Below are 427500 nucleotides of genomic sequence, written 5' to 3' on the forward strand. Positions count from 1 at the left end.
CCCCCCCCCCCCCCCCCCCCCCCCCCCCCCCCCCCCCCCCCCCCCCCCCCCCCCCCCCCCCCCCCCCCCCCCCCCCCCCCCCCCCCCCCGCGCCCCCTGACACTGGACGACCTGCTCGGCCTGGAAAGCTTCGGGCGCGTCGCGGTCGACCCGACCGGCGAGCGGGTCCTGGTCGAGATCCGCCGCGCCCAGGCCGACCAACCCCGCTTCGATTTCCACGCCGAGGGGTCGATGCGCTATGCGCACATCTTCACCATCGACGAGGACGGTGGAGTCCTCCAGCCGCTTTTCCCGATGGATGCGGATGCGGGCTACACCCTGGGCGCCGTCTCGCCGAACGGTCGCAGGGCGGCCGTGTTCCGCCTCAAGGGCGCGACCTGGCGCCTCGGCGTGGCGGACCTGCGTTCCGGCGCCGTGTTCTGGACCGGGATCGTCCCCGAAACCGAAGACTGGGGCCGGGCCCTTGAGTGGCGCGACGACGAGCGCCTGGTGGTCGTCGGCGCCGCCGCGAACGACCTGCCGTGGCGGCTGGCCAAGTCCCACAACGCCCAGGCTGGAACCGCCGCCGCGTGGGATGCGGCGGCCCGGGGCGAGGCCGCCGTGGCGATCCACCATAACGCGGCGGACACCGCCGCCTCGTCCCGGACACTGTGGGCGCTCGACGCCGTCACGGGCGAGGCTCGACGCCTGGCGGACGGCGAATTCCTCGACCTTGAGCTTTCCCATGACGGGGATTGGGCCGCGCTGCTGACCAACGGCGCGATGACGCCGCCCCGCGCCGATGCGCCCGTCGCCGGGCCGCAGCGGCGGCGCTATCTGACCCTGGTGGACCTCGACCGTGGGACCGCCGTCCGCCCCCCGGCGGCGGACGACATCTCGCCAGGGCTGCTGAACTGGTCCCCGGTCGCGCCGGAACTGCTGGTCCATGGGGCGGCCGATGGGGACGTCCTGCGCGTCGGCGTCGACGGGCGCGCCACGGTCGTCGACCTCGGCGGCCACCGCGCCGTGACGGACCGCAACTTTTTCCGGCTGGACGTGCCCCGCGCGGGCTGGCTGGGGCGCCGGCCGCTCGTATGGGCGTCGGACGGCCAAGCGGAGCCGGTATGGCGGCTCGCCGCCGCTGGACGCGAAGCCGCCGTGTCCCTGGCGATCCGGGGCCGGATGGTCGCCGCCTCCGCATCCCGCGTGTTTCTCGCGGACGGCGAAACCCTGACGGCGCTGGGGGAAGACCTGTCGACCGAAGCCCTCGGACGCCACGCCGCCCTGCCGAGACCCGACGGCCCCCTGGGCGTGCGCGCCTTCACCGATCCCATGAAGGCGGCCTCGGCGGCCGCCGTCCAGGCGGACGGCCGGCTGTGCCGCATCGCCGCCGCCGACCTGCGCCGCGTCTGCATCGACGAACCGGCCGCGCCCGGCGCGGTCCGCTGGGGGCACGGCGACGTCTATCGCACGACGCGCCGCCCCCACGGCCCGGCCGTGCTTGAACGCGAACACGCCGGCCGAACCGACGCCCTGCACGTCCTGAACCCCCATCTGGCGGAGGTGGACCACGCCGAGCCCGTTCGCGTGGACGCGGGCGTCGGCGGGGGCGGCTGGCTCTATCTTCCGACACGGCCACGCGGGGGCGGCCCTGCGCCCATGGTGGTCATTCCCTACCAGGGGGACGCCCATCCCGCCCCGCCCGACGAAATGGCCCCGGGGGTCGTGAACCTCACGCGCAACGGCCAGCTGCTGACGGCGGAAGGCTATGCGGTGCTGTTCCCCGACCTTCCGGCGACGCCGGAGCCTGCGGACCGCCTGGCGGACCGCATCCTGGCCGTAGTGGACGCAGCGGCCCGCGACGCTCCGGTCGATCCGTCGCGCATCGGCTTGTGGGGCTGGAGCTTCGGCGCCTGGACCTCCCTCATGGCCGCGGCCCAATCGGATCGCTTCGCCGCCGTGGCGGCCCTGAACGGCGCCTATGACTTTCCCAGCGTCATCGGGACCACCCAGTTGTCCGGCCGCGCGGACGGCGGGCTGCCGTCCATGGTGCTCAGCAACGCGGGCTGGCTGGAGGCGGGCCAGGCCGCCATGGGCGTTCCCTACTGGAACGATCGGGACCGGTATCGGCGCAACAGCCCGTTTGACGCCGCCGACCGCATCGCGGCGCCCGTCCTGTTCCTGGTCGGCGATCTGGACATGGGCGTGCCGCAATCCGAGCAGATGTTCGGGGCGCTCTATCGCCTCGGGCGGGACCCGGCGCTGATCTATTTCCTGGGCGAGGAGCACAGCATCCGGGGCCCCGGGAATCTGCGCGTCATGTATGACCATGTCCTCGACTGGTTCGACCGCCACCTCAATCCGGGCGCCGAGACGCCAGGCGGGCGCGCCAGTGGCGCGCCCAGGCCTCGGTGAGCGCCAGGCTGAGGATAGCCCCGTGACCGCCCTTCCAAAGAAGTCGGTCCGGCGTCAGCCGCTCCGACCAGGCCGCCTGGTCGATGCACCCGGCTTCCGCCAAGGCCCCGCCGAGGATGTAGTCTCGCAGGAAGGCCAGGTTGGCGGCCACGGCGCGGCCGTAGAAGGCGCTCAACTCCCCCTTGGAGCGCCGCGCGATCAGTCCGGCCGGAAGACGGTCATGGAAGGCCGCGCGCACGGCGGCCCGGTCCCGACCGCCCCAGGTCAGGTCGACGCTGGACATGGCCAGGCCCAACTCCATGATCGGCTGACTGAGCAGGGGATTGACGCAGGCGCCCGCTCGGCTGCGCACGGCCGGGGCCTGGAACGCCTGGCAGTAGGCCAAGGCGCTGATCTGTAGCGCCTTGGCGGGCGGGACGCCGCCAAGGTCATCCAACCAGGGATGGCTCCAGCCTCGCCGCTCGGCCCGATGCCGGCGCCAGGCGCGCAGCAGGACGTGGGGCCAGGCCGAGGTGCGGGTCCAGCTGGCGACCCGGTGGATCGCGCCGGGTCGCGCCCGGCGCCCCCGCTCAAGCATCTCGTCGAGGGCGATCAAGGGCGTGGCCATCTGGAAGAACACGGCGTCACCCCCCTGCCCCGTCAGGCTCCCGTCCGCGTTCGCCCACGTGATGCGCTGGGCGATGTCGTCATTGTAGGCGGGGTCCAGGTCGTTCAGGGAGGGCCGGAAGGCGCAGGCCGCGCGGTCGAACACCGCCTCGTCGAGATCCAGGCCTGACCGACGCACCTCGGTCAGGCCGGCGCCGAATCCGGCGACGACAGCCCGGGCGTGGCCGCGTTCGTCGCCTTCGGGGTCGTCCACATAGTGATTGACCCAGGCCGCGACCCGCGTCCGCTGCGCATCCGAGAGGGAGGCGGCGACGACGGCGGAGTCCAGGCCGCCACTGACCTCGGCGATCCATCGGTCCTCGCCCGCCAGCGCCTGGACGACGGTCATGACCGTGTCGCGGATCGCTTCGGCCCCGGGCGTGGCGCCCCGGCTGCGATAGATCGCCGCCGGGCGCCATATCTGCCAGCTGAAGGCGCCTTGGGGAGACAGCCTCAGCAACTCCCCCGGGGCCACGGGCAATAGCGGCGGCAGGGCCAGCTCATGGCGGAATTCGCCGGACTGGCGGGCCATGGCGGCGATGCTCGCCCAGTCCAGGGAAAGGTCATCCGGCATCAGCGGGTCCAGGGCGGCGTCCGCGACGCTGGTGATCACCGTCACGCCGCGCTTGCGCCAGGCGACCGCCTCCACGGCGCCGGACGGATCGCGCAGGACCGCTGCGCCCTCGGAGCCACGCCGGACCAGCAGGTAGCGGCCCCAGACAGCGCTGACCACGGCCTTGGCTGCGTCCGGGCCCATGGGACGCGACGCCAGGGACCGGCGTTCATCGCGCCCGAGGCGTCGTCCGCCCTGGTCGAACACCTCGCCCACCAATACGCCGTGGCCATCGAACGCCGGCGACAGCTCAAGCCGTGCGTCGGGCGGCGCGAAGACCCGGATGAAGGGCTCGGCGAGCCGTTGCGTCCATCGCGCCCGGGTCAGGCGACGGCGGACCGGTCCGACTAGCGCATCCAGCGCGCGGGGATCGTCGCCCAGCAGCATGAGGACCGCGCCCGCACTCACATCACACCGCCAGGATGGGGCGATACATGGCCAGGATGTCCGGCGGGTCGGTCAGGCACACTTCGCCCGCTTGGAGCCAGCAATGGGCGAGAAACGGCCATGTGCGCACGCCGAAGACAAGCGCCGCGTCCAGTCCGGCTGCGTTCAGGAAGCGCAGCAGCAGTTCGGCTTGGAACAGGCACTCGCCCGCGAACGGCGCCAGGGGCAGGAGTTGGCGGAACACCCGGACCCGCCGCGCGATGGCGTCGAGGTCCTCCCGCGACCCCCGCCGGGCGCTGAGGCCCGCGGCCAGTCCGCCCACCGTCGGCCGCCGAGGCGCGACCCGCAGCCAGGCGGCGATGAACGCCGCGGTCTCCCCGAAAGTCGGCGCCACGCCTGCGGCCGCCGCGACCCCGATCCTGGGCTGGGGCGGTGTTGTCATTTGCATGTCGGGAGAGACACCGGCGCGCAGCGGCGTCGTGAGGCCCAGGCTCTGAAGCTCGTCAAGGACCATCCGGGGCGCGGCGGCGAGCCGTCCGTTGATCCGAAGGCCCGGCACCCCGGGCACGCAGGCGTAGCTGTCGTCGCGCACGTCCAGGACCACAAGGTCGTCCCGGACCATGACCGCATGGACGTCGGGCGCAAGGACAGCGTCGACGCACGGCGGCGCGGGCCGCCCAGATAGCGGCGGCCCGCTCATGCTCACATCATCCAGCGGCGGCTGGCGTTCAGTTCGGCCATTGGGCCGTGATCCACGGCGCGGGTCAGGACGCGGGCGCGTCCGATCCGCACCAGGCGCAAGGGGGTGCGATAGGGCATGGTCGTCTCCTTGGATTCAGGCGATGCGGTCCGGGCGATCGGGCCGCCCGTTGTCGGGGCGGCCCTTCGCCGTCACCCGCCGCTCGGGATGTCGTAGCGGCGGGTCGCGTTCAGCTCCTCGAACTCGCCCTGGGTGACCGCACGGGTCAGCTTGCGCGCGGCGCCGAAGCGGATCACGCGAGCCGGGGTCTGCGTCTTCATGGTCGTCTCCCTTGTTGAACATCGGCCCTTGGGGCCGACAGCCGACACGGAGCGCCCGTCAGCCCGTCGATTCAAACTGTATTGTCCGTGTATTCGGCGGGCGCCTGGCCGAACCGCCGAAGTCGGACGGCGAGCGACGGCGCGGCGGCCGTCCACCGGGCGTAGTAGGCGCCCAGCCCGCCGGCGGAGTCGTCCGACGTGGGCGCGCCGAGGCGCCGAATGGGCGCCAGACGCCCGGCGATCCGACCATAGCTCTCGGCCAGGGGTTCGCTGACGCAACGGTCCATCAGGGCGGCGATCCAGGCGGCGACCTCGGCGTCGGTGCTGACGCTTGGTTCGGAGACGCCTTCCAGCCGCATTGCCAACTCCACATGGGCCTGCTCCAGTTGGAGCAGGCCGACGATGTCCTCGGTCGGCGTGGACCGCACGAAATAGCCCTGGCCCCGCCGATCCTCGATCAGCCCTTCGCCGCACAGACGGGACAGGGCCTCACGGATCGGACTGGTGCTCAGGCGGAGATCTTGCGCGATGTCCGCGATGGAAAGGTGGTGTCCGGGGGCCAGACCTTCGCCCAGGGCGAGGCGAAGCGCGGCGAGGGCCTGCCCGAACGGATCGCGCGTCCTCATCTCGGCGCGTCCGACTGATCGGCCAGGGCCCGGCGTGCAAAGGCGCGCGCGAATCGGGAACACCCGAACGCGCCCGACCGTAACCTTGACATCATTACAAATCGCCACACGTCGATATACTTCTACCCGCAAGAAGTTTGCGCGACTCCGCAAGCTTACGACCGCAAGTTCACTGGCCGCTTTCATTTGGCGCGTCCGTGGGGCATTTTTCAACTAGGAGGCGTGCGGGTCCTGTGATTCCGACGCCGCCGGAAGCGATGGGGAGAGCCGATCCATGGAGCGCGCCGTCCGCCCGCCCCAGGCGGCGATGCTGTCGACCGTGCTGCGGTCGATCCGCAATGATCGCCGCATGAGGACCGCCGAGGTGGCGCGGGCCATGGGCATGGCCTTGCGGTCCTACGAGCATTTCGAGGCCGGCGGCGGACGGCTGAATCTGGAGCGGATTCACCGCTTCGCCGAGGTCACGGATTCCGACCCCTATGCGATCCTGGCGGCGCTCGACATCGGCTCGCCCGCCTTCGCGCTGCGGTGCGCCGACAACAAGTTCATGACCATCCTGATGGTGGCGCTCCAGGAATTCGACGAAGACGTTGGGGACGGGGTGGCGGAGTTGGACGCACGGCCCATCATCAACACCTTCACCAAGGCCCTGAAGGACCTGGGTGCCCAGGCCGTCCGGCGTGACGGCGCAGCCGACGTCTGGCTGGATGAGCGCCGCCGCCGGCTCACGCCTCCGTTCGACGGCGGCCCCGGGCCCGACAAGGATACACCGTAGGATTTCGGGCGAAGGGTTGCGGGCTGGCGCCGCGTTGGCGGACCGGGTCTCCTGGCCCCCATGCGCCCGTCATCCGCCACCACCGGAACCGCGCGCGGCGACCCGCTCCCGGCCTTGTCCGAGCGTCAGCGCGCCTGCCTCGCCCTGACCGCTGAGGGGATGACTTCGTCCCGGATCGGCGAAGCCCTGGGCCTCTCACCGCGCACGGTGGACGAACATCTCGCCGCGGCCTGCGACGCCCTCGGCGTGCGCACGCGCGTCCAGGCCGTGGCCATACTCGCCGGGGCCGAACGCCGGACGCCTGAGCCGCGCAGTTTCCTACCGTAGATCGACGGGCGCGAGGCCGCGGGTCGCGCACGAGCGCCCCGAAGGTCTTTGCTGAGGCTTTCCATGGAGAGCCGCCGTGCTTGACCTCGCTCTTGTCCTGGCCCTCGCCGAAAGCTGCGCGCCGCGCGCGGCCCCGGCGACCCTCGCCGCCGTCGCCTACGCCGAGAGCCGCTTCAACCCCTTGGCCATCGGCGTCAATCGCGGCCCACGGCCGACCAGGCAGGCGCGCGACCGCGCGGACGCCGCCCGGATCGCCGCCGACCTGTTGTCGCGCGGGGCCAACCTCGACCTCGGCCTGGCCCAGATCAACAGCGACAACCTCGACTGGCTGGGCCTCAGCATCGCGGACGCCTTCGACCCCTGCCGCAGCCTGGCGGCGGCCGCCACGGTGCTGGAAGCAGGCTACCGGCCCGCCGGATCGAGCGCCGCCGACCGCCAGGCGGCCCTGCGCATCGCCCTGTCCCGCTACAACACCGGCCACCCGGAGCGGGGATTCCGCAATGGCTATGTGGCGCGGGTCGAGGACGCCGCGGTCCGATTGTCGCTGGCGCCCGCGCCACCGCACCCCCTGACGGCGGCCGTCGAACCGCCCGACGGCGGCCCGGCGCGACTGACCGCCGAGCCGGCGCCCGCGCCGTGGGACGTGTTCGCGCGCGCCCGTGCGAGCCGCGTTCTCACCTTCTCATCCGACCCCATCGGGAGCTCCATGCCATGACCTTGACCGCCTCGTCCCGGCGCCGCTGGGCCGCCGCCGCGATCGCCGCCGCCACGACCCTCGTGGCCGCCGGACCCGCCTTCGCCTCCGCCAATGTGGAAGGCCTGCTCCAGAACGTGGTCGGCATGCTGACCGGCAATACGGCGCGGCTCCTGGCGGTGTTGGCGGTGGTGGTGGTCGGCATCCTGTGGATGTTCGGCCTGTTCGACCTGCGCCGCGCCGCCATTGTGGTCCTGGGCATCATCGTGGTGTTCGGCGCGGCTGAGATCGTCAACCTCATCACCGGGGGCGGCTGATGTCCGCCCTCGCCCTCACCGCCGCGCTCCTCGGCGCCGCCCTGGTCCTCATGGCGCTCCGCCGGCTCATCGCGCCGGAGCGTTTCGCCCAGGCGCTCGCGGGCCTGACGATCGGCGCCGGGTTCGTCCAGGCGGCGGGAGGCGGGCATGGCTGACGAGCGCCTGATCGAGGACCCGCTGTTCCTCGCCTGCACCCGGCCGGCCATGGTGATGGGCGTGCCGATGGAGGCCGTGGGCGTCAACGTCATCCTGTCGGGGATCGTCTTCCTCGTCGGCGGCAGCCTGCTCTATCTGCTCGTCGCCCCGGCGCTGCATCTGGTGTTCCGCGCCATCTGCAAGGCGGACCACAACGCCTTCCGGCTGCTGTTCGTCTATGTCGACACCAAGGGCCGGGCGCGCAACGGCGCGACCTGGGGCGGCTCCTCGCCGACCCCTCTGCCGCTGGTGCGCCGCCTCACGGCCGGAGGCCTGCGTCATGGCTGACGGCGCGGTTCCCCTGCGGCGCCTGAAGCGCGAGCCGGAGGTTCGCGGCGCGCTGCCCTACGCCCGTCACGTCACCGATGAGATCGTGGCGCTCGACAGCGGCGCCCTGATGCTGAGCCTGAAGCTGGACGGCGTCAGCTTCGAGACGGCCGACGCGCGCGACCTGAACGACTGGCACGTCAAGCTGAACCAGGCCTGGCGCAACCTCGCCGACGACCGTCTGGCGATCTGGCACCATGTCGTGCGCCGCCCCATCCAACTCGCGCCGGCTGAGGGCCACGCCTCGGCCTTCGCCCGCGAGCTGTCGGCCGACTATGACGCCCGGCTCGCGGCGCGGCGCCTGTTCGTCAATGAGCTCTATGTCTCCCTGGTGCTGCATCCGGGCCGCGAGGCCGGCGAGCGCGCCGGCGCCCTGATGCGGCGGCTGCGCGCCGCCCGGCGCGGCGGCGCCGAGGTCGATGCGGCCCTGCTGCGCCGGCTGGAGGACGCCGCGCGCGACCTCGTCCAGTTCCTCGGCCGCTACGGCCCGCGCCGCCTCACCCTCTATGAACACGGCGGGCTGTGGTTCTCCGAGCCGCTGGAGATGATCCGGCTGATCCTGACCGGCCGGGCCGAGCGGGTTCCGCTGACCTGCGGCCACCTGGGCGACGCCGCCTATGCGTCGCGGGTCATCTTCGGCCGCGAGGCCCTGGAGCTGCGCGACGTCGCCGACACCCGCTTCGCCGGCGTCCTGGCGATCAAGGAATATCCGTCCGTCACCCGGCCGGGCCTGTGGGACGGCCTGCTCGACGCCCGCTTCCCCTTCGTCGTCGCCCAGTCCTTCGCCTTCCTGTCCAAGCCCGCCGCCCGCGCGGTGATGGAGCGCAAGCAGAACCAGATGGTCTCCGCGCGCGACCGCGCGGCCTCGCAGATCGACGGGCTGAACGCGGCGCTGGACGATCTGGTCTCGAACCGCTTCGTGCTGGGCGAACACCACGCCTCGGTGCTGGTCTATGGCGACGATCCGGCAGCCCTAGCCGATCACCTCGCCAAGGCGCGGGGCGTCCTGGCCGATTCCGGCCTCGTGGTCGCGCGCGAGGATCTGGGGCTGGAGGCCGCCTTCTGGGCTCAGTTTCCCGGCAATTTCACCAGGCGCACCCGACCCGCCGCCGTCACCTCGCGCAATTTCGCCGCCCTGGCCCCTTTCCACGCCCATCCGGTCGGGCGGCGGAGCGGCAATCACTGGGGCGAGGCCCTGGCGGTGCTGCGGACCACGGCCGCCTCGCCCTTCTATCTGAACCTGCACATCGGCGACCTCGGCCACACCTTCATCTGCGGCCCGTCCGGGTCGGGCAAGACCGTGGTGCAGAACTTCATCCTGGCCCAGTTGGAACGGTTCGGCGTCCAGCAGTTGTTCATCGACAAGGATCGCGGCGCCGAAATCTTCGTGCGCGCCTCGGGCGGGGACTATCTGGCGCTGAAAGCCGGCGAGCCGACCGGCTTCGCCCCGTTCAAGGCGCTCAAGCCGTCGCCGTCCAACCGGGCCTTCCTCGCGCGACTGGTCCGCGCCCTGGTGGACCGGCCCGGCGAAACCCTCACCGTGGCTCAGGTCCGCGCCATCGACGAGGGCGTGCGCGCCCTGGAGGCGCTGCCGACCCCTCAGCGTTCGCTGTCCGCGCTCCGGAGCCTGCTCGGCCAGGGCGACGCGGGCGGGATCGGCGCCCGGCTGGAACGCTGGGCCCAGGGCGGGCCGCTCGGCTGGGTGCTGGACAATCCGGAAGACCAGGTCGCGCTGGACGCCCGGCTGGTCGGCTTCGACATCACCACCATTCTGGACGACGCCGAGGTGCGCGCCCCGGTCATGCTCTATCTGCTGCACCGGATCGGCGAGCGGGTGGACGGCCGCCGTCTGGTGCTGGACATCGACGAGTTCTGGAAGGCCCTGGGCGACCCGGCCTTCACCGATCTGGCCCGCGATGGGCTCAAGACCTGGCGCAAGCAGAACGCGGTGATGGTGTTCGGCACCCAGTCGCCGTCCGACGCCCTGGCTTCGCCGATCGCCCCGGCCATCCTCGAACAGTGCGCCACCAAGATCTTCCTGCCGAACGCCCACGGCCAGGCCCGCGACTATGTCGACGGCTTCGGCCTGACCCAGACCGAATTCCGCCTGATCCGCGATGAGCTGACCCCGGAATCGCATCGCTTCCTCATCAAGCAGGGTCACGCCAGCGTGGTGGTGGAGCTGGACCTGTCCGGCCTGGACGACGCCCTGGCGGTCCTGTCCGGCCGGGCCGAGACCGTCGCCCTTCTCGACCGCCTGAGGGCCGAGCATGGCGACGCCTACGCGCACTGGCGCGACGCCTTCCACCAGCAAAGGAGACTCCCATGATCCGCCGTTTCGTCGGCGCGGCCACAGCGGCCGCCGCCCTCCTGCTCGCCACCGGCGCCGCACAGGCGCAACAGATCGTCCACGATCCCACGTCCTACGCCCAGCTGGTGCGCGAGGCCCAGACCGCGCTCCAGCAACTGGAGCAACTGCGCGAGCAGGTCCGTCAGGGCGAGCAGCTGTTCGACAGCCTGAACGACATCTCCGACGTCAACGCCCTGGCGCGCGAGCTCGGCCTGCCCGAGGTGCGTAATCCGCTCCCCGACCTCCGGTCGCTGCGGGCGGCGGGCGACGGCGATCTGTCGGCGCTTGGCGCCCTGGCCGCCCGAGCCGACGCCATCCGCGCCGAGACCCGCGTCTATACACCCCCGGCCGGCGACGTCCCCGAGGTGGACCGCTATTACCGCGAGGCGTTGGAACGCTCCGGCGCCCGCACCGCCCGCGACCTGGCCGTGGGCGAGGCCGTCGGCGCCGCCGCCGACCAGCGGCTGGCCGGGCTCGAAGCCTTGCGCCAGGCGCTCGACACGGCGCCCAGCGCCCGCGCGGTGATGGACCTGGACGCGCGCCTCGCCGCCGAACAGGCGCTGATCCAGAACGAACAGGTGCGGCTGCAAGGCCTGGCCCTGACCCAGGCGGCCGAAGCGCGGTTGGAGGAACAGCGCGCCCGTGAGCGCGCCGTCGCCGCCCGGGACGCCCGCCTGTCCACCTACCGGGAGGCGATCCAGTGAGAGCCGTTCTTCCGGCTCTCGCGGTCTTGGCCGTCGCCGCCTGTTCCGACGACGGCGGCTCGGTCGACTCTTTCGCCGCCGATCGCAAGGCGGCGGAGGCGGCCGTGGCGGAGTGCGACGCCGGGCGCCGGACGCGCAGCTGCGACGCCGCGCGCGAGGGCCTGGCCGAGGCCAGACGCCGCGACCGCGAAGACCTCTACCGCCAGGCCCATTGAGGAAATCGGCGCCATGAGCTTCCGCGTCTTCGAGCCCAGCTACGTCTTCATCGACGACCGCCTGAACGTCTTTCTGGGCGATCGGCTGTCATCGGTGATCGCCGTGGTCGAAGGCCCGCTGCGCGTGGCGCTGGTCCTCTATGTGCTGCTCTACGGCTACGCGATTCTCCGGGGCGCGATCTCCGAGCCGGTGATGGACTTCGCGGTCCGCTCGGTGAAGCTGGCCTTCCTCTACGCCCTGGCGACCACGGCGGCCTATTCCAGCTTCGTCACCCAGCCCCTGTTCGTCGACCTGCCCAACGCCCTGACCCAGGCGGTCAGCGGCTCGGGGGGGCCCAATGTCGGCGCGGCCTTCGACCAGTTCCTCGCCTATGCGGGCTATCTCAGCGAGACCATCGCACGGGAAGGCTCGGCCTTCGACCTGGCGCCCTATCTCGTCGCCGCCGCCGTGCTGGTCATCGGGGCGCTGGCCTGCGCCATCGGCTTCGGCATCGTCATGGTGGCCAAGCTGGCCCTGGCGCTGCTGGTCACGCTCGGGCCGATCTTCATCGCCGCCGCCCTGTTCGACGCCACGCGCCGCTATTTCTTCGGCTGGCTCAGCCAGGCGGTGAACTACCTCGTCCTGTTCGCCCTCATCATCACCATCTTCCAGCTGATCCTGGCCCTGGTGCGCGACCAGTGGGGCGCGATCGAAGGTCAGGATCCGATGGTGGGCGGGCTGATCTTCATCGCCCTGTGCCTGCTCGGCGCGATCTTCTTCCTCCAGACCCCGGCCATCGCCGCGGGCGTGGCGGGCGGCGCCAGCGCCGGCCTTGCCGACTTCGCCAACGCCGCCGCCCTCGGCCCCAGCCGCTCCGGACGCGCCGCCGGTCCCGTCGAAGCGGGCCGGGCGCCGCCGCGCGGCGGCGGCTCCATCCGACCTCAAGGACGCTGACCCATGCGCTCGCCTCTTCTCCTCGCCGCCCTCCTGCCGCTCGTCGGCGGCTGCGCCAGCCTGACGGCGGACCGTCCGCCGGTCTGCGACGGTCAGGCCCGCCGCCCCGCCAACCCCTATGGCTCGGTGCTGCTTCCGCCCCCGCCTGTAGCCCTTGAACCGCCGGTCGGCCCCGCGGCCGATCCCGCGGAACCGCCCGAGTCCCTCCCGGGCGGCGCGACGGGAGGCTGCCTATGAGCGGCGTCCCGTCCAACGAGCTGAAGCGGTATTTCACCGAGGCGAAGCGTTGGGATCAGGATCGGCTGGCCTCGGCCGTGCGCTCCAAGCGGCTCGCCTAGACCGTGGCCGCCACGGCCGGGGGGCTCGCCATCGCGGCGGTCCTGGCCGTCGTCGGCCTTACCCCGCTGAAGACGGTCGAGCCTTTCGTGATCCGCGTCGATCAGGCGACCGGCGCCGTCGACCTGGCGCGCGGCCTTTCCGAGGAGACCGGCCCGGTCCGCTACGAGGAGGCGGTCAGCAAATACTTCCTCGCCCAGTATGTCCGCGCCCGCGAGGGCTATCTGGACGCGGCGGCCGAGGAGAATTTCCGCCTGGTCTCGATCCTCTCGGCTCCGACCGAACAGCGGCGCTGGGCCGACCTGTTCCGGGGGACCAACGCGGCCAGTCCGCAGAACCTCTACGGCCGGGCGGCCGAGGCCTCGATCTCGATCCGGGCCGTCGGCTTCATCAATCCGGAGGTGGCCAACGTGCGCTACCGACGCACCGTGCGCCGCGCCCAGCAGGTCGAGGAAAGCGACTGGATCGCCACCATCGCCTTTTCCTACACGCGCGCGCCGATGACCGAGGCCGACCGGCTCCGCAATCCCCTGGGCTTCCAGGTGCTCTCCTACCGCTCAGACCCGGAGGTGATCCGATGAGACCGCTCGCCGTCCTGCTCGGCGCCTCCGTCCTCGCCCTGGCCGCGCCGGCCGTGGCCCAAGACGGCCGCATCCGCGACCTGACCTATGCGCCGGACGCCGTCTATCGCATCGACGGCGCCTTTCGCACCGCGACGCAGATCATCTTCTCGCCGGACGAGACCATCCGCCACGCCGCCATCGGCGACAGCGTCGCCTGGGAGGTGGCGGCCGAGGGCTCGGTGCTGTTCCTGAAGCCGCGCGAGCGTCATGCCCCGACCAATCTCTTGGTCGTCACCGAACGCGCCGGCGCGATCCGCCACTACGCCTTCGAGCTCGGCGCGCGGGACGCGGCCTCGGCCGTCTATCAGGTCCGCTTCCGCTATCCGGCCGACGAGCGGGCCGCCGCCGAGGCGGTCCTGGCCCGGGCCACGGAAGCGGCCGAGACCCGTCTGGTCGGTCTGGAGCTGGCGCAAGGCGCCGTGGAGGGCCGCCGCAACCTCGCCTATTCGGTCCAGGGCGACGCCTCCCTCCAGCCCAGCGAGGTCAGCGACAACGGCCGCTTCACCGTCCTGCGCTTTCCCGGCGGCCAGGCCATCCCGGCCCTGTTCGAGGTGGACGGCGAGACCGAGCGGCTCGTGCCCTATGATGTGCGCGGCGAGTTCGTGGTCATCCACGGCGTGGTGCGCGGGCTCAGGCTGCGGCGCGGCCAGACGGTCCTGTGCATCTACAATGAGGCGTTCGACGATCGCGCCGGGGCCACGGGCACCGGCACGGCCTCGCCCCAGGTCGAGCGCGTCCCGGCGGGAGGCGCGCTATGAGCGACCCCCACGAACCGATCGAGCCCCGCCGCGCCGCAGATGCGGCGGACGCCCGGACGCCGGACCCGAAGCCGATCGCGGCTGACCGCTCGATTTCGCCGATCGCCGGCCGCCTGGGCGGCCCGCGCAGCCGCTGGGTCACCCTGGCCGCCCTGACGGCGGGCTGCGGCGCCTTCCTGTTCGCCACCTGGGACCGGGGCGACCGCCCGGATCGCGCGGCGTCGGACGAACCGGCGCGGCAGTTCGTGCCGTTCGAGCCCGCCCGGCGCCCGGCCGAACCGCCGCTGCTCTCCGACCCTGACCCGGCTGCGCCCGCGCTGACGGACGAGCCGGTCGTCCCGGCCATAGACGGCGCCGCGTCCCCGGCGCCTCGCGGCCCGTCGCCCGAGGATCAGCGCCGCGCCCTGGCCGAAAGCGCCCAGCGCGCCCCGGTGCTCGCCTACAGCCGCTCCGGCGGCGGCGCGCGCCCGGCCCCCGGCGACGGGCCGACGGTCGGGCCATCGGCTCCCGGCGAGCCGAACGCTCTGGATCGGTTGCGCCAGGTCAGCCCGATCGGCCGGGCCGAGGCGGGCCGCCTGCCGGATCGGCGCTTCCTCATCACCGCCGGCTCAAGCATTCCCTGCATCCTCCAGACGGCGATGGACAGCGCCACGCCGGGCTTCGTCAGCTGCATCGTTCCGCGCGACGTCTATTCCGACGACGGCTCGGTGATCCTGATGGAGCGCGGCGCCCGCGTCCTGGGGGAATACCGTTCCGGCCTCCAGCGCGGCCGCGGACGGCTGTTCGTGCTGTGGACCCGCGCCGTGACTCCCGAGGGCGTGGCGATCACCCTGGCCTCGCCAGCCGCCGACGCGCTCGGTCGGTCCGGTTTCGACGGCCGGATCGACAGTCATTTCTGGGAGCGGTTCGGCGGCGCCCTCGTCCTCAGCATCGTCGATGGCGCCACCTACGCCGCCGTGGACGCCGGCGCCGAGCGGTCCGCCGTCCGCGCCCCGTCCGACACCGCCTCCGTGGCCTTGCAGGACTCCGTCGGCATCCCGCCGACCCTGAGGAAGGATCAGGGATCGGAGGTCTCCATCTTCGTGGCCCAGGATCTCGACTTCGCCTCCGTCTATCGGCTGAGGCCGCGCTGATGGGCGACACCGCCGTCCTCGACCACTATCTGACGCCGCTGCGGCCGCTGCTGGCGCCCGACGATGTGACCGAGCTGGTGGTCAACCGGCCCTGCGAGGTGGGCGTCGAACGGTCCGGCCGGTGGGTCTGGCGCGACGTGCCGGAACTGTCCGAACCCTGGCTGCGGACCCTGGCCGTGGCGGCGGCGGCCTACACCCGCCAGGATGTGGGCGCGGATCGGCCCATCTGCTCCACGGTCCTGCCCGGCGAGGAACGCTGCCAGATCGTCCTGCCCCCTGTGGCCCCGGAAGACACGGTGTCCCTGACCATCCGCAAGCCCTCGAGGCGGCGGCTGACCCTGGAGGATTTCCAGGCCGGCGGCCTGTTCGATCAGACGGCCGTGGCCCGCGAGGGCGAGACGGACGCCATCGACGCGGAGTTGATCCGGCTGCGCGATGAGGGCGACTGGCCCGCCTTCTTCCGCCTGGCCGTCGAAGCGCGCCGCAACATCCTGGTCTCCGGCGCCACGGGCTCGGGCAAGACCACCTTCGCCAAGGGTCTGGTCGAACTGATCCCGGCCGACGAACGGCTCCTGACCATCGAGGACACCCGCGAACTGGTCGCGCCCCATCGCAACATCGTCCACATGGTCTATTCGAAGGACGGTCAGGGCCTCGCCCCAGTCGGGCCAAAGGCCTTGCTGGAAAGCGCGCTGAGGATGCGGCCGGACCGCATCCTGCTTCAGGAACTCCGCGACGGGACGGCCTTCTTCTATCTTCGCAACGTCAACTCCGGCCATCCGGGTTCGATCACCACGGTCCACGCTGATTCCGCGGCGCTCGCCTTCGAGCAACTGACCCTGCTGGTGCGGGAATCCGAAGGCGGCCGCGATCTTCCCCGCGACGACATCCGCGCCCTGCTGCATCTGCTGATCGACGTGGTGGTGCAGATGAAAAAGGTCGACGGGCGCTTCCGCATGACCGAGGTTTGGCATGAGCCGCTTCGCAAGCGCCGCGCCGGGGCCTGAGGCCGCCAAGCTGGCCTTCGGCCTGTTCGCCGCCGTCCTGTTCGTGACGGTCGGCGGCGGGACCATCGCCCTGGTCGGCCTCGGCCAGTTCTCCGGCGACGTCGATCCGCTCCGGGCGCCGGCCTGGTTCTGGTATTATCGCGGCGACCCGGAAGTCCGCCGCTGGCTGGCCATCGGCGGCGCCTCGACCGGCCTGCTGGTCCTGCTGACCGGGGCCGCCGCAGCCCTCTCCCGGCGCCGGCCGCTGCACGGGGCGGCCCGCTGGGCCACCGGGGCCGAACAGCGCGCCGCGGGCCTGCGCGCGCCGACGGGCATCCTCCTCGGCCATGCTGCGGGCGGCGGCTTCCTGGTCTCGGACGGGCCCGAGCATGTGATGCTCTACGCCCCGACCCGCACCGGCAAGGGCGTCGGGGTGGTGATCCCCAATCTCCTGGCCTGGCCGCATTCGGTCGTGGCGCTGGACATCAAGCGCGAGAATTTCGCCGCCACGGCGGGCTTCCGCGCCGAGGGCGGCCAGCGCGTCCTGCTGTTCGATCCCCTGGCGCTCGACGGCCGCACGGTCCGTTTCAACCCGCTCGGCCATGTGGATCGGACGGACTCCCTTGTCGTGCTGGACGAATTGCAGCGCATGGCGGCGATGCTGTTCCCGGGCCACGACCATGCCGATCCCTTCTGGGCGGAGGCGGCCCGGACCGGCTTCATCGGCGTGGGCGCCTATGTGGCGGCCAGCCCGTCCCTGCCCTTCACCATGGGCGAGGTGTTCCGCCAGCTGACCGAGGATGATCCGCGCCGGCGCTTCCCCAAGGCGATCGAAGCGCGCCGCCAGGCCGGCGATCCGCTGCCGGCGCCGTGCGTCTCCGCCCTCAACGATTTCTGCGCCTCCAGCGAAAACACCTTCGCCTCCATTCGCCAGTCGATCACCACCCGCATGGGGCTATGGCTGAACCCGGCTGTGGATGCGGCCACCAGCGCCAGCGACTTCGACCTGCGGGATCTTCGACAAGGGACCATGTCGCTCTATCTCGGGGCCACCCCCGACAACCTGTTGCGCGTGGCCCCGCTCTACAGCCTGCTGTTCCAGCAGCTGGTGGACCTGAACAGCCGCAGCCTGCCGGGTCCGGACAACCGGCCGGTCCTCGTCCTGCTGGACGAGTTCGCCCGGCTGGGCCCGGCCCCGGTGCTGGCCCACGCCTTTTCCTGGGTCGCCGGCTATGGGCTTCGGCTGTTGCCGGTGATCCAGAGCCCGTCGCAGCTGCGCGGTCTCTATGGCCCGGACCTGGCCGAGGACATCCTCGCCAACTGCGGGGTGGAGGTGGTGTTCGCCCCCAAGGAACTGAAGGTGGCCCAGGAGTTGAGCGAACGGCTGGGCGCCTACACCTACGGCGCCCAGAGCCGCAGCCGGCCGCGCGCCCTCGGCCCGGGGCGGCGCACCCTGACCACCTCGGAGCAGCGTCGGCCGCTGATGCTGCCGCAGGAGCTCATCCAGCTGCCGCCGTCCACGCTGATGGTGTTCAAGGCCGGAACGCCGCCGGTGCGCGGGCGCAAGATCGTCTATTACCGCGAGGCGGTGTTCCGCCGCCGCCTGCGCCCGCCGCCGGAGATCGCCCAGGCCCCGCCGCCCCCGCCGCGGCCGGCCCCCGCGCCGGTTTTCCCGATGTCATCGCCGCCGCAGGAGGACGCCGACATGGAGTTCGACGCGATCGTTCGCGCCTTCGCCGAAGAGGGCCTGCCGCCCCCCGCCCACGGCGCCTCGGAGGGCGAGGTCCGCGACTGGCTCGACCGCGTCATGGCCGGGCCGCCATCGCCAGCCCAGGAGCGTGAACCATGACCGATCCGACCCCGTCGCGCGGCCGCGCCAAGGACGGCCCGGCCCCCAACAAGATCGGACCGGATCGCACCCGCCCGGGCGAAGCGCGGGCTCGCTCGGTCGCCAAGGGCGACGTGCCCCAGGCCCTGCTGGATCGCTATCTGATCGAACGCGATCTCAGGGGCCGGCCCGAACGGTTCTACCGTGACCATCGCACCGCCGATCCGGCCTTCCGCGATGCGGGCCGGCGGCTGAGCGCCGACCGGGCCTATCCGGACACGGTGGCCGATATGTTGAAGGTCGCCCAGCATCGCGGCTGGTCCCGCCTGAAGGTCGAGGGCGAGGAGGCCTTCCGGCGCGAGGTCTGGGTCCAGGCCCGGGCGATGGGATTGGAGGTGCAGGGCTATCGCCCGCGCGACCGGGACCGCGGGGCGGCGGGCTTGCCGCACGGCCGGGCTCAGATGGAACAGCGGCTACGCATGGCCTCGACCGTGGTGCGGACCCTGATCGCCGATCCGGAGGGGCAACAGCGCCTGATCGCTCATGCCGTCGCGCGCGCCGGACTCGGACAATCCCATCTGCGAGAAGATACGGCGCGGGCCGCTGATCGGGGCCGCGATCGGTGACGCCCGCTTTGAATAGACCGTTCACAAGAACCCTTATATGGGCGCTTAAAGCCCATATGCGCCTCTAACACCCATATAAGGGCGTTTGTTGGAACGGTTGCCTGGGCAAGGGCCGGCACCTTAATCCCCGAAAGTTTGCAAAAATTGGCGCTTAAATCCCGATTGTTTGCTATTGGGGCGGCGGAGGAGCCTTCTAATGCCCAAAAATCCGCTCGACGCCCTGCCCGAAGTCTTCGTTTCAACCCGCGAAACGTCGATGATCGTCTCGCGCGGCCTGGCGCAGGGCCGTCTGCGGCAGATCGGTTCCCGTCTTTATACCAAGAACCTCGTCGATACGCCGGAACAGATCGTCCGGCGCCATCTCTGGCCGCTGGTGGCGAGCTATGCGCCAGGTGCCCTGATCGCGGATCGGACCGCGATCGAGAACGCCCCGGCGGCCGATGGCTCGATCTTCGTCGTTTCAGATCGCAAGCGCGACATCGCACTGCCCGGCGTCACCATCCGCCCCCGGAAGGGGCCGCCGCCGCAGCCGGAGGATCGTCCCTTCGTCGCCCAATTGCACTTGTCGTCCACGGCGCGGGCCTATCTCGACAACATGGCGCCGTCCCGTCGTCGCAACGGCGGGATCAGCCGCACGCTCAGCCGCGAGGAGATCGAAACTCGCCTCGACGACATGATCCGTCTGGGCGGCGAGCAAGCGGTTAATCGGCTCCGCGACGAAGCACGTCGGATCGCGCCCCAGATCGACCGCGCAACGGAATTCGAGGCCCTGGACAAGTTGATCAGTTCACTTCTCGGCACACGCGACGAACCCCTTGTGTCCGACCAGGGGCAGGCGCGTCACGCCGGCCTGCCATTCGATCCGAACCGGCTCGCTCTGTTTGAGCTCCTGCATCGGGAGCTTCGCGCGACGGCGCCCGTTACGCGGATGGCCCGGGCGCGGGATACGGAGGACCGCTCCACTCTGGCCTTCTACGAGGCCTATTTCTCCAACTTCATCGAGGGCACGGAATTCGAGGTCGGCGAGGCCGCCGCCATCGTCTTCGGCAATGTCATTCCGCGAGACCGTCCCTCGGACGCCCACGACATCCTGGGAACCTGGCGGCTGGTGTCCGATCCGTTGGAGATGGCCCGCACGCCGCGCGACGCCGCGTCACTGTTCGAGCTTCTGAAACACCGACATGCAGCGCTCATGGACGCGCGCCCGGAGAAGAACCCTGGTGCCTTCAAGCGGGAAGCCAATCGGGCGGGCCAGACGGTCTTCGTGGATCCAGCCCATGTGGAAGGGACCCTGACGCGCGGCCTGGAACTTTATCACAGCCTGGAAACCCCCTTCGCTCGCGCCGTTTATATGATGTTCCTGGTGTCCGAGGTGCATCCGTTCACCGATGGCAACGGGCGGATCGCGCGTATTATGATGAACGCAGAATTGGTGTCCGCGGGTGAGGAACGCATCATCATCCCCACCATCTTCCGCAGCAACTATCTGAGCGGTCTCAAGGCGCTTTCCAACGTCAACAACCCGACCACCCTGGTGCGCTCTCTCGATTTCGCCCAGCGGTGGGTGGCGGCCATGCCCTGGACCGACATCGCCGCAACCCACGCCGTTCTTGAGCGCTGCCACGCCTTCATGGACCCGGCTGAGGCCGACGACCTTGGAATCCGCCTGAAGCTGCCAGACGCCGTTTGAGGCGGCGCCAGTGCGCACGACCATCATCCATCCGGCGCACTACCTGGCGAGCCATTCAGCGAAAAATCTCGGAGTCTGGTTGAATGTCTGATTTTCAGACATTACATTGGTCTGGTGTCGGATTTTGGATACTCCCCAATGACCCAGATTGACGAAGAGACTCAGGTCAAGGTTTTTCCGCTGCAGGAGGTGTCGAACGCCTTGCTCGCCGAACTCACCTTGCTGGTGGAAGGAGAAGCCCAGATTCAGGGCATTCCCCTCCCCACCCAGCCGGCCGCGCTCAGGACCATGCACATCCGCCTGGATTCCTTGACGGTCGTGACCATCACCTGTGCGCTGGACGAGATTCTGGGCTTCGAGCCCAAGGACATCGTCAAGGCTGGCGGATATGATTCGATCGACGCCGCCATGAAACACATGATGCCGCGTATCGAGGCCGCATGGGCCAAGCGCCATCCGGTGAAGGCATGACCGACCTTGACGACGAGACGGCGCGCAAGAGCCTTGGCGAACGCCTGCGCGAAGCTCGGGAATACCTGGGCCTCAAACAGGATGAGGTCGCCGCCTATCTCAAGCTGCCACGAACAGCCCTGACCGGGATTGAGACGGGGCAGCGCAAGGTGGAGGCGATCGAACTCACCCGGCTGGCCAGGCTTTACCGCCAGTCGGTCGGCTATCTGACGGGCGAGGAGGAGCAGGCGCGTGACCTTCCCCCCGATGTCGCGCACCTCGCCCGTCAGGCCGCCGACTTGTCGCAGGACGACCGGCAAGAACTGGCCCGCTTTGCGGACTATCTGCGCACACGCGCCAAACTCGACAAGGTCTGACTCTTGGCGCGCACCTATGCAGAGGCCGTCAGAAATGGGACCGCAGCAGCGAGCAAGCTGCTGCGGCGGCTCGATTGGCAAGCCAGGCTCGAAGCTGAGCCCGGCGCCGTGGACATCTTCGCCATCATCGCCGACCTTGACCTACCTTTGATGCTGCGCCCGTTGAAGGGACTCCTGGGCGCTTTCCTGAAGGTTCCCACGCCAGGAATTCTAGTCACCACCCAGCGGCCGTTGAGCATCCAGCGTTTCACCGCCGCCCACGAGTTGGGTCATTGCCTTCTGGATCATGAACCCAGCTTGGATGACGAAGATCAGATTCTGCGGCGGGCGCCTCGCGCGCAGGACGCCCACACAGGCTTCCAGGAGACAGAGGCCGACGCCTTCGCCGTCGCCCTGATGATGCCGAAGTGGCTGATCCTCGCCCATTGCGCCCGCCAGGGCTGGCGGGTCTCGCATCTTGAGCAGGCCGACAATGTCTACCAACTCTCCGTTCGAATCGGCGCGAGTTATGAGGCCACCGTGTGGACCCTCGAACGCTACGGCCTCCTCAATGCAGGGTGCCGGGCGGCGCTCCTGCGCACGCAGCCTCGAGCGCTGAAAGTCAGTCTGCTCGAGGACTTCACCCCCTCAAGCTACCACGGCGATGTCTGGCTCCTGACCGAAAAGGACCGGGGCGGCCGCATCGACGGAAGCCGCAACGACCTGTTCGTCATCAAACTGCCGGAGCTGGGCGCCGCCGGCTATCTTTGGGACTTCGATACGCTCGTGGAGAGCGGCTTCAGCATCGTGCGGGACAGTCGTCTCAGCGTGGACGGAGAGGGAATCGGCGGGCCGAATACCCGTCGCGTCTTGGCCGCGCCCGATGAGGATGCGCATGGACTGCTGCACCTCGAACAACGCCGTCCTTGGACGTCGGCTGCGCCTCTATCGACCCTGACGGTTCCCTTCGACCTCACTGGGCCGGAGGAGAGCGGCTTGTCCCGCGCCGAGCGCCGTCAACGTCTGGCGGCCGCATGAGCCGTTCCATCGTTTTCACGACGGACCTGAGGTCCCGGCTGGGTTCCGCCAGAGACCAGGGTCCCCGACCGACCTGCTTGGCGTTCGCCGCGAGCGACCTGCACGCGGCCATCCGACCCGGCTGGGATCCGTTGTCGTGTGAGACGGCTTTTTTCCATGCGCAACGTCGCGCCGGCCGCCCGCCGTCGGTCGGCGCGACCCTCCCTTCCATGCTCGAAGCGCTCACGTTCGACGGCCAGCCTGTGGAAGGGGCATGGCCTTATCTCGCCGAGACCCCCAACGGGTCAGGCGCGTGGACGCCGCCGTCCTTTTCCGGGGAAACCTTCAAGCGTCCGGGCTCCGCCGTCACGCCAGGCTGGCCTCACCTCACGGACCAGCTCAATGCAGGGCGCCCGGTCCTGCTCATGATGACGCTGTCGCCTAGCTTCTTCCGGCCTGTCCAAGGCATGGTGGAGGCCGCCAATGACGAAGCGCCCGATCCGACACTCAGACACGCGGTTCTGGCGGTGGCCCACGGAGCCGTCGACGGCAAGGCCGCCGTCTTGGTGCGTAACAGTTGGGGCGAGTCCTGGGGCATGGCTGGGCACGCTTGGCTTACCGCTGATTTTGTCATGGCGCGCCTGTTTGGCATGGCCCTTTTGAATGAGGATGAGAATGTATTTTCCCATTCCATCGCAGCCTGATTGCGCCACCACTTGGCGCGAGGCGCTTCGCGCGGTCATCGCCCAAGGGATGGAAGCGCACAACGTCATCCTCGACGTCGCCGATCCAACCGCCGGAGCGACTCTGGCGGATCCGGTGGTTCGCAAGGTCGATGAATTCCTGCGCTCCAAGAGCGTCAAACCTGTCGAGACGGTCGCCAACACCCTGTTCCCGGCGGCTCTCTCCCGGCGTTACCCCGGTCCGGACGTCTACGACGCCTTCATGACGAAGGTCCTTCGCGCCGCAGGCAAGAGCGGACCCTGGTCTGGCTACTACTTCGAGCGGATGATCCATATGCGGGGGCCGGACGGCGTTGCCATCAATCAGCTTGCCGACATCATCGACCGGATTTCGGATCCGAAGGTCATCGCCCGAAATAAATTCGAGATACAGACCTTCGATCCGACCCGGGACGTGACCCGGTCCCCCTATGGGGGGCAATGCCTAAGCCACGGCAGCTTCAAACTGCGCAAGGCCGGAACCGTGGACAAGCTCGATCTCACGGTTCTCTACCGCAACCATTTCTACGTCGAGAAGCTGCTCGGCAATCTGATCGGACTCGGCCGATTGATGGCTTTCGTCGCCGAGCAATCCGGCGTCCAGGTGGGAGCTCTGACGGTGGTTTCGACCCATGCCTGCGCGGACCAGCCCAGGGACGCCCAGAAGCACCAAACTTCTGTCTCGGAGATCAAGGCGCTCTTGGCCGCTTGCGACGCCCTAGTGGCGGACTGAAGAGCGATCCTGGGCGTCGATTAGCGGCAAGCCCGTCAAAGACGGCGCGTAGAGGGCGAACATCCCCGCCATGAACTCGGCCTGACCGCCGTAGCTGGGGTGGCGAACGGGATCCGCGCTGACCCCCAGATCAGCGAGGGCGAGGCTCGCATCCCGGCCGATCGCGACGATGCGTTGCGGCTGGACCATTTCGATCAACGCCTCCAACAGCGGCCAGGTCTCGTCACGTTCGGCTCGCGTATGGCATCGGTTCGACATCGGATCGTCGGCCTGGTGGGGATGGAAGGGAAACACATTCCACAGGACGACGGGTTGGCCCACCTGTTCCAGCACACGCCACACCACGGCGGCCGTCCGCTCCGCCATGATGGGCCCTTCGGTCGCTCGAACCAGATCGATGTCCCCCAGCAATGTCGAGGCCGACGCCAGGTGAACTTCATCGGTGAGGGGCACCCCCGTGCGACGCCCCCCCCGGTAGCCGAGGTCGCGCCCCACCCACATGGTGGACACTTCCGTGGCGATCGCCCGATCAAGGAACAGCCGGAGGTTCTCCCGCCGCAACGCTGCGGCGTCCCCACGATCATGCACGGCGCAATGGTCCCGCCAGGGGTTGAAGACGTTGGGCAGGGAAGCAGCCTCTAGGGCGCAAACGAACTCGGACGGGGTCATGACGTGAGCGGCTCTATACGCAGTTGCCGATTCTCAAAATCGATCGTGACCAGGCCGCGGCGATGTTCCTGCAGGAAGCGGAACGCCTCATACCCTTGGAGGATCGCCTCTTCCCAAAGCCACAAGGGGTAGTCCTGGGGTTCATAGCCCTGAACAAACTGATGAACCTGCTTCAACAGGTCGAGCGGCAACTCGCCGGCCTTCATGTCGCGGAAATAGTCCAGCGGGCGCGCCATGCTGAACACCCAGGTGGAGATGCCCTCCTCGATCAGAATGGCGCGAGCGCCATCCTCGGTTTCATCGAGCTTGGCGTCGCTTTTCCGCTTAAGGCGAAGGAGCGATCGAACCACCGGAGACCAGCCGAGCACGGCCACGAACGCATAGTGGAAGACATCGTGGAACCGGTAGTCATCGGCCTCGTGGGCGTTGTCCGTCAGGCGATCGCCGATGAAAAGCTCGTTGCACCGCTGGAAGACGAAGGGTCGGTCGCCCACGCTTTTCTCGAAGACCTCAATCGCCATCTGGCGCGGCAACTGCTCGTCGGAATCCTTGTCGGCGTCGGGGGCGGCCGGATAGATTTTTTCCTCCGGCCAGCGCCCCAGGATCTTGTGCTGGTTTTTGACCGCCGCGCCTTCCAGGGTCAGTCCGGCTTCCCTGGAGGCCTTCAGCAGCAGCTTGAACACGTTTGTCAGCCGCCGCGCCAAGGCCTCGCCGCCGGGAACGAGGGCGGCGTTCTGATGATCGGCGACCATCGCGCCGACTTCAGCCGCAAGGGCGAGCAGCGTTTCCTCGAACTGGGGAAGCGGCGCGGCGGTTCGCACGATCGTATGCGGCTGGAGCGCCTCGAACGTCAGGGTCGCGTCATCCTGATTCAGCCATTGTTCGTCCTTGCGGTAAAGGTGGGCGGCGATGGCGCTAAGGCTTAGGCCGCCCCGTCGGGCGATGGCGGCGAGATACCATAGGACATCGCCGAGCTCTTCGGCCACGGCGTCCGAATAGGCCGCGGACGACGCCCGGTCCCTCTGCTTCTTCTTCAGGGCGCTCAGCAGACTTCCGGTTTCGCCAAAGAGGCCGAGCAGCGGGAACGCTAATGACTGTCCTTCGACGCCCCGATCTGTCTTGGCGGCCTGGTCCGCATAGGCTGTAACTGTGAGTGGTGTGAAGCTGCCGTCCATGCCTGCTGTCACGATCCCCCGATTGCGCCTTCGTCCTTCGGTCACGCGATTCGCCCAGTTGAGCGAATCCTGTTCGGGGTCGAAATAGGATACCGGTACAATCCACACACATCCCATCAGCGGGCCGATCATCGCTTCCGCCCCTCGTCGCCGTGCTGCTCCTCGGCCATGCGCGCCAGCCGCTCAGCGCGGGTTTCGACCTTCGGCAGAGTCCGAACATGCTCCGCAAGGGCCGCCCCCAGGACACGATCCTCGGCGCGATCGGACCGCGATAGAGCGACAGCCTCGGCCACGAGCGCGCGCCGTATGCGCGCCTGCCGGTCGTGGATGGCGCGCTCCCAAGGCGCCTGTTCAGCGCGGCCGTCGATCGCATCGTGCACGGCCCCGACCAGAACTTTCGGCGCGGGGCCTTTTCGCTCGACGAACCGCTCCCGCAGTTTCCGCACCGGCGTCCGCTCCGCTTTGCGGATGACGCCGCGCGCCCGCCGCGGGCTGGCCTCGGCCTCCACGCCGCGATCGCGCAGGGCCTGGGCGAAGGTCTGACGCCAAAGCGCCAGGTCCGCCTTCCGCGGATTGAGTCGGCTGCCGTCGGCGCCGAGGACGCGCACCGTCAGATGGACGTGGGGCTGCCGCCCCTCGTCATGCAACGCGAACACATAGGGGAACCGCTCGGCTCGGCGGCGGTTTCGATAGGTTGAGCACTCATGTCTGCCTCCTTTGGGCAAGGGTTGCAGGCACGCGGAAGGCGCGCCTGAAACCCTGCCCGTCGGCGAGACCGGGGTAGCAAGGGCCAGGGCGGGCGGCCGGAGGGGGATCGCCCGGGCTGCACAAGCCTGACCGCATGGAGAGCAAGGCGATGTCGTCGCGGGCGCGGAAGGCCGGGGAGACCGGCCGCCCGGCGGCCGCCAGGCCGCGCACCCTGGCGCGCGCGAGGGCGGAGCCCTTAGCCCTTGGGATCGCCGGGCGGGCGTCGGGGCGGTGGCGCGGAACGCCCGGAGGGACCGCCCGCCCTGCCCGTGGTCACCAGCGCGCCGTGCGAAGCCGGCGCCACAGGGCGACCTCGTCGGGGCCCGCCGCCTCCAGGTCCACATACTCTCTCCAGGACCGGATGCGACCGCCGCGCAGCTGATAGACCGCCAGGTTGTCCAGGATCACCGGCGGACGTCCATGGGGAACGAACACCTGGCGCTGCTCGGCCAGGACGATGTCCTCGTCCGCCACATGGCGGACGAGGCCCATCCCGATCTCCCCATAGGTCTCGAACATCCGCCGCCAAAAGGCCAGCACGGCGCGCCGTCCCTCCACGGCGTCCAGACCGCTCACCTCATAGACGACCGCCTCGTCCAGGAACGGCTCCAGACGTTCGACCCGGCGCACGGAGAAGGTGCGGAGGAAGTCGGGAACAGGGGACTGGGACATGCGTCGATCCCACCTCGGACGACAGTCGGTTAGAAGCCGCGGGCCGTTCGGCGCGCGGGTCGGGAGCCGCACCCGGCGGATGGCGCGAAACCAGGGACGGGGCCGTTTCGGAATCCCGCGGATTCCGAAGACTTGGAGGGAAATGGGATTCGCCGCCGAAGGCGATTCAGCGGGCGGGGACCGGAAGATCACGGCGCCAGGTTTGCGGATTGGCTGTGCGCGGCCTTTCGATTTCGATTCTCCCTTTTCGAGGAGTTTCGAGTATGGCCCAGCCCCAAGCGCCCCTGCGGCGGACGATCAGAAAAGCCCAACTTCGGCAGATGGTGCCCCTGGCCGACAGCACGATCTGGGAAATGGAACAACGCGGGCAATTCCCGCGCCGATTCCTGCTGACGCCGCGTTGCGTGGGCTGGGACCTGGCCGAGGTCGAAGCGTGGCTCGCGCTGCGGCGCGCGCGGCCCGTGGCCCGCGCCAAGCCGCCGGACGTGCGCAAGCGCCGGTCCCGTCCCGTGAAGGACGAGACCGGCGGCGCGCGCGCCGCCTCCCCTTAGGCGGCCGCCGGACGGGCGTCCGGCGCGGCGGTCCCGATCCTGGGGTCGAAGGTCGGCGCGGACGCCACGGGCATGACCAGCGTGGGCTTGTAGGGTCGGCCCCGCTCCCACGCTTCCACGGCGTTGGACCATTCCTGGATCATGTGGCGGCGCTGCGCCTCGAACTCGGCCTTGTTGTAAACGCTGCGCGACGACCGCTCCTCGTGGGCCAGGCACTTCTCGACCCAATCGGAGTCGAAGCCCATCTCATGCAGGAGCGTCGAGGCGGTCCGCCGCAGGTCGTGGACCGTGAAGGGCGCGAGCGGCAGGCCCCTGTCCTGTGCGCGCTTCACGACCGCCGTGGTGATGCGGTTGAAGGTGGCGCGCGACATGGGCGCGTCGGCCTCGTAGCGCGAGGGCAGCACGTAGGGCGAGTTACCGGCGCAGGTTTTCAGGGCGATCAGCATGTCGAGCATCTGCCGCGACAGATAGACGTTGTGCGGCCGGGACCGCTTCATCCGTTCCTTGGGGATGGTCCAGACGGCGTTCTCGAAGTCCACCTCCGTCCAGACGGCTTCGCGCAGCTCGTTCTTCCGCACCATGCTCAGGAGCAGGAAGCGCAGGCCGAGGCGGATGGTGGGCAGGGTCGGCACATGCTCCAGCTGACCCAGCATGATGCGCACCTCGGTCGGCGACAGCGCGCGATCGCGCGGGACGAAGGAGGCGATGGAGGACGGCGCCACGTCGTCAGCCGGGTTCACCACCTTCTCCCCGTGAAGGATGGCGTAGCGGTAGATCTGCTTGACGATGTCGCGGACGTGGATCGCCGTCGCTGGGGCGCCGCGTTCGACGATGGCGGCGCACTCTGCCCGCAGGTCATCGGCGGTGATCTCGGCCAACAGCCGGTTCGACCAACGGGGCATGATCTCCCGGTCGAAGATGGCGCGGCGCATATCGCGCGTGCTGTCGGCCATGGCCGCCTGGTCCATCCACTTTCGGCCCACCTGGCCGAAGGACTTGGCCTCCTTCAGTCGGCGCTTGGCCCGCTGTTTTTCGACGGCCGGGGACACGCCGGCTTCGATGTCGCGCTTGGCGTCGATCAGCTTTTCGCGCGCCTGGGCGAGCGACAATCCGCCTCGTCCGTAACGGCCGAAGATCACCGTCTCGCGCCGCCCATTGAAGCGGTAGTCGTAGCGAAAAGAGACGGCGCCGGCCGGCGTGACGAGGACGTAGAGACCGTCCCTGTCGGTCTTTTTGTATGCCTTTGATTCTGGGCGCAAATTACGCAGCGATGCGTCAGTAAGCATGTCGTTCTCCTCAAGAAACACCGTCAGGCGGTTTTGAGGACTTTCGACGTGATTTTCCCTAGTGACTTCAGTTCACTAGGCCATAGAAAACACCGTCATGGCCCTCACGAGTCCTGACGGTATGGATCGAGACGCACGGGATCAACGGGGGCCATGTCCGTCTGGCGCACCGTCACACCGAAACACGGAGGGTCGAAAGGCGCCGAAAGGTATCGGCACCTTTTTTATTTTGTTTCAGTAGTTTGTGCCGAGTTTCGGAAATGCTGTCGAAAGGCTCTGGAAGGCCTGAATCATTCCCATTCGATGGTGCCGGGGGGTTTTGAGGTCACGTCATAGACCACGCGGTTCACGCCGCGCACCTCGTTGACGATGCGCGTGGCCGTGCGCCCCAGCACGTCCCACGGAAACTCGAAGAAGTCCGCCGTCATGCCGTCCGTGGACGTGACCGCGCGCAGGGCCAGCACCTTCTCATAGGTGCGCGCATCGCCCATGACGCCCACGGTGCGCACCGGCAGCAGCACGGCAAAGGCCTGCCATATGCGGTCATAGAGGCCCGCCTTGCGGATCTCCTCCAGATAGATGGCGTCGGCTTCCTGCAAGGTCGCGACGGCCTCGGGCGTGATCTCGCCGGGGATGCGGATGGCGAGGCCGGGACCGGGGAACGGGTGGCGGCCCACGAAGGCGTCGCTGAGGCCCAGCTCGCGGCCCAGCGCGCGCACCTCGTCCTTGAACAGCTCGCGCAGCGGCTCGACCAGCTCCAGCTTCATGAAGTCGGGCAGGCCGCCGACATTGTGATGGCTCTTGATGACCGCGCTCGGGCCGCCCGAGGCCGAGACGCTCTCGATCACGTCGGGATAGAGCGTGCCCTGGGCCAGGAAGCGCGCGCCCTCGATGCGCGCGGCTTCGCGGTCGAACACCTCGATGAAGACCCGCCCGATGGTCTTGCGCTTGGTCTCGGGGTCCGAGATGCCCGCCAGTGCGCCCAGAAACTCCGCCGAGGCGTCAACGTGGATCAGCGGGATGTTGTAGTGCTCGCGAAACAGGCTCGTGACCTGGGCCGCCTCGTCCTTGCGCAGCAGGCCGGTGTCCACGAACACGCAGGTGAGCTGGTCGCCGATCGCCTCGTGGATCAGCACCGCTGCCACCGAGGAATCGACCCCGCCGGAGAGCCCGCAGATCACCTTGGCATCGCCGACCTGGGCGCGGATCCTGGCGATCTGCTCGTCGCGATAGGCCTTCATGGTCCAGTCGCCGGTCAGGCCCGCGATCTTGTGGGTGAAGTTGCGCAGCATCTGCGAGCCGCGCGGGGTGTGCATCACCTCGGGGTGGAACTGCACGCCATAGATGCGCCGCGTCTCGTCGGCGATGGCGGCAAAGGGCGCGCCGGGTGAGGTGGCAATCACCTCGAAGCCTTCGGGAATGGCCACCACGCGGTCGCCGTGGCTCATCCACACCGGCTCGCTGTGCCCTTCCCCGCCGATGCCATCGAACAGGGGCGAGGCGCGCTCCAGCGTGATCTCGGCGCGGCCGAACTCGCGATGATGGCCGCTCTCGACGCGCCCGCCCAGCTCGGCACAGATCAGCTGCTCGCCATAGCAGATGCCCAGAATGGGCACGCCTGCGCGAAACAGGTCGGGGTGGGCGCGCGGGCTCTCGCTCTCGGTGGTCGAGGCCGGGCCGCCCGACAGGATAATGGCCTCGGGCGCCATGGCATCCAGCGCCGCCTCGGCCTTGTCGAAGGGGTGAATCTCGCAATAGACCCCCGCCTCGCGCAGGCGCCGGGCGATGAGCTGGGTCACCTGGCTGCCGAAATCGACGATCAGGACTTTCTGGTGCTCGGGCTGGTGTCCAGCCCCGGGCGCGGGCGTGCTCATGCGGGTCTCTCGAAAAGGGCGATGAAAAATCCGTCGGTGTCGGTGCGATGCGGCGACAGGCGCAGCCTATGGCCGCCGCCCGCCAGCTTCGCAAGCTGCACGCGGCCCGCCTCACTCAGCAGGTCGGTGTGCGACGCAGCCTCGATGGCGACGGGGGCGAAGTCGGGATGGGCTGCGGCAAAGGCGTCGGCGCTGGCCTCGTTCTCGCGCGACAGGATCGAACAGGTCACATAGGCCAGCCGCCCGCCCGGCTTCACCAGCCGCGCCGCGCGCGAGAGGATGTCGGTCTGCAGGCGGTGCAGACGCTCCACCTCACCTTCCGTGAGCCTCCATGCCTCCTCGGGACGCCGCCGCCAGGTGCCCGAGCCCGAGCATGGCGCATCCACCAGCACCAGATCGGCGCGGCCTTCCAGATCGTCCAGGCCCTGCCCGTCCTCACCCAGCAGGCGCAGCTCGGCCTTGACGCCTGCGCGCTCAAGGCGCGGGCGGATGTTGCCCAGGCGGCGCGGCACCACATCGCAGGCGACCAGCACGCCCTGCCCGCTCATCTGCTGGGCCAGACCGAGGGTCTTGCCTCCCCCGCCCGCGCAATAGTCCACCACCACCGCCCCGCCGAGCGACAGAGCGCCGCCCGCCAGCCAGCAGGCGATCTGGCTGCCCTCGTCCTGAATCTCGAACGCCCCGTCACGAAACCCGGCCAAGGCCTGCACATTGGGCGGCGGCTCGGCAGACAGGCGCAGACCCGTGGCCGAGAGCGTCGTGCGCCGCGGGGCCAGCCCCGCCGCTTCCAGCTCCGCCATGACGGCATCCGTGCTGCTGCGGGCCGTGTTGACCCTCAGGTCGATGGGCGCGCGCGGCTGCATCAGGGCGACGGCCTCGTGGTGCCACTCATCGCCGAAGGTCGCCTTGAGATCATCGGCCACGAAGCCGGGCAGACCGGCCTCGACCCATCCGGGCAAGGCCCCGGCAGGAGCGCTCAGACGCGCGATCTCGGCGGGCGTCAGCGGCTCAGGCCCATAGCCCTCGCCCGAAAACAGCGCCGCGATCTCGTCCAGCTCAAGCCCGTCGATCAGGGACAGCGAGCCCAGCACCAGAGCCCGCCCGCTGGCCTCGCCCATGGCCCACTCCAGCCGTGCGCGCGCGCGGATGCAGCGATAGACGCGGTCGGCGATGGCGCGCCGGTCCTTGGAGCCCGCATAGCGATTGGCCCGCCCCCAGGCCTTGAGCACGGCCTCGACGGGCTCGCGCGACGCTTTCAGCGTATCGAGAATCCGTGCTGACGCTGCCAGCCTTGCTGCCGGTGTCACGCCATCCTCATGGGGCGATCAGGCCTCATCAGGCGATCAGGCCTCATGCCCCGATCAGGCCGAACAGCGCCAGCAGCAGCATGACAATGCCCGCACTGGCCACGAACCACGCCAGCGAGCGCACCAGCGGGGTGCCCAGCGCATAGAGGATCACATGGGCCACGCGCCCGCCCAGATAGAGCTGGCACGCCAGCAGCGTCAGGGCGCTGGTGCGCTCGCTCAGCACCACCGCCACCACCAGCACGGCGAAATAGGGAAAGGTCTCCAGAAAGTTCCGGTGCGCCCGCTCAAGGCGCGCGGCCACGCCCGTGACGGGCCGGTCCCGGTCGCGCGGACCGGCGGCCCACTTCATGCCCTGCTGCATGCGCGCCGCATAGGCCGACCACATCAGGATGACGAGGCCGAGGACCACCGCCCCGCCCAGCCAGTAAAGCTCTGTCGCAATGATTTCCATCAACCCCTCTCCCCTAGCCCTGCCGATAGTTGGGTGCTTCGCGCGTGATCATCACGTCATGCACATGGCTCTCGCGCAGGCCCGCACCCGTGATCCGCACGAAGCGCGCGCGACGCCTGAATTCTGACAGATCGGCGGCACCCACATAGCCCATGGCCGCGCGCAAGCCTCCCACCAGCTGGTGAATGACCGGCGCCACCGGCCCCTTGTAGGGCGTCTGGCCCTCGATGCCCTCTGGCACCAGCTTCTGGGAGTCCGAGACTTCCTTCTGGAAGTAGCGGTCGGCCGATCCGCGCGCCATGGCACCCACCGAGCCCATGCCGCGATAGCTCTTGTAGGAACGGCCCTGATAGAGGAACACCTCGCCGGGGCTCTCGTCGGTGCCCGCGAACATCGATCCCATCATGGCCACCGAGGCACCCGCCGCCAGCGCCTTGGCCAGATCGCCTGAGTACTTGATTCCGCCATCGGCGATGACCGGCACATTGTCTGCATCGGCCGCGCGCACGGCATCGAGAATGGCGGTCAGCTGGGGCACGCCCACGCCGGCCACGATGCGCGTGGTGCATATGCTGCCCGGCCCGATGCCGACCTTGACCGCATCGGCCCCCGCATCGATCAGCGCGCGCGCGCCGTCATGGGTGGCGACATTGCCGGCGATGATCTGGACCTTGTTGTTCTCGCGCTTGAGGCGGCGCACCGCCTCGGAAACGCTGCTTGAGTGCCCGTGGGCGGTGTCGATCACCACCACGTCCACGCCCGCGTCCGCCAGAGCCAGGGAGCGCTCGAAGCCCGCATCCCCCACCGTCGAGGCAGCGCCGACGCGCAGGCGGCCCTGATCGTCCTTGGCCGCATGGGGATGCGTCTGGGCCTTTTCGATGTCCTTCATGGTGATGAGGCCGACGGCGCGATAGGCGTCATCGACCACGATCACCCGCTCGATCTTGCGCTCGCGCAGCAGGGCGCGCGCCTCGTCCTGACCGGCGCCCTCGCGCACCGTGGCGAGGTTCTCGGTGGTCATCAGCTCGCGGGCCGGGCGCTGGGCATCGCTCTCGAAGCGCATGTCGCGGTTGGTGAGCATGCCCACCAGCCGCCCGCTGGCCGGATCGACCACCGGAAAGCCCGTCACCTTGCGCCGCTCGACGATGGCGCGCACCTCGGCGAGGGTGGTGTCGGGGTTCACGGTGATCGGATTGACCACCATGCCGCTCTCATAGCGCTTGACGATGCGGACCTGCTCGGCCTGCTCCTCGATGGAGAGATTGCGGTGGATCACGCCGAGCCCCCCCGCCTGGGCCATGGCAATGGCCAGACGGCCCTCGGTCACGGTGTCCATGGCCGACGAGACCAGCGGAATGTTCAGCGAGATGTCCCGGGTCAGGCGCGTCGAGACATCCGCATCGGCGGGCATGATCTCGGACGGGCCGGGTTCGAGCAAAACATCATCGAAGGTGAGCCCTTCGCGTATCTCCATCAGGAGCCTCCGTTTTGCGAGGCGCGTATAGCCTGATCGCCCGCCCGGCGAAAGGGGTGGCGGCACACGCTGGCGCATAAAACGCACACTGCAGGCCATAAAGCACGAGAGCGTTGCAACTGCGCGCGTTCGCGCCCATTTTCGCTGCCATGGTCAGGATGCTGATGCACTCGTTCAGGGCGCTGGCGCTCAAGATCGCCAGCTATGGCGTCATGCACCTGATCGTCGCCATTCTGGTGGCCCTGGCCATCACGCGCGACTGGCGCATCGCCCTGGCCATCGGCCTGATCGAGCCGGTCGTCCAGACCATCGCCTACGCCATCCACGACCGGGCCTGGCACCGCATAGAGCGCAGGCGCATGCGCTCCAGCGTCGAGGAGACCGCCGAGGCCGTCACGGCCCGCCTCGACCTGATGGATGCGCGCGAGCAGCAGCGCGCGCACGGCCACGGGCCGCTCTATCACCATGGCCATAGCCATGCCCTGCCCACCTCGCTGAAGCAGATCGCTCTCAAGACCCTCAGCTATGGCGTGATGCATTTTGCCGTGGCGGTGGGCGTAGCCTTCGTGCTGACCGGGGGCAATCTGGCGCTGGCGCTGGCGATCGGCCTGATCGAGCCGCTGGTCCAGACCGTGTTCTTCACCGTTCACGACCGCATCTGGGCGCGCATCGAGGCCCGGCGTGCGCGCAGGCTGGCTGCGGCCTGAAGCTCGCGTCGCAGCGACCTGAGCCGCGACCACGGCCTCTTGCACGAACTGTTATTTCGATTATTCAGGAAATATGGAATCATCCGAAGCGCTCTCGGTTCTTGCGGCTCTGGGCCAGCCCACGCGCCTCGACATCTGCCGTCTGCTGCTGAGCCGCGCGCCCGAGGCCGTGGCCGCCGGCGACATCGCCACGCAGCTTGGCGTGGCGCCCAATACGCTCTCGGCCCACCTGGCTGTCGTCACCCAGGCCGGTCTGGCCACCAGCACGCGCCAGGGCCGCTCCATCCTCTACCGGGCCGAGCCCCAGCGCCTTCAAGCGCTGATCGGCTATCTGCTGTTGGACTGCTGCTCGGGCCGGCCCGACCTGTGCGGACCGCTGGTTCGCGACATCGAACCCCTCATCGCCCCTTCACCGGACTCAAGGCCATGACCGTCACCGTCTATCACAACCCCGCCTGCGGCACCTCGCGCAACACCCTGGCCCTGCTGGAGCAGCACGGCATTGCACCGCGCGTGATCGAGTACCTCAAGACACCGCCGTCGCGCGACGAGATACGCGCCTTCGTCGCCCTGTCGGGCCAGCCGCTGCGCAGCTTCCTGCGCGAGAAGGGCACGCCGTTCCACGATCTCGGCCTCGGCGACGAGACCCTGACCGATGAGGCCCTTCTGGATGCCATCGCCGCGCACCCGATCCTGCTCAACCGCCCGGTCGTCGTGACCGACACGGCGGCGGCGCTGTGCCGTCCTTCCGAGAAGGTTCTCGATCTGCTGCCCGGCGTTGCCCTGCAACCCTTCACCAAGGAAGACGGCGAGGTCGTCATCGATCAGGACGGAAAGCGGGTCGCAAAATGAGCCTCGATGCCACCGCCGCTGCCCCGCGCCGCCGCCTGTCCTTCCTCGATCGCTGGCTGACGCTGTGGATATTTGCAGCCATGGCGCTGGGCGCGGCCCTGGGCACCTTGCTTCCGGCCCTGCCCGCCTCGCTGGATGCCATGAGCGTCGGCACCACCAACATTCCCATCGCCCTTGGCCTGATCGCCATGATGTATCCGCCCCTGGCGCGGGTGAAGTACGAGGCATTGCCGCGCGTGTTCTCGGACACCCGCGTGCTCACGCTCTCGCTGGTCCAGAACTGGGTGATCGGGCCGGTGCTGATGTTCGCGCTCGCCGTGATCTTCCTGCGCGATCAGCCCGAGTACATGACCGGTGTGATCCTGATCGGCCTGGCGCGCTGCATTGCCATGGTGCTGATCTGGAACCAGCTTGCGCGCGGAGACAACCAGTATGTCGCCGGGCTGGTGGCCTTCAACTCGGTGTTCCAGATCCTGTTCTTCAGCGTCTATGCCTGGCTGTTCCTCAGTGTGCTGCCGCCCCTGTTCGGCCTTGAAGGCAGTGTGATCGACGTCGGTTTCCTGACCATTGCCGGGGCGGTGCTGACCTATCTGGGCCTGCCCTTTCTGGCGGGCTTCCTGACCCGCTACATTCTGGTGCGCCGAAAGGGCGAGGCCTGGTACGAACAGAGCTTCCTGCCGCGTATCGGGCCGGTGACGCTGATCGCCCTGCTGTTCACCATCTTTGCCATGTTCGCCCTGAAGGGTGCGGATGTTCTGGCCCTGCCGCTGGATGCCCTGCGCATCGCCATTCCGCTGACGCTCTATTTCCTCATCATGTTCGTCGTCAGCTTCGTGATGGGACGTCTGATCGCGGCGGACTATCCGCGCACCACGGCGCTGGCGTTCACGGCAGCGTCGAATAATTTCGAGCTGGCCATCGCCGTGGCCATCGCCACCTTCGGCCTCGCCTCTCCGGTCGCCTTCGCCACGGTGATCGGTCCGCTGGTCGAGGTTCCGGTGCTGATCCTGCTGGTGTCGGTGGCGCTGTGGCTGGGGCGCAGGTTGTTTCCCGACACCGTGCCGCGAGACTAGTCCGGCCTGCGCCGTCCCAGGGCCACCAGATAGACCTCGGACGAGTCCTTGCGGCTTGAGCGGGGCTTGAACGGCTTGACCTGATCGAAGCCTGCCTTGAGCTGTTCAAGCACCCCGTGGGCGTCGCCGCCCTGAAAGTTCTTGGTCACGAAGGCGCCGCCGGGCCGCAGGGTCCGCAGGGCGAATTCGGCCGCGATCTCGATCAGGCTGATGATCTTGAGGTGATCGGTCGCCCTGTGCCCGATGGTGTTGTGCGCCATGTCCGACAGCACCACGTCCGGCGCGCCGCCCAGGGCGTCGAGAAGCTGCCGGTCCACGCCCGGCTCGGTAAAATCCGCCTCGATCAGCGTGGCCCCCTCGATGGGCTCGACGGGCAGCAGGTCCACCCCGACCACCGAGGCGGCTCCACGCTTCAGCGCCACCTGCACCCAGCCGCCGGGCGCCGCGCCCAGATCGATCACCCGCACGCCGGGGCGCAACAGGTGAAAGCGGTCGTCGATCTCCATCAGCTTGAAGGCCGCGCGCGAGCGCCAGCCCTCCTTGCGTGCGCGCTCGGAATAGGGATCGGCGAGCTGGCGCTTGATCCACTGCTGCGATGACAGCGACTTGCGGTCGGCGGTCTTGATCTTCTGGCCCATGCCCCGGCCCGCCGCCGTTCCGCGCGTCGGCGGACGCACCATGCGGCGTCGCTCGGGCGGGGTCTCGTCGTCGTCCTTGGTCATACACGCTCCTGATCGGGCATTTTCCATAGCGACTGGCGGGCCAAAGGGCTATGACCGCGCCCGAACATTCGCGCATCGAGCGAACCTTCCGACTGGAGATAATGATGGCTGACACCCTGACCCTCACCCTCGACACCGGCTCTGGCACTGGCGATGTCGTGATCCGCCTGCGGCCCGATCTGGCGCCCGGCCACGTCGCGCGCATCAGCGAACTGGCCAGCGAGGGCTTTTATGACGGCGTGGTGTTCCACCGCGTGATCCCCGGCTTCATGGCCCAGGGCGGTGATCCGTCGGGCACGGGCATGGGCGGCTCGAAGAAGCCGAATCTCAAGGCCGAGTTCTCGGACGCGGCCCATGTGCGCGGCGTGTGCTCGATGGCGCGCACGTCCGATCCCAACTCGGCCAACAGCCAGTTCTTCATCTGCTTCGATGACGCCACCTTCCTCGATGGCCAGTACACCGTCTGGGGCGAAGTGAGCGAAGGCATGGAGCACGTTGACGCCCTGCCCAAGGGCGAGCCCCCGCGCGAGCCGGGCCGTATCGTCAAGGCCACGGTCGGCTGAGGCGGACGCGCACACGCATCAGGGAATCAGGGGGCGGAGGCGCGATCCTCCGCCCTTTTTCGTTCAGGCACATTCCGCATGGGCAGGGCCGAGGCCCTCAGTCGCCCGCCCACCACAGGAACTGCTGGCCCTCGAAGGTGCGGCTGCCCACGGTGAGCGTCCCGCTCAGGACCGCCGAGCGATCCCCGCCCAGGGTGCGGCGCGACTGGGCCAGCGCGCCTGCGTCGATGGTGCCCTCAAAGCGGACCGGACCCAGCTCGGGGTGCTGGCCGGCAAAGCGCACCTGCTCGCCGTTGATCAGATAGGCACCGGGCAGCACCCGCTCGCTGATGCTGGGCACCTCGGCACCCATTTCGTTGGCCATGCGCGGGCTCGACATGTCGTGGAACTCGAACATCAGGGGTGCGAAGGTCTCACTGCGCTCGCCGCCCTCAAAGGCAACGAACTCGCCCGCCCTGCCTACGAACAGGTGATGAAGCTGCCAGCGTCCCACGCTCACGGCGCTCAGCGGCATATAGAAGCCCGACACATCGGACATCAGCGTGTGGCTGTAGCCCTCCAGCGGGCCGGGCGCGTCACGCGCGGCAGGCGCATCGGGCTCGGCCTCGGGCGGGGTCGGGCGGTCACAGGACGCCAGCGTCAGGCCAAGGCCCAGCACGGCGGCGGCGGCAAGGGTGCGCAGTCTCATGCTAGAGGCTCCGTGCTCAGGGCTGCTGACCGGCCAGATGGGCATCCATGGCGCGCAGGGCGTTCCAGATGGTCTGGACCGAGGCCTCGTACCACTGCGGGTCGATGTTGGCGGCCACGTCGGTCGGCTGGTGATAGTCGGCATGGTCGTCCACGCTGAAGAAGATGAAGGGCACGCCCGCCGCGTGGAAGGCGGCCTGGTCGGACAGCATCACCCAGTTGTCGCGGCCCTGATCCTCGGGCCGGTCGCGCCCGAAGCGCAGCGTGATACCCGGCCCCGTCTCGATGGCCTCCAGCACCGGGCGCAGGCTCGGGTTCTGGTGGGTGCCCACGGCCCACAGTATGCCGTTGTCGCCGCGCGAGACCATGTCGAGATTGAGGTTCAGCGCCATGGCACTGACGCTGACCGGCGGGCTGGCGACGAAGGCGCGCGCACCCACCAGACCGCTCTCCTCGGCATCGAGCGCCACGAACAGCACCCGGTGGTGTAGCGGATGGGCGCGGATCAGGCGCGCCAGCTCCAGCATGGCGGCCACGCCCGATGCGTTGTCGTCGGCGCCGTTGAAGATCTGGCCGTCATGCACGCCAACATGGTCGTAGTGGGCGGTGATGACGATGACGCGGTCGTTGTCAGAGCGGCCGGGCAGCCATCCGGCCACGTTCACGCCCTCGCGCTCGCCGCGCCTGCGGTTGGCGGGGGCGGTGAAACCGGACTCGTAGCCGTCGCCGAACGACTGGATGCCGATCTGCTGATAGCGCGAGATGATGTATTCGCGTGCCAGCGCCGCGCCCTCGGTGCCGACCTCTCGCCCCTGCATCCGGTCATCGGCCAGTATGGTGACATCGGCCATCAGCGCCGCACCATCGACACGTGCAGGCTCGCCGAGGCCGATGGGCAGGGCCCCGGGCAGGCCGGCACAGCTGCTCAGCACCAGCGCCCCCAGCGCGCCGGCGATCGCCCTGCGGCTCAGGCCGCGCCAATGCGAAATGGTGCGTGCCGGGCTATGGTTGCGGCGGCTGGACATGGACACTTCCCCCAAGCAGATGGCTCCCGGCCTTTATTAGGGTGCCCCGGTGCGATCGTCATGCCGAAAGGGCGCCAAAGGCGCACAAATCTCTGGAACGGCGGCGCTTGGGCAGGTGTTATGAGCACTCGGGACGCGCGGCTATGGCAGTCGTATCGGCACACGCCATCGTCCATCCCGCCCACACCGGCCCCGCCATTGAGGGCCATGATCGACCGGACGGACAACGCTCCGTCCCAAGGCAAAAAGGAGAGACCATGTCGCAGGCGAGAAAACGCGATCAGGAGCTGCTGACCAAGGACGAGCTGGAGCTGACCGAGGCGGCGCGCCAGCCCGCCCTGTCGGAGATGGAGCACGACAAGCTGGTCGATCTGGCCAAGCGCCTGCGCGAACGCCGCAACCGCTCGCGCGATCTGGTCCGCTCCCAGCGCCGCAACCGCAAGGGACGCGGCGAAGGCACCCCGCCTGCGGGCGAGTCGCGCGGCGAGCGCAAGAAGGACCTGCTGGCTGCGGCCATGAAGCGCGTCAACAAGGAGCTGGACCGGCGCCGCAGCATGGCTCGCCAGGATCAGGCCGGGCTGGCGCGCAAGGCCCTGCGCCGCAAGCAGCAGGCCGAGCGGCCCCCCATTCCCACCTATCGCAATGCGCGCAAGGGCATGAGGCCCAGCCCCAATTCAAAGATCGCGCCCTCGGGCGCGCTCTCCGCCGAGGGCCAGCGCCCGGTGCTGGAGCGTTCGCGCAAGGTGCGCTAAGCACCCGGATACTTAGTTGCGCTGAGCACACGCTCACAGCGTGGACAAAGCAACGGGCAGGAGGTCGACCCTCCTGCCCGTCTTCACATCAGCGACCAAACAGATTGACCAGGATCTGGGGAGCCTGGTTGGCGATGCCCAGCGCCTGAACCCCAAGCTGCTGCTTGGTTTGCAGCGCCTGGATGCGGGCACTTTCCTTCGCCAGGTCCGCATCCACCAGATTGCCCACACCGGCCTCCAGCGTGTCCATCAGCTTCGAGACGAAGCTGGCGTGCGTCGCCAGGGCCTTGCTCTTGGTGCCCAGTCGCGCCAGCGCCGCAGAGACGTTGGCGATCGAAGCATCCACCAGCGTCAGCGACGCCGATGCGGTGGTCTGGGTGGAGATGACCTGCCCCGTGCCGAGCGTGACGATGGCGCCCGAGAGCGACATCACCTCGGCCCCGACCGTCAGGTTGGATGTTCCCGAGGCGTTGGCCAGCGCCGAGAAGCCCGGCGAGCCCGCAGCCAGAAGGTTGATCCCGTTGAACTCGGCATTCGAGACGACACTGGCGATCTGATCGCGCAGGGCCATGAAATCCTCGTTCAACGCGGCCCGGTCGGCCGTTTTCAGAGACAGATCGCTTGCAGCGAGAGCCTTCTCCTTCATCTGCAGCAAGAGGTCAGAGACCGTCTCGCCGGCGGCAATGGCCACATCAACCGCCGAAATGCCGCGATCCAGAGATTGCCGCACGGCACCAAGGGCACGGACGTCGGCACGCTGGCCCTGGGCGATAGCCCAGATGGCCCCGTTGTCCTTCGCAGATGCCACCTTCTTGCCGGTGTTGATGCGGTTCTGGGTCGATGCCAGTTCAGCATTGGTCGCGTTGAGGTTCTGGAGCGCGATCATCGCGCCCACGTTGGTGTTCACCGAGTTGTTCATCGGTCATCCTTCCATTCTGGTCGGGGGTTCTGGCGGCCGTTTTGGTCGCCGAGCGTTCTGGCTCACAGGTGCGCGAAGCAAGTTCCGGGCCGAACGGCCACGCTGCGCGCAGAGCGCCAGACAGATGATTTCACTCGATATTCAGGACAGGCACCGTGCAGCACCCGGCACGATCGGCCAGCGCGCGCCCATCGCCCGGAGGAAGGAATTGCCGGGTGATCAGGCCGCTTCGGCGCCGCCGGACAGGCCCTGCATCATCATGCGGTTGATCTCGACCAGCGGCTCGATCTCCTCCTCGCGGCGCATGACCGCAGAGGTATGGCGGCTGACCCACAGGCTCAGCGAGATGATCTGGGCGCGCACGCTCACGGGCAGGGCATTGTCGGGATCGGCACAGTCTGTGGCCAGGGCCGACCACAGGCGCCGGTTCCAGTCGAGGGCGTCCATGCGCCGGGCAGGCTCGGCGTTAGGGTCGGCGGCGGCATCCATGAGCGCGCGGGTCACCTGTCCGAACAGGCGGTACTCCGCATCGCGGGGATTTTCAGCGCGCTGGGTGGCTGTCTTGTAGGCCTGTAGCGACATTCGCCAGTCTCGACTCTTCGTATTCAACCAGTTTGCGCGCCATCATCAGCGCCTTGTAGTACTCGCGGGCCAGGACGTGCTTGGAGGTGGCCACGCAGTCGGCCTGAACCTCGGGGTTGCGCACCGCCCCCATGAACTCGGTCATGCGCCGCACGAACTCGTCGTAGAAGCGGTCGGCATTGGCCTCGTCCAGATACATCATCATCACGGGGAAATAGATGCGCCGGGCCGGGCTGTTCACGTCCTCGGCCTGCATGATGTCCTTCTCGCGCAGCACCGAAGCCTTGTTCTGGAGGATCAGGACGCCGCGCTTGTCACCGTTCTGGACGACCGCACCGTTCAGCACGAACCGTTCACCCGGCTTGAGCGACAGTTTCAGCGGCATCTTCCCCCCTTTGCGCACGGGTGTGCGGCAATCGAAAACAGGCTTAAGGCGACAGCCCGAACGCACGTTAAAGAATCGTGGTTAACCATCTCTTGTGACACCGCCTGCCAAGAGCCATCCCATGAGCACGGCTCCAGATTCAGCCCAGAGCACCCAGAACACCCCGGGCACCGATACCGGCCAGCCGGCACCTTTCGATGCGCGCAATGCCCTGCGTGACGTGCGCGGCGACGCGGCGTCCGCACGGGTGCTGGGTCAGGTCTCTCGCGCCGTGGCGGGCTCGCGTGCCACGGGCAAGGCCGCGCGCAAGGCGGCAGAGGCGCTGCGCAGCGCGCTCGTTGCCATGCGCCAGGGCGATTTCACCAATGCCTCGAGGCGCGCGCTGGACGCCCTCGGCCATGATGAGCGCAACGGCAATGCCTGGCACGTGCTGGCCATCGCCCAGGAGAAGTGCGGGCGCCTGTCCGATGCGCTGAACGCCTATGAGGCCGCACTCAAGCTGCTGCCCGACGAGACGGAGATCGCGCACAATCTGGGTCGGCTGGCCCACAGGCTTGGCTATCTGGAGATCGCCGGCAAGCTTCTCCAGCGCTATCTGGCAGCCAATCCGGGCCACGTGGAGGCGACCAACAACCTGGCCTGCGTGCTGCGCGACGAGAACCGCTACGACGAGGCCATCGAGCTTCTGCGCGCCCTCATCACCATCGATGCCGCCCAGCCGGTGCTGTGGAACACGCTTGGCACCGTGCTGACCGACCGGGGCGACATGGACGCCTCCCTGCCCTTCTTCGACGAGGCCCTGCGCCTCGATGCCGACTTTGCCAAGGCGCTCTACAACCGCGGCGTGGCGCGCATGAGCCTGGGCGATGCCGACAGCGGTGCGCAGGACATGCGCAGCGCGCTGGCCCTGACATCCGATCCGATGGAGCAGGCCACCATCCGCATGGCCCTGGCCCTGACGCTGATGGGCCGCGGCGATCTTGAGGAAGGCTTTGCCCTCTATGAGGCGCGGCTCGACCCGCAGCTTCCCGATGCGCCGACCTTCCTGTGCGAGGGCGAACGCTGGCAAGCCGATACTCCGCTCGAGGGCCGTCACCTGCTGGTGATGGGCGAGCAGGGCCTTGGCGATGAGGTGCTGTTCGCCAACATCCTGCCCGACACCCTGCGCGCTCTGGGCGAGGGCGGTCAGATGACCATCGCGCTGGAGCCGCGCCTGATGCCCCTGTTCGCACGCAGCTTTCCGTCCGCCCGGATCATCCCTCACCGCACGGTGCGCCACGAGGGGCGCATCTACAGCCACCCGATCCTGGCCGAAGATGCGCCCCGGCCCGACCTGTGGGTGCCCATGGCCAGCCTGTTCCAGCGTTTCCGCCGCCAGCCCGACCAGTTTCCGCGCGACGATGGCTATCTGACACCCGATCCGGCGCGCATCGCGCACTGGCGTGAGCAGCTTGCGGCGCTCGGCCCCGGCCCCAAGGTCGGCCTTGGCTGGCGCAGTCAGGTGACGGGCGGCTCGCGCGCGCGCCAGTATGCGGCCATCGAGGCCTGGTATCCGGTGCTGGCGACGCCGGGCGTGCACTTCGTCAACATCCAGTACGGCGACTGCACCGAAGAGCTTGAGCGCGCCCGCGCCGCCGGTCACCCGCTGTGGACCCCGCCGGGCATCAACCTCAAGGACGACCTTGAGGACGTGGCCGCCCTGTGCGTGGCGCTCGATGCGGTCATGGGGCCGTCCACGGCCACCCTGACGCTGGGCGGGGCCAGCGGAGCCAACGCCTGGTTCGTCATCACGCCCGGAAGCTGGACCCCGTTCGGCACCGACCGCATTCCGGCCTATCCCAAGGCGCGCACCTTCGTACTGCCGGCCTTCAACGCCTGGGACCAGGTGATGGGCGACATCGTCTCGGCCATCGAGTCCCTGCCCCGATAGCGCTGTTCCCTGCGGAACGGGCCGCGCCTGCGCCGCGTTCAGTCCCCACAGGACCAGACCTTATCGGGAGAGACCCATGACCGAGGCCCAGGACACCGGCAATCGCCGCCACGAAGACCTCGACCCCAACTGCCCGCCTGCGCGCACAGCCACCGAGTCCTCGCGCAACACCAAGCCAGACCAGCTGCCCGAGGAGCACCGCAAGGATGCGGAGGATCGTCAGGAGGCCCTGATCGACGAGGCGCTGGACGAATCCTTCCCGGCCTCCGATCCGCCGACCCCCAAGAACATCACCTGATCGCGCTCATTGGGGCTGCGGGCCTGTGTGAACACTGTTCATGCGCGCCGGGCTCGGCTAGGCATGACTGAAACCCCTCTCGCCTGCCCAGCTGCAAGAGCCCCATGACCAAGCCTTCTGACGCAAGCCTCACCACCCCTTCGCGCGCGCGCTTTTCCGGCACCGACCGCTATGTCGCCTCGCGCGATCTTGAGGTCGCCGTCAACGCCGCCATCGCGCTGGAACGGCCCCTGCTGATCAAGGGTGAGCCGGGCACGGGCAAGACCGTGCTGGCCTATGAGATCGCGCGCGCGCTCGATGCGCCGCTGATCACCTGGCACATCAAGTCGACCACCAAGGCCCATCAGGGGCTCTATGAATACGATGCCGTCAGCCGCCTGCGCGACAGCCAGCTGGGCGAGGCGCGCGTGCACGAGGTTCGCAACTATCTGAAGCCCGGCAAGCTTTGGGAAGCCTTCACCAGCGAGGCCCGCCCGGTCCTGCTGATCGACGAGATCGACAAGGCCGACATCGAGTTTCCCAACGACCTGCTTCAGGAACTCGACCGCATGGAGTTCTTCGTTCAGGAGACCGGCGAGACCATCCGCGCCACGACGCGCCCCATCGTCATCATCACCTCGAACAACGAGAAGGAACTGCCCGACGCCTTCCTGCGCCGCTGCTTCTTCCACTACATCCGCTTTCCCGACGAGGACACGCTCCGGGCCATCATCGAGGTCCATCATCCGGGCCTGAAGCCGCGCCTGATCAGCGAGGCGCTGCGCACCTTCCTCGCCATCCGCGAGACGCCGGGCCTGAAGAAGAAGCCCTCGACGTCCGAACTGCTCGACTGGCTCAAGCTGCTGATGGTCGATGACGTCGATCCCGAGACCCTGCGCGAGAATGCGACGGGCAAGCTGATCCCGCCGCTGCACGGTGCCCTGCTCAAGAACGAACAGGACGTGCACCTGTTCGAGCGCCTCGCCTTCCTGTCGCGCAAGGAAGGCGTGCGTTAGTCCCGGCGGCATCGCCTCCCATGGCCGGATACTGGTGTGATGTCGGCCACAAGCGGGCCGGAAGCGGATACGGGCTAACGGCGATTTCACTGGCCAGCGCCGCGTGAGCGTCACAATATGTCTCGAGGGACAATCCCTGCCGGAGCCCGATGATGTCGCCGATCTCCCGACCCTCCATGACCGTGCGCCCCGCGCGTGCAGGACTCTCTGCCATTGTCACTGTTCTGGGGGCGATCACGCTGTGCAGTGCCCTTTCGGGCTGTGACTCCGAGCGCTCGGTGCGCATCGCGACCAGCGGCACCGGCGAGGAGGCATCCGGCGGCCCCCTGCGGGTGGTCGAGACGCTGGAATGCCCCCAGACAGAAGGCGTGCTCACCCGCACCCAGACCAGTGCCGATGGCCTGTCCTGCACCTATTCCGGCCCGCGCGGCGCCAGTGTCACGCTGCGGCTGGTGCGTTTCTCCGGCGAGGCGATCGGCGCACTCGATCAGCTCGAGGGCGACGTGCGCGCCCTGACGCCGGCTGCCTATGCGCGCCTGAACGCAGGCTCGGGCACCTCGGCCTCGATCAGCGCCACCGCCGAGGGCGCCAGCGCCGAAGACGCCGCCACGCCCGCCGCCGAGCGCTCCTCGGTCCGCCTGCCGGGGCTGTCGGTGCGCACCGAGGGCGACAATGCGGTGGTGCGCCTGCCGGGAGTGTCCATCGACACCATGGGCAACGAGGCGCGCGTGCGCATCGGCGGGCTGAGCATCAATGCCAACGACGACACGGGCAGCGTCAATGTCAGCAGCGATCAGGAAGCAGTCACGGTGCTGGCGCGCGACGATGCCACCGAGATCCGCACCCGCAACCTGCAAGGCGGTGTGCGCAGCACCTACATCGTCATTGACGAGCGCGCCATCTCGCCCGAGTGGCGGCTGGTCGGCTTCGAGGCCCGCGGCCCCCTCTCCGGCCCCCTGATCGTGGCCATCGTCCAGACCCATGACAGGCGCGAGGACGAGACCTTCTCGTCGGCCAAGGCCCTGGTGACGCGCAACGTCGGCCCATAGCGCCGGCCGGGCAGCCCAGACGGCCTCATCCACGCATGTTTTGCGACGCGCCATTGATCCTGCGCGCCATCATCCACGCATGTTTTGGCGTCGCGCCATTGATCTTGCGCGCCGCTTGGGCCAGTTCCATGGGCCGCCCCAATGCCGGAGAGCCCGCCTTGTCCACCCCTGCCCGCCCCAAGTCCAAGCCCGCCGCGCCCGTCCGCGCCTGGCAGAGGATGCTGTCCGGGCGGCGTCTCGACCTGCTCGATCCCTCGCCCATGGACATCGAGATCGAGGACATCGCCCACGGCCTGGCCCGCGTGGCGCGCTGGAACGGCCAGACGACCGGCGATCATCCCTTCTCGGTCGCCCAGCACAGCCTGATCGTCGAGCGGATCGTGTGCCACATTCGCCCCGAGCTGGAAACGAAGTGGAAGCTGGCCGCCCTGATCCACGATGCCTCCGAATATGTGATCGGCGACATGATCTCGCCGTTCAAGTCGGCCCTTGGCTTCAGCTACAAGGACTTCGAGGCCCGCCTGGAAGGTGCCATCCATGTGCGCTTCGGCCTGCCCCCCAAGAACCCCGTCGAGATCAAGAAGCTGATCAAGAAGGCCGATCGCGCCTGCGCCTTCTTCGAGGCCACCCAGCTGGCCGGTTTTGGGCGCGAGGAGTCGCTGAAATTGTTCGGCGCACCGCCCGCAGGCCTCGACATCCACCTTGAGCCCGAACCCACCTCGGTCGCCCAGCGCGCCTATCTGGCCCGTTTCCACGAGCTGATGGGGATCTACGCGCGCGAACAGGCCCGGGTGCCGGTCAGTCAGGCGCTGCGGGCACGGCGCGTCGCGGCCTCTCCTGCCGGGCGGCGCTGAGCATGGCCGGCGGCGCGCAGGGCGTTCTGATCGGCCTGTCTGCCGTGGTCATCACCCTGTCCCGGGGCGAGGCGTGCGTGCTCACCACCGGAGGCAGCGACAGCGGCATCGGCCTGCCGTTCGGCCCGTTCGATCCGGGCGGACACCGCACCTTCGAGCTGGCCCTGCGAAACTTCGTGACCGAGCAGACCGGCTTTTCGCTCGGCTATGTCGAACAGCTCTACACCTTTGGTGATGCCGGTCGCGAGGCCCCGCGCGCGGCCCTGCGCGGTGAGGATGCGGGGCCGGGGGGCGAGCCCGTTCGCGTGGTTTCGGTCGGCTATCTCGCCCTGACGCGCCTGGCCGAAGGCGTGGGCGGCGAGGGCGTGAACTGGTCGCGCGTGCTCGACTTCTTCCCGTGGGAGGATTTTCGCAACGGCCGCCCGGCGGTGATCGACAGCGTGATCGCGCCCGGCCTGTCGGCATGGATCGATGCGGCGCCCGATGCACCCACCCTACAGGCCCGCCGCGCGCGTGCCGACAGCCTGTTCGCCCTGCACGGCGCGGTGCGCTGGCGCGAGGAGCAGGTGCTGGAGCGCTATCAGCTTCTCTATGAGGCGGGGCTGGTGTTCGAAAGCCGCCGTGACAACGCCCTTGGCACCGGTGCCGAGCCGCCGCAGCTGGGCCGGGCCATGATCTCCGATCACCGCCGCATCCTCGCCACGGCCCTGGGGCGCCTGCGCGGCAAGCTGAAGTATCGTCCCATCCTGTTCGAGCTGACGCCCGAGCTTTTCACCCTCTCCCAGCTCCAGTCCGCCGCCGAGGCCATTGTCGGCATGGCCTTGCACAAGCAGAACTTTCGCCGCGGCGTGGAGCGGACGGGGCTGGTGACGGCGACGGGACGCATGGCCACGGCCACGGGCGGCCGGCCGGCCGAGCTGTTCACCTATCGGGGCCAGGATCCCATGGCGGCGCAGGCCCTGGGCCTGCCCCTGCCGGGCCTGCGTCAGGACGGCGCGTGAGGGGGCGAAAAAGCCGCGCCCATGCTCTTGCGCGGCCAGGGTCTTCGCACTAGGTTCCGCCTCCTTCGAGACCACGCCCTCAAGGCATGCGGAGAGGTGGCTGAGTGGTCGAAAGTACCGCACTCGAAATGCGGCGTACGTGGAAGCGTACCGTGGGTTCGAATCCCACCCTCTCCGCCACTTTCAAGTTGCGAACCTGCCATGAGGTCCCAGTGCGGGGCTTTTTTCTTTTTATCTCAAAGGAGTTTGGCGGCTGGGTCCGCCCTGCGGAGACTGCTGCCACGGCCGATATTGGTCTCTGAACGGCCCGTGTCTCTCTTCGAGCGCCCTGCCGGAAAATCAGGGCGGCATCGAAATTCATCGGGTTTTCAGTCAATTGAGCAAGCACTCATGCTGGCGCGTTGTCGCGGATATGAGCGCCAGGCTGACGCGCGGAGACACTCGGGGGCGGCGAAGCTCTGCGGCTCGATGCGCGGATGTGCGCGTTCAGACGGGCAGACCGTTGGCTGCGCATCGGAAGTCTCTGATGACAAAAGGACTTCTCCCCTCTAGCCTGGCGCAATGTCAAACGGGCCTTGGACGGATGAAGAGAACGACCTGATCGTCGCGGATTACTTCGCGATGCTGGCCGATGACATCGCCGGGCGCCGTTACAGCAAAACGGAGCATCGCCGGACGCTCCTGCCGCTGCTCAACGATCGTTCGGAAGGATCGGTCGAGTTCAAGCACCAGAACATCAGTGCGGTGCTGAAGGGGCTCGGCGAGGACTGGATCCCCGGCTACAAACCAGCGTTTAATTTCCAGATGACGCTGGTCGATGCGGTGGCGCGCTGGCTCGCGTTCCATCCCGACTGGCTCGGCCGGATGCCGGGCCTGCGTCCGGTCACCGGTCTACAGGAGGCCGCGCAGCTCTGGATCGGCCCACCGCCCACGCTGTCCAACCAGCCACCGCCGCAAGAGCTCGAGCAGATGCTGCACATCGCCCGCAAATTCGATGTTGCGGGCCGAGACGAGCGCAACCGCGCTCTCGGTCGCGCAGGCGAAGAACGTGTGCTGGCGCATGAGCGGGCTTCGCTTCAGGCCGTGGGGCGGGAGGATCTGGCGCGGAAGGTACGCTGGGTGTCGGAAGAGGATGGTGACGGCGCAGGTTATGATATCGAGAGCTTTGCACCGGATGGGCTGTCTCGCCTGATCGAGGTGAAGACGACGAACGGATGGGAGCGCACGCCGTTCCTGATCACCCGCAATGAACTGGCCGTGGCCGAGGAACGCCGGTCGGAATGGCGCCTGTTCCGGCTCTGGAACTTCTCGCGCGAGCCGAAGGCGTTCGAACTCCACCCGCCGCTCGATGCCCATGTCGCTCTGACCGCGACGACGTTTCAGGCGAGCTTTCACTGACGATCAGCCGAATACCTTCTTTGCCTGCTCCGGCCACGGTGCGGCAGTTGCTTCCACGAGGGATATGAGGCTGACCGCCGGAGACTCCCGGCCGCAGGTCAGGCGTTTGAGGACCGTGGGCGACAGATAGGCCAATCGCAACTGGCGACTGACATGCCGCTCTGCCAGACCGACAGTCTTGGCGAGATCATGGACGGTGGCGAACTCTCCGGCTTCCATGCGGCGGCGCCAGTTCCACGCCCGGCCGATCGCGCGCAGGACGTGAGGATCGGGAGTACGGTCCTCGCTCGGGCGATAGTCCACCGGCGGCAGGAGCTTCGGCCGCCCGTTCTTCTTTCGCACCTTCAGCGGGATCAGCACCCTGATCGTGTCATTGGCTTGTGTCATTACTCAGCAGCCTCCATGCGAGCGGGTGCGATCATCTCGCGGATGACTCCACCGATTCCCTCGGCCCGGACATCGACCGCGAGCCCGTCAGCGGTCACGGTGACGCGCCGGACGAGCAACTGGATGATCCGCGCCTGTTCCGCAGGAAAGAGCTGGTTCCAGAGCGCGTCGAAATCGTTCAACGCAGCAATGACCTCAGCTTCTCGAACCTGCAGGCCGCCCTGCCGCAAGGCGTCGAGAACCTTCGTCACCACCTCGGGCGTCTGCACGATACGACGGACTTCCGTCACCACTGCGTCTTCGATCATGCCTGCCGGAAGGCGCGACGGCACATCGGATTCGCTATCCTCGCGGTTCCGGATCACATCCATCGAGACATAGTAGCGGTAGAGCTTGGTTCCCTTGCGCGTGGCAGTCGGCGTCATGGCTGCGCCAGTTTCGCTGAAGATCAGGCCCTTGAGCAGTGCGGGCATCTGCATCCGGCTGTTGTTTGCGCGCTTGCGCGGGCTCTCCTGCAAAATGGCGTGGACGCGGTTCCAGAGCTCGGCATCGATGATGGCTTCATGCTCGCCGGGATATGCTTTCCCCTTGTGGGCGGCTTCACCTCGATACACGCGGTTATTCAGCAAACGGTAGAGATAGCCCTTGTCGACCAGCGTCCCCTGCTTGTTTCGGAACCCCTGCGCACGCAGTTCACGGGCCAGCGTCGTCGCCGAGCCGAGTTCGACGAAGCGTTCGAAGATGCGGCGCACCGCGGCAGCCTCGGCCGCGTTGACCACCAGCTTGCGATCCTGAACATCGTAGCCGAACGGCACGTAGCCGCCCATCCAGATCCCGCGCTTCCGGGACGCGGCCACCTTGTCGCGGATCCGCTCGCCGATCACCTCGCGCTCGAACTGGGCGAAGCTGAGCAGGATGTTCAGCGTGAGCCGCCCCATGGACGTGGTGGTGTTGAATGACTGGGTGACGCTCATGAACGTCACTTCGTTCCGGTCGAACACCTCGACCAACTTCGAGAAATCCATCAGCGAGCGCGAGAGCCGGTCGATCTTGTAAACGACCACGACGTCGACAAGCCCGTCCTCGATGTCGGCGAGCAGCCGTTTCAGCGCCGGGCGGTCGAGGGTGCCACCGGAGAAGCCGCCGTCGTCATATCGCTCTCGGATCGTGGCCCAGCCCTCCGACCTCTGGCTGGCGACATAGGCCTCGCAGGATTCGCGCTGGGCATCGAGGCTGTTGAATTCCATGTCGAGCCCTTCCTCGCTCGACTTCCGGGTGTAGATGGCGCAACGGAGGCGGCGTTTCGGGTTGACCATGCCCTCCATCAGGCACCCTCCCGCTCACGCAGGCCGAAGAAGCGGTAACCATTCCAGCGGGTACCGGTGATCTCCCGAGCCACGGCAGAAAGAGAGCGGAACCTTCGGCCCTGCCATTCGAACCCGTCGTTCATGACCGTCACGGTGTGCTCGGTCCCGTTCCATTCACGAACGAGGCGGGTTCCCACGACCGGATTGCGCGGATCGACGATCTGGTTCTTGCCGCGTCCGATGCCTTCGATCTCGTCCGCCAACAGATCGAGCATTCGCCTGGTGTCACGGTCGGGGCCGCCGTAGGCCAGCTCCTGGATCCGATGTCCGATGCGCAGTTCGAGAAAGGCACGGCTGTTGTTCGGAGCCGCGCCGCCAAACAGAGTCTGCCAATCTGCCTTCAGCTCCTTGACCGATTTGGCCTTCAGCGCGGTCAGCCGGGCGAGCACCGTTCGGTCGACCTCGGCATTCTTGCCGGGGACTTGCGCCATCATCCTCTTGTCATGCTTCATGAATCCCTCCGATGCGGATGCGTTTTCCGCGACGAGCACCGCTCTTTCGGGGGCGGAAGTCCACAAAACAGTCTCCGGGGTCGGCAGATAAAGAACTTGCCTTCCCTGTCTCAAGCCGAACTACGCCAGCGGCCAGAATCCGGCCGATCTCGGCGAGTCGGTCCCCAGGCGACATGCGCTCCGGACTCAGGGGATTGGCGCCCGCGAGCGGGCTGTCGAAATGGCTGGACATGGTGATGGTTCGCGATCTGGATGCTACCAAAACCGTATCGCGAAATCATAAAAACACAAGTATTTCAATATATTGTGGACATTCAGCCCTGCTTCGCACGCCCGCGAAAATCTGCGCGACATGGATCGCGCGAGAATCATCCCAACGAGCGGAGCAATCAGCGAGCCCGACGAATCAGTCTGCGCGCCCGCCCATGAACCTGTCGTAGGTATCGGGCGCTGCTTCCTCATCGAGATCGGCCATTTCCCATCTCGATGGTGCATGGTCGGGATAGAGCAGCAGGGAGATCGCCATCTCGTTGCTCGGAGAAAACACCGTCATCTCCCGGACCGGTTCGGTGCCGAGCCATACGCCTGGCGCGTGCAGGACACCGTGCCGCCCGGTATCCGCATCGACTTCCCGCGCCGCCAGCGACCCGGCCGGCAATGCGATCACGGTCTGGCGGGCAGCGTAGTAGATCCGAGACCGGATGAGCGGGCCGCTGGACCACGCCCAGTCGATGAAGCCGTCCTTGCTGACGACGATCATCGCCCGCTTGTCGGTGATGGTGAGCCATTTGAGGATCGCGGCGGTGAGCGATACCGCGTAACGATCGGCAAGCTCGGTCATGGTGTCGATGTCGACGTCCCGCCCCCTGATTTGCGCTCGGAAATCGTCGAGCGGCATCAGAAGGTAGGACGCGAAGGTGTTGGCCTCCGCCTCGATGGTACCGCGCTCGGCGCTCCAGTCGGCCATGTTGCGGCTCGAGCACTGAAGTCCGCGGGGATGAGCGTGGCGGTGCAGCAGATAGTGGCCGAGCTCATGGGCCAGCGTGAAATTCCGCCGGCCGGGCGACCTGATCGCGTCATTGTAGACGATCCCCCATTCGCCCGAGCCGTTCGGATGTGGCAGCAACATGCCCTCGACGCCCTTCGACAGCGCGGTTCCCTCCACCATGGTGATCGGTGCGTCCGGGAAAACCTGCTGCGAAAAGTCCTTGGCGACCGTTGCCACGTCGATCGGGAAGCGCGGCAGGCCATGGGCCTGATGGACGGCGGAGATCAATTGCGTGAGGCGGATCGCCCAGCCTTGCGGGGTCGTCGGGAAGCTCAATCCTTCTTCCCCCAGAGATCGATCATCTGACTGATCTTTTCCTGATCCTCGGTGGTCAGCTTGCTGAACCTGCGAAAGAAGGCTTCCTTCAGCACTTCGTCACCCGGTTCGGCGCTGTCATCGAGGAGATAGTCGGTGGTGACGGACAGGGCCTGCGCGATGCGGGTCAGCTTTTCCGCCGATGGTTTTCGTGTGTCGCGGTTTTCGAGCTCCCATATGTAGCTCTTGCTGGAGTCCGTCAGGTCGGCGAGCTTGTCGAGGGAGTAGCCCTTTTCCTGCCGATGGCGCTTGATCTTGGCGCCGAGGGACGTGGTCATCTGATCTTCCTTGCATGCCTTCATGGATGGAATGGCGTGTTCGGTATGCCGAACAAAAACGGTTCGCGCAAGTAGACAGCCGGTGATGTTCGATATATATCGAACGATAGCGTATCGCTGCGCGCCGATTCTCTCCTCCTCTGGCCAGGAAAGGGCCTCCCATGACGTCGATCGCCTCCTTCTTCCGCAAGACCCCGGTAACTCGCCTGCAGGACTACTTCACCGCATGCGCATTCACCTCGCTGCCGCCCGTCGATTGGACGAAGCCCGAGGCGGAGGTCGTCGAGCCTTTGATCAAGGCGGTGGATGCCATGAACGAGGATGAGCGCCAGCGCGTCATCCTCGATGCGGGCCGCGTCGCGGCATTGGCCAATGAGCCCGGTCAGACCGCGCTCCAGAATGTAGTGGTCGACCGGGCGACGTTCGACACGCTCGAGGGAGCGAACAACCGTTCGCTCTGGGTGTTCCTGAATGAGAATGACCGGTTCCGTCTCGCCGAGGAGGTTCGCTACAACGATGAACGCCGCCGCGGGCGCTCGTGGAATGGCTTCGAGGTCGAGAAGGGCCGCTCGGTCCGGAAGGATCCCATCTCGGTGGCGGCTTTCACCACGGCGATCCGGGAACGGTTCGAGACTCCGAATGTCCATGTGGACATCTTCGACCGGCACCGTGTCATCCTCGATGACCAGGAGTGCGAACTCGTTCAGGTGGCGATCTATCGCGAGGGGCGCCCCGAGGACATGCTGGGCTTCGATGCCAACAGCAAGCTGGCCCGGCGCATCGTGCGGCCGGTCTTCGAAGCGGCGCTGACCTACGAAGCGGCCACGGGCGTGATCGAGGTCGTCGCCAACACGCGCGAGGATCGGGTGGACCTGACCCGGTTCATGGCGCGGGATCTGCTCGGTATCGAGTTCGCCGAGAAGCACATCCCTCTTCGCGAGTACGACCTGGGCGTCCTGCTGAAGCCGTTCGATTTCCCGACCGACGCGGCAGACGGGATCAAGGGCGTCACGGTGAAGGAGTTGCGCTTCATGGATCTCGGCGATCCCAAGGAGCGTGTCACGCTGGAATCGATGTCGGGCGCCGAACGCACGATCTGGGAGATGGCCAACCACCGGATCGGGCTGGATCTCGGTGGCGGGTCCGGGAGCTTGCACGCACCGGGGCTCCTCGGCGAGGCTCCGGAGTGGCTGATCACCCGTGCACGTTTCACCATCAAGTTTCGGCCCGGACCCGACGGTGGTCGCGGCAAATCCCTGACGCTCACCGTCACCATGCCGCATGGTTGCAACCTCAAGGACATGACGCCGCAGGAGCGCCTGATCGGCGAGAAGTACCTGCGGCGATGGGGTATCCTGAAGGATGACAGCGATGTCGGCGACCTCGTTGAATAAGGCCGCCATCAACCTGCTGTTCAAAGTGCTGGAAGCTCGCGGCACACAGATCGCGGGCGCCACGCTCACCGAGTACTTTCCGCGAGCGGCAGAAGCACTGCTCGCTTCCGGTCTGCTGGCGGCGCACGGACAGGTTCTCGTCGTCGCGGCGACGGATGCCCACGAAGACGAACCAATCCCCGCAGTCTGGTCGCCCGAGCGCAAGGCGTTCGGATATCTCAACAGCGTGGGGCGCTGGATCGAAATCGAGGAAAACGCGATCTCTGCCTATCAGGTCGATCACGCTCGCATGTTCGCTGCAATGCTCATGCCGTTCGAGCGGCAAGGATCCGCGAAGATGACCCCGCTGATCCCCGACCATCTCTGGGACATCGGTTCGATCAGGATGGCCGGGGCCAGGACGCCGGTGCCCGTCTGGTTCGGCCGCCGCCTTGGCGATCCTCACGTCTGGTCTCAGGTCGGCGTCCTTGTGGGTCGTCGGCCGTCAACCGAGAGGCGCATCATTCTCACCTCGACCCGCGGTGACCGTCTGCCTGCGGCACCGGACCGACGGCATGCCCTGGTGGCGGTCGAGGACGTGTTGGAGACCCCGGATCGGTTGGCGATATCTCCGAGGGTTCTTGCCGCGCGGGTTTATCCAGAACAGGCGCAACGGCGATACCCGATCGACCATTCCGACGACTTCGGTACCGTCTGGCTCAGAGACGAGACGTTCGAATTTCGCGGCGACAAGCATCGCAAGCTCCTCGAGCAGCTGTTCGACGCCTATTGGGCGGGGAAACCAGTGCTGCGTGTCACCGTGACACTCGCGGAGGCCGGGTTCTCGGACAAGACGAACAGCCTGTCGAAAGCGTTCAGCGGGCGAGACGACTGGCAGAAGTTCATCCGACAATCGGAAGGGAACTGCTGGATCGAGGTCTGATCCAAGCCATTGGATTTCATGAATAAGGCCGTCCGGAAGGGCGGCCTTTTCGCATTTCCGGGGCACCTACCGTTTCCCCTACCGCTGCCCTTCCGAAGCCCTACCAGCCCCTCTGCGATCTTCACCCCCGCAGGTTTTCGAACAAACCCGAAGGAGGTTCAGATGGCGCTCAGGCACCTGTCGCAGATCGAGCTGGCAGCTCGCTGGAACATTTCCCACCGCACGCTGGAGCGTTGGCGGTGGACAGGCGAAGGCCCGAAATTCATCAAACTCGGTGGCCGGGTCATCTACCGCCTCGAGGACGTCGAAGCCTTTGAGGCCGAACAGGTCCGCGGGTCGGAAGCCGAGCCCCAGCGCCCGATGTCGGCGTGAGGGAGGCGGACACGATGACCCCCAACCACCTCACGCTCGACGACCTGCGCACCATGCAGATCCGCGAAATCGCGGCGTTGTCGTCCGAACAGCTCGCGTCGTTGCATGACGAAGCCGCCGGGCAGCTGCGCGCAGCGAAAACCCTCTGCGACTGGCTCGATGGGGCCATCGCTCTGAAATACGGCGACCGGGCGACGGAAGCTCGCCGGGCCGAGGGCAAGGATACCGGCACGATCCGCTTCGAGGACGGCGCAGTGATCGTCATCGCCGACCTGCCCAAGCGCGTCGATTGGGACCAGACGAAGCTCGCGGCGCTCGTCGAGCGCATCAAGGCTGATGGCGGGGATCCCGCCGAATACGTCGACATCTCCTTCGATGTTGCCGAGCGCAAGTATTCCGCCTGGCCCGCGCATATCCGCACGGCCTTCGAGGGCGCGCGCACGATCCGGACCGGTAAGCCGCGTTTCCGCTTCTCCCTGAACGACGAGGTGACGAAATGACCGTCCCGAACAAGTTGGGCCAGCTGCGCGAGCGCCATTACGGCCTCGACAAGCTGCCCGAGACCGTCCGGATCCCCGCCCTTGGCAACCGCCGCGATGAAACCGTCAAGCCGTTCGAGACCGCGACGGTCGACGATCTGGCCTTCGCTCTCCTCGGCCTGAACGAGCGGGCATCCGCGCTCTATCGCGAGATCGATGCGCTGCGCACCGTTCACGACGAGGCGCGCAAGGCCGGCGCGCTCGGCTCGGACATCGCGATCGACGCGCTGATCGCCGAGACGGGAGGCAAGTGATGGCCCTTCCCATCATCGGCGCCGACGAGCGCCTCGCGCAGCGCAAGGGGATCAAGGGTGTCATCTTCGGCCGGTCGGGCATCGGCAAGACGTCGCTGCTCTGGACGCTGAATGCCTCGACCACGCTCTTCATCGATCTCGAGGCCGGCGATCTGGCGGTCGAGGGGCTGGAGATCGACACGCTGAGGCCCCGCACCTGGAAGGAATGCCGCGATTTCGCGGTGTTCATCGGCGGCCCGAACCCGGCGTTGCGCGAGGACCAGCCCTACAGCCAGGCGCATTTCGACGAGGTCTGCGGCCGCTACGGCGATCCAGCGGTGATCGGGAAATACGAGACCGTCTTCATCGACTCGATCACCGTGGCGGGGCGGCTCTGCTTCCAATGGTGCCGCGGGCAGCCCGAGGCCACGTCGGAAAAGACCGGCAAGCCCGACATCCGCGGCGCCTACGGGCTGCACGGCCGCGAGATGATCGCCTGGCTGACCCATCTGCAGCACACGCGCGGCAAGCATGTCTGGTTCGTCGGGATCCTCGACGAGAAGCTCGACGACTTCAACCGCAAGGTCTTCCAGCCGCAGATCGACGGATCGAAGACCGGGCTCGAGCTGCCGGGGATCGTCGACCAGGTCATCACCATGGCCGACATCCCGGACCCGGAAGGTCAGCCGCAGCGCGCCTTCGTCTGCCAGACGCTGAACCTCTGGCTCTATCCGGCCAAGGATCGCTCGGGCCGCCTCGATCTCGTCGAACCCCCGCATCTCGGCCGCCTCATGGAGAAGATCCAGCGCCCCGCGCGCCCGGCGTCCGAGCGCCTGTCCTGGCCGCCGGTGATCCCGGCCGATCCCGCGGCCGAGGCGGCATCCCCCACTCAATCCACCCTCCAGAACTGAAAGGAGCCGCGCCATGTCCGGACCCTGGAACGACTTCAACTCCGCGCAATCGAACACCAACGTCATTCCGAAGGGCACACTCGCCAAGGTGCGCCTGACGCTGCGTCCCGGCGGCTTCGACGACCCCTCGCAGGGCTGGACCGGCGGCTGGGCGCGTCGTGCCACCACCGGCGCCGTCTATCTCGACGCCGAATACACCGTTCTCGAAGGACCCTATGCCCGGCGCAAGATCTGGTCGCTGATCGGCCTCTACAGCCCGAAGGGTCCGGACTGGGCCAACATGGGTCGCGGACTGATCCGCGGTATCCTCAACTCGGCGCGCGGCGTGTCCGACAAGGACAACTCGCCCGAAGCGCAGGCCCGCCGCCGCATCAACGGCTTCGGCGATCTCGACGGGATCGAGTTTGTCGCCCGCATCGACATCGGTCAGGACACCAACGGCGAGGACAAGAACGAGATCCGCGCCGCGGTCACGCCCGATCACCGCGACTATGCCGCATTGATGGGCGCGGTCGCGCCGCAGTTCGCCGCCGCCCCGGCGCAGGGCCACGCTCCGCAGCAGTCCACTGCGGCGTCCCAGTCTGGCCAGCCCGCTTCCGCCCCCGGCATCGCCAGCCGGCCGAGCTGGGCACAGTAAGGGGGGGACGGTCATGCGCCTGCGCCCCCGCCAGAAGACCTTCGTCGAGCGCAGCGTGGCTGCGCTCGCCTCCCGCGGCAACACGCTGGGCGTGGCGCCCACCGGCGCGGGCAAGACCATCATGCTCTCGGCGGTCACCGGCGAGATGATCGGCGGCGGCGCCAGGGCCTGCGTGCTGGCGCATCGCGACGAGTTGACGGCGCAGAACCGCGCCAAGTTCCGGCGCGTCGTGCCGGGCGTTGCCACCTCGGTCATCGACGCCACGGAGAAGTCCTGGGGCGGCCAGGTCGCCTTCGCCATGGTGCCGACGCTGGCGCGGGCCTCGAACCTCGCGGACATGCCGCGCCTCGATCTGCTGGTCATCGACGAGGCGCATCATGCCGTCGCCGACAGTTACCGTCGCATCATCGACCGCGTGCGCGAAGCCAATCCCGACGCCCGCATCTTCGGGGTCACGGCGACGCCGAACCGGGGCGACAGGAAGGGCCTGCGCGAGGTCTTCGACAATGTCGCCGACCAGGTCCGGCTGGGCGAACTGATTTCCTCGGGCCATCTCGTGCCGCCGCGCACCTTCGTCATCGATGTGGGCGTGCAGGACGAGTTGCGTTCCGTGCGCAAGACCATGTCGGATTTCGACATGGCCGAGGTGGCGGGCATCATGGACCGCGCCCCTGTCACCGATGAAGTGATCCGGCACTGGAAGGAGAAGGCGGGCGACCGGCAGACCGTGGTGTTCTGCTCCACCGTCGCGCATGCCGAACACGTCACCGAAGCATTCAAGGCGGCAGGCGTTTCCGCCGCGCTGATCCATGGCGATCTGGCGGCCGAGACCCGCAAGGCGCTCCTCGCTGGCTACGCGGCGGGCGACATCCGCGTCGTCGTCAACGTGGCCGTGCTGACCGAGGGCTGGGATCACCCGCCCACTTCCTGCGTCGTGCTGCTGCGCCCCAGCTCCTACAAGTCCACCATGATCCAGATGGTCGGGCGCGGCCTGCGCACCGTCGATCCCGAGGAACACCCCGGTATCGTCAAGACGGACTGCATCGTCCTCGACTTCGGCACCTCGAGCCTGATCCACGGCACGCTGGAACAGGATGTCGATCTCGACGGCAAGACCGAGACCGGCGAGGCGCCGACGAAGATCTGCCCTGCCTGCGAGGCGGAGATTCCGCTCGCCGTCACCGAGTGCCCGATCTGCGGCGAGGCGCTCCCGCGCGAAGAACCCGACGCGGGCGAAGGCGGGGCCGCCGCGCCGCTCTCCGGCTTCATGATGACCGAGATCGACCTCCTGAAGCGGTCGAGCTTCGCATGGGTCGATCTCTTCGGCACGGACGATGCGCTGATGGCCACCGGCTTCACGGCCTGGGGCGGCATCTTCTGGCTGGACGGGGTCTGGTACGCGATCGGCGGGGCGAAGGGTGAACGCCCGCGACTGCTGGGCGTAGGCGAGCGCACCGTCTGCCTCGCGCAGGCGGACGACTGGCTCAACACCCACGAGAGCGACGAGAGCGCCTTCAAGACCCGCTCCTGGCTACGCCAGCCGCCGACCGAAAAGCAGCTGCAATACCTGCCGCCCGAGTGCCGACACGACTTCGGCCTGACGCGCTATCGCGCCTCGGCGCTGATGACCTTCGGCTTCAACAAGCGCGCCGTCCGTCAGCTGATCGACGCGGCGGCCGCTCCCGAACGGAGGGCGGCATGATCCATGACCCCTTTCACTTCCATCACGGCCGAGGACCGGCGGCGACTCTGGCATCCGCGTGGAACGCTCTGTGCTGTCTGCCGGCAACCCACCCGTGGTTTTGGCTGGTCCGATCCGTTCCGGTCGAAACGGCCCCGGCCCTCGGTCTGGTTCTGCTCCATGTCCTGCCAGGGTTTCTGGACGCGCTTGGCGCGGGGGCGTGTCGCCATGGTTGACCTGACCGAGGAGGAACGCGCCGCCATCACCGCCACGATGAAACGTGTGGCGCTGCTGATGGACGAGATCGGCTGGGCGATCCCGCTCGCCGATCTGACCGAGGCACAGGTGCGCGCGCTGATCGAGGAGGCCGTCGAGGGCTTCCGCGAGGCCATGTCCGACATCGCCCGGGCACAGACACCGGAGGTGCCGTTCTGATGCTGGATTTCAACCACCGCCCCGGCTTCGCCGACCGGGTCAACGCCGCCGTCGATCAGGCGCTGACCGCCGATCAGGCGATACAGCCGCCGCGCGACTATCTCGGCGGCTCGCGCCTCGGCCATGCCTGCGAGCGCGCCCTGCAGTTCGAGTTCACCGCGACGCCGATGGACGATGGCCAGGAGTTTACCGGCCAGGCGCTGCGCATCTTCGCCATCGGCCATGCGCTCGAGGATCTCGCCGTCACCTGGCTGCGGAGGGCGGGCTTCGATCTCTACACCCGCAAGGGCAACCGGTCCGATGGCGGCCAGTTCGGCTTCTCCGCCGCGGGCGGGCGCATCCGTGGCCATGTCGATGGCATCATCGCCACCGGACCCGAGGGCTTCGGTCTCGCCGTTCCCGCGCTCTGGGAATGCAAGACCATGAACGCGAAGAACTGGCGCGCCTGCGTCAAGGACGGCGTGACGAAGTCGAAGCCGGTCTACGCCGCCCAAATCGCGCTCTACCAGGCCTACATGGAAGGGACGGTCCCCGGCCTCTCGGCCGCGCCCGCAGTGTTCACCGCGATCAACAAGGACACCGCCGAGCTTCATCACGAACTGGTCCCGTTCGATGCCGATCTCGCGCAGCGCATGTCCGACCGCGGCGTGCGGATCCTGCAGGCGACCGACGCGGGCGAGTTGCTGCCGCGCATCGCCGCCAATCGCGACTTCTTCGAATGCCGCTTCTGCCCGTGGGCCGAGCGCTGCTGGAGGCTGGAGCGGTGAGCGACGACGGCATCCTGCACTTCAACCCGTGGATGGACTTCAACGACAGACCACCGGCCGAGAATCCGTTCGGCTGCGATCCCGAGCCCGAGCAGATCGCGATCTTCCTCGACACCGTATTCAGCTGGTGCGAGGGGCTGATCCCGCTCCGCGGCTTCGTCGACAAGGGTCAGGGCCGGGACGGCAAGCCGCACAACATCTGGATCCCGGCCGACGACACCGCACCCGAGAAGCTCGCGACCTTCGCCGCATGGGCGAACCGCGAGGGGACGGCGGTCTATGTCATCCCCGGCACCGTCGCCGAACAGGGCCAGGCCCGCGCAGCCGACGTGCTGCAGATGCAGGCCATCGTCGTCGATCTCGATGCCGGCGACATTCCGGCCAAGCTCGACCATGTCACCCGCCACCTCGGCGCGCCGACGCTGATCATTGAGAGCGGCGGGCGCACGCCCGAGGGTGCGGCGAAGCTCCATGTCTGGTGGAAACTGACCGAGCCTGCCGAGGGCGAGGACCTGGCCACCCTCTGCCGCCTTCGCGGCGAGATCGCCGTGAAGGTCGGCGGCGACACGCATTTCCGCTCGGCCCATCAGCCGATCCGGGTGCCGGGCACGGTCTATCACAAGGGCGGCCACCAGCGTCTCGTGCAGATCCGCGAACACCGCGCGGTCGAGGTCGATCTTGCGGATTTCGCCGAGCGGGTCGCCGAGATGCCGCCGCTGCCCGGCGTCGGCCTCGCAAGCGATCTGTCCGCCCCGGCGACCAAGCCCGGCATCGACGCGGTGCTTACCACGCCGGTGCGCGAAGGCGCGGTCGACGACTGGTCGCGGTTCCAGGGGGCGAGCGCCGCCATCGGCCATTACATCCGCCTGGTGCACGAGGGTCGCCTCGATCCCTTCGCGGGCTGGGAGGCGATCTGCGGCTACAACGCCGCGATGCTGCGCCCCTCCTGGCCGCTCGATCGGCTGCAGGCCGAGGCCGAACGGCTCTGGGCGCTGCATGTGAAGCGCAACGGCCCGCCGCTTCTGCGCGCGGCACGGACCGACGTCCCGGCCAGTCCGTTGCCGACCTTCAGCCTCGGCGCTCTCCTCGACGACACAAGTCCGATGCCCGAGGACATCATCGGGCCGCGCTTGCTGACGCCGGGCGGGCTACTGGTGCTGGGCGGCGCGCCCAAGGTCGGCAAGAGCGACTTCCTGATCTCTTGGCTCGTACACATGGCGGCGGGCGTGCCGTTCCTCGGCTTCACGCCGCCCCGTCCGCTGCGCGTGTTCTATCTCCAGGCCGAGATCCAGTATCACTATCTGCGCGAGCGCATGCAGCAGATCGCGCTGCCCGCCGCCGTGATCGCCGCCGCGCGCGACACCTTCATCGCCACGCCGAAGCTGAAGCTCCTTCTCGACGCTGAAGGCGTCGCCCGTGTCGCCGAAGCGATCCGGGCCGCATTTCCGGATGCGCCGCCCGACATCATCGTCATCGATCCGATCCGCAACCTCTTCGACGGCGGCCCCGACGGCGGCGGCGAGAACGACAACGCCGCCATGATGTTCTTCCTGAAGGACCGGGTGGAGTCCCTGCGCGAGGCGATCAATCCGGAAGCGGGCGTCATCCTCGCCCACCACACGCGCAAGGCCACCAGGCAACAGGTCAAGGACGATCCCTTTCTGGCCCTTTCCGGTGCCAGCGCGCTGCGCGGTTTCTACACCACCGGCCTGTTGATGCACCTTCCCGACGAGGACAGCACCATCCGCAGGCTCGAAATCGAGCTGCGCAACGGACCTGCGCTGCCGGGAAAGCTGATCGACAAGGTGAAGGGCGAATGGGTCGAGCTGAACCCGATGAACGAGCGCCTGGTGCGCAAGGAGGCGGGAGCGAAGCTCGATGCTGAGCGGCTCCGCAAGGGAGACGTGATCCTCACGATCCTGCACGAGGAAGCGGCGGCCGGGCGGTTCTACACCACCACGCAGTTCGGTGAGGCCTTCGAGAACAAGGCGGGTCTGGGCAGCAAGTACACGATCCGCGACCGGATCGGCGTGCTGACGACGAAGGGGCAGATCAAGTTCCTGCGTGATGGCCGCCCCTTCGGCATGGCCGTAGTGCGCTCCCGCTTCGGCTATCTCGTCGTCGAAGCCATGCGCTTCGGGACGGAAACCCAGATCGATCCCGATACCGGTGAGGTTCTTGGCGAAGGCCAGCCGGTGCTGCCGAGCCACTATAAATGCGCCAGCACGGGAGCCTGCCTGCAGGTCGAGAACCCCGCCATCTGGGTCTACCCGGAGGGGCTCGATGACTGACTTCGTCCTCTCCGAAATCTTCCTCGTCCTCAGGACGAAGTTGTCGGTCCTCGTCCTCACTTTGTCCTCAGCCAACAAAGTCAATGGTTTGCGGAGGACGAGGACGAACAACCACGTCCTCCTTGTTCGTCCTCCGAAACGGCGAAAATTCCTTTTTTCACAGACGCTTGCGTCGCTCGGAGGACTGATAGGGAAGCCCCCATACTACGTATGGGGCGGCCACCCGTCAGGGTTGGCCTCGCCCCCATACGTCGCGGGGCCTCGCGCGCCTCCGCCCATGGCTTCTGACACCCGATCCGACGACGGCGGCCCCGTACCGCCAAGCACCAGACCGCCGTCGTCTTCCACCACCACAAGCCACCGGCAAAGGAGGCCCATCATGGCTCAGCCGACTCTGATCCCGAATTCCGACGGCGCAAGGTTTGAATCGCTGCCGCTCGCCACGCCCCGCAACCGCTGCATCCTTGCGCTCGACCTCGGCACCTCGACCGGCTGGGCGCTGCGTGGCCGCGACGGTCTGATCACCAGCGGCACCGTCTCGCTGCGCCCCGGCCGCTTCGATGGCGGCGGCATGCGCTACCTGCGCTTCACCAACTGGCTGACCGAGATCGATCGGCTGTCCGGGCCCATCGCGGCGATCTGGTTCGAGGAGGTCCGCCGCCATGCAGGCACCGACGCGAGCCACATCTACGGCGGGCTCATGGCGACGCTGACCGCATGGGCCGAACTGCGGGGCGTGCCCTACGAGGGCGTCCCGGTCGGTACGATCAAGCGCCACGCGACGGCCAGGGGCAATGCCGACAAGGCCACGATGATCGCCGCCGTCCGCGCCCGCGGTTTCAGCCCCGTCGACGACAACGAGGCGGACGCCATCGCGATCCTGCTCTGGGCGATCGAGACGAACGGAGGGGTCGCATGAGGTGGCATCCCAAAGGCTACGGCGGCGAACGCCGGGATCCCGAGCAGGTCAAGCGCGAGGGCTGGCAGGAACAGGGTGTCCTTGCGGTCTCCGCCGATGATGACCGGCTGACATGGCCCGAGCGTGAACTGGTCCGGCAGCTGGGCGAGAAGCTCTACGGCCCGCGCCCCACGGAAAGGGAGGCACGCCATGGCTGACCGCATCTGGGCCGCCGACGACGTCGCCGACCATTTCGAGGAGGCGTTCCGCACCCTGCGCAAGCTGCCGCCGGTGAAGGTGCAGGGCTATTTCAACACCTGGCCGGAGATCGTCCGGACGAGTCGCGAGATCGCCTTCATGGAACCCGAGCCGATGCGCATCCGACCGTCGGCCGCGGCGATCACGCGGCTCGAGCAGACCTTCGACTGGGTGCTCTGGATCGAGGAAGCCGAACGGAAGCTGGTCTGGTCCCGCGCCGCCCGCGTGCCGTGGAAGCAGATCAGCGGCGAGCTCGGCTGCGACCGCACCACCGCATGGCGGCGCTGGCAGCTCGCGCTCACAAAGATCGCGGCGCGGCTGAATGCGCAGTGACTCCAATGTGTTGCAACACTTTTCCCTTCGACATCTGCAACATGATCGTGCTATCCGAAGGACAAGATGGGGAGAGTGCGCCGAAGGGCCCGCTCTCCCCTTTGCATTGATGCGCCTCGCGCCAAAGCCGGCACGTCAGGCGAATTCGCGGGTCCTTCCTCGCGAAAACCGTATGCTGGCGGGCGAAGCGCGGCGCATCGCCAGCGACAGGGCCGGATTTTTGGGAAGCCACCCGGAAGCCGGATCCAGCCGAACCCCGCGCAGATCCCAATGAACGCTGACTTTCCGTCCTGATAGCCCGGACGTTGCTGGACCCCGCGTGGAGTCCAGCGCGGCATCCAGTGTCCGGAAGCCAGCCGGTAATCCACCCACACGACGGAAACCACCTGGCCATGACGCTGAGCTTCGCTCCCGAGCGGATCGAGATGTGGCCGTTGGCCAGGCTCCATCCCTACGCGAAGAACGCGAAGGTGCATGGGGCGGACCAGGTCGTCAGGATCGCCGCCAGCATGGCCGAGTTTGGCTGGACCGTGCCCTGCCTCGTGGCGGAGGACGGCGAACTGATCGCCGGCCACGGGCGCGTGCTGGCCGCGACGCAGCTCGGGCTGACGGAGGCGCCGGTGATCGTGCTCGGTCACCTGACCGAGGCGCAGCGCCGGGCCTACCGCATCGCGGACAACAAGCTGACCGAACTCGGCACCTGGGACGAGGCGCTGCTCTCTGCCGAACTGAACGAGTTGCTGGCCGAAGATTTCGACCTGTCGCTGGTCGGCTTCGACGACACGGAGCTCGATCAGCTCCTCAGCGGCATAGATGAGGACGGCACCGGCCCACAGGAAGGCGAAGACGATGTTCCCGAGACGCCCGAAGACCCAATCAGCCGGCCGGGCGATCTCTGGGTGCTGGGTAATCATCGGCTGCTCTGCGGTGACAGCACAGTGGCAACGGACGTCGAGCGGCTGCTCGGGAGAGTGAAGCCACTCCTGATGGTCACCGATCCGCCTTATGGCGTGGAATACGATCCAGCATGGCGTAACAAGGCCGGAGCCGCGACGACCCGGCGTACCGGCAAGGTGCTGAATGACGACCGTGCCGACTGGCGCGAGGCTTGGGCGCTGTTCCCTGGCGATGTCGCCTATGTCTGGCATGGGGCCCTGCATGCGGCAACCGTGGCCGAAAGCCTGAAGGCTTCCGACTTCACCGTCCGGTCGCAGATCATCTGGGCGAAGGACCGGCTGGTGCTGAGCCGCGGCGACTACCACTGGCAGCACGAGCCCTGCTGGTATGCGGTCAGGAAGACCGGCAAGGGCCACTGGGCCGGGGATCGCAAGCAGACGACGCTGTGGCAGATAGCCAACAAGGATCAGGATGCCGACACGGTGCACGGCACGCAAAAGCCCGTCGAATGCATGCGCCGGCCGATCCTCAACAACTCGAGCCCCGGTCAGGCCATCTACGAGCCGTTCATGGGCTCAGGCACCACATTGATCGCGGCGGAAACGACGGGGCGTGTCTGCCTCGGGATCGAGCTCAACCCCGCCTACGTCGATGTTGCTGTGTCCCGGTGGCAGCAGTTCACCGGACAGATGGCAGTGCTCGACGGTACGGGCCAGACCTTCGCCGAGCTGGCAGAAAAGCCGCGCTGAGGCAATGCATGACCTGGCTCTACCTTCCTCCGGATGCGCTTCCGGAACCGCAGACGCATGCCTGTTCGGCCTGTCCCTCTGCTCCGGCGCGGGCGGTCTCGACCTCGGCCTCACCATCGCCATCCCCGGATATCGTGCTGTGGGCCATGTCGAACGGGAAACCTACGCCGCAGCCACTCTCGTGGCGCGGATGGAAGACACGTCCCTGGATCAGGCTGTTGTCTGGGACGACGTTGGAACCTTCGACGGCCGCCCGTGGCGCGGCGCGGTGGACATCGTCACTGCGGGCTATCCGTGCCAGCCGTTCTCCGTCGCGGGCAAGCGCCGGGGCGTTGACGATCCGCGCCACCTCTGGCCACATGTCGCCCGGATCATCGGCGAGGTCGAGCCGCCCTTCGTCTTCCTCGAGAACGTCGCCCATCATCTCCGCCTCGGCTTCCCCGAAGTCGCCAGCGGACTGGTCGGCATGGGCTACCGCCTTGCGGCAGGCCTCTTCACGGCGGCGGAAGTCGGCGCGCCCCATAAGCGTGAGCGGCTTTTCATCCTCGCCATCCGCGAGGGAGACGAACTGGCCAACCCCGCGCGCCTGCTCTGGAACCCGGTCGAGTGGCGGCAACCGGACCGAATTGCTGCAGCTCTGGCCGACGCCCCGCGCCAGCGCCAACGAGAACCGGCAGACGAAGCCCTCGCAGGAAGCGGGTCAGCACGGGATGAACCTTGCGACGACGGCGGCGATATGGCCGACGCCGCAGACCGACAGTTTTCGCAGCCGGGGCGGCGACCGAAAGGACGAGAAGGGCCTGGACCGCATGGCGCGGGATTGGCCGACGCCGATGGCGAACGATGGGTGCAAGCCGAGTGCCGGCAACCGCCGGACGGCCGACCTGACCCATGCGGCGGGGATATGGATGACGCCGACGGCGCGCGACCACAAGGATGGGGCGACGACGTTGGCGAACACGCCGGTGAACGGCCTGCTTGGCCGCCAGGTCCTGGTGACGCCGATGGCTGGGAGCGGTTCCTGCGAGACGCGCCGGACCTTGAACCCGCTGTTCGTCGAGGCGCTGATGGGCTGGCCCACCGGGTGGACCGGCTTCGCCTCTGTGGCAACGGAGTGGTCCCGCTGGTTGCAGCGCATGCGCTCAGAACTCTCGCAGCTGAATTGCTGGCCGATGGGTAAAGGTGCGCCGGCATGAGGCAGTCGCGCCTCATGTCGCTGGTCGAAGCCAGCGCCAACGTGGCCGTCGGCTATGGCGTCGCGGTTGTGACCCAGCTGATGGTTTTCCCGTGGTTCGGTCTGCCCGCGCGTCTCGACGACGCGCTGGCGATCGGGGCGATCTTCACCGTCGTCTCGATTCTGCGCAGCTTCCTGCTGCGGAGGTTTTTCGAGGCGATCCGAGTCGGCGGTCAGTTCCGGGACTGATCCTCGAAGATGCTGAGCATCTCCTCCACCCAGTCCTCGTCCTCGCTCCGCATCAGCACGGCCACGAGAAGCTGGACCAGCCGCGGGACCGGTGCATCCGGCGGATTGTCGGGCAGATAGAAGGACAATTCGCCCTCGGCAGAGACGACGAGGGCAGACGAGCCCGGCGGCAGGACCGTGCCGTGATCGGTGGAAACATCGGTCATGGCATCACCAGTAGTATTTGTGCGGCTTGTGGTTGCCGAGATCCCAGATCAGCGTATCGGGATCGGCACCGTGCAGCAGCCGAGTGATCGTCCGGGCGCTGCGGCGGCGGCGCGGACGGCTGTGGAACAGGATGTTCCAGTGCGACGGCGTTCCGTTCGGGAACGCGCCGGTGCTACGACTCCTGGTTCGGGATTTCTTTCGCTTGTAGTTCATCATTCGTCCTCCGGGATTTGCAGACATACGAATGCCTGCGGTCCGGAGGGCCGCGAATGAGGAACCAGCGATGAGGATCGAAGTCGGGGTGATTTTCGCGGGAACGCGCGTATCATGGTTGTGCCGGAACGTAAACCGCCGCCCCGAAAGGCGGCGGCTTCACCACTTGCATTGTCCCATTCAGAATTCGTGATCAGCGCGCATCAGTTCGAGCGTTATCTCACGAATCTTGTCGGGCTTGGCCTTTGAACTTGGGGCGATACCCTCGAGTTCCTTGGCTTCGATGATCAGGATCGCAAGGTAGCTATCGCTTTCAGGCCATGAACGGCCCCATCGTGCTCGATAGGCGTCGCGCGCCTTCTTCAGCGTAGTCGGCCCGATGATCTGGATGGGGAGTTTCGCCGGACGCTGGAAATGATCAGAAGTCATGGTGCCCCTTCAGTCGGCGATGTGATAGACGCGACCGCGATCCGCCACCTTCTCGGAGGTGACGGTCAGTCCCAGCTTCTTCTTCAGCGCCCCGGCCATCGCGCCGCGCACCGTGTGCGACTGCCAGCCGGTCGCGGTCATGATCTCCTCGATGGTCGCGCCTTCCGGCGCGCGCAGCATGGCGATCAGGCTTGCCTGCTTGGTGCCCTCGCGCCGCGTGCGCGCCTTGGGCGCGGGATCGCTCTCACGCGGGGTATCCTCCGGGGCGTCCGCGCGCGGCGTTTCGTTGGCGTCCGTGAGCGCGGTGTCGGGCCCCTCCGGCTCGATGCCGATGGCGGCGAGACCAGCGTCGGTAATGTGCAGGAGGATGGCGCAACCGTTCTCGTCGTTGCGCCAGATGCGGTTGAGCGCGGCGTCGGCCTTCGTGCGCCTGTCGGTCACCGTTTCCGCGACCAGTCCGCGAGAGAGAAGCACGCCCACCACCTTGACGGCGGCGCCTCCGCGCAGGGAACCGGGCAGCGGCAGGACGTTGCCGTCGTCGCGCTGAGCAGCAGCGCTGAGGATCACGGCTTGAGTGTCGGAAAGCTGGGTCATCGGGGTCGTCTCCATGGTCGGGGCCGCGCCCATCGCGGCCCTTCTACGACCCCAAGCCCGCCTCGCGGCGGGCAGGCTTCGGAGAGGCTGGCGCTACTCGGCGTGTTCGCCTTCGCGGAACGCCATGTCGGTGATCTCCCGCAGTCTGGCGCTGTAGTGGTTCAGGGTGCCGACATGGCCCCAGTGGATCTCGTCGGGGTGGACCTCGAAGTGGTCCGCGCTGAGAGCAGCGAGGCGTTCCAGCATCGCGTCGATCTCGAACTTGGCGGCGAGGAAGGCGTCGAGGGCCTTCGTGTTGTCCTGTGTGCGGCGGGTCATCGTGGTGGCTCCGTGGTCGAGTTGCATCGCGTCGTTGGAGTGACGTTCGCTCCGGTCGCGCTGCTTATCAACTCAATAAGCACCTGAAACTGAATGATAATCGGAGCGACCGATGCTAGGCATGAGCGAGCGCCAGTACGCCGCGCATGTCGGTCTGTCGCGCGGCGCGATCCAGAAGGCGAAGACGGCCGATCGGTTGGTCCTCTATCCCGACGGTAGCATCAACGCGGCGGCGAGCGATGCGCGGCGTGCCGAAACGACCGACCCGTCCAAGACCCGCAAACCGCCCACGGCCCGGCTAAAGCCCGTTCCCGAGGCGGCGTTGACAGCCGTCGGCGACACGCTGCGCGAACAGGGGCTGACCGCCCCGGCCATCGGCAGCGGCACGACCTTCCTACAGGCGAAGACAGCGAACGAGGTGCTGAAGGCACAGGAGCGGCGCATTCGGCTCCAGAAGCTGAAGGGGGAACTGATCGACCGGGCCCGGGCGCTGGCACTGGTGTTCCGGCTGGCGCGGGAGGAACGGGATTCATGGGTGAACTGGCCTGCGCGCGCGGCGGCGCTGATGGCGGCCGATCTCGGCGTGGAGCCTGCCGCGATGCAGAAGGCTCTGGAGAAACATGTACGCGCCCACCTCGACGAACTCGCCGAGGTCCGGCCCGACTTCCGATGATGGTGAGCATGGTGACGATGGCCTGACCGGGTTCGACGGCGCGGCGGAGATCCTGCGTGCCTGGGGCAACGGGCTGCGGCCCGACCCGGACCTGACCGTGTCAGAATGGGCGGACCGACACCGGATGCTGTCGGGTCGCGCCTCGGCCGAACCAGGGCGGTATCGCACGGTGCGCACGCCCTACATGCGCGAGATCATGGACCGGCTGTCGCCGGGCGATCCCGCTAGCCGTGTCGTGTTCCAGAAGGCCGCGCAGGTCGGCGCGACCGAGGCAGGGAACAACTGGATCGGCTTCGTCATCCACCAGGCGCCGGGCCCGATGCTGGCCGTCCAGCCGACGGTGGAACTGGCCAAGCGCAACTCGCGCCAGCGGATCGATCCGCTGATCGACGAAAGTCCGGAGCTGCGCGAGCGGGTGAAGCCCGCGCGGTCCCGTGACGCGGGCAACACGATGCTGTCGAAGGAGTTCGCGGGCGGGATCCTGATCATGACCGGGGCCAACTCGGCCGTCGGCCTGCGGTCCACCCCGGCGCGCTACATCTTCCTCGACGAGGTCGACGCCTATCCGGCCTCGGCCGACGAGGAAGGCGATCCAGTCACGCTGGCCGAAGCCCGGTCGCTGACCTTCGCCCACCGGCGCAAGGTGCTGCTGGTCTCGACTCCCACGATCCGGGGGCTGTCACGCATCGAGCGCGAGTTCGAAGCGTCGGATCAGCGACGCTACTTCGTGCCATGCCCGCATTGCGGCGCGATGCAATGGCTCAAGTTCGAGCGGCTGCGCTGGCAGAAGGGGCGGCCGGAGACGGCGGAGTATCAGTGCGAGGGCTGTGACCGGTCCATCGCTGAGCATCACAAGACGGCCATGCTTGAGCGCGGCGAGTGGCGCGCGACGGCAGTGGCGAGCGATCCGACGACGGTCGGCTACCACCTTTCGGCCCTCTATTCGCCGGTAGGTTGGCTGAGCTGGCCGCGGATCGCCCTCGGCTGGGAGGCGGCCCAAGGGTCAGACGAGGCGATCAAGGCGTTCCGCAACACGATCCTTGGCGAGACTTGGGTCGAGACCGGCGAAGCGCCCGACTGGCAGCGGCTCTATGACCGCCGCGAGGCATGGCGGCCCGGAACGGTGCCTGCGGGCGGGTTGTTCCTGACCGCCGGGGCCGACGTCCAGAAGGACCGGATCGAGATAGATGTCTGGGCCTGGGGTCGCGGGTTGGAGAGCTGGCTCGTCGATCACGTCGTGATTGAGGGCGGACCGGACCGGCACGACGCATGGTCGGAGCTGACGGCGCTTCTTGATCGAAGCTGGCCGCACGAGCGCGGCGCGCATCTGCGGATCGCGCGGCTCGCCATCGACACGGGCTACGAGGCCCCGGCGGTCTATTCCTGGTCGCGGGCGCAAGGCTTCGCGCAGGTCTCGCCGGTGAAGGGCGTCGAGGGGTTCAGCCGTTCGAGCCCGGTCTCGGGTCCGACCTTCGTCGACGCGACCGAGGCTGGCCGCCGCCTGCGACGCGGCGCCCGGCTCTGGACGGTAGCGGTCTCCACCTTCAAGGCCGAGACCTACCGCTTCCTGCGGCTTGATCGACCGACGGCAGAGGAACGCGCCGAGGGAGCGGGTTTCCCGCCCGGCACGATCCACCTGCCGACATGGGTGGAGAGCGAGTGGCTGAAGCAGGTCGTGGCCGAGCAGTTGGTGACGGTCCGCACCAAGCGCGGCTTCGCCAAGCTCGAATGGCAGAAACTGCGCGAGCGGAACGAGGCGCTGGATTGCCGGGTCTACGCCCGTGCCGCCGCCTGGATCGCCGGCGCGGATCGCTGGCCGGACGAGAAATGGCGCGACCTCGAGGATCAGCTCGGGGCCGCCCCCACTGACAACGATCCCGCCGGGCAGATCAACCGGCCGGGACAGGCCCCGCAGGGCAAACGCCGCTCCGACTGGCTCGGGCGGCGGGAGGGATGGTTCTGATGACCGACTGGACGGAAACTGAGCTTTCGGCGCTGCGCCGGGCCTATGCCAGCGGCACGACCCGCGTCAGCTATGACGGCAAGTCGGTGGACTATGGTTCGGCCGAGGATCTGCTTGCCCGTATCCGAACCATCGAGCGCGCCATCGCGGGTGTCGGCCGGCCGCTGCCGGTGGCCGGTCTCGCGGGCTTCTCGCGCGGGGATCGCTGATGGCCGTGAACTGGTTCGACCGCGCCATCGCGTCGGTCGCCCCGCGGGCCGCTGCACGTCGGGTGCTGGCACGGCAGGCCTTCGAGACGCTCGCGCGGGGCTATGACGGGGCTGCGCGCGGGCGTCGCACCGATGGCTGGCGCGCGCCTGGATCCTCGGCCGATACCGAGATCGGCATGGCCGGGGCGCTCCTGCGCGACCGGATGCGCGATCTCGTGCGCAACAACCCACATGCGGCCAAGGCCGTGGCGGTGCTTGTGAACAACATCGTCGGCGCGGGGATCATGCCGCGCGCCGCAAGCGGCGACGAGGCGCTGGACCGCAAGGTCGATGCCCTGTTCGAACGCTGGACGACGGAGTGCGATGCGGACGGCCAGCTCGATTTCTACGGGCTGCAGACCCTGATCTGCCGGGAGATGATCGAAGCGGGTGAGGTACTGGTGCGCCGTCGCCTGCGGCGATCCTCGGACGGTCTGCCGGTGCCGTTGCAGCTTCAGGTTCTGGAGGCCGATTTCCTCGATGCCACGAAATCCGGCACCATCGGAGCTGGTCGTCTCGTCCAGGGGATCGAGTTCGACCCGGTCGGCAAACGCCGGGCCTACTGGCTGTACAGCGAACACCCCGGCGATGCCTGGGGCATGCTTCAGGGCGGGCTCGGGTCTCGCCCGGTCCCGGCGACCGAGATCGCCCATGTCTACGAGAAGCAGCGCACGCAGGCGCGCGGCGTTCCATGGGGTGCGCCGGTGATCCGGGCGCTGCGTGATCTCGACGATTACGAGGTCGCCGAAATCGTCCGCAAGAAGACCGAGGCCTGCGTCACCGCCATCGTCTTCGGGGATGACGAGGCGCAGCAGGGCATCGCGCCCGCCGTGGTCGATGCCGATGGCAACAGGGTCGAGCAGTTCGAGCCGGGACTGATCGCATATGCCCGCGGCGGCAAGGACATCCGCTTCAATCAGCCCGCAGCCACCGGCGGCTATGGCGAATACAAGCGCGCCAGCCTGCACACGATCTCGGCCGGGTTCCGGGTGCCTTACGAGTTGCTGACCGGGGATCTGAGCCAGGTCAACTATTCCTCGATCCGGGCGGGGCTGGTCGAGTTCCGCCGGATGATCGACGCGGTGCAGTGGCAGCTCTTCATCCCGATGCTCTGCGCCCCCGTCTGGCGCTGGTTCACCGAGGCCGCATGGGCGGCAGGCCAGATCCCGGTGCCGGATGTGCCGGTCGAATGGTCGCCGCCGAAGTTCGAGGCGGTCGATCCGCAGAAGGATGCGATGGCGAACCTTCTGGCGATCCGTTCGGGCACCATGACTCTGGCCGAGGTGATTGCACAGCAGGGCCGCAATCCCGACGCCGTGCTGGCCGAGATCGCCGCGACCAACGCCAAGCTCGACGCGCTCGGGCTGGTGCTCGACAGCGATCCCCGCCGCGTCACCAAGACCGGCAGCGCGCAGGCAGCCGATCCTGCGCAGGCCGACCAACAGGACTGACCCCATGGACACGATGATCGAACTGCCGGCCATGCGCCGGACGGCGGAGCTTGCGCCGAACAGCGTCGATACCGACGCCCGCACCGTCGAGGTGATCTGGTCGGCGGGCGCCCGCGTCCGCCGCGCCAGCTTCTTCGGCGAGTCCTATGACGAGGAGCTGAGCCTCGACCCCGCCCATGTACGGCTCGAACGGCTGAACGCGGGCGCGCCCTTCCTGAAGGTGCACGAGATCGACACGCTCGACGCCGTCATCGGTTCGGTCGTGCCGGGAACGGCGCGCATCGAGAACGGCCGCGGCATCGCGCAGGTGCGGATCAGCGAGCGGGCCGATGTCGAGCCGATCTGGCGCGACATCCAGGCCGGGCACATCCGCGCGGTCTCGATCGGCTACCAGGTCCATCGCTTCGACATCTCGAAACCCGATGGCGGGCGCGAGCTCTGGCGGGCGGTCGACTGGACGCCCTTCGAGATCTCGGCCGTGCCGGTCGGCGCCGATCCCGCTGCTGGCTTCCGCGCCAAGGGCGAACAACACGATTGCGTCCTCCATCGCCGGGACGCCCCCACAGAGCAAGGAGCATCCCCGATGACCGACAAGACCCCGGCCGCTCCGGCCGACCAGACCAACGAGACGGCAGCGACCGAGGAGACCACCATGACCGACGACAAGACCGGTGCGGCCGAGGCGCAGGCCCATGCCATCGACACGCGCAGCCAGCCCGGGCCCTCGAACCAAAAGACCGCATCAGCGAAACCGGAAGCGCCCGACACCGAGGCTGTCGCCACCCGCGCCCGCGAGGCCGAACGCGACCGCGTCTCGACCATCTACGATCTGGCGGGCCGTTTGAACCTCGAGCGCAGCTTCGCCGAGGATCTGGTGAAGCGCGGTGTCGGCGTCGACGAAGCTCGCCGCCTGATCCTCGATCAGGTCGCCGCGAAGTCGGACGAAACCCGGACCTTCGGCCAGGTGTCGGTTCCGCTCGGCGGCCGCGATGAGCGCATCACCCGCCGCGACGCGGTGGCGAGTGCGCTGCTGCACCGCTACAGCCCGACGCTGTTCCCGCTCGAGGATGCCGCGCGCCAGTATCGCGGCATGACGCTTCTGGAACTCGCCCGTGAAAGTCTCGGCAATGCGGGCGTGAGCACGCGCGGTCTGTCGCGCGACGAGGTGGCGACGCGGGCGCTACATTCGACATCGGACTTCCCCGAGATCCTCGCCGCCGTCACCAACAAGACGCTGCGTCAGGCCTACGAGGCCTATCCTCGCACCTTCATGCTGTTCTGCCGTCAGGTGCTCGCCACCGACTTCAAGGCGATGCATCGGGTCCAGCTCGGCGAGGCGCCGCAGCTGCTGGAAGTTGGCGAGAGCGGCGAGTTCAAGCGCGGCACGCTCGGCGAGTCGAAGGAGAGCTACAAGGTCAAGACCTATGGCCGGGTGGTTGCGATCACCCGCCAAGTGCTGATCAACGACGATCTCGACGCCTTCACCCGGATCCCGGCGATGTACGGCAACTCCATCGCGCAGCTGGAATCCGACGTGGTCTGGGGGATCGTCACCTCGAACCCGGCGATGGCCGACGGCACGGCGCTGTTCCACGCCAACCACAGGAACCTCGCGGGCACCGGGGCGGCGCTGGACGTTACCAGCGTCGGTGCGGCCCGTGCCGCGATGGCGAAACAGACCGGGCTCGACAAGAAGACGGTGCTCAACATCCGCCCCGCCTTCCTGATCGTGCCCGCCGCGCTGGAGCTGAAGGCCGAGCAACTGGTCGCCCAGAACCTCGTGCCCGCCCAGAGCGGGAACGTCGTGCCGCAGTCGATCCGCACGCTGGCGCCGATCAGCGAGCCCCGGCTCGACGCCGCCAGCGAAACCGCCTGGTATCTGGCGGCGAGCCCGAACCAGATCGACACCATCGAATACGCCTATCTCGAGGGTCAGCAGGGCGCCTATATCGAGACCCGCAACGGCTTCGACGTGGACGGCGTCGAGATCAAGTGCCGCCTCGACTTCGGCGCCAAGGCCATCGACTGGCGCGGCCTCTACAAGAACCCGGGCGCGTAACGCGCGCGCCATCCCGAACCCTGACATCCGGGCGGTCCTGACGGGCCGCCCTTCGCATTTCTGAAAGGACCCTCGCGATGAAAAACTACGTCCAGCCCGGCAACACCATCACCCTGACCGCCCCCTACGCGGTGACCTCCGGTGACGGCCTGCTCGTCGGCTCCATCTTCGGCGTGGCCGCGGGCGACGCCGCCAGTGGCGAACCCGTCGAGACCGCGCTCGTCGGCGTCTTCGACCTGACGAAGGTCGGCAGCCAGGCCTGGACCGTCGGCGCAAAGGTCTATTGGGATGATACCAACAAGCGCACCACGACCGTTTCGACCGACAACACGCTCATCGGTGTGGCCGTCGAGGCCGTGGCGAACGGCGCGGGCGACACTATCGGTCGGGTGCGCCTGAACGCGAGCTTCTGATGAGTGCTTTCGCCGCCGCTGTCGACGCGCTCTTCGCCGATCCGAACATCGGGCGGGACGCTGTCTACATCGCCGATGGCGGTGCGCCCGTTCCGGTGCGCCTCGTCGTCCGGCGGGCCGATGCGATCACGGACTTCGGTGATGCGCGGCTCTGGTCGGAAACGACGCGGATCGACCTGCGCGTAGCCGAGGTTCCGAACCCACGTTCCGGCGATCGCGTCGAGATCGGCGGCGACGCCTTCCTCATTCAGGGTGAACCCGTCCGCGACCGCGAACGGCTCGTCTGGACCGTGGATCTGAGGCCCGCATGAAATTCGGCGTCAGCATCGTCGGCGATATCGTCCGCCTGATGGAAGCCGAGGCAAAGGCCGGCGAGAAGGCCGTCACTACGGCGATGCGCGATGCCGGGACCGGCCTCAAGACCGCCTGGCGTGCGCAGATCACCGGCTCGGGTCTCGGGGCGCGGCTTGCCCGCACCATCCGGTCCGAACAGTTCCCGAAAGGCAGGACCAGCCTCAACGCGGCGGCACTGGTCTGGTCGAAGGCCCCGGTGATCGTCGGCGCGCACGATACCGGCCCGCTGATCCGCTCGATGAACGGCTTCTGGCTGGCGATCCCGACCCCTGCGGCGGGCAAGTCCCTGCGCGGCGGCCGGATCACTCCCGGTGAATGGGAACGTCGCACCGGCCTGCGACTGCGCTTCGTCTATCGCCGGACGGGTCCGAGCCTGCTGGTCGCCGAGGGGCGGTTGAACAGCAAGGGTCGTGCTGTGGCGTCCCGCTCGAAGACCGGCCGGGGACTGACCACCGTGCCGATCTTCCTCCTCGTCCCGCAGGTCAGGTTACCGAAGCGGCTGGACCTCGCGCGGGATGCCGAGCGGGTGCGCGATGCGGTGCCGGGGCTGATCGTGGCGAACTGGGTAGAAGTGCAGTTACGATAAAGTGTGGAAGATTGCCGCTTGGGATATTGGCTCGTGCGTGCTCCAGCCCGACCGTTGTTCAATGAACCAGAAACTCGGACGCATTTCTAAGAAGTTGCCCCAGAATCGTCGCCCGCGAGTCCCCGTTGTTTGGGCGAGCCTTAAGATAGTGTCCGGCTTGCTGGATGAGATTAACGTTCCGCTTGAGCCCAGTCGGAAAAAGGGCACCGGCGTCGAATGCCACGTTCAGCCTGTCTAGAGAAGACTTACTACGGTGCGCAAGATTATTTCTCGCTGCTATTGCGGCGTTTACGACCGCCCGTTGTTGGGCGTTCATATTTGTGAACCGCTGTGCGTGTGCCGCCACGAGCCATTGCTGAGCCCGGTCTTCGATTGCTCCAAAGTCGGGAAAGGACGTGTTCCGGCCTTCCGGATCGAGAATTTCTTTGAGTTCAGCCTTCGTCAGATGATCTCTATGCTTGAAATCCCCAAACTTATTAAATGCGGCTTCTGCTTTGGGTGATGCGTGCAAGCAAGCACGAAGGCTATTCTCAAGGTGCTCCATAACTTTCGAGCAGTCTCTGTTGGCATATGCGAAAATTAGATCGTTTACATATCCCTCAAACATAACGCCGATGGTCAGTATGTAGTTTTCCGTCGCGATCTTTCTGTCGTCTGCTCCCGCGAGAGTGTTCCACGATTTTTGGTAATACGCGAATTGCTCGTCAAGCTGCGCAGCAAAATCGTTCCAAACACCATCCGGACTGATCTTTCGCATGTGATTCCGCCTCCCGCAGCTCCCATACTTGGCAAGGTAATCGGAACTAACTCACTGCGCCACATAGAGAAGACGGTTCGAGATGCCCACCACCCGCGAAACCATCCTCGCCGCACTGCATGCGCGGCTGTCGGCGCTGCCCGCCACCGCCCTGCGCGGCGAGGTCCTGCCCGAGCGTGTGCCAGTAGCCGGGTTGCTGATCCTGCGCGACGGCGAACCCGGTGAGCCCGAGGTGACGCTCTCGCCCTTGCGCTACCACTACCAGCACCGTGCAGAGATCGAAGCCGTGGTGCAGGGCGCCAACCGGGACACGGCCTTCGACACGCTCTGCGCCAGCATCGGCGCGGCGCTCGCAGCCGACCGCACGCTCGGCGGTCTCTGCGACTGGGTCGAGGCGGAAGCCCCGCAGCCGGTCGATCTGCCGGTGGATGGCGCGGCCAGCCTGAAGGCGGCCGTCATTCCGGTGGTGCTGCACTATTCCACGGCCGACCCGCTCGGCTGAACCCCTTCGACAAGGAGACCGACATGGCACGCGCCCAAGGGGCGCGGGCGCGGATGGCGCTCGCGTTCGAGACGACCTATGGAACGCCGCCCGGCAGCGGCTACACGAGGATGCCCTTTGCCAGCGCCACGCTCGGGGCGGAACAGCCGCTCCTGAACTCGGAGCTTCTGGGCTACGGCCGGGATCCTCTCGCGCCCATCAAGGACGCGGTGACCGCCGATGGCGATGTGGTGGTGCCGATCGATGCTGAGGCCCTCGGCTTCTGGCTGAAGGCGGCCTTCGGCGCTCCGACCACCACCGGAAGCTCTCCCGGCCCATATACCCATACGTTCCAGTCCGGCAGCTGGACACTGCCCAGCATGGCGATCGAGACGGCCATGCCCGAGGTGCCGCGCTACGCCATATATTCCGGCGTGGTGCTGGACCAGCTCAGCTGGCAGATGCAGCGGTCGGGCCTGCTCACCGCCACCGCGCGGCTGGTGGCGCAGGGCGAGACGGTCGCCACGAGCAGCAGCGCGGGAACACCGGCGGAGCTCGACCTTATCCGTTTCGGGCATTTCAACGGCTCGATCAAGCGTAACGGCACCGCCCTGGGCAACGTGATCTCGACCGAGATCACCTATGCCAATAACCTCGACCGGATCGAGACCATCCGCGCCGACGGCATGATCGACGGCGCCGATCCCTCGATCGCCGCGCTCACCGGCCGCACCGAGGTCCGCTTCGCCGACAGTACGCTCGTCAGCCAGGCGATCAGCGGCGCCCCTTGCGAACTGGAATTCGCCTACGGCCTGACCTCGGGCCAGAGCTTCACCTTCACCGTCCACGCCGTCTATCTGCCCCGCCCGCGCATCGAGATTTCCGGACCGCAGGGCGTGCAGGCCAGCTTCGACTGGCAGGCCGCCCGCGACGCCGCGCTGGGACGGATGTGCACCGCCGTTCTCGTCAACGACATCGAAAGCTACTGACCATGATCCGTCTCGACCTTTCCAGCGGGCCGAAATGGCTCGATCTGGGCCCCGGCCTGCGCCTGCACGTCCTGCCCGTCACAACCGCGATCATGGTCGCCGCGCGCAACGACCCAGTTGTCGAGGCGCTGCCCGAAGGGGCGAGCAAGGAGGAGCAGGCGCTGGTCATGGCGAAGGCGGTCGCCCGCCGCGTGGTCACCGGCTGGGAGGGTGTCGGCGATGCCGACGGCAATCCCGTTCCCGTCACCCCGGAAGGGATCGACGCCCTGCTGGACATCTGGCCGGTATTCGAGGCGTTCCAGACCCGCTGCCTCGCGCCGCATCTGATGCTGGACGCGGAAAAAAACGCCTCCGCGCCCTCGCCGAATGGCACTTCGGCGGGGGCGACCGCTACTGCGAAGCCTGCCAAGGCCCGTGCCCGGACTGCCCGGGCCGCGCGAACCGGCCGCTGACGCCGGAGGGCTGGCAGGTCTGGGATCTGGCGCAGCGCCTGACCGGGCAGCTTCGCATCGCAACCGGCATGGGCGGCGCCACGGTGCTCGGCTGGGACATGGGGGCGGCACTCACTATCGCGCGGGCGCTCGGGGTCGATCCGCTGATCGCTGCCGAATGCCTGCCCGACATCGAGGCCGTGATTGTCCGCAAGCTCAACGAACAGATGGCGTCCGGTGCCCGGTCGGCGCCGGGGCCGGAGCGATGAGCCCGGCCCACAAGCCTCGTCCCGCGCGTCAGGAACAATGAGCCATGGCCCAGAAACGCGTCTCCGTCCGCCTCGTCGCCGAGGGCGGAAGGCAGGTGAAAGCCGAGTTCCAGGGCGTAGGCGACGCGGGCGAGAACAATTTCAAGCGGATCGAGCGGCAGGCCGACGTCACCGGCGCGGTGGTGCGCCGGGTCATGGGCGTCCTCGGCGCGGCGATCAGCACGCGCCAGCTCGTCGCCTATGCCGACCAGTGGACCGACCTGCGCTCGCGTGTCGATCTCGCCACCGGCTCGCATGAAGCGGGCGCGGCCGTCATGGACCGGCTCGCCACCATGGCGCGCCGGACCTATTCAAGCCTCGGGCAAACCACGGAGTCCTGGCTCGCCAATGCCACGGCCTTGCGCGAACTGGGGCTGACGACGGCGGAATCGCTGGATTTCACCGAGGCGCTGAACAACGCCATGGTCGTCTCGGGCGCGCGGGCGGAGCGCGCGGCCTCGGTCCAGACCGCGCTATCGCGCGCCATGGCGCTGGGAACCCTGTCCGGTCAGAACCTCAACAGCGTGATCCAGAACGGCGGGCGCGTGGCGGAACTGCTGGCCGAGGAACTCGGCACCACGGTCTCAGGCCTGCGCAACCTCGGTCAGCAGGGCGCGATCACCGGCGATGTCATCCGCACGGCGCTGATCGGCAATCTCGAACTGCTGCGCGAGGAAGCCGACAGCATGCCGGCGACCATCGGCGATGCCTTCACGCTGATCGGCAATGCCGCCCTGCAGCTGGTTGGGACCTGGGATCAGACGGCGGGCGCTTCCTCGACGGTGGCCGAGGGGCTGATCCTGCTGGCCGACAATCTGGAGAGGCTCGCAGCCATCGGCATCGCCTTCGCGGCCTTCATGGCCGGGCGCTGGGTCGCGGCGTTCGTTGCCGCCCGTGTCGCGACCTTCAGCCTGTCGGGTGCGCTCACGCTCCTGCGCGGCGCCATCATCCGCACCGGGATCGGCGCGCTGATCGTCGGTGCGGGCGAGCTGATCTACTGGTTCGGGCAACTCGTGAAGGGCGCGGGCGGCTTCGGTTCGGCGCTCGAGCTGATGGGCAACGTGGCGCGTGCCGTCTGGGACGGGTTCAAGGCCACGCTCGGCTCTTTCGTGGACGACTTCCGCGCCCTGCGCGCCGATATCGAGGCGATCTGGCTGCGGCTGATGGCCTTCCTGTCGAACAAATGGGCAGATTTCCTTGGCACCATCGGACCGACCTTCAACGCGGTCGCCGAGACGATCGGTGCCGACGCGCGGATCGACTGGTTCGGGGCGCAGTCTTATGCCTCGATGCTCGATCACGCCGCCAGCAATGCCGGCGCGATGGCCGACCGCTACCGCCAGCGCGCGGCCGAGACCAGGGCCGGAGCCTTCGATGGTGTGGGCGCGGCTATGCAGGCGCTGCGCGATGCACTGAGCGGCGGGGACGCGGAGAACCCGCTGGACGAGGCTGCCGCATCGGCGGGCCGGGTGACGGCGGCTCTGAACGATGCCACGACCGCTGCCGGTCGTGCCGGAGCCGCCGGGCGCAGTGCCGGCGAGCAGACGAAGGCTGGGGCCGAGGCTGCCGCGACCGGATGGGCGGCGGTGAGCCAGACTCTGGCTGACTATGCCACGAAGGCGCGCGAGATCGGCGGCGACATCGGCAACGCACTGGTGGGAGCGTTCCGCAGCGCCGAGAACGCGATCGGCGAGTTCGTGAAGACCGGCAAGCTGAAGTTCGGCGACCTGGTCACCTCGCTGATCGCCGATCTGGCAAAGCTCGCAGCCCGGCGTTTCATCCTCGGCCCGCTGGCAGGCGTGCTTTCCGGTGTTTTGGGCAATCTCGGCGGCGGGATCTTCGCCAACATCCTGCACGCCGGCGGCATGGTCGGATCTGCGGGACCGGGCCGCATCGTGCCCGCGCTCGCCTTCGCCAATGCCCCGCGCATGCATTCCGGGGGCTGGGCGGGGCTCAGGCCCGATGAAGTGCCTGCGATCCTGCAACGTGGTGAGCGGGTGCTCTCGCGGCGAGAGGCAGCAGGTTACGGCACCACCGCCGCGCAGACCGTCAATGTCACGATCAATGCCCGCGATGCCGAGAGCTTCCGGCAGTCCCGCACGCAGATCGCGGCCGATATCGCCCGCGCGGTCTCGCTCGGCCGAAGGGGCATGTGAGGCATCGTCATGGCTTTCCACGAGGTCCGGTTCCCGGACGACATCAGCCGTGGTGCGCGCGGCGGACCGGAGCGGCGCACCCAGATCGTGGAACTGGCATCGGGCGACGAGGAACGCAACGCCAGCTGGGCGAACTCGCGCCGCCGCTATGACGTGGCCTATGGCATCCGTCGTGCCGACGATCTCGCGGCAGTGGTCGCCTTCTTCGAGGCGCGAAACGGCCGCCTTCACGGCTTCCGCTTCAAGGACTGGGCCGACTTCAAGTCCTGCCTGCCGTCGCAGGCACCGAGCGCAACCGACCAGCAGATCGGCACCGGCGACGGCACGACGACGCAGTTCCAGCTCGCGAAGCGCTACGCCTCCGGCGCGCAGTCCTGGACACGCAGCATCGCCAAGCCGGTCACCGGTAGCGTGCGTGTCGCGCTCGCGGGCGTCGAACAGATGTCGGGCTGGTCGGTCGATACCACGACCGGCCTCGTCACCTTCGGCTCCGCACCCGGTGCAGGCGTCGCCATCACGGCGGGCTTCGCGTTCGACGTGCCCGTCCGCTTCGACACCGATGCACTCGACGTCACCCTCGATCTCGAACGCCTCGGCTCGATCACTTCCATCCCGCTGCTGGAGATCCGCAGATGAACGACGAGACCGGGTTCCTCGCCGCGGTGCTGAAGGAGCTCGCAACGTCGACGGCGGTGATCCTGGCCGCCTGGGGCGCGCTCGGCGGGGCGACCAACGCACTGACCACGAGGATGCGCCTGCGCGACGCGTTGCGGCACATCCTGCTCGGCGGGTTGATCGCGGCAGGGATGGGCAGCCTTTCCATGGCGCTCGTCACCAGCTGGCTCGGCTTGCCGCCCGAGGCGATCCCGGCCGGGGGCGCTGCGGGGTCCGCGGCCTATCTCGTCGGCGTCTTCGGCCCCGCCTTCATCGAACTCGTCCTCGCCCGGCTGCGCGAGGCAAAGAAAGGCGACGGCGATGAATGAGCTGCTCCGCCTTGCGCGCTTCATTCGCTGCGACCCCATCGCTCCGCGTCAGACTTTCGCTCACCGCCTGCGCATTGGCCTCGCCGTCGCAGCTCTCATCCTGACTCTCTCGCTTCTGGGGTGATCCCATGCACATGACCGACCGGGGCCTGCTGACCCTCGTGCGGCACGAAGGTATCGTGCCCGGACCCTATCTCGATGTGAAACAGGTCTGGACCTTCGGCATCGGCCACACGGCCTCGGCCGGGTCGCCCGATCCGGCCAGGATGCCCCGTGGCATGCCCGCCGATCTCAATGCCGGTATCCGTGAGTCCTTCAAGGTATTCCGGACTGATCTGGCCGCCTACGAGGCGGCGGTGCGACGGGCCGTGACCGTGCCGCTCAAGCCCCACGAATTCGATGCGCTGGTCAGCTTCCACTACAACACCGGCGGCATCGCGAGAGCCGCGCTGACGAGGCACCTGAACGTGGACAACCGCATGGCGGCGGCCGACGCCTTCATGGGCTGGCTCAAGCCCGCCGCGATCCGCCCCCGGCGCGAGGCCGAGCGTGACCTCTTCCGCCATGGCCGTTACCCCACCGGGACCATCCCGGTCTGGGCGGTCGACCGCAATGGCCGGGTCGATTTCTCGCGACCCATCCGGCGGCTGACCGAGGACGAGGCACTGGCGCTGCTGCGCCCGGAGACGGCGCCAGTTTCGATGGCTGCTGACCCCATGCCGGTCCCGGCCGCGCCCGCTGCGCCCACGCTGCTGTCTCGCCTCACTGCATTCCTCACCACCCTGATCGGAGGACGTCCATGAACTGGAACCTTGCTCGCGGCCTCGTCTACCTAGCCTGTCTTGCCGCATCCGGCCTCGCCATGGCCGGGCTGGCGGATTTCGACCTCGCCACCGGCACCCTCGATATCCGGCCCTTCAATCTCTACGCCCTGACCGGCGCGACTGGTGGCGTGGTGTCTTCGCTTCTGGCATCCGTGGCGCTCCTGCGCGGCTGGGGGCGGAAGTGAAGTCCCTCTCACCCGCATTTCAGGCCCATCTCGACGAAGGCACGACGACGCTCGCCTGGTGCTGGCGGATCGTGCGCGCGGACGGCACAACCTTCGGCTTCACCGACCATGACCGGACGCTCGCCTTCGACGGCACTGACTTCGAGCCCGAGAGCGGGTTGACGGCATCGGAGGTCCGCTCCGGATCAGATCTCTCCGTCGACGCGCAGGACGCCGAGGGCGTGCTGACCTCCGACCGGATCACCGAGACCGACATCCTCGACGGTCGCTGGGACCATGCCGAGGTCGAGGTCTGGCGGGTGAACTGGAACGATCCGGCGCAGCGTGTGCTGATGCGCCGCGGGGCGATCGGCCAGATCCGGCGGGGACGGCTTGCCTTCGTGGCGGAGGTCCGTTCGCTCGCGCATGTCCTTGGACAGACGGTCGGGCGGACGTTTCAGGCCACTTGCGACGCGGCGCTCGGTGACGGACGTTGCGGTGTCGATCTGAACGCATCGGCCTTCAGGGGAACGGGCGTCGTCATCGACCTCCTGCGTGACCGGACGTTCACGGCTTCCGGCCTCGGCGGCTTTGCCGCGGGCTGGTTCACCTTCGGCACGGTCGAATGGACCAGCGGCGCCAATGCCGGGCGGCGGGCAGAGATCATCGCGCATGACCTGACCGATGGCATCGCCGTGCTGACGCTGCTCGAAGCGCCGGTGCGGTCCATCGCCGGGGGTGATGGTTTCGTCGTCCGCGCGGGCTGCGACAAGCGCATGGAGACCTGTGGCGTGAAGTTCGCCAATGTCGCCAACTTCCGGGGCTTTCCGCATATCCCCGGTCAGGATGCCATTCTCCGTTACGCGACGAAGGACGGCGGGCACGACGGGAGCGTGCTGTGACGAGCCTACCGAAAGAACGCGCTCCGCGCGGGGCCGAGCCGAACAGGGTGATCGCGGCGGCGCGATCCTGGCTCGGCACGCCCTACCACGATCAGGCAAGTCTGCGCGGTGTGGGCTGCGACTGCCTCGGCCTCGCCCGCGGGCTCTGGCGCGAGCTCGTCGGCCCCGAGCCGTTCCCCATCCCACCCTATAGCCGCGATTGGGGCGAGACCGGCCCGCGCGAGGTTCTGGCCGAAGGCGCGCGGCGCATGATGATCGAAGTGGAACCCGCGGCGACCGAACCCGGCGCGCTGGTCCTCTTCCGGATGAAGCCCCGCGCCATCGCCAAGCATGTCGGGATCCTCACCGGGCCCGGCACCTTTCTCCACGCCTACGAGCGGCTCGGCGTGATCGAGGAGCCGCTCACCTCTGTCTGGCGGCGGCGCATCGCCTTCGCCTTCCTGTTCCCGCAACGCTGAGCATCCACCATGGCCACCCTCGTTCTCGGCGTCGCAGGCGCCGCCATCGGCGGCAGCATCGGCGGCGCGATCCTCGGTGTCAGCGCCGCCACCATCGGCGGTTTCATCGGCTCCAGCATCGGTTCGGTCGTCGACAGCTGGATCATCTCGTCACTCGCGCCCACCCAGCGTATCGAGGGCGCGCGTCTCGACACGCTGCGCATCACCTCCTCGACGGAGGGCGCCGTCATCCCGCGCCTCTATGGCCGGATGCGGATCGGCGGGAACATCGTCTGGGCGACCGATTTCCGCGAGGAGACCAGGACCACCACGCAGGGCGGCGGCAAGGGTGGCGGTGGCGGCAAGGTCAGGACGACGGAATATCTCTACTATGCGAGCTTCGCGGTCGCGCTCTGCGAAGGGCCGATCACCGGCATCGGCCGTATCTGGGCCGACGGCAAGCCGATGGACCTGACTGGCGTCACCTGGCGCTGGTATCCCGGCGACGAGGCGCAGACCGCCGATCCCTTCATCGCGGCGAAGATGGGCGCGGTGAACACGCCCGCCTATCGCGGCGCCGCCTATGTCGTCTTCGAGGAACTGCCGCTCTCCAGCTACGGCAACCGTCTGCCGCAGCTTTCCTTCGAGCTGTTCCGGCCACTCGCCGATCCCGACACCGCCGAAGGACTGACCCGCGCCGTCACCATGATCCCGGCATCGGGTGAGTTCACCTACGCGACGCAGGCCATCCGCAAATCCGCAGGCGGCGTGACACAGCCCGAGAACCTGAACGCGCTACCGGATGCCACCGACATCGTGGTGGCGCTCGACCGGCTGCAGGCGATGGTCCCGGCGGTCGAGAGCGTGAGCCTCGTCGTCGCCTGGTTCGGCGACGATCTGCGTGCGGGGTCCTGCAAGGTGCGGCCGGGTGTCGAGGTGTCCGCCAAGTCGACCACGCCTCTGTCCTGGTCGGTCAATGGCGTCAGCCGCGCCAATGCCTTCCTCGTCAGTCGCGACGATCAGGATCGGCCGGTCTATGGCGGCACACCGTCCGACTTCGCCGTCGTGCAGGCGATCCAGGAGATGAAGGCGCGCGGGCTGCGCGTCACCTTCTATCCCTTCATCCTGATGGATGTGCCGCCCGGCAACACGCTGCCGAACCCGTATTCCGACAACGCCACCGAGACCGGCCAGCCCGCATTCCCCTGGCGGGGTCGGATCACCTGTTCGCCCGCTGCGGGCTATGCGGGATCGGTCGACGAGACCGCGACGGCAGCCGCGCAGGTTTCGGCGCTTTTCGGCACAGCCACGCCAGCTAACTTCAGCGTCTCGGGCCAGTCGGTTATCTGGACCGGCCCATCGGGCGACTGGGGCCTGCGGCGGATGGTGCTGCACTATGCCTATCTCTGCGCGGCTGCAGGCGGGGTCGACGCCTTCCTGATCGGCACCGAGATGCCGGGGCTGACAACGATCCGCTCGGGCGCATCCACCTATCCGGCCGTGCAGGCCTATCGGGATCTGGCAGCCGATGTCCGGGCCATCCTCGGGGCTGGCACGAAGATCGGCTACGCCGCGGACTGGTCGGAGTATTTCGGGCACCAGCCGGGCGACGACAGCGGCGACGTGTTCTTCCACCTCGATCCACTCTGGGCCGATCCGGAGATCGATTTCATCGGCATCGACAACTATATGCCGCTGTCGGACTGGCGGGACGGGTTCGAGCATGCCGACGCTGCCGCAGGCTGGCCTGCGATCTATGACCGGGCCTATCTGCAGGCGAACATCGCGGGCGGCGAAGGCTTCGACTGGTTCTACGCCAGCGCCGCCGATCGGTCGGCGCAGGTCCGCACGCCGATCACCGATGGCGCCCACGCCAAGCCGTGGGTCTTCCGCTACAAGGACCTTCGCGCCTGGTGGTCGAACCCGCATTACAACCGCCCGGGCGGGGTGGAGAGCGCGACGTCGACGCCATGGGCGCCGCAGTCGAAGCCGATCCGGTTCACCGAACTCGGCTGCCCGGCCATCGACCGGGGCACCAACCAGCCGAACGTCTTCTTCGATCCGAAGTCCTCCGAAAGCTTCACGCCGTATTTCTCGCGGGGCTGGCGCGACGATGCGATCCAGCGCGCCTATCTCGAGGCGAGCTATCTCTGGTGGGGCGAGGCCGCCAACAACCCGGTCTCCGCCATCTATGGCGGCCGGATGGTCCATGTCCCGGAATGCGCTGCCTGGACCTGGGACGCACGCCCCTATCCGTTCTTCCCGGAACTGACCGACGTCTGGACCGATGGTCCGAACTGGCGGCTCGGGCACTGGCTGACCGGCCGCCTCGGGGCGGTCTCGCTGGCGGCCCTCGTGCGGCACCTCTGCCTGCACGCGGGGATGCCCGAGGACCGGATCGATGTCACCGGGCTCTGGGGCGCGGTCGAGGGATACGCGATCGGCGCGCTGGAAAGTCCGCGCGCCTCGATCACCACACTGTCGCGGCATTTCGGCTTCGACGCGGTGGAGACCGAGGGTGTGATCCGCTTCATGATGCGCGGCCGGGCGTCCATCATCACCATCGCGCCCGAGGATCTGGTTTCCACCCGCGAGGGTGACGTGCTGGAACTGACGCGGGGCCAGGAGACCGAACTGCCGCAGGCCCTGAAGTGGCAGCTGGCCCGCGCCGACGAGGACTACGACGCCGCGCTCGTCGAGGCGCGGCGCATCACCGTCGACACGGCGCGGATCACATCGGAGAGTTTCCCGATGGCGGTTCCGCCGGAAGAGGCGGAACGCCGCTGCCGCCGCGCGCTGCTCGAAGCCTGGACCGGCCGCGAGAGCGCGGCCTTCCGCCTTCCGCCCTCGCGGCTGGCGCTCGATCCCGCCGACGTGGTCCGGCTCGCACATGACGGGCGGGAGATCGAGTTCCGTCTCGTCTCGGTTGCGGATGCCGAAGCGCGCGGAGTGGAGGCAATCCGCCAGGACCGCGCGACCTACGATCTGCCGCCCGGCGATCCGCGTGCGGCTTCACTGACGCGCCCGGTCGTGTTCGGAGCCCCTGACGCGACATTGATGGACCTGCCGCAACTGACCGAGGATCAGCCGGCGCATCGTCCCTTCGTCGCAGCCCATGCCGTTCCATGGCCCGGGGAGATGGCGGTGTTCCGCAGCGGCTCGTCCGATGGCTTCGAGCTGCTGACCACCTTCGGCGGTCGGGCGCGGATCGGCGTCCTGGTTTCGGATTTCTGGTCGGGGCCGACCTCACGCTTCGATCTCGGCAACGTGCTGGTGATCGATCTGCTTTCGGGCACGCTGGAGAGCGTCACGGATCTGGCGCTGTTCGGCGGCGGCAATGCACTCGCCGTCGAGAGCGCACCAGGCATCTGGGAAATCGTGCAGGCGGGGGCGGCCGAACTGATCGCACCGGGGCGCTATCGTCTGACCCGGCTCCTGCGCGGCCAGCGCGGTACGGAAGGCGCCATGGGCAATCCGGTCCCAGCCGGGGCGCGGGTCGTGGTGCTGGACGAGAGCATTGCCTCGCTGCCGATCGCCGAGGCCGATCTCGGGCTTCCCTGGAACTGGCGCATCGGCCCGGCAAGCCGTCCGGCCAGCGACGAGACCTATCTTGCCACCACCTTCACGCCCGAGGGCGTGGGGCTCCGGCCGTTCTCGGTCGCTCATGTCGAGCAGCCATGGCGAAAGCCACGCACACCGGGTGATCTGACGATCCGCTGGACCCGCCGTTCGCGATCCCTCTCGGCCGACAATTGGGGCACCGGCGAGGTACCGCTCGCCGAGGAGGTCGAAGCCTACGAGGTCGAGATCCTCGATGGCCCGGCCGTCAAGCGAACCTTGGCCGCCGCCAGCACCAGCGTGGTCTACACCACCGCCCAGCAGTCCGCCGACTGGGGCGCACCGCTCGGGTCTGGCGACACGCTGACCGTCCGCATCTTCCAGCTCTCCGCCCTGATCGGGCGGGGCATGCCCAAGACCGTCACACTGACATTCTGAGAACGCCCATGTCCGATGCCACCACCCATCTGCTCCTGCCCTACATCCTGGCGGCGCAGGCACAGAAGCATGTCACCCACAACGAGGCGCTGCGGCTGCTCGACGGACTCGTCCAGCTCTCCGTCCTCGATCGGGATCTGACGGCGCCGCCCGGCAGCCCCGCCGACGGTGACCGCTACATCGTGGCGTCAGGCGCAACCGGGGCCTGGACAGGGTGGGATTTGAACGTCGCGCTCTGGACCGACGGCACCTGGCTTCGCCTTCCGCCGCGGACCGGCTGGCGGGCATGGGTGGAGGACGAGGGGTTGCTGCTGGTCTATGAAGGCTCCGTCTGGATCGTCACGACGCCCGTCGAGCTACAGAACATGGTGCTGCTCGGTCTCGGAACGACCGCCGATGCGGCCAATCCGTTCTCGGCGAAGCTCAATGCCGCGCTCTGGACCGGCAGGACCGTCGCCGAAGGAGGCACCGGCGATCTCTTCTATACCATGAACAAGGAAGCCGCCGGTCGCGACCTCGGGCTCACCTTCCAGACCGCCTATGTCACCAAGGCGCTGATGGGCCTCTTCGGTTCGGACAGGTTCCGGCTGGCGGTCTCCGCCGACGGCAGCGCCTTCTTCGACGGGCTGATCGTCGACAACGCCACCGGCATCGTCGACCAGCCCCGGCTGCCGCGCTTCAAGGGCTATACCAACTACGACAACTATGTTGCCGTCGACACCTGGACAAAGATCGCCATCAACAACACCGACTACAACGACCAGAGCGCCTTCGACGCAGGCAACAACCGTTTCGTCGCTCCGGTCGCCGGCACCTACCTCCTCGGCGCCACGCTGCTCTACAAGGTCAATTCCAGCACCACGGCGCGCATGCGCGGGCGACTCGTGCTGAACGGCTCGGCCGAAATCCGTGGGTCATTCGGCGAGATATCCGGGGCGCACGCTTCCGAGGCGACGGCGCTCTGGCTGCAGACCATGGTGTCGCTCGCACAAGGCGACACGGTCGAGCTGCAGGGCACCTTTCGTGTGGCCGACGGGTATTTCGCCGCCAATCACACGTCCTTCTGGGGCTGCAAGGTCGGGTGAGCGGCGGAAGCCATGCGGGATCAGGCTCGTTCATACCGACAGTGATATATTCCCCTGCTAAATCTTACGAATGACCTTCGTCTCGATTAGAGCATGTAGATGTGCACGGAGACCCGTCGGAACGTGCCCACCACGGATCATGACGCCAGCTTCCATGTTCTTTTCGAGCGCGTGTCCCGTCAGATTTGCGCTGGTCAGAAATGCTGTATGCCCGTCGGCAACTGCCACTTTCGCGTGCACCCTTCCTTCCGTGAATGGTGCCGGTCGGTCGGTCCAAACATACAAGTTCGCCGAAGGCACACAGCGTCGCATCGTGGCGATAGCATCAACAGACAGGCTGCCACCATGACTCGTGGACGTCTCCAGAAGAATGCGGATGTCGATGCCGCGAGCGGCAGCAGCGTTCAATGCGTCGACGACCGAGGAGACGTCATACGCAACGAAGCTGACTAGGAAGAGGTCATTTTGGGAGTGGCCGATAAGGTCCAAGAGCACCTGCGCTGTGCGACGGGTGGCGACGAAGGGGGTCGTCGGACCAGTCCAAACGAGTTCGACACTGCTTTCCTGCTGTACCCGTTGCCGGGCGAATGCCGCACCGACCAAGATACCAGCTACTATGTCTCCCGAGATCCCCGTCTGCTTCCATGTGGCGATAAGGCGATCGAGCGCGGCACGAGCAATCGGTGTGGTAACAATCTGATTCAGGCTTCCATCTCTCTCGGCTGCCCCTGAGCCGCGAATCCGATCAGCGAGTGCTTCGATCCTCGACGGAGGCAACAGGACTACGAGGTCCATGGCTGCGATCAGCATTGCCTCCATCAGATCGTCTCGAAAAATGCTGCATCGGGGTTTTCGAGAGTGGGGACCACCAGCGAACGATCGAGGTGGCGATTCCCGCGCTCACAGGAAGTTTCCGAGACGAATGAACATGCGTGACACGCAGCGCCGTGAAGCGACTGATCCTTACTGGGATCGTGTTCCGCGCAGAGGGGATCGGAAGCACAGACGTGCGCGCGATCCAGCGCCTGACGAAGAAGTCGGCCGAGATTTTCAGGCTTCCCGAGTTCTACGAGTCCTCCAAGGGTCCCATCGGAATCAGCTGCGGCCGTGTAAATGAGAAATCCGGCTTGATCTCTGCCGTCCTCGACATCTGCATATATTCGCTCGCGAATGCTCGCGGCGTTATAGCCACACTCCAAGGCCAGTTCCCGGATCAGCATATGCGCGAGGGTGTGCAGCATGACGTAGCGAACCCCCGGATAACCTTGGTTCGGGTCGAGGTTCCGTTTGTGGCGCCATCCGCGGTGCCCCTGCCGTAGCCGTGCGTCGAGGGCTTTTACGGGCTCCTTGCCCGCCCAGGCCTTCAAGGAATCTGCATCGAAGCGGATGAAAATGCCTTCCCCGTGAACTTGGGTGGCCGGCACCCAATTCGGCGCGGCACGTGCGAGTGGAGCCCGTGGAGCTGCGTCGTCCCCTGTGCCCTCATCCGGGGATTCGACCCTCGTAAATCCCAGAAGGGCATTCACCTCGCGCAGGCGTTCCAGCAATAGCACTCGTGTGATCGACGAACCAAAATCCGACGGGACGTCGACCTTTTTGCTCATGAAATGCGGATAGTCGGTGGGCGGGTTCTCGGCCGTAAGCACATCCCATTCAGGCCCTTTAAGGTCATTCTGTTCGATCGCTTGTCCGCCATTGCGATGGGTTTCTATTGCGGACCAGATCTGCTCATCGGTGAACTGCTCGATGCCGGGCAGCTGCGCAGTCTTCTTGAGGGTCTTGACGACGAAGGCTACTTCGGCAGCGGAACCAACGTCTTCGAAGAACGTCCAGCCATCGGCGACTAGCTGGGCCAGAGGACTTCCTATTTGCGGAATTGCGAGAACAGAGAGCGTGACCGGAAACCAGCCGTTGGTTGCGCCGAGGAGGATTGCGCGGGGTTCCTCGGTGCAGTCGTCTTCGAACCGATCCACATGCGGATGTCGCCCACGGCAGCCGGGAAGATTGTCTCGACCCGCCTGACCGAAGGCCTGTGCCATGTTCTTCGATGCGCCGCAGCCGTCGCACTTGACCCACAGATTCTCGGTTTGAAGCGATGCTCCGCTCTCGAAGAATCTCAGCGTCGCTCGGCATGTGCTTGGTCCGCCGTGAACGAACCAGTGCCAAGCGAAGTCATCCAGATGGCCGGCCCGACATGCCATGAGGAAGCGCGCCGGAACAGCATCGGCATCTCTGGCTCTTTGATCGTTGTTCGACCCTCTACACCCCTCATGAACGAAGCGCGTCAATTCCGGGCGGTATCTGTTCTCTTTCAGCTTGAACAAGCCGGCGTCATAGGGTGACAGCAAGCCACATTTGACGCAGCGCAGCCATCTCGGGAAGGGTTTGACAGGTACCCCGATCAGCGCTGCGGCAGAAAACGGATCAACGATGTCCCTTTCGCCGATAGGCGGCATGCGCAATGATTCAACCTGGGGACCGAGCACGCTACGAACGTTGGCAAGCAATCGTGCCTCTTGTATCGGCTGACACCTGTCTTTCTCCCAGCGATCGATCCCCATGGTGACGACCGACATGTTCGGAAGATCGATCAAGGCTCCGGGACCGTAGGTCCAAAGCAACTGGCTCGGTCGAATTTCTCCTACGGGTGTCTTGCTCATTGTTGATCCTCCTCGGGCTGCATCACCCGCGGCCGCCACGTCGGATCACTTGTCGATCGGTCGTCCTCCATCACGAGCCTTACACCGGGCTCGACTTCGCGCATCGACATCGGGACGGTCCAGTCGGTCCAAGGCTTGATGCCCGGCGCCGAGAGCAGCGGATAGGCGGTGGGGCCTGCGCCATGCTTCTGGTAGACGAGCGTGCGGCCTCCGACGCCCGCTTCACTGGCCCATTCGTCGGCTCGACTCTTCATCTCGGCTTCGGTCAAAGCCTTCTTCCCCGAGTCTTCCGTTACCTCCCAGGTACGAGCTGCGATGGCGCCTATCGTTTCCAGCATCTCTTTGCGACTCGGACTATTCATGGCGCCAGCCCCGTCATTCGCCGCGAAGGAATCAAAGGTGTGGCGCATGATCGAAAGCATCGCCCCGGTGAGTCCTCGATCCAGCGCTCGTGGTGAGAATGGGGTGACGGATTGAGCTTCGACATGCTGGTAGAACGTCGCGTGGTAATGCTCGAAGGTCTCGTAGTGCGACAGGTCGCGCGGCCGGGCCCAAGTCAGAACGGTCGCCACTAGTCCCGGAGGCGTCCGGCCTACGCGGCTGGTCGCCTGGATGTACTCGGCCGTTCCCTTGGGCTGACCGTTGACGACCATAACCCCGAGACGATTCACGTCGACACCGACGGACAACATGTTGGTCGCGAGGACGGCATCGATCGGTCGGGCCTCTCCTGGTTTCCGGTTGGTCACCCATTTTCCCTGTACCGGATCGAAAGCCCCTTCGAACGGGACCTCGAGCTGATCGAGGTAGCGGGGAATGTCCTGACTGGAGACGCGCGACGTCAATTCGCTGACCTCGTCGACGCGTCGCTGGGAGAGCCCCGGCCTGTCCACCAAGCTCATATTGACGCGGAAGGAACGTGTCTGGACATCGTCTTCTGCCAGCCGCTTCATGCCACCGAGTTCTCGCAGCGAGTTGAAGTAGCCGACGAGCGTCATGTAGGGGTCGGCCACCGGGCCGAACCGATCGAACAGTGCCTGCGCGGCCGTCAGGAAAGCCGTATAAGTCCTGATCAGGACCGCAGGGCGCGAACTTCCCGGTGCGCAGACGCCCATGTAGCGCCGCCCGGGTTTCTCGCTGATCGGTCTCTGAACCGAGAAGAAGTTGTCCTCGACATCCAGCCCCGAGGGCGGGAACACCGATATTCGCCGCATGAAGACGTTGCGCACTTGATCATCGGCTCGCCGGACGGTCGCGGTCGAGGCAACCACCTTGGGACGAACTTTCATATCGCCCAGAACCCAGCTGCTCAGTTCATCGACGGCCGTCTCGTAAAGACCGACCATCGTACCCAACGGGCCGCTGATGAGATGGAATTCGTCCTGAATGATCAGGTCCGGCGGTCTGATGGCGCGAACTGGCCTCACGCTGGCGGCCGGATATGCGCCCCTCGCTCGGTGCCCAGTGCCGCAGTCATGGCTCGGCCAGAGCAGGCCATGGCGTCCGCATTCCTGATCGATACGGCCGAACAGAGTCCGTACCTGAGGGCGCCAGGCCATCATCGCGAACTTGTCGACGGTTGCGATCATCATCGTCGGTGGACGGTGATAGATTTCCTCGTCGACGACCTTCACGGGAAGCCCCGGATGGGGCTGTCCGCTGGATTTCGCCTTCGAGAAATCGCAGCTACCCAGCCTGTCACCGCAGTGGATCAGTGTCCTGCCGGCGATCCTGTCGACCTCGATGTCACGACCACCGGAGATCTCCGATCCGCACCAAGGGCAGCTGGTCAGCTGTGCGGGCGAAGCGATGCCCGCTTTGTTGCGGTCATTGTTGCGGATGGCCTCCACAGCCTGGTGAGACGCATCGGTGGTCCCAGGTGTCACGCGATTTCCGACCCAAAGGCCGAGCGTGAACGGCTCCGTGCCCCACGTCTTGTCGTCCGCACGGCGGATGACTTCCATCGCGCAAAGCAGCGTCGTTGCCCTCTGGAACTGCTGCAGTGTCAGCAGTCGCAGCGTGTAGCGCATGATGACGGCGAGACCGCGGGAAGCGTCGAGGCCGCCCAGATCATTCTTGAGGCGGCGCATGGCCATGGCGAACGCCGCCACACCGAGATAGGCCTCGGTCTTGCCGCCGCCGGTCGGGAACCAGAGCAGGTCGGCGAACGCCTCGACCGGCTGCGTCCTGTCCGGATGAGCCGGATCGGCGAGCGACGGGATCGATAGCAGCAAGAATGCAAGCTGGAACGGCCGCCACGACCTGTTCTTCGGCACGTCCAACGTGGCCACATCCACGGTCTCGTTTCGCCTGCGCTTCAGAGCGTAGATGCTTCGGACACGCTGCATCGCCATGGACCGATTGGCGAAGCGAAACGCCTCCAGCGCTTTCGGATCCGCAAAGAGTGTGGCCATGCCGTCCCGAAGGCGGCGCAGGATCTCCTCGCAGCGTTCTATGACATCCTTTCCCGGATCATCGAAACCGGTGATCTCGGACCCCAGCCGCGCTTTCTGCTCGTCGATCCAAACGGCGTAGTCGTCGACGAGGCACGAGAGGGCATCGCGCAACGCGTCCGGCACCATCTCGGCCAGACGTGTCATATCCAGCCAGCCCTCGTCGACCATGCGCCGCATGGCTGGGCGGTCCCTGGGGTCGAGGCCGGGCGTTTCGGTGACGGCGACTTCGTAGCGCGGGATGATCTCGGTTCTGACGCGGTGGGCCTTCGTCGGATCCTCGGGCGTCGTATCGGCGTGCACGGATACGCCATGCCCGACGGCAAATTCCAGCCGATTGCGATAGATGAGTGCGAGCCGATCGCGCTCCGCGTCATCGACCACGACGTCGTTGGACGGTCGACGCCGAAACACAGCCCTGTCGCTCTGTCCCTCGGAGGCCTCCACGCTGATCTCCGGTTGGAACAGCCAGGCGCGGTCCTTGTTGTCGTTGGGCTCCAGCTGGCCGTTCACCAGGAACAGGGTGACGAGCCGCTCCCCCTTGTTGTTCGTCCGAACCGTACCCTGCAAGCGGACATCCGGCTGATCCGGATCAGGTGTTGATGGTTTGATCTGACCGTCGACGAGCGGCAATCGGACCACGCCACCGCAAGGGATTCGTTGCCAGACTCTGACTTTCACCTCTTCTTCACGACCGGTTTCGCGGTTCTTACGGGTCTTTACGATGTCATGCTCATCGTTGGGGACACGTTCGTAACGCCCCCATCGTGCATCGACGGCCAATGTCTCGACATCGGGCGCCACGCAGAAGGTGAGGCCCATGCTCGAAGGCACCAGCGACTGATTATTCGTCGTGTCGATCTCATCGAGCGCGTCATCTTCCGGCTCCACGCGGCCCGATACGCTCGCGAACTCCGCGCCGGGCTCGTGCAGCGGCGCCGTTCGCTCATCCTCGAGGTCGCCGCTCTCGTCGGCGGCCGAAGCCGGCTCCACCTGGGGCGCATGGTCGTCGTCCGGCCGACGCGGCGCCAACTTGCCGACGAGGTACCGGTCACGAACGCTCATGTCCTTGATCAGTTCGTGCGGCCCGCCGGCCGGGCCGAGCAGATCGTCACGCACGGCCAGCTCAAGAAGCTCGCGGACATAGACGATATCGTCGATCAGCGGCACCGCCCCCGGATCAGCGATGCCGAGGAGCGGCAGGACACGCAAGAAATCGTCCCATGGCAGCCGCGCGGCAGGTCCGGTCGGCACGGTTAGCCCAAGGTCGACGAGCGGGATCGACGGAGTCACAGGGTGCCAGTGGTCGAAATGGATCGTGGAGCCGCCAAGATCCGAGCGGATACGGAGGATACGGCCGATGCCGGAGACACCGCCATCATCGTTTAGAACGACGACCCAGTGGCCTTCTTCGATCGCGCTTTGACTCGCCGTTCTGCCTTTGACGCGCACGGAATAGCGAGGCGAGTTGGATACTCGCTTGACGATCCAGACGCTGACTAATGGCTCGGTAATCGTGGTCAAATTGGCCATGGTCAATCGCCCCCCTCGATGTTTGTTGGAAGGATGTCTTCAAGGTCGAAAGTCAGTTCGGGCGCAGAAGTCGCGCGTGGTCTCCGCCCACGCGCTTTGCCGGAGGCAGACGTCCCGTCGTGAAGGCCCTGATCGACCTCTTCTTGGTACCGCTGTCTATTCAGCTCGGCCAAGCGATGCAGAACGTCGACGCGAGCCTCCTCCGAAATCGTGAACCGGACCCGATCATTCTCGGGTAGATATGGCACCTCATGGAAGCCATGACCCAGTTTTAGGTCGCCCCAGCCATAAGAATTGGCGACGGCATCATCTATCTGGCGATGTAAGTCGCGAAGCGCCACGATATTCGGATCAATTTCCGAAGCGTTATGGAGCTTATTGTATAGACGCGTTATGCCAACCCCATCCTGCGACATCGTCAAGTTTCTTGCTTTCGCCAGGCGATCTCCAAGCTCAAAAAGCTGATTTCTAACAATACTTGGGAAAACAAATGTCTCGAATGCTGACGTAGTAATATACTTAAGCCTAGTTTCAAGCGTAGAAGATTGCTTTCTGGCCCAGCACTCGTGGAGAGATGAGTTCAGAATGCAAAACATGTCACGTGAATCGCTAGCGATCACCTTGAGCATGTGCGAAAGAACGATCGAATTAGAAACAAGGGAAAATACACAGTATTTTGTAGTTTCTGGTATTGCGATCACCTGATCAAGCGGCGCCTTGGCCGGATCCCATTCTTCGGGGTGACGCTCAAAGGCATGGCCTCGGCCAAGTTTGTGATAAAGACCAGGGCGCTTCTCGCCATACTGCCACCAGCGCTGTGGTAGCGGATTCCTCAGTGCATATTGACCATTTGATTTTCGTCTTTGTCTTTCTGGCTTGACCCGCTCTTCCACTATTCTCCATGGCCCTTCGTACGCCCGCGCCCTCTCTTCCGGCCAGTCCCAAAAGTTGATTGCCCAACGAGTTGGCTGTTGGTCTGCCTCTGAGTTGAGGTCTTGGCCGTTCATATATGGGAACAACACATCGGCATTACGTGGATCTAACGCGATCAAGTCGCTTGCTTCCTCCGGAGTGATGACGAACCCCATCCCAAGAACGATAGAGCCCTGAAAAGCGGTATTTTCATTGGACTTCAGCCGTTGAGGACTCCACTCCTCATGGTCTGAAAGGAAAGCGGAGATATAGGATACCGGTTGTCCAAGCAGTGTCCGCTGCCCGTTCCAATTTCCCTTCTGCACATGAACACGGCTGGTGGCTACGGCCGCCGTTCCCGGCCACGGTTCGTTTGGATACGCAGTACGAATGACCGCCCCGGCCAAGATCATCGCTTCCAACCCAACAAATCTCGTGTCCCCCTCCGAGATCGTATTGACTGCAAGCAAGCCGAAGCCGCCGCCGTTGCGTAGCAACATGAATGAACGCAGAAAGAAGTAAGAAACGAGGTCAGCTGATCCGCGCCGACCTTCTGCAATTTGACCCACGAGCCAATTTCGGAAGGCCGTACCCATTGCTCCGGTGATCCGCTGCCCGCCGAGGAATGGGGGATTCCCCACGATGGCATTGAATCCTTTCTCACGGAGAAACACTTCTGGAAATTCTAATGGCCAGTGGAAAGGTCTTCGTGCTGCTCCGTCCGGCGAATCTTTGGCCAAATCACTCGACGCATCGCGCCGGAGCCTACCCTTTGCTGGGTTGTCACCGCTGGCGGCGGCATCGGCAAATGCAGCTATTGTCTCGATCCGAGTATTCCGCTCCCCTGCGCGCTCTTCAGCGAGGACGATGCCAACGAATGCATCTGCGATGATCGCAGGCAGTTCCAGCTCGCCTCGCGACTGCGCATCAAGCGCTGCCATCGCCTCGACATCGTGGATGTCGCGAATGGGGATGTCCCGCAGCCGGGCACGCAACTCAAGCGCCTTGTCGACGGCCGACCGAATGGTCCGACCGAACAGCCGAAGCTGAGCCTGGCCCTTCGGATTCACGTTGAGCTCGACGAGTTGGTCGAGATCATGAATCCCCAGTAGGCTGTCACCGCTGCGAAGGTTGTGGTCGAGGAAGCCGAAAGGCCGCCCTTTGGACATGGTCGTCAACCAGAGCGAGAGCTTCGCCAACTCGACGGCAAGCGGGTTCCGGTCCACGCCGTAGAGGCAGCGCTCGGCGACGAGACGCCGCGCGAGGATCGCGCGTTCTTCGACGTCCTGTGACAAGGGCTCGAACCCTTCGTTATCGCCTTCGCCAAGGATGCGGCCTTCGCTATCGATCTTCTTCCCATTCGCTTCGATAACCGACCAGGCCTCGACCAGCCGGTCGGAAAGCCAGCGGCACGCCTGAACGAGGAAAGCGCCCGATCCCATGGCGGGATCGCAGACTTTCAGGTCGAGCAGCTCCTTGGCGCTCTTCAGCTCCCATTCCTCTGGCGCCACGCCCTCGGCCGGGCCGCGATAGGCGACTGCGGTGAGCGTCTCCTCCACGATCTTCTCAGTCAGGCTCTTCGGCGTGTAGTGCGTCCCGCTCTCACGCCGGTCGGCGCCGAGGACGACGACGAAGGCACCGGAATGATGGACGAGCGGATAGCCCCACGGATCGGTCCGCAAGAGGGGTGCAAAGGGGAGAAGGCGGTCGCGCAGGCCAATGTCACCACGGCAGACGGTGAGCAGGCGCGTGGCGAGACGATCGTCGGCCCCCCGCTCAAGGGCATTTCGGATGGCGGACTCAGAGCGTTCGCTCCGTTCCTTCAGCAGCTCCGCAACCCTCGCCATTCCGTCGAGGCGCGCGGACTCCATCTCGCCGAGCGTCGCGCGCGGGCTCTTCGCCTTCGCACCGCTGTCGAGTTCCAGCGTCACATCCTCGACGCGCTTCACCGTGCGTTCGAGGAGACCCTCGTAGACATGGCCGATCTGCTCGACGTCCAGCGCACGATAGGACAGCGTGCGGCCTTCGAAGGTCTGGATCGCCTCCAGCAGGAGCAGAACGGTGCGGTCGTCGATCGGCAGAGGCTCCGCGGAGTCGGTGCGCCAATTCGTTCCCTTCTTGCGCCCCTCAAGGAAGGGATAGCGGTCGGGATCGAACAGCGAACCGCCGAGGGCCGGAAGGCGGAGAGTCGGGTGATCGATGCCGCCATAGACGCCACGAAACAATGCGAGCAGACGAGACCATGCCGACCGGCGGCGCTCAAGGATCTCTTCGGAATCCGCGCGCAGCTGCATCCGCAGGCTGGAGATTGCATAGAAGGAGTCGTAGCGAGGATCGCCGAGCAGCAGTAATGCGCGCTCTTCGGCAGCCAGCAGGAAGACGAGCCGCATCATGACCGTCAGACCGGCCTCGTAGAGCTCGCGGGGATCGACGTCGCGCAGTAGCTCGCGATTGCGGTCCTGATCAGCACGATCCAGAGCCTGAACGAGCACTTCGACGGCCCGCCGGACCTGTTCGCCCAGCGCCTCGGTCACATCGTCCTGGTGCTTGAGGGACCGTTCAAAGAGTGCAGGCAGCTTTCCCTCGTCGGGTCCGAAGAAGCGACGGACGCCCAGAAGGCTGACGAAGGCACGCAATGTCTCCGGTTCTTGTCCCCAGAGACGTGCATACCAGCTGGCGAAACCCGCCACGGCCCCGACGGGCGCATGGACGAGCATCCAGCGCTCACCATTGGTGACGATGCCGATGGCGCATCCCGTCGCACGGAGCAGGGCAACCATCCGATCGGCCGGCGTGATGGCAAGGCCGTGGAAACGGTGAGTCGCATCGAGATCGGTGTCGGGATCGTAGACGTGAATGAGCAGGAGCGGTTCGTCGCCATTCGTCGGATTCACCACCGCCAGATCGGGCGCGACCGTAACCCCATGCTCTGGCAGTGCGACCGTCAGGCGCTCGGGCAAAGCCCCGATGCGACGCAACACCGCGTCATCCATCTCCAGGGCCGTGGTCAGTACGTCGTCGATCCATGCCGCGTGCAGGGAAGGCAAGTCGAGGTCGTCCATGTCGACGGCATCGCGCCATTCCTCATATGTTCGACGCAATCGCTGGGGGCGGCCGGAAGGAAGAGCTTCGAGACCTTGGGGAAAGACTTCCTTCAGTACGGGCACCGCCAGGAAGGGGCCCGATACTTCGATGAGATTCAGCCATTCGTGATCGGTGCTCATCCGCGCTTCTCCGTCACGAGGGCGTTCGGCACCAACAGGAGGACGGCCACCGGGAAGGTGTGCTCGATGGCGTTGGAGTGCCGTTCTTCGATCGCCAGCAGTTCCTGTTCTCGTTCCTTCGGGATTCGGGCCAGGCGTGCCTCGAGGGCTGCCCGGTCGCGCTTTAGCTGAGTGCGCTCGTCTTCGGAGAACAGGGAAAGCTGTACGGGCTGCTGTTCTGCCGCGATTTCATTCTTCAGCGCATGCTCGAGGTCGTCCAGAACTTGACGAATGTCATCGGCTTCCTTCCGTTTCCGGTTCTCGATGGTGTTCACGAGAAAGCGCAGTCGGTCCTTCGAGCGAGCTTCGACGGCGGCCAGAATGGCATCGCGCTGTTTGTCGAAGCGGGTCCGCAAAGCATCGAACGTCGGATCCGCAAGCGCCGCTGGGAGAGATTCCTCCAGCCAGCGCCGAACCTCGGTAACCCGTTCCTCCCGCCGAAAGCCAGAGTCGCGCAGATATCCCCCTGCTTCCGTGAGCTCCTCGTGCAGGCGGTGATGGTTCCCGCCGGTCACGACGAGCCGGGACATCACGACCACGGCCGGTCCCTCGATACGACCATCCGGGAGCGAGCGCACGGTGACTCGGTGCAGTTTCTTCACGTCATCGCGCGCCCATATCTCCGCACGCAGGAGACGAAGACTCATTTGGACCAGACGGTGGTTCAGGTGGACGAGAACCACGTCGTCTCGTCCCCTCGCGACATCGTGGTCGAAGGTGATGGGCCGAATCTTCTGATTATAAGGGTGTTCTAGCCCCTCCAGGCACCGCGACCATGATCCCGTCAAAGACGGCATGCGAAAGACGGTGCCGTCCGGCGCTCCAGACAGTGAGATTGGTTCGAGGTCGGGTTTGTCTGCGAGACGCAGAGCCGTGCGCACGGCCCGTTCGATGTGATCGGGCACGAGACTCTGCTCGCGCCGGGTCTCGTTCAGTCGCTCGTGGAGCTTGGCGACACGTTCGCGCAGATCACGCTCAGCCTTCACGAAACGACGCGACTTCTCCATCCGAGCTTCGGCTTGTCGTGTGTCGAGATCGCGACGCCGTCCCTCGAGGAGGTCCGGTAGCTGAGGTGCAATGACCGGGTTGACGCTGCCCATGTCCGCGCGCATCGCATCCAGCTTTCGGAGAGCGCGTAGAATGTCGTCTCCGTGGCCACCCTCAGCATCCACTGGATGCCAGATCACGACCTCGCTGGCACGTTGACCATGGCGGTCGATGCGACCGTTCCGCTGCTCCATGACGTTGGGATTGTAAGGAATCTCGAGGTGGATCATCAGGTGGCAATGGTTCTGGAGATCGATCCCCTCCGAGGCAGCATCGGTCGCCAACAGGATTCTCACAGGCGATTCCGAGGGATCGGCCTGAAACGCCGCCTTCACGGCCTCACGCTCCTTCGGATCCATGCCGCCGTAGATTAGAGCCAGCCGCTCAGCCCCGAAGCCTTGGGCTGCAAGGATCTCGTGCATCCATTGCTGTGTAGCGCGGTACTCGGTGAACAGGATCACCCGCTCGTTCGTCCACCGTTCCCCATCCTTCAGATGTTTGGCCAGCCAGTCCAACAAGGCATCAGCCTTGGCGTCGGTTCGGCGGGCCGCTTGCTGAGCCCATGAGCGTAACCGATCGAGCATCCGACGTTCTTCGGCGGTCGGCGGTCGGATGTGCTTTCCAGCCACCTCGATCGCTTCTTCCTCGGCGGCGTCTCGCTGGGCGTCGTCCGCGTAGTCCTCCTCTGTCTTCGCAATGGCCCGCCGGAGAATGCGATCATCGAATTTCTTCTGGCCGCGCTCACTCGACGCCCGACCTTCGGTCGTCGAGATATGCCGCTCCAGCGTGGCTGCGAATGCCGCGGGAGACGAAGAGAGGCGCTTGCGCAGCAACTGGTGCACGAAGTGATCGACCGCACGCCTGCCATCATCGCCGCTCTCACGGCTTTTGATGTATGCTTCGAGTTGCCGCCGAACGTCCCTCTCTTCATCCGAATACTCGATCGGCAGTGCTTCGAGTCGCCTCTCGGGATAGATACGCTTGCCGTTGGCATCGACGAGATCGCTCTTGAGGCGGCGAACCATCACCCGGGCGAGTTGCGGATCGCTGGGCAGCACGTTTCTTGCAAACCGCTGGTCGTCAAGGAGCTCGAGCAACGCAGTGAAGGATTCCGTATAGCCGTCGTGCGGCGTAGCCGTGAGAAACAGCTTGTGCTGGAAGTGGGGCGCGGCGAGTCGCACCAACCGTGTCCGAAGGCTCTCGACTGCATATCGGCCGACGGTCGGAGCGACGTTGTGGGCCTCGTCGATGATCAGCAGGTCAAATTTTCGAGGATGACTTACGTGCTGCGGCAAAGCATCGCGCAGGAGGCGCAGGCCTTCACCCTGCTTCGCCCAGTCCATCGATGTTATGAGTCTGGGAAAAGACGTCCACGGATTGGCATGCAGGCCCCGCTCGCGGCGCAAACGCTTGACGTATTCCGTATCGACGATCCGGAACTCGAGCCCGAACTTCTCCTGCATTTCGATGCGCCACTTTTCTTGCAGAGAGGCGGGGCAAAGCACCAGAACGGTGCGGGCGCGATGACGTAAGAGCATCTCTTGGACGACGAGCCCGGCCTCAATGGTCTTTCCGAGGCCGACGTCATCGGCGATCAGCAAATTGGTGCGCGCCATGTCGATGGCACGCACCAGCGGATCCAACTGGAAGTCTTCGATGCTGACACCGCTGCGGAATGGCGCCTGTAGATAGCCGCGGTCTGCATTCGTAGCAGCGCCCCAAAGGACGGCATCGAGGAATGCCTGAAGTGTCGGAGGGTCGTCCAAGCCGGTCATTCGAGGCAATCCGGCCCGCTCGATTACATGCGCGCCGGGTTCGAGTTCCCAAAGCACCTCGATTTCCTCGCCGAGCGCATCCTCATCAATGGAAGCAAGTCGAACCAGATGTCGCTGGGGGAACCCGGGCGCGATCGTGCCGCCGTCGACCTCGGAAACGATCCATTGGCGGCGGCGAGCCTCGACCAACTGGCCCGGCTCAGGGGCGGTATTGTGAGCGATCTTCGCTGCGATCTCATCTGCATTCATAGACATGGGCCGCCTCCATCCTTCCTGCGTGCGCCGACGAGCTCAGCGATGCGAGCCGCGGCATCGCTGGCATCTTCGTGCTCCCAAATCCGCACGATCGTCCAACCAAGTGCGTTCAGCCGCAGATCGGTATCGGCATCCCTGGCGCGATTGGTCTCGATCTTTTCACGCCAGAACTCGGCGTTGCTCTTCGGCCAAGAGGCATGCTCGGGACAACCATGCCAGAAGCAACCGTCGACGAAGACGGCGATCCGAACACTGGGGAAGACGATATCGGCGACGCGTCTGGGCTTCGTCAGCAACGGCACGTGCAGGCGATATCTAAGACCCTTGGAATGCAGCACCCTGCGCAGGTCGATCTCTGCCTGCGTGCCCTTCTGCCGGACGCGAGCCATCCGACGGCTGGCTTCATGCGACGAGGGACTTACGCGCGACATCCGCGACGGCTCCCTTCTTTTTTCTTTTCGTCCTCTCGGCTTCGATCCCGAGATGGCTCGCGATACTCTTGCCTATCACTTCGCCGAGAGTGACCGGTACCGCGTTCCCGATCATGCGACCCAACGCCTTGAAATGAACGGGAGCCCCTTTCGGAATGAAGGAATAGGACTTGGGAAATCCCTGAAGGATCGCCCCTTCACGCAACGAGATGGCTCGATCTTGTTCGGGGTGTCCGAACCGGCCGTTCCCGAAACCGTAGAATTGTGTGGTCAGGGTTGGCGCCGGTTCGTCCCATACCATTCGTCCGTAGACCCCCGGATAGGTATGGCCCGTTTCACGGCGATGGCAGGCGGCGACGAGATGGTCCGGCCAGTCTCGCCAAGTGCCACCTGGACGAGAGGCACGGATTCTTTCGAGGTTCAGATCGGAGAGCTTGGATGCCGCATGCAGCCGGTCCTTTGGATGGGCACCACCCTGATCGATTATCGCAAGTCGGCCGATCGCCGAGCGAACGGTGACTGGACGATCATGTGTCGGCGCGACTAATTCAATGGGACCAAGCCGGGAGGCTAAGAGCACCATGCGTCTCCGACTTTGCGGTAGCCCGTACAAAGAGCAATCGACCACCCCTTGCTTGACGTGGTACCCCATCTTCTGCAGCGTTTCGACGAAGTCGTCGAAGACCGCATGCTTGGCCACGGACGGGACATTCTCCATCGTGACCAAGTCGGGGTGCGTCGCTTTGATCAGGCGGCCGAACTGGTAGAGCAAGCCCCAACGGGGGCTACCAACGACATCGTAACGCTGGGCATAGGTCGAGAATGGCTGGCAGGGCGCGCACCCGGCGAGCACGCGGATTTCAGCATCACCGAACAACTCGTCGAGACGCTTGGGAGTCAGACGTCCCACATCCTCATTGATGAATTTCGCCGCGTTATTGGCTTCAAAGGGGTGACGGCATGCCTCATCGACGTCTATGCCCGCAACGACCTTGATGCCTTCAGAAATCAACCCATGCGTGAGGCCGCCGGCCCCGCAGAAAAGGTCGACGCACGCAATATCAGCCATCCGCTTTCCCTCCTCCCGCATGCTTCTCCCTCTGTGAAGTATGCCCCGATGTTTCTGCTTCTCTGTAATCGTCCGATGCTTTTCCGTTCCTTACCCAGTCATCGACTTCGCCAGTTTTGAACTTCCAAAGTCGCCCGACCTTATGAGCAGGCATCTCTCTCTTACTTATCCATCCGTAGATCGTGTCTTTGCTGACGCCGAGATGTTCAGCGATTTCTTCTACAGAAACCCAGCGGTCGGACATGATACGGCCCTCGAGAGGTCAGCCTTCTCCAAGTTCTCACTATCTCACCCGACTCAGCAGGAGTAAACGGGTTCAAGGCGGGTTTCGTCCGATTTGGTGGTATTTGACCGCGCCTGGGCGGAGATGATCGCGATGGCACCATTCATGAGCAAGCGCTTGGGCGTGCCGGGAAGCCCATCGACGCTCGACCGGCACGCCCATCCCGCGTCATGACCGACACCACGCCGGCCACGCGGCCGGCGAAAACTCGAGCCGGCCTGGTGGGCTCCGAGCGGGTTCGCCGCCATCCCCACCACCGCGCTCGATCCGCCCCACAGTGCGGCGTCTCCCGCGGTCCCCGCGCTTATCGGGTCCGGGTCCCCATCGGTCGTCGTGATCCTGTCAGGCTGCCTCGGGCGGCAGCGTGGATGTCATGTCCGCGATCGCCTGGAACTCTGTCAGGAACTCGGGACGATGCTGCATGAGGTAGCGAACCACCCGGGCGTTCCCGAGCAACTTCGCGAGGTAGCCCTTGATGACGGTCAGATGCAGGTGATCCTGACCATAGGTCTCCTGAATGGAGGTGATAGACTCCTGCAGGCGGGCCAGCTCGCTCTCCATCCGGGCCATGGCTTCGGGCGTGATGCCCTTGATGCGCTTGGGCTTCGCACCTTCCGCAAGCTGCGTCTGCGGCGTGCCGGCCAGGATCGCCGAGGCATAAGCGACCGAGTAGTTGTTGGCGTTGACCAGCAGTTCGGCGGCCTCGAGCTGGCGCAGCGGCTTCATTTTCCGGAGGATCTCGAACACGGCCATTGGACAGGGCTTGTCCTTGAGGATGGCGACTGTCTCATCGCAGATCCCGTTCAGCATGCGGACCTTCCGGCGGACGCTCTGGGGATTGATGTCCAGCGCCTTGGCGATCTTTTCTTCCGGAACGCCGCGCTCGATGGCGCGCCGGATCATCTTGTGCTCCTGGACCGGCGACAACCGGCTGATCCGCTTGTTGTAGGTGAAGGCTTCGTCGTCGGTGGAGACCAGGCACTCGACCTGTTCGATGCCGAGATCCTTCAGCACCTCAATGCGAACATGGCCATCCAGCAACAGGAAGGTGCCCGGATTCGCGGGATCGCGGGCGACCACGGGCGGTTCGACCAGACCAACCTCGCGGATCGAGGCGGTGATCTGCTGGTATTTCTTGCTGGATTTCGTGGCGGTCCTGAGCACCCGTACCGGCAGAAGGGCGTCCACAGGCAGCGTCACGCAGTCGTCCTCAAAGGCATGACCGACGACATCGGAAAGGCGGCGATCTTTCCGTGTCATGGATCCGTCCTCGCGTGTTCCTCCAGATAAGTGGGCATCACCTCGAGGCTTTCGGCACGCAGCAGCGTCAGGAAGTTCTCGTCGCTCCGCAGCGAGCGGAACGCCTCCGTGACAAACAGAAGCCGGCCTTGGGTCAGTTCCGCCTTCTTGATCATCAGCTTCTGGCGATCGGCCTCCTGACGATAGGCGCGCACGAGCGCATCGCTGGTCAAGGGGCGCCCGGAGCGGTTCACCTTGCGGCCGAAGGGCGTTTCATCGACGCGCCGCCCATGGCGCTGGCGCCGTTCCAGCAGGCGCCGCACGGCCGCGAACTTCTTCCCGCGCAGCTTCTTCTCCGTATAGGCATCCATGAGCGCCCGCTGGGCACCTTCGTCGTCCGCTCTGGAAATTTCGATCGCGAGGTTCAGCGGCATGAGGCCGGTCTCGACGGCAGACACGAGACGCTGCTCACCTCGCTCCAGCAGCCCGGCGATCATGTTGACGTATTCGGGGCTGACCCCGATCTTGTCGGCGATCTCGCGGTCGTTGTAGCCGCGCTTCCGGAGGGTGCCGATTTCCTGCATCAGGTCGATCGCGCGATGCTGACGCCTGGCGCAATTCTCGACGAGGCTCATGACCAGGCAATCGCTCTCGTCGGCATCAATCACGATGGCGGGGATGGCGTCCTGCTTCAGTTCGATGAAGGCTTCAAGCCGCCCCTGGCCGCAGACGAGGTCGTATTCTGCTGGCTCCGTGTCTCCGCGCCGGGTCACGGTGATCGGGCGCTTGAGGCCGATGCGCGCGATGCTCTCGACCATTTCCTCGAATGTTCGCCGGTTGCGCACACGCGGATTGAGGATCCGGATCCTGTCGGTCGGGATGAGGGTCACATGCTTGTGGTCATCGGGCGGAATGTCGTCGGGCATCAGGCCACCTCCGAGAATCTGGCCCTGCCGGCCATTGCGAAGAAGAAATCGAGCGTGTCGAAGCGATAGGCATCGAGAGACAGGCCGTTCTGCTCGGCGAGCCGAAGCCGATCCGCGGTCATGTCGATGCTCGGGAGGACGTAGTAGTCGCGTGGCGCCGCGTTCAGCTCGTCCATGCGTATGGCGATGGTGATGTCCGGCAAGAGCCCCGTATCGAGGCGGATGCGCCAGCGCAGCGAGCCTGCCGCGGTCTCGAAGCATCGCGACAGCACGACCGATACCGTGAATTCACCGTTGACGGTCAGCAACTCGGTCCGGGGATCCTGGACGGAACTGCCACCGGCGTTTTCGATCCCAGCAATCACGTCGGCAACGATCTGTGGATGAGCCTCGCGGAGCTTGCGGTTGATCTCGATGTACCGGTAGTCCCGGTCGGGCTGATAGCCGACCATCTCATAGGCCCGCAGCAGGCTACCGAACCGGGACCGGAACGCGCTCGATGACGGCGTGTCCTCGTGCTCGTCGATGACCAGCCCGGAAAGGAAACCCCTGCTGGCAAGCAGAGCCCTGAGTGCGTCCAGCAGGTCCTGGTCGGAAAGATGGCGACTGCGGGCATCGACGATTTCCCGGGCGCGCAGGAACAGTGCCTCATCGACGATGGCCGGATAGGCGCCCTCGGCGCGGATCCACATCTCGCGCGGGTTCACCACCCGGCGCTGTTTCAGCTTGAAGGAGATCTTGTTGAAGACGTTGTTGCCAATGTATTTCTCGTTGGTCAGCACCTGATGGACCGTCGCCCGCGTCCATGGCCGGTCGAGATCGGTGCGCAGTCCGTCGGCGTTCAGGGCATCCGCGATCTCGCGCTCGGATCGGCCGTCCTCCACGAACATGCGATACATGCGCCGGACGACGTCCTGTTCGTCCTCGGGGCCGGGAACGAGAATGACCCTGTCGGTCTGAAGGCTCTTCTGCTCGCCGCGCGACAACTCGCCCTTGGGATTGCCGTGCTCGTCGATCAGCACCCGGCGCAATCCGTATCCGGGCGCACCGCCCTGGCGGAAACCGAGTTCGACCAGGCGGCACTGGCCCGCGAAAACCTTCACCGAGAGTTCGCGGCTGTATTCGCCCGCCATGACCCGCTTGACGGTTTTCAGCAGGTTCGAGCCGATGCTGCCGTCATTCTCGAACTGCTCGCCGCAGTAGTGGACACGGATCCCGGCGCGCGAGCAGACATGCTCATGGTAGGCGCCTTCGTCAGCATCCTGAAATCGGCCCCAGCGGCTGACGTCGTAGACGAGGATCGCCTTGAAGTCGGCTCGCCCGGATTCGACCTCTGCCATCAGGTTCTGCAACGCCTCTCGGCCGTCGAGACGTAGTCCGCTCCGACCTGAATCCTCGAAGACGCGCAGGATCTTCAGGCCGCGGGCTTCCGCGTAGCTGCGGATGACGTCGAGCTGGTTCTCGGTCGAGTATTTCTGGTGATCGGTCGACATCCGGACATAGGCGACCGCAGGCACATCCACCTCGGGCGGCCCGTCGCTACTATCCGAATTGGTCGTCCAACGACCGCCCAAGCACGCATCTCCTCGTCATTCCAGGCAAATTCGTCCAATCCGCGCGGAGCTGCGGCTGAATCCCCGTGTCCATGTAACGCGAGGGAGTCTGGAATGTCGTTTCCGAAAAAGGGCAAGTTCTTTCCGAAAGATAACGGGTATACTGGGAATGGTCGGCACGAGCCGAACAACTGGTTCGCCGCTGAGATCGCATCGACCCTGAAGCGATCACTCGGAGACAGCCGGGCGGGGGCGAAGATCGTCGCCTCCTGGACCGGCGCCAACGAGAAGACAGTGAAGAACTGGTTCGCCGGCAGATATGGTCCGAGCGGAGAGCACCTGGTTGCTCTGGCGCGACACTCCGACGAGGTGCTGGGGATGTTCCTCGCAATGGCCGGGCGTGAGGAGCTGATGGTGGCCGTGAAGCTCGCGGCCGCAGAGCAGGCGATCGAGGAGCTGTTGGTGGCGGTCCGCCGGCTGACGGCCGACGATGAACCCGACGCCACCGAGGCATCGCCTGACGGGGCGGATTTTACCGTCCGCCAATGACGCGCAGGATTTCGCAACGCTCCCGTGCTATCTGATATGGCACGGGAGAGAGTTGGGTGCCTGAGTCAGCCGCTCCGCCACTCCTCCCGTCCTAGACACTCAAGAACATAGCCCTCCTGAACAGGTCGAGGGATCAGCTCTGCGATCGTAGCGTGGCGGAGCGTTCTGATTCACTGATCCCTTTGGCTGGTTTAACTGGTCGCCCGAGGCTCTCCAGAGGCGCCTCATCCGCCGCCCTCCCACTCAAGACGTGTGCCTTGTCCGGCTGGAGGATGCTCGCCATACAAGGCCCGCCCCCTGCCCGGCCCTGTCCGCCCAGACAAGTTCGCGCTGGACTGTCTATGCCTTCTGAGACTTATGGTTGCACGAGCAACCCTTTCTCGGACATCATCTGCTCGAGTAAGGTCACTGGGCGCGCGACACCGGGGGATGGAATGAACAGACTGATGTTAATGGCGGCCTTGCTTGCAGGCCTTCCAACCCCGAGCGGCGCACAAAGCATCCCTGACGGCGTCTATAGTTCTGCAGAAGGCCCGTCCGAGATGTGTGGTCTCGTTGGAGCGAACGCCAGCGATCTTCTCACGGCCGCCCACCGGTCGGCTGAGCTCAGGCCCATGCCAATCGCCTCTGACCGTTTCATAATGTTCTCAGGCGGCAGTTCTATCATGTATCAGCTCGTCGCCACCTTGCCCTCAGAGGCAGCGTATCCGGCGGTCACGTGCCGTGAGGTGTATGAGGAAGACGGCGCTGTCCGAATGAGACGATCCATGCGCTGCGATGCCGAACGCGCTGATTGTGATGCACTTTTTCTGGAGTTTCACACCCTGGACCAGGAAATAATTCGACAGTTGCAAGACGCTGGCCGCTAACAACCGCCACTTTCTCGACGGCTGCAGAGATTCACATGCGGCTGTGCCAGTCTGCAGCTCAAGCCGCTTGGCCTGGCATTGAGCCTGGCACCGGGCATGGAGCATGCGAGGTGATGATGGTGGCTGGGGGCGGGCTCGAACCGCCGACCTGTGGGTTATGAATCCACCGCTCTAACCAGCTGAGCTACCCAGCCGCGTCGTGATCCCGCAGGGGCGGAGCATCGCGCGAGCGAGCGCTATATAGCGCGTGTGCCCCGACTTCAAGCGCGAAGCGCGCACAGGGCATCGCCCGGCTCTCATCCCTGCCCGCCCGGCCCTGCCCCGCCCCTCGCGGCCTGATGTGCATTGCGGGCCCTGCGCGTGCTGCGAGCGCGGCTCGCGCAGATCACAGCGGGCGGGCGAGCGGGTTCGTGGGGCGCAAGGCAGAGAGCAGGCCCGCTTGCCAGGCGCTGAGGGAGCCCTAATTTCGTAACCGCGCCGGGAACAGTCGCCAGCCACCGGCGTTCGTTGACGAAGCCCAGAAACACGTCCCGCCATGCCGGAGGATCGCCCATGCGTCTGTTCGCCCTTGTGTCCGTCGCCGCCCTTCTGATGGCCTGTGATGCCACCGGCCAGAACAGCCCCGCAGCGCCCGGCGCACCGGTCGAGACCAGCCCGCCCAATGCCCGCAACCAGCAACCCGCCTTCGAGGGCCAGACCCGCGCACCGGGCGTGCGCACCGAGGCCACGCTGTCGCATCAGGTGATCGCCGAGGGTCTTCAGAACCCCTGGGCGCTGGCCCTGCTGCCCGATGGCAACTGGCTGGTGACGGAGCGACCCGGTCGCCTGCGCATCGTCAGCGCCTCGGGCACGGTGGGTGAGCCCATCGCAGGCGTGCCCGCCGTGGTGGCCGAGCGTCAGGCGGGCCTTCTCGATGTGACGCTGAGCCCCGGCTTTGCCAGCGACCGCACCATCTTCCTCGCCTACTCCGAAGCGCGTGAGGGCGGAGGCAACGGCACCTCGGTGGCGCGCGCGCGTCTGTCGGAAGACTACACCCGCCTCGAGGACGCGCAGGTGATCTTCCGCGCCGTGCCTTCCTATGGGAACTTCATGCACTATGGTGCGCGCATCGTGTTTGATCGCGAGGGGCGCCTCTATGTGACCCTGGGCGAGCGCTCGGACGTGGCCACGCGCGGCCAGGCGCAGGACATGGACTCGCACTACGGCAAGGTGGTGCGCATCAATGCCGACGGCTCGGTGCCCGCCGACAACCCGTTCGTGAACCAGTCAGGCGCCCTGCCCGAGATCTGGTCGCTGGGTCATCGCAATGTGCAGGGCGCGGCGCTCAATCCGTCATCCGGCGAGCTGTGGGCGGTGGAGCACGGCGCGCGCGGCGGTGACGAGATCAACATCGCCCGCGCCGGTCAGAACTTCGGCTGGCCGCTGGTGGCCTATGGCATCGAGTATCGCGGCGGCGAGATCGGTCAGGGCATCACCCAGATGGAGGGCACCGAACAGCCGATCTATTACTGGGACCCGTCCATCGCGCCGGGCGGCGTCGCCTTCTATGAGGGCACCATGTTCGAGGGCTGGCGCGGCAATCTGCTGGTCACGGCGCTGGCCGGTCAGCACCTGGCGCGGCTGGTGGTCGAGAACGACCGCATCGTGGGCGAGGAGCGCCTGCTGACCGATCTGGGCGAGCGCATCCGCGACGTGGCGGTCGGCGCGGACGGGGCGGTCTATGTCGTGACCGACGAGTCCAACGGCAAGCTGGTGCGCCTCTATCGCGACTGAGGACGCAAGAGCCGCGCCGCGCGCGCAGGCAGCCACAGCATCGCCGCCAGCACGGCGCGCAAGGCCGCGTGGCGCTGGCTGACGGCCTCGTGGCTGAGCGCGTGATGCAGCTCGGGCAGCAGCAGCCACGGCTCGATCATGTAGCGCCGCGCCAGGCGCACAGGATCGTGCACCAGACGATAGAGCCACTCCAGCCCTGCCCGCCCCATCCAGCGCGGCGCTGCCTTCTGCACCCCGGCCTCATAGTCGAAGGCTGCACCGACCGAGAGCACCGCCATGGGAGGAAGCTGCGCGATCACGCCCGCGATCCAGTTCTCCTGCCTGGGCATGCCCATACCGACCATCAGCACATCGGGCTGGTGCTCGCCCAGCCAGCGCACGATGGCCGCCGTGTCCCCAGACGCCGGGTCGGCATCAAAATAGCCGTCGCGCGCGATGATCCGCACGCCGGGCCAGCGAGCCATGAGAAGCTCGGCTGCGCGCTCGGCCACACCGGGCGCCCCGCCGACATAGGCCAGGGTGATGCCTCGGGCGGCGGCCTGCTCAAAGAAGGCCTCCCGCCAGTCCAGATAGGTGCAGCGGTGCTCGGCACCCACCTCATGACCCAGCAGGCGCGCCAGATGAATGAGCGGCGTGGAATCGATCTCGACCACATCGGCGCGGGCATAGAAGGCCTGCATGGCCGCACTCGTGCGAACCAGAGCCAGCGAATGAAGGTTGTGATTGGCGATCAGGATGGTGCGCCCGCCAGCACGCGCGCCCAGCATCAGGGCGATGACCTCGGACGCAGTCACCGCGTCCATGCGCTGGCCCATGAGGGTCAGGGTGCGCACCGGCCCCGCCTCGCGCCCGGCACGCGGTTCCACCCTTGTGCCGATGGCCACATCGCTTCCCATGCGCTCACCATAAATCCGCCCCGTTCAATGTCAGGTTAGGCAACAGGGTTAATCCGTTGACCCCCGCGCGCGACATCGCCACAAATCGCCACGTCCTCACTCGGGTATCCAGTCTTCATGAGCCAGTCGAGCAGCATCATCGTCACGGGCGCGGCGGGCTTCGTGGGCTATCACACGGCGCTGAGGCTGCTGGCGCGCGGCGAGCGCGTCATCGGGGTGGACAGCTTCAACAGCTATTACGATCCGGCCCTGAAAGAGGCGCGCGCGCAGGCGCTTGAGCGCCAGCCGGGCTTTGTCATGCACCGCCTCGATCTGGCCGACGCGCAAGGCTTTGGCGATCTGGTGCGCGAGAGCGGGGCGCGGCGCATCGTCCACCTCGCCGCCCAGGCCGGTGTTCGCTATTCTCTGGACAATCCCTTTGCCTATGAGCGCTCGAACCTGGCAGGCCATCTGTCGGTTCTGGAGGCGTGCCGGCACAATGACATCGCGCATCTGGTCTATGCCTCGTCCAGCTCGGTCTATGGTGATCGCCCGCTGGAGGGCTCAGGCTTTCGTGAGAGCGATGCGGCGATCATGCCCGTCTCGCTCTATGCGGCGACCAAGCGATCGGGCGAGCTGATCTCGCAGTCCTATGCCAGCCTGTATGGCTTTCCCCAGTCCGGCCTGCGCTTCTTTACCGTCTATGGCCCCTATGGTCGGCCCGACATGGCCTATTTCAGCTTCACCGAGAAGATCATGAAGGGCGAGCCGATCGAGGTTTACGGCGAGGGGCGCATGGCGCGCGACTTCACCTTCATCGAAGACATCGTGGATGGCATCCTCGGCGTGCTCGATCACCCGCCCCAGCGCGGCGGCCACGAAATCTACAACATCGGCGACAGCAGGCCCGTGGGCCTGATGGACATGATCCGCACGCTGGAGAGCGCACTGGGCAGGCAGGCCGATATGGTCATGCGCCCCATGCAGCCGGGCGATGTCACCTCGACCTATGCCGATGTCACCAAGCTGAACCGCCTGTGCGGCTACAGCCCGCGCATCACTCTGGAAGAGGGCCTGCCGCGCTTCGTGCGCTGGTGGCGGGACTGGCGCGGGCTCTAGGCTTCGCCGCGACCGATGCTGAAATAGTCGAAGCCGTGGCGCGCCATCTCCTCGGGGCGATAGACATTTCGCAGGTCCACCACCACGGGACGATTGAGCAGCAGCCTGACCCGTGACAGGTCCAGCGCGCGGAACTGGTCCCACTCGGTCAGGATGACCACACAGTCCGCGCCCGCGATCGCACCATAGGGATCGTCGCGGTAATCCAGATCGCCCAGCACTTTTCTCGCCTCGTTCATGCCCTCGGGATCATGGGCCTGAATGGAGGCACCGGCGGCCTGAAGCATGGGCACCAGATCGAGACTGGGGCTGTCACGCATGTCATCGGTGTTGGGCTTGAAGGTCAGACCCAGCACGGCGACGGTCTTGCCCGCAGCACTGCCGCCCAGCGCCTCTATCACCCGCCCGGCCATGGACTTCTTGCGCGCATCGTTGACCGCCACGGTCGTCTCGATCAGGCGCACGGGGCTGTCATGCTTCTGGGCGGTGCGCACCAGCGCCAGGGTGTCCTTGGGAAAGCAGCTTCCGCCATAGCCGGGGCCGGGGTGCAGGAACTTGGCACCGATGCGCTTGTCCAGCCCGATGCCGCGCGCCACCTGCTGCACGTCCGCGCCCACCTTCTCGCACAGGTCCGCCATCTCGTTGATGAAGGTGATCTTCATGGCGAGGAAGGCGTTGCCCGCATATTTGATCAGCTCGCTGGTGCGGCGGCTGGTGTAGACCACCGGAAACTCGTTCAGGCTCAGCGGGCGATAAAGCTCGCCCATCACGGCGCGCGCGCGCGCATCGTCGGTGCCGATCACCACGCGGTCGGGGCGCTTGAAGTCCTCGATGGCCGCGCCCTCGCGCAGGAACTCCGGGTTCGAGACCACGGCGAACTCGGCGTCGGGACGGCGCTGGCGGATGATCGCCTCGACCTCATCGCCCGTGCCGACGGGAACGGTGGACTTGGTGACCACCACGGTGAAGCCCTCGATCAGATCGGCGATCTCCTCGGCGGCGGCATAGACGTAGGACAGGTCCGCATGGCCGTCGCCCCGGCGCGTCGGCGTGCCCACGGCGATGAAGACCACATCGGCACCGCGGATCGCACTGGCCCCGTCGAGCGTGAACGACAGGCGCCCGGCACGTACATTGCGCTCGACCAGATCGTCCAGCCCCGGCTCGAAGATCGGAATCTCGCCCTGGCCGAGGCGCTCGATCTTGCCCGCGTCCTTGTCGACGCAAGTGACCTCGTGGCCGAAGTCGGCAAAGCAGGCCCCCGACACCAGACCCACATAGCCGGTCCCGATCATTGCAACGCGCATGGTCTACCTCGATTGGCTGGAGCGCCCGCTGGCGCCAGCGTGGGCCTCGCTGTTGCGCTGCAATAGCCTCTGGCCACCAGCCGGGCAAACCCAAAGGCGGCTCAAGGCTGCCGCTCGGCGATGACCTGCGCCAGAGCCCAGTCGAGCCAGGGCAGCAGCGCGCGCACATCGGCGGGCTCGACGGTCGGGCCGCACCAGACGCGAAGGCCCGGCGGCGCATTGCGGTGGCCCTCCAGATCAAAGCCCGCGCCCTCGCGCTCCAGCAGGGTCTTGATGCGCGCCACCACCTCGCGCTGCCCGCCCTCATCCAGCGCACACAGCGTCTCGCCCGCCAGCTTCAGGCACACCGATGTGTGCGAGCGCCAGGCCCGCTCACGCGCCAGAAACTCCAGATGAGGACAGCCCTCCACATGGGCTTCCAGCGCTGCAAAGCTCTCGTGCGAGCGCGCGATCAGGGCGCCAAGCCCGCCGATGGACTGCGCCCACTCAAGCGCAAGGATCCAGTCCTCGATGGTCATGACCGAATAGGTGTTGATCATCTGGCCGGCCGCCAGGGCACGCTCGAAGCCGCCGCCGGGACCATGCAGGCGCAGCACCTTCGGAACAGGCCATGGCGGGCGGTGCGCGTCCAGCCGCGCGATGGCCCGCTGTGACAAAGCCGCCATGCCGATGCCTGCCTCACCGCCCAGCGCCTTCTGGAACGAGAAGGTCACCACATCCAGCCGCTCCCAAGGCAGCTCCATGGCAAAGGCGGCGGATGTCGCATCACAGATCGCCAGGCCCTCGCGCCCCTTGGCCAGAAATGCAGCATCGGGGATGCGAACGCCCGAGGTGGTGCCGTTCCACGGAAACACCACGTCCGTGTCATGGCGCACGCGTGCCAGATCGGGCAGCGCGCCATAGGGTGCCTCGATCACCTCCGGCTCGATCTTCAGGTGCGCGCGTGCATCGTCCGCCCAGACGCGCCCGAAGTTCTCGAAGGCCAGCACCTGAACCGGGCGCGGGCCCAGCAGGGACCACATGGCCGCCTCGACAGCCCCGGTGTCCGAGCCCGGCGTGAAGACCAGCGCGTGACTGTCCGGCACCTCCAGCACCTGGCGCGTCAGCTCGAGCGCGTGGGAAAAGCGCTCCACCACCTCGGGCGCACGAATGCCGCGTCCCAGCAGCGCGGTGGGCAGGCGCTCCAGCGCCCAGCCCGGCGGCTTGGCGGTCGGGCCGCTCGAGAACCACGGTCTGGACGGCATTTCGGCCGGGCGCACGCCTGGTCGGGGGATGAGATCACTGCCTTTAGCCATGCCCCATCAAAGGAGCGATCGCGGCGCGATTCAAGCCGCCAGATGCGCCATTTCCCCATCCCTGTCGCCCATGCCGCACCGCGTTCAGACAGGTGAACCCCGGCTTAAATCCGCGCTCAGATCGGGCTCAGCCACAGCGTGATTTCATCGCTTTCATGACGGGGGTCAGTCCCACGGATCGAGACTTTCAAGGAAAGAGAGACGACAGATGAAAAAGACCATCCTTCTGCCCGCCCTGGCCGTCGTTGCCGCCTCGGTGGCCATGCCCGCCGCGGCCCAGTCGCTGCGGTCCTATGAGAACCAGGCCGCGCGCATCAGCCAGCAGATCATGATCGGCGAGCGTCAGGGCCGCCTGCATCGCGGCGAGGCAAACCGCCTGCGCGCCGAGCTGAACCAGACCGTGCGCCTGCAACGCAGCTTTGCCCGCAACGGGCTGGACCGCCGCGAGCGCGCCGAGCTGAACCACCGCTATCAGCGCCTCGAGGCCAATGTTCAGTACGCCATGCGCGCCAACTATCGCTATCGCTACGGCCAGAACCGCTGGTAAGGCGCGCGGGCGCCAGCCCAGCCCAACAGGCGAGAACAGCCCCGACCGGGGCGCGGTGCCAGCCCACCGCGCCCCGGTTTTTTTTGGCTGTTTAGTGGTCTGCGCCTCAAAGCAGCAAAAATATAGATATCCAACACACCCAAAGCCCCAATCTGAAATATACTGAAAAAAACTTCGGCCAATCCATAGAATGAGGATGAGTGATAATATGGGCTACCTGACTCACGCTGACGGGCTTCCGACTGACTTTCCCACCCACATGCACTCGGCGGAGTTTTGGGAGCAGTTAGGTCGTGCAGTAGCGACCTTTGGTTTCCTTGAGGAAGTCCTGGGCAAAGCGATTTTCGCCCTCACAGCTACCCGTCGATACGAAGAAGACGAGATTGACGAGGCCTACCTCAAATGGATTCCGACCTTGGAAAGGGCGGCATCCGACACTCTAGGCGGTTTGATTGGCCTCTACGATGAGTCGCTCAATGACAATCCGGATGTGCGATTTACCAACGCCAGTGACCTGATCGCCGATCTTCGAAAGGCAGCACGTCTGCGAAATGTGCTGTGTCACGGCTCGTGGGGCGTGCCGAGTGATGACGGCAGTTCGCTCCCGTTCTTCATCGACAACAAGGAGATGATGATCTTCGACACGCGGATCGACGTTGATCACTTGGTGCAGACAAGAAAGCACGTGGTTGAGCTGTGCTGTTCTGTCATCAACTCCGTCATGCATATGGGCTGGCAGTTTCCTGGGTCCTCGGGGCCCGGTCAGGAGATTCTGAGGCCCAGCGGGGGGAGCCACTGAGTTTTGCGCTCAAGTTCGACGACCGGCGTGACCGAAACGGTAGCCTCCATTCACATCGTGAAGTCGTCGATTTTAGAGTGCGGGGAAATATGAAGGACGATGGTGGGTGATGTAGGGCTCGAACCTACGACCCGCTGATTAAGAGTCAGCTGCTCTACCAACTGAGCTAATCACCCGTCATCGTCACGTCGGCCCCTTGGTGCGGGCCGGAACGCGTCTGGCGCGGCCCGGTGGACCAGCGATACGCCCGGTACTGACGCCACTTTTGCAAGGCCCGGATCAGACTTGCGATCAGGCCCCACTGTATCAGTTCGGGAAAGACGTGCACACCCGGACCGATGCCTGACACAGCCTTGCAAGGCCGGTGCCAGATGCGCCGGGACTGGGCCATGATCGGCCCCTCGCGCGGCGGGCGCTCCCATTACAGGCAAGTTAGCCCTTTCGCAAGAGGCCGCTGCGCACGACAATGGCCGCGTGGCGATCGGCGATGGAGGGGGCCCCGGCCCTGAGACAATGGCCCGGACACAATGGCTCTGAGAGATCTGAGCGGAGCGGTGGACTTCACCGTGCTCGAGACCATGGTGGGCGATGACCTCGCCACCCTGGACGAGGTGCTGGCCCTGTTCTGCGAACAGGCGGCCCTGTGGTCGGGCGCACTCGACCCGGCGGGCGAGGGCTGGCGCGATGCCGCCCATGCGCTGAAGGGCACGGCCGCAGGCATCGGCGCCCACGCGCTGCAAGGGGCGTGCGACGAGGTGGAGCGCGCCGACCCCGCCCTGGCATCAGCGGCCATCACGCGCCTTCACGACCGCCTCGCCGAGGCCCTGACAGATGTCGCCGCCTATCGCCACGCCCTGATGCTGCGAACCCTGAAGGCGTGAGAAGGGCCCTTTGAGCCGTTATGGGAGCGGTCACCGCGCGCATCTGGGGATAAACTGCAAGATGCTGAAGCTGCAGCGCTTTTGGCCGCACGTCCCTCCGTCATCAGAGGGTTATCCACCGATCCAAGGCCGTCCATTCACAGGAGGCGGGATCGGGGCGCTTGCCTGATAGCCGATTTCGCGGGAACGTCAACAGGCCGAGGGACACAGCGGCGCCGAAATCGGAGGCAACGACGACAAGGCACGTTGACCGGCTCTCTGACCTGAACCTCTCATGCCTTCGGGCCTGAGCTGAGCGGGCAGGGTCCAGGCTCCCTACCAGGAGTGCGAGGCACCGCTTCGAGCGGACTTCACGCAAGAGGTCGCGGGGAACCGGACTGAACGATGGCAAAGACGGGGGTGACCCCGCATCGGCGCCAGTCGCTTCCGAGCCGACAGGAGACCTGCGGGGCACAGGCGGGCTTGCCCGGTTGTGCGGACGACAAGGGGCCTGACCCGAATGGCCAAGTCCAACCCGGACTTGGCGAGGGGACGCGAGCAACGGTTCGACCGGGCTTACGTCCCCTCGCTCAATTCTGGGCCCTCGCTCAATTCTGGGCCTCCCCCGCTCTCAGCCTGCAAAGCCGCCAGCGTCGAGGAACGCCTGTTCCTCGGGCGTGGTCTCGCGGCCCAAGGCGGCATTGCGGTGCGGAAAGCGGCCAAAGCGCACGATGATGTCGCGGTGGATGTGGCCCCATTTCTCCAGCTCGGGATCGCCCGCTACCAGCTCCAGATAGCGGTCCTGATCGGCCAGCACCTCCGAGTGCTCGAACGGCAGCAGGATGAAATTGGCCAGCTGCAGGGGAAAGGCGCTGTGATGACCAAGGCCGACCGCGCGGCGCGCAAGACTTAGGGCCAGAGGATCGGTGGCAAAGGCATGGGCACTGCCGCGCCAGACATTGCGCGGGAACTGATCGAGCAGGATCAGCAGGGCCAGGGCGCCTTCGGCACTGTCCATCCAGTGATCCAGCTCGCGCCGGGCGGCGGCAAAGTGGGCGGCCTCGAAGCGCTGGCGGAACAGGGCGTCGAAAGCATCATCGCGCGCGAACCACTTTTCGGGACCGGCCTCTTTCCAGAAGGCAACGACATCGGATGGCGATATAGCTTGGGTCATGGACAGGGACTTAGGCACGCCGCTGCGCGTTTTCCATGACCGCGATTGTGATCTGTCGATCATCGCGGCGCGAAAGATCGGCATCATCGGCTATGGCAGCCAGGGGCGCACCCATGCGCTGAACCTGCGCGATTCGGGCTGCACGGACATCCGCATCGGGCTGAAGCCCGCCTCCCCCACCCGCGCGCTGGCGCAAGGCGACGGGTTCATGGTGGCGGATGTGGCCGAACTGGCCGCGTCATGCGACGTGCTGGCGATCATGGCCTCGGACGAGGCGCACCGCGATCTCTATGCCCGCGAGATCGCGCCTCACCTGCGGGCAGGTCAGGCCCTGATCTTTGCCCACGGCCTTTCGGTGCGCTTTGGTCTGGTCGAGCCCGATCCGCGCGTGGACGTGATCCTTGTCTCGCCTAAGGGCATCGGCCCGCGCATCCGCGAGCTGTACGAGGCAGGCGAAGGGGTGTTCTGCCTTTACGGCGTGCATCAGGATGTCTCGGGGCGCGCCGGGGGTCTGGGCCTGTCTTATGCGGCGGCGCTGGGCTGCGGGCGCAAGGGCATCCTTGAAACCACCTTTGCCCATGAGTGCGAGAGCGACCTGTTCGGCGAACAGGTGGTTCTGTGCGGGGGCGTGGCCGAACTGGTGGACGGGGCCTTCATGACCCTGGTGGAGGCAGGCTATCCGCCCGAGGTCGCCTGGTTCGAGTGCTTCTACGAGCTGAAGCTGGTCACGGACCTGATGTTCGCACGCGGCATCGCGGGAGCGTTCGCACGCATCTCCAACACTGCCGAGTTCGGGGCCTATCGCACGGGGCCGAGGCTGATCGATTCGCGCGCGCGACAGACCATGGCCGCGGTGCTGGCCGATGTGCGCTCGGGCGCCTTCGTGCGCGATCTGATGAACGATCACGACGCCGGCTCGCCAGAGCTGCTGGCGCGGCGAAAGGCCCTGGGCGAACGCCTGATCGAGCGTGTCGGCGCACACCTCTCGCGCGTGGCCGAAAGGGCCGCTGATGCCCCGGAGAAGCCTGAGGAATAAGGGGTTTCGGGAAAGATGGTCGGAGTGGCAGGATTCGAACCTGCGACCCCCGCGTCCCGAACGCGGTGCTCTACCAGACTGAGCCACACTCCGACGTGAGGCGCGGCTTATAGCCCCCGGCGTAAGGGCTCGCAAGCGGCCTTGGAAAGCGAAATGCGATATTGCATGGCGCGCACGCTTGGAGTATCTGACCGCCTCCCGGGCGGCTCGCCCGGTCAGGCCGTTCCTGCTGGGGAATGGTGTAATGGTAACACTACGGTTTTTGGTACCGTCATTCTAGGTTCGAGTCCTAGTTCCCCAGCCACCGCCTCAATCCCATTGAAGCTACTAGAAAGCCTTATCTCGCAAGGATCTCCACACTGACCTCGACACGAAACGTCGGCACAATGTGGGTAGAGGGCTGAAGCACGCATTCTCCAAAGTGAAGGGGCTTGGCTGTAGCGGCTCAACTGGGCATGTCGACTCCATTCAGACATCGGTGGCGATAGTGAGGGGCAAAATACAAACCAAAGTGGGGAAGGCATTTGTAGCTTTCGCCAGGATCGCGAAGCGTCGCTGGCTGGAGTGGATTGCACTGCTCTGCTTAGTGCTGCTCACAGGCGGATCACTCGTCGCGCCCTTTGTATTCCCCAACGTTCAGGACTTAAGATACGCGCCCGCCCTCAGTGTCGCTCTGACCATCGGCACGAGCGGCATCGTTGCCTTCATATTCTACTATGTCGTCAGCGAACGGATCGAAGCCAGGAGACGCGATCTCGTCAAAGCGGGAGCGTTGCGAAGCTACCGAAACGCAAAGCACGACATAGCTTTTGCAGTGATCGTAGCGAGTATAAAAGGTGGTCGCACTGACCTGATCGCGGACATAAGCACCATTGAGCGCGCACTGACGGTGGACGGGTTCAAAGCATTATTCGCTGGAGGGCGGGAGGCCGACGAGGGCTTCTATGCCTTCCAGAACCAAATGAGCGACCACACACCGGAATACGATGAGATCGTCCTCAACTTGCAGATCATCGGCCGAGCAGTTGATCGGCTGATCGATGCAAATTTGCTCGACAACCCCGAGGCTTACAATTTGCTGCTTAGGCTGGACGCCATGCTAAGACGCATCGAACGCAACGGCGCCGGATACGATGAGAGTAGGCTCCTGTGCCGTTTCATCTGGCAGATATTCACCGGCTGGAGCTTCATTGACGGTAATCTTGGCTATGACCCAATAGAGCGGGCCATTCGAAACGCCTAACCGGTGTTTCGACTGGATCGAAATGGCGTGATAAATATCGAAATGAGACCTCATCGATATGGATATCTATCACCACTTCCTCGGACACGGCCTGACTGATTCACATAGGCACTTATCGTCTGTGTGACTGAACCGCGCTGAAGATTACCTCTGTATCCGCGCTGACCGAGGCCCTTCCACCCAAGCCCGTCACGCGCACCTGACCCGCATCAGGGGCTGGACGGCGCGGCCCCTGGGCCATAAGCGAAAGCCATGTCGCATGGCCCCTTTCCTCCCCTGTCCGATCTGGCCGAGGTGCTCACCACCGGCGCGTGGGAGGACTATGCCCTGCTCGACTCCGGCGATGGCCGCAAGCTGGAGCGCTATGGCCCCTATCGCGTGGTGCGCCCCGAGCCCCAGTGCTTCTGGAAGCCCGCCCGGCCGTACCTGTGGCACGATGCTGACGCGATCTTCGATCCGTCCGGCGATGAGGATGACGGACGCTGGCGCTTCTCGCAGCGACCGCCCGAAACCTTCGAGCTTGGCTGGCAAAACGTGCGCTTTCACGGCCGCTTCACCAGCTTCCGCCATCTGGCCTTTTTCCCTGAACAGGCCGCCAACTGGGCCTGGCTGAAGGGCCGGGTGCAGGCAAGACCGGCCATGCGCGTGCTCAACCTGTTCGGCTATACCGGCGTCGCCTCGCTGGTCTGTGCGGCGGCAGGCGCCGAGGTCACCCACGTCGATGCCTCGAAGAAATCGGTGGCCTGGGCGCGCGAGAACGCAGGCCTCAGCGGCCTGGCCGAGCGGCCCGTGCGCTGGATCGTCGAGGATGCGCGCAAATATGTGGCGCGCGAACTCAAGCGCGGGTCGCGCTATGACGGCATCATCCTTGATCCGCCCAAGTACGGGCGCGGGCCGGACGGCGATGTCTGGCGCCTGTTCGAGGATCTGCCGGCCCTGCTGGCTGACTGTGCCGGGCTGCTCACCGATCAGGCGGATTTTCTGCTGCTCAATGCCTATGCGGCGCGCATCTCCGGGCTTTCGCTGGCGCATCTGATGGCCGAGAGCCTGTCGGGGCGCGGCGGCGTGATCGACTGGGGCGAGCTGGCCCTTGCCGAGCAGGCGAGTGACGGCGAGGCAGCCCGGCGCATCGGCCTGTCGTTCTTTGCCCGCTGGCGCAGCCGCTGAGGTGAACGCCATGAGCGAGCGTGTCATCACCTCCCTGACCAATCCCACCGTCAAGGCGGTGCGCGCGCTGCACATGCGCAAGGAGCGGCGCGAGACGGGGCTGTTTCTGGCCGAGGGGCTGAAGTTCATCGGCGAGGCGCTCGATCAGGGACGTGCGCCTGAAATCCTGCTGGTGGGACGCGATGCGCGCCCCCACCCCCTGCTGGAGCGGGCGCGGCAGCAGACGGAAGCGGCGCAGGGGCAGGTGGTCAGCGTCAGCGCCGAAATCCTCGCCAAGGTCTCGCGCAAGGACAACCCCCAGACCGTGCTGGCCGTGTTCCGCCAGGTGTTCACACCGCTGGAGGCCATCGCGCCCGCGCGCGCGCCTTGCTGGGTGGCGCTGGAACAGGTGCGCGATCCGGGCAATCTGGGCACCATCATCCGCACGGCGGACGCAGCCGGTTGCGGCGGCGTGATCCTGATCGGCGAGTGCGTGGACCCTTATGGCGTCGAGGCGGTGCGCGCGACCATGGGCTCGGTCTTTGCGGTTTCCATCACCCAGACCGATGCGGACAGCTTTCTGGAATGGCGCGCGCGCTGGCCCGGCTCGGTGGTCGGCACGCGCCTCGATGCGTCCACGGCCCACCACGAGGTCGAGGCGCACAGGCCCTCGCTTTTGCTGCTGGGCAACGAGCAGGCCGGGCTGAGCGATGATCTGGCCGCCGCCTGCGACGTCAACGTCAAGATTCCCATGCGCGGGCGGGCCGACAGCCTGAACCTGTCGGTGGCGGCGGGCATCATGATCTATGCCCTGACGGCCTAGCGATCAGCCGTCCACGTCCTCGCACATCAGCATCCGCCCGATCTGGCGCTCTTTCTCAGGCACGAAGCCGCACTCCACACGGCCCTCGCGCGGGTTGCGCCAAGTGCCGAACATCATGTCCCACAGAGGCAGGCCATAGTTGTCACGGTGCCGGCCCCGCTCATGATGCAGGCGATGCATCTCGGGCCGCTGGACGATGACGCCCAGCCAGCGCGGCGTCCTCTGATCGGCGTGGGCGATCAGGTTGAACATCGTCACGCCCAGAAGCGCCAGTGCTGCCGACCAGGGCCCAACCCCCAGCAGGGCATAGGCTACCAGCGCATTCAGCAGGGTCGCAGCCAGAGCATCGAACGGATGGACGTAGAAAGCGGTCAGGGCCTCGATACGCGAAGGGCTGTGATGAAGCTGGTGCATCCAGCGCCAGAGGCGATCTGATCTGTGCTGTAACCTGTGCCACCAGTAGGCCACGAAGCTGGCGATCATGAATGTGGCCAGGGCACCGCCCGCCACTCCCAGATCATCACCCAAAGACAGCAGCGAGCGCTCTGCGATCCAGCTCTGAAACAGATAACCCGCCGCCACCACCGCAATCAGATTGATGGCATTGAGCGACCCCGCATAGATGCGCCAGCGCTTGTCGCAGCTCGCGCCTGATGCCGGCGCGATCACCTCGCGGGTAAAGATCACCGAGAAGGCGGCAAAGGTCGCCAGATAAACCCAGAACACCGCCTGCATTTCTCTTTGGCGTCCGAGGAACTTCGGACACCGACAGCCTAGATTGACGAGAGGAAACCTGCCAGCGCCAAAAGGTCGCTACCGGTCGGGATCGAGCGGGTTCTCCGGCCATCTGTGCTTTGGGTAGCGCCCGCGCATCTGTGCGCGCACCTCGGCCCACGATCCGCGCCAGAAGCCGGGCAGGTCGCGCGTCACCTGCACCGGCCTGCGCGCAGGCGACAGCAGCACCAGCACCAGAGGCGTGCGCCGCGCCCCGATGACCGGGTGGCTGGCGAGGCCGTAGAGTTCCTGAACGCGCACAGCGATGCTCGGCCCGCCTTCGGCGCCATAGTCGATGGGCACGCGGTGCCCGCCGGGCGATATGAAGTGGCTGGGGGCCTCGGCATCGAACAGGCGCTGTTTATCCCATGGGATACGCGAGGCGAGCGCACGCGCGATCTGGTTGTCCGTCAGGCTGCGCCAGCCCCGCACACCCGAAAGTAGCGGCGCGAGCCAGGTCTCGGCATCGCGTAGCAGGGCGGGCTCGCTCATATCGGGCCAGGCCTCGTCGCTGGCATGCAGCCAGTTCAGCCGGGCCAGCAGGGCGTGGCTCTCGCTGCCCAGCGGCAGCACCTTCATCCCCTCGGCGCGAAACTGGGCCAGCAGGGCCGCTTCGATCATGGCCGGCGGCGGCGATCGCACCAGTCGCTCACCCAGGGTGATGGCGCCCAGCCTGCGCTGCTCCCGCACCGACAGGCGCCCCTGTCCGTCCTCGATCAAGGCCTCGCGGGTCTCGATGCGCGCATCCAGCAGGGCCAGCACCTCGGCCTCGGAGATGGCGGCGGCCAGACGGATGGTGTCACGCGCGCCCGCGCTGCTCAGCTCGGCGATGGCCAGCCAGTCGCTGCGCGCCAGAGCATCGGTGGGATCGAGCGAAGCTCCGCGGCCCGAGACCATCAGATAATCCCCGCCCGGACCCTTGCGCCGCGCCACCCGCTCGGGCCATGCGCGCGCCAGCATCATGCCGACGCTCTCTGAGGCGGTGGCGTGTCCGGCGCGCCCCGATCTGGCCAGCAGGCTGCGGGCGAGAGCACGGGCATCGCCCGCTCGCCGGGACCGCTCGGCGCGAAAGCGTGACAGGCGCGTCTCGGCGTCCGTATCGCTGCCGCCCAGCCCCCGCTCGCCGATCAGCACGGCCAGTTCGCACGCCGTTGCCGCATCTTCGCTGGTCAGCACCATGTGGGCCAGATGCGGCGGCAGGGGCAGTTCCCCCATGGCCCGCCCATGGGCCGTGAGCCGCCCGCCATCGTCGAGGGCATTCATGCGGGCAAGGCGGGCCTTCGCCTCGGCATAGGCCCCGGCAGGCGGCTGGTCGAGCAAGGTCAGATCGGCGGGATCACCCGCGCCCCAGCGCGCCAGATCGAGCGCGAGCGCGGTCAGATCCGTCGCCAGGATTTCGGGCGGGTGCTGGGGTACCAGACCGCGCGTGCGCGCCTCGTCCCACAGGCGATAGCAGACGCCCGGCCCGGTGCGACCGGCCCGCCCGCGCCGCTGGTCCGCGCTGGCCTGCGAGACCGGCACCGTCACCAGTCGCGACACGCCCGTGCCCGGATCAAAACGACTGATGCGAGACAGGCCGCTGTCCACCACGATACGCACCCCCTCGATGGTCAGGCTGGTCTCTGCGATGGCGGTAGCCAGCACGACCTTGCGCTGGCCCGGCGGCGCAGGCGACAGGGCGCGGTCCTGATCGCGGCGGTCCATGACGCCATAGAGCGGCGCGATCAGCACGTCCGGCTGTGCGGCCAGCCGCTCTTCGAGAGTTCGCGCGGTGCGCTCGATCTCGCCCTGACCGGGCAGGAAGGCCAGCACCGAGCCCTCCTCCTCGGAGAGCGCCGTCAGGATCGCGCGGCTCATGGCGTCTTCGAGGCGCAGATCGCCGGGCGGGCCAGGATAGCGCGTCTCGACCGGCCAGACGCGCCCCTCCGAGACGATCACAGGAACACCGCCCAGCGCAGCCGAAACCCGCCCCCCGTCGAGCGTCGCCGACATGACCAGCACGCGCAGGTCTTCGCGCAGCAGGGCGCGACTCTCCCACGCGAAGGCGAGGCCAAGATCGGCATCGAGGCTGCGCTCGTGGAACTCGTCGAACAGGACCGCCGAGACGCCCTCCAGCGCCGGATCGTCCAGAATCATGCGGGTGAAGACGCCTTCGGTGACGACCTCGATGCGCGTACGGGCCGAGACCCTGGCATCCATGCGCACGCGATAGCCGACGCGCTCTCCCACCGCCTCGCCCAGGGTGTCGGCCATGCGCGCGGCGGCGGCACGGGCGGCGAGCCTGCGCGGCTCCAGCACCAGCACCCTGCCCGTGCACCACGCCGCCTGCTCAAGCAGGGCCAGAGGCACGCGCGTGGTCTTGCCCGCCCCCGGCGGGGCTATGAGGACGGCGGCACCGGATTGCTCCAGCGCCGCCAGCACCTCACCGATCACGGCCTCGACAGGCAGAGTCTCACGATCTGCGGGCATGAGCGGGCGCGTGATCCCTCAGCCCGGACGAGCCGTCAGGCCAGAATCTGCGGGAACAGGCCCAGCACCAGGATCGCCCCCACCGCCAGCGGGCAGACGAAGGCGATCAGGAAACGCCAGGCCTTGAGCACGCCGCCGGAAAGGTCCGTCTCGGCATTGACCAGCCGCTTGTCTGCGAACCAGCCGATGAAGATGGCCGTGATCAGGCCCGACAGCGGCAGCATCAGCTTGGAGGTAATGCCGTCGATGGCATCGAACCAGCCGAAGTTCTCGAAGCCGGGAATAAAGGGCAGCGGGCGCTGGTCAGCCAACAGGTTGAACGACAGCGCCGAAAGAAGCCCCACGCCGAACACGAACAGGCCGATCACAAGGGCCGCGAGCGTGCGCGGAGCCTTGAAGCGCTCCGTGACCCACGCCACCGAAATCTCGAGCAGGGACACCGACGAGGTGATCGCCGCAAACAGGGCCAGCACGAAGAAGGCAAAGCCCACGATCGCGCCGCCGGGCATGGAGTGGAAGGCGGCGGGCAGGGTCTGGAACATCAGGGTCGGCCCGGCATTGGGCTCCAGGCCCACGCTGAACACGATCGGGAAGATGGCCAGGCCCGCAATGATGGCCACGCCCGTGTCGGCAAAGGCGATGATGCCGCTGGTCTCGCCCAGCTTGGTCTCGCGCGAGGCATAGGCCCCATAGGCGATCATGGCACCGCCGCCGAGGCTCAGCGAGAAGAAGGCCTGCCCCAGCGCCGCATTGATCACGCCCGGCTGAAAGGCTGCGGACCAGTCGGGCGCGAACAGGAAGTTGACGGCCCGGGCGAAGTCGCCGGTGATGGACGAATAGATCGTGATGCCCAGCAGCAGCAGGAAGAAGGTCGGCATCAGCCACACGGCCGCCACCTCGATGCCGCCCTTGACCCCGCGTGCCACGATGAAGACGGTCAGGGCCACGAACACCGCCTGCCAGACCACCATCATGGTGGGGTCCGAGAACAGGGCGGGCATGATCTGGCGGATTTCCGCAACCGAGGAGTCGGCATAGGCCCCGGCAAGCGCATTGCCCCCGGCCAGCGCGCCGATCAGGTCACTGCCCGAGCTGATGACGAAGTGCATCACCCACCCGGCCACCACGCAGTAGAAGGTCAGGATCAGGGTGTTGGCGATCAGGCCGACCACCGCCAGCGAGCCCCACAGGGGCGAGGCACCGGACTCGCGGGCCAGGTGCACGGCACTGCCGATGGTGGACCGCTGGCCATGGCGACCGATCAGGGTCTCGGCCAGCAGCAGCGGGGCCGCGATCAGCAGGACACAGAGGATATAGAGCGCCACGAAGGCACCGCCCCCGTTCATGCCCGCCTCGGTCGGGAAGCGCCACAGATTGCCCAGTCCGACCGCCGAGCCCGTTGCCGCCAGCACGAAGGCTGCGCGCGACGACCATCGTGCCGATCCCGGCACCACCGGATTTGCTGCCATGATTTGTTTCCCCGCTCCTCGTTGTCCGCCCGGCATCCGCGACGCCATGACGGGGGCTGATTTCAGCCTTTATGCATGAATGGGGACCATGACCGGCAAGAACGCGCAAATCAACCATTACCGGGCGCAGGCAGGACTTGGACCCGCCGCCCTTCCGGCGCTAAGGGTTGAGCCATGAACCCGAGCAGCCCTGACCGCCCCAGCCCCAGCCCCGCTATCGGGGTATTCGTGATCCCGGTCACGCCCTTCCAGCAGAACTGCACCGTCGTCTGGTGCCAGAAGACGCGCAAGGCCGCCATCATCGACCCCGGCGATTCGGCTGCCGAAATCCTTGCCGAGGTGCGCCGCCGCGGGCTGGAGCCGGAAAAGATCTGGGTAACGCACGGGCATATCGACCACGCCGGAGCCGTGGCCGACATGAAGGACATCAGCGCACTGCCCGTCGAGGGGCCGCACCCCGAAGACCAGTTCTGGATCGAGGGCCTCAGCCAGCAGGGCGCGGCCTATGGAATGCTTCAGGCGCGCCCCTTCACGCCCGACCGCTGGCTGGGCGATGACGACCGCGTCACGCTGGGCGAGACGGAATGGGAGGTCTATCACACGCCGGGCCACACGCCGGGCCATGTGATCTTCTTTCATCGCCCCTCGCGCTTTGCCCAGGTGGGCGATGTGCTGTTCAAGGGCTCTGTCGGGCGCACCGACTTTCCGCGCGGCGATCTTCGCACCCTGATGCGCTCGGTGGTTACGCGGCTGTGGCCGCTGGGCGATGACGTCACCTTCGTGCCCGGCCACGGGCCCCAGTCGACACTGGGCGAGGAGCGGCGCACCAACCCCTTCGTCAGCGACGCGGTGCTGCGCGCCCAGGGCATCGACTTCGGCAGCGAGCAGGCCTGAACCGCCAGGGGATCAGCGAGAGACTGAACCGCGAGGTGCCGCGCGGCGTTCTCCTGTCATATCAGGAGCAGCCCCATGACCTTCATCGAGCCCCAGCCGGGCCCGGAAATCGAACCTGACAATGTGCCCCAGCCCGAGATCGAACCGGTCCCGCCACAGCCGGAGATCACGCCGGGCGATGCGCCGCTGGACATCCCGCCGCCTGAACCTGCCGGCGGCGAGCCGGGCGATTCACGGCCCCATGATTAAATCTGGCGGGCTCACTGTCTCGTTACGGAACCTTGGCCGCAGCGGGGGGGTTTGCTCCCCATCGGACAGCTGACATTCTGACGGAGAGCGCACGATGGCCGGTGAGCCCACCCCACGCAAGTCGAACATCTCCCGCCGTGGATTTGCATCCATGGACCCGGCCCGCCAGCGCGAGATCGCCCGCAAGGGTGGCGCCAGCGTGCCCAGCGAGAAACGCAGCTTCTCTCAGGACCGCACGCTTGCGGCTGAGGCCGGGCGCAAGGGCGGGGAGGCCTCACACGGCGGGCGCAAGCTGACCGAAGCCCGCGACGACCGCAGCGAGCGCACCGAGGGCGCCTGACGTCCCGTGCCTGATCTCTGCCACCGGATCTCTGGCCTCGTCTGGCTGGTGCGGGCGGCCGGACTCGAACCGGCATGGGCTTTCGCCCCAGGCATTTTAAGTGCCATGCGTCTACCAATTTCGCCACGCCCGCACGGCGCGTCGGGCCTATTCTGGGCCTCGATAACTCCCTATCGCCATAAGGCGCTGATAACAATGCGCTTTCCGGGCGAGACGCCAGGATTTTAAGTCCGTTGCGTCTACCAGTTTCGCCACGCCCGCGAACCGGAACGCGATGATAGCTGCCGCGCACCTCGTGCACTAGCGGGCAAGATCACTTGCGCGAAAAGGTGCCCACCAGCTCGATGTGGGCCGACCACAGGAACTGGTCGACCGGCTGGACGTCATCGAGCCGCCAGCCATGGCTGACGATCTCGGCGGCATCGCGCGCAAAGGTGGCCGGATTGCAGGAAATGCCGACGATGCGGCTCGCCCCGCTCAGTCCGATCTCGCGGGCCTGTGCCAGCGCGCCTGCACGCGGCGGATCGAACACCACCGTGTCGATGCCCTTCATCTCGCCTGCGCTCAAGGGATGCAGGAACAGGTCCCTCGCCTCTGCGCGAATGGGCTTCAGGCCCGGCGCGCTGGCCTGGGCGCGGCGCAGCGCCTCAATGGCCGGGGCCGATCCATCCATGGCCAGAACCGGACCGCGCTCGGCCAGCGGAAAGCTGAAGGTGCCGAGCCCGCAGAACAGGTCAGCCATGCGCCCGCCATCGCCTGTAGCCGCCATCATGGTCTCGACCATGGCCCGCTCGGCCTGCTCGACCGCCTGGGTAAAGCCGCCCGGCGGCAGAACGACGCGCGCGCGCCCGGCCTGCACCATGGGATCGCGCACCTGATAGAGCGTCTCGCCATCCATGGTCAGGCGAGCCAGATCGGCGCGCCCGGCCGCCTCGCCCGCCTGCATGATCTGATCGGCCGACAGGCCCGCGCGCCCGCGCATCACGCCGGTGACATCCACATCCAGCCCCGTCAGCGTGGCGGTGACGTGCAGGATCGGCGCCGACTTCGGATGGCCCAGAAACGGCCTCGCCACCTCGGCCAGGGCAGGCAGGGCGCGCTCGATGGCCGGGACCATGATGGGGCAACGCTCAACGGGCACCACGCTCCAGCTTCGCCTGCCCTTGAAGCCCAGCACCACCTGGCCACCGCGATCACGGCGGGCATGAAGGCCAACGCGGCGGCGCGAGGCCGGGCCGGTGGCGATCACGGGATGGACCTCGCACTCCAGCCCCTCGCGCGCCAGAGCCCTGATGACCTGATCGCGCTTCCACGCCAGATAGGGCTCGGCCCGCCAGTGCTGAAGCACGCAGCCGCCACAGGCCCCATAGTGCGGCGAGACCGGAGCGACACGATCGGGGCTGGGCTCGATCACCTGTCGCAGCGAGGCGCGCCCGTCCCTCACCTCGGCCAGAACCCGCTCGCCAGGCAGGGTCAGGGGCACATGGACAGCATCGCCCGAGGGCACCTGCGCCACGCCGTCGCCCTTGTGCCCGACGGACCGGATCGTCAGCGCCTGTTCCATGATCCCGTGTCCCGGCCCCTGAAAGATGAACGAAGATGAACGGCTTGCTCAATGGCCGTTCAGGTTGACCGCGATAGGTCTGAGCATGAAGGCCGGGGCAAGCGGGTGAACGCTTCCTGACCTGAGTGATTTGAACAGGAGCCTTACCATGTCGCTTCGTGCCAGGAACATCTCTCTCGCCGCCGCAGCGGCCATCGCTCTGGGTGCGGTCGCCGCACCGGGCATGGCCCAGGCCCAAAGCTATGGCCAGCCCTATGGCTATGGCGGTTACGGCTATCAGGGCCAGCAAGGCTATTACGATCCGTGCCTTCGTGAAGCGCGCGAGCGCCAGACTGCCGGTGGCCTGATCGGTGCCACCATTGGCGCGGTTGCGGGCTCGCAGATCGCCGCGCGCGGCCGCCGCACGGAAGGCAGTGTGCTGGGCGCGGTCGTGGGTGCCGCCATCGGCGCGGGCGCGGGCCGCTCTCAGGCCGCCTGCACGGGCCAGCCCTATCAGGGGTCGGGCTACGGCTATGACGCGCGCGGCTATGACTATGGCTATGACCAGCGCGGCTATGACTATCGTCATGACACGCGCGGCTATGACTATGACCAGCGCGGCTATGACTATCGCTATGACCAGCGTGGCTATGGCCAGCAGGGCTACGGCCAGCATGGTTATGGTCATCACAGCTACGGCTGCCGCCTGGCCGAGAGCCGCATCACCCTTCCCGATGGACGTCAGGACGTGCGCTGGGTTCGCACCTGCCCCGACGCCAACGGCCGCTATCGCGTCGTCGATTAAGTTTCAGCCCCCCTGTCGATCGACGATGTGACGGAAGCCGCCGGTGGAGAAATCCGCCGGCGGTTTTCAAATTGTGTCTCCCTCACCGGCGCCGCGCCCACAGCAGATATTCGTGATTGCCGTCGCCGCCCGTAATGGGGCTGTCGGCCTCGCCCGCGATGTGCCAGCCCTCCCCCTCCAGCCAGACCCGGACACGAGCAAGCGCCGCGCGCCGCGCCGCCTCGTCGCGCACCACGCCGCCGCGGCCCACATCGGAGCGCCCCTCCATCTCGAACTGCGGCTTGACCAGGGTCACGAGGTCCGCGTCCCCGGCGGCCAGCGTCAGGGGCACCTTCAGCACCTTGGCCAGGCTGATGAAGCTGGCATCGCAGACGATCAGGCCCGGCGCATCGGAGATGAGCGTGCGGTCGAGCGTGCGCGCGTCCTGCCGCTCCAGTGAGATCACTCGTGCGTCGCTGGCCACATCGGCATGAAGCTGGCCATGGCCCACATCGACCGCATAGACGCGCGCCGCACCGCGCATCAGGCACACTTGCGTGAAGCCGCCGGTGGACGCGCCCACGTCCAGCACTACGCGGCCCTCGACACGCACCGGCCAAAGCGACAGGGCATGATCCAGCTTCAGCCCCGCCCGGCTGACGAAGGGATGGGCGGCCTGCGCTTCCACAACGGCATCCACCCCGACCTTCTGGGAGGGCGCGCGCGCAACCGCGCCGCCGACGCGCACCTTGCCTGCCTCGATGGCCGCCCGCGCCGCCGCGCGGCTGGGCAGCAGGCCCCGTGCCACCAGAAGCTGGTCGAGGCGCATCAGCCCATGGCATCCAGCCGTGCCAGCGCCGCGCGCAGCTTGTCGCGACCGGCCTCGGCATCGCTGAGGCGCGTGCGGTTCTCCTCGATCACGGCCTCGGGGGCTCGGCTGACGAAGGCCTCGTTGGAGAGCTTGGCATTGACCTGGGCGATCTGGGCCTCGAAGCCCGCGATGGCCTTCTCCAGCCGCGCCCGCTCTGCCGCCAGGTCGATCACGCCCGCCAGTGCCAGCGCCGCCGTGGCGCCGCCGGCCACGAACGTCACCGCGCCCGCAGGCACCGCCCCGGCCTCGTCCAGCGATGACAGGCGCGCCAGACGCACGATCAGCTCGCGGTGGCGCACCATCAGGGCGCGGGTGCGCGCATCGGGATTGACGAGGGCGAGCGGTACCTGCACTCCGGGGGGCACGTTCATCTCGGCGCGCAGCGAGCGCACCTCGGTGACCAGATCGACCAGCCAGTCGATCTCGGCGGCGGCCTCGGCATCGCGGAAACTGTCGGGCAGCTCCGGCCACGCAGCAGCCATCAGCAGGCCCTCGCGCGCAGGACCGCTTTCGCCCAGCTCGGCCCACAGCTCCTCGGTGATGAAGGGCATGATCGGGTGCAGCAGCTTGAGCGTCTGGTCCAGCGTCCAGGCGGTCATGGCGCGCGTCTCGGCTTTGGCGGCCTCGTCAGCACCGCCGAAAACGGGCTTGGCCAGTTCCAGATACCAGTCGCAAAACACGTTCCAGATGAAGCGATAGAGTGCACCGGCCGCATCATCGAAGCGCCCGCCCTCGATGGCGGCGGACACCTCGCGCTCGGCACGCACCAGCTCGCCCCTGATCCAGCGGTTGATGGTCTGGCTGACGCCTGCCGGATCAAAGCCCTCGACGCGCCCGGCCCCGTTCATCTGGGCAAAGCGCGCCGCATTCCACAGCTTGGTGCCGAAGTTGCGATAGCCCTCGATGCGCTGCTTCGACAGCTTGATGTCGCGCGTGCCCGACAGGATGGCCATGGTGAAGCGCAGCGGGTCCGCGCCCAGCTCGTCGATGATCTCCAGCGGGTCGATGACGTTGCCCTTGGACTTCGACATCTTCTGGCCCTTCTCGTCGCGGACCAGCCCGTTGATGATGACGCGGCGGAATGGCACCTGATCGGTGAAATGCAGGCCCATCATCATCATGCGCGCGACCCAGAAGAAGATGATGTCCGCTGCCGTGACCAGATCGGAGGTGGGATAGAAGCGCTTCAGATCCTCGGTCTGCTCGGGCCAGCCCATGGTCGAGAACGGCCACAGGGCCGATGAGAACCACGTGTCGAGGACGTCAGTTTCTTGAGCGATGTCTATGCGCTCGTAGCCGCGCTCATCGCCAAACCATCTAGGAGCTATCCCGAACTCAACTGGACACCCATAAAAGTCCTCAGCACTTGCTCGCGCAGCTTCAGCAGTTTCTGCGACAAAAACTTTGAGCTCGTGCTTAGAAGGTTCTTTGGGTTTGCTTCCGTCGTCATTCGCTGGCGGCCCATACCAGGCCGGGATGCGGTGCCCCCACCAGAGTTGGCGGCTGATGCACCAGGGCTCGATGTTGCGCATCCACTCGAAATAGATCTTCTCGTAGGACTTGGGCTCAAAGGCCATGTCGCCGCGCTCGACCGCTGCAATGGCCGGTCCGGCCAGGGTCTTGGCATCGACATACCACTGGTCGGTCAGCCACGGCTCGATCACCGCGCCCGAGCGGTCGCCGTGGGGCACCACGTGGCGGGTCTTCTCCACCGCCTTCAGCCAGCCTTCGGCTTCGGCGCGCGCCACGATGGCCTTGCGCGCCGCAAAGCGGTCCATGCCCACATAGTCGGCGGGCACGTCGGGGGCATCCTCGTTGGTGATCTGCGCCAGGGCGTCCATGACATTCAGGCTGGGCAGGCCCGCGCGCTTGCCCACGCCAAAGTCGTTGAAGTCGTGCGCAGGGGTGATCTTCACCGCGCCCGAGCCCTTCGCCGGATCGGCGTAAGCATCGGCAACGATGGGGATGCGGCGCCCCACGATGGGCAGGATCACCTGCCTGCCCACCAGCCCTGCATAGCGCGCATCGTCCGGGTGCACCGCCACGCCGGTGTCGCCCAGCATGGTCTCGGGCCGCGTGGTGGCGACGACGATATGGTCGCGCCTCTCCCATTCGGTCGCATTGCCGTCCTCGTCGAAGGCGACGGGGTGCTCATAGGTCACGGGCTTTCCGTCTTCATCGGGAGCCAGCGGATAGGCAAAGTGCCAGTAGTGACCATCCATCTCGCGCTGCTCGACCTCGAGGTCCGAGATGGCGGTCTGGAAATGCGGATCCCAGTTCACCAGCCGCTTGTCGCGATAGATCAGCCCATTGCGGTAAAGCTCGACGAACACCTTGCGCACGGCAGCCGACAGGCCCTCATCGAGCGTGAAGCGCTCGCGGCTCCAGTCGCACGACGCGCCAAGGCGGCGAAGCTGGCGCACGATGGTGCCGCCGCTCTCGCCCTTCCAGTCCCAGACCTTTTTGACGAAGGCGTCGCGGCCCATGTCGCGGCGGCCGATGTTGCCCTCGGCCGCCAGCTTGCGCTCGACCACCATCTGGGTGGCGATGCCCGCGTGATCCGTGCCGGGCAGCCACAGCACCGCCTTGCCCTTCATGCGGTGATAGCGGGCCAGAATGTCCTGCAGCGTGTTGTTCAGCGCATGGCCGATGTGCAGCGAGCCCGTCACGTTCGGTGGCGGGATGACGATCGAATAGGCGTCTGCGGCTCCGTCCGTCGCGGCGCGGGCGCGCGGGGCGAACAGGCCGCTTTCCTCCCACTGTTTGTAGAGGCGCGGCTCGATGGTGGCGGGGTCGAAGGTCTTTTCCAGCATGGGCGGTCTTTTGGACAAAGAAAGAGGGCGGCACCAGAGGCACCGCCCTCACATCGCTGATTTTATGGGTGCGTCAGCGGGTCAGGCGGCGGGAGATGCGCTCTACCTCGGCCTGGACCTGAGCCTCGACGATGGCGGGCAGATTGGCGTCCAGCCAGTCCTTGAGCATGGGGCGCATCATCTCGCGCACCAGATCCTCCAGCGAGCGGCCCTCGCTGGGCATCCGCAGGGAAGCGCCCAGGCCGGCAAAGGCACTGGCAACGCTGTCTGCGGTGCGATCGCTGACAAGGCTCTCGGCTTCGGACAGGCTCATGACGGGCTCCGGGGCAGCGGCGGGGAAAGGTTCGGGCTCGGGCTCGAAGGCGGCGACCGGCTCGGGCGCAGGTTCGGGCTCCGGTGCGGGCGATACGTCCAGATCACCGATGGACTCGGCTGCATAGGGCTCGGTCAGTTCCAGCACGTCGTCGTCGGCCTGCCCGGCCACCACCGGTTCGGGCGCAGGCTCGGGCGCGTAGGCGGGTGCAGGCTCGGGTTCGGGTGCGGAATGGGGCACGGGCTCGGCAGCCGCTTCGGGCTGGGGCGCTGCCGCCTGCTCGGGCGCGTCATCCTCAGAGATGATGCGGCGGATGGAGGCGAGAATCTCCTCCATCGTCGGTTCCTGGGCGGTCTGGTCGGACATGATGGGCCCCCGGCACGAGTGTTCGTCAGCATCCCTCGTCGCACTTAGGGCGCGCCAAATCAACGGCCCTTATTCGCCGGAATGGTGAATTTCCAGTGAGACGAGGCGCGCGATCAGCGGCGGGTCTGCACGACCTCGGGGCGAAGCTGCTGATCGATGGGCGCGCTGGACTGGGGCGGCGTGGTGTTGACTGCGGGCGAGGCCACGCGGTCGATCGCTTCGACCACGCCTTCCCACGGCACCGCACCGCGGTTGCGCACGCGCCGGAAGTTGTCCTCTGGATCATAGACGTCGATGCCCTGCACCAGCGTGGCCGCATCAAGACGGCCCATGGCCGCCAGCAGGGCCGCCTGGGCCACATATTCGTTGCGCCGCGCATTGGCGTAGGCCACTTCGGCGTTGCGCAGCTCCAGCTCCTGATTGAGCACGTCGAGCGTGGTGCGCAGGCCCACCTGGGCCTCCTGGCGCACGCCCTCGGACGCGATGGTCGCCGCCCGCGCCGCCTGCTCGGTCGCCCTCAGGGTCGAGCGGGCCGAGATGATCTGGGCATAGGCCTGACTGACCTCGCGCAGCACATTGCGGCGCGCGCCCTCCACATTGATCTGTGCGGCGTTGGACTGCTCCAGCGCCTGGGCGACGCGCGACTGGTTCAGCCCGCCGGTGAACAGGGGCACCGACACGCTGGCGGTGGCCTGAAAGCTCTGGCGCTGGGCCAGGTCGAAGCTCGACAGGTCGCCCGTGCCGCCATAGGAGGCGGTGAGGCGCGCGCTGGGGCGGAACTCGGCACGGGCCTGGGCGAGGCGGTATTCGGCGGCGCTGAGGCCATATTCGGCGGCCAGAAGCGCAGGCGCCGAGCGCAGGCCCAGTTCCAGCGCCAGATCGAAGTCGTCGGGCACGCCCGGCAGGGCGGGCACCTCGGCCAGATCGGCGGGCGACTGGCCCACCACGGCGGCATAGGCAGCGCGGCTGACCGAAAGCTGGGCGCGCGCGGCGGCCAGATCGGACTCGGCCTGGGCGAGGCGCGCCTCGGACTGGGCCACGTCGGTGCGGGTGATCTCGCCGACCTCGAAGCGCGCGCCGGTCTCGTCAAGCTGGCGGCGCAGCACCGAGACGCTGTTCTCGCGGATGGCGAGGATCTCCAGATCACGCTGCACGTCCACATAGGCCTGGATGACGCTCAGCAGCACCTGCTGCTCGACGGCGCGCAGGTTCTCGCGGCCCTGGCGGATCTGGGCCTCGGTGGCGCTGATGCCATGGCTGATGCGACCGCCGCTGTAGAGCGTCTGGGACAGGCTGATGCTGGCCGAAGCGGACGAGTTTTCGGTCACGCCGCCGGTAGTCACGGTGGTGTCGGGAATGCCGTCGCCGTCGGTGTCGATGACCGTGGTGCCGCCTTGGGAGTCGGTGCGCGAATAGCTGGCACCGGAGGAGACCGACAGATCGGGCCGCAGACCGGCGCGCGCCTGCACATAGTTCTCGTCCAGAGCCCGCTGGCTGGCCCGCTGGGCCTGAAGCGTCGGGTTGGTCTGATAGGCAAGCGCGATGGCTTCCTGCAGCGTGTCCGACCACGAAGGGGCCGCCGCGCCCAGCGCAACGATCACGGCAAGGGCGGAAACGGGTCCGTTCAGACGGCGGCGAGACGACATTCTATATCCTCATCCGGCGCAACAGGGCGCCGTCATCATGGTGCTGACCCTGTGCGCACCGTTTAGCGACAGCGGCTATGGCTGGGCCAGTTAAGTTTTCTTCACGCACTGACTTCAAACGCGGCACTCAGGCCCGATCCGTCGCTCGCGCACCGGCGAGGCCCCGTGCTGCGTCATCGCTGCGCGCGAGATCAGAACGCGAATGTGGGCTTCGCTTCCATGCCTGCAAGCACCTGAGCTGCGGATTCGAACAGGGCGCGGCGCGAAAGACCCACATTCTGTTTCTGATAGAGCACAGCCTTGCCGATGGGGCCGGTGCGCTCGACCATGCCGAGCCGCCCGCCCGGCTGCAGCACATCCAGCCACGCATCGGGGCGCGCGCTGACGGCGCCTTCGCTGACGATCAGGTCGAAGGGACCACCCACCGGGGCATCGAACGGGGCCACCTCAAGGTGCACGCCGGCTTCGGCCAGCGCCGGTCCGATCAGGGCCGCGGCAGCCTCGTCCGCCTCCTGAGCGACCACCTCAAGCCCCATCTGCGCCATGACCAGCGCCGCATAGGGCGCACCGATGGCCAGGGCGCGTTCACCCGGCACGGGCTCCAGCGCCTGAAGCAGCTTGCCCACGTCGCGCGGCAGCATCAGCTGGCGGCCCGGCGCGAAGGTGGGGCTGACGTCCGCATAGGCCTCGAAGCGGCGCTCCTCGGGCAGCAGCGTCTCGCGCGCGACCTTGAGCAGGGCCGACTGCAGCTTGCGGTTGGTCACGTCGCTGGTGCGGACCTGGGAGTCGACCATGACCTGGCGCGCGGCGGAAAAGTCCATCGTTGTCGTTCCCCGGATCGTTCCGTGAAGCCCGCAGCGGCGGGCGTGAGGCAGGGGCCAGCGCGGCGCAGCTTTCCGCGCGCGCGGCCATGGCGCGCTTATAGGTCCGTGCCCACGCCGAGGGCAAGAAGCGCCCGCGTACAACTCCCTCGTTGCGGCGCGTCGTGCGATCTGATAGCGAACGCCCCTCGCGCTGATGACCACACCGGCGGGGCCTCGGGTCCGGCGGTGGCGCGAGCGCGATGGCGGCCTGATGGCGGAGTGGTTACGCAGCGGACTGCAAATCCGTGTACGCCGGTTCGATTCCGGCTCAGGCCTCCACACCTTCCCTCACCAACAGCTCGGCCACCTCGTCGGCGCCCGACCAGAGCGTACGGGTCATGACGCCGTTCACGATCTTGACCGTGCGCCGGTCGTCGCCGTCATAGGCGTATGAGGCCGTCATGCCCGGGCGGCTGGCCCCCACCAGGCGGTTGCCGAAGGTGTAGCTCCAGGTGTTCACCCCATCAAAGGTCAGGTTCGCGTCGTCATCGAAGGCGTTGACCCGGCTGACACCGCCTTGAGTTTCCGAAGCCACCTGATTGAGGGCGTTCACGGCACCATAGGTGCGGGCATAGCCCAGCGTGGGCTGCCACTCGAAGGCCTGCGGCCGGGTGTTGCCTATCGTCAAGCTGAAAAGCGGGTGCAGCCCAGTGGCCGTCAAGAGCATTGCCCAGCGGGAATATAGCCCCGCACATTGTAATATAAAACAGCAGAGTTCCTATCTTCCCGGCTGCCCAATCCCACAAAAACACTATAAGGAATCCTAAAAGTAATTATATTATGCGCGGACAGGCGTTGATCACAGCTCACTCTTCCGCCGAGGCACAAGCCAAGGTTTTCTGATTTTACGTGAAACCTATCTCCGTTTAACTCAGCGTAAATCAACGTATCTGCAAAGTGGAATCTGCTATAATTATCTGGCAACATATAATGGAATAAACAAATATCCTCATCTGTATTGTTAATTATTGAAATTTCGAACCCTTCCCCAACCTGGACAGCATTTACAAGGGGGATAACAATTGATGAGCTGTTCTGAGCGGCACCAATTAGTGCAACCCTTTCTTCATGTACATTAGCGCACCCTGTTATGAAAACTGCAGAAGCTACAAGAGAAATTTTAATCATCGGAAGGCAAACTCCATTAGGTGATCTGGATTGATAACTGTTAAATCGGGCCTATGGTTTATCATATCCTGAAAACTGCTAGGAGAATGGTAGCGATAGGCAATAATTCCGTTTAATGACTGATCTTCTAGGCCGTTTTCTGAATGGAAGGTTTCATGCCCAAGAACCCATTCTAGCGCTGCGTCGTCGCCAAAGGACGAGTGCGCAGTATTAATATAGATTGCACGCTCTCCTATATGGGCGATTGCGAAAACGGATGGTCGCCTTCCCATATCCGCCCACTCGTCAGCAGAACGCCCATGGATATAAGAACCACTCCCGCTATCATTTCGCAAAATCAAGGCGGCCGTCCTGTAATGTGTGGCCGAGGCCATCATGTTTTCAGCAGTCCCGGCACCCTGCCCCATGACTGCTTCATAACGAGTAATAGTCCTTTGTGTTTGCATGGTTATATTATTTCCAGATTGCATATTTGTCACCGCCACCTCTAAGCTCGATGCGGCTCGGTCGAATCTGTTCGCGATACTCCGCTGAGCAGTTCTCACACGTGACCACTGCGAATTGCTAAAGCCCTCTCCACGGTCGTGTTTCAGCCCCGTCGGATCGGTCAGGTTCACCGGATCGGCCAGCACATACAGCGTCAGGTTCGGATCGTCCTTTGTGCCGATGGGATCGGTGGAGAGGAACTGGCCAAGGCGGGGGTGGTAGTATCTGGCGCGGTATTGATAGAGCCCGGTCTCGGCGTCGTACTGGCGGCCGGTGTAGCCGAACACCCCGCCCCCTGCTCCCGGGCCCGGCGGCATCTGGCCGGGCATGGCGAACTCACCATAGGGTGAATAGCTGGCCGTCTGCACCGCATGGCCGGAAGCATCGGTGACGGCGATCACGCTGCCCTGATGATCGGTGTGGAACCAGCCCACCTCGCCGCTGCCGGTGATCCGCCTCTCCGCCCCGAGGCATCATAGCCGTAGGTGAACGTCACCGCACCGGTCGGCGAGCCCGCCGCAAAGCCGTGCGAGAGCGTGGCCAGGCGATGGTCAGGGCGCCACGTCCACTGGCTCGCCACCGCGTTGCTGCGTGACAACCCCGTGGGGCGCGACAATCTCTCGTGTACCGCACATAAACGACTATGTAGCACTGGCTAATTGTTACTTGGGACACGGAAGCTCTCCCGACGACCGTCGCATTCTTCCGGACAAGTGCGCCACCACGAATAGGCATTCGGCCGGAAGCTAATCTCTCCAAATATGGTATTGAGACGGAAGAGGTATTCAAGTTCTATCAGGTGCTCTGCCGCTGGCGATGTTCCAGCGCAGGATACGACCACACTGCTCACGCCCCTGAAGCGCGTCGCGGGTCTCACAATCATTTCTCCACTCTTGCAGGCTTCCAGATAGTCCGCTTCTGCCTCTCCGTACTGCTCGGAACTTATACGATCACCACCCCACAAACACACGGGTCCGTGATCGCTTTGGCAGCGAAGCGCTTTGTCCAGTGCCGACGCTTCATCCCGTTGTGTTGTCAGTCCAGGGCCAAAAAAAGCGATAATCATGGCTATGAAACTCACCATAGCAAAACGGAGCAGCAGGTCCCAGGCACTCATATTCTATTACCTTCTGTTGGTCTCTTGAAACTCGAAGCGCGCGCGCATGTCTGCATTAGGCTCTTGACGGTATGAGCTGCAGTTGGGACACATTACGCGCGCCCAGATTTCAATGGCTCGATTCTGCTCGGGGTTGTTCCCGTCCAAGTCGGTAGAAAATCTCTGCGAATTGGCGACGCCGATAGCGTCATATTGGTAAGTTCTCGTCCTGCTGTCGAACCATAACCTGCCCTCCCAAGAAACCTGCATGCGGCCGAGACCGGCTCCCTGGGCCCCGTTTATCGGGAGCACTGTATTCGCACGAACGCCCGTGATTACCTGATCAGGATTTGCCCTAGCTTGCCTGAATGCTTCCTGGAGCGCTGAGCCAAGAACCGGGGCGCCTAAAAAGCACCATCTCTAATTTGTCGCCAATGCTGGGGTGCCCGCGCGACATGAAGCACATCATAGAATACTGTGCCAGTTTGCCCTTCTCGCCCAATTCTGCTTGCTACGCTTAACCAATTTGCACCGGGCACCGGCGTGCGTGACGGTTCATAATGTCTAAGCGCATAAACTCTGCACCCTCCGCCTCCCATGCGTTCAAAGATTGACGGTCGCGGGGTAGATCCAATGGCGACCTCGCATTCGCCTGTCGGGTCTGTGTGATTCACGGGGTCAACGCCAACATACAGCGTCAGGTTCGGATCGTCCCTGGTGCCGATGGGGTCGGTGGAGAGGAACTGGCCCAGCCTCGGGTGATAGTAGCGTGCGCGGTATTGATAGAGGCCGGTCTCGGCATCGTATTGGCGGCCGGTGTAGCCGAACACGCCGCCCCCCGCTCCCAGGCCCGGCGGCATCTGGCCGGGGGTGGCGAACTCACCATAGGGTGAATAGCTGGCCGTCTGCACCGCATGGCCCGAGGCATTGGTGACGGCGATCACACTGCCCTGATGATCGGTGTGGAACCAGCCAACCTCTCCGCTGGCAGAGACCTGCGCCACCCGCCGGTCCATGGCTCCGGTGCCGTCGGGGATGAAGCGGCGCAGGGTTACCCCGTTCACATCCAGCTCGGCCACCTCGTCGGCGCCCGACCAGAGGGTGCGGGTCATGACGCCATTGACGATCTTCACCGTGCGCCGGTCATCGCCGTCATAGGCGTATGAGGCCGTCATGCCGGGGCGGCTGGCCCCCACCAGACGGTTGCCGAAAGTGTAGCTGTAGGTGTTCACCCCATCAAACGTCAGGTTCGCGTCGTCATCGAACGCATTGGCCCGGGTGACGCTCCCTTGAGTTTCCGAAGCCACCTGGTTGAGGGCGTTCACGGCACCGTAAGTGCGGGCATAGCCCAGCGTGGGCTGCCACTCGAAGGCCTGCGGCTGGGTGTTGCCGATCGAGGTCACGCGCCCCGAGGTGTCGTAATCGCAACCAAGAAACGCCGCGTCAGCGTTGTCACGCTCGCCACACCCTTCTAAGAACAATGGAGGCAATCGCCGCTGCCGCGTAAAGAAAAGTTATCATTAACGCCACATTAAAGTTAGGGTTCATTCCGGCGGCCTCAGATACAGATAGATTTCTCACCATAGTTACAGATAAAATATACCCAATATTCATATATGAAATAAATACTAGTGCAATATAAACAACTGCGCATAAAATATCTGATAGTGTATCTATAGCCTTTTTATTTATAATCGCAATAAATATAATCGATATTACCGCCGCCGGTATCAAAATTGGTGTCGGAATAGTCGGGCTCAACACAAAGCTTGGAAACACCACAATCGTCGCGACCGCATATTTGACGTCTTTTGGATGGAACGCGCTCTTCACCTAGACAGCTCCCGAGATACAGCTTCTTGAATATTATCGGCTCTTAAATCCCAAGTCTTAAGGTTCGCCCACCCGATATAGGTGCTGATATAATTATCCTCACTCTCGGATTGCAAGGGCGATAATCCTTCTCCGTACGTGTACACAATCCTATCGTCACCATCTCTAACCGATACAGACGCGGCAAGTCCGTACGCAAATACGTGCAATCCGTATCCAAGATTCCGCAGATCAGTTCTTGTAGTATTGACTAGGACGAGTTGACCCAAGCTGTCTGTACGTGTGTACGACGTCACAGAGTTAAATGGAGCAGGTAAAAAGGCATCATTGCGCGTACCCCCCTCTGTCGCCGCTCTTCGCAGAAAATTGGGAACGGCATTGGCTACGAATATTCGGTTCCACACTTCGTCAGAAAGACGCCCCGCGCCCTGAATTCTGTGCGCATAGAGATAGGAGTGATAGTTCGGATGGCTTCGGAGCATTGTCTGTGGAGCCCATGTCGGCCTTGGCACATCAAAGGTCCCGACAAATGGCACATCCGGAGTTGTTCTCCACACGCGCCCGCCAGTTATTGAGCGCGTCTCCTGCCCATCCGGATCCGTGTGATTCACCGGATCGAGGCGGACGTAGAGGGTGAGGTTCGGATCGTCCTTGGTGCCGATGGGGTCGGTGGACAGGAACTGGCCCAGGCGCGGGTGGTAATAGCGCGCCCGGTACTGATAGAGCCCGGTCTCGGCATCGTACTGGCGGCCGGTGTAGCCGAACACCCCGCCCCCTGCCCCCAGGCCCGGCGGCATCTGGCCGGGCATGGCGAACTCGCCATAGGGCGAATAGCTGGCCGTCTGCACCGCATGGCCCGAGGCATTCGTGACAGCGATCACACTGCCCTGATGATCGGTGTGGAACCAGCCTACCTCGCCGCTGGCAGAGACCTGTGCCACCCGCCGGTCCATGGCTCCGGTGCCGTCGGGAATGAAGCGGCGCAGGATCACCCCGTTCGCATCCAGCTCGGCCACCTCGTCGGCGCCGGACCAGAGCGTGCGGGTCATCACGCCATTGACGATCTTCACCGTGCGCCGGTCGTCGCCGTCATAGGCGTATGAGGCTGTCATGCCCGGGCGGCTGGCGCCCACCAGACGGTTGCCGAAGGTGTAGCTGTAGGTGTTCACCCCATCAAAGGTCAGGTTCGCGTCGTCATCGAAGGCGTTGACCCGGGTGACACCGCCTTGAGTTTCCGAAGCCACCTGATTGAGGGCGTTCACGGCACCGTAAGTGCGGGCATAGCCCAGCGTGGGCTGCCACTCGAAGGCCTGCGGCTGGGTGTTGCCGATCGAGGTCACGCGCCCCGAGGCGTCATAGCCATAGGTGAAGGTCACCGCACCGGTCGGCGAGCCCGCCGCAAAGCCGTGCGAGAGCGTGGCCAGGCGATGGTCAGGGCGCCACGTCCACTGGCTGGCCACCCCGTTGCTGCGTAAAAGGCACAACGGTTCGCCTCAATGCAATATATTCCTACGGAACTTATAAAATCCAACACGTTCCCAATACTCTATTATTAATACCCCACCAGGATATGGATCCCGACACCCATCAGAAGATTGGTTTGTGTATTCGCAATAATTTACGACCCTACCCCCTCCCCTGATAATTTGACCGTAGTGAATATTTTGCCCCGGGTAAAAATCAATCGCTTCGGCAATGGGAATCCTTCGAATAATCGATTCATCGTTATTAATATATGTTATCAAGCCGCGCGGAGCCATGATGTCGCCCGTATAATAGTAAATACCCTGAAATGTTGTAGTTTCGCCGACGGTTTGCGCATATAGCGGCGGCCTGTAGGCGCAGGCACTAATAGAGGAACCGGCACTAATGATAGATAAAACTGCACAAGCGCGCAGCATGTTAGATATTCCAATCATCTAAGCCTCCCCTGAAAAAGGTTAAGGACGTCATTGATTCGTTGCGCGTCACTCGGTTGATCCCTACTCTGACGAGGCCGGGCATTTCCTGCCAGCAATGTAAACCTGTATCGACCATTCTGAAATTCCAGCACACCCACTCTACCTCCATGGACGATGAAATTTGGCAATCCTTGACTGAGCGGATTATCATCTCCAGGTCCGGGCGCGATGGTTCCGCCATTTTCCGCGTGACCGTGTTGTACACCGACCGCGTCGGTGGGAGCCGTTCCTAATGAAACAGCAACCCTATCTCTCTCGCTTCTGGCATTCACTCGCTCGGGTTGCGCGTAGTCAAAGCCATCACCTGCAGCCACGATGTATCTCGCCCTCTCGCCTGTAGTCAGGGCTTCATCTTCATCTCTCACTCTGAAAGTTGAACTATTGGCCACCGCGTGAATTCTGACCTCTTGCGAAGCGACGACGTCGGAGTAAGCTGTATTTTCAGTGTCAGCTTCCCAGCATTGTGGCGTGCCGTCCTCGCAGGGCCTCTTACCATCCGGATCCGTGAGATTCACCGGATCGAGGCGGACGTAGAGGGTGAGGTTCGGATCGTCCTTTGTGCCGATGGGATCGGTTGAGAGGAACTGGCCCAGGCGGGGGTGGTAGTATCTGGCCCGGTACTGATAGAGCCCGGTCTCGGAATCGTACTGGCGGCCGGTGTAGCCGAACACGCCGCCCCCTGCTCCCAGGCCCGGCGGCATCTGGCCGGGGCTGGCGAACTCGCCATAGGGCGAATAGCTGGCCGTCTGCACCGCATGGCCCGAGGCATTGGTGACGGCGATGACACTGCCCTGATGATCGGTGTGGAACCAGCCCACCTCGCCGCTGGCAGAGACCTGCGCCACCCGCCGGTCCATGGCGCCGGTGCCGTCGGGAATGAAGCGGCGCAGGATCACCCCGTTCGCATCCAGCTCGGCCACCTCGTCGGCGCCCGACCAGAGCGTGCGGGTCATCACGCCGTTGACGATCTTGACCGTGCGCCGGTCGTCGCCGTCATAGGCGTATGTGGCCGTCATGCCCGGGCGGCTGGCGCCCACCAGACGGTTGCCGAAGGTGTAGCTGTAGGTGTTCACCCCATCAAAGGTCAGGTTCGCGTCGTCATCGAAGGCGTTGGCCCGGGTGACCGACCCTTGAGTTTCCGAAGCCACCTGGTTGAGGGCGTTCACGGCACCGTAAGTGCGGGCATAGCCCAGCGTGGGCTGCCACTCGAAGGCCTGCGGCTGGGTGTTGCCGATCGAGGTCACGCGCCCCGAGGCGTCGTAGCCATAGGTGAAGGTCACCGCACCGGTCGGCGAGCCCGCCGCAAAGCCGTGCGAGAGCGTGGCCAGGCGATGGTCAGGGCGCCACGTCCACTGGCTGGCCACCCCGTTGCTGCGTGACAACCCCGTGGGGCGCGACAGGGAGTCATGCGTCCAGCTCGCCGTCTGGCTGGTTCCGCCCCCGGCAAAGCTCACGCTCAGGGGCCGGTTCGCAGCGTCATAAGTGTAGCTGGCCCCATAGCCGTCCGGCCAGGTGATGCCGGTGCGGTTGCCCGCCGCGTCATAGCCATAGGCGAGGATCAGGCTGAGCGCGCCGGATGCCGTACCGTTGGGTCGCACCTGATCGGTGACAAGACGGCCAGCGGCGTCATAGCCATAGCCGCGCACCTCTCGCAGGTGCGTGTCGGACCAGGTGCTGGAGGTCTGCACCGATACGTCCCGCCATACCGGGCGCCCGGCCAGATCATAGCTGGCGCGGATATGGCGGCCCACCATCTGGGCCGCGCCCTCCTCATACTCCCAGACATGGTAGTCGCGACCGGCGCCATCGTAGAACACCTGTGCGCGCAGGCCCGAGCGCTGGCGGCGATCATGTCTTGGATCAGCGGACCGATAGGCCGGCCTGTTGACGCCTGCACTGCACTAGACATTCGAGCATCTATAACGACATCGCGGGTGGCGGGAACCGCTGGACCTCGCAAACCGCGGCGGATCAGCTATTTCGCATTTCTAGCGAGCTATCTGTTCTGATCAGCCTCAACTGGCTCATAGCGTCGAACGTTAGTGATCACGTTGGCGCGAATGACACCCGCCTCCTCATCATAGTCGCAGTCACACTGGGCCTCAAAAAGGCCGACCCCCCGCTGATCTGGGTCAGCCCTTATCAATTCAAGTACTTTTCGGCCCAGATTGTAGCGCTCTTCTACCTCAATGCTCGAGATAGAAAGAGGCAGTACATAGACGCAGTTACGAGTGACAAATGCGTATCCTGACTCGCCGGACTCTTCTCTGAGAAAGACGATTTGCTCCATTCCCGGTAAGTTTACATCCGCAAGCTCCGCCCTACAGGCGTCAAGTAAAGATTCAGACCTGACGCATCCAATTAGTGACAATGATGCTAGAGTGGCAGTGACCATCAGTCTATTCATCGACGCCTTATCCTGAATTGCTCCGGAACATCTGGGCAGCGATTTGCACACGCAATAGCAGCCCCAATGCCGGCTCGGTGATGGCTTTCTGCCCCTATCTCACGAGCAGATTGAACTCGTCCCTCAAGACTATTTCTCACAAGAAAGCCCGTAAAATAAGCGGGCAGTTCGGCATTATAACGACTTTGCCAAGTGTCGCGGATGGCCCAGCCCGCTCGGAATTGTAGAATGTGCCCGCCCTCATGAGCAATACCTTCCACTAAGCTAACCTCGTCATTTTCGCGAAGATCTACGGTCACAATGATGCTATTATCAGATTTCCTCACGCTGAGCGAAGCCGCGGAGGTTGAGAGGTCGCCCATACGAACAATGACTCCGTTGCTATCGCCCAGTTCGCCGTACGCATTGATAGCAGCTAGCGCAATCCGGCGGTGCCTCGCATTCTCAATATTGCCCGCCGCTTCAAGAGCTCGAAGACGAGCCTCCTCAAAAGCGGAGCAATCTTGGTTTGGAGCGCACTCGTAAAGTCCTGTTGGGTCTGTGTGATTCACGGGGTCAACGCCAACATACAGCGTCAGGTTCGGATCGTCCTTTGTGCCGATGGGATCGGTGGAGAGGAACTGGCTGGTCTCTAGAAATATGGGCGCGGGGGGTAGCGCGCGTGCGGTATTGATAGAGGCCGGTCTCGGCATCGTATAGGCAAACACGCAACCCCAGATCCTAGCCTTGAGTCAGTACTCTATTAAGGAATTAATTCTGACCCAGATGCCGCCATCATCTAGACTCCATATCTCGACATCGACTTTCGGGCCCTCAACAGGGAATATGAGATAATTAAATCGGTAACTATCGCTCAAAGAAATAGTGCCGCTCTGAGTGGTTATGCCTGTCTTAAAATCTGGCAAATCAAAAGTATGATGATTTTCAGAGCTAATGGTGACGTCAGCCCCGCCTTCAAAATAAGGGCGCACCATAAAAGCGATGCAATCCTCATTAGAAGCTATCAACTTCTCGCCTATATCTAGAGGGGCGAAATCCTCGGCATAAGGATCGGAGAGAAACATCACTGGGTGTTCCAACATGATCTCAAGGTTGGCTTTCATGTCATTGCTCAGGTCGACGGGGTGGCTGACGGGGGGCGGGGGCGGAGGACAGTTTGCGTCGCAATCACCAAAAAATGTCGATCGGCTCGAAATGACCCCTGCTCAAATCTTGCTCGGATTCGTAGAAGGCATAACTAGCCACATAGCACAACCTCCATACTTCTAGCAGCTTTTCCGCGTGGTGTTCGTCAGGAATAAATACGTGAAATTCGCCTATAATACTATCCATGACGCATGCATAATAATAGTTTGTGCCCGTCGATGTTTTTACTGTACGGCTAATCATAAGGTTTTGCAGACAGTATTCCTTTGTTTTGTTTGACACGATATGGTGAATGTTATACCCGTCTGCGAGATTGGCCGGTTCGCAGTAGCTGTTAGAAAAACACCGACTTGCGATTTGATGCGCAATGCTCTCGCTCGGCGTGGGGCATTCAGCTGACGCACAGCCGTGCAAGGCCGCAACCAACATATAGATGAACTTATTCACTCCACAGTCCCCCAAGCGAGGAAGTTGTATCTTCTCGTTATGGTTACGCTCACGGGGGCACCCTCCATTCTCAAGCGCGGCCGGACGGCTAAAGGAACTCCAGGCCCTAACCTCAGACCATCTGGGCTCAATCCCCATGCCCGTATTGCTGCGTTATGCATTCGACTCACCCCATCAGGCGCATAGCCAAAATTTCCCGTCCTAAGCGCCATGGAACCTACAAAATAATACCCTCTCGGGCCGAGATCACTATTGGGAATAAACATGCCTGATACAGCACCGGAAAATCTCCCGATCTCACGGCCGCTAGGAGATCGCGCTGCATCAATCCAGTTCATATTGAAGCCGTGCAAGCGGGCACGTTGCGGCACATTAACGGGAACGCCTTCCGTCACAGCGCGTAGAGCATATGCACGATAGTAACCCCCGCTGTTGACGCTATTTTGAATATCAGTCCCGATATCGATCGATGTTTCTAGGCGCCACGCTCGAGGATCAAGGTAGTACATGCCTCCTTGGCCCGATGCATATTGCCGTTGAAGCCCCAAGGTCGACTGATCAGAGCTGGCCGTGTGCTCCGCCTCCCCCCAGCTTCCCCGGCAACGGGGGTCGGTGACACATAGGCCAGATGGATCCGTGTGATTCACCGGATCGCCCAGCACATATAGCGTCAGGTTCGGATCGTCCCTGGTGCCGATGGGGTCGGTGGAGAGGAACTGGCCCAGCCTCGGGTGGTAGTAGCGTGCGCGGTACTGATAGAGGCCGGTCTCGGCATCGTACTGGCGGCCGGTGTAGCCGAACACCCCGCCCCCTGCCCCCAGGCCCGGCGGCATCTGGCCGGGATCCACCGGCTCAGCCGCGCCGGGCGAGCTGATGCAAGGCGAGCTGATGCAGGGCCAGAGCGCCCGTGACCGCCACATTGAGGGAATCGAAGCCGCCGCTCATGGGAATGCGCACGGTGCGTGTGCGCGCGAGTACCTCCGGCCTGAGGCCCGGCCCCTCGCTGCCCAGCAGCAGGGCACAGCGCCCCCGGGCGCGCACATCGGCCAGCACCTCGGCCCCCGAGGGCGACAGGGCCAGCACCTCGAAGCCGTGGGCCCTGAGCGACGTCAGCATGGCCTCGCCGTCCATGCGGGCAAAGGGCACGCGCAGGGCCGCCCCGACCGAGACGCGGATGGCCTTGCGATAGAGCGGGTCACAGCAGTGAGAATCCATCAGGACGGCCCCGGCTCCGAAGGCCGCCGCATTTCGAAACAGCCCGCCCATGTTGTCGTGATTGCCGATGCCCATCAGCGCCAGCACACGCGCATCAGGCCCGAGACTGCCCAGCAAGGCATCGGGTTCAGGCTCTGGCCCACGCAGGCCGATGCCCAGCAGGCCGCGGTGAAGGGGAAACCCGGCGATGGCGTCCATGACCGGTTGGGGCGCGCTGTAGACCGGCACGTCTTCGCCCACGACGGACAGCCACGCGCGCGCGCCATCCAGACGGTGAGAAGCGATCAGCAGCGACTCAGGCACAAAGCGCGTGGCCGGGTCGATCAGGTGACGCAGCACCACCTCGCCCTCGGCGATGAAGCGGCCCTGTCGGCCCACCAGATCGCGCTCTCGCACCTCGCGATAGGGCTGGATACGCGGATCATGGGGCTGATGGATTTCGATAACCTGCATTAACTGCACCTTAACCAAATCACCGCGATTGAAAGGATGTCTTCAGATTTCTGAGACACCCCACCATCACCGAACTCCCGCCCGGCCCCGGAAAATCCAGGGTCGGGTTTTTTCATGGCCCGTCGCTGCGCTGAGCGCTTGCATGAGCGCAAGAGGGGCTGCTATAGGGCGCGCCTTCCCGAGCAACTGTTCCGCGGTAGCTCAGTGGTAGAGCAGCCGACTGTTAATCGGCTGGTCGTAGGTTCGAATCCTACCCGCGGAGCCATGCTTTCAAGCACTTAGCCGGGCCACAGCCAAAACCGTCCAACCGTGTCCAACCGAACCGTCCAACCGGATGTTCGGCTCTCGTTCCTACATCAGCCCCCGCTTGGCCTGCGCGTTGGCCGCAACCTGGCTGTCGCGGGGCAGATACCGCTGAAGGATCGAGTGCACGCTCTGTATCGCATGACCCGTGATCGCGGCGATCTCCGGAACCGTGCATCCGGCCCTCGCCAACTGGACCACGCACGAGTGCCGCAGCCACTTCAGCTTCAGGTCGCGGGCACCATCCGAGACCGCCTGCTCGCGCACCCGCGCGAAATCCTTGCTCGCCGCCGTGTCGTCTGCCTCGATCAAGGGGCCGCGCATTCTCACCCACGGCCGCCCCGTGCGCGGGTTGTGGAACAGGTGTAGGCGCTCGCCCGCATTGACAGCCAGACGATCCCGCAGGCCCCGGCTCACAGGAATGGCGACCGGCTCATCCGTCTTGGACTGCTCGAACCGGAAGCAGCCATGCTCGGAGTCGTAGTGCTCGCCATAGCGGAACAGGTAAACGTCGGTCAGGCGCTGGCCAATCTCCCACATCGTCAGGATCACCGCGCCCATCTCCTGCTGGCCGACCTTCTCGGCAGCGGCCACATAGGCGTCAATGTCCGACTGCTCCCAGATGCCAACCCGCGTCTTGACCGCCCGGACCCGGATGCCGCGCGCAGGGTTGTCCGCCCGCCAGCCCAGATAGATCGCCTGATCCAGCACCATGCGAAGCACCACGAGCAGCAGACGCCGCGTCGTCGGCCGATCATCGAACAGGGCGATGAACGACTCCACGGCCGGCCGGTTCAGCGTCGTAGGGTCCGGGTGGCCAAGGCTGGAGGACCAGGCGGAAATGTAGGTGGCCGTGTGGGTGTAGCCGCGCTGCGTTCTCGGCTTGGCATCCTTGAACTGCTGGCTCTGCTGCCACGTCCGGATCAGCGTCTCGAAGGTGCGCTCGTTGCTGACCGGCTGATTGCCCCTTGCGGCCTCGAGTCGGGCCATGAGGCGCCGGGCATCGGCCTGAATGCGGGCCAGCTCGCCAGCGTCAGCGAGATCCCCGGTCCTTCCCTGCGATGGCAGCGGTATTGTCGCAGGCCAGCCGGAGGGCCGGTGTCTTTCCGGCACCTGAAAATATACCCGGCGCGTGCCGTCCTTCCTTGGCGGCAGGTTCAGGCCCGGCTTTATGACGACGTATCTGCCCAGATCGAGCGTGATCGAGTTGCTCGCGCGTGACTTCCCACGATTGTTCGGTCGGTTTGCCATGGTCATCGTCTTTCAGGTTCAGGGCCCGGATCACATCGGCCCTGGCGAACAGGTCTTGCCGTCCCCGATCTATGGGGCTCAGGTCGATTTCGCCGACGGCACGTTTGCGCTGGAGGGTGCGCCTGGACCAGCCCGCCAGAGCGCAGACCTCTGCGGTCGTCAGCCTGAAGGGCAGGTCCGTAACGCGCATCAGTCTTGGCCCACGGGCTTCGTGCCCGGCTGACTGCGACCCCGGGTGTAGGGGCTGGCGATCATGCCGTGAGCCAATCGTCTTCATCGTCCATGATGACAGTCTCCGAGCCGTCATACTCTTTGATGCGGAAACGACGGCCTTCCGTGACCCACTTAATCATTAGGTTCTCTGCGCCGCCCAGGTAGGCGGCAGCCGCGATTTCCTTGGCCCGCGCCTTAACAGCGGCCAGGTTTCCCGCTTCGACCGCCGCGACCAGAACAGGGTCAAACAGGAGGACGGGATAACTGGTGTTCCACGAATACCAGCCCGCCCCGTATCCGGGGCTGTAGAGAACGGCCACCTTGCCGTCCCGAGTTACTTTTTCCATCGCTATTCTCCTTGTTCGGGGGCGGGGTGGGTGTAGAGGGGTTGGACGTCGAACCACGACTGCTCTAGGCCGGGTTCATTGAATGGAGGCCGCTTTTCACGGAACTTCCAATCAACGCGCGTCACCTCCCCATCGAACACCCGCCGACAGCGAGACGCCCTCGGGCAGGCTCGTGACGCTGGGGAGGTCGAGCCATCCACCCGCCGACAGCGAGACGCCCTCGGGCAGGCTCGTGACGCTGCGCAGGTCGAGCCCGCCACCCGCCGACAGCGAGACGCCCTCGGGCAGGCTCGTGACGCTGCGCAGGTCGAGCCCGCCACCCGCCGACAGCGAGACGCCCTCGGGCAGGCTCGTGACGCTGCGCAGGTCGAGCCCGTCGCCCACAGTAAACGCATTGCCATCGCGCTCATACGCGATGCTGTGCTTGTCCAGATACTCTGCGAGCTGGTCGGGGGTCATGTCGTCTCCCATCGGCTGGTGCCGGTTTGATGCCCACACCTTTGCAATCTGCAAACACTGCTGTCAAGCGAATATGTTTGCATTATGCAAAGATCGTCACGCGGCAATGCGACAGCTTCGGTCGCATGACTTTGCAGGAGCGTGTTGACTCGGTGGTCCGAGCGAGGAATCAGTTGCGGCGAAGGGAGGGGGCCATGAGCAATGCGACCGTCTATTTCGTGCAGACCTATTGGAAGGACCGCCTGCGCCTGAACATGGGCGTGCTGAGATCGGCACCGTCGGAAGCCAGCGCCCGGGAGATGGGCGAGCGCCTCAGCCGACGTGAGGATGGAGTGATCGTTTATTGCCTGAAGGGATGCACCGACCTGGATGTCTGGTCAGAACCGATAACGCTGGCCGTCTATGGTGAGACGCCGCTCACGCCTGCGGGTGACAACAGCGCCATCAGCAGAAGCGACATGAGCACGTAGCCCGCCACCGCCAGCCCATAGGCCCAGCGAGGCACGGAGGATCGCCCGCGCGTGGCAAGATAGAGAATGAGAGACGGCGGCCCCCAGACAAGGGCTGCGTTTACAAACGTGATCGTAAGCGCGACGGCCAGCCCGCCGGGATGCCCGAACGGAAAAGTCAGGACGAGGACGGCCACCGCCCCGGCCAGATAGAACATGGTGCGCCCCGTCACGCCGCCCGCGTGAAGGTCTTGAGGACCGCCAGCGCCTGCTGCCGCTGATCCTCCGGTATCGCGCCCCAAACGTCCAGAACCTCGCTCGGTATGTCATCCGGGTGATGTTCGAGCAGGTGGCCGGGCGTGGTGCCCAGGGCCGGGGCAAGTTTGCGCAGCCATTTGGGCGAGAGCTGCCGCCTGCCGCTTTCCAGCAGACTGATGACGCTGCCGGTCGTGCCGACCATCTCGCCCAGCTTCTCCTGCGAGAGCCCGCGATGCTGGCGCCAGTCCGCAAGGAAGTTGGCTCTCGGAACCTCGAAGTGCGTATCGCTCATCCCTTGCATTATGCGAACGCCCCCCGCCTCCGTCCTTAGACAGACTGCAACGGTCATATCCATCGGAAGGCTTGCCAAGATGTTTGCATTATGCAAAGGGTAGGGCGTGAGCCAGACAGACACCAGAGACCTCGCCAGACGACTTCGCTCGATGGGCATCAGCGAGAGCTATGCCAGTCAGCTCGTCAATGGGCGCCGCGTGCCGTCGATGCCGCTGGCGCTGCGCATTCATCATGAGATCGGCGCGAAGCTCGGCCCGCTGGATGGCGTCGATGACGCCGACATACCCGCCTTGCGGCGCGTTCACGGCCTTGAGGCTGCTTGAGATGAGGCGGGGGGCGTTCATGGCCAGCGCGCGATTGCGGAACCAGCCGTCATTGATCCGTTTGCGTTCGCGAAGGGTTCACCGAGCCCCCCCGGTGCAATCCTTTAGCGACGGGGGGGTGGGCGGCCTCGTGGCCTGCCCCCCCAACCATCTCGCTCAGTATCCGGGTTGCAGCCCGGCTCCTGATGTCAGCAAGGCGCTCGAACTTCGCCTTCGTCTGCTCGGTTTCCGACCGGGCCAACACCCGCCAGCGCGAAGCGGCGACTGCGTTCTCTATGGCCAGGCCAATCTTGGTCATCTCTCGAAATCCCGTCCCTTCAGACAGGTGCAAACATGACCTGTCTGGAGCTGCAAAGCATGGGGAAAAACCCGCACATTCTGTCGGAGCGACTGAGCGCATTCCTGCGCCGGAGAGTCAACGCCAAGGGCCTCGCCGTCGCCATCGAGTGCGACCCGCGCACCGCTGAAAACATACTGGCCGGCCACTGGCCCAACGCGCGCCACTGGCTCGGCATCTCCGCAGCCTTTGGCCACGATGTGATCGAGGCCGTGTTCAGCCCGCAGACCGCCGCCGACAGGCTGGCGACAGAGGTTCAGGCCCTTGAACGACAACTCGACGAAACGCGCCGCCGTGCCGAGGAGGCTGCACGCCTTACGGCTCGCTGTGAAAAAACTGCTGCTCAGCCTGCGCGCCGCGTCCGACCAGCGGGGAGGAAAGCCGCGTGACTGACCTGATGGCCGATGACGAGAAACCCGGCACGATTACCGGCGGACACGACGGGCTCCTGACCGGGCCGGACGGGATCTCCATGCCCATGCGGCTGCACCCCCTGTGCAGCCTCTTTCCCGAGATGCCCGCCTCCGAGTTTGCCGAGCTGGTCGAGGACGTGCGCCAAAACGGTGTGCGCCGCCCCTTGACCATGCTGGATGGAATGATCCTTGATGGCCGTCACCGATACCTGGCGGCGCGCGAGGTGGGCGTCGGCTATCGCACGGTCGAGTTCGCGGGCGAGAACCCGCTGGAGTTCGTCATCTCGGAGAACCTGCGGCGGCGGCACATGAACGAAAGCCAGCGCGCCATGATGGCCGCTAAGCTGGCCAGAATGGAGCCCGGCAGACCGGCCCTGAAATCCGCAAACGTGCGGAGTATTTCTGCGGGCGCTGCCGCCCAGATGCTCAATGTCTCGACGCGCAACGTCGAGAAGGCGCGCAACGTCCAGCGGAATGCCGCGGCTCCCGTCCGTCAGATGGTCGAGCGCGGCGAGGTGTCCGTCTCTGCCGCAGAGGCGGTGTCGAAGCTGCCGGGTGACACGCAGAAAGCCTTGGCCGGACAGGGGCCGGAGGTGGTGCGCGCTGCGGCCCGCCATGTGCGCGACGATCAGGCGCTGACACGCTGGAAAACGCGCGTCGATCATCTGCTCAGGCAGGCTGACGACGGCGAAACCCCGCTGGTCGGAAAGGCCAGCACGCCGATAAGCATCGCGCTCCACCTTCTCGTCAAGGGGCACCGGGACGCAGCGGCGATGCTGGCGCAGCAGTGCGGGATCAGCTTCGAGGGGCTCGCGGCGGGCATGGAAGCCCTGACGACTGCACGCGAAGATGCCGAACGGGTGCAGCGCGAAACCGCCATAGTCATCACGGCGATCATGCACACTCGCATCATCGTCGAGGAGGCGCGAACCCTGCGCCCGGTCCATGACGACCGCATGGACGATGACGACCGCATGGTGCAGGCGTGGCGCCAGGGCTGGGCTGATGCGGTCCTGCTGCGTGAGCCCGGTGCCGATATCGTGGACCCCGTGCTGCATGATGCTGCTCTGGGTGGCGCTGACGCCTTTCGGCGCAGGTTCGCTGACTTCATGGCGACCAGGCTGTGACGCGGGTGGTTTCTTTCCATGTGCCGGGGGAGCCTCGCGGCAAGGGCAGGCCCCGTGGTGCCGTCATCGCCGGGCGCGCACGCTTCTACACCGACCAGCGCACCGCTTCGTATGAGAACCTCGTCACCCTCGCCGCTCGTGAGGCCGTGGGCAGCGAGCCCCTCGTCACGCCTGTGGCCATCTTCGTGACTGCCTGGCTGGCCATCCCCGCCTCGGCCTCGCGCAAGGCTCGTGAGGCCATGGCCCGAAACGAGGTGCGCCCGGTGAAGCTGCCCGACCTCGACAACGTGGTGAAGGCGGTGCTCGACGGCTGCAACAAGGTCGCCTTCATGGATGACAAGCAGGTCGTCTCCATCAGCGCCTCGAAACTCTACCGCGAAACGCCCGGTGTGGATGTGGTCATCAGGGAGGTGCTGCCGTGAGCCGCTGGACCGAGACAGAACAGAAGACCGCGCTCTCGATGTGGAAAGACGGACAATCTGCGGGCGAAATCGCCGCAATACTGGATCGCACCCGCGCCAGCGTTATCGGTTTCGTGCATCGCAACCTCGGGCCTCGCCGGGATCCATGGGAAGCCCAGCGTCAGGCCCAGCGGATTGCTGCTCGCAAATCCCCGCGGACTCCCAAGCCGCCAAGACAGCCGAAGGCCCCATCGGTTCGGAAGGGGCGCTCTCTCGCCAAGGAGACGACCGCGCTCGTCAACAGGCTGCGCGCCGCTCCAACCACAGCAGAAACCCTCGCGCACCGGGCACAGGGCCTGAACACCATCGCGCAGCTGGAGACACCGCCAGCGGATGATGCGCCCCTGCTGATATTCCGCCCGGCCAGTGCCTGTGCATGGCCGCTGGGTCGGCCCGCTCGCCCGGCCGAGCAACGCTGCTGCGGTGCCCGCACGAGCGGTGACGGGCCTTACTGCGACGAACACAGCCAGCGGGCCTATGTGGCCGCCCCTACAGCAGACCTCGGAGAAATTGCAGCATGAGACAGGTATCGGAATGGCTGATACTGTGCGACCGCGCGGAAGCGATCGTAACCGAGCAGGCGCTTTCAGATCGAGGGCTCGAATCCTCCGGATACGTCGAGGAAAAGGCCCGCCTGCTGGCCATGCGGGCAGGCAGGCTGACCCACCACACTCCCAGCCAGCAGCCGATGATGGCGCTGTGCAATACCCTGCGTTGGGCCTGCAATGCGTGGTGGGTGATGGATCCCATGGACCGCGCGGTCTTTGCCCCCGTCCTCGCGGGTGCCGCCTCAGCTCTGCGCTCTGCTATCACCGGGCAGGAGCAACAGGCCGCATGAAGTTCCTGGATGCGCGCGGCACCGTTGTCCGCACCTACGCCAACCGCGACGGAGAGATCGTCGCCCTGATCCGCTGGACCCGTGGCACGGGACCATCCACCGTGCCCGGAGACGGGCTGCGCGATGGCCAATCCGTCCGCATCATGGCAGGGAGCGGGAAGGTGGTGCCAGCGTGAGCACCATCGAGTTCGAGCAGGGCCTGATCGGTGCTGTGTTGCTGGAAAACAGCGCGCTTGGCGAACTGAACGAGCCCATTCCTCGCGAGGCCTTCAGCGAGCCCGCCTATCGAGAGCTGTGGCCGGTGGTCACTGCGCTCATACAGGCCGGTCGCCTGGCCGATCCCCTGCCCGTGCTGGAAAAGGCTCCGTGGCTGGATCAGGCGTTCGCAGATGTTGGCGGTGGCCTGCGTCATCTTGCAGACCTGATCGACAAGGCGCCGCCTACACGCAGCGTGCCCGCTTATGGTGACGCGCTGATGCGCGGGCTGCGGCGTCGCGTGCTTCGTGAGCTGGGCGGGGAGATGATCGCCCAGGCCGACCAGAATGCCGACCCCTTCGACATCGCATCCAAGGCCGAGAGCCGCATCGCAGAGATGGTGCGCGCGGCCGCCCCCGATGGCGCCAGCATGATCAGCGCCCGTGAAAGCGTGGATGCCACGATCACCCGTCTGATCGACGATCAGGCCGCGGGGCGCACGCGCGGCCACATGACCGGGCTCCGCTGCTTCGATCACCGCATGGGCGGACTCGTGCCGGGACGAATGCTGGTGCTAGCCGGGCGCCCCTCGATGGGCAAGACCGCCCTCATGCGTGCAGCAGCGAACGGATGCGCCCGCCGTCACCCGGATCACAGCGTCATCATCTTCTCGATGGAGATGACCGACGAGGAACTGGCCAAGCGCACGCTCGCAGAGCTGGCCTACGAGGCGGGCGATGCGATGCAGTATCAGGACTTCGACCGGCCTGACCAACGCCTGACACGCGATCAGGCAGAGAGTCTGAACAGGTTCAGAGGAAGCGCCCCCGCCAATCTCGTGTTCGATGCCACGCCGCACGTCAGCGCCGATTATATCCGCCGCCGCACCCTGTCAGCGTGTCGATCCAGACCCGTCGCAGCGGTATTTATCGACTACCTGCAAATAATGGATCGGAGGATCGATGGCCGATGGCAAAGCGAGCAGAACGCCGCCGCCGTTCTCGGGCATATCACCTCGTCTCTCAAGCGGTTAGCGAAAGAGGCGGGCGTGTGCGTTGTTCTGCTCTCGCAGCTCTCGCGTCAGGTCGAACAGCGCGAAAGCAAGCGCCCCCTGCTCTCTGACCTGCGAGAATCCGGTTCCATCGAGCAGGATGCGGACGCAGTGTCGTTCGTCTATCGCGAGTCCTACTATCTGGAGCGGCAGGGACCGGCGAAGGGGATCAGCGAGACCGAGCACGAGCTGGCCATCGAGAGCGTGCGCAATGTCATGGAAGTGATCTGCGCGAAGCAGCGCGCGGGATCCATTGGCACTGATCGCCAGCGGTATCTGGCCGGGTTCGACGTCATCGACAACGAGGTGGCCGCATGAGCACGGTCGCATTCATCCGCAGACTTCTGGACGCAGGCTTCACCCACGATCAGGCCCTCATCGCCGCAGAGGCTTTCGAGGCGTGCGCCCCCGAGCCCGCTCCACAGCGCTCCAAGGCCGCCGAAAGACAGGCTCGCTATCGGGCCAGAAAGACCGCCGAAAGCGGCTCCGACGATGTGCATGGCGTTACGTCACAGCGTAACAAAACGTCACGCGTTACGCTTTGTGACGCCCCCTCCCCTTCCCTTGAGGTTTCCCCCCAGACCCCCCTTCCTAAACCCATCCCTACCCTACCCCCTTCGCCCCCTAAAGGGGGCTCTTCCCCCACCGGGGAGGATGCCGAACCCGACGAGCCACCCCCTGCCAAGCCGAAAAACGTCGATGAAGCCGAAACCGTCGCCAGGTTCTGGAACGATATCGCAGCGGCAAACGGGCTGGCCACGGTGTCGAAACTCACCGAGGACCGACGGCGGAAAATCCGGGCAAGGCTGCGGGAGCACGGCCTCGAGGGGCTGCAAGCCGCCATCCGGGCCGTGCCACGGTCGCGGTTTCTGGTCGGCGAGAACGACCGCAGTTGGCGCGCCGGGTTCGATTTCGTGCTTCGTCCGGAGTCGTGCGCCAAGCTGATCGAGGGCGGCTACGGCGACGATCGCAGGCCAGCCGTGAGCCAGGCAGACCCGCCCGCCCCCGTCGATTGGGGCAAGCGCCTGAGCCTGTGGCAGAGCGAGAGATACTGGCCCGAGCAGGTCTATGGGCCACCGCCCGGCCAGCCCGGTTGCCGGATGCCTCCCGAGATCATGCAGGGGGTGCAGTGATGACCCGGCCCCTCGCCATCGACCTGTTTTGCGGATTAGGGGGCTGGACAGAGGGCCTGCTGTCCGAGGGCTGGCGCGTGCGCGGATACGACATCGAGGCGCACGAATACGGCGACGAGCGCTATCCGGCAGAGCTGGTGCTGGCGGATGTGATGAGCCTGCACGGGGCCGACCTGGCCGAGGCCGAGCTTATCGTTGCGTCACCGCCGTGCACCGAGTTTTCCTACATGGCGATGCCGTGGGGCAGGGCGAAGCAGATTGCTCGCGCGCTTCGGGGCGAGGACGAGTTTCCCGAGGGCTACAATGGTTCGCGCACCGTTGCCGAGCTGACGGCGCTGTTCAATGCCTGCTTTCGGCTCCAGCGCGAGGCCAACGAGGCGGCTGGGCGGGACATCCCGATGATCGTGGAAAATGTGCGGGGGGCCGTGCCATGGGTCGGAAAGGCCGCGTGGAACCACGGCAGCTTCTATCTCTGGGGCGACGTTCCGGCCCTGATGCCCGAGGTTGTCGGAGCGAGAAAACTCCCCGGCTGTGGTCACGGCTGGAAACACCCTGACGACCCGCGCCATACGCCGGGCCTGGATTTTACACGGCTGGCGGGCAAAGCAGCGGACGGGATCAAACAGGCCGGGCTCACCGGCCTGCGGGATAACGGCAAAGGGTCGCGCTGGTTTCAGGACGGAGCCGCTCCGAGCGGCTCCAAATCCAGCGCCCGCAAGGCAGCCAGCGCCAAGATCGCGAAGATCCCGCTGGCGCTCTCGTCGCACATCGCCCGCGTCTATCACCCTGGCGCGATCGAGGTGGCCGCATGAGCGCGCCCAGCCCTATGACCGCGAGACGGGTTAGCGGGCGGCATCTGCCAGCTGCTCGGCCAGCTTGGAGCAGGCCTCGGCGCGGGCGGTGAGATGCGCGGCCAGCTCGGACAGGATCGCAGGATTGATCCGATATTCGTTGCCTGCCTCGGCGGCGGCCTTGATCCGCTGCACGGTGCGATTTTGGTTGTTCACCAGCGGCCAGCCCAGCAGCCGCGCCGTGGGCTGTTGCCAGTTGTCGCCAAACAGCGCCCGACCAGCGGCGCAGAACAATTCGGCGTTGGTCGGTTTGGTCACGGCTCATGCCTCAGCGCGGTAGCTGACACGCCCGACAAGCGTGCCCTCGGTCTCCAGCCTGGCTATCTCACGCTCGGATTGACCGTCGTCGACATTGTAGTCCGCCGGAACCTCATAGACGTGGTAGCCCGCTTCGTTGCCGAAGGAAAAACGCGGCACGGTGTCATATTCGCGCGTCTCGCCGCCTATCTCCTGATCGATCTTGCGGCAGGCATCAATCGGATCGGCTGCGTCGGTGACGCCCCAAATGTAGCCGGACGGATTGTCGATAATAGCGTAGCGTGTCATCTGTCTCTCCGTGGTCGACCTCGGTCCATGCCGTGGTCAGTGACGTAGTTCTACGACACCTCGCACCTTCTGTCAACACCGGCCCGTCACCGGCACCAAATCACCCCGAAACGCAGTCAAGCCGAAATCGTGTCAAGCCCCTAAATAAATCCACAGATCGCCGCGAAACCCAAGCCAGCCAACGACTTCACCAGAAACCCGAAAACGAGTGCGTTGTGGCGAAAACCAAAATCCGCGCACTCTCCCCCCCGGACCCCCCCGGCACTCAGTCAGAACGAAATCAGAGCGCGACATGGCAGGCTCACCACTGAAACGCGCTAAGCAGGCCGCCAAAGTCCCGCCAGAGATCGAAGCCACCAGACCAGACCTCTCCAAGTCCCCCCACACCCCAGACAACCCCGCACAGCCCAGCACAGACACCTTCGCAACCATCCTCGATCTCGCCAGACACGGGTTCAGCACCACCGAAATCGCCGCTTACTTCGCAGTCCCCGAAGAGACGATGACAGAGGACTGGCCTGAAACGCATCCCGAGCTGAAGGCCGTGCTCCGTCTCGCTCGGACGCGCGAAAAGGCGTGGTGGCTAAGCCAGCCGAGGTTGGCGATCACCCATGACAACAACAGGTTCGCCGTCGGTCCCTGGTCTCACGTTATGCGCTCCCGTTATCCGGAGTTCGCCGATCTGCCTCCGATCAACACGGCGATCAACATCGGGTCGCTGGTGCGGATCAACCGCGTTCACCCTGACGACCTGGTGCGGATGGTGGAGCAGTTGGGCGAGTCGGTGTCCCGGCAGCTGATACGTGATCAGATGGCTGTGAGCCCCAAGGTCTTGACGGATAAGGGGACCGTCCAACCGGGCGCTAGTTGGACGCCTGAAAACGAGGCCGAAACCCGTGAATGAAGCCCGACCGGCCCGAGGTGTGGCGATCCCCCGGTCTGGGGCGGAGGGGGGGGTAGGGAAAAAACGCGCCGCCATGGCCCCCAATGGGCATCGCCCCCCCGATTTTTTACCCCTACCCCCGTTTGTGGGGCTGGGTTGGTGAGGGGATATTGAGATGGTTCGTCGGACGCCTGTTGGTCGGGATCGGGAGCGTGAGAAGCGCTTGGGGTTTGTGGAGTTGTCGGGTGGCTCTGGTCGTCTTCGTCGCGATCTTGAGTCTGGTGTTTTGGTTCCGCGCCGGTCGCGTGGTGTTCAGTCGGTTGATGGTGGTTCGCGTTTGCTGGTGGGTGGTGAGGCTGGGGATGGTTCGCAGCTGTTGATTGTTGAGGGTTCTGTTCCGGAGGGTGAGGAGACGGCTGAGGGTGCGTTGGTGGCGTTTCGTGGTGGGCAGTTCTGGCGTCAGGGTGCGCAGCAGCAGATGCAGCGATTGGTGCTGGTGGAGGATTTGGCGAGTGTGGGGTCTGTGGATTGGGAGGACGTTGTTGAGGTTGAGCTACCTGGTGAGGTGACGACGGAGGATCAGTTTGTGGTTGCGGCGTCGCTGAGGGTTTCTGGTGATCCGGTGACGACGAGCACGCTGATCGAGAATCCGACGGGGACGTGGCGGATATTTGAGCGTGATGGTTCTGGTGATGAGGCTACGCAGCGACTTCTGATGAGTGGTCGCTGGGTTTCGCAGGTCCGGGGCGATGATCCTCTTGAGCCTGGGGATCTGGATATTGTTTCCGTGGCGATTTCGGATGGGGATTCGTCACCGCCGCTGCAGGAGCAGGGTCCGACTTCGGTTTCCGGTTCGAGCCGTGAGCGATTTTTCAAGTTTGGTGGGGTTCAGCGGTTTGTGCTTCAGATGCGGCTGGATATTGGTCCTCCGAACCGGGGGCATCTTCTGGATGCTCTGATTTCGCTGCGGGTGACGGTTCGCTTCAACGTGGTCGACGACGATGGCTGATTTTCGGGAGTATGTGCCGGACGGCCTGGAGCTGCAGCGGTATCTGGCGTCGGCGCCGTATTCGAATCCTGCGGCTTACTGGAAGGCGCTGGCGTGCATTCAGGGACCGATCCGGTCTGGCACGTCGGTGGCGTCGTGTCAGCGGCTGATGGAAGCGGCGATGAATGTTCCCGCCATTGACGGGGTGCGTCGTTCGCGGTGGCTGATTGTGCGGAACACCTATCCTGATCTGGAGCAGTCGACGATCAAGACGTGGCTGGACTGGTTTCCGGAGAAGACCTACGGGCGATTTTACTGGTCGACGCCGTATGTCCACGAAGTCCGGATCGGCGATGTGGAGGCCGATTTTGTTTTCGAGAGCTTCAGCGGTGACGACGACATCCACAAGCTGCCGTCGCGGGAATATACCGGGGCCTGGATCAATGAGGCCCAGTTCTACTCGCTGCGCTTCTGTGTGACGCTGCTGGGCCGGACGGGGTATTACCCCCTGCCCTCGGGTCCGAAGTTCCTTCAGCTGGACATGAACGCGCCGCCGCATGGCCACTGGGTGCCGATGATGCGCGGCGACGTGCCGATCCCCGAGGAGATGACGGAGAACGAGCGGATTTCACTTCGTCAGCCAGCGGATTGGGCGTTTTATGTTCAGCCGCCGTGGCTGCTGGAAAAGAAGGGTCCGAACGGGGAAATCCTCGGCTACGACATCAACCCGGATGCGGAGAACCTTCGCGTCATGGGGGAGAAGGCGGTTCGGGCGCTGATCTCGGGCCGGACCCGTGACCAGATCGATGCCGAGCTGATGAACCGGGTTCTGATCCTTCAGCCGGGTCGGCCGGTGTTCCCGCAGTTCAGCCGTGATTTTCACGTCAGCAAGACGCCGCTGCCGCCGGTGCCGGGTGCTCGGCTGATCGTGGGGTTCGACTTCGGCCGTCAGCCGGCGATGGTGGTGGCGCAGTGCGTGGGCGGGCTCTGGACGGTGCTCGACGAGCTTCTGGGGTCGAACACATCGGCGGTGGAGTTTGCGCCTCTGTGCCGCCGCAGGCTGGCGCAGAAGTTCCCCGAGTGGATGCAGGAAGATGGTCCCGGGGTGGACTTCTGGGGTGACCCGTCCGGCAGCAACCGCCGCAGCGAGACGGACGAGCACACGGCGTTCGAGATTTTCGAGATGAACGGGATGCGTATCCAGAAGGCGGACAATGCCGGTCGGCGCGGCGTTCGGATCGAGACGATGACGTCGGTTCTGAATGCGAATGTCGAGGGTCGGCCGCGTCTGCTGCTTTCGTCGACGTGTGTGAACCTGATCACGGGCTTTGCCGGCGGCTACTGCTTCCGGCGCAAGCGGGTCAGCGGCTCGCCGGTCTATGAGGACGAGCCGGACAAGAACAGCCCCTATTCGCACCCCATGGATGCGCTGATGGAAATCCTGATGGGTGGTGGCGAAAGCCGGGTGATGCTCGGGCAATCGATGGCGCCGCCGAAGCGGATGAGCGCCATCCGGAAGATCAGCCCCTTTTCGCGGCCGGGGCGTCGGTTCGGATGATCGCGCAGTGGTATGTGTTCTTCGAGCGGGGGAGAACGCCGCTGGGCCATGTCTGGGCGATGGGCTTCGATCCTGATGGTGGCTGGGCGGTTGTTGATCCGCATCTGGGCTGGACCGAAGTCCGGGTGGTGGGGACGCCGCAGGCGCTGGCGCTGATCGGCGATGCGACGCCGCGCTGCTGGGGCATTCTGAAGGTCGATCGCGGCGAGCGGCGCGGGTGGTGGCCGGGCCTGTGGTGCGTGGGTGAGGTGCGTCGGCTTGTGGCGTCAAGGTCGGGTGCGTTGTCTCCGAGGGGGTTGTGGCGCGACCTTGTGCGGGCTGGAGCCGAACAGGTCTATCACCGTGAAAGTCAAGACACCCAAGGGCACCGAAGACCCGGAAGCGCGTGCTGCCCGTCAGCGGGAACAGGCGCGGGTTGATGCTGCCGTTCTGGAAACGACCCAGGAGAACCTCGACGACGAGACCCGGCGCAGGCTGCGCCGACTTGGGCGCCGTCAGGCCCTGGCGGGGGTAAGCCCCGGACGGCCCGGTCTGGGCGGTGGTGGTTCCGGTGGCGGGTTCATTCCCATCGGCGGTGGTGTCGGTGGCGGTGGCAGTGGCGGCATTGGCGGTGGTGATGCCGTGATCCGCGGGCTGGTCTGATGACGGTCAAGGAACTCACTCAGCGGCTTGGCGAGGCCCGCACCGAACGGGCGTCTCGCCAGAACCAGATCAACAACTACCTGCGCTTTGCCGATCCGACAGCCCCCCGCATTGGCGACAGCCTGCACAAGCCGCAGGATCGCAGCGACGAGGCCGATGACCGCTTCGACACCACGCTGAACGAGGTCGCAGAAGATTTTGCCGCCGACCTGATCGCGCGGGTGATGCCCCGGCAGTCGAACTGGCTGGCGTTCGAGCCCAACGAGCAGCTTCCCAAGGAGGTCCGCAAGCAGCTCGAGGAGCCGCTTCGCCTTCGCACAGCGACGATCTTTGACGCGATCCGGGCGTCGAATTTCTATGACGATGCCGCGCCGAACTGGGCTCTGGATCAGGGTCACGGCACGGCTTGCCTTCAGGTCACGGACCCTGGCAGCGGTCAGGAATTTCTGTTCGAGCACATCCCCGTCAATCAGCTCCTGATCCTGCGCGGCGAGCGTGGCCCGAAGCTGATTGCCCGCGAGTTCATGTGGGAGCTGGCCGAGGCGCTGGCCTACTGGCCGGGCTACAACTGGCCGGAACGGCTCAAGGCCGAGGCCCGCCGCACCACGGGTCAGTGCCGTCGCATCAACACCGTTCTCGCGGCGACGCGCATTGCCGATCCCGGCGGTGAGCGGTGGCGATGGCAGGTTCTGGTCGACGGCAAGCACCTGATCCACGAGGAGGAACTGACCGGGCGAGGATCGTGCCCGTTCATCCTGTCCCGCTGGCGCACCCATTCGGCGAGCGCCTGGGGTGTGGGGCCGCTGCTGAAATCGGTTCCGGATGCGATGACGCTGGATCAGGAGCGATACCTGATCCTGAAGAACCTCGGCTTCGCGGTTGACCCTGTGACGATGTATGACCACGACGGCGTGATCAACGTCGACGGCGGCGTCGCGCCCGGCGACTGGATTGCCCGGAGGGCGGGATCGAAGATTGACCGCCTGGACCCCGGCAATCTGAGCCCCGCCTATTACGAGCAGGGCCACCTGCAGGACAACATTCGACGGGCCGGGTTCCAGTCCGGTCCGCGTCAGCGTGGCAAGACCCCCCCGACGCTCGGGCAGTGGATGGACGAGAAGGCCGAGGAGGGCCGTCGGCTGGAGATGCCGACGGGCAAGCTCTACACCGAAGCCGTGATTGCCATCGTCTCGCGTGTCGAGCGTCTGCTTCTGGATCGGGGCGAGATCGACGAGACCCTGAGCGTTGGCGAGAAGGTGATCACGCTCAAGCCGTTGAACCCGCTGTCGCGCCAGCAGGACTATGAGCAGGTCCAGAACGCCCAGGCGTTGCTGCGGGAGTATTCGACGATTACCGGACCGCAGGTTCTGGCTGCCGAGGTCGATACCCGCGCCACCTTCGAGAACATGAAGGCGCGGCTTCAGGACACCCTGATCGAGATGAGGCCGGAGGAACAGGCCGACCCGTATCTTCAGGCGGTGCTGGGTCAGCCTGGCACGTCTGCAGGCCTAGAAGAGCCGATGCCGGAGGGCTGATGCCGAGCTACGACGAATTGTTCAGCCGCAACCGGAGCCGTGGGCCGCGCCAGCTCACGGCTGCCGCCCGCTCCGAGACCGAGGCCCTGATCAGCCTTACCAGTCAGCCGGAGTGGCCTGTCCTGCTGGCCTATCTGGAGCGTCGATACGACAGCCAGACGGTCGATCCGACGGCGCCCGACACGGGTGCGTTGTTGATGATCGAGGGCAGCCGCATCGTCATCCGCGATTTGAAACGTCTCGCGGATGAAATGGCGAATGTCGGAAGTAGCGAACACGACTGATGAAGGCGCGGTGGCCCCGATTGCGGAAGCGGTCGCGGAAACCCCGGCCGTTTCGGGTGCAGCGGAAGCCGCTTCGGGTGAAGGCGCTCCTGCTACCCCGGAGGCTGCGGCTGCAGTTGCTCACGCCCCCCTGCGTCCCGAGGCCCTGAGCGATGAGTTCTGGGATGACCAGAACGGGGTCAAGGTCTCTGATCTGGTTCACGCCTACAACGAGCTGAAGTCGAAGGCCGACGCGGCGGTCGAAGGCGTTCCCGAGTCGCCGGACGGCTACGAGGTCGGTGTTTCCGAGGCGGTGACGATCCCCGAGGGGTTCGAGGTCAGCGTCGACAGGGACGATCCGCTGCTGAAGGAAGTGGCCGCCGTTCTGCACGAGGCCGGTCAGCCCCAGCAGGTGATGCAGAAGCTGATCGACGCCTACGCCAAGGTTCAGATCGCGGGCCAGCAGCAGGCGGTCCAGCGTGACGTGGAGCAGATGCAGGCCCTCGGCGAGCGTGCCGGAGCCCGCGTCGAGGCGGCGAAGAACTGGATCACGGCCAACCTGCCGTCGGCGCTCGCCGAAGCCCTTCTGAACAACATCGGCCCCGCCGCAATCCCCGCCATCGAGCACATCGTGAAGATGCGTTCGGGTCCGTCGGTGCCTTCGGGCGTCGGCGTCCAGGCCAATCCACTGGATGGCCTTCGGGGAGAAGCCCTCCTCGAAGCCCTCCGCACCTGACGAATAAGAGGACGCTCTCATGCCCGCTCAAAATCTTGTCGAATACGCCAAGGGCCTGGAGCCCGGTGTTCAGAAGGCCTTCGTGGAGATGTTCGCTCAGACGAGCGACATTCTCGCGGCCCTTCCCCTGCAGGCTGCCCCCGGCGGCTCTTACCGTTACGACCGCGAGGCCGCCCTTCCCGGCGTGGCCTTCCGTGGCATCAACGAGAGCTACACCCAGACCACGGGCGTCATCAATCCGCTGGTCGAGCAGACCTTCATTGCGGGAGGCGAGATCAAGGTCGACAAGGCCCTGATCCGTCGATTCGGCTCTGGCCGCCGTGCCCGCGAGGAGAAGATGCAGGTGAAGTCGCTGACCCGCGCCATCACCAACACCATCATCAATGGTGCGAACGCCAGCAACTCCAAGGAGTTCGACGGCATCAAGACGCGCTTGACCGGTTCGGCCGTGACGGCCAACTCGGCGGCTTCGGGTGGTGCGGCGCTGTCGCTCTACAATCTGGACCGCGCCATCGACAAGGTGATGGAGCCGACGCACATCATCATGTCGAAGGCGATGCGCACCCGTCTGACCCAGGCGGGCCGCAACACCGGTGTCGGCGGCTATGTCGCGCAGACCAAGAACGACTTCGGCAACACCATCACGACCTACCGCGATCTGCCGATCCTGGTGGGCTACGAGGATGAGGTCAACGACACCAACCTGTTCCCCTTCAACGAGGTGGCGTCGGGCGGCGGCAGTGCGGTCACCACGTCGATCTATATCGCCTCCATGAAGGAGGGGATGTTCACCGGCCTTCAGGTCGAGCCGATGGACGTGAAGGACCTGGGCGAGCTCGATGCGAGCCCGCACTACGCGACCCGCATCGAGTGGGACTTCGGCATCTGCATCGAGCATCCGTCGGCCCTTCACCGCCTCACCTCGATCACCGACGCCGCGATTGTGGCCTAACCCGGAGCGCCAGAGATGCAAATCCAATACGCTTACGACGCCGAACTGGTGCTGCACGACGGCACTGCGGTGACGACTTCCGCCAACGGCTCGCGCACGCATTATGACGTTGGCGCCGCTGCCCGCTTCCCCGCTGCTGCGGTGGTCGAGGTCACGGCGGCTGACGCTGCCGACGCCAACGAGACCTATGATGTGATCATCCAGGGCTCGACGGACTCGGCGTTCACGACCCCGATCCAACTGGGTTCGATGACGATCACGCGCGGTGTCACCGGTCGCCGCGTCATCCTGTTCGACAATCAGCAGGCTGGCGTGACCTATCGCTACATCCGGGTGCGCTTCGAGAATGGCGGCACCACGCCGTCGATCTCGGCTCGCGTGTTCCTGTCTCAGCTTTTCCCGCTGTCGTAAGGGGCGGTTGAGACATGAGCGTCCAGTTCGTCAATCCTGACGCCGGCCACGGCCTCGCCCTGATCACCGACATGACCACGGGCGAGGTCATCCGCTGCTGGCCTGCCACGGCCATCGAGAACGTGGCCAACGGCCAGGGGCGTTTCGAGCATGGCGATCAGTCGGCCAAGGTTCCGTCAGATCGTCGCCGCGCCCCCGAGCCCAAGGGCGATGAGCCCGCCATCGCGCTGAAGGAGGAAGGCACACTGCCTCTTCCCGACGATGCGAAGCCGACCGGCGCCTTCAACGGCGCTGACGAGTCCAAGTTCGACCACGATGGGGACGGCAAGCCCGGTGGCTCGCGGCCCCGTGGCCGTCCTCGCAAGAACTGATCTGCGGCCTTCGCAGGCTGCGGCCTGAAGGAGACCGCTCATGGCAACGTCGAAGATCGAGATCATCAAGCGGGCCGCGAGCATTACCGGCAACGGCTCGCTGGTCTCGGTCGACGACAATGCGGAGGTCGCCCGTCTCGTCGACGAGCACTACGAGGCGATTGTCTCTGACGCTCTGGTGATCGGGGGTTACCCCTGGGCTCGCCGGAGCTTTCTTCTTTCCCGTCTGGATATCGACCCGGAGCCGCCGTGGCGCGTGGTGTGGCAGCGTCCGACGGCGCTGATGATGCTGCACTATGTCGTGGGCGAGAACGGGGTTCAGACCGAATGCGAGGAGCGCGACTTCGAGCAGGCGGCGGCGATCCTGACCATTCAGGACTGTCCGAAGCTGTGGGCAGTGGGCACGACGCGCGTGTCGGAGGGCCGTTGGCCAGCGGACTTTGCGACCGTGATCCAGAAGCGCATGGAAGCCGTGTTTCGCAAGGGGATCAGCGAGCAGACCACGGAGGGCAACCGCGACGAAGCGGTGGCTGATGACCGTGAAATCAGGGCGCTGGTCCGTTCTCAGCGTTCCGGCACGGCGCGCGATGCGCGCGAGTGGGATCTGACGAAGCGTCGTCGCCCCAGCGGTATCTTGAGGGGCTGACGTGGCGCAGGTTCAGCAGGAGAGCTTTGAAGCAGGCGAGATCGGGCGGGATCATCTGTGGCGCGCTGATCTGAAGGTGCGCGCGCGTTCCGCCGAGAGCCTCGCGAACTGCCGTCTCAGGATCAGCGGTGCCTTGGATGCGCGCCCCGGCACGCTCTGGCGGGACAATCTGGACGGTGACGGGTGGGTTCACGCCCTGACGCTTGGTCAGTCGGTGTTCATTCTGGTGCTGACGGCGGAGACGCTGGAGGTCTGGAACAAGGCGACGCGGACCAAGGTGCAGACCGTGACCGGGTGCGGGTGGACGGCAGCATTTCTGCCGGACATCGAGGTTGCGACCGGCCCGACGCAGGCGTTCGTCTATCACCCTCAGATGCCGACGCAGGTGATCGAGCGCTCGACGGCAGGCGTGTGGTCGGTGTCGGCCTTCACCTTCGACGGCGGGATCGGCAACTCGATCCGCCAGCCCTACTACCGGTTCGCCGACAAGGGCGTGACCGTGACCCCGAGCGCGCTTTCGGGCACGGGCGTGACCCTGACCGCTTCGGCGGCATCGTTCGTGGCCGGTCATGTGGGCAAGCGCTTCCGCCTTCAGGGGCGCGAGGTCGAAGTCACCGGGTTCACGTCCGCGACAGTGGTGACGGTGACGGTGCGCCAGACCCTGCATCCCACGGTGACCTTGCCGGTTCAGAGCAGCGTCGGGTTCGAGGTCGGGGAGATTGTGCGCGGCGAGGACAGTCAGGCCGAGGGTGAGGTCACGGCTGTGGGTTCGGGAACGCTCACGATCCTGATGCAGAAGTTCACGGATTTCTTCTGGGACAGCAGCCTGAGCCGAGGCGAGCGCATCATCGGTCGCAACGCCTCAACGGTGAACACGGCCGCCGCCACGACAACGAGCGCCGCAGCGGTTCTGGACTGGGACGAGCAGGCAATCAGCGACGTGCGCGGCTATCCCGGCACGGGTGCCGTCCACAAGGGGCGTCACTGGCTGACCCGACTGCCGCTGATCCCTGACGCGGTGCTGGCATCGGCGCTGGGGGCGTTCGACGACTTCGAGGTCGGCACCAACGATGCGGATGCGATCTTCGAGCAGCTTGCCGACGAGGATGCGGGCACGGTCCAGCACATCGTCAGCGCGGAGCAGCTGCTGGTGATGACGCGCCGGGGGCTGTTCTATTACCCGGAGAGCGAACAGAACCCGATCCGCCCGACGGGCTTTCAGCTTATCCAGGTCGGGCCGGACGGCTCAAGCCTGTGCCGGCCGGTGCGGATCAGCGAGGGTGTGCTGTTCTGCGAGACGAGCGGCGACGGTGTTCTGGGCGCTTTCCCGACGGGTGACGTGCGCCGCTCGTGGCGCTCGACGGACGTATCTCAGTTGAGCGCGCACCTGATCCGCTCGCCCCGCCAGATGGCCTATGTGACGACCCAGAACGACGGCCCTGAGCGGTATGCCTATGCGGTGAATGACGACGGCTCGATGGCCGTGGTCTATTACTCCGAGGCGGCGGAGATGTTCGGGTGGGTGCCGTGGACGACGCGGGGTCTGTTCCGGTCTGTGGCGGCGGTCGAGGGCGAGGCGTGGGTGATCGTGCGGCGCGGCGATCAGTTCATGCTCGAGTTGTTCGACGAGACGGCGCTGATGGACGCCGAGATCGAGATCGAGCCCGAGGACTATGTGGCCCCGGCCACGGTGGAGACGATCCTGTCGCCTGCCGGGTTGTTGGCCGCCGAGGAGGTGTTCAACAACCCGTTCTACGATGACTGCACGGCGTCCCTGATGATCGGCGATGCCTACGTCGGAGAGACGGTCGTGGAGCCGGGCGGCGACTTTGGCACCCTGGCCACGACGCGGCCCAAGCGTCTGGGCTTCGGGTTCGCGTGTGAGTGCAAACCGTGGCCGGTAGTGCGCTCCGAGGATGATCGGGCGCGGCGCCGGAAGTCACGCATCACCCGCGCCTTGCCCCGCTGGGCGGGCCGGTATCTGGCCGTCAACGGGGTGCTGGTTGCGCCCTATCGTGGTGGCGAGGACACGGCGCTTGCGCCCCCGCTGCGGGACGAGATCACGAAGGTTCCCTGCTTCGGCTGGGCTGACGAGCCGCAGGTGACGTTCTCTCGTCCCTATCCCGCGCCGTGGCGGTTCTACGGCTATGCGCTGGAGGTCAAGAGCTGATGGCCTGGTTTCTTCCCCTGATGGTGGCGTCGTCCGTGGCCAAGGGTATCTCGACGCTGGCTCAAGGCCGGATGGAAGCGCGCGCGAACGCCGCTTCTGCCCGTGCTGCCGAGATCGAGCGCGACATGGCCAAGCTGCGCGGCAAGCAGATTGCCGAGCGGTCTCAGGAGGAGCTGGCCATCGCCCTTCAGAACATCGACGCCATCCGTGGCGCGCGTGGCGTGAACCTCAACTCTGCCACGGGCGAGGCGATCCGCAAGCGCACCCGGCAGGATGCCTATCGGGATGAAGCGGTGTCGCGTCTGGCGGAGTTCAACCGGGCCGAGGCGGCAAATGCAGCCGCGCGGGGCTACCGCACCGCGTCCCGCTGGGCCATGCCGCTGGCGGCGCTCAACTCGATCGGCTCCTTCGCCCAGGCGGCGGGGTATCGTGATCTGATGAAAGGCGGCTGACGATGGCAATGGGAACGGGTCTGCCGCAGCGTCGAGGAGATACGACGACTTCGCTCGTGGATATGCGCTCCATGGGCGCGGGCCAGCGCGCTTCTGCAGAGATGTTCGCGCGCGCGACGGAGGCCATCGGCGAGGTCCAGCAGGCGATGGAGCCCATCGTTCGCGAGCAGGTCATGGAGCAGGCCCAGCGCGACATTGCCGAGGGCCGGGAGCGCCGGGTTCTGCCGACTACGGCTATCGGGCAGGAATACAATCAGGTCATGCGTCAGGCTTCAGCCGCGCGCGTGTCGACGCAGATGGAGCGGGCTCAGGCCGAACTGGCGGAGTTGCACCGCACCGACCCTGACGGGTTTGAGGCGGCCCTGACAGCCTTGCGCGACGAGACCGTGGCCAATGCGCCGGCCGATATTGTCGGTGCCGTGGCGCAGTCGTTCGACCGGGAGGCCAACCGTCGTGCGATGCAGATCAGGGAGCGCCGTGCCGCGCTTGATCTGAACAATGCCAATCAGGCGCTTCAGGTCCGCGCCCGCGATCTGACCGAAACCATCGTCAGTGATGTGGTCGAGGAGGGCCTCGAAAGCCTTCAGTCGATCGCGGGGCAGCAGCGTCTGGCTGAACTGCGTGACGTGTTCCTGGCGCGCACGGCCAATCCCGAGTTCGGCTATTCCGAGGAGCTGGCGGAGCGGGAGTTCGGTCTTGCCCGCCGTCAGATCGTGGCCGCTGCCTATGCGGGCGATGCGCTCGGTGTGCTGCGTGCGGAGGGTTACACGGCGGCGCTGGAATATCTCGAGCGCATTCTCACCGATGAGACGTTCGGGCTGTCGGATCAGGACCGTGCGGCGGCGTTCGAGCTGGCCCGCGCCCGCGTCGGTCAGGAGCAGGGTCTGACGCAGGCCCGCCGCGACTATGAGCGGACGGAAAGGCGGATCGCCGAACAGGACATGGCGGAACGGATCGACCGTGCCATCGGTGCTCTGAGCTTTACCGGGCGGGAGCCTGACCTCGACATTAACGAGGTGCGCGAGGTTCTGGGTGACGGAGCCGCCGTCGAGTATCTGCGGCGCTACAACGAGGCGCGCGAGTTCTACAACGAGGTGGGCAATCTGGACGGTCTGCCTGATGCGGAGGCCGCCGCGCGTCTTGGTGCATGGCAGGCGCGCCGTGGCACGCCAGGTCTCGACCGACCGATCACGAGCGACACCGACTTCAATGCTCTGGCTGCGGCCGTCGAATGGGTGGAGACGCGCGGTCGTCCGGCTCAGGTTTCGGAAGCGGGCGCGGTGGGGGCCATGCAGCTTCTGCCCGACACGGCACGGGCGATGGCGCAACGTCTGGGGGTGCCTTTCGATCGGGAGCGCCTTCTCAACGACCCGGAATACAACCGCACCCTCGGGCGGGAGTATCTGCGCACGCTGATGAGCCGCTACGGCGGTGACGGCCAGTTGGCGGTGACGGCCTATCATGCTGGTCCGGGACTGGTGGATGCGTGGCTACGCCCCCGAGGGACGACGACAACGGTGCGGGTCAATGGGCGCGACCTTCAGGTGGCAGGCCGCGGCGATCCGCGCGACGGAAATATCACCTTCGACGCGTGGCTGAGCGAGATCGAGGCCCGGAACCCACGCTCTGCGGCCTATCCCCGACTGGTGCGCCAGGCGCTCAGCCAGGGGCGCAATCAGGCGGTGTTCGAGCGCTATGAGGAGTCGCGCGCGCGCCGCCGCACTGATCCGGCATCGACTGTGCAGGGTCAGGGCAACCCGGATGTGTTCGCCGCCGCTCAGGCGTTTCAGGCCGCGCCGATGGAAGGCACGGGTTACGCTTACGTGGATGCGAACCTGCGCGCTCAGGATCGTGCCGGCATCTCATCGGGCGCGCGGCGTCCCCTGCCGAACGAGGTTGCCATGCCCTACGCCCGGCGGATGCGCGAGGCGATGGAGCGCGGCGACACGGTTCTCTACGAGGCTCTGGCGACGCAGATCATGGTCCAGTTTGCCCGCCCGGGCTCTCCTGCCAATCGCGGCGGCCATGGCCAGAGAGTGTTGCAGCAGGTCATCGAACTGGCCGGTGCGACGGAGTTCAGCGCCCGCGTATCGGCCGATCTTGCGGGCGCGGGTCAGGGTGGCCAGCCCGTGACGCAGGCTCAGGCGCGTGAGGCGGATGCCGCGGCCCGGACGCAGGGGATCGCAGACGGGTCCAATGGCCGGGCCGGTGCGCCGGTGCGGGTGACGACGGCGGAGGAAGCGGCGCGCTTGCCCCCGGGCACGCGTTTCATCACCCCTGACGGGAGGGTCATGATCCGTGAGTGATCCTTTCGCAGCCCTTGGTCGACCGGTCGCAAACGCCGACCCGTTTGCCTCGCTTGGCCGCCCGGCGGATCAACCGCTGCGGCGCACGCTGGCGGAGCGTTGGCGCGATAACGTCGTCGAGGGCTTCAACCGCAGCATGATCGGGTCCGTGGCCCGAAGCCTGGACCCCGAGGGGGACGGTCTTTTCAATGCGCGCGATTTTCTTGCCGTGCGCGAGGGATCGCCTGCCGACTGGCTTCTGACCCGGGCGTTCGGTGAGGATCGTCAGTTTCTGCCGCGTGCCGATTGGGCGGCTTCGACATCGGAAATCCTGACCGGCCGGGCGCTGGAGCGTGCGCCGGTCACGCAGATCGAGCGCGAGCGCCGTCTACAGTATCAGGCGCGCGCCGAGGCGGACCCGATCAACGACCCTCTGGATTTCAGCGCGTTCCTTGGTGGCCAGCTCGTCGGTGCCGCGCTGTCGCCGGAAAACTGGATCGCTCCCGGCCGGAGCCTGCTGACCCGTGCGCTCGGCAATGCGTCGGTCGCCGGGGTGACGGATGCCGCCATTCAGGGCGGAGATATTCGCGCCGGGGTGCAGGACGACTATTCGCTGATGCAGTCGGGCTTGTCCGCTGCGCTGGGCTTCACGATCTCGTCGGCAATCGACGGGGTGGCCCGTCCGGTCGGGGAGTATGTGACGCGGGCCTATACGCGCGGGCCTGTGGTGGCTCAAGCCGGGCCGGTGCCCGGAGAGCCCGCCCTCGCAGGCATGGCCGCTGACGCGCCCGCTCCGCCCCCGCTGCAGCCCTTGACGGTGCCAGCGGATCGTGGAGGCCTGTTCAACACCATCCGTCGGCAGGTGGATGAGAGCGGCATTCCCGGTGCCGTGGCTGACTGGGCGGCGCGGGCACACACGGTGCTGGTCGATCAGCAGACGCCAATCGCGCGCACCGTCGAGGGCATCCGCTCACAGATCGAGACGCTGGAGGGTCGCGCGCTCGACCTGCTGCCGAGCCAGGACCCGAGGAAGCTGGCTCGCACGAACCTCGACGTGTTCAACATCGGCCACATGGACGTGATGCACGGTGTCCATGGCTACAGGCGTCTTGAGCCGGAAAGCCCGGCGCTGGCGGATGTGATGGCGGCGTTGCTGAAGGAGTCGAAAGACCTGGGCACGAAGCCGGATGTTCGGCTTCAGGGGTTCAACGACTATCTGATCGCGCGCCGCGCCGTCGATGAGTGGGATCGCTTCATCCGGGGTGAGTTGAAGGATCAGCCGTTCGGTTTCAGCCGGGACGATGCGGCGGCCCTGATCGCGCGCGTTGACGCGGAGTCGCCGGGCTTCCGTCAGATGGCCGACGACGTGAACACCTATTCTCAGGCGCTGTGGCGCAAACAGCTTGAGGCCGGGCTGATCGATCAGGCCACCTATGATGCGGCGGTGAACGCGCGCAGCTTCTATGTTCCTGCGCAGCGCGTCATGGATCCCGCACCGCGCGGGGGTAAGGGTGGCGGTTCGGCGAAGGGGTCGGTGGCAAAGGCGTTCAAGGGGTCCGAGCGCGACGTGATCGCGCCCATGGATGCGCTGGCCGTCCGAACCTACGAGGTGAACAAGCGCATCCGCCAGAATGACCTGAACCGCTCGATGGTCGATCTCGCCGCGAAGCTGGACGGTCTTCTGAAGCACGCGGACCCGGAGGCGGAGAACGCCTTCATCCGCAAGCTGGAGACACCGAAGGAGAAGATTTCGGTTCGGGCCGACGACCTGGAGGGGTTCGCCAAGGCGCGCAACAAGGCCGATCTGCTGGACGATCTGTTCGGCGATGATGCGGCGACGATCTACAGGGTCGGTGAGGTCAACGAGGGTGGCCGGCCGATCCTCTACGTGTGGCGCGATGGCAAGCGCGAGGCGTGGGAGATGGTGGACCCCGCATGGGGGCGGGAGACGTTCGAGGCGCTGGCGGGGATGCCGCGCGGAATGATGGACGCGGTGGCGGATTTTCTGGCTATTCCCGCGCAGGCCCTGCGGCTGGGCATCACGACCAATCCGGAGTTTCTGGCCACCAACTATGTGCGCGACCAGATGGCGGCGTGGGTGCTGACCGACGTGGGATACCGGCCGTTCCTGAGCGGCGCGCGCGGCGTCGTCGACGAGGTGACGGCTTCGGATGTTGCCCGGTCCTACAACGTGGCCGGCGGGATCATGGGTGGCCAGATGACGGCGGCGACGCGCGACGTGGCCGTCAACATGGACATTCAGAAGCTGGCCCGTCAGGGCTATGTGGCCCAGACCTTTTCCGACTGGCAGGGGTTTTTCCGCACCGCCGAGCTGACGGAGACGGGCACGCGTCTGGGTCTGTTCAAGCACGCATTCCAGCGCGCCAAGGGCGAGGGGTTCAACGATTACGACTCTCTGATCGAGGCGGCTTTCACGGCCCGCGACTACATCGACTTCGGGCGCCACGGGTCCAAGGTGGCCTTTGCGCGCAAGGTGGTGCCGTTCATCAATGCGACGCTTCAAGGGCTTGAGAAGGCGCTTCGGGTTCTCGATGGCGAGGGTGCATTCCGTCGTGTGGGTCTGGCCGAGGCCCTGCGTCCCCTGTTCGGGGGGGGTATGTCTCCGCGTGTGCGCGCTGAGGATCGAGCGGCTATTGCGCTGGCCCTGAAGGCCTGGAGCAAGGTCTCTGCGCTGGCGGTGTTCGGTCTGGCGCTGACGGCGGCGCACAGGGACGATGAGTGGTATCAGGGCCTGAGTGAATACACGCGGTCGAACAACTGGGCGTTCAGCCTGGGCGAGAACCGCTTCGCCCTAATCCCGAAGCCCTTCGAGCTGGCCCTTCCGTCGCTGGTGCTGGAGCGGTCCTTCGAGGCGATCCACTACAACGATCCGACGGCGTGGGAACGGCTGGCGCGGGGCATCTGGGAAAGTCTGGCCCTGCCGACGGATACGCCCTTGCTGAAGGTGCCAACGGAGATGGCGCTGAACAAGAACATGATGACCGGCAATGCGATCGTTCCCGAGACGCTCGACTCCATGCTGCCCGAGGATCAATACACGGCATGGTCCAGCAATCTGGCGCGTCGTCTGGGCTCTGCGCTTGGGGTGTCGCCTGCGATGGTCGATCACGCGATCACGGGCTTCTTCGGCTCATGGGGGCGCTGGGCGCAGTCCATGTCGAACCTGACCGACCCTGACCGACCGGCCATGGGTTTGACCGAGACGCCTTTGACACGCCGGTTCTACACGGATGCGAGCCGGGGCAATCAGGACAAGCGCGCCTTCTTCGACGAGATGGCGGGACGCACTGCCTTGGGAACGCGGGCCTATAACAGTGTCCGGGCACGGCTGGAGGCGGGAAATCCCGGTGATGCCCAGCGCATTCTTGACGGTCTGGATGAGCCGACGCGCCTCTATGTGCAGGCCCAGCTTATCGGGCGTGAGGAGAACGCGGCCGCTGCCACGAGCAGGCTGCATCCGGTGGTCAGGGCGCGTGTGGTGAATACCGAGATCACCCGCATCGTGAACGAAATCTATGGCGGCCGCCCGCGTGACGATGGCCAGCCCCTGCCGGTGATGACCGCGCAGGAGAAGGCGATGCTGATGGACGGGTTTGAGCGGCTGGCGGTGGCGGAGCTTCGCAACGCCATGATCGTGACCCGTCAGAGCGGCTATCAGGACCGGGCCATGTTGGACCGCAATGCGATCATGGAGGAAATCCGGCTGATGAACCCGGTGGTGGCGCGGGAGTTCGAGCGCCGCCTTCGGGTGGGGTCGGATCGGGCCTATGATTACGACGCGGTGATGGAGCTGTGGCCGGAGGTTGAGGGTCGGCTTCGTCAGGATGGCGAGCGCGCGAACCTGCTGGGTCTGGCGACGCGGGCGATGGCGCGGTCAGGCTTCTGACCCGGTGCGTTTTTGAAGCGGGGTGATGGCCCCATCGTGCGGCCATGTCGAACCACGTCAAAATCCCGCCGCTGACCGAGCCCGTGACGTATGACGTGGGTGCGACCCCGCAGGGCACGTTCGAGATTCCGTTCCCGTTCTTTGCGGCGCCGGATATTGTTGTCCTGGTCGATGATGAACGGCTGGACCCGTCGGACTACACGGTCGAGGGCGCGTTCATTCAGAACGGCGATGAGGTTCGGGGCGCATTCGGCTCTGGCGAGGTCACGCTCAACGCGGCGGTGACCAACTGCAAGGTGACGATTGACCGGATGGTCGATCCGCAGCGGCAGACGGACTTCTCCGACACCGGCCCGCTGTCGATGCAGACGCTGAACACTGATCTGGACAAGGCCACGGCCCGCGATCAGGACATTCTGCGCGACACCGAGCGGGCTGTGAAATCTCCACGCGGCGAGCCGGGGATGGAGCTGCCGAGGATGCTGGAGCGCGCGGGGGCCGTGCTCGCGTTTGACGACGCTGGTGGTGTCGATGTCAGCAAGACCGTCGATGAAATCGCGCGAGAGGCAGGCGCCATGGTCGGCGAGGCCGCCCTGGCCGTGGTGATCGAGGAGGGCGACGCCCAAGCTGCGCGGGTGGCCGCCGCAGGCGACGCCGCCATGACTGCGCTCGATGCCGCGACCGCAGCCCAAATAGACGCCATCGAGATTTCGGGCGGCGGCCAGGTGGCGGCTGTCGCTGCCGCCGGTGCATCGGCGGTTGCAGACGTTGACGATGCCCTGACCGCACAGTTCTTTCCCGACGTCGCCGCAGGCGAAGCAGGCACCTCGCCCGGAGATTTCTTCCGGGTCATCACGGACGGGCGCATCCGATACTATGAGAACGTGGCGGGGACCGGCACCCTGCGCGCCGAGACCTATAAGAAGGCCGATGTGGACGCGCTAAGCGCCAGCGTTGCCGAGGTCGATGCCCACCTCGGCCCGGCCTATGCGCCCGGCTCGGAAATCGTCGCGGGCAGCACGACCCCGAACGATGCCAGCATCGCCACGTCCGGCACCTATGGCAACGGCATACCCACCGCCCATCGCGGACTGGTCACGGCCCTGAGCGTGCGCCTGGCAGGCGGCGGCACCGGCGAGGTGCATATCTACGAGCCCGATGGCACGGGCTTCAAGGTTTTGCGTGTCATCGCCGTGTCGGGGCTGTCGGCTGGTGTCAACGTCATCACCCTGCCCGCGCCCGTCTATGCAAAGGCCGGATCGCTGGTGCACTACAGGCCCGTCACCTCGGGCGGCATTCGCTATGTGACCGGCGGCGGCCCGCGCGCTTTCCTGAACACGGCGGCCCAGACGGAAGGCGCGGCCATGGCGGGCACCCTGACCGTGGGCAACGGCAGCACCTATGCCATCGCCTACACCCTGACGCCCTATGTGACGCCCACGGTGGATGACCGTCTTGGGCAGGTGGAAGGCGGCGACGCGGCGGCCCAGCTTAATCTGAAGGTCGCGTCGGGAGTGGATGGCCTTGATGCTGCGATACTGCAGACGGGCAGCACGACCCCGAACACTTCGAGCCTTTCCAGCACAGGCTTTGCCATAAGCCCCGTGGGCGTGATTGAGCGCGCCAGCGTGCTTGAGGCCATGTCATGCCGAATGAGCGCCGCCGCCGTGGTGCGCGTGATCGCCTTCCGGGTAGATGAGGGCGGCGGTTACCGTGTCGCGGCCATCAGCGGGAACCTGAACGCCAACGGTGGCGTGAGCACATTCACGAGGCCCTTTGGCGGTCGCGTGTTTCCGGGCCGCACCGCGTTCATGTGGTCGAAGGTTTCCGGCGGCGGAAATCTGCGCTTTGTAGCAGGTGGCGCCGGATCCACAGTGGTGTCCGGTGATAGCGGTTCGCTGGCCGTGGGTGATCTGCTGTCGCCCGCGCCAAACACCAACACATTCGCCGTCGCTTTCGAGGTGCGCCAGGCCGGAAAGACCTCACTGGCAGATCGTCTCGACGCGCTGGACGGCGGCCAGGTGGCCAGCACCCGGCTGATGAGGCCCAACCGCATCATCGCCGCCACCCGCTTCCCCGGTTCATCTTTACCAGCGGGCTGGACCCAGAGCGGCGGTTGGAGTGTGAGCAATGGCCTGATCGGGCCATCCTCACCAGGCTGGGGCGCCATCGCCGCCAGTGGCGTTTTCTCGTCTCTTTCGCGCCGCCTGCTGGTTGCGCGCTTCATTCCCGCCGCCGCAGACAGCGTGTTCGGCATCGTCACGACCGGCGCGATTGCAGGGTTTGCCGCCATCGACGGCGCGGCGGGCAAGCTGCGTCTCTATGGTTACAACGGCACCGCGCCGGCCACGGCAGGCACCCTGGTTGCCGAGACCGACCTGCCTGCCGCACTGGTGCCCGGGCGAGCCTACGCGCTGGAAGTGCTGCGCGATCACCTGAGCGTCACGCTGGTGGTGACGGACCTGCTGACACTGGCGCGGGCCTCGCTGACCTCGATGCAATACGGCACCGCCAAGGCCGCCCGCTTCCATGGCCGCGCCGGAGTGATGCAACTGGCGGGCGATCCCGTGACCGTCTCGTCATTCGATGCCTTGGCTCTCTATACACGTCGCCCCCACTGCATCGTGGTGGGCGACAGCAACACCGAGGGCAATGCCCTGCCCGATGGTGGCCTGAGCTACGCGCGCCAACTGGCCCGGCTGCGCGCCGAGCGCGACGTGGTGATTTCGGCACGCGGTGGCGACACGGCGGCGGACTTCGTGACCGGAGCGATGGCCGATACCTTCGACGTCGAGACGGCGCGCTATGTGCTGATCAACCTCGGCACGAACGGAAACAATCAGACCTCGTGGCGAACGAACATGGCCACGATCATCGCCGCCGCCGAAGCCGTGGGCGCAGAGCCCGTTCTGTGCACCCTGCCGCCGCGCACCGGCCAGCAGGCGAACATCAACGCGCAGAACGCGGACGTGCTGGACGGCTATTTCGGGCGATACCGCTACGTCGATTTCGCCGCCGCCCTGACGACCGGCAATGATCGCGAGACGTGGAACGCCGCCTACAACCTGGATGGCACGCACATGAACATAGCGGGCCACGCGCGGATGCTGGAGCAACTGCTTTACGAGGCCCCCTTCCTGCTGGGCGGGCCGCGAGAGGCCGTAACATGACAAAAGAAGGCAACACCTGATGCCAGACAGCCAGCACCCACGCCTGCCGTTCGGCCTGTCCGCCAGCGCCGTGGCTGTGGTCATCGCCGTGATCGTCCAGACTGCGCTCCTGTTCATCTGGGGCGGCCAGCTGGATCAGCGCGTGAGCCATCTGGAGGGCACGGTGCGCCCGCTGGTGGACGGCACGCTGGCGCGCCTCGATGAGCGCACGGCGGCCATGAAGCACAGCCTTGAGCGGCTGGAAAGGCGGGCTGAATGAACGCCCGCCATCCCCCCGGCTGGTGGCCGCGCGTGGTGAACATCCCGCGCACCCAGACCTTTCTCGCGTGGGGCGTCATCGGCGCCGCCATCCACCAAGGCCAGATCGACTGGAACACCGCGCTGGCCATGGTGCTGACCTTCTATTTCACCCGCGACGGAGCGCGCCATGCTGACCAAGGCCGCTGAGAACGAAGCCTTTGTGCGCCGGGCCCAGCAGTGGCTGGGCGTGACCGCCGATGGCCATGCCGGGCCGGTGACGAACCGGGCGTTTGCCGAGAAGATCATGCCTGCTCAAGCGCCGCCCGCCTCCGCGCCATCCGCCCCCGTGTCGCCCGAGCGACCGGCCAGCGGCTTTGTGCTGGGCTCTGGCAGCCGGGCGCGGCTGGCGGGCGTGCATCCGCGCCTGATCGCCGTGGTGGAGCGCGCCATCGCCCTGACGCCGCAGGATTTCACCGTGCACGATGGCCTGCGCACCGAGGCCCAGCAGCGCGTGCTGGTCCAGCGCGGCGCCAGCAAGACCATGAACAGCAAACACCGGGTGCAGCCGGACGGATACGGCCACGCGGTCGATCTGGTGCCGTTCGTCAACGGGGGTTTGCGCTGGGAATGGCCGCTGATCTGGCCCATTGCCGCCGCCATGCACCAGGCCGCCCGCGAGCAGAACGTGGCCCTGACGTGGGGCGGCGTGTGGGATCGCCCGTTCGGTGATCTGGACGGCTCGCCCGAGGGACTGGAGCGGGCCGTGGCGGCCTATGTCGCCCGCCGCCGGGCGCTGGGCCAGAGCGCCTTTATCGACGGCCCCCACTATGAGCTGAGGGGCGCATGATCCGACCCGGCGGCTTCCGGGAAACCCAAAGCATGAAAGGTTAGAACCCATGCACAGTGACACGCTTAAGGCCACCGACGAATACAGCGCCGCGAAGGCCACACATCCGCGCGTTTCTCTCGCGGACATGGAACGCAAGATCGCCCGGCAGCACTACTTCACCGCCGATCAAGCGGTTTCTGCCGCCGAGAAATCGGTGACATACCCCGGCGACCCGCTGGCGATCCTAACAGTCTGTGTTCTCGTGATGCAAAACGGGTTTACGGTCATCGGCAAGTCCGCCCCGGCCTCGCCGGAAAACTTCGACCCCGAGAAGGGGCGACGCTTCGCCTACGAAGATGCGATCAAGCAGCTGTGGCCCCTGGAGGGCTATGCGCTGCGCGAGCGTCTGGCCAGCGAGGTGTGATGCCATGCGGCCCATTCTTCGCACCCTCACCCCGAGCGGATGGGCCACAATCGCGCTGTGCGCCCTGCTGGCGGCCATCCTTGCCCTGTGCGCCGTTGACCAGCGGGCACGCCACCAGGAGCGCCAGCGGGCCGCCCAGGCCATCGCAGAGGCCAACCAGCGCGCCATGGAGCGGGACGCCATCGCCCGCGACCGGGCCGCCACCGAGCGCGTGGCCGACATCCTGAAAACCCACGCCGATGAAAGGAAGATGCGCGATGCGCTCGACACCCTGCCTGACGGCCCTCCTTCTGATCGCCGCGTGCGCCTTGCCTGCGAGCGGCTGCGCCAGCAGGGCAGTGACACAGCCGCTGTTCCCGCCTGCCGATGACTTGCGGGTCGAACCGAAACCCCGCCTCGATCCTGCTGCGCTGGATAGCGAGGCCGCCCTCGATGCGCACGAGATTGCTCTGGAGAGCTGGGGCGAGCGCGGCTGGCGCACCGTCGCGCGCCTCTGCCGATGGGCCGCCGCCAACGGCATGAGCGTGGAGTGCCCGCAGCAATGATAGCTTTCCGCCCCTGCACCTCCATGGTGGGTCCAGCACCGGTCAAGGCCACTTCCGTCCGACCTTAGCGCGAGAAGCGCACCCGAGCAGGGGCCGCACCGCCGGACATGGAGGCGACCGGCGGCGGCGCATAAAGCGGGGAAGGCGGACATACCGGAACCCGTCCAACCGAAGATAAATCTTTTGTCTTTTCAGTGCGCCGTATGCCGTGAACTGACGCAGAACACTTGGCCGATTGTCCGGTAAATCAGCGACTTGACCCCGACTGTTAATCGGCTGGTCGTAGGTTCGAATCCTACCCGCGGAGCCACTCGGCCTTTTCCCCATCGCAGAAGATCGCCGCCCGCGACGGGGCGCGGCAGGGCCATGGCCTCACGCCGATGGCGTGCCAGGGGCCTGCAGCAGGGGGCTATCGCCCTCACGGCTATCGCCCCCGCTGCTCTCACTTTGGCCGTCCAGCAGGATCAGGCTGATCTGGCGCCCGCCGCCGGGCAAGGGCCGCTCGATGCGCCACAGGGCGCCCAGCCGCGTCATGGCAAGACGGGAAGCGTCATTCGACTGGGGCGCCGTCAGGATGATGGTGCGCGACGCACTGCCCGCCCGCGACTGGGCCCCAAGGCCATAGCTGCCAGGCAGCACCCCGTTGAAGGCGGCGGTGAAACGGCCCGTGGCATCGACGCGGTTGGTGACATCGCTGTGGCCGGCGAGGCGCACCGTGACCGCCTGGCCCGCCGCGCCCCATCCCGAGACGGCCAGCGCGCGCCCGTCATAATCCACCGCCGCGATGCCAAAACCGGTGCGCTCGCCCAGGGGCAGGCTGGCTCCGCCCAGATTCAGAACCGCCGCCGTACCGTCAGGGGCGAGGAAAAGGGCCGCTTGCGAGCGCGCGGCATGGCCGCCGCTGACGCGCTCTATGCTGAACAGGCGTGGGCCGTCGCTGGCGTTGAGGCGCAGATCGAACAGACCCTGGGCATTGGCGTCGGTGCCGAACGCCTGGCCGTCCTGATCGGTCAGCCGGATGCGTGCGCTGGCGTCGCTGGCACCGCGCACGACCCACTGGCCTGCGTCGGCGCGGATATCGGTGATGGCGGGTGCAGCCAGCCACTGTGCGCCCTTGGCGGCGGGCGCGGCGGGCTGCACGGGATCGGGACCGCAAGCACCCAGCCCCGCACCCAGGGCGGCGAGCCCCAGACCCAGAATCGCAGCGCGTCGCACCATCGGCCATTTCATGATGCCGGTTTCGCCTTTATGCACGTTATGCGCAATGGCTGGCGTGCGCCTGCCTTGTGCTCCCTTTCCTCTCGAAGCCGCTTCTTCATGTCCCAAGCCCCTGTGATCTCTCCTGCCCCCATCCGCTCTGTGTGCCTGTTCTGCGGCTCGTCCGATGCGGCCCATCCCGACTATCTGCGGGCTGCACGCGATTTCGGCGAGGCGCTGGCGGACGAGGGCCTGCGGCTGGTCTATGGCGGGGGCGGCGTGGGGCTGATGGGTGCGGCGGCGCGGGCGGCCCACGAGGCGGGCGGGAGCGTCATAGGCATCATGCCCGCGTTCCTGCGCTCGCGTGAGCGCCTGTTCGACGAGGTCGAGACGGTGGTGGTGACCTCCATGCACGAGCGCAAGCAGCTCATGTATGACGAATCGGACGCCTTCGTGGTGGCACCGGGCGGCGTCGGCACGCTGGAGGAAGTGGTGGAGCTTCTGTCGTGGCGGCGCCTCGACCTGCATCAGAAGCCTGTGTTCTTCCTCAACATCAATGACTTCTGGAAGCACTTCTTCGCCCTGATGGAGCACAACGTCGGCGAGGGCATGACTCCGGCATGGTTCCTGGACACCTGGGCCTCGGCCGACAGCGTGTCGGGCGTGATGGATCTGATCCGCAACCACGGGCGCTGATCGCGCGCGCGGATGCCTGGACGAGACCACTTGCGCTCATAATGTTATCGGCGATAAGTGAACGGCGATTACAATTCGTGATCGCCGTCGGCCTCAGGCCAGATTGACGGTTTCAATAAAAAACTGACCATCTCGCAGTGCGCACTCCCTGCGCTGCCGAACACGGAGTTTTCTCATGCGTATGCTCGCCTTTGCCGCCGCCACAATGCTGAGCGCCACCGCCGCCATCGCCCAGCCCGCGCCCAACAGCCTGGTCCTTTCGGCAGGCAGCGCGCCCGAGCGCACCATTATCGATGGCGCAACCTGGACCTGCGCCAGCGACAACAACGTCGTGACCTGCACCTCGACCGGCGGAAGCTCCCAGCCTGCCGCGCGCGCCTGCCGCCGCGCCGTGGCCCGCTTCGGTGCCGTGCAGTCCTTCACCTGGCGCGGCCAGAGCCTCAGCGCCGATCAGCTGGCCCAGTGCAATCAGGCCGCCGCCTGATCAGGCCACCTCGCCCTTGAGGCGCCGCGCGATCCGGTCACGGCCGATCAGCGGCGCCAGAGCGGCCATGTCCGGCCCGTGAGCCATGCCGGTAATGGCCAGACGCAGGGGCATGAACAGCCCCTTGCCCTTTGCCCCCGTGGCGGCCTTGACCGCCTCGGTCCAGCGCGCCCAGGCGCCCTCGTCGATGGTCTCGGGCAGCACAGCGAGCGCGGCCCCGGCAAAGCCAGCATCCTCGATCACCGGAGTGACCGGGCCGGTCACGATCCGCGCCAGCGCCGCCACATCGGCAAAGCGCGTAAGATTGGGACGCACGGTGTTCCAGAATGTCTCGCCCAGATCACAGCCAAGGGCCTGAAGGCGCGCGCGGGCGTCCTGATAGGACAGCGCGTGCAGCGCCTGGGCGTTGAGGCGCTCCAGATCGGCGGTGTCGTAACGGGCGGGCGAGCGGCCCATCTTGGAGAAGGCAAAGCTCTCGCCCAGCGCCTCAATGGAGGGGGCGACCTCGAGCGGATCAGACGTGCCGATGCGCCCCAGATGGCTGACGATGGCGATGGGCTCCATGCCCTCCTCGCGAAGCTGGGCGATCGAGAGCGAGCCCAGCCGCTTGGACAGGGCCTCGCCATCGGCACCCACCAGCAGCGGCATGTGGGCAAAGCCCGGCACCGCCGCGCCCAGCGCCTCGAAGATCTCGATCTGGGCACCTGTGTTGGTGACGTGGTCCTCGCCGCGGATCACATGGGTAATGCCCATGTCGATGTCATCGACCACGGACGGCAGGGTGTAGAGAAACAGGCCGTCCTCGCGGATCAGCACGGGATCGGACATGGAGGCGGTGTCCACCTCGCAGTGCCCCCGCGCCAGATCCTCCCAGGCCACGCGGCGGCCTTCCAGGCGAAAGCGCCAGTGCGGGCGGCGGCCGTCGGCCTCCAGCGCGGCGCGCTGCGCGTCCGTCAGACTGAGCGCGGCGCGGTCATAGATGGGCGGCAGGCCGCGCGAGAGCTGCACCTTGCGCCGCCGGTCCAGCTCCTCGGCCGTCTCGTAGCAGGCATAGAGCCGGCCAGAGGCGCGCAGGCGCTCTGCGGCTGCCTCATAGAGATCAAAGCGCTTGGACTGGTTGTAGCGCTCGTCCCATTCCAGCCCCAGCCAGCGCAGGTCGTCCTCGATGCCCTGCTCGAACTCCGGCGTGGATCGCTCAAGGTCGGTGTCGTCGATGCGCAGCACGAACTGGCCGCCCTGGCCCGACAGGCGCGCATTGCGGGCAAACAGCCAGTTGACCAGCGCCGTGCGCACATTGCCCACGTGCAGGCGCCCGGTGGGAGAGGGCGCGAAACGAACCTTGATGGACATGAAACCCTGACCTGAACTGCGAGGCGGCTAAGTCGCGCCGGAAGCGGGCCAAGTCAAGGCGGCCCGTCAGGCCTCGGCTGGAACCGACTGCATTGCCGGGGCCTGATTTGCCTGCCTCAGCGCCCTGGCATCGCCTTCGCGACTGACCATCTCGCCGGTAATGCGCTCCTTGAGCTGGGCGGTCAGCAGCTTGCTGCGCGCGTGCGCCGTCCACCACAGATAGACCGCCGCGCCCGCTACGGGGACCAGCAGCCAGAACGCGCCCCCCGCCGTCAATGCTCCGATGACCGCAACCACGGTTAGAAATGCCGTCCAGCCGCGCTGCGCCGGGCTCGGTGCGCCCGTGATGATCCTGATGCTGGGCTCCAGAAAACGGGTGGTATCAGTATTGTGGTTTGTAACCCCCATGACCCAGGCAAGGGTGTTCACCGGGTTCTTCTTGCCGCAGTAAACGGCCGTCACGGCCTGACCATCGCGCACGCCGAGGCCGATGTTCTTGAGCTCGGTCTCGTCACCGTCCGCGTGCGTGATGAAAAAGCGCTGCCTTTCCACCACGCTGGAGGAGATGTTGACGTTGGTGTTGTTGGCGCCGCCCCCGCCATGCACGCGCGTTTCGGACCAGGTGCTGCTGCCCTGCACCACGCCTGTGCGCGAAAACATGTGAAGCTCGTCGATGGACTTGAGCTTGTGCTGCTTCAGACTCTGCATGGCCTCCCCACGGAACGGCGTTGCGCGAGCAGTGTTACCCGCGCGCCGATAGGGACGCACCAACGCTGCCACGTCAAGCGCGCTGGCACGACGCCGTTCTGAAGAAAAACTGAAGCGTCCCGCGATATGCGGGGGCAGCCCGGTCAGTCGTCGCGGTGAACGCGCTCGCGCCGCTCGTGCTGTTCCTGCGCTTCGAGGCTGAGGGTCGCGGTGGGCCGCGCCTCCAGACGGGCCAGCCCGATGGGCTCACCCGTTTCCTCGCAGTAGCCGTAGGAGCCATCCTCGATGCGACGCAGCGCCGCGTCGATCTTGCAGATCAGCTTGCGCTGACGATCGCGCGTGCGCAGCTCCAGCGCCCGGTCCGTTTCGGACGAGGCCCGGTCCACAAGATCGGGATGGTTCTCGGTCTCGGTCTGGAGATTGGAGACGGTCTCACGCGATTCGCGCAGGATGTCGTCCTTCCAGTCCAGCAGCTTCTGCTTGAAATAGGCCAGCTGCCGCTCATTCATGAACGGCTCATCGTCAGACGGCCGATAGGCCCCCTGCTCCACTACAGACGCAACCGCGTTCATGCACGCCTCACGCTTGTACCAGCGCCCCCCTTGTTGAGCGAAACGGCTTATAGGTCCGCTTCCGTCGCTGGGCAACGCGGTTTTGCGAGCTATCCCCCATCACATTAACGTTTGTCACAGCGGGCGTGACATTTGGGAGGCAGATCAGGCCTGACGCCGGGCCACTTCGGCCTTGGCCAGTTCGACGGCGGCGCGCGTATCGATCTCGGCGAGCACGGCGCGCAGGCCGTCATCAAGCCCTTCCTCGGCCAGCGATTCGCGGCTGGCCGCGCCCAGCGCGCTCAGGGCACCTTCGGCATCGCGCCCGGCCAGCATGGCCAGCTTGAGCGCATCGAGGCGGTCCAGCAGGCCGCGCCCGCGCCGGATCGCACGCCTGCGCCGCTCGGTCACGTCCTCCACGCCTTGCAGCGCCATCAGGGCCGAGACCCCCGCCACGCCCGCAGCGCCCGAGGCAGGACCAGCAGCCGCACCTGCGCCGGCAGAGCCTGCGCCGATCGTGAAGCCGGACGCCGAGGTGCTGCGCGAGCGCGAAGGTGCGCTGACGGGGGGCAGGCCAGGTCCGTTGATCTTCATGCGTCGCCCCTCAAGCCGGGATGGTGGGCCATGGCTGATGCTTTGCCGCCCAGCCGTCACTGTTTGGTTAACGACCCGGCAAAACTTGCCTTCGGGTTTCAGCGAGCGAGGGCCAAGCTCCTGATCGGACTGGTCTTTTTGAACCGTGGAAGATGGCACGAACCTCGCATGGGCCAAGGCACAGCCTGTGCCAACGCTCAAGGCTGCGCTTCAGGGAACCGCTTGATCATGGTCCGCACCATCGCCCGCCTTCTGTCCAGCCTGTGCCTCGCGCTAGCCGTGGCGGGTCTTGGCGCCCTGCCCGCCAGCGCCCAGTCGCGCATCAAGGACATCGCCGCCATCGAGGGCGTGCGCACCAACCAGCTGATCGGCTACGGACTGGTCGTGGGCCTGAACGGCACGGGCGATTCCTTGCGCAACTCGCCCTTCACCCGCCAGAGCCTCGAGACCATGCTGGAGCGCCACGGCGTCAATATCCGCGATGCCAATGCCAATACCCGCAACGTCGCCGCCGTGATCGTCACGGCCGAGCTGCCGCCGTTTGCCACGCCGGGGTCGCGCATCGACGTCACCGTCTCGACCATGGGTGATGCGCGCAGCCTGATGGGCGGCACCTTGCTGGTGACGGGCCTGGCCGGCGCGGACGGCGAGATCTATGCGGTGGCCCAGGGCACGGTGCAGACCGGCGCGGTCTCGGCACAGGGTGCCTCGGGCTCGTCGGTCACGCGCGGCGTGCCCACCTCGGGGCGCATCGCCAGCGGCGCCAGTGTCGAGCGCGAAACGGGCTTCCGTCTGGCCAGCATGCCCGAGGTTCGCCTGTCGCTGCGCAATCCCGACTTCACCACCGCCCAGCGCGTCGCCGCCACCATCAACCAGGTCTATCCGGGCACCGCGCGCGCCGAGAACGGCACGGTGATCGCCCTGCGCGCGCCTGCGGGCATGGACATGGCCAGCCTCATCACCCGCGTCGAGAACCTGAGCGTTCAGGTCGATGCGCCCGCCCGCGTCATCATCGACGAGGTGAACGGCGTGATCGTCATGGGCGAGATGGTGCGCATCTCCACCGTGGCCATCGCCCAGGGCAACCTGACCGTCACGGTGCAGGAGAACCCCTATGTCAGCCAGCCCGCCCCCTTCAGCCAGGGCCAGACCGTGGTGGTGCCGGACTCGCAGGTCAGCATCGAGGAGGAGCGCGGCCGCCAGATGCGCATCCTGTCGGGGGGCTCCTCGCTCGCCACCCTGGTCGAGGGACTGAACGCACTCGGCGTCAGTCCGCGCGACATGATCTCCATCCTTCAGGCCATTCGCGCCGCCGGCGCCCTGCAGGCCGAAATCGAGGTGATGTGATGAGCCCCGGCGTCACTGCTCCCGTTGAGATGCTGCGCGGCCCGCGCACCCCGGCCCTGCCCCGCAGCCAGGACCCTGCCGAGATCCGGCGCACCGCAGAGGCCTTCGAGGCCGCCTTCCTGTCCCAGATGCTCCAGCCGATCTTTGCGGGACTGTCGACAGAGGCACCGTTCGGTGGCGGCGCGGGCGAGGAGACGTGGCGCTCGTTCCTCGTCGAGGCCATGGCCCAGCAGACGGTGCGCGCGGGCGGCATCGGCCTGGCCGACCAGATCACCCGCGACATGCTGCGCCTTCAGGGACTGGAAGATGCACCCACAGCGCCCGGCGAGGCGCGCCCACCCGAGCCGAGGACCGCGCCATGAGCCTTTCCGCTGCCTGCGCCGATGACCGTGCCGCACAGCTTCTGACCCTGACCGAGCGCCTGTGCGAGCGCCTCTCTGCCGAGCTGACCGCCTTCGAGGCGCGCCGCCCGCACGAGGTGGCCCCCACCATCGCCGAGACACAGGATCTGGCCAATCTCTATCGCCGCGAGAGCGCGCGGGTGAAGGCGAACCCCGAGCTGCTGCGCGGCATGAGCGAGTCCCTGCGTGCGCGCCTGCTGGCCACGATCGAACGCTTCGATGAGCTGCTGGGTCGTCACAACCGCGCGCTGGAGGCAGCGCGCACCATCACCGAGGGGCTGGTGCAGGCCATTGCCCGAGAGGTGGCCGAAGCTCGCGCCAATCCCACCGGCTATGGCCATGGCGGTCAGGCCGCAGGCACCGACATGCGCGCCGTGACCCTCAACCGGACGGCCTGAACATGAGCCGCCCCTCACCTCTCTCGCCCGAGGATCGTGCGCGGATACTGCGACGGGGCGCAGGCGTGTTCGCCTTCATTCTGGGCGTGTCGTTTCTGGCCAATTCGGCGGTCATGCTGATGGGCGGGCGCGGGCGCCTGTCGGACGAGCTGCTCTACATCGTGCCCGGCCTGATCCTGCTGGGTCTCGGCCTGTGGCTGTGGCGTCAGAGGTCGTCGTAGGCACCGGGCCTGTAGCCGATCAGGCTCTCGCCGCCCTCACGCTCCAACACCGGGCGCTTGATCATGGAAGGGTTGGCCAGCATCAAGGCGATGGCCTTCGCCGCATCCAGATTGGCTTTGTCGGCATCAGGCAGCTTGCGAAAGCTGAGACCTGAGCGGTTCAACACCTTCTCCCAGCCGTGCGCCGCGATCCAGCGCTTCAGGTCGTCCTCGGTGACGCCCTCGGTCTTGAAGTTGTGAAAGCGGTAGGGATGCGCGCGCGCATCAAGATCGGCCCGCGCCTTGCGCACCGTATCGCAGTTGGGGATGCCGTAGAGGATCAGGGTCATCGCCTCACTCTGTACTCATGCTCCTCGACCAGGCCCTCGGCCAGGCCCGCCGCGAACTGGATCGCAATCAGCGCCAACAGCAGGCGCCAGGGCGTCACATCAAGGCCCGCAGCCCAGCTCTGCCGCCCGATCAGGTCGCTGAGCGGTCCGAACCCCGTTAGCACATGCACCCCCGCCAGGATCAGGGCTGCAGTAGCGATCACACCCGGCACGCGCGCGGCCCAGCGCACCGGTCGGTGGGGAGGCTCGAAGACGCCCGGCTCGCTCCGCCCCCCGCCCGAAAACATACTGACGGCGATCGCACAGACGAACATGAGACCGACCACACCGATGGCGATGAGCAGAGCGCCCACCTCGCGCAAATCCGGCAACGGTGCCTGCACTGCGGCCACTGACACCAGAACGGTTGTCGGCACCATCAAGCCCAGCAGAAAACGGACCGCCCAGCGCTGGCCGGCATCGAGCCGTAACTGTCGTCGCGCTGGTCTGAACAAGGGACGGGCCTCTAGGGCTTGGAAGCCATGCCCAGCGTCACCGGCGTCGGGTCTTCATCCCCGCGCGAGGCCCCCCAGACCAGCACGATCGGCGCGGCGATGTAGATCGACGAATAGGTGCCGATGATGACGCCGAAAATCATGGCGATGGCGAAGGTGCGCAGCACCTCTCCGCCCAGTATGGCAATGGCCGCCAGCCCCAGGATGGTGGTCAGGCCGGTCATGATCGTGCGCGAGAGCGTCTCGTTCAGCGACAGGTCGATGACCTCGCGCATGGGCATCTTCTTGTACTTGCGCAGGTTCTCGCGCAGGCGGTCGCACACCACCACCGTGTCGTTCATCGAATAGCCGATGATGGTCAGCACGGCGGCCACGCTGACCAGGGTGAACTCCATGCCGGTCAGTGCGAACAGGCCAAACGTCAGGATCACGTCGTGCAGAAGGCCGACCACGGCACCCACACCGAACGTCCACTCGAAGCGGAACCAGATGTAGATCAGCATCATCAGCACGGCGATGGCCAGGGCCAGCACGCCATTGGTCAGCAGCTCCTGCGAGATCTGGCCGCTGACCGCCTCGGTGCGGGTGATCTCGGCGGTGCTCTGGGCGGCTGTGAGCTGGTCCCTGACCTGGTCGATCAGGGCGCTGGTGGTGCCCTCGGTGCTCTGAAAGCGGATCAGGGCCTCGGTCGGCGAGCCGAACGCCTGCACCTGCACGTCGCGCAGGTCCAGCTCATTGAGCGACGAGCGTATGGCCGACAGATCGGCCGGCTCGGGCGCGGTGGTGATTTCGAGCACCGTGCCGCCGGTGAAGTCGACACCGCAGGTCAGGCCACCGCATGGCGGCGTGAACGGCGTCACGGTCATGATGATCGAAGCGATCACCGCCACCACCGACACGATGCCGAAGATGGGCGCGAACCTGACGAACTGGAGGTTCGTCTTGGCGGGCAGGAGCTTGATGAGGGGCCAGAACTTCATGACGGTCACGCAATGGGAAGGGTCTTGGACCGCGTGATGCGGAACCACAGGGCGACGCCGATCTGGGTGATGAACACGGCGGTGAACACCGAGGTCACGACCCCGATGCTGAGGGTCCAGGCGAAGCCGCGCACCGGCCCTGCTCCGAAGAAAAACAGGATCAGGGCCGCACCCAGGGTGGTGATATTGGCGTCCAGAATGGTGGACATGGCGCGCGAGAAGCCCGCATCCGCAGACATGATGGCCGACTTGCCAAGGCGCGCCTCTTCTCTCATGCGCTCGAAGATCAGGACGTTGGCGTCAACGGCCATGGCCAGCGTCAGGATCAGGCCCGCGATGCCCGGCAAGGTCAGGGTCGCCTGAATGGCCGACATGGCGCCCACGATCAGAAGACCGTTCAGCAGCATGGCCAGCACAGAGATCCCGCCGAAGATCAGGCCGTAGGACAGCACCATGAACACGACGACCAGCACGAAGCCCACCAGGGTCGCCGTGGTGCCCGCCGCCACCGCATCGGCGCCCAGCGAGGCGCCCACGGTGCGGCGCTCCTCGACGTTCAGCGGCGCAGGCAGGGCTCCGCCTTCCAGCAGGTTCACCAGCTCGGACGCAGACGCGATCGAGAAATTGCCGGTGATCTGGCCCGAGCCGCCGGTGATGGCGCTCTGGATCACGGGGGCCGAGATCACGCGCCCGTCGAGGATGATGGCAAAGCGGCGGCCGATGTTCTGGCTGGTCACGTCGCCAAAGCGCCGCGCGCCCACCCCGTCGAAGCGGAAGTCGATGGCCGGGCGCTGGAACTGGTCGGAGCCCACGCTGGCGCGGGTCAGGTTGTCGCCGGAGACCAGCACGCGGCGCTTGACCAGCAGATAGGGCTCGCGCGGATCGTCGGTGGGCAGCAGCACGGCATCGGGCGGCACGCGCCCCTGCATGGCCTCGGCGATCGAGTTCTCCTCGTCGAGCATCTGGAACGTCAGCACGGCGGTCTGGCCGATCACGCGCTCCAGCTCGGCCGGGTCGCTCTCGCCGGGGGCCTGCACCACGATGCGGTTCTGACCCTGGCGGGTGATGGCGGGCTCGCGCGTGCCCAGGCTGTCAATGCGGCGGCGCACCACCTCGATGGCCTGATCGACCGCCGTGGCGCCCATGGCGTTGAGCGCCTGGGGCGTATAGGTCAGCCTGAGCTGATTGCCGCCGCTGCGCTGCACCTGCATGTCCGCCTGCATGGACCCGGCCTGGGGCTGGGCCAGACGGCCCAGGGCCTCGAAGGCGGTGTCGTAGTTGGCCGGTTCGGGGATCGTCACGCTCACGCCGTCGGGAAGGCGGCGCAGATCGCTGAAGGGCACGCCCGCCTCACGCAGTGTCAGGCGCACGTCCTCGGTCATGTTGCCGATACGCTCGGCGCGAAGCGCGTCCACGTCCACCTGCAACAGCAGATAGGAGCCGCCCTGAAGGTCGAGACCCAGGTTGAGCGTATTGGCGGGAACCCATCCGGGCAGGGCCTCGCGCTGGGCGGGGCTGAGCAGGTTCGGCGCGGCGAACAGCAGGCCGATCAGGGTCACAAGCGTGACCAGCGTGACCTTCCAGCGCGACAACTGAATCATGAGGGTGTCAGGGCTTCAAGGACGAGGGGCAGGCGCGCGCGCGATCAGCGCGCGCTGCGGCTCTTGGAGGGAGCCGTCTTGGCGGCGGGAGCCTCCTTGGCCACTTCGGTGCGCGCACGCACCTCGGCGATCATGGAGCGCACCACGGTGGTGTTCACGCCCTGGGCGATCTCGACCATGGCTTCGGATTCTTCGACCCGCGTGACCTTGCCGACCATGCCGTTCGACAGCACCACCGTGTCGCCGCGCTTCAGACCGGCCACCATGGCCTGGTGGGCCTTCATGCGCTTCTGCTGCGGACGGATCAGCAGGAACCAGAACAGCACGAAGATCAGGATGAACGGCAGGAAGTTGATCAGCACTGCCATGAAGCCGCCATCGGCAGCGGCAGCGCCCGCGCTCTGGGCGTAGGCCGGGGTTGCGAACATGGGAACTCCATCGAAGCGGGCCGCAAGGTGGGGTCACAGCGGCCCGTGGGCGTGTTTGAGCCCGCAAAGCTAGGGCTTCGCGCACGCCAATGCAACGCGAAGCCTCAGCAAAGCTGTGCCTGCGTGATTTTAGCGCGGCAGCAGGCTCAGCGGATCGACCGGAACGGGCTGATCGCCGCTCATGCGCCGGGTCTCGAACTGGATGGAGGGGCGCCCGTCACCGGCCGAAGTGCCCACTGTGCCGATGACCTCGCCCTGGCGCACGTCCTGCTCGGCGCGCACGCTGATCGAGCCGAGGTGCGAATAGGCGCTGCGCCAGCCGTCGCGATGCACGATCACCACGGTGCGCCCGAGACCCGGCAGGTCCGAGCCCACATAGGCCACGCGCCCGGCCGCCGCCGCGCGCACGGCCTCGCCCTCGGGCGCGGCGATGTGGATGCCGTCATTGCGAAGGCCCATGCCCGCAGGCCCGAAGCGCCGCACGACCTCGCCGCGCACCGGCCACTCGAAGATGCCCTGATCTTGGGTCCGCTGGGCATTGGACTGCGGCCGCACCGGAGGCACCGGTCGCTCGGCAGGCGGGGGCGTCATGGTCGGCGGCGGCGGAGGGGCCGTGACCGGCGCAGGCGGATTGCCGGACGGGGGCAGAGGCGGCGGCGGCGTGGTGCCCGCATCGGCCACCAGCACGCCCACGGGCGAGGGTCCGGTGGCATAGGGATCGTGTCCGATGTCGATGGCGCTGTCGGGCAAGATCAGGCGGCCACCGGCACGGATGTCGCCACGGGGGCCGAGGCCGTTCAGGTCGATCAGGGTCTGCACGGGCGTCTGGAAGCGCCGGGCCACGCCCGAGAGCGTATCGCCCTGCTGGATCACATAGGCCGCGCCGGGCGTCATGCTGGGCATGGCAGGCGCTGGAAGGGACGCTGGGGCAGGGAGCGGCGCGGGCATGGCGGTCCCGCCCGCAGGCGGCAGGGGCGCCGAATCGATACCGTCCACGGGCGCGCCGTAGGTCTCGTCCACCGGCGGCGGCGCGGTCTCGGCGGGCAGGCCCACCGCTCCCTGATAGCTGCCAGCGGGCGGAACGGGCCGGGTGGGATAGCGCGGCTCTGCGGGCACATAGCTCGCGCACGCCGACAGCAGCATCAGGGCACTGGCAAGTCCCGTCCAGCGCAGCACCCGCCTCTGGCAAGCATCAGGATCGGTGATGCGGCGGTTAGCGGTCCGAGGCTGAGTGTGGGGCACGGTGATGAGGCTCCGTGTGGCTGTGGCAGGAATGTCGGCTCAAGGTGTGCGGCACGCGCACAGGGCCATGGCAAGGGCACGAAATTGCGGCGCCAAGGTTAATGCGCGGGTAACGATCAGCCAAGATCACGCAGATGCGATCCGGCCGCGCCGGTGGCCTCAGCCGTCCTCGCTCGCCTTGCCCTCGACCAGCGGCACGAAGCGCACCTCGCACAGGCTCTCGCGCCGATAGCTGCCGTCGTCCTCGGCGGTATAGCGATGCAGCATCTGCACCGAACCGCGCCCCACGGGCGCCACCAGCACGCCGCCGGGCTTGAGCTGGGTCAGAAGATCGCGCGGCTCTCCGGGTGCGGCCGCCGTCACCATGATGCGATCGAACGGCGCCTGCTCGGGCCAGCCAAGCCCGCCGTCGCCGTGGCGTGTGATGACGTTGTCGATGCCAAGGTGCCTCAGCCGCTCCTCGGCCTCGCGCAGCAGGCTGCGATAGCGCTCGACGGAATAGACATAGCGCGCAAGGCGGCTGAGCACTGCGCACTGATAGCCCGAGCCCGTGCCGATCTCGAGCACGCGATGGCGCGGCTCCACCTTCAGGGCCTGGGTCATCAGGCCCACGATGAAGGGCTGGCTGATGGTCTGGGCACAGTCGATGGGCAGGGCCTGATCTTCCCACGCCTGATCGAGAAAATGCGGATGCACGAAGACCGAGCGGTCGACGGCCTCCATGGCGGCGAGCACGCGCGGGTCGGTCACGCCCTGACGCCGCAGCCCCAGGATCAGCCGGGCCGCCCGCGTGACTTCCGGCCCTTCGCTCACAGCCCTGCCCTGATCCTGGCCGGGCCGAGAACCTGGCGCGGCGGCGCGCCGCCCAGCCGGCGTTTGAGGTCATTGACGCTCTTGCGATGGGTCAGGTCGATGTGCAGCGGCGTCACCGAAATGCGCCCCTCGGCCACGGCGCGCAGGTCCGTGCCGTCGGGATAGACCTGCTCGCGACCGCGAAAGCTCATCCAGTAATAGGGCCGCCCGCGCAGGTCGGTGCGCTGAACGGCGTGCATCTCGCTCAGGTCGCGAAAGCCCTGGCTGGTCACCTCGACCTCGCGCACCTGATCGGGCGACAGATTGGGAAAGTTGACGTTCATGATGACGCCCTCGTCCCAGTCATGCTCCAGCAGGTTGGAGATGATGCCGGGCGCAAAGGTCTCGGCCGTCTGCCACGGCGCGATCACCTCGTCATGGAAACGCTCCAGCGACTGCGACAGCGCAATGGAGCGGATGCCGAATGCCATGCCCTGCAAGGCCCCCGCCACCGTGCCCGAATAGCTGACGTCCTCGCCCAGATTGTGCCCGCGATTGACGCCGGACAGCACCAGATCGGGCTTATGCTCGCCCATCAGGTCGTTGACCGCCAGGATCACGCAGTCGGTGGGCGTGCCGCTGACGGCAAAGCGGCGCTCGCCCAGCGTCTTGACCCGCAGCGGCTCGGTCAGGGTCAGGCCACGGCCCTTGCCCGACTGCTCGACCTCGGGCGCGCACACCCACACATCGTCCGAGAACTGGCGCGCGATGCGCTCAAGGCACGCCAGACCCTCGGCCTCGATGCCATCATCGTTGGTCAGCAGAATCCGCATCAGCCCCCCACGTGGGCGAGCCCGCCCATGTAAGGCCTGAGCGCGTCCGGCACGCTGATGCGCCCGCCCTCGTCCTGATAGTTCTCCATGATCGCCACCAGGGTGCGCCCGACCGCCAGGCCCGAGCCATTGAGAGTGTGGACGTATTCGGTCTTCTTCTCGCCGCTGCGCCTGAAGCGCGCATCCATGCGCCGGGCCTGGAAGTCACCGCAGTTCGAGCACGAGCTGATCTCGCGATAGATGCCCTGGCTGGGCAGCCAGACCTCGAGGTCGAAGGTCTTGCGGGCCGAAAAGCCCATGTCGCCCTTGCACAGAAGCATCCGGCGATAGGGAAGCTGCAAGGCCTCCAGCACGGCCTCGGCGCAGGCCGTCATGCGCTCGTGCTCGGCGTCGGAGTCTTCGGGGCGGGTGATCGAGACCAGCTCGACCTTGCTGAACTGGTGCTGGCGGATCAGGCCGCGCGTGTCGCGCCCCGCAGAGCCCGCCTCGGCCCGGAAGCACGGGGTGAGCGCGGTCAGGCGCATGGGCGTGGCCAGCTCGTCCTCGGACAGTATCTGCTTGCGCACCAGATTGGTCAGGGACACCTCGGCGGTGGGGATGAGGTAACGTCGAGCCGTGACATCAAACCTGGCTTCGGCCTCTTTAAGTGCAGTGACAACCGCAACGATTGTGGAATGTATGCCATCGTCCGCCTTAAGCTCACCGACGCGAGAATTGATAAAGGCCTTGCGCTCATCATCCAGAGAAGCGGCCACGCGCGTTGAGAACAAATCATCCTCGAACTTCGGCAGCTGCCCCGTGCCGAACATGGCCTCGTCACGCACCAGATAGGGCGGGTTCACCTCCAGATAGCCGTGCCTGTCCGTCTGCATGTCCAGCATGAACTGGCCGATGGCGCGCTCCAGCCGGGCCAGCTGGCCCTTGAGCACCGCAAAGCGCGCACCCGACATCCGCGCCGCTGCCTCGAAGTCCAGCATGCCCAGCGCCTCGCCGAGGTCCGCATGGTCGACTTTGGGTCCGGTGGTGCGCGGCTCGCCCCACGCCCTGACCTCGACATTGCCGCTCTCGTCCTCGCCATCGGGCACATCGTCCGCCGCCAGGTTCTTGAGACCCGCCAGCAGGTCGCGCAGCTTGCCGCCCTTCTCGGTCTCCGTGGCCGCAGCCGCATCAATGGCGTCTTTCAGCGCCGCCACCTCGGCCTTGAGACGCTCGGCCTCATCCCTGTCGCCCCTGCCCATGGCCGCGCCGATGGCCTTGGAGGCGGCGTTGCGCCGCGACTGCGCCTCCTGCCCCTGCGTCTGGGCGGCGCGAAGGTCGCGGTCGAGCGCCAGCAGCTCCGCGACCGTCCTGTCAGCGTCCTCGACCCCGCGCGCGGACCACCCGGCAATGAAGGCCTGGGGATTGTCGCGGATGGCTTTGATATCGTGCATGGCGGTCCGGTGTGTGCGGGGAGAGGCGGCGCAGGCCGCAAATAGCGCGTCACCTAGTCGCGCGTCATGGTTCAAATCGCAAGGGGGGCTCAAATCGCAAGGGGCCCCAAATCGCAAGGGCCCCAAATCGCAAGTGGTTATCGCCGCCCGCGCACCACCCGGCCCTTGACCGCGCCGATGGCCCGGCCCATTGACGCCGCCCATGCTGACCAAGGACTTCGACTTCGACCTGCCCGAGGACCGCATCGCGCTTCGCCCCGTCGAGCCGCGCGATGGCGCGCGCCTGCTGCTGGTGCGTGACGGACAGCTGGAGGACCGCATCGTGCGCGATCTGGCCGAGCTGCTGCGCCCCGGCGATGCGCTGGTCTTCAACGATACGCGCGTGATCCCCGCCCGCCTGTCGGGCCACAGACACCGGCAGGGCGATGAGGGCGAGACGCTGAGCGTGGCCATCGAGGCCACCTTGCATCACCGCGACGCGCCCGATGTCTGGTCCGCCTTCATGAAGCCGGGCCGTCGCATCCGGCCGGGCGACACAATCGTGTTCGGCAAAGATAGCTTGCGCGCCGAGGTGCTGGCCAAGGCCGACGACGGGCTGGTCAGCCTGCGCTTTGATCAGGCCGGGCCTGCGCTGGACGATGCCATCCGCGCCATCGGCGTCATGCCCCTGCCCCCCTATATCGCTGCGCGCCGGGCCGAGGATGCCCGCGACCACAGCGACTATCAGACCGTCTATGCCCGCCATGACGGCTCGGTGGCGGCACCTACCGCCGGGCTGCATTTTACCCCTGAGCTGATGCAGCGGCTGGCTGCGCGAGGCGTCAGCCTGCACAGCGTGACCCTGCACGTGGGCGCGGGCACCTTCCTGCCGGTCAAGGTCGATGACGTGCGCGAGCACCGGATGCACGCCGAATGGGGCGAGGTCAGCGCGACAACCGCCGAGGCGCTCAACGCCGTGCGCGCGGCGGGCGGGCGCATCGTGTGCGTGGGCACCACCTCGCTGCGCCTGATCGAGAGCGCGGCGGGCGAGGACGACGTACTCAGGCCCTTCAGCGGCGACACCTCGATCTTCATCACGCCGGGATACCGCTTTCGCGCCGTTGACGTGCTGATGACCAATTTCCACCTGCCGCGCTCGACCCTGTTCATGCTGGTGTGCGCCTTTGCGGGCACGGATACCATGAAGCGCGCCTATGCCCATGCCATCGAGACGGGCTATCGCTTTTATTCCTATGGCGATGGCAGCCTTCTGTTTCGGAGCGGCGTGTGAGCTTTCCCTTCCAGATCAGCGCCACGGACGGTCTTGCACGCACCGGCGTGCTGAAGACGGCGCGCGGCGACATCCGCACCCCGGCCTTCATGCCCGTGGGCACCGCTGCCACGGTCAAGGCGCTGAGCGTCGATCAGGTGGCCGCCACGGGCGCGGACATCATCCTTGGCAACACCTATCACCTGATGCTCAGGCCCGGCCCCGAGCGCATGAGGCGCCTTGGCGGCCTGCACCGCTTCATGGGCTGGAGCGGGCCGATCCTGACGGACTCGGGCGGCTTTCAGGTGATGAGCCTGTCTGGCATCTCGAAGGTGCGCGAGGAGGCCGTGACCTTCCAGAGCCACATCGACGGCTCGCGCCACGTGCTGAGCCCCGAGCGCTCGGTCGAGATCCAGGCCGACGCCATCGGCGCGGACATCGTGATGCAGCTCGATGAGTGTGTGTCCTGGCCTGCCGAGCAAGCGCGGGCGCGCGAGGCGATGGAACTGTCGGCCCGCTGGGGGGCGCGCTGCAAGGCGGCGTTCGGAACGCGCGATCGTCAGGCCCTGTTCGGCATCCAGCAGGGATCGACCTTCGAGCCTCTGCGCCGCGAATCGTCCGAGCGTCTGATCGAGATCGGTTTTGACGGCTATGCCATCGGCGGGCTGGCCGTGGGCGAGGGCCATCAGGCCATGTGCGAGACTCTGGATTTCGCCACGGGCTTCCTGCCTGCGCAGCGGCCCCGCTATCTGATGGGCGTGGGCAAGCCCGTCGATCTGGTCGAGGCGGTGGCGCGCGGGGTGGACATGTTCGATTGCGTGCTGCCTACGCGCTCGGGCCGCCACGGTCAGGCCTGGACATGGGACGGGCCCATCAACCTCAAGAACGCGCGCTTTGCCGAGGCTGACGAGCCGCTGGACCCGGACACGCCCGGCGACGCCAGCCAGCGCTATTCAAAGGCCTATCTGCACCATCTGGTGCGCGCGGACGAGATACTGGGACAGGTGCTGCTGAGCTGGCACAACATCGCCTTCTTCCAGACCCTGACCGCCGCCATGCGCGCCGCCATCAGCGAGGGGCGCTTCGAGGCCTTCCGGCGTGATTTCCATGCCCGCCATGTGAGGGCGGACTGAAGCGCCGGTTCAGCGACGGCGCGCGCCGCCGGGCTCTGGCGTGAACCAGCGGGGCGCTGCGGGGGGTGCACAGTTCTCACGCATGCCGATGCCCTTGAGGAACGCCCGGCGGATGCGTCCGGCCTGAATGGCGCCCTGCACCTGACGGCTGTGCTGCTCGGCACCGGTCAGACGGCGCACCCAGCTTCGCATGGGAATGAAGTCGGTGGTGGTGTCGCGGATCGCCGCCAGCGTCGCATCGGCGGCGGCATCGGAGGCATATTCGCTGATCAGGCGGCCATCGGGTGCAGGCGGCTCGTCCGCGTCGGGACCAAGGGCATCATCGAGGCGGCGCACCTCGGCCGCGATGGATGTGCACTGGTCGAGATTGCGAAGATCGTAGGGATTGGCCTGGGCCTGCAACAGCACGATCGGGATTTCCTGACGGCGCAGGTTCAGATCCTCCAGCGGCGCGGCCACGGCATCGCCAAAGCCCTCGCGCACCTCGCCCACGCCGCCGCCGACCGAGCGCACGGCCTGACAGCCCGACAGGACCATGGCCATCGCGGCGACGCCCACGACGAAAACTGCCTTACGCATGAAAACGCCTACCCCTGATGCAACAGGCGCCGGTCCGGCGCCGCACGTGTCAAACGCGGCACGCACCTCTTTGTGCCCCGCCCGTGAGAAAGAGTCGATGGATCAGGCACTTCAACAGGTCGTGAGGGCCATCAGCAATGCTCAGTGAAGGATGCCCACCGCCGCCTCGGCCCACATCAGCAGAACGGCCAGCACCACCAGTGCCGCGATGAGCACACGCACCGCGCGCGAGCGGGTGCGCGCGACGGCCAGCTCGATCACCAGACCCGCCCCGACCAGCAGCGCGCCCGCGAACAGGAAGTCCTCGACGCCCCAGTTGACCTCGGATGTAAGACGCATGGCGATCATGGGTGCCAGCAGCACGGCCAGAACCAGCCCCCAGCCCGCCACGCGCCACGGATTGCCGATGATCCCGCTTGCCTGAACCTGATTGTGGGCCATTGCCCGTCCCTGCCAAATGCCGCCGGGACGCCCGATGCGTCCCATGCCCGGCAGGGCGCATATCACGCCTGCGCACGGGCTCTTGGCAACAGGATTCTCGGCTCAGCCGATCCAGCGCGGCATCCAGCTCTCGTGGGCATCACGCAGGCGCTCGAGAGGGATGTCGAACAGGCCCGCCGCGCGCACGCTGTCGCCGCCCGCGCGCCCGATCACGCGCGCCGGAACGCCCGCCTTTTCCGCCGCATCCAGAACATCGGCGGCATCGGGCACGGCCAGCAGATAGCGGGCCTGATCCTCACCGAACAGAAGCCCCAGCGCCGGGGCCTCCACCTCGAGCGCGATCCCGCAGCCCGACGCCAGCGCCATGTCGCACACCGCGCCGATCAGACCGCCGTCCGACAGGTCGTGGCACTGGGTCACGATGCCCTCGCCAATCAGGCCCCGGACCAGATCGCCGTTGCGCCTCTCGGTGGCCAGATCGACCGGTGGAGGCGCGCCTTCCTCGCGGCCCAGCACCTCGCGCAAGTAAAGCGAGGCGCCCATGTGACCGAGGCTTTCGCCGATCAGCACCAGCTCATCACCCTCGGCCAGCCCGCCAAAGCCCGCCGCCAGATCGTAGTTGCGCAAGAGCCCCACGCCGCCGACCGTGGGCGTGGGCGGAATGGCCTGGCCATTGGTCTCGTTGTAGAGGCTGACGTTGCCGCTCACCACGGGGAAGTCCAGCGCGCGGCAGGCCTCGGCCATGCCCTCGATGGCGCGCACGATCTGGCCCATGATCTCGGGGCGCTGCGGGTTGCCGAAGTTCAGATTGTCGGTGATGGCGATCGGCTCGGCGCCCACGGCCGTCAGGTTGCGCCAGGCCTCGGCCACGGCCTGCTTGCCGCCCTCGAAGGGGTCGGCCTCGACGTAGCGCGGCGTGCAGTCCGAAGTGACGGCCAGCGCCTTGGACGTGCCGTGTACGCGCACGATGCCCGCATCATGGCCCGTGTCGCTGTCGGCAAGGGTGTCGGCCATGACGTGCCGGTCATACTGCTCCCAGATCCAGCGCTTGGAGGCCATGTCAGGACAACCCATGAGGGTCAGGATCGCCCCCTCCCAGTCGCCCGGCTCGTCCAGATCGCCGGCCATGACGGGCGGGCGGGCCTCGGGCGCGGTCCAGGGGCGCTCATAAAGCGGTGCATCGTCGAACAGGGGCGCCAGCGGCACATCGCAGACCGTCTCGCCCTGATGGCGCAGGATCAGCCGCCCCGTGTCGGTGGTGCGCCCGATGACGGCGGCATCAAGACCCCATTTCTGAAAGATGCGATGGCCGTCCGCCTCACGCCCCGGCTTGAGGATGGCCAGCATCCGCTCCTGGCTTTCGGACAACATCATCTCGTAGGCGCTCATGCCCGCCTCGCGCTGGGGCACCTGATCGAGGTCAAGCTCGATGCCGACCCCGCCCTTGCCCGCCATCTCGACCGACGATGATGTCAGACCCGCCGCGCCCATGTCCTGAATGGCAGCCACCGCGCCCGAGGCCATCAGCTCCAGCGTCGCCTCGATCAGCAGCTTTTCGGCAAACGGGTCGCCCACCTGCACGGTGGGGCGCTTGGCGTCTGACTCGTCGTCGAACTCGGCCGAGGACATGGTGGCACCGTGGATGCCGTCGCGCCCCGTCTTGGAGCCGAAATAGACCACCGAAAGGCCCGCTGCCGGGGCTGCGGAATAGAAGATCGAGTCCGCGCGCGCCAGCCCCACGCACATGGCGTTCACAAGGATGTTGCCGTTATAGCCCCGGTGAAAGTTGGTCTCGCCCGCGACCGTCGGAACCCCCACGCAGTTGCCATAACCGCCGATGCCAGACACCACGCCCGTGACCAGGCGCCGGGTCTTCTCGTGCTCGGGATCGCCGAAGCGCAGGGCATTGAGCAGGGCCACGGGCCGCGCGCCCATGGTGAAGACATCGCGCATGATGCCGCCCACGCCCGTGGCCGCGCCCTGATAGGGCTCGATGAAGCTGGGGTGGTTGTGGCTCTCCATCTTGAAGATGGCCGCATCGCCATCGTCGATGTCGATCACCCCGGCGTTCTCGCCCGGCCCGCAGATCACGCGCGGGCCCTTGGTGGGAAACTTGCCCAGGTGCACCTTGGAAGACTTGTAGGAGCAGTGCTCGGACCACATGACCGAGAAGACGCCCAACTCGACCTGCGTGGGCTCGCGCCCCAGGCGGTCGAGAACGACCTGATACTCGCCGTCCGACAGGCCGTATTCGCTGGCCAGCTCGGCCATGGTCTTTTCTGCGCTGTTCGTCTTTTGCGTGCTCATGGCGCGCTTCTAGAGCCTCGCTGCGCGCCATGGAAGCCGCAGGGCGCGCGCGGCCCTATAAATCAGTAGCGGGCGGACTTCACTACGTCAGGGCGAAGCTGGAAGACGATGACGATGGCCCCGATCAGCACGATCAGGCTGGCAGCGAGGGCGGCAAAACCCACAAGCGGGTTGTCGGCCTGCTCGGCCACGAACGCGCCCAACAATCCCCAGCTTACCGGCAGGGCGATGGCCAGCAGGGCAAGGCGCGCCACCACCCCCAGCGTCACCAGGGCGACGAGCGCAATGGCAGCCAGTGCCCAGCCATCGGGGCTAAGAAACGCTGGCAGGGTTTCGGTGGCGGTCATGGCGCTGAGCAGGTTCAGCGGCGCGGCGATCATCAGCCAGCCCGCCAGCAGGCCCAGCGGCCAGACCACCAGCCAGCGGTCCATGTCGGTGCGTAGAATGCTGCGAATGCCGCCCGCATGACGGATCATGGGTACGACGAGCGCCAGAACGGCGGTGAAGATCAGCACGACGGTCAGCCACTGCTGGCCAAGGGCGGCGGCGACGATCCACAGGGCTATGGCACCAAAGGCGATGACCGAGGGCCAGCCCATGCGCCGGATGATGTCGCTCTCGGGCGTCTGGGGCAGCACCTGCCGGATCGCATAGGCCAGAATACCCACATAGATCAGGCTCCAGATGGCGAACGCATAGCCCTCCACGCGCAGGGTCGAGTCGCCCCGGGCACTGAACTCGGCCTGTGATAGGCCCAGGCCGGCGAGATTCTGGATCAGGGGCACGAGAACGGCGGCAATGGCAGCGCCGAGAACGATCAGGCGGCGACGGCGCTGGGCGGGCGTCGGGCGAGCGATGGCTTCCATGAGTTTTTGATCTCGCGCAGGCGATGATGGGACGATGACAATACGCACAAGCGCGGCCTTGGGTTTCACGCAGCCGTGAAAGCCTCTGGGGAACATTGCACGCCCACGACCGGTTGGGGTGATGAGGACGCGCGCCCTCCCAATCCCGAAAGCGGACCATTCAGGAGGAAACCATGGCCCAACCACAGCAGCCCCAGCAGCAGCCCGGCGAGCGCGAGCACGAGCGCCAAGCCCAGGGTGAGAAGACCCCGCAACAGCAGCAGCCCGGCCAGAACCCGCCCGAGCAGCAGCAGCCCGATCAGCGCCAGTAAGGCGCCACCCAATTCAAGAACCCGGATTATCGCCGCACCCCCTCCGGTCTCCTGGAGCACCCCACGCGGCGATAGCAGGAGGCCCGGTCCGTCGCGGATCGGGCCTTTTGCATGATGGGAAGGTGCGTGGCGAGGCCGGTCAGGCCGCCAGGACGCTCTGGAACAGGACGGCGCCATCCGCCGAGCCCAGCTCCGGCTCGAACGCCCGGTCGGGGTGAGGCATCATGCCCAGCACATTGCCCGCGCCGTTGGTGATACCGGCAATGTCGGCCAGCGAGCCGTTGGGATTTTCGACATAGCGGAAGGCGACCTGCCCCTCGCCTTCCAGCCGCGTCAGGGTGTCGGCATCGGCGAAGAAATTGCCATCGCCATTGCCCTGGGTCATGACCGGGCGCGCGCCTTCGCCATAACCGCGGGTGAAGGGCGTCGAGGCATTGGCGACCACCAGCTCGACGGGCTTGCAAACATACTTCAGCCCCGCATTGCGCAGCAGGGCGCCGGGCAGCATCCCGGCCTCGCACAGGATCTGAAAGCCGTTGCAGATGCCAAGCACCGCCACCCCGCGATCGGCGGCGGCGCGCACTTCGCCCATCACCGGAGACAGGGCCGCCATGGCACCGCAGCGCAGGTAATCGCCATAGGAGAATCCGCCCGGCAGCACGATCAGGTCGAGCCCGTCCGGCAGGGCCGTTTCCTGATGCCAGACCATATCCACTCGCGCGCCCGTGGAGCGTTCGATGGCCACGCGACAGTCGCGGTCGCAATTCGAGCCGGGGAAGACGATGACGGCAGCTTTCATGGGCGGGGCTGTATCAGGCTTTGACGGGGCTGTCAGGAGGATGGCGGCTGCAGTCGAGCCTTCCGGTGCCATGGGCCGGATCGCGCGCCGGGCCGGTCCGCGCCTGCCCTGCTCATGGACAGGGCATCAGGCCAGTTCGATGCGATAGCTCTCGATCACCGTGTTGGTCAGCAAGGTCTCGCACATGCGCCGCACCTCGGCCTCGGCGTGGACGTGATCTTCTGTGTCCAGCTCGAACTCGATCAGCTTGCCCACGCGCGTGTCGGCCACGCCTGGCCAGCCGAGGCCGTGCAGGGCCGCCTCGACCGCCTTGCCCTGAACGTCGAGAACGCCGGGCTTGAGAAAGACGTGAACCCTGACCTTCATCAGTGCAGCCCCCCCTGAATGACCGTGGGCATGTCCTTCATGATGCCCAGACGGCGCGCCACTTCCGTATAGCTCTCGATCACATTGCCCATGTCGCGGCGGAAGCGGTCCTTGTCCAGCTTCTCGCCCGAGGCCGTGTCCCACAGGCGGCAGGAATCGGGGCTGATCTCGTCGGCCAGCAGCACGCGGCTGAACTCGTTCTCATAGACGCGGCCGAACTCGATCTTGAAGTCCACCAGGGTGATGCCCACACCGGCGAACAGGCCCGAGAGGAAGTCGTTCACGCGCACGGTCATGGCGAGGATGTCGTCCATCTCCTGAGTCGAGGCCCAGTTGAAGGCGCTGATGTGCTCCTCGGTGACCATGGGATCGCCCAGCTCGTCCTTCTTGTAGTAGAATTCGATGATCGAACGCGGCAGGGGCGTGCCCTCGGCCATGCCGAGCCGCTGGGCCATGGAACCGGCCACGATGTTGCGGCACACCACCTCGATGGGGATGATCTCGACCTCGCGCACGAGCTGCTCGCGCAGCGACAGGCGGCGGATGAAGTGGTTGGCGATGCCGATGCTGCCCAGCCGCGTCATCATGAATTCAGAGATGCGGTTGTTGAGCACCCCCTTGCCCTCGAGCGTGGCCTTCTTCTGGGCGTTGAAGGCGGTCGCGTCATCCTTGAAATACTGGACGATGGTGCCCGGCTCAGGCCCCTCGTAGAGGATCTTGGCCTTGCCTTCGTAGATTTTCTTGCGGCGGGTCATGCAGTGTCCCGAGAGGGAAGAGGGAGGACGATGGCGTTCGGCAATCCCCTGCGGTCCAAAACGAAAACGACCGGCCAGGGCCCGACTGCTGAGCCTTGCTGACCGGTGCGTGACGGAATCGACCTCGGGGCCACCTTTTCGCGGTGCAAACTATCCCAGCGCGCCCGCGCGTGCAAACGGGCGGCCTCGCGGCCCTGCGACCCCCGGACCCGGCTGCGGACCGGGCCATGCCCCGCCCGCTGTGCGCCATGCCGGTTCTTGTTGCGTTCGGCCCGAAGCGGGCTATAGACGAGCAACATTTTATGCGGAGCTTAATTGCGTAATGACGACCTTCGAGGATCGCGAAAAAGCCTTCGAGAGCAAGTTCGCGCTCGACCAGGAACAGGAGTTCAAGGCGGTGGCGCGGCGCAACCGCCTGCTGGGCCTGTGGGCCGCCGAGAAGATGGGCCTGTCGCCCGACAGCGCCGAGGAATATGCCAAGGCCGTCGTGCGCGCCGACTTTGAACAACCCGGCGACGAGGACGTGCTGCGCAAGGTTGCCGGTGACTTCCGCGCCTCAAGCCTCAATGCCACCGAGGGCGAGATCCGCTCCAAGATGGACGAGCTGCTCGCCATCGCCCGGGAACAGATCAAGGCCGGCGAGTAACGCCCTCCCCGCCTGCTGCAAAAAGGCAGAGGCCGCGCCCTGGTGCACAGGACGCGGCCTCTTTCGTTCCGGGGGACTTGGGGGGAAGCATCGGTCCGGAACGACCGGGCGCAGGCGGCTTCATGAACCTGCGCCCGTGTTCTGTCCGGCTGATCAGCCGGGCATGACCACCGTGTCGATGGCGTGGATCACGCCGTTCGAGGCAGCCACGTCGGCGATCACCACGTTCGAGGTGTTGCCGGCGGCGTCGGTCAGCTGCCAGGTGCCGTTGTTGTTGCGCAGGGTGATCGTGCCGCCCTGCACCGTGGTCAGGCGCACTTCACCGCCCGTGCCGGCCTGGCTGGCCAGATCGGCGGCGGTCAGGTTACCGGGCACCACGTGATAGGTCAGGATGCGTTGCAGGTCGTTGCGCTGGGCAGGCTGGGTCAGGTTCTCGACCGTGCCGGCAGGCAGCTTCTCGAAGGCGGCGTCGGTCGGCGCGAACACCGTGAACGGACCCGAGCCGTTCAGCGTGTCCACCAGACCGGCGGCCTGGACGGCAGCGACCAGGGTCTCGAAGTCGTTGTTCGACTGGGCCACCTCGACGATGGTCCCGGTGCTGGCGGGCGCACCGGCCACGGGAGCGTCGACGTCGGTCTCGGCGGTCACGGTCGTGGTGTTGTTCGCGGGTTCACCGCAGGCGGCCAGTCCAACCAGAGCGGTCGCCGACACGGCGATGGCAAAAGTGCGAGCGTAGTTCATGGAGGTCTCCTGAGTTGACCGCTTGCGCGCGGTTCTCGGGAAAGACTCGCGAGGCCCCCGAAAAGATGCGGTGCCGATCAAAAAAATTTGCGCGCCCGTGAGCCGTTCGTGACGGGTGGCGCGCCGCGTGGCCCCGATTTCGCCGGAAAGTCAGCGACGGAAGACGCGCTCGAAAATCGTGTCGACGTGGCGGGTGTGATAGCCGATGTCGAACAGCGCCTCGAGGGCATCATCGCCGAGCACCACGCGCGAGTCGGCCTTGAGGAAGTCCAGAAACGCCCCCTCGCCGCGCCAGACCTTCATGGCGTTTTCCTGCACCATGGCATAGGCATCCTCGCGCGAGACCCCTGCCTGGGTCAGGGCCAGCATGACCCTCTGGCTGTGCACCAGACCACCCAGCCGGTCCATGTTGCGCGCCATGTTGTCGGGATAGACCTGCAAACGCTCGATCACGCCCGCCAGCCGGTGCAGGGCGAAATCCAGATGGATGGTGGCGTCCGGGCCGATGCCGCGCTCGACCGAGGAGTGGCTGATGTCCCGCTCGTGCCACAGGGCCACGTTCTCCATGGCCGGCACCACCGCCGATCGCACCAGACGGGCAAGGCCGGTCAGGTTCTCGGTCAGGATGGGGTTGCGCTTGTGAGGCATGGCCGACGAGCCCTTCTGGCCCGGATCGAACGGCTCCTCGGCTTCGAGCACCTCGGTGCGTTGCAGGTGCCTGATCTCGACGGCGAGGCGCTCGACCGAACTGGCCACCACACCCAAAGCGGCAAAGAAGGCGGCATGGCGATCACGCGGGATCACCTGCGTGGAGACGGGCTCGGGGCTGAGACCCATCTTTTCCGCCACATAGGCTTCGACGCTGGGATCGACATTGGCGAAGGTGCCCACGGCTCCTGAAATGGCGCAGGTGGCCACCTCGTCACGCGCAGCCAGCAGGCGGCGGCGCGCACGCTGGAACTCGGCATGATAGCCTGCCAGCTTGAGGCCGAAGGTCACGGGCTCGGCATGGATCCCGTGACTGCGGCCCACGCACGGGGTGAGCCTGTGCTCGCGCGCCCGGCTCTCCAGCGCCGCCAGCACACGGTCCACGCCCTCGACCAGCAGGTCGCTGGCCCGGCAGAGCTGCACCGCGAAACAGGTGTCGAGCACGTCAGAGCTGGTCATGCCCTGATGCAGGAAGCGCGCCTCGTCGCCGACGATCTCGGCCACGTGGGTAAGGAAGGCGATCACATCGTGGCGGGTGGTGCGTTCGATCTCGTCGATGCGCTCGGCGTCGAACACCGCATCGCGGCCCTTTTCCCAGATGGCGTCCGCCGCCTGCTGCGGGATCACGCCCAGCTCGGCCATCCTGGTGGCGGCATGGGCCTCGATCTCGAACCAGATGCGATACTTGGTCTCCTGCGACCAGATGGCGACGGCGGCGGGGCGGGCATAGCGGCTGATCATGGCCGCTGCGTTTCGGTCGGGGTCCGGCGGGAGTCAAGAGCGCAGCTTGACAAACGCCCGCGCTGCCCCAGATCAGAGCGAACAGGAGGACGACCTCCCCCTCTTTCGGGAAGAACCGCCGGGACGACCCGGCTGGCCGCGTGCCAGTCACCTTAATGGGTCATTTTCCATGGCGTGGATATTCCTTCTTCTTGCCGGTCTGTTCGAGATCGTCTGGGCGTTTCTGATGAAAGCGTCTGACGGCTTCACGCGCCTGTGGCCGTCCGTTGGCACCATCGGTTTCATGATTGTCAGCTTCGGCCTGCTGGCGCTGGCCATGCGCACCCTGCCGCTGGGCACCGCCTATGCGATCTGGACAGGCATCGGCGCAGTGGGCGCGTTCGCGCTGGGCGTGCTGGTGTTGGGCGAGCCCCTGACGCCGCTGCGCGTGGCAGGCGTCACGCTTGTGGTCTCGGGCCTTGTTGTGCTGAAGCTGGCTTCGGCCCAGTAAGGGCGGGCGACCAGTGAGGGCGGGCGACCAGTGAAGGCGGGCGAAAGGGAGCACATCATGCAGCTCATCATCGGCAACAAGGCCTATTCCACCTGGTCCCTGCGGCCATGGCTGATCCTGAAGCGCTGCGGTGCGCGCTTCGAGGAGGTGATGGTCCCGTTGAACCGGGCCGACACGGCCGAGGCCATTGCGCGCTACGCCCCGGCAGGCAAGGTTCCGGCCCTGATCGTGGATGGCGTGACCATCTGGGATTCCCTGGCCATCGCCCTGTGGTGCGACGAGCAGTTCCCCGAAGCCGGGCTGTGGCCTGCCGATGCCCGCGCCCGGGCCGTGGCGCGCGCGGCGGTGTGCGAGATGCATTCGGCATTCGGTACCTTGCGCACCGAGCTGGGCATGGGGCCGCAGCACACCATGACCAGCATCTCCGATACGCCCCATCAGCCGGGCGAGGCGCTGAAGGCCGACATCGCGCGCATGCTTGCCCTGTGGATGGATGCAAAGGCCCGCTTCGGCGCGGGCGGGCCGTGGCTGTTCGGCACATGGAGCATCGCCGATGCCTTCTTCACGCCCGTGGCCGCACGCTTTCGCCACTTTGGCATCGCCCTGTCCGGGCACGGCGACGATGGCACGGCACAGGCCTATTGCGAGGCGCTGCTGTCCCAGCCGGACTATCTGGAATGGGAGCGGGCCGGGCGCGCGGAAACCGGCACCTAGAGAAGGCCCATTGCCTTGAAGCTGGCCACGCCCTCTCGCCCCACCACAAGATGATCGTGAACGGCGATGTTGAGCAGCTTGCCCGCCTCGATCACCTGCCGGGTCATGTCGATGTCCGCCCGCGATGGCGTAGGATCGCCGGAAGGGTGGTTGTGCACCAGAATGATGGCGCTGGCCGAGACCTCCAGCGCGCGGCGCACCACCTCGCGCGGATAGACCGGCGCATGATCGACCGTGCCCCGGTTCTGAAGCTCGTCGAGGATGAGCTGGTTCTTCTTGTCCAGATAGAGCACGCGAAACTGCTCGCGCGGCTCGTGCTGCAAGGCCACGCGCACATAGGACAGCAGTGCGCTCCATGACGAGATCACCGTGCGCCGCTGGGGCTCCTCCAGGGCCACCCGCCGGGCCACCTCGTGCAGGGCCGCCAGATCCAGCGCCGTCTCGGCACCGACGCCGCGCCTGCGCCCGCGGCTGTCCTCGGTCTTGACGCTCATCAGATCCTCGAGGGAAGCCGCCAGCACCGCCGAAAGCGAGCCGAAGCGGGTCAGCAGCGCCTTGGCGACGGGCTTCACGTCGCCCTGGGGCTGGCTGCGAAACAGGAACAGCTCCAGCAGCTCATAGTCGGGCAGGCCCGCCAGCCCCGCCGTGCGTGCGCGCTCGCGCAGCCGCTCGCGATGGCCCAGATGATGCGGCTTGCTGCCCCCCTCGCCCACCTCAGCTCCAGCGGGGCCGGAACAGGCCGCCGGGGCTGGCCGTGAACAGCTCCACGCCGTCTTCGGTGACGCCCACGGTATGCTCGCACTGGGCCGACAGGGACTTGTCGCGCGTCACCGCCGTCCAGCCGTCCGAGAGCACCTTAACGTGCGGCTTGCCCAGATTGACCATGGGCTCGACGGTGAAGAACATGCCCGCCTTGAGCACCGCGCCCTCGCCCTTGCGGCCAAAGTGCAGGACGTTGGGCGCATCATGGAACAACCGCCCGATGCCGTGGCCGCAGAAGTCGCGCACCACGCTCATGCGCTGGGCCTCGACGAAGCTCTGGATGGCATAGCCGATGTCGCCGAAGGTGTTGCCCGGTTTCACCTGAGCCAGACCGCGCTCCAGCGCGTCATAGGTCACGTCGACAAGGCGGCGCGCGCGTGCGCCGATCTCTCCGACCGCATACATGCGGCTGGAATCCCCGTGCCAGCCATCGACGATCACGGTGTGGTCAATGTTGACGATGTCGCCTTCCTTGAGCGCCCGATCACCCGGAATCCCATGGCAGACAACGTGATTGATCGAGGTGCAGATGGTGCGCGAATAGCCCTTGTAGCCAAGGCACGCAGGCACGGCTCCATGATCGAGGGTGAAGGCGTGGATGCGCCGGTCCAGCTCGTCGGTGGTCACGCCCGGAACGACATATTCGCCGATCATGTCCAGGGCCTCGGCTACCAGACGACCCGCGCGGCGCATGCCCTCAAAGCCCTCCGGCCCATGGACGCGGATGGTTCCCGTGCGCACGGGCTGGTCGAGGTCGTCTTCGAGAATGTCGGTCATGTGGCCCGTATCTAGCGGCTCCGGCGTCCCGAATCCAGCCCCCCGCGTCCGGCCTTTCGCCCGCAAACGCTTTTTCCAGAAGGATTACAGAAGGAGCCGCAGCCATCGCGGCGCGTCATGACATCTATCAGGGGCCGGGCGCCTCGATCCACTTCATGGGCCGGTCCATCACTATGGCGCGCTCGCTCAGCGAACAGCCCATGACGATCACCTCCACGCCCGCGCGCGCCGCCTCAGCGAGCGCCCTGCCATAGGCCGGGTCGAGATCATGGGCAGCCCTGAAAACGGTGCAGTCGCCGCGCTGGACACAGAACACCATCACCGCCCGCGCCCCCGTGGCGGCCACGCGCGTCAGGGCATGAAGATGCTTCACGCCGCGCTCTGTGCGACAGTCGGGAAACTCGGCAAGGGCGTGTGTGCGCGACAGGTGCACGTTCTTGACCTCGACCCAGGCCGGGGCGCGCCCCTCGCTCTCCAGCAGGATGTCGATGCGCGAGGGCCTGGGCTGGTCGCGGTCATAGACCACTTCGCGCCTCAGGCTCCCGTACCCGGCAAGGGCGGGGATGCGACCCTCCGTGATCGCCTCGGCCACAAGCGCATTGGGATGCTGGGTGTTGACCCCGACCAGGCCGCTTTCCAGTGCCACCATCTCAAGGGTCAGAGGCAGCTTGCGCGAAGGATTGAACGAGCGCGACAGCAGCACGGGCAGGCCCGGCGCATCCAGTCCCAGCATGGCGCCGGAGTTGGGCACATGGGCCGTGACGCTCTCGCCCCCCGCCATAACCACATCGGCAAGAAAACGCTTGTAGCGGCGCTCAAGCACGCCATGTTCGAGCGGTGAATCAAATCGCATGATCCACCCTCCCGCCCCTGCTGCCCCGGATCAAGACCGCACCTGTCCGAACGTGATGACACGCCCCAGATCGAGCCCCAGACCCACCTCATGACCGAGCCGAGCCCCACCGCCGCCGTGCTGATCATCGGCGATGAAATCCTGTCCGGGCGCACGCGCGACACCAATCTGAACACCATCGCGCGCTTTCTCGCCGCCCACGGCATCGACCTGCTGGAAGGGCGCGTGGTGGGCGACAGGCGCGATCAGATCATCGGGGCGCTGGATGATCTGCGCCACCGCCACGACTATGTGTTCACCACCGGCGGCATCGGGCCGACCCACGACGACATCACCGCACAGTGCGTGGCCGATGCCTTTGGCGTGGCCCTGCCTGAGCATCCCGAGGCCCTGGCCATTCTGGAGCGGCGCTATGGGGCCGAGTTCAATGCCGCGCGCCGCCGCATGGCCCTTGTTCCCGAAGGCGCGAGTCTGATCCGCAATCCGGTCACCGATGCGCCGGGCTTTCAGATCGGCAATGTCTTCGTCATGGCCGGGGTGCCCGCCATCATGCAGGCCATGCTGGAGGACGTGAGCGGGAGGCTGCGCACCGGCCATGTGGTGCACGCGCGCACCCTGCGCGTCTCGGGCGTGGGCGAAGGAGCCGTGGCCGCAACCCTGGAGGCCGCAGCGCGCGGCGCACGGCATCTGTCGTTCGGAAGCTATCCCTTCGGTGCGGGCACGACGGGCGAGATCGGCACCCAGCTGGTGATACGCGGACGCGACGGGGCCAGCGTCGATGCGGCGGCTGCCAGCCTGCTGGACGAGCTAGCCGGGGCCGGAATCGCGGTGGAGGCCCTGTGAGCGCGCCGTCCGCCAAGGGCCCGCTGAAGGGGCTGCGCGTCATCGAGATGGCCGGCATCGGACCTGCGCCCTTTGCCGCCATGCTGCTGTCCGACCTTGGTGCCGAGGTGATCCGCATCGAGCGCCCCGGCTCTGCCGCCCAGCCCCGCGACGTGACCGCGCGCGGGCGGGTGTCGCTGGCGGTGGACCTCAAGGCCGAGGAGGGCCGCGCCCTGGCCCTGCGGGCCATCGGATGCGCCGACGTGCTGATCGAGGGCTTTCGCCCCGGCGTGATGGAGCGGCTGGGTCTCGGGCCCGAGGTGGCCCACCAGCACAACCCTCGCCTGATCTATGGCCGCCTGACCGGCTGGGGCCAGAGCGGACCTCGCGCCCACACCGCCGGGCACGACATCAACTACATCGCCCTGACCGGTGCGCTCGACGCCATCGGCGAGGCGGACGGCCCGCCCGTGCCCCCGCTCAACCTGCTGGGCGATTACGGCGGCGGCGCGCTCTATCTGGTGGTCGGCGTTCTGGCCGCCCTGCACGAGCGCAGCGGTTCGGGCCGGGGTCAGGTGATCGATGCCGCCATCGTCGATGGCACCGCCTCGCTGATGAGCCTGTTCCACTGGCTGAGTCACGACGGCCTCACGTCCATGCAGCGCGGGCGCAACATGCTGGGCGGGGCCGCGCCATTCTATGGCACCTATCGTTGCAGCGACGATCGCCACGTCGCCATCGGCCCGCTGGAGCCGCACTTCTATGCCATCTTGCTGCAGGCGCTCGGCCTTTCGGGCCTGGAGCGCGAGCCCCCCGAGGTGCAGCGCGAGCGCCTCGCCGCGACCTTCGCCACCCGCCCCCGCGATCACTGGGCGAAGATGACCGAAGGGCTCGATGCGTGTCTGGCACCGGTGCTGTCACTCGATGAGGGCATGAGTGATCCGCACATGCGCGCGCGCGCCGTGCACGAGACCCATTTCGGCGTGCCCCAGCCCGCACCCGCGCCGCGTTTCTCGCGCACGCCCGGTGCCGTTCAGGGACCACCGCCTGCCAGCGGCGAAGGCGGCTTGGCGCGACTGCTGGAGTGGGAAGCGCGCGGTTGAACACCGCGCCCGAGGCCCTATGGTCTGCTCCTGGCCGCGCGGACACGAAAATCGGCCCCCGTCAGAACCTCAATCGGAATCCTGGGTGAAGCATGAGCGCATCAAGACTGGTCATCACGGGCGGACTGGGCGCCCTCGGCTCTGCGCTCGTTCGCAAGGCCTGCGAGCAGGGCCATGGCGTGGCCGTGATCGATCACGCATCGAGGGGCGATCTGCCTGCGGGGGCGCATCTGATCGGCGGTGTGGACCTGACCGATGCCCATCAGGCCAGCGAGGCGATGCAGCAGGCCCATCAGGCGCTAGGCGGCATAGATGGTCTGGTGAACGTAGCCGGGGGCTTTCGCTGGGTCACGGTTTCCGACACGAAATCAGATGACTGGTCTGATATGTTCGCAATGAATGTCATGACGGCCAGCAACGCGACACGCGCCGCCCTGCCCGCGCTCAAGGCCACAAACCGTGGCAGTGTGGTGATGATCGGCGCCGCCGGTGCGCTGAAGGCGTCGGCGGGCATGGGCCCCTATGCGGCCTCAAAATCGGGCGTGCACCGTCTGGTCGAGGCCCTGGCCGAAGAGCTGAAGTCAGAGGGGGTGCGGGTCAATGCCGTGCTGCCGTCAATCATTGATACGCCCACCAATCGCAAGGACATGCCCGACGCAGACCCGTCCGCCTGGGTCTCGCCCGACGCCCTCGCCGAAGTGATCCTGTTCCTGCTGTCCGAGGGCGCGCGCGATGTGACCGGCGCGCTGGTGCCGGTGACAGGCCGGGTATGAACGCGCCGTTCCGAAGCCTTCTCTATGTGCCTGCCTTGCGCGAGCGGGCAGTGGAAAAGGCGCGCGCCCTGCCCTGCGACGGCGTGATCCTCGATCTGGAAGATTCCATCGCACCGTCAGACAAGAGCGCGGCACGCGCACGCGCCATCGCCGAGATCGAGCGCGGCGGCTTTGGCGGGCGGCACCTGCTGATCCGCATCAATGCGCCCGAAACCCCCGAGGGTCAGCAGGACCTGGCCGCGCTTGAGGCCACCTCCATGCTCGCGGCAGTGCATGGCATCGTGGTGCCCAAGGCCGAGAGCGCAGCGGACATCGAGAGGGTGCGCGCCCGGCTGCCCACCCTCGCTCCCTTTGCCATGATCGAGACGCCGCGCGCGGTGCTTTCCCTGGGCGTCATCGCCGCGGCCTGTGCGACGCACCGGCTCGGTGGCGGGCTGGTTCTTGGCAGCAACGATCTTCTCAAGGCCATGGGCGCACGCGACAGCACGGGGCGCGAGGCCATCACCGCTGTCATGACCCAGCTGGTGCTGGCCGCGAGGGCATTCGGCCTTCTGCCCATCGACGGCGTGCTGAACGATTTTCGCGACGAGGACGCGCTGACGGCCCAATGCCAGCAGGCCCGCCTCTACGGCTTTGCCGGCAAGAGCCTGATCCATCCCGCCCAGATAAATGCCGCCAATGCGGCCTTCTCGCCCGACGAGGACGAGATCGCGCGCGCCCGCGCCATCATCGCTGCGTTCGAGGCTGCGGAATCGGAGGGGGTGACCACGCTAGACGGCGAGATGATCGAGGCCCTGCACCGCGACGAGGCCCGCCAGACCCTCGCCTTCGCCCGCGCCTGCGGCATCACGCTTTAGCCACGCCATCAAAGCGCCCTTTCTCCGGCGCGCGTGCGTGCTATCAGGAACGCTCCAGATCAGAACCCGCAGGCGCTGGCCGCCTGATTGCCCAGAGGCAAACGCTTCGTGACCACCCCCTCCGCCGTCATCGCCGCCACCGGCCTGTTCACGCCCGCAGATGCAATCAGCAACGAGGAACTGGTCGACGCCTTCAACGCCTATGTCGAGCAGCACAATCACGAGCACGCCGAGGCCATTGCGGCTGGCACGGTGACGGCGCTTGAGCCCTCATCACCTGCCTTCATCGAAAAGGCTTCGGGCATCCGCAGCCGATTTGTCATGGACAAGGCGGGCATCCTCGATCCCGCCCGGATGCGCCCGCACCTGGCCCGCCGCGACAACGACCAGCTCTCCGTTCTGGCCGAGATGGCGGTGCGCGCCGCCGAAGACGCCATCGCGCGCTGGGGCAAGGATGCCGCCCACATCGATGCGGTGATCTGCGCGGCATCGAACATGCAGCGCCCCTATCCGGCCATGGCCATTGAGGTGCAGCAGGCGCTGGGCATCGAGGGCTTTGCCTTCGACATGAATGTGGCGTGCTCCTCGGCCACCTTCGGCATCAAGACCGCTGCGGACTTCATCGCCTCGGGCTCGGCGCGCGCCGTGCTGGTGGTCAATCCCGAGATCTGCTCGGCGCACCTGAACTTCCGCGACCGCGACAGTCACTTCATCTTCGGCGACGTGGCCACCGCCATCATCGTGGAGCGGGCAGACCTGTGCGATGGCGGCTGGGCGGTGCTGGGCACGCGGCTCAAGACCGTGTTCTCGAACAACATCCGCAACAATTTCGGCTTTCTGAACCGCACCGAGGACCAGCCCTCGCAAGAGGGCGAGGCCGGCAACGACCGCCTGTTCGTCCAGCTGGGCCGCAGGGTGTTCAAGGATGTGGTGCCCATGGTCAGCGAGATGATCCTGGATCACGCCGGGCAGCTGGGCCTGGAAGCCGCCTCGCTCAAGCGGCTGTGGCTGCATCAGGCCAACATCAACATGAACGAGATGATCGGGCGCAAGGTGCTGGGCCGCGAGCCCGGCCCCGACGAGAACATCATCATCCTCGACCGCTATGCCAACACCTCGTCCGCCGGGTCGATCATCGCCTTCCACCTGCACAGTGACGATCTGGCACCGGGCGATGCGGGCCTGATCTGCAGCTTTGGCGCGGGCTATTCGGCCGGTTCGGTGTTCGTCCGCCGCCGCTAGTGCGCCATCGCCAGCGCGCAAAAAAAAAAGGCGTGGCCCCGAGGGACCACGCCAGTCTGGATGCTCGATAGAAGAGCCTCCGATCCTTGCGGATCAGAAGCGACGCACGAAGTTCAGCGACCAGACGTCGGCGTTCACATCGCTGCTGCCGACGAAGTCGCGGCGGGTCCAGTCGGCGCGCACACCGTTGGAGCCGTCGAAGAAGTATTGGGCGCCGACGCCGTAGTTCCAGCTTTCGGTGCGGTCGTTGACGCGCAGCGCGCCCACGCGGGCCTTGGAGTCGGTCACGCCGTAACCGACGCGGGCCAGCAGCTCGAAGTTCTCGGCCACGGGCAGGAAGCCCACGCCATAGACACCGGCATCCCAGCGCTGGTCGACGTCGACACCGGCGATGGTGTCACCGCGCACGCCAATGCCCGCCTCGGCCTCGACGCCGAAATACGGGTTAACGCGCGCACCCAGGCGGCCCGTGATGGCGCCCAGATCAGCACCTTCGACGTCCATGTGCTGATAACCGATAGTACCGTAGGCATTGTTCACAATGCTCGGGCCTTGCTGGGCAAGAGCACCGGTAGCAGAAATGGCCATGATGGCAGCGGTCGTGAGAAGAACCTTACGCATTTTGTTTTCACTCCTTGTTATAACGACTTGCGAGGTCGCTGCCCTCCCCATGGCAAGGTAAGTAGGAAGGGCTTGAGGCAGTTCCAAGGCAGGATCGTTACTTCCCTGTAACTGTTGCGTCACAGACACACACGCCGTTGTGCGGCCCTGGCAGATGCGGTTAAGCTTCGGGCTCGAACCCAAGGAGACACCCATGCCCGCACAGCCTGTCCGCCGCACTCCCCGCACTCTTCCTGCCGCGATTGCTGCCGGTGCCCTGGCACTGCTGCTGGGCGTTTCGGCCTGCTCCGATCCCGAGGTTCAGCCCCCCGCCGATGCGCCCGAGACGAACGCGCCAGACGAGGTGACCATGCCTGAAGGCGGTGCGGCACTGGCGCTGGACACTGAGGGACTGCGCCTGGTCAACCGCGAGACCGGGGCCACGCGACTGATCGCGTTTGGCAGCGGCGACGAAGAGGCCATAGCGGCAGTGGCCGCAGCCATCGGTCAGCCGCGCGAGCGTAATGCCAACGAGGAGTGCCCCGCAGGCCCGCTCAGCTTCGCGGCCTATGAGGGCGGCCTGTCCCTGGCCTTCCAGAATAACAGCTTCGTCGGCTGGTCCGTGGGCCAGCCGGGCACCGGCTTCGCCACCATGAGCGGCGTGCGCGTAGGCTCCAGCCAGAGCGAGCTTCAGTCCGCCTACAGCGCCACCATCGAACAGACCACGCTCGGCACCGAGTTCCGCGCCGGAGATCTGGCGGGCACCCTGGACGGACCGGATGGGCGGGTCACCAATATCTGGAGCGGCGTGAACTGCGTCTTCCGTTGACGGGAGCCGCTCGCCCTCTGGCGCGTTTTCACGGGCACAGCCGGAGGGAAACTTGCAGGATATTCACGCGCTTCTGAGCTTCGAGCTTCTGCGTCTGGGCGGCTCGACCATTACCCTTGGCGGGGTGGTCACGGCCATTGTCATCGTCAGCCTGGCCGCTCTGGTTGCCGCGCTGATCTCAGGCACCCTTCGGCGCATCCGCATGAAGCACGGGCGCAGGGCCTCGGCGCTGTATGTGGTCGAGAAGATCAGCACCTATGGCCTGATCGTCATCGGCGTGATCGCGGGCCTGTCGACCATGGGGCTCAACCTGTCCTCGCTGGCGGTGTTCGCCGGTGCGCTGGGCGTAGGTGTGGGCCTTGGCCTGCAAGGGGTGGTCAAGGAGTTCGTCAGCGGCCTGTTCCTGATTTTCGACCGGATGCTGAACGTGGGCGACTACGTCGAGCTGGAATCGGGCATTCGCGGCGTGGTCACCGAGATCGGCACGCGCGCGACGCGCATCCGCACCAACGACAACATCAACATCCTGGTGCCCAACTCGCGCCTGATCGAGAACGCCGTCACCAACTGGACGCTCAAGGGCGACACGCGGCGCATCCACATTCCCTTCTCGGTCGCATACGGGGCGGACCGCGAGAAGGTGCGCGACGCGGTGATCGAGGCGGCACGCAATGTGCCCTTTACCCTGCCCGAGGACGACACCCACAAGACGCAGGTCTGGCTGGTGCGTTTTGGCGATTCCTCGCTCGATTTCGAGCTTCTGGTGTGGCCGACGCTTGAGGCAGTCAAGCGACCGGCGGCGATGCAGGCGGCCTATACCTGGGCCATCGCCGAGGCCCTCGACCGTGCCGACATCGAGATTCCCTTCCCCCAGATGGACCTGCGCCTGCGCAGCCTGTTCGGTCACGAGGGCGACGGGGCGCTGGAGGCGCTGGGTCTTCAGCGCGCTCCCCCGCCCAAGCGCAGGCCTGCGCACTCATCGCGCGGACGCGCCAATGATGCTGCCGATGACCTGCTTCAGCACGCCGAGCGTGAGGCACAGGCCGAAGCCGCCGAGCGCGACAGCGACGTGCAGCCGGACGATCGCTAGTCCCTCACCGCCAGGCTGTGCAGGGCTGCCTGTGCTGCGGCGAGGCGCGCGATCGGCACGCGATACGGCGAGCAGGACACATAGTCGAGACCGGCGCCCTCGCAAAACGCGATGGATGACGGATCGCCGCCGTGCTCGCCGCAGATGCCCAGCTTGACCTCGCCGCGCACGGCGCGCCCGCGCTCGACGGCGATGCGGATGAGGTCGCCCACGCCCTCGGTGTCGAGGCGCACGAAGGGGTCGTGCTCGAAGATGCCGCGATCAAGATAGACCTGAAGGAAGCGCCCCGAGTCGTCGCGGCTGATGCCGAAGGTGGTCTGGGTCAGGTCGTTGGTGCCAAAGCTGAAGAACTGGGCGTGCCCGGCCAGATCGCCAGCGCGCAGCGCCGCGCGCGGCAGCTCGATCATCGTGCCGACCAGATAGTCGATGCGTCGGCCCTGTTCCGCGAACACGGCCTCGGCGACCCGGTCGGTGAGCGCGCGCAGGAAGGCCATTTCCTCGCCCTTGGCCACCAGCGGGTGCATGATCTCGGGCATGGGCGCGGCGCCCGAGCGAGCCTCGACCTCCAGCGCGGCCTCAAGGATGGCCCGCACCTGCATCTCGTAGATTTCGGGGTAGGCGATGCCGAGGCGACAGCCCCGGTGGCCCAGCATGGGATTGGTCTCGTGAAGATCCCGCACCCGGCGCTTCAACGCGCCTGCATCCAGCCCGCTGTCCGCCGCCAGCGCCTCGATCTCGGCATCCGAATGAGGCAGGAACTCGTGCAGGGGCGGGTCGAGCAGGCGCACCGTGACCGGCAGGCCCGCCATGATCTCGAACAGGGCGACGAAATCGTCCTTCTGGAAGGGCGCGATCCTTGCCAGAGCCGCCCGGCGCCCGGCCTCGTCGTCGGCCAGGATCATCTCGCGCACCGCCCGGATGCGGGTGTCCTCGAAGAACATGTGCTCGGTGCGGCACAGCCCGATGCCCTCGGCCCCGAAACCGCGCGCCGTGCGGGCATCCAGCGGCGTCTCGGCATTGGCGCGCACCTTCAGGCGGCGCACCGCGTCCGCCCATTCCATCAGTCTGGAGAAGTCTCCGGTCAGCTCGGGCTCGATCATGGGCACCGCGCCCGCCAGCACCTCACCCTTGCCCCCGTCGATGGTGACGATCTCGCCTGCGCTGATGGTGCGTCCTCGCGCGCGGAAATGGCCTGCACGCGCATCGATCTGGATTTCTCCCGCTCCCGAGACGCAAGGACGGCCCATGCCGCGCGCAACCACTGCCGCATGGCTGGTCATGCCGCCGCGCGCCGTGATGATGCCGCGTGCCGCGTGCATGCCGTGGATGTCCTCGGGGCTGGTCTCCTCGCGCACCAGTATGACCGCAACGCCCGCCTGCCCCAGCCGCTCGGCCTCGTCGGCATCGAACACCACCTTGCCCGTCGCTGCGCCCGGCGAGGCGGGCAGGCCCTGGGCGATGACATCGCGCGCGGCATCGGGGTCGAGGGTGGGGTGCAGCAGCTGATCGAGCGCCGCCGGGTCGATGCGTGAGATCGCCTCCTCGCGCGTGATGAGCCCTTCGGCCACCTGGTCCACGGCGATCTTGAGCGCCGCCCTGGCCGTACGCTTGCCGCTGCGCGTCTGGAGCAGATAGAGCCTGCCCTGCTCGATGGTGAACTCCACGTCCTGCATGTCGCGGTAGTGGCGCTCCAGCCGGTCCACCAGCGTACGGAACTGGGTAAAGGCCTCGGGCATGGCCTCTTCCATGGAGGGGGCGCGCTCGCCCATCTCCTCGCGTCCCGCGCGCGTCAGCGACTGGGGCGTGCGGATGCCCGCCACCACGTCCTCGCCCTGGGCATTGATGAGGAACTCGCCATAGAGGCGCGCCTCGCCCGTGGACGGATTGCGCGTGAAGGCCACGCCCGTGGCCGAGGTCTCGCCCATGTTGCCGAACACCATGGCCTGCACATTGACCGCCGTGCCCCAGCTTTCGGGAATGTCGTGCATGCGCCGGTAGAAGCGGGCGCGCTCGTTCATCCAGCTGGCGAACACCGCGCCGATGGCGCCCCAGAGCTGATCGTGCGCATCTTGGGGAAAGGGCCGGTCCAGATGGCGCTCGACCACGGCCTTGTAGTCGCTGACCACACGCACCCAGTCGTCGGCCCCGAGCTCGGTGTCGACCGAGACGCCGAGGCGGTCCTTGTGATCGTCCAGCACCTCCTCGAAGGCGTCGTGGCCGAGATCGAGCACCACATTGGAATACATCTGGATGAAGCGGCGATAGGAATCATAGGCAAAGCGCCGGTCGCCCGAGAGCTGCGCCAGCCCCTCGACGGTCTCGTCGTTCAGCCCGAGGTTCAGCACCGTGTCCATCATGCCGGGCATGGACGCGCGCGCGCCCGAGCGCACCGACACCAGCAGCGGATTCGACACATCGCCGAAGCGCTTGCCCGTCAGGCTCTCGACCCTGGCCAGTGCCTCGCCGACCTCGGCCTTCAGGGTTTCGGGATAGGTGCGCTCGTGGGCGTAGTAATGGACACAGGCCTCGGTGGTGATGGTGAAGCCGGGCGGCACCGGCAGGCCCAGCGCGCTCATCTCGGCCAGGTTCGCCCCCTTGCCGCCCAGCAGCGCCTTCATGGAGGCATCGCCATCTGCCGCGCCGCCGCCGAAGCCGTAAACCCAAGTGCTCATGCCCTCATCACCCCGGAATCATCTGCCAAGGCCGCCTCGTGGCGGAGTGGTGATGCTCTAGCGTGAGCCGCCCTCAAAAGCCATGGTGACGGGCGGATCGCCATACGCGCGCTTTCACACAGCGGGCCGCTCGCCTATCAAGGCGCTCATGACCTCAAGCTCCTCCCCTGCCCTGCGCCCCGTCCATGTCGTCGGAGGCGGCCTCGCCGGTTCCGAAGCCGCCTGGCAGATCGCCGAGGCAGGCGTGCCGGTGATCCTGCATGAAATGCGCGGCGTGCCCGGCGTGCGCACCGATGCGCACCATACCGATGGCCTGGCCGAGCTGGTTTGCTCCAACTCGTTCCGCTCCGATGACTGGGAATACAATGCCGTCGGCCTGCTGCACGCCGAGATGCGCGCGCTGGGCTCGATCATTATGGCGTGCGGCGATGCCCATCAGGTGCCAGCAGGCGGCGCACTGGCCGTGGACCGCGATGGCTTTTCACGTGCGGTGACCCAGCGGCTGGAGTCGCACCCGCTCGTCACCATCGTGCGCGAGGAGATCGCGGGCCTGCCTCCCCAGGCGGACGAAGCGAACGGCTGGGACAATGTGATCATCGCCACCGGCCCGCTGACCTCGCCTGCCCTGGCCGAGGCGATCCTTGAGCTGACGGGCGAGGAATCGCTCAGCTTCTTTGATGCCATCGCCCCGATCGTGCACGCCGATTCCATCGACTTCGACATCGCCTGGCGCCAGTCGCGCTATGACAAGGCCGGGCCTGCGGGCGACACGGCGGCCTATATCAACTGTCCCATGGACAAGGCGCAGTACGACGCCTTCATCGATGCCCTGCTCGCCGGGCCCAAGGCCGAGTTCAAGGACTGGGAGCACGTGCCCTATTTCGACGGCTGCCTGCCGATCGAGGTCATGGCCGAGCGCGGTCGCGAGACCCTGCGCCACGGCCCCATGAAGCCCGTGGGCCTGACCAATCCGCGCGATCCCACCGTAAAGCCACACGCCATCGTCCAGCTGAGACAGGACAACGCGCTGGGCACGCTGTTCAACATGGTGGGCTTTCAGACCAAGCTGAAACACGGCGCCCAGGCCGAGGTGTTTCGCATGATCCCCGGCCTTCAGAACGCCCAGTTCGCGCGCCTGGGCGGGCTGCACCGCAACACCTTCCTCAACTCGCCAAAGCTGCTGGACGGCCAGATGCGCCTCAAGGCCATGCCGCGCCTGCGATTCGCCGGCCAGATCACGGGGGTCGAGGGCTATGTGGAATCGGCGGCCATGGGCCTGCTGACCGGGCGGCTGGCCGCGCGCGAACGTCTGGCAGAGGCGGGCCGCTCCGCGCCCCTGTCTCCGCCTCCGCCCGAAACCGCCACGGGCGCGCTGGTCAATCACATCACCGGCGGGCATCTGGAAGGCGCAAAGTTCCAGCCCATGAACATCAACTATGGCCTGTTGCCCCCGCTGGAGGCCCCGCGCCAAGACGAGGACGGCAAGCGCATCGCACCCAAGGATCGCGGGCGGGCCAAGAAGCGTCTCATGAGCGTGCGGGCGCTGGAGGCCCTGAACCGCTGGAAGACCGAGGCTTGACCATGCAGGCGCGTACAGGCTCAGATGCTGACCTGACCGGAGTTCGCCTGACGTGATCAGCTGACGAGCGCGGGTCGGGTCGCCGCGATACGGCGTCCTCCGCGCGCAACGACATGACCGTTCCTGTCCTTGCCCACGTTCTCGCGGAGCACGTCCATGCCTGTCGTGACCGGCCCTGATCCCTCGGCCGCTCATCCCCTGCCGCACGCCTCGACCATGGTCTTTCTCAAGGCCATTGTGACCAATCCCCAGATCGAAGTCGGCGACTTCACCTACTACCATGACCCCGAAGACCCGCTCGGGTTCGAGAAGAACGTCCTCTACGCCTTCCCCTTCATCGGTGACCGGCTGGTGATCGGAAGGTTCTGCGCCATCGCCTCGGGCGCGACCTTCCTGCTGAACGGCGGCAACCACCACACCGAGACGCTCTCGACCTTCCCCTTCGGAATCTTCGGCGGCGGCTGGGAGGCGGCCCTGCCCGAAACCTGGCCGCACAAAGGCGACATTGTTATCGGCTCGGACGTCTGGATCGGCCAGGGCGCGGTGCTCATGCCCGGCGTCACGGTCGGTCATGGCGCGGTCATCGCCGCGCGCAGTGTGGTGACCTCAAACGTCCCGCCTTACGCCATCGTCGGGGGCAATCCGGCCCGGGTCATCCGCTTTCGCCGGACCGAAGCGGAGATCGAACGCCTGCTGGCTCTCGCGTGGTGGGACTGGCCGGTCGAGGTCATCAGCCGCAATGTGAAGCTGATCGCAGGGTTCGATCTGGAGGCACTGGAGAGGGCCGCAGCAGAGCGCTAGACCCGCCCCGTGAGACTCGCCCAGACCAGCTTCAGCCGCTTGAGCGGTTCGGGTGCGGCGGGATCCAGCAGGCTTGCATGGGCCACGGCGGGAAAGGCCACGGTCGGAAGAGCCTTCAGGGCAGCATTGGCCGCTCCGCGCAGGGCGCGCGCCTCATCGGCCCGCCCTGTCTGTGACAGACCTCGCATCCGGCCAGCTTCGACCACGGCGGCCTCATGCCCCGGTCCGGCCAGCACCCGCACCCCCGCCTGCATCGGCCCGACATAAAAGGCGTCCAGGTCATGGGCCTTGCCATGCACCCGGCCGATGTGCGCCTCGATCAGGGCATCGAGAATCGCGCGCTCCAGAGCGTGCCGCCGGACCACACCGCTGAGGGCCTCCAGCAAGGGGTGACCGATGGGCGGCGCATTCGAGAACACCCCCTCCAACTGGTCGGCCCACCAGCGATAGCGCATCTCGGCCAGCAGAGGCTGGGTCACCCGCGTCGGAATGACCATAAGCTCGGCCTCAAAGGCATAGAGCGTGATCAGATCGGCGCGCAGGCTCTCGTATGCCACAAAACGGCTGGACAGCCAGCGATCGGGATCGGCGGCCCGGACCTGTGCGTCCAGATCGACAGGCGATGCAGGCAAGGGATCAGCCGAACAGCGTCTGATACATCGCCATGGAGGTCAGCATGGGCAGGGACAGAAGAAGGTTCGTGCGGCTGCCCAGCATGGCAATGCGCGCAGCCTTCGCCTTGGTCTCCGCATCGGCCTCGACGATGCCGAGCGCGCGCTTCTGGTTCGGCCAGATGATGCCCCAGACATTCAGGAACATGATGATCGCCAGCCAGACCCCGATGCCCAGCAATGTGAACTGCTGGTCGCCCTCCACATAGCCGCCCGCAAAGCCGAGGCTGAGCATCTCTGCGGCATAGTCATGGCCGCGAAGCAGGGCGAGGGCCAGGCCCGCCACCACCGTGACCAGCGCCGCCCAGCGGAACCAGAACAGGGCCTCGGGCGCGATGTATTTCGATACCGCCGGTTTCAGCTCGGCGGGGATTTCGGGCATTTTGCGGATCTGGACGAAGTTGAAATAGTAGAGCAGCCCGATCCACAGGATGCCGGCCACCACGTGCACCCAGCGCGCCACCGCCTGCCAGAACAGGGCGTCGAAACCGCCCGGTGCCTGCGCCCCGAACGCGTAGATCATCACCAGTGCAAACAGGGCGCTCAGCCCCAGTGTGATGCGGAAATTGCCCAGAAAACCCGCCATGACGTCTCTCCCCCGTTCGGCAAGCAGAACCCCGCCGGAATCAGGAGCCGAGCATAGCCATCCGCGCGTCCCGCGTAAAACGGTGAGGGAAGCCCTCAGCCTCGGTTCACGCCACGGGCCTGCAACTTTCGCCCTAGACCCGCCTGCCCACGCGCACGAAGCGCCCGCACAACAGGCTGGCCGAGACGAGGCTCGCCACGATCACGCTCCAGACGATGCCGTCCACGCCAAGGCCCAGCGGGTGCGCGAACACATAGCCGAGCGGCAGCATGATCAGGCTGTAGCTGACGACGTGCATGATGGTCGGCCACCAGACATCTCCCGCCGCGCGCACCGCCTGGGCCGCCACCACCTGAAGGCCGTCGGCCACGAAGAACAGGCATGACAGCACCAATGCCGGCACAATGAGCGCGATCAGGGCCTCGTCGGTGGCATAGACCCGCGCTATGGCCCCTGCGCCCAGCCAGACCACCAGCCCGATCACGCCGGTCAGCACCACGGTCAGGCCAAAGCCGAGCCCTCCGGCCTGAAGCACGTCGGCGCGGCTGCGGGCACCATAGGCACGCGCCACCAGCACCGCCGTGGCACCGCCCACCCCCATGGGCACCATGAACACCATGGCCGCGACATTGAGCACTATGGTCCAGGCCGCAACCTCAAGCCCGCCCAGCCATCCGGCCACGAAGCTCATGGCGGCAAAGGCACCCACCTCGATGAAATAGGAGGCACCCGCCCCGTAGCCCACGCGCCTCTGCTCGCGGGCGGTGGCGCGCTCGTGGGTCTGGCAGCCCCACAGGTTCCAGTGACGCGCCTCGGGCAGGCGCAGGATGAACACGATCAGGAACACCGCCAGTGTCAGGCGCGCGCCAAAGGTCGCCCAGGCTGCGCCCACCGCCCCGTCGATGGGCACGCCGTGGCCGGGCACCAGCCACAGGTTCAGGCCCAGATTGACCAGATTGGCCACCCACATGGCGATCATGCCGGGCTTGGGCCGCCCGAGCGCCTCGAGAAAGAAGGTGGCCACCACCGAAACCAGATAAGCGGGCAGCGACAGCGAGAAGATGATCAGCGGCCACACCGCGCCTTCGCCAAGGCCGGGCTCCAGCCCTGCGCGCACCAGAGCCCATGGCCCGGCCAGCACCAGGGCGATCATGGCGGCAAGGCCGATCTGGAGGCTGTAGACCAGGCCCCTGCGCAGCACCGCGCCCACCTCGCCATGACGGCCCTCGCCGGTCAGGCGCGCGGCCATGACCTGCACGCCCAGCAAAAGCCCCACCGCCGTCGTCAGGACGATGGAGGTCGGTGCCCAGGCGATGGAGTGAAAGGCCAGTTCCTGCGCAGCATAGCGGCCCACGACAATGGCATCGGTCAGGCCCATGACCATGATGCCGAGGCGCGCCAGCACCACCGGCCAGGCCAGCCTGATCAGGTCTTCGAGGCCGCGCAGTCGCGGATGGGACGCTTCGAGCGCGCGCAGCATGGACTTTGACTTGTGAGAGAGACGCGAGCGCGCAGGTGGCACTGCGCGGCGCCGAATTCAAGTGCCCCTCAGCCGACCGGCGGCACGGTCGTGGACGTCGGGGCGCCCGGCGCACTGACATGGACGCGCGGACTGCTGCCCGGCCCCTCGTCGCGCCCGCCCGCATAGCGCATCAGCGCCTTGATGCGTTTTTCGATGGGCGGATGGGTGTTGAACAGGCCGATGGCGGCATTGCCCTCGTTCTCGAGGAACATACCGCGCAGCTCGTCCGGCGCTTCCAGCCTGGACTGGCCCGACACCTTGCGCAGCGCCGAGATCATGGCGTCGGGGTTCTTGGTCAGCTCGACCGCGCCAGCATCGGCCACATATTCGCGGGTGCGCGACAAGCTCATGCGCACCACAATCGCCAGCACATAGCCGATCACCGCAATGGCCAGACCGATCAGGATCAGCACGCCGCCCGCGCTGCGGTTCGAGCTGTTCCCGCTGCGGTTGGAGCCGCCCATGGCCATGAAGCGGATCGAGCGGAACATCATCTCGGCCACCAGCGACACGATGCCTGCGAACACCGCCGCGATGACCATGGTGCGCACGTCGCGGTTGATGATGTGGGCCAGCTCGTGCGCCAGCACCGCCTCAAGCTCGTCGCGGTTCAGGCTGTTGACCAGCCCGCGCGTGACGGTGACCGAATACTGCCCTTCGTGCAGACCGGTCGCATAGGCGTTGAGCATGTCCGTCTCGATGATGCGCAAGGTGGGCGTGCGCAGCCCGCGCGAGATGGCGAGGTTTTCCAGCAGGTTGTAGAGGTCCGGGTCGGTGCGCCGCTCGATCACGCGCGCGCCGGTGGCCATGTCGATGATCTTCTGGTTGGCGAAATAGGCGATCACGAACCATATGGCCGCAACCACGAACGCCATGGGCGCGCTGGTCAGCATCATCTCGAAGCTGAGCATCAGATCGGCACCGAGATCGCCCGTGGAGGGCAGCATCCCTGCCCCCATCATCATCAGCTGGGCACCATAGATGATGGCCAGCAACAGGAACGGGAAGGCGCCCAGCAGAAAGATCGAGCGCAGGTTGTTGTTCCAGATATGGGTCTTGAGACCGAGCGCGCCCACCGCCTTGATGCTTTCGGCCTAGAACTTCACCTGCGGTGGTGCCGCGTTCATCGAGGCGCGCTCGCTCTCGCCCACGTCGAAGAACGGCTTGTCCGAGCCAAAGCCCACCAGACCGGCAAAGATGATGGTGGGGAACTGGCGGCGCACGGCGTTGAACTCTCCCACCGCATTGTTGAAGAAGCGGCGCGCGGCAGCCAGCTTGTTCTCGATGTCCGACAGGTCCGATTGCAGGCGCAGGAAGTTCTGGTCGGCCTTGAGCTGGGGATAGGCCTCGCTGAGCGCGAACAGGCGGCCAAGCGCGCCGGTCAGTATGTTCTCGCTCTGCACGCGGTCATCGATGCTGGTGGCACTGGCGGCGGCGTTGCGCGCCTGGATGACGGCCTCAAGCGTGCCCCGCTCGTGGGCGGCATAGCCCTTCACCGTCTCGACCAGATTGGGGATCAGGTCCTGGCGCTGCTTGAGCTGCACATCCACGTCCGCGAAGGCCTGATTGGCACTCTGGTCGAGCGCCACTAGGCGGTTGTAGGCGCCGACGACCAGCAGCAGCAGCAGGACGACGACGGCACCGATGATGATCCAGGTCAGCATGACATCTCCACGATCCAGCACGTTCGGCCCTGCCAGACTTCCCGCAGAGCCCCGTTACGCCACAGGCTAGCGAGAGGGCTGCGGCAACGCCATAAAAATCGGGACCACCTGAACCGGGATCAGCGGAAGCGCTTCAGGCCGCGCGGTGCGGGCTTGCCTGCACCGGCTCTGCGCCCCAGCCACTGCTGCCAGTCCAGCCACTGGCGACGGCGCCCGCCGCCATCGACCCACTCCGGCCCGCTCTCGGCGCTGAAGGTGGTGACATCGCGAAGCCCGCCGTCGAGGTACATCTGCAGGCGCACCCCCTTGCCGCGTGCCATCTCGGGCAGCTCTGACAGGGGGAAAACCAGCGCCTTGCCGTTCGCGCCGAGCGTCGCGACATGATCGCCCTCGGCACGGATCGCTACGCGCAAGGTGCCGTTCAGCACCTGCTTGCCGCCGCGCTTGCTGGCCAGAAGATCGTTCTCGGGCGCGATGAAGCCATAGCCCGCATCCGAGCCCAGCAGCAGCTTCCCGCCGTGGCGGTGCACCACAAGCGCAACGATCTCCACGCCCTCGTCGAGGTCGATCATCAGGCGCACCGGCTCGCCGTGGCCGCGCCCAGAGGGCAGCTTGTCGGCCCCCAGGGTGAAGATGCGCCCGTCGCTGCTGGCCAGCAGCAGCTTGTCTGTGGTCTCGGCGACGAAGTGAATAGCCAGCTTGTCGCCTTCCTTGAAGCGCAGCTCGGAAGCATCCTCGATCCGCCCCTTGGCCGCGCGAATCCAGCCGCGCTCCGACAGGATCACCGTGATGGTCTCGCGCGCCACGAACGCCTCGACGGGCGCACGCACGCTCTCGATGGCGCCTGAAATATCTGTGCGGCGGGGCGAGGCGATGGCCTTGGCCACCTCGCGAAGCTGGGCTGCGACGGCCTTCCACTGGCGCGCCTGCGATCCGATCAGGGCCTCCAGCCCGGCCAGTTCGCTGGACAGCTCGGCGTGTTCCTTGTCGATCGCCATTTCCTCCAGCCGCGCGATCTGGCGCAGGCGGGTGTCGAGGATGAAGTCGGCCTGCACCTCGCTCAGGTTGAAGCGCGCGATCAGCACGGCCTTGGGATGCTCCTCCTCACGCACGATGCGGATCACCTCGTCGAGATGCAGGAAGATCAGCTTCAGCCCGTCCAGCAGATGCAGCCGCTTGCGCACCCGCTCCAGCCGCCATTGCGAGCGGCGCACCAGCACCTCGCGGCGATGGTTCAGAAAGGCCTGAAGGCACGCCTTCAGCCCCAGAACGCCGGGCCGGTTGCTCTCGTCGAGCACGGTGATGTTGACGGGAAAGCGCACTTCGAGATCGGACAGCCGGAACAGGCTCTCCATCAGCACCTCGGCCTCGACGTTGCGCGCGCGCGGCTCCAGCACCAGCCGGATGTCCTCGGCGGATTCATCGCGCACATCGCCCAGCAGGGGCGCTTTCTTGCTCTCGATCAGCTCGGCGAGCTGTTCGATCAGGCGGCCTTTCTGGACCTGATAGGGGATTTCGGTAACGATGATCTGCCACTGGCCCCGGCCCAGATCCTCGACACTCCAGCGCGCACGCAGGCGCACGCCACCCTTGCCCGTCTCATAGGCCTCGAAGATCCCCGCCTCGCCCTCGACACTGACCCCGCCGGTGGGAAAGTCGGGACCGGGGATGTGCGCCATCAGCTCGCGCGTGGTGATCTCCGGCCGCTCGATCAGCGCCAGACAGCCCTCGATCAGCTCACCGGCATTGTGCGGCGGGATCGAGGTAGCCATGCCGACCGCAATGCCCGATGCCCCGTTGGCCAGCAGGTTCGGAAAGCCTGCGGGCAGCACCACCGGCTCCTCGTCCTGATCGTCGTAGGTGGGGCGGAAATCCACCGCATCCTGCTCGATGCCGTCGAGCATATAGAGGGCCGCAGGCGTCAGCTTGCACTCGGTGTAGCGCATGGCCGCGGCGCTATCGCCGTCAATGTTGCCGAAATTGCCCTGACCGTCCACCAGAGGATAGCGCTGGGAGAAGTCCTGGGCGAGGCGCACCAGCGCATCATAGATCGAGGCATCGCCATGGGGGTGATAGCCACCCATGACCTCGCCGACCACCTTGGCGCACTTGCGCGCTGCGGCCTGCGGGTTCAGGCGCATCTCGTGCATGGCATAGAGGATGCGCCGGTGCACCGGCTTCAGCCCGTCGCGCACGTCCGGCAGGGCCCGGTGCGTGATGGTGGACAGCGCATAGGCCAGATAGCGCCGCGACAGCGCCTCGCCCAGCGGTTCCTCGATGATGCGGCCACCTTCGGGCGGCGGAGTGAGAAGCGTCATGGTATGCGAATCGTCACAAGGGTTGAGCCGGGAACACTAGCCTGAATCTGCGCGTCAGAGACGACCCGTGACGTCCAGCAGGTCTATCATGTGGGTGCGCGCGGCCGGCAGCGGCCGGTTGAGCGGGTGAAAGATGTACTGCTCGAGGAAATGACCAGTCATCTCAAGCCCGGCCCTCACATCGCCCTGCGCCAGAGCCCCCTGGTTGCCGAGCAGGAACGGCGGCAGGCGAAGCAGCCGGTCGGCATAGGGTGCACCGGCCGCACGGCTGACGGCACGGCCCGTGCGCGGACTGACCCAGATCAGATCATCGGCGCCTCCGCTGACAGCACAGCGCGTCAGGTCGAGCCCGAAGCCCAGATCATCAAGCAGGCCCGCCTCGAAGCGCACGAACACCGCAGGCCAGATGTCATTGTCGGTCAGGGCCGCCATCAGGGCCTTGAGGGCGAAATAGGCCCCCGGATGGGGCTCGCGCTCGGGCAATGCGCCTTGCGCCACCGCGCTGGCCGCGTTCAGCCCCGCCAGGGCGAGGCGATCGTCGAACAGGGCCGCCGGCCCCTGCGAAAGCGGCTCGAGGCGCACAGACCCCAGATGCTCGGACGTGCGCGCGCGATAGTCGGCCATGACCTCCGCGCCCGGTTGCAGGAAAGGCTTGATGCGCCGGGAGCTTCCTCCGGCCACATAGGCCAGCCGCCGCCCGTGGGCCGCGAACAAAAGCTCCACGATCGCACCCGTGTCGCCATGGCCGCGCGCCGAGAGCACCACCGCCTCTTCCTGAAACTCCATGCCCGCTGCTAGCCCATGGGCAGGCCTGCGCCAAGGGGCACCTCAGCGCAGCGGGCGCACGCGCGCGGGCACATCCTGGCCCATGGCCTCGGCCAGGGCCTGCTGCGAGATCAGGAACACCGAATCGCGCGCGTGGTAATGGTTGGACAGCACCACCGCCAGCACATCGGCCTCGGGCTGCCAGGTCGCCAGCACGCGAAAACCCGCCCAGCTTCCCGTGTGATAGATCTGATGGGCACGAAACGACGGCTCCACGCGCGCGCCGAGGTCCGCCATGAACAGCCCGAAGCCATAGCCGCGCGGCGGGCGGCGGATCTCGCCCTCCAGATCGACCGGGTTCTGCGCCGTGACCATCATGCGATAGCTCTCGGGCGAGAGGATGCGGCCGTGATGCAGGGCCCAGCTCCAGCGATACAGATCATCCAGCGTCGAATAGAGCGCGCCCGAGGCCAGCACGATCGAGGCGTTCGAGATCGGCTGGGGCGTCAGCCTGCCGCCCAGAAGGGCATAGCCCATGGCCACCTCACCGGTGTCGGCGTCATAGCCGGTGTTCCACATCTGGAGCGGCTCCAGCAGCTCCGCCTTGAGCCAGTCGTGAAAGGGCTGGCCCGTGACCTTCTCGACCACCGCGCCCAGCAGGTTGTAGCCCGCGTTGGAATAGGCGATGCGCGTGCCCGGCTCGAAGGCGAGGCGATAGCGGGCCGTAGCCTCGGTAAGCTGTTCCGAGGTCTGATAGGTGCGCCTCATGCTGCCCCAGTCGGGGCGGGCCATCAGGTCCACGACGCCGCCGGTGTGCGACAGAAGATGATGCAGGCGCAACTGCGCCCACGCCTCGGGGCACGGGTCAAAGAAACGGCACAGCGGATCATCGACGCTGAGCTGACCGCGATCCTGAAGCACCAGAATGGCGGCAGCCGTGAACTGCTTGCTCAGCGAGGCGATGCGAAAGCGCGTGTCCAGCGCCATGGGCTCGCCCTGCTCGTGATTGGCGAAACCGTAGGCCTTGCGAAAAAGCACCTCCTCGCCGCGCGCCACCAGAACGGCCCCGTTGAAGGCGATGCCGGGCTGTTCCAGAAGGCTGCTCAGGATCGGCAGGCGATCGACCTCGACGGGCGGCGCAAGCACCACCTCGACCAGCTCCGGCTCGGCGCTGGAGGCCGTATCGGCGGGGCCGCAGCCCGTCAGTACTGTCAGTCCGGCAAGCAGCAGCGCCGCGCCGGTCAGGAATCCACGCTTTACGATCATGCGCCCATTGAAGCGCGTCAGGCGTCGTAGTCCAGTCCGAACTGGGCATAGAGGGCGCGGCTTTCCTGCCAGCGCGGGTCGACCTTGACGTTCAGGAACAGGTGCACGGGCCGGTCCATCAGAACGGCCAGCTCCTCGCGCGCCTTCTGCCCGATCCAGCGCAGGGTCTGGCCGCCCTTGCCCAGCACGATGGGCCGCTGGCTCTCGCGCTCGACATAGATGGTCTGCTCCATGCGCACCGAGCCGTCGGGCCGATCCTCAAAGGCAGTGGTCTCGACAGCTGCCGAATAGGGCAGTTCCTCGTGCAGGCGCAGATAGAGCTTCTCGCGCGTGATCTCGGCGGCCAGCACGCGCATGGAGACATCGGCGCTCTGGTCCTCGGGATAGAGCCATACCCCCTCGGGCATCAGGCCCGCCAGATGGACCTTCAGATCATCCACGCCCGATCCGGTCTCGGCCGAGATCATGAACACCTCGGTATAGACGCCCTCGTCGAACAGGCGCTGCGACAGGCCCAGAAGCTGGTCACGCGCGATCAGGTCGATCTTGTTGAGCACCAGCGTGGCTTTCAGCCCGGCGCGTTTCAGCCCCTCGATGATGTCGCGGGTGTCCTCGGCAGAGCGATGATCGGCCGCCTTCGCCTCGCGCGCCTCGACTGCAAGCTCTGCGGCGGCATCGATCAGATGGACGATGGCGTCCGCATCCTCTGCCCCGCCCCACGCCGACGCCACCATCGCCCGGTCCAGCCTGCGGCGCGGGCGGAAAATGCCGGGGGTGTCCACCAGCACGATCTGCGAGGCCTCGTGCATGGCGATGCCGCGCACAGGGAAGCGCGTGGTCTGCACCTTGCGCGTGACGATGGACACCTTGGTGCCGGTCAGGCGATTCACCAGGGTGGACTTGCCCGCATTGGGCGCACCGATGATGGCGGCAAAGCCGGCTCTGGTCTGATCCTGATCGCTCACAACTGTCCTTCACGCCTCAGCAGGTTGAGGGCGGCATCCTTTTCGGCGGCCTGACGCGAACCGCCCTCGCCCCGCGCCGGTTCCAGGGTGCGTATGCGCGCCTCGACGACGAAGCGCGGCGCATGGTCGGGGCCATCGCGGGCGATCACCTCATATACCGGAATGTCGAGCGAGCGGGCCTGCGACCACTCCTGAAGGGCGGACTTGGGGTTCATGACCGCACCGGCCTGGGGCGCGCGCGCCAGCTCATCGGCCCAGGCACGTTCGACCAGCGCCCGCGCCGCCTCGAAGCCGCCATCCAGATAGACCGCCGCGATCACCGCCTCCATGGCGTCGGCCAGAATGCCTTCCTTGCGTCGCCCGCCCGTCCGGGTCTCGGCGGCAGACAGGCGTAGCGCCTCGCCGAGCCCCAGGCTCTCGGCCACGCGCGCGCAGGCGCTCTTGTCCACGAGGCTGTGCAGACGCTGGGACAGCGCGCCCTCATCGGCATCGCCATGGCGCGCGAACAGGGCTGCGGCAATGGCAAGGCCGAGAACACGGTCGCCCAGGAACTCGAGACGCTGGTTGTCGGCAGGACCGCGCGGGTCGCCCTCGGCCACGCTGGCGTGGGTCAGGGCCTGACGCAGCAGGCGCGGCTCGCGGAACGCATGGCCGAGGCGCTGCTCCAGCGCCGCTGCTGCCTCGGGCCTTGAAGTCATTGCAGGACGGTGAAGAACCGGCTGGGGCGCAGGTTGCCGAACCAGGTCCACGGACGGGTCAGCGAGGCCCCCGGCGACCACGAGAACAGGATGATCTCGGCCTTGCCGATCAGGTTGTCCGCCGGGACCATGCCCACGGCATCGCGGCTGTCGACCGAGTTGTCGCGGTTGTCACCCATCATGAAATAGTGGCCTTCGGGCACACGGAAGGCGCGGGTGTTGTCGAGCTGGGCGCTGGGGCCAAAGTCCTGGGTCAGGAACTCGCGGCCCTCGGGCATGGTCTCGAGCACCTGGGCGGTGGACTGAAGTCCCCACGGCGTCTCGATCTGGCTGCGGTCGACGATGCGCACGCCCACGGGCTCGCCATTGATGTGCAGCAGGCCGCCGATCATCTGCACCTCGTCACCCGGCAGGCCGATGACCCGCTTGATGTAGTCGGTGCGGTTGTCGGTGGGCAGCTTGAACACCACGATGTCGCCGCGCTCCGGCCCGCGTCCGAACAGGCGGCCGGTCATGTTTTCGGGCAGGCTGATGGGCGTGGCGTGGCGGCTGTAGCCATAGCTCCACTTGGACACCACGATATAGTCGCCCTCATACAGATTGGGCTCCATCGAGGCGGAAGGGATGGTGAAGGGCTGGAACAGCACGGTGCGCAGGATCAGGGCGATCACCAGGGCGTAGAACACCGTCTTGCCGATGTCCCACAGCTCGCTGAAGAAGCCGCCGCCGGACGACGAGGACTTGCGCCTGCCCCGGCGCACGGTCTCGGTCGTGGCGCTGCCGTCGTCGAAGGGCGCATCGCCCTGGTCGCTCCAGATCGGGCGCGCAGCAGGAGCGGCCGCCTCGGGGGCCACGCTGGCGGCGGCGGCGGACACGGGCTCGGGCGCGAGCGGCTGGGGGGCGGCAGGTTCGCCGGCAGGGGCCTCGGGCTCGGGGGCAGCCTCATCCGGCGTCACGCCCGCCTGGGGGGCGGTCGGCGCGGCGGCAGGCTCGGGCGAAGCAGCAGGCTCCACAGGATCGCCTTCGGGCTGATGTTCGGGAGGCTGGGGAGCCTGAGCCACGATCGGCTCATCGACCGGCTCATCGGCAATCTCGCGCGGCGCCCCAGCGGCTTCGGGGTCCGCATCCTGCGATGCCTGATCGGCGCCGGGAGTCTCGGGCGTGCCTTCGGCGCTGCCCTCGGGGCGCGGGGTCTCGTCTTCAGGCTTGTTCGTGTCGCTCATGCGCGTGGCATCCCCAGCCGGCGGGTCGCGCCGGATTCATGTGGTCGCGTTATCCGGTAACGGAGCCCGGCACCAGCGGCAAGGCTTCGATCACGACGAACGCCTGAGCGTAAGGATAATCGTCGGTCAGCGACAGATGTATGCGCGCACTGTGCCCTTCCGGCATCAGGGACTGAAGCCGCCGCGCCGCCCCGCCCGTCAGCGCCAGGGTCGGCTGGCCCGAAGGCAGGTTCACCACGCCCATGTCCCGCCAGTAGACCGCCCCTCTCATGCCGGTGCCCAGCGCCTTGGCACAGGCCTCCTTGGCGGCGAAGCGCTTGGCATAGCTGGCGGCGGGGCCGGGCTTGCGGTTTGAGCGCGCACGCTCCAGATCGGTGAAGCACCGGTGTGTGAACCGCTCGCCAAAGCGCGCCAGGGTGTCCTCGATGCGCCGAATGTCGGTCAGGTCCGAGCCGATGCCGATGATCATGTCCTGTCCCGCTCGCCCTGGCGGATGGCATCGGCCATGGTGGCGATGGCGCTCTCCAGCCCGGTGAAGATCGCCTCTCCGATCAGGAAATGGCCGATGTTCAGCTCCACGACCTCGGGGATGGCGGCGACCACCGCGCGCGCGCTGCCATAGTCGAGGCCGTGACCGGCATGGACCTCGAGGCCCAGCCCATGAGCCAGCGAGGCGGCGGCCTTGAGGCGCTCCATCTCGGCCAGCGCCTCGTCGCGTTGCACATGGCAGTAGCGCCCGGTGTGAAACTCGACCACTGCCGCGCCCAGAGCATGAGCGGCGCGCACCTGGCTTTCCGCCGGTTCGATGAAAAGGGACACGCGCGAGCCCGCCCCGGAAAGCTGTTGCACCACCGGGGCCACGCGCCCTTGCAGCCTGGCCACGTCGAGGCCGCCCTCGGTGGTGATCTCCTCGCGGCGCTCAGGGACCAGACAGACGGCGTGGGGCGCATGGCGAAGCGCGATGGCCAGCATCTCGTCCGTCACGGCCATCTCCAGGTTCAGCGGCTTGCCCGCCGTGCGACACAGGGCCGTCAGGTGCTCGATGTCGGGATCGGTGATGTGGCGGCGATCTTCGCGCAGGTGGGCGGTGATGCCGTCTGCGCCTGCCTTGAGGGCCATCTCGGCCGCGCGGACCGGATCGGGGTGAATGCCGCCGCGCGCATTTCGCACCGTGGCCACATGGTCGATGTTCACGCCCAGCCTGACCCGTGCGCTCATGGCCTAACCCTGCTCCTGTCCCTGCGCCTTCAGCCGCCGGCTGCCCGGATCGGTAACGGGAACGGCGGCCAGATCGTCCGGCAGGGCATCGGGCGCATAGGCAGGCATGTCGAGAGTGGCCAGGGCGATCAGCGGCACGCCCACATCGGCCTTCCCGCCCGAGCGGTCCACGATGCACCCGGCGGCCAGCACCTGTGCGCCATAGCCTTGCAGGGCGCTGATGCACTCTCGCGAGCTGAGCCCCGTGGTCACGATGTCCTCGATCATCACCACCCGCGCGCCCGGCTCCAGCGCGAAGCCCCGGCGCAGGCGAAACGCCCCGTCCTCACGCTCGACATACATGGAGGGCACACCGAGGTGCCGCGCCGTCTCATAGCCCGGAATGATGCCGCCCACCGCAGGCGAGACGACCGCATCGACAGGACCGACGGCCTCTCTCACCCGCGCCGCCAGCGCCCGGCACAGGCGCTCGCAGCGCCCGGCGTGCATGAACACGAGGTTCTTTTGCAGGAACACGGGGCTGTGCAGGCCCGACGAGAGCACGAAGTGGCCTGTGCGCAGCGCGCCCACGGCACGGAACTCGTCCAGAACCTGTTCGGAGGTAAGGCTGTGATCGCTCATGGCTGTGCCTTAGCGCGCGCCTGCCCGGCTGTCAGGCCCCATCGCGCGCGGGCGCGCCGGGAACAGGGTCGGGATCGCCCGCCCCGATCTCGCCGCCGGGCCTGAGCCCCAGCGAGATCAGACACTCCCAGGCCGCCTCGGCATCACTCGCATAGCGGAACAGCTCCAGGTCGCGCGGGGCGATCATGCCGTGCTCCAGCAGGGCCTCGAAGTCGATCACGCGCGTCCAGTAGTCCTGATCGAACAGCACGATGGGGATGGGCGGGGCCTTGTCGGTCTGGCGCAGGGTCAGAAGCTCGAACAGCTCATCCAGCGTGCCAAAACCGCCGGGAAACACGATCAGCGCATTGGCCCGCATGGCCAGATGCATCTTGCGCATGGCGAAATAGTGAAAGCGGAAGGTCAGGTCGGGCGTCGACCAGTCGTTGGGCCGCTGCTCGTGAGGCAAGGTGATGTTGAAGCCGATGGATGGCGCACCGGCCTCGCTGGCGCCGCGGTTGGCCGCCTCCATGATGCCCGGACCGCCGCCCGTGGCGACCACATTGTCGCGCAGGGCCCCCTCGCCGCCCAGCAGCGCGCCGCCGCGCTCGGAGATCAGGCGTCCTAGCGCGCGCGCCTCGCCATACCAGTAGCCCTGCCGCCCCGGCCCGTCCTCGCGCACGCGCGCAGAGCCGAAGATCACTATGGTCGAGCGCACGCCCCAGTCACGCAGGTGCTGCTCGGCCTTGGCGTACTCCATCAGAAAGCGCACGCCGCGCATGGAGTCGCCCAGCAGGAAATCCTGATCGAGCGCCGCCAGCCGATAGCTGGGCGAGGCCATCTGGGGCGAGTGATCCGCCTCGTCGTCCACCACTCTCAGCCCCGCGCCCGCTCGACCTGATCGACGGACGGATTGGCGCGCAGGGCGGCCATGATGCCCGTGGCATGGCGCGCGTCCGTGACCTCGACGTCGATCTCGACATCGAAGAAGTCCTGCTGGCGGCGGGTCATGGCCAGATTGAGGATGTTGCCGCCCGCCTCACCGATCAGGGTCGCCACCTGTCCGAGCACGCCCGGCGCGTTCTTTATGGTGGCGCGGAAGCGCGCAGCCGCGAGGCTCTCGCGCTCGGCCTGAGGCGTCCACTGCAAGTCCTGCCACACGGTGTTCTCCTCCGAGAAGTCCACCAGACGACGACAGTCGATGGTGTGGATCGCCATGCCCTCCTCGCCTGCGCGCAGGATGCCGACGATGCGATCGCCGGGCACGGGCGTGCAGCATGGGGCGAAGTGCACGCTGATGCCGGGCGTCAGGCCGCCACCGCGCACGAACAGGCGCTGGGCGCGGTTGTCCTCGATGCGCGTGCGCGCCGTCACGGCCGCGCGGTCGGCATCCTTGAGGGTCGGGAACACGGCCTCGATGGCCTGGGAGGGCGAGATGCGCCCGCGCCCGATGCCATAGAACAGCTCCTCGTCGCTGGCGAGGTTGAGCGTCTCGAGTGCCCCGCGCAGCGAGACCTCGGACAGCTCCTTGCCCAGCCGCGACAGCGCGCTCTCGAGCGCCGTGCGCCCGAGCTGCTGGAACTCGCCTTTCTCGAGGGTGCGGATGTGGCGCTTGATCGCCGAGCGCGCCCGCCCGGTAATGGCCAGCGAGCGCCAGTCGGGCGGCACATTGGCCGTATCGCCGCGCAGGATCTCGACCACGTCGCCATTGGAAAGCGGCGTGCGCATGGGCTTGATCTCGCCGTTGATCTTCACCCCCATGGCGGTGTCGCCGACCTCGGTGTGCACCGCATAGGCAAAGTCCAGCGGCATGGCCCCGCGCGGCAGGCTGATCAGCGCGCCCTTGGGCGTGAACACGAACACCTGGTCGAGGAACATCTCCAGCTTGGCGTGCTCGACCCAGTCGTCGGCATCGCCGCCGAACTCCATGACCTGAACGAGGTGGCGCAGGTTCTGCAACGGATCGCGCCCGCCCTCGCTGACCATGGCGTCGGCGTCATAGCCGTAGCTCTCGTCCTTGTAGCGCCAGTGCGCCGCCACGCCGTCCTCGGCCACGCGGTCCATCTGTTCGGTGCGGATCTGCATCTCGATGCGCATACCCGCAGGTCCGATCACCGTGGTGTGCAACGAGCGGTAGTTGTTGCTCTTGGGCGTTGAGATGAAGTCCTTGAAGCGCTCGGGCACCATCGAATAGGCGCGGTGGATGATGCCCAGCGCGCGATAGCACTCGTCCTCGGACGCGGTGATGACGCGGAAGGCATAGATGTCGGACAGGGCCGAGAAGCCCACCGCCTTGCGCTGCAGCTTGCGCCAGATCGAATAGGGTGTCTTCTCCCGTCCGAACACGCGGGCCTTGAGGCCCCCTTCGGTCAGATGACGCTCGATGTCGCGCGACACCCGGCTGACCGCGCGCCCGTGCTCCAGCTTGAGGCCTTCCAGACGGCGCTCGATGGCGGTCTTGGCGGTCGGATTGAGATAGCCGAACGCCAGCTCCTCCAGTTCGGAGGCGATGCGGTGAATACCGATGGAGCGGCCCAGCGGGGCATAGACCTCCAGGGTCTCACGGCTGATGCGCTCGCGCTTGGCCGGGCGCACATACTGCAAGGTGCGCATGTTGTGCAGGCGGTCGGCCAGCTTGACCAGCAGCACGCGCACGTCCTTGGACACCGCGAGGATGAACTTGCGCAGGTTCTCGGCCTGGCGGACGTGCTCGGCCTGAAGCTCAAGGCGCGACAGCTTGGTCACGCCCTCGACCAGCTCGGCCACGTCCTCGCCGAACAGGCGAGCGATGTCCGCCTTGCTGGCGTCGGTGTCCTCGATGACATCGTGCAGCAGCGCCGTCACGATCGCCGTGGTGTCGAGACGGTATTCTGTCAGTATCCCGGCCACCTGGACCGGATGGGCAAAATAGGGATCACCCGAAGCGCGCTTCTGAGAGCCGTGCATCTTGACGGCATAGACATAGGCGCGGTTCAGCAGGTCCTCGTCCGCGCTCGGATCGTAGGCCTTGATCTTCTCGATCAGCTCGAACTGGCGAAGGTAGGTCGCGCCCGAACCCAGCTTGCCGGTGCCCTCGCCGGGCATCTCGGGGGCAGGCGCAGGCTCTGCACGGGCAAAGGCCTCGGCGCGCGCGGCCCTGTCCGCAGAGCGCGAGGCGTCAGGGCGCGCTGACGGTGCACCCGGCTCGTCCTTCAACTGCGGCTTGTCGTCTGGCACGGGAGCATGATCGGGGGCGACGGCTGAGGCGCGGGGCCGCCCGGAAGGCATGGTACGGGCAGCGTCTGCCGTCAGTACCGGTCCTCCTGGCTGCCGTCCCGGTCGCTTTGCAGCGCGCGGATCAGTTCCTGCTCGGCCATGTTCATGTGCTGGGGCTCGGCCAGCAGGGCGATGGTCTCGGCCTCGTCCTCGGCCTCGGTGCGCTCATCGACACGCTGCAAGGTGGTGATGAGGTTTTCCTTCAGCTCCTCGGGCTCCACCGTGGAGTCGGCCAGCTCGCGCAGGGCCACGACCGGGTTCTTGTCGTTGTCACGATCGATGGTCAGGGCCGAGCCATTGGAGATGTTGCGCGCACGGTGCGCGGCCAGCAGGACCAGTCCAAAACGGTTCGGAACCTTCTCGATGCAGTCTTCGACAGTGACGCGCGCCATTTAATCCTCGGGGAAAGTCGCTAAGCCCTCCATGATAGGGGGCGATGGCCGATTGTGCAACGCACATCGCCTGTTGCCGTGGCGATTCTTGGGCGGGCGACAGGCAGCAGTGCGCCGCAGGTCACCCCCATGCTCACGGCGGGCTCATGGCGGGCTCACAGCGGGCGGGCATCACGGCCCACGCGGGCCTCGCGGTACAGTTCAGCGGCGCTGCGGCCACTTGCGGGGTGTCTCCAGCCGGGCATGATCTCGGCCAGCGGCCCCATGACGAACGCCCGCTCTGCCGCGCGCGGGTGCGGCAGGATCAGGTCCGGCCCCTTGCAGAGCGCCCCTCCGAACGCGATCAGGTCGAGGTCAAGCGGCCGCGGCGCATTGCGGACAGCGCGCACGCGACCGAAATCGGCTTCGATCTGCAAGAGATGCCGATGCAGTGTTTCGGGGCCGCGCGGGTATTTTCCGGTAATAACAGCGTTCACATATTCGGGATCGGAGGGGTCCGGCCAGGCGGCTGAAAGCCACCAGCGAGAGGCCGCAAGCACCATGAATTCCTTGGCTTTCAGGGCCTCTATCGCCGCCTCAAGAATGGCGCGCGGCGGTCCCAACACGCTCTCTTGATTTGATCCGAGAGCCACGACAACTATGTCCTCGGCATCCGCCGCGGGGCACTCACTCATAGGATGACTTTTTCCGCCATGACTTTTTATCCATCTGAACGCATAGCGATTTTCGTTGACGGGGCCAATCTCTACTCGGCAGCCAAGGCCCTTAACTACGACCTCGACTTCAAGAAGTTGATCGAAGAATTCCGCCAGAAAGGCCGGTTGATTCGCGCCTATTACTACACAGCCATTGTTGAAGGCGAGGAATACTCACCCATCCGCCCGCTCGTTGACTGGCTTGACTACAACGGCTTTACCATGGTGACCAAGCCGGTGAAGCGCTACACCGACGCGACCGGGCACACCCGCACCAAGGGCAACATGGATGTCGAGATCGCCGTCGACATGCTGCAACTGGCCCCGCACATGGATCATGCCGTGCTGTTCTCGGGCGACGGCGATTTCCGCAAGCTGGTCCAGGCCCTGCAATCCAAGGGCGTGCGCGTCACCGTGGTCTCGACCCTCAAGACCCAGCCGCCCCAGATCGCCGACGAACTGCGCCGCGCAGCCGACAATTTCATCGATCTGGCCGAGCTGATGAACAGCTTTGGCCGCCCCCGCTCCAGCGCTGCCGGCGTCAACAAGCCCATTCCGGTCGTTATCCCCGATCAGCTTGAACCGTCCAAGACCTGATCGCAGACATGGCTGTCCATCCCGATGCCGGGCGGCCATCGCCCGGAGCAGACCCCGGCACACAGCCCGAGGCACCTCGCGGCTGCCCGCTGTGTCCGCGCCTCGTGGCCTATCGGGCCGAGAACAGGGCCGCCCATCCGCATTGGTTCAACGATCCCGCACCCAGCTTCGGCGACGAGGGTGCGCGTCTGCTGGTCGTGGGTCTGGCACCGGGGCGCACGGGAGCCAACCGCACGGGGCGGCCCTTCACGGGCGATGGTGCCGGGATCATGCTCTATGAGACCCTGCTGGCCACGGGCTTTGCGCGCGGACGCTATGACGCCCGGCCCGACGACGGGCTGGAGCTGATCGACTGCATGATCACCAATGCGGTGCGCTGCGCCCCGCCGGGCAACAAGCCGCTCACCAGCGAGGAGAACACCTGCCGCCCGTTCCTGTCGGCACGCATTGCCGCCCTGCCCCGCCTGCGCGTGATCGTGACCCTGGGCGATGTCTCGCGGCGCAACGTGCTCAAGGCGCTTGGCGCAAAGGCCTCGGCCATGGCGGCAGGCCACGGGGCCGAGGCGGATGTGGCGGGCTATCGCCTCATCAACAGCTATCACTGCTCGCGCCTGAACACGAATACAGGTCGCCTCACAGGCGAAATGTTCGCCTCTGTGTTTAAAAGAGCACGGACACATCTCGAATAGAGGCGCACACTCCACAGTCAGTGGAACCCGAGTCTGTAGCGTTCGTTCACCCCGTGTCAGGAGGACGACACCCAATGCGCAGACATGACAGCGCCCATGTACCCGGTGCCAACACCCCGGTGGCCAGCACCGCCTTCACCGCAAAAGAAATGCGCTTTGCGCTGCTGCTGATCGTGGCCGCCGCCGCACTGGCCATCGCCACCATCGTGGCCCAGCGATCGGCCCTGATGCCGCCTTCGCTCGGCGCCTACGAGGTCGAGGCGGTAACGACCAGCAATCTGGGCGGTGAGCGCATGGGCAGCACCCAGATCGTCGATGCCGCGCCGCTTCAGGACATCAACGTCAGCGGCGGCCTGGTCCAGACGGCAGCCAACTGATCAGGCACGGACGGCTCAGCCGCGCTCCTTGAGCAGGCGGGCCTTGTCGCGCTGCCAGTCCCGCTCGGCGACCGTGTCGCGCTTGTCGTGGACCTTCTTGCCCTTGGCCAGGGCGATCTCCAGCTTGGCCAGCCCCCGATCGTTGAAATAGAGCCGCGTCGGCACGATCGTGCGCCCGTCGCGCTGGACCGCCCCGATCAAGCGGTCGAGCTGGCGGCGGTGCAGCAGCAGCTTGCGCGGCCTGCGCGGCTCATGGTTGAAGTGGGCCGCCTTGCCATAGGGCGGGATGTCGGCATTGATCAGCACGATCTCGCGCCCCTCCACCGCCGCATAGCTCTCGGCGATGTTGGCGCGGCCCTCGCGCAGGGACTTGACCTCGGTGCCTGTCAGCGTCAGCCCGGCCTCGATGGTTTCTTCCAGAAAATAGTCGAAGCGCGCGCGCCGGTTCTCGGCGATGGTGCGCGCACCCGTGATGGCGGCCATCAGGACGGCTCGGGCGCAAGGCCCGCTTCAAGCATGGCCGCATCGACCTCGGGACGCACCGCCTCGGCGCAGGCCAGCAGCGGCAGGCGCAGGCTCTCCTCGCACAGGCCAAGGCGCGACAGGGCGTATTTGGTCGGGGCGGGCGAGCTGTCGAGAAACAGGGCGCGGTGAAGGCGGATCAGCCGTGCCTGACAGGTCCATGCAGCCTTCAGGTCGCCCTCCCAGATCGCGCGCGTCAGGTGAACCATCGCCTCGGGCGCCACATTGGACGTGACCGAGATCACCCCGTGCCCGCCCTGGGCCAGATAGCCCGGATAGCTGGGATCATCGCCCGAGATCAGCGCAAAGCCTTCCGGCACCATGTTTCGCATGGCGCTGAGGCGGCCAAGATCGCCCGTGGCGTCCTTTATGCCGACGATGTTCGGATGGGCCGACAGCGCGGCCACCGTGTCGTTGCACAGGTCCACGCCCGTGCGCGAGGGCACGTTGTAGAGCAGGATCGGCACCTGCACCTGATCGGCGATGGCACTGAAGTGCGCCGCCATGCCCGCCTGGCTGGGCCGGTTGTAATAGGGGGTCACCACCAGAACGCCGTCTGCGCCCACGCGCTTCGCATGGGCGGCCAGGGCAATGCTCTTGTCCGTGCCCGTGGCACCGGCCCCGGCGATGACGCGCACCCGTCCCGAGGCGACCGAGACGCACATCTCGACCGCGCGCTGGTGCTCCTCGACGCTGACCGTGGCGCTCTCGCCCGTGGTTCCCATGGGCACCAGACCATGCACGCCCGCGCCGATCTGGCGCTCGATCAGGCGCGCAAAGGCGTCCTCGTCGATGCGGCCGTCACGAAATGGTGTGATCAGGGCCGTGATCACGCCCTTGAACAATGGTGCATTCATGAGAAAGACAGACCAGACGTGTTATTTCTGAACCGGTGCCATCCGGCCAGAAGGGTTTGCGGCTGGCGACACTAGGTTTGGTGAGCGGGCCGCGCAACTGTATCCTTCCGGCTCAGGCCGTCGATAATTGTGGAGTCGGGATTTGATCGCATTCGCCAAATACATCGCTGCCGCCGTCATCGGGCTGTTCTCGCAAGGTGACGCGGGGGCCGAGGCCGCCCAGACCGGCGCGAGCCCCACAGCGGTGTCCGTTCAGGCGAGCGCCTATCAGCCCCGCATCCTGTCTGCCTCCGACCAGAGCCTTTTCCGTGACGCCCTGGCCGCGGCGCGCGCGCGCGACGTCATGCAGACCGAAGCCTTGCGCGCGCGCATCGAGAACCCGACGGCGCGCAAGCTGATCCGCTGGGCCCTGATCGATACCTCGGGCGCTCAGCTCTCGCTGGCCGAGCTTGAGTCCTCCATCACCGATTTCGCCGACTGGCCGCGCGGCGACAGCCGCCAGAACGACCTTGAGCGCGCCATGGACCGGGCCGGGGTCAACTCCAGCCACGTGCTCACCCTCTATGCCTCGCGCGAGCCCCAGACCATGGAAGGCGCCATGGCGCTCGCCAGCGCGCTTGAGAGCAACGGCCAGAGCGAGGAGGCCCGCACTCTGATCCGCCGCTGGTGGCGCGAGCAGTCGTTTGAACTGGCGGTGCAGGAGCGCGCGCTTGGCCGCTATGGCCGCTGGCTGACCCAGGCCGATCACGATGCGCGCCTCGACATGCTGCTGCTGGGGCCGCAGGGCCCGGCGGCGCGCGCCATGATCGCGCTCGCCTCGCCCGAGCACCGGGCGCTGGCCAATGCGCGCATGGCCCTGAGGGGCGGCACAGGCGACATCGAGGGCACCCTCGCCTCGGTGCCGGCCTCGCTGATGAACCATCCGGGTCTGGCGATCGAGCGTGTGCGCCTGCTGCGCCAGCGCAACCGGGGCTTCGAGGCCTATGCCCTGCTGGCCCAGCTGCCACCCGCGCCCAGCCATGCCGAGGGCCAGAACCTGCTGTGGACCGAGCGGCGCAACTTCTTTCTCGACGCACTTCAGGCGCGCAACTGGCAGGGCGCCTATGACGCCATGGCCGGACACGGCTTTCCCTCGGGCGAGCGGCGCGTGGATGCCGAGTTCTTCGCCGGCTGGGTGGCCCTGACCAAGCTGAACGATCCGGTGCGCGCGGGCCGTCACTTCGAGGCGCTGCGCCAGAGCTCGACCACGCCCATCACCCAGGGCCGCGCCCACTACTGGCTGGGCCGCGTCGCCGACGCCCAGCAGAACGCCGCCCTCGCCCAGCGCCACTACGAGGAGGGCGCGCGCCACATCCAGAGCTTCTACGGCCAGCTTTCCGCCGAGCGCGCGGGCATCCGCACCGTCACCCTGCCGCCCGAGCCTGCGCCCACCGCCGCCGACGTGGCCCGCTTCGAGGGCCGCGAGACCATCCAGGCCGCGCGCATCCTGGCCGAGATGGGCGAGATGAGCCTGTTCCGCGTCTTCGTGCTGCACATCGACGACTGGCTGCCTGGCCCCGAGGAGCTGGCCCTGCTGATGGACATGGCGAGGGGATACAACGAGACCTTCACCGCCATGATGGTGGGCCGCGCCGCCAGCCAGCGCGGCTATCTGATCCCCGAGCGCGCCTATCCGATCCGCACGCCCCAGCCTGTCCCGGGGGCCGCGCCGCTGGCCTTTACCCTGGCCATCACGCGCCAGGAGAGCAGCTTCGACCCGCGCGCGCGCAGCCACGCCGATGCGCGCGGCATGATGCAGTTCCTGCCCTCGACGGCCCAGGGTGTCGCGCGACGCATGGGCCTGCCCTATTCGGCGGAGATGCTGTGGGATCCCGAATACAACATGCAGCTTGGCAGCTATCACCTCGGCGAGCTGATGAGCCAGAACGGCGGTTCCTACCTGCTGGCTGCCGTGGGCTACAATGCCGGACCGGCCCGCGCGCCCCAGTGGGTGTCGCGCTGCGGCGACCCGCGCGCCGCCCAGACCGACCCCATCGACTTCATCGAATGCGTGCCCTTCACCGAGACGCGCAACTACATGATGCGGGTGATGGAGAACATGCAGATCTATCGCGCCCGCCTGAACGGGGGCTCTGCGCCCCTGACGCTCAGCCAGGATCTGGCCGCAGGCGGCGGGCCGGTCGCCTATGATGCGGTGGCGGGCGGGCGCTGATCGCGCCTGTCGCCAGGCCTAGAGCCTCTGGCTCGACAGCAGGGGCCCGTCCGGTCCCTCGACCCAGTGGCCATGCACCCCGAAGGCCTGCGCCAGCACCTCGGGGCGCAGGGCGCGGCGCGGCGCATCGTCGGCAATGATGCGCCCGGACTTCATCACCAGCACCCGATCAGCGAAGCGTGCGGCCATGCCGAGGTCGTGGAGGCTGCAGATCACACTGCCGCCCGAGGCGACGTGGGCGACCATGATCTCCATCATCATCAGTTCGGCATCCAGATCGAGACCGGCGACCGGCTCGTCCACCAGCCACAGGGGCGCGCCCGCCGCCAGCATCCGCGCGAACAGCACCCTGGCGCGCTCGCCCCCCGACATGTCGGCCACGCCGCGCCCGGCCAGCGCCTCGAGACCGACCAGCGACAGGGCGCGAAGACCCTGATCGCGCGCGGCCTCACCGCTCAGCCACGGCACACCCAGCGCCGCCACCTCCACCGCAGGCAGGTTCCAGCCGATGTGCCGCTCCTGGGGCAGATAGGAAAGATGGCACGCCCTCTCGCGCGGGCTCATCAACGCAAGGGGTCGACCTGAAAGCCGCACCTCGCCCCGGCTGATCGCGATCAGGCCAAGGGCCGCGCGCATCAGGCTGGTCTTGCCCGAACCATTGGCGCCGCACACGGCGACCAGCTCGCCCGCGCCGACAGACAGGCTTACGTCGTCGAGCACACGTCTGTCGCCAAGCTGTGCCGTGAGCGAGTCGATGTCGATCATGTGCGCCACCCCCGCGCGGCGTGCGCGGCGATCAGGGCGAACAGGGGCGCACCGACCAGAGCCATGATCACGCCCAGCTTCAGCTCCTGCTCGCTGGGGATCAGGCGCACCAGCACATCGGCCAGCGCGAGCATGAGCGCACCCGCCAGGCTGGCGGGCACCAGCAGGCGATGCGGATCGCTGCGCACCAGAGCACGCACCAGATGCGGTGCGATCAGGCCCACGAAGCCTATGATGCCCGCCACCGCCGTCGCCGCCCCCGCTGCCAGTGCCGCTGCGAACAGGGCGACCAGCTTGAGCCTGCGCATGGGCAGGGCGCTGGTGGCGGCCACCTCCTCGCCCAGGGTCAGCATCCTGAGCCCGCGCCCTGCCACCAGTCCCGAAACAAGCGCGATCGCCAGCAGCGGCGCCAGCCAGGCCACATCGGTAAAGCTGCGGTTCTGCACCGATCCCAGCAGCCAGTTCATCACCTCGGCAGTGGCAACGGGCGTGGGCGAGAGGTTGAAGATCAGGGCGGTCAGCGCGCCGGTCAGGCTGGAGAGCGCCACGCCGAACAGGATCAGGGCCTCGGGCGCCCGGATGCGCGCGGCAAAGGCCATCAGCAGCCCGGCGGCTGCACCCGCACCGGCCATGGCCGCCACCTCGACCGCACCGGGAACCATGGCCAGACCGGCGATGATGGCCAGGGCCGCGCCGCTCGCCGCGCTGGACGAGACGCCCAGCACGCCCGGATCGGCCAGGGGATTGCGCAGCAGGCCTTGCAGCACGGCCCCTGCCAGACCGAGGCTGGCGCCCACCAGCAGGGCAACGAGGCTGCGCGGCAGGCGCACCTGCCACAGCACCTCGGCCTCGGGCGAGCCGGGATCGGTGAGCGCGCGCGCGTAGTCCCCCGCGGAAAAAGCCACCTCGCCCAGCATGACGCCCGCCGTCAGCACCATGAGGATGCCCAGCATCAGCGCACCGTTCAGCCTTGCATCCGACCCGCTCATGAGGCCTCGCCCGCGCTGGCAAGTGCCTCGACCGCCTCTGCGTTGAACCATGCGGGACAGCCCAGCACGCTGGCGGCCAGGTCCGTGCGCCCGGTGCGCGCGGCCAGGGCCTGCATCCGCGGATGCCGCCCTGTGCCGCGCCAGTCGGACCAGCGGTTGTCGAAGAAGCCCATCACGAGGCGCGCGGGCGGCTCAAGGATCAGGCGCTCCAGCGAATAGGGGCGAAAGCCCGCACGGCGCTCGGCATTATCGAAGCCTGCCGCGCGCAAGATGGCGTCGATCAGGGTGCCCGGCCCGCTGGTATAGCCGCCCGGCGTGACATAGAGCGCCTGCCCGCGCGCGCCGCCCGACGCCCGCTCCAGCCGTGCGTCCATCTGCGCCACCAGCGCCTCGGCCCCCTCGACATTGCCCAGGGCCGTGCCCACCGCGCGCGTGCCTGCGCGCACGGCGTCAAAGTCATCGGCGTGGGCGATCTCGACCACCTCGACCCCCGAGGCCCGCAGCCGCCGGATGAGGCGCGCATCCCCGCCCCAGTAACGCACCACCACATCGGGCTTGGCCGCGATCATGGCCTCCAGCGAGGGCCTGAGGCGTCGGATGCCGACCGCCCGGTCGCGCAGGTGAGAGTCGATGCTGCGCGCGCGCGGCGACAGGGCCACGATCCGCTCGCGTGGCACCAGTGCCAGCACATACTGATCGGCGCACTGATCGAGAGAGACGACCCTGGGGGCCTCGGCCCGGACCGCGCCCGCCGCCACGGCATTCAGCGCCAGGGCGGTGAGCGCCAGTGCGGCGATCAGCCCCGCCGCACGCCCCTTCACCGGCGCTCCAGCCCCATGAACAGCGCATCGAGCATGTGCCGCGACAGGGCCTCGCGCTCGGCCCACTCGAAATAGGGCTTGGTGATGATCAGGGAGACCAGCCCGTGCGCCCCGGCCCACAGGGTCTGTGCGGCCACATCCACATCCAGATCGAGCGCGTTGTCTCGCACCACGTCCGCCACCACGTCGCGGTAGCGCCGGAACAGCTCGGAGCCCACGCGCCGCGCCGCCTCCTGCGCGCCGTCACCGGCCTCGCGCGGGCGCGTGCAATAGATCAGGCGATAGGCATTGGGATGCTCGAAGCCGAAGCGGATGTAGGATTCCATCAGGGCGCGCAGCTTGGCCTGTGCCGGCATGGGCCGGTCCATGATGTCGCGGTTCAGCTTGATCAGGGTCTCGAACGCGGCCTCGCAGATCTCCGTGAGGATGTGGCTCTTGTCGCGAAAATGCATGTAGAGCGCCGTCGAGGACACGCCCACCGCCTCGGCGATCTTGCGGATCGTGGCACCCTCATAGCCCTCCTCGACAAAGATACGCTCGGCGGCGTCGAGGATTTCCTGGCGGCGCACATGGCCCTCGCCCTTGGGCTTGCGGCCCGGGCGCGCGGTGCGCTCTGCAAGGGCCGTGCGGCCGGTACTCATGACGGACAAGGCAGACGTCCCTTCACGCTTCGCAAACATTGCCCTCAGCCTTACTCCCCTCGTCTGCCGCCGACAACTCGCGCCCCTCCAATTCGCGAACGCCGCTGCGGCTTGATCGCGGCGCGCGAGCCTGCATGATGGCGGCGCTGGAGGGGAGCCGCATGACCGCAGCCGCAGAGCTGAACGCGCAGGACAGCGCGCGCCTGCGCGGGCTGACACGCGCACAGGCGCTGGTGCTGATGCTCGTCCTGTCCACCTTGGCCGCAGGCCTGATCTGGGCAGGCGCGAGCACACTGGTCATCATCGAGCGCTCCATCGCTCTCGCCTTCGTCGCGGTGATCGGCTGGCGGGCCGCTGCCCTCGCCCTCACCGTGCGGCCCGTCAGTGCGCCCGCGCCGCTGAAGGATATGCCACTGAAGAATGAAGAACTGCCGCGCTACAGCGTCATCTGTGCCCTCTACCGCGAGGCCGATGTGCTGGCACAACTGGTTCGCAATCTCTGCGCGCTCGACTATCCGCCCGAGCGGCTGGAGATCATTCTGGCGCTGGAGCACGATGATGCCGAGACGCTCCGCGCGGCGCACGCGCTCGCCCTGCCGGCTCATATGCGTATTCTCGTCGTGCCACCGGGAGAGCCGCGCACCAAGCCGCGCGCGCTCAATCACGCCCTGCTCGGTGCGACGGGCGATCTGGTCACCATCTTTGATGCCGAGGACGCCCCCGATCCGGCCCAGCTGCGCGAGGCCGCAGCGCGCTTTCACGCCTCAAGCCCGGCGCTCGCCTGCCTTCAGGCACCCTTGCGCATCCGCATCCATCAAGGCTCAGGCATGGTTGCCCGTCAGTTCGCTGCCGAATATGCCGCCCTGTTCGAGGCGAGCGTGCCCGCCTTCTCGCGCCTCGGCCTGCCCTTTGCTCTGGGCGGCACCAGCAATCACTTCCGCGCCGCCGCCTTGCGCCGAGTCGGCGCATGGGATGCGTGGAACGTCACCGAGGATGCGGACCTCGGCTTTCGATTGTGGCGCTTTGGCTATCGCATGGGTGTCATCAGCGCCCCCACCTGGGAGAGCGCGCCCGACGGCGTGCACGCCTGGCTGCCCCAGCGCACGCGATGGCTGAAAGGCTATCTGCAGACCCTGCTGGTCCACACGCGGCACCCGGCGCAGCTGGGCTGGCGCGGCGGGGCGGCGCTGCTGCTGGGCATCGGCGCGGCGCTGGGTTCTGCCGCCCTGCATGCCCTCGCCCTGCTGTGGTTCTCGACCGTGAGCCTCGTGGCCATGCTGTCGAGCGTCTCGCCCATGGCGCACCCGCTGGCCGTCAGCCTGTTCAGCATCGGCGCGCTGGTCAGCATATGCGGCTGCGCCATCGGCATGCGCCGCGCCGCCCTGCCCTATCGGGTGCGCGATGCCCTGCTGGCGCCAGCCTACTGGGCCATGCAGAGCCTGGCCCTGGCCCACGCCCTGATCCAGATGATCACCGCCCCCTTCCACTGGGACAAGACGCCCCACAGGCCCGAGCCCGAGGAACCCGCCGAAAGCGCAGCCGCCTCGTCTGTCGTCAGTCCCCGCCGGGCGAAAGCAGCTTAAGCGCACGCGCCAGATCGTCCGCCAGTGCCTGTCGCGCTGCCGCTGCCTTCTGCGCATCGGGCAGGCGCAGCACATAGGCCGGGTGCCAGGTGATGATGCCGGTGCTGCCGTCATCCAGGCCGAGGCGCTGACCGCGCAGCGCGCCGACCTCGACCTTGCGCCCCAGCACCGCGCTGGCGGCGCTGGCACCCAGCATCACCACCACCTTCGGCCTGATCAAGCGGCGCTCGTGATCGAGAAAGACCGAGCACGCGCCGATCTCGGTCGCATCGGGCGAGCGGTGCAGGCGGCGCTTGCCCTGGGCGGTGAACTTGAAGTGCTTGACCGCATTGGTCAGCCACACATCGCCGCGCGCCAGACCCGCACTCGCCAGCGCCGCGTCCAGTACCTGTCCAGCCGGGCCGATGAAGGGGCGCCCCGCCAGATCCTCCTGATCGCCCGGCTGCTCGCCCACGATCATGATCCGGGCCGCAGGACTGCCCTCACCCGCCACCGGCGCGGTCGCATCGCGCCACAGCGGACAGCGCCGGCAGCGCGCCAGGGCCTGCCCCATCGCATCGAGCGTGTCCGGCAGCATCTCTGGCAGCATCTCTGGCAGCGCGTCTGGCAGGCCGGCGCGCGGCACGCTGGGCGCCACGACACCTGCAAAGCGGGTGTTGGCGGGTGTGGGCGCGGCCTCGATCATCTGGCGCGCGCGGGCCTCTGCTCCCTTGACCAGCTCGGGGATCAGGCGCGCCTCGGGCAGGTTGTTCCAGTAGCGGCGCGGCATCTCCGATTGCATGGCCCGGGTGCGCAGGCGCGCCGGATTGAAGGTCGAGGCATAATAGGTCCGCCACATATCCTCCATCGGATCGCCCTCGGGCACCTCCTCGGGCCGGGCGGGAGGGCCGAAGCGCAGGCTGTGGCCATCCCACAGCGCGCGAGCGTCCGGCGTCAGTATGCTCCAGGTCATGTTGGAAAAGCGCCGGGCAAAGAACGGCGCCGTGCGCTCCAGCACCCGGTGCGCGGGCTCGAACCAGGCGATCCAGCGCTCGTCACCCGGGCCGGGGGCGCCATGGTCTGCACCATCGATCAGGCGAAAGCGCACAAAGGCCTTCATCTTGTGAGCCGCCCGCGAGACATTGCGCGCGCGCACTACCGCGTCTCGCACATCCTCGTCGGCCTCCATGCGCATGAGGTTGCGCTCGTCCTGCAAGCGCCACAGCATCCGGTACAGCAGGTCGAAGCGGTCAGGGCTGCGGTGCAGGATCACGTCCCGCGCCAGGTCGAGATAGGCGCGCGGCACCACCAGCGGGCGCGTCTGCGCGCTCGCTTCTGGCACGGGCTGGTCGAAAAGGCCCGCGCCCGCGCCCACGGTGAAGCGCGCCTGCTCGGGCGGCACGCCCTCGGCGATGAGCGCGCGCGCGCCCTCGCGCCAGCCCTCGAAGTCCGTCTCATGAGCGAGCGTGATGTTGCGCCACATTTCAGAACAGGCTGAGCTGCTCGGGTGCGGGGCGGGCCAGGCGCGCCTTGAGGTCCGCGTGATCAAGCAGCCCCCCCGGCGTCCAGTCGAGGGCCACGATGAACGGGCGCACCTTGTCGATGCTGCGGCACAGGCGTCCCACGTCCTCGAGACGCAGGCTCTTGTGCGTGCGAATGCGCACGATGCGATCGACCGTGCGCGCACCAAGGCCGGGCACACGCAGCAGCATCTCGCGCTCGGCCCGGTTTACATCGACCGGGAACAGCGCCCGGTTCTCCAGTGCCCACGCCAGTTTGGGATCAACCGTCAGGTCCAGCATCCCGCCTCTGGCCACCGACGCGATCTCGGGCGCGCTGAAACCATAGAAGCGCAGCAGCCAGTCCGCCTGATAGAGCCTGTGCTCGCGCATGAGGGGCGGGCGCGACAGCGGCAGGATGGCGCTGGCCTCGGGGATCGGGCTGAAGGCCGAATAATAGACGCGGCGCAGGCCATAGGCACCATAGAGCGCCGCGCTGCGCTCCAGGATTTCGGCATCGGGCGCGCCATCGGCACCCACGATCAGCTGGGTGCTCTGTCCGCCCGGTGCAAAACGCGGTGGGCGGGCACGGGTACGGCGGTCGGGGCGGGCCTCCTCGGTCTTGAGGCGCACGCGGCCCATAGCCCGGCGGATCACGCTGGCATCCTTCTGGGGGGCGAGCGTGCCCATCGCCTCGTCACGCGGCAGCTCGACATTGGCCGAGAGGCGGTCGGCATAGAGCCCCGCCTGTTCGATCAGGCGCGCGTCGGCCTCGGGGATCAGCTTCAGGTGGATATAGCCGCGAAAGTCGTGGTCCTCGCGCAGGCGTCGCGCCACCTCGATCATCTGCTCCATCGTGTAGTCGCCGTTTCGGATGATGCCCGAGGACAGGAACAGACCCTCGATATAGTTCCGGCGATAGAAGTTGAGCGTCAGGCTGACCACCTCGTCCACCGTAAAGCGCGCCCGCTCCACGTTCGAGGACACCCGGTTGATGCAGTAGGCACAGTCGAAGATGCAGAAATTGGTCAGCAGTATCTTCAGCAGCGAGACGCACCGCCCGTCGGGCGTGTAGGCGTGGCAGATGCCCGCACCCTCGGTTGAGCCCACACCCCTGCCGTCCATCGAGTTGCGTTTCGATGCCCCGGACGAGGCGCAAGAGGCGTCATACTTGGCCGCATCGGCCAGGATCGACAGCTTTCGGCGCAAGGTGAGCTGAACCATGCGTTCATGATATGTTCTTTCGGCCATGGCTGTCCAGCGTGGCCATTGTACGCGGCTGCCGCTGCGAAATCGGTCGAAACATGGTCGAAATCGGACACCTGGGGCTTCAAACACGGGCTTTCAGACGCTAGCTAGAGCCCGCACGCATGGCTCATGCGCTGCTGTGCGTCGCGTTTCCCGTTCGATGGGTCGATGGCAGGCTGATCCCCTCAGTCTCCTGACCGACTATGCTCTAGGAGATGCCGTGCTTCTGGCACTGCTGGCCATATTGCCTCTGATAGGCGCCCTGGCTCCCGCACTGGCCATTCGGGCCGGGCGCGACGCCTGCGCGCTGGCGGCCGGGCTCGTGACCCTGACTGCCCTCATAATCCTGGCCGGCATGGCCCCTGCGGTCATGGCTGGAGAGGTGATCCAGAGCAGGCTTGAGTGGATCCCTTCGCTGGGGCTGGGCGCCAACTTCTTCCTCGATCCGCTGGGCCTGATGTTTGCCGGGCTCATTCTGGGCATCGGCCTGCTGATCATCATCTATGCGCGTTTCTATCTGGCCAAGTCCGACCCCATGGGGCGGTTCTTCGTCTATCTGCTGCTGTTCCAGGGTGCGATGCTGGGCATCGTCCTGTCGGACAACATCCTGCTTCTGCTGATCTTCTGGGAGCTGACGAGCCTGTCGTCCTTCCTGCTGATCGGTTTCTGGCGCCATCTGCCCGAGGGCCGTCAGGGTGCGCGCATGGCGCTGGCCATCACCGGTGCGGGCGGTCTCAGCCTGATCGGCGGGCTGCTGATCCTGGGCAACATCGTCGGCTCCTACGACCTGAGCGTGATCTTGCAGAATGCCGAGGCGATCCAGGCCTCGCCGCTCTATCTGCCCGCCCTGCTGCTGATCCTGGGGGGCTGCTTCACCAAGTCGGCCCAGTTCCCGTTCCATTTCTGGCTGCCTCACGCCATGGCCGCGCCCACGCCGGTCAGTGCCTATCTGCACTCGGCCACCATGGTGAAGGCGGGCGTGTTCATGCTGGCGCGCCTGTGGCCGGTGCTGGCGGGAACGGACGCCTGGTTCCTGATCGTCGCCACCACGGGCCTCGTCACCATGGTGGTGGCCGCCTGCATCGCCCTGTTCAAGGACGATCTGAAGGGCCTGCTGGCCTATTCGACCGTCAGCCACCTCGGCTTTCTGACCATGCTGTTCGGCATGGGCACGCCCATGGCCGCGATCGTGGGCGTGTTCCACATCATCAATCACGCCACCTTCAAGGCCGCCCTGTTCATGAACGCGGGCATCGTTGATCACGATGCGGGCACGCGCGATCTCAAGCGCCTCGGCGGCCTGTTCAGCCTGATGCCCATCGCGGGCACCATGGCACTGGTGGCGGGACTGTCCATGGCGGGCATTCCGCCGCTCAACGGCTTCCTCTCCAAGGAGATGATGCTGGAGGAAGCCGCCCACACCGTCTGGCTGGGCCAGCCGTGGGTGTTCCCGGTGCTGGCGACCCTGGGGGCCACGCTGTCGGTCGCCTATTCGCTGCGCTATGTCATCGGCGTCTATTTCGGGCCGAAGCGCGACGACTATCCCAAGGCCCCTCACGATCCGGGCATCGGCCTGTGGGGCCCGCCCGCCGTGCTGACCGCGCTGGTAGTCCTGATCGGCATCCTGCCCGCGCTCGTGGCAGGGCCTCTGGTCGCCGCCGTGAGCCGCGCGGTGACGGGCGGCGATCTGCCCTATTATTCGCTCAGCCTGTGGCACGGCATCACGCCCGCCCTGTTCATGAGCATCATTGCCGTGGCCGTGGGCGCGCTGCTGCTGTGGCGGCACCGCAATCTGGAAGCCCTGTGGCTCAAGCTCGGTATCGTGGAGGCCAAGCGTCTGTTCGATGTCAGCGTCGATGCTCTTGCCCGCGCGTCGCGGCGCATCACCTACGGCCTGCACAACGGCTCCATGCAGCGCTATCTGGCCTTCTTCATCGGCGCGGCCATCGTGGTGGGTGCCGCGGGCTTCCTGACGGCGGGATACAGCCCCGGCGAGCGGCCACTGCTGGCGGCCACGCCCATTGCCCTGGCCGGCTGGTTCGCCCTGATCGCCGCCACCATCGCCCTCGTGGTCATGCATCGCGCGCGCTTTCTGGCTCTGATCCTGATCAGCGTGGTCGGCCTGATCATTTCGATGGGCTTTGTCTATCTGTCGGCGCCGGATCTCGCCCTGACGCAGATCTCGGTCGAGATCGTCACCATCCTGCTGATGCTGCTGGCGCTCAATCTGCTGCCCAAACAGACGCCGAAGGAAAGCAGCCTGCCGCGACGCCTGCGCGATGGCGCCTTCGCGGTGCTGGGCGGGCTCGGCATCGGGGCGGCGGCCTGGGCGGTCATGACGCGCGAGGGCTCCAGCATCTCGGCGTTCCACTGGGCCAATTCCTACAAGGGCGGCGGGGGCACCAATGTGGTCAATGTCACCCTGGTCGATTTCCGCGGCTTCGACACCTATGGCGAGATCATCGTTCTGGGCATCGCGGCCCTAGCCATCTTCGCCCTGCTCGACACCGCCGACCGGGGCGCGGCGGGGCGCAGGCTTGCCCTCTGGAAGCCCGACATCCTGCGCTCGCCCGAGCGCCATCCCATGATGCTGGTGGTCGCCACGCGCGTGCTGCTGCCTCTGGCGATCATGGCGGGCATCTACATCTTCCTGCGCGGTCACAACGAGCCGGGCGGCGGCTTCATCGCAGGCCTCGTTTTCTCGATCGCCCTGCTGATGCAGTATCTGGCCTCGGGCTGGCAGTGGGCCAACCAGCGCCTGCGTGCGGACAATCACAACCTGATCGGCTGGGGCGTGCTTATCGCCGGGCTGACGGGGCTGGGCTCGATCCTGTTCGGTGCGCCGTTCCTGACCACCGCCTTCGACTATTTCGACATCCCGCTGATCGGTGAGGTGGAGCTGGCCACGGCCCTGCTGTTCGACATCGGCGTGGCCCTGACGGTGGTGGGCGCGGTCATGCTCGCCCTCGCCCAGCTGGCCCGCGTGGCCCAGCGCGCCGAAGGCCTGCAGGTGCCCGACAAGCCCATGGACGTCGACCCGTCGCTGCCCTCCGACCACGAGAGCGTCAGGGAGCCGCGCTCATGATCGCCCTGCCCTTCAGCCTGGAGTTTCTGGTGGCCTCGGCCATTGCCGTGCTCAGTGCGGCAGGCATCTATCTGGTGCTGCGCGCGCGCACCTTCCCCGTGGTGCTCGGACTGGCCTTTCTGTCCTATGCGATCAACGTGTTCCTGTTCGCCATGGGCCGCCTGGTGATCAACCAGCCGCCGATCTATTCCAGCACCGCCGAGGGCTTCACCGATCCGCTGCCCCAGGCGCTGGTGCTGACGGCCATCGTGATCGCCTTCGGCATGACCGCCCTGGTCGTGATCCTGGCGCTTCGCACCTACATCGAGACCGGCACCGATCAGGTCGATGGCATCAGCGACGACCATGTGCCCATGCGCGAGACTTCCGGCCGGGCCGACACCAGCAAGGTGGAGGAACAGCCATGAACGCCTGGCTGATCGCCCCGGTCATCCTGCCTGCCATCACGGCGGCGCTGATCCTGATGTTCATGCGCCATCGCCTGACCCTGTCGCGGGTGAGTGCGATCGCGGTGTGCCTGGCCCTGGTGGGCTTTGGCGCGGCCCTGCTGGGCCATGCGGCTACCGGTCAGGTGGAGAGTTATGCGCTCGGCAACTGGATCGCGCCGTTCGGCATCGTGCTGGTGCTGGACCGTCTGTCGGCCCTGATGATCCTGCTGACCAGCGTGCTGGCCCTGATCGTGCTGATCTATGCCATTGTCACGGGGCTGGACCGGCGCGGCTGGCACTTTCACCCGCTGTTCCAGTTCCAGCTTCTGGGCCTGAACGGGGCGTTCCTGACGGGCGACCTGTTCAATCTGTTCGTGTTCTTCGAGGTGCTGCTGATCGCCTCCTACGGCCTGATGCTTCACGGTCAGGGCGCTGCGCGCCTGAAGGCGGGCGTGCAGTACGTCATCATCAATCTGGTGGGCTCCACCCTGTTTCTGGTCGCCATCGGCATCCTCTACGGCGTCACCGGCACGCTCAACATGGCCGACATGGCCGGGCGCATCGCCGAGGCTCCTGCGGGCGATCAGGCCCTGATCAAGACGGGTGGCCTGCTGCTGATCAGCGTGTTCGCGCTCAAGGCCGCCCTGGTGCCCATGCATTTCTGGCTGCCGCGCACCTATGCCATGACCTCTGCGGCCATGGCGGCCCTGTTCGGCATCATGACCAAGGTGGGCACCTATTCGATCATCCGCACCACCACCCTCATGTTCGGCTCGGACGCGCAGGCCAGCGCCTGGGCACCGGCCGAATGGATGCTGCCGGCCAGCCTGGTCACGATCATTCTCGGCTATGTCGGCGTCATGGGCGCGAAGGGCCTGCGCGATCTGGTGGCTTTTGCGGTGCTGGGCTCCATGGGCACCCTGCTGGCGGCAGTGGCGGTGTTCCAGCCCGATGCCATGGGCGCGGCGATCTATTACGTCATTCACTCGACCCTCGCGGGCGCGGCCCTGTTCCTGATCGCGGACCTGATCGCCAGCCGCCGGGGCGATCACGGCGATGCGCTCAGCCCCGGTCCGCGCTTTGCCGATGTCGAGAAGCTCTCGGCCCTGTTCTTTCTGGGTGCCATCGCCATGGTCGGCCTGCCGCCCCTGTCGGGCTTCATCGGCAAGCTGCTGATCCTTGATGGCGTGCGCGATGCCATGGGCGGCTATGTCATCTGGGCCGTGATCCTGATCACCTCGGTGCTCGGCCTGCTGGGCTTTGCGCGCGCGGGCAGCGGCATCTTCTGGAAGAGCGCGGCCGTGGATGGCTTCAGCAACGCAAGGGCCCAGCCCGGAGGCACCCTGGCCATCGCCGTGGCGGCCAGCTTCATCGCTTTTCTGGCGCTCAGCGTTGTGCTGGCCGGTCCGCTGGTTGACTATGCCAACGCCACGGCCACCCAGCTGTTTGCCCCCCAGGCCTATATCGAGGCCGTGCTGCCCTTCGGCGTCTCGCCCGAGGAGGCCGCGCGATGAGCCTGATGAAGCGCCTTCTTCCCCATCCGGCCCTCAGCGTCACCCTGATCGTGGTGTGGATGCTGCTGCTCAACTCCCTGAGTGTGGGCGGTCTGGTGCTGGCGGTGATCCTGGCGGTGCTCGTGCCCCTGTTCACCAGCCGCTTCTGGCCCGATCGCCCGAAGATCCGCTTCGGCTGGCCGCTGATCGACTATGTGCTGGTGGTGCTGTGGGACATTCTGGTCGCCAACTTCCAGGTGGCCTGGATCATCCTGTTCCGCCGCAACCGCGACCTGCGCTCGCGCTGGCTGGTCATTCCGCTGGAGCTGACCGCGCCCGAGGCCATCACCGCGCTTGCCGCCACCATCAGCCTGACGCCCGGCACCGTGTCGTCGGATGTCTCGGCCTGCGGGCGCTACCTGCTGGTCCACGGCATTGACGTTCCCGATGCCGAGGCCGACATCGCGCGCATCAAGTCCCGCTATGAGGCCCGCCTGCTGAAGGTGTTCGCATGACCGGTCCCGTGCTCGCCCTTGCCATCGTCTTCGCCGTCGGCTGCGTCGGGCTGGCCATCGTCCTGAACGTGTTCCGCCTGCTGCGCGGGCCGACCGGGGGCGACCGCATCCTCGCGCTCGACACCATGACCATCAACATCATCGCCCTGATCGTGCTGTTCGGCCTGATGGAGTCGACCGCCGCCTATTTCGAGGCCGCCCTGCTGCTGGCCATGGTGGGCTTTCTGGGCACGGTCGCCTACTGCAAGTTCCTGCTGCGCGGAGACATCATCGAATGAGCACCGCACACATCTTCGCCGAATGGGTCATTGCGCTGTTCCTCGTGATCGGGGGGCTGTTCGCGCTGGTGGGCTCCTATGGTCTGGCCAAGCTGCCTTCGCTCATGACCCGCCTGCACGCTCCGACCAAGGCGACGACGCTGGGCATCGGCGCGTGCCTGATCGCCTCCATGATCTATTTCCCGGTGTTCGGTGGCACCTATTCGGCGCACGAGCTGCTGATTACCCTGTTCCTGTTCATGACCGCGCCGGTCACCGCCAACATGATCGCCAAGGCGCACCTGCACCGTCAGGGCCACGGCGTGGACCCCAACCCGGCTGACGACATCCGCGAGGGTCTGCTCTCGCCGGGCGGTGAGCGCGACTGGGCCACCTTCGACACGCACGGCAGCGACCAGACCGGCACCAAGGCGCGCTGATCGGGCCCGCGCTGATCGGGCGCGCAAGGGTTGCACACCCCGCCGATCCCCCTAAAGTCTCGCCTCCTGCCGACGGCCTTTTGAGGGGGATCACACCATGCGTGCCAAGTTTCTGTCCGGCCTGATCGCCGCCTCGCTGGTGCTGACGCCCGCCCTCGCGAGCCGGGCGCAGGACGCGCGCACCATCGCCACCGCAGAGCGCCTGCGCGACACGGCCATGGAAGGCACCCGCGCCTATGCTATCGTCGAGGAGCTGACCACGCGCTTCGGCCCCCGGCCTGCGGGCACCCCCGCCGAACACCTGTCGGCCGAGTGGGGCGCAGACCTCATGCGCTCGCTGGGCTTCCAGAACGTGCGTATCGAGCGCTTCCCGCTGGCGGTCTGGCATCGCGGGGCAGAGCGCGTCGAGATCGTCTCGCCCCTGCCCCAGCCGCTGGTCGCCACGGCGCTGGGCGGTGCGGTCGCCACGCCGCCGGAAGGGATCGAGGCCGAGGCCGTGCTGTTCGAGACCTGGCAGGATCTTCTCGATGCGCCCATGGGCTCGCTGGAAGGGCGCATCGCCGTGGTGCTTCAGGACACGATCAGGGCGCAGGACGGGCGCGGCTATGGCTCCACCTCGGTCATGCGTTTTGACGGGCCGCGCGTGGCCGCAGAGCGCGGTGCGGTCGGCTATGTGCTGCGCTCGCTGGGCACCCACGATCACCGCTTCGCCCACACCGGCGCGACCCGCTATCTGGACGATCCGATCCCTGCCTTTGCCATCAGCCCGCCCGATGCGGACCAGCTGCGCCGCCTTGCGCGCCTCGACGGGGGCACGCCGATCCGCCTGCGCCTGTTCTCGAGCGCCTGGGTCGAGGAGGGTTCGCACTCCCAGAACGTCATCGGCGAGATTCGCGGGCGCGAGCGGCCCGAGGAGGTCATCGTCATCGGCGGGCATCTGGACAGCTGGGACATGGGCACCGGCGCGCTGGACGATGGTGCGGGACTGGCCATCACCACGGCGGCGCTGGAGCTGATCGCGCGCCTGCCCCAGCGTCCGCGCCGCACCATCCGCCTGGTCTGGTGGGGTGCCGAAGAAGTCAGCCAGCCGCCGCCCGCGCAAGGACTCGCCGGTGCGCGCTTCTATGCCGAAACCTATGCTGCCGAGGCGGGCAATCACGTCACCATCAGCGAAAGCGATTTCGGTGCGCGGCGCATCTATGCCCTGTCGCTGCCCGAAGGCATGGGCGGCACGGCCTTCCAGCGCGCCGCCATGCGGGTTCTGACGCCCATCGGCATCGTCTGGAATCCTGCGCCTGCGCGCAGCGGCGGACCGGACACCGGCCCCACGGTGGCGCTGGGCGTGCCGCCCTTCTCGCTCGCACAGGATGGCAGCGACTATTTCAACTATCACCACACCGCCGACGACGTGCTGGACCGTATCGAGCGTGACGAACTGGACCAGAACGTCGCGGCCTGGGCGGCGCTGCTGTGGCTGATCGCGGACTCCGATGTGGACTTCCGCAACCCCGTTCTGATCGACTAGGCGCGCTTAAGCGCCCCATTAAGGATTCCCGTTCACTCTGTCGGCGAAAGCCTGTCGGAGTGAACCGCCCCATGCCCATGCCCCTGGAAACGCTGCGCGCCCATCTTGAGGAGGCGTTTCCCGATGCCGAGATCGTCATCCAGGATCTGGCGGGCGACGGCGACCACTATCGCGCGCGCATCGTCTCGGCGGCCTTTGCGGGCCAGAGCCGCGTGCGGCGCCATCAGAGCGTCTATGCCGCACTCAAGGGCAAGATGGGTGGCGAGCTGCACGCCCTGGCCCTGGAAACCCTGACGCCCGAGGAGGCCTGATCATGCGTTATCGTCCCTTCGGGCGCTCGGGCAGCGCGGTCTCGGCCATCACCCTTCGCCTCGGCGATGACGTGCTCGCGCGCGGTCCGGGCGGCGTACGCGCGCTGGTCTATGCGGCGCTGGAGGCGGGCATCAACAGCTTTCATCTCAATACCGCCGACCCCGTGCTGGGCCAGCTTGCAGGCGAAGCCTTTGCCTCAGTGGACCGCGATCTTCTGATGATCACCCTGTCGCTGGGCCAGAGCCGCGACCGCAAGGGGGCGGCGCGCGACTTCTCGCCCGAGGGGCTGACCGGTGCCATCGACCAGTGGCTGAACGTCTCGCGCATGGGTCACGTCGATCTGGCCCTGCTCGACGAGCCCGCCGAGGAAGAACTGCCCCAGAGCGCGCTCTCGGCCCTCAAGGCCCAGCGCCAGAGCGGGCGGATCAAGATGCTCGGCGTCGCGGGCGAGAGCGAGGTGATGGACGCCTATGTCAGCACCAATGCGTTCGACGTGCTGGCCACGCCCTTCAACGTCAATGTGCCATGGCCCGTGCGCCACCGCATGCGCGCGGCCATGGAGCGGGACATGGCCGTCATGGCCTATGGCTACTACCCCAAGGAGCTGTCCACGCCCGCCAAGGCCATCAGCTTTCACCAGCAGAAGCGCGGCCTGTTCGGTTTCGGCGGTTCGGGCAAGGCGAGCGATGCGCCGCTGGCCGGGGCGGGAACCTATGCCTTCCTGCACGAGACCCACGGGTGGAGCGCCGAGGAAATCTGCCTGACCTTCACCCTGACCGATCCGCAGATCGCCACGGTGATGGTGGACGCGGTCGCCATCGACCGGCTGGAGCGTCTGGCGGCCACGGTCGAGCGCGACCTGCCCCCCGGCCTGTCGGCCCAGATAGAGATGGCGCGCGTGCGCGGCGCGGCGTGAGCGCAGGCGCCAACTTGGCCGTGCTCCCTTGACCGACGGGGTCTGCACCCCTAGCTGAAGGCCAGTTTTTCCGCCCCGCCCCGCATGGCGCGGCACCTGCTGGAGGGCCTTTGCCCGTGTCTGACACCGCCGTTCACGACTTCATCGCCAGGACCGTTGCCGAGCATCCCGTGGTGCTGTTCATGAAGGGCACGCCCGATGCGCCGCGCTGTGGCTTCTCGTCGCTGGTGGTGCAGATACTCGATCACGTCAGCGCGCCCTTCGTGGGCGTGGACGTGCTCCAGAGCGAAGAGCTGCGCGAGGGCATCAAGGCATACACCGACTGGCCGACCATTCCCCAGCTCTACGTCAAGGGCGAGTTCGTCGGCGGCTCCGACATCGTGCGCGAGATGTTCCAGGCGGGCGAGCTTCAGACGCTGCTGAGCGACGCCGGCGTGCTCGACCAGGCCGAGGCCTGATGGCACGCGCCGCGCTGGAGCCGCGCGCGGACCGCGAAGTCTTCACCCTGCCCCTCGCGGTGAAGGCCGAACACATCGATGCCAATGGCCATGTCAACAACGTGGTCTATGTAGGCTGGCTTCAGGACGCGGGCACGGCGCACTGGAACCATCTGTTCGACGCGGCCACCCGCGCACGCTGGTCGTGGGTGGCCCTTCGCCACGAGATCGACTACCTGCGCCCCCTGCCGCCCGGATCGCGACCGGTCGCGCGCACCTGGGTCGGCGATCCCCAGGGACCGCGCTTTGCCCGCTTCGTTCGCATCGAGGATGAACAGGGCCGCCTGTGCGCCCAGGGCGTGTCCGAGTGGTGCCTCGTCGATGCCGCAAGCATGCGCCCGCACCGCATCCCGCCCGAGCTGCTCTCCCCCTTCGTCAAGGCGGGCTGATGCGAAAAAGGCCCCGGATCGCTCCGGGGCCTTTCTGCATTTCAGCGGCTGTGCCTGCCTGATTACGAGGCGTAGTACTCGACGACCAGGTTCGGCTCCATCTTGACCGCATAGGGCACTTCGGCCAGCTCGGGCGCGCGCACGAAGCGCACCGAGAAGCCGCGGTCGCCCTGCTCCAGATAGTCCGGGATGTCGCGCTCGGACGACTGCAGGGCTTCCAGCACCAGCGCCATGTTGCGCGACTTTTCCTTGACGGTGATCACGTCGTCCGCCTTGCAGCGGTAGGAGGCGATGTTCACCTTCTTGCCGTTCACCAGCACATGGCCGTGGTTGACGAACTGGCGCGCGGCCCAGACGGTCGGCACGAACTTGGCGCGATAGACGATGGCATCGAGGCGCGATTCCAGCAGCGAGATCAGGTTTTCGGAGGTGTTGCCCTTGCGGCGCGACGCCTCGTCGTAGGTGCGACGGAACTGCTTCTCGGTGATGTTGCCGTAATAGCCCTTGAGCTTCTGCTTGGCCTTCAGCTGCAGGCCGAAGTCAGAGGTCTTGGACTTGCGGCGCTGGCCGTGCTGGCCGGGGCCGTAGGACCGCTTGTTGACGGGGGACTTGGCGCGACCCCACAGGTTTTCACCCATGGCGCGGTCGAGCTTGTACTTGGCGCTATGGCGCTTGGACATGGCATACGCTCTTCATCGTGATGCGGCCCGGCTGCCCCACCATTGGGGCGGCGATTGCAACGGCGGTCCACGCATCGTCCGTCATGGTCTTTCGCGACCCGGACCTTGCGGCGCGGGCGGGAAAGGCGCGCTTATGACGGCGGCACCCTTCCCTGTCAAGGCTTTCAGCGCGCGGCCGGACCTGCTCAGCCCCTGGCGGCGTCGAACAGGGCGTTGACCTTGTTCCAGTTCACCACCGACCAGAATGCCTTGAGATAGTCGGCGCGGCGGTTCTGATACTTCAGATAATAGGCGTGCTCCCACACATCGGCGCCCAGAATGACCTCGCCGCGCTCGTCGGCCACGTCCATCAGCGGATTGTCCTGATTGGGCGTGGAGGTCACCTTGAGCTTGCCGTCCTTCCAGATCAGCCACGCCCAGCCTGAGCCGAACTGGCCAGCACCCGCCTCGTTGAAGGCTTCCTTGAAGGCGTCCATGCCGCCGAGATCCCTGTCGATCTGTGCGGCCAGCGCCTCCGAGGGCTCGCCGCCCTCGCCCTCTGGCGCCAGCAGTTCCCAGAACAGGCTGTGGTTCCAGTGGCCGCCGCCGTTGTTGCGGATCGCCTTAGGCAGCTTGGAGACATGGGCCAGCAGGTCTTCGAGCGCGCGGTCCTTCAGGCTGTCATCCTTGTCCACCGCCTCGTTGAGCTTGTCGACATAGGTCTTGTGGTGCTTGCCATGGTGGAACTCCATGGTCGCCTTGTCGATGGCGGGCTCCAGCGCATCGTGGGCATAGGGCAGGTCGGGCAGGGTGAATGCCATGGGGAAATCTCCTTCAACGCAATGGCTCGAACGCTCTCAACGTCCGATGTAGGTGCGCCGATGCATGGCGAAAGCCCGTAAGGCCAAAGTTTCTGTGCTCAGTCCTGCGGACCGGCACCCCCGGCACGATCGCGCTCGGCCAGCTTGGCCAGCACGCGCCCCCGGCCCTTGGCCAGCGCGTGGATCACACCGCGGAAGGTGGCGACCTCCTGAGAAGTCAGGCGCGCCTTGGCCAGCATGGCGCGCAGGTTCAGGACCATGTTGGGCGTCTTTTCGGGCGGCCAGAAGAAGCCGCCAGCGTGCAGCTCGCGCTCGAGGTGCTCGAACAGGCCCAGCATCTCGCCGCCGCTGGCAGCGGGCTCGTCGCTGGCAAAGGCTGCCGCGGGTGCCTCGTGGCGGCTGACGCGCCACTCATAGGCGCTGATGGCCACCGCCTGTGCCAGATTGAGCGACCAGTGGCGCGGGTCCACGGGGATGGTGATGATGCCCTGGCAAAGGGCGATGTCGGCGGTCTCGAGCCCTGCGCGCTCGGCTCCGAACAGCAGCCCCGCCCGCTCGCCCCTGGCTTCTGCCTCGCGCATCATGCTGACGGCCTCGCGCGGGGTGTGCACGGGCGTTCTCAGCTCGCGCGGGCGCGCCGTGGTGGCATAGACAGCGTTCAGGTCGTGGATGGCATCGGCCACGGTGTCGAACACCTGCACGCCCTCCAGCACCCAGTCCGCCCCCGATGCGGTCGCCCAGGCGCGGTCCTGCGGCCAGCCGTCGCGCGGCGCGACCAGACGCAGGTGCTCAAGGCCGAAGTTGGCCATCACCCGCGCCACCGCCCCGATGTTGTCTGCCAGCTGGGGGCGGTCGAGGATGACTACGGGCATCAGGCTGTCAGCGCCCTTGCTCACAGGTCGAACACCAGCCTGGCGCGAACGCCGCGGTGCTCGGGATCGATCTCGACAGCGGACTTCAGGCCCGAGGCCATGGCCGAGATGATGCGCCCGCCAAGGCCCGTGCCCTTGGGCTTGCCATCGCCCATGCCCGGCCCGTCGTCCTCGACGGTGAGGATCGCGCGGGTGCCTTCCTCGGTGCGCAGGGTAACGCGGATCTCGCCGCTTTCACCGGGCGGATAGGCATATTTGAAAGCATTGGTGACCAGCTCGGTCACGATCACGCCGATGGACACGGCCTGATCGGTCTTGACGCGGGCGGCATCGGCATCGAGGCGCAAGGTGGGCGCGTTGTCGCCAGAGCCCAGGGAGTTGCCCAGCTCATCGACCAGGCCCGACAGATATTCGTCGAGGCGCACATGGTCCATCTCGACCGAGGTGTAGAGCCTGCGGTGCACGTGGGCGACGGCCTCGATGCGCGACTGGGCGTCCTTCAGGGCAAGGCGCGCGCTCTCGTCGGTCAGCTGGCGCACCTGAAGGGCGATGAAGCTGGAGACGAGCTGCAGCGAGTTGCCGACCCGGTGATTGACCTCTCGCAGCAGGGCCTCGGCCCGGTCGCGGGCCTCGCGCATGGCCTCGATGGCCTCCTCGCGCTCTCTCGCCATGCGACGGCGCGAGACCGCGTCCTCGACCGCCGAGCGCAGCAGGGCGATGAAGTCCTCGGACACGTCCTTGATCACATAGTCCGCCGCCCCGGCCCGCAGCGCCGAAACCGCCACGCGCCCGTCCTGGGTGCCCGTCACATAGACCACCGGCGGATGGCCCTCGCGCGCCACGATGTCGGGCAGAACCTCGAGACCGTCGCGGCCAGGCATATAGTGATCGAGCGCCACGCAGTCGAACTTGCTCTCGGCGAGCAGGCGCAGACCCTCGTCGCCATCGGCAGCCACCGTCACCCGGTGGCCGTGGCGCTTGAAATCCTTCTCCACCAGACGCGCCAGTGCGCGGTCATCATCGATGTAGAGGATCGAGAAGGCCTCGCCTTGCCCGCTCATTCGATATCCGGGGCCTGCATGACCGAGAGGAACAGCCCCAGCTGGCGGATGGCCGAGGCAAAGGCCTCATAGTCCACCGGCTTGGTGATATAGACGTTGCAGCCCAGATCGTAGCAGCGCTGGATCTCGACCTTGTCGTCGGTGGTGGTCAGCACGACCACGGGCGCACGCTTCAGCTTCTCGTCGGCCTTGAGGCGGGCGAGGATCTCGGTGCCCTGCATATCCGGCAGGTTGAGATCGAGCAGCACCAGCATAGGCCCGTTGGCGCGCACCTCCTCCGAGAACAGGTGCTCGATCGCCGAGGTGCCATCGTCGAAATGGCGGATCTCGTTGCCGATATTGGCGCGGCGGATGTTCTTCTCGATCAGCTTGGCATGGCCGTGATCGTCCTCGACCATGACGATGGTCACCGGTTCAGTCATTCGCCCTCTCCCTGCTCAATGACGAGGCGTTTGGGGAAAACCAGATAGAAAGTCGAGCCTTTTCCCAGTTCGGACTCGACCCTGATGTCACCGCCGAGACGACGCACGGCGTTACGCACGAAAGCAAGCCCGAGGCCCTCGCCTTGGCGATCCTGGCGGCCCGAGCGACGGAAAAGCTCAAAGATGCGCTCGTGATCCTTGGGGTCAATGCCCCTGCCGTTGTCGCGTATGCGGTATTCGACCATCCCGCCCGACGTGGTGCGCCCGTCGATGTGGATCAGGCCCTCGCGGCTGTGGTCGAGGTATTTCACAGCATTGTCGATCAGATTGCCGAAGATCTGCTCCAGCGACAGCCGGTCGCTTTCGATGTCGGGCAGGCTGGCCACAACGATCTCGGCGTTGGCGGCTTCGGTCTGGTGGTTCACGCTGTCGGCGATGTTGCGGACCATGTCGGTCATGGAAACGGGCTCGCTGACCAGCCTGCGCCGTCCCTCCCGCGACAGCTTGAGGATGGCGTTGATCAGGCGGTCCATCTTGGCGGTCGAGGCCCGCACAAAGCCGATGGCCTCGGGCACATCCTCGCGCACCGCCTGCACGGCCTCCTCGTCCAGCAGCTCGGGCGCACTCGCCTCGATCTGCTCGATCTGGCGCGTGAGTGCCTTGCCCGCCTCTTCCAGCTCGGAGGTATAGCCCATCACATTGACCAGCGGCGCACGCAGGTCATGACTGACGATATAGGCAAAGCGCTGGATTTCATCGTTAGCCCTGCGCAGCGAGGTGGTGCGCTCGGCGACCTTGCTTTCGAGCAGTTCGTTGGCCTGCGCCATCATATCCCGCGCCCGCGCCAGCTCTGCCAGATAGCGCCGGATCAGCATCAGACTGATGATTGCCAGCACGATGATGAACACGCCGCCGACCGTGTTGACCGCCAGCGTGATGCGGCCCGAACGCTCGGAAGCCTCGGTCAGGTCTTCGACACGCGCCTGCTCGAAGGCATCGATTTCCTCCATCTTGGCGCGCATCGCGTCCATCAGCACCTTGCCCTGGCCGGTGCGAAGCAGAGCCACCGCCTCCGGCAGGCGGCCAGCGCGCGCCAGATCGATGCCCGTCGACATGCGCGCAAGACGCTCGCCGGCCAGAGCACGCAGCTCCTGCACGCGCGCATTCTGGTCAGGATAGGGCACGGTAATGCGGTCCAGATCGGCCAGTGCGCCCGGCAGCGCCTCCATGGCTCGGTCGTGGACGATCAGATACTGGCTCTCCTGGGTCAGCAGAAAGCCGCGATGCCCCGTCTCGGCGTCGACGAACAGCGTCATGATCTGCTCGGAGATCACGCGCGATGACATGGCGTTGACCGTCTGTCGGCTGTAGTCGGCCGTCTGGCGGATCATGGCGAAGGTGACGATGTTGATGACCAGCAGGCACAGCAGCGCCAGCGTCATCAGACCGGCCAGATTGCGCGCGAGCGAGGGCGTGCGGACGAACCCGAGGCCCGTCTGCATCATGTCATTCAGGCGGCGGGGCGCGGGGGTCACGACCATCGGGCGTGATGCTTTACCGCCTCGCTTGCGTTTGTCCAGAAAATAGCCGCTCGGATATCAACGGTTGACGATCAGACAGTGCCGACGGTCTTTAGGCGTGCGCGCGGATGGATCTCGTTCTGGCTCATCACCACGGTCTGACCGCGGAAGCGTTCGATGATCGAGCGCACATAGGGACGGGTCTGCGGACCGGTCAGAAGGATCGCCGCCTCGCCCGCCATGGCCGTGCGCTCGAACACATCGCGCACATTGCGGATGAACTCCTGCAGCTTGCTGGGTGCCATGGCGAGCTGGCGCTCCTCACCCTGCCCGATCAGGGCATCGGCGAAGGCCGCCTCCCACTCGGGCGACAGGGTGACGATGGGCAGGGCACCGTCCTCGCCGCGGTGCTGCCAGCACAGCTGACGGGCCAGGCGCGAGCGCACGTGCTCGACCAGCTGGGTCACGCTGGCGGTGTGAGGCCCGGCCTCGGCCAGCCCTTCGAGAATGGCGCCCAGATCGCGGATCGAAACCCGCTCGCGCAGCAGGGCCTGGAGCACGCGCTGCAAGGTCGTGACCGTGACGACCTGGGGGATCAGCTCCTCGACCAGCTTCTTCTGCTCGCCGTCCAGTTCCTTCAGCAGCTTCTGCACCTCGGCATAGGACAGAAGATCCGCCATGTTTTCCTTCAGGATCTCGGTCAGGTGCGTGGTCAGCACCGTGGAGGGGTCCACCAGGGTATAGCCTCGGAAAGTCGCCTCCTCGCGCAAGGACTCGTCGATCCAGGTCGCGGGCAGGCCAAAGGCGGGCTCGCGCATGTGCTCGCCGGGCAGCTCGACCTGACGGCCCTGCGGGTCCATGGCCATGAGCGAGCCGAGCCGCACCTCGCCTGCACCCGCCTCCATCTCCTTGATGCGGATGGCATAGCCCTGGGTGGGCAGGCGCATGTTGTCGAGAATGCGCACGCTGGGCATGACGAAGCCGTACTCCTGGGCCAGCGAGCGGCGCAGGGCGCGGATCTGGTCGGTCAGCCTGCGCCCCTCCAGATCGTTGATCAGTGCCAGCAGCGAATAGCCCAGCTCGATCTTGACCTCGTCTATGGTCAGGGCTGTGGAGATCGGCTCCTCCTCCGGCTCGACCGGGCGCGTCTCCTCGATTACGGGGGCCTCCACCTTGGGCTTCTGCCCGCGCCGCCATGCCAGCACGCCCGTGCCCACCGCGATGGCCGCGAACGGCAGCAGCGGCATGCCGGGAATGAGGCCGATCAGGCCCGACGCAGCCGAGACCATGCCAAGGCTGACCGGATTGGTGGCAAGCTGGGCCACCAGCGCCTTGTCCGCCGATCCCTCGACACCGGCCTTCGAGACCAGAAAGCCTGCCGCGATCGAGATGATCAGGGCCGGGATCTGGGTTACCAGACCATCGCCGATGGTCAGCACCACATAGGCGTCGGCGGCTTGGGACAGCGACAGCGAGTGCTGGGCCATGCCGATGATCATGCCGCCGATCACATTGATGGCCGTGATGATCAGGCCCGCGACCGCGTCGCCGCGCACGAACTTCGAGGCACCGTCCATGGCCCCGAAGAAGGTCGATTCCTGCTCCAGCTCCTTGCGGCGGCGGCGCGCCTCGTTCTCGTCGATCAGCCCCGCCGACAGGTCGGCGTCGATGGCCATCTGCTTGCCGGGCATGGAATCGAGGCTGAAGCGCGCACTGACCTCGGCGATGCGCGTCGAGCCCTTGGTGATGACGACGAAGTTCACCACCAGCAGGATGATGAAAACCACCATGCCGATGACGAAGCTGCCGCTCATCATCAGGTCGCCGAACGCCTGGATCACCTGACCGGCGCTGTCGCTGCCCTCGTGGCCGCTGGACAGGATCAGGCGCGTCGAAGCGAGGTTCAGCCCCAGCCGATAGAGCGTCGCCACCAGCAGGACCGTGGGAAAGATCGCAAAGTCCAGCGGCTTCCTGATCAGCAGCGAGGTCATCAGCACCAGCACCGAGCTGGTGATGGAAATGGCCAGCAGCAGGTCGAGCACGACCTTGTTCATCGGCACGATCAGAAGCACGACGATCAGGATTACCCCGAGCGCCAGAGCCACTTCACCACGCGCGAACCAGCGCCACATCTCGCGCGGCGCAGGCACGGCCGACAGACGTGAGGATGCCCCCTCGGCCATGACTGTTTCAGGCCGCTCCGCTCATGCCCGGGGCAGGACCGCTCATCGGGGCGACACCCGACTGGGGTGCAGGGATCGGCGTGCCCTCGTCGGCATATTCGTTCAGCTTGTTGCGCAGGGTGCGGATCGAGATGCCGAGGATGCTGGCCGCATGGGTGCGATTGCCGAGGCAGTGGCTCAGGGTATCGAGGATCAGCGTCTTTTCCATCTGGGCCACGGTCTGGCCGACATGGGCACGGGCGACGGCATCAGCACTGGCTGCGGCGCGGGCCGCAAGGCCGGTATCGCCCATACCGCTGCTCACAGCGCCGCCAAGACCCAGAGGCTGACCATCGGGCATGCGGATGGCGTCCTCGCTGATCTCGGTGCCGGTGGCCAGCAGCACGGCGCGGTGCATGGCGTTCTCCAGCTCGCGCACATTGCCCCTCCACGGATGGCTCAGCACGCCCCGGCGCGCGGCCTCTGACAGCGGGCGGGCGGGCACACCGTTGGCAGCGGCGTATTTCTTGATGAAGTGCTCGGCCAGGGCCACGATGTCGCCGGGGCGCTCGCGCAGGGGTGGCAGGCGCAGGTTCACGACATTGAGGCGATAGAGCAGGTCTTCGCGGAACGTGCCCTCGCTGACCGCCCGGGCCAGATCGCGGTTCGAGGTGGCGATGATGCGGATGTCGACCTTGACCGGCCTGGTCCCGCCCACACGGTCGATGACGCGCTCCTGGATTGCGCGCAGCAGCTTGGCCTGAAGGCGCACGTCCATCTCGCTGATCTCGTCGAGCAGCAGCGTGCCGCCGTCCGCTTCCTCGAACTTGCCGATCCGCCGGGCCAGGGCACCGGTGAAGGCGCCCTTCTCGTGGCCGAACAGCTCGGATTCCAGCAGATTGTCGGGGATGGCGGCGCAGTTGACCGAGATGAACGGGCGATCCTTGCGGCGCGACTGGCCGTGCAGATAGCGCGCCATCACTTCCTTGCCCACGCCGCTCTCGCCGGTGATCAGGATCGAGGCTTCCGAGCGCGCCACCTGGTCGGCCAGCTGCACAACGGCCTTCATGGACGGGTCCGCCGAGATCATCGGGCGCTCGTCATCGGCCACGGCGGCCAGCACGGCGGCGATCAGATCGGCCTCGGGCGGCAGGGGGATGAACTCCTTGGCACCTGCGCGGATGGCACCGGCGGCGCGGTCGGGGTCCGCACCGATGCCGCACGCCACAACGGGCACATGGATGCGCTCGGCCTCGTTGGCGGCAATCAGCGAGCGGATGTCCAGATCATAGTCGACCATCAGCAGGTCCGCGCCCTGCCCGCGCCTCAGCGTCTCGGTGGCCTGGTCGCAGCGTTCCACATGGCCGACCTTCGCGCCGTGGGCCATGGCCATCTTGACCGCCGCCGCCAGCTGTCCGCTCAGTTTTCCGACTACCAGAAGGCGCATGGCCATCTCCTTGTTGTACGCATCACGCCGCCGGTCAGGCGCCGTTGTCCTCGGTCTTGATGATCTCGGTCATGGTCACGCCCAGGCGCTCGTCCACGACCACCACCTCGCCGCGCGCGACCAGACGGTTGTTGACGAAGATGTCGATGGCCTCGCCCACCTTGCGGTCCAGCTCCAGCACGCTGCCTTGGCCCAGCTTCAGAAGCTGCGAGACCGAGATGTGCGCCTTGCCCAGCACCGCCGAGATGTTCACCGGCACGTCGAACACGGGCGCGAGGTCCGTGGCGGACTTGTCCTCGACCTCGTCGAGGGGTGCCAGAGCGGTGGAGGGGGCGAACTCCTCCAGCGGCAGGTCGGATCGTGCGTCGGTGTCGGTGGCCATCACGGGGCTCCGTCGTGGGAGAGATTGAGAGACTCGGCGTGGGCTGCCTCGGCGGCGAGCTGGCTGGTCACGGCATCGCGGATGCGCGCGGCGACCGAGGCGGGATCAAAGCTGGCGCGCCCCTCGGGCCACTCGATGACGAAGGCGGCGGGCGCAGCGCCGGGCAGATCGCGGAACACGATCTGGGCACCCAGTCCGGCTGCGGCGCAGGCGGCCTCGACCTCGGCGCGGCCCTGATCGTCGAGGCTGCCGGAGCGGATCACCAGACGCGCAGAGTCCAGAATCTCGGTGCTCAGGCTCTCCAGAGCGCTCACGATGGCCCCTTGCGGCGCGCGTGCCAGTGCCTCGCCCGCGATTACGCCTGCACAGACCTGAGCCAGATCGGCGGCCTGGGCGCGGTGCTCTGCGGCCACGCGCGCCAGCTCGGGCAGGGCACGTGCGGCGCTGTCGGCGATGGTGGCCAGAGCGTGGGCGCGCATGGCCTCGGCCTCGCGCAGGGCCTGCTCGCGCGCCTCCAGCCGTGCCGAAGCCAGCATGGCCTCGACTTCGGTGGCACCATAGCTGCGGCGTACCGGCGCGCGCGCGGCCACCACGCGGCCCTCGCCGTCGAAGATGGTGTCAAAGTCGTATCGGCGCAGCTCGCTCATCAGTAGATCAGCTCGTCCTCTCCGCCCTGGCCGGCCAGCATGATCTCACCCTTGGCGGCCAGATCCTTGGCCACCTGCACCATGGTCATCTGGGCGGTATCGACATCCTTCAGGCGCACGGGGCCCATGGCCTCCATGTCCTCGCGCATGATCTTGGCGGCGCGCTCGCTCATGTTCGAGAAGAACAGCTCGCGCAGGGCATCGGACGCGCCCTTCATGGCCAGGGCCAGCTGATCCTTCTCGACCGCGCGCAGCAGGGTCTGGATACCGCCGGGGTCCAGCTTGGCCAGATCCTCGAACACGAACATCAGGGCGCGGATGCGCTCGGCCGCCTCGCGGTTGCGCTCCTCGAGGGCCGCAATGAAGCGCGCCTCGGTCTGACGGTCGAAGCTGTTGAAGATTTCCGCCATCGCCTCGTGGCTGTCACGCTTGGAGGTTCGCGCCAGATTCGACATGAACTCCGCGCGCAGGGTCTGCTCGATCTTGTCGAGGATTTCGCGCTGCACCGGCTCCATGCGCAGCATCCGCTGGACGACTTCCAGCGCGAAGTCCTCGGGCAGGGCCGTCAGCACCCGCGAGGCGTGCTCGGGCTTAACCTTGGACAGCACCACCGCGACGGTCTGGGGGTATTCGTTCTTGAGATAGTTGGCGAGCACGGCCTCGTTCACATTGCCGAGCTTGTCCCACATGGTGCGCCCGGCGGGGCCACGGATCTCGTCCATGAGGGACTCGACCTTGTCGGCGGGCATGAATGAGGCCAGCAGCCGCTGGGTCTGCTCATAACTGCCCATCACCCCGCCCGAGCCGCTCATGCCCGAGACAAACTCGATCATCAGGTCTTCGACGACGCTGGCCTGGACCGTGCCGAGGCTGGCCATGGCCTGGGAGATTTCGCGCACCTCCTCGTCGTCGAGCATCTGCCACAGCTTTGTGTGATCCTCGCCCAGTGCCAGCAGGATCACGGCGGCCTTTTCCGGGCCCGTCAGGCGCCGGATGTCGTCGACCGCACCCTTCTTTACGACCAGACGCGCCGCCATCAGCCTTCATGCACCCAGTTGCGGAGAATCGCGGCGGATTCATCCGGGTTGGCCTGAACGAAGTCGGCGACCTTGCGCACCGATGAGGCCTTCACCTGACCTTCGATGCGAGCGATGTCGATGCGCTGCTCCATCTCGGAGGGCGCAGGCAGGGCGGCCTGACCGGCTGAGCCTGCGGGCAGCAGGGCCGCGGCGCTCCCGCCATCGGCCACCGCCACGGCGCCTCCGCCGGGTAGCTGGGCCACCGCCACCGCACCGCCCGTGGTATTCGCGGCCTTCAGCATGGGACGCAGGACAAAGAAGATCAGCAGCAGCGCCGTGATCGCCAGCACCGCGATCTCGATGATACGCATGATGTCGTTCTTGGTCAGGTCGAGCAGACCGCCGCCCGCCTCGGTGCCCTCGAAGCTGGCGGTGTCGCGGCTGAAGCGCACATTGATGACGCTGAGCTGATCGCCGCGCTGCTCGTTGTAGCCCATGGCCGAGCGCACCAGCTGCTCGATGCGCTGCATGTCCTCGTCGGGGCGCGGAGCGTAGCTCGCCTCGCCGCCCCCTGCTGCGGGCGTGGTGATGCCATCGACGGCCACGGCCACCGACAGGCGCCGCACCTCGCCGGGCTCGCGCACCGTTGTGGTGGTGGTGTTGGAAATCTCGTAGTTGGTGGTCTCGCCCGTGGTGCCGCTGCGCGAGCCGAACGCCGTCTGGCCGCCCTGATCGCCGCCGGGAATGTTGTTCAGCGCCGTGACGCCGCCGTCAGGACGCGCCTCGGAATCCTCGCTGGTGGCCTCGGAGGCCTGGGTCGAGCGTACCACCTGACCGTCCGGGTCGAACACCTGCTGCTGCACGGTCTGGCGCGACAGGTCGATGTCGGCGGTGACCTCGACGCGCGCGGCACCCGGCCCGACGACGCCCTCGACAAGCTGGCGGATGCGCTCGGTCATGCGCGCCTCGACCTCGGCGCGGCGGTCGTTGGCCAGGGCCGATGCTCCGCCCGAATCCTCCGAGCCCGCCGCCAGCGTGCGGTTGGTCTGGTCGACCACGGTGACGCGCTCCGGCCGCAGGCCCGGCACGCTCGAAGCAATCAGGTTTCGCACCGCGCGCACCTGATCGGCATTGAGATCGCGCCCGCCAAGACCCACTACCACCGCAGCCGAGGGCTCGGCCCCGCTGGCGCGGAACATCTCGCGGCGCGGCATGGTGATGTGCACCCGCGCCGAGGTCACCCCGCGCAGGTCCATGACCGTGCGCGCCAGCTCGCCCTCCAGGGCGCGCTTTTCGTTGATGTTCTGCTGGAACTCGGTCTGGCCGAGGGCGGACTGGTTGTCGAAGATTTCGTAGCCGACCGAGCCGGAGGTCACGAGGCCGCGCTGGGCCAGCATCATGCGCGCGGTGCCGACCTGATTGCGCGAGACCATGATGGTCGAGCCATCGCCGCGCGCGCGGTACTTGATGCCCGCCTGATCGAGCGCCTGCGAGATTTCCGCAGCCTCGCGCAGGTCGAGATTGGAATAGAGCAGCGCATCAGGCTCCTGCCCGACCCGCAGCACCAACGCCGCCATGACGGCCGCAACGCCCGCGGCCACGCCGATCAGCGTGGCCAGACGTCCAATGCCGAATCTCTGAATCGCCGCCGCAAACGGACCCACGCGAGCGCCCCACCTCTGACACGCGAAGCACTCGACGCCGCTTCGCTAGGCAGAAAATGCCGCCCGCATGGTAAACGCGGTCTTAAGGCGCTGATTATCAGGCCGCCTTCAGGGCCTTTTCACGGGCATCGCGCGCGGCATTGATGCGCGCCTCGGCGATGGCGTCAGCGATCTCGTGGGTCGGGCGACCCTCGCTGGCCGAGCGCTCGAGGATTTCGCGCAGGGTTTCCATCAGGCGCTCCAGCTTGCCGTCGACCCAGTTCCAGTCGTAGGCGCCACCGCTCTGGCGGGCATGAAGCTCGGAGGCCACATTGATGATGCCCCCGCCGTTGACCACATAGTCGGGCGCATAGAGCACGCCGCGCTTGTGCAGGATCTGACCGATCTCGGCCGTGGCGAGCTGGTTGTTGGCCGCGCCCACGATGGCGCGCGCCTTGATGCGCTCCAGCGTCTGGGGGTTCAGCGTGGCACCCAGGGCGCAGGGCGCATAGATGTCGGCATCCACGTCATAGATGGCATCGGGCGAGACGATCTGTGCACCGGTGCGCGCGGCGACCTCCTCCAGCACGGGCTGGTTGACGTCGGTGACGATCAGCTTTGCGCCCGCCGCGTGCAGCTTGTCGGCCAGATAGCCGCCCACATGGCCCACGCCCTGCACCGCGACCGTCAGGCCCGACAGGTCGTTCTGGTTCCACAGGCGCTCGACCACCACCTTGGTGGAGCGGAACACACCCTCGGCGGTGACGGGGCTGGGATCGCCCGAGCCTTCCTTGCCGCCCGACAGGCCGACCACAAACTCGGTTTCCTTGTGCGCCTCGGAGATGTCGGCCACCGACACGCCCACGTCCTCGGCCGAATAATAGGTGCCGCCCAGCGTATTGATGGCCCGGCCAAAGGCGCGGAACAGCTCGGGCGACTTGTCCTTGCGGGAATCGCCGATGATCACCGACTTGCCGCCGCCCATCTCCAGATCGGCCACGGCGTTCTTGTAGGACATACCTCGCGACAGGCGCAGCACGTCCTCGAGCGCCTCGGCGCTGGAGCCATAGGCCCACATCCGGCAGCCCCCCACCGCAGGCCCGCGGGCGGTCGAATGCACCGCAATGATCGCCTTGAGGCCGGTTTTCTCGTCGTAGAAGACGTGAACGCCTTCATGTCCTGCGAAAGAAGGGGAGTCGAACAGAGTCATGCCCGTAATCGAGCCTTTCCTGGGTTTATTTTTGTGGGCGCCCAATAGGCGCTTCTTGCCCCGAGGGCAAGCGCGACCGTTATAGTCTGGCTAGCGATTGCGGCCCGGAAAGGGCCTCGCGCCCGAGGGCCATGGCGCATCGTCCCCGTCCATGACGCCCAGGGCAAAGGCGGCCACGTCATCGGCCACCCGCTCGCCCTCGAAGCTGCGCGTCAGCAGGTGAAAGCCCTCGGGGTAAAAGGCCGTGCGCGTGCCTTCGGGCGCGCGCGCCAGGGCGCGGCGCATGGGTGCCATGGTGATGACCTGGTCGTCGCCGCCGTAAAAGACGGCTGCGGGCACGGCGAGGGCGGACAGCCTTTGGCTGGCCTGCTCCATCAGGCTGACGAGGCCATAAAGGGTGTCAAAGCGCGTGGCGGTTATCAGGCCCGGATCGCGCGACATCCGCACCAGCTCGACCAGATTGTCCGAGGCCATGATGTTGCGCACCGCCGCTTCCGGCGGCTCCACGGCCAGATCGCCCAGCAGGCGCGCCGCCACCCACAGGCTGGCCCTGTAATGGACCGGCTGGGTCGACCAGCCCCACACCGCCGGGGCGAGCAGCGCGACGCGCTCGGCCTGCGGCGGCCGCCCGGACGTGAAGGCGGCGATGACCACCGCTCCGCCCATGCTCTCGCCCACCACCGTCAGCGGCAGGCCCGGATGGCGCGCGCGCAACAGTCGGGTGAGCGTGGCCAGATCGCTCGTCAGCAGGTCTTCTCCGGCCCAGACGCCGCGCCCCGGTGCTCCGCCGAAGCCGCGCTGGTCATAGGCATAGGTAATGATGCCCTGCGCCGCCCAGGCGCTGCCCGCCATGTTCCAGGCGGCACGGGTGTCATTCATGCCGTGCAGGGCCACGATCACGGCGCGCGGCTCGCCTTCGGGCAGCCAGCGCATGAGCGGCAGGCGCGCGCCATCGCCCATGACGGCATGATCGGCCTCAAGCCGAGGCCCGGCAAAGTCCGCAGGCGGACTCAGTGCGCCCTGCACCGCAGGCGTGGCACAGGCGCTCAGCACCAGCATGGCCATGACGAGCGCCGCCGCTCGCGCGCGCTGCATCCATGCCTCTGTCATGACAGTACCTCCTGCACACGCGCCCTCAGATGAGGGACAAGCTCCTGCCCGAACCACGGATTGGCGCGCAGCCAGGCCGTATTGCGCCACGAGGGGTGCGGCAGGGGGATCACCTGCGGCCCGAACGCTCTCCAGGCCCTCACGGTTTCGCTCATGCTTGCTCGCGCCTGCTCCGCCAGCGCCCAGCGCTGGGCGTGGGCGCCCACCAGCAAGGTCAGCTCCACGCGCGGCAAAAGGGCCAGCAGGCGCGCGCGCCACAGCCGGGCACAGCGCGGCGGCGGCGGATAGTCCCCGCCCTTCGGGCTGGTGCCGGGAAAGCAGAAGGCCTGGGCCGCCACGCCGATCCGTCCGCTGCCATAGAATGTCGCCTCATCGACCCCCATCCATTCGCGCAGGCGCACGCCCGAGGCATCGGTGAAGGGCAGGCCGCTCTCGTGCACGCGCCTGCCCGGTGCCTGTCCACAGATCAGCACGCGGGTCTCAGGGCCGACCATCACCACCGGGCGCGGGGTGTGGGGCAGATCATCCGCACAGGCCCGGCAGGCGGCGATCTCGCTCAGAAGGGCATCAAGCCTCTGCGCCATCGTCCTGCGACGCCTCGGGCTGATCGCCAGTTCCGGCAGCGGGCAGCTTCAGCCGGATCACGCCCTTGAAGCCGTTGGGGTCCACCGGCTTGCCCTTCTTGGTGATGACGAGGCGGCCATCGCGCATCAGGCCCGTGGCCACGGCGCGCACCTGGGGCATGAGCCTCTGCCAGCGTTCGGGCTCCAGCGCCTTGGCCACTTCGCTGGGACAGATCGACTTGCCCGCATCGCGCCGGGCCAGAAGGTCATAGATGGTGGTCTCGATTGGATCGGTCATTGGTCCTATATGCTGCGTCGCAACAGGGATTTCGAGTCGGAGACAAAGGGATGGTCGCAAGGATCACCGTCAGCGAGGGCGAGTTCGCAGGCTGGCAGACCTATGACCTGCAAGGCACATTCGATCAGGTGGTGGGGCCGTTCTACTTCCGCCCCGACCCGGACGGGCGCATGCGCTGTGCGTTCCGCGCCGAGGCCAAGCACATGAACGCGGGCGGGCGCATGCACGGCGGCTGTCTGATGACCTTTGCCGACATCGCCCTGTTCCAGACCGCCTATCAGGAGATGGAGGGCCGCTCGGGCGTCACGGTGCAGCTCGATTCCACCTTCATCGACGCGGCCTATGAGGGCGAGCTGGTCGAGGCCACCGGCGAGGTGGTGCGCGCGGGCCGCTCGCTGATCTTCGTGCGCGGCCAGATCCACAGCGGCGAGCGCATCGTGATGACCTTCTCGGGCGTGATCAGGAAGTTCGAGAGCAGGACTTAACGCCCTTAAGGCCCGATCAGGCGTCCAGCCCCGCCCTTGCCGCCGGGCGGGCGCGGCACGCCTCCAGCCAGCGGCCCAGATGGCCGTGCTCCTCGGGCGGGCGGTATTTGATCAGACGCCCGAAGTCGATACCCGTGACGGCCACGATGTCGGCGATGGTAAAGCGGTCGGCAGCGATGAATTCGCGCCCGGCCAGATGGCGGTCCAGCACCTTCATGTAGCGCTCGGCCCCCTCGCGGTTATAGGCGGCGACCTCGGGCCTGGGGGCCTCCAGCGCGGCCAGCGCCGGGTGCGAGAAGCGCACCGTCAGCATCATGGGCGTGGCCAGATACATCTCGACGCGGCGCGTCCACATCTCGATGACCGCCTGCTCGCGCGCGTCGCGCCCGAACAGGTTCGGCTCGGGGTAGAGGCTCTCCAGATAGCGGCAGATGGCCAGCGACTCCGAGATGCAGGTGCCGTCGTCCAGCTCCAGCGCGGGCACGTGAGGCGCGCCGACCTTGTCACGATATTCAGCCGTGCGGTGCTGGCCGGACAACAGGTCGACCTGCACGATCTCGATGTCCCCGATGCCCTTTTCCGCCATCAGCCAGCGCACACGGCGCGGATTGGGCGCACGCAGGGTGTCATGGAGCTTCATGGTCAGCCTCCCGATAGTTTCCAATCGAAACTATGCGCCGAAAACCGCCGAAGGCAAGAGGCCGATCACCGAGGCCGAAAGGATGGTGGCCAGAAAGCCCGCGAACAGCGCCTTCCACACCATGGCCAGCACCTCCTCGCGCCGCTGAGGGATCAGCACCGACAGGCCCGTGACCACAATGCCCACCGATCCGATGTTGGCAAATCCGCACAGGGCATAGGTCATGATCATGCGGGTTCGCGCCGAGATGGCGTCGGCAGGCACATTGCCCAGTTCGATGAAGGCCACGAACTCGGTCAGGGTCAGCTTGACGCCCAGCAGCCAGCCGCCCGTGAGCGCGTCGCGCCACTCGATGCCCATGGCAAAGGCGATGGGCGCGAAGGCATAGCCCAGCAGGCGCTCCAGCGTGACCGGCTCGCCCAGCAGCCAGAAATTGCCGAGCACCAGATTGACCAGCGCCACAAGCGACACGAACACGATCAGCACCGCCGAGATGTTCAGCACCACCATCAGGCCGTCCGCCGTGCCCTTGACGATGGCGTCGATGCCGCTGTCGTAGCGCAGGGCCGAGCGATAATCGGCAAAGGCCCCGCCTTGGCCCGGCGTCTCGGGCACCATGATGCGCGCCAGCATCACGCCTGCGGGGGCCGAGATGATCGAGGCCACCAGCACATGGCCTGCCGCGTTCGCCATGGTGGGTGCCAGAATGGTCGCATAGGCCACCATGGTCGAACCCGCCACCGTCGAGAAGCCGACCACGATCAGCATGAACAGCTCCGAGCGCGTCAGCTTGTCCAGATAGGCGCGGATGACGATGGGGCTCTCGATCATGCCCAGAAAGATGTTGGCCGCCACCGCCAGGGCCGAGGCGCCGCCCAGCCCCATGGTCTTCTGGAACAGCAGGCCGAACCCGCGCGTGATCCAGCGCAGGATGTGCCAGTGCCACAGCAGGGCGGACAGGGCAGAGATCACCAGAATCAGGGGCAGCACCTGAAAGGCGAACACGAACAGGGCGCCGGGGTTCTCGACTGCATAAGGTTGCGCCCCGCCGCCCAGATAGCCGAAGATGAACTGGGTGCCGCGCGCGGTCGCATTGGCCAGGGCCGCTATGGTGCCGGAGATGGCATTGAGCACGACGGCCGAGCTGGGCAGGGCAAAGAAGAACAGGATCAGGCCGATCTGGACCGACACCGCCCCCAGCACCAGCAGGGCGGGAAAGCGCCTCTTGTTCTCGGACAGAAGCCAGCATGCGCCAATCACGCCGAGCAGCCCCAGCAGGCTCTGAAGATTGAGCAGCACGTCATCCCCCCGATCAGTGTCACCAGCCGCTTTGCACCCATCGCCCGCCCCTGACAAGGGGACGCGGCACAGGCACACCCGCCCCCGTGCGGACCGACTCCATGCCGTCGCGCAACGGCCCCACCGCTGCCGCAATCGACGGTTTCATTGAGCCGCGTTACGCGAGGGGTTCCAAACCATGGAGAGACGCATGACGCCCACCCGGATGCTGCTGGTATGGTGTGCGGGCACTGCCCTGCTGCTGGCAGCTTGCGAAGGCGAGGGAGACAGCGGCGCGCCCGAGATCGCCACCGAAGGGTTCGCGCCTGCCACGGCCCCCCAGGCTGATGCCTCGCGCCCCATGGCGGACGGTGGCGAGGGCGAGCAGGCACCGGCCCCCGCCACCCGCATGGCCTATGCCTACAACTATGGGCTCAGCCTGCCCGCCGCCCGTGTCTCCACCCTGATGCAGCAGCACGAGGCGGCCTGTGTCGGTGCCGGTCCGGGCCAGTGCGAGCTGTTGCGCGTCGACACCCGTCAGATCGGACGCGATCATGTGCAGGGCAGCGTCGAGTTTCGCGGCTCGCCCGCCTTCGTGGCCCGCTTCCGCAGCGGACTTGCCTCGGAGGTGGAGGCCCAGAACGGCCGGATCGAGCACCAGGGCGTCGAGGGCGAGGATCTAACCCGCTCCATGATCGACACCGAAGCGCGCATCACCGCCCTGACGGCCCTTCGCGACCGCCTGCAACAACTGCTCGCCACGCGCCAGGGCAGCTTGCAGGAACTGCTCGAGGTGCAGCGGGAACTGGCGCGCGTCCAGGGCGAGCTGGATGCGGCGCGCTCAAGCATGCAGACCCTCGGCACCCGCGTTGCCACGTCCAGGGTGAACATCAGCTATACCTCCGCCGGACAGATCGCGCCCGACAGTGCCCTCAGACCGCTGCAACGCGCGCTGGAACAGTCACTGCAGACCTTCACCTCCAGCCTCGGTCTTCTGATCCTCGTGCTCGCCGCCATACTGCCGCTGGCGCTGATCGTCGTGCCGATTGCCTGGCTGCTGATCCACAGGCGCAAGCGCGCCCGCCCGCGCCGCACCACCTATGTGACGCCGGAAACCACGGTCCGGCCCGACCCGCAATCCGGCGAGCCTGACCGGGAGTCCTGACCCGGCCGGTTCAGGCCGCGCGCACCAGCCGCTCGTAGTCGTCCATCAGCGACAAGGTGAGATCGGCGGGCGTGAAGCGGTATTCGCCGATCTCGGACACCGGCGTCACTTCGGCTGCGGTGCCGGTCAGGAAGCATTCGCTGAAGCTGGCCAGCTCGGCGGGCGCGATGTCGCGCACATGGACCGTCACGCCTTTCGCCTCGGCCATGGCGATCACGGTCTGGCGCGTGATGCCGTTGAGGATCGCATCTACGGGCGGCGTATGCAGCTCGCCATCGCGAACGAAGAACACATTGGCGCCCGTCGCCTCGGCCACGAAGCCGCGCCAGTCCAGCATCATGGCATCGGCATAGCCGCGCCGCTCGGCATCCATCTTGGACAGGGTGCAGATCATGTAGAGGCCCGCCGCCTTGGCCTCGGACGGGGCCGTGCGCGGATCGGGCCTGCGCCACTTGGCCCAGTCGAGGCGGATGCCCCTGCGCTTGATCTCGGGATCGAAATAGGAAGGCCACTCCCACACCGCGATGGCCAGGCGCGTGCGCGTGCCGAAGGCCGTCACCGAAACCTGCTCCGGCCCGCGAAAGGCGACGGGGCGCACGTAGCAGTCCTCAAGGCCCATCTTCTCGCAGGTCTGGCGGCAGGCGTCATTGACCTGCTCCACCGACCACGGAATCTCGAAATCGAGGATGGCCGCCGAGCGGTGCAGCCGCTCGGTATGCTCGGTCAGCTTGAAAATCCGGCCGCCATAGCTGCGTTCCCCCTCGAAAACCGACGAGCCATAGTGCAGAGCATGGCTCAGGACATGGGTGTTGGCCTCACGCCAAGGCACGAAGTCGCCATCCAGCCAGATCCATCCGTCACGGTCGTTGAAGGGAACCAGGGTCATTGATTATCCGCCTCCTCTGCCGCGCGGGCGCGCTTCACTTTGATCGCCCGCAAACGGCGCGGTCAACGCCGGGCTTGCCAAAGCGGTGCCTTTTCCGGGAAATCGCGTCATGATCACCGATCCCAACGGCATGGCGGGCCGTCACCTGCTGGTGGTGGATGACGACGACCGCATCCGCGAGCTGCTCAAGCAGTATCTGGCGCGCGAGCGTTTTCGCGTCACCACCGCCGCCCATGCGGGCGCGGCAAAGCGGCTGATGGACCTGCTAGACTTCGATCTGATCATCATCGACGTCATGATGCCGGGCGAGGACGGCTTCTCCCTGACCGACTGGGTGCGCAAGCGTGCCCAGAGCTCAAACACGCCGGTGCTGATCCTGACCGCGCGCGATCTGGCCGACGACCGGGTGCAGGGGCTCTCGCTCGGGGCGGACGACTACATGGTCAAGCCCTTCGATCCGCGCGAGCTGGTGCTGCGCATCGAGGCGATCCTGCGCCGTGCTGGCCCGCGCCAGACGCCGATCCGCGAGGTGAAGATGGGCGAGTGCCTGTTCGATCTGGAGCGCCTCGAGCTGTCGCGCGAGGGCAGGCCGGTGCGTCTGACCGAGGCCGAGACCCAGCTTCTCAAGACCCTCGCCCTCAATGCCCACGGTGCGGTGGACCGCTATCAGCTCTCGCCCGACACCGCCGATGCCAGCGGGCGGGCCGTGGACGTGCAGGTCACGCGCCTGCGCCGCAAGATAGAGGACGATCCGCGCAACCCGCGCTATCTGCAGACCGTGCGCGGAGTGGGCTATATGCTCGCGCCCGACTGAGCGGGCCCCGAGCATGGCGCTTCGCATCCCCTTCCCGCCCCTATGGCGGCGCGCCATCAAGCGCACACTGCCCAAGACGCTGTGGGGCCGCTCCCTGCTGATCATCGTGCTGCCGGTGTTCCTGATGCAGGTGGCGGTCACATGGTCTTTCTTCGACGCGCACTGGCAGACCGTGACAGCGCGCCTGTCCGACAGCCTTGCAGGCGAGATCGCCTGGATGGTCGAAAGCTGGCGCGAGGAGCCCGACGAGGCCACGCTGCAACGCCTTGCCGAGCGCGCCGAGCAGACCATGCAGCTCTCCATCGCGCTTCAGGTGGGGCGCGCGCTGCCCACCTCGCGGCGCACCTCCCTGTTCACGGCCCAGGACCGCACCTTGAACGCGGCCCTCGATGCGCGGCTCGATGATCCCTACTGGTTCGATACCACCCGCTATCCGGCCTACATCGACATTCAGGTCCAGCAGCCCGAGGGCGTGCTGCGCTTCATCGCCCCGCGCGAGCGGGCCTTTGCCTCTCAGGCCCACATCTTCGTGCTGTGGCTGGCGCTGGCCACCTTGCTGCTGGGCTCGGTCGCCATCGTGTTCATCCGCAATCAGGTGCGCGCCATCGAGCGGCTGTCCGAGGCGGCCGAGGCGTTCGGGCGCGGCGTGGACCTGCCCGGCTTCAAGCCCCACGGCGCGCGCGAGGTGCGCGCGGCGGCCCACGCCTTCATCGACATGAGAGAGCGTATCCGCCGCCACATCGACCAGCGCACCGCCCTGCTGGCGTCGGTCAGCCACGACCTGCGCACGCCGCTCACCCGCCTGCGCCTCGCGCTCGCCCTCTCGCCGCCCGGTGTCGAGACCGAGGCCATGCAAAGCGATCTCAACGAGATGGAGCACATGATCGACGAATATCTGGCCTTTGCGCGTGGTCAGGCGGGCGAGGCGGAGGAAGCGGTCGATGTGCGCGATCTGCTGGCGCGTGCCGCCGAGGATGCCCGCGCGCTGGGTGCCGAGGTTTCGGTCAGCGGGGACGAGAGCCTGCGCGCCCAGCTTCGCCCCCTCGCCTTTCGCCGGGCCATGGCCAATCTGGTCTCCAATGCTGCCAATCACGCCCGCACCATCCGCCTTGGCGCGCGCATCACCCCGTCGGGCCAGCTTGAGCTGAGCGTCGAGGACGACGGGCCGGGCATCGCGCCCGCCCTGCGCGAGGAAGCCCTGCGGCCCTTCGCGCGCCTCGACCCATCTCGCAACCAGAACACCAAGGGTGTGGGTCTCGGCCTGTCCATCGCGCGGGACGTGGCGCGCTCGCACGGCGGAGAGCTGCTGCTGGACGACAGCGACATGGGCGGGCTCAAGGCCCTGATCCGCATTCCGCTGCGCGGCGGATGAGGCACTTCACTTTTCGCTTCCGCCACTGGCGGCCCGGCGCCGGCGCAGGCAAGGTGGCTTTCATGAAACCGCTCGCGTCCACAGCCCGCATAAGCGCAGCCATGGCGCTGGTGCTGATCGCTGCCGCTGGCATCATGCCCGCCGCCGCTCTCGCCCAGCCCTCGGCCGAGGCGAGCCATGGCCCCATGACCGTCACACCCGGCCCCGCCTTGCTGGCCCGCGCCGCCGACATCGGCGAGGGCGAGATCACCTGGCTGGGCGATCAGCTGCGCGAACGCGCCGAGCGCGCGGTGGGCACCAATCCCCACCTGAGTGATGCGACCATCGCCATCACCATCCTCGATGCCCGGCCCAACCGGCCCACCCGCGCCCAGGCCCTGCGCACGCCGGGCCTGTCGGTGCTCGAGTCGATAGGCATCGGCGGGGCGCGGCTGCACGTGCGGCTGCGCTGGCCGGACGGGCGCGAACTCAGCTTCGAGGCGGGCTGGGAAACCGACAATCTGGCGCAGGTTCAGGCAGGCGGGGTCTGGAGCGATGCCCTGCGCGCCTTCGAGATCACGGCGCGGCGCCTGCGGACCCTGCGTCCCTAGGACGTTTCCGACAGCTCGCCAGCCCGCCTGTGGGCCGCACCCACGGCATCCTTCATCAGTGGCTCGAGCGCCCCCGCCAGCACCTTGAGCCCCGCCTCCGTGGTGCCACCGGGCGAGGCCACCTCTGCGATCAGCTCGTCGAGTGTGCGCGGATCATTGGCCACGCTGGCCGCCGCCGATGTCAGGGTCGCGCGCGCCATTCGGGCAGCGAGGTCCGGCGCGATGCCGAGCGCCTCGGCCCCCTTCGCCAGTGCTGCGACCTGGGCGAACACTAAGGCGGGGCCAGAGCCGCACAGGGCCGTGGCCGCATCCAGATCATCCTCGCGCTCCAGCCCGATCACCGTGGCGATGGGCGCGAACAGGGCCTCGGCGTGATCGCGCGCGCGCGCATACTCGGCATGGAGGCAGGCGACGCCCGCGCCATGGGCCGTGCCCGTGCTGGGCATGACGCGCGCCAGGCTCTGGCCGGGTTTCAGTAAGGGTGTCAGGCTGGCGGCGCGCACTCCGGCCATGACCGAGACGACCACCGCATCGTCCGCCAGAAGGGGCAGGGCCGATTTCAGCGCGTCGGCACCCACCTTGGGCTTCACGGCCAGCACCACAGTGCGCGCGCGCCACTGCGGGGCCGGTTCAACTCTCACGCCCTGTGCGGCAAAGCCCTGCATGGCCGCGTTCACGCGCGGTGCCATGATGGTCACATCAGCGGGTTTCAGTGTCTTGCTGGCCAGCCAGCCGCGCAGCATGGCCGCGCCGAGTCTCCCGCATCCGACCAGAAGAACGGGCGCAGCGCCCATCGGGCTCAAGCCTCGCCGACCGTCTCGAACAGGCAGGCGTCGATGGCCTGGGACGGGCTCTTGGCACCGCGGATCATGAAGTCGAAGGCCGGATAGTAGCGGTCTGCGGCCTCGATGGCGGCATCGATCATGGACGCGGCCTGACCCAGCGTCGGGCGCTCGCCGTGAGGCAGGGCCAGCGCGTGACGGAACACGATCTCGCCGTCCTCGCTCCACACCTCGAAGTGGCCGAGCCAGGTGCGCTGGTTGATCAGCGACACCATCTCGAAGGCCGCCGCGCGGCGCGACTTGGTGGCGCGCAGGTCCAGCGAGCAGCACAGTTGCAGGCAGTCGCCCTCGGGCCGCCACGCGAACCACAGCTCGTAGTCCTTCCACTGGCCGCCCAGTGCAAAGGCCAGGTCTCCGTCGTCGGTGCGGTCGAACGGCAGGTTCTCGGCCGTCAGAACGTTCTCGACCACGTCCAGCGGGTCATAGACCACATCGAGATCGTCGGGTCGGACTTCGTTCATCTGTTCACCGCCTCCGGGCGCGACTCGCCCTTGCTGGGATTACAGTAGGGATGTTCGCAGATTCGGCTCAACCGGCATCTTCCTGGGGGGGAGATTTTCTGCGGGAACTTCCCCCTGCGGGCTTGCTGAGGGCCGCGATCTCGGAACGCAGGGCGGCGATTTCGGCCTTGAGAACGTCCAGCTCCTCGCGGCGGACCAGATCCATGTCGGCGACCATGCGGTCCGCCTGGGCGCGCATGGCGGCGCGTGCCTCATCGCCAGCGGCCTGGGCGAGGCCCATGGCGCCGGTGGTCAGCTTGGCCATCTCGTCGAGAAAGGGATTGCGCGTCTGCATGTGCCTCTAAGCTCCGAAGCGGACCCGTCAGGTTGTGCACCCAGGGATGCGTGCCTGTCAGGCTGATTAACCGAGGTTTCCATATGGTAAACGAACCCTTGCCCGCAAAGCGCGCGGCAAGACAGCCCATGCGAACGATGTCCCCGATCTGTGCGCTCAATCCTTATGGCGAGGGCTTTGGCGAAAAGACGGCGCTTCGTGCCGCGTGTCGGAATTTTAGTTGCCGCATGGGGCGACGAGCGCGGCAACGCTTGCTAAACGGGGGCTTGAACATCACCCCAGCGGGAGCTATCGCGCCGTGACCTTCCCCGAGTTCGATCCCGTCCTGATCAGCATCGGCCCGCTGGCGATCCGCTGGTATGCGCTGGCCTATGTCGCGGGCATCCTGCTGGGCTGGCGCTATGCCGCCTCGCTGATCAAGCGCGAGGCCCTGTGGCTGCCCAACCGCCCGCCCGTCACCTCGCCCCAGCTCGACGATCTGGTGCTGTGGGTCACGCTCGGCATCATTCTGGGCGGGCGCTTCGGCTATGCGCTGTTCTACGACCCGTCGATGTTCGCCCAGATCTTCACCGGCAACTCGTGGGGCGAGCGGCTGGAGATCTTCCAGATCTGGACCGGAGGCATGGCCTTCCACGGCGGGCTGATCGGCGTGGCTCTGGCCATTGTGATCTATGCGCGGGCACAGAAGATCAGTCTTCTGTCGCTGGGCGATCTGGTGGCGCCGGTGGCGCCCATCGGGCTGTTCTTCGGGCGCATCGCCAACTTCATCAACGGCGAGCTGTGGGGCCGCGAGACCACCGTGCCTTGGGCCGTGCGCTTCTGTAACGACGCCATCCGCGCGACCTATGGCTATTGCCCCGCAGGCGAGGCGCCGCGCCATCCCAGCCAGCTCTATGAGGCCGCGCTGGAGGGCCTGCTGCTGTTCGTGCTGCTGTCGTGGGTGATCTGGAAGATGAAGGGCCTGGCCCGTCCCGGCCTGATCACCGGCCTGTTCCTGCTGGGCTATGGCCTCTCGCGCGCCCTGCTCGAGACGGTGCGCGAGCCGGACTATTTCATGCCCGACTTCCCGCTGGGTCTGACCATGGGCATGATGCTGTCGATCCCCATGATCTTCGTCGGGGCGTGGCTGGTCTGGCGCGCACGCGGGAGCCAGCCGGCCGGGGCGTGATGGCAGCCTCCCTGCAAGAGCGCCTCGTGCGGGACATCCGCGAGGATGGGCCGATCAGCGTAGCCGACTACATGACGCGCTGCCTGCACGATCCGCTGGGCGGCTATTACGCCACCCGGCCCTCGCTGGGCGAAGGCGGGGATTTCATCACCGCGCCGCTCATCAGCCAGATGTTCGGAGAACTGATCGGCCTGTGGGCGCTCGAAACCTGGCAGGCGCTCGGTGCGCCCGACCATTTCCACCTGATCGAGATCGGCCCCGGCGACGGCACCTTGATGGCCGATGCCCTGCGTGCCGCGTCCCTGTCGCCGGCCTTCCTCGAGGCCGCGCGCCTGACCCTGATCGAGCCCAGCGCCCCGCTACGCGCCATTCAGGCCCGCCGCCTCGGCGCGCTCGAGCCCGTGCCGCACTGGGTGCCCTCGCTCGATGCCATCGAGCCGGACCGCCCGGTGATCCTGATCGCCAACGAGGTGCTCGACTGCATGCCCGCCCGCCAGTTCCTGCGCCGCGATGGCCGCTGGTTCGAGCGGCGCGTCGGCGTGGACGAGGCCGGAGCGCTGGTGTTCGGGCTGAGCGCGCCCACGGCGGGCTTCGTGCGCCCGCCCTTTCCGGTCGAGGACGGCCAGATCGTCGAGATTTCCGAGGCGCAGGCGCGCTTTGCCGGTGCCCTCGCCGGGCTGATCGCCAGAACTTCCGGCGCGGCCCTGCTGATCGACTATGGCCGCGAACACCCCGGCCCCGGCGACACCTTCCAGGGCCTGATCCGCCATCAGAAGGTCGATCCCCTGCACCGGCCCGGCGAGGCGGACCTGACGGTCTGGGCGGACTTTCCCGCCGTGATGGAGGCGGCCCTGCGCGGCGGCGTCGACGTGTCGGGCTGCGTGCCCCAGGGCGCATTCCTGACCCGCCTCGGCATCCGCGAGCGCGCCGCCGCCCTGATCGGCCACCATCCGGCCCGCGCCCCAACCATCGAGCGCCAGCTTGCGCGCCTGACTGCGCCCGACCAGATGGGCGAGCTGTTCAAGGCCGTAGCCCTGTTCTCGCCGCGCAGCCTCGCTCTGCCGGGGTTTCAGTAGATGCTGCGCCCCGTCCGCCATCCGCTGCTCGACATCCCCGGCGTTCGCCATGGCTTCTTCACGCGTGAAGGCGGCGTGTCCGGCGGTCTTTATGCCTCGCTGAACTGCGGGCCGGGATCGGGCGATGATCCGGCGCACGTCAGCGAGAACCGCCGCCGCGTGGCCGCCCATCTGGGCCTGGACACCGGACACCTGCTCAGCGCCCACCAGGTCCACTCGCCCACCGCCGTGGTGGTGCGGGGGCCATGGCAGGGGACGCGGCCCCATGCCGACGCCCTCGTCACGCGGGAACTCGGCCTTGGCTGCGGGGCACTGACGGCGGACTGCGCGCCCGTGCTGCTGGCCTGTAGCCAAAGCGGTGTGGTGGCCTCGGCCCATGCGGGCTGGAAAGGTGCGCTGTCGGGCGTGATCGAGGCCACGGTCGAGGCCATGGTGAGTGAAGGCGCGCACCGCCCTGCGCTGCGTGCCGTGGTCGGCCCCTGCATCGGCCCTGACAGCTATGAGGTCAGCGAGGACTTTGCCGCGCCGTTCCTTGCCCGCGATGCCACTGCAGAGCGGTTCTTTCGCCCCCGGCCCGGCGTGCAAGGCAAGCTGTTGTTCGACCTGCCGGGCTATGGCCTGTGGCGGCTGAATCTGGCGGGCGTCGAGCACTGCGCCTGGAGCGGTCACGACACCCTGGCCCATGAGGCGCGCTTCTTCTCGAACCGGCGCGCGCACCATCGCGGCGAGGCCGACTACGGACGCATGATTTCGGTGATTGTCAGGGCGTGACGGGTGCTCAGGCCGAGGCCTGAAGGGCGGGCATGCGTGTGACCGTGCGCCAGCTTTCGGGCTGGGCCAGCAGCTTCCTGACCAGCTTGTTGTTCAGCGCATGGCCGGACTTGCACCCCTCATAACGCGCCAGCAGGGGGGCGCCCAGCACATAGAGATCGCCGATGGCATCAAGCGCCTTGTGACGGGCGAACTCGCGCTCCATGCGAAGGCCGCCGGGGTTGAGGATGGTGTCACCCTCGATGACCACCGCGTTCTCGAGGCTGCCACCCTGGGCCAGACCCGCCCGGCGCAGGGCCTCGACCTCGTGGGCAAAGCCGAATGTGCGCGCCGCAGCGATCTCGTCGCGGAAGGTCTGTTCATCGACCACGAAGTCCACGCACTGACGCCCGATGACCGGAGAGTCGAACGCCACCTCGAAGAACATCTCGTAACGATCGCAAGGCAGCAGGGCGGCCAGCTTGTCGCCCTCTTCGACCACGATGGGCTCCAGCACCTCGATGTGACGCAGCGGGGCCTGCTGGCGGCGGAAACCGGCCTGATCGAGCAGCTGCACGAACGGCAGGGCCGAGCCGTCCATGATCGGCAGTTCCGGCCCGTCCACCTCGACCAGCACATTGGAGATGCCCAGAGCGCAGAAGGCTGCCATCAGGTGCTCGATGGTGGCCAGGGTCACGCCCGCCTCGTTGCCGATCAGGGTGTTGAGGCGGCTGTCCAGCACGGCCTCGCCCGAAACCGGGATGCGGTTGTCACGATCCTGCACGTCGGTGCGTACGAAAACGATGCCATGGCCGGGCGCAGCCGGGCGCAGCGACAGGCGCACATGGCGGCCCGAATGCACGCCCACGCCCGCGCAGATGGCCGGAGCCATCACCGTGCGTTCATGTTGCTCGTTGTGCCTCGACACTGCGAAACCCTTGACTTTACTCAGCTTCCCATCAGCGGAAGCACGCCCCACTTCCCTATTAACCGCGTGGCTTCAAGCGAGAAACTGAAACCAGGTTTCGGATTGTTACGCGCGCCCGCAAGCGCGGTGGCTCAGAGCGCGCAAGACAAAGGCCCGGCGATCGCTCGCCGGGCCTTGCAATGTGTCTCAGCGTCGCCTTTTGGGATCAGTTCGCGAGGCGGCGAAGAAAGGAGGGGATCTCAAGATCATCCTCCTCGCGCTGGGGTTCGGCCAGACGCGCGCTGTCGGTGCTGCGCATCTGGGGCGCGGGCTGGGGCGCCGTGTCAGGGCGGTAGCTTGCTGCGCTGGCCTCGGTGGGGGCGCGCTGCGGGCCGGGCTGGGGCACGTCCGCATCGCGGCGCTTGAACAGGCTCCAGCCGGGGCGCTTGTGATCGCGCTGGCCATAGTCCTGACGGGCCGCATCGCGCACCGGGCCGAGGCCGCGGTCCAGATACAGATCGCCCTGGCCCTCGTCGTCCTCGCCCTCGACCGCCGGATCGACGATACGGCCGATGACGCGGCTGTCGCTGCCGGGCTGGATCATGGGCTCTCGGATGTCGCGGCTCAGGCTGTCGCGGGCCGTGGTTTCCTGACGCGCAGGCTCACGAAGCAGGGGCTCGCGCGGGGCATCATAGATGCGCGGCTCGGGGCGCACCTCGGCGCGGGGCTCAGGCTGGGGAGCCGCAGCACGCACGGGCTCGACCGTCTCGCGGGCCACGGCAGGCTCGGCGCGGGGCTCCACACGAGGTTCGGTGCGCGCCTCCATGCGAGGCTCGGGCGAGCGAGGCTCAGGCCCACGAAGCTCTGGCCCGCGCACCGGCTCGCGCCGGTTCAGACCCGAGGGCTCGATCTTCTGCATCACCACCTCGTCCATGCCGGTGGCGACCACCGAGACGCGGATCTTGCCCTCCAGCGCCGGGTCGAAGGCGGCGCCGAAGATGATGTTGGCCTCGGGATCGACTTCAGAGGAGATGGCGTTGGCGGCCTCGTCCACCTCCAGCAGGGTCATGTCCGGCCCGCCGGTGATGTTGACCAGCACGGCCTTGGCGCCCTTGAGCGAGGTCTCGTCCAGCAGGGGGTTCGAGATGGCATTCTGGGCCGCATTGATGGCGCGGTCGTCGCCGGAGGCCTCTCCGGTGCCCATCATGGCCTTGCCCATCTCGCTCATGACGGCGCGCACGTCGGCAAAGTCGAGATTGATCAGGCCCGGCAGGATCATCAGGTCGGTGATCGAGCGCACGCCCGAGTGCAGCACCTGATCGGCCATGCCGAACGCATCGGCAAAGGTGGTGCGCTCGTTGGCGACACGGAACAGGTTCTGGTTCGGAATGACGATCAGGGTATCGACATAGCGCTGCAGCTCGGCGATGCCCGCATCGGCCAGGCGCATGCGGTGACGGCCCTCGAAGGTGAACGGCTTGGTCACGACGCCGACGGTCAGGATACCGCGATCACGTGCACACTTGGCGATGATGGGTGCAGCCCCCGTACCCGTTCCACCGCCCATGCCTGCCGTGATGAAGACCATGTGCGCGCCTTCCAGGTGCGCATTGATCTCGTCCACCGATTCCTCGGCCGCGTTCATGCCCATCTCGGGATGGGCACCGGCGCCCAGGCCCTGGGTGATGGTCTGGCCCAGCTGGATGCGGCGATCGCTCTTGGAATAGCTCAGATGCTGGGCATCGGTGTTGGCAACGACGAACTCGACCCCCTCAAGCTGGGACTCGATCATGTTGTTGACCGCATTGCCGCCAGCACCACCGACGCCAAAGACGACGATCCGGGGCTTCAGCTCCGTGCCCTGGGGGCGAACCAGAGAAAGTGACATGTGTTTTCCGACCTCTCGACCCTGTCTCGCCAGGCTGATGGCGCGGGCTGCGAATCGCCATGAGCGGACAGCGTTAAGAAAGCGCCCATCAACCTTAAAAGACTGTTACCCGATAGCGTGAGTCGGGCCGGGGCAAAGGCCTAAGTTGCAGTTTCGTGAACATAAGCCGCGCGCAAACCAAAACGGCGGGGCCGCATGGTGCGAACCCCGCCGTCTCGAAGGTGGTAAACGCAGCGGGAAACGCGCCCGCCGCGCCCGGTGACCGCCCTTACAGAGAGCCCGAGCCGCCCGGCCCGCACTGGTTCTGGAAGAAGTCCTCCACCGTGGTCAGGATCGCGGCGAAATTGGCCGGGGTCCAGGTGTTGAGCGTATGGTCCATGACAGGAAGGATTTCCAGGCGCACAAAAGAACCGTTCGCCCTCAATGCTGAGGCCATGCGCCTTGAGTCATTAGGGTTCACCACATTGTCGCGGTCGCCACTGTAAAGGTAGAGCGGGATGTTGGCATGAGCCGCCAGCCTCAGCGGGTCCTCGCCGTCAATGGCGGGATGCTGAACCTCGCGCACCCAACGATTATCGTACGTTTCGCGTCTTGCCATATCAAGCGTTGACGGACCCGCCCCGGCGGCGGCGCACCGGTACAGGCCGCTGGGACGGACCGCCGCCATCATGGCCGAATAGCCACCATAGGAATAGCCGTGCATCGCGATCCGGTCAGGGTCGGCAAGACCTTGAGCGATAAGCCAGCGGGCAGCGTCATCCTTGTCATCCTGCATGGTACGCCCCCACTGGCCGTCGCCAGCGATCCATAGCCGATCACCCCAACCTAAAGACCCCCGGAACTGGGGCATGATCACGGTGTAACCGCGCGAAACGAAGTACTGGCTCCAGCCCGTCGTGTCCCAGTCGCTGTCGTCCCGGGCCCACGGGCCACCGTGCGGCACAATGATCGCGGGATATGGACCGGGGCCGTATATCTCGGCATTTGGCCTGTAAACGATGGCTGGAATTTGCAAGCCGTCGCGGGCCGGATACTGGATGACCTCCGCATCGCCTAGCGCGGAGTTACCCGCCAGTTCGGGATAAGCGCGGCCCAAGAGCCTCAGCCTGCCATCGATCAAAACATGATACTCAGGCGGCGTTCTGAACCCTGATCGACGAACGACCAAGCGCCTCCTGTCACGCGACCATGCGACGAGCGAGACATCAGCGCCAGCATCCGTCTCCAGATTATAGGTTCTTCCATCCGCGATGCCTTGCCAGCGCAAAACCCTGCGATCCGGGGCCAACGCAGCCCGGATTTGGTCAACTGCATCTTCGATGGCTGGATCAACCCAGAAAGTTTTGGTCCGCTCGCCTGCGTAGCGGAAACCGAGAATTTCGCCAAAGTCCTCAGCATAGGTCGACTGGATTATGCCCGCCGCATCAAAAACAGGGTGAGCGAATGCAACCTCGCCGATGCGCCGCTGGCGTATATCGTATTCGTAGACTGCCGAATTGTCGCGGCCTTCAGATGTCTGGTAGATGAAAATAATATTAGGGTCTGTTGAAAAGCCCGCAATACCAATCGCGCCCCCACGATCCCTCGCGTAAACACGAAAGTGTTCCTCAAAAGCCCCCGTATCGGGATGCAAGATCTCAATCGAGCGGAACGCAGCTCCAGACTCAAAGTCCGCCCTGACGCGTCCGCGAATCTCACCGCGCGCGTCTCGAAAGTTAGACCACCTGTCCGAACCCCTCTGATAGCGCTCGTAAGTTCCATTCCTAATGTTGAAGCGATAGGTGTCACCACCTGGCCGCGGAGATCCTACAAGTATGAAATCCTCTTCTAGGGGAAGAGTGCTTACCAGGTTTCCGAGCCCAACGAACGGTTCAAACTGTCCGGCTTCAGGGTAACTCAGGCTTGTTGTTACGGGCGTACCATCCAGCCGCAACAGCTGCGTTCTTGAAACAAATGTTCTGAGATTGCCTGTCACAAATGGCTGCTGCGTCGTCACAAATATTCTGTCGTTAGAGACAAAGCGGACACTCACAAGCTCCGACCTCTCGTCGGTGCCTATATTAAATGGTGCCGCATCGAAATTATCTGTTTGCCATATCGACACATGGCGTCGCGTGCCGTCGGGAGAGACAACGGCAGCCAGATGGCGTCCGTCCGGCGACAGATCCACCGACGAGATCGCCGGGCGCCGCGCGAAATGCATCGCTTCGGGCACATTCTGCGCGATGGCGCTGCCGGCGCCGGCCAGCGCCGCGCCCACGCCGACAAAGACAGCCAGAGCTGCCCCCGCCAGAGACTTTCTGAACAACATGGTCACTCCCCACACCTGATGATGCTGCCCGATCTTGAGCGGGCGCCGTCTGCGCGCCTGGGCCCGGACGACCCGCGGAAAACCCCGGATTGCCACAAAGCCCACACGCTTGCGGCCACTATAACGAGCCGATTGTGTCGCACCAGAGCGAATTGCCACCCCCGCAAGGCGCGGGTCTGAAACGGATTTCCGTGGCAATGCCTAGGTCTGCCACATCTTGGCCACATTCTGCATCCGCAACTGTGGCGATTTTGTTACGACACGGCGACGAATTGGCCCTTACGGACAATCGTAACTTTTTCCTCCGCCCCCGCTCCTTAAGACAGGGCGCAGTGAAAGCGTCATTTCGGAAACATCCCTTTCGATCGATCCGCTCGCACTCTCAACGCATGTTGAAAAAATCCATTGGAGACGTTCGCATCATGAAATTCGACAAGAAGGCCCTTCTGGCGTCGTCGATCATCGCCGGCCTGGCGATGGCCGCCCCGTCGATGGCTCTGGCCCAGTCCCAGGAAGACGAGGACGATCAGCGCCCGCAACCTTCCTCGCAGCAGGCCACCCAGGTCGGTGAGGTTGTCATCACCGGCTCGCGCATTCGTCGTAACGAGTTCACGGCGACCCAGCCCATCCAGGTGATCACCGCCGAGCAGGCCACCCTCGAGGGTCTGGCCGATACCTCGGAGATCCTTCAGGGCTCCACCGCGGCCAACACCGCCACCCAGATCAACAACTTCTTCACCGGCTTCGTCACCACCGGCGGCCCGGGCGTGAACACCATCTCGCTGCGCGGCCTCGGTGCCCAGCGGACCCTGGTGCTGGTGAACGGCCGCCGCGTCGGCCCCGCCGGTGTGCGCGGTCAGGTGGGCCCGGCCGACCTGAACACCATCCCCGGCTCGCAGATCGAGCGCGTGGAAATCCTGACGGACGGTGCCTCGTCGATCTACGGCTCCGACGCCGTGGCCGGCGTGATCAACATCATCACCCGCACCAACCTCGACGGCGGCCGCGCCGAAGTCTTCTACAGCCAGCCGCTCGAGCGCGGCGGTGAAGAGCTGCGCGCCAACATCGGCCAGGGCTGGACCTTCGACCGCGGTTATGTGTCGGTGGCCGGCGAGTTCTACCGCCGCTCGCCCCTGCGCTTCGGCGACCGCGACTGGTTCGACTGTCCGCAGGCGCACGTCTATCGTGACCCGAACTATCAGATCCGCGCCGACGTCATCGATCCCGAGACCGGCGAGTTCAAGTGCCAGAGCGTCACCGCCAATGTGATCTCGGTCTGGAGCGGCCCGCGTGCGGGCACCGACTTCATGCCCGACCCCTCGGCCGTGCTCGGCGGCGGCCCCAACGGCTGTGACCTGAACGGCCTGCGTCAGGTGCGCGCCTTCTTCATCGGCGGCGGCTTCAACGGTGCCGGCCAGTCGTGCGCCGTGCCCGGAACGGCTCCGGCTGCCCTGCAGCGCGCCATGTTCGCCCGCACCCCGGCCCACTCGGACCGCTATGGTTCGCGCACGGCCGTCTCGCCGGTGGACCGCTACTCGATCTCGGCCTTTGCCGGTTACGACCTGACCCCGACCACCGAGATCTTCGGTGAGTTCCTGTTCAACCGCCGCGAGTCGGAACAGAACAGCTGGCGTCAGATCTGGGGCATCTTCGACGAAGGCCATCCGGCCAACCCCTATCCGTTCGACGCCGAACCGACCCTGCTGCTGAACACCGACCAGGACCAGCAGGTCGACTATTACCGCGGCGTGGCCGGCATCCGTGGCCAGATCAACGCCATGGGCGGCTGGGACTGGGAACTGGCGGCGCAGTACAGCCGCTCGCGCGGCACCTACGGCGGCAACTTCTTCTATGCTGACCGTTTCGAAGCCGCTCTCGATCCGTCGGGCTGCGACACCTCGCTCCTGACCACGGCTTCGAGCTGCCCGGTGGGCGGCCTGCAGCTGCTGACCAACGACGCGGTGCTCTTCGGTCGCCTGCGTCCGGAGGACGAAGCGTTCCTGATCGGCTACGAGCAGGGCACCACGACCTACACCCACGCCTATGTGGAAGGGATCGTCACCGGCAACCTGTTCAACCTTCCTGCCGGTCCGCTGGGTGCCGCCTTCGGCTTCCAGATCCGCCGCGAGGAAATCGACGACAACCCCGGCGAGCAGGCCCGCAACGGCAACTCGTGGGGCCAGTCGAGCGCCGGTCGCACCACGGGTTCGGACACGGTGCGCGAAGTGTTCGCCGAGTTCGAGGTCCCGGTGATCCGCTCGGTGCCGCTGATCGACAGCCTGTCGCTGAACCTGTCGGGCCGCTACTCGGACTACGACTCCTATGGTGACAACACCACCTACAAGGTCGGTCTGAACTGGCAGATCACGCCTGCGTGGCGCATCCGCGCGTCGCAGGGCACCTCGTTCCGCGCCCCGGCGCTGTACGAGCTGTTCCTGGCCAACCAGACCAGCTTCCTCGGTCAGGCCGCCATCGACCCCTGCCGTCAGGCCCTGGCGCGCTCCACCAATCCGACCCTGAACGCCAACTGCCTCGCGGCGGGCGTGCCGGAAGGCTATGGCACGGGCGTGTCGTCCTCGGCCCTGATCATCACGGGCGGCGGCATCGGCATCCTGAACCCCGAAACGGCCGAGGCTCAGTCCATCGGTCTGATCTGGACGCCTGCGTTCGTCGACCTGTCGGTGGCGCTGGACTACTACAAGATCGAGGTTCAGGACGAAGTGCGTCAGTTCGGTGCGGCCAACATCGTCAGCGCCTGCTACTTCTCTGACGACTTCGCCAACGAGCCGCTTTGCTCGCTCATCGTCCGCAACCCGCCGACCGATCCCACGCGTCCCAGCGAGATCGTCTCGGTGAACGATTCCTACGTGAACATCGCGCGCCAGGAGTCCGAAGGCCTCGACCTGACGATCCGCTACGCTCACCGCTTCGGATTCGGTGACCTGACCCTGAACGGTCGCTTCACCCACATCCTGAACTGGGAGTCGCAGCTGTTCAACGCGTCGGCGCCGACCCAGAACCACCAGCGTATCGGCTCGCCCGACTTCGTTGGCCAGGTCTCGGCCCGCTTCGACCGCGGTGACTGGACCTACTTCTGGAACACCGACATCGTGGGCGAGACCTCCAACGCCGATTTCCTGACACCCCCGAACTCGGGCACCTACTTCGGTGAGCCGGTGTTCTTCAAGCGCTTCACCGACCACCACATCACGCACGGCTTCTCGATCCGTCGCCGCGCTGACCAGTGGACGCTGCAGGCCGGTGTCAACAACGTGTTCAACACCTCGCCGCCGATCACCTCGGCTTCGGGTGGCGGTACGCGCATCGGCAACACGCCTCTGGCCTCCCAGTACGACTGGATCGGCCGTAGGGTGTTCTTCAACATCTCGCGCGCCTGGTAACAGGCTCTCGCGTTCGACCTTGAAAGGGGCGGTGGCAAACCACCGCCCCTTTTTCTTTGCGCGCCCGCTCAGGCCACGCCCTGATACTGCCTGGGCCGCGCCTGCCCGCCCGCGCTCATCGAACCGGACTGCACCTGGGCCCCTGCCCGCCTGCCCGCCTGCCCGGCTGTCCGGCGCAGCACCGCCGCCACACACGCGGAGATTGAGGGGCCATCGCGATCTCACGGTCCTGTAATTATGGCAAAGCCGCCACTTTCGTAGCTCTGGAAAACATCGCCGGAAATCAAGCAGTTCGCCTGATGCGCGCATTTCGCCGCCACAATTGGCCTGATCATCGCCCCAAGTGTGGCGATTACGTTACGGTTCCTTTATGAATGTGCCACGATTGAGTCTGGGCGCTTGGTCTTTACGTCCAACGCCGCTTAGTCTGCCCATGATCGGGAGGCGTGCCTTTCGGTAATCAGGGGCGTTGTGCCTTCCACTTAACCGCCAGCCTTTTGGGGGATGTTCAAAAATGGCGTTCGACAGAAAGACCCTTCTGGCGACGACGTTCATCGCGGGTATCGCGATGGCGGCGCCGTCGATGGCCTTTGCGCAGTCGCAAGAAGACGAGGACGATCAGCGTCCGCGTCCTTCTTCGCAGCAGGCCACTCAGGTCGGTGAGGTTGTCATCACCGGCTCGCGCATTCGTCGTAACGAGTTCACGGCGACCCAGCCCATCCAGGTGATCACCGCTGAAGAAGCCACCCTCGAGGGTCTGGCTGACACATCGGAGATCCTTCAGGGCTCCACCGCGGCCAACACCGCCACCCAGATCAACAACTTCTTCACCGGCTTCGTCACCACCGGCGGCCCGGGCGTGAACACCATCTCGCTGCGCGGCCTCGGCGCCAACCGCACCCTGGTGATATTCAACGGCCGCCGCGTCGGCCCCGCCGGTGCTCGTGGCACCGTCGGCCCGACGGACCTGAACGTCATCCCCGGCTCTCTGATCGAGCGCGTGGAAATCCTGACGGACGGTGCCTCGTCGATCTACGGCTCCGACGCCGTGGCCGGCGTGATCAACGTGATCACCCGCACCAACCTCGACGGCGGCCGTGCCGAAGTCTTCTACAGCCAGCCGTTCGAGAGCGGCGGTGAAGAGCTGCGTCTAAGCCTCGGCCAGGGCTGGACCTTCGATCGCGGCTACATCTCGGCGGCGGCTGAGTACTATCGTCGCGAACAGCTCACCTTCGGTGACCGTGAGTGGTTCGACTGCCCGCAGAGCTATTTCTACCGCGACCCGAACTATCAGGTCCGCGCCGACGTCATCGACCCGGCCACCGGCAACTTCAAGTGCGACTTCGTGCTGACGAACATCGTTCGTGCGTCGGCTGTGGTCGTTAACGGTGGCGTTTACAACCGCTCGGGCGACTTCCGCACCGATCCCACCGCGTCATTCAATGTGGCCCCGGTGTTCCGTCAGGGCTACCAGGGCTGCGACATGCCCGGCTACTTCCATGTGGCGGGCGGTGCGGCTGCTGCCGGTGGCGGTTTCAACTGCTCCATCGCCGCGCGCCCGTCCTCCGAGCAGCGCGCTGCTCGTGGTCTTTACCCGCTCTATGATGACCGCTACCGCAGCCGTACTGCGATCTCTCCGGTGGAGCGCTACAGCTTTGCCTCGTTTGCGGGTTTCGACCTGACCCCGACCACCGAGGTGTTCGGCGAGTTGCTGATCAACCGTCGTCAGTCGCGTCAGGACAGCTGGCGTCAGCTGTTCCCGCAAATCTCCAACTTCCACCCCACCAACCCGTGGGGCGGCAACTGTAACAACACCAACCCGCTTCTGTTCTGTCACGTCCTTCTGCCGGTCGTGCTGTGGGAAACGGGTGGCAAGCAGCGCGTCGACTACATGCGCGGTGTGGCCGGCATCCGCGGCTCCATCAACGTTGGCGGAGGCTGGGACTGGGAAATCGCGGCACAATACAGCCGCTCGGACGCCGACTACGGCGGCGCGTTCTTCTATAATGACCGCGTCAACGCCGTCTCGGGTGCCCTGATCCCCGTCGCTCCTGCGAACCCGCTCAGCCCTGACCCCGCCGTTCAGGCCATCGCGGCCAGACAGGCGGCGTTCCGTGCTACCGGCTGCGACCTTCCCGCCCTCCTGCCCGGTTCGCCGACCTGCCCGGGCGTGTTCAACTGGACCGATCCCAACTACATCAACAATGGTGCCCTGCCTCAGGCTCAGCGGGATTACATCCTAGGCTACGAGATCGGTAACACGATCTATACCCACGCCTACATCGAGGGTCTGCTCACCACTCCGAACCTCTTCACTTTGCCCGCCGGCCCGGCTGGCGCGGCTCTGGGCTTCCAGATCCGTCGTGAGGAGATCGATGATCAGCCCGGACCGGAGCAGCAGCGCGGCAACCTCTGGGGTCAGTCCCAAGCTGGCCGTACCGCCGGTTCCGATAGCGTTCGCGAAATTTTCGGCGAACTCGAACTGCCGCTGGTCCGGAACGCGTTCCTGATGGACAGCCTCACGCTGAACCTGTCGGGCCGCTATTCGGACTATGACTCCTATGGTGACAACACCACCTACAAGGTCGGTCTGAACTGGCAGATCACGCCTTCCTGGCGCATCCGCGCCTCGCAGGGCACCTCGTTCCGCGCCCCGGCGCTGTTTGAGCTGTATCTCGCCAACCAGACCAGCTTCCTTGGTCAGGCCCAGATCGACCCCTGCGCCAACCCGACCGCGCGCGCCGGCAACCCCACGCTTGATGCCAACTGTCTCGCAGTCGGTGTTCCCAACACCTACAACGGCGCTGGCACCTCCTCGGCGGAAATCGTCACTGGCGGCGGCATCGGCGTTCTGAACCCGGAAACGGCCGAGGCCCAGTCCATCGGTCTGATCTGGACGCCGTCCTTCATCGACCTGAACATCGCCCTCGACTACTACCGCATCGAGGTGATCGATGAGGTCCGTCAGTTCGGTGCAGGCAATATCGTCAACCGCTGCTACACCTCGGAAGACTTCCCGGCCGAGCCGCTCTGCGCGCTCATCACCCGGGCTCCTCCGGGTTCGACGCGGGAATTCCAGATCATCTCGGTCAACGATTCTTACGTGAACATCGCACGTCAGGAATCGGAAGGCCTGGATCTGACCATGCGCTACCGTCACCGGTTCGCACTGGGTGACCTGACTCTGAACGCCCGCTTTACCCACATCCTGAACTGGGAATCGCAGGTGTTTGGCACGGCGGCTCCGATCCAGAACCACCAGCGCATCGGCTCGCCCGACTTCGTTGGTAATGCTTCTGCCCGCTTCGACCGCGGCGACTGGACCTACTTCTGGGGTGTTGATTTCGTGGGTGAAACCTCGAACGCCGACTTCCTGACACCGCCGAACTCGGGCACCTTCCTCGGTGAGCCGGTGTTCTTCAAGCGCTTCACGGATCACTACTTCACGCACAACTTCTCGGTGCGTCGTCGCATGGACCAGTGGACGCTGCAGGCCGGTATCAACAACGTGTTCGACCAAGCCCCGCCGATCACCTCGGCCTCGGGTGGTGGTACGCGCATCGGCAACACGCCGCTGGCCTCCCAGTACGACTGGATCGGCCGCCGCGTGTTCTTCAATATCGCGCGCTCCTGGTAACAGGGTCGTCAGACCAGACTGCCTTGTTCGCAAGGCAAGGGGCGGTGGGAAGCCACCGCCCCTTTTTCTTTGCGCGCCCCTTCCCTTTTGGCACTCGCCTGTCGATCAGTCGCGCACCACCATCGAGGCGATCCAGCTCACCACGCCGGTGATGATCGCAGCACCGATGGCCGGCCACAGGCCCGCCACGACAAAGCCGCCCAGAAACAGCGACGTCAGGCCGATCATGGCCGCATTGATCACCAGCAGGAACAGACCCAGGGTGATCACCGTGATCGGGAAGGTCAGGATCACCAGCACCGGGCGCACGAAGGCGTTGACCACGCCCAGGATCACCGAGGCCAGCAGCAGGGTCACCGTGTCGGTAAAGGTTATGCCTGCCAGCAGATAATCCGACAGCCACAGCCCCAGCGCCGTCACCAGCACCTGTACGATAAAGCTCACCATTGCCTGCTCCTGTTCCTGATCGCCGCTCGATGCGGGCGAGATTACAGTGCGTGACGGCCTGCTTGGTTCACATGGCGCGTGCGCCTTGCCGGTTGACCGGCCCGCCCTGGCGCGCTCCACTGCCCCTCATCACCGGATCAGGGGGGAGAGCACCATGAGCCATGCGCGCAAACTGGCCTCGGTGGCGGTGGCCGGCCTCATTCTGGGCGCAGGGCTGGCGGGCTGCGCCGCCACCGGCCTTGCCGATCAGCCGCGCGAGCAGAGCGCCCGCTCCATGGCCTCGATCCAGCTGGATGCCATCATCGCCGACTATGAGCGCTTTGCGCGCGGGCTCGATCCCATCTCGGAGGGGCGCGAGGGCAATGCCGAGGCGCGCGCGCGCATGCCCGACTGGTCGCGAGAGGCCGAGCTGGCGCGCGTGCCGCATCTCGAGGGCTTCCAGCGCCGCCTTGCCCGCATCGACACGGCCCGCCTCAGCGATGACGAACGCCTGAACCACGCCTTCCTGTCCGCCATCATCGACGAGGCGCTGGAGGAAATCGCGCTCGATCTGGGCCGCCTGGCGTTTCGCAACGAAGGCGGCGTGGGTCAGTCGCTCGCCTACATCGCGCGCACCACGCGCCTGTCGAACCGTGCCGATGCCGACGCCTGGCTGTCGCGCCTGCGCCAGATGGGCAAGCCCTTCGACGACAGCCTCGCCAACGCCCGCAGAGGCCTCGAGACCGGCATGGTTCAGCCGCGCCCAACGGTCGAGGCCGCCCTGATCGGCCTTCGCAACGAGGCGGCCTTCACGCCCGAGACCGACCCGCTGCTGGTGCCCTTCGACACCCTGCCCGCCAGCTTTCCCGCACCTGAGCGCGAGCGTCTGCGCGCCGAGGCCATCGACATCATCAATGCCGAGATCGCGCCCCGCCGGCGCGAGTGGGTGCGTTTCCTTGAACAGGACTATCTGCCGCGCGCGCCCGAACAGCTCGGCATCGGGAACCGCCCGGGCGGGCGCGAGGCCTATGCGTGGCTGGCGCGCAGCTTCACCACCACCGATCTGACCCCCGACCAGATTCACGCCATCGGCCTGTCAGAGGTCGCCCGCATCCGCGCTCGCATGGAAGTCGAGATGCGCGCCAGCGGCTGGACCGGCGATTTTGCCAGCTTCCTTCAGTTCCTGCGCACCGACCCGCGCTTCTATGCCCGCACACGCGAGGAGCTGCTGGAAAAGGCGTCAGAAATGTCCAAGCGCGCGGATGATGCCATGCCATCGCTATTCGCCACCTTGCCACGCCTGCCCTATGGCGTGCGCCCCGTGCCGCTGGAGATCGAGGAGACCTACACCACGGGCCGCTACTTCCCCGGCAGTCTCGAGAACGGCGTGGCGGGTGGCTATATCGTCAACACCGGCCGCCTCGATCAGCGCCCGCTCTACGAGCTTCCGGCCCTGACCCTGCACGAGGCTGTGCCCGGCCATCACCATCAGATCGCCCTGCAACAGGAGGCTGGCGAACAGCCCTGGTTCCGGCGCAATGCCGGCATCACCGCCTTTGTCGAGGGCTGGGGCCTCTATGCCGAGTTCCTGGGCGAGGAGATGGGCTTTTACCGCGATCCCTATGAGCGCTTCGGGCGGCTGTCCTACGAGATGTGGCGCGCGTGCCGCCTGGTGGCCGACACCGGCATTCACTGGATGGGCTGGGACATCGAACAGGCCCGCGCCTGCTTTGCCGAGAACTCCGCCCTGGCCCCGCACAACATCGAGACCGAGCTGCAGCGCTATATCTCATGGCCCGGCCAGGCCCTGGCCTACAAGATCGGCGAGATCCGCCTGCGCGAGATCAGGGTGCGGGCCGAGACCGCGCTGGGCGAGGCGTTCAACGTGCGCACCTTCCACGATGCGCTGCTGGTCAACGGCCCCCTGCCCCTGTCCCTGCTCGACCAGCACATGGACCGCTGGATCGCGGCGCAGGCCTCGCCGGTGAGCACTGACTAGGCACGCCCGCAGCATATGTCGGAGTTGCTCTGCCCCCGTTCTTGCCTCCATCGCAACCAGAGTGGCAACTGAAGTCGCGACTGCCTATCACTTGGGAGCAGCCTGTAGGCAGTGCTCAGAGGAGATCGCCATTGGACAACCGCAACACACATGCAACTAACGCGGTTCTGGCTATAGTAGAGAAATATTCAACTGTCGATATTCAACAATATGGAACTAGCGCTCAGATTTATCTCCATCTCAATATATGGGGCGACGATTTTGACGAGATGATAGCCGATATTGCGCAGGCCACGGGCGCTGATTTTTCGTCTTTTTCTTACAACAAATATGCCCCAATGAAGGGAGCGCAATTATTGCATCCATATTTCGATTCTTTGGCTATAACCTTTACGGCAGCATATCTATTGATGATTTAGTCAAGGCTGTTGAGGCTGGGAAGTGGCCCGAAGACAAATAGCATTGCTGTCTTGTCGAACGCGAAGATAGCTGTTCAGCGACGAGGGCGGCTCGGTTATAGCCATCACCACCCACGACGAATGCGGCGCCGAGGACGATGCTCTAGCGAGCTTTCTGCCGACTTTACCCCACCAAGCTAACACAGCGCCCTGCCCCTTGGGCATACAGATGGCTGTCGTGGTCAGGCGCTACGGAAACGCGGGTTTTGGGCAGGCCGGGGCGGCCAGCGGCTTCGCATTAGGGTATGCGGGCGGCCCACTGGCGAGCTGCACGATAGTGGATTATACCGGAGCCGATGTAGCCGCAGGCAGATTCCTGCAAAATCTGATGGGGACGACTTTTGGTTTATGTTGATAGGTCATGGCGTATAAAATCGCCCTACCCTCCCTACTTCTTCATCGCCACAGCTTTATATGCATTGATTTTGCTGGGTGGCATTCAGCCTGTCTTAACCTGGAATTTTGCGCCCGGATCCGGCTTGGTATACACAGGTTCACTAGCCCTGATCGCTTTACTGTTCCTTAAGTCAGCAACAGCGCCCCCTATAAGCCTAGTATATTATCTTACCAAAAACCCAGCGCTTCATGTGAAAGGAAGACGCATGCTCTGGCTAAGCCCAATGTTAGACCTAGATGTTTGCGACGACATTTCAAAGGTAACGCTGGATGGCGATAGAAAGCAGTTCATTTCATTATGGAATGGAGATACTCCTAAGGGATCGATCCATGCTGAAATGCTGGATGGGGATGCAGAGGAACTAATCCACGCACTCAATCAGGCCAGAGCGCACTACGGCTATGCTGCGCTCACGCATTCGGCACCTGACTAGTATCAACAAAGCTTAATCAGTTGTGGTTCAGCGTCGCCGTTAATAGCCTCCGGGCCGCTGAGCCTGACCTATGATCCTGCCGGGCGGCTGTATGAGGCGGCGGGCGCTGCCACCACGCGCTATCTCTATGCCGGCAATCAGGTGATCGGCGAGTACAGCGGCACGGGCGCCCTGCTGCGCCGTCATGTGCCGGGCGTCGGCATGGATGCCCACATCGCCTTTTACGAGGGCACGGGCACCACGGACCGCCGCTGGCCGCTGTCCGACGAGCGCGGCTCGATCATCGCCATCACCCTGCCCGATGGCACGCCAGCCAGCATCAACACCCCAACATCACTCCCTGTGACGAATATGGCCAGCCGGGCAGCATGAACACCGGCACATTCGGCTACACCGGCCAGATGTGGCTGGCGGAGGCGGGGCTGTGGCACTATCGCGCCCGCGCCTATCACCCCGCCCTGGGCCGGTTCCTGCAGCCCGACCCGATCGGCTACGGCGACGGCCTCAACCTCTATGCCTACGTCCGCAACGATCCCCTGAACATGGTCGATCCGAGTGGGACATTCAGGGGGCGGATCAGGCAAACCACTGAGACCTGCCTCGAAATTGACATCCCCTCACGCCCCGATCTACCCCAAGATGGCCCGAGAGGAAGCTGCGCAACAGACTCAAGCTCGACCTTTATCTCTTTCCGGCTGACCGCTTGGGGCGGCGGACAGATTGGCGGAGGGGGACGGGGGGCCGGAAGAAATGGACAGTCCCAAGTTCATGCCCCTCACGACTATGGCCTCAGAGACATTATCTGTCATAGTTGCGATATTGATAGGGTATTTCGGTGTTTACTATTGAACCCGGCACCCGGGGTGACCGGCTTGACCGATCCGATCACGGACGGTCATCTATCAAGTGTGAATGTTATGGGCATCGTTCGCGGTTCCGTGATTCATCGTGTTGATTCAGACAGAAGGACGCTTCGAAATATAACCCTTCCCTGACATACACTTCATGAGGGAGAGGTATATTTTAGAGTACACCACGTTGATTTTTTGGGCGGAACGTCCATCGCGGTGATTATTCGAGGAATAGGAACGGGGCCTCACGGGATCGCAAATGAGCTCGCAGCTCAGCCAGTTTGGCGATCGCACATGATGCATATAAGAGCTTGCGCTACGAGGTAACTCATGACTGCTTTTAGAAGAATCGCAGAGGCGTTTGTAGCAATATTTGTTATGGCCGCTATATTTTTTCTGATGGGGTTCGCCCTTGACCACATAGCGCTTCAGGCATACCTTCTTATATCATATGTATTGGTTTTTTTCTCTTATATCATAAGTCTACTATACGCAAATATAATAAGTAATACCAGCCACAAGCGAGCTCTTCCATTTTTTTATTTTATTGCCGGTTCGCTTTGCGCTATCTTTTCGTGTGTTTACGCTATAAAAAGTGCTGCTTTTTTTGATTTAATGTTTATTCTGCGGTTATTTTTAGAAATGTTTTTCCGTACGTATATACCCATCGCTTTATCGTTCTGGATTTCAGAAAAAGCTATTAGTTGGCTGCTAAGTGGGTTCCGTCAATAATCCCCTAGAATATCACCCAATTTGGAGGACCACGCTGGTCTATGACGGCTTCGACCGTTTGTCGCGCACGCGCTATCCCGAGGTGTCGGGTTCGGGCAGCTCGACCACCGACTACGAGGAACTGACCTATGACGCCGCCTCCAATGTGGTGAGCGAGCGGCGGCGCAGTGGTGCGGTGTTCACGGCGTCCTACGATAACCTGAACCGGCTCACGACCCTGACCACGCCGTCGGGCATGGAGAACCTCGCCTACACCTATGACAACCTCGGGCGGCGCCTCACCCAGAGCTTTGCCGGTGGCCAGACCCTGAGCTTCACCTGGGATGCCCTGTCGCGCGACCTGAGCCAGTCGAGCCCGCTGGGCACGGTCGGCTTCCAGTACGATCTGGCCGGGCGGCGCACGCGCATCACCTGGCCCGACAACGTCTATGCCCAGTATGACTACAGCCTCTATGGCGAGGTCACGGCCATCCGCGAGAACGGGGCGTCGAGCGGTGCCGGGGTGCTGGGGGCCTACACCTATGATAACCTCGGGCGTCTGACCGGTGTGAGCCGGGGCAACGGGGTAGGCAGCACCATGGCCTGGGACGGGGCCTCACGCATGACCGCACTGTCGCACGATGCGGCGGGCAGCGCCCATGACCTGTCCATCGACATGGCCCACAGCCCGGCCTCGCAAGTGACCAGCCGCACGCCTGTTGGCCTCAGCCGCTCACACCCACACCCACACCGACGGGGCACACCACGCCCGTGCCCTTGATCCCGCAATAGCCATCGGGATTCTTGGCCAGATAGCCCTGATGATAGCCCTCGGCCAGATAGTATGCCGGGCGCGGCTCGATGCGGGTGGTGATCTCGCCCATGCCCCGGTCGTTCAGCGCCTGCTGATAGGCGGCGAGCGAGCGCTCTGCCACCGCGCGCTGGGCCTCGTCGGCCACATAGATCGCCGATCGGTACTGGGTGCCCACGTCGCCGCCCTGGCGCATGCCCTGGGTGGGATCGTGGTTCTCCCAGAACACCCTGAGCAGTGCCTCAAAGCTGACCTTGTCGGGATCGAACACCACCTCGACCACCTCGGCATGGCCCGTGCGCCCCGTGCAGACCTCCTCATAGGTGGGATTGGGCGTATAGCCGCCCGCATAGCCAACTGACGTCACCCACACCCCCGGCACCTGCCAGAACAGGCGCTCTACACCCCAGAAACAGCCCATGGCCAGCAGGGCGCTCTCAAAGCCTTCCGGGTGCGGGCCCTTGAGCGGGCGGCCGCTGACGACGTGAAGCCGGTCGGTCTGCAGCGGCGTCTCGCGGCCTGGCAGGGCGCGTTCGGGCGCGATCATTTCGGACTTGGACAGCAGCATGGCGGGGCTCCTTGTTGGTGGGCACGAGGGGGTGTCGGCGCGCATACATATGGGGCGTGCGGCCTGTCTTGCCGAGAGGGGGCAAGTGGTCTATTTGCCTCGCCCTGCGCTGTTTTCGGGGCCTGACCTCCCCGCGCGGGCCGCGCGCCCGCACCATCAGCAGCGGCAGACCGGAAACGGTGAGGTGGCCGAGTGGTTGAAGGCGCACGCCTGGAACGCGTGTATAGGGGAAACTCTATCGAGGGTTCGAATCCCTCTCTCACCGCCAACATCTCAATGCGAATCAACGAGGTGGGCCTTCCGAGGCCGGAAAATCCCCAACTTCCGCGCGGTTTTGCCGGTGGCGGCCGAACCTCAGAGACTGCCGAGGCGCCCCAAATCGGTCTCCAACCGGCTTTTGTCTCTTTTCACCCGAACCTCTGCGAAAAAGGTTCGGATTAAAAACATCGCTTTGTTTCAGGGTGTTACGGATATGGCGTCGCCGCGCAGTTCTCTATGCAATCCCGGCAGCCATTGCGGTTAGAGAATCCGAGGTGGGCGTTCTGCAGCGCAAATCTGTAGCGAGCGCGAACGCCGCCCCTGTGAGTAACTAATCGAGCAGGAATGACTGTTGTGCCGGCGGAGGTGCCGGCTTGGGCGGATAGAGGAGGCTTACGATTAGCCATTGATCCGGGAACCGGTGAATAGTGCCCATTAGAAAAATAAGATCGGCTGCTGGCAGAGCAGCTTCGAGCTTTTGACGAAATGGCGCTTCCCAATTTTCTCCATGGCTTTTGACGCAATTCCAGTAAAGCGCTCCCGCCTCCCAGTCAGCGATCTTATGTCGATACTCATGGGCTTGATCACCATCTTTGCAGGTATAACGGTAATGGAAAGCGAACGGCACCTTACGCAGCTTCGCCAAATTTCGAGCATCCGCAGCGTCGAAAAGCCCTGCCTGGCGCTCATTCTGAACTAGTTTCTGATGCTCTTCCTCTGACCAATCTGGCCTATCGGCTGGGGTAATTTCGAGAGCTATCACTGATGCTGGCCGCAACAGCCCGAGTGTAGTGTTGTGCGCTTGCCGATCTCTCTCGAGTTCAGCGAAGTCATCGAATACGGGGATGTTGCTGATAGCTGCACGACGGTCTGCCCAGCCATTATGGGTTGGAAGCGGTTGTTCGGTGCAATCGATTGTGTCGACGAAAATCTTGTGGCTCTCGGGTCTTCGGTCGTTCGTTGCTTTCTCGATGCGCGCATTGATCCACTGCCACTTGCGGAACTGCTGGTTATCTCCGATCAGGCGGAACGGCACCGGGAAAAGTCGAATAAGCTGGCCGCCCTCTTCGACGCCGGCGACGCATGACGTCTCGACATGTTTTTCACTTGGAGACGGATAGGTCTTGCAGAGGATCAGGATCCGCGCCTTCCGTGAAGCCATAGATCCCCCTCCGACGACAACCTTCTATGCCATTGAGTTCGTGGTCAACAGCCACGAAGTTAAACCATAAGGTCACGCAGGCAATGAAATGAGCGATCCATTGGCGGCGCAACGCACAGATTTTTCCTGCAATGACCGCATTTCATTGACTCCAAGATGACGCACATCGAAATCTTCACGCGCGCTAATCTGCTCGGCCACGATTGTCCGGTGACAATGTCTGGGATTACGCTCGTAACAGAGCAACACTGTTTTTGCCATTTGCGCAATATCTATGGCTATGTTGAGTGCCTGCTGCGCCTCTTCGCAGGCGATGTGCTTCGAGTAAATTGTGAGAAAGGCGGCATAATCGCCCCGTTTCATCGCATCACGCCCAGGCTTCGGATCGCCGAGCGCTTTCAGGTGTGTATAGCCAATACCGGCAGTAGCGAGGGCATCCGCGAGACTTGACTTGGAAAATCCGCGCTTACGTGAGACCGGCACATCACGAATATCGAGCAGATGTTCCACGCCAGCCAATGTCAGTGTCGCCAGAAAGGCATTTAGCTCTGCCCCCTCGTAGCCGATCGTGAACACTGTTCGTTTCATCATTACCCCTTCTAGCACTTTTGTTGCGTAACTCAGCCAACAATCAGGCAGGGCCATAATCAACGATAGCGTCAACGCACCGTGCCCTTTAACCTGAGCAGCGAGATTTTATCAATCCATGGCGCGAAGCTGCGACCGCTCGTCAAAGTGCGAGGCCTTCATAAAATCTCATAATCTCAATGTTATGATCCGTGTTTCTATCCAAACATGGTCATATTCTGCTCAGCCCACATTAGCTCAGATGCCGCCGCCATGTCCTTCATCGACACGGCGGGCGGCGTGCGCTGGATCAGCAGCTTGTCGAGCACAGCTGGGGCCAGATAGGCCAGCCGCAGCATGCGCCCGACATAGCGGTCCGAGATGCCCTCGGCCTCGGCAATGTCCTGAATGGTCGCCGCTTCCCCGTTCTCCAGCTTCCGCCGCCAGCTCCACGCCTTGGCGACCGCCTTCAGCACATGTGGATCGACTCTACCGGTGTCCGGCACCATGTCGGCCGGGGGGACGATTTTCGGCCGCCCGTTGCGCTTGCGGATGGAGAGCGGAATGAACACCCGCATGGTCGTGGGGGCACTCATGCTGCCATCTCCTGCTTCGGGATGACCATTTCCCGGATGACCGATCCGAGGCCCTCGGTGCGCAGGTCGACCGCAAGCCCATCGGCGCTGACCGTGACCCGCTCGATCAGCAGCCGGGCGATCCGGGCCTGCTCGGCCGGGAACAGCGATTCCCAAAGACCGTCAAATCCCGCCAGCGCGGTGACCACATCGTGCTCGTCGATGTCCGGTGCAGTCCGCCGCGCTGCCTCCATCGCCCGGGCCGCGATTTCCGGCGTGCGCAGCAACGACCGGATGTGCTGGACGACGGCCGATTCCACCATGCCGGCATTGAGCCGGACAAAGCTGTCGCGGCCTTCGCAGGCCCGGTTCCGGATCGCGTCCATCGAGGTGTAGTAGCGGTAATGCCGGCTGCCCTTTTTCGTCACCGTCGGCGTCATGGCGATGCCCCGATCGGTGAAGATGAGCCCCTTCAGGAGTGCCGGGGTCTGGGTGCGAGTGTTGGCCGCACGCTGGCGCGGGCTTTCCTGCAGGATGGCATGGACCTGATCCCACAGCTCAGGCGTGATGATGGCCTGATGTTCCCCGGGATAGCTTGTGCCCTTGTGGACGGCCTCACCAATATAAAGCCGGTTTCGGAAGAGCTTGTACAGGAACCCCTTGTCGATCGGCTTGCCCCGCTTGTTGAGGGTGCCGCTCGCCACCAGTTCCCGGGTCAGCAGGGTCGCCGATCCCAATTCGACAAACCGCTGGAAGATGTGGCGGACCGTGGCGGCTTCGGCATCGTTGATGACCAGCTTGCGATCGACCACATCGTACCCCATCGGCACGAACCCGCCCATCCACATGCCTTTGGCGCGGCTGGCCGCGAACTTGTCGCGGATGCGCTCGCCGGTGACCTCACGCTCGAACTGGGCGAAGGACAGCAGGATGTTGAGTGTCAGCCGCCCCATGGAAGTCGTGGTGTTGAACGCCTGCGTCACGGACACGAAGGTCACGTTGTTCCGGTCGAAGGCCTCGACCAGCTTGGCGAAGTCCATCAGCGAGCGGGACAGCCGATCGATCTTGTAGACGACGATGACGTCGACGAGACCGGCCTCGACGTCTTCCAGCAGGGCCTTGAGCCCCGGCCGATCGAGCGTGCCGCCCGAGAACCCGCCGTCGTCATAACGTTCGCGCATGCAGACCCAGCCTTCGGCACGCTGGCTGGCAATATAGGCCTCGCAGGACTCGCGCTGGGCATCGAGGCTGTTGAACTCCATGTCCAACCCTTCCTCGCTGGATTTGCGGGTGTAGATGGCGCAGCGAAGGCGCCGCCGGGGTGCTGTATCAGTCATGCCGCGTCCTTCCGTTCCCGCAGGCCGAAGAACCGGTAGCCATTCCACTGCGTGCCGGTGATGTCGCGGGCGATGGCCGACAGCGACTTGTAACGGCGCCCCTGCCAGTCGAACCCGTCCTTCAGCACGGTGATGACGTGCTCGACCCCGTTCCATTCGCGCACCAGCCGCGTGCCGATGACCGGGTTGCGCGGGTCGCTGATCACCGACTTTCGGACATTCTTGCCCTCGACCTCGTCGGCCAGGGCATCGAGCAGCTGGCGCACCGGCTTCGACAGCCCGCCGAAGGTCAGCTCCTGGATCCGGTAGGCCAAGCGCTGTTCCAGAAACGAGCGGCTGTTGTTGGGGGCCTCGCTGCTGAACAGCTTCTCCCATTCGGCCTTCAGCTGCTTGACCGTCATGTCTTTCAGGCCCGCCAGCCTGGCCAGCACCTGCGCATTGTCATCCTGTTTGTGCATCATTGTCCTCCATTCCGGGCTCGTGCCCGGGGACGACTGACGCTCCTGGTGGGCAGGATTGCGAGTGAACTATCTCCGCTCGCGGCAGATAAAGGACTGGACTGTTCGCGCATGCGCAGCACGCCGGCGGCCACGATGCGCCCCAACTCGGAGAGCCGGGTGTCTGACGACATCTTGGAGGGGCAAAGCCCATTTGGATTGGAGGTAACGGAGGACATGAGACCGTTCGCAATAGTGGGTGGCTGGCGACACGGTAGGTCCGAAAAGTCTCGCAAAACAATACATTTCAGATGGTTATCGCAGTCTTGCGAAATCATGAGCATTGCTTGGTGGTCACGATCCGCATCTTTGAAGTGTCGGTCGGAACGCCTGCGAAATGCTTCGCAATTTGATTCGCGGAGGGTCGCTGTTCGGCTACATTCTGACATCGGCTCCCGCGTGTGCGGCCGGAGTTCACGGCAATGCGTTCTTGACCCTGGAACCCCTCGCAACTACGCTAATCCGCATAGAAGCGTGATTTTGAGGGTTGGCCCAAGCCATGATGAACCGATGACCACTGACGGGACGAGTTTTGGACGTCAGATTTCCAAAGCCAGGAAGGCCAAGGCTCTCAGCCAGAAGGAGCTGGCTGCGAAGATCATGAAAGAGGAAGACGGCACAGCGATTTCACCGCAGTACCTCAACGATATCGAGCATGATCGGCGCAGCCCCACTTCGGATCACCTGATCCGGCAGTTTGCGGAGGTTCTGAGCATCGACGAAGGCGTTCTGTTCTTGCTGGCAGGGAAGATACCCGACGACATCCGCAGCCAAGTCAGTGACCCAGCCAAGGCGGCCGAGGCATTCGTCAATTTCCGTCGCGCCATCACCAACTGACGGAGCGACGGCGATGAGGATGATACGGGACCCAAAAGGCCGATTTCCAGAGCGCCCCTATTACACGAACGACGAACTCGATCGGGAGTGTGAGCGGCTTGTCCGGGATCTGCACCGCAAGCGGAACCAAGAGGCACGCCCCCGTATCACGACGGATGAACTCCATCTGCTGATCGAGCTCAACGACGCCAGCCTGGATTCCTCTGCCGACCTGACAATCTATGGGGACGATGTCGAGGGCGTCACGGCCTTCCATCCGGACGGGGATCCCGAAGTCGCAATATCGGACCGGTTGGCTAACGATCCGCGGCGCGAGAACCGGCTGCGCACGACGTTGGCCCATGAGTTCGGCCATGTGCATTTCCACCGGCACCTGTGGGCGGGCAAGTTTCAGCATGGCCAACTGTTCGACCGCAGGAGCCATGAAAACAAGGCGATCTGCAAGCGCGACACCATCATTCAAGCCGCGAACTATGACTGGATGGAGTGGCAAGCCGGTTATGTGAGCGGCGCGATACTGATGCCGGTCACATCCATACGCCGCCTGGTGTCCGATTATTGCCAGGAGCGTGATCTCCACGCTGCCGTGGCAGTGCGGTCAGACCATGGTCGACAGATCGTTGGTGCAGTGATGGAGACGTTTCAGGTTTCCGAGGAGGCTGCTCAAGTCAGGCTCAAGGTACTCAAACTACTTGGGGAATCTGATCGTCAGGGATCGCTGTTCGGGTAATCCACAGCAAATCCGCTAATCTGCGTAGATTTTCGATTGACCCGCCACATGGACGGAAATACGCTCTTTAGCAGATCGGCGTGCAAGGACGCCTGATTCTGCTCAAGGAGTCCCCCATGACCTCGATTGCCACCATCATTCGCAAAACCTCCACCCCCACCCTCCGTGCCTATTTTGAGCACAGCGGCATTGGCCTGCCTGCAAATATCGACTGGGCGGTCCCCGAGCCGGAAATCCTGCCGCCCCTTCTGAAGGCGGTCGATGAACTGACGGATACTGAAAAGGCCCGTCTGGCGCTCGACGCGGGTCGGATTGGCGACCTGGTCAGTGAAGTTGGCCAGATCGCACTTTACAGCGTTGCCGAAGACAAGGCCTTTCTTGATAGCCTTGGCGGCGCGCATGACCGTGCATTCTGGATGTTTCTCAATCAGCCGGACCGCTTCCGCCGTGCCGAGGAGGTCCGCTACACCGACGAACGTCGCCGTGGGCGTTCGTGGGCGGGTTTCATTGTCGCCGCCGATCAGCCGTTGAACAAGGATCCGGCCGCTCTCGACGCATTCAAGACGGCGCTGCGCGAATGTTTCGCCTCGCCTAACATCCACATCGATATCTTTGACCGCCGTCGCCCCACCTTCGACGGTGAGGATTGCGAACTGATCCAGATCGCGGTGTACCGCGAGGGCTTGCCGGATGATGTTCTGGAGTTTGACGCAGGCGATCTGGTTCGCCGCGTGCGCAGCCCGGTATTCGAGGCCGCCCTGACCTATGAACCCGCCACCGGCGTGGTTGAGGTGGTCGCGAACGACAGCAAGAGCCGTGAAGCCATGGCCCGGATCATGGTGCGTGATCTGCTCCAGATCGAATTCACCAGCGAGAAATTGCCGTCCCGCAACTATGATCTGAGTCCGCTTCAACAGCACCATGCTTTCCCGCGGGACGCTGCCGACGGAATCGAGTCCGTCACCTTGAAGCAGCTGCGCCTGATGCCGATGGACAATCAGGGGCAGCGCGTGACTCTGGAGTGCATGCGCGGCAGCGAGGAGACTATCTGGGAGATGGCCGCGAGGCATTTTGGCGACCGTAATCCGCTTCTCGGCGGCTGGGTGGTCACCCAGGCAAAGCTTAGCATCGCTTTCCAACCCAAAGGGGATGCGCGGCGTGGGCGTGTGCTGGCGCTGACGATCACGATGCCGCACGGCTGCAATCTCAAGGACCTGACCCCGGAAGAGCAGCTGATTGGCGAAAAGTACCTGCGCCGTTGGGGCATCCTGTACGGGGACACTGGCAGCGATGATTGATCAGGCGGCCGCCCGATTGATGCTGACGATTGCTGAAACGCCGGGCGGGAAAATCGCGGCTTCGGTCCTCGACGACTTTTATCCCCGTCAAGGCAAGCAACTGATGCAGTCCAACCTGCTGGCGCCGCGAGGAGATACCTTCGCGGCGCCACTGGATCTGGATCACAGTGATGAACCGCTGCCTTTGATCTGGTCGGGCGAGCACGGTTGTTTTGGCTATTACAACCCGGCCGCGGCCTGGATCAGAGTGCCCCGGGAAAGGCTGACCATGTTCGGCGTCAACATGCCGGCGCTGCTCGCCCACGTTGTAAAGGATCTCGATGTTTCTGGAGGTACAGGATCGACGTCCCTTGTCGACGATGTGTTGTGGGAACTTGGCAACGCGAAAATCCGTAATCGTCGACAGCGCCTGCCCATTTGGTTTGCACGCCGACTATCTGACCTGGACTGTTGGCAGAAAGTTGAAGATCTGACCAAAAGACGCCCGCATGAGACTATCAGGGTCATCGTCACCAGCACGCCCCACGAGAGGCTGTTCAGCAATGCGCTTCCCGGCCATCTGATCGTAAATCTTGCTGACGTGATCTCTGCCGATTTTGGTTTGGCGATCCGGCCGGAAATTCTGGTGGCACGACTGGAAGGAGCGCCTGTGGTCGACGTGAATACCCCATTGTGGCTTTCCCCGGACGGCCAGCAGCTGATCTTTCACGGCCGCGTCAAAATGGACTTCAAGTCGGTGCCGCAGAAAAGGATCATCGCGACACTGGTGCAAGGCTTCCACGACGGAAAGCGTTTCAGACTCGGGGAATTGCTGTCCTCGGATAGCACCGCTCCCAAGAGGCTTGCAGACGTGTTTGGAAAGAAGCGCTGGGCGGAGCTTGCGCCTTACCTGAAATCCGCCAACGGCCTCTGGGGCTTTGAACTTTAGCGATTTTCCCACCTCTTTTACCCCTCTCCACCGGGTCGGTTTTACCCCTCCCGCACAGCCAGTGTCTCCGCAGGTTTTCGAACCGAAACCAAGGAGACGCCAATGGCTACCAGACACCTTTCCCAGATCGAGCTTGCCGCTCGCTGGAACCTTTCCCACCGCACGCTCGAGCGCTGGCGGTGGACGGGCGAAGGCCCGCAATTCATCAAGCTCGGCGGTCGCGTCGTTTATCGCCTCGAAGATGTCGAGGCGTTCGAAGCTGCCCAGGCCCGGCACAACACCGCCCGCGCTGATGCGCCGGCCGTGGCGTGAGGGCGGCCGACATGACCATCCCCAAACACATCAGCGTGGACGATTTCGTTCACATGGCCGTCGGCGAGATCGTCGCCCTGCCGGCCGAGGTGCTCGCCAATCTCCAGCAGGAGATCGAGGAGCGCCTGCGTTTTGCCAAGACGGCCAGCGACTGGCTCAATGGCGCGCTCGCCCTCAAATATGCCGATCGTGCGCAGCAGGCGCGCAGCGATGCCGTTAAGGATTTTGGCGCTGCCCGCTTTACCGACGGCGATGTAACGATTGTCGCGGACCTGCCGAAAAAGGTCGACTGGGATCAGTTCGAACTGGCCCAGCTGGTCGAGCGCATCAAGGCCGACGGCGAAGACCCCCACGAATATGTCGACATCAGCTTCAAGGTCTCCGAGCGCAAGTTCGTGGCCTGGCCCAGCCATATTCGCAGCGCCTTCACTACCGCCCGGACGGTGCGCAGCGGTTCCCCCAGCTTCAAGCTCAAGCTGGAGGGCGCAGCATGACTCTCCCGATCATTTCGGCGGATCAGCGTCTCGCGGAAAATCGCGGCATCAAGGGCGTTATCTTCGGCAAATCCGGCATCGGCAAGACCAGTCTGCTCTGGACGCTTCCGGCAACGACGACCCTGTTCTTCGACCTCGAGGCGGGTGACCTCGCCATCGAAGGGTGGACCGGCGACAGCATCCGTCCCCGCACCTGGGAGGAATGCCGGGACTTTGCGGTGTTCATCGGCGGGCCGAACCCGGCGCTGCGCGACGATCAGGTCTACAGCCAGGCGCATTACAATGCGGTGTGTGCCCGGTTCGGCGATGCCCCGGCTATCGACCGGTACGAGACGGTCTTCATCGACTCGATCACGGTTGCTGGGCGCCTGTGCTTCCAGTGGTGCAAGGGTCAGCCCGAGGCATTTTCCGACAAGACCGGCAAGCCCGACATGCGCGGTGCCTACGGTCTGCACGGCCGGGAAATGATCGCCTGGCTGACCCACCTTCAGCACACCCGGACGAAGAATGTCTGGTTCGTCGGCATCCTCGACGAGAAGCTGGACGACTTCAATCGCAAGGTTTTCCAGCCGCAGATCGACGGGTCCAAGACCGGACTCGAGCTGCCGGGCATCGTCGATGAAGTCCTGACCATGGCCGAGGTGAAGGACGAGGCCGGAAACGCTTCGCGTGCCTTCATCTGCCAGACGATCAACCCGTGGTCCTATCCGGCCAAGGACCGGTCTGGCCGTCTCGCGCTGGTCGAGGAACCGCACTTGGGCCGGCTCATGGCCAAGATCCGTGGCCCCGTCACGCCCGCCAGCGACCGGCTGGAATTCGGCCTGCCCGATCTGTCGGCGCCCGACACCCAATCCCCCCAAAACTGACCTGAACAAGGAGACCCATCATGGGTAGCTGGAACGATTTCAACGACGCCAAACAGACCTCCAACCTCATCCCCAAGGGCACTCTCGCCAAGGTCCGCATGACCATCCGGCCGGGCGGCCATGACGATCCCAGCCAGGGCTGGACTGGTGGTTATGCCACCCGTGGCACCACCGGTTCGGTCTATCTGAACATCGAATACACGGTGCTCGAAGGCCCCTTCGCCAAGCGCAAGGTGTTCGGCATGATCGGACTCTACAGCCCGAAGGGCCCCGACTGGGCCAATATGGGGCGCGGTCTGGTGCGCTCAATGCTGAACTCGGCGCGCGGGATTTCCGACAAGGACAACAGCCCGCAGGCCCAGGCGGCACGCCGCATCAGCGGTTTTGGCGACCTCGACGGGCTGGAGTTCGTCGCCCGCATCGATGTCGGCACCGATAGCAACGGCGATGAAAAGAATGACATCCGCACCGCCGTCACCCCGGACCACCGCGAGTACTCGGCGCTGAAGGGATCGGTCGCGGCCACGCCGGCGGCTGCATCGCCTCAGTTCTCCTCGGCACCTGCAACCGGCGGTCGTCCCGCCTGGGCACAGTGAGGAGCACGCCATGATCCTTCGTCCCCGACAGTCCCTTTTCGTCGAGCGCAGCCTGTCTGCGCTCGACACCCACGGTAACACGCTCGGTGTGGCTCCGACGGGCACGGGCAAAACCATTATCCTGTCCGCGGTCGCGGGCCAGATGATCGGCGACAGTCGCGCCAAGGCCTGTGTCCTGGCCCACCGCGATGAACTGACAGATCAGAACCGGGGCAAATTCTCCCGGGTCAATCCCGGTATGTCGACCTCGGTTGTCGATGCCGGCAGCAAATGCTGGGATGGCCAGGTCACCTTCGCGATGGTGCCGACCCTTTCCCGGCCCGCCAATCTCGACGCCATGCCGGCGGTCGACCTGCTGGTGATCGACGAGGCGCATCACGCGGTTGCCGACAGCTATCGCCGCATCATCGACCAGGTGCTGCACCGCAATCCGATGGCGCGCATCTTCGGGGTCACAGCCACGCCCAACCGCGGTGACCGCAAGGGGCTGCGCGAGGTGTTCACCAACGTGGCGGACCAGATCCGCATGGGAGAGTTGATCGCCTCGGGCCATCTCGTGCGGCCGCGGACCTTCGTGATCGACGTCGGGGTTCGCGACGATCTCGGCAAGGTGCGCAAGACGGCTGCCGATTTCGACATGGGTCAGGTCGACGCCATCATGAACAAGGCGCCCGTGACCGAACAGGTCATTGCGCATTGGCGGGAGAAGGCCGGCGACCGCCAGACGGTCGCGTTCTGCTCGACCGTCAGTCATGCCGAGAATGTCGCGGACGCCTTCAATGCAAACAGCATTCCCGCAGCAGTCGTACATGGCGATCTTGATGACGCGACCCGTCGTGCCACCCTGGCCGCCTATGATGCCGGTGACATTCAGGTGGTCGTCAATGTCGCTGTGTTGACCGAAGGCTGGGATCACCCCCCGACCTCCTGCGTCATCCTGCTGCGCCCCAGCTCGTTCAAGTCGACCATGATCCAGATGATCGGTCGTGGCCTGCGCACGGTAAACCCGGAAGAATATCCCGGCATCGTCAAGACCGACTGCATTGTCCTCGACTTCGGGACGTCGACCTTGATCCATGGCTCGCTTGAGCAGGACGTCGATCTGGATGGCAAGCAGGCCAACGGTGATGCGCCGACCAAGGAATGCCCTGAATGCGGTGCTGTCGTGCCGGCCGCCGTAACCGAATGTCCTCTGTGCGGTCATATCTGGGAAGGCTCGTCGCGCGATCCTGCCGAGCCGCTCGGCCAGTTCATCATGGCCGAAATCGACCTGTTGAAGCGTTCGAGCTTCGAGTGGGTGGATCTGTTCGGCGATGATGCCGCACTCGTCGCCAACGGTTTTCACGCATGGGCCGGAGTCTTCTTCCTGAACGGTCGCTGGTACGGCATCGGCGGTCAGCCCAAAAAGTCCGCACATCTGCTGGCCATGGGTGAGCGCAGCATCTGCCTCGCTGCCGCAGACGACTGGCTCAACACCCATGAGAGCGACGAGTCCGCCCACAAGAGCCGTGGATGGCTACGGCAACCGCCGACCGACAAGCAGCTGGCCTTCCTGCCGCCGTCTTATCGGACCGACTACGGCCTGACGCGTTACCACGCCTCCGCGCTGCTCTCCTTCCGCTTCAACCAGTCAGCCATCCGCAGCCTCGTGATGGGCGCGGATCCGCATGGCTGGCGGGAGGCGGCGTGATGGATATCGCCCATGGAAAAATCGCCCTCTGCGGAAAAGCGACTGCGGTGCTGGCATCCACGCGGGTTGCTGTGTGCAGTCTGCCTTCGTCCAACCTCTGGCTTCGGCTGGTCGGGCCCGCAACGTACGAAACGATCGGGCCCCTCTGTGTGGTTCTGCTCCATCAGCTGCCAGCGCTTCTTCTGGCTGCGGGCGCGCAAGGTGCAGGACATGGTTGATCTGACCGCCCAGGAAGAGGCCGCAATCCGCGCCGCGCTGCAACCTGTCGCAGCCCTGATCGACACGATCGGCTGGCACTCCCCGCCCAGCGAATGGTCGCAGGAGCAGATGCTCCAGCTGATCACCGTCGCGATCGATGGCTTCCAGACCGCGATGCATCAGGCAGCCGTGGATGACCCCATGGAGGTGCCGTTCTGATGTTGGACTTCAATCACCGTCCCGCATTTGGCGAACGTCTGAACGCCCTCGTCGATACCCATCTCGTGGCAGACAACGCCGCGCGCAGCCCGCGGGATTATCTCGGCGGCTCGCGAGTGGGCGTTTCCTGCGAACGCGCGCTCCAGTTCGAGTTCACGGCCACGCCCAAGGACGAAAATGCGGACTTCTCGGGCCGAACCCTGCGGATTTTCGCGATGGGTCACGCCCTGGAAGATCTGGCCATAGCCTGGCTGCGCGGTGCCGGCCTCGATCTGTTCACGCGCAAAGGCAATCGTCCGGACGGCGAGCAGTTCGGCTTCTCGACCGCTGGGGGGCGACTGCGCGGTCATGTCGACGGGATCATCGCCGGTGCTCCTGCGGCGCTTGGACTTCGTGTCCCCGCGCTCTGGGAATGCAAGACCATGAACGCGAAGAACTGGCGGGCCTGCGTCAAGGAGGGCGTGACGCGGTCGAAGCCCGTCTATGCTGCCCAGATCGCGCTCTACCAAGCCTATATGGAAGCGAGCGTGCCGGGCATCTCGGCCGCGCCTGCGCTGTTCACCGCGATCAACAAGGACACGGCCGAGCTCCACCACGAATTGGTCCCGTTCGACGCCGATCTCGCCCAGCGGATGAGCGACAAGGCCGTGCGGATCCTGACCGCGACCGATGCCGGGGAACTGCTGCCGCGCTTCACCCGGACCCGTGAGCATTTTGAATGTCGTTTCTGCGCATGGGCGACCCGTTGTTGGGAGATGGCCTAGTGAGCGACGACAATATCGTCCACTTCAATCCCTGGCGCGACTTCAACGACGCGGTCGCGCTCGAGGAACTCTATCTCGAGCCCGATCCCGCACAGATCGCCGCCTTTGTCGATGTGGTCTTCAGCTATTGCGACGGCCTGATCCCGGTCCGCAGCTTCATCGACAAAGGCCAGGGCATCGACGGCAGGCCGAACAATATCTGGATCAATGCCGACGCGGCAGCGCCCGACAAGATGATGACATTCGCCCATTGGGCGGGCCGCGAGGGCGCGGCGGTCTATGTCATCCCCGGCACGGTTGCCGAACAGGGGCAGGCAAAGTCCGCCGACATTGCCGCGATGCAGGCCATCGTTGTCGATATCGACACTGGCGATATCGGGGCCAAGCTCACTTACCTCACCGATCATCTGGGCGATCCCACTCTGGTCGTGGAAAGCGGCGGGCGAACGCCCGAAGGCGCACACAAGCTCCATGTCTGGTGGAAATTGTCGGAACCCGCGACCGGTGCCGATGTCGAGCAGGTCTGTGCCCTGCGCGGCATGATCGCCGCCAAGGTTGCGGGCGATACCCATTTTCGTTCCGCGCACCAGCCGATCCGTGTGCCCGGCACGATCTACCACAAGGGCGGCAGCCAGCGCATGGTGCAGATCCTGCGGCACGTTCCCAAACGGGAGGTGGACCTCGCTGATTTTGCCGAGATGGTCTCGGCCATGTCGCTGATGCCCGGTATTGGCGCAGCGGCGGCCCCGGCTGCGGACAAGCCGGCTCTCGCCGATGTGCTGACCACCCCGGTTCATGAAGGCGGAGCGGATGCCTGGTCCCGGTTCGAGGGCGCGAGTGCCGCCATCGGCCACTATATCCGCCAGGTCCATGATGGCCGCATCAGCCCGGATGAAGGCTGGGAAGCGATGTGCCAGTATAATGCCGCCATGCTGCGGCCGAGCTGGCCGATCGATCGCCTGAAGGCGGAATCAGATCGGCTGTGGCGCTTGCATGTCGAGCGTAACGGTCCTCCGCTGGTGCGCCTGGATAGCGCGGAACCAGCCCCGAATGAGATCCCCGCTTTCACGCTGGGCTCGCTGCTCGACGACACCAGCCCCATGCCAGCGGATATCATTGCGCCGCGCGTGCTGACGCCGGGTGGTCTGCTGGTGCTGGGCGGCGCCCCCAAGGTCGGCAAGAGCGACCTGCTGATTTCCTGGCTGGTCCATATGGCGGCCGGCCAGCCATTTCTCGGGTTTACGCCGCCGCGCTCGCTGCGCATCTTCTATCTGCAGGCCGAGATCCAGTACCACTACCTGCGCGAACGCATACAGCAGATCGCGCTGCCGACCGAGTTGCTGGCTGCCGCGCGCGACAACCTCATCGCCACCCCGAAGTTGAAAATGCTGCTTGATGCCGAGGGCAGCATGCGCGTGGCCGAGGCGATCCGGAGAGCGTTTCCGACCGATCCTGTCGACATCATCTGCATCGACCCCATCCGCAACCTGTTTGACGGCGGGCCCGACGGCGGCGGCGAAAACGACAACGCGGCCATGATGTTTTTCCTGAAAGATCGGGTCGAGGTCCTGCGCGACCATATCAATCCCGACTGCGGGGTCATCCTCGTTCACCACACCAAGAAGCTGTCGAAACAGCAGGTCAAGGACGATCCGTTCCTGGCACTTTCCGGTGCGAGCGCATTGCGCGGCTTCTACACCTCCGGGTTGATCCTGCACCGGCCCGATGAGGAAAGCCCCCAGCGGCGTCTGGAAATCGAGCTGCGCAACGGACCGGCATTGCAGCCCAAGCTGGTCGACAAGATCAGGGGTGAATGGGTCGAATTGAACCCCATGAACGAGCGGCTTGTCCGCAAGGATGTCGGCGCCAAACTCGATGCCGAACGGGTGCGCAAACACGATGTAATCCTTGGCATGCTGCTCGACGAGGCTGCGGAAGGCCGCCTCTATACCGTCACCCAGTTCACGGAAAAGTTCGAGAATAAAGGAGGTCTCGGCGGCAAGTTCACGATCCGCGACCGGATCAGCGTTCTTGCCACCAAAGGCTACGTCAAGTTCCTCCGGGACGGTGCGCCGTTCGGTTATCCGGCCGTCCGCTCCCGCTATGGATATCTCTGTGTCGAGGGCATGGAGTTCGCCGCTGCTGGCACTGTCGACGAGGAGACCGGCGAGGTCTTCGATGAGCCGCGCCAGGTGCTCCCCAGCCACTACAAATGTCCGCATTCAGGGGTCTGCCTCGACGTCGAGAACCCGGCTGTCTGGGTCTATCCGGAAGGGGGTGAAAGTGCACTCGGTCCTCAGGACTGAGTTCTCGGTCCTCAGTCCTACCTCAGTCCTCAACCCAATGATTTCAGTCATTTGGCAAAAAAGAGGACCGAGTTCACTCGGTCCTCCATCAGTCCTCCAAAATCGGAAAAATCCCATGTTTTACAGTTATTTGAACCCACTGGAGGACTTAGAAGAGAAAACCCCCTTACTACGTAAGGGGGGCCACCCTGCGGGTGTGGTCCCCATTCCTTACGTAGCGGGGTGTCCCGCGCGCGCCCGGTCGCCTCCCTGACTAGACCCAGACCGGACGACGGCAGCCAGTACCGCCAAGCACCAGGCCGCCGCCGTCCGCACCACGACCCATCCCCTTCGACGGAGAATCATCATGGATAGTCTGACTCTGCCTGCGCCGGTGCGTAGTGCAACCCCGCCGGTGGCAAGGCCGGTCACGATCACACGCGGCGCCATGCTCGCCCTCGACCTTGGCAGCAGCACTGGCTGGGCACTGCAGGCAGGCGACGATTTCATCACCAGCGGCACGGTGTCGCTGAAGCACACCCGCTTCGACGGCGGGGGGATGCGGTTCCTGCGCTTCCGGCGCTGGCTCGAACAGCTCGACATCGATGCCGGGCCAATCGAGGCCATCCACTTCGAGGAAGTGCGTCGCCACATCGGCACCGATGCTGCTCATGTCTACGGCGGCCTGCTTGGGGTGCTGAGCGCCTGGTGCGAGGAAAACCTTGTCGCCTACCAGGGCGTGCCGGTCGGCACGATCAAGCGGTTCATCACCGGCAAGGGCAATGCCGACAAGACGGCGGTCATCGCATCTGTCCGCGCCAAGGGCTTCTCACCTGCCGATGATAATGAGGCCGACGCCATCGCCATCCTGCTCTGGGCCATTGAGACCCGCGGAGGTGTGCGGTGAGCGCGGCGCGATTCCTGCAGCGCGTGGCGCAGGTGCTGGAGGATCGCGGCGCGGCCTATGGCGATCCCAAGGTGCAGATGCAGGCCATCGCCCAGCGCTGGTCGATCACCTTGGGCGTGACCGTCACCCCGCAGCAGGTGGCACTGTGCATGATCGACCTGAAGCTGGCGCGGCTTGCCCACGATCCCAACTACGCCGACGGCCCGATCGACGTGATCGGCTATGCCGCGCTCATCCCGGAGATCACCCGTGGCTCGCGGTCGTAAGCGCAAGGCGGGCCGCCGCCACCCCTGCGGCAAACTGGCTCCTCCCAGCGTGGGCGAGACCCAGCGCGAAGTCGTGGCAACTGTGCTCGAAGCCCGGCAGCGCCATTACGGCGTTACGGCCCTGCAGGCGAAGGACGAGCGGCTGGGCACGGCCCTTGGACGTGTCGCCTTTGCAGGCAAGATCACTGCTGACCAATATGCGGCAGGTGAGATGTACGGCGAAATCATGGCCCGCAACCGTGCGGTCATGGGCCTGCCCATGGATCAGCCCCGTTCAGTCACAGGCTTGCTGATCAACGAGGGCATCTTCGGTGGCGGTTCACCTGACCATGACCCCGCTCTGGTCGAGAAGGTTCGCCGCCGCGCTGCTGCTGCAATCATGATGCTGCGCACCGCTGACCACGATGCCCCCGGCACGATTGGTCGCAAGCCCAGCATCCTTGTTCATGCCGTGGTGTGCCATGAGGCCGAAGCATCGAACTGGTCGGCAGCGGACATCATCAACCTTGGCCATGGTCTGGATGCCCTGTGCCGTCTTTTCCGTATCGGCAGTGACAGTTCGTGATCAGATTCACTCGCCTATCAAGTGAAGTAACAAACTGAATCTATTCGGTTATTCATGAATTTCATATTGACCAGACTTGCGCGATAATGTAGACCTTCCGAAATAGAGGATTAAGAACTGCGCCCGGAGCCCACCAGCTTCCGGGCGTTGTTCGTTTCAGGCGTTGCGCATGGCTGAACGGCAACGGGGACGTCGGGCAGTTGCGCAGCGTCTGCGACGATTACGGGCCGAACCGCTCTGCCGGGACTGCGCTGCCAGGGGCATCGTCCGCGAGGCCACAGTGCCTGATCACATCGTCCCGCTCACCCAAGGCGGCAGCGATGACGATAACAACATCCGCTGCCTCTGTGCCGACTGCCACCAGGCACGCACGGCCGAGCAGTTCGGGCTGCGCAGGACCGTCGGCACTGGCCCGGATGGCTGGCCGATCGGCTGATCTCCCCCGGGGGGAGGTCGAAACTCTGGGGCCTGCGGGACGGAAACCGCGCCTGGCCCAAACTTTTCACGACCGCGAGTTAGCGACCGGGGGTCACATGATGATTTGGCCGGCAGACAAGGTCGAGCGCAGGAGCGTCTCGGCACTGGTGCCCTATGCCCGAAACGCGCGCACCCACAGCGAGGAACAGGTGGCCCAGATCGCCGCCTCGATCCGCGAATGGGGCTGGACGGTTCCGGTGCTCGTCGATGAAGATGGCGGCCTGATCGCAGGCCACGGACGAGTGCTGGCGGCGCGCAAGCTGGGCCTGACCGAGATCCCCGTCATGGTCGCGGCCGGTTGGACCGAAGCCCAGAAGCGGGCCTATGTGCTGGCCGACAACAAACTGGCGCTGAACGCCGGCTGGGATGCCGAGCTGCTCCGCGTTGAACTGACCGATTTACAGGCCTTCGACTTCGATCTTGGGCTCACCGGCTTTTCCGATGACGAGCTGGCCGCACTCACTGCTGTGAAAACCGATGGCCAGACCGATCCCGACGCGGCACCCAACATTCCGGAAATTCCGGTGAGTTGCCCAGGTGACGTCTGGTTGCTTGGCAAGCACCGCCTGGTGTGCGGCGACAGCACCAACATCGACGACATGGAAAAGCTGACGGCCGGCCAGATGGTCGACATGTGGCTGACCGATCCGCCATACAATGTCGCCTATGAGGGCGGCACCAAGGACAAGCTGACCATCCAGAACGACAACATGGGCAACGACGAGTTCCGCCAGTTCCTGCGCGATGCCTATGTCACGGCCAGCACGGTGATGAAGCCCGGTGCGGTGTTCTACATCTGGCACGCCGACAGTGAGGGCTACAATTTCCGGGGTGCGGCGATCGATGCCGGTTGGAAAATCCGCCAGTGCCTGATCTGGGAAAAGTCATCGCTGGCGCTGGGCAGGCAGGATTATCACTGGCAGCACGAACCCTGCCTCTATGGCTGGAAGGACGGCGCCGGCCACCTGTGGGCCAGCGACCGCAAGCAGACCACCATCCTCAAGTTCGACAAGCCGTCGCGCAATGGCGAACACCCGACCATGAAACCGGTCGCGCTGTTCGAATACCAGATGCTCAACAACACCAAGGGCGGTGACATCGTGCTCGACAGTTTCGGCGGATCGGGCACCACCCTGATCGCTGCGGAGAAGAACGGCCGCATCGCGCGGCTGATGGAACTCGATCCGCGCTATTGCGACGTGATCATCAACCGCTGGCAGGAATTTACTGGGCAACAGGCAACCCTCGAAGCCGACGGGCGAAGCTTCACCACCGTCAGCGAACAACCGCGGTAACAACGTGCATGACATGGCTCTATCTCCCTCCGGATACGCTCCGGGGCGCGATGACGCATGCCTGCACGGACTTTCCCTATGCGCCGGTGTCGGCGGGCTCGACCTCGGCCTCCACATCGCATGTCCCGGATACCGCACTGTGGGTTACGTCGAGCGGGAAGCCTACGCAGCGGCCGCTCTCGTGGCGCGGATGGCGGACAAGGCCCTGGATCCGGCACCTGTCTGGGACGACATTACAACCTTCGACGGCCGGCCATGGCGCGGCGTCGTGGACATCCTCACTGCGGGCTACCCGTGCCAGCCATTCTCGGTTGCCGGACGGCGTCTTGGCGAGGCTGATCCGCGACACCTCTGGCCCCATGTCGCCCGCATCATCCGGGAATGCGATTCCCCGATCGTCTTCCTCGAAAATGTCGCCAATCATCTGCGCCTCGGATTTCCCGAAGTCGCCCGAGAACTGGTCGGCATGGGCTACCGGCTTGCGGCAGGATTGTTTACGGCGGCGGAAGTCGGCGCGCCGCACCGGCGCGAGCGGCTGTTCATCCTTGCAATGCGCGAAAGTGACGAACTGGCCGACGCCGCAGACCGACAGCTTTCGCAGCCGGGGCGGCAACCGAAAACACGAACTGGGTCTGGACCGCATGGCACGGGACTGGCCGACGCCGATGGCCTGCGACGGGAACAAGCCGAGTGCGGGCAACCGCAAGACAGCAGACCTGACCCATGCGGCCGGCATGTGGATGACCCCGACGGCCCGGGACTACAAGGATGGCTCCACCAGCCTTGCCAATGTGCCGGTGAACGGCCTGCTTGGCCGCCAGGTCCTGACGACACCGCCGCGTGGGACGGATATCTCGGACACGCGCCGAACCTTGAACCCGCTGTTCGTCGAGGCGCTGATGGGCTGGCCCACCGGGTGGACCGGCTTCGACTTTGCGGAAACGGAGTGGTCCCCCTGGTTGCGGCGCATGCGCTGCGAACTCTCGCGTCTCAGCTCGTCCGGCATCGGAGCTGCCAAGGTATGACGGATGAAGCCCGGAACGAAACCCAAACCAACCCATCTCAAGCTGATTGAGGGTAATCGCCGCAAGCGCCCGCTGAACCGAAAGGAGGCCGCTGTGCCTGCGGCACTGCCGGCACCGCCGCCCCACCTGACCGCTGACGCGCTTGAGGAATGGAACCGAGTCGCCGTCTGGCTGCACCGGATCGGCCTCTTGTCCGAGGTCGATCGGGCGGCGCTCGCCGCCTATGCGCAAGCCTACGGGCGCTGGGTCCAGGCCGAACGCGCGATCGCGAAGATGGCCGAGAAGGACCAGCTGACCGGCGGTCTGATGATCAAGACGTCCAACGGCAACGCCATCCAGAACCCGCTCGTCGGCACTGCCAACAAGGCTGCTGCGGACATGATGCGTTACGCTGCAGAATTCGGGATGACGCCCAGTGCCAGAAGCAGGATCTCAGCCGAGGCGGCGTCGGAAGGCACCGACCCCGCCGACCGCTTCTTCAGCTGACCGGACGACCGACTACGCCCGCGCGGTTGTTGCGGGCTGGATTGTTGCCGGGCCGCACGTGCGCAATGCCTGTCGCCGACATCTCGACGACCTCAAGCGCACCGACGGGATCCGGTTCGATCCTGTGGCTGCCAATCATGCCTTCGGGTTCTTCGAGGAGGTGCTGAAGCTTTCCGAAGGCCAGTTCGAGGGCCAGCCCTTCCGGCTGGAGCCGAGCCAGGCCTTCATCATCGGCAGCCTGTTCGGCTGGAAACGCGCCGATGGCCGCCGACGCTTCCGCAGGGCCTACATCGAACAAGGCAAAGGCAACGGCAAGTCGCCGGTCGCGGGTGGAATCGGCCTGTTCGGCATGACGGCGGCCGGTGAAGCCGGCGCTCAGATCTATGCGGCTGCCGCCAAGCGCGAACAGGCCGGCATCCTCTTTGCTGATGCGGTGAAGATGGTCCGCCAGTCGCCCGCTCTGGCGCGGCGGCTGGAGTTCTCGGGCGGTCCTGGCCGTGAATTCAACATTGCGCACCATGGATCGGGCTCGTTCTTCCGCCCGGTGTCGCGCGATACCGGCAAGACCGGCTCGGGACCGCGGCCCTATTTCGTGCTGGCCGATGAGATCCACGAGCTGCCAGACCGCTCGATCATCGAGATGCTGGAACGCGGCTTCAAGTTCCGGCGCGAACCGCTGCTGTTCATGATCACCAACTCGGGCTCCGACCGCAATTCGGTGGCTTGGGAAGAGCATGAGCACGCGGTGAAAGTCGCCGCCGGCAACATTGATGCGCTGACCGACCCGACCTATCTCGGCGAAGTACTCGACGACACAACGTTCAGCTACGTCTGCGCGCTCGACGACGGCGATGATCCGCTCAATGATCCGGCCTGCTGGATCAAGGCCAACCCGCTGCTCGGCGTCACCATAACGGAGGAATATCTCACCGAGGTCGTGGCGCAGGCCCGGGCCATTCCGGGCCAGCTGAACGGCATCCTGCGGCTGCATTTCTGCGTCTGGACCGACGCTGAGACTGCCTGGATGACCCGGGCGACGCTGGAACCGCTGCTTGCCGATTTCGAGCCGAAGCCCGGCGCCAAGGTCTGGCTCGGGCTCGATCTCAGCCAGAACCGGGACATCACTGCGCTCGCCGCCGTGCAGCGAACTGGTGAGAAGGACGGCAAACCCTGCTTCGATGCCTGGGTCGAGGCCTGGACGCCCGGCGACACGCTTGCCGCGCGCACCCTGCGTGACAAGCAGCCCTACGACGTCTGGGTACGCCAAGGATTCCTGCAGGCGCCGCAGGGCGAGAACATCAATTTCCGGCACGTTGCCCAGGCACTGGCCGAATACGACCGCGATTACGACGTCCAGATGGTCGCCTACGACCGCTACGCCTTCCGGCGGCTGGAAGAGGATATTGCCGAATTCGGCCTCGACATGGAGTTCGTCGAGCATCCACAGGGCGGGACCAAGCGCGGCAAGCCGACCGATGCCATGAAACTGGCCGCCAAAAGTCAGGATCGCGAACCGCAGGGCCTGTGGATGCCGGGATCGGTCCGCCAGCTTGAAGAGATGATGCTCGAGGGCCGGATCCGGCTCAAACGCAACCCGGTGCTGGTCTCGGCCATCATGTCGGCGGTGATCGAGACCGACCGCTGGGACAATTACTGGCTCTCCAAGCAGAGGGCCCTGAACAAGATCGACGCAGCCGTCGCGCTGTGCATGGCAGTGGGGGCGGCGATGTCCAGTGACACCGGCGGCACGATCGACGACTGGCTGAAGAGCCTGCTGCCATGAACCTGCTGCAAAAGGCGGTCAGCTACCTGGCCCGCTCGATCGGCCTCACCGACCCGTTCCTATACCGGGAGATGGGCGCGCGCCCGAGCACCAGCGGCGAAATCGTCAGCACCACCTCCGTCCTGGGGCTGGCGGCGGCCTGGGCCTGCGTCAACCTGCTGGCCGGAACCATCGCTTCGCTCCCGCTCATGGTCTACCGGACGAAAGGCGGCGCACGGACCGTGGCGGACGACCATCCGCTCTACCGGATCCTGCATGACAGCCCGAATGCCGACCAGACCGCCCTCGATTTCTGGGAGTTCATCTGTGCCAGCGTCGAGCTGCACGGCAATGCCTATGCCGAGGTGATCCGGGCCGGGAATGGCCGGGTGATCGCGCTGGGCGTGCCGATCAACCCGGAGCTGATGGCCGTGCGCCGCCGGGATGACGGGGCGCTGGAATATGAGTGGGTCGACCAAGGCGTCCGCCATGTCGTCGGCCAAACCCATGTGCTGCATATTCGTGGCTTCGGCGGCAATCCGCTGGGCGGTCTCTCGACGCTGAGCGCCGGCCGTCAGTCCTTCGGGCTGGCCCAGGCCATCGAGCGGGCCTCGGGCGACACCTTCCGCAACGGGGTGCGGCCTTCGGGCCTGCTGAAGACGGCCGATACGCTGACGATCGACCAGCGCCGGCTGGCCGAGGAGCTGCTGCAGGAGAAGTTTGCCGGCGCGATCAATGCTGGTCGGCCGATGCTGCTCGACCGGGGCATGGACTGGGTCCAGCTCTCGATCAGCCCGGAAGACGCCCAGATGCTGCAGAGCCGGGCCTTCTCAGTCGAGGAGGTCTGCCGGTTCTTCGGGGTGCCGCCGTTCATGGTTGGCCACACCGAGAAGACCACAAGCTGGGGCACCGGCCTCGAGCAGCAGACGCTGGGGTTCCAGAAGTTCACGCTGCGCCGGCGCCTGAAGCGCATTGAACAGGCGCTGGAAAAGCAGCTGCTGTCGGTCGCCGATCGGCTGGCCGGCATCACCATCGAGTTCAACCTGGAAGGCCTGCTGCGCGGTGACAGTGCGGCCCGGGCCTCCTTCTACCAGCAGATGCTGACCAATGGCGTCATGACCATCAACGAGGTCCGTGCCCTCGAGAACCTGCCGCCGGTCGAAGGCGGCGATGTGCCCCGCATGCAGATGCAGAACGTGCCGATCACGCAGGCTGGCCTTGCGCCGCCGGTGACGCCGGGACCAGGAGAACCCAATTGAACGAACTCGACTTCACCCTCGACGCCAAGGCGCTCGATGATGACGGCCACATCGAGGGCCTGGCCGCCGGCTACGGCAATCTCGACCATGGCGGCGACGTCATCCTGCCAGGTGCAATTTCCCGGTCGATTTCCGGCCGCAAGTCGGTGCCTATGCTCATGTATCACGACCAGAAGCGCCCGGCCGGCGTCTGGACCGAATTCCACGAGACGGCTGACGGTCTGCTCGTCAAAGGCCGCTTCTCGATGTCGACCACCACCGGGCGCGAGGCCCATGGGCTGGTCAAGGATGGCGCCATCGGCGGCCTGTCGATCGGCTATCGCGCGATCCGGGACCGGATGGTCGGCAAGGCCCGCCACCTCGTCGAGGTCGCGCTCCACGAGGTCAGCCTCGTCACCATTCCGATGAACGAGAAGGCGCTGATCACCAGCGTCAAATCGCTGATCGCGGCCGGCCAGATGCCGAGCCTTTCCCAATTTGAGGATTTCCTGCGCGAGGCAGGGTTCTCGAAAAGCCAGGCCACCGCAATCGCGGGCAAAGGCCTGGCACCGCTGCTCCGGAGTGAGTCCGGCAGTGACCCGTCCGAGTTTCTGGCGGCGCTCGCCGCGCAGGCTCGCACCTGACACCCGCTTTTCACGGAGCATCCCATGACTGAACCCAAGACCGCCGAGCAGTTGGCGCAAGAAGTGAAAGCCGCGTTCGACGCCAAGGTCGACCAGGTCAAAGCCATCGCCGACGAGGCGCTCGGCAAGGCCGCCAAGGGCGAAGACCTGTCCGCTGCTACCAAGCAGCTGGCAGACGAAGCCCTGGTCGGCATGAACGAGGCCAAGGCCCGGCTCGACGAGCTCGAGCAGAAGATCGCCCGCAAGGGGCCGGATGACCAGAGCGCCCACCAGTCGATCGGGCAGCAGGTCGTCGCGTCCGAGGAGATCAAGTCTTTCCTCGAATCCAAGGTCTCGCGCGGCCGCGCCAGTGTCGAGGTTAAGGCGATCATCTCGGGCCTGACCACCGATGCCATGGGCTCGGCCGGCGACCTGATCGTCCCCGACCGGCTGCCGGGCATGATTGTTCCCGGCCAGCGCCGCCTGACGGTCCGCGATCTGCTGACCCCGGGCCGCACCGCCAGCACCTCGGTCCAGTACGTCAAGGAGACCGGCTTCACCAATGCGGCGGCAACGGTGGCGGAAACGACCGGTGCGCTGAAGCCGCAGTCCGACATCAAGTTCGACATCGCGACCAGCAGCGTCACCACCATCGCCCACTGGGTTCTGGCAACCCGCCAGATCCTCGACGATGTGCCGATGCTCCAGTCCTATATCGATGGTCGCCTGCGCTACGGCCTGGCATTGGTCGAGGAAAACCAGCTGCTGAACGGGGCTGGCACCGGCACGGACCTGAACGGCATTTATACGCAGGCGACCGCTTACACCGCGCCGATTACCATCCCGGCACCGGTGACCCGGATCGACGTGCTGCGCCTTGCGGTGCTGAAGTCGGCGCTGGCGGAACTGCCGACGACGGGCGCAGTGCTGCACCCCTCCGACTGGGCCAGCATCGAACTGCTCAAGGAAACGACCGGCAGCTACCTCATCGGCAATCCGCAGGGCGGCCTTGCGCCGACGCTGTGGGGCATGCCGATCGTGGCCACCCAGGCGATTGCGCAAGGAGCATTCCTGACCGGTGCGTTCCAGCTGGGCGCGCAGATCTTCGATCGCTGGGATGCCCGGGTCGAGATCTCGACCGAGGATGACCAGAACTTCCGCAAGAACCTGGTCACGCTCCTTGCCGAAGAGCGTCTCGCGCTCGCGGTCTACCGCCCGGAAGCCTTCGTGAAGGGCGCATTCGCCGCAGCCATCACGGCCTCCACTGCACCCTAATCTGGATGGGGCCGGCTGAACGGTCGGCCTCATTCGTTCTTTTGGGAGACAGCACCATGCTGATGAAAGCCCTCGATACGCTGCATGTCAGCGCGGTCGGTCCTGATATCATCCTGGCCGGGCAGACCTTCGAGATCGCGGACAATGACGGCGAAATCCTTCGCCAGCGCGGCTTGGCCGAGCCGGTCGACGAACAGCCTGACGCGCAAAAGCCCGCCCGGACCCGCACGAAATGATCACGGTCGTCACCGCACCAACCATACGCGCGGTGACACTGGAAGAAGCGCGCCAACAGCTACGCCTCGATGCCCATGACGAGGACATGCTGCTGGCTGTCCATCTTGATGCAGCCCAGGCAGAGCTTGAACGGCTCGCGGATTTGCGACTGTGTCCGCAGACGCTCGCCATGACGCTGGATGCATGGCCTGATGAAATCACCGTGCCGGTCCGGCCGGTGACGATTGCGGCCATAACCTGCACTGCCGCCGGCGGTGCGACGGTCACATTGCCCGAGGGCGACTATATCGCCCGGGTGCAGCACGGGTTCATGCGGATCCGGCCCAATGCCGGCACATCATGGCCCACGCTGGCACCCGACGGCCAGATCACCATCACCCTGTCGGCCGGATTTGCCGAGGGACACCCGGACCTGGCGATCGCCCGGGCTGCGATCCTCGTGAAGACCGCCTCCCTGTTCGAAAATCGCGAGGGGGCGACTTGTCTGGCCTTCGACACCCTCGCGGGCCAGCTGGCCGCGCGATGGGTCTAGCCTCCAGGCTCGACACCCGGATCCGGATCGAGCGGAAGATCGTAACCCCTGATCCCCTTTACGGGACGGAGACCGTCACCTGGGTGGAATTCGCCACGGTCTGGGCCGAGGTGCAGGACGTCCTGCCGAGCCGGGCCGAACGCCTGGCCGACAGCATTGTCATCGCCAACCGGCCTGCGCGGATCTGGATGCGCTATCTCGGCGGGATCGACCCGGACATGCGGGTGATCATCGGGACGCGCATCCTGCAGATCGTGTCTGGTCCGGCAGAAATCGGCCGCCGCGAAGGCATCGAGCTCATTGTCGAACAGCACAGCAGTGAAGGAGCCGCGCCATGACGATCCGGCTCAAGGGCGGCCCTGAACTGCTGCGCCTGCTCGACGAACTGCCCAAGAACCTCGAGCGCAACGTCATCCGCGGCGGGCTGCGTGCCGGGGCCAAGGTCATCCAGCAGCAGGCCAAGGCCAATGTCCCGGTCCGCACTGGTCAGCTCAAGAAGGCGATCGGCATTGGCACGCGCACCGCCGGCAGCCGGCTCAGTTCCTACGTCAAGCTGCGCGGGTCGGGCTCCTATCTCGGTCTGTTTATCGAATATGGCGTCGCGCCGCACCTCATCTCGGTCGCAGAGGCCGACAAGCCCGTGCGCAATACTCGCCGTGGCCCCCGCAAGGTCAGCATTGGCACGATCAACAAGATGGTGAAGCGCGGAAGCCTGAAGATCGGCGAGAACTTCGTCGGCCCGGTGATCATGCACCCCGGTCATGCCGCCAAGCCATTCCTGCGCCCGGCGCTCGACCAGAAGGCCGAGGAAGCCGTCAACGCCATGGGCGCTTACATCGCCCACCGCGTCCAGATCGGGAACCTGAAGGCGCCCAGCCTCGAGGTCGATGACGAATGAACGGGGTGATTGCGGTCCGTGTCCTCCTGGTGGCTGACACCGGGGTGACGGCACTCGTCCCTGCGGTGCGGATTGTCGCTGGAATGCTGGCGCAGGGCACCTCGCTCCCGGCGATCTCACTCATGTCGGTCAGCAGCACCGACCGCAATATCGCCGCCCCGGGTCCGAACCGTAGGGTGAGCGAGCGGGTGCAGGTCACGGTGCTCGCCGCCAGCTATTCGGCCGCCAAGGCCATTATCCGCGCGGTCCGGGCAGCAGCAGCCGACCGCATGCCCGCAATCGACGGGCTCACCGACGTGACCGTCCACACCGACTCCGCCGGTCCTGATTTCCTCGACGAGGAAACCGGCATCCACATGCAAAGCCAAGATTTCCGCGTCTCATTCAATGAGGCGCGCTGAGGCCTCACCAACAATCAAGGAACCACTGCCATGACCGTTCGGACTTCCGCCGGCACCACGTTGAAGGTGTCGGCCTCTACCCCTACGACCTTCGATCCCACCGGCTACAATGCGCTGACCATGACGCTGGTCGGCGAGGTGTCGGACCTCGGCGAGTTCGGCCGGGAATACAATCTCGTCACCTTCAATCCGGTCGGCAGCCGCGGCGTCGTCAAGAAGAAGGGCAGCTTCAACCAGGGCACCATGACCATCCAGCTCGGTCTCGATACCGACGATGCTGGCCAGATCCTGCTGAAATCGGCCTCAACCTCGGACAGCGATCACAGCTTCCTCGTGACCACCCAGAACGGCGACAAGTACTATTTCCAGGCGCAGGTGATGAGCTTCAAGGTGAACGTCGGCTCGGTCGACCAGATCACCACCGCCACCGTGACGCTGGAACTGACGACCAATTCCGCCGGTGTCGGCGTGGTCGAGGTGCTTGCGCCGTGATGGGTCAGAGACCGTCAGCGTCCCGTATCATCACCTGATGAGACCAAGGCAGCTGTCAAGATTGCCGCCGCCGCGCCTGCCTTGTGCGGTCGAGGGGAGATTACCGGGTGCAATGGTTGCCGTACGGTTGTCTGTTGCTGGAGACGGGCAAGCTTCGATAGATGCTTCTGTCGCAGGGCCTTGACCGCCGACATTACCACTCTGTTGCAAGCCCGCATTGACTCTCTCGCCGAAGGTGGCCTGTTGGGTCTGCTTGGGGACAGTGGTGCCCGGCTCGCCGCCATCGGGCTGAGGCGTGTTTGCCGATCGCGCCACGCCGCCAGCGCCGACGACGTAGCCGCGGTTGTTCTTCTGATCGGGCTCCGCATGGGCTGCAAGTGGAGCGGCGGTCACGGCCATCATCGCTGCAAGTCCAAGAATGCGCATCGCATGCATCGCTTCGTCTCCCATTGTCGAATCGCTCAGGCGAACGCGGCGATATTCGGCAAAATCTCCTGAACGGACCATGACCGGACGCCGTTCGGTCCAGTTACGACCTGATTTCAAGAAGGAAAGGATGGCTTTCATGTTTGACATTACCAAGCTTGCCGCGACCGAAACCTCGACCGTCGAACTGGTCGGCGGCGATGACGCCCCGCTCTACGACGACAAGGGCCAGCGCCTCTCAATCACCGTCTATGGCCCGGGCACCAAGGTCTATCAGCGTGCCCAGGCCCGCCAGCAGAACCTGCTGGTCGACAAGATCAAGAAGCGGGGAAAGATGGACCAGACGGCCGAGGAGAAGCTCGCCGAACAGGCCGAGTTCCTCGCGGCCTGCACGGTCAGCTTCAACCATTTCACCTATCCGCCGGCCGAAGGGCTGGAAGGCGCTGCCCTGTTCCGCAAGGCCTATGAGGACCCCTCGATCGGCTTCATCGCGGCCCAGGTTGCAGCGCACATCAATGACTGGGCAAATTTTACGACGAGCTCGGCCGCGAGCTGAGCCTTTACGTCCGGCAGCTGGCCTGGCTCGGCACCGCGCCGAAGCCGCGTCAGTCTGCGGCCAAGACACCGGAAGATCCCGACCCGCAGACACGCCTCCAGCGCTTGGGCGTCGACGGCATCGTCCCCGACATGCCGCCGATCCGTACGCCATGGATCATCGACACCCTGATGGACATCGGCGCATCCGAGCCCGGCGCCATGGGCCCGGCGCCGCTGTCATGGGCGACCATCGCCCACTGGCAGGTCTGCATGGGCGTTGACCTTGCACCTTGGCTCTGCCGGCTACTCCGCCGGCTGTCGGTCGAGTTCGTCGCCGAAAGCCAGAATGCGCACGAACCCGATTGCCCGGCGCCCTGGACTGCCGTCACTGACGGCACCAATCGCCCCACTATATCCCGCAAGGTCACCCAAGCCTTCCGCGCGCTGATCAACTCGAAGGAGGATGCCCCATGAAAGCCGGCACCCTCGAGATCGAGATGATCACCAACATCGCCCGTCTCCAGAAGGAGATGGCCGACATGAAGCGGACCGTGGGCGGCACGATGAATGATATCGCCGCGACCGCCGGTCGCGCAGACCGGGCCATCGAGGCAGTCGGGACGCGCGGCATCACCCGGATGGGCGGTTCGGCAAAGCTTGCCGGGCACCAGATGCAGAACCTCGTCTACCAGCTGAACGACATGGTGGTGAGCCTGGCTTCGGGCCAGAAGCCGATGACCGTGTTCATGCAGCAGGGTTCGCAGATCGGGCAGATCGCGATGCAGGCCGGCGTCGGCATCGGCGGCATGGCCCGGGCGGTGTTGGGGCTTGCCGCCAGTGCAGCGGCTGCCGCGCTCACCAACCCGTATCTGCTGGCAGCAGCGGCTGCGGCCGGGATCGCCTTCGGCGCATTCAAGATGTTCCAGTCGAGCGTCAAGCAGTCGGGCGAACTCGACCGCTATGCCCAGAGCCTTGGCCTCACCGCCAAGGAGATGGAGAAGCTGGGCCCGGTCGGCGTGACTGCCGGCGACGTCATGCGCGGGCTGTGGCGCACGATCAGCGACGGGCTCAACCTCGGCCCGGTCTTCTCCAGCCTCAAGGACTGGGCCGTCTGGGCGTTCCAGAAGGTGCTCGAGGTCGGCAAGATCAGCATTGCGGTGATCTATGCCGGTTGGGTCGGCGGGTTCAGTGCTATCCGCACCGTCTGGCAGGCGCTGCCAGGGGTGATCGGCGAAGCTGCCGTGGGCGCTGCCAACCTCGCCATCAGCGGAATCGAGTATCTCGCCAACAAGGCCATCGCCGCGCTCAACTGGCTGGCCCGCTGGGTCAATCCGGTGCTCGACCGGGTCGGCCTTGCCACCATCAGCAGACTTGAAACGGTCGCCCTGCCGCGCATGGAAAACAGCTTTGCCGGCTCGACCGCCCGCATGGGCGCGACGGTGCGCGATGAGTTCACCTCGGCCTTTGGCTATGCCATGGGCATGATGGATGCGTTCTCGGCACAGTGGCGGGAGAACACCCTGCAGGCGGCCCGCGATCGGCTCGCTGCCGACGCTGCCGGCATCCGCGCTGATCGTTCGGACCGGGCGGGCCGCGCCGGAACTGGCCGCAACAGCCGCAAAGAAAGCGAAGCCGAGCGCGCCCTGCAGGCTGCGCAGGAATTCGCCGCCAACCTTGCGCTGGAAACCGCGAAGATCGGGAAGACGCCGATCGAGATCAAGCGGATGGAAGTCGCCATGGCGGCGCTGAAAGCCCCGACCGACGAAGCGCGTATCGCCATTCTCGAAGCCGGTGAAGCCTGGGAACAGGCCACCCGCGCGTTCGCCACGTCCGAGTTCCTGCGCCAGACCGTCGCTCCGCTCGAACTGCAGGTCTCGTTGCTGGGCCAGTCGGCGCGCGCACAGGCGCTTGCCAACCTCGAGGCCGAGCGCGAACAGATCGTGCTGGAACGCGGGGTCGAGGCCTGGGAACGCTATCGGGCCGCGCGCACCCAGCTGATCGAGCATGATTTTGGCCTGAAAGAACAGGAGCAGTATCTCGATACGCTCCAGGAAATGGCCGACCAGACCCAGACTGCGGCGCAGGGCATGGCCGAAGCCTTCGGCAGTGTTGGCGGTGCCATCGGGGCAGTCGCAGCCGAGTTTGCCCGCTATGCCGCCGACCAGGAGGCCGCCACTCGGCGCATCGCCGAGGCCGAGCGCGAATATGGTCGGTCTTCGTTCCAGTATGCCGCTGCGCGAGCCGCGCGAGGCTTGGCCGAGATCAACCACTACGGCAATCTCGCCAGCGCGGCGAAGAGCTTCTTCAAGGCGGGCTCGAAGGGATTCCAGGCGCTGGAAGCGGCCGAGAAGGCCTTCCGGGCCTATGAGCTCGCCGTCGCGATCAAGAATGCTGCGGTAAAGATCGGGCTAATCGGCGCGCAGACGACCGCCAAGGTCGCCTCGGACACCGCCATGGCTGCGTCCGATACGGCGCGCGCCGGTGTCGAACAGGGCAACGCGATCATCACCACCGGCATCAAGGCTGTGGAGGCCGTCGTGAATGCGATCCGTTCGCTGCCGTTTCCGCTCAACATTGCGGCCGGCGCGGTCACGGCCGGGGTGATCGCCTCGCTCGGTGTCGCGATCGGCGGGGCCTTTGGCGGCGGTGGACCCAAACCCGAAGCTGCCAATGAAGGCACGGGCACGGTGTTCGGGGATGGGGAAGCCGTCTCGACAAGCATCGCCAAGGCCATCGATCATCTGGGCGAGGTCGACACGCTGACCATGCGCTATTCGGCGGCCATGCTGGCGTCGCTGCGCAGCATCGAGGCCAATATCGGCGGGCTCACCAATCTCATCATCCGCACCAACGGCGCCGAGGATCTCGCTGCCGGTGTGCAGACCGGGTTCAAGCCGACCGGGGTTACCGCAATCCTGGGCGGCGCTGCCAGACAAGTCGGCTCGGTCCTCGACAAGATTCCGGTGATCGGCGGCATCCTGGGCGGTGTGGTGGGCGCAGTCGGCAAGCTGATCGGATCGCTGTTCGGCACCAAGACCAGCGTCGTCGGTCAGGGCATTTATGGCGGTGCCCAGTCGCTCGGCAGCATCATGGCCGGTGGGTTCGAGGGCCAGTATTACACCGACATCCAGAAAAAGAAGAAGTTCCTCGGGATCACGACCAGCACCCGCTACAGCACGCAATATTCCGAGGCGAGCGCCGAACTGGAGCGGCAGTTCAGCCTGATCTTCACCGGCTTCTACGACGCCATCTCGGCCGCTGCCGGCCCGCTCGGCCTGTCGCTCGACGAGGTGCAGGCCCGGCTCGACAGCTTCGTCATCAACATCGGCAAGATCGACCTCAAGGGCCTGACCGGCCAGCAGATCCAGGAGAAGCTGGCAGCCGTGTTCGGCGCCGCAGCCGACAATATGGCCCGCTACGCCATTGCCGGGCTCGACCAGTTCCAGAAGGTTGGCGAAGGCTATTTCGAGACACTGATCCGGGTCGCCTCGAGCGTCGAGGCGGTCACCGGCGCCATGACCATGCTGGGCCGGTCTACCAACCTGACGATCGCGGCGTCGATGGATCTGGTCCAGCTGTTCGGCTCGGTCAGCGACATGACCGCGGCGACCGGCGAATATTTTGCGCTCTACTACACCGGCACGCAGCAGGCCGCCGCGCGCACGGCGCAGATGACCGCTGCGCTCGCCAGCATGGGGCTGGCCATGCCCGACAGTATCGCGGGCTTCCGGGCGCTCGTCGAAGCCCAGGACCTCACCACCGAGGCCGGGCGCGCGGCCTATGTCACCCTGATCCAGCTGGCCCCGGCCTTTGCGGACCTGGTGGGCGCAGCACAGGATGCGGCCAGCGCAGCCGCCATTGCTGACGAACGCGCCTCGCTCGAGCGCCGCCTGCTGGAACTGCAGGGTGATACGACGGCTCTCCGCGCGCTCGACCTTGCCCAGCTCGACGCCTCCAACCGGGCGCTGCAGCAGCAGATCTGGGCGCTCGAGGACCAGCGGCAGGCAGCCGAAGCGGCAGCCAGTGCCGCCGAGAAGCTGCGCTCGGCCTGGGCGGCGATCACCGACGCCCTGATTGCCGAGATCGAGCGGATCCGCGGCGTCATGGGCACGAAGTCGGGCAGCTACGCCGAGGCGCTGGCAAAGTTCAACAATGCCTCGATGCTGGCCCGCAGTGGTGACCAGGAGGCGGCAAAATCACTGCCGGGTCTCAGTCAGGCGTTGCTGTCGCAGGCTGCCGAAACCGCCCGGTCGGCAGAGGATCTGGCGCGGCTGCAAGGCCTGACGGCCGCCAGCCTCGAGCAGACGCTGGCGATCATCACCCAAGCTGCCGGCAGCGGCACGACCACCGACATGGCTGCGACCGGCAATCCGGAGCCCAGCTGGTGGGACCAGTTTGCGGTGGGCCAGATGGGCACGGCGACCACTCCGGCTAATGATGACCAGTCGGCGCTGCTTGATGAGCTGCGGGCTCTGCGGCAGGAAGTGGCGGACCTGCGCGGTGAACAGCGCATTGCCTCGGCCGCCATTGCCTCGGGTACGAGCAAGACCGCGCGGATCCTCGAGCGGGTGACCCCGGACGGCGACGCCCTGTGGGTGAGGACTGCGGCATGAAACTGCTGCGGCCCGTCACGATTACCGACGCCATGCTGACCAGCAGCACCGTGCCGGAAAACGACCATCCGGCATGGAGTGCCGGCACCGCCTACGTGACCGGCAACCGGGTGATCCTTGCCTCAACCCATAGGCGCTACGAGGCACTGGCGGCCTCGACCGGGGTCAACCCGGCGACCGATCCCACCAGGTGGCTCGACCTTGGTCCCACCAACCGCTGGGCCATGTTCGATGCGCGGGTCGGCACGGCCAGCACCCGGGCGGCGTCACTCCAGGCTGTGCTGGCGCCGGGTGCGGTCGATGCCGTTGCGCTGATCGACACCGATGCCGAAAGCGCCACCGTCACGCTGACCGTCGATGGCGTCACCAACTACACCAGCACGCAGAGCTTCAACCTCGGCGGCAATGCCATCGACAACTGGTTTTCGTGGTTCTTCGAGCCGATCGGCCGCAAGTCGACGCTGCTGTTCCTCGACGTGCCAGTCTACGCCAATGGCGTTGTCACCGTCACCATCGCCCGCGACAACCCGGCCGACATCGTGTCGTGCGGGTCGCTGCTGCTGGGACGTCAGCTCTCGCTGGGAGACACCGAGCACGGCGTGGACATCGGCATCATCGATTACAGCCGCAAGGAAGCCGACCAGTTCGGCGTCATCTCCGTGGTCGAGCGGGCCTTTGCCAAGCGCATGACCGCAAGGGTCGTCATGCCGACCGATGCGGTCGATGACATTCATCGCAACCTTGCCGCGCTCCGCGCCACGCCGGTCTTGTGGATCGGCTCCGAGACCTTCGAGAGCCTGACCGTCTTCGGCTTTTACAAGGAATTCTCGATCGACCTTGCCTACCCGACGGTCAGCTACTGCAGCCTGACCATCGAGGGGCTGACATAGGTCAGCAGCCGGTTGCCGTGAACGGATTGAGGAGAGCGACTCCGAGGCCAGCCACATCCGCTTCGTTACGGGTGACCAGAACCAGGCCGTTCACCTTGGCGGTTGCGGCAAGCAGGCCGTCAATAACCGAGACCGGCCGGATGGCATTCATGCGTCCCCATTCCTCGGCAACCGCGATGTCAATCCCGAGGATCCGGTTGCCGAAGCCAGTGACGACTGCTTCCAGCCAGGCTTCAAGGGCTGCGGCCCGTGCGGGATCGCTACGCCGGGCCAGTTCCACACCCTTGCGGATCTCGCCGAGGACCAGGGCGCTCAGCCAGAGCTCGTGCTCGCCGACGCCGCTCCACCAGGCGGCAACTGCCGGATTGCAGCGGTCGGCCTTGCGGATCTCGGAAATGACATTGGTATCGATGAGGTAACTCAAAGGCTGATCTCGCGCCCGGCATCATGTGGTCGGTCGAGCACGATTCTATCGAACGGTGCCGCGGCCAGCAGGTCCTTGAGGCCCCTGTTGTGCACTCCACCGATCTTCTCGCGAAGCAGGTTGCGCACTTGCGTCTCACGCACCGGATCGCCGAGCGCAGAAGCCACCTCCCGCACAAGGGGCACGTCATCCTTGCGGACCTGCACCTCGACGCGGACAAAACCCTGTTTCTGTCGGCGCTTGCGCCACGCGGTGACCGGCGATGCGTCTGTCATGTCTCTGGCTCCAGTTATTACCGGAAAAGCTTACCGGAAATGATCAGTGCCAGCAAGACCGCCTGTTTCATCTCCTCCGGCCAGGTCACCATCCGCCAAGGATCATGCCATGCCAATTACAGCTCTGCCGACGCCGCCGTCCCGGACGGATGCGGCGAACTTCAACGTGCGCGCCGAAGCCTTTCTCGGCGCGCTGCCGACGTTCGTCACCCAGGCCAATGCGCTCGCGACCGAGACCAATGGCTATGCCACGAACGCGGCGGCCAGTGCTGCCACCGCCATCAACGCGCCCGGCACCAATGCCACCAGCACGACCAGCCTTGCCATTGGCACCGGCTCGAAGTCGCTGACGGTCCAGACCGGCAAGGCCTTTGTCGTCGGCCAATGGGTGACGATTACCAGCACGGCATCGCCAGCCAACTGGATGCACGGCCAGATCACGGCCTACACCAGCGGGACCGGCGCGCTCGTCGTCAATGTCAGCATGACCGGCGGCAGCGGTACGATCGCTGCCTGGACGGTGGCGCTGGCCGCGCCTTCGCAAGGGTCGAATGCCCTGCTGGCCACCGGCAGCTATGCGGATCCCAGCTGGCTGACCTCGCTGGCGGCCGCGAAGCTTACCGGAACCATCGATGTGGCGAGTGGCGGCACCGGCGCGACCACGGCAGCCGGCGCGCGCACCAACCTTGGTCTTGCCATCGGTACCGACGTCCAGGCGTATAATGTGACGCTGACCTCCTGGGCCGGCAAAGCCGTGCCTTCTGGGGTGGTGGTCGGTACGACCGATACGCAGACCCTCACGGGCAAGACGCTGACCAGTCCGACGATAAATGGCGGCACCTTCAATGCGGCCTCGACCGTCAGCGACAGCGGCACGATTGCGACCGGCAGCGTCGGCTTCCGGGGCGTGCCCCAGAACAGCAGGACCGCTGCCTATACCCTGGTGCTGACCGACAATGGCAAGCACATCAGCATCACCACCGGCGGGATCGTCATCCCGGCCAATGCTTCGGTCGCGTTCCCGATTGGGGCAACGATCGCCATCTACAATGACAGCGCCGCGGCCCAGACGATTGCGATCACCACCGACACGCTGCGCCAGGCTGGCACGGCCAATACCGGCAGCCGCACCCTCGATGGCTATGGCCTCGTGACCCTGGTCAAGGTCGCGGCGACCACCTGGGTCATCACCGGGGCGGGTCTCAACTGATGGCCGGCGTGCTCATGACCCTGCTGGGCGCTGGCAGCGGCGGGCAGCAGGTCGCGCTGCCGGTGAATTATTACCAGTGGGCCGACAAATACAGCGCGGTCGAGCAGTACGGCGCTGACGGTGGCTACTTCTCCAACCTGTCCGGTGGGAACTTCGCGCCCGCCACCTGGCAGGGCCGCGCGATCCGCGCGCTGGTTCACAGCTCCGACTTCTACGCTGGGACCTCGACCACGCTGATCGGCATCGACGGCTACAATGCGACGCCGGCCCCGCAGCGCCTGCGCATCAATGGCACGAACTTCACCCTCGGTGCGGGCTCCGTCTCCTGGCTCACCAACGTCACCGGGATCACCTTCAGCCCTTCGCCGACCAACAACATCAACTGGACCTCGCACGGTCTGGCCGTGGGCGACCCGGTCCAGTTCTATTGCACCGGCGGCATGCCCACCGGGATCACGGCTTTCACAATATACTTCGTCCAGTCGGTGGTGAGCGCCAGCGCGTTCAAGATCGCGGCCACCCCGGGCGGCGCGGCGATCAGCTTCACCGGTTCCGGATCCGGCACCCGCTACGGCTACAAGAACCCGATCTCGTCCTACCAAGCTAACGGCGCGCTGAGCGGCAACCCGTTCGCCAGCGTGCTTCCCCGCACGGCGACCATCACCATTGCCAGCCCGGCGACGGTGACCGCGACAGGGCACGGGCTTGCCAACGGCAAACGGGTCCAGTTCACGACTAGCGGCGCGCTGCCGAGCGGCATCCTCGCCAACACCACCTACTTCGTCATCAACGCCGCGACCGACACCTTCAACCTCTCCGCCACGCAGGGGGGCGCCGCGATCGGCACCTCGAGCGGCCAGTCGGGCAGCCATGTTGTGCGCGAAGTCGTGTCGGTCACGGTCAGCTAGAAGGAAAACTGCGATGCAGGCAGATCGCCGGCCCACGGTCACCGACGAGGTGATCGCGATCAACGACGACCTCGACATCAACTACGGGGTGTTCAAAAACGGGTTCACCTTCCGCCGGGCGGCCAACTCCTGGCGGCTGTGGCCGATGCTGGAGTTCGTACCGCCCAGGCTCAACCCCACCATCGCCGAAATGGTCGATGCCGGCGTCGCCTGGACCCTGTGCGAACACGTATCGGTCGCGATCAACGGTTGGGCAGACTACGTGTTCGAGGGTCCCAAGGGACCGATTGCCCAGCGCTGGACGCCTGGCTGCCACAATGTCGAGAACGGCGGCGGCTATCTGCCAGCCGGGGAATTCACCCGGCGTTTTCATGACGATTTCACGCTGTGCTGCGTGGTTCAGAAGTTCCGGCGGACGCTCGGTGTGCAGTACCACTTCGAGGTGGTGACCGGGCCGGCCCAGCTCGAGCGCGAGGCGCTGTTCGTCCATTGCGCAACTGGCGCCCGGCAGAAGCAGACGGACTTCGATCTGCCGGCCGGGCACGCCATCAATGCGGCCCCGGGCGACATCGCCATCGTCGGGAGGCTGCGCTGATGGCTCCCAATCCGGATCGTGATCCAGCCGTGGAGATCGCACTGATCAGGGCCGGCCTCGAGGCCATGCAAGAGGACCTGAAGGCCGTCCGCAAGGAGCTGAAGGACCTGCTCGAGGCCTGGAACACCGCGACCGGCATGGTCCGGTTCGTGAAGTGGCTGTCGACCTTCGCGACCGCGCTCGCCGTGCTTTACGCCACCGTCAAAGGCCTGTCCGGCCGCTAACTTTCCGGGAGACATCCATGAAACCGCTGCCACCGGCCTATGGCTGGATCGATGACCTGCGTCCGCTGCCCAGGATGCTGGAAGAGGCCCGCAAGCTCTACGGCACCTTCGAAGTGGTCGGCCCGGCCGACAATCCCTTGATCCTGGGCTGGGCCAAGGAGACCGGGCTTGCCAAGGTCTACAATGACGACGCCATCCCGTGGTGCGGGCTGTTCATGGCCGTGGTTGCCAAGCGCGCCGGCAAGCCAGTCGTCGAGGGTCCCCTCTGGGCGCGCAACTGGGCGAAGTTCGGGAAACCCGCTGACCGGGCACAACTCGGCGACATTCTGGTGTTCCGCCGCGCGCAGGGCTCCGGTCATGTCGGGCTCTATGTCGGCGAGGACTACGGCGCGTTCCATGTGCTCGGCGGCAACCAGTCCGACGGCGTGACCATCACCCGGATCGCCCGGGACCGCTGCATTGCCATTCGTAGGCCGGTTTACCGCAAGACGCCTGCGAGCGCGAAACCGGTCCAGTTGGCCGCCAACGGTGTCCTGTCCACCAACGAGGCTTGAACCGCCACCCCCATCATCAACCCGGCCGCTCGCTATGCCAGCGGGCTTTGTTATGGAGAAACGACATGGAAGAACTGAAACCCTGGTGGGCATCCAAGGCCATCTGGACCGGCGTCATCGGCAGCCTGTGGGGCGTGGCCGCAGCGCTCGACATTTTACCCGAAGGGCTGACCCAGGCCGACGTCCTGACCGTCGTGCTGGCGTTGACCGGTATCGGGAGCGTGGTGTTCAGGAAGACAGCCAAGGCGCGGATTGGGTGATCTCAAACTGACCCTGCAACGGAGCCGATTTCGGATTTTCTTGACATCGGATCCGAAAAGTTCGATCTATCGGCTGTCTCACCTGCCATGCGTAGGAGGAGCATTCGAGGCCGCCCGGGCTAGCTTGGGCGGCTTCAGCCGTTTTAGAGCCTACGGCAGGTTGGCCCGGCGAAAGGCATCGCGCTCCTTTTGAAGCTGCCTGATCCTGCCGCTCTTGTCCGTGCAGTAGGCGGTCCGCAACAGCCAGTAATCCTGGCGCTGCGCCAAAACCACCAGATATTCCTCACGATACCACAGTAGCGTGTTGACCTCAGTACCGCGAGTATTCTGCCATTCGTCGATCTCGGCATGGCTAAGCGCATTTTCAATCATCCAACGTACCCAGCGGATACGTTCGCAACGCCGAAGATCAGGTGTGCGGTCGTCCTCCACGCGCCCTTCTTGCACCAGGTGCCAGAAAGCCGCCCATCGTCCCGCAGTTTCGGGTGAGCGACGACAATTTACCCGAGCATCCCGAAAGGTGAGACCGCCGCGCGCGATCTCATTAATGAAAATGTCGTAGAGTTCGTTCTCATAGCGAGCCCAATCGCCGCCAAAAGCGGTGAACGGGATCAAATCGGGTGGCGTCATCCAGCCGTCTCCCGCGGACGCCAGTGCAGGATGTTGAACTTGGTGGCAGCGAAGGTGGATGTGCGAGTCAGAGCATCTGGCCCAAGAGCTTCCTGAAGTCGGGCAATGATCGCAGTTTTCGCTGGACTACTCGCAAGGCCACGGTTGGCATAGGTGAGCGCCCCGATCAATAGGTCGGCCAGCTGTAGCAGTTCGCTTTCATGGCTGCGCACCTGCTGCACGCGTTCAATGGACTCCCGGCTGAAGTCGTAGAGGCTGTTGGCCAGCACATCGTGCAACTTGCGGGTCTTTGGCCCACCTCGCGTATCTTTCACGTCGAGATAAATGCGATACCGATGCGGTGCACAGAAAATCTTGCTGAGCATGGTGAAATACATTTTGTAGTACCAGTCATCATGGGACTGGTCGAAGCGCGCATGATCCAATAGCCCTTTGTCAGGGACCACCAGACCACGAAATCGGAGTCGATCATCGGCAAGGAAAAGGTCGATGAGTGCCAGATAGAAGTCTTTCTTGGCGGGTGAGACCTTCGTCCATTTTGCCTCGAAGGACGAGGCCATGCCATAGGCAGACTTTAGTGCTCGGATGTTGTCGGTGACTGCGCGGATCGCATCTGTGGGGCAATAGACTGCACCCCAGGCCATCACCGGCACGCCGTCGTGTTCGAGATGACAGCTCTCGTCGCAGTAGACGTTGTAAATCCGCGCTTCGGTCATTCTGCCTCTCCGTGGCGAACCAGCGAGGCACTTTGCGGATCGTATCGATACTCAAGAATCGACCTGTCCCGGATCCTTTTCACGGCATCGTCGATAACGTTCAGGGGTACGAGGAACCACTCACGCGGTTTGACCATGTGCCCGAACCGATCGGGGATCGAGAGGTTGATCTGCGCCGCGGAAAACACCTTGTGCAGCAGGTTTTCCAGCTTCTGGCAGTTCACGCCGTAGACCTTGTAGGTCGCAGCTACTTCAACCCCTGCCAGCAGGTAAGTCGAGCTTTTCTCGGCGCCGGCGATCCGGGTCTCAACCGCGCCGCTAGTCACGCCAATCTTGTGCATGACCTCACGGTGTTCGGCGACGACCGGATGACCGGACTTGCTGCGCAGGACATAGATCGTCCCGGTCTCGGTCTCCCCCTCTTCCGCTTGGTCCGCAAACAAAGGCCCCGGTGACGGGTCAGTAATCCTGCGCCCCGCATCATCCTCGTTGAGCTGGCGCTGGAGGGAGCGCATCAGCATTCCGCTTTCGGTGCCGTTGTCGAAGATCACCCGCAAACGGGCATCGGTCCGGCCTTGGGGGTTGGTGAATATCTCCCCCATCTCGGCAACGTAGCAAATCTGGCCGAAGACAATGAAGTACGCGCCAGGGCGGATTTCGGCCTTTAGTTCGAATGGGCGGGTTACGCGTGTGCCGTTCGCCAGTTCGTCTTTCACCTGCTTGAACAGTGGCTCGAACTTTTCAAAGTCCATGCATTTTTCACGCCGGGCGACTTCCTCGGCGGCTCGCTTTTCCTCGGCTGACCGGACATGGCGGAGCTGGGTGATGTCATCGCCTTCACCAAGCCCAGCCAGTTCAGCCATCAGGTCATCGGGATCGAGCTCTTGTGCCTCGCCGCCAGCCGCTTCAACCCGATCGAGCAAGCCATGCTTGTCGAACGACGTCAGCAAGGTCCGGCATTCGTCCAGTTCGCGCAGCCGGTCCAGCCGCACGGCATAGAGCCGTTCGAAAATATCCCGATCCTCGCCATGCACGGGCAGACGCCCATGCTCTTCATAGAAGCGTTCGATATCCTCGAACCCGGCGATGATCCGCTCTTCACGCGGGGTATAGGTTGCCTGCTTTTTCTTCGCCGGCGCGAAGTCCGCGAGTTCGCCAGCCAATTCATCAAGGTCGAGGTCACTCATAGCGGCCTTCCTCCTTGTAGCGCATGAAGGCGGCAGCACCTTCGGCCAGCCGCTGCTCCCAGGCATCGGTAGAGGTTATTGAAGGCAGGCGTCCCCGTTCCTTTTTGAAGCGAACCGCGCGCCCGGCCAGTTCCTTGGCCTCCTCGGGCGTTATCTTGGTCCGCTTTGCAGAAATCGCAGCCTGCACCTGTTTGAGCGTGTTTTCGTCCATGGCCTTGGCCAACACGGTATAGGCGGCCTGCCATGGGTTAATGCTATCGATGAGGTCGATGTCGAGCTCACGCACATCCATTGCGAACTGGCGCACCCCATCCAGCAAGGATGTATTGGCGCGGATTTCGCTATCCTCATCGCCAGCCGCTGCCATGACTAGGCCTTTGGCTTTCTGGGTGAGGTTTAGCGCCGCAATTGCATGTTGGCGCACTGCCTCCTGATCCTCGGCTGAAAGTTCGGGATACCGATCGCGAACAATTTTGCCCATCGCGACCTGTGTCAGTTCCTGCGGCGGGGTTTCTTCGTCGAACATGCCGCGCTCGGCGACCGCCTTGGTTTGAACGAAGGCGGCTATCACTTCATTCAGGTCTTCCTGTACGATCCGGCTGGCCTCGGGGCTCTTGGGCTCGATCAGCCCGGCGATCTCGAAGTGGAGCTGACCGGTTCCTTCGCGGACGCCGACATTGGCCTTACCTTCCTGATAGCCGTCCGGGCCATAATCGAAGTCTGGCAAAGGCCCCTTGTTCTTGGGGGTGAAGGTGAAGCGCGGTGCCAGCACCTGTTCCATCAGAAGGCTGGCGGCGATCGCCTTCAGCGTATCGTTGATAGCATCCGCCACTGCGGCTTCGGAGGCATCTGGCTCGGCGATCAGGTTGGTAAAGGTGGCGACCTCCTTGCCCGGTGCATCGCGGGTGGCGCGGCCGATGATCTGGATGATCTCGGTCAGGCTGGAACGATAGCCGACCGTCAGCGCGTGTTCGCACCAGATCCAATCGAACCCTTCCTTCGCCATGCCCAACGCAATGATAATGTCGACATGATCGCGGTCATTCTTGTGCGCCGGGTCCTTCAACGCCGCCAGCACCCGCGCGCGGCGGGCGGGATCGCTGTCATCGACCAGATCCGCGATCTTGAGCACTCGGCCATCGGGCTGGGCGACCAGCTCGAAACCCGTCACTGGGTCAGCCCCGGTCCATTTGCCTAGATAGTGGAGTATCTCGTTGACCTCAGTCACCTTGTCCTTCGTGCTCTCACGCGCATTGACAGACGGGATGTGGACGATCGTCTTGCGGCTTGGATCAAGACAATGCTCGATCGCTTCAAGGTAGCGGCCGGTATAGAAGAAGTAGCCGATGTTCAGCGCCTTCAGGTGATCATACCCGTTGAGCTGCTCGTAATAAGTGTAGGTGACGGTTTCGAACTTCGCCTCGTCTTCAGGCGTCAGCACGGGAGCGGCGTCGCCCCGGAAATAGCTGCCGGTCATGGCGACGATGTGGGCCTTGTCCCGCGCGATGAAGGCGGCGAGCTGCGCACCCAGACGATTGTCGGGATGAGCGGAAACGTGGTGGAACTCGTCCACCGCGATCAGGCGATCGTCAAAGGCCTCCACGCCCAGCGCCTCCACCGCAAAGCGAAAGGTCGCATGGGTGCAGACCAGCACCTTGTCGTAGCTTGCCAGGAACTGGCCAACGGCCTTGACCTTGGACGGATCTACCTTTTCCTCGTCCAGCCCCGGCGCATTGCACAGGTTCCATTGCGGCTTCACCGCCCAGTCCGCCCAGAAGCCGTATTGGCTGAGCGGTTCATCGGCAAAGCTGCCGCCGATCGACTTTTCCGGGACGACGATGATCGCCTGTTTCAGCCCCTGATTGGCTAACTTGTCGAGCGCAATGAACATCAGCGCGCGGGACTTGCCTGAGGCAGGGGGCGATTTGATCAGCAGGTACTGCTCGCCGCGCTTGTTATAGGCGCGTTCCTGCATCGGGCGCATGCCCAGCGCATTGGCCTTGGCCGAAACACCGGTACGCGCGGTCTGGAAGCTGACCGCGGGAATGGGCTTGCTAGTTGTCATGCGACTTTCCTCTTGCCCTTTGTCGGGCCAGCTTTGACCGTCATCTTTGTGTAGAGATCGAACAGTTTTTCTAGTCGTTCGGTGTCATTGCGGAACCGTCGCCCAATGTAGATGCGCTCCAGCATTTCGTCGTTACGCTCATGTGCGGCGCGCAGGTCTTCCGGCATTGTTTCCGGATCGTACAAGTCTGCGATTGTCGCCGGGAAATGCGCTTCGCGGGCGAGGAGGATGTCTTCCGCGCAGCGGGTGAGGTCTGCCTTATTTTGATCAGTTAGCGTGGGGACCGGGAAGGTATTCCAGCCGAGGGTGCTGCCATAGGAAAAGTCTGTTCGGAGCCTGACGCAAACCGTGCCAATCCAAACCAGATGCAGGCGAGACGCGATCAGTGCGATACTCCACAAAGGAGCATCATACATCGCGTAGTTTTTATCGCCGATGACGGTATCCGCGTCTGCCAAACCAACAGGCAAAAATGGACGGTTTTCTGAGCTCACCCGAGGTACGACAATCGTGTGGCTCAACCCTTTGTTCATTTCACGCATCTGATGGGGTTTTGCAGCCAGCGCTCTTGTTCCCGCGTCTGTAGAGGCAAGGCGCATTTCCCTAACCCGCGCAACGCGCCCCTCTATCTCTGAAAGGGCCATGGCTTCCTCAAGCCTTTTGTCTGGAATCCAAAGGCAGTACCTACATACGCCTCGTATGAACTCAGCCGAGCCGAAAAACTTTTTTACGAAATCTCGATATAGATTTGAGGATTGTATGACTTCGTTTGCCTCTTGGGCATCCAACAAAAGGTTGCCCCCATCATATGGCACATTGCCCAAAGTCATCTTTGGAAGTTCCGAAATGGACTTTGTGCTCTTCTGTACAAATATATTTGGCCCATCAATCAGGTAAGCGTTAATGTTGCCGCAATCTTTAATTGTCGTAAGACCCTCGTCGCTGACGGAGAAAATTCGGCGAGGCAAACTTGACGGCGCGGCGAGCCCTACGATCGCAACCGTGACTCCAGCGTTGTGGCTGGCGAGATTGGACCATTTGAAGCTAGTGTGAGCGATGTGTATCACCCGCTGTGTCGAAAAAATCAGCGGCCACAGAAGAGCAACTTGCTGGCCTTGGCAGATGCTATTCGTCGTCACAAATGCACTCGCCGAGTCTGTGTGCTGCGCGTAATCCGCGGCCTTCATGAACCAACCAGCCACGTAATCTAAGGATTTCCATTGCGGACAGCGGGCGGAGAATATCAGGCTCATATCCTCACGCTGCTCAGCGGTCTGTTTCTTGTCCCCCACGTATGGAGGGTTGCCGCAAATGTAGGTCTCTCCACCTTCGTTCTCAAAGTCGATTTCGGCCTGATCCAGCGGCGAACTGAACAGATCATTCGCCCGCACCTTTACACCGGTGCCAGTCGGTGGACAGATGCTTAGCCAGTCCAGCCGCAGGGCATTGCCGCAGGTGATCCAGTTCTGGCTGTCGAGCGGCAGAAACTCGGCCAGCGCCTCTTGCTGGCCGCGATAGAGCACGTCGCATTGGTATTCGGCAATGATCAGCGCCAGCCGGGCAATTTCGGCCGGGAAATCTCGCAGTTCGATGCCGCGAAAGTTGGTGAGCGGAATGTCGCTGCGCCGATCAGGCTCGCCACGCCGCTTGTTTATCTCTGCCTCGATCGCCCGCATTTCCTTGTAGGCGATGACCAGGAAATTGCCCGATCCGCAGGCAGGATCAAACACCCGGATCTTCGCCATGCGGTTGCGCAGGTTCAGCAGTTTGCGGCCGTTGTCGCCGGCCTCTTCCAGCTTTTCGCGCAGGTCATCGAGGAAGAGCGGGTTTAGTACTTTCAGAATGTTGGGCACGGAGGTGTAGTGCATGCCGAGCGCGCCGCGCTCTTCATCGTCGGCCACGGCCTGGATCATCGAGCCGAAGATGTCGGGGTTGATCTTCTTCCAGTTCAGGCTGCTGATGTGCAGCAGGTAGGAGCGGGCAATCTTGCTGAATCGCGGGCATTCCGTGCTGCCCGAAAACAGCTGCCCGTTCACATAGGGAAACTTCCGGGCATACGGCTTGATGCCAACCGCCTCGCGGGTCTCGGGCTTGGTGTCCATCGCCCGAAATATCTCGGCCATCACGATGTGCGTGTCGGACGAATCCCGCGCGCTCATCTGCTCGATCGTTTTGCTGAACAGCCCTTCGCCCAGGAAGATGTCGGTATCCTCGGCAAAGAAGCAAAAGATCAGCCGCGCCATGAAGTGGTTCATGTCTGCCGAGCGGCGGGCCCAGTCCGGGTTGTTCTTCAGCAGCTCGACATAGAGCTTGTTGAGCCGCCCAGTTGCTTTGATGTCGAACGAGCTTTCCCGGATCTGCTCGACCGTGGTGATCCCGGCGAGCGGCAGGAAGAAGCCGAAGTGGTCGGGAAACTCGGAATAGGCGCAGGCCACGGTGCCGCCGCCGTTCATGTCCTCGGCCAGGAAGGCCTCACCATCAGTGGCAAGGATGAACTTGGCCTTCTGCGATGTAGTTTTGGGGCTTTCGCGCAGGGCTTTCAGTGTCTCATCCACCGCGCCGGGATCGCAGGCGGCGATATGGATGTTCCCGCGCTGGAGAATTGCTCCCGGCACATCGGATTGGTTTGTGTTTCCGGCGCGCAGCCGCGCCAGCGCCGTATCCTTCTGACCGAAGGCCCGCAGGAACTGGTAAGGGAACTCGGCCTGGTCAAAGGGCTCGAGGGCAAGATTGGATACGGCTTCTTCGATCTCTACGGGATTCATTTGGAGCTCCGGGGGGCACTGTCGAGAGCCTGCAACCGCTCGAATTCCTCGAACGCCATGACGACCAACACAGGCCGATCGTACTTGGTAATGGCGACCGGCGCGGATCGCGCCTGATCAACCATTTCACCGAATTTGTTCTTTGCCTCTGCAGCCGTAAAGGTGCGCATACGAATCTCCCGCCCTGCGAAGAGATTTAGCTAATTTAGCCATCGATGCAACGCTCGGAAACGTGGGCTTTCTCAGGGCTTCGACGAGAGAGTTCGTTCGTAGACTCTCACCCACCGCCATTCACCCCGAATGACAAAAACCGGCCGCACATCGCTGCACGACCGGCCTTTGTCATCCCTTTACACACACCACTTGACGCAGGGTGTGCACCACTTCGATCAGATCGGACTGGGCCGCCATGACCGCATCGATGTCCTTGTAGGCCATCGGCGTCTCGTCGATTACGGCGGCATCCTTGCGGCACTCGACCCCTTCGGTGGCACGGACGTGATCCTCGACCGTGAAGCGCCGCCTGGCCTCGGCGCGGCTCATGGCCCGGCCGGCACCATGCGAGCAGCTGCAGAAGCTTTCTGCATTGCCCTTGCCGCGCACGATGAACGACCTGGCTCCCATGGAGCCGGGGATGATGCCCAGCTCGCCCTGCTTTGCCGACACGGCGCCCTTACGGGTCAGGAAAACATCCTTGCCAAAATGATGCTCCCTGGTGACGTAGTTGTGGTGGCAGTTCACCGCCTCGGCCGTGGTTCGAAAGCCGGGCCAGTGCGCACGCAGCACCGACAGCACCTGATCCATCATTACCTCGCGGTTGGCCAGGGCATACCGCTGCGCCCACGAGACCGCGCGCACATAGTCGATGAAGCCCTCCGACCCCTCGGGGAAGTAGGCGAGGTCCTGGTCAGGCAGGTTCAGGAACCAGCGCCGCGCTTCGTGCTTGGCGCGTTCGATGAAATAGGTGCCAATGCGGTTGCCCACGCCGCGCGAGCCGGAGTGAAGCATCACCCACACATCGCCCGCCTCGTCGAGACACAGCTCGATGAAGTGGTTTCCGGTTCCCAGTGTGCCCATGTGGCCATAGCCACGCGGGTGCGCCGCCTTGGGGTGCTTTTGCACCATGGCGTCGTAGCCGGGCTTCAGCGCCTCCCAGCGCGCATGCGCGCTGACGGGCGGAGCATCGGCCCAGGCACCCCTGTCGTTACGACCACCGTTGTCGGTCCGGCCATGGGGCACCGCCGCCTCCATGGCCGAACGGATCGCCGACAGGTCATCGGGCAGGTGCTCGGCCCGAATGGAGGTCCGCACCGCCATCATGCCACAGCCGATGTCCACGCCGACCGCAGCCGGAATGATGGCTCCCACGGTGGGGACGACCGAACCCACGGTCGCGCCCTTGCCCCAGTGCACGTCAGGCATCACAGCCAAGTGCCGGTGAATGAACGGCAGCGAGGCCACGTTCTTCAGCTGCTGAAGCGCCGCGTCCTCTATGGGCACACCCCGCGTCCATGCCTTGATGGGCACCTGTCCGGGATCGTCGATCACATTGAAACCGCTCATCGCGGCATCTCCTCTGTCTGGTTCCCTCCGAACCGGACGGCGGGGTGATGATCGTGCAAATGCAAGAAACCCCTCCGGCCGATGGCGGGAGGGGTTTTCTGGAAAACCGAAGCCTGAAGACTTCCGTGACCTATGTACCCTCCACGCGCGCGCCAATCCCCTCGACCGGCTGGCGGTCGAGATTCACGTACATGCCTGTGGTGGGGTGTAGGTTGAACATCATTATCTCGTCTTCGGTGCGATGCCAGTAGCCTAAGGTGATCGCAATCACAAGTGTCATCTGCGATGCGAAAGCTGTCATCTTTGTCAGGATCACAGTGCATCACACCTGACATCATGCTGACAGACATCGGCTGACCTCGACAGCCTGATGACAGGCTCTCGTGATCTGATCCTCCACTGTTGCAATCGACGGGCCGGATTCGGATCGCGCGACGGCGGAGGTGAAAACCTGCCTCCCGGTGCGCACCGTGACCTAACCCGCCGAGGGAGGTTGGAGGCGACATGACGAGGTACGCACACGCTGTGGCGGCAGAGACCACAGGCGCAGGCACGATGCTCACCCATGAAGGGCTCACCCATGAAGGCGCACTGCGCCCTGCGGTCCGCACAGAGGGCTATGGCTCAGGCCTGCCGCACTTCGCCAGAACAGCCGATTTCGCCCTGCGCGAGCCGATGATGCTGGTGACCATAGGCCCCTGGCCGGACTGGGCTGCCCTGGCCGAAAAGCTTGAGGAGCTTTTCTCAGAGGTGATGCACTTTTCGACCTGGTCCGACGCCCGGGCCCTGTGGCGCAGCGCCGGTCGCGCCCTGCTGGTCGCTTCTCCTGGCATATCGCGCCTCGATCTGTTCGAGATAAGCCGCACCGCGACGGCGGACAAGAAGGTCATGCTGCTGGGCATGGATGATTCCGTGGACCGCGTGGTCTGCCTGAACATGGGGGCCGACGAGGCCCTGGCAGAGCGAGGACGGGATCTTCATCGACGGCGTCTTCGGTTACGGCGATCTGTCGTTCGAATCCCGGCGCTGGGCCTCCGGCCTGAACGGACAACCCGACGCCTTTGCGATCGGTGAGCGGACCGGCGACATGCGTTTCGTGTCGGGCACGGTGGGCCGCATGGCCGACCTGGGCCAGTTGCGGCGCAGCGTGTATCTGCGAATGGACGGGCGCTGGATCACTCTTGACGCCTTCACGGAGACCGGTGCGGGTCTGGCATCGCTCAGCTGGGAAACGGTTGAGCAGGACAGCCTGTCGGCGACCCTGGGGGCGTCGTGGGCCTGGCTGTTCGACCTGCGCGAGCGGGGCAGACTGTCAACTTATTTGCGCTTCGAGTGGAGCCACGAGTTCCAGGCCATGGGAGAACAGGGAGTGCGCTACGCAGACTGGACCTCCAGCCCGGTCTATCTGGTGCGCATGGACGGCTGGTCGCGCAACAGAGCCAGCGTGAACTTCGGTGCCGAATGGAGCCTGACCGACCGCCTGGCTGTGGGTGCCGGCTATCGCGGACAGGTCGGAACCCGAAGCCGCAGCCATGGCGCCGAACTCAGCTTCCGCTGGACGTGGTGAGGACCCACATGCAGGCCAAAGCCTAATGAACCTGCGAACGCCTACGGGGCCGTGTGAACCCAGGCGTTCCAGATCGATGGGGCGGGTCCGCTGGCCGATGGTTGGCTCGACATCCACCGCGATGCGCTGCGGTTCATCCCCGCGCCCGCGGGGAACGCTGGCCACCAATACCAATGGCACGGCAGGCATCCGGTTCATCCCCGCGCCCGCGGGGAACGCTCAGCATCGGTGATCGCAGAGGTCAGGGTAGCCGGTTCATCCCCGCGCCCGCGGGGAACGCCCTATGACGTGGCCGCGCTTTTCCTCGCGCTGCGGTTCATCCCCGCGCCCGCGGGGAACGCGATTTGGTCCCGGGTTTCGATACGGGCACGCTCGGTTCATCCCCGCGCCCGCGGGGAACGCAGCATGGCGACCGTCACCGTGAACGGCAGCACCGGTTCATCCCCGCGCCCGCGGGGAACGCGGCTAGTCAATCCGCCGATAAGCGCCCCTCTCCGGTTCATCCCCGCGCCCGCGGGGAACGCGGCACGACCGCGACCGGGGGTCAGGGCGGGGGCGGTTCATCCCCGCGCCCGCGGGGAACGCTAAGCGACGCGGTGCTGGCCGCGCACCCGGCACGGTTCATCCCCGCGCCCGCGGGGAACGCGTCAGTGGGCGTTTTGCAGCGGGCCTCAAGTTCGGTTCATCCCCGCGCCCGCGGGGAACGCTCTCTGGCTGTGAACCTGCCCAGCCCGGAGCACGGTTCATCCCCGCGCCCGCGGGGAACGCCAGGGACAGGCCTGATCTGGCGCGGCGACCATCGGTTCATCCCCGCGCCCGCGGGGAACGCAGCTCCCCGTCGCTGTAAGCAATGGCCCGGCCCGGTTCATCCCCGCGCCCGCGGGGAACGCGTCACCCGCACGTTGGCCCGACCGTAGGAGAACGGTTCATCCCCGCGCCCGCGGGGAACGCGCCAGGATCAGGCGCTGACGGGGGGTGTGGGCCGGTTCATCCCCGCGCCCGCGGGGAACGCATGCCCGCGCCCCCATGTAATCGCTGTCATACCGGTTCATCCCCGCGCCCGCGGGGAACGCTGCGACAATGCGATGATCGGGCACTGGATGGCCGGTTCATCCCCGCGCCCGCGGGGAACGCATCAGCGACAACAACATCCCTGCCCTCGACTTCGGTTCATCCCCGCGCCCGCGGGGAACGCTTCAGGCCTCCACCCTCTGTGAAGAAGCTTTTCGGTTCATCCCCGCGCCCGCGGGGAACGCGGTCCTCCGTATCTGTTACCGGCCATGCCCACCGGTTCATCCCCGCGCCCGCGGGGAACGCGCTCCATCTGTTAGGGAACAGGGCGGGATTGCCGGTTCATCCCCGCGCCCGCGGGGAACGCATCAGCATGCCGCGCTCGGCATCGGTCAGGGGCGGTTCATCCCCGCGCCCGCGGGGAACGCTGCGACAATGCGATGATCGGGCACTGGATGGCCGGTTCATCCCCGCGCCCGCGGGGAACGCGTGCTGACGTGGTGGTTGATGATGACGACCTGCGGTTCATCCCCGCGCCCGCGGGGAACGCGCTGATGTGACGGTGCTCATGGGCGGCCAGCCCGGTTCATCCCCGCGCCCGCGGGGAACGCTCGTTGCCGCTCAGCTCAAACGACACCTCGATCGGTTCATCCCCGCGCCCGCGGGGAACGCGATGCGGGCGGGGCGGGTCATGCGTCACCGCCCGGTTCATCCCCGCGCCCGCGGGGAACGCCCGGCCTCGTAGGCCAGCTCGGAGAGCGTGCGCGGTTCATCCCCGCGCCCGCGGGGAACGCGGATTCCGCTCGCGCTTACCTCAACTCCACAACGGTTCATCCCCGCGCCCGCGGGGAACGCCATGACCCTCGACGAGCTGGCCCGCGATGACCCGGTTCATCCCCGCGCCCGCGGGGAACGCTGAGCGCCCCCCAGATCATCGTCGCCGCTCTCAGGTTCATCCCCGCGCCCGCGGGGAACGCCGTATCGGCAGGCAAGGGGAACTGGTCATCGTCGGTTCATCCCCGCGCCCGCGGGGAACGCGATGTGTCAAGCGGCGGGGCAGCGCCCGAGGACGGTTCATCCCCGCGCCCGCGGGGAACGCGGCCACGACGACGGTGCGCCCGTGCGCTATGGCGGTTCATCCCCGCGCCCGCGGGGAACGCAATAGTCCTAGCGTTCATTTCAGCGGGCAAACCGGTTCATCCCCGCGCCCGCGGGGAACGCTTCGGCTTGAAGGGGGCGAAGAAAACCTTACCCGGTTCATCCCCGCGCCCGCGGGGAACGCTAGCCGATGACACTGCGAAGGCGCTCGTCGTTCGGTTCATCCCCGCGCCCGCGGGGAACGCCCCGACCTGGAAGGCAACCGCCCTGGGGACGGCGGTTCATCCCCGCGCCCGCGGGGAACGCCGAACTCGGCTACGTCCCCACTCACACGAGACCGGTTCATCCCCGCGCCCGCGGGGAACGCGCCATACTTTTCGCGGAACTCATTGGCCGCCGCGGTTCATCCCCGCGCCCGCGGGGAACGCCTGGCCGCCTCCTCGCGGATGAGGGCGAACCGCGGTTCATCCCCGCGCCCGCGGGGAACGCTTCTCGCGCTAAGGTCGGACGTGTTGCGTGGCCGGTTCATCCCCGCGCCCGCGGGGAACGCTTGCAGAGATCAGAAGCAGGGCGGCAACCCGGCGGTTCATCCCCGCGCCCGCGGGGAACGCATCGGCACCGACCGGCAACGCTACCTGCCCGGCGGTTCATCCCCGCGCCCGCGGGGAACGCATGGCGGCGATCTCACCGGCAGACCGACCGTCCGGTTCATCCCCGCGCCCGCGGGGAACGCACTGAGCGCACGGCCAGCGTATTCGTGGAGTTCGATTCATCCCCGCGCCCGCGGGGAACGCCATTTCGACGGGCGGGGTGGCAGTTCAGCGAACGGTTCATCCCCGCGCCCGCGGGGAACGCCATCCGTTTGCGGCGGCGCGCATGAGGGCGGTCGGTTCATCCCCGCGCCCGCGGGGAACGCTTTCGGCGCGGTCGCAGAGCTTCAGCCAGTCGCGGTTCATCCCCGCGCCCGCGGGGAACGCCCTCTGAGCCAGCGCCCCGCGCTTTTGCCGATCGGTTCATCCCCGCGCCCGCGGGGAACGCACATCATGAGCCCCCTCGACGAGATAGAGCTGCGGTTCATCCCCGCGCCCGCGGGGAACGCTCGGCCAGGCACAGCAGCCACGCCGCCCGCGCCGGTTCATCCCCGCGCCCGCGGGGAACGCGTGTTGGGCGGCATCCGCCAGCCCTTCGTGCGCGGTTCATCCCCGCGCCCGCGGGGAACGCGAAGAGGTGATGTTCCACGCGCGGCTGTAGTGCGGTTCATCCCCGCGCCCGCGGGGAACGCATAAACAAATGTTTGTTCATGTTCCTGAACGCCGGTTCATCCCCGCGCCCGCGGGGAACGCACTGGCCTTGTCACCGGGAGCAGGAGTGACGGCGGTTCATCCCCGCGCCCGCGGGGAACGCAACTCTTGCGGAAGCGGGGGTGGAACGTCATCCGGTTCATCCCCGCGCCCGCGGGGAACGCGCCGCCTTGATCGCCGCCGCATCCGGCTCGCGCGGTTCATCCCCGCGCCCGCGGGGAACGCCGGCGACGGGTCAGGCCCGCCAGCACCTTGCCCGGTTCATCCCCGCGCCCGCGGGGAACGCGCATAGTGTGAGCGCAGACTGTCAGCCAGGGTCGGTTCATCCCCGCGCCCGCGGGGAACGCCATGATGGTCACGACCTGATCGCCGAAGGTTTCGGTTCATCCCCGCGCCCGCGGGGAACGCGCGCGGATTTTGGCGCGGGCGGTAAGTGCCGCCGGTTCATCCCCGCGCCCGCGGGGAACGCGTGCTCGGACATATCACCTCATCTCTCAAGCGCGGTTCATCCCCGCGCCCGCGGGGAACGCATCGGCGGCGCGCTCGACTGGCGATCCATGACCGGTTCATCCCCGCGCCCGCGGGGAACGCCAAGGCGCTGCTGGCCCGCCTCCGACTGCAGGCGGTTCATCCCCGCGCCCGCGGGGAACGCCCAGACAAACCCGCCCAGCCATCCGCCGAAACCGGTTCATCCCCGCGCCCGCGGGGAACGCGATACGAACGCCACGCGGTGTCCCTTCGTGGAGGGTTCATCCCCGCGCCCGCGGGGAACGCGGGGCGCGGCCCGAAGCCCGAGGTGATCCGGCCGGTTCATCCCCGCGCCCGCGGGGAACGCATCTGCTGGGGGCTGGCCAATGATCGTATTTTCGGTTCATCCCCGCGCCCGCGGGGAACGCGCAGCAGTCAGCAAACGATTGTTGATGCCGCTCGGTTCATCCCCGCGCCCGCGGGGAACGCGCGCTCCCTGGCCACGCTGTCGCGTTTCTCGGCGGTTCATCCCCGCGCCCGCGGGGAACGCTCGCGCAGAATGTCCTGGTCGCGCGCCGTGGCCGGTTCATCCCCGCGCCCGCGGGGAACGCTTGGTGATTGCCGCGAGCAGGTCGGGGTCAGCCGGTTCATCCCCGCGCCCGCGGGGAACGCAATGCCGAACGTTTGCACTTCCATGGTGCGTCCGGTTCATCCCCGCGCCCGCGGGGAACGCACAGAGCAGCCACGAAACGCGATGCCCTCGATCGGTTCATCCCCGCGCCCGCGGGGAACGCGCGTAGAAGGCGTAAGTGGCAAACTGATCGCCCGGTTCATCCCCGCGCCCGCGGGGAACGCATTATACTGCGAACCGAACCAGAACACACCATCGGTTCATCCCCGCGCCCGCGGGGAACGCTGAGCCTCGTCAAAACTTCTGACCTCGTGGTGCGGTTCATCCCCGCGCCCGCGGGGAACGCGAAATCATCAAGCGCATCGGGCGCTCGCCCGACGGTTCATCCCCGCGCCCGCGGGGAACGCAGCGATCAGCGCGTCCTCATAGGAGAACCCGGCGGTTCATCCCCGCGCCCGCGGGGAACGCGTGCGCGTGGCGCACAGCCCCGATGGCAAGGACGGTTCATCCCCGCGCCCGCGGGGAACGCGTCACGCGGACGTTGGCCCGACCGTAGGAGAACGGTTCATCCCCGCGCCCGCGGGGAACGCGCCAGCGAGTTTCAGCTGCGCGGGTGCTTTGCCGGTTCATCCCCGCGCCCGCGGGGAACGCCGGATCACGTCGCGCGCAAACCGGGCCATGGCCGGTTCATCCCCGCGCCCGCGGGGAACGCCGGCGCAGCAGGGTCGTGAAGAACTCGGCGTACGGTTCATCCCCGCGCCCGCGGGGAACGCATGGCCAGACCGTTCGCCTGACCAATGCCGATCGGTTCATCCCCGCGCCCGCGGGGAACGCCCGGCACGGCCATGAAAAGCATCGACACCCGCCGGTTCATCCCCGCGCCCGCGGGGAACGCATCCACACGGTGAGCATCACGCCGATTGCCCACGGTTCATCCCCGCGCCCGCGGGGAACGCTCGAAGGCTGCCTGAAGTTGGGCAATCATGGCCGGTTCATCCCCGCGCCCGCGGGGAACGCTCGCGCACGGCCCGGAAATACTGCAGCTTGGTCGGTTCATCCCCGCGCCCGCGGGGAACGCAAGTAGAAGCCGAGGATCAGCAGCATCCCGTCCGGTTCATCCCCGCGCCCGCGGGGAACGCTCGGTGGCGGCGTTGCGATCAGCTACATCGCCCGGTTCATCCCCGCGCCCGCGGGGAACGCTTCGGCGTGCTGGCGCGACTGGCGCAGCTCGCCGGTTCATCCCCGCGCCCGCGGGGAACGCCGAGGAACGTGTGCTGTGAAATACCCCACCACCGGTTCATCCCCGCGCCCGCGGGGAACGCTAACCGATGCTCAGCTCGTCCAGAGCGCCGCCCGGTTCATCCCCGCGCCCGCGGGGAACGCGCGGTCTGGCTTACGTCCACAAGGGTGAGGTGCGGTTCATCCCCGCGCCCGCGGGGAACGCTCTGTTCTGCGTGCCGAACGGGTTATTCGGCGCGGTTCATCCCCGCGCCCGCGGGGAACGCTACGAGGCCCCCGGCTGGACTGTGCCCCTGCGCGGTTCATCCCCGCGCCCGCGGGGAACGCGCGGCGGGGCGCAGACTCATGCTGGGCCGCCCCGGTTCATCCCCGCGCCCGCGGGGAACGCTTGGCGAGCAGAGCATCACGCAGCGAGCCGACCGGTTCATCCCCGCGCCCGCGGGGAACGCCCCATGAACGGGTCGAGGACGGTTCCCCCGGCCGGTTCATCCCCGCGCCCGCGGGGAACGCCTTGATGCCCGCCCGTGCGAGCCGCAGAACGTCGGTTCATCCCCGCGCCCGCGGGGAACGCTACCGCGTGAGCCCGCCCCGGATGCGCTGCGTCGGTTCATCCCCGCGCCCGCGGGGAACGCGTGCCAGCGTCAACGTGGACGAGCGCACCGGCCGGTTCATCCCCGCGCCCGCGGGGAACGCACACGGTCCACGATGAACAGGCTGTAGCTGCCCGGTTCATCCCCGCGCCCGCGGGGAACGCCTGCGCGTCACCCTCGGGCTGGACTCTGCCGCCGGTTCATCCCCGCGCCCGCGGGGAACGCGCCAAGGTCGCCTCCGGGGTCCAGAACACCGGCGGTTCATCCCCGCGCCCGCGGGGAACGCCTGCATACGCCGACCGACATTGTTCAGGTGCCCGGTTCATCCCCGCGCCCGCGGGGAACGCTTGGCCACCGCGCGCAGCTCGCGAGCCTCCGCCGGTTCATCCCCGCGCCCGCGGGGAACGCTCGCAGACCAGCCCCAGCTCGTCCGGGAAGCCCGGTTCATCCCCGCGCCCGCGGGGAACGCGCGATCTGCGAGGCGCTTGAAGACGGCGAAACCGGTTCATCCCCGCGCCCGCGGGGAACGCTCTGCCAGAGCCTGACCGTCTCCGGGCTCGCCCGGTTCATCCCCGCGCCCGCGGGGAACGCCGGAAGCGAAAGGGTCAGACCACACCGGATGCCGGTTCATCCCCGCGCCCGCGGGGAACGCCGCAGGGCCTCTACCAGACCGATCTCGCCAGCCGGTTCATCCCCGCGCCCGCGGGGAACGCTCTTGCTGCAAGCTATTGCGCCACAATGATTTTCACAATGTCAAAGACCGCACCAAAAAATCGTCAGCGGAGCAAACACCTCACTCTGGCACCGCAGAGACCTGGAAAGCCACAAGTTTCAAGCCATCAAAATCGACAGGAATCCGCCTGTTTCGCCCCGCTGTCAGAAAGTCATATCCCTGGTCTGTAGGCGCCTTCCAGACCAGTACCGCATCACCACCATCCAGACCGAGCAAGATCTGCTCCCAGATCATCTCGCGTGTGCGCGCGGAATAATTGCCCACGTAGACACCGGCGCGCACTTCCACCAGCCATGCCGCCAGCCGTCCACGCAGTCGGGGTGGGGCGTTGGAGAGCACAGCGACCATCATCTACGATGTCCCGGATCGCCTGACTGCCCTTCTTCGAACGCCACCGGCATAGCCTCCTTAGGCACCTCAGGGCGCGGCAGTTCACCCGCCGAAAGCACGTCCTCAATGGCGGGAATAAGTTTGCCAAGCAGACCCTCGCGGCGGAAGGAATCCCTGCAGGCCAGACGCACGGCCCGATCAGGCGCCATGTCGAGCCTACCCTTTTCTGCCAGGCCCGCGATCCGGAATGCCTCGGGTACCACTGTTTTCAGTTTGAAGAGATCGGCAATGTCATAAACAAACGAGAGCGGCTTGCCCGTGTGCAGGAAACCGATTGCCGGCGCATAACCTGCAGCCAGAACCGCAGCCTCAGTCAGGCCGTGAAGACAGGCTGTCGCTGCCGACAGACATCGATTGGGCATATCCGAGGCCTCCCAATCGGATGGGTCGTAGCGGCGGCGATTCCATTTGACACCATATTGTGCGGCCAGGTGTCGATAGCTTTCGCGCACGCGCACGCCCTCTATCCCTCGCAGTTGCTCAATGGAGCGACGCGATGGCGCATCCTCGCCGAAACGCAATGCATACATCCTGCGTACGACTCTGAGCCGAGCCGCATCGTCCAGAGCGATCCGGGCCTGCCACAGCAGCCGGTCCGAACGCGCACCTCCGGGCTGACCCGCAGAATAGAGACGGACCCCGGCCTCGCCCACCCATGTGATAAGCGTGCCAACACGCGCGGCAAGCGATACAGCTGCATGCGATATTCGTGCTCCGGGTTCGAGCATTATGCCCGCCAGCCCTCCGACAGGAATTTGTGTGCGAGTCCCATCGGCATTTATCGCAACGAAAGCGCCATCCTGAACATCCAGCCGCGCGCGCTCCACAAAGATCAGCGAGGCTCTGTCCTTGAGAGGAATCGGCCTGGGTGGCGCAAGGCCAGGCATGTCCTTTCTTCTGGCCCCATCGCTCATCTGGCTCTGCGCACAAGCATCAGTCCGCAGCCAAAGGCCTTGGCGCGGCCAAAGCCCCTTTGCATCCGGGCAAGAAACGCATCGGGATCCTCAAGCTGAACTTTTCCAGACAGTTCAAGGATGCCAAAGCGAAGACGATCACTGCGCCCGCGAGAGTCAGGCAGGGTTTCTGTCAAGTAGTCATGGGCCACAGCCTCGATCACACGAAAGCCAGAGGATGCTCCTTGCCGTTCGAGCCAGGCCCTACCCTCCTGCCCAGCGAGATGCATGCGCTGAGCAGCACGACTCGGCTGGGGCAAGGCATGAAGCGCATCCATCACGACATCGACCCGCGAGCCGCCGGGCTTCGCCCGCGTCGCGTTAGCCCTCAGGCGAAACTCGAGCTGATCGCCTGCTGAGAAGACCGGGGCGAAGGGCTTTACCTGATGGGGAGCGAACAGGTCCGTCTGGGCGGGCGGGCGTTCGGACAGAACAAGGAAGCTGCCATCGCTCTCTTCACGCCACAGAAAGTCGCGCTTGCGATCCGGGCCGTCACTGAAAACTGACCACAGCAGGTTATGCTGAGCCGAACGCCGCCGTGGTCCGTCCTGCGGGCTGAGCAGGCCTGATAACGCACGGGTGGACGGGCTGGACGACAGGCGAAGCCGACTGAGAAAGAGGGTCATGCGTTCACCCCCGCAACGATCTTGACCGGGCGCAGGACAACACGGCGGGGCGCGAAGTGCCAGAGACCCCGGTCAAGCGGGATGTCGTGAACGATTTCGCCGTTCGGATCGGACGTGACCAGATGGGTGGCGACCGCACCGCCTGGCGCTTCATGCCATCGCGGGACCGCGACTCGCGCAAGGGCGGTTTCGGCATTCTCGGCATTTACAATATGCGCGCCGGTGGGCGCAGCCAGCGGGCATGACTTTCGCCCGAGGTATAGCGTGAAGCGTGGCGCCTTCAGCGCAGCCTCCAGCTCCTCCAACCCCTCACCGCGGACAGCAACACCATACAGCACGCCTGTCCGGTAATCGCGCATGGTGATCGCAGTGTTGGTCTTCCCTCGGCCCGCAGCGCGCAGGGCTTCGGGCCGAGAGTTCGCCGATTTGACCATAGTGGATGGAACGGTCTCGACCGTGTGATAGTCACGCAGTTGCGCGCCGGCCTCGAAGATGGCGATGTCGATTTCCAGCGCATTTAGGGCCGAAAAATCCCCCTCGCGCCGGGTCCCAAGTGCCGCTCCGAGCAGACCGATGATCGCCGAACGCGCGGGCCAGACGAGCGAACCACGTCGCTCGTGCCCGGCCAACTCGCCCATCGCCCCGATCGAAGCCGTCAGGCTGAATACGAGGTAGGGCTGCATCAAGCCGCCCGCACCGTCTCGCCGGCAAAGCGGACAATTTCATCTAACGTGCCACCGACACCCACCTCCATGCGGCAATCGGAGTCCCAAACCCGACCGTAAGCCTGATCGATTGCAGCACGTGTCTCGTCTAGGGCCTTGACCGAACTTGCCATCAGGGGCTGCTCCTTGACCGGGGCGAAGAAAGCACCGGAAAGATCGCGTGGCGCCTGCCTGCCCGCCTCGGCAAGTACCAGATGCGCGCGAGGGTGGTGTGCAAAGCTGTTCTGCTTACCGCGCGGCGTGGTCTGCGCCAGAGCTCTGGCCAGCGCTTCAACGGCCCTGACCGCCAACTCGCGATCTCCGTCGAGGTTCTCGATCAGCAGATCGCAGTCAATACAGACGTACTGGTAGTAGATACCCGAGCCATAGCCTGTCTCTCCCAGGTGCCCAGCCCCGGTGTCCTCGGCCTTGTTCAGGTCGTCAACCGCAGAATACCAGTCCTCCTCAACCTGAGAGGCATGGGTGGTGATGGCATGGGCCACCTGCACCGCCGCGTCACGATTGAAATCGGCGTCATCGGCCAGCATCCGTCCGAACATGGCAATGTCAACCGCTCCGTCCGCCCTGCGAAGCACCATTTTTTTCAGGTCTTTTTCCTTGGGCAGGTCCTCTCCGGCGGCGACCTTTTCCGCAAGTTCCTCAGCAAGTTTACGCTCCTGCGGCGAGATAAAGGCGAGGGTTGTGGCGAGCCTAGCGCCTTCGTCCTTCTTCGACGTTTCAAGCTTACCGAAAATGGCCGCTGCTGTTTCGGCAGCCTTGGGGATGTCACCCTCAGGGACACCCTTTTCTCTGAGATGCTCAACCAGCAGGGCGTACAGACGCTTGGTGCGGGTGCCAATGTTTCCCTGAAGATCGAGAGCGAAGAAAGCGCTCTCCCTCAAAGCCCGCTTCAGTGACTGCGACGACATGCGCAGTCGGGGCGCGCCGCCCACCATGGCCTGTTTGGGGCGGCCCTGATCATCCCGGTTCGGGTTTGATGGGCCATAGCTCGTCAGCAGATGAAATTGCAGGAAAGTGGTCATTCGATCGTCCCCCCGGGGTGTTCGTGGTCAGGTGCTTCCTTGCGTGGCGCATCAGCCCCGAAGTAATGGAAGCACCACTTATTACGGGTCTTGTCGTTCCAGTAGATGATGTCCTCGGCGAGCGAGGCGACATTGCAGCGGCATTCGGCCATGATAATCGCTCGTCGCAGCAAGCCGGTCAGTTCATCGCCCTCCGCCCGGATGAGCCTCTCGAAGCGGGAGCGGGACAAGACCGGCTCAGCGCCTCCGAGCTGCTGGGCCAGTGTCTTGCCATTATGCTCGCGAACTTCGGCCAGCAGGCATACCAGCCGCACCAGCTTCTCCGCCTGACCTGGCCCCAGCCCAAGATCGTTCGCCAGAGTGTGAACCTGAGGTTCGCACAGTACGGCCAGCGGCCCGGCGGCGCGGCGCAGACGGGCCGAAAGACCACGCGCCGCCGCATTCTCGCGTGGGGCGATATTCTGGCTCCACCAGCCCATGGCGACCGCGCCAGGGCGTGCGCTCTTCGTGGTTCCGCTCATGCTGCTTGTCCTCTCTTAGTGTCTGGCAGCGACAGACCGAGCACCCTGAAAAGCGCGTCGCCACTCCTGCCGTAGCCAGCCAGCGTCATGCTCAAATGTTTGCGGGCCTGAACGATTTTCTCGATCTTGCCGGCTTGACGTCGGTAGAGTTCAGGTAGCGCCACGGCGTCGAATTGTCTCAACGCTTGAGTAGCCAGGTCACGCAGCCACTCGCTTCCAGGATCATTACCCGCATGAAGCGAGCGTACATGTTCAAGAAAACGGGTTTCGGTAGCGCGGAAAAATTCCTCGCGCTCCGCATCGCGCGTCTCGCCCTCTGCCATCACCGAACCCAGGGCAGTTCGCAGTGCGCCGGCGACCGCTTCTGCCGCCTCGACGAGATCGGCCAGCCTGAAGGCCGCATCTTCAGGTAGCTGGAGCGATGGCTGCCGGGAGAGGATGAAGTCCCGCGGCTTCATGTTGTCCATCGCCCAGCCCGCAACGATAACCGATCCAGCCCCGCGGCGATCCCCCCACAGACGCAGAGAATGTGCGAGTTCGGAGAGTGCCTCGGCTTCATCATCGCGCTCACTCTCGATAACGATGCCTAGCCAGTTGCGATAACCGAAGCGCCCGGCGCGGGGATGGCGAGGCAACCACTCGGTGCCGGGTTTCAGGCGGTAGTATGGACTGAGCGGGTGCTTCCAGAGAGCGTAGTTGGTGCCATAGGGTCTCTGGACGACGCCGGTGATTTCTCCCCCATCCGTAACCAGCCGCAGGCGCCGCGGCATGCCGAAGAATGCCTCGACACCGAAAACCTCACCTTCCGGGGGCAAGGTCTGCTCACCGTTTTCAGAGGTGCGCGTGGGGCGCATCCAGGGCAGATCGTCGATGCGGCCCGGCCGCCCCAGTGGCACATTCGCCCACACGCGATCCCAGAGATGTCCGGCGGGATCAACCAGCGTCACCAAGGGACCGCCCCCACGCATTGAGGTGCGGTTTCCCGCACCGCCGGATGGCGCGAAGGACTGGAATGAGTAGATCGCCATCGCCGCCAGCGGCAAATCCAGCGCCGGGTATCGTCCGCGATGGACCATGAGGTCGGCATTGTTGCGTGCCGTATTCGCCCCGGCACTGTCGATGAATAACATGTCCACCGGATTGGGATCGCCGGAAAGCGGCTCTAGGTCCTGCATGAAAAGCGGGCCGTCGCCGATCAGATTGAAAGCCGGAGCAAAGGGCGCGAGCTTCGCTCGCAGCCGCTCGGGATCGCCCGCGGCCCGCCCATCCCACTCGCTGTTATTGGCGGGTGGATCGGCGAGAAAGACCAGCCCGATCAGAAGTTCATAACATGCGATGTTGAGGTCGGGACGGGGCCAGCCCGGTTCCAGAATGTCCGGCTCGGCCATCTGCCAGGGCGCGATGACCCGCCGCCGTCCGTCAGCGCAGATGACGGGAATCCATGCATCGTCGATCAGATTGAGCGACATGCCTGCTCTCCCAAGATGAATAATAGGCTGCGATTCGCAGAAAAACAGCTTATAGTTGCGCTTCAATCGTAACGAGCGCTACGATACTTTTCTATAGTCCCAACCGATTATCGGACTGAGAACACCAGTCCATGCTCGCTACCATACTTCAAGCCCTCGCAGATCGCACCGCCCTCCTCGACCGGGCAAAGGATGTGCGAGGCCCGTTTCCAAGTCGGCCAATCCTTCTTGACCGCGCGAATATCGGGAGCGGCCTGGTCTGGCAGTTCCAGCCGAGCAACGCGTCTGCTCGCAACTGAAACCTCCGAGAGCATCCAGGCTTCGTCGTCTCCGGCGTCGAACCAAGGTTCGAGGCCATCTGCTCCGCGACGCGCCAGCACCAGAACCACCTGCTCATCACCCAGCCGCGTCGGGTAACGCGCGTCATCATTGCCGCGCCCACCCATACGATACCCCTCTGCCCAGTTGATGATATTGTGAACTGCCTGCGTCTGCGCCGCCAGATTCCTGCCCTCGATCTCCAGTTCTGCCTGTTGCAGGGGCGCCGGGACCGGCTCCGCTGCGTCGCCATGCACCGCCTCTATCAGCGCACGCAGCCCCGCAGGCGCGTCGATCAAACCGGTCGAGAACAGAACCCGGGCACTGCGCCAGACAGTCGAGACTGGATAGACCCAGGCGCCGCTATCAAGCGTGCCGTGGAGCCAGCGCGGATCATCCACATGTCCGGGGTCAGGCGAGAGCACATGAAGCACCGGAGCGGGAACCGGGCGTGATACAGCCGGGCGCTCTTCCGTGTGGCGCCAAAGTCGACCTGCGCGCTGAATGAGTGCCGCGACCGGGGCGATGTCAGAAACCATGACATCAAAGTCGAGGTCCAGCGAGGCTTCCAGCACCTGCGTGCCGACCAGAACGAACCCTTCGCGCGCGCGCCCCTGTCTGCCGGCACGATCCAACACGTCCGCCTCAATGCGCTTGCGATCGCCCAGCGCATATCGCGCGTGAAGCAGATGCGCCTCGATACCCGTCTCCCGTAATGCTGAAACGGCTGTTATGGCGTCATCGACCGCGTTGCGTATCCATACGCAGGCCGCGCCCCTGGACGCATTTTCGACGATCAGGCGCACTGCGTCTTGCGCAGCATCCAGTCGCTCGACTTGCACGGCACCCCTTGTCGGTCTTGGATCGGCAGGAAAAGCAGTGATCGCATCGCCAGCAGCTATGGTCAGCGCCGGGTAGGCGGTGCTCTCCGAGGCGCCCTCATAGGTCGAGAGAAGCTTTGCGCGCAGATCCAGCGGCAGTGTCGCCGTGAGCAATATGGCCGAGCCCCCTGCGGCTCGGTGCATCCTCAGGAGTTCGACCAGTTCCTTGGCAATGTAAGGCTCCCCCATTTCGTGGACCTCGTCGACGATCAGTATCTTCGACGACAGGGCGAAATGGCGCAAAGCCTGGTGCCTGACAGGCAAGACCGCGAGCAGAGCCTGGTCGATCGTGCCTACGCCAACATCTGCCAGCAGCGCGCGGCGGCGACTTTCCGCCAGCCAGTCGGCGCAGTTGGGCTCATCCTCCTCACGATTGCCTGATCGCGTGTCGGTCACCAGTCGGCGAAAGCCCTCTGACAGTCCTGACCGGCCGTGCGCAAGAGTGAGCGAGGGGGCGTGGAGCATACGCCCCACCGCCCTGGCTGCACGCGCGAACATGGCATCAGCCGTTGCCATTGTCGGCAAGGCAAAGAAAAAGCCTCTGCCCTTCCCGGCAGCGATCATGCGCTGCGCCAGTATCAAGGCTGCCTCGGTCTTACCCGCTCCAGTCTCTTCCTCAATAATCGCCAGGACCGGTCGCTCGCCTGGCAACGCTATGTCACTGCAGGCTTGCTGCATGGGCCGCAAGTCGAAGTCGAAAATGCTGCCATCCAATACCCGCGCACCCTCAAGGCCCGCTTCACCAACCGCCACTTCAGCGCGCTTGCGTGCATCCGCGAGATATTCAGCAAGCGAGGGACCGAACGGCCTTGGCTCGAACCAGCGTGTGTTCGAGCCGATCCAGTCAGCGGCGGCGCACAGGCCGGGCAGCCACCACGTCAGGGCCGTAAGAGATTCACTTTCGGGCTCCAGATCCGCCAGCGACGCCCTGGGCCACATATCGCAGAAGGCGTCAATCAGGTCTCCGGCCGGCCCCTCCCCTTCTCCGATCTGTCGACGCGCAATGAAAACTTGTCTGTTGCCCCCTCTAAGAGGCAGTGATCCGAGCGCCCGAGAGGAAGGCTGTCCATGGTGTCCCGCCACCGAAGCATAGAGCGCCTGACGCATACGCGGCACACCGCCAATGCGAGCAGAAAGTCGTTCGTCATGCAGATAGAACAGGACTTCGGATAGTTCCCAATGCCTCCAACCCTGCCCCGTCCCATCTCGAAGCATTGAACGGAAGCTCGTGCTGATCTTGCCGATGTCATGTAGCCCGACAAGCAGCACGAGCGCATCACGTAGCGCAGGCGGATAGTCAAAGTGCGCGGTCAATCGTTCCGCAACCGCCGCAACATCAAGCATATGATATGCTGCGGGATGCTCACAGCCGCCGTCATTGGTCGTACTCTTCCCAGGCCACTCACCCCAGTTCATCGTTTCCTCGAAAGGCAGCGATCCGTATCCTTGGCTGCCACATGACAGTAACGCTTTTCAATAGCCGGACGGATTACGCGGCCCAGCAGCCACCTGACACTCGATGCCGCCCGCCCTCTCGATGCACCCAAGGACGCTGCTGATCTAGTCCCCGCCACGCTAGACTGGTGCGCTACGGCTAGCCGAACACGCCGCTTCCCTGACCCGGGGCGGGCGGCATCTGGCTGCACCCTCGCAGGCGTTCAGTTGGCAGCCCTGTGACCGGACGTTACCGCGATTTAAGTGGCGCGGACGGCGCGGCGGGGGCAAAAGCTGAAGCGTGATGAAACAAGCCCTTGCCCCTCATGCCCCGGCCCTTGGCGTCAGGTTCAGCCCCGTCTGGACCCGCGCTTCGGACGCCGGCAATGCTCGCGGCAAGCCCGCCCTTGCTGCTGCTGCCAGCGCTGCTCAAGGGATCGCCCCCCTGCTGCTGGCTGCGGCCCTGGCCCTGATGGCCGCCGCCCCGGCCCTGGCCGACGATCAGCGCGGCGAGCAGTGGGGCGATCAGGAAGTGGCGCGCATGGTCTCGTTCGGGGGCAACTGCAATCGCTGCGAGCTGTCGGGCCGCGACATGGCCGGGGTCAGCTTCATCGGCGCCAACTTCAACCAGGCGACCCTGGTGGGCGCGAACCTGCGCGGCGCGCAGCTGGTGGGCTCGAACTTCTCGCGCAGCGATTTCAGCCGCGCCAACCTGACCGGCGTGAACATCACCGGCGCCAACTTCCACCAGTCGATCTTTACCGATGCCAATCTGACGGGCGCGGCGGCGACGGGCGCGAACTTCCATCAGGGCGTTTTCACGGGTGCCGAGCTGAACGGCGCGGTGCTGATGGGCGTGCGTATGCGCGAGGCGGTCCTCACGCGCGCCAGCTTCCGCGAGGCCGAGATGTTCGGCGCCGACCTGACCCAGGCCAATGCCACCCGCGCCGATTTTCGCGGTGCGAACCTGAGCGGCAGCCAGCTTGCGCGCGCCGATTTCGGTCAGGCCAGCTTCCAGGACGCCAATCTGCAAGGCGCGGTCCTGAGCGGCAGCCGTTTCTCGCGGGCCGATTTCAGAGGGGCCGACCTGCAGCGCGCCGACATTCGCAATGCCGATCTGTCGGGAGCGCGCAACCTGACCCAGCAGCAGGTCTCGCGCGCGTGCGGAGACAGCCGCACCCAGCTGCCGCGCGGCCTCAGCGTGAACACCTGCGCCGCCTCGCGCATGGTGGTGGTCCAGGCCCCGCGCCCGCCCCAGCCGCCGCGCCCGCCCGCCGCGCCCTCGCCGCGACAGGTGTTCGCCTTCACCGGCGACTGATCCGAAGCCTTACGCCTTTATCGGCGGGCTCAAACGGATGTGCAGCTCTTTGAGCTGGCGCGCCTCGACCTCGGCCGGCGCATTCATCAGCAGGTCCTGACCCTGCTGGTTGAGCGGGAAGGCGATGACCTCGCGGATGGCCTGCTCGCCTGCCAGCAGCATGACGATGCGGTCGATGCCCGGCGCCAGACCGCCATGGGGCGGCGCGCCATAGCGGAAGGCGTTTAGCATTCCGCCGAACTGCTCCTCGACCACCTCGGGACCGTAACCGGCGATCTCGAAGGCCTTGAGCATGATCTCCGGCTTGTGGTTACGGATCGCGCCCGAGCACAGCTCATAGCCGTTGCACACGATGTCATACTGATAGGCGAGGATGTCGAGCGGATCTTTGGTCTCCAGCGCCTCCAGCTCGCCCTGGGGCATGGAGAAGGGGTTGTGGCTGAAGTCGACCTTCTTCTCCTCGTCCGACCACTCGAACATGGGGAAGTCCACGATCCAGCAGAAGCGGAAGGTGTCCGGCTCGATCAGGTTCAGCTCCTGGCCCAGCTTCGTGCGCGCATTGCCCGCGAACTTGTGGAACACGGCCGGATCGCCCGCGGCGAAGAAGCAGGCATCGCCCTGTCCCAGATCGAGCGCCTTCATCAGCGCATCGGTCGGCCCGGCACCGAGGTTCTTGGCGATGGGGCCGCCCCACGCCCCCTGATCCTCGGACCAGAAGATGTAGCCAAGGCCCGGCTGGCCTTCGCCCTGTGCCCATGAGTTCATGCGGTCGCAGAAGGCCCGGCTGCCGCCGCCTGGCGCCGGAATGGCCCAGACCGCATTCTTGGGGTCCGTCGCGAGGATCTTGCTGAACAGGCCAAAGCCGCCGTCACGGAAGTGATCGGACACGTCCTGCATCTCGATGGGGTTGCGCAGGTCCGGCTTGTCGGTGCCGTACCTGGCGATGGCCTCGCGATAGGGGATGCGCACGAAGGGATAGGGATCGACGGCCTTGCCGTCCGCAAACTCCTCGAACACGCCGTGCATGACGGGCTCGATGGCGGCGAACACGTCTTCCTGGGTGACGAAGCTCATCTCCACGTCGAGCTGATAGAACTCGAGCGAGCGGTCCGCGCGCAGGTCCTCGTCGCGGAAGCACGGCGCGATCTGGAAATAGCGGTCGAAGCCCGAGACCATCAGCAGCTGCTTGAACTGCTGGGGCGCCTGGGGCAGCGCATAGAACTTCGAGGGGTGCAGGCGCGAGGGCACGAGGAAGTCACGCGCGCCTTCGGGGCTGGAGGCGGTCAGGATCGGGGTCTGGAACTCCAGAAAGCCCTGCTCGACCATGCGCTGGCGGATCGAATGGATGACCTTGGACCGCAGCACGATGTTGCGGTGAAGCGTCTCGCGGCGCAGGTCCAGATAGCGGTGCTTGAGGCGGATTTCCTCGGGGTAGTCAGGCTCTCCGAACACCGGCAGGGGCAGCTCTGCGGCCTCGGACAGCACCTCGACCGCCTTGACCTGCACCTCGATCTCGCCGGTGGGCAGGGCGGCATTGACCGTATCGGGCGTGCGCGCCACCACCTCGCCGTCGATGCGGATCACGCTCTCGGCGCGCAGGCGCTCGGCGGCCTCGAATCCGGGCGTCTCGGGGTGCAGAACCAGCTGGGTCAGGCCATAGTGATCGCGCAGGTCGATGAACAGAAGCCCGCCGTGGTCGCGCTTTCTGTGCACCCAGCCAGACAGGCGGACGGACTGGCCGGCATCGCGGCTGCGCAGGGCGCCGCAGGTGTGCGAACGATAGGCGTGCATGGTGCTCAGGACATTCATCGAAACAGTGGAAATCGGAGCGCGGAAACGCGCACGCACGCCCCCGATTGTCAAGTGAGCCGCAAGCCCTGTCCGTCCACAGGAGCGCGCCCTTCATCCCCCGCCCGCGCCGGGCTCTGCCTTGGGGGCTGGCGGCCCGCTCTGCTAGAGCAGGGCCATGCCCGCCGGTGCGCCGCCCTCTCCTGCCCTGTTCCAGCCTCGCCTGCCCCTCGAGGCCAGTGTGCGCGAGGAACACGACGGCCTCGTGGTCTCGGACTGCAACCGCGCGGCGCTGGAGGCGCTGGACGGCTTTCCCGGAGCGGCGCAGCGCGTGCTGGCCCTGATCGGGCCTGCGGGATCGGGCAAGAGCCATCTGGCGCGCGTGTGGGCAAGAAGGGTTGGCGCTCGCACCCTCGATCCGGCCACCATGGCGGCGGGCGATCAGGCGCCCGATCACGTGCCTCTGGTGCTGGAACAGGCCGAAAGCTTCGAGGCCGAGGCCCTGTTCCACCTGTTCAACCGCGCCGAGATCGAGCAGCAGCCCCTGCTGCTGGTCAGCCGCACCAGCCCGGATCAGTGGCTGTTCGCCCTGCCCGACCTGCGCTCGCGCCTGCTGGCCGTTCGCATGGTGCGCATCCGCGAGCCCGACGAGACGGTGCTGGAGGCCATGCTGGTGCGCGCCTTTGCCCGGCGCGGCATCCTGCCTCCGCCCGACCTGATCCCCTACATGCTGCGGCGCATGGAGCGTTCGGGAGCGGCCGTGAGCGCCCTGGTCGACCAGCTCTACGAGGCTCCCGGCGAGGTGACGCGGCGCAGTGCGGCGCGCCTGCTCGACCATCTTTGCGAAGAAGAAACCGCCGATCTGTTTGACTGAAGCCTTGCGGCCCACGGGGCCATGGGGGAAGAACAGGGCATGACCGACGCCGCCATTGCCGATCCGCGAACGGGCGAGAGCGTGCCCTCGTCGCGGGCGCAGAAGCTGGTGCTCGACGAGGCGCTGGCCGCGTCGCCCGAGCGCTTCTTCAATCGCGAGCTGTCGTGGCTGGCCTTCAACGCGCGCGTGCTTGAGGAGGCCCAGAACAACGCCCATCCCCTGCTGGAGCGGCTGCGCTTCCTGTCGATCTCGGCCAGCAACCTCGACGAGTTCTACATGGTGCGCGTGGCCGGGCTGAAGGGTCAGGTGCGCGAGGGCGTGCACAAGCTCAGCCAGGACGGCCTCTCGCCCGCCGAGGCGCTGGAAAAGGTCAATACCGCCGCCAATGCCCTGATGATCGAGCAGCAGAAGCGCTGGCGCCAGATGCGCCGCGAGCTGGCCTCGGCGGGCATCGAGGTGGTCGACGCCGCGCGCGTCACCAAGACCGAGCGTGAGCGGCTGGAGCCGGAGTTCCTCGGCCAGCTCTTTGCCGTGCTCACGCCCATGGCCATCGACCCGGCGCACCCGTTCCCGTTCCTGCCGAACCTGGGTTTCTCGCTGGCGCTCAAGCTGCGCCGCCCGCGCGATCAGCGCAGCTTCTACGCCCTGGTGCCCGTGCCAACCCAGGTGCGGCGCTTCTGGGAGCTGCCCACCGATGGCCGCTCGGCCAAGGGCCGCCGCCGCTTCGTGACGCTGGAGAGCATGCTGCTTTTGTTCATCGACCACCTCTTTCCGGGGTGCGAGATCGAACAGCAGGGCGTGCTGCGCCTGATCCGCGATTCCGACATCGAGATCGAGGAGGAGGCCGAGGATCTGGTGCGCGAGTTCGAGCAGCTGCTGAAACAGCGGCGCCTCGGCTCGGTGGTGCGCGTCAAGATCGAGGCGTCCATGCCCGAGGAGCTGCGCGCCTTCATGGTGCGTGAGCTGGATGCCTCGCCCCAGGATGTGATCCTGATCGACGGCATGCTCGGGCTGGCCCAGCTCTCGGAGCTGATCCCCGACGACCGGTCCGACCTGAAGTTCAGGCCCTTCGACGCCCGCTTTCCCGAGCGCATCCGCGATCACAACGGCGACTGTTTCGCGGCCATCCGCGAGAAGGACATCCTGGTCCATCACCCCTTCGAGAGCTTCGATGTGGTGGTGCAGTTCCTCAGGCAGGCCGCGCGCGATCCCAATGTGCTGGCCATCAAGCAGACGCTCTATCGCACCTCCAAGAACAGCCCGATCATCGCCGCCCTGATCGAGGCGGCCGAGAACGGCAAGAACGTCACCGCCCTGATCGAGATCAAGGCGCGCTTCGACGAGGAGGCGAACCTGAAATGGGCCCGCGATCTGGAGCGGGCGGGCGTGCACGTCGTGTTCGGCTTCGTCGAGTACAAGACCCACGCCAAGCTCAGCGTGGTGGTGCGGCGCGAGGGCGAGGGGCTAAAGACCTACTGCCACTTCGGCACCGGCAACTATCATCCGGTGACGGCGCGCATCTATACCGACCTGTCGCTGTTCTCGACCGACGAGACGCTGGGGCGCGATGCGCTGAAGATCTTCAACTATATCACCGGCTATGCCCAGCCCGAGCGGCTGGAGCGCATCCTGGTCTCGCCCATCGAGATGAAGAGCCGCATCCTGGCCCTGATCGATCGCGAGATCGCCGCCGCCGCCAGGGGCAGGCCCGCCGCCATCTGGGCCAAGATGAACGCCCTCGTCGATCCCCAGGTCATCGACGCCCTCTATCGCGCCAGCCAGTCGGGCGTGCGGATCGACCTTGTGATCCGGGGCATCTGCTGCCTGAGACCCGGCGTGCCCGGCCTGTCCGAGAACATCCGCGTCAAGTCCGTGGTCGGGCGCTTTCTGGAGCACAGCCGCATCGTGTGCTTCGCCAACGGCCACGACCTGCCCAACGAGCGCGCCCTGGTGTTCATATCCTCGGCGGACTGGATGCCGCGCAACCTCGACCGGCGCGTCGAGACCATGGTGCCGGTGCTCAATGCCACGGTTCATCGCCAGGTGCTCAATCAGATCATGGTCGCCAACCTCAAGGACGACGTGCAGAGCTGGACCCTGCAACCGGACGGCACCTATCAGCGCGTCAGGAGCGCCAGCGGCGCGCGCGCCTTCTCGGCCCACGACTATTTCATGACCAACCCCAGCCTCTCGGGGCGGGGCCGCAAGGTCAAGACCCTGCCGCGCGCGCTCAGGTTCGACCGTGGCCGATAGCGCCGCCCTGCTACCGCGGCGCGACGTGGCCGTCATCGACATCGGCTCGAACTCGGTGCGCCTGGTGCTGTACCGGTGCGAGGGGCGCGCGGTCTGGACCCTGTTCAACGAGAAGGTGCTGGCCGGGCTGGGGCGCGATCTCGGCACCACCGGCGCCCTGTCGCCCGAGGGGCGCGATCTGGCCCTGTCGGCCCTGCGACGCTTTCGCGCCGTGCTCGATGCCATCGGGCCGGACCAGATCGAGGTGGTCGCCACCGCCGCCATGCGCGATGGCAGCGACGCGCCCGATTTCGCCCGCACCATCACCGACCAGACCGGCTTTCAGGTGCGCGTGCTCAGCGGCGAGCAGGAGGGCCGCTATGCCGCGCTCGGAGCGCTGGCAGGCAGTCCGCTCGCCAGCGGACTGGTGGCCGACATGGGCGGATCGAGCCTGGAACTGATCGAGGCGCACGGCGCGCCGGGCCGGGCCATCACCCTGCCGCTGGGTGCCTTTGCCCTGATGGGGCCCAAGGGCTTCGATGCGGCGCGCACGCGCAAGCTGGTTCGCCAGAGACTGAAGGGCAGCGCGTTCAGCGCGCCCGACGCCACATTGCTGGCCGTGGGCGGAAGCTGGCGCAGCCTGGCGCTGCTGCACATGCAGATGTGCGACTATCCCCTGCGCATCGTCCATCAGTATGCCATCTCCGCGCGCGAGGCCCGCAGCGTGATCGAGCTGCTGGAGCGCCAGTCCGGCCCGTCGCTGGAGCGCATTCCGGGCCTGTCGAAAAAGCGTATCGAGACCCTGCCCTATGCGGCCATGGTGCTGGAGGGGCTGATCGAACGGTTCGATCTGAAGCGCGTCACCTTCTCGGCCTGGGGCCTGCGTGAGGGCGTGCTGTTCGAGGCCCTGGGCGAGCCCTCGCGCGAGGTGGACCCGCTGATCGCCGGATCGCTGGCGCTGGGCACGCGCGCAGGGCTGACGCCGGGTCTGCCCGATGCGCTGCGCCGCTGGCTGATGCCGCTGATGAACGCCCTGCCCCCGGCCCTTGGCGACAGCGAACTGGCCGTGGCGCGCGAGCGCACCCTGGTCCACGCCGCCTGTGCCCTGGCGGATGTGGGCGCGGGCTTTCACCCCGACCACCGCGCCGATCTGGCCTTCGAGCAGGTGCTGCGCGCGCCCGTGCCCGGCCAGACCCATCAGGAGCGCGCCTTTCTCGCCCTCGCCATCCATGCACGCTATTCCAGCAGCCCCCCGCCCGCCCCGGAACTGGTCGAGCGTCTGCTGGACGAGGAGGTGCGCCAGCGCGCGCGCGCGCTGGGTCAGGCGCTGCGGCTGGGCTGTGATCTGTCGGGGCGCGCCACGACCTTGCTTGAACAGAGCCGCCTGAGCGCCGAGGACGGCCTGCTGATCCTGTCGGTGAATCACGCCTGGCGCGCCCTGCTGATGGGCGAGCAGACGGCCAAGCGCGCCCAGGCGCTGGCCACGACGCTGGGCCTCGATCTGGTCCTGAACGGAACCTAGCTCTCGATCTCGACCACTTCGACGCGCGCGCCCGACAGCACCAGGGCGATCTCGCCGCGCTTGAGCTTGAGCGCATCCTCGCCGAACACCTGCCTGCGCCAGCCGCTGAGTGCCTCGACCGCCGCCTCGTCATCCAGCGCGATCTTTTCCAGATCCGAGACCGTGGCGATCAGCTTGGCCGCCACGCCCGCGTGCTCGGACTTGGCCTTGAGCAGAACCTTGAGCAGCTCGACCACCGAGGGCGGTGCCGGCTGGCCGGGCAGCTGGCGCTCGACCCTGGGCGCGTGGGCCTCGGGATCCTTCAGGACCGCGCGCAACTCCGACACCAGATCGGTGCCAAGGCGCGAGGCGCCAAAGCCCTTGGGCACCGAGCGCAGACGGTCGAAGGCCTCGGCGTCCTGGGGCGTCTGGGTGGCGATCTCATCGATGGCGTCATCCTTGAGGATGCGCCCGCGCGGCTGGTCGCGCTCCTGCGCCATGCGCTCGCGCCAGCGTGCCGTCGCCTTGAAGGCGGCCAGATACTTCGGCGAGAACTTCTTGGGCTTGAGCCGCTTCCACGCGTCCTCGGGATCGGTGTTGTAGAGCGCCGGATCGGTCAGGGCGGTCATTTCCTGTGCCACCCATGCAAGGCGGCCGTCACGCTCGAGGCGCGCGCGCAGCTTCGGATAGAGAGCCGCCAGATGGGTCACGTCGCCAAGGGCGTACTCGATCTGGGCCTGGGAGAGCGGACGGCGCGACCAGTCGGTGAAGCGGCTGCCCTTGTCCACACTCAGCTTGAGCATCTGGCGCACCAGGGCGTCATAGCTGACCTGCTCGCCAAAGCCCGCCGCCATGGCCGCGACCTGGGTGTCGAAGATCGGCGCAGGCATGGCGTTCAGCCGGTTGAAGATCTCGATGTCCTGGCGCGCGGCATGAAACACCTTGGTGATGTTCGGATCGCGCAGCAGCTTGAGGAACGGCTCGAGGTCCAGACCCTCGGCCAGCGGGTCGATGGCCCCGTGGACATCGCTGCTTGCGGCCTGGATCAGGCACAGCTTGGGCCAGTAGGTCGTCTCGCGCATGAACTCGGTGTCCACCGCGATGAACGGGGCCGACGCGAGCGCATCACAGAAGGCGACAAGCGCGTCGTTCGTGGTAATGGGCTTCATGCGCTAGCTATAGCCCCGCCCATGCCCGCCGTGGCAAGAGCACGGGCGCAACTTTGTGATTCCAGATCAGGGCCATTGCCATGTCCAAGAGCGAAAACGGGCTCACCTATGCCGCAGCGGGCGTGGACATCGACGCGGGCGAGGCCCTCGTCAGCGCCATCAAGCCGCTGGCCGCACGCACCCGGCGCCCCGGCGCCACGCCTGCGCTGGGCGGCTTCGGTGCCCTGTTCGACCTGAAGGCCGCGGGCTTTGACGATCCGCTGATCGTGACCACCACCGACGGTGTCGGCACCAAGCTGAAAATCGCCATCGAGACCGGCCGCCACGAGACCGTGGGCATCGATCTGGTCGCCATGTGCGTCAACGACCTGCTGGCCCAGGGGGCCGAGCCGCTGCTGTTCCTCGACTACTACGCCACCGGCAGGCTGGACGTGGCAGCCGCCACCAGCATCATCGGCGGCATCGCCGAGGGCTGCCTTCAGGCCGGCTGCGCGCTGGTGGGCGGCGAGACGGCCGAGATGCCCGGCCTCTACGAGGGCGAGGACTATGATCTGGCGGGCTTTTCGCTGGGCGCGGTCGAGCGCGGGCACGCCCTGCCGCGCCTCGATCTGCAGAATACCGGCGACGTCATCATCGCCCTGGCCAGCTCCGGCCCGCACGCCAACGGCTTTTCGCTGATCCGCAAGGTGGTCGAGGTCTCCGGCCTCGACTGGTCCGACCCTGCGCCCTTCTGCGACACGCGCACCCTGGCCGAAGCCCTGATGGAGCCCACGCGCATCTATGTGAAGTCGGTGCTCCCGCTCATGCAGGCGGGGCTGGTCAAGGGCGCGGCCCACATCACCGGCGGAGGGCTGATCGAAAACCCGCCCCGCGCCATCGCCGAGCACCTGCGCGCGCGCTTCGACTGGCAGTCATGGCCCCTGCCGCCGGTGTTCCGCTGGCTGGCCGAGACCGGGAACATCAGCGATGGCGAGATGCGTCGCACCTTCAACTGCGGCATCGGCTTCATCCTGATCGTGTCGCCCGACAATGCCGAGCCCGTGCTGGCCAGCCTGCTGAACGCCGGTGAGGTCGCCTTCGTGTGCGGGGCTCTGGAGGCGCGGGCGTGACGGCTGTGCCGGTCGCGTGCCTGATCTCGGGCACCGGCTCGAACATGGCGGCCCTGATCGGGGCGAGCGCGGCGCACGACTGTCCCTATCGCATCGCCCTGGTGATCTCGAACCGGCCCGATGCGCGCGGCCTTTCCACCGCCAGCGCTGCGGGCGTGCCGACGCTGGCCATCGATCAGCGCGACTTCGGCAAGGACCGCGAGGCCCATGAGCGCGCCATCCACGCGGCCCTGCGAGATCACGACATCGAGGTGGTGGCGCTGGCAGGCTACATGCGCGTGCTCACGCCCTGGCTGGTGGGCCGCTGGCAGGGGCGTATGGTCAACATCCATCCCTCGCTGCTGCCGAAATATCCGGGCCTCGACACCCATGCGCGTGCGCTTGCCGCGGGCGACACCGAGGCGGGCTGCACCGTTCATCTTGTCACCGAGGGCGTGGACGAGGGCCCCGTGCTGGGCCAGTCGCGCGTGCCGGTCCTGCCCGGCGATACGCCAGAGGAGCTGGCGAAAAGGGTGCTGGCCGCCGAGCACCGGCTCTATCCCGATACCCTGGCGCGCTTCGTGCGCGAAATGCCCCGCCCCTGAAGAAACGGCCCCGGATCGCTCCGGGGCCGCCAGTATGTGAACCTCGTATCTGAACCTCGCGGGCAATCAGCCGACGATGTCGTCCTCGCTGAAGAACTGGGCGATCTCGAGGGCCGCGTTCTCGGCGCTGTCCGAGCCATGGACCGAGTTCTCGCCGACGTTGCGGGCGAACAGCTTGCGGATGGTGCCGTCAGCGGCCTGCTCGGGGTTGGTGGCGCCCATGACCTCGCGGTAGCGCGCCACGGCGTTCTCGCCCTCGAGCACCTGAACGACCACGGGGCCGGAGGTCATGAACTCGACCAGCTCGCCATAGAAGGGGCGCTCGGCGTGCACCTCATAGAACTTCTTGGCCTGGGCCTCGCTCATGCGAATGCGGCGCTGGGCGACGATGCGAAGGCCCGCCTCCTCGATCACGGCGTTGATCTTGCCGGTCAGGTTGCGCTCGGTGGCGTCGGGCTTGATGATGGAAAAGGTGCGCTCGGTCATGCTTGCGTCACAGCCATGTCTGGAGGTTTGAAGGTCGCGGGCTTATAGCGGCGTCCTCACGCCACGCCAACCCGCCACAGAGCCGATTTCCCCCGCCCATGCTCCAGATACGCGACCTGACCTTCGATGCCTGGGGGCGACGCTTCCTCGATCAGGCGAGCGTGAGCCTGCCTGCGGGCACCAAGGCGGCGCTGGTGGGTCGCAACGGCGTGGGCAAATCGACCCTGTTCCGCCTGATCCTGGGCGAATACAGCCCCGGCGAGGGCCGCATCGACATGCCGCGCGGCTGGCGCATCGCCTCGGTGGATCAGGAGATCGCCGCCTCGCCCACCCTGCTGATCGAGGCGGTGCTGGCCATCGATACGCGCCGCGCGCGACTGATGGCCGAACTGGACACCGCACCGCCCGAGCGCCTGGGCGAGCTGCACGCCGAGCTGGCGGCCATCGGCTCGGACCGGGCCCCCTCGCGCGCCGCCGAGATCCTGATCGGGCTAGGCTTCTCGCAGGACGACCTGGAGCGCCCCATCTCGGATTTTTCGGGCGGATGGCGGATGCGCGCGGCCCTCGCCGGTGCCCTGCTGGCCGAGCCGGACCTGCTGCTGCTGGACGAGCCGACCAACTATCTGGATCTGGAGGGCGCCCTGTGGCTGGAGGCGCGCCTGAAGCGCTATCCCAACGCCGCCCTCATCATCAGCCACGACCGCGACCTGCTGAACCATGCCGCCCAGATGGTCGTTCACCTGACCGATGCGCGCCTCGATCTCTATTCGGGCAACTACGACAGCTTCGAGGCCCAGCGTGCCGAGCGCCTGCGCCTTCAGGCCGCCCACGCCGCACGCCAGGATCAGGAGCGGCGCAAACTGCAGGCCTTCGTGGACCGCTTCCGCGCCAAGGCCAGCAAGGCCACCCAGGCCCAGTCGCGCCTGAAGCGCCTTGCCAAGCTCCAGCCCGCCGCCGTCGAGAGCGAGGGCGGCGTCGCCCCCTTCATCCTGCCTTCGCCCGAGCGCAAGCTGGCCCCGCCGATCGTGCGCATGGAAGGCGTCAGCGTGGGCTATGGCGAGCGGGCGGTGCTGAAGCGGCTGTCGCTGCGCATAGACACCGATGACCGCATCGGCCTGCTGGGCGTGAACGGGGCGGGCAAGTCCACCTTTGCGCGGCTGCTGGCCGACGATCTCAAGATCATGGCGGGCGACCTGCACCGCGACACGCGCCTGGAGGTCGGCTGGTTCCACCAGCACCAGATCGAGGCCATGGACCCCGCCGACACGCCCGTGCAGATCATGCGCCGGCTGATGCCCGATGCGCCCGATGCGCGCGTGCGCGCAAGGCTGGGCAGTTTCGGCTTTGACGTCTCGCGCGCCGAGACCAAGGTGGCGGACCTGTCGGGAGGCGAGCGCGCGCGCCTGCTGCTCAACACCGTGGCCATGAAGGCCCCCCACCTGCTGATCCTCGACGAACCGACCAACCACCTCGACATCGACAGCCGCCGCGCCCTGCTCGAAGCGCTGAACGACTATGACGGCGCAGTGCTGCTCATCAGCCACGACCGCTCGCTGATCGAGCTGGTGGCCGACCGCCTGTGGCTGGCGCACGAGGGCACCATCGCGCCTTTCGAGGGCGACATGGAGGACTATGCAAAGCTGGTGCTCGATCGCGCGCGCCAGAGCCGGCGCGAGGCGCGCTCGGTCGATGACACAGGCAGCGCGCCCGACCCCAGCGCCTCGTTAAGTGCCAAAGATCAGCGGCGCGCCGCCGCCGAGGCCCGCGCGCGCCTCGGCCCGCTGAAAAAGGCCATGGAGGGCGCCGACCGCAAGCTTGCCGCCGCGAGCGACGCCCTGCGCGAGGTGGAGCACGCCCTTGGCCAGCCGGGGCTCGATGCCGCGCAGATGGCCGATCTGGCCCGCCGCCACGGCCAGCACAAGGCCGCCATCGAGGCGCTGGAGCTTGAGTGGATGAGCGCCGCCGAGGCCTATGAGCAGGCCGCAGCCGCCGAGCCCGCGCTGAAGGCCTGATCCGGCCTCAGCCGTTCGAGACCACCAGCTTGAGGTGGCCCTTCTCGACCAGGGTGGGCAGGTCCATGTTCCAGCCCTCGGGACGGTCGACGATGCCGCCGATGGTGCGCACCTGATCGGGCAGCTGGCTGTTGACCAGCATCTCGACTTCGGTATGGGCCTGAAAGTCCGCCCAGCTCAGCAGCGCCTTGTTGTGATAGCGCCCCGGCGGCGAGACCAGCACCAGTTCCTTTTCGGGAAAGCGCTCCTTCACATAGCGCAGGGTGGCGGCATGATCGCCGTCGGAGGTCATCAGATAGGCCACGTCATAGCGGTTCAGCCACGCATCATCGATCATGGCCAGCGCCAGATTGACATCGCCCTGCTTCTCGGTGGCCACGCTCCACTCGTGCCCGCAGGCCTCGCAGGTCTCGGGGTGGACGACATAGTGGCCCATCAGGGCGCGCACGCCCGTAGCCTCCAGCGCGCGCCTATAGGTCTGGTGGCGTTCCTGCTGCTCGGGCGAGGTGGGGCGCATGGCGCTGGCCCAGGTCACGCGGGCGATCTTCTGGCCGCGCGGGGCAAGCTGGCGCGCCAGCGATTGCAGGTCCAGCCAGCGCAGCTCGGGCACGCCCATGTCCTTGAGCGCGTGAAACAGGTTGAACCCGTCCACATAGAGCGCGGCGCGCCGCTTGAAGAAGGGCCGCTGAAAGCCGTCGCGCTTCAGTTCGGGCACATCGGCGGACAGCCGCCCGTAAGCGCCGCGAGCCCTGCGCCTGGACCCTGATTTGGCCCCAGATATGGCCATGATCTTCCCACCCCGAACGCCACCCAGGGCCGAAACATAACCTCGAAGCGTTCGGGAGTCCGTGTCGCGGGCGCTACATGCCCTCGGGCGATTCGATGCCCAGAAGATCGAGCGCGCAAAGAAGCTGGCCCAGGGTGGCCTCGCTGAGCGCCAGACGCGAGGCCCGCACACGGCCTTGCGCGCCCATCACCGGACAGGCGGCATAGAAGCGTGAAAATGTCTGGGCGAGGCGATAGGCGTGCTCGGCCAGGACATGAGGCGCGCGCTTGTCATAGGCCTCCTCCACCGCGCCCGCGAAGGCATCGAGCGCCAAAACCAGTTCGCGCTCCAGCGGAGCCTCGATGGCGATCTCGCCCGCGCTGACGCCCTCGTCAGCCGCCTTGCGCAGGATCGAGCGGATGCGCACGGCCTGATAGAGCAGATAGGGGCCGGTCTTGCCCTCGAAGCTGGTGAAGCGGTCGAGGTCGAACACATAGGAGGTGCCGCGCCAGTTGCTGAGATCGGCGAACTTCAGCGCCGCCACCGCCACCTTGATGGCGATGTCCTCGAAGGCGGCCTCGTCCACGCCCTCGCCCAGCTCGGCCTCGCGCAGACGCTCGCGCGCCTTTTCCAGCGTCATGTCGATAAGGTCGGCCAGCTTGAGCACCCCGCCCTCGCGGGTCTTGAACGGCTTGCCGTCCGTGCCGTTCATGGTGCCGAACCCGATGTGCTCCAGCTGATCGAGAGGGGCATAGCCCGCCAGGTCCGCCGCGCGGAACACCTGTTCGAAATGGTCGCTCTGGCGCTGGTCGACCACATAGAGCATCAGATCGGGATCCTGCTCGCGCCGGCGCATCAGGATGGTGGCCAGATCCGTGGTGCCATACATGGCCGAGCCCTCGGACGAGACGACCAGCAGGGGCGGCAGCTCGCGCCGGTCGCCCTCGCGCGCCACGCGCACGATGCGCGCGCCCTGATCCTCGACCAGCAGGCCCCTGGCTTCGAGATCCTCGACCATCTCGGGGATCAGGGGATCGGCGTCCGACTCCCCATTCCACAGGTCGAAACTGACCCGCAAGGTCGCATAGTCGCGCTCCAGCGCCGCGCGGCTGACGCTGACGAAGTGTCGCCACAGGGCGCGATAGCCCTCGTGACCCGCCTGAAGCCGGGCCGTTGTGCGCCGGGCTTCGTCGCGAAAGGCCTCGTCGCTCCTGGCGCGGGCAGCGGCCTGCGGATAGAGGCGCTCCAGATCGGCGAGACTGACCGGGCTCTGGGCCGGATAGTCACTGGCACCCGCCTGCATGAAGGGCGCAGCAGCACCGGCGAGCTGATCGTCCTGACCGACCGCCAGGATCAGCAGGCCCATCTGAAAGCCCCAGTCGCCGAAGTGGGCATCGCCCCAGACCTGATCGCCCCTCAGCCGAAAGAGCCGCTTCAGGCTCTCGCCGATGATCGCCGAGCGCAGGTGGCCCACGTGCATGGGCTTGGCCACGTTCGGCCCGCCGTAGTCGATCACCACACGCCGGGGCGAGGCGACGGGCGCGGCGCCATAAAGGGTCTTGTCGGCGGCAATCTCGCTGGCACGCGCGGCCAGGGCATCAGCGGACGCTATGAGATTGATGAAGCCCGGCCCGGCCACCTCGACGCCCTGCAACAGGGGGTGGCCTTGCAGGCGCGCCGCAACGCGCCCGGCCAGATCGCGCGGATTGGCCTTGAGGGCCTTGGCGGCAGCAAGGGCGCCATTGCTCTGGAAGTCTGCCAGATCGGGCCGGTCGGACGCGGTGACGCGCGCCAGGGCCGGGTCCACGCCTTCGGCCGCGAAGGCGGCGGCCACCGCTTCGCCAAGGGCGGATTTCAGCTCGCTCATGGCTGGCCGGCGTTCTGTCCGGCGTTGATGGTGAAGCGGCTGCCGGTGCGGTTGAACTCGGCCATGTCCTCGGTCACGTCGAAGCCGATCAGGATTTCGAAGTTCGAGCCGCTGGTGGTGATGTCCGCGCGCGGGATGGTCAGGCCGCGGATTTCCTCGGTGACGAACACGCGGTCGGCCCCGGCGGGGAAGGTCACGGGCAGGTCGAAGTATTCCTTGGCCAGAATGGCGTTGTTGCGCTCGGTCACGGCGATCCAGTAGCGATAGGTGCGCTGGCTGCCCTGGGCCTGGGGACCACGGCCGAGGTGGAACAGGATGTTGATGTCCACGCTGATCGGATCAGCGCCGCGATAGGTGCAGGCCGAGGACAGGCCCTCGATCTCGCCCGAGTTCACCACCGCCGTCGAGGACGGCTGCGCCCCGCCGAAATCGATGTAGCGGGCCGCATCGTAGAGAATCTTCACATAGGGGCACGGACCGGCATTGGGGCGGCCGCGCAGCGGTGCGAGGCGCGGCGTCCACTCGTCGTTCTGGCGTCCCTGCTGACCGGCGGAGCCGTCGTCCTGCGGCGCGCGCTGACCGGGACGGCTCTGGGCCGAAAGCTCGGTGGGCACGAGGCTGGCCGCGAGCAGGGCCGCCAGGAGAGGAGCAAGAGCGCGACGCATGGACATTTCCGCGAGAAGGGCCTGAAGGATAGCCTGAACAAGCCTTGGCAATCGATGATGATGACAGCGCTGCCCCCGAACAGGTCAGCCTGACCGGCGCCCACGACGCTGATCGCGAGCACATTTTCCGGTGATAGCGGCTAAAGCATGACGCCGCAATGCGCTCACGCCGCCCTGCGACCCCGGCAGAGATGGCCAAGCGCGCCCGCAATCGCTACATCGCCCCTATGGACAGATCGCCGCCCGCCCCCCCAGCGACCTCCTTGCCCGGAACGAGGCCCGAGCCCACGGGTCAGCGCCTGAGCGTGCGCCTCGCCACGCCGCGCGGTTTCTGCGCCGGGGTCGACCGGGCCATCCAGATCGTCGAGCGCGCCATCGAGAAATACGGCGCGCCGGTCTATGTGCGCCACGAGATCGTGCACAACCGCCATGTGGTCGAGCGTCTGGCGGCGCTGGGTGCCGTGTTCGTCGAGGAGCTGGACGAGTGCCCCGATGACCGCCCCGTGGTGTTCTCGGCCCACGGCGTGCCCAAGGCCGTGCCTGCCGAGGCGCGCGCGCGCCAGCTCTTCTTTCTCGATGCCACCTGCCCGCTGGTGTCCAAGGTCCACATCGAGGCCGAGCGCCATCATGCCGCCGGGCGCGAGATCGTGCTGATCGGCCACAGTGGCCACCCCGAGGTGATCGGCACCATGGGCCAGCTGCCCGACGGCTCCATCACCCTGATCGAGACGGTCGAGGATGCCGAGCGTTTCACCCCGCGCGATCCGGACAAGCTGGCCTATGTGACCCAGACGACCCTGTCGCTGGATGACACTGCCGCCATCGTGCGCACGCTCAAGGCCCGCTTTCCCGCCCTGCCCGATCCGCACAAGGAAGACATCTGCTACGCCACCACCAACCGTCAGGAGGCCGTCAAGCGTCTGGCCGAGGTCAGCGATCTGGTGCTGGTGGTGGGCTCGCCCAACTCCTCCAACTCGGTGCGCCTCGTCGAGGTGGCCCTGCGCGCCGGTGCGCGCGATGCCCGCCTTGTCGATGACGCCTCACAGGTGGACTGGTCGTGGTTCGAGGGCGTCGAGCGCGTGGGCATCACCGCCGGGGCCTCGGCGCCCGAACAGCTCATCACGGGGCTGATCGAGGCCATCAGCGCGCGCTTCGATGCCCGCGTGATCGAGGATGACGGCGAGCGCGAGACGGTCAGCTTCAAGCTGCCGCGCGTGCTTCAGTCCTGACGCTCCTGCGCACCGACGAAATCCTGGGCGAACTCGGGCGCATCGTCCTCGATGGGGTCTTCCTCCTCGCCATCGCCCCCGCGGGCCGGATTGGGCACCTCGAAGCCTGCAGGCAGTGACAGGTCGAGCAGGCCCGCCGTCTTCATCTCGGCCGCGCCGGGTAGGTCCATCAGGCTGGCCAGTCCGAAATGCTCGAGGAAATGATCGGTGGTGGCATAGGTCACGGGTCGCCCCGGCGTGCGCCGCCGCCCGCGCAGGCGCACCATGCCCATCTCCAGCAGCAGGTCGAGCGTGCCCTTGCTGATCGATACGCCGCGCACGCTCTCGATCTCGGCGCGCGTGACCGGCTGATGATAGGCGATGATCGAAAGCGTCTCCAGCGCCGCACGCGACAGCCGCCTCGGCTCCTCACGGTGCTCGGTCATCAGGGGCGCGAGGTCTTCGGCGGTGCGAAAGCGCCAGCGCCCCGCCACGCAGTCCAGCACCACGCCCCGCTCTCGATAGCGCGCTTCAAGCCCCGCAAGGGCAGTGTCGAGGTCCGCGCCCTCGGGCAGGCGCTCGGCCAGATCGCGGCGCGACAAGGGACCGGCGGCGGCGAACAGCAGGGCCTCGATCTGGCGCTCGGTCTCCAGCGGGTCGCGCGCGGGCGCGGGCGGGGCAATGGCCGCACCGTCGGCTTGGCCCTGATGATCGTTCAGGTCGTCATGGCTCATGTCGTCGCTCACGGCTTCAGCTCCAGCGGCGGGCCGAACGCGCGGCGGCGCAGATACAGCGTGTCGAAATGGCGGGTCTGGCGCACATCCATGGCCCCTTCCTTGACCAGTTCCAGCCCCGCCGAGAAGGTCGAGGCCACGCGCGAGGCACGGCTGGGGCCGTCACCGGCGAAATCCTCGTCGGGCGCGACGTCATCGAGGGGCGTCCAGTCGGCCAGCTCGGGCAGGCGTTCGCGCAGCCACTGGCGCGCCTCCTCCAGCGCAAAGGCCTCGATGCGCTGGCCCGGTGCATAGTGCCGCTGGGCCTCGCGTCGGCGCTGTCCCACATAGGCGCCCATCAGGTCATAGAGGCTGGCATCGACGCGGTCGGACGGAATGATGACCCGCGCCTCGGGATCGCCGCGGGTGAACACGTCGCGCTTCAGGCGCGGGCGCTGCATCAGGGCATCGGCGGCGCGGCGCATGGCCTCCAGCTTGCGCAGGCGAAAGGCGAGGGCTGCGGCCATCATCTCGGCGGGCGGCTCAGCCCTGTCGGTGCGCTCGGGCCTGGGCAGCAGCAGGCGCGATTTCAGATAGGCCAGCCACGAGGCCATCACCAGGTAGTCCGCCGCCAGCGAGAAGTTGCGCCTGCGCGCCTCCTGCACAAAGGTCAGATACTGCTCGGCCAGCCGCGTGATCGACAGCTTGAGCAGATCGACCTTCTGGGTCCGGGCCAGGGCCAGCAGGACGTGCAGCGGCCCCTCGAAGCCATCCAGATCGACGACGAAGGCCTCGCCCGCCTCTCCGGCCTCGTCGGCGGCGACGAAATCGAGATTGGGCTGAAAGGGCTCGCTCATGCGCGCGCTCCCTCGCTGGCCCGGATGTCCCCAAGCCCGAGATCGGCCATCTCGGCCTCGGCGCCCGCGCGGTCGAAAGCGGCGGCCTCGCCCATGAAGTCCCGCGCCCGCATCGCCCGGCGCAGGGCCTCGCCCTCAAGCTCGGGCGCCGCCTCGGTCACCGCGCGCATCTCGGCCATCAGATCGCGGGCAGGCTCGCCCACCAGCGCCCCGTTGCCGTGCAGCACCACGTCACAGCCCGCCGCAATGGCCCGGCGCGTGCGCTCGGCAAAGCTGCCGCCCAGCGCCTTCATGGACAGGTCGTCGGACATCAGCAGGCCATCGAAGCCGATCGCCTTGCGGATCACCTCAGTGATAATGACCGGCGAGATGGTGGCGCAGCCATTCGCATCAAAGGCGCTGTAGGTGACATGGGCGGTCATGGCCATGCCGGTATCCGCCAGAGCCCGGAAGGGTGCGAAGTCGCGCTCCAGATCCTCACGCCGCGCCTCGACCACGGGCAGCGCCTGATGGCTGTCGACGCGCGCGCGGCCATGGCCGGGAATGTGCTTGATGACCGCCGCGACCCCACCGTCGTGCAGCCCGGTGACGCCAGCGCGCCCGAGAGCGGCCACGGCCTGCGGATCATCACTGAAGGCGCGATCGCCGATGATCTGGTGGGTGTCCGCGCTCAGCACATCGAGGCACGGAGCGCAGTCGGCGTTGATGCCGTGGGATTTCAGATCGTCGGCCAGCAGGCGGTGGTGCAGATAGCTGGCGCGCAGGCCCGCCGCCTCGTCGCGATGATAGAGCGCGCCGATGCGCCCCAGCGCCGGGCGGCGCGGCGCCACGGGCGGGCGCAGGCGCTGGACCCGCCCGCCTTCCTGATCGACGAAGATGGGCGCTCCGGCATCATCGAGCGCCTCGCGGATGTCGCCGCACAGGGCGCGCAGCTGATCGCTGCTGTGCACATTGCGCCCGAACACGATCACACCGAAGGGGCGCGCCTCGCGCAGAAAGCTGCGCTCGTCGGCATCGAGACGCTGGCCCATGACGCCGAGGATGCACGCGCGCGCCATGGTTCTCCTAGCGGACCAGGCACTCACGGCCCGCCGCGCGCAGGGCCTGACAGAAGGCCTGGGCCTCCTCGCGTGAGAAGCCGTTGAAGGTGGTGCGATAGGCCACCGATCCGCCCGAGGTCGTGACCTGCTCGACGCGCTTGGTGCGCCCCGAAGCGAACCGGGGGAAGGCTGCGGCCACCTCGGCATAGGCGCGGTCCGCCGCTTCCTGCGAGCCATAGGCGCCGATCTGGACGGCGCTGGAACCGCCGGCGGGTGCGGAGGGGCTCTGTGCAGGCTGAGGGGCCGGCGTCGGTGCGGGCGTTGGTGTCGGTGCGGGCGTGGGCGCAGGCGTGGGTGCTGGTGCGGGCGTCTGTTCGGCGGGCACGCTCGGACGCGGCTGGGGCACCTCGGCGGGCGGCACGAACTGGGGCTCGGGCGTGGGCGCGAGCGGATCGTCCACATAGACGCTGAGGCCGCGCGCAGGATCGATGGGCGTGGCGTCCTCGGGTGCAGGGGCCTTCAGATCGCCCACCTCGCGCCCGACCACCGGCGGCACGTCGCCCTCGCCGCGGAAACCGGCATTGTAGAACAGCACCACCGCCACGATCAGGATCAGCAGCACCGCCACGCTGGCGATCAGCGTCATGGGCAGGGGGCGGCCCGTGCCTGCGCGGCGCGCATCGAAGCTGCGCCGGTTGAATGCCAGATCGTCGTCGCCGTCGGGGGGCGTGTAGGCGCCGCGATCCGAACCGTTCTGATCGTCAAAGGACATGGGCCAAAACTCTCGCTCTGCCAGCACAGGTCCGGCGCGAATCACCGCGCCGCCTGCCCGATCTTACGCCGCCCCGCGCCCTCGCCCCACTTCCCATCACAGATCGAGTGCAAGGTCGAGGGTGAAAAGCTTGCCGTGCTCCTCGATGGCGTAACGGTCGGTCATGCCCGCGATGTAGTCGCAGACGGTGCGCGCGCGCCGCGCCTCGTCCTGTCCGTCCGCGCGCACCCGCCATTCGGTCGGCAGCACGCCCGGCTCGCTCATGAACAGGGTGAACATCTCCGACAGGATGCGGCGCGCCTGGCTGCGGGTGCGGTTGACGCGGTAGTGGCGGTACATCCGCTCGAACAGGAAGGCGCGCAGGTGGCCAAGATCGCACAGCATGGCTGCCGAGAACTGCACCATCGGCCCTTGCGCGCCGCGCACGTCCTCGGGCGATGCGACCCCTGCGGCTTCGAGGCGCGCGCGCGTCTCGGCCAGCACGTCCTCGATCATGGCTCCGATCATGCGCCGCACCGCTTCCAGCCGCACCATGCGCTCGTCCACATTGGGCCAGTCGCGGCGCGTCTCGAACAGGATCGGCCCGATCAGGGGCACGTCGCGCAGGTCGCTCAGGGTGAACAGGCCCGCCTGCACCCCGTCGTCCACGTCGTGATTGTTGTAGGCGATGTCGTCGGCGATGGCGGCGATCTGGGCCTCCAGCGAGGCAAAGGTATCGAGGCGCAGGTCCCAGCGCGTGCCCGTCTCGTCCTCGCCATAGTCGGCAATGGCGCGCCACGCCGGATCGTCCAGCCGGTGCGCCACCGGGCCGTTGTGCTTGATGATGCCCTCCAGCGTCTCCCACGTCAGATTGAGCCCGTCGAAGGCCGGATAGCGCTCCTCCAGCCGCGTCACCACGCGAAAGGTCTGGATGTTGTGGTCGAAGCCGCCGAACGGCTCCATGCAGCGCTGAAGCTCGTCCTCGCCCGCGTGGCCGAAGGGCGGGTGGCCCAGGTCGTGGGCCAGGGCGATGGTCTCGGCGAGGTCGGCATCCACGCGCAGGGCATGGGCCAGCGAGCGGGCGATCTGGGCCACCTCCAGCGTATGGGTCAGGCGCGTGCGGTAGTGGTCGCCCTCGTGGGCCACGAAAACCTGGGTCTTTTCCTTCAGGCGGCGAAAGGCGGTGCAGTGGATGATGCGGTCCCGGTCGCGCGCAAAGGCCGTGCGCGTGCGCGAGGCCGCTTCGGGGAAAAGCCGCCCGCGGCTGTGCTCGGGATTCTCGGACCAGACTTCACGCTCGCTCGCCACGCCCAACTCCTCAAACCCGCCACAGGTGAAGCTGCGGGCGTCGGGAAACTGCGGCCTTTGCACCGTCAGGGCTTTTCCGCGCGCCCGCCTCGCCTCATATAGGGGCCTGTGAGCCAGGTCCATGACATTACCCTGACGCCCGAGGGCGCTGCGCGCCTCAAGGCCCTGTCGCAGGCCGAGGGCCGCGAGCGCGTGCTGCGCGTGGCGGTCGACGGGGGCGGCTGTTCGGGCTTTCAGTATCGCTTCGAGCTGATCGACGCGCCCGACGGCGACGATCTGGTCATTGCCCGCGACGGGAGCCGCATCGCCGTCGATCCCGTCTCGGTGCCCTTTCTCAAGGGCTCGGAAGTGACCTTCGTCGATGAGCTGATCGGGGCGCAGTTCGTGGTTCGCAACCCCAACGCCGTCTCAAGCTGCGGCTGCGGGGTCAGTTTCGCACTCTAGGGGCGGCCGAGGCCGCCGGGAGACATCTTCATGCTCAGCGCGCTCGTCCTTGGCCTGCTGCTCCAGTCGCCTCCGGCATCGGAGGCCATTGTGCTGCCTGCCGAGCCCGCGCCGCTCCACGGCACCTTGCTCAGCGGCGAGGGCGAGCGCGCCGTGGCCGTCATCCTGCCTGGCTCCGGCCCGACCGACCGGGACGGCAACAACGCCATGGGCGTTCAGGCGGGCACCTATCGCCTGCTGGCCGAAGGGCTTGCCGGGCACGGCATCACCACCTTGCGCGCCGACAAGCGCGGCGTGGGCGAGAGTGCGGCGGCGGCCGTCTCGGAGGAAAGCCTGCGCTTTGAAACCTACAGCGATGATGCGCGCGCATGGGTGTCGCATCTGGTGGCGCACACGGGCCGGCCTTGCGTCTGGCTGATCGGGCACAGCGAGGGCGCGCTGGTCGCCCAGGTCGCCGCGGTGGACAATCCCGAAGTCTGCGGGCTGGTGCTGCTGGCCGGTGCCGGGCGCCCCGCCCACAGGGTCATCCATGAACAGCTGAGCACCCTGCCGCCCTTGATGCGCGAGCCGGCGCAGGCCGGGCTGGAGGCCCTGGCGCGCGGCGAGACCGTCGCCCCCATCCCCGGGCTGGGCGCCCTGTTCCGCCCGTCCGTCCAGCCCTATCTGATCTCGTGGTTCCGTTACGATCCGGCCGAGCTGGCGCGCGCGTGGACCGGCCCGCTGCTGGTCGTATCGGCCACCCATGACATTCAGGTGCCGCCCGCCGACGCCGATGCCCTGATGGCGGCCCAGCCTGCGGCCACGCGCCTTGACCTGATCGGCGCGAACCATGTGCTGAAGGATGCGCCCGAGGACCGCGCCGGCAATCTGGCGGTCTATCTGGATGCCGACGCACCGCTCAGCGAGGGTCTGGTCGAGGGCGTCGCCACCTTCATCCTCGCCCCGCGCCAGGGCACTTCACAGCCCTAGAGGGTCTCCATAAAGCGCACTGGCTCGCCCAGAGGCTGGCCCTGCAAGGCATCCTCGCGCATGACGATGTGCCCGCGCACCACCGTCATGACCGGCCAGCCGCGCGCCTCGAAGCCGTCAAACGGGGTCCAGCCCGCCCGCGTGGCCATCTGGTCGTGGGTGAGGGTGCGGCGCGCCTTCAGGTCCACGATGGTCAGGTCCGCGTCATAGCCCACCGCAAGGCGTCCCTTGCGCGCCGTGCCGAACACCCGCTGGGCACCGCCGGAGGTCAGGTCGATGAAGCGCTCCAGCGTCATGCGCCCCTCGGCCACATGGGTCAGCATGACCGGCACCAGGGTCTGCACGCCCGGCATCCCCGAGGGCGAGGCCGGATAGGGCCGGGCCTTTTCCTCAAGCGTGTGCGGCGCATGGTCAGAGCCCAGCACATCGACGATGCCCTGCGCGATTCCCTCCCACAGCCCGGCCACGTGGCGCGCCTCGCGGATCGGCGGGTTCATCTGGGCGAGGCCCTTGAGGCGCTCATAGGCTTCGGGTGCCGTCAGGGTCAGGTGCTGGGGCGTGACCTCGACGGTGGCCACGTCCTTGTTCTCACCCAGCAGGGCGATCTCCTCGGCGGTCGTGACGTGCAGCACATGGATGCGGCGGCCCAGCTCGCGCGCCAGCGCCAGCAGCCGCGTGGTGCACAACAGGGCGGACTCGCCGTCGCGCACCTCCGGGTGGCTGGTCCAGTCGCCCGTGCGCGCCAGCGAGCGGCGCTCGGCCAGGCGGTACTCGTCCTCGGAGTGGAATGTGGCGCGCCGCCGGGTGGCCTTCAGCACCTCGCGCACGCCCGGATCATCGGCCACCAGCAGCGAGCCGGTGGACGCGCCCATGAACACCTTGACCCCGCAACAGCCCGGCAGGGCCTCCAGTTCGGTCAGTTCGCGCGCATTCTCGTGGGTGCCGCCCACATAGAAGGCGTGATCGGTCCACATCCGCCCTTTGGCGCGCGCCAGCTTGTCGGCCAGGGCGTCCGCGGTGGTGGTGGTCGGCTCGGTATTGGGCATTTCGAACACGGCAACCACGCCGCCCAGAGCCGCCGCGCGCGAGCCGGTCTCGAGATCTTCCTTCCACTCCAGCCCCGGCTCGCGAAAGTGCACCTGGGTGTCGATCACGCCGGGCAGGATGGTCAGGCCGGTCGCATCGACCACTTCGCCGCCATCTGCCCCTGAAAGATCGCCGATGCGCGCGATCCTGCCGCCCGTGATGCCTATGTCGGCGCGCCCGCGCCCCGCATGGCTGGCCACCTCGCCGCCGCGAAAGATCAGATCATAGGTCTGGGTCATGGCGCCTTTGCCCGCTCGCTTGATAACGCGCGCACCCTAGACCAAGGCCTGAAGTCTCTCCACGCCGATCAGGCGGGCGAAGGGGGAAAAATCGCCATGCGAGCGGTGACGCACGCCAGCGCCCGCGCCTATATGAGGCCCATGATCGCCGCCCTCGATGATCGCCGCCTGATCCGCGTCCGCGGCGATGACGCGCGCGCCTTCCTCAACAACCTGCTCACCAGCCGCGTGGACGATCTGGCGCCCGGCCAGCTTCGCGCCTCGGCCCTGCTGACGCCTCAGGGGCGGATGCTGATGGACCTGCTTCTGCTGGGCGAAGACTACGGCGTGCTGATCGATGTGGGGCGCGATCTGGCCGAGACGCTGCTGGCGCGGCTGGCGCTCTATCGCCTGCGCGCAAAGGTCGAGATCGAGGCGGTGGAGGGCACCGTCCACGCCTGCTGGCCCGATGTTGTCGAGGGCTTCGTGCCCGATCCGCGCCTTGGCGCGCTGGGCGGGCGTGCCTATGGCCCCGGTCCCCTGATCCCTGATGCGCTGACCCCGGACGCGCTGACCCCGGACGCGCTCGCAGACCACTATCTCGCCCACCGCCTCGCCCTGGCCGTGCCCGAGGCGGCAGACCTTGGCGATCATCCCACCTATCCCATCGAGCTGAACTTCGATCTTCTGGGTGCCATCGACTTTCACAAGGGCTGTTTCGTGGGGCAGGAGACCACCTCGCGCATGAAGCGGCGCGGGCAGGTGCGCAGCCGCACCCTGGCGCTTCGCCTTGCCCCCGGAACGCCCTCGCCTGCGCCGGGCTCCGAGGTGCTGGCCGGAGACCTGCGGGCCGGTCAGGTGCTGCGGGCATCGGGCGCGCTGGCCCTTGCCATCATGCGCCTTGATCGCATGGAGGGGCCGCTCGGCGTGGATGGCGCACCGGCCGCGCTGGTCGTGCCGCACTGGCTGGCCCCGCACATCGCGGTCTGAGGGCCGGTGCTTTGCCGAGGCCGCTCTTGCCGATGGGCGCGGGCGGGCGGACACTGGCGGGCATGACGGAATCACATCGCTGCGCCTGGTGCGGGACCGATCCGCTCTATGTCGCCTATCACGATCAGGAATGGGGCGTGCCCGAGCGCGATGCGCGCGCCCTGTGGGAAAAGCTGGTGCTGGATGGCTTTCAGGCCGGGCTCGCCTGGATCACCGTGCTGCGCAAGCGCGAGGCCCTGCGCGCCGCCTTCGCAGGCTTCGACCCCGAGATCGTCGCCCGCTTCGGGCCCGAGGACCGCGCCCGTCTGATGAGCGATCCGGGCATCATCCGCTCCAATGCCAAGATCGACTCGGCGATTGCCAGTGCGCGCCTCTGGCTCGAGATGCGCGAGCGCGGCGAGGACTTCTCGGCCCTGATCTGGGATGCGGTCGATGGCCACCCCGTGCAGAACGAATGGCGGCACCAGTCCGACCTGCCCGCCGAAACCGACCAGTCGCGGGCTCTGGCCAAGGCGCTCAAGGCCAGGGGCTTCAAGTTCTGCGGGCCGGTGATCGTCTATGCCTTCATGCAGGCGACCGGCCTTGTGAACGATCACGTCGTGAGCTGCCATCGTCACGGGGCGGTGCGGCAGATGTCGGCATGAGCGCGCCGGACTTCTCGCTGGAGCGCGAGCATCAGGGCCTTGTCTGCGGCGTAGACGAGGCCGGGCGCGGGCCGTGGGCAGGGCCGGTGTGCGCAGCCGCCGTCATCCTCGATCCCGCGCGCATTCCTGCCGGCCTGAACGATTCCAAGGCGCTGAGCGAAAAGGCCCGCCTGCGCCTCGATGCCGAAATCCGCGCCAGCGCGCTCACTCATGCCGTGGCCTTTGCCAGCGTGGACGAGATCGACCGCCTCAACATCCTGCGCGCCACGGCTCTTGCCATGGCCCGCGCGGTCGAGGCCCTGAGCCCTGCGCCCGCCATGGCCCTGATCGACGGCAATCAGGCCTTTGCCCTGTGCTGTCCGTCCCGCGCCGTGGTGCGCGGCGATGCGCGCTCGCTGTCCATCGCCGCCGCCTCGATCCTGGCCAAGACCGCGCGCGATGCCCTGATGTGCGAGCTGGCCGCGCGCCATCCCGGCTATGGCTTCGAGCGGCACAAGGGCTATCACAGCGCCCTGCACGTCGAGGCCCTGCATCGCCTCGGCCCCTGTCCCGAGCACCGGCGCAGCTTTGCCCCCATCCGCGCCCTGCTGGAGCGCGCCTGACGGCCCGCCAGCGCAGTGACGAGGCGAAAAACGCGCACCAGATGGCCGGCGGGTCTTGACCGCCCAGCGTGAATGCAACAGAAACCGCCCTTCTCCGTTTTGACGGCAGACGCGCCCTTAGCTCAGTTGGTTAGAGCATCTGACTTTTAATCAGAGGGTCCTCGGTTCGAGCCCGAGAGGGCGTACCATCTTTTCAATACCTTAGCGGAAGCCGGCGCGGAACAAACCGCGAAAAGTGTGACTTTGAAAGTCACAGGGTGTGACTTTGCGTTCCGATTTCGTCCCGCCCGCGTCGGGTCGGGACGCCGATGGCGGACGAGCGCGGGCCAGCGATGATGCCCGCCCGCGTCGGGTCGGGACGCCGATGGCGGACGAGCGCGGGCCAGCGATGATGCCCCCCTCCCCGATTATTCCCCCGCCGCCACCCTCACGCAACGAAGCGGGCGCTGGCCCGTTTGAGCGGGGTCAGACTTTGGGAGGAGCACCATGAGACTTCTTGTTCTGGGCGTCAGCGCCCTGGCCCTGTGCGTCAGCGCCTGCAACCGTCAGGACGACGGCGAGCCGATGGTCGAGACCGCCGATGACGCCTCGATCCCGGCCGCCGGCACGGCGGGCACCGGCGCCACCACCGCCGGCGCGGGCACCGCTGGCGACAGTGCCGCCGCACCATCCGATGACATGACCGTCTATGACCAGTCCGGCGTCGAGGAGATGAGCGAGCCGGCCAGCGCTTCGGGCGTCAGCGAAGAGACGCGCATGAACGCCCAGGCCCGTGCGGAATCGACCAATCTGCACCCGCGCACGCCGGGCAACTGACGCGATACAGATGTGAAAAAGGGCCGGAGCATCGCTGCTCCGGCCCTTATTTCGTGCGCCAGCGGCCCAAGAGATGCAGCGAGCGTCAGGCGGCGCCGTCGGCCTTTTTCTTTTCGGCGTAAATGAACAGCGGCTGGGCCTTGCCCTCGATCACCTCGGCATTGACCACCACCTCCTCGACACCCTCGAAGGTGGGCAGCTCGAACATGGTCTCCAGCAGCACGCCTTCCAGGATCGAGCGCAGGCCGCGCGCGCCGGTGCGCCGCGTGATCGCCTTCTTGGCCACCGCACTCAGCGCCTCGTCGGTGAAGGTGAGGTTGACGTTCTCCATCTCGAACAGGCGCTTGTACTGCTTGACCAGCGCGTTCTTGGGCTCGGTCAGGATCTTGACCAGGGCCGTCTCGTCGAGGTCCTCGAGCGTGGCGATGACGGGCAGGCGGCCGATGAACTCGGGGATCAGGCCAAAGCGCATCAGATCGTCCGGCTCGACCCCGCGCAGGATCTCGCCCGTGCGCCGCTCGTCCACGTCCTTGACCTTGGCGCCAAAGCCGATCGAGGCCCCGGTGCCGCGCGCCGAGATGATCTTTTCCAGCCCCGCGAAGGCGCCGCCGACGATGAACAGGATGTTGGCGGTGTCGACCTGCAGGAACTCCTGCTGCGGATGCTTGCGCCCGCCCTGGGGCGGCACGGAGGCGACGGTGCCCTCCATGATCTTGAGCAGGGCCTGCTGCACGCCCTCGCCCGACACATCGCGCGTGATCGAGGGGTTGTCGGACTTGCGGCTGATCTTGTCGATCTCGTCGATATAGACGATGCCGCGCTGGGCGCGCTCGACGTTGTAGTCGGCGGCCTGAAGCAGCTTGAGAATGATGTTCTCGACGTCCTCACCCACGTAGCCGGCTTCGGTCAGGGTGGTGGCATCGGCCATGGTGAAGGGCACGTCGATGATGCGCGCCAGCGTCTGGGCCAGCAGGGTCTTGCCCGATCCGGTCGGCCCGACCAGCATGATGTTCGACTTGGCCAGCTCGACGTCATTGTTCTTGGTGGCGTGGTTGAGGCGCTTGTAGTGGTTGTGCACCGCGACCGAGAGCACCTTCTTGGCGTGGTGCTGGCCGATCACATAGTCGTCGAGGACCTCGAGGATTTCCTTGGGCGTGGGCACCCCGTCCTTCGACTTGACGAAGGCGATCTTGTGCTCCTCGCGGATGATGTCCATGCACAGCTCGACGCATTCATCGCAGATGAACACGGTCGGTCCCGCAATCAGCTTGCGCACCTCGTGCTGGCTCTTTCCGCAGAAAGAGCAGTAAAGGGTGCTCTTGGAATCACCGCTGGCGGCTTTGGTCATAGGCTCATCTCACACACGCGCTGCGCCGGTTCGGAAAACGGCCCCGTCGGGCTTCTTGCAGGGGCGGCAGCGCTTCTTCCCTCGATACTGCAAACTTTAGGCCGGGAGTTCTTCAAAAAATGACAATCCCCCACCGCTTTGTCCACCACAAGCCCTTGGTCTGCAAACTGTGATCATTTCCGAACCCTGCCCCTGCGCTCGCGGCTCTTGTGTGGCCGGGGCGGAACCGGGGCGAAAAGAGCGGGATTTCCATGGGGATAAGCGAGGATATGGGCATGGATGAGCCTGCGCGCGAGATCGTCGCCTTCGATTTCGACGGCACCTTGACCATTCGCGACAGCCTGACGGCCTTTCTGAAGTGGCGCGCCGGAGCGCGTGCCTACAGGCGTGCGCTGCTGTCCATGGGGCCGCAGTTCGCCGCCTATCTCTCGGATCGGGACAGGGGCAGGCTCAAGGAGGCGCTGCTGGTGCGTCTGGTGGCGGGCGAGGCGCGCGAGGCCCTTGTCGCCGATGCCGAGCGCTTTGCCGAACAGGTGTTCGAGCGCTTCATCCGCCCCGATGCGCTGGAGGCCTGGAACGACTGGGCCAATGCGGGGGTGGAGCGGGTGATCGTGACGGCTTCGCCTGCGCTCACCGTGGCGCCCTTTGCCCGCAGGCTGGGGGCCGAGCGCCTGATCGGCACGCGCCTTCAGGTGGATCTGAACGACTGTCTGACGGGGCGCCTGCGCGGCGAGAACTGCCGGGGCGCGGAGAAGGTGGCCCGTATCCGGGCCGCCTATGGCGAGGATGTGCGCGTGCTGGCCGCCTATGGCGACACCAGCGGCGATCGCGAGATGCTGGCAATCAGCGAGATGCCCGGTTATCGCGTGTTCCGGCGCAGGCCCTGAGGCCCACCCCCCCGGAAAATCCCGGTCAGGGCGCTTTGGCGTGGCGGGCCGGATCACGACGCCTTGGCGTCGTCGGGATTGTCCTCGCGTTTTTCATAGACGTGATCGACCAGGCCCCAGTCGCGGGCCTCCTGGGCGCTCATGAAGTGGTCGCGGTCCAGGGTGCGCTCGACCTCCTCATAGGTGCGGCCGGTATGATGCACATAGATCTCGTTCAGGCGGCGCTTGGTCTTGATGATGTCCTCGGCGTGGCGCTCGATGTCAGAGGCCTGGCCGCGGAAGCCGCCAGAGGGCTGGTGCACCATGATGCGCGCGTTGGGCAGGGCGATGCGCTGGCCCCTGGTGCCTGCGGTCAGGATCAGCGAGCCGGCCGAAGCAGCCATTCCCATGCACACGGTCGAGACCGGCGCCTTGATGTATTGCATGGTGTCATAGATCGCCAGCGCCGAGGTCACCACGCCGCCGGGGCTGTTGATATACATGGCGATCTCCTTCTTGGGGTTCTCGGACTCCAGAAAGAGAAGCTGGGCACAGATCAGCGCCGCCATGCCGTCCTCGAACGGGCCGGTCAGGAAGATGATGCGCTCGCGCAGCAGGCGCGAGAAGATGTCGAAGGCGCGCTCGCCCCGGCTGGACTGCTCCACCACCATGGGCACGAGGTTCATCATGACGTCGGTGGGTTCACGCATGGGGCAGCCTTCTCGATGACAGCGCGCTCGGCGGGAAGGGAATCTCCCCCGCGCGCCTTGTGTGCCCCGATATTGCGTGCCGCATCCGCTTAGGCAAGCCGTGATGCGTCAACGCGCCCTATTCGGCCAGGGTGTCGGCGGCGTCGCGCTGGCCGGGGCTGGGCCGGGTCAGCATCTCGAAGATGACCTGGGCCTCCTGCTGGTTGCCGCGCAAGTTGCGGTCGGCGTTGTAGATGCCGAACAGATAGCCGATGTCCCAATGGGTCAGGCCCGTGGGGCGCGCCTCGGCGCTCAGGCCCGGCTGGAACAGGTTGAGGATCGAATCGAGCTGGGTGGCATCGGCCTCGGGATTCAGTCGCGCGAGCGCCACCATGGCCACATAGTCCGACAGGGCACCGAAGTGCACCGTGCCCACCACGCTGGTGTCGATGATGATGAGCGCCTTGTTCAGGCTGACCCGCGTGCCCGCGCGCAGGCGCGACATCCCGTAGGGGTCGATCTCGATCTCGGCCGTGTGCCACCAGCGCACCGGCGGACGCCCGCGCGTGAAGTCGCCCAGCATCTGATTGCCGCGCTCCTGAAGGTCGGCATAGTCGCGGAAGAAGGCCGGGTTGTCGTCGATCAGGCGCTGGCTGAGCAGGGCACCGTCGTCGGTGGCGATGATCAGTATGTTGGGCTGACAGCCCGGCTCGCCCACGCGCAGGCGCATGGCGTCCGCCACCCGCGCGATGCGGTCGTTCATGTACTGGGCATAGTCGGCACGCATGTTGACCACGCCGGTGCAGACCCTGCGGTCAAAGCGCGCCACCTGACCGCGGCGGCCCTGGCGCACCGTGGCATTGCCGACGAACTCGCGCACCGTCTGGCGGATCTGCTCGCGCTGGGCCTCGATGACCACTTCCTCGACCACCGTGGCACCGCCGCCGGGCGGGCTCTGGCGGTTCTGGTTCTGGCCTTGACTCTGGTTCTGGCCTTGACTCTGGTTCTGGCCCGAAGTCTGGGCCACGGCAGGCTGGGCCAGCGGGGAGAGGGCCAGCAGCGAAAGCGAAAGAAGGGCGGGCAGCAGTTTCGACATCGGGCGCGTCCGCAACAGGGCAAAAAGACAAGGGCGACGCAACCTAGGCTTCAGGTCGCGCCGCCCCTAATGAATAAGCTGTAAGACAAGTCAGGCCGAGACGCCTCAGCCTTCCTCGTCCTCGGCCAGCAGTTCGTCCTTGGAGATGGCCTTGTCCGTCACCTTGGCCTTGTCGAAGATCAGGTCGCAGACCTTTTCCTCATAGATGGGCGCGCGCATGGAGGCGGCGGCGTTGGGGTTCTGGCGATAGAAGTCCAGCACCTCGCGCTCCTGGCCCGGATAGTTGCGGGCCTCGGCCATGATGGCCTGCGACAGCTCCTGATCGGTGACGACCACATCGTTGGCCCGGCCGATCTCGGCCAGCACCAGACCGAGGCGCACGCGGCGCTCGGCGATCTTGCGGTATTCCTCGCGCAGCGCCTTCTCGGACTTCTTGGCGTCCTCCTCGGGCAGGCGACCGGCATCCTTGTCGGCCTGGACCTGGGTCCAGATGCCGTCGAACTCGGCCTCGACCATCTTGGGCGGCAGGTCGAAGCTGTGCTTCTCGTCCAGCACGTCCAGCAGGGCGCGCTTCAGCTTGAAGCGCGAGGCGCGCGCATACTGCTGGTTGAGGTTGTCGCGCAGCAGCTCCTTGAGCTTGTCGAGGGATTCCAGGCCCACGCGCTTGGCCAGCTCGTCGTCCATGGCGGTGTCGACGGGGCTTTTCACGGCCTTGACGCTGACGTCGAAGGTGGCCTTCTTGCCCGCCAGATGGGCAGCGCCATAGTCCTCGGGGAAGGTGACCTCGATGGTCTTGTCCTCGCCCGCCTTGGCACCGACAAGCTGCTCCTCGAAGCCGGGGATGAAGCGGTTCGAGCCGATCACCAGACTGGCGTCGGTGGCCGAACCGCCCTCGAAGGCCTCGCCGTCGATCTTGCCGACGAAATCGATGGTCAGCTGGTCGCCATCGGCGGCCTTGGGCGCCTTCCCTCCCTTGTCCTCATAGGACGTGACCTGAGAGGCGATTTCCTTCAGCGCCTCCTCGACATCGGCGTCCGAAGCCTCATAGGTCGGGCGCTCCAGCGTGATGGTGGCCGGGTCGATGGCCTCGAACTCGGGCATGACCTCCAGCGACATCTCATAGGCCAGGTCCGCCTCGCCCGTGATCACACGGTCCATGTCGGAGGTCAGGTTCAGCTCGGCAGGGGCGGCGGGGCGCAGCTTGGCGTCCTCGAGGGCCTTCTGGCTGGTCTCGTTGACCGCATCATTGACGATCTCGCCCATCAGGTCGCGGCCAAAGACCTTGCGCACATGGCTGGCGGGCACCTTGCCGGGCCGGAAGCCCTTCAGGCGCATCTGCGGCGCGACTTCCTGAATGCGGGCGTCGAGGCGCGACTTCAGATCCGTGGCGGGAATGGTGACCGAGAGCACCCGGCTCAGGCCTTCGTTCGACTTTTCGACGACTTGCATGAAAGGTTACGTCTGATGCTTGGGCCGATGACAGCGCGCGCTGTCCTGGCGGTGGGAGGAGAACGAGAAAATGCCGCTCGCCCGGCCGTGTGGACCCTGCCGGGCCCAGCCTCGGTCAGGGGCTGCGTTTCGTGACCCGCCCTTATGTCGATATGGGGCCTTCAGGTCAACGCCATAGGGGCTGTCGGCGGCCAACCGCCCGCAAATCGCCTGCGTGCGGCACTGGCGGGCGCGCGGGCAGAGGGCTAAGTCTTGGGCCATGAGACAGACCTTTCACGAGACCACCCGCCCCGAACAGGGCCCTGCCAACCTCAAGACCGTGCGCGCGGTGCTGGCACAGAGGGGGCTGGACGGCTTCATCGTGCCCCACGAGGACGAGCACCAGAACGAGTATCTGCCCGAGGCCAACGACCGGCTGGCGTGGCTGAGCGGCTTCACCGGCTCGGCAGGCGCGGCCATCGTCATGGCGGACCGCGCGGCCATGTTCACCGACGGGCGCTATACCCAGCAGGTGCGCGATCAGGTTGACGGAGCGTCCTTCGAGTTTCTCGATCTGGTCGAGGGCGGCGTGCCCGGCTTCGTGCGCGACCTGCCTGCCGGCACGCGCCTCGGCTATGACCCGCGCCTGCACAGCCCCGACGCGCTCGGCGCCATCGCCCGCGAGGCGAAGGCCGCCAGCGTCGAGCTGGTGGCCTGCGAGGCCAATCCGGTCGATGAGGCCTGGGGCGATCAGCGCCCGCCCCAGCCCGCGGCCCCCGTGGTGCCCCACGAAATCCGCTTTGCCGGCGAGAGCAGCGCCTCCAAGCGCGAGCGGCTGGGCGAGTCCCTGGCCGCGCGCGGCATCGACGCGGCCCTGCTGACGGCCCCGGCGTCCGTGGCGTGGCTGTTCAATGTGCGCGGCGGAGACGTGATCCGCACGCCCCTGCCGCTGGCCCAGGCGATCCTGAACAGCGACGGCAGCGCGCGTCTGTTCCTCGATCCGGCCAAGATAAGCGATGCCCTGCCCGGGTGGCTCGGCAACGAAGTGTCGCTGGAGCGGCCCGAGGCGCTGGAGGGCGCCCTTGGCGATCTGAAGGGCCGTCGCCTGCTGATCGACCCGGCCCAGTCCTCGGCCTGGTATTTCGAGCGGGCCGAGGCCCTCGGCGTGCACATCGAGCGCGGGCCCGACCCCTGCGCCCTGCCCCGCGCCACCAAGAACGAGACCGAGATCGAAGGCGCGCGCCGCGCCCATATCCGCGATGGCGTGGCGCTGGCGACGTTCCTGCACTGGGTCGGCACCGAGGCCCAGGAAACCCTGCCGGACGAGCGCGTCGTGGTCGAAAGGCTGGAGCAGCTGCGCGAGGCCACCGGCGCGCTGAAAGACCTGTCGTTCGACACCATTGCCGGGGCCGGTCCCAACGGCGCCCTGCCCCACTACCGGCCCGTGGAGCGCACCATCCGGCGCGTCGAGAAGGGCTCGCTGCTGCTGGTCGATGGCGGCGGGCAGTATCTGGACGGCACCACCGATGTCACGCGCACCATGGCCATCGGCGAGCCCAGCGCCGAGCAGAAGGACCGCTTCACCCGCGTGCTGAAGGGTCATATCGCCATGAGCGTGGTGCGCTTTCCGGCGGGCACCACCGGCCACCAGCTCGATGTGCTGGCGCGTCTGCCCATGTGGATGGCCGGTCTCGACTATGACCACGGCACCGGTCACGGCGTGGGCAGCTATCTGGGCGTGCACGAAGGCCCCCAGCGCATCGCCAAGGCCGTCAACACCCAGCCGCTGCTGCCGGGCATGATCGTTTCCAACGAGCCCGGCTACTATCGTCCCGGCCACTGGGGCATCCGCATCGAGAACCTTCAGGTCGTGACCGAGGCGCGCGCGATCGAAGGCGGCGAGCGGCCCATGCTGGGCTTCGAGACCCTGACCTTCGCGCCCATCGACCGCAGGCTGATCGAGGTGTCGCTGCTGAGCGATGCCGAGCGCGCCTACATGGACCGCTATCACGCCGAGGTGCTTGCGAAGATCGGCCCGCACCTGGACGGCGAGGTGCTGGCGTGGCTGGAGGTCCAGTGCGCGCCGCTGTGAGAGGTCTTGCCAGCGCCGTTCTGGCCGCGCTGTGTGCCCTGCCCGCCCACGGACAGGAGCGCCTGCCCCGCGAGGTCTTCGATGTCATCGCACCGGCCAGCCGCGTTGCGGGCGGGCGCGGAGAGATGCGTGTCACACAGGCGGCCTGCCGCGTCGGGCCGACCCACTGGGCGCGGAGGCGCATCGTCGACATTGCCGTGCAGGAATGGGCCGTGTTCGGCTATCAGACCGTGGATGCCAGGCCCATCGAGCGGGGCCTGCTGCCCGAGGGCGTGCTGCCCGAACAGCTCAATCCGCCGCGCGAGCGGCCGCGCCAGGGGCGCCACATCCTTCGCATGGGCCGCTGGGAGAATGATCCCGCCACCCACGCCAGCATCGGCGGCTACTGGAGCGTGACCTCGGAGGGTGCAGGCATCATCGCGCGCCAGAACCGCGCTTGGCGCGCCACCGATCAGGCCATCGACTGGGTCGAGCCATGGTCGGCGGCCTTCATCAGCTGGGTGATGTGCGAGGCGGGCCTGGGCGAGGCCAGCCAGTTCGCGCGCGATGCCTCGCACCGGGTCTATATCGATCAGGCGATCCGGGCCCGCGACGGCGCGCTCAGCGGCACGGCCTATGTGGCCTACGATGCGGGCGAGGCAAGGATCGAGCCGGGCGATCTTCTGTGCAATGCGCGCGGGCGGGCCAGCTATCGCTCACTGGCCGACCGCAGGCCCGAGATGGACCGCTTTGCGCCCACCCACTGCGACGTGGTGGTGCGGGTGGACGAGGCGGCGGGCGTATTTCACATGATCGGCGGCAATGTGATGAACTCGGTCACCCTGACCTTGCTGCCGGGCACGCGCGATCAGCCCGGCGCGCCGCTGCGCCCGCTGTCGGACGAGGATCTTTCGGGCGCGCGCACCATGTTCGCCCACCTGAAGCTGCAGGCCGATCCGGTCGAGCCCGAGGCCTTTGACAACAGCCCCACCATCCGCGCCCTGACCGGCAGCTAGTCCCCGATCAGGGCCAGCCAGTCGTCCTCGCTGAGCACCCTGACGCCGTGCTTTTCGGCGTCTTTCAGCTTGGAGCCCGCGCCCGGCCCGGCGACCAGATAGTCCGTCTTTTTCGAGACCGAGCCCGAGACCCTGGCACCCAGGCTCTCGGCGCGGGCCTTGGCCTCGTCGCGCGTGAAGCGCTCGAGCGCCCCGGTGAACACCACGGTCTTGCCCGACACGGGACTGGATGCGGCAGGCTTCTCAAGGGCGATGATGGCATCAAGCTCGCCCTCCAGCGCCTCGATCAGCGCGCGGTTGTGCGGCTCGTGGAAGAACTGGCCAAGCGCACGCGCCGCCACCGGTCCGACGCCCGAGATCGCCGACAGGGCCAACAGTTGCGGCGACGGGGCTTCATCACGCGCCACCTGTGCCCAGCGGACGACGCCGGGCCAGTCGCCTGCCAGCGCGGCCAGAGCGCGGCGGGCCGGAGCGGGCATGGCCGGAAAGGCCTGGGCAATCTTCTGATCCATCGGGGCTTCGGGCCAGGGATCGGCAGCCGACACCTGCGCCTCGGCCAGCATGGCGATGATGCGCGCGGACACACCGGGCGCGGCGCTGAGGCGCTCGAAGGCTTCACTGGGCAGGCCCGCGCCAGCCGCGAGGGCGGAGGCTTTCAGGCTAGGCCAGTCCTCGTGGGCGCGCGCCAGCACGAGCGAGGTCTGGTCGCCGATCTCGGGGATGCCCAGCGCAAAGACGAAACGGTCGAGCGGCACAGTGCGACGCGACTCGATGCCCGCCACCAGCCTGGCCACGCTAAGCTCGCCATAGCCCGGCTCCTCGCGCAGCAGGGCCAGCTTTTGCTCGTCGCGCGCCAGGCGGAAGATGTCGGCAGGCTCGCTGATCCAGCCCCGCGCATGGAAGGCGGCAAGCTGTTTTTCGCCGAGGCCGTCGATGTCGAGCGCGCGGCGGCTGACGAAATGCTTGAGGCGCTCCAGTATCTGGGCCTCGCAGATCAGCCCGCCCGTGCAGCGACGCCGCGCCTCGCCCGGCTCGCGCACCGCCTCCGAGCCGCACACCGGACAGGTGACGGGAAAGACATAGGGCGTGCTGTCCGCCGGGCGCTGCTCTGCGATCACGCTCAGAACCTGAGGGATCACGTCGCCCGCGCGCTGGACGATCACGCTGTCGCCCACGCGCACGTCGAGGCGCCCGATCTCGTCCTCGTTGTGCAAGGTGGCGTTGCGCACCACCACCCCGCCGACCGTCACGGGCCGAAGCCGCGCCACCGGCGTCAGGGAACCCGTGCGCCCGACTTGGATCTCGATGTCCTCGACCACTGTGGTGGCCTTTTCGGCGGCGAACTTGTGGGCGATGGCCCAGCGCGGGCTGCGAGCCACGAAGCCAAGACGTGTCTGAAGATCGAGCCGGTCGACCTTGTAGACCACCCCGTCGATGTCATAGCCGAGGCGCGCGCGATCGCGCTCCAGCGCCTCATAGCCCTCGATCAGCCCGTCGAGGCCGGTCGAGCGCCAGGTGCGATCATTTGTCGGAAAGCCCCATGCGGCCAGCGCCGCCACGGCCTCGGACTGTGTCCTTGCGAACGGCGCGGAGACCTCGCCCCAGCCATAGGCAAAGAAGCGCAGGGGCCGGCCCGCCGTGACCCCCGCATCGATCTGGCGCAGCGATCCGGCGGCAAAGTTGCGCGGATTGGCATAGGTGCGCCGCCCCTCGCGCTCGGCCTCGGCATTGAAGGCGGCAAAGGCTTCGGTGGGGCAATAGACCTCGCCGCGCACCTCGATCACATCGGGAATGCCGCCGCCTGCCAGGCGTTCGGGAATATCGCCGAGCGTGCGAAGGTTGGCCGTGACGTCCTCGCCCGCGCGCCCGTCCCCGCGCGTGGCCCCGCGCACCAGCACGCCGCCCTCATAGCGGATCGAGGCCGAAAGCCCGTCGATCTTGGGCTCGGCCAGAATATCGAGGGGCTCGTCCTGTCCCATGCCCAGAAAGCGGCGCACCCGCGCCAGAAAGGCCGCCACATCCTCGCGCGAGAAGGCGTTGTCGAGCGAGAGCATGGGCACGCCGTGCACCACGGCGGCAAAGGCGCCGCTGGGCGCGGTGCCGACCTCGGATGACGGCGAGTGCTCATCGGCCAGCGACGGGTGTGCCGCCTCCAGCGCCAGCAGGCGCGCGCGCAGGGCGTCATACTCGCCGTCGCTGATCTCGGGCGCGTCCTGACCATGATAGAGCGCATCGTGGTGCCGGATCTGCGCGCTGAGCTGCGCGTGGACGGCGCGGGCCTGATCAAGGCTCATCTCGTTATCGGGCGTGAAGTCCGGCGAGCGGTCTGGCAGGGAATCTGGCGAGGCTTCTGGCACGGGCATAGGGTCTTTTACGACAGCGCCCGCCGCCCTAGCCACGAAAAACAAAGGGGCCCCCGATTGCCCGGGAGCCCCTTGCCCTGTCTGTCCTGCCGGATCGGCGGCCGTGCCGTCCGATCAGAACCGGAACGTGGCTCGCAGCAGCAGCAGGAAGCGCACATAGTCGTCGATCTTCTCGGCATCGGCCTCCACGGTGAGGAAGCCGTATTCGTTGCCGACATTCAGGCGCAGCCCCACGATGGGACCGCCGCCTTGCAGGCTGTCGGAGACCAGATCGAAGGCCGGACCGCCCGAGAGGAAGCGTGCCGTGGTGACGCCGCCGTCGTAAGAGACGTTCTGACGCCAGCCGATGCGCAGCTCGGGCCGCAGCCAGCGGTTCTCGCCGAAGCTGGCCCCGAAATTGACCGCCGCGACCGTGCTGAACAGGTGGCCGTTGCGCTCCTCGATGGCCAGATCGAAACCGTCGCCGCCGCCCGATTCCTGACGCGCGTTTTCACGCAGGGCGAAATATTCGGCATAGACCTCGGGGCGGATCGAATAGCGCCCGAAGGTGCGCTCGTAAGAGGCACCTGCGCCCGCAGCCAGGGTATAGCCGTTCCAGCTCGCTTCCGAGCGGCGCAGCACGCCCGAGCCCACGAACTGGCGCGTGGAGTCAAAGCTGGCATAGCCGCCGGCAGCCCGCGCCCAGGCGCTCCAGCCGTTGCCCTGCATCCGCCAGTAGAGCCCCAGCTCCAGCAGGCGCGCGGTCAGCACTTCCTCGGCGCGCGATTCCGGGCTTTGCAGGTCCGACGAGGTGAAGGCGGCGGACACGCCGAACGCCCCCATCTCGGTGCCGCGCTCTACGCCGCCCGCCACGCCGAAGCCCTCGGAGCGGAAGCCGTAGGCCCCGCCCTGATCCTTGTCGGCGTAGAAGTTGATTTCCTGCAGCCAGGCGCTGGTCGTGCCCGCAGGCGCGATCTGGCCACGGCCCGACAGGGTGCGCGTCACCGCATCGACGCCCGAGGCCAGCGACAGCAGCGCACCACCCGAGTGGTCAGGCAGCATCTGGGCATAGAGCTGTATGAAGCCGTCGCGCTCGAACTGGCGCAGGAACGCGCCCTGAAGCTCGGGATCACCGGCGAGGGCCTGATAGATGGCCTCGAACGCCGCATCCTCGACGCGGATCAGGCCGATCTCGGAGGAGGTGCGGCGGCGCACGTCGGCGAAGATCTCACCGGCCCCGCTGTCCACCCCGACCTCGACCACGAACAGATAGGGGGTGTTGGTCTCCAGCCTGTCCGTATCCAGATCGCCAACGATCAGCGTGTCGGCACGCACCAGGGTGAAGCGCTCGGGATCGAGGATCAGAGAGTTGAACCACAGGCCGATCTCGGCACCATTGGCGAAGGTCGCCGTGCCATTGACGTTGAAGCCGCCTGCCTGACCGTTGATGGGGTCCAGGGCTACGACCAGCGTACCGTCCGCACCGACGTTGAGGCTGGTCAGGTCGGTCGCGGTGGTGTGGCGCGTGTCGAGAATGCCGTCCGCAACCGTGATGTCGAGCAGGCCGCTCGAAGTGGTGATCGCACCGATCACCTCGGCTCCGCCCGAGATGGTGAAGCTGTCCGCCCCGGTGCCAAAATCGATGTTGCCGACGATCAGGCCGTTCTGGACATCCAGCACGTCGTTGCCCGAGCCCAGCAGGATGTCGCCGACGATGATCGGCTCTGCCACATCCGGCACGCCGTCTCCATCCTCGTCCGGCAGGTCGTCATCGGGATCGCCGAGAACGCCGAACTGGGTGATGGTCACTCCCGTGGTGTTGGCGCGCAGGTCCATGGCAATGGCGCGGTTGATCGGCGCGATGCCGGCCGTTGTGGTGCCCAGATTGGCCTGGATCACGCCGGTATTGGTGATCGAGGAGAGGCTGCCGTCCTGATCGCGAATGGCCACGGCGTCCATCTCGCGGCCAATGCCCTGAGCAATGATGTTGCCGGCGTTGTTCAGACTTGTGACATTGCCGCCCGCGAGAATGTCGAGAGCCACCGCAGAGGCCACACCTTCGTCAAGGCGGGCGTTGGCGCGCAGGTTGCCGTTGTTCAGGATCGAAGGCACCGTGGCGCCGTCGAGAATGCGCAGGCCGACGGCCGACGCCTGGTTCGCCGTCGAAGTGATGTTGCCGTCGTTGCGCAGTCCGCCTTCCAGCGTGACGTTGAAGCCGTCTTCACTGCCGATCAGAATGGCCGTGGTGTCAAAGCCCGCGAACAGACCGACGGCCTCGATGGTGCCGCGGTTCATGAAGCCATAGTTCAGCCCGCCCGCCCCGACCGCGCTGAGGGTGATGTCCTGGCTGTCAGACCCGATCAGAACGGCGGGTGCCGAGCCCAGAGAGGTGATCGAGCCGATCCCCTCGTTGGCATCGATGATGCCGTCGCCGTCCTCGTCGTCGTTGTCGGGATCGCTGTTGGTGGGCGGGATGTCGATGATAACGCCCCCGGCCATGTTGCCGCCAATGCGCAGGGCCGGGCCGTTGTTCAGCAGGTCATCAGGGCCCAGCGCATTGATGAACGCCTGCGACAGCTGTGCCGTGGGATAGCGGAAGCCGGTCGTGACGACGGTGGCATTGATGAAAACAGTGCCGCCGACATCGCCATCCAGCGCAACGCCGACCGCGTTCTCGCCACGGGCCGTGACACTGCCGTGGATCTGGACATCGCCGGTGATCGTGCCGGTCGAGCGGATGGCATGGTTGTTGTCGCCCACCACCTCGATGGTACCCAGCGAGCGGAACTCGCCGTCCAGCCCGGATTCGATCGAGATGCCGTAGGAGTTGTTGCCCTCGACCAGGATGTTGCCTGACGAGTTCAGGGTCAGGTTGCCAACCATGGGGGAGGCACCGGCAAGGCGGATGCCATAGCGGTCTGTGCCGGTGGCGAAAGGACCGTCGAGATTGCCGTCGTTGTTGGTGTCGGTCGGCTCGTAGCCGTCGGTAATGCGAATCTGGCCCGATACCACGATGTTGCCGGTGTTCCCGCCCGTGGCCAGAATACCGGTCGCACCATTCGCCGCGTTCTCCATCAGGATACGCGAGGTGGTGTCCATGGTGACGTTATGGCTCGAGTTCTGGGTGATGGCCGTGCCCGACGTCAGCCGGATCACGCCATTGTTCGCCAGGCGGATGTCGTCGGGGGCGCCGTTGTTTGCTGTGGCCGTCAGAATCGGCGTGGTGCGCTCGTTCGAGATGACGATCTCTGCGCCGGCCGAGGCGGCGGCAACGAGCGGACCCAGCGCGACCGCGGTCGCCAGCAACTTACGCATCTCTCAAAACCCCTCGTGACGCACTCGCACGATAGCCGCAGACGGCGACGAGCTTGTTCTATCCGGTTTGCCCCAAGTTTCCCGAATTTGAGGCGATTGCAAGGCGAACTTTGTCTTGTGAACCCGATAGGTAGCCGGCCGGGTATATTCTGGTGCCACCGTGCACGATCAGTCCTAGCCCAGAGCGCCCACCTTCTCAATGGCGCATCCTCCCGTGCGGCCGCTAGCGATGAGCGGGCCCTTTCGGCAGCGCTTGCAGCAGGCCGACAGTCCGGACGCGGGGTTGAGCGAAGTGCGGCTTGGGGAGCCGCCCCGGACAGGTGCCGAGACCATGCCCGGGGCTGGCACAAGCGCGGGGCATGTGGGCCGGGGATCGGTTCTGACGGGCAGACACCCGAGACCGCAAGCCGAACCCGCCCCCCTTGGCACCCATCGACAAGCCAGACAGCAAAAAGCCCCGCGCTTGCGCACGGGGCTTTTTGTATTTGGGTGCGGGAGCAGGATTTGAACCTGCGACCTTCAGGTTATGAGCCTGACGAGCTACCGGGCTGCTCCATCCCGCGGCAACCGTAGTAAGATGTTGTGAGAAAGGGTGGGCGGATCGAATAATGTCTGGTCTATAGACCCGGCAGCGACCTACTCTCCCGCGCCTTAAGACGAAGTACCATCGGCTCTGGAGGACTTAACGACCGAGTTCGGAATGGGATCGGGTGGGGACCCTCCGACATAGCCACCAGGTCAATAGACCAGACATTCGAGAAGACATCATATTCTTGCAAGGAAACCGATATGGGCTTTGATGAAAAACGATCAAGCCGATCGGATTATTAGTACCAGTAAGCTTCATGCGTCACCGCACTTCCACACCTGGCCTATCAACGTGGTAGTCTTCCACGATCCTCAGCGAAGCCTTGTTTTGAGGTTAGTTTCCCGCTTAGATGCTTTCAGCGGTTATCTATTCCATACTTAGCTACCCTGCTGCGCGGCTGGCGCCACGACAGGTCCACCAGAGGTATGTCCATCCCGGTCCTCTCGTACTAGGGACAGATCCTCTCAAGCTTCGAACACCCACGGCAGATAGGGACCAAACTGTCTCACGACGTTCTGAACCCAGCTCACGTACCACTTTAAATGGCGAACAGCCATACCCTTGGGACCTGCTCCAGCCCCAGGATGTGATGAGCCGACATCGAGGTGCCAAACTTTGCCGTCGATATGGACTCTTGGGCAAAATCAGCCTGTTATCCCTAGAGTACCTTTTATCCGTTGAGCGATGGCCCTTCCACACGGGACCACCGGATCACTATGGCCGACTTTCGTCTCTGCTCGACTTGTCAGTCTCGCAGTCAGGCGAGCTTATGCCATTGCACTCGACGAGCGATTTCCGACCGCTCTGAGCTCACCATCGCGCGCCTCCGTTACACTTTGGGAGGCGACCGCCCCAGTCAAACTACCCACCACGCCATGTCCCGGACCCGGATAACGGGCCTCGGTTAGACGTCAACAACAGTAAGGGTGGTATTTCAAGGATGGCTCCACCGGAACTGGCGCCCCGGTTTCAAAGCCTCCCACCTATCCTACACATACTGATGCTAACGCCAAGGCGAAGCTATAGTAAAGGTTCATAGGGTCTTTCCGTCTGACCGCGGGAACCCCGCATCTTCACGGGGAATTCAATTTCGCTGAGCCTGTGCTGGAGACAGTGGGGAAGTCGTTACGCCATTCGTGCAGGTCGGAACTTACCCGACAAGGAATTTCGCTACCTTAGGACCGTTATAGTTACGGCCGCCGTTTACCGGGGCTTCAGTTCGGAGCTTGCACTCCTCCCTTTAACCTTCCGGCACCGGGCAGGCGTCAGACCCTATACGTCGCATTGCTGCTTCGCAGAGCCCTGTGTTTTTGCTAAACAGTCGCTACCCCCTGGCCTGTGCCACTCTTTTCTGGTTGCCCAAAGAAGAGTCACGCTTATTCCGAAGTTACGCGTGCAATTTGCCGAGTTCCTTCAGCACAGTTCTCTCAAGCGCCTTGGTATGCTCTACCAGTCCACCTGTGTCGGTTTCGGGTACGGTCTCTGCTGGAGTTATTTCCAGGGACAACTTCGCTGCCAGGACAATCCAATAAGCC

427 protein-coding genes, 12 tRNA genes, 2 rRNA genes, 2 pseudogenes and 1 CRISPR repeat array (1 of these 444 cut by a window edge) are annotated in these 427500 nt (G+C 66.1%); of the genes and pseudogenes, 241 read left to right on the forward strand and 202 right to left on the reverse strand.

The features are described from left to right. Positions 1 to 231: 231 nt before the first annotated feature. The gene (locus tag ACK4E3_RS02655; protein WP_409695962.1) at positions 232 to 2394 is read left to right on the forward strand and encodes an alpha/beta hydrolase family protein; all 2163 of its coding nucleotides are present in this window, start codon (positions 232 to 234) and stop codon (positions 2392 to 2394) included. Here ACK4E3_RS02655 and ACK4E3_RS02660 read toward each other — a convergent pair. From ACK4E3_RS02660 to ACK4E3_RS02675, 4 genes are all read right to left on the reverse strand, one after another. Beyond that, positions 2336 to 4039, reverse strand: coding sequence for an asparagine synthase-related protein (locus ACK4E3_RS02660; RefSeq protein WP_409695965.1), 1704 nt, complete (start codon positions 4037 to 4039; stop codon positions 2336 to 2338). The two genes, ACK4E3_RS02655 and ACK4E3_RS02660, sit on opposite strands and share 59 nt — an antisense overlap. A 22-nt stretch (positions 4040 to 4061) precedes the next feature. Next, positions 4062 to 4739: a lasso peptide biosynthesis B2 protein gene (locus ACK4E3_RS02665; RefSeq protein WP_409695968.1), complete on the reverse strand. Its 678-nt coding sequence runs from the start codon at positions 4737 to 4739 to the stop codon at positions 4062 to 4064. A 191-nt stretch (positions 4740 to 4930) separates the two neighbouring features. Continuing rightward, the gene (locus ACK4E3_RS02670) at positions 4931 to 5059 is read right to left on the reverse strand and encodes a hypothetical protein (protein WP_409695971.1); all 129 of its coding nucleotides are present in this window, start codon (positions 5057 to 5059) and stop codon (positions 4931 to 4933) included. Positions 5060 to 5130: 71 nt separating this feature from the next. Continuing rightward, a complete protein-coding gene (locus ACK4E3_RS02675; RefSeq protein WP_409695974.1) occupies positions 5131 to 5685 on the reverse strand; it encodes a GntR family transcriptional regulator in 555 nt (184 codons plus the stop codon). Between the two features lie 274 nt (positions 5686 to 5959). On the opposite strand from ACK4E3_RS02675, the gene ACK4E3_RS02680 reads away from it, so the two are divergent. From ACK4E3_RS02680 to ACK4E3_RS02785, 22 genes are all read left to right on the forward strand, one after another. Continuing rightward, on the forward strand, positions 5960 to 6460 hold the full coding sequence (locus tag ACK4E3_RS02680) for a helix-turn-helix domain-containing protein (RefSeq protein WP_409695977.1): 501 nt from the start codon (positions 5960 to 5962) through the stop codon (positions 6458 to 6460). Positions 6461 to 6520: 60 nt separating this feature from the next. After that, positions 6521 to 6787 (forward strand): helix-turn-helix domain-containing protein, encoded by a 267-nt coding sequence (locus ACK4E3_RS02685; RefSeq protein WP_409695980.1) that lies wholly within the window; start codon positions 6521 to 6523, stop codon positions 6785 to 6787. Positions 6788 to 6863: 76 nt separating this feature from the next. Continuing rightward, positions 6864 to 7502, forward strand: a complete 639-nt coding sequence (locus tag ACK4E3_RS02690; protein WP_409695983.1) for a lytic transglycosylase domain-containing protein — start codon at positions 6864 to 6866, stop codon at positions 7500 to 7502. Then, positions 7499 to 7798: a TrbC/VirB2 family protein gene (locus ACK4E3_RS02695; RefSeq protein ID WP_409695986.1), complete on the forward strand. Its 300-nt coding sequence runs from the start codon at positions 7499 to 7501 to the stop codon at positions 7796 to 7798. The genes ACK4E3_RS02690 and ACK4E3_RS02695 overlap by 4 nt, the downstream gene beginning before the upstream one ends. After that, positions 7798 to 7953, forward strand: coding sequence for a hypothetical protein (locus ACK4E3_RS02700; protein WP_409695989.1), 156 nt, complete (start codon positions 7798 to 7800; stop codon positions 7951 to 7953). The genes ACK4E3_RS02695 and ACK4E3_RS02700 overlap by 1 nt, the downstream gene beginning before the upstream one ends. Next, the gene (locus tag ACK4E3_RS02705) at positions 7946 to 8281 is read left to right on the forward strand and encodes a type IV secretion system protein VirB3 (RefSeq protein ID WP_409695992.1); all 336 of its coding nucleotides are present in this window, start codon (positions 7946 to 7948) and stop codon (positions 8279 to 8281) included. Before ACK4E3_RS02700 ends, ACK4E3_RS02705 begins: the two co-directional genes overlap by 8 nt. Continuing rightward, entirely contained in the window at positions 8274 to 10649 is a 2376-nt protein-coding gene (locus tag ACK4E3_RS02710; protein WP_409695995.1) for a VirB4 family type IV secretion/conjugal transfer ATPase, read from the forward strand. The genes ACK4E3_RS02705 and ACK4E3_RS02710 overlap by 8 nt, the downstream gene beginning before the upstream one ends. Further along, entirely contained in the window at positions 10646 to 11374 is a 729-nt protein-coding gene (locus ACK4E3_RS02715) for a type IV secretion system protein (protein WP_409695998.1), read from the forward strand. The genes ACK4E3_RS02710 and ACK4E3_RS02715 overlap by 4 nt, the downstream gene beginning before the upstream one ends. Before the next feature lie 26 nt (positions 11375 to 11400). Then, positions 11401 to 11589 (forward strand): hypothetical protein, encoded by a 189-nt coding sequence (locus ACK4E3_RS02720; protein ID WP_409696001.1) that lies wholly within the window; start codon positions 11401 to 11403, stop codon positions 11587 to 11589. Between the two features lie 13 nt (positions 11590 to 11602). Continuing rightward, positions 11603 to 12523 carry a type IV secretion system protein gene (locus ACK4E3_RS02725; protein WP_409696003.1) on the forward strand — a complete coding sequence of 307 codons (921 nt, stop codon included), beginning with the start codon at positions 11603 to 11605 and terminating at the stop codon, positions 12521 to 12523. A gap of 341 nt (positions 12524 to 12864) precedes the next feature. Next, the gene (locus ACK4E3_RS02730; protein WP_409696006.1) at positions 12865 to 13440 is read left to right on the forward strand and encodes a virB8 family protein; all 576 of its coding nucleotides are present in this window, start codon (positions 12865 to 12867) and stop codon (positions 13438 to 13440) included. Further along, a complete protein-coding gene (locus ACK4E3_RS02735; RefSeq protein ID WP_409696010.1) occupies positions 13437 to 14240 on the forward strand; it encodes a TrbG/VirB9 family P-type conjugative transfer protein in 804 nt (267 codons plus the stop codon). Before ACK4E3_RS02730 ends, ACK4E3_RS02735 begins: the two co-directional genes overlap by 4 nt. Further along, complete coding sequence (gene virB10, locus ACK4E3_RS02740; RefSeq protein ID WP_409696012.1) at positions 14237 to 15373, forward strand: type IV secretion system protein VirB10; 1137 nt, start codon at positions 14237 to 14239, stop codon at positions 15371 to 15373. The genes ACK4E3_RS02735 and virB10 overlap by 4 nt, the downstream gene beginning before the upstream one ends. Next, positions 15373 to 16380: a P-type DNA transfer ATPase VirB11 gene (virB11, locus tag ACK4E3_RS02745; RefSeq protein ID WP_409696015.1), complete on the forward strand. Its 1008-nt coding sequence runs from the start codon at positions 15373 to 15375 to the stop codon at positions 16378 to 16380. The genes virB10 and virB11 overlap by 1 nt, the downstream gene beginning before the upstream one ends. After that, positions 16346 to 18208 (forward strand): type IV secretory system conjugative DNA transfer family protein, encoded by a 1863-nt coding sequence (locus tag ACK4E3_RS02750; protein WP_409696018.1) that lies wholly within the window; start codon positions 16346 to 16348, stop codon positions 18206 to 18208. The genes virB11 and ACK4E3_RS02750 overlap by 35 nt, the downstream gene beginning before the upstream one ends. Next, positions 18205 to 18813, forward strand: a complete 609-nt coding sequence (locus ACK4E3_RS02755; protein WP_409696021.1) for an LPD7 domain-containing protein — start codon at positions 18205 to 18207, stop codon at positions 18811 to 18813. Before ACK4E3_RS02750 ends, ACK4E3_RS02755 begins: the two co-directional genes overlap by 4 nt. 196 nt (positions 18814 to 19009) lie before the next feature. Continuing rightward, positions 19010 to 20503: a Fic family protein gene (locus tag ACK4E3_RS02760; protein WP_409696024.1), complete on the forward strand. Its 1494-nt coding sequence runs from the start codon at positions 19010 to 19012 to the stop codon at positions 20501 to 20503. A 138-nt stretch (positions 20504 to 20641) separates the two neighbouring features. Continuing rightward, entirely contained in the window at positions 20642 to 20974 is a 333-nt protein-coding gene (locus ACK4E3_RS02765) for a hypothetical protein (protein WP_409696027.1), read from the forward strand. Continuing rightward, positions 20971 to 21330, forward strand: coding sequence for a helix-turn-helix domain-containing protein (locus ACK4E3_RS02770; RefSeq protein WP_409696030.1), 360 nt, complete (start codon positions 20971 to 20973; stop codon positions 21328 to 21330). Before ACK4E3_RS02765 ends, ACK4E3_RS02770 begins: the two co-directional genes overlap by 4 nt. Positions 21331 to 21333: 3 nt before the next feature. Then, positions 21334 to 22347 carry an ImmA/IrrE family metallo-endopeptidase gene (locus ACK4E3_RS02775; RefSeq protein ID WP_409696033.1) on the forward strand — a complete coding sequence of 338 codons (1014 nt, stop codon included), beginning with the start codon at positions 21334 to 21336 and terminating at the stop codon, positions 22345 to 22347. Then, entirely contained in the window at positions 22344 to 23030 is a 687-nt protein-coding gene (locus ACK4E3_RS02780) for a C1 family peptidase (protein WP_409696036.1), read from the forward strand. Before ACK4E3_RS02775 ends, ACK4E3_RS02780 begins: the two co-directional genes overlap by 4 nt. Beyond that, the gene (locus ACK4E3_RS02785; protein WP_409696039.1) at positions 23002 to 23781 is read left to right on the forward strand and encodes a hypothetical protein; all 780 of its coding nucleotides are present in this window, start codon (positions 23002 to 23004) and stop codon (positions 23779 to 23781) included. Before ACK4E3_RS02780 ends, ACK4E3_RS02785 begins: the two co-directional genes overlap by 29 nt. Here ACK4E3_RS02785 and ACK4E3_RS02790 read toward each other — a convergent pair. From ACK4E3_RS02790 to ACK4E3_RS02805, 4 genes are all read right to left on the reverse strand, one after another. Then, positions 23767 to 24450: a uracil-DNA glycosylase gene (locus ACK4E3_RS02790; protein ID WP_409696042.1), complete on the reverse strand. Its 684-nt coding sequence runs from the start codon at positions 24448 to 24450 to the stop codon at positions 23767 to 23769. The two genes, ACK4E3_RS02785 and ACK4E3_RS02790, sit on opposite strands and share 15 nt — an antisense overlap. Further along, complete coding sequence (locus ACK4E3_RS02795) at positions 24447 to 25757, reverse strand: nucleoside triphosphate pyrophosphohydrolase family protein (RefSeq protein WP_409696045.1); 1311 nt, start codon at positions 25755 to 25757, stop codon at positions 24447 to 24449. Before ACK4E3_RS02795 ends, ACK4E3_RS02790 begins: the two co-directional genes overlap by 4 nt. After that, positions 25754 to 26281, reverse strand: a complete 528-nt coding sequence (locus ACK4E3_RS02800) for a hypothetical protein (protein ID WP_409696048.1) — start codon at positions 26279 to 26281, stop codon at positions 25754 to 25756. The genes ACK4E3_RS02795 and ACK4E3_RS02800 overlap by 4 nt, the downstream gene beginning before the upstream one ends. Positions 26282 to 26645: 364 nt before the next feature. Next, a complete protein-coding gene (locus ACK4E3_RS02805; RefSeq protein ID WP_409696051.1) occupies positions 26646 to 27044 on the reverse strand; it encodes a nuclear transport factor 2 family protein in 399 nt (132 codons plus the stop codon). 263 nt (positions 27045 to 27307) lie between these two features. Between ACK4E3_RS02805 and ACK4E3_RS02810 the strand changes: the two genes are divergently transcribed. Beyond that, positions 27308 to 27595 (forward strand): helix-turn-helix transcriptional regulator, encoded by a 288-nt coding sequence (locus ACK4E3_RS02810; protein WP_409696054.1) that lies wholly within the window; start codon positions 27308 to 27310, stop codon positions 27593 to 27595. Here the strand turns inward: ACK4E3_RS02810 and ACK4E3_RS02815 are convergent. The 5 genes from ACK4E3_RS02815 to guaB all read right to left on the reverse strand — a co-directional run bounded on the left by ACK4E3_RS02815 (position 27592) and on the right by guaB (position 33990). Then, on the reverse strand, positions 27592 to 28881 hold the full coding sequence (locus tag ACK4E3_RS02815; protein WP_409696057.1) for a tyrosine-type recombinase/integrase: 1290 nt from the start codon (positions 28879 to 28881) through the stop codon (positions 27592 to 27594). The two genes, ACK4E3_RS02810 and ACK4E3_RS02815, sit on opposite strands and share 4 nt — an antisense overlap. 290 nt (positions 28882 to 29171) lie before the next feature. Next, complete coding sequence (gene guaA / locus ACK4E3_RS02820; RefSeq protein WP_409696060.1) at positions 29172 to 30755, reverse strand: glutamine-hydrolyzing GMP synthase; 1584 nt, start codon at positions 30753 to 30755, stop codon at positions 29172 to 29174. Next, on the reverse strand, positions 30752 to 32062 hold the full coding sequence (locus tag ACK4E3_RS02825; protein WP_409696063.1) for an RsmB/NOP family class I SAM-dependent RNA methyltransferase: 1311 nt from the start codon (positions 32060 to 32062) through the stop codon (positions 30752 to 30754). Before ACK4E3_RS02825 ends, guaA begins: the two co-directional genes overlap by 4 nt. Before the next feature lie 43 nt (positions 32063 to 32105). Further along, the gene (locus ACK4E3_RS02830) at positions 32106 to 32516 is read right to left on the reverse strand and encodes an MAPEG family protein (RefSeq protein WP_409696066.1); all 411 of its coding nucleotides are present in this window, start codon (positions 32514 to 32516) and stop codon (positions 32106 to 32108) included. A 13-nt stretch (positions 32517 to 32529) separates the two neighbouring features. Beyond that, positions 32530 to 33990: an IMP dehydrogenase gene (gene guaB, locus ACK4E3_RS02835; RefSeq protein ID WP_409696070.1), complete on the reverse strand. Its 1461-nt coding sequence runs from the start codon at positions 33988 to 33990 to the stop codon at positions 32530 to 32532. 113 nt (positions 33991 to 34103) lie between these two features. On the opposite strand from guaB, the gene ACK4E3_RS02840 reads away from it, so the two are divergent. The 4 genes from ACK4E3_RS02840 to arsB all read left to right on the forward strand — a co-directional run bounded on the left by ACK4E3_RS02840 (position 34104) and on the right by arsB (position 36622). Beyond that, on the forward strand, positions 34104 to 34697 hold the full coding sequence (locus ACK4E3_RS02840) for a DUF2061 domain-containing protein (RefSeq protein WP_409696073.1): 594 nt from the start codon (positions 34104 to 34106) through the stop codon (positions 34695 to 34697). Positions 34698 to 34770: 73 nt separating this feature from the next. Further along, a complete protein-coding gene (locus ACK4E3_RS02845; RefSeq protein ID WP_409696076.1) occupies positions 34771 to 35127 on the forward strand; it encodes an ArsR/SmtB family transcription factor in 357 nt (118 codons plus the stop codon). After that, positions 35124 to 35549: an arsenate reductase (glutaredoxin) gene (arsC, locus tag ACK4E3_RS02850; RefSeq protein WP_409696079.1), complete on the forward strand. Its 426-nt coding sequence runs from the start codon at positions 35124 to 35126 to the stop codon at positions 35547 to 35549. The genes ACK4E3_RS02845 and arsC overlap by 4 nt, the downstream gene beginning before the upstream one ends. Then, positions 35546 to 36622 (forward strand): ACR3 family arsenite efflux transporter, encoded by a 1077-nt coding sequence (arsB, locus tag ACK4E3_RS02855; protein ID WP_409696082.1) that lies wholly within the window; start codon positions 35546 to 35548, stop codon positions 36620 to 36622. The genes arsC and arsB overlap by 4 nt, the downstream gene beginning before the upstream one ends. Here arsB and ACK4E3_RS02860 read toward each other — a convergent pair. Further along, positions 36619 to 37344, reverse strand: a complete 726-nt coding sequence (locus ACK4E3_RS02860; protein ID WP_409696085.1) for an RlmE family RNA methyltransferase — start codon at positions 37342 to 37344, stop codon at positions 36619 to 36621. The genes arsB and ACK4E3_RS02860 overlap by 4 nt on opposite strands. 104 nt (positions 37345 to 37448) lie before the next feature. Between ACK4E3_RS02860 and ACK4E3_RS02865 the strand changes: the two genes are divergently transcribed. Next, positions 37449 to 37907, forward strand: a complete 459-nt coding sequence (locus ACK4E3_RS02865; protein WP_409696088.1) for a peptidylprolyl isomerase — start codon at positions 37449 to 37451, stop codon at positions 37905 to 37907. Positions 37908 to 38004: 97 nt separating this feature from the next. Here ACK4E3_RS02865 and ACK4E3_RS02870 read toward each other — a convergent pair whose 3' ends face one another. Then, positions 38005 to 38595, reverse strand: a complete 591-nt coding sequence (locus ACK4E3_RS02870; protein ID WP_409696091.1) for a hypothetical protein — start codon at positions 38593 to 38595, stop codon at positions 38005 to 38007. Positions 38596 to 38611: 16 nt separating this feature from the next. Next, positions 38612 to 39619: a M20/M25/M40 family metallo-hydrolase gene (locus tag ACK4E3_RS02875; protein WP_409696094.1), complete on the reverse strand. Its 1008-nt coding sequence runs from the start codon at positions 39617 to 39619 to the stop codon at positions 38612 to 38614. Between the two features lie 257 nt (positions 39620 to 39876). Here ACK4E3_RS02875 and ACK4E3_RS02880 point away from each other — a divergent pair, with 257 nt between their 5' ends. Beyond that, on the forward strand, positions 39877 to 40371 hold the full coding sequence (locus ACK4E3_RS02880) for a hypothetical protein (protein WP_409696097.1): 495 nt from the start codon (positions 39877 to 39879) through the stop codon (positions 40369 to 40371). Positions 40372 to 40459: 88 nt separating this feature from the next. Here the strand turns inward: ACK4E3_RS02880 and ACK4E3_RS02885 are convergent, their stop codons facing one another. The 3 genes from ACK4E3_RS02885 to flbT form a co-directional block, all read right to left on the reverse strand. After that, positions 40460 to 41290, reverse strand: coding sequence for a flagellin (locus ACK4E3_RS02885; protein WP_409696100.1), 831 nt, complete (start codon positions 41288 to 41290; stop codon positions 40460 to 40462). 219 nt (positions 41291 to 41509) lie between these two features. After that, positions 41510 to 41872, reverse strand: coding sequence for a flagellar biosynthesis regulator FlaF (gene flaF / locus ACK4E3_RS02890; protein WP_409696103.1), 363 nt, complete (start codon positions 41870 to 41872; stop codon positions 41510 to 41512). After that, on the reverse strand, positions 41832 to 42257 hold the full coding sequence (gene flbT, locus ACK4E3_RS02895; RefSeq protein ID WP_409696106.1) for a flagellar biosynthesis repressor FlbT: 426 nt from the start codon (positions 42255 to 42257) through the stop codon (positions 41832 to 41834). Before flbT ends, flaF begins: the two co-directional genes overlap by 41 nt. A 121-nt stretch (positions 42258 to 42378) precedes the next feature. Here flbT and ACK4E3_RS02900 point away from each other — a divergent pair, with 121 nt between their 5' ends. The 8 genes from ACK4E3_RS02900 (at position 42379) to ACK4E3_RS02935 (ending at position 49782) form a co-directional block, all read left to right on the forward strand. After that, positions 42379 to 44187, forward strand: a complete 1809-nt coding sequence (locus ACK4E3_RS02900; RefSeq protein ID WP_409696109.1) for a tetratricopeptide repeat protein — start codon at positions 42379 to 42381, stop codon at positions 44185 to 44187. Between the two features lie 76 nt (positions 44188 to 44263). Beyond that, complete coding sequence (locus tag ACK4E3_RS02905; RefSeq protein WP_409696112.1) at positions 44264 to 44485, forward strand: hypothetical protein; 222 nt, start codon at positions 44264 to 44266, stop codon at positions 44483 to 44485. Between the two features lie 104 nt (positions 44486 to 44589). After that, entirely contained in the window at positions 44590 to 45480 is an 891-nt protein-coding gene (locus ACK4E3_RS02910; protein ID WP_409696115.1) for an AAA family ATPase, read from the forward strand. A 152-nt stretch (positions 45481 to 45632) separates the two neighbouring features. Continuing rightward, on the forward strand, positions 45633 to 46529 hold the full coding sequence (locus ACK4E3_RS02915; RefSeq protein ID WP_409696118.1) for a methyltransferase type 11: 897 nt from the start codon (positions 45633 to 45635) through the stop codon (positions 46527 to 46529). Between the two features lie 218 nt (positions 46530 to 46747). Beyond that, entirely contained in the window at positions 46748 to 47383 is a 636-nt protein-coding gene (locus ACK4E3_RS02920; protein ID WP_409701034.1) for an HD family hydrolase, read from the forward strand. Positions 47384 to 47385: 2 nt separating this feature from the next. Then, entirely contained in the window at positions 47386 to 48384 is a 999-nt protein-coding gene (locus tag ACK4E3_RS02925; protein WP_409696121.1) for an NUDIX hydrolase, read from the forward strand. Between the two features lie 90 nt (positions 48385 to 48474). Beyond that, positions 48475 to 48564 (forward strand) — tRNA-Ser (locus tag ACK4E3_RS02930). Between the two features lie 381 nt (positions 48565 to 48945). Next, on the forward strand, positions 48946 to 49782 hold the full coding sequence (locus ACK4E3_RS02935; RefSeq protein ID WP_409696124.1) for a DUF3883 domain-containing protein: 837 nt from the start codon (positions 48946 to 48948) through the stop codon (positions 49780 to 49782). A gap of 3 nt (positions 49783 to 49785) precedes the next feature. On the opposite strand, the gene ACK4E3_RS02940 is transcribed toward ACK4E3_RS02935, so the two are convergent. The 5 genes from ACK4E3_RS02940 to ACK4E3_RS02960 form a co-directional block, all read right to left on the reverse strand. Next, positions 49786 to 50169 carry a hypothetical protein gene (locus ACK4E3_RS02940; protein ID WP_409696127.1) on the reverse strand — a complete coding sequence of 128 codons (384 nt, stop codon included), beginning with the start codon at positions 50167 to 50169 and terminating at the stop codon, positions 49786 to 49788. Then, positions 50169 to 51494: a recombinase family protein gene (locus ACK4E3_RS02945; protein WP_409696130.1), complete on the reverse strand. Its 1326-nt coding sequence runs from the start codon at positions 51492 to 51494 to the stop codon at positions 50169 to 50171. Before ACK4E3_RS02945 ends, ACK4E3_RS02940 begins: the two co-directional genes overlap by 1 nt. Beyond that, complete coding sequence (locus ACK4E3_RS02950) at positions 51494 to 51988, reverse strand: DUF2924 domain-containing protein (RefSeq protein ID WP_409696133.1); 495 nt, start codon at positions 51986 to 51988, stop codon at positions 51494 to 51496. Before ACK4E3_RS02950 ends, ACK4E3_RS02945 begins: the two co-directional genes overlap by 1 nt. A 406-nt stretch (positions 51989 to 52394) precedes the next feature. Beyond that, complete coding sequence (locus tag ACK4E3_RS02955; protein ID WP_409696136.1) at positions 52395 to 53312, reverse strand: ImmA/IrrE family metallo-endopeptidase; 918 nt, start codon at positions 53310 to 53312, stop codon at positions 52395 to 52397. Next, complete coding sequence (locus tag ACK4E3_RS02960; RefSeq protein ID WP_306412644.1) at positions 53309 to 53629, reverse strand: helix-turn-helix domain-containing protein; 321 nt, start codon at positions 53627 to 53629, stop codon at positions 53309 to 53311. The genes ACK4E3_RS02955 and ACK4E3_RS02960 overlap by 4 nt, the downstream gene beginning before the upstream one ends. Before the next feature lie 161 nt (positions 53630 to 53790). Here ACK4E3_RS02960 and ACK4E3_RS02965 point away from each other — a divergent pair, with 161 nt between their 5' ends. From ACK4E3_RS02965 to ACK4E3_RS03050, 18 genes and pseudogenes are all read left to right on the forward strand, one after another. Next, positions 53791 to 55023 (forward strand): hypothetical protein, encoded by a 1233-nt coding sequence (locus ACK4E3_RS02965; protein ID WP_409696140.1) that lies wholly within the window; start codon positions 53791 to 53793, stop codon positions 55021 to 55023. Beyond that, the gene (locus tag ACK4E3_RS02970; RefSeq protein ID WP_409696143.1) at positions 55001 to 55945 is read left to right on the forward strand and encodes a hypothetical protein; all 945 of its coding nucleotides are present in this window, start codon (positions 55001 to 55003) and stop codon (positions 55943 to 55945) included. The genes ACK4E3_RS02965 and ACK4E3_RS02970 overlap by 23 nt, the downstream gene beginning before the upstream one ends. Before the next feature lie 162 nt (positions 55946 to 56107). Next, on the forward strand, positions 56108 to 56317 hold the full coding sequence (locus tag ACK4E3_RS02975; protein ID WP_306412641.1) for a helix-turn-helix transcriptional regulator: 210 nt from the start codon (positions 56108 to 56110) through the stop codon (positions 56315 to 56317). 14 nt (positions 56318 to 56331) lie between these two features. Beyond that, the gene (locus ACK4E3_RS02980; protein ID WP_409696147.1) at positions 56332 to 56817 is read left to right on the forward strand and encodes a hypothetical protein; all 486 of its coding nucleotides are present in this window, start codon (positions 56332 to 56334) and stop codon (positions 56815 to 56817) included. Beyond that, entirely contained in the window at positions 56814 to 57110 is a 297-nt protein-coding gene (locus tag ACK4E3_RS02985) for a hypothetical protein (protein WP_409696150.1), read from the forward strand. The genes ACK4E3_RS02980 and ACK4E3_RS02985 overlap by 4 nt, the downstream gene beginning before the upstream one ends. After that, complete coding sequence (locus ACK4E3_RS02990; protein WP_409696153.1) at positions 57110 to 58000, forward strand: ATP-binding protein; 891 nt, start codon at positions 57110 to 57112, stop codon at positions 57998 to 58000. Before ACK4E3_RS02985 ends, ACK4E3_RS02990 begins: the two co-directional genes overlap by 1 nt. A gap of 13 nt (positions 58001 to 58013) precedes the next feature. Then, positions 58014 to 58637, forward strand: a complete 624-nt coding sequence (locus ACK4E3_RS02995; protein ID WP_409696155.1) for a hypothetical protein — start codon at positions 58014 to 58016, stop codon at positions 58635 to 58637. A 13-nt stretch (positions 58638 to 58650) separates the two neighbouring features. Further along, the gene (locus ACK4E3_RS03000) at positions 58651 to 60339 is read left to right on the forward strand and encodes a DEAD/DEAH box helicase family protein (protein ID WP_409696159.1); all 1689 of its coding nucleotides are present in this window, start codon (positions 58651 to 58653) and stop codon (positions 60337 to 60339) included. A 207-nt stretch (positions 60340 to 60546) separates the two neighbouring features. Then, the gene (locus ACK4E3_RS03005) at positions 60547 to 60753 is read left to right on the forward strand and encodes a DUF6511 domain-containing protein (RefSeq protein WP_409696162.1); all 207 of its coding nucleotides are present in this window, start codon (positions 60547 to 60549) and stop codon (positions 60751 to 60753) included. After that, on the forward strand, positions 60753 to 61520 hold the full coding sequence (locus ACK4E3_RS03010) for a hypothetical protein (protein ID WP_409696165.1): 768 nt from the start codon (positions 60753 to 60755) through the stop codon (positions 61518 to 61520). The genes ACK4E3_RS03005 and ACK4E3_RS03010 overlap by 1 nt, the downstream gene beginning before the upstream one ends. Then, entirely contained in the window at positions 61517 to 63811 is a 2295-nt protein-coding gene (locus tag ACK4E3_RS03015; RefSeq protein WP_409696168.1) for an AAA family ATPase, read from the forward strand. The genes ACK4E3_RS03010 and ACK4E3_RS03015 overlap by 4 nt, the downstream gene beginning before the upstream one ends. Before the next feature lie 379 nt (positions 63812 to 64190). Then, a complete protein-coding gene (locus tag ACK4E3_RS03020; RefSeq protein WP_409696171.1) occupies positions 64191 to 64730 on the forward strand; it encodes a crossover junction endodeoxyribonuclease RuvC in 540 nt (179 codons plus the stop codon). Next, positions 64727 to 64927, forward strand: coding sequence for a hypothetical protein (locus tag ACK4E3_RS03025; RefSeq protein ID WP_409696174.1), 201 nt, complete (start codon positions 64727 to 64729; stop codon positions 64925 to 64927). The genes ACK4E3_RS03020 and ACK4E3_RS03025 overlap by 4 nt, the downstream gene beginning before the upstream one ends. Then, positions 64920 to 65300: a DUF6362 family protein gene (locus ACK4E3_RS03030; protein WP_409696177.1), complete on the forward strand. Its 381-nt coding sequence runs from the start codon at positions 64920 to 64922 to the stop codon at positions 65298 to 65300. The genes ACK4E3_RS03025 and ACK4E3_RS03030 overlap by 8 nt, the downstream gene beginning before the upstream one ends. 392 nt (positions 65301 to 65692) lie before the next feature. Continuing rightward, positions 65693 to 66946: a site-specific DNA-methyltransferase gene (locus ACK4E3_RS03035; RefSeq protein WP_209736353.1), complete on the forward strand. Its 1254-nt coding sequence runs from the start codon at positions 65693 to 65695 to the stop codon at positions 66944 to 66946. A gap of 4 nt (positions 66947 to 66950) precedes the next feature. Next, positions 66951 to 67460: pseudogene (locus tag ACK4E3_RS03040) on the forward strand (DNA cytosine methyltransferase); the annotation flags it as partial. A gap of 196 nt (positions 67461 to 67656) precedes the next feature. After that, complete coding sequence (locus ACK4E3_RS03045) at positions 67657 to 68142, forward strand: hypothetical protein (RefSeq protein WP_409701288.1); 486 nt, start codon at positions 67657 to 67659, stop codon at positions 68140 to 68142. Positions 68143 to 68156: 14 nt separating this feature from the next. Further along, positions 68157 to 68369 (forward strand): hypothetical protein, encoded by a 213-nt coding sequence (locus ACK4E3_RS03050; protein WP_409696180.1) that lies wholly within the window; start codon positions 68157 to 68159, stop codon positions 68367 to 68369. Here ACK4E3_RS03050 and ACK4E3_RS03055 read toward each other — a convergent pair. The 5 genes from ACK4E3_RS03055 to ACK4E3_RS03075 form a co-directional block, all read right to left on the reverse strand. Then, on the reverse strand, positions 68354 to 68575 hold the full coding sequence (locus ACK4E3_RS03055; protein WP_409696183.1) for a hypothetical protein: 222 nt from the start codon (positions 68573 to 68575) through the stop codon (positions 68354 to 68356). The two genes, ACK4E3_RS03050 and ACK4E3_RS03055, sit on opposite strands and share 16 nt — an antisense overlap. A gap of 4 nt (positions 68576 to 68579) precedes the next feature. Then, on the reverse strand, positions 68580 to 68792 hold the full coding sequence (locus ACK4E3_RS03060; protein WP_203318420.1) for a hypothetical protein: 213 nt from the start codon (positions 68790 to 68792) through the stop codon (positions 68580 to 68582). A 177-nt stretch (positions 68793 to 68969) separates the two neighbouring features. Continuing rightward, positions 68970 to 69218, reverse strand: coding sequence for a hypothetical protein (locus ACK4E3_RS03065; protein ID WP_409696186.1), 249 nt, complete (start codon positions 69216 to 69218; stop codon positions 68970 to 68972). Positions 69219 to 69227: 9 nt separating this feature from the next. Further along, positions 69228 to 69845, reverse strand: a complete 618-nt coding sequence (locus ACK4E3_RS03070; protein ID WP_409696189.1) for a DUF3489 domain-containing protein — start codon at positions 69843 to 69845, stop codon at positions 69228 to 69230. Between the two features lie 60 nt (positions 69846 to 69905). Beyond that, positions 69906 to 70130, reverse strand: coding sequence for a hypothetical protein (locus ACK4E3_RS03075; protein ID WP_409696192.1), 225 nt, complete (start codon positions 70128 to 70130; stop codon positions 69906 to 69908). A gap of 121 nt (positions 70131 to 70251) precedes the next feature. On the opposite strand from ACK4E3_RS03075, the gene ACK4E3_RS03080 reads away from it, so the two are divergent. The 8 genes from ACK4E3_RS03080 to ACK4E3_RS03115 all read left to right on the forward strand — a co-directional run bounded on the left by ACK4E3_RS03080 (position 70252) and on the right by ACK4E3_RS03115 (position 77877). Beyond that, entirely contained in the window at positions 70252 to 70803 is a 552-nt protein-coding gene (locus tag ACK4E3_RS03080) for an elements of external origin (RefSeq protein WP_409696195.1), read from the forward strand. Then, a complete protein-coding gene (locus ACK4E3_RS03085) occupies positions 70751 to 72766 on the forward strand; it encodes a phage terminase large subunit family protein (RefSeq protein ID WP_409696198.1) in 2016 nt (671 codons plus the stop codon). Before ACK4E3_RS03080 ends, ACK4E3_RS03085 begins: the two co-directional genes overlap by 53 nt. After that, on the forward strand, positions 72766 to 72975 hold the full coding sequence (locus tag ACK4E3_RS03090; RefSeq protein ID WP_036706675.1) for a phage head-tail joining protein: 210 nt from the start codon (positions 72766 to 72768) through the stop codon (positions 72973 to 72975). Before ACK4E3_RS03085 ends, ACK4E3_RS03090 begins: the two co-directional genes overlap by 1 nt. After that, positions 72975 to 74465, forward strand: coding sequence for a phage portal protein (locus ACK4E3_RS03095; RefSeq protein WP_409696202.1), 1491 nt, complete (start codon positions 72975 to 72977; stop codon positions 74463 to 74465). Before ACK4E3_RS03090 ends, ACK4E3_RS03095 begins: the two co-directional genes overlap by 1 nt. A gap of 4 nt (positions 74466 to 74469) precedes the next feature. Continuing rightward, the gene (locus ACK4E3_RS03100) at positions 74470 to 76524 is read left to right on the forward strand and encodes a prohead protease/major capsid protein fusion protein (RefSeq protein WP_409696205.1); all 2055 of its coding nucleotides are present in this window, start codon (positions 74470 to 74472) and stop codon (positions 76522 to 76524) included. Between the two features lie 77 nt (positions 76525 to 76601). Continuing rightward, positions 76602 to 76937, forward strand: a complete 336-nt coding sequence (locus tag ACK4E3_RS03105) for a DUF2190 family protein (protein ID WP_409696208.1) — start codon at positions 76602 to 76604, stop codon at positions 76935 to 76937. Further along, entirely contained in the window at positions 76937 to 77248 is a 312-nt protein-coding gene (locus tag ACK4E3_RS03110; RefSeq protein WP_409696211.1) for a hypothetical protein, read from the forward strand. The genes ACK4E3_RS03105 and ACK4E3_RS03110 overlap by 1 nt, the downstream gene beginning before the upstream one ends. Further along, positions 77245 to 77877, forward strand: coding sequence for a DUF6441 family protein (locus ACK4E3_RS03115; RefSeq protein ID WP_409696214.1), 633 nt, complete (start codon positions 77245 to 77247; stop codon positions 77875 to 77877). Before ACK4E3_RS03110 ends, ACK4E3_RS03115 begins: the two co-directional genes overlap by 4 nt. Positions 77878 to 77935: 58 nt before the next feature. Here ACK4E3_RS03115 and ACK4E3_RS03120 read toward each other — a convergent pair whose 3' ends face one another. Next, positions 77936 to 78634 (reverse strand): hypothetical protein, encoded by a 699-nt coding sequence (locus ACK4E3_RS03120; RefSeq protein WP_409696217.1) that lies wholly within the window; start codon positions 78632 to 78634, stop codon positions 77936 to 77938. A gap of 82 nt (positions 78635 to 78716) precedes the next feature. Between ACK4E3_RS03120 and ACK4E3_RS03125 the strand changes: the two genes are divergently transcribed. From ACK4E3_RS03125 to ACK4E3_RS03185, 13 genes are all read left to right on the forward strand, one after another. Beyond that, the gene (locus ACK4E3_RS03125) at positions 78717 to 79136 is read left to right on the forward strand and encodes a hypothetical protein (protein WP_409696220.1); all 420 of its coding nucleotides are present in this window, start codon (positions 78717 to 78719) and stop codon (positions 79134 to 79136) included. A 23-nt stretch (positions 79137 to 79159) separates the two neighbouring features. Further along, positions 79160 to 80104 (forward strand): phage tail tube protein, encoded by a 945-nt coding sequence (locus ACK4E3_RS03130; RefSeq protein WP_409696223.1) that lies wholly within the window; start codon positions 79160 to 79162, stop codon positions 80102 to 80104. 2 nt (positions 80105 to 80106) lie between these two features. After that, a complete protein-coding gene (locus ACK4E3_RS03135; protein ID WP_409696226.1) occupies positions 80107 to 80556 on the forward strand; it encodes a hypothetical protein in 450 nt (149 codons plus the stop codon). Between the two features lie 68 nt (positions 80557 to 80624). Continuing rightward, on the forward strand, positions 80625 to 80804 hold the full coding sequence (locus tag ACK4E3_RS03140) for a hypothetical protein (protein WP_409696229.1): 180 nt from the start codon (positions 80625 to 80627) through the stop codon (positions 80802 to 80804). A gap of 44 nt (positions 80805 to 80848) precedes the next feature. Beyond that, on the forward strand, positions 80849 to 82999 hold the full coding sequence (locus ACK4E3_RS03145) for a tape measure protein (RefSeq protein ID WP_409696232.1): 2151 nt from the start codon (positions 80849 to 80851) through the stop codon (positions 82997 to 82999). 9 nt (positions 83000 to 83008) lie between these two features. Continuing rightward, positions 83009 to 83635 carry a DUF2460 domain-containing protein gene (locus tag ACK4E3_RS03150; protein ID WP_247026191.1) on the forward strand — a complete coding sequence of 209 codons (627 nt, stop codon included), beginning with the start codon at positions 83009 to 83011 and terminating at the stop codon, positions 83633 to 83635. Beyond that, the gene (locus tag ACK4E3_RS03155; protein ID WP_113453631.1) at positions 83632 to 83982 is read left to right on the forward strand and encodes a hypothetical protein; all 351 of its coding nucleotides are present in this window, start codon (positions 83632 to 83634) and stop codon (positions 83980 to 83982) included. The genes ACK4E3_RS03150 and ACK4E3_RS03155 overlap by 4 nt, the downstream gene beginning before the upstream one ends. 128 nt (positions 83983 to 84110) lie before the next feature. Further along, positions 84111 to 84785, forward strand: a complete 675-nt coding sequence (locus ACK4E3_RS03160) for a lysozyme (RefSeq protein WP_409696235.1) — start codon at positions 84111 to 84113, stop codon at positions 84783 to 84785. Next, on the forward strand, positions 84782 to 84991 hold the full coding sequence (locus ACK4E3_RS03165; RefSeq protein WP_055456531.1) for a hypothetical protein: 210 nt from the start codon (positions 84782 to 84784) through the stop codon (positions 84989 to 84991). Before ACK4E3_RS03160 ends, ACK4E3_RS03165 begins: the two co-directional genes overlap by 4 nt. Next, positions 84988 to 85872 carry a DUF2163 domain-containing protein gene (locus ACK4E3_RS03170; RefSeq protein WP_409696240.1) on the forward strand — a complete coding sequence of 295 codons (885 nt, stop codon included), beginning with the start codon at positions 84988 to 84990 and terminating at the stop codon, positions 85870 to 85872. The genes ACK4E3_RS03165 and ACK4E3_RS03170 overlap by 4 nt, the downstream gene beginning before the upstream one ends. After that, the gene (locus tag ACK4E3_RS03175) at positions 85869 to 86330 is read left to right on the forward strand and encodes an NlpC/P60 family protein (RefSeq protein WP_409696243.1); all 462 of its coding nucleotides are present in this window, start codon (positions 85869 to 85871) and stop codon (positions 86328 to 86330) included. Before ACK4E3_RS03170 ends, ACK4E3_RS03175 begins: the two co-directional genes overlap by 4 nt. Before the next feature lie 9 nt (positions 86331 to 86339). After that, positions 86340 to 90305, forward strand: coding sequence for a glycoside hydrolase/phage tail family protein (locus ACK4E3_RS03180; protein ID WP_409696246.1), 3966 nt, complete (start codon positions 86340 to 86342; stop codon positions 90303 to 90305). Positions 90306 to 90313: 8 nt separating this feature from the next. Next, positions 90314 to 91390, forward strand: coding sequence for a DUF2793 domain-containing protein (locus ACK4E3_RS03185; protein ID WP_409696249.1), 1077 nt, complete (start codon positions 90314 to 90316; stop codon positions 91388 to 91390). A 57-nt stretch (positions 91391 to 91447) separates the two neighbouring features. Here the strand turns inward: ACK4E3_RS03185 and drmC are convergent, their stop codons facing one another. The 11 genes from drmC to ACK4E3_RS03240 all read right to left on the reverse strand — a co-directional run bounded on the left by drmC (position 91448) and on the right by ACK4E3_RS03240 (position 110810). Next, entirely contained in the window at positions 91448 to 92200 is a 753-nt protein-coding gene (gene drmC, locus ACK4E3_RS03190) for a DISARM system phospholipase D-like protein DrmC (protein WP_409696251.1), read from the reverse strand. A gap of 8 nt (positions 92201 to 92208) precedes the next feature. Then, complete coding sequence (gene drmB, locus ACK4E3_RS03195) at positions 92209 to 94050, reverse strand: DrmB family protein (protein WP_409696254.1); 1842 nt, start codon at positions 94048 to 94050, stop codon at positions 92209 to 92211. Continuing rightward, positions 94047 to 98036 carry a DISARM system helicase DrmA gene (gene drmA / locus ACK4E3_RS03200; RefSeq protein ID WP_409696257.1) on the reverse strand — a complete coding sequence of 1330 codons (3990 nt, stop codon included), beginning with the start codon at positions 98034 to 98036 and terminating at the stop codon, positions 94047 to 94049. Before drmA ends, drmB begins: the two co-directional genes overlap by 4 nt. 2 nt (positions 98037 to 98038) lie before the next feature. Beyond that, positions 98039 to 102172, reverse strand: a complete 4134-nt coding sequence (locus ACK4E3_RS03205) for an Eco57I restriction-modification methylase domain-containing protein (RefSeq protein ID WP_409696260.1) — start codon at positions 102170 to 102172, stop codon at positions 98039 to 98041. Continuing rightward, positions 102169 to 105288, reverse strand: a complete 3120-nt coding sequence (gene drmD / locus ACK4E3_RS03210) for a DISARM system SNF2-like helicase DrmD (RefSeq protein WP_409696263.1) — start codon at positions 105286 to 105288, stop codon at positions 102169 to 102171. Before drmD ends, ACK4E3_RS03205 begins: the two co-directional genes overlap by 4 nt. Beyond that, complete coding sequence (locus ACK4E3_RS03215; RefSeq protein ID WP_409696266.1) at positions 105279 to 105677, reverse strand: very short patch repair endonuclease; 399 nt, start codon at positions 105675 to 105677, stop codon at positions 105279 to 105281. The genes drmD and ACK4E3_RS03215 overlap by 10 nt, the downstream gene beginning before the upstream one ends. 13 nt (positions 105678 to 105690) lie before the next feature. Next, the gene (locus ACK4E3_RS03220; RefSeq protein ID WP_409696269.1) at positions 105691 to 106788 is read right to left on the reverse strand and encodes a DNA cytosine methyltransferase; all 1098 of its coding nucleotides are present in this window, start codon (positions 106786 to 106788) and stop codon (positions 105691 to 105693) included. Continuing rightward, positions 106781 to 107032 (reverse strand): helix-turn-helix domain-containing protein, encoded by a 252-nt coding sequence (locus ACK4E3_RS03225; RefSeq protein ID WP_409696272.1) that lies wholly within the window; start codon positions 107030 to 107032, stop codon positions 106781 to 106783. The genes ACK4E3_RS03220 and ACK4E3_RS03225 overlap by 8 nt, the downstream gene beginning before the upstream one ends. A gap of 381 nt (positions 107033 to 107413) precedes the next feature. Further along, positions 107414 to 108331, reverse strand: a complete 918-nt coding sequence (locus ACK4E3_RS03230) for a plasmid partitioning protein RepB C-terminal domain-containing protein (protein ID WP_409696275.1) — start codon at positions 108329 to 108331, stop codon at positions 107414 to 107416. Beyond that, entirely contained in the window at positions 108328 to 109236 is a 909-nt protein-coding gene (locus ACK4E3_RS03235) for a plasmid partitioning protein RepB C-terminal domain-containing protein (protein ID WP_409696278.1), read from the reverse strand. The genes ACK4E3_RS03230 and ACK4E3_RS03235 overlap by 4 nt, the downstream gene beginning before the upstream one ends. After that, entirely contained in the window at positions 109236 to 110810 is a 1575-nt protein-coding gene (locus ACK4E3_RS03240) for a recombinase family protein (protein WP_409696281.1), read from the reverse strand. Before ACK4E3_RS03240 ends, ACK4E3_RS03235 begins: the two co-directional genes overlap by 1 nt. Before the next feature lie 93 nt (positions 110811 to 110903). On the opposite strand from ACK4E3_RS03240, the gene ACK4E3_RS03245 reads away from it, so the two are divergent. Then, positions 110904 to 111338 carry a hypothetical protein gene (locus tag ACK4E3_RS03245; RefSeq protein ID WP_409696284.1) on the forward strand — a complete coding sequence of 145 codons (435 nt, stop codon included), beginning with the start codon at positions 110904 to 110906 and terminating at the stop codon, positions 111336 to 111338. Positions 111339 to 112324: 986 nt separating this feature from the next. Here the strand turns inward: ACK4E3_RS03245 and ACK4E3_RS03250 are convergent. Then, positions 112325 to 112401: transfer RNA gene (locus ACK4E3_RS03250), tRNA-Met, on the reverse strand. A gap of 358 nt (positions 112402 to 112759) precedes the next feature. Between ACK4E3_RS03250 and ACK4E3_RS03255 the strand changes: the two genes are divergently transcribed. Further along, positions 112760 to 113980, forward strand: a complete 1221-nt coding sequence (locus tag ACK4E3_RS03255; protein WP_409696287.1) for a PQQ-dependent sugar dehydrogenase — start codon at positions 112760 to 112762, stop codon at positions 113978 to 113980. On the opposite strand, the gene ACK4E3_RS03260 is transcribed toward ACK4E3_RS03255, so the two are convergent. Then, entirely contained in the window at positions 113968 to 114876 is a 909-nt protein-coding gene (locus ACK4E3_RS03260) for a WecB/TagA/CpsF family glycosyltransferase (protein ID WP_409696290.1), read from the reverse strand. The two genes, ACK4E3_RS03255 and ACK4E3_RS03260, sit on opposite strands and share 13 nt — an antisense overlap. A 117-nt stretch (positions 114877 to 114993) precedes the next feature. Between ACK4E3_RS03260 and ACK4E3_RS03265 the strand changes: the two genes are divergently transcribed. Then, on the forward strand, positions 114994 to 115974 hold the full coding sequence (locus ACK4E3_RS03265; protein WP_409696293.1) for an NAD-dependent epimerase/dehydratase family protein: 981 nt from the start codon (positions 114994 to 114996) through the stop codon (positions 115972 to 115974). Here ACK4E3_RS03265 and ACK4E3_RS03270 read toward each other — a convergent pair. Both ACK4E3_RS03270 and ACK4E3_RS03275 read right to left on the reverse strand, forming a co-directional pair. Further along, positions 115971 to 117281, reverse strand: a complete 1311-nt coding sequence (locus tag ACK4E3_RS03270) for a UDP-glucose dehydrogenase family protein (RefSeq protein WP_409696296.1) — start codon at positions 117279 to 117281, stop codon at positions 115971 to 115973. The genes ACK4E3_RS03265 and ACK4E3_RS03270 overlap by 4 nt on opposite strands. Positions 117282 to 117382: 101 nt before the next feature. Further along, complete coding sequence (locus ACK4E3_RS03275; RefSeq protein ID WP_409696299.1) at positions 117383 to 118576, reverse strand: phosphoserine transaminase; 1194 nt, start codon at positions 118574 to 118576, stop codon at positions 117383 to 117385. A gap of 208 nt (positions 118577 to 118784) precedes the next feature. Here ACK4E3_RS03275 and ACK4E3_RS03280 point away from each other — a divergent pair, with 208 nt between their 5' ends. Then, entirely contained in the window at positions 118785 to 119123 is a 339-nt protein-coding gene (locus ACK4E3_RS03280) for a hypothetical protein (protein WP_409696302.1), read from the forward strand. A gap of 208 nt (positions 119124 to 119331) precedes the next feature. Further along, complete coding sequence (locus tag ACK4E3_RS03285; protein ID WP_409696305.1) at positions 119332 to 119922, forward strand: hypothetical protein; 591 nt, start codon at positions 119332 to 119334, stop codon at positions 119920 to 119922. 100 nt (positions 119923 to 120022) lie between these two features. Here ACK4E3_RS03285 and ACK4E3_RS03290 read toward each other — a convergent pair. Together ACK4E3_RS03290 and ACK4E3_RS03295 are read right to left on the reverse strand one after the other, a co-directional pair. Then, positions 120023 to 120098: transfer RNA gene (locus ACK4E3_RS03290), tRNA-Lys, on the reverse strand. Continuing rightward, positions 120089 to 120313 carry a hypothetical protein gene (locus ACK4E3_RS03295; protein ID WP_409696308.1) on the reverse strand — a complete coding sequence of 75 codons (225 nt, stop codon included), beginning with the start codon at positions 120311 to 120313 and terminating at the stop codon, positions 120089 to 120091. Before ACK4E3_RS03295 ends, ACK4E3_RS03290 begins: the two co-directional genes overlap by 10 nt. A 136-nt stretch (positions 120314 to 120449) precedes the next feature. Between ACK4E3_RS03295 and ACK4E3_RS03300 the strand changes: the two genes are divergently transcribed. Continuing rightward, on the forward strand, positions 120450 to 120803 hold the full coding sequence (locus tag ACK4E3_RS03300; protein WP_409696311.1) for an Hpt domain-containing protein: 354 nt from the start codon (positions 120450 to 120452) through the stop codon (positions 120801 to 120803). A gap of 610 nt (positions 120804 to 121413) precedes the next feature. On the opposite strand, the gene ACK4E3_RS03305 is transcribed toward ACK4E3_RS03300, so the two are convergent. Beyond that, on the reverse strand, positions 121414 to 121956 hold the full coding sequence (locus ACK4E3_RS03305) for a DUF924 family protein (RefSeq protein ID WP_409696314.1): 543 nt from the start codon (positions 121954 to 121956) through the stop codon (positions 121414 to 121416). On the opposite strand from ACK4E3_RS03305, the gene ilvC reads away from it, so the two are divergent. Further along, positions 121955 to 122992 carry a ketol-acid reductoisomerase gene (gene ilvC, locus ACK4E3_RS03310; RefSeq protein WP_409696317.1) on the forward strand — a complete coding sequence of 346 codons (1038 nt, stop codon included), beginning with the start codon at positions 121955 to 121957 and terminating at the stop codon, positions 122990 to 122992. The two genes, ACK4E3_RS03305 and ilvC, sit on opposite strands and share 2 nt — an antisense overlap. Before the next feature lie 16 nt (positions 122993 to 123008). Here ilvC and ACK4E3_RS03315 read toward each other — a convergent pair. Continuing rightward, a tRNA-Pro gene (locus ACK4E3_RS03315) sits at positions 123009 to 123085 on the reverse strand. 137 nt (positions 123086 to 123222) lie between these two features. Here ACK4E3_RS03315 and ACK4E3_RS03320 point away from each other — a divergent pair. The 4 genes from ACK4E3_RS03320 to ACK4E3_RS03335 all read left to right on the forward strand — a co-directional run bounded on the left by ACK4E3_RS03320 (position 123223) and on the right by ACK4E3_RS03335 (position 126204). After that, positions 123223 to 123296, forward strand: a tRNA-Gln gene (locus tag ACK4E3_RS03320). An 84-nt stretch (positions 123297 to 123380) separates the two neighbouring features. Beyond that, positions 123381 to 124235 (forward strand): hypothetical protein, encoded by an 855-nt coding sequence (locus ACK4E3_RS03325; RefSeq protein ID WP_409696320.1) that lies wholly within the window; start codon positions 123381 to 123383, stop codon positions 124233 to 124235. 252 nt (positions 124236 to 124487) lie between these two features. After that, positions 124488 to 125402 carry a class I SAM-dependent methyltransferase gene (locus tag ACK4E3_RS03330; protein ID WP_409696323.1) on the forward strand — a complete coding sequence of 305 codons (915 nt, stop codon included), beginning with the start codon at positions 124488 to 124490 and terminating at the stop codon, positions 125400 to 125402. Between the two features lie 10 nt (positions 125403 to 125412). Continuing rightward, positions 125413 to 126204 (forward strand): TrmH family RNA methyltransferase, encoded by a 792-nt coding sequence (locus ACK4E3_RS03335; RefSeq protein ID WP_409696326.1) that lies wholly within the window; start codon positions 125413 to 125415, stop codon positions 126202 to 126204. 3 nt (positions 126205 to 126207) lie between these two features. Here ACK4E3_RS03335 and ACK4E3_RS03340 read toward each other — a convergent pair whose 3' ends face one another. The 3 genes from ACK4E3_RS03340 to ACK4E3_RS03350 form a co-directional block, all read right to left on the reverse strand. After that, on the reverse strand, positions 126208 to 126939 hold the full coding sequence (locus ACK4E3_RS03340) for a sterol desaturase family protein (RefSeq protein ID WP_409696329.1): 732 nt from the start codon (positions 126937 to 126939) through the stop codon (positions 126208 to 126210). Between the two features lie 78 nt (positions 126940 to 127017). Then, positions 127018 to 129447 carry an ATP-dependent helicase HrpB gene (gene hrpB, locus ACK4E3_RS03345; RefSeq protein WP_409696332.1) on the reverse strand — a complete coding sequence of 810 codons (2430 nt, stop codon included), beginning with the start codon at positions 129445 to 129447 and terminating at the stop codon, positions 127018 to 127020. Positions 129448 to 129482: 35 nt separating this feature from the next. Continuing rightward, a complete protein-coding gene (locus ACK4E3_RS03350) occupies positions 129483 to 130916 on the reverse strand; it encodes a sodium-dependent transporter (RefSeq protein ID WP_409696335.1) in 1434 nt (477 codons plus the stop codon). 174 nt (positions 130917 to 131090) lie between these two features. Here ACK4E3_RS03350 and ACK4E3_RS03355 point away from each other — a divergent pair, with 174 nt between their 5' ends. The 3 genes from ACK4E3_RS03355 (at position 131091) to ACK4E3_RS03365 (ending at position 132399) form a co-directional block, all read left to right on the forward strand. After that, positions 131091 to 131810, forward strand: a complete 720-nt coding sequence (locus ACK4E3_RS03355; RefSeq protein ID WP_409696338.1) for an MBL fold metallo-hydrolase — start codon at positions 131091 to 131093, stop codon at positions 131808 to 131810. Positions 131811 to 131885: 75 nt separating this feature from the next. Then, positions 131886 to 132059 (forward strand): hypothetical protein, encoded by a 174-nt coding sequence (locus ACK4E3_RS03360; protein WP_409696341.1) that lies wholly within the window; start codon positions 131886 to 131888, stop codon positions 132057 to 132059. Between the two features lie 94 nt (positions 132060 to 132153). Then, positions 132154 to 132399 carry a general stress protein gene (locus ACK4E3_RS03365; RefSeq protein WP_409696344.1) on the forward strand — a complete coding sequence of 82 codons (246 nt, stop codon included), beginning with the start codon at positions 132154 to 132156 and terminating at the stop codon, positions 132397 to 132399. 46 nt (positions 132400 to 132445) lie between these two features. Here the strand turns inward: ACK4E3_RS03365 and ACK4E3_RS03370 are convergent. Together ACK4E3_RS03370 and ACK4E3_RS03375 are read right to left on the reverse strand one after the other, a co-directional pair. After that, positions 132446 to 132532: transfer RNA gene (locus ACK4E3_RS03370), tRNA-Leu, on the reverse strand. 180 nt (positions 132533 to 132712) lie between these two features. Continuing rightward, positions 132713 to 133963 carry a class I SAM-dependent RNA methyltransferase gene (locus ACK4E3_RS03375; RefSeq protein ID WP_409696347.1) on the reverse strand — a complete coding sequence of 417 codons (1251 nt, stop codon included), beginning with the start codon at positions 133961 to 133963 and terminating at the stop codon, positions 132713 to 132715. Positions 133964 to 134111: 148 nt separating this feature from the next. Between ACK4E3_RS03375 and ACK4E3_RS03380 the strand changes: the two genes are divergently transcribed. Then, positions 134112 to 134747 carry a glycine zipper 2TM domain-containing protein gene (locus ACK4E3_RS03380; protein WP_409696350.1) on the forward strand — a complete coding sequence of 212 codons (636 nt, stop codon included), beginning with the start codon at positions 134112 to 134114 and terminating at the stop codon, positions 134745 to 134747. An 82-nt stretch (positions 134748 to 134829) separates the two neighbouring features. On the opposite strand, the gene ACK4E3_RS03385 is transcribed toward ACK4E3_RS03380, so the two are convergent. From ACK4E3_RS03385 to ACK4E3_RS03405, 5 genes are all read right to left on the reverse strand, one after another. Beyond that, positions 134830 to 135555, reverse strand: coding sequence for a TlyA family RNA methyltransferase (locus ACK4E3_RS03385; RefSeq protein ID WP_409696353.1), 726 nt, complete (start codon positions 135553 to 135555; stop codon positions 134830 to 134832). After that, positions 135555 to 138410, reverse strand: a complete 2856-nt coding sequence (locus ACK4E3_RS03390; protein WP_409696356.1) for a valine--tRNA ligase — start codon at positions 138408 to 138410, stop codon at positions 135555 to 135557. Before ACK4E3_RS03390 ends, ACK4E3_RS03385 begins: the two co-directional genes overlap by 1 nt. A 73-nt stretch (positions 138411 to 138483) precedes the next feature. Next, complete coding sequence (locus ACK4E3_RS03395; RefSeq protein WP_409696359.1) at positions 138484 to 139089, reverse strand: DUF2497 domain-containing protein; 606 nt, start codon at positions 139087 to 139089, stop codon at positions 138484 to 138486. 113 nt (positions 139090 to 139202) lie between these two features. Then, positions 139203 to 140735, reverse strand: coding sequence for a TolC family outer membrane protein (locus tag ACK4E3_RS03400; protein ID WP_409696362.1), 1533 nt, complete (start codon positions 140733 to 140735; stop codon positions 139203 to 139205). Between the two features lie 191 nt (positions 140736 to 140926). After that, on the reverse strand, positions 140927 to 141556 hold the full coding sequence (locus ACK4E3_RS03405) for a protein-L-isoaspartate O-methyltransferase family protein (protein WP_409696365.1): 630 nt from the start codon (positions 141554 to 141556) through the stop codon (positions 140927 to 140929). Between the two features lie 247 nt (positions 141557 to 141803). Here ACK4E3_RS03405 and ACK4E3_RS03410 point away from each other — a divergent pair. Beyond that, positions 141804 to 141877, forward strand: a tRNA-Cys gene (locus tag ACK4E3_RS03410). Here ACK4E3_RS03410 and ACK4E3_RS03415 read toward each other — a convergent pair. The 10 genes from ACK4E3_RS03415 to ACK4E3_RS03460 form a co-directional block, all read right to left on the reverse strand. Further along, the gene (locus ACK4E3_RS03415; protein WP_409696368.1) at positions 141867 to 142226 is read right to left on the reverse strand and encodes a hypothetical protein; all 360 of its coding nucleotides are present in this window, start codon (positions 142224 to 142226) and stop codon (positions 141867 to 141869) included. The two genes, ACK4E3_RS03410 and ACK4E3_RS03415, sit on opposite strands and share 11 nt — an antisense overlap. Before the next feature lie 496 nt (positions 142227 to 142722). Beyond that, positions 142723 to 143646, reverse strand: a complete 924-nt coding sequence (locus ACK4E3_RS03420; RefSeq protein WP_409696371.1) for an RHS repeat-associated core domain-containing protein — start codon at positions 143644 to 143646, stop codon at positions 142723 to 142725. A gap of 1066 nt (positions 143647 to 144712) precedes the next feature. Further along, complete coding sequence (locus ACK4E3_RS03425) at positions 144713 to 145711, reverse strand: RHS repeat-associated core domain-containing protein (protein WP_409696374.1); 999 nt, start codon at positions 145709 to 145711, stop codon at positions 144713 to 144715. A gap of 49 nt (positions 145712 to 145760) precedes the next feature. Then, a complete protein-coding gene (locus ACK4E3_RS03430; RefSeq protein ID WP_409696377.1) occupies positions 145761 to 146141 on the reverse strand; it encodes a hypothetical protein in 381 nt (126 codons plus the stop codon). Further along, the gene (locus tag ACK4E3_RS03435) at positions 146138 to 147601 is read right to left on the reverse strand and encodes an RHS repeat-associated core domain-containing protein (protein ID WP_409696380.1); all 1464 of its coding nucleotides are present in this window, start codon (positions 147599 to 147601) and stop codon (positions 146138 to 146140) included. The genes ACK4E3_RS03430 and ACK4E3_RS03435 overlap by 4 nt, the downstream gene beginning before the upstream one ends. A gap of 455 nt (positions 147602 to 148056) precedes the next feature. Further along, positions 148057 to 149919 carry an RHS repeat-associated core domain-containing protein gene (locus tag ACK4E3_RS03440; RefSeq protein WP_409696383.1) on the reverse strand — a complete coding sequence of 621 codons (1863 nt, stop codon included), beginning with the start codon at positions 149917 to 149919 and terminating at the stop codon, positions 148057 to 148059. 586 nt (positions 149920 to 150505) lie between these two features. Continuing rightward, on the reverse strand, positions 150506 to 151216 hold the full coding sequence (locus tag ACK4E3_RS03445) for a hypothetical protein (RefSeq protein WP_409696386.1): 711 nt from the start codon (positions 151214 to 151216) through the stop codon (positions 150506 to 150508). Positions 151217 to 151240: 24 nt separating this feature from the next. Then, complete coding sequence (locus ACK4E3_RS03450; protein ID WP_409696388.1) at positions 151241 to 151612, reverse strand: hypothetical protein; 372 nt, start codon at positions 151610 to 151612, stop codon at positions 151241 to 151243. A 486-nt stretch (positions 151613 to 152098) separates the two neighbouring features. Then, entirely contained in the window at positions 152099 to 153022 is a 924-nt protein-coding gene (locus ACK4E3_RS03455; RefSeq protein ID WP_409696391.1) for an RHS repeat-associated core domain-containing protein, read from the reverse strand. Continuing rightward, on the reverse strand, positions 152955 to 153770 hold the full coding sequence (locus ACK4E3_RS03460) for a TrmH family RNA methyltransferase (protein ID WP_409696394.1): 816 nt from the start codon (positions 153768 to 153770) through the stop codon (positions 152955 to 152957). Before ACK4E3_RS03460 ends, ACK4E3_RS03455 begins: the two co-directional genes overlap by 68 nt. Before the next feature lie 190 nt (positions 153771 to 153960). Between ACK4E3_RS03460 and ACK4E3_RS03465 the strand changes: the two genes are divergently transcribed. Further along, a tRNA-Asn gene (locus ACK4E3_RS03465) sits at positions 153961 to 154035 on the forward strand. An 86-nt stretch (positions 154036 to 154121) separates the two neighbouring features. Here the strand turns inward: ACK4E3_RS03465 and ACK4E3_RS03470 are convergent. From ACK4E3_RS03470 to ACK4E3_RS03485, 4 genes are all read right to left on the reverse strand, one after another. Beyond that, positions 154122 to 155063, reverse strand: a complete 942-nt coding sequence (locus tag ACK4E3_RS03470; protein ID WP_409696397.1) for a tyrosine-type recombinase/integrase — start codon at positions 155061 to 155063, stop codon at positions 154122 to 154124. Positions 155064 to 155106: 43 nt separating this feature from the next. Then, positions 155107 to 155514 carry a hypothetical protein gene (locus ACK4E3_RS03475; protein ID WP_409696400.1) on the reverse strand — a complete coding sequence of 136 codons (408 nt, stop codon included), beginning with the start codon at positions 155512 to 155514 and terminating at the stop codon, positions 155107 to 155109. A 61-nt stretch (positions 155515 to 155575) separates the two neighbouring features. Further along, positions 155576 to 155884: a hypothetical protein gene (locus ACK4E3_RS03480; RefSeq protein WP_409696403.1), complete on the reverse strand. Its 309-nt coding sequence runs from the start codon at positions 155882 to 155884 to the stop codon at positions 155576 to 155578. Positions 155885 to 155995: 111 nt separating this feature from the next. Continuing rightward, complete coding sequence (locus ACK4E3_RS03485; RefSeq protein WP_409696406.1) at positions 155996 to 156343, reverse strand: hypothetical protein; 348 nt, start codon at positions 156341 to 156343, stop codon at positions 155996 to 155998. Positions 156344 to 156537: 194 nt separating this feature from the next. On the opposite strand from ACK4E3_RS03485, the gene ACK4E3_RS03490 reads away from it, so the two are divergent. Then, positions 156538 to 156813 carry a hypothetical protein gene (locus ACK4E3_RS03490; protein WP_409696409.1) on the forward strand — a complete coding sequence of 92 codons (276 nt, stop codon included), beginning with the start codon at positions 156538 to 156540 and terminating at the stop codon, positions 156811 to 156813. A 208-nt stretch (positions 156814 to 157021) separates the two neighbouring features. Here the strand turns inward: ACK4E3_RS03490 and ACK4E3_RS03495 are convergent, their stop codons facing one another. Continuing rightward, on the reverse strand, positions 157022 to 157342 hold the full coding sequence (locus ACK4E3_RS03495; protein WP_409696412.1) for a helix-turn-helix domain-containing protein: 321 nt from the start codon (positions 157340 to 157342) through the stop codon (positions 157022 to 157024). Positions 157343 to 157448: 106 nt separating this feature from the next. Between ACK4E3_RS03495 and ACK4E3_RS03500 the strand changes: the two genes are divergently transcribed. The 10 genes from ACK4E3_RS03500 (at position 157449) to ACK4E3_RS03545 (ending at position 164034) form a co-directional block, all read left to right on the forward strand. After that, positions 157449 to 157667 (forward strand): hypothetical protein, encoded by a 219-nt coding sequence (locus ACK4E3_RS03500; RefSeq protein ID WP_409696415.1) that lies wholly within the window; start codon positions 157449 to 157451, stop codon positions 157665 to 157667. A 333-nt stretch (positions 157668 to 158000) separates the two neighbouring features. Continuing rightward, positions 158001 to 158393 (forward strand): hypothetical protein, encoded by a 393-nt coding sequence (locus ACK4E3_RS03505; protein WP_409696418.1) that lies wholly within the window; start codon positions 158001 to 158003, stop codon positions 158391 to 158393. Then, positions 158390 to 159544, forward strand: coding sequence for a ParB/RepB/Spo0J family partition protein (locus ACK4E3_RS03510; RefSeq protein ID WP_409696421.1), 1155 nt, complete (start codon positions 158390 to 158392; stop codon positions 159542 to 159544). Before ACK4E3_RS03505 ends, ACK4E3_RS03510 begins: the two co-directional genes overlap by 4 nt. A 5-nt stretch (positions 159545 to 159549) precedes the next feature. After that, complete coding sequence (locus ACK4E3_RS03515; RefSeq protein WP_409696424.1) at positions 159550 to 159966, forward strand: RusA family crossover junction endodeoxyribonuclease; 417 nt, start codon at positions 159550 to 159552, stop codon at positions 159964 to 159966. Beyond that, positions 159963 to 160526, forward strand: coding sequence for a GcrA family cell cycle regulator (locus tag ACK4E3_RS03520; protein ID WP_409696427.1), 564 nt, complete (start codon positions 159963 to 159965; stop codon positions 160524 to 160526). Before ACK4E3_RS03515 ends, ACK4E3_RS03520 begins: the two co-directional genes overlap by 4 nt. Beyond that, the gene (locus ACK4E3_RS03525; RefSeq protein WP_409696430.1) at positions 160523 to 160843 is read left to right on the forward strand and encodes a hypothetical protein; all 321 of its coding nucleotides are present in this window, start codon (positions 160523 to 160525) and stop codon (positions 160841 to 160843) included. Before ACK4E3_RS03520 ends, ACK4E3_RS03525 begins: the two co-directional genes overlap by 4 nt. Continuing rightward, positions 160840 to 161019, forward strand: a complete 180-nt coding sequence (locus ACK4E3_RS03530) for a hypothetical protein (protein WP_409696433.1) — start codon at positions 160840 to 160842, stop codon at positions 161017 to 161019. Before ACK4E3_RS03525 ends, ACK4E3_RS03530 begins: the two co-directional genes overlap by 4 nt. Then, positions 161016 to 162407: a replicative DNA helicase gene (locus ACK4E3_RS03535; protein WP_409696436.1), complete on the forward strand. Its 1392-nt coding sequence runs from the start codon at positions 161016 to 161018 to the stop codon at positions 162405 to 162407. Before ACK4E3_RS03530 ends, ACK4E3_RS03535 begins: the two co-directional genes overlap by 4 nt. After that, on the forward strand, positions 162404 to 163222 hold the full coding sequence (locus ACK4E3_RS03540) for a hypothetical protein (RefSeq protein WP_409696439.1): 819 nt from the start codon (positions 162404 to 162406) through the stop codon (positions 163220 to 163222). Before ACK4E3_RS03535 ends, ACK4E3_RS03540 begins: the two co-directional genes overlap by 4 nt. Further along, positions 163222 to 164034: a DNA cytosine methyltransferase gene (locus ACK4E3_RS03545; RefSeq protein ID WP_409696442.1), complete on the forward strand. Its 813-nt coding sequence runs from the start codon at positions 163222 to 163224 to the stop codon at positions 164032 to 164034. The genes ACK4E3_RS03540 and ACK4E3_RS03545 overlap by 1 nt, the downstream gene beginning before the upstream one ends. Before the next feature lie 30 nt (positions 164035 to 164064). On the opposite strand, the gene ACK4E3_RS03550 is transcribed toward ACK4E3_RS03545, so the two are convergent. Together ACK4E3_RS03550 and ACK4E3_RS03555 are read right to left on the reverse strand one after the other, a co-directional pair. Further along, the gene (locus tag ACK4E3_RS03550) at positions 164065 to 164331 is read right to left on the reverse strand and encodes a hypothetical protein (protein ID WP_409696445.1); all 267 of its coding nucleotides are present in this window, start codon (positions 164329 to 164331) and stop codon (positions 164065 to 164067) included. A gap of 3 nt (positions 164332 to 164334) precedes the next feature. Further along, complete coding sequence (locus tag ACK4E3_RS03555; RefSeq protein ID WP_409696448.1) at positions 164335 to 164619, reverse strand: hypothetical protein; 285 nt, start codon at positions 164617 to 164619, stop codon at positions 164335 to 164337. A 292-nt stretch (positions 164620 to 164911) separates the two neighbouring features. Here ACK4E3_RS03555 and ACK4E3_RS03560 point away from each other — a divergent pair, with 292 nt between their 5' ends. The 23 genes from ACK4E3_RS03560 to ACK4E3_RS03670 all read left to right on the forward strand — a co-directional run bounded on the left by ACK4E3_RS03560 (position 164912) and on the right by ACK4E3_RS03670 (position 187936). After that, positions 164912 to 165523, forward strand: coding sequence for a hypothetical protein (locus tag ACK4E3_RS03560; protein ID WP_409696450.1), 612 nt, complete (start codon positions 164912 to 164914; stop codon positions 165521 to 165523). Positions 165524 to 165677: 154 nt separating this feature from the next. Next, positions 165678 to 166511: a hypothetical protein gene (locus ACK4E3_RS03565; RefSeq protein ID WP_409696453.1), complete on the forward strand. Its 834-nt coding sequence runs from the start codon at positions 165678 to 165680 to the stop codon at positions 166509 to 166511. Beyond that, positions 166504 to 168048: a hypothetical protein gene (locus ACK4E3_RS03570; RefSeq protein ID WP_409696456.1), complete on the forward strand. Its 1545-nt coding sequence runs from the start codon at positions 166504 to 166506 to the stop codon at positions 168046 to 168048. The genes ACK4E3_RS03565 and ACK4E3_RS03570 overlap by 8 nt, the downstream gene beginning before the upstream one ends. Positions 168049 to 168390: 342 nt before the next feature. Further along, entirely contained in the window at positions 168391 to 168690 is a 300-nt protein-coding gene (locus ACK4E3_RS03575) for a hypothetical protein (RefSeq protein ID WP_409696459.1), read from the forward strand. After that, a complete protein-coding gene (locus ACK4E3_RS03580) occupies positions 168690 to 170225 on the forward strand; it encodes a portal protein (RefSeq protein WP_409696462.1) in 1536 nt (511 codons plus the stop codon). Before ACK4E3_RS03575 ends, ACK4E3_RS03580 begins: the two co-directional genes overlap by 1 nt. After that, positions 170225 to 170509, forward strand: coding sequence for a hypothetical protein (locus tag ACK4E3_RS03585; protein ID WP_409696465.1), 285 nt, complete (start codon positions 170225 to 170227; stop codon positions 170507 to 170509). Before ACK4E3_RS03580 ends, ACK4E3_RS03585 begins: the two co-directional genes overlap by 1 nt. Beyond that, complete coding sequence (locus tag ACK4E3_RS03590) at positions 170484 to 171224, forward strand: hypothetical protein (protein ID WP_409696468.1); 741 nt, start codon at positions 170484 to 170486, stop codon at positions 171222 to 171224. The genes ACK4E3_RS03585 and ACK4E3_RS03590 overlap by 26 nt, the downstream gene beginning before the upstream one ends. Before the next feature lie 19 nt (positions 171225 to 171243). Then, positions 171244 to 172176, forward strand: a complete 933-nt coding sequence (locus ACK4E3_RS03595) for a major capsid protein (RefSeq protein WP_409696471.1) — start codon at positions 171244 to 171246, stop codon at positions 172174 to 172176. A gap of 15 nt (positions 172177 to 172191) precedes the next feature. After that, on the forward strand, positions 172192 to 172587 hold the full coding sequence (locus ACK4E3_RS03600) for a hypothetical protein (protein WP_409696474.1): 396 nt from the start codon (positions 172192 to 172194) through the stop codon (positions 172585 to 172587). A 14-nt stretch (positions 172588 to 172601) separates the two neighbouring features. After that, positions 172602 to 172958 carry a hypothetical protein gene (locus ACK4E3_RS03605; protein ID WP_409696477.1) on the forward strand — a complete coding sequence of 119 codons (357 nt, stop codon included), beginning with the start codon at positions 172602 to 172604 and terminating at the stop codon, positions 172956 to 172958. A gap of 40 nt (positions 172959 to 172998) precedes the next feature. Continuing rightward, on the forward strand, positions 172999 to 173604 hold the full coding sequence (locus ACK4E3_RS03610) for a hypothetical protein (RefSeq protein ID WP_409696479.1): 606 nt from the start codon (positions 172999 to 173001) through the stop codon (positions 173602 to 173604). Position 173605: 1 nt separating this feature from the next. Beyond that, on the forward strand, positions 173606 to 175774 hold the full coding sequence (locus tag ACK4E3_RS03615) for a hypothetical protein (RefSeq protein WP_409696482.1): 2169 nt from the start codon (positions 173606 to 173608) through the stop codon (positions 175772 to 175774). After that, the gene (locus ACK4E3_RS03620) at positions 175774 to 176226 is read left to right on the forward strand and encodes a hypothetical protein (RefSeq protein ID WP_409696485.1); all 453 of its coding nucleotides are present in this window, start codon (positions 175774 to 175776) and stop codon (positions 176224 to 176226) included. The genes ACK4E3_RS03615 and ACK4E3_RS03620 overlap by 1 nt, the downstream gene beginning before the upstream one ends. A gap of 62 nt (positions 176227 to 176288) precedes the next feature. Beyond that, on the forward strand, positions 176289 to 178532 hold the full coding sequence (locus tag ACK4E3_RS03625; protein ID WP_409701037.1) for a lytic transglycosylase domain-containing protein: 2244 nt from the start codon (positions 176289 to 176291) through the stop codon (positions 178530 to 178532). Positions 178533 to 178680: 148 nt separating this feature from the next. Then, positions 178681 to 182418, forward strand: a complete 3738-nt coding sequence (locus ACK4E3_RS03630; RefSeq protein ID WP_409696488.1) for an LPD38 domain-containing protein — start codon at positions 178681 to 178683, stop codon at positions 182416 to 182418. A gap of 44 nt (positions 182419 to 182462) precedes the next feature. Continuing rightward, entirely contained in the window at positions 182463 to 185588 is a 3126-nt protein-coding gene (locus ACK4E3_RS03635) for a GDSL-type esterase/lipase family protein (RefSeq protein ID WP_409696491.1), read from the forward strand. A gap of 19 nt (positions 185589 to 185607) precedes the next feature. Continuing rightward, positions 185608 to 185847: a hypothetical protein gene (locus ACK4E3_RS03640; protein WP_409696494.1), complete on the forward strand. Its 240-nt coding sequence runs from the start codon at positions 185608 to 185610 to the stop codon at positions 185845 to 185847. Beyond that, a complete protein-coding gene (locus tag ACK4E3_RS03645) occupies positions 185844 to 186035 on the forward strand; it encodes a hypothetical protein (RefSeq protein ID WP_409696497.1) in 192 nt (63 codons plus the stop codon). The genes ACK4E3_RS03640 and ACK4E3_RS03645 overlap by 4 nt, the downstream gene beginning before the upstream one ends. Then, positions 186016 to 186675: a M15 family metallopeptidase gene (locus ACK4E3_RS03650; RefSeq protein ID WP_409696500.1), complete on the forward strand. Its 660-nt coding sequence runs from the start codon at positions 186016 to 186018 to the stop codon at positions 186673 to 186675. Before ACK4E3_RS03645 ends, ACK4E3_RS03650 begins: the two co-directional genes overlap by 20 nt. A 49-nt stretch (positions 186676 to 186724) precedes the next feature. After that, positions 186725 to 187081, forward strand: a complete 357-nt coding sequence (locus ACK4E3_RS03655) for a Gp49 family protein (protein WP_409696503.1) — start codon at positions 186725 to 186727, stop codon at positions 187079 to 187081. A gap of 4 nt (positions 187082 to 187085) precedes the next feature. Beyond that, complete coding sequence (locus ACK4E3_RS03660; protein WP_409696506.1) at positions 187086 to 187451, forward strand: hypothetical protein; 366 nt, start codon at positions 187086 to 187088, stop codon at positions 187449 to 187451. A 1-nt stretch (position 187452) separates the two neighbouring features. Continuing rightward, on the forward strand, positions 187453 to 187626 hold the full coding sequence (locus ACK4E3_RS03665) for a hypothetical protein (protein WP_409696509.1): 174 nt from the start codon (positions 187453 to 187455) through the stop codon (positions 187624 to 187626). Between the two features lie 238 nt (positions 187627 to 187864). Next, a tRNA-Ser gene (locus ACK4E3_RS03670) sits at positions 187865 to 187936 on the forward strand. Between the two features lie 62 nt (positions 187937 to 187998). On the opposite strand, the gene ACK4E3_RS03675 is transcribed toward ACK4E3_RS03670, so the two are convergent. Next, complete coding sequence (locus tag ACK4E3_RS03675; protein WP_409696512.1) at positions 187999 to 188844, reverse strand: hypothetical protein; 846 nt, start codon at positions 188842 to 188844, stop codon at positions 187999 to 188001. A 99-nt stretch (positions 188845 to 188943) separates the two neighbouring features. Here ACK4E3_RS03675 and ACK4E3_RS03680 point away from each other — a divergent pair, with 99 nt between their 5' ends. Both ACK4E3_RS03680 and ACK4E3_RS03685 read left to right on the forward strand, forming a co-directional pair. Next, positions 188944 to 189519: a TIGR00730 family Rossman fold protein gene (locus ACK4E3_RS03680; RefSeq protein WP_409696515.1), complete on the forward strand. Its 576-nt coding sequence runs from the start codon at positions 188944 to 188946 to the stop codon at positions 189517 to 189519. A 175-nt stretch (positions 189520 to 189694) separates the two neighbouring features. Beyond that, entirely contained in the window at positions 189695 to 190003 is a 309-nt protein-coding gene (locus tag ACK4E3_RS03685; RefSeq protein WP_409696518.1) for a CC_3452 family protein, read from the forward strand. On the opposite strand, the gene gltX is transcribed toward ACK4E3_RS03685, so the two are convergent. The 4 genes from gltX to ACK4E3_RS03705 all read right to left on the reverse strand — a co-directional run bounded on the left by gltX (position 190004) and on the right by ACK4E3_RS03705 (position 193206). Then, complete coding sequence (gene gltX, locus ACK4E3_RS03690; RefSeq protein ID WP_409696521.1) at positions 190004 to 191353, reverse strand: glutamate--tRNA ligase; 1350 nt, start codon at positions 191351 to 191353, stop codon at positions 190004 to 190006. Between the two features lie 66 nt (positions 191354 to 191419). Then, positions 191420 to 192061 (reverse strand): hypothetical protein, encoded by a 642-nt coding sequence (locus ACK4E3_RS03695; RefSeq protein ID WP_409696524.1) that lies wholly within the window; start codon positions 192059 to 192061, stop codon positions 191420 to 191422. A gap of 143 nt (positions 192062 to 192204) precedes the next feature. Then, positions 192205 to 192633, reverse strand: coding sequence for an RNA polymerase-binding protein DksA (gene dksA / locus ACK4E3_RS03700; RefSeq protein ID WP_409696527.1), 429 nt, complete (start codon positions 192631 to 192633; stop codon positions 192205 to 192207). A gap of 144 nt (positions 192634 to 192777) precedes the next feature. Next, positions 192778 to 193206 carry a flagellar assembly protein FliX gene (locus tag ACK4E3_RS03705; protein ID WP_409696530.1) on the reverse strand — a complete coding sequence of 143 codons (429 nt, stop codon included), beginning with the start codon at positions 193204 to 193206 and terminating at the stop codon, positions 192778 to 192780. 228 nt (positions 193207 to 193434) lie between these two features. Between ACK4E3_RS03705 and ACK4E3_RS03710 the strand changes: the two genes are divergently transcribed. Genes ACK4E3_RS03710 through ACK4E3_RS03725 form a run of 4 tightly spaced genes read left to right on the forward strand, consistent with a single transcriptional unit; the run spans position 193435 to position 195573 of the window. Further along, positions 193435 to 194553 carry a flagellar basal body P-ring protein FlgI gene (locus ACK4E3_RS03710; RefSeq protein WP_409696533.1) on the forward strand — a complete coding sequence of 373 codons (1119 nt, stop codon included), beginning with the start codon at positions 193435 to 193437 and terminating at the stop codon, positions 194551 to 194553. Further along, positions 194553 to 194915, forward strand: coding sequence for a rod-binding protein (locus ACK4E3_RS03715; protein ID WP_409696536.1), 363 nt, complete (start codon positions 194553 to 194555; stop codon positions 194913 to 194915). Before ACK4E3_RS03710 ends, ACK4E3_RS03715 begins: the two co-directional genes overlap by 1 nt. Continuing rightward, complete coding sequence (locus tag ACK4E3_RS03720) at positions 194912 to 195352, forward strand: flagellar basal-body protein FlbY (RefSeq protein ID WP_409696539.1); 441 nt, start codon at positions 194912 to 194914, stop codon at positions 195350 to 195352. The genes ACK4E3_RS03715 and ACK4E3_RS03720 overlap by 4 nt, the downstream gene beginning before the upstream one ends. Positions 195353 to 195354: 2 nt before the next feature. After that, on the forward strand, positions 195355 to 195573 hold the full coding sequence (locus tag ACK4E3_RS03725) for a hypothetical protein (RefSeq protein WP_409696542.1): 219 nt from the start codon (positions 195355 to 195357) through the stop codon (positions 195571 to 195573). Here ACK4E3_RS03725 and ACK4E3_RS03730 read toward each other — a convergent pair. From ACK4E3_RS03730 to serS, 9 genes are all read right to left on the reverse strand, one after another. After that, positions 195558 to 195902, reverse strand: a complete 345-nt coding sequence (locus tag ACK4E3_RS03730) for an arsenate reductase (RefSeq protein WP_409696544.1) — start codon at positions 195900 to 195902, stop codon at positions 195558 to 195560. The two genes, ACK4E3_RS03725 and ACK4E3_RS03730, sit on opposite strands and share 16 nt — an antisense overlap. After that, a complete protein-coding gene (locus ACK4E3_RS03735; protein WP_409696547.1) occupies positions 195899 to 196396 on the reverse strand; it encodes a hypothetical protein in 498 nt (165 codons plus the stop codon). The genes ACK4E3_RS03730 and ACK4E3_RS03735 overlap by 4 nt, the downstream gene beginning before the upstream one ends. A gap of 11 nt (positions 196397 to 196407) precedes the next feature. Continuing rightward, complete coding sequence (secF, locus tag ACK4E3_RS03740) at positions 196408 to 197376, reverse strand: protein translocase subunit SecF (protein WP_409696550.1); 969 nt, start codon at positions 197374 to 197376, stop codon at positions 196408 to 196410. Positions 197377 to 197381: 5 nt separating this feature from the next. After that, positions 197382 to 198977 carry a protein translocase subunit SecD gene (gene secD / locus ACK4E3_RS03745; RefSeq protein ID WP_409696553.1) on the reverse strand — a complete coding sequence of 532 codons (1596 nt, stop codon included), beginning with the start codon at positions 198975 to 198977 and terminating at the stop codon, positions 197382 to 197384. 44 nt (positions 198978 to 199021) lie between these two features. Beyond that, positions 199022 to 199405, reverse strand: coding sequence for a preprotein translocase subunit YajC (gene yajC, locus ACK4E3_RS03750; protein ID WP_409696556.1), 384 nt, complete (start codon positions 199403 to 199405; stop codon positions 199022 to 199024). Between the two features lie 129 nt (positions 199406 to 199534). Next, positions 199535 to 200581: a peptidoglycan DD-metalloendopeptidase family protein gene (locus ACK4E3_RS03755; protein WP_409696559.1), complete on the reverse strand. Its 1047-nt coding sequence runs from the start codon at positions 200579 to 200581 to the stop codon at positions 199535 to 199537. A 225-nt stretch (positions 200582 to 200806) separates the two neighbouring features. After that, entirely contained in the window at positions 200807 to 201460 is a 654-nt protein-coding gene (locus tag ACK4E3_RS03760; protein ID WP_409696562.1) for a protein-L-isoaspartate(D-aspartate) O-methyltransferase, read from the reverse strand. Beyond that, a complete protein-coding gene (surE, locus tag ACK4E3_RS03765; protein ID WP_409696565.1) occupies positions 201457 to 202272 on the reverse strand; it encodes a 5'/3'-nucleotidase SurE in 816 nt (271 codons plus the stop codon). Before surE ends, ACK4E3_RS03760 begins: the two co-directional genes overlap by 4 nt. Continuing rightward, entirely contained in the window at positions 202272 to 203702 is a 1431-nt protein-coding gene (gene serS / locus ACK4E3_RS03770) for a serine--tRNA ligase (protein WP_409696568.1), read from the reverse strand. The genes surE and serS overlap by 1 nt, the downstream gene beginning before the upstream one ends. 202 nt (positions 203703 to 203904) lie before the next feature. Here serS and queA point away from each other — a divergent pair, with 202 nt between their 5' ends. Together queA and tgt are read left to right on the forward strand one after the other, a co-directional pair. Further along, positions 203905 to 204972: a tRNA preQ1(34) S-adenosylmethionine ribosyltransferase-isomerase QueA gene (gene queA / locus ACK4E3_RS03775; protein WP_409696571.1), complete on the forward strand. Its 1068-nt coding sequence runs from the start codon at positions 203905 to 203907 to the stop codon at positions 204970 to 204972. Then, entirely contained in the window at positions 204969 to 206084 is a 1116-nt protein-coding gene (gene tgt, locus ACK4E3_RS03780) for a tRNA guanosine(34) transglycosylase Tgt (protein WP_409696574.1), read from the forward strand. Before queA ends, tgt begins: the two co-directional genes overlap by 4 nt. Positions 206085 to 206093: 9 nt before the next feature. Here tgt and ACK4E3_RS03785 read toward each other — a convergent pair whose 3' ends face one another. The 4 genes from ACK4E3_RS03785 to ACK4E3_RS03800 form a co-directional block, all read right to left on the reverse strand. Continuing rightward, positions 206094 to 206663, reverse strand: coding sequence for a hypothetical protein (locus tag ACK4E3_RS03785; protein ID WP_409696577.1), 570 nt, complete (start codon positions 206661 to 206663; stop codon positions 206094 to 206096). Between the two features lie 141 nt (positions 206664 to 206804). Beyond that, positions 206805 to 207104, reverse strand: coding sequence for a hypothetical protein (locus ACK4E3_RS03790; protein ID WP_409696580.1), 300 nt, complete (start codon positions 207102 to 207104; stop codon positions 206805 to 206807). A 102-nt stretch (positions 207105 to 207206) separates the two neighbouring features. Then, positions 207207 to 209411: a phosphoribosylformylglycinamidine synthase subunit PurL gene (gene purL / locus ACK4E3_RS03795; RefSeq protein ID WP_409696583.1), complete on the reverse strand. Its 2205-nt coding sequence runs from the start codon at positions 209409 to 209411 to the stop codon at positions 207207 to 207209. A 62-nt stretch (positions 209412 to 209473) separates the two neighbouring features. Further along, positions 209474 to 210277: a hypothetical protein gene (locus ACK4E3_RS03800; RefSeq protein WP_409696586.1), complete on the reverse strand. Its 804-nt coding sequence runs from the start codon at positions 210275 to 210277 to the stop codon at positions 209474 to 209476. A 173-nt stretch (positions 210278 to 210450) separates the two neighbouring features. Here ACK4E3_RS03800 and ACK4E3_RS03805 point away from each other — a divergent pair, with 173 nt between their 5' ends. Beyond that, positions 210451 to 210588 carry a hypothetical protein gene (locus tag ACK4E3_RS03805; RefSeq protein WP_409696589.1) on the forward strand — a complete coding sequence of 46 codons (138 nt, stop codon included), beginning with the start codon at positions 210451 to 210453 and terminating at the stop codon, positions 210586 to 210588. A 139-nt stretch (positions 210589 to 210727) separates the two neighbouring features. Here the strand turns inward: ACK4E3_RS03805 and purQ are convergent, their stop codons facing one another. From purQ to purC, 3 genes are all read right to left on the reverse strand, one after another. Continuing rightward, positions 210728 to 211387, reverse strand: coding sequence for a phosphoribosylformylglycinamidine synthase subunit PurQ (purQ, locus tag ACK4E3_RS03810; protein ID WP_409696592.1), 660 nt, complete (start codon positions 211385 to 211387; stop codon positions 210728 to 210730). A gap of 126 nt (positions 211388 to 211513) precedes the next feature. Beyond that, positions 211514 to 211753 carry a phosphoribosylformylglycinamidine synthase subunit PurS gene (purS, locus tag ACK4E3_RS03815; protein WP_409696595.1) on the reverse strand — a complete coding sequence of 80 codons (240 nt, stop codon included), beginning with the start codon at positions 211751 to 211753 and terminating at the stop codon, positions 211514 to 211516. Continuing rightward, positions 211753 to 212508 (reverse strand): phosphoribosylaminoimidazolesuccinocarboxamide synthase, encoded by a 756-nt coding sequence (gene purC / locus ACK4E3_RS03820; protein ID WP_409696598.1) that lies wholly within the window; start codon positions 212506 to 212508, stop codon positions 211753 to 211755. Before purC ends, purS begins: the two co-directional genes overlap by 1 nt. 322 nt (positions 212509 to 212830) lie before the next feature. Here purC and ACK4E3_RS03825 point away from each other — a divergent pair, with 322 nt between their 5' ends. Further along, positions 212831 to 213154: a DUF1476 domain-containing protein gene (locus ACK4E3_RS03825; protein ID WP_409696601.1), complete on the forward strand. Its 324-nt coding sequence runs from the start codon at positions 212831 to 212833 to the stop codon at positions 213152 to 213154. A 153-nt stretch (positions 213155 to 213307) separates the two neighbouring features. Here the strand turns inward: ACK4E3_RS03825 and ACK4E3_RS03830 are convergent, their stop codons facing one another. Then, positions 213308 to 213895: a fasciclin domain-containing protein gene (locus ACK4E3_RS03830; protein WP_409696604.1), complete on the reverse strand. Its 588-nt coding sequence runs from the start codon at positions 213893 to 213895 to the stop codon at positions 213308 to 213310. 150 nt (positions 213896 to 214045) lie between these two features. Continuing rightward, complete coding sequence (gene purB, locus ACK4E3_RS03835) at positions 214046 to 215344, reverse strand: adenylosuccinate lyase (RefSeq protein ID WP_409696607.1); 1299 nt, start codon at positions 215342 to 215344, stop codon at positions 214046 to 214048. Between the two features lie 169 nt (positions 215345 to 215513). On the opposite strand from purB, the gene ACK4E3_RS03840 reads away from it, so the two are divergent. Both ACK4E3_RS03840 and ACK4E3_RS03845 read left to right on the forward strand, forming a co-directional pair. Further along, positions 215514 to 215834 (forward strand): DMT family transporter, encoded by a 321-nt coding sequence (locus tag ACK4E3_RS03840; protein ID WP_409696610.1) that lies wholly within the window; start codon positions 215514 to 215516, stop codon positions 215832 to 215834. 57 nt (positions 215835 to 215891) lie between these two features. Then, the gene (locus ACK4E3_RS03845) at positions 215892 to 216548 is read left to right on the forward strand and encodes a glutathione S-transferase family protein (RefSeq protein WP_409696612.1); all 657 of its coding nucleotides are present in this window, start codon (positions 215892 to 215894) and stop codon (positions 216546 to 216548) included. On the opposite strand, the gene radC is transcribed toward ACK4E3_RS03845, so the two are convergent. The 3 genes from radC to sfsA all read right to left on the reverse strand — a co-directional run bounded on the left by radC (position 216545) and on the right by sfsA (position 218940). Beyond that, positions 216545 to 217261, reverse strand: a complete 717-nt coding sequence (gene radC / locus ACK4E3_RS03850; protein ID WP_409696615.1) for a RadC family protein — start codon at positions 217259 to 217261, stop codon at positions 216545 to 216547. The two genes, ACK4E3_RS03845 and radC, sit on opposite strands and share 4 nt — an antisense overlap. A 1-nt stretch (position 217262) precedes the next feature. Further along, the gene (gene map, locus ACK4E3_RS03855) at positions 217263 to 218087 is read right to left on the reverse strand and encodes a type I methionyl aminopeptidase (RefSeq protein WP_409696618.1); all 825 of its coding nucleotides are present in this window, start codon (positions 218085 to 218087) and stop codon (positions 217263 to 217265) included. 127 nt (positions 218088 to 218214) lie between these two features. Beyond that, entirely contained in the window at positions 218215 to 218940 is a 726-nt protein-coding gene (gene sfsA, locus ACK4E3_RS03860; protein ID WP_409696621.1) for a DNA/RNA nuclease SfsA, read from the reverse strand. A gap of 90 nt (positions 218941 to 219030) precedes the next feature. On the opposite strand from sfsA, the gene ACK4E3_RS03865 reads away from it, so the two are divergent. The 5 genes from ACK4E3_RS03865 (at position 219031) to ACK4E3_RS03885 (ending at position 223737) form a co-directional block, all read left to right on the forward strand. Beyond that, entirely contained in the window at positions 219031 to 219783 is a 753-nt protein-coding gene (locus ACK4E3_RS03865) for a competence/damage-inducible protein A (RefSeq protein WP_409696624.1), read from the forward strand. Beyond that, positions 219780 to 220865 carry a CaiB/BaiF CoA transferase family protein gene (locus tag ACK4E3_RS03870; RefSeq protein WP_409696627.1) on the forward strand — a complete coding sequence of 362 codons (1086 nt, stop codon included), beginning with the start codon at positions 219780 to 219782 and terminating at the stop codon, positions 220863 to 220865. The genes ACK4E3_RS03865 and ACK4E3_RS03870 overlap by 4 nt, the downstream gene beginning before the upstream one ends. A gap of 92 nt (positions 220866 to 220957) precedes the next feature. Next, a complete protein-coding gene (locus ACK4E3_RS03875; RefSeq protein ID WP_409696630.1) occupies positions 220958 to 221638 on the forward strand; it encodes an SDR family NAD(P)-dependent oxidoreductase in 681 nt (226 codons plus the stop codon). Beyond that, the gene (locus ACK4E3_RS03880) at positions 221635 to 222495 is read left to right on the forward strand and encodes an HpcH/HpaI aldolase/citrate lyase family protein (protein ID WP_409696633.1); all 861 of its coding nucleotides are present in this window, start codon (positions 221635 to 221637) and stop codon (positions 222493 to 222495) included. The genes ACK4E3_RS03875 and ACK4E3_RS03880 overlap by 4 nt, the downstream gene beginning before the upstream one ends. A gap of 108 nt (positions 222496 to 222603) precedes the next feature. Next, positions 222604 to 223737 (forward strand): beta-ketoacyl-ACP synthase III, encoded by a 1134-nt coding sequence (locus tag ACK4E3_RS03885; RefSeq protein ID WP_409696636.1) that lies wholly within the window; start codon positions 222604 to 222606, stop codon positions 223735 to 223737. Positions 223738 to 223830: 93 nt separating this feature from the next. Here the strand turns inward: ACK4E3_RS03885 and ACK4E3_RS03890 are convergent, their stop codons facing one another. Then, positions 223831 to 224358: a porin family protein gene (locus tag ACK4E3_RS03890; protein WP_409696639.1), complete on the reverse strand. Its 528-nt coding sequence runs from the start codon at positions 224356 to 224358 to the stop codon at positions 223831 to 223833. Between the two features lie 193 nt (positions 224359 to 224551). Here ACK4E3_RS03890 and ACK4E3_RS03895 point away from each other — a divergent pair, with 193 nt between their 5' ends. Next, positions 224552 to 225166 carry a hypothetical protein gene (locus tag ACK4E3_RS03895; protein ID WP_409696642.1) on the forward strand — a complete coding sequence of 205 codons (615 nt, stop codon included), beginning with the start codon at positions 224552 to 224554 and terminating at the stop codon, positions 225164 to 225166. A gap of 52 nt (positions 225167 to 225218) precedes the next feature. Continuing rightward, a complete protein-coding gene (locus ACK4E3_RS03900) occupies positions 225219 to 226256 on the forward strand; it encodes a mechanosensitive ion channel family protein (protein WP_409696645.1) in 1038 nt (345 codons plus the stop codon). On the opposite strand, the gene ppdK is transcribed toward ACK4E3_RS03900, so the two are convergent. Next, positions 226253 to 228928, reverse strand: a complete 2676-nt coding sequence (gene ppdK, locus ACK4E3_RS03905) for a pyruvate, phosphate dikinase (RefSeq protein ID WP_409696647.1) — start codon at positions 228926 to 228928, stop codon at positions 226253 to 226255. The two genes, ACK4E3_RS03900 and ppdK, sit on opposite strands and share 4 nt — an antisense overlap. A 148-nt stretch (positions 228929 to 229076) precedes the next feature. Between ppdK and trmFO the strand changes: the two genes are divergently transcribed. Both trmFO and ACK4E3_RS03915 read left to right on the forward strand, forming a co-directional pair. Further along, positions 229077 to 230507: a methylenetetrahydrofolate--tRNA-(uracil(54)-C(5))-methyltransferase (FADH(2)-oxidizing) TrmFO gene (gene trmFO, locus ACK4E3_RS03910; RefSeq protein ID WP_409696650.1), complete on the forward strand. Its 1431-nt coding sequence runs from the start codon at positions 229077 to 229079 to the stop codon at positions 230505 to 230507. Positions 230508 to 230663: 156 nt separating this feature from the next. Beyond that, a complete protein-coding gene (locus ACK4E3_RS03915) occupies positions 230664 to 231308 on the forward strand; it encodes a CatB-related O-acetyltransferase (protein WP_409696653.1) in 645 nt (214 codons plus the stop codon). On the opposite strand, the gene ACK4E3_RS03920 is transcribed toward ACK4E3_RS03915, so the two are convergent. The 18 genes from ACK4E3_RS03920 to folK all read right to left on the reverse strand — a co-directional run bounded on the left by ACK4E3_RS03920 (position 231305) and on the right by folK (position 249125). Further along, positions 231305 to 231940, reverse strand: coding sequence for a squalene/phytoene synthase family protein (locus tag ACK4E3_RS03920; RefSeq protein ID WP_409696656.1), 636 nt, complete (start codon positions 231938 to 231940; stop codon positions 231305 to 231307). The two genes, ACK4E3_RS03915 and ACK4E3_RS03920, sit on opposite strands and share 4 nt — an antisense overlap. 4 nt (positions 231941 to 231944) lie before the next feature. Continuing rightward, complete coding sequence (locus ACK4E3_RS03925) at positions 231945 to 232565, reverse strand: hypothetical protein (RefSeq protein ID WP_409696659.1); 621 nt, start codon at positions 232563 to 232565, stop codon at positions 231945 to 231947. A 133-nt stretch (positions 232566 to 232698) separates the two neighbouring features. After that, positions 232699 to 234045, reverse strand: a complete 1347-nt coding sequence (locus ACK4E3_RS03930; RefSeq protein ID WP_409696662.1) for an MATE family efflux transporter — start codon at positions 234043 to 234045, stop codon at positions 232699 to 232701. Between the two features lie 68 nt (positions 234046 to 234113). Beyond that, a complete protein-coding gene (locus ACK4E3_RS03935; protein WP_409696665.1) occupies positions 234114 to 235163 on the reverse strand; it encodes a M48 family metallopeptidase in 1050 nt (349 codons plus the stop codon). An 18-nt stretch (positions 235164 to 235181) separates the two neighbouring features. Next, entirely contained in the window at positions 235182 to 235751 is a 570-nt protein-coding gene (locus tag ACK4E3_RS03940) for a LemA family protein (RefSeq protein ID WP_409696668.1), read from the reverse strand. 119 nt (positions 235752 to 235870) lie between these two features. Next, positions 235871 to 238069, reverse strand: coding sequence for a DNA topoisomerase IV subunit A (gene parC, locus ACK4E3_RS03945; RefSeq protein ID WP_409696671.1), 2199 nt, complete (start codon positions 238067 to 238069; stop codon positions 235871 to 235873). Between the two features lie 54 nt (positions 238070 to 238123). Beyond that, complete coding sequence (gene recO, locus ACK4E3_RS03950; RefSeq protein WP_409696674.1) at positions 238124 to 238855, reverse strand: DNA repair protein RecO; 732 nt, start codon at positions 238853 to 238855, stop codon at positions 238124 to 238126. A 42-nt stretch (positions 238856 to 238897) separates the two neighbouring features. Then, complete coding sequence (locus ACK4E3_RS03955; RefSeq protein WP_409696677.1) at positions 238898 to 240100, reverse strand: serine hydrolase domain-containing protein; 1203 nt, start codon at positions 240098 to 240100, stop codon at positions 238898 to 238900. 17 nt (positions 240101 to 240117) lie between these two features. Beyond that, positions 240118 to 241065: a GTPase Era gene (gene era / locus ACK4E3_RS03960; RefSeq protein WP_409696680.1), complete on the reverse strand. Its 948-nt coding sequence runs from the start codon at positions 241063 to 241065 to the stop codon at positions 240118 to 240120. Next, entirely contained in the window at positions 241062 to 241763 is a 702-nt protein-coding gene (rnc, locus tag ACK4E3_RS03965) for a ribonuclease III (protein WP_409696683.1), read from the reverse strand. The genes era and rnc overlap by 4 nt, the downstream gene beginning before the upstream one ends. Continuing rightward, positions 241760 to 242524 (reverse strand): signal peptidase I, encoded by a 765-nt coding sequence (gene lepB, locus ACK4E3_RS03970; protein WP_409701040.1) that lies wholly within the window; start codon positions 242522 to 242524, stop codon positions 241760 to 241762. Before lepB ends, rnc begins: the two co-directional genes overlap by 4 nt. 511 nt (positions 242525 to 243035) lie before the next feature. Further along, positions 243036 to 243455 carry a holo-ACP synthase gene (acpS, locus tag ACK4E3_RS03975; RefSeq protein ID WP_409696686.1) on the reverse strand — a complete coding sequence of 140 codons (420 nt, stop codon included), beginning with the start codon at positions 243453 to 243455 and terminating at the stop codon, positions 243036 to 243038. Next, positions 243452 to 244204, reverse strand: coding sequence for a pyridoxine 5'-phosphate synthase (locus ACK4E3_RS03980; RefSeq protein WP_409696689.1), 753 nt, complete (start codon positions 244202 to 244204; stop codon positions 243452 to 243454). Before ACK4E3_RS03980 ends, acpS begins: the two co-directional genes overlap by 4 nt. 3 nt (positions 244205 to 244207) lie before the next feature. Further along, on the reverse strand, positions 244208 to 244825 hold the full coding sequence (gene pyrE, locus ACK4E3_RS03985; protein ID WP_409696692.1) for an orotate phosphoribosyltransferase: 618 nt from the start codon (positions 244823 to 244825) through the stop codon (positions 244208 to 244210). Between the two features lie 31 nt (positions 244826 to 244856). Continuing rightward, on the reverse strand, positions 244857 to 245645 hold the full coding sequence (locus ACK4E3_RS03990; protein WP_409701043.1) for an LOG family protein: 789 nt from the start codon (positions 245643 to 245645) through the stop codon (positions 244857 to 244859). 35 nt (positions 245646 to 245680) lie between these two features. Continuing rightward, entirely contained in the window at positions 245681 to 247888 is a 2208-nt protein-coding gene (locus ACK4E3_RS03995; RefSeq protein ID WP_409701046.1) for a RelA/SpoT family protein, read from the reverse strand. Positions 247889 to 248091: 203 nt separating this feature from the next. Further along, entirely contained in the window at positions 248092 to 248451 is a 360-nt protein-coding gene (gene rpoZ, locus ACK4E3_RS04000) for a DNA-directed RNA polymerase subunit omega (protein ID WP_409696695.1), read from the reverse strand. Positions 248452 to 248606: 155 nt separating this feature from the next. Then, entirely contained in the window at positions 248607 to 249125 is a 519-nt protein-coding gene (gene folK, locus ACK4E3_RS04005) for a 2-amino-4-hydroxy-6-hydroxymethyldihydropteridine diphosphokinase (protein ID WP_409696698.1), read from the reverse strand. A gap of 18 nt (positions 249126 to 249143) precedes the next feature. On the opposite strand from folK, the gene ACK4E3_RS04010 reads away from it, so the two are divergent. The 3 genes from ACK4E3_RS04010 to ACK4E3_RS04020 all read left to right on the forward strand — a co-directional run bounded on the left by ACK4E3_RS04010 (position 249144) and on the right by ACK4E3_RS04020 (position 250809). Continuing rightward, the gene (locus tag ACK4E3_RS04010) at positions 249144 to 249743 is read left to right on the forward strand and encodes an NYN domain-containing protein (protein WP_409696701.1); all 600 of its coding nucleotides are present in this window, start codon (positions 249144 to 249146) and stop codon (positions 249741 to 249743) included. Between the two features lie 8 nt (positions 249744 to 249751). After that, positions 249752 to 250432 carry a uracil-DNA glycosylase gene (locus ACK4E3_RS04015; RefSeq protein ID WP_409696704.1) on the forward strand — a complete coding sequence of 227 codons (681 nt, stop codon included), beginning with the start codon at positions 249752 to 249754 and terminating at the stop codon, positions 250430 to 250432. Between the two features lie 74 nt (positions 250433 to 250506). Continuing rightward, positions 250507 to 250809 (forward strand): hypothetical protein, encoded by a 303-nt coding sequence (locus tag ACK4E3_RS04020; RefSeq protein ID WP_409696706.1) that lies wholly within the window; start codon positions 250507 to 250509, stop codon positions 250807 to 250809. Between the two features lie 15 nt (positions 250810 to 250824). Here ACK4E3_RS04020 and smpB read toward each other — a convergent pair whose 3' ends face one another. Then, positions 250825 to 251292, reverse strand: coding sequence for an SsrA-binding protein SmpB (smpB, locus tag ACK4E3_RS04025; RefSeq protein WP_409696709.1), 468 nt, complete (start codon positions 251290 to 251292; stop codon positions 250825 to 250827). Next, on the reverse strand, positions 251292 to 252188 hold the full coding sequence (gene dapA, locus ACK4E3_RS04030; protein ID WP_409696712.1) for a 4-hydroxy-tetrahydrodipicolinate synthase: 897 nt from the start codon (positions 252186 to 252188) through the stop codon (positions 251292 to 251294). The genes smpB and dapA overlap by 1 nt, the downstream gene beginning before the upstream one ends. Positions 252189 to 252330: 142 nt before the next feature. Between dapA and ACK4E3_RS04035 the strand changes: the two genes are divergently transcribed. Then, positions 252331 to 254400, forward strand: a complete 2070-nt coding sequence (locus ACK4E3_RS04035; protein WP_409696715.1) for a transglycosylase SLT domain-containing protein — start codon at positions 252331 to 252333, stop codon at positions 254398 to 254400. Positions 254401 to 254418: 18 nt separating this feature from the next. Here the strand turns inward: ACK4E3_RS04035 and ACK4E3_RS04040 are convergent, their stop codons facing one another. From ACK4E3_RS04040 to ACK4E3_RS04055, 4 genes are read right to left on the reverse strand one after another with little or no spacing between them, the layout of a single operon-like run. Then, a complete protein-coding gene (locus ACK4E3_RS04040) occupies positions 254419 to 255165 on the reverse strand; it encodes an ABC transporter ATP-binding protein (RefSeq protein WP_409696718.1) in 747 nt (248 codons plus the stop codon). Further along, positions 255162 to 256154, reverse strand: coding sequence for a FecCD family ABC transporter permease (locus tag ACK4E3_RS04045; RefSeq protein ID WP_409696721.1), 993 nt, complete (start codon positions 256152 to 256154; stop codon positions 255162 to 255164). The genes ACK4E3_RS04040 and ACK4E3_RS04045 overlap by 4 nt, the downstream gene beginning before the upstream one ends. Further along, positions 256151 to 256975, reverse strand: coding sequence for an ABC transporter substrate-binding protein (locus tag ACK4E3_RS04050; protein WP_409696724.1), 825 nt, complete (start codon positions 256973 to 256975; stop codon positions 256151 to 256153). Before ACK4E3_RS04050 ends, ACK4E3_RS04045 begins: the two co-directional genes overlap by 4 nt. Beyond that, the gene (locus ACK4E3_RS04055; protein ID WP_409701049.1) at positions 256972 to 257616 is read right to left on the reverse strand and encodes a TetR/AcrR family transcriptional regulator; all 645 of its coding nucleotides are present in this window, start codon (positions 257614 to 257616) and stop codon (positions 256972 to 256974) included. Before ACK4E3_RS04055 ends, ACK4E3_RS04050 begins: the two co-directional genes overlap by 4 nt. Positions 257617 to 257777: 161 nt before the next feature. Here ACK4E3_RS04055 and ACK4E3_RS04060 point away from each other — a divergent pair, with 161 nt between their 5' ends. Next, on the forward strand, positions 257778 to 259199 hold the full coding sequence (locus ACK4E3_RS04060; protein WP_409696726.1) for a glycosyltransferase: 1422 nt from the start codon (positions 257778 to 257780) through the stop codon (positions 259197 to 259199). Here the strand turns inward: ACK4E3_RS04060 and ACK4E3_RS04065 are convergent. Both ACK4E3_RS04065 and ACK4E3_RS04070 read right to left on the reverse strand, forming a co-directional pair. Beyond that, positions 259171 to 260661, reverse strand: coding sequence for a UdgX family uracil-DNA binding protein (locus ACK4E3_RS04065; RefSeq protein WP_409696729.1), 1491 nt, complete (start codon positions 260659 to 260661; stop codon positions 259171 to 259173). The genes ACK4E3_RS04060 and ACK4E3_RS04065 overlap by 29 nt on opposite strands. A 1-nt stretch (position 260662) precedes the next feature. Further along, the gene (locus ACK4E3_RS04070) at positions 260663 to 261901 is read right to left on the reverse strand and encodes a putative DNA modification/repair radical SAM protein (RefSeq protein ID WP_409701052.1); all 1239 of its coding nucleotides are present in this window, start codon (positions 261899 to 261901) and stop codon (positions 260663 to 260665) included. A 244-nt stretch (positions 261902 to 262145) separates the two neighbouring features. On the opposite strand from ACK4E3_RS04070, the gene ACK4E3_RS04075 reads away from it, so the two are divergent. From ACK4E3_RS04075 to ACK4E3_RS04125, 11 genes are all read left to right on the forward strand, one after another. Continuing rightward, the gene (locus ACK4E3_RS04075; protein WP_409696732.1) at positions 262146 to 265010 is read left to right on the forward strand and encodes a monovalent cation/H+ antiporter subunit A; all 2865 of its coding nucleotides are present in this window, start codon (positions 262146 to 262148) and stop codon (positions 265008 to 265010) included. A 17-nt stretch (positions 265011 to 265027) separates the two neighbouring features. Then, entirely contained in the window at positions 265028 to 265417 is a 390-nt protein-coding gene (locus tag ACK4E3_RS04080) for a Na+/H+ antiporter subunit C (RefSeq protein WP_409701055.1), read from the forward strand. Continuing rightward, positions 265414 to 266952, forward strand: a complete 1539-nt coding sequence (locus ACK4E3_RS04085) for a monovalent cation/H+ antiporter subunit D (protein WP_409696735.1) — start codon at positions 265414 to 265416, stop codon at positions 266950 to 266952. Before ACK4E3_RS04080 ends, ACK4E3_RS04085 begins: the two co-directional genes overlap by 4 nt. Next, positions 266949 to 267446 carry a Na+/H+ antiporter subunit E gene (locus ACK4E3_RS04090; protein WP_409696738.1) on the forward strand — a complete coding sequence of 166 codons (498 nt, stop codon included), beginning with the start codon at positions 266949 to 266951 and terminating at the stop codon, positions 267444 to 267446. The genes ACK4E3_RS04085 and ACK4E3_RS04090 overlap by 4 nt, the downstream gene beginning before the upstream one ends. After that, positions 267443 to 267724, forward strand: coding sequence for a K+/H+ antiporter subunit F (locus ACK4E3_RS04095; protein ID WP_409696741.1), 282 nt, complete (start codon positions 267443 to 267445; stop codon positions 267722 to 267724). Before ACK4E3_RS04090 ends, ACK4E3_RS04095 begins: the two co-directional genes overlap by 4 nt. Further along, entirely contained in the window at positions 267721 to 268143 is a 423-nt protein-coding gene (locus ACK4E3_RS04100) for a Na+/H+ antiporter subunit G (protein WP_409696744.1), read from the forward strand. The genes ACK4E3_RS04095 and ACK4E3_RS04100 overlap by 4 nt, the downstream gene beginning before the upstream one ends. A gap of 97 nt (positions 268144 to 268240) precedes the next feature. Next, positions 268241 to 269668 (forward strand): M20/M25/M40 family metallo-hydrolase, encoded by a 1428-nt coding sequence (locus ACK4E3_RS04105; RefSeq protein WP_409696747.1) that lies wholly within the window; start codon positions 268241 to 268243, stop codon positions 269666 to 269668. A 71-nt stretch (positions 269669 to 269739) separates the two neighbouring features. Further along, complete coding sequence (locus ACK4E3_RS04110) at positions 269740 to 269979, forward strand: BolA family protein (protein ID WP_409696750.1); 240 nt, start codon at positions 269740 to 269742, stop codon at positions 269977 to 269979. Positions 269980 to 269981: 2 nt separating this feature from the next. After that, positions 269982 to 270896: an aldo/keto reductase gene (locus ACK4E3_RS04115; protein WP_409696753.1), complete on the forward strand. Its 915-nt coding sequence runs from the start codon at positions 269982 to 269984 to the stop codon at positions 270894 to 270896. 116 nt (positions 270897 to 271012) lie between these two features. After that, on the forward strand, positions 271013 to 271354 hold the full coding sequence (gene grxD / locus ACK4E3_RS04120) for a Grx4 family monothiol glutaredoxin (protein WP_409696756.1): 342 nt from the start codon (positions 271013 to 271015) through the stop codon (positions 271352 to 271354). Beyond that, positions 271354 to 271782, forward strand: coding sequence for an acyl-CoA thioesterase (locus ACK4E3_RS04125; RefSeq protein ID WP_409696759.1), 429 nt, complete (start codon positions 271354 to 271356; stop codon positions 271780 to 271782). The genes grxD and ACK4E3_RS04125 overlap by 1 nt, the downstream gene beginning before the upstream one ends. A gap of 62 nt (positions 271783 to 271844) precedes the next feature. Here the strand turns inward: ACK4E3_RS04125 and rpsD are convergent, their stop codons facing one another. The 16 genes from rpsD to ACK4E3_RS04205 form a co-directional block, all read right to left on the reverse strand. Next, the gene (gene rpsD / locus ACK4E3_RS04130; protein WP_409696762.1) at positions 271845 to 272462 is read right to left on the reverse strand and encodes a 30S ribosomal protein S4; all 618 of its coding nucleotides are present in this window, start codon (positions 272460 to 272462) and stop codon (positions 271845 to 271847) included. A gap of 185 nt (positions 272463 to 272647) precedes the next feature. Further along, the gene (locus ACK4E3_RS04135; RefSeq protein WP_409696765.1) at positions 272648 to 273262 is read right to left on the reverse strand and encodes a superoxide dismutase; all 615 of its coding nucleotides are present in this window, start codon (positions 273260 to 273262) and stop codon (positions 272648 to 272650) included. 98 nt (positions 273263 to 273360) lie between these two features. Further along, on the reverse strand, positions 273361 to 274134 hold the full coding sequence (locus tag ACK4E3_RS04140; protein WP_409696768.1) for an RNA methyltransferase: 774 nt from the start codon (positions 274132 to 274134) through the stop codon (positions 273361 to 273363). 20 nt (positions 274135 to 274154) lie between these two features. Beyond that, positions 274155 to 275195 (reverse strand): sensor histidine kinase, encoded by a 1041-nt coding sequence (locus ACK4E3_RS04145; protein ID WP_409696771.1) that lies wholly within the window; start codon positions 275193 to 275195, stop codon positions 274155 to 274157. Then, positions 275192 to 275617, reverse strand: a complete 426-nt coding sequence (locus ACK4E3_RS04150) for a response regulator (protein WP_409696774.1) — start codon at positions 275615 to 275617, stop codon at positions 275192 to 275194. Before ACK4E3_RS04150 ends, ACK4E3_RS04145 begins: the two co-directional genes overlap by 4 nt. After that, entirely contained in the window at positions 275614 to 277158 is a 1545-nt protein-coding gene (locus tag ACK4E3_RS04155; RefSeq protein ID WP_409696777.1) for a sensor histidine kinase, read from the reverse strand. Before ACK4E3_RS04155 ends, ACK4E3_RS04150 begins: the two co-directional genes overlap by 4 nt. Before the next feature lie 71 nt (positions 277159 to 277229). Next, complete coding sequence (flhA, locus tag ACK4E3_RS04160) at positions 277230 to 279269, reverse strand: flagellar biosynthesis protein FlhA (RefSeq protein ID WP_409701058.1); 2040 nt, start codon at positions 279267 to 279269, stop codon at positions 277230 to 277232. A 58-nt stretch (positions 279270 to 279327) separates the two neighbouring features. Then, positions 279328 to 280746, reverse strand: a complete 1419-nt coding sequence (locus ACK4E3_RS04165) for a sigma-54 interaction domain-containing protein (protein WP_409696780.1) — start codon at positions 280744 to 280746, stop codon at positions 279328 to 279330. A 34-nt stretch (positions 280747 to 280780) separates the two neighbouring features. After that, the gene (gene fliN, locus ACK4E3_RS04170) at positions 280781 to 281128 is read right to left on the reverse strand and encodes a flagellar motor switch protein FliN (RefSeq protein WP_409696783.1); all 348 of its coding nucleotides are present in this window, start codon (positions 281126 to 281128) and stop codon (positions 280781 to 280783) included. Further along, positions 281128 to 281775, reverse strand: coding sequence for a flagellar assembly protein FlbE (locus tag ACK4E3_RS04175; RefSeq protein ID WP_409696786.1), 648 nt, complete (start codon positions 281773 to 281775; stop codon positions 281128 to 281130). Before ACK4E3_RS04175 ends, fliN begins: the two co-directional genes overlap by 1 nt. Then, positions 281775 to 282812, reverse strand: coding sequence for a flagellar motor switch protein FliG (gene fliG / locus ACK4E3_RS04180; protein ID WP_409696789.1), 1038 nt, complete (start codon positions 282810 to 282812; stop codon positions 281775 to 281777). Before fliG ends, ACK4E3_RS04175 begins: the two co-directional genes overlap by 1 nt. After that, a complete protein-coding gene (fliF, locus tag ACK4E3_RS04185) occupies positions 282812 to 284458 on the reverse strand; it encodes a flagellar basal-body MS-ring/collar protein FliF (RefSeq protein ID WP_409696792.1) in 1647 nt (548 codons plus the stop codon). Before fliF ends, fliG begins: the two co-directional genes overlap by 1 nt. Before the next feature lie 97 nt (positions 284459 to 284555). Then, on the reverse strand, positions 284556 to 285647 hold the full coding sequence (locus tag ACK4E3_RS04190; protein WP_409696795.1) for a Glu/Leu/Phe/Val family dehydrogenase: 1092 nt from the start codon (positions 285645 to 285647) through the stop codon (positions 284556 to 284558). 90 nt (positions 285648 to 285737) lie between these two features. Then, positions 285738 to 286757 carry an alpha/beta fold hydrolase gene (locus tag ACK4E3_RS04195; RefSeq protein ID WP_409696798.1) on the reverse strand — a complete coding sequence of 340 codons (1020 nt, stop codon included), beginning with the start codon at positions 286755 to 286757 and terminating at the stop codon, positions 285738 to 285740. Further along, the gene (locus ACK4E3_RS04200; RefSeq protein ID WP_409696801.1) at positions 286754 to 287341 is read right to left on the reverse strand and encodes a uracil-DNA glycosylase family protein; all 588 of its coding nucleotides are present in this window, start codon (positions 287339 to 287341) and stop codon (positions 286754 to 286756) included. The genes ACK4E3_RS04195 and ACK4E3_RS04200 overlap by 4 nt, the downstream gene beginning before the upstream one ends. Next, the gene (locus ACK4E3_RS04205; RefSeq protein ID WP_409696804.1) at positions 287325 to 287618 is read right to left on the reverse strand and encodes a DUF3253 domain-containing protein; all 294 of its coding nucleotides are present in this window, start codon (positions 287616 to 287618) and stop codon (positions 287325 to 287327) included. Before ACK4E3_RS04205 ends, ACK4E3_RS04200 begins: the two co-directional genes overlap by 17 nt. Positions 287619 to 287668: 50 nt before the next feature. On the opposite strand from ACK4E3_RS04205, the gene ACK4E3_RS04210 reads away from it, so the two are divergent. After that, positions 287669 to 288103: a PaaI family thioesterase gene (locus ACK4E3_RS04210; RefSeq protein ID WP_409696807.1), complete on the forward strand. Its 435-nt coding sequence runs from the start codon at positions 287669 to 287671 to the stop codon at positions 288101 to 288103. Positions 288104 to 288119: 16 nt separating this feature from the next. Here the strand turns inward: ACK4E3_RS04210 and ACK4E3_RS04215 are convergent, their stop codons facing one another. Together ACK4E3_RS04215 and ACK4E3_RS04220 are read right to left on the reverse strand one after the other, a co-directional pair. Continuing rightward, a complete protein-coding gene (locus ACK4E3_RS04215) occupies positions 288120 to 288743 on the reverse strand; it encodes a glutathione S-transferase family protein (RefSeq protein WP_409696810.1) in 624 nt (207 codons plus the stop codon). A 30-nt stretch (positions 288744 to 288773) separates the two neighbouring features. Then, positions 288774 to 290042 carry a NupC/NupG family nucleoside CNT transporter gene (locus ACK4E3_RS04220; protein WP_409696813.1) on the reverse strand — a complete coding sequence of 423 codons (1269 nt, stop codon included), beginning with the start codon at positions 290040 to 290042 and terminating at the stop codon, positions 288774 to 288776. 190 nt (positions 290043 to 290232) lie between these two features. Between ACK4E3_RS04220 and ACK4E3_RS04225 the strand changes: the two genes are divergently transcribed. Beyond that, positions 290233 to 291186, forward strand: a complete 954-nt coding sequence (locus ACK4E3_RS04225; protein WP_409696816.1) for a DUF4349 domain-containing protein — start codon at positions 290233 to 290235, stop codon at positions 291184 to 291186. A 10-nt stretch (positions 291187 to 291196) separates the two neighbouring features. Here ACK4E3_RS04225 and ACK4E3_RS04230 read toward each other — a convergent pair whose 3' ends face one another. Next, positions 291197 to 292072, reverse strand: a complete 876-nt coding sequence (locus ACK4E3_RS04230; RefSeq protein WP_409696819.1) for a branched-chain amino acid aminotransferase — start codon at positions 292070 to 292072, stop codon at positions 291197 to 291199. 109 nt (positions 292073 to 292181) lie between these two features. Here ACK4E3_RS04230 and ACK4E3_RS04235 point away from each other — a divergent pair, with 109 nt between their 5' ends. From ACK4E3_RS04235 to ACK4E3_RS04245, 3 genes are all read left to right on the forward strand, one after another. Beyond that, entirely contained in the window at positions 292182 to 292886 is a 705-nt protein-coding gene (locus tag ACK4E3_RS04235; protein WP_409696822.1) for a response regulator, read from the forward strand. A gap of 13 nt (positions 292887 to 292899) precedes the next feature. Continuing rightward, on the forward strand, positions 292900 to 294258 hold the full coding sequence (locus ACK4E3_RS04240; protein WP_409696825.1) for an ATP-binding protein: 1359 nt from the start codon (positions 292900 to 292902) through the stop codon (positions 294256 to 294258). 62 nt (positions 294259 to 294320) lie between these two features. Continuing rightward, on the forward strand, positions 294321 to 294848 hold the full coding sequence (locus ACK4E3_RS04245) for a hypothetical protein (RefSeq protein WP_409696828.1): 528 nt from the start codon (positions 294321 to 294323) through the stop codon (positions 294846 to 294848). Here the strand turns inward: ACK4E3_RS04245 and ACK4E3_RS04250 are convergent. The 3 genes from ACK4E3_RS04250 to ACK4E3_RS04260 all read right to left on the reverse strand — a co-directional run bounded on the left by ACK4E3_RS04250 (position 294845) and on the right by ACK4E3_RS04260 (position 296485). Continuing rightward, complete coding sequence (locus ACK4E3_RS04250) at positions 294845 to 295642, reverse strand: pyrroline-5-carboxylate reductase family protein (protein WP_409696831.1); 798 nt, start codon at positions 295640 to 295642, stop codon at positions 294845 to 294847. The two genes, ACK4E3_RS04245 and ACK4E3_RS04250, sit on opposite strands and share 4 nt — an antisense overlap. 5 nt (positions 295643 to 295647) lie before the next feature. Then, complete coding sequence (locus ACK4E3_RS04255) at positions 295648 to 296151, reverse strand: YbjN domain-containing protein (RefSeq protein WP_409696834.1); 504 nt, start codon at positions 296149 to 296151, stop codon at positions 295648 to 295650. Between the two features lie 67 nt (positions 296152 to 296218). Continuing rightward, on the reverse strand, positions 296219 to 296485 hold the full coding sequence (locus ACK4E3_RS04260; RefSeq protein WP_409696837.1) for an accessory factor UbiK family protein: 267 nt from the start codon (positions 296483 to 296485) through the stop codon (positions 296219 to 296221). A 298-nt stretch (positions 296486 to 296783) separates the two neighbouring features. Between ACK4E3_RS04260 and lgt the strand changes: the two genes are divergently transcribed. Genes lgt through pgeF form a run of 3 tightly spaced genes read left to right on the forward strand, consistent with a single transcriptional unit; the run spans position 296784 to position 299500 of the window. Further along, positions 296784 to 297653 carry a prolipoprotein diacylglyceryl transferase gene (lgt, locus tag ACK4E3_RS04265; protein WP_409696839.1) on the forward strand — a complete coding sequence of 290 codons (870 nt, stop codon included), beginning with the start codon at positions 296784 to 296786 and terminating at the stop codon, positions 297651 to 297653. Continuing rightward, positions 297653 to 298729: a class I SAM-dependent methyltransferase gene (locus ACK4E3_RS04270; RefSeq protein WP_409701061.1), complete on the forward strand. Its 1077-nt coding sequence runs from the start codon at positions 297653 to 297655 to the stop codon at positions 298727 to 298729. The genes lgt and ACK4E3_RS04270 overlap by 1 nt, the downstream gene beginning before the upstream one ends. Next, the gene (pgeF, locus tag ACK4E3_RS04275; RefSeq protein WP_409696842.1) at positions 298730 to 299500 is read left to right on the forward strand and encodes a peptidoglycan editing factor PgeF; all 771 of its coding nucleotides are present in this window, start codon (positions 298730 to 298732) and stop codon (positions 299498 to 299500) included. 7 nt (positions 299501 to 299507) lie between these two features. Here the strand turns inward: pgeF and lpxC are convergent, their stop codons facing one another. From lpxC to ACK4E3_RS04290, 3 genes are all read right to left on the reverse strand, one after another. Further along, positions 299508 to 300371, reverse strand: coding sequence for a UDP-3-O-acyl-N-acetylglucosamine deacetylase (gene lpxC / locus ACK4E3_RS04280; protein ID WP_409696844.1), 864 nt, complete (start codon positions 300369 to 300371; stop codon positions 299508 to 299510). Positions 300372 to 300612: 241 nt separating this feature from the next. Beyond that, the gene (gene ftsZ, locus ACK4E3_RS04285; protein ID WP_409696847.1) at positions 300613 to 302274 is read right to left on the reverse strand and encodes a cell division protein FtsZ; all 1662 of its coding nucleotides are present in this window, start codon (positions 302272 to 302274) and stop codon (positions 300613 to 300615) included. A gap of 268 nt (positions 302275 to 302542) precedes the next feature. Then, positions 302543 to 304585 carry an alpha/beta hydrolase family protein gene (locus ACK4E3_RS04290; protein ID WP_409696850.1) on the reverse strand — a complete coding sequence of 681 codons (2043 nt, stop codon included), beginning with the start codon at positions 304583 to 304585 and terminating at the stop codon, positions 302543 to 302545. A gap of 422 nt (positions 304586 to 305007) precedes the next feature. On the opposite strand from ACK4E3_RS04290, the gene ACK4E3_RS04295 reads away from it, so the two are divergent. After that, positions 305008 to 307986, forward strand: coding sequence for a TonB-dependent receptor plug domain-containing protein (locus ACK4E3_RS04295; RefSeq protein ID WP_409696853.1), 2979 nt, complete (start codon positions 305008 to 305010; stop codon positions 307984 to 307986). Positions 307987 to 308500: 514 nt separating this feature from the next. Next, positions 308501 to 311623, forward strand: a complete 3123-nt coding sequence (locus ACK4E3_RS04300) for a TonB-dependent receptor plug domain-containing protein (protein ID WP_409696856.1) — start codon at positions 308501 to 308503, stop codon at positions 311621 to 311623. Positions 311624 to 311728: 105 nt separating this feature from the next. Here the strand turns inward: ACK4E3_RS04300 and ACK4E3_RS04305 are convergent, their stop codons facing one another. Continuing rightward, entirely contained in the window at positions 311729 to 312070 is a 342-nt protein-coding gene (locus tag ACK4E3_RS04305) for a phage holin family protein (protein ID WP_409696859.1), read from the reverse strand. Between the two features lie 154 nt (positions 312071 to 312224). Between ACK4E3_RS04305 and ACK4E3_RS04310 the strand changes: the two genes are divergently transcribed. The 5 genes from ACK4E3_RS04310 to ACK4E3_RS04330 all read left to right on the forward strand — a co-directional run bounded on the left by ACK4E3_RS04310 (position 312225) and on the right by ACK4E3_RS04330 (position 317679). Then, positions 312225 to 314048, forward strand: coding sequence for a DUF885 domain-containing protein (locus ACK4E3_RS04310; protein WP_409696862.1), 1824 nt, complete (start codon positions 312225 to 312227; stop codon positions 314046 to 314048). 131 nt (positions 314049 to 314179) lie between these two features. Then, complete coding sequence (locus tag ACK4E3_RS04315; protein ID WP_409696865.1) at positions 314180 to 314467, forward strand: hypothetical protein; 288 nt, start codon at positions 314180 to 314182, stop codon at positions 314465 to 314467. 1010 nt (positions 314468 to 315477) lie between these two features. Next, entirely contained in the window at positions 315478 to 315708 is a 231-nt protein-coding gene (locus tag ACK4E3_RS04320; RefSeq protein ID WP_409696868.1) for a hypothetical protein, read from the forward strand. After that, a complete protein-coding gene (locus ACK4E3_RS04325; protein ID WP_409696871.1) occupies positions 315705 to 316331 on the forward strand; it encodes an RHS repeat-associated core domain-containing protein in 627 nt (208 codons plus the stop codon). Before ACK4E3_RS04320 ends, ACK4E3_RS04325 begins: the two co-directional genes overlap by 4 nt. Before the next feature lie 571 nt (positions 316332 to 316902). After that, entirely contained in the window at positions 316903 to 317679 is a 777-nt protein-coding gene (locus ACK4E3_RS04330) for a hypothetical protein (RefSeq protein ID WP_409696873.1), read from the forward strand. On the opposite strand, the gene msrA is transcribed toward ACK4E3_RS04330, so the two are convergent. After that, on the reverse strand, positions 317624 to 318277 hold the full coding sequence (gene msrA, locus ACK4E3_RS04335) for a peptide-methionine (S)-S-oxide reductase MsrA (RefSeq protein ID WP_409696876.1): 654 nt from the start codon (positions 318275 to 318277) through the stop codon (positions 317624 to 317626). The genes ACK4E3_RS04330 and msrA overlap by 56 nt on opposite strands. Before the next feature lie 178 nt (positions 318278 to 318455). Here msrA and ACK4E3_RS04340 point away from each other — a divergent pair. Continuing rightward, a tRNA-Ser gene (locus ACK4E3_RS04340) sits at positions 318456 to 318545 on the forward strand. Between the two features lie 321 nt (positions 318546 to 318866). Here the strand turns inward: ACK4E3_RS04340 and ACK4E3_RS04345 are convergent. The 5 genes from ACK4E3_RS04345 to ACK4E3_RS04365 all read right to left on the reverse strand — a co-directional run bounded on the left by ACK4E3_RS04345 (position 318867) and on the right by ACK4E3_RS04365 (position 322634). After that, positions 318867 to 319697: a hypothetical protein gene (locus ACK4E3_RS04345; RefSeq protein WP_409696878.1), complete on the reverse strand. Its 831-nt coding sequence runs from the start codon at positions 319695 to 319697 to the stop codon at positions 318867 to 318869. Between the two features lie 72 nt (positions 319698 to 319769). After that, positions 319770 to 320288, reverse strand: a complete 519-nt coding sequence (locus ACK4E3_RS04350; RefSeq protein WP_409696881.1) for a DUF488 family protein — start codon at positions 320286 to 320288, stop codon at positions 319770 to 319772. Between the two features lie 194 nt (positions 320289 to 320482). Continuing rightward, positions 320483 to 320860 (reverse strand): hypothetical protein, encoded by a 378-nt coding sequence (locus tag ACK4E3_RS04355; protein ID WP_409696883.1) that lies wholly within the window; start codon positions 320858 to 320860, stop codon positions 320483 to 320485. Further along, complete coding sequence (locus ACK4E3_RS04360; RefSeq protein ID WP_409696886.1) at positions 320857 to 322176, reverse strand: recombinase family protein; 1320 nt, start codon at positions 322174 to 322176, stop codon at positions 320857 to 320859. Before ACK4E3_RS04360 ends, ACK4E3_RS04355 begins: the two co-directional genes overlap by 4 nt. Next, on the reverse strand, positions 322173 to 322634 hold the full coding sequence (locus ACK4E3_RS04365) for a DUF2924 domain-containing protein (RefSeq protein ID WP_409696890.1): 462 nt from the start codon (positions 322632 to 322634) through the stop codon (positions 322173 to 322175). Before ACK4E3_RS04365 ends, ACK4E3_RS04360 begins: the two co-directional genes overlap by 4 nt. 549 nt (positions 322635 to 323183) lie before the next feature. Here ACK4E3_RS04365 and ACK4E3_RS04370 point away from each other — a divergent pair. The 30 genes and pseudogenes from ACK4E3_RS04370 to ACK4E3_RS04515 all read left to right on the forward strand — a co-directional run bounded on the left by ACK4E3_RS04370 (position 323184) and on the right by ACK4E3_RS04515 (position 346369). Beyond that, positions 323184 to 323510 (forward strand): helix-turn-helix domain-containing protein, encoded by a 327-nt coding sequence (locus ACK4E3_RS04370; RefSeq protein WP_409696893.1) that lies wholly within the window; start codon positions 323184 to 323186, stop codon positions 323508 to 323510. A gap of 13 nt (positions 323511 to 323523) precedes the next feature. Then, positions 323524 to 324240 carry an ImmA/IrrE family metallo-endopeptidase gene (locus ACK4E3_RS04375; RefSeq protein WP_409696896.1) on the forward strand — a complete coding sequence of 239 codons (717 nt, stop codon included), beginning with the start codon at positions 323524 to 323526 and terminating at the stop codon, positions 324238 to 324240. A gap of 116 nt (positions 324241 to 324356) precedes the next feature. Further along, on the forward strand, positions 324357 to 325538 hold the full coding sequence (locus ACK4E3_RS04380) for a hypothetical protein (RefSeq protein ID WP_409696899.1): 1182 nt from the start codon (positions 324357 to 324359) through the stop codon (positions 325536 to 325538). Further along, entirely contained in the window at positions 325531 to 326466 is a 936-nt protein-coding gene (locus ACK4E3_RS04385) for a hypothetical protein (RefSeq protein WP_409696902.1), read from the forward strand. The genes ACK4E3_RS04380 and ACK4E3_RS04385 overlap by 8 nt, the downstream gene beginning before the upstream one ends. Positions 326467 to 326568: 102 nt before the next feature. Continuing rightward, entirely contained in the window at positions 326569 to 326778 is a 210-nt protein-coding gene (locus ACK4E3_RS04390; RefSeq protein ID WP_271259080.1) for a helix-turn-helix transcriptional regulator, read from the forward strand. Positions 326779 to 326789: 11 nt separating this feature from the next. After that, positions 326790 to 327272, forward strand: coding sequence for a hypothetical protein (locus tag ACK4E3_RS04395; protein WP_409696906.1), 483 nt, complete (start codon positions 326790 to 326792; stop codon positions 327270 to 327272). Further along, on the forward strand, positions 327269 to 328138 hold the full coding sequence (locus tag ACK4E3_RS04400) for an ATP-binding protein (protein WP_409696909.1): 870 nt from the start codon (positions 327269 to 327271) through the stop codon (positions 328136 to 328138). The genes ACK4E3_RS04395 and ACK4E3_RS04400 overlap by 4 nt, the downstream gene beginning before the upstream one ends. Before the next feature lie 20 nt (positions 328139 to 328158). Next, positions 328159 to 328734: a hypothetical protein gene (locus ACK4E3_RS04405; RefSeq protein ID WP_409696912.1), complete on the forward strand. Its 576-nt coding sequence runs from the start codon at positions 328159 to 328161 to the stop codon at positions 328732 to 328734. A 10-nt stretch (positions 328735 to 328744) separates the two neighbouring features. Beyond that, entirely contained in the window at positions 328745 to 330424 is a 1680-nt protein-coding gene (locus tag ACK4E3_RS04410) for a DEAD/DEAH box helicase (RefSeq protein ID WP_409696914.1), read from the forward strand. Positions 330425 to 330436: 12 nt separating this feature from the next. After that, complete coding sequence (locus tag ACK4E3_RS04415; RefSeq protein ID WP_409696917.1) at positions 330437 to 330841, forward strand: DUF6511 domain-containing protein; 405 nt, start codon at positions 330437 to 330439, stop codon at positions 330839 to 330841. Then, positions 330841 to 331605 carry a PD-(D/E)XK nuclease family protein gene (locus ACK4E3_RS04420; RefSeq protein WP_409696920.1) on the forward strand — a complete coding sequence of 255 codons (765 nt, stop codon included), beginning with the start codon at positions 330841 to 330843 and terminating at the stop codon, positions 331603 to 331605. Before ACK4E3_RS04415 ends, ACK4E3_RS04420 begins: the two co-directional genes overlap by 1 nt. Beyond that, positions 331560 to 333911 (forward strand): AAA family ATPase, encoded by a 2352-nt coding sequence (locus tag ACK4E3_RS04425; protein ID WP_409696923.1) that lies wholly within the window; start codon positions 331560 to 331562, stop codon positions 333909 to 333911. The genes ACK4E3_RS04420 and ACK4E3_RS04425 overlap by 46 nt, the downstream gene beginning before the upstream one ends. A 346-nt stretch (positions 333912 to 334257) precedes the next feature. Then, complete coding sequence (locus ACK4E3_RS04430; RefSeq protein ID WP_409696926.1) at positions 334258 to 334797, forward strand: crossover junction endodeoxyribonuclease RuvC; 540 nt, start codon at positions 334258 to 334260, stop codon at positions 334795 to 334797. Then, positions 334794 to 335063, forward strand: a complete 270-nt coding sequence (locus tag ACK4E3_RS04435; RefSeq protein ID WP_409696929.1) for a DUF6378 domain-containing protein — start codon at positions 334794 to 334796, stop codon at positions 335061 to 335063. The genes ACK4E3_RS04430 and ACK4E3_RS04435 overlap by 4 nt, the downstream gene beginning before the upstream one ends. A gap of 49 nt (positions 335064 to 335112) precedes the next feature. Next, positions 335113 to 335628, forward strand: coding sequence for a hypothetical protein (locus tag ACK4E3_RS04440; RefSeq protein WP_409696932.1), 516 nt, complete (start codon positions 335113 to 335115; stop codon positions 335626 to 335628). A gap of 169 nt (positions 335629 to 335797) precedes the next feature. Then, entirely contained in the window at positions 335798 to 336064 is a 267-nt protein-coding gene (locus ACK4E3_RS04445) for an HNH endonuclease (RefSeq protein WP_409696935.1), read from the forward strand. 100 nt (positions 336065 to 336164) lie between these two features. Next, positions 336165 to 337400, forward strand: a complete 1236-nt coding sequence (locus ACK4E3_RS04450) for a site-specific DNA-methyltransferase (protein ID WP_409701064.1) — start codon at positions 336165 to 336167, stop codon at positions 337398 to 337400. Between the two features lie 13 nt (positions 337401 to 337413). Further along, positions 337414 to 337941 (forward strand): annotated as a pseudogene (locus tag ACK4E3_RS04455) (DNA cytosine methyltransferase); the annotation flags it as partial. A 19-nt stretch (positions 337942 to 337960) separates the two neighbouring features. Beyond that, positions 337961 to 338425, forward strand: a complete 465-nt coding sequence (locus ACK4E3_RS04460; RefSeq protein WP_409701291.1) for a hypothetical protein — start codon at positions 337961 to 337963, stop codon at positions 338423 to 338425. A 3-nt stretch (positions 338426 to 338428) separates the two neighbouring features. Then, positions 338429 to 338911 (forward strand): phage terminase small subunit P27 family, encoded by a 483-nt coding sequence (locus tag ACK4E3_RS04465; RefSeq protein ID WP_409696938.1) that lies wholly within the window; start codon positions 338429 to 338431, stop codon positions 338909 to 338911. A 58-nt stretch (positions 338912 to 338969) separates the two neighbouring features. Further along, positions 338970 to 340694, forward strand: coding sequence for a terminase large subunit (locus ACK4E3_RS04470; RefSeq protein WP_409696941.1), 1725 nt, complete (start codon positions 338970 to 338972; stop codon positions 340692 to 340694). Continuing rightward, on the forward strand, positions 340691 to 341932 hold the full coding sequence (locus tag ACK4E3_RS04475) for a phage portal protein (protein WP_409696944.1): 1242 nt from the start codon (positions 340691 to 340693) through the stop codon (positions 341930 to 341932). Before ACK4E3_RS04470 ends, ACK4E3_RS04475 begins: the two co-directional genes overlap by 4 nt. Beyond that, positions 341929 to 342555, forward strand: a complete 627-nt coding sequence (locus ACK4E3_RS04480) for an HK97 family phage prohead protease (protein ID WP_409696947.1) — start codon at positions 341929 to 341931, stop codon at positions 342553 to 342555. Before ACK4E3_RS04475 ends, ACK4E3_RS04480 begins: the two co-directional genes overlap by 4 nt. A gap of 24 nt (positions 342556 to 342579) precedes the next feature. Then, positions 342580 to 343809 (forward strand): phage major capsid protein, encoded by a 1230-nt coding sequence (locus ACK4E3_RS04485; RefSeq protein ID WP_409696950.1) that lies wholly within the window; start codon positions 342580 to 342582, stop codon positions 343807 to 343809. 56 nt (positions 343810 to 343865) lie between these two features. Continuing rightward, positions 343866 to 344045, forward strand: a complete 180-nt coding sequence (locus ACK4E3_RS04490) for a hypothetical protein (RefSeq protein ID WP_409696953.1) — start codon at positions 343866 to 343868, stop codon at positions 344043 to 344045. Continuing rightward, a complete protein-coding gene (locus ACK4E3_RS04495) occupies positions 344042 to 344578 on the forward strand; it encodes a hypothetical protein (RefSeq protein WP_409696956.1) in 537 nt (178 codons plus the stop codon). Before ACK4E3_RS04490 ends, ACK4E3_RS04495 begins: the two co-directional genes overlap by 4 nt. Next, on the forward strand, positions 344569 to 344916 hold the full coding sequence (locus ACK4E3_RS04500; RefSeq protein ID WP_409696959.1) for a phage head closure protein: 348 nt from the start codon (positions 344569 to 344571) through the stop codon (positions 344914 to 344916). Before ACK4E3_RS04495 ends, ACK4E3_RS04500 begins: the two co-directional genes overlap by 10 nt. Next, positions 344913 to 345476, forward strand: a complete 564-nt coding sequence (locus ACK4E3_RS04505) for an HK97-gp10 family putative phage morphogenesis protein (protein WP_409696962.1) — start codon at positions 344913 to 344915, stop codon at positions 345474 to 345476. The genes ACK4E3_RS04500 and ACK4E3_RS04505 overlap by 4 nt, the downstream gene beginning before the upstream one ends. After that, positions 345473 to 345877 (forward strand): DUF3168 domain-containing protein, encoded by a 405-nt coding sequence (locus ACK4E3_RS04510; protein WP_409696965.1) that lies wholly within the window; start codon positions 345473 to 345475, stop codon positions 345875 to 345877. Before ACK4E3_RS04505 ends, ACK4E3_RS04510 begins: the two co-directional genes overlap by 4 nt. Before the next feature lie 30 nt (positions 345878 to 345907). After that, positions 345908 to 346369 (forward strand): hypothetical protein, encoded by a 462-nt coding sequence (locus tag ACK4E3_RS04515; protein ID WP_409696967.1) that lies wholly within the window; start codon positions 345908 to 345910, stop codon positions 346367 to 346369. Between the two features lie 30 nt (positions 346370 to 346399). Here ACK4E3_RS04515 and ACK4E3_RS04520 read toward each other — a convergent pair whose 3' ends face one another. Then, a complete protein-coding gene (locus ACK4E3_RS04520) occupies positions 346400 to 346936 on the reverse strand; it encodes a hypothetical protein (RefSeq protein ID WP_409696970.1) in 537 nt (178 codons plus the stop codon). On the opposite strand from ACK4E3_RS04520, the gene ACK4E3_RS04525 reads away from it, so the two are divergent. From ACK4E3_RS04525 to ACK4E3_RS04540, 4 genes are all read left to right on the forward strand, one after another. Further along, positions 346935 to 347351 carry a hypothetical protein gene (locus ACK4E3_RS04525; protein ID WP_409696973.1) on the forward strand — a complete coding sequence of 139 codons (417 nt, stop codon included), beginning with the start codon at positions 346935 to 346937 and terminating at the stop codon, positions 347349 to 347351. The two genes, ACK4E3_RS04520 and ACK4E3_RS04525, sit on opposite strands and share 2 nt — an antisense overlap. 104 nt (positions 347352 to 347455) lie before the next feature. Further along, positions 347456 to 347806, forward strand: coding sequence for a hypothetical protein (locus tag ACK4E3_RS04530; RefSeq protein WP_409696975.1), 351 nt, complete (start codon positions 347456 to 347458; stop codon positions 347804 to 347806). Then, complete coding sequence (locus tag ACK4E3_RS04535) at positions 347803 to 351945, forward strand: phage tail length tape measure family protein (protein WP_409696978.1); 4143 nt, start codon at positions 347803 to 347805, stop codon at positions 351943 to 351945. The genes ACK4E3_RS04530 and ACK4E3_RS04535 overlap by 4 nt, the downstream gene beginning before the upstream one ends. Continuing rightward, positions 351942 to 352835, forward strand: coding sequence for a hypothetical protein (locus ACK4E3_RS04540; RefSeq protein ID WP_409696981.1), 894 nt, complete (start codon positions 351942 to 351944; stop codon positions 352833 to 352835). The genes ACK4E3_RS04535 and ACK4E3_RS04540 overlap by 4 nt, the downstream gene beginning before the upstream one ends. 1 nt (position 352836) lies before the next feature. Here the strand turns inward: ACK4E3_RS04540 and ACK4E3_RS04545 are convergent, their stop codons facing one another. After that, positions 352837 to 353259 (reverse strand): type II toxin-antitoxin system VapC family toxin, encoded by a 423-nt coding sequence (locus ACK4E3_RS04545; RefSeq protein ID WP_409696984.1) that lies wholly within the window; start codon positions 353257 to 353259, stop codon positions 352837 to 352839. Further along, positions 353256 to 353534, reverse strand: a complete 279-nt coding sequence (locus ACK4E3_RS04550) for a hypothetical protein (protein ID WP_409696987.1) — start codon at positions 353532 to 353534, stop codon at positions 353256 to 353258. The genes ACK4E3_RS04545 and ACK4E3_RS04550 overlap by 4 nt, the downstream gene beginning before the upstream one ends. A gap of 109 nt (positions 353535 to 353643) precedes the next feature. Here ACK4E3_RS04550 and ACK4E3_RS04555 point away from each other — a divergent pair, with 109 nt between their 5' ends. The 6 genes from ACK4E3_RS04555 to ACK4E3_RS04580 all read left to right on the forward strand — a co-directional run bounded on the left by ACK4E3_RS04555 (position 353644) and on the right by ACK4E3_RS04580 (position 357285). After that, positions 353644 to 354744, forward strand: coding sequence for a hypothetical protein (locus ACK4E3_RS04555; protein WP_409696990.1), 1101 nt, complete (start codon positions 353644 to 353646; stop codon positions 354742 to 354744). Further along, positions 354744 to 355652 (forward strand): hypothetical protein, encoded by a 909-nt coding sequence (locus ACK4E3_RS04560; protein WP_409696993.1) that lies wholly within the window; start codon positions 354744 to 354746, stop codon positions 355650 to 355652. The genes ACK4E3_RS04555 and ACK4E3_RS04560 overlap by 1 nt, the downstream gene beginning before the upstream one ends. 13 nt (positions 355653 to 355665) lie before the next feature. Beyond that, complete coding sequence (locus ACK4E3_RS04565) at positions 355666 to 356247, forward strand: hypothetical protein (RefSeq protein ID WP_409696996.1); 582 nt, start codon at positions 355666 to 355668, stop codon at positions 356245 to 356247. Then, positions 356247 to 356471, forward strand: coding sequence for a hypothetical protein (locus ACK4E3_RS04570; RefSeq protein WP_409696998.1), 225 nt, complete (start codon positions 356247 to 356249; stop codon positions 356469 to 356471). The genes ACK4E3_RS04565 and ACK4E3_RS04570 overlap by 1 nt, the downstream gene beginning before the upstream one ends. Before the next feature lie 17 nt (positions 356472 to 356488). Further along, positions 356489 to 357025 (forward strand): TIGR02594 family protein, encoded by a 537-nt coding sequence (locus ACK4E3_RS04575; protein ID WP_409697001.1) that lies wholly within the window; start codon positions 356489 to 356491, stop codon positions 357023 to 357025. Between the two features lie 65 nt (positions 357026 to 357090). Continuing rightward, entirely contained in the window at positions 357091 to 357285 is a 195-nt protein-coding gene (locus ACK4E3_RS04580) for a hypothetical protein (protein ID WP_409697004.1), read from the forward strand. A gap of 150 nt (positions 357286 to 357435) precedes the next feature. On the opposite strand, the gene ACK4E3_RS04585 is transcribed toward ACK4E3_RS04580, so the two are convergent. From ACK4E3_RS04585 to ACK4E3_RS04620, 8 genes are all read right to left on the reverse strand, one after another. Then, the gene (locus ACK4E3_RS04585) at positions 357436 to 357915 is read right to left on the reverse strand and encodes a hypothetical protein (RefSeq protein ID WP_409697007.1); all 480 of its coding nucleotides are present in this window, start codon (positions 357913 to 357915) and stop codon (positions 357436 to 357438) included. Further along, a complete protein-coding gene (locus tag ACK4E3_RS04590) occupies positions 357912 to 358631 on the reverse strand; it encodes a DUF3800 domain-containing protein (RefSeq protein ID WP_145071963.1) in 720 nt (239 codons plus the stop codon). The genes ACK4E3_RS04585 and ACK4E3_RS04590 overlap by 4 nt, the downstream gene beginning before the upstream one ends. Next, positions 358628 to 359818, reverse strand: a complete 1191-nt coding sequence (locus tag ACK4E3_RS04595; protein WP_409697010.1) for a GIY-YIG nuclease family protein — start codon at positions 359816 to 359818, stop codon at positions 358628 to 358630. The genes ACK4E3_RS04590 and ACK4E3_RS04595 overlap by 4 nt, the downstream gene beginning before the upstream one ends. After that, the gene (locus ACK4E3_RS04600; RefSeq protein WP_409697013.1) at positions 359811 to 361883 is read right to left on the reverse strand and encodes a DEAD/DEAH box helicase; all 2073 of its coding nucleotides are present in this window, start codon (positions 361881 to 361883) and stop codon (positions 359811 to 359813) included. The genes ACK4E3_RS04595 and ACK4E3_RS04600 overlap by 8 nt, the downstream gene beginning before the upstream one ends. Then, positions 361880 to 364648, reverse strand: a complete 2769-nt coding sequence (locus ACK4E3_RS04605; protein WP_409697016.1) for a class I SAM-dependent DNA methyltransferase — start codon at positions 364646 to 364648, stop codon at positions 361880 to 361882. Before ACK4E3_RS04605 ends, ACK4E3_RS04600 begins: the two co-directional genes overlap by 4 nt. After that, the gene (locus ACK4E3_RS04610; protein ID WP_145071959.1) at positions 364645 to 364818 is read right to left on the reverse strand and encodes a type II toxin-antitoxin system Phd/YefM family antitoxin; all 174 of its coding nucleotides are present in this window, start codon (positions 364816 to 364818) and stop codon (positions 364645 to 364647) included. The genes ACK4E3_RS04605 and ACK4E3_RS04610 overlap by 4 nt, the downstream gene beginning before the upstream one ends. Positions 364819 to 364990: 172 nt before the next feature. Next, positions 364991 to 366211 carry an RtcB family protein gene (locus ACK4E3_RS04615; protein ID WP_409697020.1) on the reverse strand — a complete coding sequence of 407 codons (1221 nt, stop codon included), beginning with the start codon at positions 366209 to 366211 and terminating at the stop codon, positions 364991 to 364993. Between the two features lie 130 nt (positions 366212 to 366341). Then, entirely contained in the window at positions 366342 to 366527 is a 186-nt protein-coding gene (locus tag ACK4E3_RS04620; protein ID WP_409697023.1) for a hypothetical protein, read from the reverse strand. 188 nt (positions 366528 to 366715) lie between these two features. Between ACK4E3_RS04620 and ACK4E3_RS04625 the strand changes: the two genes are divergently transcribed. Together ACK4E3_RS04625 and ACK4E3_RS04630 are read left to right on the forward strand one after the other, a co-directional pair. Continuing rightward, positions 366716 to 367285, forward strand: coding sequence for a hypothetical protein (locus ACK4E3_RS04625; protein ID WP_409697026.1), 570 nt, complete (start codon positions 366716 to 366718; stop codon positions 367283 to 367285). Next, complete coding sequence (locus tag ACK4E3_RS04630) at positions 367218 to 367778, forward strand: autotransporter domain-containing protein (RefSeq protein WP_409701067.1); 561 nt, start codon at positions 367218 to 367220, stop codon at positions 367776 to 367778. Before ACK4E3_RS04625 ends, ACK4E3_RS04630 begins: the two co-directional genes overlap by 68 nt. Positions 367779 to 367907: 129 nt before the next feature. Then, positions 367908 to 374829: a CRISPR direct-repeat array (repeat unit 29 nt; unit sequence CGGTTCATCCCCGCGCCCGCGGGGAACGC). A gap of 80 nt (positions 374830 to 374909) precedes the next feature. Here ACK4E3_RS04630 and cas2e read toward each other — a convergent pair. From cas2e to cas3, 8 genes are all read right to left on the reverse strand, one after another. Next, positions 374910 to 375200 (reverse strand): type I-E CRISPR-associated endoribonuclease Cas2e, encoded by a 291-nt coding sequence (gene cas2e / locus ACK4E3_RS04635; protein WP_409697029.1) that lies wholly within the window; start codon positions 375198 to 375200, stop codon positions 374910 to 374912. After that, entirely contained in the window at positions 375197 to 376153 is a 957-nt protein-coding gene (cas1e, locus tag ACK4E3_RS04640; protein WP_409697032.1) for a type I-E CRISPR-associated endonuclease Cas1e, read from the reverse strand. Before cas1e ends, cas2e begins: the two co-directional genes overlap by 4 nt. After that, entirely contained in the window at positions 376150 to 376818 is a 669-nt protein-coding gene (cas6e, locus tag ACK4E3_RS04645; protein WP_409697035.1) for a type I-E CRISPR-associated protein Cas6/Cse3/CasE, read from the reverse strand. Before cas6e ends, cas1e begins: the two co-directional genes overlap by 4 nt. Further along, positions 376815 to 377501: a type I-E CRISPR-associated protein Cas5/CasD gene (gene cas5e, locus ACK4E3_RS04650; RefSeq protein ID WP_409701070.1), complete on the reverse strand. Its 687-nt coding sequence runs from the start codon at positions 377499 to 377501 to the stop codon at positions 376815 to 376817. Before cas5e ends, cas6e begins: the two co-directional genes overlap by 4 nt. Then, on the reverse strand, positions 377501 to 378565 hold the full coding sequence (gene cas7e, locus ACK4E3_RS04655) for a type I-E CRISPR-associated protein Cas7/Cse4/CasC (RefSeq protein ID WP_409697038.1): 1065 nt from the start codon (positions 378563 to 378565) through the stop codon (positions 377501 to 377503). Before cas7e ends, cas5e begins: the two co-directional genes overlap by 1 nt. Next, positions 378562 to 379086, reverse strand: a complete 525-nt coding sequence (gene casB / locus ACK4E3_RS04660; protein WP_409697041.1) for a type I-E CRISPR-associated protein Cse2/CasB — start codon at positions 379084 to 379086, stop codon at positions 378562 to 378564. Before casB ends, cas7e begins: the two co-directional genes overlap by 4 nt. Beyond that, a complete protein-coding gene (gene casA / locus ACK4E3_RS04665; protein ID WP_409697044.1) occupies positions 379083 to 380555 on the reverse strand; it encodes a type I-E CRISPR-associated protein Cse1/CasA in 1473 nt (490 codons plus the stop codon). The genes casB and casA overlap by 4 nt, the downstream gene beginning before the upstream one ends. Positions 380556 to 380662: 107 nt before the next feature. Further along, positions 380663 to 383170: a CRISPR-associated helicase Cas3' gene (gene cas3, locus ACK4E3_RS04670; protein ID WP_409697047.1), complete on the reverse strand. Its 2508-nt coding sequence runs from the start codon at positions 383168 to 383170 to the stop codon at positions 380663 to 380665. Between the two features lie 322 nt (positions 383171 to 383492). Between cas3 and ACK4E3_RS04675 the strand changes: the two genes are divergently transcribed. Then, entirely contained in the window at positions 383493 to 384506 is a 1014-nt protein-coding gene (locus tag ACK4E3_RS04675) for a pentapeptide repeat-containing protein (protein ID WP_409697050.1), read from the forward strand. Positions 384507 to 384515: 9 nt separating this feature from the next. Here the strand turns inward: ACK4E3_RS04675 and aspS are convergent, their stop codons facing one another. Then, positions 384516 to 386306 carry an aspartate--tRNA ligase gene (aspS, locus tag ACK4E3_RS04680; protein WP_409701073.1) on the reverse strand — a complete coding sequence of 597 codons (1791 nt, stop codon included), beginning with the start codon at positions 386304 to 386306 and terminating at the stop codon, positions 384516 to 384518. Between the two features lie 166 nt (positions 386307 to 386472). On the opposite strand from aspS, the gene ACK4E3_RS04685 reads away from it, so the two are divergent. Genes ACK4E3_RS04685 through ACK4E3_RS04695 form a run of 3 tightly spaced genes read left to right on the forward strand, consistent with a single transcriptional unit; the run spans position 386473 to position 390922 of the window. Next, entirely contained in the window at positions 386473 to 387168 is a 696-nt protein-coding gene (locus tag ACK4E3_RS04685) for a chromosomal replication initiator DnaA (protein WP_409697053.1), read from the forward strand. Positions 387169 to 387207: 39 nt separating this feature from the next. Continuing rightward, positions 387208 to 389421 (forward strand): RNA degradosome polyphosphate kinase, encoded by a 2214-nt coding sequence (locus ACK4E3_RS04690; protein ID WP_409697056.1) that lies wholly within the window; start codon positions 387208 to 387210, stop codon positions 389419 to 389421. Continuing rightward, positions 389411 to 390922 carry a Ppx/GppA family phosphatase gene (locus ACK4E3_RS04695; protein WP_409697059.1) on the forward strand — a complete coding sequence of 504 codons (1512 nt, stop codon included), beginning with the start codon at positions 389411 to 389413 and terminating at the stop codon, positions 390920 to 390922. Before ACK4E3_RS04690 ends, ACK4E3_RS04695 begins: the two co-directional genes overlap by 11 nt. Here the strand turns inward: ACK4E3_RS04695 and rnd are convergent. After that, on the reverse strand, positions 390919 to 392070 hold the full coding sequence (gene rnd / locus ACK4E3_RS04700; RefSeq protein ID WP_409697062.1) for a ribonuclease D: 1152 nt from the start codon (positions 392068 to 392070) through the stop codon (positions 390919 to 390921). The two genes, ACK4E3_RS04695 and rnd, sit on opposite strands and share 4 nt — an antisense overlap. 80 nt (positions 392071 to 392150) lie before the next feature. Between rnd and purM the strand changes: the two genes are divergently transcribed. Next, complete coding sequence (gene purM, locus ACK4E3_RS04705) at positions 392151 to 393179, forward strand: phosphoribosylformylglycinamidine cyclo-ligase (RefSeq protein WP_409697064.1); 1029 nt, start codon at positions 392151 to 392153, stop codon at positions 393177 to 393179. Continuing rightward, the gene (gene purN / locus ACK4E3_RS04710; RefSeq protein WP_409697067.1) at positions 393176 to 393763 is read left to right on the forward strand and encodes a phosphoribosylglycinamide formyltransferase; all 588 of its coding nucleotides are present in this window, start codon (positions 393176 to 393178) and stop codon (positions 393761 to 393763) included. Before purM ends, purN begins: the two co-directional genes overlap by 4 nt. Before the next feature lie 66 nt (positions 393764 to 393829). Here purN and ndk read toward each other — a convergent pair whose 3' ends face one another. Next, positions 393830 to 394249, reverse strand: coding sequence for a nucleoside-diphosphate kinase (ndk, locus tag ACK4E3_RS04715; protein WP_409697070.1), 420 nt, complete (start codon positions 394247 to 394249; stop codon positions 393830 to 393832). A gap of 98 nt (positions 394250 to 394347) precedes the next feature. On the opposite strand from ndk, the gene ACK4E3_RS04720 reads away from it, so the two are divergent. Then, the gene (locus ACK4E3_RS04720) at positions 394348 to 396261 is read left to right on the forward strand and encodes an ABC-F family ATP-binding cassette domain-containing protein (RefSeq protein ID WP_409697073.1); all 1914 of its coding nucleotides are present in this window, start codon (positions 394348 to 394350) and stop codon (positions 396259 to 396261) included. 7 nt (positions 396262 to 396268) lie between these two features. Here ACK4E3_RS04720 and ACK4E3_RS04725 read toward each other — a convergent pair whose 3' ends face one another. From ACK4E3_RS04725 to ACK4E3_RS04735, 3 genes are all read right to left on the reverse strand, one after another. Beyond that, positions 396269 to 397048, reverse strand: coding sequence for an NYN domain-containing protein (locus ACK4E3_RS04725; protein WP_409697076.1), 780 nt, complete (start codon positions 397046 to 397048; stop codon positions 396269 to 396271). Positions 397049 to 397121: 73 nt separating this feature from the next. Next, positions 397122 to 398894 carry an arginine--tRNA ligase gene (argS, locus tag ACK4E3_RS04730; RefSeq protein ID WP_409697079.1) on the reverse strand — a complete coding sequence of 591 codons (1773 nt, stop codon included), beginning with the start codon at positions 398892 to 398894 and terminating at the stop codon, positions 397122 to 397124. Further along, positions 398891 to 399559 (reverse strand): Tat pathway signal sequence domain protein, encoded by a 669-nt coding sequence (locus ACK4E3_RS04735; RefSeq protein WP_409697082.1) that lies wholly within the window; start codon positions 399557 to 399559, stop codon positions 398891 to 398893. Before ACK4E3_RS04735 ends, argS begins: the two co-directional genes overlap by 4 nt. Positions 399560 to 399786: 227 nt before the next feature. Here ACK4E3_RS04735 and ispH point away from each other — a divergent pair, with 227 nt between their 5' ends. Beyond that, on the forward strand, positions 399787 to 400788 hold the full coding sequence (gene ispH / locus ACK4E3_RS04740) for a 4-hydroxy-3-methylbut-2-enyl diphosphate reductase (protein ID WP_409701076.1): 1002 nt from the start codon (positions 399787 to 399789) through the stop codon (positions 400786 to 400788). On the opposite strand, the gene scpB is transcribed toward ispH, so the two are convergent. The 5 genes from scpB to ACK4E3_RS04765 form a co-directional block, all read right to left on the reverse strand. After that, positions 400779 to 401513 carry an SMC-Scp complex subunit ScpB gene (gene scpB / locus ACK4E3_RS04745; protein WP_409697085.1) on the reverse strand — a complete coding sequence of 245 codons (735 nt, stop codon included), beginning with the start codon at positions 401511 to 401513 and terminating at the stop codon, positions 400779 to 400781. The two genes, ispH and scpB, sit on opposite strands and share 10 nt — an antisense overlap. Then, the gene (locus ACK4E3_RS04750) at positions 401510 to 402337 is read right to left on the reverse strand and encodes a segregation and condensation protein A (protein WP_409697088.1); all 828 of its coding nucleotides are present in this window, start codon (positions 402335 to 402337) and stop codon (positions 401510 to 401512) included. The genes scpB and ACK4E3_RS04750 overlap by 4 nt, the downstream gene beginning before the upstream one ends. Further along, complete coding sequence (gene nagZ / locus ACK4E3_RS04755; protein WP_409697091.1) at positions 402334 to 403395, reverse strand: beta-N-acetylhexosaminidase; 1062 nt, start codon at positions 403393 to 403395, stop codon at positions 402334 to 402336. Before nagZ ends, ACK4E3_RS04750 begins: the two co-directional genes overlap by 4 nt. 7 nt (positions 403396 to 403402) lie before the next feature. Next, positions 403403 to 404149 carry an SPOR domain-containing protein gene (locus ACK4E3_RS04760; protein WP_409697094.1) on the reverse strand — a complete coding sequence of 249 codons (747 nt, stop codon included), beginning with the start codon at positions 404147 to 404149 and terminating at the stop codon, positions 403403 to 403405. Between the two features lie 96 nt (positions 404150 to 404245). Continuing rightward, positions 404246 to 405436 (reverse strand): deoxyguanosinetriphosphate triphosphohydrolase, encoded by a 1191-nt coding sequence (locus ACK4E3_RS04765; protein ID WP_409697097.1) that lies wholly within the window; start codon positions 405434 to 405436, stop codon positions 404246 to 404248. Between the two features lie 108 nt (positions 405437 to 405544). On the opposite strand from ACK4E3_RS04765, the gene ACK4E3_RS04770 reads away from it, so the two are divergent. After that, complete coding sequence (locus ACK4E3_RS04770; protein WP_409697100.1) at positions 405545 to 405880, forward strand: HesB/IscA family protein; 336 nt, start codon at positions 405545 to 405547, stop codon at positions 405878 to 405880. Between the two features lie 30 nt (positions 405881 to 405910). Further along, positions 405911 to 406849 carry an alpha/beta hydrolase gene (locus tag ACK4E3_RS04775; protein WP_409697103.1) on the forward strand — a complete coding sequence of 313 codons (939 nt, stop codon included), beginning with the start codon at positions 405911 to 405913 and terminating at the stop codon, positions 406847 to 406849. Here ACK4E3_RS04775 and ACK4E3_RS04780 read toward each other — a convergent pair. Continuing rightward, on the reverse strand, positions 406846 to 408174 hold the full coding sequence (locus ACK4E3_RS04780; RefSeq protein WP_409697106.1) for a dihydroorotase: 1329 nt from the start codon (positions 408172 to 408174) through the stop codon (positions 406846 to 406848). The two genes, ACK4E3_RS04775 and ACK4E3_RS04780, sit on opposite strands and share 4 nt — an antisense overlap. Before the next feature lie 96 nt (positions 408175 to 408270). On the opposite strand from ACK4E3_RS04780, the gene ACK4E3_RS04785 reads away from it, so the two are divergent. From ACK4E3_RS04785 to ACK4E3_RS04805, 5 genes are all read left to right on the forward strand, one after another. Then, positions 408271 to 409143, forward strand: coding sequence for a YgfZ/GcvT domain-containing protein (locus tag ACK4E3_RS04785; protein ID WP_409697109.1), 873 nt, complete (start codon positions 408271 to 408273; stop codon positions 409141 to 409143). A 62-nt stretch (positions 409144 to 409205) separates the two neighbouring features. Next, entirely contained in the window at positions 409206 to 409787 is a 582-nt protein-coding gene (locus ACK4E3_RS04790; protein ID WP_409697112.1) for a DNA-3-methyladenine glycosylase I, read from the forward strand. Next, the gene (locus ACK4E3_RS04795) at positions 409784 to 410389 is read left to right on the forward strand and encodes a ribonuclease HII (RefSeq protein ID WP_409697115.1); all 606 of its coding nucleotides are present in this window, start codon (positions 409784 to 409786) and stop codon (positions 410387 to 410389) included. Before ACK4E3_RS04790 ends, ACK4E3_RS04795 begins: the two co-directional genes overlap by 4 nt. 111 nt (positions 410390 to 410500) lie before the next feature. Then, positions 410501 to 410577: transfer RNA gene (locus ACK4E3_RS04800), tRNA-Lys, on the forward strand. Positions 410578 to 410875: 298 nt separating this feature from the next. After that, positions 410876 to 411205 (forward strand): hypothetical protein, encoded by a 330-nt coding sequence (locus ACK4E3_RS04805; RefSeq protein WP_409697118.1) that lies wholly within the window; start codon positions 410876 to 410878, stop codon positions 411203 to 411205. An 85-nt stretch (positions 411206 to 411290) separates the two neighbouring features. Here ACK4E3_RS04805 and clpX read toward each other — a convergent pair whose 3' ends face one another. Beyond that, a complete protein-coding gene (clpX, locus tag ACK4E3_RS04810) occupies positions 411291 to 412553 on the reverse strand; it encodes an ATP-dependent Clp protease ATP-binding subunit ClpX (protein ID WP_409697121.1) in 1263 nt (420 codons plus the stop codon). 275 nt (positions 412554 to 412828) lie between these two features. On the opposite strand from clpX, the gene ACK4E3_RS04815 reads away from it, so the two are divergent. Then, positions 412829 to 413440 (forward strand): HAD-IB family hydrolase, encoded by a 612-nt coding sequence (locus tag ACK4E3_RS04815; RefSeq protein WP_409697124.1) that lies wholly within the window; start codon positions 412829 to 412831, stop codon positions 413438 to 413440. A 53-nt stretch (positions 413441 to 413493) separates the two neighbouring features. On the opposite strand, the gene ACK4E3_RS04820 is transcribed toward ACK4E3_RS04815, so the two are convergent. The 3 genes from ACK4E3_RS04820 to tig all read right to left on the reverse strand — a co-directional run bounded on the left by ACK4E3_RS04820 (position 413494) and on the right by tig (position 416653). Continuing rightward, entirely contained in the window at positions 413494 to 414129 is a 636-nt protein-coding gene (locus ACK4E3_RS04820; RefSeq protein WP_409697127.1) for an ATP-dependent Clp protease proteolytic subunit, read from the reverse strand. 118 nt (positions 414130 to 414247) lie between these two features. Continuing rightward, the gene (locus tag ACK4E3_RS04825; protein WP_409697130.1) at positions 414248 to 415204 is read right to left on the reverse strand and encodes a hypothetical protein; all 957 of its coding nucleotides are present in this window, start codon (positions 415202 to 415204) and stop codon (positions 414248 to 414250) included. 105 nt (positions 415205 to 415309) lie between these two features. Continuing rightward, complete coding sequence (gene tig, locus ACK4E3_RS04830; RefSeq protein WP_409697132.1) at positions 415310 to 416653, reverse strand: trigger factor; 1344 nt, start codon at positions 416651 to 416653, stop codon at positions 415310 to 415312. A 259-nt stretch (positions 416654 to 416912) separates the two neighbouring features. Between tig and ACK4E3_RS04835 the strand changes: the two genes are divergently transcribed. Continuing rightward, positions 416913 to 418724, forward strand: a complete 1812-nt coding sequence (locus tag ACK4E3_RS04835) for an aminopeptidase P family protein (protein WP_409697135.1) — start codon at positions 416913 to 416915, stop codon at positions 418722 to 418724. Beyond that, a complete protein-coding gene (locus ACK4E3_RS04840) occupies positions 418721 to 419719 on the forward strand; it encodes a DUF2272 domain-containing protein (protein WP_409697138.1) in 999 nt (332 codons plus the stop codon). Before ACK4E3_RS04835 ends, ACK4E3_RS04840 begins: the two co-directional genes overlap by 4 nt. Here the strand turns inward: ACK4E3_RS04840 and ligA are convergent. The 5 genes from ligA to ACK4E3_RS04865 form a co-directional block, all read right to left on the reverse strand. After that, on the reverse strand, positions 419716 to 422013 hold the full coding sequence (gene ligA, locus ACK4E3_RS04845; RefSeq protein ID WP_409701079.1) for an NAD-dependent DNA ligase LigA: 2298 nt from the start codon (positions 422011 to 422013) through the stop codon (positions 419716 to 419718). The two genes, ACK4E3_RS04840 and ligA, sit on opposite strands and share 4 nt — an antisense overlap. A gap of 183 nt (positions 422014 to 422196) precedes the next feature. Beyond that, a complete protein-coding gene (locus tag ACK4E3_RS04850) occupies positions 422197 to 425376 on the reverse strand; it encodes an autotransporter domain-containing protein (RefSeq protein WP_409697141.1) in 3180 nt (1059 codons plus the stop codon). 486 nt (positions 425377 to 425862) lie between these two features. Further along, positions 425863 to 425939, reverse strand: a tRNA-Met gene (locus ACK4E3_RS04855). A 60-nt stretch (positions 425940 to 425999) separates the two neighbouring features. Further along, a 5S ribosomal RNA gene (rrf, locus tag ACK4E3_RS04860) occupies positions 426000 to 426114 on the reverse strand. 68 nt (positions 426115 to 426182) lie between these two features. After that, positions 426183 to 427500: ribosomal RNA gene (locus tag ACK4E3_RS04865) — 23S ribosomal RNA — on the reverse strand (it continues 1461 nt past the right edge of the window).

Origin of the sequence: Brevundimonas sp., assembly GCF_046299595.1 — a bacterium.
Taxonomy (GTDB): domain Bacteria; phylum Pseudomonadota; class Alphaproteobacteria; order Caulobacterales; family Caulobacteraceae; genus Brevundimonas.

Bases quoted from the DNA above. Each gene is read 5' to 3' on its own strand.
- ACK4E3_RS03090 (WP_036706675.1), top strand. From the start codon at position 72,766: ATGACCGACTGGACGGAAACTGAGCTTTCGGCGCTGCGCCGGGCCTAT.
- ACK4E3_RS02670 (WP_409695971.1), bottom strand. From the start codon at position 5,059: ATGAAGACGCAGACCCCGGCTCGCGTGATCCGCTTCGGCGCCGCGCGC.
- ACK4E3_RS02700 (WP_409695989.1), top strand. From the start codon at position 7,798: ATGTCCGCCCTCGCCCTCACCGCCGCGCTCCTCGGCGCCGCCCTGGTC.
- ACK4E3_RS02985 (WP_409696150.1), top strand. From the start codon at position 56,814: ATGACCGTCCCGAACAAGTTGGGCCAGCTGCGCGAGCGCCATTACGGC.
- ACK4E3_RS04445 (WP_409696935.1), top strand. From the start codon at position 335,798: ATGGCTGAACGGCAACGGGGACGTCGGGCAGTTGCGCAGCGTCTGCGA.
- casB (WP_409697041.1), bottom strand. From the start codon at position 379,086: ATGAGCGGAACCACGAAGAGCGCACGCCCTGGCGCGGTCGCCATGGGC.
- ACK4E3_RS02830 (WP_409696066.1), bottom strand. From the start codon at position 32,516: ATGGAAATCATTGCGACAGAGCTTTACTGGCTGGGCGGGGCGGTGGTC.
- ACK4E3_RS04430 (WP_409696926.1), top strand. From the start codon at position 334,258: ATGGATAGTCTGACTCTGCCTGCGCCGGTGCGTAGTGCAACCCCGCCG.
- cas3 (WP_409697047.1), bottom strand. From the start codon at position 383,170: ATGAACTGGGGTGAGTGGCCTGGGAAGAGTACGACCAATGACGGCGGC.
- ACK4E3_RS03180 (WP_409696246.1), top strand. From the start codon at position 86,340: ATGGCCACCCTCGTTCTCGGCGTCGCAGGCGCCGCCATCGGCGGCAGC.
- ACK4E3_RS02705 (WP_409695992.1), top strand. From the start codon at position 7,946: ATGGCTGACGAGCGCCTGATCGAGGACCCGCTGTTCCTCGCCTGCACC.
- ACK4E3_RS02715 (WP_409695998.1), top strand. From the start codon at position 10,646: ATGATCCGCCGTTTCGTCGGCGCGGCCACAGCGGCCGCCGCCCTCCTG.
- ndk (WP_409697070.1), bottom strand. From the start codon at position 394,249: ATGACCGAGCGCACCTTTTCCATCATCAAGCCCGACGCCACCGAGCGC.
- ACK4E3_RS04260 (WP_409696837.1), bottom strand. From the start codon at position 296,485: ATGCAGACGCGCAATCCCTTTCTCGACGAGATGGCCAAGCTGACCACC.
- ACK4E3_RS04150 (WP_409696774.1), bottom strand. From the start codon at position 275,617: ATGACTGAACCGGTGACCATCGTCATGGTCGAGGACGATCACGGCCAT.
- ACK4E3_RS03645 (WP_409696497.1), top strand. From the start codon at position 185,844: ATGAACGCCCGCCATCCCCCCGGCTGGTGGCCGCGCGTGGTGAACATC.
- ACK4E3_RS03340 (WP_409696329.1), bottom strand. From the start codon at position 126,939: ATGCAGGCGGTGTTCTGGGTTTATCTGGCGACCTTTGCCGCCTTCTCG.
- ACK4E3_RS04570 (WP_409696998.1), top strand. From the start codon at position 356,247: ATGGCTCCCAATCCGGATCGTGATCCAGCCGTGGAGATCGCACTGATC.
- ACK4E3_RS02815 (WP_409696057.1), bottom strand. From the start codon at position 28,881: ATGCTTACTGACGCATCGCTGCGTAATTTGCGCCCAGAATCAAAGGCA.
- ACK4E3_RS03045 (WP_409701288.1), top strand. From the start codon at position 67,657: ATGAACCTTGCGACGACGGCGGCGATATGGCCGACGCCGCAGACCGAC.
- ACK4E3_RS03595 (WP_409696471.1), top strand. From the start codon at position 171,244: ATGCCCGCTCAAAATCTTGTCGAATACGCCAAGGGCCTGGAGCCCGGT.
- ACK4E3_RS04040 (WP_409696718.1), bottom strand. From the start codon at position 255,165: ATGATCGACATCGACTCGCTCACGGCACAGCTTGGCGACAGACGTGTG.
- ACK4E3_RS03030 (WP_409696177.1), top strand. From the start codon at position 64,920: ATGGCTGACCGCATCTGGGCCGCCGACGACGTCGCCGACCATTTCGAG.
- ACK4E3_RS04600 (WP_409697013.1), bottom strand. From the start codon at position 361,883: ATGACAACTAGCAAGCCCATTCCCGCGGTCAGCTTCCAGACCGCGCGT.
- ACK4E3_RS03525 (WP_409696430.1), top strand. From the start codon at position 160,523: ATGAGACAGGTATCGGAATGGCTGATACTGTGCGACCGCGCGGAAGCG.
- ACK4E3_RS02935 (WP_409696124.1), top strand. From the start codon at position 48,946: ATGTCAAACGGGCCTTGGACGGATGAAGAGAACGACCTGATCGTCGCG.
- gltX (WP_409696521.1), bottom strand. From the start codon at position 191,353: ATGTCCATCAAGGTTCGTTTCGCGCCCTCTCCCACCGGGCGCCTGCAC.
- ispH (WP_409701076.1), top strand. From the start codon at position 399,787: ATGGACAGATCGCCGCCCGCCCCCCCAGCGACCTCCTTGCCCGGAACG.
- ACK4E3_RS04465 (WP_409696938.1), top strand. From the start codon at position 338,429: ATGAAGCCCGGAACGAAACCCAAACCAACCCATCTCAAGCTGATTGAG.
- ACK4E3_RS03980 (WP_409696689.1), bottom strand. From the start codon at position 244,204: ATGAGCGCACGGGTCAGGCTGGGCGTGAACATCGACCATGTGGCCACG.
- ACK4E3_RS02665 (WP_409695968.1), bottom strand. From the start codon at position 4,739: ATGAGCGGGCCGCCGCTATCTGGGCGGCCCGCGCCGCCGTGCGTCGAC.
- ACK4E3_RS04365 (WP_409696890.1), bottom strand. From the start codon at position 322,634: ATGCACAAACAGGATGACAATGCGCAGGTGCTGGCCAGGCTGGCGGGC.
- ACK4E3_RS03480 (WP_409696403.1), bottom strand. From the start codon at position 155,884: ATGGAAAAAGTAACTCGGGACGGCAAGGTGGCCGTTCTCTACAGCCCC.
- ACK4E3_RS04060 (WP_409696726.1), top strand. From the start codon at position 257,778: ATGACCGCAGCCGCAGAGCTGAACGCGCAGGACAGCGCGCGCCTGCGC.
- ACK4E3_RS03230 (WP_409696275.1), bottom strand. From the start codon at position 108,331: ATGACACGGAAAGATCGCCGCCTTTCCGATGTCGTCGGTCATGCCTTT.
- parC (WP_409696671.1), bottom strand. From the start codon at position 238,069: ATGACGCTTCTCACTCCGCCGCCCGAAGGTGGCCGCATCATCGAGGAA.
- ACK4E3_RS03880 (WP_409696633.1), top strand. From the start codon at position 221,635: ATGAACGCGCCGTTCCGAAGCCTTCTCTATGTGCCTGCCTTGCGCGAG.
- ACK4E3_RS04370 (WP_409696893.1), top strand. From the start codon at position 323,184: ATGACCACTGACGGGACGAGTTTTGGACGTCAGATTTCCAAAGCCAGG.
- ACK4E3_RS04235 (WP_409696822.1), top strand. From the start codon at position 292,182: ATGATCACCGATCCCAACGGCATGGCGGGCCGTCACCTGCTGGTGGTG.
- ACK4E3_RS04245 (WP_409696828.1), top strand. From the start codon at position 294,321: ATGAAACCGCTCGCGTCCACAGCCCGCATAAGCGCAGCCATGGCGCTG.
- ACK4E3_RS04720 (WP_409697073.1), top strand. From the start codon at position 394,348: ATGCTCCAGATACGCGACCTGACCTTCGATGCCTGGGGGCGACGCTTC.
- trmFO (WP_409696650.1), top strand. From the start codon at position 229,077: ATGACCTCAAGCTCCTCCCCTGCCCTGCGCCCCGTCCATGTCGTCGGA.
- ACK4E3_RS03135 (WP_409696226.1), top strand. From the start codon at position 80,107: ATGATCCGTCTCGACCTTTCCAGCGGGCCGAAATGGCTCGATCTGGGC.
- msrA (WP_409696876.1), bottom strand. From the start codon at position 318,277: ATGCTGCTGTCCAAGTCCGAAATGATCGCGCCCGAACGCGCCCTGCCA.
- ACK4E3_RS04055 (WP_409701049.1), bottom strand. From the start codon at position 257,616: ATGAGTACCGGCCGCACGGCCCTTGCAGAGCGCACCGCGCGCCCGGGC.
- ACK4E3_RS04525 (WP_409696973.1), top strand. From the start codon at position 346,935: ATGTTTGACATTACCAAGCTTGCCGCGACCGAAACCTCGACCGTCGAA.
- ACK4E3_RS03650 (WP_409696500.1), top strand. From the start codon at position 186,016: ATGCTGACCAAGGCCGCTGAGAACGAAGCCTTTGTGCGCCGGGCCCAG.
- ACK4E3_RS04215 (WP_409696810.1), bottom strand. From the start codon at position 288,743: ATGAAGCTCCATGACACCCTGCGTGCGCCCAATCCGCGCCGTGTGCGC.
- ACK4E3_RS04070 (WP_409701052.1), bottom strand. From the start codon at position 261,901: ATGGTTCAGCTCACCTTGCGCCGAAAGCTGTCGATCCTGGCCGATGCG.
- ACK4E3_RS04685 (WP_409697053.1), top strand. From the start codon at position 386,473: ATGCCCGCCGGTGCGCCGCCCTCTCCTGCCCTGTTCCAGCCTCGCCTG.
- ACK4E3_RS03335 (WP_409696326.1), top strand. From the start codon at position 125,413: ATGAGCGAGCGTGTCATCACCTCCCTGACCAATCCCACCGTCAAGGCG.
- ACK4E3_RS02915 (WP_409696118.1), top strand. From the start codon at position 45,633: ATGTCGCCGATCTCCCGACCCTCCATGACCGTGCGCCCCGCGCGTGCA.
- ACK4E3_RS04500 (WP_409696959.1), top strand. From the start codon at position 344,569: ATGGGTCTAGCCTCCAGGCTCGACACCCGGATCCGGATCGAGCGGAAG.
- ACK4E3_RS03065 (WP_409696186.1), bottom strand. From the start codon at position 69,218: ATGACTTCTGATCATTTCCAGCGTCCGGCGAAACTCCCCATCCAGATC.
- ACK4E3_RS02810 (WP_409696054.1), top strand. From the start codon at position 27,308: ATGGCCCAGCCCCAAGCGCCCCTGCGGCGGACGATCAGAAAAGCCCAA.
- ACK4E3_RS02995 (WP_409696155.1), top strand. From the start codon at position 58,014: ATGTCCGGACCCTGGAACGACTTCAACTCCGCGCAATCGAACACCAAC.
- tig (WP_409697132.1), bottom strand. From the start codon at position 416,653: ATGCAAGTCGTCGAAAAGTCGAACGAAGGCCTGAGCCGGGTGCTCTCG.
- ACK4E3_RS04175 (WP_409696786.1), bottom strand. From the start codon at position 281,775: ATGAGCGAGCTGCGCCGATACGACTTTGACACCATCTTCGACGGCGAG.
- ACK4E3_RS03725 (WP_409696542.1), top strand. From the start codon at position 195,355: ATGAGCCGCCCCTCACCTCTCTCGCCCGAGGATCGTGCGCGGATACTG.
- ACK4E3_RS03150 (WP_247026191.1), top strand. From the start codon at position 83,009: ATGGCTTTCCACGAGGTCCGGTTCCCGGACGACATCAGCCGTGGTGCG.
- ACK4E3_RS03305 (WP_409696314.1), bottom strand. From the start codon at position 121,956: ATGACCCAAGCTATATCGCCATCCGATGTCGTTGCCTTCTGGAAAGAG.
- ACK4E3_RS04400 (WP_409696909.1), top strand. From the start codon at position 327,269: ATGACTCTCCCGATCATTTCGGCGGATCAGCGTCTCGCGGAAAATCGC.
- ACK4E3_RS03095 (WP_409696202.1), top strand. From the start codon at position 72,975: ATGGCCGTGAACTGGTTCGACCGCGCCATCGCGTCGGTCGCCCCGCGG.
- ACK4E3_RS03390 (WP_409696356.1), bottom strand. From the start codon at position 138,410: ATGCTGGAAAAGACCTTCGACCCCGCCACCATCGAGCCGCGCCTCTAC.
- ACK4E3_RS03255 (WP_409696287.1), top strand. From the start codon at position 112,760: ATGCGTCTGTTCGCCCTTGTGTCCGTCGCCGCCCTTCTGATGGCCTGT.
- ACK4E3_RS04350 (WP_409696881.1), bottom strand. From the start codon at position 320,288: ATGATGAAACGAACAGTGTTCACGATCGGCTACGAGGGGGCAGAGCTA.
- ACK4E3_RS03655 (WP_409696503.1), top strand. From the start codon at position 186,725: ATGCACAGTGACACGCTTAAGGCCACCGACGAATACAGCGCCGCGAAG.
- ACK4E3_RS03580 (WP_409696462.1), top strand. From the start codon at position 168,690: ATGACGGTCAAGGAACTCACTCAGCGGCTTGGCGAGGCCCGCACCGAA.
- ACK4E3_RS03495 (WP_409696412.1), bottom strand. From the start codon at position 157,342: ATGAGCGATACGCACTTCGAGGTTCCGAGAGCCAACTTCCTTGCGGAC.
- ACK4E3_RS04065 (WP_409696729.1), bottom strand. From the start codon at position 260,661: ATGTGGCGCAACATCACGCTCGCTCATGAGACGGACTTCGAGGGCTGG.
- ACK4E3_RS04585 (WP_409697007.1), bottom strand. From the start codon at position 357,915: ATGACGCCACCCGATTTGATCCCGTTCACCGCTTTTGGCGGCGATTGG.
- ACK4E3_RS04125 (WP_409696759.1), top strand. From the start codon at position 271,354: ATGGCACGCGCCGCGCTGGAGCCGCGCGCGGACCGCGAAGTCTTCACC.
- ACK4E3_RS02805 (WP_409696051.1), bottom strand. From the start codon at position 27,044: ATGTCCCAGTCCCCTGTTCCCGACTTCCTCCGCACCTTCTCCGTGCGC.
- ACK4E3_RS03605 (WP_409696477.1), top strand. From the start codon at position 172,602: ATGAGCGTCCAGTTCGTCAATCCTGACGCCGGCCACGGCCTCGCCCTG.
- ACK4E3_RS04110 (WP_409696750.1), top strand. From the start codon at position 269,740: ATGCCCATGCCCCTGGAAACGCTGCGCGCCCATCTTGAGGAGGCGTTT.
- ACK4E3_RS02845 (WP_409696076.1), top strand. From the start codon at position 34,771: ATGGAATCATCCGAAGCGCTCTCGGTTCTTGCGGCTCTGGGCCAGCCC.
- ACK4E3_RS04145 (WP_409696771.1), bottom strand. From the start codon at position 275,195: ATGAGCGGGCAAGGCGAGGCCTTCTCGATCCTCTACATCGATGATGAC.
- ACK4E3_RS02885 (WP_409696100.1), bottom strand. From the start codon at position 41,290: ATGAACAACTCGGTGAACACCAACGTGGGCGCGATGATCGCGCTCCAG.
- ACK4E3_RS02660 (WP_409695965.1), bottom strand. From the start codon at position 4,039: ATGCTGCTGGGCGACGATCCCCGCGCGCTGGATGCGCTAGTCGGACCG.
- ACK4E3_RS02685 (WP_409695980.1), top strand. From the start codon at position 6,521: ATGCGCCCGTCATCCGCCACCACCGGAACCGCGCGCGGCGACCCGCTC.
- ACK4E3_RS04625 (WP_409697026.1), top strand. From the start codon at position 366,716: ATGACGAGGTACGCACACGCTGTGGCGGCAGAGACCACAGGCGCAGGC.
- ACK4E3_RS03460 (WP_409696394.1), bottom strand. From the start codon at position 153,770: ATGCAGGTTATCGAAATCCATCAGCCCCATGATCCGCGTATCCAGCCC.
- ACK4E3_RS03895 (WP_409696642.1), top strand. From the start codon at position 224,552: ATGCCCGCACAGCCTGTCCGCCGCACTCCCCGCACTCTTCCTGCCGCG.
- folK (WP_409696698.1), bottom strand. From the start codon at position 249,125: ATGAGTGAGTGCCCCGCGGCGGATGCCGAGGACATAGTTGTCGTGGCT.
- ACK4E3_RS03260 (WP_409696290.1), bottom strand. From the start codon at position 114,876: ATGGGAAGCGATGTGGCCATCGGCACAAGGGTGGAACCGCGTGCCGGG.
- ACK4E3_RS03925 (WP_409696659.1), bottom strand. From the start codon at position 232,565: ATGGCGGGTTTTCTGGGCAATTTCCGCATCACACTGGGGCTGAGCGCC.
- ACK4E3_RS04725 (WP_409697076.1), bottom strand. From the start codon at position 397,048: ATGGCCATATCTGGGGCCAAATCAGGGTCCAGGCGCAGGGCTCGCGGC.
- ACK4E3_RS03285 (WP_409696305.1), top strand. From the start codon at position 119,332: ATGGGCTACCTGACTCACGCTGACGGGCTTCCGACTGACTTTCCCACC.
- ACK4E3_RS03715 (WP_409696536.1), top strand. From the start codon at position 194,553: ATGAGCCCCGGCGTCACTGCTCCCGTTGAGATGCTGCGCGGCCCGCGC.
- ACK4E3_RS04105 (WP_409696747.1), top strand. From the start codon at position 268,241: ATGCGTGCCAAGTTTCTGTCCGGCCTGATCGCCGCCTCGCTGGTGCTG.
- ACK4E3_RS03205 (WP_409696260.1), bottom strand. From the start codon at position 102,172: ATGAGCACCGATCACGAATGGCTGAATCTCATCGAAGTATCGGGCCCC.
- ACK4E3_RS04760 (WP_409697094.1), bottom strand. From the start codon at position 404,149: ATGTCCTTTGACGATCAGAACGGTTCGGATCGCGGCGCCTACACGCCC.
- ACK4E3_RS04790 (WP_409697112.1), top strand. From the start codon at position 409,206: ATGACGGAATCACATCGCTGCGCCTGGTGCGGGACCGATCCGCTCTAT.
- ACK4E3_RS02710 (WP_409695995.1), top strand. From the start codon at position 8,274: ATGGCTGACGGCGCGGTTCCCCTGCGGCGCCTGAAGCGCGAGCCGGAG.
- ACK4E3_RS03060 (WP_203318420.1), bottom strand. From the start codon at position 68,792: ATGATGAACTACAAGCGAAAGAAATCCCGAACCAGGAGTCGTAGCACC.
- ACK4E3_RS04835 (WP_409697135.1), top strand. From the start codon at position 416,913: ATGAGACAGACCTTTCACGAGACCACCCGCCCCGAACAGGGCCCTGCC.
- ACK4E3_RS02920 (WP_409701034.1), top strand. From the start codon at position 46,748: ATGCTGTCCGGGCGGCGTCTCGACCTGCTCGATCCCTCGCCCATGGAC.
- secF (WP_409696550.1), bottom strand. From the start codon at position 197,376: ATGAAGTTCTGGCCCCTCATCAAGCTCCTGCCCGCCAAGACGAACCTC.
- ACK4E3_RS04225 (WP_409696816.1), top strand. From the start codon at position 290,233: ATGACGCCCACCCGGATGCTGCTGGTATGGTGTGCGGGCACTGCCCTG.
- ACK4E3_RS03400 (WP_409696362.1), bottom strand. From the start codon at position 140,735: ATGTCGTCTCGCCGCCGTCTGAACGGACCCGTTTCCGCCCTTGCCGTG.
- purC (WP_409696598.1), bottom strand. From the start codon at position 212,508: ATGACCCGCCGCAAGAAAATCTACGAAGGCAAGGCCAAGATCCTCTAC.
- ACK4E3_RS03930 (WP_409696662.1), bottom strand. From the start codon at position 234,045: ATGCTGCGCGCGCTCGAAGCGTCCCATCCGCGACTGCGCGGCCTCGAA.
- ACK4E3_RS04300 (WP_409696856.1), top strand. From the start codon at position 308,501: ATGGCGTTCGACAGAAAGACCCTTCTGGCGACGACGTTCATCGCGGGT.
- ACK4E3_RS02750 (WP_409696018.1), top strand. From the start codon at position 16,346: ATGAGCCGCTTCGCAAGCGCCGCGCCGGGGCCTGAGGCCGCCAAGCTG.
- ACK4E3_RS04115 (WP_409696753.1), top strand. From the start codon at position 269,982: ATGCGTTATCGTCCCTTCGGGCGCTCGGGCAGCGCGGTCTCGGCCATC.
- ACK4E3_RS04155 (WP_409696777.1), bottom strand. From the start codon at position 277,158: ATGGTCGTGACCCCCGCGCCCCGCCGCCTGAATGACATGATGCAGACG.
- flhA (WP_409701058.1), bottom strand. From the start codon at position 279,269: ATGTGGCGCTGGTTCGCGCGTGGTGAAGTGGCTCTGGCGCTCGGGGTA.
- ACK4E3_RS04485 (WP_409696950.1), top strand. From the start codon at position 342,580: ATGACTGAACCCAAGACCGCCGAGCAGTTGGCGCAAGAAGTGAAAGCC.
- cas2e (WP_409697029.1), bottom strand. From the start codon at position 375,200: ATGATGGTCGCTGTGCTCTCCAACGCCCCACCCCGACTGCGTGGACGG.
- ACK4E3_RS02980 (WP_409696147.1), top strand. From the start codon at position 56,332: ATGACCCCCAACCACCTCACGCTCGACGACCTGCGCACCATGCAGATC.
- ACK4E3_RS03125 (WP_409696220.1), top strand. From the start codon at position 78,717: ATGCCCACCACCCGCGAAACCATCCTCGCCGCACTGCATGCGCGGCTG.
- drmD (WP_409696263.1), bottom strand. From the start codon at position 105,288: ATGTCTATGAATGCAGATGAGATCGCAGCGAAGATCGCTCACAATACC.
- yajC (WP_409696556.1), bottom strand. From the start codon at position 199,405: ATGTTCGCAACCCCGGCCTACGCCCAGAGCGCGGGCGCTGCCGCTGCC.
- ACK4E3_RS02735 (WP_409696010.1), top strand. From the start codon at position 13,437: ATGAGACCGCTCGCCGTCCTGCTCGGCGCCTCCGTCCTCGCCCTGGCC.
- ACK4E3_RS03035 (WP_209736353.1), top strand. From the start codon at position 65,693: ATGACGCTGAGCTTCGCTCCCGAGCGGATCGAGATGTGGCCGTTGGCC.
- ACK4E3_RS03545 (WP_409696442.1), top strand. From the start codon at position 163,222: ATGACCCGGCCCCTCGCCATCGACCTGTTTTGCGGATTAGGGGGCTGG.
- ACK4E3_RS04610 (WP_145071959.1), bottom strand. From the start codon at position 364,818: ATGCGCACCTTTACGGCTGCAGAGGCAAAGAACAAATTCGGTGAAATG.
- drmB (WP_409696254.1), bottom strand. From the start codon at position 94,050: ATGAGCAAGACACCCGTAGGAGAAATTCGACCGAGCCAGTTGCTTTGG.
- ACK4E3_RS04020 (WP_409696706.1), top strand. From the start codon at position 250,507: ATGCGCAGACATGACAGCGCCCATGTACCCGGTGCCAACACCCCGGTG.
- ACK4E3_RS03995 (WP_409701046.1), bottom strand. From the start codon at position 247,888: ATGCCCGGCGAGGGCACCGGCAAGCTGGGTTCGGGCGCGACCTACCTT.
- ACK4E3_RS04395 (WP_409696906.1), top strand. From the start codon at position 326,790: ATGACCATCCCCAAACACATCAGCGTGGACGATTTCGTTCACATGGCC.
- ACK4E3_RS03570 (WP_409696456.1), top strand. From the start codon at position 166,504: ATGGCTGATTTTCGGGAGTATGTGCCGGACGGCCTGGAGCTGCAGCGG.
- ACK4E3_RS04495 (WP_409696956.1), top strand. From the start codon at position 344,042: ATGATCACGGTCGTCACCGCACCAACCATACGCGCGGTGACACTGGAA.
- ACK4E3_RS03300 (WP_409696311.1), top strand. From the start codon at position 120,450: ATGGCTCTGAGAGATCTGAGCGGAGCGGTGGACTTCACCGTGCTCGAG.
- ACK4E3_RS03710 (WP_409696533.1), top strand. From the start codon at position 193,435: ATGGTCCGCACCATCGCCCGCCTTCTGTCCAGCCTGTGCCTCGCGCTA.
- ACK4E3_RS03490 (WP_409696409.1), top strand. From the start codon at position 156,538: ATGAGCAATGCGACCGTCTATTTCGTGCAGACCTATTGGAAGGACCGC.
- smpB (WP_409696709.1), bottom strand. From the start codon at position 251,292: ATGGCCGCCATCACGGGTGCGCGCACCATCGCCGAGAACCGGCGCGCG.
- ACK4E3_RS02880 (WP_409696097.1), top strand. From the start codon at position 39,877: ATGTCGCAGGCGAGAAAACGCGATCAGGAGCTGCTGACCAAGGACGAG.
- ACK4E3_RS04475 (WP_409696944.1), top strand. From the start codon at position 340,691: ATGAACCTGCTGCAAAAGGCGGTCAGCTACCTGGCCCGCTCGATCGGC.
- fliN (WP_409696783.1), bottom strand. From the start codon at position 281,128: ATGGCCACCGACACCGACGCACGATCCGACCTGCCGCTGGAGGAGTTC.
- rpsD (WP_409696762.1), bottom strand. From the start codon at position 272,462: ATGTCCAAGCGCCATAGCGCCAAGTACAAGCTCGACCGCGCCATGGGT.
- ACK4E3_RS04190 (WP_409696795.1), bottom strand. From the start codon at position 285,647: ATGACTCTGTTCGACTCCCCTTCTTTCGCAGGACATGAAGGCGTTCAC.
- ACK4E3_RS02975 (WP_306412641.1), top strand. From the start codon at position 56,108: ATGGCGCTCAGGCACCTGTCGCAGATCGAGCTGGCAGCTCGCTGGAAC.
- ACK4E3_RS03365 (WP_409696344.1), top strand. From the start codon at position 132,154: ATGGCCGGTGAGCCCACCCCACGCAAGTCGAACATCTCCCGCCGTGGA.
- ACK4E3_RS03155 (WP_113453631.1), top strand. From the start codon at position 83,632: ATGAACGACGAGACCGGGTTCCTCGCCGCGGTGCTGAAGGAGCTCGCA.
- ACK4E3_RS02780 (WP_409696036.1), top strand. From the start codon at position 22,344: ATGAGCCGTTCCATCGTTTTCACGACGGACCTGAGGTCCCGGCTGGGT.
- ACK4E3_RS04505 (WP_409696962.1), top strand. From the start codon at position 344,913: ATGACGATCCGGCTCAAGGGCGGCCCTGAACTGCTGCGCCTGCTCGAC.
- ACK4E3_RS04575 (WP_409697001.1), top strand. From the start codon at position 356,489: ATGAAACCGCTGCCACCGGCCTATGGCTGGATCGATGACCTGCGTCCG.
- ACK4E3_RS04010 (WP_409696701.1), top strand. From the start codon at position 249,144: ATGACTTTTTATCCATCTGAACGCATAGCGATTTTCGTTGACGGGGCC.
- ACK4E3_RS03025 (WP_409696174.1), top strand. From the start codon at position 64,727: ATGAGGTGGCATCCCAAAGGCTACGGCGGCGAACGCCGGGATCCCGAG.
- ACK4E3_RS02680 (WP_409695977.1), top strand. From the start codon at position 5,960: ATGGAGCGCGCCGTCCGCCCGCCCCAGGCGGCGATGCTGTCGACCGTG.
- ACK4E3_RS04415 (WP_409696917.1), top strand. From the start codon at position 330,437: ATGGAAAAATCGCCCTCTGCGGAAAAGCGACTGCGGTGCTGGCATCCA.
- clpX (WP_409697121.1), bottom strand. From the start codon at position 412,553: ATGACCAAAGCCGCCAGCGGTGATTCCAAGAGCACCCTTTACTGCTCT.
- ACK4E3_RS04085 (WP_409696735.1), top strand. From the start codon at position 265,414: ATGAACGCCTGGCTGATCGCCCCGGTCATCCTGCCTGCCATCACGGCG.
- secD (WP_409696553.1), bottom strand. From the start codon at position 198,977: ATGATTCAGTTGTCGCGCTGGAAGGTCACGCTGGTCACGCTTGTGACC.
- ACK4E3_RS03485 (WP_409696406.1), bottom strand. From the start codon at position 156,343: ATGACCCCCGACCAGCTCGCAGAGTATCTGGACAAGCACAGCATCGCG.
- ACK4E3_RS04735 (WP_409697082.1), bottom strand. From the start codon at position 399,559: ATGCGTCGCGCTCTTGCTCCTCTCCTGGCGGCCCTGCTCGCGGCCAGC.
- ACK4E3_RS03680 (WP_409696515.1), top strand. From the start codon at position 188,944: ATGTCCCAAGCCCCTGTGATCTCTCCTGCCCCCATCCGCTCTGTGTGC.
- ACK4E3_RS04825 (WP_409697130.1), bottom strand. From the start codon at position 415,204: ATGTCGAAACTGCTGCCCGCCCTTCTTTCGCTTTCGCTGCTGGCCCTC.
- ACK4E3_RS02795 (WP_409696045.1), bottom strand. From the start codon at position 25,757: ATGATCGGCCCGCTGATGGGATGTGTGTGGATTGTACCGGTATCCTAT.
- ACK4E3_RS04325 (WP_409696871.1), top strand. From the start codon at position 315,705: ATGAACACCGGCACATTCGGCTACACCGGCCAGATGTGGCTGGCGGAG.
- ACK4E3_RS03080 (WP_409696195.1), top strand. From the start codon at position 70,252: ATGAGCGAGCGCCAGTACGCCGCGCATGTCGGTCTGTCGCGCGGCGCG.
- ACK4E3_RS04805 (WP_409697118.1), top strand. From the start codon at position 410,876: ATGAGACTTCTTGTTCTGGGCGTCAGCGCCCTGGCCCTGTGCGTCAGC.
- ACK4E3_RS03865 (WP_409696624.1), top strand. From the start codon at position 219,031: ATGACCGAGCCGAGCCCCACCGCCGCCGTGCTGATCATCGGCGATGAA.
- flaF (WP_409696103.1), bottom strand. From the start codon at position 41,872: ATGTCGCTACAGGCCTACAAGACAGCCACCCAGCGCGCTGAAAATCCC.
- sfsA (WP_409696621.1), bottom strand. From the start codon at position 218,940: ATGCGATTTGATTCACCGCTCGAACATGGCGTGCTTGAGCGCCGCTAC.
- guaA (WP_409696060.1), bottom strand. From the start codon at position 30,755: ATGAGCACGCCCGCGCCCGGGGCTGGACACCAGCCCGAGCACCAGAAA.
- purQ (WP_409696592.1), bottom strand. From the start codon at position 211,387: ATGAAAGCTGCCGTCATCGTCTTCCCCGGCTCGAATTGCGACCGCGAC.
- ACK4E3_RS04450 (WP_409701064.1), top strand. From the start codon at position 336,165: ATGATTTGGCCGGCAGACAAGGTCGAGCGCAGGAGCGTCTCGGCACTG.
- ACK4E3_RS04595 (WP_409697010.1), bottom strand. From the start codon at position 359,818: ATGAGTGACCTCGACCTTGATGAATTGGCTGGCGAACTCGCGGACTTC.
- ACK4E3_RS03540 (WP_409696439.1), top strand. From the start codon at position 162,404: ATGAGCACGGTCGCATTCATCCGCAGACTTCTGGACGCAGGCTTCACC.
- purB (WP_409696607.1), bottom strand. From the start codon at position 215,344: ATGATCAGCCGCTATGCCCGCCCCGCCGCCGTCGCCATCTGGTCGCAG.
- ACK4E3_RS04510 (WP_409696965.1), top strand. From the start codon at position 345,473: ATGAACGGGGTGATTGCGGTCCGTGTCCTCCTGGTGGCTGACACCGGG.
- dksA (WP_409696527.1), bottom strand. From the start codon at position 192,633: ATGAACGCGGTTGCGTCTGTAGTGGAGCAGGGGGCCTATCGGCCGTCT.
- ACK4E3_RS02970 (WP_409696143.1), top strand. From the start codon at position 55,001: ATGTCGGCGACCTCGTTGAATAAGGCCGCCATCAACCTGCTGTTCAAA.
- ACK4E3_RS03685 (WP_409696518.1), top strand. From the start codon at position 189,695: ATGCGTATGCTCGCCTTTGCCGCCGCCACAATGCTGAGCGCCACCGCC.
- ACK4E3_RS03505 (WP_409696418.1), top strand. From the start codon at position 158,001: ATGACCTGTCTGGAGCTGCAAAGCATGGGGAAAAACCCGCACATTCTG.
- ACK4E3_RS02905 (WP_409696112.1), top strand. From the start codon at position 44,264: ATGACCGAGGCCCAGGACACCGGCAATCGCCGCCACGAAGACCTCGAC.
- ACK4E3_RS04380 (WP_409696899.1), top strand. From the start codon at position 324,357: ATGACCTCGATTGCCACCATCATTCGCAAAACCTCCACCCCCACCCTC.
- ACK4E3_RS04490 (WP_409696953.1), top strand. From the start codon at position 343,866: ATGCTGATGAAAGCCCTCGATACGCTGCATGTCAGCGCGGTCGGTCCT.
- ACK4E3_RS04200 (WP_409696801.1), bottom strand. From the start codon at position 287,341: ATGGCGCAGAGGCTTGATGCCCTTCTGAGCGAGATCGCCGCCTGCCGG.
- ACK4E3_RS02940 (WP_409696127.1), bottom strand. From the start codon at position 50,169: ATGACACAAGCCAATGACACGATCAGGGTGCTGATCCCGCTGAAGGTG.
- ACK4E3_RS04580 (WP_409697004.1), top strand. From the start codon at position 357,091: ATGGAAGAACTGAAACCCTGGTGGGCATCCAAGGCCATCTGGACCGGC.
- ACK4E3_RS03275 (WP_409696299.1), bottom strand. From the start codon at position 118,576: ATGGCTAAAGGCAGTGATCTCATCCCCCGACCAGGCGTGCGCCCGGCC.
- ACK4E3_RS03470 (WP_409696397.1), bottom strand. From the start codon at position 155,063: ATGGCCCGACTCGAGGCCGCAAGGGGCAATCAGCCGGTCAGCAACGAG.
- ftsZ (WP_409696847.1), bottom strand. From the start codon at position 302,274: ATGTCACTTTCTCTGGTTCGCCCCCAGGGCACGGAGCTGAAGCCCCGG.
- ACK4E3_RS03675 (WP_409696512.1), bottom strand. From the start codon at position 188,844: ATGGTGCGACGCGCTGCGATTCTGGGTCTGGGGCTCGCCGCCCTGGGT.
- ACK4E3_RS03590 (WP_409696468.1), top strand. From the start codon at position 170,484: ATGTCGGAAGTAGCGAACACGACTGATGAAGGCGCGGTGGCCCCGATT.
- ACK4E3_RS04095 (WP_409696741.1), top strand. From the start codon at position 267,443: ATGACCGGTCCCGTGCTCGCCCTTGCCATCGTCTTCGCCGTCGGCTGC.
- ACK4E3_RS04780 (WP_409697106.1), bottom strand. From the start codon at position 408,174: ATGACCCAGACCTATGATCTGATCTTTCGCGGCGGCGAGGTGGCCAGC.
- ACK4E3_RS03565 (WP_409696453.1), top strand. From the start codon at position 165,678: ATGGTTCGTCGGACGCCTGTTGGTCGGGATCGGGAGCGTGAGAAGCGC.
- ACK4E3_RS03100 (WP_409696205.1), top strand. From the start codon at position 74,470: ATGGACACGATGATCGAACTGCCGGCCATGCGCCGGACGGCGGAGCTT.
- ACK4E3_RS04795 (WP_409697115.1), top strand. From the start codon at position 409,784: ATGAGCGCGCCGGACTTCTCGCTGGAGCGCGAGCATCAGGGCCTTGTC.
- ACK4E3_RS02760 (WP_409696024.1), top strand. From the start codon at position 19,010: ATGCCCAAAAATCCGCTCGACGCCCTGCCCGAAGTCTTCGTTTCAACC.
- ACK4E3_RS04560 (WP_409696993.1), top strand. From the start codon at position 354,744: ATGGCCGGCGTGCTCATGACCCTGCTGGGCGCTGGCAGCGGCGGGCAG.
- ACK4E3_RS03455 (WP_409696391.1), bottom strand. From the start codon at position 153,022: ATGTGGCGGTCACGGGCGCTCTGGCCCTGCATCAGCTCGCCTTGCATC.
- ACK4E3_RS03055 (WP_409696183.1), bottom strand. From the start codon at position 68,575: ATGACCGATGTTTCCACCGATCACGGCACGGTCCTGCCGCCGGGCTCG.
- ACK4E3_RS02945 (WP_409696130.1), bottom strand. From the start codon at position 51,494: ATGGAGGGCATGGTCAACCCGAAACGCCGCCTCCGTTGCGCCATCTAC.
- ACK4E3_RS02770 (WP_409696030.1), top strand. From the start codon at position 20,971: ATGACCGACCTTGACGACGAGACGGCGCGCAAGAGCCTTGGCGAACGC.
- ACK4E3_RS02910 (WP_409696115.1), top strand. From the start codon at position 44,590: ATGACCAAGCCTTCTGACGCAAGCCTCACCACCCCTTCGCGCGCGCGC.
- ACK4E3_RS04100 (WP_409696744.1), top strand. From the start codon at position 267,721: ATGAGCACCGCACACATCTTCGCCGAATGGGTCATTGCGCTGTTCCTC.
- fliG (WP_409696789.1), bottom strand. From the start codon at position 282,812: ATGGCGGCGCGTCTGGTCGTAAAGAAGGGTGCGGTCGACGACATCCGG.
- ACK4E3_RS03695 (WP_409696524.1), bottom strand. From the start codon at position 192,061: ATGCAGAGTCTGAAGCAGCACAAGCTCAAGTCCATCGACGAGCTTCAC.
- ACK4E3_RS02725 (WP_409696003.1), top strand. From the start codon at position 11,603: ATGAGCTTCCGCGTCTTCGAGCCCAGCTACGTCTTCATCGACGACCGC.
- ACK4E3_RS03130 (WP_409696223.1), top strand. From the start codon at position 79,160: ATGGCACGCGCCCAAGGGGCGCGGGCGCGGATGGCGCTCGCGTTCGAG.
- ACK4E3_RS03115 (WP_409696214.1), top strand. From the start codon at position 77,245: ATGAAATTCGGCGTCAGCATCGTCGGCGATATCGTCCGCCTGATGGAA.
- ACK4E3_RS02695 (WP_409695986.1), top strand. From the start codon at position 7,499: ATGACCTTGACCGCCTCGTCCCGGCGCCGCTGGGCCGCCGCCGCGATC.
- ACK4E3_RS03805 (WP_409696589.1), top strand. From the start codon at position 210,451: ATGGCCCAACCACAGCAGCCCCAGCAGCAGCCCGGCGAGCGCGAGCAC.
- ACK4E3_RS03140 (WP_409696229.1), top strand. From the start codon at position 80,625: ATGGGCGGCGCCACGGTGCTCGGCTGGGACATGGGGGCGGCACTCACT.
- ACK4E3_RS04520 (WP_409696970.1), bottom strand. From the start codon at position 346,936: ATGAAAGCCATCCTTTCCTTCTTGAAATCAGGTCGTAACTGGACCGAA.
- ACK4E3_RS04605 (WP_409697016.1), bottom strand. From the start codon at position 364,648: ATGAATCCCGTAGAGATCGAAGAAGCCGTATCCAATCTTGCCCTCGAG.
- ACK4E3_RS04295 (WP_409696853.1), top strand. From the start codon at position 305,008: ATGAAATTCGACAAGAAGGCCCTTCTGGCGTCGTCGATCATCGCCGGC.
- ppdK (WP_409696647.1), bottom strand. From the start codon at position 228,928: ATGAGCACTTGGGTTTACGGCTTCGGCGGCGGCGCGGCAGATGGCGAT.
- ACK4E3_RS04135 (WP_409696765.1), bottom strand. From the start codon at position 273,262: ATGGCATTCACCCTGCCCGACCTGCCCTATGCCCACGATGCGCTGGAG.
- arsB (WP_409696082.1), top strand. From the start codon at position 35,546: ATGAGCCTCGATGCCACCGCCGCTGCCCCGCGCCGCCGCCTGTCCTTC.
- ACK4E3_RS03585 (WP_409696465.1), top strand. From the start codon at position 170,225: ATGCCGAGCTACGACGAATTGTTCAGCCGCAACCGGAGCCGTGGGCCG.
- ACK4E3_RS03705 (WP_409696530.1), bottom strand. From the start codon at position 193,206: ATGAAGATCAACGGACCTGGCCTGCCCCCCGTCAGCGCACCTTCGCGC.
- ACK4E3_RS02865 (WP_409696088.1), top strand. From the start codon at position 37,449: ATGGCTGACACCCTGACCCTCACCCTCGACACCGGCTCTGGCACTGGC.
- ACK4E3_RS03330 (WP_409696323.1), top strand. From the start codon at position 124,488: ATGTCGCATGGCCCCTTTCCTCCCCTGTCCGATCTGGCCGAGGTGCTC.
- ACK4E3_RS03235 (WP_409696278.1), bottom strand. From the start codon at position 109,236: ATGCCCGACGACATTCCGCCCGATGACCACAAGCATGTGACCCTCATC.
- ACK4E3_RS02925 (WP_409696121.1), top strand. From the start codon at position 47,386: ATGGCCGGCGGCGCGCAGGGCGTTCTGATCGGCCTGTCTGCCGTGGTC.
- ACK4E3_RS04785 (WP_409697109.1), top strand. From the start codon at position 408,271: ATGCGAGCGGTGACGCACGCCAGCGCCCGCGCCTATATGAGGCCCATG.
- purS (WP_409696595.1), bottom strand. From the start codon at position 211,753: ATGAAGGTCAGGGTTCACGTCTTTCTCAAGCCCGGCGTTCTCGACGTT.
- ACK4E3_RS04355 (WP_409696883.1), bottom strand. From the start codon at position 320,860: ATGAGTGCCCCCACGACCATGCGGGTGTTCATTCCGCTCTCCATCCGC.
- ACK4E3_RS03915 (WP_409696653.1), top strand. From the start codon at position 230,664: ATGCCTGTCGTGACCGGCCCTGATCCCTCGGCCGCTCATCCCCTGCCG.
- purM (WP_409697064.1), top strand. From the start codon at position 392,151: ATGTCCAAGAGCGAAAACGGGCTCACCTATGCCGCAGCGGGCGTGGAC.
- ACK4E3_RS03070 (WP_409696189.1), bottom strand. From the start codon at position 69,845: ATGGGCGCGGCCCCGACCATGGAGACGACCCCGATGACCCAGCTTTCC.
- ACK4E3_RS03875 (WP_409696630.1), top strand. From the start codon at position 220,958: ATGAGCGCATCAAGACTGGTCATCACGGGCGGACTGGGCGCCCTCGGC.
- ACK4E3_RS03085 (WP_409696198.1), top strand. From the start codon at position 70,751: ATGTACGCGCCCACCTCGACGAACTCGCCGAGGTCCGGCCCGACTTCC.
- ACK4E3_RS03830 (WP_409696604.1), bottom strand. From the start codon at position 213,895: ATGAACTACGCTCGCACTTTTGCCATCGCCGTGTCGGCGACCGCTCTG.
- ACK4E3_RS04815 (WP_409697124.1), top strand. From the start codon at position 412,829: ATGGATGAGCCTGCGCGCGAGATCGTCGCCTTCGATTTCGACGGCACC.
- ACK4E3_RS03620 (WP_409696485.1), top strand. From the start codon at position 175,774: ATGGCCTGGTTTCTTCCCCTGATGGTGGCGTCGTCCGTGGCCAAGGGT.
- ACK4E3_RS03245 (WP_409696284.1), top strand. From the start codon at position 110,904: ATGTCGTTTCCGAAAAAGGGCAAGTTCTTTCCGAAAGATAACGGGTAT.
- ACK4E3_RS04420 (WP_409696920.1), top strand. From the start codon at position 330,841: ATGTTGGACTTCAATCACCGTCCCGCATTTGGCGAACGTCTGAACGCC.
- ACK4E3_RS03005 (WP_409696162.1), top strand. From the start codon at position 60,547: ATGGTTGACCTGACCGAGGAGGAACGCGCCGCCATCACCGCCACGATG.
- ACK4E3_RS04675 (WP_409697050.1), top strand. From the start codon at position 383,493: ATGAAACAAGCCCTTGCCCCTCATGCCCCGGCCCTTGGCGTCAGGTTC.
- ACK4E3_RS04565 (WP_409696996.1), top strand. From the start codon at position 355,666: ATGCAGGCAGATCGCCGGCCCACGGTCACCGACGAGGTGATCGCGATC.
- ACK4E3_RS03845 (WP_409696612.1), top strand. From the start codon at position 215,892: ATGCAGCTCATCATCGGCAACAAGGCCTATTCCACCTGGTCCCTGCGG.
- casA (WP_409697044.1), bottom strand. From the start codon at position 380,555: ATGTCGCTCAATCTGATCGACGATGCATGGATTCCCGTCATCTGCGCT.
- ACK4E3_RS02765 (WP_409696027.1), top strand. From the start codon at position 20,642: ATGACCCAGATTGACGAAGAGACTCAGGTCAAGGTTTTTCCGCTGCAG.
- hrpB (WP_409696332.1), bottom strand. From the start codon at position 129,447: ATGCCCGCAGATCGTGAGACTCTGCCTGTCGAGGCCGTGATCGGTGAG.
- ACK4E3_RS04850 (WP_409697141.1), bottom strand. From the start codon at position 425,376: ATGCGTAAGTTGCTGGCGACCGCGGTCGCGCTGGGTCCGCTCGTTGCC.
- serS (WP_409696568.1), bottom strand. From the start codon at position 203,702: ATGCACGATATCAAAGCCATCCGCGACAATCCCCAGGCCTTCATTGCC.
- ACK4E3_RS04390 (WP_271259080.1), top strand. From the start codon at position 326,569: ATGGCTACCAGACACCTTTCCCAGATCGAGCTTGCCGCTCGCTGGAAC.
- ACK4E3_RS03350 (WP_409696335.1), bottom strand. From the start codon at position 130,916: ATGGCAGCAAATCCGGTGGTGCCGGGATCGGCACGATGGTCGTCGCGC.
- ACK4E3_RS02675 (WP_409695974.1), bottom strand. From the start codon at position 5,685: ATGAGGACGCGCGATCCGTTCGGGCAGGCCCTCGCCGCGCTTCGCCTC.
- purL (WP_409696583.1), bottom strand. From the start codon at position 209,411: ATGAGCACGCAAAAGACGAACAGCGCAGAAAAGACCATGGCCGAGCTG.
- surE (WP_409696565.1), bottom strand. From the start codon at position 202,272: ATGCGGATTCTGCTGACCAACGATGATGGCATCGAGGCCGAGGGTCTG.
- ACK4E3_RS03395 (WP_409696359.1), bottom strand. From the start codon at position 139,089: ATGTCCGACCAGACCGCCCAGGAACCGACGATGGAGGAGATTCTCGCC.
- ACK4E3_RS04555 (WP_409696990.1), top strand. From the start codon at position 353,644: ATGCCAATTACAGCTCTGCCGACGCCGCCGTCCCGGACGGATGCGGCG.
- ACK4E3_RS04240 (WP_409696825.1), top strand. From the start codon at position 292,900: ATGGCGCTTCGCATCCCCTTCCCGCCCCTATGGCGGCGCGCCATCAAG.
- ACK4E3_RS03075 (WP_409696192.1), bottom strand. From the start codon at position 70,130: ATGACCCGCCGCACACAGGACAACACGAAGGCCCTCGACGCCTTCCTC.
- pyrE (WP_409696692.1), bottom strand. From the start codon at position 244,825: ATGAGCGATCACAGCCTTACCTCCGAACAGGTTCTGGACGAGTTCCGT.
- argS (WP_409697079.1), bottom strand. From the start codon at position 398,894: ATGAGCGAGCTGAAATCCGCCCTTGGCGAAGCGGTGGCCGCCGCCTTC.
- map (WP_409696618.1), bottom strand. From the start codon at position 218,087: ATGACCGACATTCTCGAAGACGACCTCGACCAGCCCGTGCGCACGGGA.
- ACK4E3_RS04820 (WP_409697127.1), bottom strand. From the start codon at position 414,129: ATGCGTGAACCCACCGACGTCATGATGAACCTCGTGCCCATGGTGGTG.
- ACK4E3_RS03450 (WP_409696388.1), bottom strand. From the start codon at position 151,612: ATGAAAGCCAACCTTGAGATCATGTTGGAACACCCAGTGATGTTTCTC.
- ACK4E3_RS03295 (WP_409696308.1), bottom strand. From the start codon at position 120,313: ATGGCCCAGTCCCGGCGCATCTGGCACCGGCCTTGCAAGGCTGTGTCA.
- ACK4E3_RS02860 (WP_409696085.1), bottom strand. From the start codon at position 37,344: ATGACCAAGGACGACGACGAGACCCCGCCCGAGCGACGCCGCATGGTG.
- ACK4E3_RS02870 (WP_409696091.1), bottom strand. From the start codon at position 38,595: ATGAGACTGCGCACCCTTGCCGCCGCCGCCGTGCTGGGCCTTGGCCTG.
- ACK4E3_RS04405 (WP_409696912.1), top strand. From the start codon at position 328,159: ATGGGTAGCTGGAACGATTTCAACGACGCCAAACAGACCTCCAACCTC.
- ACK4E3_RS03110 (WP_409696211.1), top strand. From the start codon at position 76,937: ATGAGTGCTTTCGCCGCCGCTGTCGACGCGCTCTTCGCCGATCCGAAC.
- ACK4E3_RS03375 (WP_409696347.1), bottom strand. From the start codon at position 133,963: ATGGAACAGGCGCTGACGATCCGGTCCGTCGGGCACAAGGGCGACGGC.
- ACK4E3_RS03220 (WP_409696269.1), bottom strand. From the start codon at position 106,788: ATGGCTGATATTGCGTGCGTCGACCTTTTCTGCGGGGCCGGCGGCCTC.
- ACK4E3_RS02785 (WP_409696039.1), top strand. From the start codon at position 23,002: ATGTATTTTCCCATTCCATCGCAGCCTGATTGCGCCACCACTTGGCGC.
- ACK4E3_RS03000 (WP_409696159.1), top strand. From the start codon at position 58,651: ATGCGCCTGCGCCCCCGCCAGAAGACCTTCGTCGAGCGCAGCGTGGCT.
- ACK4E3_RS03720 (WP_409696539.1), top strand. From the start codon at position 194,912: ATGAGCCTTTCCGCTGCCTGCGCCGATGACCGTGCCGCACAGCTTCTG.
- ACK4E3_RS04090 (WP_409696738.1), top strand. From the start codon at position 266,949: ATGAGCCTGATGAAGCGCCTTCTTCCCCATCCGGCCCTCAGCGTCACC.
- ACK4E3_RS03475 (WP_409696400.1), bottom strand. From the start codon at position 155,514: ATGCGCGTTACGGACCTGCCCTTCAGGCTGACGACCGCAGAGGTCTGC.
- ACK4E3_RS03610 (WP_409696479.1), top strand. From the start codon at position 172,999: ATGGCAACGTCGAAGATCGAGATCATCAAGCGGGCCGCGAGCATTACC.
- ACK4E3_RS03840 (WP_409696610.1), top strand. From the start codon at position 215,514: ATGGCGTGGATATTCCTTCTTCTTGCCGGTCTGTTCGAGATCGTCTGG.
- ACK4E3_RS03785 (WP_409696577.1), bottom strand. From the start codon at position 206,663: ATGCGTAAGGCAGTTTTCGTCGTGGGCGTCGCCGCGATGGCCATGGTC.
- drmA (WP_409696257.1), bottom strand. From the start codon at position 98,036: ATGGCCAATTTGACCACGATTACCGAGCCATTAGTCAGCGTCTGGATC.
- ACK4E3_RS03120 (WP_409696217.1), bottom strand. From the start codon at position 78,634: ATGCGAAAGATCAGTCCGGATGGTGTTTGGAACGATTTTGCTGCGCAG.
- ilvC (WP_409696317.1), top strand. From the start codon at position 121,955: ATGGACAGGGACTTAGGCACGCCGCTGCGCGTTTTCCATGACCGCGAT.
- cas5e (WP_409701070.1), bottom strand. From the start codon at position 377,501: ATGCAGCCCTACCTCGTATTCAGCCTGACGGCTTCGATCGGGGCGATG.
- guaB (WP_409696070.1), bottom strand. From the start codon at position 33,990: ATGGAGATACGCGAAGGGCTCACCTTCGATGATGTTTTGCTCGAACCC.
- flbT (WP_409696106.1), bottom strand. From the start codon at position 42,257: ATGCCGCTGAAACTGTCGCTCAAGCCGGGTGAACGGTTCGTGCTGAAC.
- ACK4E3_RS04590 (WP_145071963.1), bottom strand. From the start codon at position 358,631: ATGACCGAAGCGCGGATTTACAACGTCTACTGCGACGAGAGCTGTCAT.
- ACK4E3_RS03385 (WP_409696353.1), bottom strand. From the start codon at position 135,555: ATGCGCCTCGACCAGCTTCTGGTGGCACGGGGCCTGCTGCCCAGCCGC.
- ACK4E3_RS03825 (WP_409696601.1), top strand. From the start codon at position 212,831: ATGACGACCTTCGAGGATCGCGAAAAAGCCTTCGAGAGCAAGTTCGCG.
- ACK4E3_RS04310 (WP_409696862.1), top strand. From the start codon at position 312,225: ATGAGCCATGCGCGCAAACTGGCCTCGGTGGCGGTGGCCGGCCTCATT.
- ACK4E3_RS04750 (WP_409697088.1), bottom strand. From the start codon at position 402,337: ATGAGCGAGCCCTTTCAGCCCAATCTCGATTTCGTCGCCGCCGACGAG.
- ACK4E3_RS03160 (WP_409696235.1), top strand. From the start codon at position 84,111: ATGCACATGACCGACCGGGGCCTGCTGACCCTCGTGCGGCACGAAGGT.
- ACK4E3_RS03635 (WP_409696491.1), top strand. From the start codon at position 182,463: ATGTCGAACCACGTCAAAATCCCGCCGCTGACCGAGCCCGTGACGTAT.
- ACK4E3_RS03555 (WP_409696448.1), bottom strand. From the start codon at position 164,619: ATGACACGCTACGCTATTATCGACAATCCGTCCGGCTACATTTGGGGC.
- ACK4E3_RS04385 (WP_409696902.1), top strand. From the start codon at position 325,531: ATGATTGATCAGGCGGCCGCCCGATTGATGCTGACGATTGCTGAAACG.
- ACK4E3_RS04015 (WP_409696704.1), top strand. From the start codon at position 249,752: ATGGCTGTCCATCCCGATGCCGGGCGGCCATCGCCCGGAGCAGACCCC.
- rnd (WP_409697062.1), bottom strand. From the start codon at position 392,070: ATGAAGCCCATTACCACGAACGACGCGCTTGTCGCCTTCTGTGATGCG.
- virB11 (WP_409696015.1), top strand. From the start codon at position 15,373: ATGGGCGACACCGCCGTCCTCGACCACTATCTGACGCCGCTGCGGCCG.
- ligA (WP_409701079.1), bottom strand. From the start codon at position 422,013: ATGAGCCTTGATCAGGCCCGCGCCGTCCACGCGCAGCTCAGCGCGCAG.
- ACK4E3_RS03225 (WP_409696272.1), bottom strand. From the start codon at position 107,032: ATGTCCGACCGCTGGGTTTCTGTAGAAGAAATCGCTGAACATCTCGGC.
- ACK4E3_RS03185 (WP_409696249.1), top strand. From the start codon at position 90,314: ATGTCCGATGCCACCACCCATCTGCTCCTGCCCTACATCCTGGCGGCG.
- ACK4E3_RS02790 (WP_409696042.1), bottom strand. From the start codon at position 24,450: ATGACCCCGTCCGAGTTCGTTTGCGCCCTAGAGGCTGCTTCCCTGCCC.
- ACK4E3_RS03270 (WP_409696296.1), bottom strand. From the start codon at position 117,281: ATGCGCGTTGCAATGATCGGGACCGGCTATGTGGGTCTGGTGTCGGGG.
- ACK4E3_RS03530 (WP_409696433.1), top strand. From the start codon at position 160,840: ATGAAGTTCCTGGATGCGCGCGGCACCGTTGTCCGCACCTACGCCAAC.
- ACK4E3_RS04255 (WP_409696834.1), bottom strand. From the start codon at position 296,151: ATGAACGAAGTCCGACCCGACGATCTCGATGTGGTCTATGACCCGCTG.
- ACK4E3_RS03010 (WP_409696165.1), top strand. From the start codon at position 60,753: ATGCTGGATTTCAACCACCGCCCCGGCTTCGCCGACCGGGTCAACGCC.
- ACK4E3_RS04360 (WP_409696886.1), bottom strand. From the start codon at position 322,176: ATGACTGATACAGCACCCCGGCGGCGCCTTCGCTGCGCCATCTACACC.
- ACK4E3_RS03355 (WP_409696338.1), top strand. From the start codon at position 131,091: ATGAACCCGAGCAGCCCTGACCGCCCCAGCCCCAGCCCCGCTATCGGG.
- ACK4E3_RS04270 (WP_409701061.1), top strand. From the start codon at position 297,653: ATGGCAGCCTCCCTGCAAGAGCGCCTCGTGCGGGACATCCGCGAGGAT.
- ACK4E3_RS04515 (WP_409696967.1), top strand. From the start codon at position 345,908: ATGACCGTTCGGACTTCCGCCGGCACCACGTTGAAGGTGTCGGCCTCT.
- ACK4E3_RS03165 (WP_055456531.1), top strand. From the start codon at position 84,782: ATGAACTGGAACCTTGCTCGCGGCCTCGTCTACCTAGCCTGTCTTGCC.
- acpS (WP_409696686.1), bottom strand. From the start codon at position 243,455: ATGATCATCGGCATCGGCTCGGACCTGACCGACATTCGGCGCATCGAG.
- ACK4E3_RS03560 (WP_409696450.1), top strand. From the start codon at position 164,912: ATGGCAGGCTCACCACTGAAACGCGCTAAGCAGGCCGCCAAAGTCCCG.
- ACK4E3_RS02950 (WP_409696133.1), bottom strand. From the start codon at position 51,988: ATGAAGCATGACAAGAGGATGATGGCGCAAGTCCCCGGCAAGAATGCC.
- ACK4E3_RS04535 (WP_409696978.1), top strand. From the start codon at position 347,803: ATGAAAGCCGGCACCCTCGAGATCGAGATGATCACCAACATCGCCCGT.
- ACK4E3_RS03640 (WP_409696494.1), top strand. From the start codon at position 185,608: ATGCCAGACAGCCAGCACCCACGCCTGCCGTTCGGCCTGTCCGCCAGC.
- ACK4E3_RS04290 (WP_409696850.1), bottom strand. From the start codon at position 304,585: ATGTTGTTCAGAAAGTCTCTGGCGGGGGCAGCTCTGGCTGTCTTTGTC.
- cas6e (WP_409697035.1), bottom strand. From the start codon at position 376,818: ATGACCCTCTTTCTCAGTCGGCTTCGCCTGTCGTCCAGCCCGTCCACC.
- ACK4E3_RS03360 (WP_409696341.1), top strand. From the start codon at position 131,886: ATGACCTTCATCGAGCCCCAGCCGGGCCCGGAAATCGAACCTGACAAT.
- ACK4E3_RS02965 (WP_409696140.1), top strand. From the start codon at position 53,791: ATGACGTCGATCGCCTCCTTCTTCCGCAAGACCCCGGTAACTCGCCTG.
- rnc (WP_409696683.1), bottom strand. From the start codon at position 241,763: ATGACTTCAAGGCCCGAGGCAGCAGCGGCGCTGGAGCAGCGCCTCGGC.
- ACK4E3_RS04375 (WP_409696896.1), top strand. From the start codon at position 323,524: ATGAGGATGATACGGGACCCAAAAGGCCGATTTCCAGAGCGCCCCTAT.
- ACK4E3_RS04425 (WP_409696923.1), top strand. From the start codon at position 331,560: ATGTCGTTTCTGCGCATGGGCGACCCGTTGTTGGGAGATGGCCTAGTG.
- ACK4E3_RS04540 (WP_409696981.1), top strand. From the start codon at position 351,942: ATGAAACTGCTGCGGCCCGTCACGATTACCGACGCCATGCTGACCAGC.
- ACK4E3_RS03215 (WP_409696266.1), bottom strand. From the start codon at position 105,677: ATGGCTCGCGTCCGGCAGAAGGGCACGCAGGCAGAGATCGACCTGCGC.
- ACK4E3_RS03405 (WP_409696365.1), bottom strand. From the start codon at position 141,556: ATGGACTTTTCCGCCGCGCGCCAGGTCATGGTCGACTCCCAGGTCCGC.
- ACK4E3_RS02655 (WP_409695962.1), top strand. From the start codon at position 232: ATGCGCTATGCGCACATCTTCACCATCGACGAGGACGGTGGAGTCCTC.
- ACK4E3_RS03020 (WP_409696171.1), top strand. From the start codon at position 64,191: ATGGCTCAGCCGACTCTGATCCCGAATTCCGACGGCGCAAGGTTTGAA.
- ACK4E3_RS02960 (WP_306412644.1), bottom strand. From the start codon at position 53,629: ATGACCACGTCCCTCGGCGCCAAGATCAAGCGCCATCGGCAGGAAAAG.
- nagZ (WP_409697091.1), bottom strand. From the start codon at position 403,395: ATGGCGCGCGCGTGCATCCTCGGCGTCATGGGCCAGCGTCTCGATGCC.
- pgeF (WP_409696842.1), top strand. From the start codon at position 298,730: ATGCTGCGCCCCGTCCGCCATCCGCTGCTCGACATCCCCGGCGTTCGC.
- ACK4E3_RS04305 (WP_409696859.1), bottom strand. From the start codon at position 312,070: ATGGTGAGCTTTATCGTACAGGTGCTGGTGACGGCGCTGGGGCTGTGG.
- arsC (WP_409696079.1), top strand. From the start codon at position 35,124: ATGACCGTCACCGTCTATCACAACCCCGCCTGCGGCACCTCGCGCAAC.
- drmC (WP_409696251.1), bottom strand. From the start codon at position 92,200: ATGCTGATCGCAGCCATGGACCTCGTAGTCCTGTTGCCTCCGTCGAGG.
- ACK4E3_RS04775 (WP_409697103.1), top strand. From the start codon at position 405,911: ATGCTCAGCGCGCTCGTCCTTGGCCTGCTGCTCCAGTCGCCTCCGGCA.
- ACK4E3_RS03625 (WP_409701037.1), top strand. From the start codon at position 176,289: ATGCGCTCCATGGGCGCGGGCCAGCGCGCTTCTGCAGAGATGTTCGCG.
- ACK4E3_RS02990 (WP_409696153.1), top strand. From the start codon at position 57,110: ATGGCCCTTCCCATCATCGGCGCCGACGAGCGCCTCGCGCAGCGCAAG.
- ACK4E3_RS03730 (WP_409696544.1), bottom strand. From the start codon at position 195,902: ATGACCCTGATCCTCTACGGCATCCCCAACTGCGATACGGTGCGCAAG.
- ACK4E3_RS04410 (WP_409696914.1), top strand. From the start codon at position 328,745: ATGATCCTTCGTCCCCGACAGTCCCTTTTCGTCGAGCGCAGCCTGTCT.
- ACK4E3_RS03890 (WP_409696639.1), bottom strand. From the start codon at position 224,358: ATGCGTAAGGTTCTTCTCACGACCGCTGCCATCATGGCCATTTCTGCT.
- ACK4E3_RS02875 (WP_409696094.1), bottom strand. From the start codon at position 39,619: ATGTCCAGCCGCCGCAACCATAGCCCGGCACGCACCATTTCGCATTGG.
- ACK4E3_RS03790 (WP_409696580.1), bottom strand. From the start codon at position 207,104: ATGGCCCACAATCAGGTTCAGGCAAGCGGGATCATCGGCAATCCGTGG.
- lpxC (WP_409696844.1), bottom strand. From the start codon at position 300,371: ATGGCTCCGGCCATCTGCGCGGGCGTGGGCGTGCATTCGGGCCGCCAT.
- ACK4E3_RS03145 (WP_409696232.1), top strand. From the start codon at position 80,849: ATGGCCCAGAAACGCGTCTCCGTCCGCCTCGTCGCCGAGGGCGGAAGG.
- dapA (WP_409696712.1), bottom strand. From the start codon at position 252,188: ATGAATGCACCATTGTTCAAGGGCGTGATCACGGCCCTGATCACACCA.
- ACK4E3_RS03380 (WP_409696350.1), top strand. From the start codon at position 134,112: ATGTCGCTTCGTGCCAGGAACATCTCTCTCGCCGCCGCAGCGGCCATC.
- ACK4E3_RS03800 (WP_409696586.1), bottom strand. From the start codon at position 210,277: ATGGAAGCCATCGCTCGCCCGACGCCCGCCCAGCGCCGTCGCCGCCTG.
- queA (WP_409696571.1), top strand. From the start codon at position 203,905: ATGCTGACCAAGGACTTCGACTTCGACCTGCCCGAGGACCGCATCGCG.
- ACK4E3_RS03600 (WP_409696474.1), top strand. From the start codon at position 172,192: ATGCAAATCCAATACGCTTACGACGCCGAACTGGTGCTGCACGACGGC.
- ACK4E3_RS02755 (WP_409696021.1), top strand. From the start codon at position 18,205: ATGACCGATCCGACCCCGTCGCGCGGCCGCGCCAAGGACGGCCCGGCC.
- ACK4E3_RS04690 (WP_409697056.1), top strand. From the start codon at position 387,208: ATGACCGACGCCGCCATTGCCGATCCGCGAACGGGCGAGAGCGTGCCC.
- ACK4E3_RS04550 (WP_409696987.1), bottom strand. From the start codon at position 353,534: ATGACAGACGCATCGCCGGTCACCGCGTGGCGCAAGCGCCGACAGAAA.
- ACK4E3_RS04045 (WP_409696721.1), bottom strand. From the start codon at position 256,154: ATGAGCGGGTCGGATGCAAGGCTGAACGGTGCGCTGATGCTGGGCATC.
- ACK4E3_RS04210 (WP_409696807.1), top strand. From the start codon at position 287,669: ATGGTCGCAAGGATCACCGTCAGCGAGGGCGAGTTCGCAGGCTGGCAG.
- ACK4E3_RS03940 (WP_409696668.1), bottom strand. From the start codon at position 235,751: ATGCTGACCTGGATCATCATCGGTGCCGTCGTCGTCCTGCTGCTGCTG.
- ACK4E3_RS04165 (WP_409696780.1), bottom strand. From the start codon at position 280,746: ATGCGCCTTCTGGTAGTCGGAAAACTGAGCGGACAGCTGGCGGCGGCG.
- ACK4E3_RS03990 (WP_409701043.1), bottom strand. From the start codon at position 245,645: ATGGCCTCGCCCAGCTATCGGCTGGCGGCGCTCGATCAGGATTTCCTG.
- ACK4E3_RS04250 (WP_409696831.1), bottom strand. From the start codon at position 295,642: ATGGGCGCTGCGCCCGTTCTTCTGGTCGGATGCGGGAGACTCGGCGCG.
- ACK4E3_RS03660 (WP_409696506.1), top strand. From the start codon at position 187,086: ATGCGGCCCATTCTTCGCACCCTCACCCCGAGCGGATGGGCCACAATC.
- ACK4E3_RS04230 (WP_409696819.1), bottom strand. From the start codon at position 292,072: ATGACCCTGGTTCCCTTCAACGACCGTGACGGATGGATCTGGCTGGAT.
- ACK4E3_RS04345 (WP_409696878.1), bottom strand. From the start codon at position 319,697: ATGGCTTCACGGAAGGCGCGGATCCTGATCCTCTGCAAGACCTATCCG.
- recO (WP_409696674.1), bottom strand. From the start codon at position 238,855: ATGGAGTTTCAGGAAGAGGCGGTGGTGCTCTCGGCGCGCGGCCATGGC.
- ACK4E3_RS04195 (WP_409696798.1), bottom strand. From the start codon at position 286,757: ATGACAGAGGCATGGATGCAGCGCGCGCGAGCGGCGGCGCTCGTCATG.
- ACK4E3_RS03265 (WP_409696293.1), top strand. From the start codon at position 114,994: ATGAGCCAGTCGAGCAGCATCATCGTCACGGGCGCGGCGGGCTTCGTG.
- ACK4E3_RS03955 (WP_409696677.1), bottom strand. From the start codon at position 240,100: ATGATCGTAAAGCGTGGATTCCTGACCGGCGCGGCGCTGCTGCTTGCC.
- ACK4E3_RS04140 (WP_409696768.1), bottom strand. From the start codon at position 274,134: ATGCCCGTAGTCATCCTCGACCGCCCCCAGCTGGCAGACAACATCGGG.
- ACK4E3_RS04205 (WP_409696804.1), bottom strand. From the start codon at position 287,618: ATGACCGATCCAATCGAGACCACCATCTATGACCTTCTGGCCCGGCGC.
- cas1e (WP_409697032.1), bottom strand. From the start codon at position 376,153: ATGAGCGATGGGGCCAGAAGAAAGGACATGCCTGGCCTTGCGCCACCC.
- ACK4E3_RS03280 (WP_409696302.1), top strand. From the start codon at position 118,785: ATGAAAAAGACCATCCTTCTGCCCGCCCTGGCCGTCGTTGCCGCCTCG.
- cas7e (WP_409697038.1), bottom strand. From the start codon at position 378,565: ATGACCACTTTCCTGCAATTTCATCTGCTGACGAGCTATGGCCCATCA.
- ACK4E3_RS02900 (WP_409696109.1), top strand. From the start codon at position 42,379: ATGAGCACGGCTCCAGATTCAGCCCAGAGCACCCAGAACACCCCGGGC.
- ACK4E3_RS03050 (WP_409696180.1), top strand. From the start codon at position 68,157: ATGTCGCTGGTCGAAGCCAGCGCCAACGTGGCCGTCGGCTATGGCGTC.
- rpoZ (WP_409696695.1), bottom strand. From the start codon at position 248,451: ATGGCGCGCGTCACTGTCGAAGACTGCATCGAGAAGGTTCCGAACCGT.
- ACK4E3_RS03105 (WP_409696208.1), top strand. From the start codon at position 76,602: ATGAAAAACTACGTCCAGCCCGGCAACACCATCACCCTGACCGCCCCC.
- virB10 (WP_409696012.1), top strand. From the start codon at position 14,237: ATGAGCGACCCCCACGAACCGATCGAGCCCCGCCGCGCCGCAGATGCG.
- ACK4E3_RS04615 (WP_409697020.1), bottom strand. From the start codon at position 366,211: ATGAGCGGTTTCAATGTGATCGACGATCCCGGACAGGTGCCCATCAAG.